The 461,373-nt window shown below is 72.4% G+C and carries 390 protein-coding genes, 4 tRNA genes, 7 pseudogenes and 1 riboswitch (2 of these 402 cut by a window edge); of the genes and pseudogenes, 238 read left to right on the top strand and 163 right to left on the bottom strand.

The window, feature by feature from the left end; genetic code table 11:
- Positions 1-721, bottom strand: partial view of a M14 family metallopeptidase gene (locus OG764_RS14170; protein WP_328968787.1) — the 5' portion only. The gene continues 623 nt to the left of window position 1, outside the view; only the first 721 of its 1,344 coding nucleotides appear in the window; it begins with the start codon at positions 719-721; its stop codon lies off the left edge, out of view.
- A 171-nt stretch (positions 722-892) separates the two neighbouring features.
- Complete coding sequence (locus OG764_RS14165) at positions 893-2,587, bottom strand: chitinase (protein WP_328968786.1); 1,695 nt, start codon at positions 2,585-2,587, stop codon at positions 893-895.
- 317 nt (positions 2,588-2,904) lie between these two features.
- On the opposite strand from OG764_RS14165, the gene OG764_RS14160 reads away from it, so the two are divergent.
- The 14 genes from OG764_RS14160 (at position 2,905) to OG764_RS14095 (ending at position 14,806) form a co-directional block, all read left to right on the top strand.
- Positions 2,905-3,759, top strand: a complete 855-nt coding sequence (locus OG764_RS14160; protein ID WP_328968785.1) for a hypothetical protein — start codon at positions 2,905-2,907, stop codon at positions 3,757-3,759.
- Between the two features lie 91 nt (positions 3,760-3,850).
- A complete protein-coding gene (cpaB, locus tag OG764_RS14155; RefSeq protein ID WP_328968784.1) occupies positions 3,851-4,552 on the top strand; it encodes a Flp pilus assembly protein CpaB in 702 nt (233 codons plus the stop codon).
- Positions 4,553-4,559: 7 nt separating this feature from the next.
- Positions 4,560-5,930: an AAA family ATPase gene (locus OG764_RS14150; RefSeq protein ID WP_328968783.1), complete on the top strand. Its 1,371-nt coding sequence runs from the start codon at positions 4,560-4,562 to the stop codon at positions 5,928-5,930.
- 74 nt (positions 5,931-6,004) lie between these two features.
- Positions 6,005-6,373 (top strand): TadE/TadG family type IV pilus assembly protein, encoded by a 369-nt coding sequence (locus OG764_RS14145; RefSeq protein WP_328968782.1) that lies wholly within the window; start codon positions 6,005-6,007, stop codon positions 6,371-6,373.
- Position 6,374: 1 nt separating this feature from the next.
- Positions 6,375-6,758, top strand: coding sequence for a TadE/TadG family type IV pilus assembly protein (locus tag OG764_RS14140; protein WP_328968781.1), 384 nt, complete (start codon positions 6,375-6,377; stop codon positions 6,756-6,758).
- The gene (locus OG764_RS14135) at positions 6,755-8,092 is read left to right on the top strand and encodes a CpaF family protein (protein ID WP_328968780.1); all 1,338 of its coding nucleotides are present in this window, start codon (positions 6,755-6,757) and stop codon (positions 8,090-8,092) included. The genes OG764_RS14140 and OG764_RS14135 overlap by 4 nt, the downstream gene beginning before the upstream one ends.
- Before the next feature lie 60 nt (positions 8,093-8,152).
- The gene (locus OG764_RS14130) at positions 8,153-9,091 is read left to right on the top strand and encodes a type II secretion system F family protein (protein ID WP_328968779.1); all 939 of its coding nucleotides are present in this window, start codon (positions 8,153-8,155) and stop codon (positions 9,089-9,091) included.
- A gap of 29 nt (positions 9,092-9,120) precedes the next feature.
- The gene (locus OG764_RS14125) at positions 9,121-10,011 is read left to right on the top strand and encodes a DUF5936 domain-containing protein (RefSeq protein ID WP_328973000.1); all 891 of its coding nucleotides are present in this window, start codon (positions 9,121-9,123) and stop codon (positions 10,009-10,011) included.
- 257 nt (positions 10,012-10,268) lie between these two features.
- The gene (locus OG764_RS14120; RefSeq protein ID WP_443055928.1) at positions 10,269-11,684 is read left to right on the top strand and encodes a sensor histidine kinase; all 1,416 of its coding nucleotides are present in this window, start codon (positions 10,269-10,271) and stop codon (positions 11,682-11,684) included.
- A gap of 18 nt (positions 11,685-11,702) precedes the next feature.
- The gene (locus tag OG764_RS14115; RefSeq protein ID WP_328968778.1) at positions 11,703-12,548 is read left to right on the top strand and encodes a response regulator transcription factor; all 846 of its coding nucleotides are present in this window, start codon (positions 11,703-11,705) and stop codon (positions 12,546-12,548) included.
- Between the two features lie 116 nt (positions 12,549-12,664).
- Positions 12,665-12,889 carry a hypothetical protein gene (locus OG764_RS14110; RefSeq protein WP_328968777.1) on the top strand — a complete coding sequence of 75 codons (225 nt, stop codon included), beginning with the start codon at positions 12,665-12,667 and terminating at the stop codon, positions 12,887-12,889.
- Entirely contained in the window at positions 12,889-13,542 is a 654-nt protein-coding gene (locus tag OG764_RS14105) for a pilus assembly protein TadG-related protein (protein WP_328968776.1), read from the top strand. Before OG764_RS14110 ends, OG764_RS14105 begins: the two co-directional genes overlap by 1 nt.
- 30 nt (positions 13,543-13,572) lie before the next feature.
- The gene (locus tag OG764_RS14100) at positions 13,573-14,169 is read left to right on the top strand and encodes a hypothetical protein (protein ID WP_328968775.1); all 597 of its coding nucleotides are present in this window, start codon (positions 13,573-13,575) and stop codon (positions 14,167-14,169) included.
- Between the two features lie 4 nt (positions 14,170-14,173).
- Positions 14,174-14,806: an OmpA family protein gene (locus OG764_RS14095; RefSeq protein ID WP_328968774.1), complete on the top strand. Its 633-nt coding sequence runs from the start codon at positions 14,174-14,176 to the stop codon at positions 14,804-14,806.
- Positions 14,807-14,898: 92 nt separating this feature from the next.
- Here the strand turns inward: OG764_RS14095 and OG764_RS14090 are convergent, their stop codons facing one another.
- The gene (locus OG764_RS14090) at positions 14,899-15,477 is read right to left on the bottom strand and encodes a TetR/AcrR family transcriptional regulator (protein WP_328972999.1); all 579 of its coding nucleotides are present in this window, start codon (positions 15,475-15,477) and stop codon (positions 14,899-14,901) included.
- A 158-nt stretch (positions 15,478-15,635) separates the two neighbouring features.
- Here OG764_RS14090 and OG764_RS14085 point away from each other — a divergent pair, with 158 nt between their 5' ends.
- From OG764_RS14085 to OG764_RS14075, 3 genes and pseudogenes are all read left to right on the top strand, one after another.
- Entirely contained in the window at positions 15,636-16,055 is a 420-nt protein-coding gene (locus OG764_RS14085) for a nuclear transport factor 2 family protein (protein WP_328968773.1), read from the top strand.
- A gap of 140 nt (positions 16,056-16,195) precedes the next feature.
- Positions 16,196-16,498: pseudogene (locus OG764_RS14080) on the top strand (alpha/beta fold hydrolase); the annotation flags it as partial.
- A 190-nt stretch (positions 16,499-16,688) separates the two neighbouring features.
- Entirely contained in the window at positions 16,689-17,045 is a 357-nt protein-coding gene (locus tag OG764_RS14075) for a hypothetical protein (RefSeq protein ID WP_328968772.1), read from the top strand.
- An 88-nt stretch (positions 17,046-17,133) separates the two neighbouring features.
- Here OG764_RS14075 and OG764_RS14070 read toward each other — a convergent pair whose 3' ends face one another.
- The 4 genes from OG764_RS14070 to OG764_RS14055 form a co-directional block, all read right to left on the bottom strand.
- On the bottom strand, positions 17,134-19,287 hold the full coding sequence (locus tag OG764_RS14070) for a bifunctional polysaccharide deacetylase/glycosyltransferase family 2 protein (RefSeq protein WP_328968771.1): 2,154 nt from the start codon (positions 19,285-19,287) through the stop codon (positions 17,134-17,136).
- 459 nt (positions 19,288-19,746) lie between these two features.
- Positions 19,747-20,304, bottom strand: a complete 558-nt coding sequence (locus tag OG764_RS14065; protein ID WP_328968770.1) for a hypothetical protein — start codon at positions 20,302-20,304, stop codon at positions 19,747-19,749.
- 534 nt (positions 20,305-20,838) lie between these two features.
- Positions 20,839-21,831 (bottom strand): hypothetical protein, encoded by a 993-nt coding sequence (locus tag OG764_RS14060; RefSeq protein ID WP_328968769.1) that lies wholly within the window; start codon positions 21,829-21,831, stop codon positions 20,839-20,841.
- Positions 21,828-22,670 carry an RNA polymerase sigma factor gene (locus tag OG764_RS14055; RefSeq protein ID WP_328968768.1) on the bottom strand — a complete coding sequence of 281 codons (843 nt, stop codon included), beginning with the start codon at positions 22,668-22,670 and terminating at the stop codon, positions 21,828-21,830. The genes OG764_RS14060 and OG764_RS14055 overlap by 4 nt, the downstream gene beginning before the upstream one ends.
- Positions 22,671-22,959: 289 nt before the next feature.
- Here OG764_RS14055 and OG764_RS14050 point away from each other — a divergent pair, with 289 nt between their 5' ends.
- The gene (locus tag OG764_RS14050) at positions 22,960-23,838 is read left to right on the top strand and encodes a S1 family peptidase (protein WP_328968767.1); all 879 of its coding nucleotides are present in this window, start codon (positions 22,960-22,962) and stop codon (positions 23,836-23,838) included.
- Positions 23,839-23,897: 59 nt separating this feature from the next.
- On the opposite strand, the gene OG764_RS14045 is transcribed toward OG764_RS14050, so the two are convergent.
- Positions 23,898-23,974, bottom strand: a tRNA-Trp gene (locus tag OG764_RS14045).
- Positions 23,975-24,045: 71 nt separating this feature from the next.
- On the opposite strand from OG764_RS14045, the gene OG764_RS14040 reads away from it, so the two are divergent.
- Complete coding sequence (locus tag OG764_RS14040) at positions 24,046-24,627, top strand: hypothetical protein (protein WP_328968766.1); 582 nt, start codon at positions 24,046-24,048, stop codon at positions 24,625-24,627.
- Positions 24,628-24,750: 123 nt separating this feature from the next.
- Here OG764_RS14040 and OG764_RS14035 read toward each other — a convergent pair whose 3' ends face one another.
- Together OG764_RS14035 and OG764_RS14030 are read right to left on the bottom strand one after the other, a co-directional pair.
- Positions 24,751-25,617 carry a hypothetical protein gene (locus OG764_RS14035; RefSeq protein WP_328968765.1) on the bottom strand — a complete coding sequence of 289 codons (867 nt, stop codon included), beginning with the start codon at positions 25,615-25,617 and terminating at the stop codon, positions 24,751-24,753.
- A gap of 128 nt (positions 25,618-25,745) precedes the next feature.
- Positions 25,746-26,117, bottom strand: coding sequence for a hypothetical protein (locus tag OG764_RS14030; RefSeq protein WP_328968764.1), 372 nt, complete (start codon positions 26,115-26,117; stop codon positions 25,746-25,748).
- Positions 26,118-26,339: 222 nt separating this feature from the next.
- Between OG764_RS14030 and OG764_RS14025 the strand changes: the two genes are divergently transcribed.
- Together OG764_RS14025 and OG764_RS14020 are read left to right on the top strand one after the other, a co-directional pair.
- On the top strand, positions 26,340-26,900 hold the full coding sequence (locus OG764_RS14025; protein WP_328968763.1) for a hypothetical protein: 561 nt from the start codon (positions 26,340-26,342) through the stop codon (positions 26,898-26,900).
- Positions 26,901-27,199: 299 nt separating this feature from the next.
- A complete protein-coding gene (locus OG764_RS14020) occupies positions 27,200-27,526 on the top strand; it encodes a hypothetical protein (RefSeq protein WP_328968762.1) in 327 nt (108 codons plus the stop codon).
- Between the two features lie 13 nt (positions 27,527-27,539).
- On the opposite strand, the gene OG764_RS14015 is transcribed toward OG764_RS14020, so the two are convergent.
- Positions 27,540-27,833 carry a hypothetical protein gene (locus tag OG764_RS14015; RefSeq protein ID WP_328968761.1) on the bottom strand — a complete coding sequence of 98 codons (294 nt, stop codon included), beginning with the start codon at positions 27,831-27,833 and terminating at the stop codon, positions 27,540-27,542.
- Positions 27,834-28,024: 191 nt separating this feature from the next.
- Here OG764_RS14015 and OG764_RS14010 point away from each other — a divergent pair, with 191 nt between their 5' ends.
- Both OG764_RS14010 and OG764_RS14005 read left to right on the top strand, forming a co-directional pair.
- Positions 28,025-28,825: a polysaccharide deacetylase family protein gene (locus OG764_RS14010; protein WP_328968760.1), complete on the top strand. Its 801-nt coding sequence runs from the start codon at positions 28,025-28,027 to the stop codon at positions 28,823-28,825.
- Between the two features lie 156 nt (positions 28,826-28,981).
- On the top strand, positions 28,982-29,311 hold the full coding sequence (locus OG764_RS14005) for a nuclear transport factor 2 family protein (RefSeq protein WP_328968759.1): 330 nt from the start codon (positions 28,982-28,984) through the stop codon (positions 29,309-29,311).
- 213 nt (positions 29,312-29,524) lie between these two features.
- On the opposite strand, the gene OG764_RS14000 is transcribed toward OG764_RS14005, so the two are convergent.
- On the bottom strand, positions 29,525-30,703 hold the full coding sequence (locus OG764_RS14000; RefSeq protein WP_328968758.1) for a serine hydrolase domain-containing protein: 1,179 nt from the start codon (positions 30,701-30,703) through the stop codon (positions 29,525-29,527).
- A 187-nt stretch (positions 30,704-30,890) separates the two neighbouring features.
- Here OG764_RS14000 and OG764_RS13995 point away from each other — a divergent pair, with 187 nt between their 5' ends.
- A complete protein-coding gene (locus OG764_RS13995; RefSeq protein WP_328968757.1) occupies positions 30,891-31,508 on the top strand; it encodes a hypothetical protein in 618 nt (205 codons plus the stop codon).
- Positions 31,509-31,809: 301 nt separating this feature from the next.
- On the opposite strand, the gene OG764_RS13990 is transcribed toward OG764_RS13995, so the two are convergent.
- From OG764_RS13990 to OG764_RS13980, 3 genes are all read right to left on the bottom strand, one after another.
- Positions 31,810-33,090, bottom strand: a complete 1,281-nt coding sequence (locus OG764_RS13990; protein ID WP_328968756.1) for an extracellular solute-binding protein — start codon at positions 33,088-33,090, stop codon at positions 31,810-31,812.
- 258 nt (positions 33,091-33,348) lie between these two features.
- Positions 33,349-33,966 (bottom strand): SMI1/KNR4 family protein, encoded by a 618-nt coding sequence (locus tag OG764_RS13985; protein WP_328968755.1) that lies wholly within the window; start codon positions 33,964-33,966, stop codon positions 33,349-33,351.
- A gap of 203 nt (positions 33,967-34,169) precedes the next feature.
- Positions 34,170-34,559: a DUF192 domain-containing protein gene (locus tag OG764_RS13980; protein ID WP_328968754.1), complete on the bottom strand. Its 390-nt coding sequence runs from the start codon at positions 34,557-34,559 to the stop codon at positions 34,170-34,172.
- Between the two features lie 780 nt (positions 34,560-35,339).
- Between OG764_RS13980 and OG764_RS13975 the strand changes: the two genes are divergently transcribed.
- A complete protein-coding gene (locus OG764_RS13975) occupies positions 35,340-36,080 on the top strand; it encodes a prepilin peptidase (protein ID WP_443056214.1) in 741 nt (246 codons plus the stop codon).
- Between the two features lie 131 nt (positions 36,081-36,211).
- Here OG764_RS13975 and mgrA read toward each other — a convergent pair whose 3' ends face one another.
- Complete coding sequence (gene mgrA, locus OG764_RS13970) at positions 36,212-37,249, bottom strand: L-glyceraldehyde 3-phosphate reductase (RefSeq protein WP_328968753.1); 1,038 nt, start codon at positions 37,247-37,249, stop codon at positions 36,212-36,214.
- 127 nt (positions 37,250-37,376) lie between these two features.
- Between mgrA and OG764_RS13965 the strand changes: the two genes are divergently transcribed.
- The 6 genes from OG764_RS13965 (at position 37,377) to OG764_RS13940 (ending at position 43,920) form a co-directional block, all read left to right on the top strand.
- Positions 37,377-38,138: an isoprenyl transferase gene (locus OG764_RS13965; RefSeq protein WP_328968752.1), complete on the top strand. Its 762-nt coding sequence runs from the start codon at positions 37,377-37,379 to the stop codon at positions 38,136-38,138.
- 363 nt (positions 38,139-38,501) lie between these two features.
- Entirely contained in the window at positions 38,502-39,818 is a 1,317-nt protein-coding gene (locus OG764_RS13960; RefSeq protein ID WP_328968751.1) for a PhoH family protein, read from the top strand.
- A gap of 406 nt (positions 39,819-40,224) precedes the next feature.
- Positions 40,225-40,923 (top strand): transglycosylase SLT domain-containing protein, encoded by a 699-nt coding sequence (locus OG764_RS13955; RefSeq protein WP_328968750.1) that lies wholly within the window; start codon positions 40,225-40,227, stop codon positions 40,921-40,923.
- Positions 40,924-41,080: 157 nt separating this feature from the next.
- Positions 41,081-42,406: an AI-2E family transporter gene (locus OG764_RS13950; RefSeq protein ID WP_328968749.1), complete on the top strand. Its 1,326-nt coding sequence runs from the start codon at positions 41,081-41,083 to the stop codon at positions 42,404-42,406.
- Positions 42,390-43,145 carry a hypothetical protein gene (locus OG764_RS13945; RefSeq protein WP_328968748.1) on the top strand — a complete coding sequence of 252 codons (756 nt, stop codon included), beginning with the start codon at positions 42,390-42,392 and terminating at the stop codon, positions 43,143-43,145. The genes OG764_RS13950 and OG764_RS13945 overlap by 17 nt, the downstream gene beginning before the upstream one ends.
- A gap of 22 nt (positions 43,146-43,167) precedes the next feature.
- The gene (locus OG764_RS13940; protein ID WP_328968747.1) at positions 43,168-43,920 is read left to right on the top strand and encodes a hypothetical protein; all 753 of its coding nucleotides are present in this window, start codon (positions 43,168-43,170) and stop codon (positions 43,918-43,920) included.
- A 58-nt stretch (positions 43,921-43,978) separates the two neighbouring features.
- On the opposite strand, the gene OG764_RS13935 is transcribed toward OG764_RS13940, so the two are convergent.
- Positions 43,979-44,512 carry an alkyl hydroperoxide reductase gene (locus OG764_RS13935; protein WP_328968746.1) on the bottom strand — a complete coding sequence of 178 codons (534 nt, stop codon included), beginning with the start codon at positions 44,510-44,512 and terminating at the stop codon, positions 43,979-43,981.
- Between the two features lie 3 nt (positions 44,513-44,515).
- Positions 44,516-45,070, bottom strand: coding sequence for a peroxiredoxin (locus tag OG764_RS13930; RefSeq protein WP_328968745.1), 555 nt, complete (start codon positions 45,068-45,070; stop codon positions 44,516-44,518).
- A 145-nt stretch (positions 45,071-45,215) separates the two neighbouring features.
- Between OG764_RS13930 and OG764_RS13925 the strand changes: the two genes are divergently transcribed.
- Positions 45,216-46,163, top strand: coding sequence for a hydrogen peroxide-inducible genes activator (locus tag OG764_RS13925; RefSeq protein ID WP_328968744.1), 948 nt, complete (start codon positions 45,216-45,218; stop codon positions 46,161-46,163).
- 43 nt (positions 46,164-46,206) lie between these two features.
- Here the strand turns inward: OG764_RS13925 and OG764_RS13920 are convergent, their stop codons facing one another.
- The 5 genes from OG764_RS13920 to OG764_RS13900 all read right to left on the bottom strand — a co-directional run bounded on the left by OG764_RS13920 (position 46,207) and on the right by OG764_RS13900 (position 51,048).
- A complete protein-coding gene (locus OG764_RS13920; protein ID WP_328968743.1) occupies positions 46,207-48,537 on the bottom strand; it encodes an ABC transporter permease in 2,331 nt (776 codons plus the stop codon).
- Positions 48,534-49,220 (bottom strand): ABC transporter ATP-binding protein, encoded by a 687-nt coding sequence (locus OG764_RS13915; protein WP_328968742.1) that lies wholly within the window; start codon positions 49,218-49,220, stop codon positions 48,534-48,536. Before OG764_RS13915 ends, OG764_RS13920 begins: the two co-directional genes overlap by 4 nt.
- On the bottom strand, positions 49,217-49,741 hold the full coding sequence (locus OG764_RS13910) for a PadR family transcriptional regulator (RefSeq protein WP_328968741.1): 525 nt from the start codon (positions 49,739-49,741) through the stop codon (positions 49,217-49,219). Before OG764_RS13910 ends, OG764_RS13915 begins: the two co-directional genes overlap by 4 nt.
- A gap of 105 nt (positions 49,742-49,846) precedes the next feature.
- Positions 49,847-50,131: a hypothetical protein gene (locus OG764_RS13905; protein WP_328968740.1), complete on the bottom strand. Its 285-nt coding sequence runs from the start codon at positions 50,129-50,131 to the stop codon at positions 49,847-49,849.
- The gene (locus OG764_RS13900; RefSeq protein WP_328968739.1) at positions 50,128-51,048 is read right to left on the bottom strand and encodes an SPFH domain-containing protein; all 921 of its coding nucleotides are present in this window, start codon (positions 51,046-51,048) and stop codon (positions 50,128-50,130) included. Before OG764_RS13900 ends, OG764_RS13905 begins: the two co-directional genes overlap by 4 nt.
- Positions 51,049-51,285: 237 nt before the next feature.
- Here OG764_RS13900 and OG764_RS13895 point away from each other — a divergent pair, with 237 nt between their 5' ends.
- Positions 51,286-53,535 (top strand): transglycosylase domain-containing protein, encoded by a 2,250-nt coding sequence (locus OG764_RS13895; protein ID WP_328968738.1) that lies wholly within the window; start codon positions 51,286-51,288, stop codon positions 53,533-53,535.
- A 99-nt stretch (positions 53,536-53,634) separates the two neighbouring features.
- Here the strand turns inward: OG764_RS13895 and OG764_RS13890 are convergent, their stop codons facing one another.
- The 3 genes from OG764_RS13890 to OG764_RS13880 form a co-directional block, all read right to left on the bottom strand.
- Positions 53,635-55,812: a SpoIIE family protein phosphatase gene (locus OG764_RS13890; RefSeq protein ID WP_443056213.1), complete on the bottom strand. Its 2,178-nt coding sequence runs from the start codon at positions 55,810-55,812 to the stop codon at positions 53,635-53,637.
- Positions 55,813-56,188: 376 nt separating this feature from the next.
- Positions 56,189-56,872 (bottom strand): cytidylyl-2-hydroxypropylphosphonate hydrolase, encoded by a 684-nt coding sequence (gene fomD, locus OG764_RS13885; RefSeq protein ID WP_328968736.1) that lies wholly within the window; start codon positions 56,870-56,872, stop codon positions 56,189-56,191.
- 121 nt (positions 56,873-56,993) lie between these two features.
- Positions 56,994-58,397 (bottom strand): class II fumarate hydratase, encoded by a 1,404-nt coding sequence (locus OG764_RS13880; protein ID WP_328968735.1) that lies wholly within the window; start codon positions 58,395-58,397, stop codon positions 56,994-56,996.
- A 130-nt stretch (positions 58,398-58,527) separates the two neighbouring features.
- Between OG764_RS13880 and OG764_RS13875 the strand changes: the two genes are divergently transcribed.
- Positions 58,528-60,054, top strand: a complete 1,527-nt coding sequence (locus tag OG764_RS13875) for a ricin-type beta-trefoil lectin domain protein (RefSeq protein WP_328968734.1) — start codon at positions 58,528-58,530, stop codon at positions 60,052-60,054.
- Positions 60,055-60,318: 264 nt separating this feature from the next.
- Here the strand turns inward: OG764_RS13875 and OG764_RS13870 are convergent, their stop codons facing one another.
- Positions 60,319-61,113, bottom strand: a complete 795-nt coding sequence (locus OG764_RS13870; protein ID WP_328968733.1) for an arylamine N-acetyltransferase family protein — start codon at positions 61,111-61,113, stop codon at positions 60,319-60,321.
- A gap of 126 nt (positions 61,114-61,239) precedes the next feature.
- Between OG764_RS13870 and OG764_RS13865 the strand changes: the two genes are divergently transcribed.
- The gene (locus tag OG764_RS13865; RefSeq protein ID WP_328968732.1) at positions 61,240-61,767 is read left to right on the top strand and encodes a hypothetical protein; all 528 of its coding nucleotides are present in this window, start codon (positions 61,240-61,242) and stop codon (positions 61,765-61,767) included.
- Positions 61,768-61,890: 123 nt separating this feature from the next.
- Here the strand turns inward: OG764_RS13865 and OG764_RS13860 are convergent, their stop codons facing one another.
- A complete protein-coding gene (locus OG764_RS13860; protein ID WP_328968731.1) occupies positions 61,891-62,691 on the bottom strand; it encodes a glycerophosphodiester phosphodiesterase in 801 nt (266 codons plus the stop codon).
- Positions 62,692-62,850: 159 nt separating this feature from the next.
- Entirely contained in the window at positions 62,851-64,515 is a 1,665-nt protein-coding gene (locus OG764_RS13855; protein ID WP_328968730.1) for a fumarate hydratase, read from the bottom strand.
- 160 nt (positions 64,516-64,675) lie between these two features.
- On the opposite strand from OG764_RS13855, the gene OG764_RS13850 reads away from it, so the two are divergent.
- Both OG764_RS13850 and OG764_RS13845 read left to right on the top strand, forming a co-directional pair.
- The gene (locus OG764_RS13850; protein WP_328968729.1) at positions 64,676-65,398 is read left to right on the top strand and encodes a DUF1707 SHOCT-like domain-containing protein; all 723 of its coding nucleotides are present in this window, start codon (positions 64,676-64,678) and stop codon (positions 65,396-65,398) included.
- Positions 65,399-65,601: 203 nt separating this feature from the next.
- Positions 65,602-65,988, top strand: a complete 387-nt coding sequence (locus OG764_RS13845) for a WhiB family transcriptional regulator (RefSeq protein WP_328968728.1) — start codon at positions 65,602-65,604, stop codon at positions 65,986-65,988.
- A 240-nt stretch (positions 65,989-66,228) separates the two neighbouring features.
- On the opposite strand, the gene glpX is transcribed toward OG764_RS13845, so the two are convergent.
- Positions 66,229-67,260 carry a class II fructose-bisphosphatase gene (gene glpX / locus OG764_RS13840; protein ID WP_328968727.1) on the bottom strand — a complete coding sequence of 344 codons (1,032 nt, stop codon included), beginning with the start codon at positions 67,258-67,260 and terminating at the stop codon, positions 66,229-66,231.
- 203 nt (positions 67,261-67,463) lie between these two features.
- Between glpX and OG764_RS13835 the strand changes: the two genes are divergently transcribed.
- Positions 67,464-67,991: a DUF4245 domain-containing protein gene (locus OG764_RS13835; RefSeq protein ID WP_328968726.1), complete on the top strand. Its 528-nt coding sequence runs from the start codon at positions 67,464-67,466 to the stop codon at positions 67,989-67,991.
- Positions 67,992-68,212: 221 nt separating this feature from the next.
- Here OG764_RS13835 and OG764_RS13830 read toward each other — a convergent pair whose 3' ends face one another.
- From OG764_RS13830 to OG764_RS13815, 4 genes are all read right to left on the bottom strand, one after another.
- On the bottom strand, positions 68,213-68,803 hold the full coding sequence (locus OG764_RS13830; RefSeq protein WP_328968725.1) for a malonic semialdehyde reductase: 591 nt from the start codon (positions 68,801-68,803) through the stop codon (positions 68,213-68,215).
- A 145-nt stretch (positions 68,804-68,948) separates the two neighbouring features.
- Positions 68,949-69,215 (bottom strand): exodeoxyribonuclease VII small subunit, encoded by a 267-nt coding sequence (locus OG764_RS13825; protein WP_328968724.1) that lies wholly within the window; start codon positions 69,213-69,215, stop codon positions 68,949-68,951.
- Between the two features lie 189 nt (positions 69,216-69,404).
- Positions 69,405-70,616 (bottom strand): exodeoxyribonuclease VII large subunit, encoded by a 1,212-nt coding sequence (gene xseA / locus OG764_RS13820; RefSeq protein ID WP_328968723.1) that lies wholly within the window; start codon positions 70,614-70,616, stop codon positions 69,405-69,407.
- A gap of 80 nt (positions 70,617-70,696) precedes the next feature.
- Positions 70,697-72,073, bottom strand: a complete 1,377-nt coding sequence (locus OG764_RS13815; protein WP_328968722.1) for an APC family permease — start codon at positions 72,071-72,073, stop codon at positions 70,697-70,699.
- A gap of 109 nt (positions 72,074-72,182) precedes the next feature.
- Here OG764_RS13815 and OG764_RS13810 point away from each other — a divergent pair, with 109 nt between their 5' ends.
- Both OG764_RS13810 and ppgK read left to right on the top strand, forming a co-directional pair.
- Positions 72,183-73,175: a 4-hydroxy-3-methylbut-2-enyl diphosphate reductase gene (locus OG764_RS13810; protein ID WP_328968721.1), complete on the top strand. Its 993-nt coding sequence runs from the start codon at positions 72,183-72,185 to the stop codon at positions 73,173-73,175.
- A 24-nt stretch (positions 73,176-73,199) separates the two neighbouring features.
- Positions 73,200-73,955 carry a polyphosphate--glucose phosphotransferase gene (gene ppgK, locus OG764_RS13805; protein WP_328968720.1) on the top strand — a complete coding sequence of 252 codons (756 nt, stop codon included), beginning with the start codon at positions 73,200-73,202 and terminating at the stop codon, positions 73,953-73,955.
- Positions 73,956-74,338: 383 nt separating this feature from the next.
- Here the strand turns inward: ppgK and OG764_RS13800 are convergent, their stop codons facing one another.
- Positions 74,339-74,983, bottom strand: coding sequence for a DUF6542 domain-containing protein (locus tag OG764_RS13800; protein WP_328968719.1), 645 nt, complete (start codon positions 74,981-74,983; stop codon positions 74,339-74,341).
- Positions 74,984-75,156: 173 nt separating this feature from the next.
- Between OG764_RS13800 and ychF the strand changes: the two genes are divergently transcribed.
- From ychF to OG764_RS13770, 6 genes are all read left to right on the top strand, one after another.
- Positions 75,157-76,245 carry a redox-regulated ATPase YchF gene (gene ychF / locus OG764_RS13795; RefSeq protein WP_328968718.1) on the top strand — a complete coding sequence of 363 codons (1,089 nt, stop codon included), beginning with the start codon at positions 75,157-75,159 and terminating at the stop codon, positions 76,243-76,245.
- A gap of 625 nt (positions 76,246-76,870) precedes the next feature.
- Entirely contained in the window at positions 76,871-80,554 is a 3,684-nt protein-coding gene (locus OG764_RS13790; protein ID WP_328968717.1) for a DEAD/DEAH box helicase family protein, read from the top strand.
- Positions 80,551-82,035 (top strand): restriction endonuclease subunit S, encoded by a 1,485-nt coding sequence (locus tag OG764_RS13785; protein ID WP_328968716.1) that lies wholly within the window; start codon positions 80,551-80,553, stop codon positions 82,033-82,035. Before OG764_RS13790 ends, OG764_RS13785 begins: the two co-directional genes overlap by 4 nt.
- A gap of 5 nt (positions 82,036-82,040) precedes the next feature.
- Complete coding sequence (locus OG764_RS13780; protein ID WP_328972997.1) at positions 82,041-83,687, top strand: class I SAM-dependent DNA methyltransferase; 1,647 nt, start codon at positions 82,041-82,043, stop codon at positions 83,685-83,687.
- 132 nt (positions 83,688-83,819) lie between these two features.
- Positions 83,820-85,331, top strand: coding sequence for an HsdM family class I SAM-dependent methyltransferase (locus OG764_RS13775; protein WP_328968715.1), 1,512 nt, complete (start codon positions 83,820-83,822; stop codon positions 85,329-85,331).
- Between the two features lie 58 nt (positions 85,332-85,389).
- Positions 85,390-87,540: an AIPR family protein gene (locus tag OG764_RS13770; RefSeq protein WP_328968714.1), complete on the top strand. Its 2,151-nt coding sequence runs from the start codon at positions 85,390-85,392 to the stop codon at positions 87,538-87,540.
- 99 nt (positions 87,541-87,639) lie between these two features.
- Here OG764_RS13770 and OG764_RS13765 read toward each other — a convergent pair whose 3' ends face one another.
- The 5 genes and pseudogenes from OG764_RS13765 to OG764_RS13745 all read right to left on the bottom strand — a co-directional run.
- Positions 87,640-87,966, bottom strand: a complete 327-nt coding sequence (locus tag OG764_RS13765; RefSeq protein ID WP_328968713.1) for a twitching motility protein PilT — start codon at positions 87,964-87,966, stop codon at positions 87,640-87,642.
- A gap of 429 nt (positions 87,967-88,395) precedes the next feature.
- Complete coding sequence (locus OG764_RS13760; protein ID WP_328968712.1) at positions 88,396-88,659, bottom strand: type II toxin-antitoxin system RelE family toxin; 264 nt, start codon at positions 88,657-88,659, stop codon at positions 88,396-88,398.
- The gene (locus OG764_RS13755; RefSeq protein WP_328968711.1) at positions 88,652-88,921 is read right to left on the bottom strand and encodes a type II toxin-antitoxin system Phd/YefM family antitoxin; all 270 of its coding nucleotides are present in this window, start codon (positions 88,919-88,921) and stop codon (positions 88,652-88,654) included. Before OG764_RS13755 ends, OG764_RS13760 begins: the two co-directional genes overlap by 8 nt.
- Before the next feature lie 200 nt (positions 88,922-89,121).
- Positions 89,122-89,736: an antibiotic biosynthesis monooxygenase gene (locus OG764_RS13750; protein WP_328968710.1), complete on the bottom strand. Its 615-nt coding sequence runs from the start codon at positions 89,734-89,736 to the stop codon at positions 89,122-89,124.
- A gap of 193 nt (positions 89,737-89,929) precedes the next feature.
- Positions 89,930-90,016, bottom strand: a pseudogene (locus OG764_RS13745) (Uma2 family endonuclease); the annotation flags it as partial.
- 166 nt (positions 90,017-90,182) lie between these two features.
- Here OG764_RS13745 and OG764_RS13740 point away from each other — a divergent pair.
- The 3 genes from OG764_RS13740 to OG764_RS13730 are packed head-to-tail and all read left to right on the top strand — an operon-like array spanning position 90,183 to position 93,719.
- Positions 90,183-91,676, top strand: a complete 1,494-nt coding sequence (locus OG764_RS13740) for an alpha/beta hydrolase (protein WP_328968709.1) — start codon at positions 90,183-90,185, stop codon at positions 91,674-91,676.
- Between the two features lie 31 nt (positions 91,677-91,707).
- A complete protein-coding gene (locus tag OG764_RS13735) occupies positions 91,708-92,934 on the top strand; it encodes an alpha/beta hydrolase (RefSeq protein WP_443056212.1) in 1,227 nt (408 codons plus the stop codon).
- Complete coding sequence (locus OG764_RS13730; protein WP_328968707.1) at positions 92,934-93,719, top strand: trypsin-like serine peptidase; 786 nt, start codon at positions 92,934-92,936, stop codon at positions 93,717-93,719. Before OG764_RS13735 ends, OG764_RS13730 begins: the two co-directional genes overlap by 1 nt.
- Before the next feature lie 88 nt (positions 93,720-93,807).
- Here OG764_RS13730 and OG764_RS13725 read toward each other — a convergent pair whose 3' ends face one another.
- Both OG764_RS13725 and OG764_RS13720 read right to left on the bottom strand, forming a co-directional pair.
- A complete protein-coding gene (locus OG764_RS13725) occupies positions 93,808-94,770 on the bottom strand; it encodes an EamA family transporter (RefSeq protein ID WP_328968706.1) in 963 nt (320 codons plus the stop codon).
- A gap of 131 nt (positions 94,771-94,901) precedes the next feature.
- The gene (locus tag OG764_RS13720) at positions 94,902-95,735 is read right to left on the bottom strand and encodes an isocitrate lyase/PEP mutase family protein (RefSeq protein WP_328968705.1); all 834 of its coding nucleotides are present in this window, start codon (positions 95,733-95,735) and stop codon (positions 94,902-94,904) included.
- A 318-nt stretch (positions 95,736-96,053) separates the two neighbouring features.
- Here OG764_RS13720 and OG764_RS13715 point away from each other — a divergent pair, with 318 nt between their 5' ends.
- Positions 96,054-97,622 carry a S8 family peptidase gene (locus tag OG764_RS13715; protein WP_328968704.1) on the top strand — a complete coding sequence of 523 codons (1,569 nt, stop codon included), beginning with the start codon at positions 96,054-96,056 and terminating at the stop codon, positions 97,620-97,622.
- A gap of 100 nt (positions 97,623-97,722) precedes the next feature.
- On the opposite strand, the gene OG764_RS13710 is transcribed toward OG764_RS13715, so the two are convergent.
- The gene (locus OG764_RS13710) at positions 97,723-99,081 is read right to left on the bottom strand and encodes a glycoside hydrolase family 18 protein (protein WP_328968703.1); all 1,359 of its coding nucleotides are present in this window, start codon (positions 99,079-99,081) and stop codon (positions 97,723-97,725) included.
- Between the two features lie 340 nt (positions 99,082-99,421).
- Between OG764_RS13710 and OG764_RS13705 the strand changes: the two genes are divergently transcribed.
- The 5 genes from OG764_RS13705 (at position 99,422) to OG764_RS13685 (ending at position 104,634) form a co-directional block, all read left to right on the top strand.
- Positions 99,422-100,174, top strand: a complete 753-nt coding sequence (locus OG764_RS13705; protein ID WP_328968702.1) for a GntR family transcriptional regulator — start codon at positions 99,422-99,424, stop codon at positions 100,172-100,174.
- A gap of 264 nt (positions 100,175-100,438) precedes the next feature.
- Positions 100,439-100,624 carry an SPOR domain-containing protein gene (locus OG764_RS13700; RefSeq protein ID WP_328968701.1) on the top strand — a complete coding sequence of 62 codons (186 nt, stop codon included), beginning with the start codon at positions 100,439-100,441 and terminating at the stop codon, positions 100,622-100,624.
- A 33-nt stretch (positions 100,625-100,657) separates the two neighbouring features.
- Positions 100,658-101,080 carry a (deoxy)nucleoside triphosphate pyrophosphohydrolase gene (locus tag OG764_RS13695; RefSeq protein WP_328968700.1) on the top strand — a complete coding sequence of 141 codons (423 nt, stop codon included), beginning with the start codon at positions 100,658-100,660 and terminating at the stop codon, positions 101,078-101,080.
- 306 nt (positions 101,081-101,386) lie between these two features.
- The gene (locus tag OG764_RS13690) at positions 101,387-101,824 is read left to right on the top strand and encodes an ATP-binding protein (RefSeq protein ID WP_328968699.1); all 438 of its coding nucleotides are present in this window, start codon (positions 101,387-101,389) and stop codon (positions 101,822-101,824) included.
- A gap of 188 nt (positions 101,825-102,012) precedes the next feature.
- Complete coding sequence (locus OG764_RS13685) at positions 102,013-104,634, top strand: SpoIIE family protein phosphatase (RefSeq protein WP_443055924.1); 2,622 nt, start codon at positions 102,013-102,015, stop codon at positions 104,632-104,634.
- A gap of 116 nt (positions 104,635-104,750) precedes the next feature.
- On the opposite strand, the gene OG764_RS13680 is transcribed toward OG764_RS13685, so the two are convergent.
- The 6 genes from OG764_RS13680 to OG764_RS13655 all read right to left on the bottom strand — a co-directional run bounded on the left by OG764_RS13680 (position 104,751) and on the right by OG764_RS13655 (position 111,923).
- Positions 104,751-105,470 (bottom strand): PspA/IM30 family protein, encoded by a 720-nt coding sequence (locus tag OG764_RS13680; RefSeq protein ID WP_328968698.1) that lies wholly within the window; start codon positions 105,468-105,470, stop codon positions 104,751-104,753.
- A gap of 63 nt (positions 105,471-105,533) precedes the next feature.
- Entirely contained in the window at positions 105,534-107,651 is a 2,118-nt protein-coding gene (locus tag OG764_RS13675; protein ID WP_443056211.1) for a TPM domain-containing protein, read from the bottom strand.
- 319 nt (positions 107,652-107,970) lie between these two features.
- Positions 107,971-108,750, bottom strand: a complete 780-nt coding sequence (locus tag OG764_RS13670; protein ID WP_328968697.1) for a succinate dehydrogenase/fumarate reductase iron-sulfur subunit — start codon at positions 108,748-108,750, stop codon at positions 107,971-107,973.
- Complete coding sequence (locus OG764_RS13665) at positions 108,747-110,684, bottom strand: fumarate reductase/succinate dehydrogenase flavoprotein subunit (protein ID WP_328968696.1); 1,938 nt, start codon at positions 110,682-110,684, stop codon at positions 108,747-108,749. The genes OG764_RS13670 and OG764_RS13665 overlap by 4 nt, the downstream gene beginning before the upstream one ends.
- 1 nt (position 110,685) lies before the next feature.
- Complete coding sequence (locus tag OG764_RS13660) at positions 110,686-111,507, bottom strand: hypothetical protein (protein ID WP_328968695.1); 822 nt, start codon at positions 111,505-111,507, stop codon at positions 110,686-110,688.
- 191 nt (positions 111,508-111,698) lie between these two features.
- Complete coding sequence (locus OG764_RS13655; protein ID WP_328968694.1) at positions 111,699-111,923, bottom strand: hypothetical protein; 225 nt, start codon at positions 111,921-111,923, stop codon at positions 111,699-111,701.
- Positions 111,924-112,299: 376 nt separating this feature from the next.
- Between OG764_RS13655 and OG764_RS13650 the strand changes: the two genes are divergently transcribed.
- The 23 genes from OG764_RS13650 (at position 112,300) to OG764_RS13540 (ending at position 143,704) form a co-directional block, all read left to right on the top strand.
- Positions 112,300-114,915 (top strand): ABC transporter substrate-binding protein, encoded by a 2,616-nt coding sequence (locus OG764_RS13650; RefSeq protein WP_328968693.1) that lies wholly within the window; start codon positions 112,300-112,302, stop codon positions 114,913-114,915.
- A gap of 511 nt (positions 114,916-115,426) precedes the next feature.
- Complete coding sequence (gene typA / locus OG764_RS13645; RefSeq protein WP_328968692.1) at positions 115,427-117,325, top strand: translational GTPase TypA; 1,899 nt, start codon at positions 115,427-115,429, stop codon at positions 117,323-117,325.
- 411 nt (positions 117,326-117,736) lie between these two features.
- A complete protein-coding gene (locus OG764_RS13640) occupies positions 117,737-119,371 on the top strand; it encodes a peptide ABC transporter substrate-binding protein (protein WP_328968691.1) in 1,635 nt (544 codons plus the stop codon).
- Positions 119,372-119,539: 168 nt separating this feature from the next.
- Positions 119,540-120,472: an ABC transporter permease gene (locus OG764_RS13635; protein WP_328968690.1), complete on the top strand. Its 933-nt coding sequence runs from the start codon at positions 119,540-119,542 to the stop codon at positions 120,470-120,472.
- Positions 120,465-121,406: an ABC transporter permease gene (locus OG764_RS13630; RefSeq protein WP_328968689.1), complete on the top strand. Its 942-nt coding sequence runs from the start codon at positions 120,465-120,467 to the stop codon at positions 121,404-121,406. The genes OG764_RS13635 and OG764_RS13630 overlap by 8 nt, the downstream gene beginning before the upstream one ends.
- A gap of 10 nt (positions 121,407-121,416) precedes the next feature.
- On the top strand, positions 121,417-122,475 hold the full coding sequence (locus tag OG764_RS13625) for an ABC transporter ATP-binding protein (protein WP_328968688.1): 1,059 nt from the start codon (positions 121,417-121,419) through the stop codon (positions 122,473-122,475).
- Positions 122,468-123,508, top strand: coding sequence for an ABC transporter ATP-binding protein (locus OG764_RS13620; protein WP_328968687.1), 1,041 nt, complete (start codon positions 122,468-122,470; stop codon positions 123,506-123,508). Before OG764_RS13625 ends, OG764_RS13620 begins: the two co-directional genes overlap by 8 nt.
- 167 nt (positions 123,509-123,675) lie before the next feature.
- Complete coding sequence (locus OG764_RS13615) at positions 123,676-124,599, top strand: GNAT family N-acetyltransferase (protein WP_328968686.1); 924 nt, start codon at positions 123,676-123,678, stop codon at positions 124,597-124,599.
- Between the two features lie 120 nt (positions 124,600-124,719).
- Positions 124,720-126,345 carry a peptide ABC transporter substrate-binding protein gene (locus OG764_RS13610; RefSeq protein WP_328968685.1) on the top strand — a complete coding sequence of 542 codons (1,626 nt, stop codon included), beginning with the start codon at positions 124,720-124,722 and terminating at the stop codon, positions 126,343-126,345.
- Positions 126,346-126,436: 91 nt separating this feature from the next.
- Positions 126,437-127,360 carry an ABC transporter permease gene (locus OG764_RS13605; protein ID WP_328968684.1) on the top strand — a complete coding sequence of 308 codons (924 nt, stop codon included), beginning with the start codon at positions 126,437-126,439 and terminating at the stop codon, positions 127,358-127,360.
- On the top strand, positions 127,353-128,342 hold the full coding sequence (locus OG764_RS13600) for an ABC transporter permease (protein WP_328968683.1): 990 nt from the start codon (positions 127,353-127,355) through the stop codon (positions 128,340-128,342). Before OG764_RS13605 ends, OG764_RS13600 begins: the two co-directional genes overlap by 8 nt.
- Before the next feature lie 13 nt (positions 128,343-128,355).
- Complete coding sequence (locus tag OG764_RS13595) at positions 128,356-129,339, top strand: ABC transporter ATP-binding protein (RefSeq protein ID WP_328968682.1); 984 nt, start codon at positions 128,356-128,358, stop codon at positions 129,337-129,339.
- The gene (locus tag OG764_RS13590) at positions 129,332-130,429 is read left to right on the top strand and encodes an ABC transporter ATP-binding protein (protein ID WP_328968681.1); all 1,098 of its coding nucleotides are present in this window, start codon (positions 129,332-129,334) and stop codon (positions 130,427-130,429) included. Before OG764_RS13595 ends, OG764_RS13590 begins: the two co-directional genes overlap by 8 nt.
- A gap of 436 nt (positions 130,430-130,865) precedes the next feature.
- Entirely contained in the window at positions 130,866-132,470 is a 1,605-nt protein-coding gene (gene mdlC, locus OG764_RS13585) for a benzoylformate decarboxylase (protein WP_328968680.1), read from the top strand.
- 41 nt (positions 132,471-132,511) lie between these two features.
- Complete coding sequence (locus OG764_RS13580) at positions 132,512-133,990, top strand: FAD-binding oxidoreductase (protein WP_328968679.1); 1,479 nt, start codon at positions 132,512-132,514, stop codon at positions 133,988-133,990.
- Positions 133,987-135,312, top strand: a complete 1,326-nt coding sequence (locus tag OG764_RS13575; protein ID WP_328968678.1) for a cytochrome P450 — start codon at positions 133,987-133,989, stop codon at positions 135,310-135,312. The genes OG764_RS13580 and OG764_RS13575 overlap by 4 nt, the downstream gene beginning before the upstream one ends.
- A gap of 275 nt (positions 135,313-135,587) precedes the next feature.
- On the top strand, positions 135,588-136,931 hold the full coding sequence (locus tag OG764_RS13570) for a hypothetical protein (RefSeq protein ID WP_328968677.1): 1,344 nt from the start codon (positions 135,588-135,590) through the stop codon (positions 136,929-136,931).
- Positions 136,932-136,941: 10 nt separating this feature from the next.
- The gene (locus tag OG764_RS13565; RefSeq protein ID WP_328968676.1) at positions 136,942-138,858 is read left to right on the top strand and encodes a peroxidase family protein; all 1,917 of its coding nucleotides are present in this window, start codon (positions 136,942-136,944) and stop codon (positions 138,856-138,858) included.
- Entirely contained in the window at positions 138,855-139,136 is a 282-nt protein-coding gene (locus OG764_RS13560; RefSeq protein ID WP_328968675.1) for a hypothetical protein, read from the top strand. Before OG764_RS13565 ends, OG764_RS13560 begins: the two co-directional genes overlap by 4 nt.
- A 389-nt stretch (positions 139,137-139,525) precedes the next feature.
- Positions 139,526-139,720 (top strand): hypothetical protein, encoded by a 195-nt coding sequence (locus OG764_RS13555; protein WP_328968674.1) that lies wholly within the window; start codon positions 139,526-139,528, stop codon positions 139,718-139,720.
- A gap of 23 nt (positions 139,721-139,743) precedes the next feature.
- On the top strand, positions 139,744-140,649 hold the full coding sequence (gene mshB, locus OG764_RS13550; RefSeq protein ID WP_328968673.1) for an N-acetyl-1-D-myo-inositol-2-amino-2-deoxy-alpha-D-glucopyranoside deacetylase: 906 nt from the start codon (positions 139,744-139,746) through the stop codon (positions 140,647-140,649).
- The gene (locus OG764_RS13545) at positions 140,646-141,257 is read left to right on the top strand and encodes a DUF6113 family protein (protein ID WP_328968672.1); all 612 of its coding nucleotides are present in this window, start codon (positions 140,646-140,648) and stop codon (positions 141,255-141,257) included. The genes mshB and OG764_RS13545 overlap by 4 nt, the downstream gene beginning before the upstream one ends.
- Positions 141,258-141,454: 197 nt before the next feature.
- Positions 141,455-143,704 carry a hypothetical protein gene (locus tag OG764_RS13540; RefSeq protein WP_443055923.1) on the top strand — a complete coding sequence of 750 codons (2,250 nt, stop codon included), beginning with the start codon at positions 141,455-141,457 and terminating at the stop codon, positions 143,702-143,704.
- 604 nt (positions 143,705-144,308) lie between these two features.
- Here the strand turns inward: OG764_RS13540 and OG764_RS13535 are convergent.
- Positions 144,309-145,124, bottom strand: a complete 816-nt coding sequence (locus OG764_RS13535) for a transglutaminase-like domain-containing protein (protein WP_328968670.1) — start codon at positions 145,122-145,124, stop codon at positions 144,309-144,311.
- Positions 145,121-146,113, bottom strand: coding sequence for a GNAT family N-acetyltransferase (locus OG764_RS13530; RefSeq protein WP_328968669.1), 993 nt, complete (start codon positions 146,111-146,113; stop codon positions 145,121-145,123). The genes OG764_RS13535 and OG764_RS13530 overlap by 4 nt, the downstream gene beginning before the upstream one ends.
- A gap of 117 nt (positions 146,114-146,230) precedes the next feature.
- Here OG764_RS13530 and fdxA point away from each other — a divergent pair, with 117 nt between their 5' ends.
- Positions 146,231-146,560: a ferredoxin gene (fdxA, locus tag OG764_RS13525; RefSeq protein WP_226735074.1), complete on the top strand. Its 330-nt coding sequence runs from the start codon at positions 146,231-146,233 to the stop codon at positions 146,558-146,560.
- Between the two features lie 104 nt (positions 146,561-146,664).
- Entirely contained in the window at positions 146,665-147,759 is a 1,095-nt protein-coding gene (gene dapC / locus OG764_RS13520) for a succinyldiaminopimelate transaminase (protein WP_328968668.1), read from the top strand.
- 269 nt (positions 147,760-148,028) lie between these two features.
- Here the strand turns inward: dapC and OG764_RS13515 are convergent.
- Positions 148,029-148,439: pseudogene (locus OG764_RS13515) on the bottom strand (ATP-binding protein); the annotation flags it as partial.
- Between the two features lie 1,055 nt (positions 148,440-149,494).
- Positions 149,495-150,442, bottom strand: a complete 948-nt coding sequence (locus tag OG764_RS13510; protein ID WP_443055922.1) for a hypothetical protein — start codon at positions 150,440-150,442, stop codon at positions 149,495-149,497.
- Between the two features lie 78 nt (positions 150,443-150,520).
- Here OG764_RS13510 and dapE point away from each other — a divergent pair, with 78 nt between their 5' ends.
- Together dapE and OG764_RS13500 are read left to right on the top strand one after the other, a co-directional pair.
- Positions 150,521-151,600 carry a succinyl-diaminopimelate desuccinylase gene (gene dapE / locus OG764_RS13505; RefSeq protein WP_328968666.1) on the top strand — a complete coding sequence of 360 codons (1,080 nt, stop codon included), beginning with the start codon at positions 150,521-150,523 and terminating at the stop codon, positions 151,598-151,600.
- A 65-nt stretch (positions 151,601-151,665) separates the two neighbouring features.
- Positions 151,666-152,421 (top strand): TIGR00730 family Rossman fold protein, encoded by a 756-nt coding sequence (locus OG764_RS13500; protein WP_328968665.1) that lies wholly within the window; start codon positions 151,666-151,668, stop codon positions 152,419-152,421.
- Positions 152,422-152,568: 147 nt separating this feature from the next.
- Here OG764_RS13500 and folP read toward each other — a convergent pair whose 3' ends face one another.
- Entirely contained in the window at positions 152,569-153,429 is an 861-nt protein-coding gene (folP, locus tag OG764_RS13495; protein ID WP_328968664.1) for a dihydropteroate synthase, read from the bottom strand.
- Between the two features lie 126 nt (positions 153,430-153,555).
- Between folP and OG764_RS13490 the strand changes: the two are divergent.
- Positions 153,556-153,960 (top strand): annotated as a pseudogene (locus tag OG764_RS13490) (DivIVA domain-containing protein); the annotation flags it as partial.
- 179 nt (positions 153,961-154,139) lie between these two features.
- Positions 154,140-154,676, top strand: coding sequence for a DNA-3-methyladenine glycosylase I (locus OG764_RS13485; protein WP_328972993.1), 537 nt, complete (start codon positions 154,140-154,142; stop codon positions 154,674-154,676).
- 51 nt (positions 154,677-154,727) lie between these two features.
- Here the strand turns inward: OG764_RS13485 and OG764_RS13480 are convergent, their stop codons facing one another.
- On the bottom strand, positions 154,728-155,528 hold the full coding sequence (locus OG764_RS13480; RefSeq protein WP_328968663.1) for an enoyl-CoA hydratase/isomerase family protein: 801 nt from the start codon (positions 155,526-155,528) through the stop codon (positions 154,728-154,730).
- A 331-nt stretch (positions 155,529-155,859) separates the two neighbouring features.
- Between OG764_RS13480 and OG764_RS13475 the strand changes: the two genes are divergently transcribed.
- Positions 155,860-156,027, top strand: a complete 168-nt coding sequence (locus OG764_RS13475; RefSeq protein ID WP_226735082.1) for a DUF3117 domain-containing protein — start codon at positions 155,860-155,862, stop codon at positions 156,025-156,027.
- 115 nt (positions 156,028-156,142) lie between these two features.
- Here the strand turns inward: OG764_RS13475 and OG764_RS13470 are convergent, their stop codons facing one another.
- Positions 156,143-156,805 carry an O-methyltransferase gene (locus OG764_RS13470; RefSeq protein WP_328968662.1) on the bottom strand — a complete coding sequence of 221 codons (663 nt, stop codon included), beginning with the start codon at positions 156,803-156,805 and terminating at the stop codon, positions 156,143-156,145.
- 155 nt (positions 156,806-156,960) lie between these two features.
- Between OG764_RS13470 and sigE the strand changes: the two genes are divergently transcribed.
- The 5 genes from sigE (at position 156,961) to OG764_RS13445 (ending at position 161,626) form a co-directional block, all read left to right on the top strand.
- Entirely contained in the window at positions 156,961-157,725 is a 765-nt protein-coding gene (gene sigE, locus OG764_RS13465; RefSeq protein WP_328968661.1) for an RNA polymerase sigma factor SigE, read from the top strand.
- Positions 157,722-158,483, top strand: a complete 762-nt coding sequence (locus OG764_RS13460) for an anti-sigma factor family protein (RefSeq protein ID WP_328968660.1) — start codon at positions 157,722-157,724, stop codon at positions 158,481-158,483. Before sigE ends, OG764_RS13460 begins: the two co-directional genes overlap by 4 nt.
- A gap of 176 nt (positions 158,484-158,659) precedes the next feature.
- Positions 158,660-160,099 (top strand): S1C family serine protease, encoded by a 1,440-nt coding sequence (locus OG764_RS13455; protein WP_328968659.1) that lies wholly within the window; start codon positions 158,660-158,662, stop codon positions 160,097-160,099.
- A 105-nt stretch (positions 160,100-160,204) separates the two neighbouring features.
- Complete coding sequence (locus tag OG764_RS13450) at positions 160,205-160,657, top strand: sec-independent translocase (protein WP_328968658.1); 453 nt, start codon at positions 160,205-160,207, stop codon at positions 160,655-160,657.
- A gap of 312 nt (positions 160,658-160,969) precedes the next feature.
- Positions 160,970-161,626 (top strand): hypothetical protein, encoded by a 657-nt coding sequence (locus OG764_RS13445; protein WP_328972992.1) that lies wholly within the window; start codon positions 160,970-160,972, stop codon positions 161,624-161,626.
- Positions 161,627-162,002: 376 nt separating this feature from the next.
- Here the strand turns inward: OG764_RS13445 and OG764_RS13440 are convergent, their stop codons facing one another.
- The 3 genes from OG764_RS13440 to OG764_RS13430 all read right to left on the bottom strand — a co-directional run bounded on the left by OG764_RS13440 (position 162,003) and on the right by OG764_RS13430 (position 165,150).
- Complete coding sequence (locus OG764_RS13440; protein WP_443055920.1) at positions 162,003-163,163, bottom strand: Mrp/NBP35 family ATP-binding protein; 1,161 nt, start codon at positions 163,161-163,163, stop codon at positions 162,003-162,005.
- 42 nt (positions 163,164-163,205) lie between these two features.
- The gene (locus OG764_RS13435; RefSeq protein WP_328972990.1) at positions 163,206-163,712 is read right to left on the bottom strand and encodes a DUF1003 domain-containing protein; all 507 of its coding nucleotides are present in this window, start codon (positions 163,710-163,712) and stop codon (positions 163,206-163,208) included.
- 166 nt (positions 163,713-163,878) lie between these two features.
- Positions 163,879-165,150, bottom strand: coding sequence for a magnesium transporter MgtE N-terminal domain-containing protein (locus OG764_RS13430; protein ID WP_328968657.1), 1,272 nt, complete (start codon positions 165,148-165,150; stop codon positions 163,879-163,881).
- Positions 165,151-165,342: 192 nt separating this feature from the next.
- On the opposite strand from OG764_RS13430, the gene OG764_RS13425 reads away from it, so the two are divergent.
- Positions 165,343-166,146: a hypothetical protein gene (locus OG764_RS13425; RefSeq protein ID WP_328968656.1), complete on the top strand. Its 804-nt coding sequence runs from the start codon at positions 165,343-165,345 to the stop codon at positions 166,144-166,146.
- A gap of 27 nt (positions 166,147-166,173) precedes the next feature.
- Here the strand turns inward: OG764_RS13425 and OG764_RS13420 are convergent, their stop codons facing one another.
- Both OG764_RS13420 and OG764_RS13415 read right to left on the bottom strand, forming a co-directional pair.
- Positions 166,174-166,683: a hypothetical protein gene (locus tag OG764_RS13420; RefSeq protein WP_328968655.1), complete on the bottom strand. Its 510-nt coding sequence runs from the start codon at positions 166,681-166,683 to the stop codon at positions 166,174-166,176.
- Positions 166,684-166,730: 47 nt separating this feature from the next.
- On the bottom strand, positions 166,731-167,843 hold the full coding sequence (locus OG764_RS13415) for a magnesium and cobalt transport protein CorA (protein ID WP_328968654.1): 1,113 nt from the start codon (positions 167,841-167,843) through the stop codon (positions 166,731-166,733).
- 402 nt (positions 167,844-168,245) lie between these two features.
- On the opposite strand from OG764_RS13415, the gene OG764_RS13410 reads away from it, so the two are divergent.
- From OG764_RS13410 to OG764_RS13395, 4 genes are all read left to right on the top strand, one after another.
- On the top strand, positions 168,246-168,830 hold the full coding sequence (locus tag OG764_RS13410) for a suppressor of fused domain protein (protein ID WP_328968653.1): 585 nt from the start codon (positions 168,246-168,248) through the stop codon (positions 168,828-168,830).
- A 287-nt stretch (positions 168,831-169,117) separates the two neighbouring features.
- Complete coding sequence (locus tag OG764_RS13405) at positions 169,118-169,762, top strand: DUF6758 family protein (protein WP_328968652.1); 645 nt, start codon at positions 169,118-169,120, stop codon at positions 169,760-169,762.
- A 424-nt stretch (positions 169,763-170,186) separates the two neighbouring features.
- Positions 170,187-171,053, top strand: coding sequence for a PHP domain-containing protein (locus OG764_RS13400; protein WP_328968651.1), 867 nt, complete (start codon positions 170,187-170,189; stop codon positions 171,051-171,053).
- A gap of 124 nt (positions 171,054-171,177) precedes the next feature.
- The gene (locus OG764_RS13395) at positions 171,178-171,783 is read left to right on the top strand and encodes a MarC family protein (protein WP_328968650.1); all 606 of its coding nucleotides are present in this window, start codon (positions 171,178-171,180) and stop codon (positions 171,781-171,783) included.
- Between the two features lie 102 nt (positions 171,784-171,885).
- Here OG764_RS13395 and OG764_RS13390 read toward each other — a convergent pair whose 3' ends face one another.
- The gene (locus tag OG764_RS13390; RefSeq protein ID WP_007266367.1) at positions 171,886-172,038 is read right to left on the bottom strand and encodes a hypothetical protein; all 153 of its coding nucleotides are present in this window, start codon (positions 172,036-172,038) and stop codon (positions 171,886-171,888) included.
- Positions 172,039-172,187: 149 nt separating this feature from the next.
- On the opposite strand from OG764_RS13390, the gene OG764_RS13385 reads away from it, so the two are divergent.
- Positions 172,188-173,084 (top strand): NYN domain-containing protein, encoded by an 897-nt coding sequence (locus tag OG764_RS13385; protein ID WP_328968649.1) that lies wholly within the window; start codon positions 172,188-172,190, stop codon positions 173,082-173,084.
- A 56-nt stretch (positions 173,085-173,140) separates the two neighbouring features.
- Here OG764_RS13385 and OG764_RS13380 read toward each other — a convergent pair whose 3' ends face one another.
- Together OG764_RS13380 and OG764_RS13375 are read right to left on the bottom strand one after the other, a co-directional pair.
- The gene (locus OG764_RS13380) at positions 173,141-174,013 is read right to left on the bottom strand and encodes an alpha/beta fold hydrolase (RefSeq protein WP_328968648.1); all 873 of its coding nucleotides are present in this window, start codon (positions 174,011-174,013) and stop codon (positions 173,141-173,143) included.
- An 80-nt stretch (positions 174,014-174,093) separates the two neighbouring features.
- Positions 174,094-175,866, bottom strand: coding sequence for a DEAD/DEAH box helicase (locus OG764_RS13375; RefSeq protein ID WP_328968647.1), 1,773 nt, complete (start codon positions 175,864-175,866; stop codon positions 174,094-174,096).
- 447 nt (positions 175,867-176,313) lie between these two features.
- Here OG764_RS13375 and OG764_RS13370 point away from each other — a divergent pair, with 447 nt between their 5' ends.
- A complete protein-coding gene (locus OG764_RS13370; protein WP_328968646.1) occupies positions 176,314-177,114 on the top strand; it encodes a ferritin-like fold-containing protein in 801 nt (266 codons plus the stop codon).
- A 92-nt stretch (positions 177,115-177,206) separates the two neighbouring features.
- Here the strand turns inward: OG764_RS13370 and OG764_RS13365 are convergent, their stop codons facing one another.
- From OG764_RS13365 to OG764_RS13350, 4 genes are all read right to left on the bottom strand, one after another.
- Entirely contained in the window at positions 177,207-177,500 is a 294-nt protein-coding gene (locus OG764_RS13365; RefSeq protein ID WP_328968645.1) for a hypothetical protein, read from the bottom strand.
- Positions 177,501-177,724: 224 nt separating this feature from the next.
- Positions 177,725-177,949: a DUF3107 domain-containing protein gene (locus OG764_RS13360; RefSeq protein ID WP_328968644.1), complete on the bottom strand. Its 225-nt coding sequence runs from the start codon at positions 177,947-177,949 to the stop codon at positions 177,725-177,727.
- 170 nt (positions 177,950-178,119) lie between these two features.
- Positions 178,120-178,767, bottom strand: a complete 648-nt coding sequence (locus tag OG764_RS13355) for a TetR/AcrR family transcriptional regulator (protein ID WP_328968643.1) — start codon at positions 178,765-178,767, stop codon at positions 178,120-178,122.
- Positions 178,768-178,936: 169 nt separating this feature from the next.
- Positions 178,937-179,152 (bottom strand): hypothetical protein, encoded by a 216-nt coding sequence (locus OG764_RS13350; RefSeq protein ID WP_328968642.1) that lies wholly within the window; start codon positions 179,150-179,152, stop codon positions 178,937-178,939.
- Positions 179,153-179,270: 118 nt separating this feature from the next.
- Here OG764_RS13350 and OG764_RS13345 point away from each other — a divergent pair, with 118 nt between their 5' ends.
- From OG764_RS13345 to moeZ, 12 genes are all read left to right on the top strand, one after another.
- Positions 179,271-180,233: an alpha/beta fold hydrolase gene (locus OG764_RS13345; RefSeq protein ID WP_328968641.1), complete on the top strand. Its 963-nt coding sequence runs from the start codon at positions 179,271-179,273 to the stop codon at positions 180,231-180,233.
- Between the two features lie 8 nt (positions 180,234-180,241).
- Positions 180,242-182,047, top strand: a complete 1,806-nt coding sequence (locus tag OG764_RS13340; RefSeq protein ID WP_328968640.1) for a DUF3152 domain-containing protein — start codon at positions 180,242-180,244, stop codon at positions 182,045-182,047.
- A gap of 56 nt (positions 182,048-182,103) precedes the next feature.
- Positions 182,104-182,199: an Ms4533A family Cys-rich leader peptide gene (locus OG764_RS13335; protein WP_328968639.1), complete on the top strand. Its 96-nt coding sequence runs from the start codon at positions 182,104-182,106 to the stop codon at positions 182,197-182,199.
- A gap of 206 nt (positions 182,200-182,405) precedes the next feature.
- Positions 182,406-184,142, top strand: a complete 1,737-nt coding sequence (locus tag OG764_RS13330; RefSeq protein WP_328968638.1) for an ABC transporter substrate-binding protein — start codon at positions 182,406-182,408, stop codon at positions 184,140-184,142.
- Complete coding sequence (locus OG764_RS13325; protein ID WP_443055919.1) at positions 184,139-185,131, top strand: ABC transporter permease; 993 nt, start codon at positions 184,139-184,141, stop codon at positions 185,129-185,131. Before OG764_RS13330 ends, OG764_RS13325 begins: the two co-directional genes overlap by 4 nt.
- Positions 185,128-186,117, top strand: a complete 990-nt coding sequence (locus OG764_RS13320; protein WP_328968637.1) for an ABC transporter permease — start codon at positions 185,128-185,130, stop codon at positions 186,115-186,117. Before OG764_RS13325 ends, OG764_RS13320 begins: the two co-directional genes overlap by 4 nt.
- The gene (locus OG764_RS13315; protein ID WP_328968636.1) at positions 186,114-188,291 is read left to right on the top strand and encodes an ABC transporter ATP-binding protein; all 2,178 of its coding nucleotides are present in this window, start codon (positions 186,114-186,116) and stop codon (positions 188,289-188,291) included. The genes OG764_RS13320 and OG764_RS13315 overlap by 4 nt, the downstream gene beginning before the upstream one ends.
- A gap of 165 nt (positions 188,292-188,456) precedes the next feature.
- The gene (locus OG764_RS13310; RefSeq protein WP_328968635.1) at positions 188,457-190,157 is read left to right on the top strand and encodes a DUF3492 domain-containing protein; all 1,701 of its coding nucleotides are present in this window, start codon (positions 188,457-188,459) and stop codon (positions 190,155-190,157) included.
- Complete coding sequence (locus OG764_RS13305) at positions 190,154-191,389, top strand: hypothetical protein (protein ID WP_328968634.1); 1,236 nt, start codon at positions 190,154-190,156, stop codon at positions 191,387-191,389. Before OG764_RS13310 ends, OG764_RS13305 begins: the two co-directional genes overlap by 4 nt.
- 119 nt (positions 191,390-191,508) lie before the next feature.
- The gene (locus OG764_RS13300; protein ID WP_328968633.1) at positions 191,509-192,510 is read left to right on the top strand and encodes an NAD-dependent epimerase/dehydratase; all 1,002 of its coding nucleotides are present in this window, start codon (positions 191,509-191,511) and stop codon (positions 192,508-192,510) included.
- A complete protein-coding gene (locus OG764_RS13295) occupies positions 192,498-193,262 on the top strand; it encodes a spherulation-specific family 4 protein (protein ID WP_328968632.1) in 765 nt (254 codons plus the stop codon). The genes OG764_RS13300 and OG764_RS13295 overlap by 13 nt, the downstream gene beginning before the upstream one ends.
- A gap of 79 nt (positions 193,263-193,341) precedes the next feature.
- Positions 193,342-194,520, top strand: coding sequence for an adenylyltransferase/sulfurtransferase MoeZ (gene moeZ / locus OG764_RS13290; RefSeq protein WP_328968631.1), 1,179 nt, complete (start codon positions 193,342-193,344; stop codon positions 194,518-194,520).
- Between the two features lie 79 nt (positions 194,521-194,599).
- On the opposite strand, the gene OG764_RS13285 is transcribed toward moeZ, so the two are convergent.
- Positions 194,600-196,147, bottom strand: coding sequence for an alpha/beta hydrolase (locus OG764_RS13285; protein ID WP_328968630.1), 1,548 nt, complete (start codon positions 196,145-196,147; stop codon positions 194,600-194,602).
- Positions 196,148-196,631: 484 nt separating this feature from the next.
- On the bottom strand, positions 196,632-199,544 hold the full coding sequence (locus tag OG764_RS13280; protein ID WP_328968629.1) for a lysylphosphatidylglycerol synthase transmembrane domain-containing protein: 2,913 nt from the start codon (positions 199,542-199,544) through the stop codon (positions 196,632-196,634).
- Between the two features lie 80 nt (positions 199,545-199,624).
- On the opposite strand from OG764_RS13280, the gene OG764_RS13275 reads away from it, so the two are divergent.
- The 5 genes from OG764_RS13275 to nudC all read left to right on the top strand — a co-directional run bounded on the left by OG764_RS13275 (position 199,625) and on the right by nudC (position 210,235).
- A complete protein-coding gene (locus OG764_RS13275) occupies positions 199,625-199,999 on the top strand; it encodes an MGMT family protein (RefSeq protein ID WP_328972988.1) in 375 nt (124 codons plus the stop codon).
- A gap of 245 nt (positions 200,000-200,244) precedes the next feature.
- Positions 200,245-203,871 carry an ATP-dependent helicase gene (locus OG764_RS13270; protein WP_443056210.1) on the top strand — a complete coding sequence of 1,209 codons (3,627 nt, stop codon included), beginning with the start codon at positions 200,245-200,247 and terminating at the stop codon, positions 203,869-203,871.
- A gap of 103 nt (positions 203,872-203,974) precedes the next feature.
- A complete protein-coding gene (locus OG764_RS13265) occupies positions 203,975-207,775 on the top strand; it encodes a UvrD-helicase domain-containing protein (protein WP_328968627.1) in 3,801 nt (1,266 codons plus the stop codon).
- A gap of 10 nt (positions 207,776-207,785) precedes the next feature.
- Positions 207,786-209,189 carry a dipeptidase gene (locus OG764_RS13260; protein ID WP_328968626.1) on the top strand — a complete coding sequence of 468 codons (1,404 nt, stop codon included), beginning with the start codon at positions 207,786-207,788 and terminating at the stop codon, positions 209,187-209,189.
- 77 nt (positions 209,190-209,266) lie between these two features.
- Complete coding sequence (nudC, locus tag OG764_RS13255) at positions 209,267-210,235, top strand: NAD(+) diphosphatase (protein WP_328968625.1); 969 nt, start codon at positions 209,267-209,269, stop codon at positions 210,233-210,235.
- A 61-nt stretch (positions 210,236-210,296) separates the two neighbouring features.
- Here the strand turns inward: nudC and OG764_RS13250 are convergent, their stop codons facing one another.
- Positions 210,297-210,551 (bottom strand): mycoredoxin, encoded by a 255-nt coding sequence (locus OG764_RS13250; protein WP_328968624.1) that lies wholly within the window; start codon positions 210,549-210,551, stop codon positions 210,297-210,299.
- Positions 210,552-210,792: 241 nt separating this feature from the next.
- On the opposite strand from OG764_RS13250, the gene OG764_RS13245 reads away from it, so the two are divergent.
- From OG764_RS13245 to OG764_RS13225, 5 genes are all read left to right on the top strand, one after another.
- Positions 210,793-212,973 carry an ATP-dependent DNA helicase UvrD2 gene (locus OG764_RS13245; RefSeq protein WP_328968623.1) on the top strand — a complete coding sequence of 727 codons (2,181 nt, stop codon included), beginning with the start codon at positions 210,793-210,795 and terminating at the stop codon, positions 212,971-212,973.
- Between the two features lie 166 nt (positions 212,974-213,139).
- Entirely contained in the window at positions 213,140-213,478 is a 339-nt protein-coding gene (locus OG764_RS13240; RefSeq protein ID WP_443055918.1) for a hypothetical protein, read from the top strand.
- Positions 213,479-213,658: 180 nt separating this feature from the next.
- Positions 213,659-214,027: a WhiB family transcriptional regulator gene (locus OG764_RS13235; protein WP_328968622.1), complete on the top strand. Its 369-nt coding sequence runs from the start codon at positions 213,659-213,661 to the stop codon at positions 214,025-214,027.
- Positions 214,024-214,350, top strand: coding sequence for a hypothetical protein (locus tag OG764_RS13230; RefSeq protein WP_328968621.1), 327 nt, complete (start codon positions 214,024-214,026; stop codon positions 214,348-214,350). Before OG764_RS13235 ends, OG764_RS13230 begins: the two co-directional genes overlap by 4 nt.
- Before the next feature lie 96 nt (positions 214,351-214,446).
- Positions 214,447-214,653 (top strand): hypothetical protein, encoded by a 207-nt coding sequence (locus OG764_RS13225; RefSeq protein WP_328968620.1) that lies wholly within the window; start codon positions 214,447-214,449, stop codon positions 214,651-214,653.
- Positions 214,654-214,695: 42 nt separating this feature from the next.
- Here the strand turns inward: OG764_RS13225 and OG764_RS13220 are convergent, their stop codons facing one another.
- Positions 214,696-216,024 (bottom strand): ABC1 kinase family protein, encoded by a 1,329-nt coding sequence (locus OG764_RS13220; protein WP_328968619.1) that lies wholly within the window; start codon positions 216,022-216,024, stop codon positions 214,696-214,698.
- A gap of 43 nt (positions 216,025-216,067) precedes the next feature.
- On the bottom strand, positions 216,068-217,228 hold the full coding sequence (locus OG764_RS13215; protein ID WP_328968618.1) for a TOMM precursor leader peptide-binding protein: 1,161 nt from the start codon (positions 217,226-217,228) through the stop codon (positions 216,068-216,070).
- A 260-nt stretch (positions 217,229-217,488) separates the two neighbouring features.
- Between OG764_RS13215 and OG764_RS13210 the strand changes: the two genes are divergently transcribed.
- The 4 genes from OG764_RS13210 (at position 217,489) to OG764_RS13195 (ending at position 221,221) form a co-directional block, all read left to right on the top strand.
- Positions 217,489-218,028, top strand: coding sequence for a M48 metallopeptidase family protein (locus OG764_RS13210; protein WP_328968617.1), 540 nt, complete (start codon positions 217,489-217,491; stop codon positions 218,026-218,028).
- Between the two features lie 134 nt (positions 218,029-218,162).
- Entirely contained in the window at positions 218,163-219,782 is a 1,620-nt protein-coding gene (locus tag OG764_RS13205; RefSeq protein WP_328968616.1) for a TerD family protein, read from the top strand.
- Positions 219,783-219,790: 8 nt separating this feature from the next.
- On the top strand, positions 219,791-220,471 hold the full coding sequence (locus OG764_RS13200; RefSeq protein ID WP_328968615.1) for an AIM24 family protein: 681 nt from the start codon (positions 219,791-219,793) through the stop codon (positions 220,469-220,471).
- Positions 220,472-220,489: 18 nt separating this feature from the next.
- Positions 220,490-221,221 carry an AIM24 family protein gene (locus OG764_RS13195; protein WP_328968614.1) on the top strand — a complete coding sequence of 244 codons (732 nt, stop codon included), beginning with the start codon at positions 220,490-220,492 and terminating at the stop codon, positions 221,219-221,221.
- A 91-nt stretch (positions 221,222-221,312) separates the two neighbouring features.
- Here the strand turns inward: OG764_RS13195 and OG764_RS13190 are convergent, their stop codons facing one another.
- Together OG764_RS13190 and OG764_RS13185 are read right to left on the bottom strand one after the other, a co-directional pair.
- Positions 221,313-221,837, bottom strand: coding sequence for an NUDIX hydrolase (locus tag OG764_RS13190; protein WP_328968613.1), 525 nt, complete (start codon positions 221,835-221,837; stop codon positions 221,313-221,315).
- The gene (locus tag OG764_RS13185) at positions 221,834-223,213 is read right to left on the bottom strand and encodes a zinc-dependent metalloprotease (RefSeq protein WP_328968612.1); all 1,380 of its coding nucleotides are present in this window, start codon (positions 223,211-223,213) and stop codon (positions 221,834-221,836) included. Before OG764_RS13185 ends, OG764_RS13190 begins: the two co-directional genes overlap by 4 nt.
- Positions 223,214-223,405: 192 nt before the next feature.
- Here OG764_RS13185 and OG764_RS13180 point away from each other — a divergent pair, with 192 nt between their 5' ends.
- The 3 genes from OG764_RS13180 (at position 223,406) to OG764_RS13170 (ending at position 226,537) form a co-directional block, all read left to right on the top strand.
- Positions 223,406-224,551: an SDR family oxidoreductase gene (locus tag OG764_RS13180; protein ID WP_443055916.1), complete on the top strand. Its 1,146-nt coding sequence runs from the start codon at positions 223,406-223,408 to the stop codon at positions 224,549-224,551.
- A gap of 127 nt (positions 224,552-224,678) precedes the next feature.
- On the top strand, positions 224,679-225,143 hold the full coding sequence (locus OG764_RS13175) for a molybdenum cofactor biosynthesis protein MoaE (RefSeq protein ID WP_328968611.1): 465 nt from the start codon (positions 224,679-224,681) through the stop codon (positions 225,141-225,143).
- A gap of 305 nt (positions 225,144-225,448) precedes the next feature.
- On the top strand, positions 225,449-226,537 hold the full coding sequence (locus tag OG764_RS13170) for a YlbL family protein (RefSeq protein WP_328968610.1): 1,089 nt from the start codon (positions 225,449-225,451) through the stop codon (positions 226,535-226,537).
- Between the two features lie 79 nt (positions 226,538-226,616).
- On the opposite strand, the gene OG764_RS13165 is transcribed toward OG764_RS13170, so the two are convergent.
- Positions 226,617-227,180, bottom strand: coding sequence for a PPA1309 family protein (locus tag OG764_RS13165; protein ID WP_328968609.1), 564 nt, complete (start codon positions 227,178-227,180; stop codon positions 226,617-226,619).
- 139 nt (positions 227,181-227,319) lie between these two features.
- On the opposite strand from OG764_RS13165, the gene OG764_RS13160 reads away from it, so the two are divergent.
- The 4 genes from OG764_RS13160 (at position 227,320) to OG764_RS13145 (ending at position 232,529) form a co-directional block, all read left to right on the top strand.
- Positions 227,320-230,241 carry a UPF0182 family membrane protein gene (locus OG764_RS13160; protein WP_328972985.1) on the top strand — a complete coding sequence of 974 codons (2,922 nt, stop codon included), beginning with the start codon at positions 227,320-227,322 and terminating at the stop codon, positions 230,239-230,241.
- Positions 230,242-230,286: 45 nt separating this feature from the next.
- Positions 230,287-230,360 (top strand) — tRNA-Met (locus OG764_RS13155).
- A 202-nt stretch (positions 230,361-230,562) separates the two neighbouring features.
- The gene (locus OG764_RS13150; RefSeq protein WP_443055915.1) at positions 230,563-232,371 is read left to right on the top strand and encodes a tetratricopeptide repeat protein; all 1,809 of its coding nucleotides are present in this window, start codon (positions 230,563-230,565) and stop codon (positions 232,369-232,371) included.
- 84 nt (positions 232,372-232,455) lie between these two features.
- Positions 232,456-232,529: transfer RNA gene (locus OG764_RS13145), tRNA-Met, on the top strand.
- A gap of 186 nt (positions 232,530-232,715) precedes the next feature.
- On the opposite strand, the gene OG764_RS13140 is transcribed toward OG764_RS13145, so the two are convergent.
- Complete coding sequence (locus OG764_RS13140) at positions 232,716-233,132, bottom strand: Fur family transcriptional regulator (RefSeq protein WP_328968607.1); 417 nt, start codon at positions 233,130-233,132, stop codon at positions 232,716-232,718.
- Between the two features lie 130 nt (positions 233,133-233,262).
- On the opposite strand from OG764_RS13140, the gene OG764_RS13135 reads away from it, so the two are divergent.
- Positions 233,263-234,741 carry a catalase gene (locus OG764_RS13135; RefSeq protein WP_328968606.1) on the top strand — a complete coding sequence of 493 codons (1,479 nt, stop codon included), beginning with the start codon at positions 233,263-233,265 and terminating at the stop codon, positions 234,739-234,741.
- A 112-nt stretch (positions 234,742-234,853) separates the two neighbouring features.
- On the opposite strand, the gene OG764_RS13130 is transcribed toward OG764_RS13135, so the two are convergent.
- Complete coding sequence (locus tag OG764_RS13130) at positions 234,854-235,246, bottom strand: CBS domain-containing protein (protein ID WP_328968605.1); 393 nt, start codon at positions 235,244-235,246, stop codon at positions 234,854-234,856.
- Between the two features lie 153 nt (positions 235,247-235,399).
- Complete coding sequence (hisN, locus tag OG764_RS13125) at positions 235,400-236,197, bottom strand: histidinol-phosphatase (protein WP_328968604.1); 798 nt, start codon at positions 236,195-236,197, stop codon at positions 235,400-235,402.
- A gap of 147 nt (positions 236,198-236,344) precedes the next feature.
- On the opposite strand from hisN, the gene OG764_RS13120 reads away from it, so the two are divergent.
- Positions 236,345-236,926, top strand: a complete 582-nt coding sequence (locus OG764_RS13120) for a TetR/AcrR family transcriptional regulator (protein ID WP_328972984.1) — start codon at positions 236,345-236,347, stop codon at positions 236,924-236,926.
- Between the two features lie 42 nt (positions 236,927-236,968).
- Here the strand turns inward: OG764_RS13120 and OG764_RS13115 are convergent, their stop codons facing one another.
- From OG764_RS13115 to OG764_RS13100, 4 genes are all read right to left on the bottom strand, one after another.
- Complete coding sequence (locus tag OG764_RS13115) at positions 236,969-237,292, bottom strand: DMT family transporter (protein ID WP_328682331.1); 324 nt, start codon at positions 237,290-237,292, stop codon at positions 236,969-236,971.
- A 116-nt stretch (positions 237,293-237,408) separates the two neighbouring features.
- Positions 237,409-238,419, bottom strand: coding sequence for a ribosome small subunit-dependent GTPase A (gene rsgA / locus OG764_RS13110; protein ID WP_328968603.1), 1,011 nt, complete (start codon positions 238,417-238,419; stop codon positions 237,409-237,411).
- A gap of 4 nt (positions 238,420-238,423) precedes the next feature.
- The gene (gene aroA / locus OG764_RS13105; protein WP_328968602.1) at positions 238,424-239,764 is read right to left on the bottom strand and encodes a 3-phosphoshikimate 1-carboxyvinyltransferase; all 1,341 of its coding nucleotides are present in this window, start codon (positions 239,762-239,764) and stop codon (positions 238,424-238,426) included.
- A gap of 54 nt (positions 239,765-239,818) precedes the next feature.
- The gene (locus tag OG764_RS13100) at positions 239,819-240,532 is read right to left on the bottom strand and encodes a M50 family metallopeptidase (RefSeq protein ID WP_328968601.1); all 714 of its coding nucleotides are present in this window, start codon (positions 240,530-240,532) and stop codon (positions 239,819-239,821) included.
- 53 nt (positions 240,533-240,585) lie between these two features.
- Between OG764_RS13100 and OG764_RS13095 the strand changes: the two genes are divergently transcribed.
- The 8 genes and pseudogenes from OG764_RS13095 to def all read left to right on the top strand — a co-directional run bounded on the left by OG764_RS13095 (position 240,586) and on the right by def (position 248,304).
- Positions 240,586-241,401, top strand: coding sequence for an SOS response-associated peptidase (locus tag OG764_RS13095; protein WP_328968600.1), 816 nt, complete (start codon positions 240,586-240,588; stop codon positions 241,399-241,401).
- A 22-nt stretch (positions 241,402-241,423) separates the two neighbouring features.
- Positions 241,424-242,077, top strand: coding sequence for an alpha/beta hydrolase family protein (locus tag OG764_RS13090; RefSeq protein WP_443055914.1), 654 nt, complete (start codon positions 241,424-241,426; stop codon positions 242,075-242,077).
- Between the two features lie 290 nt (positions 242,078-242,367).
- Entirely contained in the window at positions 242,368-243,012 is a 645-nt protein-coding gene (locus OG764_RS13085; RefSeq protein WP_443055913.1) for a sigma-70 family RNA polymerase sigma factor, read from the top strand.
- Positions 243,009-243,311, top strand: coding sequence for a mycothiol system anti-sigma-R factor (gene rsrA / locus OG764_RS13080; protein ID WP_328968597.1), 303 nt, complete (start codon positions 243,009-243,011; stop codon positions 243,309-243,311). The genes OG764_RS13085 and rsrA overlap by 4 nt, the downstream gene beginning before the upstream one ends.
- A gap of 195 nt (positions 243,312-243,506) precedes the next feature.
- A pseudogene (locus OG764_RS13075) lies at positions 243,507-244,868 on the top strand (HD-GYP domain-containing protein); the annotation flags it as partial.
- Positions 244,869-245,131: 263 nt separating this feature from the next.
- Positions 245,132-246,490, top strand: a complete 1,359-nt coding sequence (locus tag OG764_RS13070; RefSeq protein WP_328968595.1) for an HD-GYP domain-containing protein — start codon at positions 245,132-245,134, stop codon at positions 246,488-246,490.
- Positions 246,491-246,608: 118 nt separating this feature from the next.
- On the top strand, positions 246,609-247,604 hold the full coding sequence (locus OG764_RS13065; RefSeq protein WP_328968594.1) for a tetratricopeptide repeat protein: 996 nt from the start codon (positions 246,609-246,611) through the stop codon (positions 247,602-247,604).
- 58 nt (positions 247,605-247,662) lie between these two features.
- On the top strand, positions 247,663-248,304 hold the full coding sequence (gene def / locus OG764_RS13060) for a peptide deformylase (protein ID WP_328968593.1): 642 nt from the start codon (positions 247,663-247,665) through the stop codon (positions 248,302-248,304).
- A 19-nt stretch (positions 248,305-248,323) separates the two neighbouring features.
- Here def and OG764_RS13055 read toward each other — a convergent pair whose 3' ends face one another.
- Positions 248,324-249,346, bottom strand: coding sequence for a helix-turn-helix domain-containing protein (locus tag OG764_RS13055; protein WP_328968592.1), 1,023 nt, complete (start codon positions 249,344-249,346; stop codon positions 248,324-248,326).
- Between the two features lie 81 nt (positions 249,347-249,427).
- Here OG764_RS13055 and OG764_RS13050 point away from each other — a divergent pair, with 81 nt between their 5' ends.
- The gene (locus OG764_RS13050) at positions 249,428-249,637 is read left to right on the top strand and encodes a hypothetical protein (RefSeq protein ID WP_328968591.1); all 210 of its coding nucleotides are present in this window, start codon (positions 249,428-249,430) and stop codon (positions 249,635-249,637) included.
- Between the two features lie 90 nt (positions 249,638-249,727).
- Here the strand turns inward: OG764_RS13050 and OG764_RS13045 are convergent, their stop codons facing one another.
- Both OG764_RS13045 and OG764_RS13040 read right to left on the bottom strand, forming a co-directional pair.
- Entirely contained in the window at positions 249,728-250,747 is a 1,020-nt protein-coding gene (locus OG764_RS13045) for a ribonucleotide-diphosphate reductase subunit beta (protein WP_328968590.1), read from the bottom strand.
- Positions 250,747-253,137: a ribonucleoside-diphosphate reductase subunit alpha gene (locus tag OG764_RS13040; RefSeq protein ID WP_328968589.1), complete on the bottom strand. Its 2,391-nt coding sequence runs from the start codon at positions 253,135-253,137 to the stop codon at positions 250,747-250,749. The genes OG764_RS13045 and OG764_RS13040 overlap by 1 nt, the downstream gene beginning before the upstream one ends.
- Before the next feature lie 167 nt (positions 253,138-253,304).
- Positions 253,305-253,427, bottom strand: a riboswitch (cobalamin riboswitch).
- 240 nt (positions 253,428-253,667) lie between these two features.
- Between OG764_RS13040 and OG764_RS13035 the strand changes: the two are divergent.
- Positions 253,668-254,251 (top strand): annotated as a pseudogene (locus OG764_RS13035) (Uma2 family endonuclease).
- A 57-nt stretch (positions 254,252-254,308) separates the two neighbouring features.
- Here OG764_RS13035 and OG764_RS13030 read toward each other — a convergent pair.
- The 3 genes from OG764_RS13030 to OG764_RS13020 all read right to left on the bottom strand — a co-directional run bounded on the left by OG764_RS13030 (position 254,309) and on the right by OG764_RS13020 (position 257,637).
- Complete coding sequence (locus OG764_RS13030; RefSeq protein WP_328968588.1) at positions 254,309-254,503, bottom strand: YbdD/YjiX family protein; 195 nt, start codon at positions 254,501-254,503, stop codon at positions 254,309-254,311.
- Positions 254,500-256,683, bottom strand: coding sequence for a carbon starvation CstA family protein (locus OG764_RS13025; RefSeq protein WP_328968587.1), 2,184 nt, complete (start codon positions 256,681-256,683; stop codon positions 254,500-254,502). The genes OG764_RS13030 and OG764_RS13025 overlap by 4 nt, the downstream gene beginning before the upstream one ends.
- A 189-nt stretch (positions 256,684-256,872) precedes the next feature.
- Positions 256,873-257,637 (bottom strand): GntR family transcriptional regulator, encoded by a 765-nt coding sequence (locus OG764_RS13020; RefSeq protein ID WP_328972983.1) that lies wholly within the window; start codon positions 257,635-257,637, stop codon positions 256,873-256,875.
- Between the two features lie 289 nt (positions 257,638-257,926).
- Here OG764_RS13020 and OG764_RS13015 point away from each other — a divergent pair, with 289 nt between their 5' ends.
- The 4 genes from OG764_RS13015 (at position 257,927) to OG764_RS13000 (ending at position 262,674) form a co-directional block, all read left to right on the top strand.
- Positions 257,927-259,216 carry an extracellular solute-binding protein gene (locus OG764_RS13015; RefSeq protein WP_328968586.1) on the top strand — a complete coding sequence of 430 codons (1,290 nt, stop codon included), beginning with the start codon at positions 257,927-257,929 and terminating at the stop codon, positions 259,214-259,216.
- A gap of 83 nt (positions 259,217-259,299) precedes the next feature.
- The gene (locus OG764_RS13010) at positions 259,300-260,295 is read left to right on the top strand and encodes a carbohydrate ABC transporter permease (RefSeq protein WP_328968585.1); all 996 of its coding nucleotides are present in this window, start codon (positions 259,300-259,302) and stop codon (positions 260,293-260,295) included.
- Positions 260,292-261,164, top strand: coding sequence for a carbohydrate ABC transporter permease (locus tag OG764_RS13005; RefSeq protein ID WP_328968584.1), 873 nt, complete (start codon positions 260,292-260,294; stop codon positions 261,162-261,164). The genes OG764_RS13010 and OG764_RS13005 overlap by 4 nt, the downstream gene beginning before the upstream one ends.
- Before the next feature lie 10 nt (positions 261,165-261,174).
- Entirely contained in the window at positions 261,175-262,674 is a 1,500-nt protein-coding gene (locus OG764_RS13000; RefSeq protein WP_328968583.1) for a glycoside hydrolase family 3 protein, read from the top strand.
- A 140-nt stretch (positions 262,675-262,814) separates the two neighbouring features.
- Here the strand turns inward: OG764_RS13000 and nagB are convergent, their stop codons facing one another.
- Positions 262,815-263,600 carry a glucosamine-6-phosphate deaminase gene (gene nagB / locus OG764_RS12995; protein WP_328968582.1) on the bottom strand — a complete coding sequence of 262 codons (786 nt, stop codon included), beginning with the start codon at positions 263,598-263,600 and terminating at the stop codon, positions 262,815-262,817.
- 208 nt (positions 263,601-263,808) lie between these two features.
- On the opposite strand from nagB, the gene OG764_RS12990 reads away from it, so the two are divergent.
- Positions 263,809-264,855 carry an SIS domain-containing protein gene (locus OG764_RS12990; RefSeq protein ID WP_328968581.1) on the top strand — a complete coding sequence of 349 codons (1,047 nt, stop codon included), beginning with the start codon at positions 263,809-263,811 and terminating at the stop codon, positions 264,853-264,855.
- Between the two features lie 49 nt (positions 264,856-264,904).
- Here OG764_RS12990 and OG764_RS12985 read toward each other — a convergent pair whose 3' ends face one another.
- Positions 264,905-265,726 (bottom strand): MerR family transcriptional regulator, encoded by an 822-nt coding sequence (locus OG764_RS12985; RefSeq protein ID WP_328972982.1) that lies wholly within the window; start codon positions 265,724-265,726, stop codon positions 264,905-264,907.
- A 496-nt stretch (positions 265,727-266,222) separates the two neighbouring features.
- Between OG764_RS12985 and OG764_RS12980 the strand changes: the two genes are divergently transcribed.
- Positions 266,223-267,692, top strand: a complete 1,470-nt coding sequence (locus OG764_RS12980) for a sensor histidine kinase (protein ID WP_328972981.1) — start codon at positions 266,223-266,225, stop codon at positions 267,690-267,692.
- Positions 267,693-267,878: 186 nt separating this feature from the next.
- Here the strand turns inward: OG764_RS12980 and OG764_RS12975 are convergent, their stop codons facing one another.
- On the bottom strand, positions 267,879-268,136 hold the full coding sequence (locus tag OG764_RS12975) for a WhiB family transcriptional regulator (RefSeq protein ID WP_003953983.1): 258 nt from the start codon (positions 268,134-268,136) through the stop codon (positions 267,879-267,881).
- A gap of 319 nt (positions 268,137-268,455) precedes the next feature.
- Positions 268,456-269,424 (bottom strand): diacylglycerol/lipid kinase family protein, encoded by a 969-nt coding sequence (locus OG764_RS12970; protein ID WP_328968580.1) that lies wholly within the window; start codon positions 269,422-269,424, stop codon positions 268,456-268,458.
- Between the two features lie 73 nt (positions 269,425-269,497).
- Between OG764_RS12970 and OG764_RS12965 the strand changes: the two genes are divergently transcribed.
- A complete protein-coding gene (locus OG764_RS12965; RefSeq protein WP_328968579.1) occupies positions 269,498-269,932 on the top strand; it encodes a hypothetical protein in 435 nt (144 codons plus the stop codon).
- 426 nt (positions 269,933-270,358) lie between these two features.
- Here the strand turns inward: OG764_RS12965 and OG764_RS12960 are convergent, their stop codons facing one another.
- The 3 genes from OG764_RS12960 to OG764_RS12950 all read right to left on the bottom strand — a co-directional run bounded on the left by OG764_RS12960 (position 270,359) and on the right by OG764_RS12950 (position 272,450).
- The gene (locus tag OG764_RS12960; RefSeq protein ID WP_443055911.1) at positions 270,359-271,540 is read right to left on the bottom strand and encodes an RNA polymerase sigma factor SigF; all 1,182 of its coding nucleotides are present in this window, start codon (positions 271,538-271,540) and stop codon (positions 270,359-270,361) included.
- Between the two features lie 41 nt (positions 271,541-271,581).
- Positions 271,582-271,995 (bottom strand): anti-sigma regulatory factor, encoded by a 414-nt coding sequence (locus tag OG764_RS12955; protein ID WP_128557560.1) that lies wholly within the window; start codon positions 271,993-271,995, stop codon positions 271,582-271,584.
- Between the two features lie 194 nt (positions 271,996-272,189).
- The gene (locus OG764_RS12950; RefSeq protein WP_328968577.1) at positions 272,190-272,450 is read right to left on the bottom strand and encodes a UBP-type zinc finger domain-containing protein; all 261 of its coding nucleotides are present in this window, start codon (positions 272,448-272,450) and stop codon (positions 272,190-272,192) included.
- A 46-nt stretch (positions 272,451-272,496) separates the two neighbouring features.
- On the opposite strand from OG764_RS12950, the gene OG764_RS12945 reads away from it, so the two are divergent.
- Positions 272,497-274,095 (top strand): Na+/H+ antiporter, encoded by a 1,599-nt coding sequence (locus OG764_RS12945; RefSeq protein ID WP_328968576.1) that lies wholly within the window; start codon positions 272,497-272,499, stop codon positions 274,093-274,095.
- A gap of 559 nt (positions 274,096-274,654) precedes the next feature.
- On the opposite strand, the gene OG764_RS12940 is transcribed toward OG764_RS12945, so the two are convergent.
- From OG764_RS12940 to OG764_RS12925, 4 genes are all read right to left on the bottom strand, one after another.
- Positions 274,655-275,620, bottom strand: a complete 966-nt coding sequence (locus OG764_RS12940) for a 1-aminocyclopropane-1-carboxylate deaminase/D-cysteine desulfhydrase (protein ID WP_443055910.1) — start codon at positions 275,618-275,620, stop codon at positions 274,655-274,657.
- A 31-nt stretch (positions 275,621-275,651) separates the two neighbouring features.
- Positions 275,652-276,242 carry an N-acetylmuramoyl-L-alanine amidase gene (locus tag OG764_RS12935; protein WP_328968575.1) on the bottom strand — a complete coding sequence of 197 codons (591 nt, stop codon included), beginning with the start codon at positions 276,240-276,242 and terminating at the stop codon, positions 275,652-275,654.
- Between the two features lie 178 nt (positions 276,243-276,420).
- Positions 276,421-277,611: a globin domain-containing protein gene (locus OG764_RS12930; RefSeq protein WP_328968574.1), complete on the bottom strand. Its 1,191-nt coding sequence runs from the start codon at positions 277,609-277,611 to the stop codon at positions 276,421-276,423.
- Positions 277,612-277,751: 140 nt separating this feature from the next.
- Entirely contained in the window at positions 277,752-278,228 is a 477-nt protein-coding gene (locus tag OG764_RS12925; RefSeq protein WP_328968573.1) for an RrF2 family transcriptional regulator, read from the bottom strand.
- A 234-nt stretch (positions 278,229-278,462) separates the two neighbouring features.
- Here OG764_RS12925 and OG764_RS12920 point away from each other — a divergent pair, with 234 nt between their 5' ends.
- From OG764_RS12920 to OG764_RS12900, 5 genes are all read left to right on the top strand, one after another.
- Positions 278,463-279,872: a family 2B encapsulin nanocompartment shell protein gene (locus OG764_RS12920; protein WP_328968572.1), complete on the top strand. Its 1,410-nt coding sequence runs from the start codon at positions 278,463-278,465 to the stop codon at positions 279,870-279,872.
- On the top strand, positions 279,869-280,897 hold the full coding sequence (locus OG764_RS12915) for a family 2 encapsulin nanocompartment cargo protein polyprenyl transferase (protein WP_443056209.1): 1,029 nt from the start codon (positions 279,869-279,871) through the stop codon (positions 280,895-280,897). Before OG764_RS12920 ends, OG764_RS12915 begins: the two co-directional genes overlap by 4 nt.
- Before the next feature lie 154 nt (positions 280,898-281,051).
- A complete protein-coding gene (locus OG764_RS12910) occupies positions 281,052-281,654 on the top strand; it encodes a GNAT family N-acetyltransferase (RefSeq protein ID WP_328968570.1) in 603 nt (200 codons plus the stop codon).
- 75 nt (positions 281,655-281,729) lie between these two features.
- Entirely contained in the window at positions 281,730-282,311 is a 582-nt protein-coding gene (locus OG764_RS12905; protein WP_328968569.1) for a dihydrofolate reductase family protein, read from the top strand.
- A 26-nt stretch (positions 282,312-282,337) separates the two neighbouring features.
- Entirely contained in the window at positions 282,338-282,556 is a 219-nt protein-coding gene (locus OG764_RS12900) for a hypothetical protein (RefSeq protein ID WP_328968568.1), read from the top strand.
- 30 nt (positions 282,557-282,586) lie between these two features.
- Here OG764_RS12900 and snpA read toward each other — a convergent pair whose 3' ends face one another.
- Positions 282,587-283,249, bottom strand: coding sequence for a snapalysin (snpA, locus tag OG764_RS12895; protein WP_328968567.1), 663 nt, complete (start codon positions 283,247-283,249; stop codon positions 282,587-282,589).
- A gap of 218 nt (positions 283,250-283,467) precedes the next feature.
- On the opposite strand from snpA, the gene OG764_RS12890 reads away from it, so the two are divergent.
- Positions 283,468-284,406: a LysR family transcriptional regulator gene (locus OG764_RS12890; protein WP_328968566.1), complete on the top strand. Its 939-nt coding sequence runs from the start codon at positions 283,468-283,470 to the stop codon at positions 284,404-284,406.
- A gap of 183 nt (positions 284,407-284,589) precedes the next feature.
- On the opposite strand, the gene OG764_RS12885 is transcribed toward OG764_RS12890, so the two are convergent.
- Positions 284,590-285,261 (bottom strand): GOLPH3/VPS74 family protein, encoded by a 672-nt coding sequence (locus OG764_RS12885; RefSeq protein WP_328968565.1) that lies wholly within the window; start codon positions 285,259-285,261, stop codon positions 284,590-284,592.
- A 128-nt stretch (positions 285,262-285,389) separates the two neighbouring features.
- A complete protein-coding gene (locus tag OG764_RS12880; RefSeq protein ID WP_328968564.1) occupies positions 285,390-286,220 on the bottom strand; it encodes a hypothetical protein in 831 nt (276 codons plus the stop codon).
- Between the two features lie 184 nt (positions 286,221-286,404).
- Here OG764_RS12880 and OG764_RS12875 point away from each other — a divergent pair, with 184 nt between their 5' ends.
- Positions 286,405-287,349 (top strand): DUF4097 family beta strand repeat-containing protein, encoded by a 945-nt coding sequence (locus tag OG764_RS12875; protein WP_328968563.1) that lies wholly within the window; start codon positions 286,405-286,407, stop codon positions 287,347-287,349.
- Position 287,350: 1 nt separating this feature from the next.
- The gene (locus OG764_RS12870; protein WP_328968562.1) at positions 287,351-288,385 is read left to right on the top strand and encodes a helix-turn-helix transcriptional regulator; all 1,035 of its coding nucleotides are present in this window, start codon (positions 287,351-287,353) and stop codon (positions 288,383-288,385) included.
- Positions 288,386-288,842: 457 nt separating this feature from the next.
- Here the strand turns inward: OG764_RS12870 and OG764_RS12865 are convergent, their stop codons facing one another.
- Together OG764_RS12865 and OG764_RS12860 are read right to left on the bottom strand one after the other, a co-directional pair.
- Positions 288,843-289,805, bottom strand: a complete 963-nt coding sequence (locus OG764_RS12865) for a zinc-binding dehydrogenase (protein WP_328968561.1) — start codon at positions 289,803-289,805, stop codon at positions 288,843-288,845.
- A 421-nt stretch (positions 289,806-290,226) separates the two neighbouring features.
- Positions 290,227-291,429 carry an NAD(P)-dependent malic enzyme gene (locus OG764_RS12860; RefSeq protein WP_328968560.1) on the bottom strand — a complete coding sequence of 401 codons (1,203 nt, stop codon included), beginning with the start codon at positions 291,427-291,429 and terminating at the stop codon, positions 290,227-290,229.
- 531 nt (positions 291,430-291,960) lie between these two features.
- Here OG764_RS12860 and OG764_RS12855 point away from each other — a divergent pair.
- From OG764_RS12855 to OG764_RS12845, 3 genes are read left to right on the top strand one after another with little or no spacing between them, the layout of a single operon-like run.
- On the top strand, positions 291,961-292,908 hold the full coding sequence (locus OG764_RS12855) for an ABC transporter substrate-binding protein (protein ID WP_328968559.1): 948 nt from the start codon (positions 291,961-291,963) through the stop codon (positions 292,906-292,908).
- A 29-nt stretch (positions 292,909-292,937) separates the two neighbouring features.
- The gene (locus OG764_RS12850) at positions 292,938-293,888 is read left to right on the top strand and encodes an amino acid ABC transporter permease (RefSeq protein ID WP_328968558.1); all 951 of its coding nucleotides are present in this window, start codon (positions 292,938-292,940) and stop codon (positions 293,886-293,888) included.
- Entirely contained in the window at positions 293,885-294,652 is a 768-nt protein-coding gene (locus OG764_RS12845; RefSeq protein ID WP_328968557.1) for an amino acid ABC transporter ATP-binding protein, read from the top strand. Before OG764_RS12850 ends, OG764_RS12845 begins: the two co-directional genes overlap by 4 nt.
- 95 nt (positions 294,653-294,747) lie before the next feature.
- Here OG764_RS12845 and OG764_RS12840 read toward each other — a convergent pair whose 3' ends face one another.
- Complete coding sequence (locus tag OG764_RS12840) at positions 294,748-295,509, bottom strand: class I SAM-dependent methyltransferase (protein WP_328968556.1); 762 nt, start codon at positions 295,507-295,509, stop codon at positions 294,748-294,750.
- Positions 295,510-295,590: 81 nt separating this feature from the next.
- Between OG764_RS12840 and OG764_RS12835 the strand changes: the two genes are divergently transcribed.
- Positions 295,591-296,220 carry a CGNR zinc finger domain-containing protein gene (locus tag OG764_RS12835; RefSeq protein ID WP_328968555.1) on the top strand — a complete coding sequence of 210 codons (630 nt, stop codon included), beginning with the start codon at positions 295,591-295,593 and terminating at the stop codon, positions 296,218-296,220.
- Here the strand turns inward: OG764_RS12835 and sodX are convergent.
- The gene (sodX, locus tag OG764_RS12830) at positions 296,124-296,567 is read right to left on the bottom strand and encodes a nickel-type superoxide dismutase maturation protease (protein WP_328972979.1); all 444 of its coding nucleotides are present in this window, start codon (positions 296,565-296,567) and stop codon (positions 296,124-296,126) included. The two genes, OG764_RS12835 and sodX, sit on opposite strands and share 97 nt — an antisense overlap.
- 135 nt (positions 296,568-296,702) lie before the next feature.
- Between sodX and sodN the strand changes: the two genes are divergently transcribed.
- On the top strand, positions 296,703-297,098 hold the full coding sequence (gene sodN / locus OG764_RS12825) for a superoxide dismutase, Ni (RefSeq protein ID WP_328968554.1): 396 nt from the start codon (positions 296,703-296,705) through the stop codon (positions 297,096-297,098).
- A gap of 108 nt (positions 297,099-297,206) precedes the next feature.
- Here sodN and OG764_RS12820 read toward each other — a convergent pair whose 3' ends face one another.
- The gene (locus OG764_RS12820) at positions 297,207-297,398 is read right to left on the bottom strand and encodes a DUF6104 family protein (protein ID WP_328968553.1); all 192 of its coding nucleotides are present in this window, start codon (positions 297,396-297,398) and stop codon (positions 297,207-297,209) included.
- Positions 297,399-297,956: 558 nt separating this feature from the next.
- Between OG764_RS12820 and OG764_RS12815 the strand changes: the two genes are divergently transcribed.
- The gene (locus tag OG764_RS12815) at positions 297,957-299,198 is read left to right on the top strand and encodes an aKG-HExxH-type peptide beta-hydroxylase (RefSeq protein WP_328968552.1); all 1,242 of its coding nucleotides are present in this window, start codon (positions 297,957-297,959) and stop codon (positions 299,196-299,198) included.
- A gap of 328 nt (positions 299,199-299,526) precedes the next feature.
- Here OG764_RS12815 and OG764_RS12810 read toward each other — a convergent pair whose 3' ends face one another.
- From OG764_RS12810 to OG764_RS12795, 4 genes are all read right to left on the bottom strand, one after another.
- Positions 299,527-303,417, bottom strand: a complete 3,891-nt coding sequence (locus OG764_RS12810) for a multifunctional oxoglutarate decarboxylase/oxoglutarate dehydrogenase thiamine pyrophosphate-binding subunit/dihydrolipoyllysine-residue succinyltransferase subunit (protein WP_328968551.1) — start codon at positions 303,415-303,417, stop codon at positions 299,527-299,529.
- 258 nt (positions 303,418-303,675) lie between these two features.
- Positions 303,676-304,752: a HAMP domain-containing sensor histidine kinase gene (locus OG764_RS12805; RefSeq protein WP_328968550.1), complete on the bottom strand. Its 1,077-nt coding sequence runs from the start codon at positions 304,750-304,752 to the stop codon at positions 303,676-303,678.
- Between the two features lie 176 nt (positions 304,753-304,928).
- Positions 304,929-305,663, bottom strand: a complete 735-nt coding sequence (locus OG764_RS12800; RefSeq protein ID WP_328968549.1) for a response regulator transcription factor — start codon at positions 305,661-305,663, stop codon at positions 304,929-304,931.
- Positions 305,664-305,955: 292 nt separating this feature from the next.
- Positions 305,956-306,495: a hypothetical protein gene (locus OG764_RS12795; protein WP_328968548.1), complete on the bottom strand. Its 540-nt coding sequence runs from the start codon at positions 306,493-306,495 to the stop codon at positions 305,956-305,958.
- A 58-nt stretch (positions 306,496-306,553) separates the two neighbouring features.
- Here OG764_RS12795 and OG764_RS12790 point away from each other — a divergent pair, with 58 nt between their 5' ends.
- The 3 genes from OG764_RS12790 (at position 306,554) to OG764_RS12780 (ending at position 311,227) form a co-directional block, all read left to right on the top strand.
- Positions 306,554-308,089 (top strand): hypothetical protein, encoded by a 1,536-nt coding sequence (locus tag OG764_RS12790; RefSeq protein WP_328968547.1) that lies wholly within the window; start codon positions 306,554-306,556, stop codon positions 308,087-308,089.
- 177 nt (positions 308,090-308,266) lie between these two features.
- The gene (gene lon, locus OG764_RS12785) at positions 308,267-310,669 is read left to right on the top strand and encodes an endopeptidase La (protein ID WP_328968546.1); all 2,403 of its coding nucleotides are present in this window, start codon (positions 308,267-308,269) and stop codon (positions 310,667-310,669) included.
- 102 nt (positions 310,670-310,771) lie between these two features.
- Positions 310,772-311,227 carry a MarR family winged helix-turn-helix transcriptional regulator gene (locus OG764_RS12780; protein WP_328968545.1) on the top strand — a complete coding sequence of 152 codons (456 nt, stop codon included), beginning with the start codon at positions 310,772-310,774 and terminating at the stop codon, positions 311,225-311,227.
- Positions 311,228-311,313: 86 nt separating this feature from the next.
- On the opposite strand, the gene OG764_RS12775 is transcribed toward OG764_RS12780, so the two are convergent.
- Complete coding sequence (locus OG764_RS12775; RefSeq protein ID WP_328968544.1) at positions 311,314-312,099, bottom strand: hypothetical protein; 786 nt, start codon at positions 312,097-312,099, stop codon at positions 311,314-311,316.
- 441 nt (positions 312,100-312,540) lie between these two features.
- On the opposite strand from OG764_RS12775, the gene OG764_RS12770 reads away from it, so the two are divergent.
- From OG764_RS12770 to OG764_RS12750, 5 genes are read left to right on the top strand one after another with little or no spacing between them, the layout of a single operon-like run.
- Positions 312,541-316,281, top strand: a complete 3,741-nt coding sequence (locus OG764_RS12770) for a sensor histidine kinase (protein ID WP_328968543.1) — start codon at positions 312,541-312,543, stop codon at positions 316,279-316,281.
- Positions 316,278-316,754 carry a roadblock/LC7 domain-containing protein gene (locus OG764_RS12765; RefSeq protein ID WP_328968542.1) on the top strand — a complete coding sequence of 159 codons (477 nt, stop codon included), beginning with the start codon at positions 316,278-316,280 and terminating at the stop codon, positions 316,752-316,754. Before OG764_RS12770 ends, OG764_RS12765 begins: the two co-directional genes overlap by 4 nt.
- Complete coding sequence (locus OG764_RS12760) at positions 316,751-317,122, top strand: DUF742 domain-containing protein (RefSeq protein WP_328968541.1); 372 nt, start codon at positions 316,751-316,753, stop codon at positions 317,120-317,122. Before OG764_RS12765 ends, OG764_RS12760 begins: the two co-directional genes overlap by 4 nt.
- Positions 317,103-317,765, top strand: a complete 663-nt coding sequence (locus OG764_RS12755; RefSeq protein ID WP_443055909.1) for a GTP-binding protein — start codon at positions 317,103-317,105, stop codon at positions 317,763-317,765. Before OG764_RS12760 ends, OG764_RS12755 begins: the two co-directional genes overlap by 20 nt.
- A 44-nt stretch (positions 317,766-317,809) precedes the next feature.
- Complete coding sequence (locus OG764_RS12750; protein ID WP_328968540.1) at positions 317,810-319,138, top strand: styrene monooxygenase/indole monooxygenase family protein; 1,329 nt, start codon at positions 317,810-317,812, stop codon at positions 319,136-319,138.
- Here OG764_RS12750 and OG764_RS12745 read toward each other — a convergent pair.
- From OG764_RS12745 to OG764_RS12730, 4 genes are all read right to left on the bottom strand, one after another.
- Positions 319,021-320,505: a C40 family peptidase gene (locus tag OG764_RS12745; protein WP_328968539.1), complete on the bottom strand. Its 1,485-nt coding sequence runs from the start codon at positions 320,503-320,505 to the stop codon at positions 319,021-319,023. The two genes, OG764_RS12750 and OG764_RS12745, sit on opposite strands and share 118 nt — an antisense overlap.
- Before the next feature lie 112 nt (positions 320,506-320,617).
- The gene (locus OG764_RS12740; RefSeq protein ID WP_328968538.1) at positions 320,618-320,899 is read right to left on the bottom strand and encodes a hypothetical protein; all 282 of its coding nucleotides are present in this window, start codon (positions 320,897-320,899) and stop codon (positions 320,618-320,620) included.
- Positions 320,900-320,903: 4 nt separating this feature from the next.
- Positions 320,904-321,629 (bottom strand): TetR/AcrR family transcriptional regulator, encoded by a 726-nt coding sequence (locus tag OG764_RS12735; protein WP_328968537.1) that lies wholly within the window; start codon positions 321,627-321,629, stop codon positions 320,904-320,906.
- A 30-nt stretch (positions 321,630-321,659) separates the two neighbouring features.
- Entirely contained in the window at positions 321,660-322,622 is a 963-nt protein-coding gene (locus OG764_RS12730) for an AurF N-oxygenase family protein (protein WP_328968536.1), read from the bottom strand.
- 169 nt (positions 322,623-322,791) lie between these two features.
- On the opposite strand from OG764_RS12730, the pseudogene OG764_RS12725 reads away from it, so the two are divergent.
- A pseudogene (locus OG764_RS12725) lies at positions 322,792-323,889 on the top strand (ferritin-like domain-containing protein); the annotation flags it as partial.
- 161 nt (positions 323,890-324,050) lie between these two features.
- On the opposite strand, the gene OG764_RS12720 reads toward OG764_RS12725, so the two are convergent.
- From OG764_RS12720 to OG764_RS12710, 3 genes are all read right to left on the bottom strand, one after another.
- Positions 324,051-324,563 carry a DUF3291 domain-containing protein gene (locus OG764_RS12720; protein WP_328968535.1) on the bottom strand — a complete coding sequence of 171 codons (513 nt, stop codon included), beginning with the start codon at positions 324,561-324,563 and terminating at the stop codon, positions 324,051-324,053.
- A gap of 225 nt (positions 324,564-324,788) precedes the next feature.
- On the bottom strand, positions 324,789-326,321 hold the full coding sequence (locus OG764_RS12715) for a penicillin-binding transpeptidase domain-containing protein (RefSeq protein ID WP_328968534.1): 1,533 nt from the start codon (positions 326,319-326,321) through the stop codon (positions 324,789-324,791).
- On the bottom strand, positions 326,318-327,775 hold the full coding sequence (locus OG764_RS12710) for an FtsW/RodA/SpoVE family cell cycle protein (protein ID WP_328972977.1): 1,458 nt from the start codon (positions 327,773-327,775) through the stop codon (positions 326,318-326,320). Before OG764_RS12710 ends, OG764_RS12715 begins: the two co-directional genes overlap by 4 nt.
- Before the next feature lie 107 nt (positions 327,776-327,882).
- Here OG764_RS12710 and OG764_RS12705 point away from each other — a divergent pair, with 107 nt between their 5' ends.
- Complete coding sequence (locus OG764_RS12705) at positions 327,883-328,296, top strand: DUF6325 family protein (protein WP_328968533.1); 414 nt, start codon at positions 327,883-327,885, stop codon at positions 328,294-328,296.
- Complete coding sequence (locus OG764_RS12700) at positions 328,296-328,679, top strand: SHOCT domain-containing protein (RefSeq protein WP_328968532.1); 384 nt, start codon at positions 328,296-328,298, stop codon at positions 328,677-328,679. The genes OG764_RS12705 and OG764_RS12700 overlap by 1 nt, the downstream gene beginning before the upstream one ends.
- 499 nt (positions 328,680-329,178) lie before the next feature.
- On the opposite strand, the gene OG764_RS12695 is transcribed toward OG764_RS12700, so the two are convergent.
- The 3 genes from OG764_RS12695 to OG764_RS12685 all read right to left on the bottom strand — a co-directional run bounded on the left by OG764_RS12695 (position 329,179) and on the right by OG764_RS12685 (position 332,339).
- Entirely contained in the window at positions 329,179-330,450 is a 1,272-nt protein-coding gene (locus OG764_RS12695) for a HAMP domain-containing sensor histidine kinase (protein ID WP_328968531.1), read from the bottom strand.
- Positions 330,447-331,574 (bottom strand): hypothetical protein, encoded by a 1,128-nt coding sequence (locus OG764_RS12690; protein WP_328968530.1) that lies wholly within the window; start codon positions 331,572-331,574, stop codon positions 330,447-330,449. The genes OG764_RS12695 and OG764_RS12690 overlap by 4 nt, the downstream gene beginning before the upstream one ends.
- 156 nt (positions 331,575-331,730) lie before the next feature.
- The gene (locus tag OG764_RS12685; protein WP_328968529.1) at positions 331,731-332,339 is read right to left on the bottom strand and encodes a hypothetical protein; all 609 of its coding nucleotides are present in this window, start codon (positions 332,337-332,339) and stop codon (positions 331,731-331,733) included.
- Positions 332,340-332,600: 261 nt separating this feature from the next.
- Between OG764_RS12685 and OG764_RS12680 the strand changes: the two genes are divergently transcribed.
- Entirely contained in the window at positions 332,601-333,398 is a 798-nt protein-coding gene (locus tag OG764_RS12680) for a nuclease-related domain-containing protein (protein WP_328968528.1), read from the top strand.
- Positions 333,399-333,901: 503 nt separating this feature from the next.
- Here the strand turns inward: OG764_RS12680 and OG764_RS12675 are convergent.
- Positions 333,902-334,789: an ATP-dependent DNA ligase gene (locus tag OG764_RS12675; protein WP_328972976.1), complete on the bottom strand. Its 888-nt coding sequence runs from the start codon at positions 334,787-334,789 to the stop codon at positions 333,902-333,904.
- Positions 334,789-335,754, bottom strand: a complete 966-nt coding sequence (gene ligD, locus OG764_RS12670; protein WP_328968527.1) for a non-homologous end-joining DNA ligase — start codon at positions 335,752-335,754, stop codon at positions 334,789-334,791. The genes OG764_RS12675 and ligD overlap by 1 nt, the downstream gene beginning before the upstream one ends.
- Positions 335,755-335,955: 201 nt before the next feature.
- Here ligD and ku point away from each other — a divergent pair, with 201 nt between their 5' ends.
- A complete protein-coding gene (gene ku / locus OG764_RS12665) occupies positions 335,956-337,158 on the top strand; it encodes a non-homologous end joining protein Ku (protein ID WP_328968526.1) in 1,203 nt (400 codons plus the stop codon).
- A gap of 213 nt (positions 337,159-337,371) precedes the next feature.
- Here the strand turns inward: ku and OG764_RS12660 are convergent, their stop codons facing one another.
- Complete coding sequence (locus OG764_RS12660) at positions 337,372-337,734, bottom strand: DUF6479 family protein (RefSeq protein ID WP_328968525.1); 363 nt, start codon at positions 337,732-337,734, stop codon at positions 337,372-337,374.
- Positions 337,735-337,912: 178 nt separating this feature from the next.
- Between OG764_RS12660 and OG764_RS12655 the strand changes: the two genes are divergently transcribed.
- Positions 337,913-341,935: a tetratricopeptide repeat protein gene (locus tag OG764_RS12655; RefSeq protein ID WP_328968524.1), complete on the top strand. Its 4,023-nt coding sequence runs from the start codon at positions 337,913-337,915 to the stop codon at positions 341,933-341,935.
- A 153-nt stretch (positions 341,936-342,088) separates the two neighbouring features.
- Positions 342,089-342,508 carry a TOBE domain-containing protein gene (locus tag OG764_RS12650; RefSeq protein ID WP_328968523.1) on the top strand — a complete coding sequence of 140 codons (420 nt, stop codon included), beginning with the start codon at positions 342,089-342,091 and terminating at the stop codon, positions 342,506-342,508.
- Between the two features lie 849 nt (positions 342,509-343,357).
- On the opposite strand, the gene OG764_RS12640 is transcribed toward OG764_RS12650, so the two are convergent.
- Positions 343,358-344,311 carry an XdhC family protein gene (locus OG764_RS12640; RefSeq protein ID WP_328968522.1) on the bottom strand — a complete coding sequence of 318 codons (954 nt, stop codon included), beginning with the start codon at positions 344,309-344,311 and terminating at the stop codon, positions 343,358-343,360.
- A gap of 915 nt (positions 344,312-345,226) precedes the next feature.
- Here OG764_RS12640 and OG764_RS12635 point away from each other — a divergent pair.
- On the top strand, positions 345,227-345,742 hold the full coding sequence (locus OG764_RS12635) for a nuclease-related domain-containing protein (protein WP_328968521.1): 516 nt from the start codon (positions 345,227-345,229) through the stop codon (positions 345,740-345,742).
- 88 nt (positions 345,743-345,830) lie between these two features.
- On the opposite strand, the gene OG764_RS12630 is transcribed toward OG764_RS12635, so the two are convergent.
- Positions 345,831-345,902, bottom strand: a tRNA-Arg gene (locus OG764_RS12630).
- Between the two features lie 105 nt (positions 345,903-346,007).
- Here OG764_RS12630 and OG764_RS12625 point away from each other — a divergent pair.
- From OG764_RS12625 to OG764_RS12495, 27 genes are all read left to right on the top strand, one after another.
- Complete coding sequence (locus OG764_RS12625; protein ID WP_328968520.1) at positions 346,008-346,466, top strand: response regulator; 459 nt, start codon at positions 346,008-346,010, stop codon at positions 346,464-346,466.
- A 133-nt stretch (positions 346,467-346,599) separates the two neighbouring features.
- Entirely contained in the window at positions 346,600-347,901 is a 1,302-nt protein-coding gene (nrtL, locus tag OG764_RS12620) for an ArgS-related anticodon-binding protein NrtL (RefSeq protein ID WP_328968519.1), read from the top strand.
- Positions 347,902-347,918: 17 nt separating this feature from the next.
- Entirely contained in the window at positions 347,919-349,310 is a 1,392-nt protein-coding gene (gene lysA / locus OG764_RS12615; RefSeq protein ID WP_328968518.1) for a diaminopimelate decarboxylase, read from the top strand.
- A 141-nt stretch (positions 349,311-349,451) separates the two neighbouring features.
- Positions 349,452-350,744, top strand: coding sequence for a homoserine dehydrogenase (locus OG764_RS12610; RefSeq protein ID WP_328968517.1), 1,293 nt, complete (start codon positions 349,452-349,454; stop codon positions 350,742-350,744).
- 6 nt (positions 350,745-350,750) lie between these two features.
- Positions 350,751-351,821: a threonine synthase gene (gene thrC / locus OG764_RS12605; protein WP_328968516.1), complete on the top strand. Its 1,071-nt coding sequence runs from the start codon at positions 350,751-350,753 to the stop codon at positions 351,819-351,821.
- Positions 351,822-352,102: 281 nt separating this feature from the next.
- Positions 352,103-353,020: a homoserine kinase gene (gene thrB, locus OG764_RS12600; protein WP_328968515.1), complete on the top strand. Its 918-nt coding sequence runs from the start codon at positions 352,103-352,105 to the stop codon at positions 353,018-353,020.
- A gap of 433 nt (positions 353,021-353,453) precedes the next feature.
- Positions 353,454-355,562, top strand: a complete 2,109-nt coding sequence (gene rho / locus OG764_RS12595; protein WP_328968514.1) for a transcription termination factor Rho — start codon at positions 353,454-353,456, stop codon at positions 355,560-355,562.
- A 322-nt stretch (positions 355,563-355,884) separates the two neighbouring features.
- The gene (locus tag OG764_RS12590; protein ID WP_328968513.1) at positions 355,885-356,796 is read left to right on the top strand and encodes a S1 family peptidase; all 912 of its coding nucleotides are present in this window, start codon (positions 355,885-355,887) and stop codon (positions 356,794-356,796) included.
- 116 nt (positions 356,797-356,912) lie between these two features.
- On the top strand, positions 356,913-358,619 hold the full coding sequence (locus OG764_RS12585) for a trypsin-like serine protease (protein ID WP_328968512.1): 1,707 nt from the start codon (positions 356,913-356,915) through the stop codon (positions 358,617-358,619).
- Between the two features lie 188 nt (positions 358,620-358,807).
- Entirely contained in the window at positions 358,808-359,920 is a 1,113-nt protein-coding gene (locus OG764_RS12580) for an LCP family protein (protein WP_328968511.1), read from the top strand.
- A 144-nt stretch (positions 359,921-360,064) separates the two neighbouring features.
- On the top strand, positions 360,065-360,283 hold the full coding sequence (rpmE, locus tag OG764_RS12575; RefSeq protein ID WP_030153765.1) for a 50S ribosomal protein L31: 219 nt from the start codon (positions 360,065-360,067) through the stop codon (positions 360,281-360,283).
- Between the two features lie 109 nt (positions 360,284-360,392).
- The gene (prfA, locus tag OG764_RS12570) at positions 360,393-361,472 is read left to right on the top strand and encodes a peptide chain release factor 1 (RefSeq protein ID WP_328968510.1); all 1,080 of its coding nucleotides are present in this window, start codon (positions 360,393-360,395) and stop codon (positions 361,470-361,472) included.
- A 41-nt stretch (positions 361,473-361,513) separates the two neighbouring features.
- Positions 361,514-362,359: a peptide chain release factor N(5)-glutamine methyltransferase gene (prmC, locus tag OG764_RS12565; protein WP_328968509.1), complete on the top strand. Its 846-nt coding sequence runs from the start codon at positions 361,514-361,516 to the stop codon at positions 362,357-362,359.
- Between the two features lie 46 nt (positions 362,360-362,405).
- The gene (locus OG764_RS12560) at positions 362,406-363,053 is read left to right on the top strand and encodes an L-threonylcarbamoyladenylate synthase (protein WP_328968508.1); all 648 of its coding nucleotides are present in this window, start codon (positions 362,406-362,408) and stop codon (positions 363,051-363,053) included.
- Complete coding sequence (locus tag OG764_RS12555; protein WP_328968507.1) at positions 363,050-363,685, top strand: arsenate reductase/protein-tyrosine-phosphatase family protein; 636 nt, start codon at positions 363,050-363,052, stop codon at positions 363,683-363,685. The genes OG764_RS12560 and OG764_RS12555 overlap by 4 nt, the downstream gene beginning before the upstream one ends.
- Before the next feature lie 169 nt (positions 363,686-363,854).
- Positions 363,855-365,111, top strand: coding sequence for a serine hydroxymethyltransferase (glyA, locus tag OG764_RS12550; RefSeq protein ID WP_328968506.1), 1,257 nt, complete (start codon positions 363,855-363,857; stop codon positions 365,109-365,111).
- 113 nt (positions 365,112-365,224) lie between these two features.
- Entirely contained in the window at positions 365,225-366,556 is a 1,332-nt protein-coding gene (locus OG764_RS12545) for an MraY family glycosyltransferase (protein WP_328968505.1), read from the top strand.
- 439 nt (positions 366,557-366,995) lie between these two features.
- Positions 366,996-367,436, top strand: coding sequence for a hypothetical protein (locus OG764_RS12540; protein WP_328968504.1), 441 nt, complete (start codon positions 366,996-366,998; stop codon positions 367,434-367,436).
- A gap of 273 nt (positions 367,437-367,709) precedes the next feature.
- Positions 367,710-368,480, top strand: a complete 771-nt coding sequence (gene atpB / locus OG764_RS12535; RefSeq protein ID WP_328972975.1) for a F0F1 ATP synthase subunit A — start codon at positions 367,710-367,712, stop codon at positions 368,478-368,480.
- A gap of 78 nt (positions 368,481-368,558) precedes the next feature.
- Positions 368,559-368,789, top strand: a complete 231-nt coding sequence (atpE, locus tag OG764_RS12530) for an ATP synthase F0 subunit C (protein ID WP_328968503.1) — start codon at positions 368,559-368,561, stop codon at positions 368,787-368,789.
- Positions 368,790-368,826: 37 nt separating this feature from the next.
- Positions 368,827-369,375, top strand: a complete 549-nt coding sequence (locus OG764_RS12525; RefSeq protein WP_328968502.1) for a F0F1 ATP synthase subunit B — start codon at positions 368,827-368,829, stop codon at positions 369,373-369,375.
- Between the two features lie 2 nt (positions 369,376-369,377).
- Positions 369,378-370,193 (top strand): F0F1 ATP synthase subunit delta, encoded by an 816-nt coding sequence (locus OG764_RS12520; protein WP_328972974.1) that lies wholly within the window; start codon positions 369,378-369,380, stop codon positions 370,191-370,193.
- Positions 370,194-370,323: 130 nt separating this feature from the next.
- Positions 370,324-371,922 carry a F0F1 ATP synthase subunit alpha gene (gene atpA, locus OG764_RS12515; RefSeq protein WP_328968501.1) on the top strand — a complete coding sequence of 533 codons (1,599 nt, stop codon included), beginning with the start codon at positions 370,324-370,326 and terminating at the stop codon, positions 371,920-371,922.
- Between the two features lie 20 nt (positions 371,923-371,942).
- A complete protein-coding gene (locus OG764_RS12510; RefSeq protein WP_328968500.1) occupies positions 371,943-372,860 on the top strand; it encodes a F0F1 ATP synthase subunit gamma in 918 nt (305 codons plus the stop codon).
- Positions 372,860-374,302 carry a F0F1 ATP synthase subunit beta gene (atpD, locus tag OG764_RS12505; protein WP_266842334.1) on the top strand — a complete coding sequence of 481 codons (1,443 nt, stop codon included), beginning with the start codon at positions 372,860-372,862 and terminating at the stop codon, positions 374,300-374,302. The genes OG764_RS12510 and atpD overlap by 1 nt, the downstream gene beginning before the upstream one ends.
- Positions 374,303-374,430: 128 nt before the next feature.
- The gene (locus OG764_RS12500) at positions 374,431-374,805 is read left to right on the top strand and encodes a F0F1 ATP synthase subunit epsilon (RefSeq protein ID WP_328968499.1); all 375 of its coding nucleotides are present in this window, start codon (positions 374,431-374,433) and stop codon (positions 374,803-374,805) included.
- A gap of 133 nt (positions 374,806-374,938) precedes the next feature.
- A complete protein-coding gene (locus OG764_RS12495) occupies positions 374,939-375,385 on the top strand; it encodes a DUF2550 domain-containing protein (RefSeq protein ID WP_328968498.1) in 447 nt (148 codons plus the stop codon).
- A gap of 164 nt (positions 375,386-375,549) precedes the next feature.
- On the opposite strand, the gene OG764_RS12490 is transcribed toward OG764_RS12495, so the two are convergent.
- The 3 genes from OG764_RS12490 to OG764_RS12480 form a co-directional block, all read right to left on the bottom strand.
- Positions 375,550-377,391, bottom strand: a complete 1,842-nt coding sequence (locus OG764_RS12490) for a glycoside hydrolase family 18 chitinase (protein ID WP_328968497.1) — start codon at positions 377,389-377,391, stop codon at positions 375,550-375,552.
- Between the two features lie 173 nt (positions 377,392-377,564).
- Positions 377,565-378,260: a response regulator transcription factor gene (locus tag OG764_RS12485; protein ID WP_328968496.1), complete on the bottom strand. Its 696-nt coding sequence runs from the start codon at positions 378,258-378,260 to the stop codon at positions 377,565-377,567.
- Positions 378,209-379,417 carry a sensor histidine kinase gene (locus tag OG764_RS12480; protein WP_328968495.1) on the bottom strand — a complete coding sequence of 403 codons (1,209 nt, stop codon included), beginning with the start codon at positions 379,415-379,417 and terminating at the stop codon, positions 378,209-378,211. The genes OG764_RS12485 and OG764_RS12480 overlap by 52 nt, the downstream gene beginning before the upstream one ends.
- A gap of 165 nt (positions 379,418-379,582) precedes the next feature.
- On the opposite strand from OG764_RS12480, the gene OG764_RS12475 reads away from it, so the two are divergent.
- A complete protein-coding gene (locus OG764_RS12475) occupies positions 379,583-380,146 on the top strand; it encodes a hypothetical protein (RefSeq protein ID WP_328968494.1) in 564 nt (187 codons plus the stop codon).
- Positions 380,147-380,550: 404 nt separating this feature from the next.
- On the opposite strand, the gene OG764_RS12470 is transcribed toward OG764_RS12475, so the two are convergent.
- Positions 380,551-381,123: a cob(I)yrinic acid a,c-diamide adenosyltransferase gene (locus tag OG764_RS12470; protein ID WP_328968493.1), complete on the bottom strand. Its 573-nt coding sequence runs from the start codon at positions 381,121-381,123 to the stop codon at positions 380,551-380,553.
- A 196-nt stretch (positions 381,124-381,319) separates the two neighbouring features.
- On the opposite strand from OG764_RS12470, the gene OG764_RS12465 reads away from it, so the two are divergent.
- The 3 genes from OG764_RS12465 (at position 381,320) to OG764_RS12455 (ending at position 385,533) form a co-directional block, all read left to right on the top strand.
- Positions 381,320-382,168: a 3-hydroxyacyl-CoA dehydrogenase family protein gene (locus OG764_RS12465; RefSeq protein ID WP_328968492.1), complete on the top strand. Its 849-nt coding sequence runs from the start codon at positions 381,320-381,322 to the stop codon at positions 382,166-382,168.
- A 153-nt stretch (positions 382,169-382,321) separates the two neighbouring features.
- On the top strand, positions 382,322-382,645 hold the full coding sequence (locus OG764_RS12460; RefSeq protein WP_328968491.1) for an STAS domain-containing protein: 324 nt from the start codon (positions 382,322-382,324) through the stop codon (positions 382,643-382,645).
- A 326-nt stretch (positions 382,646-382,971) separates the two neighbouring features.
- A complete protein-coding gene (locus OG764_RS12455; RefSeq protein ID WP_328968490.1) occupies positions 382,972-385,533 on the top strand; it encodes an ATP-binding protein in 2,562 nt (853 codons plus the stop codon).
- A gap of 96 nt (positions 385,534-385,629) precedes the next feature.
- Here the strand turns inward: OG764_RS12455 and nucS are convergent, their stop codons facing one another.
- Positions 385,630-386,301: an endonuclease NucS gene (nucS, locus tag OG764_RS12450; protein WP_328968489.1), complete on the bottom strand. Its 672-nt coding sequence runs from the start codon at positions 386,299-386,301 to the stop codon at positions 385,630-385,632.
- Between the two features lie 212 nt (positions 386,302-386,513).
- On the opposite strand from nucS, the gene OG764_RS12445 reads away from it, so the two are divergent.
- A complete protein-coding gene (locus OG764_RS12445; RefSeq protein WP_328968488.1) occupies positions 386,514-386,906 on the top strand; it encodes an SCO5389 family protein in 393 nt (130 codons plus the stop codon).
- Positions 386,907-387,024: 118 nt separating this feature from the next.
- On the opposite strand, the gene OG764_RS12440 is transcribed toward OG764_RS12445, so the two are convergent.
- Entirely contained in the window at positions 387,025-388,056 is a 1,032-nt protein-coding gene (locus OG764_RS12440; RefSeq protein ID WP_328968487.1) for an LLM class flavin-dependent oxidoreductase, read from the bottom strand.
- Positions 388,057-388,275: 219 nt separating this feature from the next.
- Between OG764_RS12440 and OG764_RS12435 the strand changes: the two genes are divergently transcribed.
- Positions 388,276-388,602: an ATP/GTP-binding protein gene (locus OG764_RS12435; protein ID WP_328968486.1), complete on the top strand. Its 327-nt coding sequence runs from the start codon at positions 388,276-388,278 to the stop codon at positions 388,600-388,602.
- Positions 388,603-388,612: 10 nt separating this feature from the next.
- Here OG764_RS12435 and OG764_RS12430 read toward each other — a convergent pair whose 3' ends face one another.
- The 7 genes from OG764_RS12430 to mce form a co-directional block, all read right to left on the bottom strand.
- Positions 388,613-389,443 (bottom strand): ABC transporter permease, encoded by an 831-nt coding sequence (locus tag OG764_RS12430; RefSeq protein WP_328968485.1) that lies wholly within the window; start codon positions 389,441-389,443, stop codon positions 388,613-388,615.
- Positions 389,440-390,672, bottom strand: a complete 1,233-nt coding sequence (locus OG764_RS12425) for an ABC transporter ATP-binding protein (RefSeq protein ID WP_328968484.1) — start codon at positions 390,670-390,672, stop codon at positions 389,440-389,442. The genes OG764_RS12430 and OG764_RS12425 overlap by 4 nt, the downstream gene beginning before the upstream one ends.
- A gap of 210 nt (positions 390,673-390,882) precedes the next feature.
- On the bottom strand, positions 390,883-391,662 hold the full coding sequence (locus OG764_RS12420; RefSeq protein WP_328968483.1) for an ABC transporter permease: 780 nt from the start codon (positions 391,660-391,662) through the stop codon (positions 390,883-390,885).
- A 4-nt stretch (positions 391,663-391,666) separates the two neighbouring features.
- On the bottom strand, positions 391,667-392,692 hold the full coding sequence (locus OG764_RS12415; protein WP_328968482.1) for an ATP-binding cassette domain-containing protein: 1,026 nt from the start codon (positions 392,690-392,692) through the stop codon (positions 391,667-391,669).
- Positions 392,693-392,808: 116 nt separating this feature from the next.
- Positions 392,809-393,747: a cellulose-binding protein gene (locus tag OG764_RS12410; protein ID WP_328968481.1), complete on the bottom strand. Its 939-nt coding sequence runs from the start codon at positions 393,745-393,747 to the stop codon at positions 392,809-392,811.
- A 195-nt stretch (positions 393,748-393,942) separates the two neighbouring features.
- The gene (gene scy, locus OG764_RS12405; RefSeq protein ID WP_328968480.1) at positions 393,943-398,181 is read right to left on the bottom strand and encodes a polarized growth protein Scy; all 4,239 of its coding nucleotides are present in this window, start codon (positions 398,179-398,181) and stop codon (positions 393,943-393,945) included.
- 203 nt (positions 398,182-398,384) lie between these two features.
- A complete protein-coding gene (gene mce / locus OG764_RS12400; RefSeq protein ID WP_328968479.1) occupies positions 398,385-398,813 on the bottom strand; it encodes a methylmalonyl-CoA epimerase in 429 nt (142 codons plus the stop codon).
- 145 nt (positions 398,814-398,958) lie between these two features.
- On the opposite strand from mce, the gene OG764_RS12395 reads away from it, so the two are divergent.
- The gene (locus OG764_RS12395; RefSeq protein WP_328968478.1) at positions 398,959-400,161 is read left to right on the top strand and encodes an acetyl-CoA C-acetyltransferase; all 1,203 of its coding nucleotides are present in this window, start codon (positions 398,959-398,961) and stop codon (positions 400,159-400,161) included.
- A gap of 41 nt (positions 400,162-400,202) precedes the next feature.
- Positions 400,203-401,162: a methylmalonyl Co-A mutase-associated GTPase MeaB gene (gene meaB / locus OG764_RS12390; RefSeq protein WP_328968477.1), complete on the top strand. Its 960-nt coding sequence runs from the start codon at positions 400,203-400,205 to the stop codon at positions 401,160-401,162.
- A gap of 114 nt (positions 401,163-401,276) precedes the next feature.
- Here the strand turns inward: meaB and OG764_RS41750 are convergent, their stop codons facing one another.
- The 5 genes from OG764_RS41750 to OG764_RS12370 all read right to left on the bottom strand — a co-directional run bounded on the left by OG764_RS41750 (position 401,277) and on the right by OG764_RS12370 (position 404,125).
- Positions 401,277-401,351, bottom strand: a complete 75-nt coding sequence (locus OG764_RS41750; RefSeq protein WP_372460710.1) for a 50S ribosomal protein bL37 — start codon at positions 401,349-401,351, stop codon at positions 401,277-401,279.
- A 74-nt stretch (positions 401,352-401,425) separates the two neighbouring features.
- On the bottom strand, positions 401,426-401,902 hold the full coding sequence (locus OG764_RS12385; RefSeq protein WP_328968476.1) for a MarR family winged helix-turn-helix transcriptional regulator: 477 nt from the start codon (positions 401,900-401,902) through the stop codon (positions 401,426-401,428).
- An 86-nt stretch (positions 401,903-401,988) separates the two neighbouring features.
- Positions 401,989-402,759: an AIM24 family protein gene (locus OG764_RS12380; protein ID WP_328972973.1), complete on the bottom strand. Its 771-nt coding sequence runs from the start codon at positions 402,757-402,759 to the stop codon at positions 401,989-401,991.
- 77 nt (positions 402,760-402,836) lie between these two features.
- Entirely contained in the window at positions 402,837-403,487 is a 651-nt protein-coding gene (locus tag OG764_RS12375; RefSeq protein ID WP_328968475.1) for an AIM24 family protein, read from the bottom strand.
- On the bottom strand, positions 403,487-404,125 hold the full coding sequence (locus OG764_RS12370; protein ID WP_328968474.1) for an AIM24 family protein: 639 nt from the start codon (positions 404,123-404,125) through the stop codon (positions 403,487-403,489). Before OG764_RS12370 ends, OG764_RS12375 begins: the two co-directional genes overlap by 1 nt.
- Before the next feature lie 152 nt (positions 404,126-404,277).
- On the opposite strand from OG764_RS12370, the gene OG764_RS12365 reads away from it, so the two are divergent.
- The 3 genes from OG764_RS12365 to OG764_RS12355 all read left to right on the top strand — a co-directional run bounded on the left by OG764_RS12365 (position 404,278) and on the right by OG764_RS12355 (position 408,792).
- A complete protein-coding gene (locus OG764_RS12365) occupies positions 404,278-404,625 on the top strand; it encodes a DUF3817 domain-containing protein (protein WP_328968473.1) in 348 nt (115 codons plus the stop codon).
- 387 nt (positions 404,626-405,012) lie between these two features.
- Entirely contained in the window at positions 405,013-406,773 is a 1,761-nt protein-coding gene (locus tag OG764_RS12360; RefSeq protein WP_328968472.1) for a glycosyltransferase family 2 protein, read from the top strand.
- A 3-nt stretch (positions 406,774-406,776) separates the two neighbouring features.
- Entirely contained in the window at positions 406,777-408,792 is a 2,016-nt protein-coding gene (locus OG764_RS12355; protein WP_328968471.1) for a kelch motif-containing protein, read from the top strand.
- A 66-nt stretch (positions 408,793-408,858) separates the two neighbouring features.
- Here OG764_RS12355 and OG764_RS12350 read toward each other — a convergent pair whose 3' ends face one another.
- Entirely contained in the window at positions 408,859-409,899 is a 1,041-nt protein-coding gene (locus OG764_RS12350) for a glycoside hydrolase family 6 protein (protein WP_328968470.1), read from the bottom strand.
- A gap of 167 nt (positions 409,900-410,066) precedes the next feature.
- Positions 410,067-411,080: an ArsR/SmtB family transcription factor gene (locus OG764_RS12345; protein ID WP_328968469.1), complete on the bottom strand. Its 1,014-nt coding sequence runs from the start codon at positions 411,078-411,080 to the stop codon at positions 410,067-410,069.
- 195 nt (positions 411,081-411,275) lie between these two features.
- Between OG764_RS12345 and OG764_RS12340 the strand changes: the two genes are divergently transcribed.
- From OG764_RS12340 to OG764_RS12325, 4 genes are all read left to right on the top strand, one after another.
- Positions 411,276-412,577 (top strand): MFS transporter, encoded by a 1,302-nt coding sequence (locus OG764_RS12340; protein WP_328968468.1) that lies wholly within the window; start codon positions 411,276-411,278, stop codon positions 412,575-412,577.
- A gap of 20 nt (positions 412,578-412,597) precedes the next feature.
- Positions 412,598-413,104, top strand: a complete 507-nt coding sequence (locus OG764_RS12335; RefSeq protein ID WP_328968467.1) for a MarR family winged helix-turn-helix transcriptional regulator — start codon at positions 412,598-412,600, stop codon at positions 413,102-413,104.
- 44 nt (positions 413,105-413,148) lie between these two features.
- Positions 413,149-413,478, top strand: coding sequence for a DUF3817 domain-containing protein (locus OG764_RS12330; RefSeq protein WP_328968466.1), 330 nt, complete (start codon positions 413,149-413,151; stop codon positions 413,476-413,478).
- A 76-nt stretch (positions 413,479-413,554) separates the two neighbouring features.
- Positions 413,555-415,255, top strand: a complete 1,701-nt coding sequence (locus tag OG764_RS12325) for an acyl-CoA mutase large subunit family protein (RefSeq protein ID WP_328968465.1) — start codon at positions 413,555-413,557, stop codon at positions 415,253-415,255.
- A 72-nt stretch (positions 415,256-415,327) separates the two neighbouring features.
- Here the strand turns inward: OG764_RS12325 and OG764_RS12320 are convergent, their stop codons facing one another.
- Entirely contained in the window at positions 415,328-415,948 is a 621-nt protein-coding gene (locus tag OG764_RS12320) for a TetR/AcrR family transcriptional regulator (protein ID WP_328968464.1), read from the bottom strand.
- A 298-nt stretch (positions 415,949-416,246) separates the two neighbouring features.
- Between OG764_RS12320 and OG764_RS12315 the strand changes: the two genes are divergently transcribed.
- The 4 genes from OG764_RS12315 (at position 416,247) to OG764_RS12300 (ending at position 420,407) form a co-directional block, all read left to right on the top strand.
- Positions 416,247-417,227, top strand: coding sequence for a tetratricopeptide repeat protein (locus tag OG764_RS12315; RefSeq protein WP_328968463.1), 981 nt, complete (start codon positions 416,247-416,249; stop codon positions 417,225-417,227).
- A gap of 566 nt (positions 417,228-417,793) precedes the next feature.
- Positions 417,794-418,426, top strand: coding sequence for a DUF6230 family protein (locus tag OG764_RS12310; RefSeq protein WP_328968462.1), 633 nt, complete (start codon positions 417,794-417,796; stop codon positions 418,424-418,426).
- A gap of 129 nt (positions 418,427-418,555) precedes the next feature.
- On the top strand, positions 418,556-419,149 hold the full coding sequence (locus tag OG764_RS12305) for a DUF6114 domain-containing protein (protein WP_328968461.1): 594 nt from the start codon (positions 418,556-418,558) through the stop codon (positions 419,147-419,149).
- Positions 419,139-420,407, top strand: a complete 1,269-nt coding sequence (locus OG764_RS12300) for a hypothetical protein (RefSeq protein ID WP_328968460.1) — start codon at positions 419,139-419,141, stop codon at positions 420,405-420,407. The genes OG764_RS12305 and OG764_RS12300 overlap by 11 nt, the downstream gene beginning before the upstream one ends.
- A gap of 168 nt (positions 420,408-420,575) precedes the next feature.
- Here the strand turns inward: OG764_RS12300 and pyk are convergent, their stop codons facing one another.
- From pyk to pta, 3 genes are all read right to left on the bottom strand, one after another.
- A complete protein-coding gene (gene pyk / locus OG764_RS12295; protein ID WP_328968459.1) occupies positions 420,576-422,006 on the bottom strand; it encodes a pyruvate kinase in 1,431 nt (476 codons plus the stop codon).
- 63 nt (positions 422,007-422,069) lie between these two features.
- Positions 422,070-423,278: an acetate kinase gene (locus OG764_RS12290; RefSeq protein ID WP_328968458.1), complete on the bottom strand. Its 1,209-nt coding sequence runs from the start codon at positions 423,276-423,278 to the stop codon at positions 422,070-422,072.
- 55 nt (positions 423,279-423,333) lie between these two features.
- Positions 423,334-425,418: a phosphate acetyltransferase gene (pta, locus tag OG764_RS12285; protein ID WP_328968457.1), complete on the bottom strand. Its 2,085-nt coding sequence runs from the start codon at positions 425,416-425,418 to the stop codon at positions 423,334-423,336.
- Between the two features lie 269 nt (positions 425,419-425,687).
- On the opposite strand from pta, the gene OG764_RS12280 reads away from it, so the two are divergent.
- The gene (locus tag OG764_RS12280) at positions 425,688-426,713 is read left to right on the top strand and encodes an ATP-dependent 6-phosphofructokinase (protein ID WP_328968456.1); all 1,026 of its coding nucleotides are present in this window, start codon (positions 425,688-425,690) and stop codon (positions 426,711-426,713) included.
- A 182-nt stretch (positions 426,714-426,895) separates the two neighbouring features.
- Here the strand turns inward: OG764_RS12280 and OG764_RS12275 are convergent, their stop codons facing one another.
- The 5 genes from OG764_RS12275 to OG764_RS12255 all read right to left on the bottom strand — a co-directional run bounded on the left by OG764_RS12275 (position 426,896) and on the right by OG764_RS12255 (position 435,736).
- The gene (locus tag OG764_RS12275) at positions 426,896-427,522 is read right to left on the bottom strand and encodes a helix-turn-helix domain-containing protein (RefSeq protein WP_328972972.1); all 627 of its coding nucleotides are present in this window, start codon (positions 427,520-427,522) and stop codon (positions 426,896-426,898) included.
- 393 nt (positions 427,523-427,915) lie between these two features.
- Positions 427,916-430,312, bottom strand: a complete 2,397-nt coding sequence (gene glgB / locus OG764_RS12270; RefSeq protein WP_443055906.1) for a 1,4-alpha-glucan branching enzyme — start codon at positions 430,310-430,312, stop codon at positions 427,916-427,918.
- Complete coding sequence (locus OG764_RS12265) at positions 430,309-431,667, bottom strand: maltokinase N-terminal cap-like domain-containing protein (RefSeq protein ID WP_328972970.1); 1,359 nt, start codon at positions 431,665-431,667, stop codon at positions 430,309-430,311. The genes glgB and OG764_RS12265 overlap by 4 nt, the downstream gene beginning before the upstream one ends.
- A 365-nt stretch (positions 431,668-432,032) precedes the next feature.
- Positions 432,033-433,727 (bottom strand): maltose alpha-D-glucosyltransferase, encoded by a 1,695-nt coding sequence (treS, locus tag OG764_RS12260; RefSeq protein WP_328968455.1) that lies wholly within the window; start codon positions 433,725-433,727, stop codon positions 432,033-432,035.
- Positions 433,724-435,736: an alpha-1,4-glucan--maltose-1-phosphate maltosyltransferase gene (locus OG764_RS12255; RefSeq protein ID WP_328968454.1), complete on the bottom strand. Its 2,013-nt coding sequence runs from the start codon at positions 435,734-435,736 to the stop codon at positions 433,724-433,726. Before OG764_RS12255 ends, treS begins: the two co-directional genes overlap by 4 nt.
- Positions 435,737-436,235: 499 nt before the next feature.
- On the opposite strand from OG764_RS12255, the gene glgP reads away from it, so the two are divergent.
- Positions 436,236-438,869, top strand: coding sequence for an alpha-glucan family phosphorylase (gene glgP, locus OG764_RS12250; protein WP_328968453.1), 2,634 nt, complete (start codon positions 436,236-436,238; stop codon positions 438,867-438,869).
- A gap of 143 nt (positions 438,870-439,012) precedes the next feature.
- Here the strand turns inward: glgP and OG764_RS12245 are convergent, their stop codons facing one another.
- Entirely contained in the window at positions 439,013-441,280 is a 2,268-nt protein-coding gene (locus OG764_RS12245) for a M4 family metallopeptidase (protein ID WP_328968452.1), read from the bottom strand.
- A gap of 385 nt (positions 441,281-441,665) precedes the next feature.
- Here OG764_RS12245 and OG764_RS12240 point away from each other — a divergent pair, with 385 nt between their 5' ends.
- Complete coding sequence (locus tag OG764_RS12240; RefSeq protein ID WP_328968451.1) at positions 441,666-443,141, top strand: sugar transferase; 1,476 nt, start codon at positions 441,666-441,668, stop codon at positions 443,139-443,141.
- A 36-nt stretch (positions 443,142-443,177) separates the two neighbouring features.
- On the opposite strand, the gene OG764_RS12235 is transcribed toward OG764_RS12240, so the two are convergent.
- Positions 443,178-444,122, bottom strand: a complete 945-nt coding sequence (locus OG764_RS12235; RefSeq protein ID WP_328968450.1) for a GDP-L-fucose synthase family protein — start codon at positions 444,120-444,122, stop codon at positions 443,178-443,180.
- Positions 444,123-444,211: 89 nt separating this feature from the next.
- Between OG764_RS12235 and gmd the strand changes: the two genes are divergently transcribed.
- The 3 genes from gmd to OG764_RS12220 all read left to right on the top strand — a co-directional run bounded on the left by gmd (position 444,212) and on the right by OG764_RS12220 (position 449,067).
- Positions 444,212-445,225, top strand: a complete 1,014-nt coding sequence (gmd, locus tag OG764_RS12230; RefSeq protein ID WP_328968449.1) for a GDP-mannose 4,6-dehydratase — start codon at positions 444,212-444,214, stop codon at positions 445,223-445,225.
- Positions 445,226-445,441: 216 nt separating this feature from the next.
- Complete coding sequence (locus tag OG764_RS12225) at positions 445,442-448,237, top strand: CBM96 family carbohydrate-binding protein (protein ID WP_328968448.1); 2,796 nt, start codon at positions 445,442-445,444, stop codon at positions 448,235-448,237.
- Positions 448,238-448,368: 131 nt separating this feature from the next.
- Positions 448,369-449,067, top strand: a complete 699-nt coding sequence (locus OG764_RS12220) for a hypothetical protein (RefSeq protein ID WP_328968447.1) — start codon at positions 448,369-448,371, stop codon at positions 449,065-449,067.
- A gap of 152 nt (positions 449,068-449,219) precedes the next feature.
- Here the strand turns inward: OG764_RS12220 and OG764_RS12215 are convergent, their stop codons facing one another.
- A complete protein-coding gene (locus tag OG764_RS12215; protein ID WP_328968446.1) occupies positions 449,220-450,344 on the bottom strand; it encodes a glycosyltransferase in 1,125 nt (374 codons plus the stop codon).
- Positions 450,341-450,880, bottom strand: coding sequence for a WcaF family extracellular polysaccharide biosynthesis acetyltransferase (locus tag OG764_RS12210; protein ID WP_328968445.1), 540 nt, complete (start codon positions 450,878-450,880; stop codon positions 450,341-450,343). Before OG764_RS12210 ends, OG764_RS12215 begins: the two co-directional genes overlap by 4 nt.
- A gap of 279 nt (positions 450,881-451,159) precedes the next feature.
- On the opposite strand from OG764_RS12210, the gene OG764_RS12205 reads away from it, so the two are divergent.
- The 3 genes from OG764_RS12205 to OG764_RS12195 all read left to right on the top strand — a co-directional run bounded on the left by OG764_RS12205 (position 451,160) and on the right by OG764_RS12195 (position 455,278).
- Positions 451,160-452,518: a hypothetical protein gene (locus OG764_RS12205; RefSeq protein WP_328972969.1), complete on the top strand. Its 1,359-nt coding sequence runs from the start codon at positions 451,160-451,162 to the stop codon at positions 452,516-452,518.
- A gap of 750 nt (positions 452,519-453,268) precedes the next feature.
- Positions 453,269-454,450: a helix-turn-helix transcriptional regulator gene (locus OG764_RS12200; RefSeq protein ID WP_328968444.1), complete on the top strand. Its 1,182-nt coding sequence runs from the start codon at positions 453,269-453,271 to the stop codon at positions 454,448-454,450.
- Positions 454,451-454,555: 105 nt separating this feature from the next.
- A complete protein-coding gene (locus tag OG764_RS12195; RefSeq protein ID WP_328968443.1) occupies positions 454,556-455,278 on the top strand; it encodes a CDP-alcohol phosphatidyltransferase family protein in 723 nt (240 codons plus the stop codon).
- Here the strand turns inward: OG764_RS12195 and OG764_RS12190 are convergent.
- Complete coding sequence (locus OG764_RS12190; RefSeq protein WP_328968442.1) at positions 455,259-455,741, bottom strand: adenylyltransferase/cytidyltransferase family protein; 483 nt, start codon at positions 455,739-455,741, stop codon at positions 455,259-455,261. The two genes, OG764_RS12195 and OG764_RS12190, sit on opposite strands and share 20 nt — an antisense overlap.
- Positions 455,742-455,881: 140 nt before the next feature.
- Between OG764_RS12190 and OG764_RS12185 the strand changes: the two genes are divergently transcribed.
- From OG764_RS12185 to OG764_RS12175, 3 genes are read left to right on the top strand one after another with little or no spacing between them, the layout of a single operon-like run.
- The gene (locus OG764_RS12185; RefSeq protein ID WP_328968441.1) at positions 455,882-457,117 is read left to right on the top strand and encodes a glycosyltransferase; all 1,236 of its coding nucleotides are present in this window, start codon (positions 455,882-455,884) and stop codon (positions 457,115-457,117) included.
- Positions 457,114-458,841, top strand: a complete 1,728-nt coding sequence (locus OG764_RS12180; RefSeq protein WP_328968440.1) for a lipopolysaccharide biosynthesis protein — start codon at positions 457,114-457,116, stop codon at positions 458,839-458,841. The genes OG764_RS12185 and OG764_RS12180 overlap by 4 nt, the downstream gene beginning before the upstream one ends.
- Positions 458,842-458,894: 53 nt before the next feature.
- Complete coding sequence (locus tag OG764_RS12175; RefSeq protein WP_443056207.1) at positions 458,895-460,115, top strand: hypothetical protein; 1,221 nt, start codon at positions 458,895-458,897, stop codon at positions 460,113-460,115.
- A 77-nt stretch (positions 460,116-460,192) separates the two neighbouring features.
- On the opposite strand, the gene OG764_RS12170 is transcribed toward OG764_RS12175, so the two are convergent.
- On the bottom strand, positions 460,193-461,373 hold the 3' portion of the coding sequence (locus OG764_RS12170; RefSeq protein ID WP_443055904.1) for an ABC transporter ATP-binding protein. 634 nt of this gene lie beyond the right edge of the window; the window shows 1,181 of its 1,815 coding nt (coding positions 635-1,815); its start codon lies off the right edge, out of view — the gene reads right to left on this strand; it ends in the stop codon at positions 460,193-460,195.

The raw sequence follows: 461,373 nt of genomic DNA, 5'->3' as shown, positions 1-461,373 counted from the left end.
CGATGTCGTACTCGCCGCCGTCCGGGTTGAGGTCCGGCACGATCCAGATCTCGCGGGCGTTCACCATGTTGGTGACGCGGGTGTCGGTGCCGTACTTGGAGCCGAACTCCTTGAGCAGGTAGAGCGCCATCTCGACGGTCAGGTGCTCGCGGGCGTGCTGGTGGTGGGTGAACAGCACCTCGGGCTCGGCCTCGTCGGCGGCGACGTTGTCGCTGATCTTGATGGCGACCAGGTCGCGGCCCTGGTACGACTTGCCGATCACGCGCTTGCTCATGATGCCCGGGTACGCGGCGATGCGCTGGTCGATCTCCGCGCTCATCTCGGCGTAGTTGTGGTACCGGGAGTCGGCCGACGGGAAGTCCATCGGGGAGGCGGCGACGCCGGGCAGGTTCCGCTGCGGGGGCCCGGGCAGGGCGGTCAGCTTGTAGCCGCGGGCCTTGAGCTTCTTCGCCTGCATGGTGTCGGCGCTGACCACGACCGTGTGGTCGTCGACCTCGTCGATCGAGACCCCGTAGGCCAGCAGGGCGGTCCGGTCCGCGACGTTCGAGGGGCCGTGGACCCGGTACTGGACGATCGCCTCGTCCTGGGTGGCGGTGGAGGGGGTGGGGGGAGCCGAAGCCGTGGCACTCGTGCCGACGACGGGTGCGCCGAGGGCGAGTGCCAGTACGGCCGCCATCGTGGCGGTCTTCCGTCCTCGACTGCCGCGGATGCGTAGCCGCATGCGATCTCCTGGGTGTGGAGGTGTGGGGGTGGCGCCGTGCGGACGCGCACAGCGTGCGCCTGTGTCATGTCCGGGTCAAGAGCTGGGATCCGGCCAGAACGGCGCCCGCGGCGTCACGCGGCGACGGCGGCGCACGGTCTCCCGCACGGCGCCGCCCCCCACTGCTACCGCCTAAGGCAGGTCGTGCACGTGCGGACCCACCGCGTTGGACCAGGCACTTCCCGCTTTCGCGTCCCAGTTGGTCGACCAGGTCATCGCGCCGCGCAGCGCCGGGTACGTCTTCGACGGTTTGAACGATCCGCAGTTGGTGCCGCGGGTCAGGCAGTCCAGCGCGTTGTTCACCACGGCCGGCGGGACGTAGCCGCTGCCGGCGCCGCTCGTCGAGGCGGGGACACCCAGTCCGACCTGCGACGGGTCGAGGCCGCCCTCCAGCTGGATGCAGGCCAGGGCGGTCAGGAAGTCCACCGAGCCCTGCGCGTAGACCTTGCCGTCACAGCCGTTCATCGCACCGCTGTTGTAGTACTGCATGTTGACGACGGTCAGGATGTCCTTGATGTTGAGCGCCGTCCTGAAGTAGGCGTTCGCCGTGGACTGCATGTCGATGGTCTGCGGGGCCATCGTGATGACGAGCGAGGGGCCCGCCTTCGCCGACAGCGCGCGCAGCGCCTGGGACATGTAGGTGGCGTTGAGGCCGTTCTCCAGGTCGATGTCGATGCCGCTGAAGCCGTACTCCTGCATCAGCGCGTACGCCGAGTCGGCGAGGTTGTTCGCCGAGGCGGAGTCGTTGACGGTGATGGTGCCCTTCTCGCCGCCGATCGAGAGGATGACCGACTTGCCGGCCGCCTTCTTCGCGGCGATGTCCGCCTTGAACTGGGCGACCGTGTAGCCGCCGAGGCCGGCCGAGTCCAGGTTGAAGGTGATCGCGCCGGGCGTGGTGGTCGCGTCGGCGAAGGACACCGCGATGATGTCGTACTGGGCCTGGACGTCGGAGAGCCTCTGGACGGTCGCGCCGTTGTTGAAGTTCTGCCAGTAGCCGGTCAGGGCGTGCCGGGGGACGGCCGGGTTGCCCGGGTTGCCGCCGCCGGCGGTGGTGGTGCCGGTGACCGGCGGCGCGGACTTCACGCCCTCGCCGGCCGCGTTGTACGCGGTGACCTGGAAGGAGTACGTCGTCGAGGCGGCGAGCCCGGAGCGGGTCAGGCTCGTCGCGGAGACGTCGGCGACCTTGGCGCCGTCCTGGTAGACGCGGTAGCCGGTGGCGCCCGCGACCGCGTTCCAGGACAGGTTCAGGGAGGACGAGGTGGCGCCGCCGACGGTGAGGCCGGCCGGCGCGCCGGGGATCGACGGGCCGGGGTCGGTGGGACCGCCGCCGTCCGGGCCGAACACGCTGAAGTCGTCGACCACGTACGCGGGCTGGCCGTACCAGCCGTGCGTGTAGACGGTCACCCGGGTGGTGTTCGCGCCGGTGGTGAAGGTGGTCGACAGCTTGGTCCAGCCGCTGCCGCCGGGGGTCCAGGTGGAGACGTCCTGGGTGCCGGTGCCGGTCGCGCCGAGGTAGACGTACGAGCTCTGGACCCACTCGCTCAGGGTGTACGTGGAGTTCGGCTTGACGGTGACGACCTGCGAGCAGCGGGCGTTGTCGGAGCCGGCCGGGGTGGCCTTGAGCGCGCCGGCTCCGGCGTGCACGGGCGAGGACACGGCCGTGCCGCTGCCGCCCGTACAGGTCCAGTGGGTGAGCCCGGACTCGAAGCCGCCGTTGCGGACCACGTCGACGTCGGCGGCGTGCGCGGTGCCCGTGGCGATGCCGGTGAGCCCGGTGGCGACGAGCAGCCCGGCGGCCGCGAGGGAGAAGGAGCGTATGCGGTTCACGAAGGCTCCGGTGGGGGGAGGGGAAGAGGGGAACGGGCAAGTGGGGGCGCCCGCAACCAAGTTGGTCCAGACCAATCTTCCTGTCAAGAGCTCGTACGTGCCCAACCCGCCGCTGCCTGAAGTGACCGGATTTGTTGGCCAATTGGCAGAGGCGAATCAGCCAACGACCGAAAAGCGGCGCCAGGGGAAAGGAACAAGGCCCTGCCCGGAGCCTTAAGACGCGGATAAGGTGCTGGAGCAGGAGGGCGGAGCAGTGATCGTTTGCGGTCGCGCAGCTTCTGTACGACCGCTGTGCACGGGGTGAATGGGGGATTCACATGCCGATCGCCATTGCTGTGACCAGCGCCGATCTGGTGCTGCCCGCCGCCGACCGGCACACCCCGGCCGCCGTCGCCCTGCAGTCCCCGCAGGCCGCCGCACTCGACGCCTCGGTGACCGAGATGTCCGGTCTGCTGGAGCGCCACGGGTACGTGGTCGCCGTCCTCCCGTCCTCCCTTCCGGTGGCCTTCTCCCAACGCCTGCACGCCGTGAGGGCGATCCTCGAAAGTGACCGGATCGCACTCCTTGACATCGACCTGCCGCCCCTGGGCACCGCCCTGCTGGTGCGTCAGCTCCGCCAGCTCTCCGTCTGCGACTTCAGCCCCGGAGTGATCGCCTCCGCCGCCCGGCTGCTGTCCCACTACGTCTACGCCGGAGCCCTCCTCGGCTCCGTCGCCCGCCTCGACCGGGTGCCCGTCAGCCTCAAGAGCCACGCCAAGTCCTGGATGCCCGGCTCCCAGTTCGCCGTACTCGCCAACCCGCGGCCGCACCTGGCCCGGCTGGGGGGCGAGCGGCAGGGCGGCGGACCCGAACTGCCGCCCGGCCCCGACTTCGGCACCCACCTCACCTTCGCCCGCGGCCAGCTCGCCTCCGACTGGGTGGCCGCCGAACTCGCCCCCGCCTGGCAGGTCCAGGGGGTGCTGGAATGCCCGCTGCCCGCCGACTCGGCGTCCTGGTGGGGCACCCCGCGCCTGGTGGAGTTCGCCGCCGCCATCCCGGACATCTCCGTGCTCTACCAGCTCGTCGCGTCCGTCCGGCGCGAACCCTGCCGCTGGTGCGGCCTCGAACTCATAGGCGACCGCTGCGGATTCTGCGCCGCACCGCTCGCCGCCCCCCTGTCCACGTCCCCGTGACCCGGCCGACCCGGGCGCCACGGCCGGCCCGGGCGCCCCGGGCGAACGGCGCAACCCGAGCAACCCGACGAACGGCGAGGAAGTCCCGTCCATGAACTCACGTCAGCGGCGCGGAGTGATCCTGCTGCTCCTGTCCGTGCTGTGCGCGCTCGGCGCCTTCGCCGGAGTCCTGTCGGTGATCAGCGACGTCAACTCCAAGGTGGGGCCCGAGGTGACCGCCTACCGGGTCAGGGACGACATCGCCCCCTTCAGCGAGCTGGAGCCCGGGGACTTCGTCAAGAGCACCATCCCCGAGCGCTGGCTCTCCGGGACCGCCGTCACCGACCTCGACGACCTGCGCGGCAAGACCGTCCTGACCACGCTCAAGGCAGGGTCCCTCCTCCAGTCCGACATGCTCGCCGACATGCCGAAGCTGAAACCCGGCGAGCTGGAGATCGCGATGATGGTCGACGCCTCCACCGGTGTGGCGGGCCGCATCCACCCCGGCGACCGGGCCAACATCATCGGCTCCTTCAAGGCGAAGGGGAAGATCACCGAAGACACCGTCGTCACGCTCGTCACCAACGCCCGCGTCCTGAGCATCGGCACCCTCTCCGCCCCCTCCCGGGCCCAGGGCCGCAAGGGCGACGAACAGACCGTCCCGATCACCTTCGCCCTCGGCAACAAGGACAGCCAGCGCCTCTCGTACGGCGTGTCCTTCGCCGAGCACGTCCGCCTGGCCCTCGTGGCCCCCGGCAGCCAGTCCACCGTGTCACCCGGTGACCGCTGGTACACCCTCTACGGGGACAAGTGAGGCACGGATGACCACCCGAATCCTCCCCGCGGTCGGCGACCCGGACGCCGCCCGCTCGATCACCACCCTCATCGGCCAGCTCCCGGACGCCGAACCCGGCGCGCCCGTCGCCGACTCGACCACGCTCCTCGACACCCTGGCCCGGCTCGCCGCCGAGTCCCTCGACGAGCTGCCCGAGGTGGTCCTCGTCCACGAGCGGATCGGCCCGGTGCCCGCGCTGGAACTGATCCGCGAGGTCGCCCTGCGCTTCCCGGCGGTCGGCGTGATCCTCGTGTCGGCGGACGCAGGCCCCGGCCTCTTCTCCGCCGCCATGGACTCCGGCGCCCGCGGACTCGTCGCCCTGCCCCTCTCGTACGAGGAACTCGTCGCGCGGGTCCAGGCCGCCGCCCAGTGGTCCGTCGGTGTCCGCCGCCACCTGGGGCGCGGCACCGAGGTGTTCACCGGGCCCGGCGGCAAGGTCGTCACCGTCACCGGCGCCAAGGGCGGGGTCGGCGCCACCTTCGCCGCCGTCCAGCTGGCCCTGGCCGCGGCCGCGTCCGGGCGCCGTACCGCCCTGGTCGACCTGGACCTCCAGGCCGGCGACGTCGCCTCCTACCTCGACGTGCAGTTCCGCCGCTCGGTAGTCGACCTGGCCGGCATCCAGGACATCACCCCGCGGGTCCTCCAGGACGCCGTGTTCGACCACCACACGGGCCTGGCCCTGCTGCTGGCGCCCGCCGACGGGGAGCGCGGCGAGGAGGTCGACGACCGGGCCGCCCGGCAGATCGTCAGCGCCCTGCGCAACCGCTACGAGCTGGTCGTCGTGGACTGCGGCACCCAGATGACCGGAGCGAACGCCGCCGCCGTCGAGATGGCGGACACGGCGGTGCTCGTCACCACCCCCGACGTGGTCGCCGTCCGGGCCGCCAAGCGGATGGTGCGGATGTGGGAGCGGCTCCAGGTCCGCAAGGCGGAGGAGACCGCCATGGTCGTCAACCGCTGGACCAAGCACACCGAGATCCAGCCCGCGCTGATCGAGAAGATCACCAAGACCCGCCCGACCCGCACCCCGGTGCCCGCCGGGTACAAGGAGCTCCAGGGCGTGGTCGACGCCGGCCGGGTCCAGGACCTCGACAACCGGTCGCACGTCAAGCAGGCGCTGTGGGCGCTGGCGGGCGAACTCGGCCTGATCAAGGGCCCGGAGGAAGCCGTCGCGGACGGCGCGGGCGGGCCGGCCGCCCTCCCGGCGGGCGGCCGGGGCGGCCGGTCCGGCCGCGGCGCGCGGAGCGGACGGGCGCAGCTGGCCCTCGGGCGTGGCGGCGACCGGGGTTCCGTCGGGACCGGCGGATCCGGTGGAGCGGCAGGAGCCGTCGGACGGTGGAAGCGGAGGGCCGACTGATGCCGGTACGAAGACTCCGGACGGGGCTTGCGGGACGCGCGGGGCTTGCGGGGCGGTCGGGGCTAGCGGGACGGGTGCGGCGCGCCCGCGCGCGCGACGACCGGGGTTCGACCACGTTCGAGTTCCTCGGGATGTTCCCGTACATCCTGCTGATCCTGATGGTGCTCTGGCAGTGCGTCGTCGTCGGCTACACGTTCAGCCTGGCCGGGAACGCCGCCGACGAGGCGGCCCGGGCGGGCGCGGTGGGCGAGGACTGCGCGGCCGCCGCGGGCGAGCACGTCGGCAGCGCCTGGGGGATCGAGGTGTCCTGCCCTCCCGACGGGCAGCTCGTGCACGCGACCGTGGCCCTCCAGGTGCCCGTCCTGTCGCCCTCGCTCTTCAACCTGAACCTGACGATCACGGGCGAGGCCGCCGCCGTCAACGAGCGGGAGGACGAGGACTGACATGCCCAGAAGCGCCCCGCAGAACGACCGCCACCGGTCCCGGGACCGCGGCCAGGTCGCGCTCGAATACCTGGGCTGGCTCCCCGTCCTCTTCCTGGTCGCGCTCATCGGCATCCAGGTCGGCGTCATCGCCTACGCCGCCCAGCAGGCCGGCACGGCCGCCCGTACCGCGGCCCGCATGGACTCCCTGCACGGCGAGGGCGGCGCCGCCGCCGGCCAGGCCGCCGTCAGCGGCTGGCTGGACGCGAGCCTCGACGGCGGACCCGGCGGCGACCAGGTCACGTACACCGCGACCGTGCAGATCCCGACCGTGCTCCCCGGCCTCCTCGACCTGGGTTCCGTATCCCGGTCGGCGACCATGCCCTACGACGGAGGACGCCCGTGAGCCTGCGCGCCAGGGTCCACACCCAGGAGGACCACCACAGCTCCCGCGAGGACGGCCACCTCGTCGCCTCCTACCGCGCCAAGCTGCTGGAGGAGATCGACCTCGCCGAGATGTCCTCGCTGGCGCCCGCCGAGCGCCGGGCCCGCCTGGAGCGGGTCCTCGGGCACATCATCAGCCGCGAGGGGCCCGTCCTCTCGACCGTCGAGCGTTCCCAGCTGATCCGCCGCGTCGTCGACGAGGCACTCGGCCTCGGCGTGCTCGAACCCCTCCTCGAAGACGCGTCCATCTCCGAGATCATGGTCAACGGCCCCGACCACATCTACGTGGAACGGGCCGGCCGGGTCGAGCAGCTCCCCCTCCGCTTCGCCTCCCACGAGCAGCTCATGCAGACCATCGAGCGCATCGTCTCCACCGTCAACCGGCGCGTGGACGAGGCCAATCCGATGGTCGACGCCCGGCTGCCCACCGGCGAGCGCGTCAACGTGATCATCCCGCCGCTGTCCCTGACCGGCGCCACCCTCACCATCCGCCGCTTCCCGCGCGCCTTCACCCTGCACGAGATGATCGCCCTCGGCTCCCTCGACGAGCAGATGCTGCTGCTCCTCTCCGGCCTGGTCCAGGCGAAGCTCAACGTGATCGTCTCCGGGGCCACCGGCACCGGCAAGACCACCCTCCTCAACGCCCTCTCCGGCCTGATCCCCGACCACGAGCGGATCATCACCATCGAGGACTCCGCCGAACTCCAGCTCCAGCAGGCCCACGTGATCCGCCTGGAGTCCCGGCCCCCGAACGTCGAGGGCAACGGCCGCATCACCATCCGCGACCTGGTCCGCAACTCCCTGCGGATGCGCCCCGACCGGATCATCGTCGGCGAGGTCCGGGGCGGCGAGACCCTCGACATGCTCCAGGCGATGTCCACCGGCCACGACGGCTCCCTCGCCACCGTCCACGCCAACAGCGCCGAGGACGCCCTGATGCGCCTGCAGACCCTCGCCTCCATGTCGGAGGTCGAGGTCCCCTTCGAGGCGCTCCAGGACCAGATCAACAGCGCCGTGCACGTGGTGGTGCAGCTGACCCGGTTCGCCGACGGCTCCCGCCGCATCACCGAGATCGCCATCCTCGACTCGCACGGCCGCGAACCCTTCCGGATCATCACCGTCTGCCGGTACGCGGCCCAGCCGATGGCCGCCGACGGGCGCGTCTACGGCCGCTTCGAGTACTACCCGCTGCCCCGCCGGATCGCCGAACGCCTCTACATGAACAACCAGCCCGTCCCCCCGGCCTTCGGGGTCGCCGACAGCGCCGCGCAGCTCGCCACCCGCCTCGCCCGCTAGCCCGCCCCGCCGCCCCCGCCCGCCCGGGGCCCGCAGCCCGACAGGAAGCCGACCGCCGCCATGAACAACCTGGTGCTCCTCACGCTGGGAGCCACCCTCCTCGGGTGCCTCCTCGTGGTCCTGGGCGTGCACGCGTACGCGAAGGGCAGGGCCGAGCGCGCGGCCCTGATCGACCGGCTCTCGGCCGTCCCCCAGACCGAGCCCGCGGGCCGCCGGCGCCGCTTCCCCGAGCTCGACCGCCGGCTGCGCCGGACCCGGCTGGGCCGCCGCATCGAGCTGAAACTCGCCGCGACCGGCCTGGACATCACCCCCGGCGAGTACTTCGTCGCGATCCTCGCCGGGCTCGCCGGTCTCTGGCTGGTCGCCGCCTCCCTCCTCGCGTCCTTCTTCGGCCCGGTCGCGGCCCTGATCGGCCTGTGGGCCGCCAACGCCTTCCTGAACTGGCAGCGGGCCAAACGGACCGAGAAATTCATCAACCAGCTCCCCGAGCTGTCCCGGATCCTCGCCAACGCCACCCAGGCCGGCCTGGCCCTGCGCACGGCCATCGGCCTGGCCGCGGAGGAACTGGAGGCCCCCGCCGGCGAGGAACTCGCCCGGGTCTCCCACAGCCTCGCCGTCGGCCACTCCGTCGACGACGCCCTCACCGAACTCACCGAACGCCTGCCGTCGCGCGAGCTCGTCGTCCTCGTCACCACCCTGGTGCTCTCCAACCGGGCCGGCGGCGCCATCGTCGGCTCCCTGCGCAACCTCACCGTCACCCTGGAACAGCGCAAGGAGACCCGGCGCGAGGTCAAGACCCAGCTGTCCCAGGTGACGGTGACGGCGTACGCGATCCCGGTGATCGGCGTCGGCTCGCTCCTGATGGTGGACGCCGTCCTGCCGGGCGCCCTCGACCGGATGACCGGGGCCTTCATCGGCCAGACCGCCGTCATCGTCGCCATCGGCCTCTACACCCTCGGCTTCGCCCTGATCCGCCGCCTGTCCAAGATCGACGTCTGAGGGGGGACGATCCGACCGTGACCGGTTCCATGACCGCCCTGCTGCTCGCCCTGGCCGTGGGCCTGTGCGTCTTCGGCGCCTTCCACGGCGTCCGGATGTACCGCGCCGACACCAAACTGCCGTCCGACCTCGCCCTCGCCCTGGAGATCGGCGCCACCCGCACCACCGCCGTCGGTTCGCTCGTCGACCGCACGGGCATCCGCTGGGCGCCGGCCGTCCTGCGCCTGATGGGCCCCAAACGGGTCGCGAGGAAGCGCAAGCAGATCGACATGGCCGGCAACCCGCACGGCCTCACCCTCGACCGGTACGCGGCCCGGCGCGCCGTCTACGGCTTCCTCGGCGCGCTCGGCGCGCTCTCCATGCTCATGCGCGGCCAACTGGTCCTGGCCCTGTTGATGGTGGCCTTCGGCCTGTTCTGGATCGAGGTGGGCCTGTGGTCCGCGATCCGGGTCCGCCGCGACCACATCGAGCGGACCCTGCCCGACTTCCTCGACGTACTCGCCGTGGTCGTCAGCGCCGGACTCGGCTTCCGGCAGGCACTGGAGCGGGTGGCCGACAAGTACGAGGGCCCCTGGGCCGACGAACTCCGCATCACCCTCCGTCAGATGGACATGGGCGTAAGCCGCCGCCAGGCCTTCGACGAACTGCGCCGCCGCAACGACTCCGAGCAGGTCGCCCAGTTCGTCACCGCCCTCCAGCAGGGCGAAGAACTCGGCTCCCCGATCGTCGACACGCTCATCCAGATCGCCGACGACATGCGCCGCACCGACGCCCAGAACGCCCGCCGCCGCGCCGCCCGCGCCGTCCCCAAAGCCACCTTCGCCGTCACCACCTTCATGCTCCCCGGCACCCTCATCCTCCTCGTCTGCGGCTTCGTCTACGGCACCAACGTGGACTTCGACTCCTTCACGACGGGATGAGCACGACCGTGACACATCCAGCCCCACCGGGAGATCCGGCCCCACGGACGCCCGAGGTGCCGAATCCAGCCTCGCCGGCCGTTGAGGCGACTCCGCCTGCAGCGCCGGCGCCCGAGGTGCCGGATCCAGCCTCGCCGGCGTTTGAGGCGCGGGGTCCGGGGCGGAGCCCCAGGGGCGCAGCCCCGCCCCCCGCCCTGGCCCTCCAGCTCAACGCCCTCCAGGCCCTGTGCCGCCTGGCCTTCGGCTTCAGACTCGCGATGATCGCCCTCGGCACCCCCTTCGCCCTGGGCCGCACGGCCCCCGGCCCCGCCAGCTGGCTCGTCGGCGGCGCCGTCCTCGTCACCTTCATGGGCTCGTACGTCCTCTTCCGCGACTGGGACCGCTTCGGCCGCTACCTGCTCCGGCACCCCTGGGTGCTCGCCGTCGACATGTTCTTCAGCACGCTCCTGCTGGTCACGGCCACCCCCGAGTCCCCGCTCGGCTTCCTCTGCGTCTGCACCCCGCTGCTCGCGGGCCTGGTCTACGGCTGGCGCGGCTCCGCCGTGTACGCGGCCTTCCAGGCGCTGATCGTCGTGGCCGTGTACGCCGCCGAAGCCCACCGGCGGACCGGATCCACGGCGGGATCCGGGGCCGGGTCCCGGACCGGGGTCGAGGCCGGGGTCGAGGCCGGGGTGGAGGCGGGAACCGGCACGGGAGTGATGGGCGCGGTCATGCTGCCCTGCCTCTGCCTGATCGCCGGCGCGGCCGGCGTGTGCCTGCGCAACCTGATGTTCCGCTTCGGCGCGGCCGGCCAGGCCCTCACCGAGACCCGCGCCCGCCTCGCGGTCGCCGAGGCCGTGCACGGCGAACGCGCCCGCCTCGCCCGCGACATGCACGACTCCGTCGCCAAGACCCTGCACGGCCTCGCGCTGGCCGCCGAAGGCCTCGCCGCCTCCGCCGGCCGCACCGACCCGGATGACCTGCGCGAACAGGCGGAGCTGGTGGCCCGGGCCGCGCGCCGCGCCGCCGCCGAATCCCGCGAACTCCTGGCGGACCTCCGCCGCGACCTCGACGCCCCGGAAGTCGACCTGACCCCCGAACTGATGCTCCGTATCGGAGATTTCACCCGGCGCACCGCCCTCCCCGCGGACTTCGTGTCGCTGGGCGAGGCGCCCCTGCCGCCCGTTCCGCAGGCGGTGGCCCGCCAGCTGCTCACCATCACCGAAGAGGCCCTGGAGAACGCCCACCGGCACGCCGGGGCCACCCGCGTGAGCGTCGGCGCGGGGATCGCGGACGACCGGCTGCGCATCACCATCCGGGACGACGGCTGCGGCCTGCCTCCCGGCACCACCCTCGAATCCCTGCGCCGGACCGGCCACTTCGGCCTGGTCGGCATGTCGGAACGCGCCGCCGCGATAGGAGCCGCCCTCCACATCACCGCCGCCGGCCCGCTGGCCTCCCGTACGCAGGCCGCCCGTATCTCTCCTGTGCGTACGCCGTCCGCCCGGACCTCTTCCGCGGGTACGCCGGCCGCGCGTACTCAGGCCGTCGGTACCTCGCGTACTGGCACCTCGTCCGCCCGTACCTCGCGTACTGGCACCTCGTCCGCCCGTACGGCGGCCCCCGGCACGGAAATCACCCTCGACCTGCCCCTGGCCGCGCTCCCCGCCCACCGACGTTCGTCCCTCTCCTGACGGAAGGAGGCCGCACTCATGCCGGCTGCGGCATTCCCCGACCACCGGGCCCCCCGCCCCCCGCTCCGCCTGCTGATCGTCGACGACAACCTGGTCGTACGGGCGGGCCTGAGCGCCCTCCTCGGCGGCCGGCCCGACATGGTGGTGGCCGCCGAGGCCGCCGACGGCCAAGAGGCGCTGCGACTGGCCGCCGCCGTCCGGCCCGACGTGGTGCTCCTCGACGTCCGGATGCCCGGCATCGACGGCATCGCGGCGCTGCCGCACCTCGCCCGGATCGCGCCCGTCGTGATGTTGACGTACAGCCGCGAGGACGAGATCGTTCGCGAAGCACTGCGCCGGGGCGCCGGGGGCTACCTCGTGCACGGCGAGTTCACCGCCGAAGAACTGGTCACGGCGGTCCGCGACGCCAAGGAGGGCCGTGCCCACCTGACCCCCTCGGCGGCCACGGCGCTCCTGCACCACGTCCGCACGACGGCCCGGCCCGAGCAGTGGCTCCCTGACGGGCTCGGGGGTCTGGGCGGCGGTGTTGGCGGAGGTGCTGGCGAAGGTGTCCGCCGCCCCGGCGGCCCACTCTCCGGGATTCCGCGCCAAACCCCTTCGCAACCGCAACGCTTTGTGGCACAGTCTTCTGAGCAGATGCGCAACCACGTGGGATTCGGGCTGAGTTCGCGGGAGGTGGAGGTCATGGATCTGATCGCAACCGGAATGAGCAATCAGCAGATCGCCGACACCTGCTTCATCAGCCAGAAGACGGTCAAGAACCACATCAACCGCATCTTCGCCAAGCTCCACAGCGCCACCCGCAGCGAAGCCATAGCGACCTGGCTCGGCACGGCCCACCGCGAGGTGACCAGCCATGCCTGACCCCCGCCGCCCCCGCGGTTGGGCCCCCCATTGGGCCCACGGACCCTCGGCCCCCCACCCCCCACAGCCCTACCGTGCTCCGGTCGACAGCGACACCCGACCTGGAGGAGTACCCCATGCTCAAGGCGACTGTGCGCGTGAACGGCTGGGCAAACACGGCCGTATCGGCAATCCAGCGCCGCTACGCGGCCTCCTCAAAGGACCGAGGCCAGACGGCCTTCGAATACTTGGGGATCATCCTGGTGGTGGTGGCGATCATCGGGGCGATCGTGGCTACGGGGATCGGCGGGGCGATCAGTTCGAGGATCAGCGGTTTGGTCGATTCGATCACTGCGGGCTAGTGGGCGCCCGCTTCCGCGGCGACCGAGGGCAGGCTTTCCCCATCTACATGTGGATGGTGGTGAGCCTGCTCTTTGTTGCGCTCGCGTTCTTCGCGGTCGGCCAGGCCGGAGCGGCGCGCAACAACGCCCAGGGCGCCGCGGACGCGGCCGCACTTGCGGGTGCGCAGCACATGCGGGACACCGCTCCCTGGGACGACCTCGCAGACCTCACCTGGGAGGACTGGGAGGACATCCTCGATGGACGCGGCCTCAAGACGGCTGGCGCGTGTGAGGCGGCCGACGCCTTCGCCTCCCATAACCGAGCCGCGGTCCAGGAATGCGATCCCGCGCTCGCCGAAGTGTGGGTGCGGGTGCAGAACAACAATGGCGTGGGCGAATCGGTCGTTCCGGGAGTGAGTTCCACCAGGGCCACGGCCACCGCGACCGCGGAGATCAAACCGAGATGCCATCTCGGTCCGAAGCCGGACGACCCGCCTGATCCGCCGGACCCGGGAGATCCTCCGGGGCCGGGCGATGAAGACCCTGAGGAAGACGCCCCCCTGCCTCCCTTCGACATCGAGTGCGCAGGCGAGACCGTGCGCTTCGACCCGCTTCACCCGGGCCTGTGGAAGGACCTGGCGCGCAACCTCTTCGCCGTGCAACTGGTCGACTGACAGCCTGTTTTCGAGACAAGGAAAGCATTGATGAGCATTCGGTCCACTACGAAGGCCCGACAGGGAGTGCTGGCAGTCGTCATGGCGGCCGCGCTGGCCGTCGCTGTGACCGGCTGTGGTGATGGTGAAGGCAGGAAGTCCGAGTCGCAGACATCGCCTCAGAAGACTTCGTCAAAGCAGCCTGTGGAAAATAAGCCGTCGGCGGAGGGTGTGAGTGAGGAGCCTGACGTTGTTCTGGCCGAGGTGAAGGGTGATGGTGGAGTCGTCCTCAAGATCACCGGCGCCAAGCGCGATGGCGGTGGGTTCGTGACGGTCAGTGGGGCCATCAGGAACGAGAGCGATCTCGCTCGAAATACGGCAGCGTGGGCGGGCAGCGAACCGGCGATCTCCCGGTTCAGCCCAAACTCGGTTGCGGGGGCGACACTTGTGGACAAGGTCGGCAAGAAGCGCTATTACGTGCTGCGTGACACGGACGGACGGTGCTTGTGCAGCACCCGTCTGGTCGCACTTCAGCCCGGCAAGGAAATCGGCGTCTTCATGCAGTTCCCGGCCCCCCCTGAGGGAACGAACGAGGTCGACTTCACGCTCCCCACCTTCGCCACCGCCACCATCCAGATCTCGGGATGACGCCATGACCGAGACGCCCCCACGCCTGGTCGCCGTCACCGTCGCCGCCGTACTCCTGATCGCCGGCGCGAACGTGCTCGGCGCGACCGCGGCCCGTGCCGACGACAATCCGAGCGTTCCCCCCGGCACCGAGCCGTCCGCCTCCGCACCCGTGGAGATCGACTCCAACTCGCCCGGGCTCAAGCTCCCGCAGGGTGCCACCCTCGCCGCGCCCAAGGTGCTCGACATCGCGCAGGTCGTCGAGGACCTCGGCGGTGAGGAGCGCCGGCAGGACACCAACGAGACGGTGATGCTCGCGCTCCAGGCCGAGGTCCTGTTCCCCAAGAACAGCGCCACGCTCAACGCGCAGGCGAACTCCCGTATCCGGGCCATCGCCGCCGAGATCAACAACGCGAAGGCGACGAAGGTCCGGGTGTTCGGTTTCACCGACAACCTCGGCACGTACGAGCACGGCAAGGTGCTGTCCAAGCAGCGCGCCGACGCCGTGCAGCGCGAACTGGCCAAGACGCTCAGCCCGGGCATCACCTTCGACATCCGCGGCTACAGCGAGGACTACCCGATCGCCGACAACGGCACCGAGGAAGGCCGCACCAAGAACCGCCGCGTCGAGATCTCCTTCCCCCGCGGCGCCCAGTAGGCCCGGACCGTCCCGAGGTGCGCCGTACGGCCCCACCCGCCTGCGCGGGCGGGGCCGGCTGCGGCTTGCATGCAAGATCCGGAAGTGACGGCCTACGGTCCGGCCGTCAGCAGGGCTTTGGCCAGGGCGCGGGCGTGGTGGGCGGGGGCGGTCGGGTGTGCGCCGCCCGGGGTGAGGGAGGCGACGACCGTCGCGCCCTCGACGAGGATCAGGAGCCGGTCGGCCAGGTCCGCCGCGTCTGCGCCGTCGGCGGCGCCCGCCGCCACCTCGCCGAGCAGCGCCCGCAGGGCCGCCTTGTGCTGCCGGATGGTGGCGAGTACCGGTTCCGGGGAGGCCTCGCCCAGTTCTCCGTACGTGTTGAGGAATGCGCAGCCGCGGAAGTCCGGCTGCGCGAACCAGTCCGCCAGCCAGTCGAAGACCGCCGCGACCCGTTCGCGCGGCTCCGCGACCGCCTCCACGTGGGTGCGCAGGCTCGCGGTCCAGCGGGCGTCCCGGCGTTCCAGGTATGCGGCGACCAGCGTCTCCTTCGCGGGGAAGAGGCGGTAGAGCCGCTTCAGGGGGACCTGGGACTCGGCCCGGATGCGGTCCATGCCGACCGCCTGCACCCCGTGTGCGTAGAAGAGGGCCTCCGCCGCGTCCAGGAGTCGGGTGCGGGCATCGTCGTCGTCCATGGCAGCCATGGACCCATTATGGCTTGCTAGGAGAACGCTCGTTCTCCTAGGGTGGGGGAGCAGGGTGAGAACGGTCGTTCTCGCCCTCCTGTAGCTCGCTCTCACTTGCTCTGGTTTGCCCACCCGCGCCCCGTCTCTGCCGCACCTGGAGATCAGTCATGACGACTCGCCCGCCCCTGCCGCCGTTCACCGAGGAGAGCGCCCGCGCCAAGGTCCAGGCCGCCGAGGACGCCTGGAACTCCCGCGACCCCGAGCGCGTCGCCCTCGCGTACACGGAGGACTCCGTCTGGCGCAACCGCGACCGCTTCCTCGCCGGCCGCGACGAGATCCGCGCGTTCCTCGCCGAGAAGTGGGAGCGCGAGCTCGACTACCGCCTGCGCAAGGAGCTGTGGGCGTACACCGGCAACCGCATCTCGGTCCGTTTCGAGTACGAGTGGCACGACGCGGCCGGTCAGTGGTGGCGCAGCCACGGCAACGAGCAGTGGGAGTTCGACGCCGACGGCCTGATGCGCCGCCGCGAGGCCAGCATCAACGACATCCCCATCGACGCGTCCGCCCGCCGCCTCCGCGAGATGTAGCCCTCGCATGCCGTCCCACGGCGCGTAAACCTCGCGGCCCTCGCGGCCCTCGTGGCCTTCGCGGCGCGCGTAGGGCGCGTAGGGCCGACCCTCGTCATAGCGTGGACGAAGGCGAGGAGACGGGGGGCGAGGAGGCGTTCATGACGGAGTTCGCCAACGGGCGTGCGCAGCGTGCGCAAAGGCCTGCGGAAGGGCCCGCGACGGAATTCGTGCTCGTCTCGGGCGGGCACACGGGCGGCTGGATCTGGCGGGACGTCGCGGACCGGCTCCGGCAGCAGGGCGCCGAGGCCCACCCCGCGACCCTCACCGGCATGGGCGACCGCCGCCACCTGTCCGGGCCGGACACCCGCCTGGACACGCACGTCGAAGACCTCGTCCAGCTCATCGACCACCTGGACGCGCCCCGGGTGGTCGTCGTCGGCCACTGCTACGGCATCTTCCCCGTCCTCGGGGCCGTCGACCGGCGTCCGGAGCGGGTGGCCCGCGTCGTCGCCGTCGACGCGGGCCGGCCGGGCGACGGGGATTCGGTGGCCGGCCTGCTGCCCGGCCACCCGGCCACCGACCGGCTCCACGAGCGGATCGCGCAGGCCGAGGACGGCTGGCGGATCCCCCCCGCCGCCCGCGGACGACGCGGTGACCTGGGGCAGCCTGTCAGGGGTCGGCGACAAGGCGCTGGACCGGCTGCTCAGACTTGCCGCCCCGCAGCCGGCGGGCACGCTCACCGAGCCCCCGCGGCTGACCGGCGCGGCGACGGACGTGCCGTCGAGCGCGGTCTTCTGTACGGACAACGGGCTGAGCACCGCGCTCGTCGAAGGCCTCGTTGCCGCGGGCGAGCCGAGCGCCCGGGCGCTCACCGACCCCCGCACCTGCTACTTCGACCTGCCCACCGGCCACTGGCCGATGCTGTCCGCGCCCGAGGCCCTCACCGCCGTCCTCCTCCGCGCCGCCGCCGGCGAAGGCCACCGCCTCACCGCCCCCGCGACGCCCTGACCGGTCCCGGCACCGCTCTGCCGCCCTCGGAAGCGCGTCGTGTCCAGGGCGGCCCCGGCCCCGGCTCCGCCATCCGGCCCCGGCTCCGCTACCCCGCCCCGGCCCCGGCTCCCGCCCCGGCCCCGGCTCCCGCCCCCGCCTCCCGGCCGTCCCCGGCCGGCTGGGGTGGCAGGCTGCCGTACCGTTCCATGCGCTGCCAGCGCAGCCGCGAGCCCGCGATCGCCGTGTACACCGACTGGATCACGACGAGGTACATCAGCTGCCGGTACACGAACTGCTGGAGAGGCAGGCTCCACAGCGGGCCGGGCCGCTCCCCGTCGAGGCGGAACGCGTACAGGCCCAGCAGCAGTTGGAGCACCAGGAAGGCGGTCCACAGCCCCAGGATGCGCACCGGGTCGAGGAAGACGAGACCGTAGACGGCGAACACGTCCACGACGGGCGCCAGCAGCGGCAGCAGGACCTGGAACAGCAGCAGGTAGAGGAGTCCGCGCCGGCCCAGCTTCCCGGCCTGACCGCCCTGCACCGCCGCGCCGCGGTGCTTCCACATGGCCTGAAGGGTGCCGTAGCACCACCGGTAGCGCTGCTTCCACAGGGCGCCGAGGGAGGCCGGGGCCTCGGTCCAGGCCTTGGCGCGCTCCTCGTAGACCACCCGCCAGCCGTCCCGGCACAGGGCCATCGTGAGGTCGGTGTCCTCGGCGAGGGTGGTGTCGCTGACCCCGCCCACGCGCACCAGCGCCGCCCGCCGGAAGGCGCCCACCGCGCCCGGCACGGTGGGCATGCACTCGGCGAGGTCGAACAGCCGGCGGTCCAGGTTGAAGCCGACGACGTACTCGATGTGCTGCCAGCGGCCCAGCAGGCCGCCCCGGTTGACGACCTTGGCGTTCCCGGAGACCGCCCCGACCCCCGGGTCGGCGAACGGCTGGATGATCATCCGTACCGCGTCGGGCTCGAAGACGGTGTCCCCGTCGACCATGACCAGCAGTTCGCAGGAGGCGGCGGCGATACCGGTGTTGAGCGCGGCGGGCTTGCCCGCGTTGGCCTGCCGGATGACCCGTACGCCGGGCAGCGCGAGGGCCTCGACGAGGTCGGCGGTGCCGTCGGTGGAGCCGTCGTCCACCACGATGATCTCGACCGGGTGGTCCGAGGCCACCAGCGAGCGCACGGCCGCCTCGATACCCGCGCTCTCGTTGTACGCGGGCACGATGACGCTCACCGGCTCGGTGACGGGCGCGCCCCACGGCCCGCGGCGCCGCAGCCGTACGTGCCGACGGGCCGCCACGAACACCGCCCCCGCCCGCAGCAGGCTGATCGCGCCCGCCGCCCACAGCAGCCAGGTGAGCACGTCCAGGGCCAGATCGGTGCTGCGCAGCGCGGCGACCAGGGCCCGGCCCTGCCAGTGCTCGGCGGCCGGCGCGGCCCGCTCGGCGGCGGGCAGCGCCACGGCCTCGCCGACCGTGGCGAAGCGGAACCCGGAGGCCTTGAGCCGGGGCACGAGCACGTCGAGGGCCGCCACGGTCTGCGTGCGGTCGCCGCCCGCGTCGTGCAGGAGCGCGATCTGTCCGGCACTGCCCCGGGGGGTGGTGTTGGCGACGATCCGCGCGACCCCGGGCCGCTTCCAGTCCTCGCTGTCGAGGGTGGTCAGGACGGTCAGGTAGCCCTCGCGGCCGGCCTGCGCCACGGCGCTCCAGTCGGCGTCGGTGAGCGCGCCGTTCGAGGAGGAGTATGGGGGCCGGAGCAGCGGGGTGGTGACCCCGGTGGCCCCGACGATGGCCAGCTGGGTCTGGCGCAGCTCCAGGGAGCGCCGCCAGGCGGGAGCCTGCCCGAGGTGGGCGTGCGTGAAGGAGTGGACGCCGATCTGGTGCCCCTCCGCGACGATCCGGCGGGCCAGTCCGGGATGTTCGGCGACCCGGGTGCCGACGACGAAGAACGTGGCCTTGACCTGGTGGCGGCGCAGCACGTCGAGGATCTTCGGGGTCCAGACGGGGTCCGGGCCGTCGTCGAAGGTGAGGGCGATGGTACGGGCGGCCGGCGCGGCGGTCCGGCCGCCGGTCGCCTCGATCACCGGGCCGCCGCCCGCGACCCGCTCCGGCACACCGGCGGAGGATCCCTCCGCCGTGACGGCGCCGTCCGCCGTGCCGTCGAACATGTGCCGGGAGTAGCCCTGGATCAGGAGCCCGGCGGACAGGGTGAGGACGAGGGTGGCGAGCAGCAGCCAGTGCGTGCGCGGGGTGATGGCGCGCACGGGGGCACGGCCGGACGCCGGCCCGTCTGGCCCGTCTGCTCTGCGGCGGCGACGGCGGATGGTGAACAAGAGGGGTTCCTGCCTGCTGCGTTCTGGTGGGGGAGGGGAGGGGGGAGGGCTGATGTACGGGTAGGGGGTAGGGGGTACGGGGCCCGTACCCCCGCGGGCTTACGGGGTTGCCCGTACGGGCGGGGCCTTACGGGGCTGCCCGTACGGGGTCGGCTGAGTGCGCGGTATCCCGTACGGGCGGTCCCGTACGGGCGGTCCCGTACGGGCGGTCCCGTACGGGCGGTCCCGTACGGGAGTGACCGGGTACGGGGAGTGACGGTGCGGCGGGCTGGGGTCAGGCGGCGCACCGGCCGGGGGCCGGGCGGGGTGCGGGGGCGTACCGGCCGGGCCGTGCGGGCGTACCGGCGGAGGCCGTGCGGTGTGTGTGCCGTGTGCGGTGCGCGCTGCCGATCAGTGCTTGGGGGTGGGCTTGCGGGCCTGTCCCGGCGGGGTGGCCGGGCGGCCGTGCCGCCTGGTCGGGCTCGGGGACGGCTCCGCGGTGGGCGTGGCGGTGGCCGTGGCCGTGGCCGTGGCCGTACCGGTGGGTGACGGGGTGGGCGAGGTGCTCCCCGAGACCGTGGCCGACGGCGAGGCAGTGGTGGTGGCGGTGGCCGTGCCGGTGCCCTGGGGCGATGCAGTTGCGGAACCAGAGATTCCGGGCCGGGCGGACACGTCGGGGCCCTCGGCGGGCCGGACCTGGTCGGGGCGCGGGACCAGTCCCGGGTCCGGGGAGGAGGGCCGGTCGGTCGGATCGGCGGCGGGCTCGGCCGCCTTGAGCGCCTTGAGCGGCGGGGGCAGCGGCAGGAACGGCACGTCGAGGGTGGGCCCGCCGAGCAGGGTGCTGACGAGTACGACCAGGTAGGCGGCGGCGGGCACCACCAGCAGCCGGCCGATCCGGCGGACCGTGCGCGGGCGGCGCCCCGAGGCGTCCACGAACACCGGGCTCGCCTCGCCCGCGGCGGACGCCACCGCTCCGTGAGCGCCTGTCGGCCGGGCCTCCGGCCCATCTGTGGCGTACCCGTCCGTGGCGGACTCGCCCGTGTGCGGCTCGTCCGAAGCGGACCCGCTCGTGGCGGAACCGCCCACGCCCGGCGCCCCGCCACCGGGCGCCTCCCCACCTGGTGCCTCCCCGCCCGATGCCTTCACGCCCGGTGCTTTCAGGACCGGTGTCTTCGCGTCCGGTTCCTTCATGGCCGATGCGCGGGCGGGCGACGGATGCGGGTGCGACCCGTCAGCGGGGGTCGCGGCTTTCGACGACGCGCCCGGGTCCGAAGGGACTACGGGTATCGGCAGGGTGCCCGGGTCCGTGGCCGGGGCCGGGGCGGGGGGTGGCTGCATGGGTGGGAGGCCTCTGCGGTTCGGGGGTCGCGGCTGGGGAAGGCCGGACCGGGGACCAGCCCCTACATCCCCGGAGGGCCGGGGCGTACGGGCTGGACGTGTCGTGTGTGCGGTCGTACGGGCGGGCGGTGGCCGGGGATGTACGGGACATCCCCGGCCGGCCCGTCAGCGTTTCGGGCGGTGCCCCGGATCGCGGCCCGTGGCGGGCGGGCCGCCGCCCCGATCGCCCGGCGGGTCGGCCGGGTGACTGCGGGGGGTGTGCGCGGGACGGGTACTACGGGGCGCAGGGTGATCGGGTTTGGGACGGCCGGGCCCCTTGCCCTGCCCCTTGCCGTGCCCGCGGTTCCCCGGGCTCGGGTGGCCGGCCGGCGGGTGCTTGCCCGGGGTACCGGGTGAGGCCGCCGGGGTCGGCCGGCCGCTCGGCCCCGTACTCGGGCCGTCGCTCCCGGCCGGTACCTGAGCGCAGTAACCGGGCACGTCGTCCGGTCCGCCGGCGGCCGCGACGAGCGGGGCGAACCGGCGACCGTCCAGCGCCTGCGCCGCCTCGGCCCCGCTCAGCAGGGCGTACCGGCGGCAGAGTTCGGCGAGTTCGCCGGCCCCGGCCCCGGCCCCGACCAGCGGGGCGTACGTCGCGCCCGGCTCCGCCGTGGCGCCCGCGTCCGGCCCGGACGTCGCCCCGGGGCCGGAGGTTGCGGCAGGACCGGGCCGACCCGCCTCGGAGCCGAGCCCGCCGGGCAGGTGGCCGGTGCCCGCCGCGAGGGCGAAGCCGCCGAGCGTGGTGCCGACGGCGAGGGTGATCGCCGCCTTCGCGCTCAGGAGCTGCGCCAGCGCTGCCAAGGACATCGGCTGCCTCCGGGTTCCTCTCGGTACGGGTACGGGTACGGCTACGGGTGCCGCGGTGACGGCGGCCGGGCCGTGGCCGGACTCCGCAAGGGGACCGGCCGCGGGGACGGGGACGGGAACAGGGGCGAGACGAGCCGCCCGGAACGCGGCCATGGCGGCCCGCTGACCGGTCAGTTCGCCGTCCGCCGCCGGAGCGGCTGCGGCGGCGAGCAGTCCGGCAAGGGCTTCGTGGCCGTCCGCCGCGCCGACCCCGCGCCCGTCGAGCAGCTGCTCGGCCGTGTCGTGGTCGATCCGGCGGGATCGGTTGGTGCTCATCTCAAGCCCTTCAGCGTTGAGGCCTGCGTGGATGTCACTGATCCGGCGGAATTTTTTTCCGGCGGTTTCCCCCCGCCGGCATCGGAGCCCGCGTCCGAGCCCGGAGCCGTGCCGTCACCGGCGCCAGGCGCCGCGCCCGCATCCGAGCCGGTGCCCGCATCCGAGCCCGCACCCGGGCCCGTATCCGCACCCGGGCCCGTGCCTGCCCCGGCGCTCGCCCCGGCGCCGGTTCCAGGGCTCGCCCCGGCGCCAGCCGCCCCAGCGCTCGGCCCCGAGCCCGGCAGCGGGTTCTGCTCCACCAGCCGTGCCAGCTTCCGCAGGCCCCGGTGGGCGGCCATCCGCACCGCGCCGGGCCGCTTGCCGAGCACCTTCGCGGCGGTTTGCGCGTCCAGGTCCATGACCACCCGCAGCAGCACGGCCTCCGCCTGGTCCTGCGGCAGTCGCGCGATCAGGGCCAGTGCGGCGGCCGTGCCCGCTCCGGCGAGGGCCGTGCCCTCCGTGTCGTCGGCGGCGGCCCGCCCCAGCAACTCCTCCACCGGTACGCTGCCGGTCGGCCGGCGCCGCCGGGCCCTGAGCAGGTCCATCGCCCGGTTGCGGGCGATCGTCGCGGCCCAGCCGCGGAACCCGTCGAAATCCCCCTGGAACCCGCCCAGATCGCGTGCGATCTGCAACCAGGCCTCGGACGCCACGTCCTCCGCTTCCGCACCGACCAGAACCGTCAGGTAGCGGAGCAACCCCGGCTGAACTGCCCGGAAAACCCCCTCAAAAGCTCCCTCGTCGCCCTGTTGGGCGGCTATCAGCTGCGCGGACAGGTACTCCGGGGTGCGCTGTTGCGGCACCCCGGGACCGTCCGGCTCCTCCCCCGTGTCGGCCTCGCCGAACTCCTCCGCATACTGCACCCGGACATGATGCGGCATGTCCGGCGCCGTCCTCGGAGCGCACGGACCCCGCAGGCTCCGGGATCACTGCGCGGGCCTCTTGCACGGGCCCTGGCGCGCGGACATACTCCTCTCCGCAGCGCACATGTCATGAACGCGCCAATCATCGCGCCAATCAGCGCGCCGAACATGACTGCGCCTCACAGGTCCCGGCCACCCACCGGGTCCCGACGCTCCGAGGAGGAGATTCGTGAGGATCACGCGCACCGCTTCCCCCGCCCGCAAGGCCCGCGCCGCCGCGTTCGCGGCCGTCGCCACCGCACTCGTCGCGGCCACCGCACTCGCCCTGCCCACCGCCCAGGCGGCGCCCCACACCTACAGCGCGGCCCGGCTCGCCGCCGTGGACCGGGCCGTCCTGGGAGCCGACGTGGGCGGCACCGCATGGCGGGTGGACCACGCGACCGGCACCGTGGTCGTCACCGCCGACAGCACCGTCGGCGAAGCCGCCCTCGCCAGGATCCGCAAGGCCGCGGGCGCCGACGCGGGCGCCCTGCGCATCGAGCGGGCCCCGGGCACCTTCACCCGCCTCCTCGGCCCCGGCGACGCCGTCTACGGCAGCGGCTACCGCTGCTCGGTGGCGTTCAACGTCGTGAGCGGGAGCACGTACTCCTTCCTCACCGCCGGCCACTGCGGCAACGTCGTCAAGACCTGGTACACCAACTCCGCACAGAGCACCCTGGTCGGCCCCACCACCGGTTCCAGCTTCCCCGGCAACGACTACGCCCTGGTCCGCTACGCCAACACCGCCCTCAGCCACCCCGGCGGCTTCACCGCGGCCAACGCCTACGTGGGCGAACCGGTCAAGCGGAGCGGCTCCACCACCGGAACCAAGAGCGGCACCGTCACCGGGCTCGACGTGACCGTCCACTACAGCGGCGGCGGCACGGTCCGCGGCATGATCCAGACCAACGTCTGCGCCGAGCCCGGCGACTCGGGCGGCGCCCTCTACGACGGCACGAAGGCCCTCGGCATCACCTCGGGCGGCAGCGGCAACTGCTCGGTCGGCGGCACGACGTTCTACCAGCCGGTCCCGGAGGCCCTCGCCAAGTACCGCGTCTCCCTCTACTGAAACGGAACCGGCCCCCGCCGTGCGGCGGGGGCCGGTCCAGAGGTCCTGCGGTAATGCACTGGCAGGGGCGGCAGGAGTCGAACCTGCGACATCCGGTTTTGGAGACCGGCGCTCTGGCCATCTGAGCTACGCCCCTTCGGTGATCACACTCTGACATGCGTAAGGGGTCCTGTGCCAGGGGTTATCGCCCCTCGCTACGGTGGCCGCATGCATGCACATCGGGGCGGGAAGGCGGTGGCGGCCGTCGGCGCGGCGCTCGCGGCCGTGATCGCGCTCGCACTCGCGGGCTGCGCACCCGGCGACGCGTTCGGCGCCGGTGGCGGCGACGGCGGGGCGGGGTACGCGCAGGCGTACGCGGACCACGAGCCGCTGGCCGTCGTCGGCTACCCCTCCGCGGGCTCCCTGCGCATCACCCAGGAACTCCTCTGGCACCTCGCCGACGAGAACACGGACGGCCTCCAAGCGCTCGCGGCCGACGACGACGCGGATGCCGACGACGCGGATGCCGACGCCGCGAAGACGGCCGCCAACTGGATCAGGACGTTCGGCGGGAAGGCGGCACGGGGCAAGGTCACCGCCGACTTCTACGACGAAGGCTCCGAGCGCCAGGTCGTCGTCGTGTACTTCCACGACACGGCCCGGACCAAGGAGTTCGAGGTCCGCCTCGCGGGCGCGGACGGCTGGCGCGTCACGATGCGCGAGCCGGACCCGAAGGAGGCCGCCGCGCCCCCCGCCTGGGCCCCGAAGCACCCGGGCGGCCACCAGTCCCGCACCATCCCCGTCGCCTGACCCGCTGCAGCAGGTGGTCGGCCTTCCCCGCCTTGATGTCCCGAAGGCGCCGAGGTCGTGGCCTGGGACCCGGAACCGGGTGAAGTGCGCCCCCACCCCCAACCCCCAACCCCCAGCCCCGGCTCACCGCTCCAGGTGGGCCCGGGCGATCTCCCGCCACGTGGACTCCGGGCACATCCCCTGCGGCCGGTGGCTGAGGAAGTTCCCGTACGGGACCTCGCGCGGCGGCCGGCCGATCTCCAGCCAGTGGGCCTTGCCGGACTTGAAGTCCCAGCCGTCGTTCGGCATCCGGATGTGGTCCTGGCGGTAGTCCTTGTCCTGGCTGGTGATCTGCAGGACGCTCGCGTGCGTGGCGTGCGCGTGCACGATCACGCAGTAGTGCCGCAGCGTCCGGCCGGGGTCCTCGCGCAGCGGGACCTCCGCCACCCACACCTCCGCCGGGCGCGGCACGATCGCGACGGCCGGCGCGCGGCGCGGACCGGTCCGCGGCCCGATCCACGGGCCGGGGGGCGCCGCGGGCGCGTACCGGCTGCGGACCGCCTGGAAGACGACCAGCGTGACGATCCCGGCCGCGACGATCTCCACCAGCGCGGTCACGAACGAGACGAAGAAGTCGATGTCCTCGGCGCCCTCACCGGCGAGCCCGGTACGGATCTTCTCCTCCAGCAGGCCGCCGAGGAACGCCCCGCCGAACACCGCCAGCGCCGCGCCGCCGCCGAGCAGTGCGGTGTGCACGGCCAGCCGCTTCGGCTTCAGCGGGCCCCGCCCGCCGGCCATCCACGCGAGCAGGACCGCGGTGAGCAGGGAGACCAGCCACAGCACGGGGTTCAGGATGAGCGTGGGCCGCGGCCCGTCGTCCGGGGGTTTGATCAGCAGCGGCAGCACGGCCGGCAGGCCGAGCAGATACCCCGCGAAGAGGAACCCGACGAACGACAGACACCCCAGCCCGCCGCCACCCCCGCCACCCGCCCGTACCGGTCTCCCTGACACACGCCACCCCCACGATCGTGCCTTCGCGTCGCACCGACGATAGCGGCGGCCCGGGCGGGCCACCCGCGTAATGGGCACGACAGGTTACGAACCCGACTGCGCTGCAGCTCAAGGATGGTGACGAGAAGTCAGCGAAGGGTCCGGAGCGCGATCAGCGGCGAGTCGTGGGCGCCGGGGTCCGTCTCCGCCAGTCCCGCGAACCCGTTGACGAGGCTCGGCGCGGCCCCCGCCCGCCGTTCCCGTACGGCTCCGGTCAGCCCGCCCAGCACCCGGTGCCTGCCGGGGCCCTCGACCGCGTACAACAGGCCGTGCCGGGCACTCAGGATCACCGGCGGGTACGTGCCGTCACCGGAGCGTCCGCCCCGCTGCCAGATCCGGCGCCCCGAAACCCCCTCGTACGCGGCCAGCTCCCCGCCCGTGAACTGGCAGTACGTGTGCGCCCGGCCGTCGAAGAGGCAGGTACTGACCGGGGGGTGCTCGGCGGCGAGGCCGGGGAACACCCGCCGTCGGCCGGTACGCGCGTCGAGGACGTCGGGCCGCCCTGGCAGCCCGCGAGGCGAAAGGGGGCGCGGCGTAAGCCGGTGAGGCGTGGGGTCGGCGTGCGGGGCGTCAGCGCGCGGCGGCGCGCCACCGGCGGCGCTCCACCGCGGCCATCCTCAGATTCCGCTCAGAAGATCCGCATCCGGCCCCCGACCCCCACCGCCCCCGCCTAGCGTTCCCCCATGATCACCACACGCCGCTCCACCGCCACCCCCCTCCTCGCATTCGCCCTGCTCACAGCCCTCTCCGGCTGCACCTCCGGCCCGGCCGCCCCGGCCGACGCCCCCACCGCCCGCCCGGCCCGGCCCCACGCGGTCACCCCGGCAGCCCAGCCCCCGGCCCCCGCCCCGGCCGACACCGCCCGCGTCAAGCAGCTCATCGGCTTCGGCGAGTACGGCGACGCGTACGCCTTCGCGCACGGCGAAGGAGACGACGGCGACGCCGACCGGAACGTCATGGTCGGGGTGTCGGACCTGGCGCAGCCCATCGGCGACGTGGACGCGGCGTGGCAGCCCGGCCCGTACCGGTTCTCCGTGGTCTGCCTCGGCGGCGGCCGGGTCCGGGTCACGGTCGGTACCCGGCCGAAGACCGAATGGACCGCCCCCTGCAACGGCACCGTGTCCGCCCGCGAGTCCGTCACCACCCCGCGCGTCCTGGACCTGTCCCTGACCGGCGAAGCCGGAGCGACCGGCCCGGTCGGCTACCGCGCCGACCGCCTCCCCCCGACACCCCCCACCACCTGAGCCGCCTGGCCCGCCGGCCTGATTCGGGTCGGCCCGCCCCACCCGCCCGACTCGTCTGCCCCACCGACCCGGCCGGCCCGGCCCGTCCGATTCCCCCCGGCCTGCCTGCCTGACCAGCTCGGCCCACCGGCCGCCCCCCCCACGGCCCACCCGGTTCAGGCCCGGCCCGATCCGCCTGACCCGCCAGGTCCGGCCCGGCATGCCCCGCCCGCCCGGCCGGCCCGCCGCCCGACCTGCCCCGCCCGCCCCGCGGGTCTACGCTGGAAGGGAAGGGGAGCCACGACCCCGGCAGGTGTGTCATGACCAGCAACATCCACTTCGGTGACGAGATCACTCGCCACGGTGACCACACCGTCGGCGAATTCAGGCACCCCGGCCCGCCGGACCCCCAGCTCGCCGTCCGCGAACTGGCCGCCGCGGCCCTGACCATGCGCCCCGAACTCAGTTCCTCGGACCGCAAGGTCCTCGACGTCTGCCTGGACGCGATCAACCCCGACGCGGACCTGGACGCCCCTCAGGCCCAGGACGCCCTCATCCGCCTGACCGGCCTGGCCGCCATCGCCGGCCTGCACGGCACCCCCGTCCTGGAAGCCATCCACCCCCTCCAGGCCCCCGCACCCGTCTGACCCCCTCCCCACGTCAGGCCGGACCGTCCGCCACGACCCGCGGCGGGCAGGCATACGCCGCGTACACCGTCATCGCGTACACCGACGCCGCGTACACCCATGCCGCGTACACCCATGCCGCGTACACCCATGCCGCGTACACCCATGCCGCGTACACCCATGCCGCGTACACCCATGCCGCGTACACCCATGCCGCGTACACCCATGCCGCGTACACCCATGCCGCGCGCATCGACGCCGCGCGCATCGACGCCGCGCGCATCGACGCCGCGCGCATCGACGCCGCGCGCATCGACGCCGCGCGCATCGACGTCCGCGACGACGAGAAGGCCCCGCACGGTGCACAGGTCGCGCCCGCTCCCGGTCGGCGGGGGCCGAAGTCCCGGCCCCGGCCCGTCATGTGCCCCTTGTCAAGTCCGAATTGGGTGAAACCGTCCCGCGGTGCATACCGTCTCTCATCTGGGAGACGGTCAAGAAGCTGCGGGGAGTGGGCATTCCATGGGGATGAAGAGCAAGTACAGCGCGCACATAGCCGTGGCGGCGTCGGCGGTCGCGCTCAGTCTTGCCGTGTGGGGGGCGGCCGTGCTGACCGACTCCGAGGCCGCCAAGGCCGATGCGGCGCAGGCCCGGAAGCCGGACTCGCGGGCGAAGGCGCCGGTGCAGGCGCCGCCGGTGCGGATGCCGGAGAGCATCGCGCACGCCTCCGAGTCGGGCGGCTCGGCGGTGAACATCACCATCGACGACGGTCCGGACCCGCGGTGGACGCCCAGGATCCTGGAGATCCTCAAGGAGAACCAGGTCAAGGCCGTGTTCTGCATGATCGGCCCGCAGGCCAAGGAGTTCCCCGACCTGGTGAAGCGGGTCGTCGCGGACGGCCACCGGCTGTGCGACCACACCATGACCCACGACACGTCGATGGACAAGAAGTCCGTCGCCTACCAGAAGACGCAGATCCTCGACGCGAAGAAGATGATCGAAGACGCGGCCGGGGGCGCGAAGGTCGAGTACTACCGGGCGCCGGGCGGCGCCTTCACCCCCGACAGCCGGCGGATCGCCGCGGCCGCCGGGATGCGGCCCCTCGGCTGGAACGTCGACACCAAGGACTTCGAGAAGCCCGGCACCGCCGCGATCGTGAACACCGTCAGGAACGAGCTGGGCAACGGCCCGACCATCCTCTTCCACGACGGCGGCGGCGACCGCAGCCAGAGCGTCTCGGCCCTGGAGCAGGTCCTGCCGTGGCTGAAGGAGCAGGGCCGCACCTTCGGCTTCCCGGTGCGCACCAACCCCGACGCCTCTTGACACCCCCTACGGGCTCCCCGTACGCCCCGGGTGCCGTCTGACACGCGGCGGTCGGGGCGAACGGGTGAGGGTCGGCCGCCGTCGGCCGCCGCGGGTGTTCCCTGGTGGGTGCCCGCGGCCCGACGCCGCACTCGACCCGCACCCCAGGGAGCCCCCGTGTCCATCGCCCCCGGCCACCTCTCCGACCCGGCCGTCGCCGCGTTCGTCGCCGCCGTCAACAGCCACGACCAGGACGCCCTCTTCGCGCTGCTCACGCCCGACGCGACGATGTCCGACGACGGCTCCGACCGGGACGTGCGCGAGTGGACCGACCGCGAGATCTTCGCCTCCTCCGGCCACATGGCGGTGGAGAAGGAATCCGACGGCGGCCGGTCCCTGATCGTGAAGTACCGCAACGACACCTGGGGCGAGATGCGCACCGCCTGGCGCTTCGAGGTCACCGCCGACGGCCACAAGATCAGCCGCTTCGAAACCGGCCAGGCGTAGCGCCGCCAGGAGCGGTACCCCCGCAGCGAGCCGCCGGGGGGACCTGGCGGACCTAGTGCTGTGACCGGAAAGGTTCACCGTGTTGCGACGCCCGGCACGGCACCTCGCCGCGTTGCCGGACCGCGCAAGTACGTCTAGTGCGAGCTGCGATCCTCCGCCTTGCGACGCACCGCACCGGACGCCGCAACCCGGCAGACCTTCCCGGCCGCAGCACTAGCGGACGACCGCGACCGCCGCGGCGGTCAGGCGCGTGTTCTCGGTGGCGGAGCCGCCCGGGAAGAAGAACCGGCGGCGGGTGTAGGCGTACGCCAGGCCCGTCGCCGGATCCGCCCACGCGTTGCCGCCCGCCGCACCGCAGTGGCCGAAGGCCTGCGGTCCCACCAGGGGCTGCGTCTCGAAGCCCAGGCCGAAGTGGTTCTCCTCGGTCGTCACCCGGTCCGTGCCGCGCAGGTGCACGCGGGCGAACTCGGCCGCCGTCTCCGGCTTCAGCAGCGGCGGCAGGCCCGCCACCCCGCTGATGGCCGCCGCGTACATGCGGGCCACCCCGCGGGCCGTGGCGCTGCCGCCCGCCGAGGCCGGGCCGAGGGCGCGGATCCGCGGGGAGTTGCCGTACTCCACCAGGTCCATCGGGGTCTCGCGGTGCATGTTGAAGGCCACCGGCAGCAGGCTGTCCTGCGGCAGCGGGTTCTGCGCGAACGCCGCGAGCTGCTCCTCGGTCGGCAGCGCGGGCAGGACCGGCGCCCACCGCTCCCGCGCCAGCTCCTCGGACAGCCCGATGTGGAAGTCCAGCCCGTAGGGGGCGCGGACGCGCTCCTCGAACAGTTCCCGGATGGACCGACCGGTGGCCCGGCGGACGACCTCGCCGGTCAGCGCGGCGATCACGAAAGCGTGGTACCCGTACGCCGTCCCCGGCTCCCAGTACGGGTCGCCGGCCGCCAGCCGGGCCGCGACCAGCGGCTCGTCCGCCAGCTCGTCGATCGAGAACCCCTCGGGGGTGTTGACCAGGCCCGAGGTGTGCGCGATCAGCCCGCGCAGCGTCAGCCGCTCCTTGCCGCCGCCCGTGAACTCGGGCCAGTACGAGCTGACTTCACGGTCGAGCTCCAGTACGCCGTCCTGGACGAGCAGCGCCACCACGAGGTGCGCCGCGCCCTTGGTGATGGAGTAGACCGGCCCCAGCGTGTCGGCGCCGGTGTGCGCGCCGGTCCACAGGTCGACCACCTGCCGTCCGTCCCGGTAGACGGCCAACTGCGCTTCCGGGTTGTGAGGTTCGGCGGCCACGACCGCCTCGAACTCCACCCGTACCGACTCCCAGCCCGCCTCGACCGTCCCGTGCACCGCCTCCGCCCCGTTCTCCTGATCCGGCTGAACCCGCTGACCCGACTGATCCGTCATCGCACGCTTCCCCCGTCGTTGCGTTCGTCTCACTTAGGGATCGCCAACTGCCCACGCTGTGCTGCTATTCCCGGCCCGGTCGGACCCGCCGGGCTCGTGCGGGCGCCTGCGGGCCGGTGGGGGCTCGTACGGGTGAATGCGCCAGGGGGTTCGTTCCGGGCCGCGCGGCGGGCGCGTTGACCGGGGCATGAAGCGCTTCCACACCGCCGTGCTCGCTGCCGCGGCCGTCCTCTCGGTCCTCGGCTCCGCCGCGCTCGCGCAGGCCGACGACGACGTCAAGGGCACCGAGTACCTCCAGGATCCGGCCGGCGGCAACAAGGCCATGAAGTCGCAGTGGACCAAGGGGGACCGGCACAAGCTCAGCGGCCGGTTCCGCTTCCGCCCGGGCATGGACTACCGGCTCAAGGACCGGACGAGCCCGCAGGAGGCCAAGGAGTGGGGTGCCAAGACCCCGGACCTCGACACGCTCGTCTACCGGCCCGCCTTCGAGTTCTCGTACGAGATCGCCACCCAGGTCATCCTCAGGAAGGGCCTGAGCGAGAAGAAGGGCAAGCATCCGGTGACCCTGCACGCGGTGCTCCGCAACGCGAAGGGCGTGCAGGTGGCCGCGGTGCACGAGGCGCAGGCGGACCGGCCGGCCGTGCTGGAGAAGAAGTTCCCGCTCGGCAAGAAGATCGCCTGCGATTCGGGCACGTACACCGTCACCTGGTCGATCGCCCGGACCGGGACGCACGCGGCGGAGGTCGGCGGGTCGCTGCGGTGGAACTCCTCCTGCAAGGAGTTCAGGGACGCGCTCAGCCACTGAGCTGTCGGTGACTGGTGACTGGTGACTGGTGACCGGTGACCGGTGACCGGTGACCGGTGACCGGTGACCGGGGTCGGTGGTCGGGGTCGGTGGTCGGTCGTCGGAGACCGGTGGTCGGTGTGGGCCGCCGCCCCGTGCACCTTGTGGGTGCGTGACGGGCGGCCGGCCGGGCGCCGGTTCGGCGGCGTACGACCGCGTACGGCATGTTGCTCGCTGCGCCGCCGCAGGACGGGTGGATTGCGGCTGCGCTCGCCCGGAGGCCCGTAAGCCCGTAAGACCCTGACCCTTGAACCCGTAAGGGTCAGGGCCGGCTGGAGAGGGTACGGGCCTGGTCGGCGATGTCCTCCAGGACGTCCCGCGGGTCGGAGCCGGGCGCCACTGCCCGCCCGATGTTCCGCTTGATCGTGTCGCTGACCTGGAGCCAGGACGACTTGCTCACCGGATACAGCTGGGCGCTGCGCAGGGCGGTGAGGAACTGCTCGTCGCTGTCGTCGAGGCCGCCGCCCGCGGGCGTGCGGGACGCGGTGACCGTGGAGGGCAGCAGGTGGTAGCGCCCGGCGAACTCGCTGAGGTTCTCGTCCTCGTAGACGAAGTCGAGGAACTTCCCGATGTTCTCGCGCTTGCCGTTCTGCTTGAAGGCCATCATCCAGTCGGCGACCCCCATCGTGGGCGGGGTCTCGCCGTCCGTGAGCCAGTCGGCCACGGGCATTTCCACCGTGCCGACGCGGATGCCGCGCGCCTTGGCCTCGTGCGCCAGGGACGGATAGCCGTTCAGCATGCCGACCTCGCCGCGCAGGAAGGCGGCGAACGCGTCCTGCCGGTTGAGCCTGCCGGGGGCGACCGGGCCGGTCAGGCCGGGTGCGACCAGCTTTTCCTTGATCCAGCGGAAGGTCTGGACGTTCTGGTCGGAGGCGATGCTGTAGCCGCCGCTGCCGTCCGCGTACCCGCCGGCGTTGCTGAGCTCCCAGATCATCGCCTCGGCGTGGGCCTCCTCGGGGCCGAGGGGAAGGGCGTACGGGGTCTTCACGCCGTCCGCCTTGAGGGCCTCCGCCGCGCGCTTCAACTGCGACCAGGTCTTCGGCGCGTCGACGCCCGCCTTCTCGAACAGTTCCTCGTTGTAGAAGAGCAGCCGGGTGCTGGCGACGAACGGCAGGCCGTACAGCTTGTTGCCCACCGAGCCGGCCTCGACCAGCGGCGGCAGGAAGTTCGCCTCGGCGGCGACGGTGAGCAGGTCGGAGGCCTCGTACAGGCGGCCCTGGGCCGCGAAGTCGGAGTACGCGCCCATCAGGGCCATGTCCGGGGCGTCGCCGGCCTTGACCATGCGGGTCACCTCGCGGTCCACGTCCGCCCAGGGGTAGAGGTCGACCTCGACCTCCAGGCCGGGGTTCTCGGCGGCGAACCGCTCCGTGATCTTGTCCCAGTACGCCTTCGAGCTGGTGGCCGGGGTGTCGCCGTACTCGGCGGCGACCAGGTGCAGTGTCGAGCCGTCACCGGACCCGGTCGAGGTGCCGCATCCGGCGAGGGTGCCGAGAAGGGCGATCGCGGCCGCGGAGGCGATCGCGCCGGAGTGTCTTCGTCGCACAGGTCGATCCTCTTGATCTTGTTTTGGACAGTGCGTCCGGAATTCTCTCCTTCTTTTGGGTGAATGGGTCCATGTGAACCCCAGTTATGGCTCTTGCTCCAACTGCGGCTTTTCAGGCTGGTGTTTTTCGATGGGGAATCGGCAATTCGGACGCGCGTAGAACGCATTCGGCCGACTCCGGAGAAGTTTCCGGAGCCGGCCGAAGGGGCGGAGCGAGGAGGGAATGCGGGGAGGGGCGGGGCGGGCGGGGTTGTCCGGTCAGCCGGTGAACTCGCCCGCGTACGGGTCGGGCTCGCCGGTCTCCGGATTGCGCCCGTCCTGCCAGCGGCGCTGCGCCTCGCGCCAGTGCACGAAGCTGAGCGGGGCGCCGTCCCAGAAGGTGATGCTCACCGGATTCACGTCGAACTCGTCCGAGAACAGCCGTTGCAGGAATTCGGCCATGCCGTACGGATACACCGCGAAGGGGTCGGCCGTGTGCCGGCCGCAGACCAGGACCGGCCAGCGGTCCGGGTCGGGGTCGCTGGTGTGCCAGCACAGTATGTCGGCGCCCGCGGTGATGCCCCAGGCCAGGATGTGTTCGGGGTCGGTCTCGAAGACCGCCGGGCCGCCCTCCTGCTCCCAGGTGAAGCGGGCGTTCCCGGTCTCCTCGACCATGTCCGCCGGGTCCCACTGCGGGCCGGGCGTGGGCAGCGGCACCAGGATGCTCGCCTCGGCGTTGATGCGGCCGGCCCCGTACCGGGCCATGAACGCGACGAAGTCCGAGGGGAAACGGGTGCCCCAGGTCGCCTCGGCCGCGGCCCAGTCGACCTGCTCGTCCGCGCCGTGCACCGCGGGCATGATCCGTTCGAGCGCGGTGATCTGCGCGTTTTCCGCCATGCCAGCTCCCCTGACCGCCCGTGCCCAACCGCCCCAACTTACCGTGCCGGGCGGTGCCCGCCTAGGCGGTGTTCCGTCAGTCGGACACCGCGTGCGAATCGGCTCGGTCGGTCGGGCGTCACGGGTGGCCGTGCGTCACGGCCGCCGCCGCGCCAGTCGGGCATTTCGGCTGTCGGCCCGCCGCCGTCAGCCGGGCGTCGCCGTCAGTCGGGCGTCACCCTCAGGTGGGAGCCGGGCCGGATGCCCCAGCGGGCCAGTGCGCCCGCCTCCGCCTCCAGGACGTGACGCGACCGGAGCCGTGGCAGGCCGAGGCGGCCGGGGGGCATCGTACGTACGGCCAGCACCCGCAAGTGCCGGTCCAGGTACGCCACATCGATCGCGAAGCGCATCCGGAAGGTGTGCACGCTGCCGGCCGGGGTCAGCAGCAGGGCGCCGTCGATGCCGGCCCGGCCGAGGAGGCCGCGGGTCCGGGACCGGTACGAGGCCGCGACCTCCACGGGTATCTGCGCGCCGCCGCCGCTGTCTGCGACGCCGCCCTTGCCGTCACCGGCCACCGTGAGCGTCCCGGTCCCGTCCTGCCAGCGTCGTCCCATGGCGATCAGGGTAGGCGCCGGGCCCCGTCGCCATGGGCGCAACCTCCACCCCCGCCCGCCACCCTGCCCGGGCCGTCCCCGGCCTCCCAGCACCCTGGGGCGCAACCCCCAACCTCGCCGACGCCCTGGGCGCAACCCCCGGGCCTTGTCGGCGCTGCGTGCGGCAACTTCCAGCCTCGCCGGCGTTTGAGGCGCGGGGTTTGGGGCGGAGCCCCAAGCAACCCGGCTCCGCCGGGCACCGGGCTCCGCCCGGACCCGCTCCTCAAGCGCCGGAGGGGCTGGTGGGTGCGCGGGGTTGGCGGGCTCCGCCCGGACCCGCGCCTAAAACGGAGGCGGGCTCCGCCCGGACCCGCGCCTAAAACGGAGGCGGGCTCTGCCCGGACCCGCTCCTCAAACGCCGGCGAGGCTGGAGGTGGGCTCTGACCCGGCGGGGGCTGGAGGTTGCGCGGGGTTGGCGGGCTCTGCCCGGACCCGCGCCTCAAACGCCGGCGGGGCTGGATGTTGCCGCCGAGGCTGGAGGTCGCCCCGCGGGCAGCCGGCTCGCTGGGGATTGCCCCGCGGGCAGCCGGCTCGGCTGGGGGCCCCTCGGGCAGCCGGCAGCCAGTGAGGCTGGGAGGTGCCCCGCGGGCAGCCGGAGGGATGGGGCTGTTCTGGGTGCGGCCGGGTGATGTGCGGTCGGGCGTCGGGGGGTTCGGGCCTGGTTCAGGCCGCGGCAGGGTTGCGAAAGCCCCCGGGGTGCGGCGCGGGAGCGCTTAGGGTCGGGGCGTGGTGGTCGTCGGGATGGTCGTGGTGGCGCTCGGGTACGGCGTGGGGGCCGGATTGCTGCTGCCCCGGGCCGTCTACCGGCTGTCCGTCGAGCCGGACGAGCCGTGGCGCTCCGGCTGCCCGGCCGGCCACCCCCTGACCGGCCCCGCCGCAGCCTGGCTGGGCCGCTCCCACTGCCCGCTGTGCCCCACGGGCCCCACCGGCCCCGCCCGCTACGGCCCGCCCCCCGCCGGCCCCGCCGTCCTGAGCGCGCTCGTGTGCGGGACCCTGGCCGCGGCCGCCGGGGGGACGGCCGAGTCGCTGGTCTGGGCGCTGCTCGCACCCGTCGTCGTGCTGCTCGCGCTCGTGGACCGGGCCGTGCACCGGCTGCCCGACGTACTGACCCTGCCGCTCGCGCTCGCCGTCACCGCCCTGCTCGGCGTGGCCGCCCTCACCGGCCGCGCCGGCGGCGACTGGCCGCGCGCGGTGCTCGGCGGGCTCGCCCTCGGCGCCGGGTACCTGGTGCTGTTCCTGATCAACCCGGACGGCATGGGCTTCGGCGACGTCAAGCTGGCGCTCGCCCTGGGGGTAGCTCTTGGGTGGTACGGGTGGGGGGTATGGCTCGTGGGGGTGTTCCTGGGCTTCCTCTACGGGACCCTCTACGGCCTCGCCCTTGCGGTGCGCGGCCGCGGGGGCCGCCGGACCGCCCTCGCCTTCGGACCCTTCATGGCGGCCGGCGCATTCACCGGAGTGCTGCTGGGCGGACTCGGAGCGTAGTCGTGGCGCGCCGGTGCACGCGGCACGCTTTACGAAGGGTTATGGTGGAACCCCCCCTCGGGCCGGTCCGTATCCCCCCCACGGACCGGCCCGTTTTTCGTGTCCGCACCCGCGGACACAGAAAACGCAGGTCATCCCCGCTGGGCCCAGATGTTGGCGCCAGGGGTCGAGACCGCGAAGGAATCGATCTCCTTCAGCTCCTCCTCCGACAGCGGCGCACCGGCCAGGGCCGCCACGTTCTCCTCCAACTGCGCCACGCTCGACGCGCCGATCAGGGCCGACGTCATCCGCGGGTCCCGCAGCACCCACGTCAGCGCGAGCTGCGCCAGCGACTGGCCGCGCCGGGCCGCGATGTCGTTCAGCCCGTTCAGGCGGCGGACCACCTCGTCGGAGAGCAGGTCCGGATTCAGGGACTTGCCCTGGGTGGCGCGCGATCCCTCCGGAATGCCCTTCAGGTACTTGCCGGTGAGCAGGCCCTGGGCGAGCGGCACGAAGGAGATGCAGCCCATGCCGGACTCCTCCAGCGTGTCGAGCAGCCCGTCCTCCTCGGTCCAGCGGTTGATCATGGAGTACGAGGGCTGGTGGATCAGCGGGCGCACACCCATGTCGTTCAGGATCCGCACCGCCTCCGCCGTCTGCTCCGCCGTATAGGAGGACACGCCCACGTACAGCGCCTTGCCCTGCTGGACCGCGGACGCGAGCGCGCCCATGGTCTCCTCCAGCGGGGTCTCCGGGTCGAAGCGGTGCGAGTAGAAGATGTCGACGTAGTCGAGCCCCATCCGCGCCAGCGAGGCGTCGAGCGAGCCGAGCAGGTACTTGCGGCTGCCCCACTCGCCGTACGGGCCCTCGTGCATCAGGTAGCCGGCCTTGGTGGAGACGACCAGCTCCTCGCGGTACGGCGCGAAGTCCTGCGCAAAGATCTTGCCGAAGTTCAGCTCGGCGGAACCCGGCGGCGGACCGTAGTTGTTCGCCAGGTCGAAGTGGGTCACCCCGAGGTCGAAGGCGCGCCGCAGGATCGCCCGCTGGGACTCCAGCGACGTGTCGTCGCCGAAGTTGTGCCAGAGACCGAGGGAGACGGCGGGGAGCTTGAGGCCGCTGCGGCCGCTGCGCCGGTACTCCATGGAGTCGTAGCGCGCGGAGGCTGCCCGATAGGGATTGTTATCAGTCACGTTGTCCTCTCTATCACGTGGTTGTGACAGACCGAGTTGGGCCAGGTATCCCGGCGCGCAGTATGTTTGGCGCAGTCGGGGGGCTCGCAATTCGCACGGGGGCTTTGCACGGAGGGGCTGGAAGATCGTGAAGCTGCGCGACCTGGTGTACAGGCTGTACGCACGCCGGGTGGAAGGCCGCCTCGACCACGACGCGGTGCCCAAGCACATCGGCGTGATCCTGGACGGCAACCGGCGTTGGGCCAAGGCCGCCGGCGGTACCACCGAGCAGGGCCATCAGGCCGGCGCCGACAAGATCACCGAGCTGCTGGGTTGGTGCAACGAGACCGACGTCGAGGTCGTGACCCTGTGGATGCTCTCCACGGACAACCTGGACCGTCCCGAGGTCGAGCTCCGCCCGCTGCTCAACATCATCGAGAACACCGTCCGCGGACTCGCCGCGAACGGCCGCTGGCGCGTCCACCACGTCGGCAACCTCGACATCCTGCCGGCGCAGACCCAGGCGGTGCTCAAGGAGGCCGAACAGGCCACCGACGGGCACACCGGGATACTCGTCAACGTCGCGGTGGGCTACGGCGGCCGCCAGGAGATCGCCGACGCGGTCCGCTCGCTGCTGCTGGAGCACCACGAGAAGGGCACCTCGATCGAGGAGCTCGCCGAGATCCTCGACATCGACCACATCTCGGAACACCTCTACACCCGCGGCCAGCCCGACCCGGACCTCGTGATCCGCACCAGCGGCGAACAGCGCCTGTCCGGATTCATGCTGTGGCAGAGCGCGCACTCCGAGTACTACTTCTGCGAGGTCTTCTGGCCGGCCTTCCGCAAGGTCGACTTCCTCCGGGCGCTGCGCGACTACGCGGCCCGGCACCGGCGCTACGGGACCTGACGCCCCTTCGGGCACCCGCCGGGACCCGCCCCGACACCCCCTCGGGCACCACCACGGGCCGGTCCGCCGCCCCTCCCGCCGCCCTCGCGAGGCCTTCACCAGGGATTCACCGAGCGTCCGTCATATGCCAAGGCATGGCAGCGCATGTTCGAGGGCATATCCCTTGCAGGTCGACGCCCGATCCACGGGTGTCGAGTCTCAGCGGGCGGCACAGGCGCCGTCCGCCCGGGAGGCCCTTTGCACCAGGACGCACGTGCGGTTCGCACGGACGGAGTGGGAGGGCCGGAAATCGGCCCTGGCATTGCGGCCGATGACCGGTCCGGTCTTCATGGCCCGACCTCTTCCGAGGGGGTACGTCCTTCCGTGGTGACCAGCACAAAGCGCCGCCTGCCCGACAGGCGGACCTACGTCCTCGACACCAGTGTCCTGCTGGCAGACCCCAACGCGATCCGGCGCTTCGACGAGCACGAAGTGGTGCTCCCGATCGTCGTGATCACGGAGCTGGAGGCCAAGAGGCACCATCCCGAACTCGGCTACTTCGCCCGGCAGGCCCTGCGCCAGCTCGACGACTTCCGGGTCCGGTACGGACGCCTCGACGCCCCCATCCCGCTGGGCGAGCTGGGCGGCACCCTGCGTGTCGAGCTCAACCACTCCGATCCGGGCGTCCTGCCCGCGGGCTTCAGGCTGGGGGACAACGACTCGAGGATCCTCGCCGTCGCCCGCAACCTGCAGGCCGAGGGCTACGACGTCACGGTGGTGTCGAAGGATCTCCCGCTGCGCATCAAGGCCTCCTCCGTGGGGCTGCTCGCCGAGGAGTACCGCGCCGAGCTCGCCATCACCGACGCGGGCTGGACGGGCATGAGCGAGCTCTCCCTCTCCGGGGAACAGGTCGACCTCCTCTACTCCGAGGAGCGGCTGTACGTGCCGGAGTCCGCCGAACTCCCCGTCCACACCGGACTGGTCCTGCAGTCCGAGCGCGGCAAGGCGCTCGGCCGGGTGACGTCCGACGGGAACGTCCGGCTGGTCCGCGGGGACCGCGAGGCCTTCGGCATCCACGGCCGCAGCGCCGAACAGCGCATCGCGCTGGACATCCTGCTCGACCCGGAGGTCGGCATCGTCTCGCTCGGCGGCCGGGCCGGCACCGGCAAGTCGGCGCTGGCCCTGTGCGCGGGCCTGGAGGCCGTACTGGAGCGGAGGCAGCATCAGAAGGTGATGGTCTTCCGGCCGCTGTACGCGGTCGGCGGGCAGGAGCTCGGCTATCTGCCGGGAGACGCCTCGGAGAAGATGAGCCCGTGGGCCCAGGCGGTCTTCGACACGCTCTCCGCGGTGGCCGGTCGGGCCGTGATCGAGGAGGTGCTGGGCCGCGGCATGCTGGAGGTGCTGCCGCTCACCCACATCCGGGGCCGCTCGCTGCACGACGCGTTCGTCATCGTGGACGAGGCCCAGTCGCTGGAACGGAACGTCCTGCTGACCGTTCTGTCCCGGATCGGGGCCAATTCCCGGGTCGTTCTGACGCATGACGTCGCCCAGCGGGACAATCTGCGCGTCGGCCGGTACGACGGAGTGGTCGCCGTCGTTGAGAAACTGAAGGGGCATCCGCTGTTCGCGCACGTCACCCTCACCCGCTCGGAGCGTTCCCCGATCGCGGCCCTGGTGACCGAGATGCTCGAATCGGTCTAACAGCCCGAAAGGGGCAATGCGTTGGGTGCCGTCCGGCAAAGGCGAAGAGCCTAGCCGGGCGGCATCCTGGTGCACAGGCCTTTGCGTAAACCTCTTGCTGCGTACCAGGTGTGAGCTTTCACACTCAGTGGAGAATTGCCTCCGGGCGTCCGGGTCCGGCAAAGTCTTGCTTCCGTCAGGCCCCGCATACGGCACACCTGTATCTCCTGGACCTCCAGGAGCTACGGAGTACGACAACAACTCAACAGACGACGCCGTATGCCGCCCGGAAGCACCACGAGGCACCCCCGCGAGGGGAGTTGCCGTCGGGCCAGCGCCTCCAGTGACCAGTCGTAGCGGAGGACAGTGCCAGGGGCACTTTTGCGTCCGTGAGGTCACCCTGCGGACGTTGCTGGAAGGAAACCGTGTGAGCCGGATCTCGGTTCGGGGATTCGCCGTGGCGTCCGCCACTGCCGTCACCACCGTCGGAGCCGTCGTGGGCGTCGCCGCCGGCGACACCATGCCCGCGAACGACCTTGAGACGACCGCTGCCGGTACGACGCTCCTCACCGACATCCCGGTGAACGAGCAGGCCCAGGTCCAGACCGCGTCCCTGACGCAGCAGGCCGACGCACTCGCCTTCCAGGCCGACGCCGACGCCAAGAAGGCCGCGGAGGAGACCGCCCGCCTGCAGGCCGCCAAGGACGCCAAGTCCAAGAAGGCCGCCGCCGTCGAGGCCGAGGCGAAGGCGAAGAAGGAGCGCGAGGCCAAGGAAGAGGCCGCGAGCCGCTCCGCCGGCCGTTCCGCCGACGACTTCAGCCCGCAGTCCTCGTACACGGTCGCCCAGGTCAAGGCCATCGCGCGGCAGATGGTGCCGTCGAGCCAGTTCCAGTGCTTCAGCAACATCGTGAACCACGAGTCCACGTGGAACTACCTCGCCGTCAACCAGTCCTCGGGCGCGTACGGCCTCGTCCAGGCGCTGCCGGGCTCCAAGATGTCCTCGGCCGGTGCCGACTGGCGCACCAACCCCGCCACCCAGATCGAGTGGGGCCTGAACTACATGAACGAGCGCTACGGCAGCCCCTGCGGCGCCTGGAGCTTCTGGCAGGCCAACAGCTGGTACTAGGCCGGCCACCGCGCCGCATCCCCGGCGCGACCGGCTCCCCGGCTCGACCCGGCCTCGAGGCCGGCCCGATGAAGCCCCCACCGTCCTTCGGTGCGGGGCTTCTCGCGTGTACGGTCGGGCGTGTCGTGCAGCCGGGGGGCGGGGGAAAGGGATCCAGATGGTGAAGGAGCCAGGCAATACGCCGGCGGGCTGGCTCGGCCGGCTCGGCAAGGCGCTGCCCGCGCGCGAACACCGTGACGACGACGATGCCGGTACGGGCGCACCCGGGCCGGCGCCCGCGCCGCCCGCGCCCGCGGGCGAGCACGCCGTGCCGCCCGTCCACCGCCCGCCCGCCAGGCCCGACCCGGTGAGCGTGGTGCCGTGGGGCGTCCGGGTGGCCGCGGAGGCCAGCTGGCGGCTGCTGCTGGTCGCCGCCCTCCTCTGGGTGCTGATGAGGGTGATCAGCGAAGTCCGGCTGGTCGTCCTCGCCTTCGCCGCGGCCATGCTCGTCACCGCCCTGCTCCAGCCGTTCGTGGTCCGGCTGCGGCGGCTCGGCCTGCCGCGCGGGCTGGCGACCGCCGTCACCGCGATCCTCGGGTTCGTGGTCATCGGACTGGTCGGCTGGTTCGTGGTCTGGCAGGTCATGGAGAACCTCGACGACCTCTCCGACCGGCTCCGCGACGGCATCGACGAGCTCAAACGCGCCGCGCTGAACAGCCCGTTCCACGTCACCGAAAAACAGATCAACGACATCGCGAAGAACCTCAGCGAGACCATCGGCACCAACACCGACGAGATCACCTCCGCCGGCCTCCAGGGCGTCACGGTGATGGTCGAGGTGCTGACCGGGATCCTCCTCGCGATGTTCTCCACCCTCTTCCTGCTCTACGACGGCAAGCGGATCTGGCAGTGGACCCTCGGCCTGGTCCCCGCCATCGCCCGCACCGGCGTGGCCGGCGCGGGCCCGCGGGCCTGGCGGACCCTCACCGCGTACGTGCGCGGCACGGTCATCGTCGCCCTCATCGACGCCATCTTCATCGGCCTCGGCATCTACTTCCTGGACGTGCCGATGGCGGTGCCGCTGGCCGTCTTCATCTTCCTGTTCGCCTTCATCCCGCTGGTCGGCGCGGTGATCTCCGGGGCGCTCGCGGTGGTGGTGGCGCTGGTCACCGAGGGGGCGGTGACGGCCCTGCTGGTGCTGCTCGTGGTCCTCGCGGTGCAGCAGATCGAGGGGCACGTGCTCCAGCCGTTCATCCTGGGACGGGCGGTGCGGGTCCATCCGCTGGCGGTAGTGCTCTCGGTGGCCGCGGGTGGGATGATCGCGGGCATCGGGGGCGCGGTGGTCGCGGTCCCGCTGGTCGCCGTCACCAACACCGTGGTCGGCTACCTGCGGGCGTACTCCCGTGAACAGGAGCTGCGCATCGGCCCGGCGCCCCACGGCGCGACGGCCCTGCCGGCGGCTCCGACCGACCAGGGGGACACCAGAGGTGATATCCGAGCCTGAGCTCGACGGGGAGTACGAGCCGCCCGGCGCCCGGCGGTACGAGCAGCCCGAGGTGCGCGAGCCCGCCGCGGTCCGGGAACGGGGGGCGCGCCGGCCGTGGCGCTGGGCGCTCGGCGGGGCGCTGCTCGCGTCGTCGGTGTGGGCGGGCGTACTGATCAACGTCACGGCCGCGGACACGCCGCCGGAGATCCGCTACGCGGCGGGCGACGACCTGTGCAAGCGCTTCAGCGCGGCGGCCCTGACCCGGCTGCTGGGGGAGACCGTGACCCAGGGCGACGTCGTCAAGCGCCGTGACCCGGTGCTCGACCGCAGTGCCTGCTCGCGGGACTCCGTGGCGGGCGTCGAGGTCCCGTCCCATCGCGGCTACACCCGCCACGTGTGGATCCACCTGGTGCTGGAACGGCACAAGAAGGTGGACCCGCAGACGGAGTTCGACGCGACGTCGACCCAATACGGGTTCCTCACCTCGGGGTCGAACCCCGAGGAGGTCCCGGGGCTGGGTGAGCGGGCCCTGCTGGTACGGGAGGACAGCGCCGACAGCTGGCAACTGCGGGTACTGGACGGCGGCGTCGTCTTCTCCGTGTCCGTGCAGGTCATGCAGCAGTACGACGGAGACGTGGACGACGACGGGGGCACCGTGCCGCCGGAGGAGCCCGAGACGGACTCCGACGCGGTGCTGTCGGCCATGATCGAGGACACGCGCGCACTGATGACCGCGGTCGCGCTGAACAAGGGGTGACATGTGAACGGGGGAACTGAAGGTGATATCCGAGCCTGAGCTCGACAGTCCGAACGAGCCGCCGGACCCGGCGCGCGAACAGCTCGTACGGGAACCGGAGTCCGGGGCGGCGCGCGCGCCGCGAAGGGCGTGGGTGTGGACGCTCGTCGGGGCGGTGGCCGCCTCGGCGGCCTGGGGCGGCGCCCTGTACGCGCTCGGCGGCGGGGACGGCGCGCCGCCGCTGAACTACCGCAAGCCCGTCAACCTCTGCGACGAGGCGCGGGCCCGGGCGCTGAGCCGGGTGCTGGGCAATCTGCGCGGGTCGACCACCCGGGCGGAGGCCGCGCATCCGGCGGTGGACTGGTTCAGCTGCGTGCTGCGCGCCGACGGGCCGGCGCCGAAGGCCACCGACGGCAGCGGCGAGCCGGGCGAAGGCTGGCAGTCCGTCAACGAGGTGACCGTGACCCTGCTCCGGCACCGGGTGACCGACCCGGGACCGGAGTACGACGCCGACATCGACCGGTGGCGCTGGAACGCCGACTGGGAGGTGAAGCGGGAACCGGTGCCCGGCCTCGGCGAGGACGCGGTGATGGTCTCGGGCGAACCGCTCGAAGGGCCCGAGCTGCGGGTGCTGGACGGCGGCGCCGTCTTCGTCATGTCGGTGACGCAGGGCTGGTCGTACTCGGGCGGGCAGGGCCCGACGGAACCGGAGCCGGACACCGAGGCCGACGAGACGGCGGTGCAGGCCGCGCTGATCGAGGACATGCGGACGCTGATCACGACCCTGCGGGATTGAACGCGAGAGCCCCCGGCGCACGGGAAGTGCTGCCGGGGGCTCGTCGTACGGCGCGGTGTTATCCGGCGAGGACGGCTTCCGCGTCCAGGGTGGCGCCGACGGCCTGGATCACCGAGGCGATCTTGACGGCTTCCTGGACGGTCTCACGGTCGACGCCGGCCTTGCGGAGCACCTGCTCGTGCGAGTCGAGGCACTGGCCGCAGCCGTTGATCGCGGAGACCGCGAGGGACCACAGCTCGAAGTCGACCTTCTCCACGCCCGGGTTGCCGATGACGTTCATCCGCAGACCGGCCCGCATCGTGCCGTACTCCGGGTCGGAGAGCAGGTGGCGGGTGCGGTAGAAGACGTTGTTCATCGCCATGATCGCGGCGGCGGACTTGGCGGCGCTGTACGCCTCCGGCGTCAGGTTCGCCTTCGCCTCCGGCTCCAGCTCACGCAGCACCCTCGGGGAGCGCGAGGCGATCGCGCACGCCAGGACGGTGCCCCACAGCTGCTGCTGGGGCAGGTCGCTGTTGCCGATGACCGAGCCGAGGTTCAGCTTCAGGTCCTTGGCGAAGTCCGGTATGGCGGACTTCAGTGCGTCGAGGGACACGGGTCACTCACCGGCCAGCAGGGCGCCGGCGTCCAGGGTGGTCTCGCCCTTGTTCCAGTTGCAGGGGCACAGCTCGTCGGTCTGCAGGGCGTCGAGGACCCGCAGGACCTCCTTGGGGTTACGGCCCACGGAACCGGCGGTCACCATCGTGAACTGGATCTCGTTGTTCTGGTCGACGATGAAGACGGCGCGCTGCGCGAAGCCGTCCTCCCCCTGCACGCCACAGGCCTGCATGAGCTCGTGCTTCGAGTCGGCCAGCATCGGGAAGGGCAGGTCACGCAGGTCGGCGTGGTCCTTGCGCCAGGCGTGGTGCACGAACTCGGAGTCGCCGGAGACGCCGAGGACCTGCGCGTCACGGTCGGCGAACTCGTCGTTCAGCTTGCCGAAGGCGGCGATCTCGGTCGGGCAGACGAAGGTGAAGTCCTTCGGCCAGAAGAACACCACGCGCCACTTGCCCTCGTAGGTCTTGTGGTCGATCTGGGCGAACTCGCTGCCGGCCTCGAGCGAGACACAAGCGGTCAGATCGTACGCGGGGAACTTGTCACCGACAGTGAGCACGTGCACTCCTTGCGGAACGGAAACACCGCCCTTTTGGGGCTTTTGATGATTCCTGAGGGGGGTTGGACTGGTCTCACATGCTGGCACAGCTGCATTGATTACAGAAATAGCTAGGATGGAAGTACGTGATCGGAGGTACCTATCAGTGGCTGTCGGTAATAGGGGAGCGAAGCAACCCACGCTCGCCCAGCTGCGCGCCTTCGCGGCCGTCGCCGAGCACCTGCACTTCCGCGACGCCGCGGCCGCCATCGGCATGAGCCAGCCCGCGCTGTCCGGGGCCGTCTCCGCGCTGGAGGAGGCCCTCGGGGTGCAGCTCCTGGAGCGCACCACCCGCAAGGTGCTCCTCTCGCCCGCCGGGGAGAAGATCGCCGCCCGCGCGCACGCCGTCCTCGACGCGGTCGGCTCGCTGCTGGAGGAGGCCGAGGCGGTGCGGGCGCCGTTCACCGGAGTGCTGCGGCTCGGCGTGATCCCCACGGTCGCCCCGTACCTGCTGCCCACGGTGCTCTCGCTGATCCACCGCCGCTACCCGCGCCTGGACCTCCAGGTGCACGAGGAGCAGACCTCCTCGCTGCTCGACGGGCTCGCCGGCGGACGCCTCGACCTGCTGCTGCTCGCGGTGCCGCTGGGCGTCCCGGGGGTCACCGAACTCCCGGTCTTCGACGAGGACTTCGTGCTGGTGGCGCCCCGCGACCACCCGCTGGCCGGCCGTCGGGACATTCCGCGCGAGGAACTGCGCGGCCTGCACCTGCTGTTGCTCGACGAGGGCCACTGTCTGCGCGACCAGGCCCTCGACATCTGCCGGGAGGCCGGGCGGACCGAGGGCGCGGCCGTCACCACGACCGCGGCCGGGCTCTCCACCCTGGTCCAACTGGTCGCCGGGGGACTGGGCGTGACCCTGCTGCCGCGCACCGCGATGCGGCTGGAGACCACCCGAAACGAACACCTGGCCACCGGGTACTTCGCCGAGCCGGCGCCCTCCCGGCGGATCGCGCTCGCCATGCGCACCGGTACCGCCCGGCAGGACGAGTTCGCGCAGTTCGCCGCCGCGCTGCGGGAGGCCGTACGGCCGCTGCCGGTGTGGCCCACGGACTGAGTCCGCGGGCCGCACCGGCAGCCGTGCCGAGCGTGCGTACGTCCTACTCGGTGCGCAGGCCGTCCGGGCGCATCAGCCGCAGCAGCGGCGGCAGGCTGAGCAGGGTCACCAGCAGCACCACGCCCGCGCCGATGCCCGCCATCGCGCCGACCGACGCCCAGTCCACAGAGACCGGCACGGCCGCCATCCGCATCAGCACCGCGCCCAGCGCCAGGCCCGTGGCCGAGGCCAGCAGCAGGCCGAGCGCGATCGGGACCGCGGTCTGCCACAGCACCGACAGGCTCAGCGTGGAGCGCCGGGTGCCGAAGGCGACCAGGGCGGCCAGCAGCTTCTTGCGCTCGCGCAGCTGCTCGAGCTGGGAGACCAGCAGGCTCGCGCCGATCAGCAGGAGGACGAGGATGGCGCCGATGAACAGGCCGGTCTGGATGCCGGTGAAGCGGCGGCTCTGGTCGGTCAGCCTCAGCGTCATCGCGTTGGGCACCGGATCCGCCTTGAACGCCGCGGTGCGGGCGCGTTCGAGGGCGTCCGGCACGGTCGGGTCGAGCCTGACGTACACCGAGGCGTATCCGGCGCCGGCCAGGTTCGCGGGCGCCGCGGCCGGGGTGGTCAGGATGCCGCCGCGGGGGCTGCCCGCCGGGTCGACCCTGTTCGGCACCGCGCGGATGCCGCGGGGCACGGTCCAGACGGTCGGCTTGGCCGCGCTGTCGTCGTGGAGCGCTCCGATGAACAGCTTCGCGCCGGGGCGGGCGATCTTCCGGCTGCCCTCGTCGTCGTAACCGCCGGTGAGGAGGAAGGTGTCACCGTTCTTGCAGGAAGGCAGCCGTGCGATCTCGCGGAGGGCCTCGCAGGTGCCGATCGTCAGGTCGGTCTGGTTCTCCGGATTGTGCGCGGTGGCCGCGGCGCCCGCCGTCGTCAGCGTGATGACCTGGGCCACCCCGTCGGTCCGGGCGATCTGCCCGGCGATGTCCACGGCCCGGGGAATGATGTCGGTGCCTGCGGAGGGGCGGACCCAGACCGACATCGCCGCGCGGTTCGTGTCCGCGCCGGTGTTCTCGGTGTAGTCGCCCTCGATGCCCGCGAACATCATCTGGAGGGCGATGGCCCCGGCGACGGCGACGGCGATGCCGTTGACCAGGCGGGCCGCGGCGCCGCTGCTCAGCTGGAGGCGGCGTACCGCCAGCTGCCAGGAGACCCCGCCGCCGCCGAGACGGGCCACGACGGCCTCCACCAGCCACGGCAGCAGCGCGGTGATGCCCACCAGCAGCAGCACCACACCCGTGCTCACCTGCCACTGGTTGAACTCTCCGCCGTCCCGGCCGCGTCCCATCAAGGGGACGAGCAGGCCCAGGCCGGCCAGCGGCAGCAGCAGCCGCCACCAGATCCGGCGCCGCGACGGCTTGGCCGTACGGACCACCCCGAGCGGCTCGATCACCACGCCGCGCAGCGCGAACAGGGTGACCGCGATGGAGGCCGCGGGCACGGTGACGGCCACCAGGGCCACCAGCCACAGGCTCGGGTCGAGGTCCGCCGGGAACACGCTGCGGTCCATGAGCGCGACGCGCGCGGCGAACTGCCGTGCGACGAGGAAGAATCCGGCGCCCGTCACCAGGCCCAGCAGTGCCCCGGCGAGGGCCTCGCCGGCCGCGATGCGGCGGGTCATCGTGCCGTCCGCGCCGATCAGCCGCAGCGCGGCCAGGCGGCGGTCGCGGCGCTCGCCGCCGAAGCGGACGGCGGCGGCGATGAACACGGCCACCGGCATCAGCAGCGCGACGAACACCATGAGCAGGAGCAGGGCGAGGACCGGGTCCAGCTTCTCCGGGACGTTGCTGTTGTCGAATCCGGTGATCCGCATGACGCCGCTGCTGCTCGCGTCGAGTTTGTCGGCGCCGATGTAGAAGACGAGTTCGCCCGGACCGAGCAGGCCCTCGTCGCCGACGATCGCGGTGACCTTCCCGTCCAGGCGCTCGCGGAGCAGCTTGCCCTCGCCGGAGGCGAGCAGCTCGTCCAGTGCCGGGGAGACGGCCATCTCGCCGGGGCGGGGGAAGCGCTCCAGACCGGGCGGCAGCGGGGCGTCCGGGCCCTCGGGCTGGACCAGGGCGCCGTAGAGGTCCTTGCCGTGGAAGGCGGTGGGGACGTCCGCGATGATCAGGGTGTCGCGTCCGGCCCGCTCGGCGGTCGGGGCGGTGACGATGCTGCGCGCGTCGCCGCGTACGTCGCGGGCCGCGAGCGCGCTGGGCAGTGCGGTGGTGACCAGCAGCAGGGCCACCCCCAGGCCCACGCCGACGGCGGTGAGCAGGGTGCGCGTCCAGCCCTCGCGGCCACCGCTGACGGCGAACTTCATGCCCATGCGGAGGTCTTGGAGCCAGCGGTTCATATGGCCCGCTCCATGTCGCGGGAGCGGCCGTCGCGCACGACGATCTCGCGGTCGGAGTAGGCGGCGACGCGGGTCTCGTGGGTGACGAGGACGACCGCGGCGTTGGTGGACCGGGCGGCCTCGGTGAGCAGCTCCATCACGCGCTCGCCGTTGAGGGAGTCGAGGGCGCCGGTCGGCTCGTCGGCGAACAGCACCCGCGGTCCGGTGACCAGGGAACGGGCCACGGCCACCCGCTGGCCCTGGCCGCCGGAGACCTCGCCGGGCCGCTTGGCGGCCAGGTCGTCGACCTCCAGGCGCTCCATCCAGTGCAGGGCCGCGGCCTCGGCCTGCTTGCGCTTGGCTCCGTTCAGGCGCAGCGGCAGGGCGACGTTCTCCACGCAGGTCAGCTCGGGGACGAGCTGGCCGAACTGGAAGACGAAGCCGAACTCGCTGCGGCGCAGGGCGCTGCGCTCGGCGTCGCTCATGGCGGTCATCTCGCGGCCGGCGTAGTCGATGCCGCCGGAGTCGGGGGAGACGATGCCCGCGAGGCAGTGCAGCAGGGTCGACTTGCCGGAGCCGGAGGGGCCCATGACGGCGACGACCTCGCCGGGGTGGATGGAGAACCCGGCGCCGTCGAGCGCGGTGGTGGGCCCGTACGCCTTGCGGAGGTCGGTGGCGGTGAGAAGGGAGCCTGCGGGGTTCATGCGCGTACCTCCTGCGCGAGGCGGTCGAGGCGGGCGGCGGTCAGTTCGAGCCAGCGCAGGTCCGCTTCCAGGTGGAACAGGGCGTGGTCGCAGACCAGCTGGTCGGCGAGGTCGCCGCCGCGCTTGCGGTTCGTGAGGATGCGCATCAGACGCAGGTGCTCGGCGCGCTGCGTGTCGAGGAGCTCGTGCGCGCTGCGGTGGGTGAGCAGCGCGAGGACGACCTTGGTGTACAGGGTCGACTGGAGGTACGGCTCAGGCTTCTCGGGCTGGGAGAGCCAGGCCTCGACGTCCGTGATGCCGGCGTCGGTGATGGCGTAGCGCTTGCGCTCGGGGCCGCCGCCGCTCTCTATCCCGTCGACCTCGACGAGTCCGTTCTTCAGCAGCCGGGACATGGTCGAGTAGACCTGCCCGTACGCGAGCGGGCGGTCGTGCCCGAAGCGTTCGTCGAAGGCCCGTTTGAGGTCGTAGCCGTGGCGGGGGCCGGCCTCCAGGAGGCCGAGAAGTGTGTGACCGATGGACATGCCCAGGACTGTACACGGGGTGTATACCCTCGCTGTATACGCGGAGTGTATAGCTGGCGGAAAAAGGCCCTGACCTGCATGGTCATCGCAGGTCAGGGGCGGTTGTCACGATTCTGTAGCGGGGGTGGCGGGCGGCGGTTTGCGGGGGCGGCCGCGGGGGGCGATGGGGGCCGCGCCGCCCGGGAGGCGGCCGGCCTCCCCGAGGGCGCGGCGCAGCAGGAACTCGATCTGGGCGTTCGTGCTGCGCAGCTCGTCGCCCGCCCAGCGGGCCAGCGCGTCGTACACCTGCGGGTCCAGCCGCAGCAGCACCTGCTTGCGGGCCTCCTTGGCCGGGCGGCCCCGGCCGGCGGGCTCCGCCGGGCCGGGGTTCCCGCTAGCCGCCGGGCTCACGAGTACAGGGTGCCCGTGTTGACGACGGGCTGGGCCGCCCGGTCGCTGCACAGGACCACCATCAGGTTCGACACCATGGCGGCCTTCCGCTCCGGGTCCAGGTCCACGATGTCCTCCTCCGCGAGGCGTGCGAGTGCCAGCTCCACCATGCCCACCGCGCCGTCCACGATCTCGCGGCGCGCCGCGACGACCGCGCCCGCCTGCTGCCGCTGCAGCATCGCCGAGGCGATCTCGGGGGCGTACGCGAGGTGGGTGAAGCGGGATTCGACGATCCGTACGCCGGCCGCCTCGACGCGGGCCTGGAGCTCCACGTCGAGCTTCTCGGTGATCTCCTCGGCGTTCTCGCGCAGCGAGAGGCCGCCCTGGTCGTGGGAGTCGTACGGGTACTCGATCGCGATGTGGCGGACCGCGGCCTCGGCCTGGGTCTCGACGAACTCGGTGAACTCGTCGACCTCGAAGCTGGCCAGCGCGGTGTCCTCGACCTTCCAGACCACGACGGCGGCGAGCTCGATCGGGTTGCCGTAGGCGTCGTTGACCTTCAGGACGGCGGTCTCGTGGTTGCGGACCCGGGTCGAGATCTTCTCGCGGGAGGTGAACGGGTTCACCCAGCGCAGGCCGTCGGTGCGGATGGTGCCGCGGTAGCGGCCGAAGAGCTGCACCACGCGCGCCTCGCCGGGGGCCACCGTGTTCAGCCCGCACAGCACCAGGAACGCGGTGAGGAAGACCAGGATCCCGAGTGCGATCAGGAGGCCCTTGAGGGCGGCGGTCGCGGTGACCGCGCCGGCCACCACGAGGGCCGGGCCGCCGGGGAGGCCGAGGAGTCCGAGGGTCAGCGGGATGCCGCCGCCCGCACTGTGCGCCGCGAATTCCCGTATGCGCGGCTCCGGGTTCTCCACCGCGTCGGCCTTGTTGCTCATGATTCGCCCCGTTCTGTTCGATCGTCCGGCGGTCGCTTCCCCTCGTGACCGCCTAGCAAAGTGATATCACTTTTTAGGCGCGAGGCAACCCCCGGCCGGCCGGCTGCGTCGGTTCCCCCGGGGTGGGTGCTCATTCTCACGTCCGGAAAAGACCGGATTGGCCGACCTTTGTCCATTCCCGCGGTGTTAGTTTTCTGAGCTGACATCGGGGGGTACACGAGCGGAGCAGTGGGAGCGATGGGCCGAGCAGAAGCGCGACGCGCACAGAAGCGTGGGTCGCGACGGGCGCCACGCGTCCGCCGGAACGGCAAACCGGCCGGCATACGCCGCTTCTTCACCTGGAAGAAGCTCCTCGGTGCCTTCTTCGGCGCGATCCTCCTCGGCATGGCCGCGCTCATCGGCCTCTACATCTACGTGGAACCGCCGAACCCCAACGACCAGGCCCGGCTGCAGAGCAACGTCTTCCAGTGGGCCGACGGCTCGGTCATGACCCGCACCGGCGAGGTCAACCGGGTCATCGTGCCCATCGACAAGGTCCCCGTCGACGTCCAGAACGCCTTCGTCGCCCTGGAGAACAAGACCTTCTACGACGACAACGGCGTGGACGTGAAGGGCGTCGCCCGCGGCCTCTTCAACACCGCCGCCGGCCGCGGCAAGCAGGGCGGCTCCACGATCACCCAGCAGTACGTCAAGAACTACTTCCTCAACCAGGACCAGACGGTCACCCGCAAGCTCAAAGAGCTGGTGATCTCCCTCAAGGTCGACCGGAAGATGAAGAAGCCCGAGATCCTCGCGGGCTACCTCAACACCAGCTACTTCGGCCGCAACGCCTACGGCATCCAGGCCGCCGCCCAGGCCTACTACGGCGTCGACGTCGAGAAGCTGACCCTGGCCCAGGGCGCCTACCTCGCCGCCCTGCTCCAGGCCCCCAGCCAGTACGACTGGGCCGTCGCCGGACCCGTCTCCAAGACCCTCGTCACCGGCCGCTTCAACAAGGCCCTCGACAACATGGTCGAGATCGGCAAGCTCGACAAGACCCAGCGCGCCGCGGTGAAGTTCCAGAAGCCGATCGAGCCCAAGCCCGCCCCCGGCAACGAGGGCCAGAAGGGCTACCTGGTCCAGGCCGCCGAGGCCGAGATGCGCGAGCAGGGCGTCTCCGACGCGCAGCTCACCGCCGGCGGCTGGACCATCAAGCTCAACATCGACAAGAAGAAGCAGGCGGCCCTGGAGCAGGCGGTCCAGGACGAGCTGGAGTCCAAGCTCGACCGCAAGAGCACCGACGCCGACCGCAAGATCGACGCCGCCGTCCAGGCCGGCGCCACCTCCGTCGACCCGGAGACCGGCAGGATCGTCGCGATGTACGGCGGCACCGGCATGAAGGACAAGTGGGCCAGCAACGCGCTGCGCACCGACTACCAGCCGGGATCCACGTACAAGCCGGTGGTGCTCGCCGCCGCGCTGCAGAACGAGGCCACCACCCAGGACGGCAAGAAGATCACGCCGAACACGATCTACGACGGCACCAGCGGCCGCCCGGTCGTCGGCAGCGACACCTCCTTCGCGCCGGAGAACCAGGACCAGAAGAACTACGGCCCGATCACCGTCCAGAAGGCCACCAACTTCTCCGTCAACTCCGTGTACGCGCAGATGACCGTGGACGTCAGCCCCGCCAAGGCCAAGCGGACCGGCCTCGCGCTCGGCATGGCCGACCGGCCCGGCTGGCCCGACCGGCCCGCCACCTCGCTCGGCACCATGAGCGCCAACACCGTCGAGATGGCCGCCGTCTACGCCTCCCTCGACCACCACGGCAAGCGGGTCCGGCCCTCGATCGTCGCCTCCGCCAGCCACGCGGCCCGCACCTACACGCCGGTCGACCCGGTCGGCGGCCAGGCCATCAGCCGTGAGACCGCCGACACCGTCACCAAGGTGCTCACCGGCGTCGTCGACGAGGGCTCCGGCCAGAAGGTCAAGAGCAGCGCCTACGAGGCCGCCGCCAAGACCGGTACCACCGAGAAGAACTTCTCCGCGTGGTTCGCGGGGTACACCCCCGAACTGGTCACCGTCGTCGCGATGTTCGGCGAGCAGCCCGGCACCCACGAGCAGACCACCCTGACCGGCACCGCCGGCGGCGGCCGCGCGGGCGGCTCCAGCTTCCCCGCCGCGATCTGGCGGGCTTACACGCTCGGCGCCCTCGACGGCACCGACACCGGCAGCTTCGACCTGTCCGACGCGGACATGGGCGAGGTCGAGCAGAGCCCCTCCCCGGACCCGACGCCGAGCCGCTCCGCGAGCTCGAAGCCGCCGACGCCGAAGCCGAGCCGGTCCTCGAAGGACCCGTCGCCGACGCCGAGCGCCTCGCGCAGCTCCGTCGCGCCGGACCCCTCGCCGTCGAGGTCGTCGTCGAAGCCGAAGCCGCCGACCCCGTCACCGTCACCCAGCACCTCGGACGAGCCGGAGAAGCCGGAAGGCGACGCCGACAAGCCGTAACGGGCGTACGCGGCGGGTGTGCGCACCCGCGCGAAGGGCCGGCCACCGTGCACACGGTGGCCGGCCCTTCGGCGTACGTACGGACCTCGCCCGCGGCGGTCAGGGGCGGGGCGGCAGCGGCAGCTCGAACCAGACGACCTTGCCGCTGCTGAGGCGCGTCGCACCCCAGCGCCGGGCCAGCCGGTTGACCAGGAACAGGCCGCGGCCGCCCTCGTCCGTCTCGCGGGCGCGGCGCTGCCGGGGCAGCTGCGGCGAGTCGTCGCCGACCTCGCAGCGCAGGACGTCCGTCCGCAGCAGCCGCAGCGTCACCGGCCGTTCCGCGTACCGCACCGCATTGGTGACCACCTCGCTGACCAGCAGCTCCAGGGAGTCGCCCAGTTCCTCGTCCAGGTCCCAGCGGGCCAGCGCGCGGCGCGCGAACCGGCGGGCCTTGCCCGGAGCGGTCTCCTCCGGGTCCAGGAACCAGTACGCGACGTCGCTCGGCGCGATCCCGTCGAAGCGGGCGGCGAGCAGCGCGATGTCGTCGTCCCGGTCGCCCGGTCCGAGCATGTCCAGCACGTCGTCGCACAGCGCTTCCAGCGGCGGCGGGTGGTCCAGGCCGGTGAGCTGCGCGGTGGCCGCCAGGCGCTCGCGCAGCAGCTCGATGCCGGTCCACACGTCCCGCAGCCGGCTCTCCACCAGGCCGTCCGTGTACAGGAGCAGGGTTGCTCCGGCGGGGGCGTCGAGCTCCACGGCCTCGAAGTCGACCCCGCCCACGCCGATGGGCGCGCCGGGCGGCACCCGCAGCACCTCGGCCCGGCCGCCCAGGTGCAGCAGGACGGGCGGCGGGTGGCCGGCGTTGGCGATGGTGATCCGGTGCGAGACCGGGTCGTAGACCGCGTACAGGCAGGTGGCCATCCGGTCGGAGCCGAGCCGCTGGGCCTGCTCGTCCAGGTGGTGCAGCACCTCGGCGGGCGGCAGGTCGAGCTGGGCCAGGGTCTGCGCGGTCGTGCGCAGCTGGCCCATGATCGCGGCGGAGGTCATGGAGTGGCCCATGACGTCCCCGACGACGAGCGCGACCCGGCTGCCGGGCAGCGGTATCGCGTCGTACCAGTCGCCGCCGACCCGGGCGGTCTCCGCCGCGGGCAGGTAGCGGGAGGCCAGCCGGACCCCGGTGGGCTGCGGCAGGCTGTCCGGGAGCATGGTCCGCTGGAGCTCGTCGGCGATGTACGCCTCGCGGCCGTAGAGCACCGCCTTGTCGATGCCCAGGGCCGTGTGGGTGGCCAGCTGGGCGGCGACGAGCAGGTCGTTGGGCTCGAACGCGGGCCGTTCGGGGCTGCGCAGGAACACGGCCGCGCCGATCACCCGGCGGCGGCCGCGCAGCGGGGCCAGGATGGCGCGCTGGCCGCGCGGCACCGGGTGGTCGGCGCCCAGCAGTTCGGGCAGCGCGGCGCGGGCCGCGGCGGAGGATCCGAAGACCGGCCGGACCCCGCGCAGCACCTCGGCGAGGGCGCCGCCGGAGCGGATCTCGCAGAGTTCGGCGGCCGGCAGGTCGCCCTGCGGGCCGACCAGCGGGAGCTGGCTGAAGTCGAGGGTGCCGTCCGCGTCCTCGGCGATGAGGCCGCGGCCGGCGCCCGACGGGTCGGTGAGGTCGTCGAGCGGCCGGAGCCGGTCGGTGCGGCGCAGCCTTAAGACGACGGGGCCGGCCGGGCGCTCGTCGCCGACCGGGAGCGGGTCGCGCAGGTAGACGAGGATCGCGTCGGAGAAGGTCGGCACGGTGGCCCGGCACAGGCCGAGCACGATCTCGTCGAGGTCGATGCCGCGGGCGATCCGCCGGGTGGCGGCGCCCACGAAGCGCAGCCGGTCGCCCTCGCGGCGGGCGGCGGACGCGGCGTCGACAGCGCCGCCGGGTATGCCGGTTCCGGAACCCGTGCCGGTGTCCGCTCCGATGCCTGCTCCGATGCTCGCTCCGGCGGCCGATCCGACGGCCGCTCCGGTGAGGGATCCGGCGCCCGCGGCGGGTCCCGTGCCCGGGGCGGTGCCGGCGGCGGACCGGGCGGCGGCCTCGTCGCGGGTCCTGGCGGCCGCGGCGGCCGAGCCGTGGTCGGGACGACCGCCGGGAGTCTTGTCGCCGGCCGTGGAGACCGTGCCGGGCGCGCCCGCCGGGCCCCCGGAGCCGGGCTGGGCGGCCGGGCCGGACGCCTGGGCGGGGATCTGGCCGCGGGTCGCCTGGCCGGACGCCGGGGGAGTCTTGCCGTGTCCCTCGGAGTCGGATGCGGATCCTCCGGCACGGGGCATGCGACGCGGACCGCGCTCGGCAGCCTTGGGCGGCTGCTGTTGCTGCGACGGCACGTCGGAGCCGCCCGGAGGCGGGGCTGCCGCGGCGCTCGCCGCGGCCCCGGCTCCCGGCTGCGGGCCCTCGTGGGAGGTGGGGTACTCCGTCACGCGTGGAATTCCGTCCGTTTGCGCTCGATGTGCGCTGCACTCAACTCGGTCAGTCGCGGTATACCCGTTCAGCGCCGGGGGCACCGTCGCCCCGGGCACACCTTCCCCGGAACTTCGCCCGGGAGCCCCCCTGATCCTCGGTCAAGTTTCACGCACGGCATCAGAATTACGGATTGCAGCCTTGCGGAGGACGATCCTACGTTTGGACCCCGGGGGCGCATCAAGGGTCTCATGAGGTCATATGCGCCGGAGTGCGGTCCCAGTCGTCGGGCAGTACCGGAACCTCCCAGCTCGGATCGGGCCGCCAGTCCTGCCAGCCGGTCGAGAACGGCGGCTCCCAGGCCTTGATCAGGTCCAGCGCCGCGTCGCCGGCGGACCGTACCCGGGCGGCCTGCGCCGCGTCCATCAGCCCGGACCGCTGGGCCTGCGCGAACTCGTCCTCGTCCCGCCACTTCCAGCTGCGGTCGGGGTACACGGAGATGTCCAGGTAGTGGTCCTCGGAGTCCACGCCGCCCGCCCAACGGCGGCGCGGCTCCTCCAGGTTCACGTACCAGCTCTTGAAATGCCAGCCCCGCTCCCAGAACAGCCACACCGACCACGGGTCGCCGGGGCGGGCCAGCTTGAGCACGCCGGCGCCCCACCAGCGGGCGCGCACGGTGGTGCGGGGCGCGGTGTAGCGGGTGGCGAGGGGCTCCTCGTGGACGGGGGAGCCGTCCAGGAGGACCGGCTTGACGCATTCGGTGCCCGGGGCCATCCACACCGCCAGCAGGTCCGGGGTGTCCTGGACGACGGTCACCGGGCGGCAGATGTGGACGTGGCCCTTCAGACCGGGGGCAGGGTCGAGATAGCGCCAGAGGATGTGCTCCCCGGGCGCCCAGTGCGTCCCCTGCGCGTTGCCTGCCGTACCTGTCATGCGCAGATCTTAGGGCTGGCGCCGCCGGGACCGCTGCGGTGCAGGTCACGGACAGGATTCGGCTGATTTCCGACCCCCGTCCGGGCCGGTTCCGGGGCGCGGACGGGTCGGCCGGGGCCGGTCAGGGGTGGGTCATCCGCAGGACGTCGAGGGCCTCGTCGAGCTGTTCGACGGTCAGGTCGCCGCGCTCGACGTAGCCGGACTCCAGCACCACCTCGCGGATCGTCTTACGTTCCGCGAGGGACTTCTTGGCGACCTTGGCGGCCTCCTCGTACCCGATGTACTTGTTGAGCGGGGTGACCACCGAGGGCGAGGACTCGGCGTACTCCCTGGCCCGCTCCACGTTGGCGGTGATCCCGGCCACCGTGCGGTCGGCGAGCAGCCGGGCGGCGTTCGCGAGCAGCCGGACGGACTCCAGGAGGTTCTTCGCCATCACCGGCAACATGACGTTGAGTTCGAAGTTGCCGGCGGCGCCCGCCACGGCCACCGTCGTGTCGTTGCCGGTCACCTGAGCGGCGACCATCAGTACGGCCTCCGGGATGACCGGGTTGACCTTCCCCGGCATGATCGAAGAGCCCGGCTGGAGGTCCGGGAGATTGATTTCGGCCAATCCTGTGCGCGGCCCGGAGGACATCCAGCGCAGATCGTTCGAAATCTTCGTGAGCGAGACCGCGATCGTACGCAGCTGACCGGAGGTCTCGACGAGCGCGTCCCGGGCGCCCTGGGCCTCGAAGTGGTCGCGGGCCTCCGTCAGCGGCAGCCCGGTGGCGGCGGCGACCTCGGCGATCACCGCGGCGGAGAAGCCGGGCGGGGTGTTGATCCCGGTCCCGACGGCCGTGCCGCCGAGGGGGAGTTCCGCCAGCCGCGGCAGGGCGGCGCGCAGCCGCTCGACGCCGTACCGGGCCTGGGCCGCGTACCCGCCGAACTCCTGGCCCAGGGTGACCGGGGTGGCGTCCATCAGGTGGGTCCGGCCGGCCTTGACGACCTGCGCGAACTCCTCGGACTTCTGCTCCAGGGCGGCCGCCAGGTGCTCCAGGGCCGGGATCAGGTCGCGGGTCACGGCGGCGGTCGCGGCGATGTGGATGGACGACGGGAACACGTCGTTGGAACTCTGCGAGGCGTTGACGTGGTCGTTGGGGTGGACCTCGCGGCCCAGCCGCTCGCCGGCCAGGGTGGCGAGCACCTCGTTCATGTTCATGTTGGAGGAGGTGCCGGAGCCGGTCTGGAAGACGTCGACGGGGAACTCGCCGTCCCAGCGGCCCCGCGCGACCTCCTCGGCGGCGCTGCCGATGGCGTCGGCGATGTCCTGGTCGACCACGCCGAGGCGGGCGTTCACGGCGGCGGCCGCGTACTTGATGCGGGCCAGCGCCTCGATGTGGGCGCGCTCCAGGCGCTGCCCCGAGACGGGGAAGTTCTCCACCGCCCGCTGGGTCTGCGCACGCCACTTGGCGTGCAGCGGGACCCGCACCTCGCCCATCGAGTCGTGTTCGGTGCGGTACTCGCCGGGCTTCTGATCGCCTGTCATGGTCCTCGCCTCCCCGGGACCCCCGTAGTGAAGATCCCTGAAAACTTGAGCAATTGTCTTGTTCGAAGTGTTCCCAAGTCTCTTACTGGCCAGTAAATACCGGGGGTAACACCGACATCGGGAGGCGTTCATGGCCCGTACGAAACCCAGGCTCAGATCTTCCTTCGCCGCGCTCGCGGCATTCGCGGCCGCCCTCGGCGGCGTCGCCGCGATCACCCCGACGGCCCAGGCGGCCACCCCCGCCGCGGCCGCCGCCGTCACCCCCCTCTCGCCCGAACTCGAGGCGATCCGCGCCGCCGAGGCCGTCCGGATCTACGGCGACTCCGCGATCCGCCCCCTGGCCGAACGCAAGACCGGCCTCATCTCGCTCGGCGACAGCGAGATCTCCGGCGAGGGCGTGGGCAACTACGACCCCGCGACCAACACCCCGTCCAACCAGTGCCACCGCTCGCCGGACAGCGCGATCCACCGCACCGGCATCCCCGCCGACCTCACCTTCAACGCGGCCTGCTCCGGCGGCTACACCGGCAACATCAGGATCGGCGGCAGCAAGCAGTACGCCGACGAGCTCGTGCAGAGCGACAGCCTCGCCATCAAGGCCCGCAACACCCGCATCAAGATGGTCCTGCTCGTCGCCGGCGCCAACGACGACCTGCAGTTCGGCCCGGTCATGACCGACTGCGTCACCCGCTGGGTCCTGAGCCAGGGCACCTGCGAGCCCAAGTACGCCCCCGGCTGGCAGGGCCGCGTCGACGGCCTGCGCCCCAAGGTCGAGGCCACCCTCGCCGACCTCAAGACCGTCATGCGCGACGCCGGGTACGCGGACGCCGACTACAAGCTGGTCGTGATGGGCTACCCCAGCCCCATCGGCCCCGACTTCAACGACAACCCCAACTTCCCCGGCAAGCTCCCCGGCGGCTGCGCGGGCTACGACTCCGACGCCACCTGGGGCCGCAACCAGGCCGTGCCCGCCTTCGAGAAGGGCATGCGCGCGGCCGCCCGCAACGCCGGCGCCCTCTACCTCGACAACTCGCGGCTCTTCCACGGCCACGAGGTGTGCATGGAGGACACCTGGGCCCGCGGCCTCTACCTGGACCTCGGCGACCACTTCCCGTGGGACGAGAACACCGCCCGGCAGTCCTTCCACCCCAACTACCGCGGCCACGGCGCCTTCGCGTCCTGCCTCACCCAGTTCTACAACTCGGGCCTGACCGAGGCGAGCTGCGCCGACCCCGCCAGCACCGGCAGCCCGGTCCTCCAGACCGGCGCCTGGGACGACCTCTTCAAGCCCCTGCGGAACGAGGCCACCGGCAGCTGCCTCGACGCCAACGGCGGCGCGAGCGCCAACAACACCGCCGTCATCGGCTGGGACTGCCACGGCGGCCGCAACCAGGGCTGGTGGTACGACACCGCCCGCAAGTCCGTCCGCACCGAACTCACCCACGACCGCTGCCTGGACGTCCCGGCCTCGAACCACTCCGCCGGCACCGCCCTGATCCTGTGGAACTGCCACGGCGGCGCCAACCAGCAGTTCGTCCGCGACGGCGCCACCCTCCGCCCGGCCGCCGCCCCCTCCCTGTGCCTCACCCTGGCCGCGGCGAAGGACCCCCTCCGCCTCCAGCCCTGCACCGGCGCCGCCAACCAGCGCTTCGCCTGACCCCCTCTCTCCCACCGCCCGCACCACCCCCGAACCCCCACAGCCCCGGCCGGCCCCCGGCCGGGCGCCGTGCTTTCCGGCCCCGCCTGGCCGAATCACTTCGCGCACCGAACACGAACGCGGCGCTGGGCACGGTGCCCGGACCTGCGGACCCCGACGGCAAGGTGGCGTGGGCGTCCCGAAGCAACCCGGGGTGTGCGTGTTGCCGTCCACGCGCCCAACAGAAGGTTGAAGGGGACTGTCGGGCGCCGAAGGCCCGGTCCGCTACCCCCGAGGAAGGAGCGGGACAGGGATTCGGGGCAGCGTGACGCCGAAGTGGGTGCGGTAGGCGGTGAGGACTTCTTCGTTCGTGGTCAGGGGATGTTCGGCGCGGGCCTCGGGGGTGGTCGTGACGAGGGTGGTGCCGCTGAGGGTGAGGCGGCCGGTTTCCGTCAGGCGGGTGCACACCGGCGAGCGGGTGAAGTGGGACTCCGGTGACGTGCGGTGCCACCAGGCGGCGGCCGTGAAGTCCGCGAGCTCGCACGGCCGGAGCCGGAGGCGGTACTGCGCCTCGCCGTTCTGCAGGACGTCCAGGTCGCCGTCCGCGGCGTCCTCGATACGGAAGACCCCGCCCGGGTCCTTCTGCTCGCCGCGCTCCTCGAAGGCGAGCGGGTGGTGGCTGTGGTCCCCGAAACCCACGTCGGCCAGCCAGGCCGTGCCCTCGGCGTCCTCGACGCGCAGCGCGAGGTGCCCGTACGGGACGCCCCGGCCGCCGCCCGCCGGGTGCACGCGCGCCTCCAGGAGCTGCACGCCGTAGCCGAGGGAGTGCAGCAGCAGGGCGAAGGCGCCGTTGAGCTCGAAGCAGAAGCCTCCGCGGCGGGCCACCAGGATCTTGTCGAGGAGGGCGTCGGGCGCGAGGGAGACGTCCTCGCCGAGGTGGATCGACAGGTTCTCGAACGGCACCGTGTGCAGGTGCCGGAGGTGGAGATCGCGCAGGGCCTCGGCGGTGGGCCGGGCCGGCCGGTCGGCGCCGATGCGGCTCAGGTAGGCGTCCAGGCGTTCGGGGGACAGGGATTCCATCCGCCCAGTGTCACGGATCCGCCCGCGCTGCGGGCGGAGTCCCGGCCGCCGGGCGGAGCCGGGGTGGGCGTCGGACAATGAGACGTGGGCCGAGGGGGAGAACCGCCACCCCACAGGAGGCAGCACATGTCCCGCAGCCACATGCCCCGCAGCTTCAGGAGGAGGGCCGGAGCGGTCGGCGCGTGCGTGACCGCGGCCGTCGCCTTCGGCGTCCCGTTCGCGGCCGCGTCCGCCGCCGCAGCCCCCGCCGCGGACCTGACTTTCACCCTCTACGCGAAAGAGGTCCCGTCCGGGGGCGACAGCCAGGGTGACATGAGCCAGGCGCCCGAGGCCGGAGACTCGTTCTACTTCGCCGACGACCTGTACCGCACCAAGGGCGGCGAGAAGGTCGGCCGGGACGGCGTGAGCTGCACCGTGGTGCGCGCCGGGACCCCCAGCGACGTGCACTGCGTCGGCACCTTCGTGCTGAACGGTGGCCCCGGCGGGCAGCTCACCGCTCAGGCGATGATGACGTTCGACCCGTCGAACGAGCAGCCGGCCGCCTTCGACATCGCGGTCACCGGCGGCACCGGCGACTTCAAGGACGCGCGCGGTTACGTCCGTTCGACCCCGGACGGCGACTACGAGCGCCTGGAATTCCACATCACCCGGTGACGCGACCCATCCCGGTAGCGCGCGCCCTCAGCCCCCGGCGGCCGGCCCGGCGCTCAGCCCGTAGGGGACCGCCGGGCCCGAGGGCTGGGTCCCCTACGGGCGCGCTTCCCTGGGGGCGCTTTCCTAGGGGCGCTCCCCGACGGGCTCCCCGGCCAGTTCCCCGACCAGCTCGCGGACCTCGCGCGGGCGGTTGGTGATGATCGTGTCCACGCCGAGCCGCAGGCACAGTGCCACGTCCTGCGGTTCGTCCACCGTCCACACGCGCACCCGCAGGCCCTTGGCCCGCAGCCGGGCGACCAGGCCCGGATCGCGCCGGACCAGGTCGATGCCCGGCCCGGCGTGCCCGGCGAAGGGCGGACGGGGCGGCCGTACCGTCCGCTCCATCAGGTACACGGCGGGCAGCCCGGGGGCCAGCCGGTGCAGCCGGGTCAGCGCGTTCCGCGAGAAGCTCATCACCTCGACCCGGCCGCCGCCCCCGTCGGCCAGCCCGTACTCCTTGAGCATCCGCACCAGCGCGGCCTCCAGCCGGCCGCCGGCCCGGGTGGGGTGCTTGGTCTCCACGGCCAGCCCCACCGGATACGGCGCGGTCAGGGCCTCCTCGAGGAGGTCCTCGAAGAGCAGCACCCGCGCCCCGCGGTGCCGTTCGCCCTTCCAGCCGCCGAAGTCGAGCCGGGCCAGTTCCTCGTACGTCAGCTCGGACACGACGCCGCGCCCGTCGGAGGTCCGTTCCACCCGCCGGTCGTGCACGCACACGAGCACCCCGTCGGAGGTCAGCCGTACATCGCACTCCAGCGCGTCGGCCCGGTCGGCGATGGCCTGCCGGTAGGCGCCGAGCGTGTGCTCGGGATGCTCGTGGGAGGCCCCGCGATGCGCGACGACGCGCACGGCAGGACGGACGGCGGGCAGAAGAGGTGCCTGATGCATGCGGGAATCCTCCCAAACCCTTGTGAACCCCGGGGCAACCCCGCGGGGCGCCCGAGGCGCGAGTGAGGTCGGGCCTCTGTGCACCCGGAACGGGGGAGGGGCCGGGTCGCGGGAGGGATCCCGGGGTCCGGCCCCTCGTTTCGCTTCGGTGGGCGGCGGTTACAGGCCGGGGCCGCGGACCGGGATGTGGGTGAAGGTGGGTTCGGGGGCCGGGTTCTGGAAGAAGTCGTTGCCCTTGTCGTCCACGACGATGAACGCCGGGAAGTCCTCGACCTCGATCTTCCAGACCGCCTCCATGCCGAGCTCCTCGTACTCGACGACCTCGACCTTCTTGATGCAGTCCTGGGCGAGACGGGCCGCGGGGCCGCCGATCGAGCCCAGGTAGAAGCCGCCGTGGCTGCCGCACGCGTCCGTGACCTGCTGCGACCGGTTGCCCTTGGCCAGCATCACCTTCGAGCCGCCGGCCGCCTGGAACTGCTCGACGTACGAGTCCATCCGGCCGGCCGTGGTCGGGCCGAAGGAGCCGGACGCGTAGCCCTCGGGGGTCTTCGCCGGGCCCGCGTAGTAGACCGGGTGGTCCTTCAGGTACTGCGGCATCTCCTCGCCCGCGTCCAGCCGCTCCTTGATCTTCGCGTGCGCGATGTCGCGCGCGACGACCAGCGGGCCGGTCAGGGACAGCCGCGTCTTCACCGGGTGCTGGCTGAGGGTCGCGAGGATGTCGTCCATCGGCTGGTTCAGGTCGATCTTCACCACGTCCGACGCGGCGTCCAGGTGCTCGTCCGTCGTCTCGGGGAGGAAGCGCGCCGGGTCCTTCTCCAGCTGCTCCAGGAAGACGCCCTCGGCGGTGATCTTCGCGACGGCCTGGCGGTCGGCGGAGCAGGACACGGCGATGGCGACGGGCAGCGAGGCGCCGTGCCGCGGCAGCCGCACCACGCGCACGTCGTGGCAGAAGTACTTGCCGCCGAACTGCGCGCCGATGCCGATCTTCTGCGTCAGCTCGAAGACCTTCTCCTCCAGCTCCAGGTCGCGGAAGCCGTGGCCCAGGGCCGAGCCCTCGGTCGGCAGCTCGTCCAGGTAGTGCGCGGAGGCGTACTTCGCGGTCTTCAGGGCGTGCTCGGCGGACGTGCCGCCGACCACGATCGCCAGGTGGTACGGCGGGCAGGCCGCGGTGCCCAGCGAACGGATCTTCTCCTCCAGGAACTTCATCATCGAGCCCTCGTTGAGGACCGCCTTCGTCTCCTGGTAGAGGAAGGACTTGTTGGCCGAGCCGCCGCCCTTGGCCATGAACAGGAACTTGTACGCGCCGCCGTCCGTCGCGTACAGCTCGATCTGCGCGGGCAGGTTCGAGCCGGTGTTCTTCTCGTCCCACATGGTCAGCGGGGCCATCTGCGAGTAGCGCAGGTTCAGCTTCGTGTACGCGTCGAAGATGCCCTTCGACAGGGCCTTCTCGTCGCCGCCCTCGGTCAGGACGTTCTGCCCGCGCTTGCCCATGACGATGGCGGTGCCGGTGTCCTGGCACATGGGCAGGACGCCCGCCGCCGCGATGTTCGCGTTCTTCAGCAGGTCCAGGGCCACGAACTTGTCGTTCGACGAGGCCTCCGGGTCGTCGATGATGCGGCGCAGCTGCGCGAGGTGCGCCGGGCGCAGGTAGTGCTGGATGTCGTGGATCGCCTCGGCGGCCAGCTTGCGCAGGGCCTCCGGCTCCACCTTGAGGAACGTACGGCCGTCCGCCTCGAAGGTCGAGACGCCCTCGGAGGTCACCAGGCGGTACGGCGTGGTGTCCTCTCCCAGGGGGAGCAGGTCGGTGTACGCAAACTCGGGCATGACGGCAGCCATTCCTCACTCGGCAGACAGCGCTGGCGACCAATTGGCAGCGCAATGCACCAGCGTAGGACCTCGGCCCCGGGTCCTGTCTGTGAGGTAAGGCTCAGTCGACCGGAAACGGCAGTATCGCGATCTATCGCGTCTCGCTATGCTGGGTCCCGTGGACTTCGAAAAGCACCACCCCGCCGCCCCCGTCCCCGCCGCCGGGATCCGGGCTTCCGACGCGGACCGCGACCGTACGGCGCGGATCCTCGGGGACGCGCTCGCCGAGGGCCGGCTGACCGGGCAGGAGCACGCCGAGCGGCTGGACGCCCTGTTCGCCGTCAAGACCGTGGGCGAGCTCGACCGGCTCGTACGGGACCTCCCCGCGGACCCCGCCGATGCCGCCGCCCCCGGAGGCATCCCGGGCGCAGGCCTTGCGGGTGGCGCCGCGGCGCGCCCGCCCGTCGGCGCGTACGCCGCGGCGGCCGCCGCGTCCCGGGGGCTCCCCGGCCGGACGGAGGACGTGGTCGCGGTGTGCAGCAGCGCCGCCCGCCGGGGCCGCTGGCGGCCCGCCGCCCGTACCCGCGCGCTCGCGGTCATGGGCGATGTGACACTCGACCTCACCGAGTCCGTCTTCGAGCAGCAGCTCACCGAGATCAATGTGAGCTGCGTGCTCGGTAATGTCGAAATCCTGGTCCCGGAAAACGTCACGCTGCGCGGATTCGGCAACGGCGTACTCGGTAATTTCGAAGTGCGCGCGGACGGCTCCGCAGACCCCGATCCGCAGGCGCCCGTGGTGATCGTCAGGGGCTTTTCCGTGCTGGGGAATATCGAGGCCCGGAACAAGTCCGGGACCCGCCTCGTCGACCTCGCCGCCCGGCGGCGCGCGTCCGGGCGCTGACCCGCCGCCGGGGTGCCGGCCGGTGCGGGGCCTGGGCGGGGTGGCTGCCGGGTGGCTGCCGCGGGGCCTGCGGAACCCCGCCGGACCGGGGTCGTAATTCAGTCGAACTTTCCTGAACCGGAACGCGGTGCATAGGCCTGCGTGCAGCGGGTAGAGACAGCTGCATCGTCTCTCGCTCGCGAATACGTCGTCAGGAGTAGACCGTGCAGCAACCGCCGCATCAGTCTCTGCAGGCAGCCGCCGTTCAGTGCGTTCCGGGTATCCCGAACCCACGGCTGCCCGTAAGGGAAGAGGACGGCCCGTGGCACGCGGAGGCTGTGTGCCGCCGGGACGAGGCGGGACTGTTCTTCGCCCCCTCCAAGGAGCCGACGGCCGCCCGGCTGTCGCGCGAAGAGGCCGCCAAGCGCGTCTGCGCCCGCTGCCCGGTCATGGTCGCCTGTCGGGAGCACGCGCTGCTCCAGCCCGAGCCCTACGGCGTGTGGGGCGGCCTGACGGCGGCCGAGCGCCGGGTGGTACTGGCCCGGCGGCGCCGCCGCGCTGCCGAGCTCCGCCAGGGCCCCGCCGCCGACCAGATCGCCGCCGCGGGCTGACCCCGTACGCGCGCGGGCACACGCCAAGGGGCGGGCACCGGCCGGGCCCGCAACGACCACGTGCGCCCCGGCCGGACATACGGCCGGCAGGGCTGCACCAGCCGGCTCGCACCAGCCGGCTCGCACCAGACAGGCCCGCAACGACCACGTAACGCACGCACCGACCGGGCCCGCAACGACGCGAAGGGCGCTCCCGCCGCACAACGGGAGCGCCCTTCGCGTCGGTGGACCGGCGCCCGACTACTGCGCGCGGTCGAAGTCGATGGCGCTGTAGGCGCGCAGCTTCGAGAGGCGGTGCGTCGAGTCGATCTGGCGGATCGTGCCCGACTTCGAGCGCATGACCAGCGAGGACGTGGTCGCGGTCGCGGACCGGTAGTGGACGCCGCGCAGCAGCTCGCCGTCGGTGATGCCGGTGGCGACGAAGAAGACGTTCTCGCCGGAGACCAGGTCGTCGGTGTGCAGCACCCGGTCCAGGTCGTGGCCCGCGTCGATGGCCTTCTGGCGCTCCGCCTCGTCCTTCGGCCACAGCTTGCCCTGGATGGTGCCGCCCAGGCACTTGATGGCGCAGGCCGAGATGATGCCCTCGGGGGTGCCGCCGATGCCGAGCAGCAGGTCCACGCCGGTGCCCTCGCGGACCGCCATGACCGAGCCGGCCACGTCGCCGTCCGAGATGAACTTGATGCGCGCGCCCGTCTCGCGGATCTCCTTGACGATGCCCTCGTGGCGCGGACGGTCCAGGATGACGACCGTGATGTCCTCGACGGCCATGTTCTTGGCCTTGGCGACCCGGCGGATGTTCACCGAAACGGGCGCGTTGATGTCGACGAAGTCGGCGGCCTCGGGGCCGGTGACCAGCTTCTCCATGTAGAAGACCGCGGACGGGTCGAACATGGTGCCGCGGTCGGCGGCGGCCAGCACGGCGATGGCGTTCGGCATGCCCTTGGCGTTGAGGGTGGTGCCGTCGATCGGGTCCACGGCGATGTCGACCTCGGGACCGGTGCCGTCGCCGACGCGCTCGCCGTTGTAGAGCATCGGGGCTTCGTCCTTCTCACCCTCGCCGATGACGACGACGCCGTTCATCGAGACGGTGGAGACGAGGGTGCGCATCGCGCGGACGGCCGCGCCGTCGGCGCCGATCTTGTCACCGCGTCCGACCCAGCGACCGGCGGCCATGGCGGCGGCCTCGGTGACCCGGACGAGCTCCAGGGCGAGGTTGCGGTCGGGGGCCTCGGGAGAGACCTCGAGCTGGGGCGGCATGCTGTGCTCGGTCATCGGAGCGCACCTTTCTGTACGACGACGGCACGACGACGGCCGTTAAGGAGGGTGCTGGAACTCTATCGGTACGTCGACATATTGAGCAGTGGGGGTCACGTATGAGCGGCTCATCGGTACCGGGTCGGTATGCGGGCACGGCCCGGCGCCGCGCGGGGCACCCTGGCGTCGGGCGCCCCGGGCGATGAGGGACGATGGGTCGCGTGGCAGGTATGAAAGGCAAGCAGACGGTCCAGGACATGGTGCGGTCACTGGTGGTGATCGGCGCCATCGTCGCGCTCATCTACGTGGTGATCCCGCATGACGACGAGGCGGACCCCACCCGGGTCGTCGACTACCGGGTCGAGCTCCTCACGGCCCGCCGGGCGGCCCCGTACCCGTTGGCCGCGCCCGTGGGGCTGTCGGACGAGTGGCGGGCGACCTCGGTCTCGTACGAGCGCCGGAACGCCGATTCCTGGCACCTGGGCTACCTCGACCCGAACGACCAGTACATCGCCGTGGAACAGTCCACCGACCCGTCCGTGGACGCGTACGTCCGCAAGGTGAGCCAGCGGGCGGCCGAGACGCCGGCGACGCAGGAGGCCGGGGACCTGACCTGGCAGCGGTGGGAGGGCCCCAAGTACCGGGCGCTCGTCCGCAAGGAGCAGGGCGTGACCACGGTGGTCACCGGCACCGCCTCCTACGAGCGGCTCGGCGAGATGGCCGCGTCCCTGGAGATGAAGAAGGGCTGACGCCGGCGCGGGCCGGGGCCCGGGACGGCGTCAGCCGGCTCGGTGCCCGGGCGGGCGCGCGGCGCGGCGGCGTGCGGGCACGCAGGCGTGCGGGCAGGCACGCAGGCGTGCGGGCATGCGGGCATGCGGGCGTGCGGGCATGCGGGCGTGCGGGCATGCGAAAGAGGCCGGTCCCGGTGATCCGGGGCCGGCCTCCTGTCGCTTCACCGCGCGAACGGGGCTCAGACGGTGGTGATGACCTCGTCGTACGCCAGACGCGGGGAGCGGTCGAACCAGGCGTCGTCGCCCGGCTTGCCGATGTTGACGACCATCAGGGGGGTGTGGTCGTCGTCCAGGAACTCCTTCTGGACACCGGCGAAGTCCAGGCCGGTCATCGGGCCGGCGGCCAGGCCGGCGGCGCGGACGCCGACGATGAAGTAGGCGGCCTGCAGGGCGCCGTTCACCAGCGCGGAGTGCTCACGGACCGCACGCTCACCGAAGAAGACGTCCTTGGCCTGCGGGAAGTGCGGCAGCAGGCGGGGGAGCTCCTCGTGGAACTCGTTGTCGGTGGAGAGGATCGCGACGAGCGGCGCGGCGGCGGTCTTGGCCTGGTTGCCCTCGGCCAGGTGCTTCACCAGGCGCTCGCGGGCCTCGGGGGAGCGGACCAGGGTGATGCGCATCGGGGTCTGGTTGAAGGCGGTGGGGCCGAACTTCACCAGGTCGTAGATGGCCTGAACCTGCTCGTCGGTCACCGGCTCGTCGGAGAAGGTGTTGGCGGTGCGGGCCTCGCGGAAGAGGAGGTCCTGAGCGGCGGAGTCGAGAACGAGGGACATGGCGGGCCTTCCGTGCGTGCTGGGTGAAGCGACGTCTCCGACTCTACGACCAGATAGATGAAATTTCAACTATCTGCTCCGCGGGTGGCGATCGTCACGCCTCGTTGAGAGGTCAACGAATCCAGCAACCTGCGCAGGCAGGCACCTATTCCCGGTCCTCCGGACCCTCCCCGGAGCAGCCCCCGGATCCGCCGTCCGTGGCGGCGCCATCCCGCCCCGCCAGCGCCGAGTCCAGGCGGGCCCGGGCCCCCTCCAGCCAGTGCCGGCAGACCTTCGCCAGCTCCTCGCCGCGCTCCCACAGGCCGAGCGACTCCTCCAGGCTCGTGCCGCCCGCCTCCAGGCGCCGCACGACCTCGATGAGCTCGTCCCGCGCCTGCTCGTAACCCAGCGCCGAAGCGTCCGTCCCGGCCATCAGATCCACCCTAGGTAAGTAGTCCAGCGAAAACATTGCGCACGTGTGAAACCTGCCGGCGCATGCACACCGGCACGCTCCGGGCCGGGCGTCGGCCCTGAATCCGGCCCCGAAGCCCGATCGGGAGCGGCCTCCGGGCCACCGGCTCGGGCCCCGGCCACCGGCTCCGGCCCCGGTCCGCCCGCCGGCTCAGGCGTCGGCCACGCGGACCGGGAACTCGCCCCCGGCGACCCGCGCCCGCAGTTCGTCGCCCGCCGCGACCTCCTCCGGCGAGCGCACCACCTGCCCGTCCGCCCGCTGGAGCACCGCGTACCCGCGCTCCAGCGTGGCCGCCGGGCTCAGCGCCACCACGCGGGCCCGGGTGTGCGACAGCTCCGAGTCCGCCCGGTCCAGCAGGTGCCCCAGCGTCCGCCGACTGCGCGCCAGCAGCGCCGCGACCTGCTCCTCGCGGTCCTCGACCATCCGGTGCGGGTGTACGAAGACCGGCCGCGCCAGCGCGTGCGCCAGCCCCCGCTCCTCGCGGTCCAGGTGCCCGCGCAGCGCGCGCAGCGCCCGGTCCCGCAGCAGCCGCACCCGGTCCAGCTCCTCGCCGACGTCCGGCACCACCTTCTTGGCCGCGTCCGTCGGCGTGGACGCCCGCAGGTCCGCCACCAGGTCCAGGAGCGGCGAGTCCGGCTCGTGCCCGATCGCCGACACCACCGGGGTGCGGGCCGCGGCCACCGCCCGCACGACCTGCTCGTCCGAGAACGGCAGCAGGTCCTCCACGCTGCCGCCGCCACGGGCCACGATGATCACGTCGACCTCGCCGAGCGCGTCCAGTTCCTGCACCGCCCGGACCACCTGCGGCACCGCGTGCACCCCCTGCACGGCCACGTTGCGCACCTCGAAGCGGACCGCCGGCCAGCGCCGCCGGGCCACCTCCAGCACGTCCCGCTCGGCCGCCGACGCCCGCCCGGACACCAGTCCGACCAGCTGCGGCAGGAAGGGCAGCGGCTTCTTGCGGTCCAGGGCGAAGAGCCCCTCCGCGGCGAGGGTCCGCTTCAGCTTCTCCAACCGGGCCAGCAGCTCGCCGATGCCCACCGGCCGTATCTCGGTGGCCCGCAGCGACAGCTGGCCGCGCGGCGCGTACCACTCCGGTTTCGCCAGTACGACCACCCGCGCGCCCTCCGACACCGCGTCCGCGACGTCGTCGTACACCTGCCGGTAGCAGGTCACGCTCACCGAGATGTCGTGCGATGGGTCGCGCAGCGTCAGGAACACGACGCCCGCCCCGGGGCGCCGCGACAGCTGGGTGATCTGCCCCTCCACCCACACCTGTCCGAGCCGCTCGATCCAGCCCCCGATGAGCCGCGACACCTGGCCCACGGGCAGCGGCGCCTCGGCCGACGTGTTCAGCGCCATGTCAGTCCCCCCTGCCGATCCCCGCTATGTCCCGCGCGTGCGCCCATGGATGCAGGCTAACGGGCCGCGCTGACACCGTCTCAGGCTCCGTCCCCTGCGCGTCGCCCAGCGCGTCGCCCCCGCTGTGCCACCAGCACCACCAGCCCCGCCGCCAGCCACACCGCGCCGACCAGCTGAGCCGTGCCCGCCGCCTCGACGATCACGGCGACGGTCACGGCGGCGCCGAGCACCGGCGCGACCAGATGGCGCCACCAGCGGGGCGGCCCCGCCATCCGCCGTACGACGAACCAGCCCACCACCGAGGCGTGCAGCAGGGTGAAGGCCGTCAGCGCGCCGATGTCCACGACGGACACCAGCTTGTCCAGCCCGTCGTCGCGCCGGGCCGCCCACACCGCCGCCACCAGCGTCACCGCCGCCGCCACCAGCAGCGCCGCCCGCGGGGTGCCCGAGCGGGTCTGCCCGAGCACGCGCGGCAGCCGTCCCTCCCGGGCCATCGCGAACAGCAGCCGCCCGGCCGCCGCCTGCCCCGCCAGCGCGGCGAACGCGGCCCCGACGGCCTTGCTGAGGGCGATCAGATCGTGCAGCCAGGCCCCGACCGAGGCCTCCACCGCGTCGTAGAACGCCGGGCCCTGCCGCGCCGGGTCCGCGGCCAGCTCCGCCGCCGACACCGGCTCCAGCAGCGCCGCCAGATAGGTCTGCGCGAGGAACAGCACCCCGGTCAGCGCCAGGCAGAACAGCACGGCCCGCGCCACCCGCTCCGACCCGCCGGTGACCTCCTCCGCGAAGGACGCGATCGCGTCGAAGCCCAGGTACGAGAGCACCGCCACGGACACCGCGCCGAGCACCGCGGCGAAGGAGAAGCCCATCGAGCCGTCCCCGGTCAGCGGCGACAGCCAGCCGCGCCGCGGCCCGTCCGCCACCAGCACCGCCACCGCCGAGACGAGGAACACCAGCAGGACGACGATCTCCAGCGCCAGCACGGCGAAGCCGACCCGGGCCGCGGTCCGTACGCCCGACAGGTTGAGCGCGGTGGTGACCAGAACGGCCAGCGCCGTCCACACCCACCGCGAGACCTCCGGCACCAGGGCGTGCAGCGCGATCCCGGAGAAGAGGTAGGCGACGGCCGGGATCAGCAGGTAGTCCAGCATCGCCATCCACCCGGCGATCAGCCCCGGCCCCTCGCCGAGCCCCTTGCGGGCGTACGTGAACACCGACCCGGCCTGCGGGGCGACCCGGACCATCTGCGCGTAGCTGAAGGCGGTGAGGGCCATGGCGGCCGTGGCGACGAGGTAGACGAGGGCGACCGCGCCGTGCGACTTGGCGTCGAGGGTGCCGAAGACGCCCACCGGGGCCATCGGCGCGATGAACAGCAGCCCGTACACGACCAGGTCGCGGAAGCCGAGATTCCGGCTGAGTCGGCCGGGGTCCGGGGCCGTCGTGGCCGTGTCCGCCGTCATGGCGCCCCCTCTGGCTCCGCTACGTGGCTCGGTGTGTCGTCCGGGTACGTCTTTTCGACCCAGTCTGCGGGGCGGACAGGATCTTCGGCGCTCCGGAGACGGCCGTACGATGGACGGCATGACTGCTCCCGCTTCCCGCCGTGTCCTGCTCGCTGCCCCGCGCGGCTACTGCGCGGGCGTGGACCGTGCCGTGATCGCTGTCGAGAAGGCCCTCGAGCAGTACGGTGCACCGGTCTACGTCCGCCACGAGATCGTGCACAACAAGTACGTCGTCCAGACCCTGGAGAAGAAGGGCGCCATCTTCGTCGAGCGGACGGAGGAGGTCCCCGAGGGCTCCATCGTGATGTTCTCCGCGCACGGCGTGGCCCCGGTCGTCCACGAGGAGGCGGCCCGCGGCAAGCTCGCGACGATCGACGCGACCTGCCCGCTGGTCACCAAGGTGCACAAGGAAGCGATCCGCTACGCCAACGAGGACTTCGACATCCTCCTCATCGGCCATGAGGGCCACGAGGAGGTCATCGGCACCTCCGGCGAGGCCCCCGACCACATCACGATCGTCGACGGCCCGCACGACGTGGACAAGGTGCAGGTCCGCGACGAGTCGAAGGTCGTCTGGCTGTCCCAGACCACGCTCTCCGTCGACGAGACGATGGAGACGGTCGACGCGCTGAAGACGAAGTTCCCGCTGCTCGTCTCGCCGCCGAGCGACGACATCTGCTACGCCACCTCGAACCGGCAGGCGGCCGTCAAGGCCATGGGCGCCGACTCGGACCTGGTCATCGTCGTCGGCTCCAAGAACTCCTCGAACTCGATCCGGCTGGTCGAGGTCGCGCTCGACGCGGGCGCGCGCGCCGCCTACCTCGTCGACTTCGCGAGCGAGATCGACGAGGCCTGGCTGGAGGGCGTCACCACGGTCGGCCTGACCTCGGGCGCCTCGGTGCCGGAGGTCCTGGTCGAGGAGGTCCTGGAGTGGCTCGCGGCGCGCGGCTACGAGGACGTCGAGATCGTCAAGACCGCCGAGGAGTCGATCACCTTCTCGCTGCCGAAGGAACTCCGCCGCGACCTGCGGGCCGAGGCCGCCGCGCTGGTCGCCGACAAGTAGCCGCCGCTTTCGTACCGTGTGTCCATGCAGATCTTCGGCGTGGACATCGGCGGTTCGGGCATCAAGGGCGCTCCCGTGGACCTGGAGCGCGGCGACCTGGCGCAGGAGCGCCACAAAGTACTGACACCGCAGCCGGCCACCCCCGACGGGGTGGCCGGCTGTGTCGCAGAGGTCGTGCGGCACTTCGACTGGCAGGGCCCGGTCGGCATCACCTTCCCGGGCGTCGTCACGCACGGCATCACGCGCAGCGCGGCGAACGTCGACGCCGGGTGGATCGGCCTGGACGCGCGGGCCCTGCTGTCCGAGCGGCTGGACGGGCTGCCGGTCACGGTGCTGAACGACGCGGACGCGGCGGGCGTGGCCGAGATGACGTACGGCGCCGGGCGGGGCCGGACCGGCACGGTCATCCTGCTCACGCTGGGCACGGGCATCGGCAGCGCCCTCTTCACGGACGGCCGGCTCGTGGCCAACACGGAACTGGGCCACCTGGAGCTGCGCGGGCACGACGCGGAGACGCGGGCCTCGGTGAAGGCGAAGGAGGACGGCGACCTGACGTGGGAGCGATGGGCGCGGCGGGTGCAGCGGTATCTGGCGCACGTGGAGATGCTGTTCTCGCCGGAGCTCTTCATCATCGGCGGCGGGGTCAGCCGCAAGGCGGACAAGTTCCTCCCCCTGATCGAGGGCATCCGCGCGGAGATCATCCCCGCCCAGCTCCAGAACAACGCGGGCATCGTGGGCGCGGCCATGGCGGCCCGCCGCCCCGGGCCCGTCGGCATGTAGACGCCTCCGCGGCCTCCAGCCGCTGCCGGTGGTGCGTGCGGGAAACCCAGCCTCGCCGGCGTTTGAGGCGCGGGGTTGGGGCGGAACCCCAAGAACAACCCGGCTGGCGCCGGGGACCGGGCTCCGCCCGGGCCCGCTCCTCAAGCGCCGGAGGGGCTGAAGGGTTTCGCGGGGTTAGCCGGGCTCTGCCCGGGCCCGCTCCTCAAGCGCCGGAGGGGCTGAAGGGTTTCGCGGGGTTTGCCGGGCTCCGCCCGGGCCTGCTCCTCAAGCGCCGAAGGGGCTGAAAGTGGCGCCGATGCCCGCAGGGCGTCGGCGAGGCTGCTCGTGTCCCGGGCATCGGCCGGGCCCGGCAGGGTCCTGTGCGGGGGTGTCGGGGGAGGGGGTCAGGCGACGCGGCGGGGGATTCGGCGCTTGCCGATCAGCACGGCCTTGCGGACGACGACGATCAGCGCAGCGATCAGCGTCCCCCCGTACAACCACCCCGCATGCAGGGACAGCGCACTCACCAACCCCATCAGCTGGCCGCCCAATCCGCCCGACCCCCCGGCGATCGGCCACACCCCGACCGCGAAGGCGATCGGCACCGACACCGGCGCGGTGATCAGGTCGACGGGCCGCACCCACAGCGCGGTCGCGGCGGCCACCGGCAGGAACAGCACCCCGTACGCGGCCATGGAACCGTCGAAGAACAGCCAGTCGAACCCGGCCACGAGCACCATCGCCACGCACGCGAACAGCCCACCGCCGAGCCCGGTCAGCCGCGGCTCCGGCATCCGGCGCAGCAGCGGCACGGGCCGGGCGCCGCCCGGGCCCCCCGGCCGCGGCCGGCCGGCCCGGACGGCACGTGCGGTCCGCGCCGCCCGTGCGGTCCGCGCGGCCCGGGCCGCCCGCGCGGTGCGGGCGGCGGCCGGCCCGGCCGCGCCGCTCTGGCCGCCCTCACCGCCCTGGGCGGGCAGGGCGGGCCGGCGGCCGCCCGGCTGCTGGCGTCGCTGGGGGTGATACGGCGAACGCGTCCTGTATTGCTCCACCCGACCAAAGTAGGTCCGCCGGTGCTCCGGACCGCCCCTTGGACACGCGTTTCCTCGTACTTGACCGAGAGTGGCCGATCAGCGCCCGGCGGGGGACGCGGGCGGCGGCCCGTAAACTGTCGGATGGCCTGACCTCGGGCCGCCCCACCTCCAGCTCACGGGAAGTCGCCAACGTGTCGCTCACGATCGGAATCGTCGGCCTGCCGAATGTCGGCAAGTCGACCCTGTTCAACGCCCTGACCAAGAACGACGTGCTGGCGGCCAACTACCCGTTCGCCACGATCGAGCCGAACGTCGGCGTCGTCGGCGTCCCGGACGCGCGCCTCGCGGTCCTCGCCGGCATCTTCGGTTCGCAGAAGGTCCTCCCGGCGACGGTCGACTTCGTCGACATCGCGGGCATCGTGCGCGGCGCCTCGGAAGGCGAGGGCCTCGGCAACAAGTTCCTCGCGAACATCCGCGAGTCGGACGCGATCTGCCAGGTCATCCGCGCCTTCGCGGACGAGAACGTCGTCCACGTCGACGGCAAGGTCTCGCCGAAGGACGACATCGAGACGATCAACACCGAGCTGATCCTCGCGGACCTCCAGTCCATCGAGAAGGCGGAGCCGCGCCTGACGAAGGAGTCCCGCCTCCAGAAGGAGAAGGTCGCGGTCCTCGCGGCCGTCGTCGAGGCCAAGAAGATCCTCGAAGCCGGCGACACCCTCTTCTCCAAGGGCATCACCAAGGGCACCGAGAAGGGCGACCTCCTCCACGAACTGCACCTGCTGACCACGAAGCCGTTCCTCTACGTCTTCAACGTCGACGAGGACGAGCTGACGGACGAGGCCTTCAAGGACGAGCAGCGCGCGCTGGTCGCCCCGGCCGAGGCGATCTTCCTGAACGCCAAGCTGGAGCAGGAGCTCATCGAGCTCGACGACGACGAGGCCCTCGAACTCCTCCAGTCGGTCGGCCAGGAAGAGCCCGGCATGGCCACCCTGGGCCGCGTCGGCTTCGACACCCTGGGCCTCCAGACGTACCTGACGGCCGGCCCGAAGGAAACGCGCGCCTGGACCATCAAGAAGGGCGCCACCGCCCCCGAGGCGGCCGGCGTCATCCACACCGACTTCCAGCGCGGCTTCATCAAGGCCGAGGTCATCTCCTTCGCCGACCTGGTCGAATGCGGCTCGGTGGCCGAAGCCCGCGCCAAGGGCAAGGCCCGCATGGAAGGCAAGGACTACGTCATGCAGGACGGCGACGTCGTCGAATTCCGCTTCAACGTGTGAACTCCACGATGTCGGTGATGTGGTGGAGTTCAGTTCAAAGGTACAAGTAGCTGATGGGGCTGGGACGAATTTTCCTGGCCCCATCAGTCTTTCAACCCGCCCTCAGAGGTGCCTGCCAGCAGCTCGGGGTCTGGGCAGCTTATGGAGTGGACCAGACTCATCACGTTGGGCACCTGACCGACAACGTCGCTCACCGAGGACAAGGCGTTGTAGGTCCGCATGAACGGCAGGGGCATCCGCAGCGCTGTCGTCGGCCGTGGTGTCGTGGGCAGAGTGGGGGCACCGGCTGTGAAGTGGTCACGCAGTTGGCCATAGGTTCGGCTTCTGGACAGCGGCGACACACCGCAGCTGGTCGCATGTGCAGCTCTGAACTGCGGATTTGTTCGACGGTGTAAGTCGAAGGGGGCAGTCTCAGTGACGGACATGTGCGGCTTGACCGCCTGGCGTCACGACGGGCATACGTAGGTGTCAGTCCTCGATGTACCCACGTCCGTCTCCAGACCCCGGAAAGTCCGCGCTTCGGTACACGCAAAAACCGATCCGACTTCGAACATCCCAAAGTAGGGTCGTACGGCGATCAAGTCGCTCGACGCGGCTCACCCGCCCCAGAAAGTGGTGACACAGTATGAGTGCGGTCGGCTCGCCCGGCACCCAGAACGCCAAACTGGCCGGGCTGGCCCAGCAGTCCCGGAACTTCGGCTTTCTCCTGCCGCACACCCCCCTGCTCGTGGCCTACGGGGCAGCAGCCGAGAGTTACGTCTTCAGCGACCCCAATACGTCCTTGATCAAGTCGCGGCAGTTCGGTGAGACGCTCGCGGCGGACCTGGTCCGCAGGGCTAGGATCAGGAACGCGGGCACCACACAGTTCGAGCGGCTGAAGGCCCTCGACACGGAGGGGTACCTGCACGGAAATGTCGGGGCCGCCTTCCACGAGGTCCGCGCCCACGGCAACGACGCCAACCACGGTGACCACGACAACTCCGACGACGCATTCCGGGCCCTGCGATCCTGCTTCAGGCTCGGAGTCTGGTACCACCGCCTGTTGACCGGCTCGCGCGAGCAGATCGCATTCGTACCCCCGGACCCGGCCCGTACGCCGGCCGCACGCAACCAACGTCTGCGCGATGAGGTGGCCCAGGCCCGCAAGGCCCTCGAAGAGGCCCGACTCACTTACCAGGACCAGGCGTCCAAGGCGGAGGCCGAGCAGGCGGCTCGGGCCGCCGCCGAACGTGAGCTCTCCGCGGCTCGCGCCGAGCAAGAGGGTCTCGCCCGTTCGATCGCTGCGCTCCAGGAGCAGCTGAAGCACGTCGAAGCGGCCCAGGAGGCCGACTACGCACGGCAGCGCCGGGCCGAAGCCACCGACAGCTCGGCGGCCTCCGCCGCTGTCGCGGAGCGCGCCCGCCTCCTCGACAACGCCGAAGCGGCCGCCCGTGAGCCCCTCACCGAGGTACAGGTTCGCGCCCGCCTCGACCAGATGCTCACCGAGGCGGGCTGGCAGGTCCAGGACATCGCGGAGCAGAACCTTTGGCATCAGGGCGACCACCGGGGTAACGGCGTCGCCGTCCGCGAGACCACGACAGCACGCGGCCGGGCCGACTACGTGCTGTACGTGGACCGCAGGCTGGTCGGTGTCATCGAGGCCAAGCGCGAAGGGGCCGATCTGTCCGCTGCCGAGGCTCAGGCCGACCGGTACGCCGACCACCCCACCGACGCCCAGCAGCGCATGCTCGCTTGGAGGCGAGAGGAACCCCTGCCGTTCCGTTACGTGAGCGACGGCGGCGAGACCCGCTTCCGCAGCACCCTCGACCCCGACTCCCGTACCCGCCGGCTCTTCTCCTTCCACCAGCCACGCACCCTGGCCCGCTGGATCCGCCAAGCCGACGAAGACCCACAGGCCCCGAGCTACCGCGCCCGTCTCCGCTGGCGCATGCCCGCACTGGACGAGCGCCCGCTGCGCCCTGCGCAGATCTCCGCTGTCCGCGGGGTCGAGGACTCCGTAGCCCTCGGCCGGGGCCAGCAGGGCATGGGCCAATCCCGTTCTCTGGTGCAGATGGCCACCGGCGCCGGCAAGACCTTCACCGCGGTGACCTTCTCGTACCGGATGCTGAAGCATGCGCGCGCCGAGCGAGTCCTCTTCCTCGTCGACCGCAACAACCTGGGCGACCAGGCAGTCGCCGAGTTCGAGAACTTCATTACCCCCGACGGTGCCCGCAAGTTCGCCGACCTCTACCACGTCCAGCGGCTCGGCGCCGAAGGCATGAAGCCGTCGTCCAAGGTGGTCGTGTCCACCGTCCAACGCCTGTACATGGAACTGACCGGCGAACACCCGACGGGCGCCCTCGCGGAAGACGCCGAGGGAGAACGGCCCTACGACATTCCCGGCCCGGTCGAGGTCGGTTACAACCCGGACATCCCGCCGGAGTCCTTCGACCTGCTCGTGGTCGACGAGTGCCACCGCTCCATCTACGGCAAGTGGCGCTCGGTCCTGGAGTACTTCGACGCGCCTATCGTGGGCCTCACCGCCACTCCGGTCGCGCAGACCTTCGGCTACTTCAACGGCAACCTGGTCAGCGAGTACACCTACCAGGAGGCCGTCGCCGACGGTGTCAACGTCGACTTCTCCGTGTATGAGATCGGCACCCGGATAACGGCCGAGGGCGGTGTCATCGCCCAGGGCACCATCCCGGTCCGCGACCGGCGCACCCGACGCCAGCGCTACGAGGACCTCGACGAGGACGTCGAGTACGGTGCGAACCAAGTCGGTGTGGGCGTCATCAGCAAGGACCAGCTGCGCACCGTGATCCGCACCTTCCGAGAGCGGCTCTTCACCGAGATCTTCCCCGAGCGCGGCAAGCGTGACGGTTCCAACGGTGAGCTGCTGTGGGACGAGATGTACGTCCCCAAGACCCTGATCTTCGCGAAGAACGACAATCATGCCGAAGAGATCGTCGAAGTCGTCCGTGACGTCTTCGGCAAGGGCAACGACTTCTGCGCCAAGATCACCCACGCGGCGAAGAAGGCTGATGAGCGCCTGGCGGACTTCCGTAACCTGCCTCAGCTGCGGATCGCCGTCACCGTCGACATGATCGCCACCGGTACCGACGTTAAGCCCTTGGAATGCCTGCTCTTCCTGCGTGACGTGAAGAGCTGGGCATACTTCGAGCAGATGAAGGGCCGCGGCGCCCGCACCCTCTCCCTCACCGAGTTCGAGAAGGTGACGCCCGGCGTCGGCCCAAAGACCCGCTTCGTCATCGTCGACGCGGTGGGCGTCACCCAGAAGAAGAAGCTCGACGCGGCCCCGCTAGAGCGCCACACCGAGAAGCAGGTCAGCCTGGAGAAGCTGCTGCGGAAGGCTGGCGCCGGCACCATCGAGGAGGAAGAGGTCTCCACCCTCGCCGCCCGCCTTGCCAAGCTCGACATCCAGATGACCCCTGAGGAGCGCGGCGAGATCGAGCAGCTCACCGGCGGCTGCCCCCTCAAGGAGATCATTCACGGCATGGTCCGCGCGGTCTCGGCCGACGACCAGCAGAAGGTACGGGACGCCGCTCACCTGACCGGCCGCGACCCCGAGCGGGAGGTGCGGGCGCTCATCGACCACGCCGTCCGGCCCCTCGCCGCTGCCCCGAAGCTGCGTGCCCGGCTACTCGAGATGCGTCGCGCAAAGGACATCCTCTACGACGAGACCAGCCGAGACGAGCTGGTCACCGCAGGTGCGGTGGTGGAGAACGAGGCGGCCTCCCGGGATGTCGTCACCAGCTGGCGGCAGTACATCGATGCCAACCGCGACGAAATCACCGCCCTCGCTATCGCCTTCAACGCCGACTCCGACACTCCGCCGGCCGACGCCCTGCGCCACTTGCAGAACGTGGCCCGTGCCATCGCCCGTCCCCCACGCGCCTGGACCCCGGACCGCCTGTGGACCGCCTACGAGCAGGTCGGCGAAGCCGCCCTACGCGTTGCTCAGACGCGCCGGACCGCAGCCGACCTCCTCGCCCTGCTCCGCTACGAACTCGCTGGCGGGGCCGAACGCGGCGCCCCCCAGCCGATCCCGCACGAGGAACGCGTCCGCGAACGCTATGCGGCCTGGCTCACCCGCCAGCATCAGGCAGGCGTCCATTTCAGCGACCGTCAGCGCTGGTGGCTCGACCACATCGCAGCCGCCACGATCGAACGTGTACGCTTCGACACCGCCGACCTCGACTATGCCCCGTTTGCCGCTCGTAACGGCACGGACGGCTTCCTCGCCGAATTCGGCGAACGACAGGCAGAACACATCATCGACGAACTCGACAGGGAGCTGAGCGCGTGAGGGGGACCGCCGTGGACGTCGCGGAAAGCAGGGGAGTCGGAGGCGCGACCTCTGGCGGGGGGAATTCCGGAGTGGGGAACGGTGAAGGTATCTCCGGCCTACCGAAGGGTTGGGCTCGGGCAACGCTCGGTGAAATTGGCGTTGAGGTACAGCCGGGATTTGCCAGCGGAAAACACAACCGCGATGGCAACGGTGTCCTACACCTGCGCCCGATGAACATCACACGCCATGGAGTCATCGATACCTCCGACGCTCGCTTCATTGAGGATGAGTCGGAGCGGCGCGTGCAGCGCGGAGATATCCTCTTCAATAATACCAACAGCCCGGCGCTGGTAGGAAAGACGGCCTGGGTCGACTCGGAAAAGCCCTTGGCGTACTCCAACCACATGACACGCCTTCGCCCCCCGGTTGGACTCGATGGCCAGTTTTTGGCTATTCAGCTCCACGCGTTGTGGTCCACTGGCTATTTCAAGACCGTCTTGAATAATCATGTAAACCAGGCGAGTGTGTCACGGAAAGTGCTGCTTGACACAACAATCACGATTCCGCCACTCGCCGAGCAGCGCCGCATCGTGGCACGGCTGGACGAGCAGCTGGACCACGTCGAGGCGGGCGAATCGTCCCTTGCGCGCGCCGCAAAAAAGCTGACTGAGCTCATCAGTCAGATCCGGTCACGAGAGGTCCGGACGAGTCCTGGCAAGGAATTGCCGCCAGGGTGGCGATGGGGGACGGTCGGTGACGTTCTGCAGAGAATTGAGGCCGGGAAATCTTTCACCTGCCTCCCTAGGGCCGCCCACGAGGACGAGTGGGGCATTATCAAAGTCAGCGCTATGACCTGGGGAGAGTTTCGAGCAGACGAGAATAAGGCCGTCCCTGAAGGGCGGGAAGTAAACCCTGATTTCGAAATCTGCAGCGGCGATATTTTGCTGAGCCGCGCAAACACCGTGGAATATGTCGGGGCACCCGTTCTGGTTGGCCCCGTCCGCGGAAAGCTTCTACTGAGCGACAAAAGCTTGCGTCTCGTCCCGAAGGATCGAGTGAGTCGCGAATGGCTTCTCGAGGTGCTTTCTTCCCGGTATGTGCGCGACCAGTACTCCGACGCCGCTACGGGAACCAGTGATTCCATGCGGAACATCTCTCAAGGAGTTGTGAAGTCTGCCAGAATCCCGGTGCCTGGGTCCTACGATGAGCAGCAGCGAATCGCGTCGGTAATTCGCGACAGGATTGCACAGGTAGGTGTGCTGAGGGATGCTCTGGACAGTCAGGCTGCCGAGGTGATCAACCTCCGCGCCGCTCTCCTCTACGCCGCCTTCACTGGCACCCTTGTCGCCCAGGACCCCACCGACGAGCCCGCCTCCACACTGCTCGACCGCATCCGCGCCCAGCGCTCCGCCGCCACCGGAACGAAGAGCGCGCGACGCCGCACACCGCGCACCAGCAAGTCGACCGGCGACCCCGGTCAAGGAGAACTGCCCCTGTGAGCACCATGAGCACCGACAAGCCCGCCACTGCCCCGGCGCAGGACTCGCCCCAGGAAAGTGTTCTCCTTGGGCCTCAGGCCACGCCCAGGGCGGCCGCGGCCGAGTCGACTAGCACTCTCGTCAACCGACTCTGGTCGTACTGCGAGCTCCTGCGCCACTCCGGGGTCTCCACTCTCGACTACGTCGAGCAGCTCACGTACCTCCTCTTCCTGAAGATGGCGGACGAGCGGGCCAACCGCCCGGCGAAGTTCCGCCGCAACCTGCCGGAGGAACCCCTCGTTCCTCCGGGCCGGGACTGGGCAAGCCTGACCACTCGCTCCGGTGACGCGCTGCTCGACCACTACGAGTTCATCCTCAAGGACCTCGGTTCGCGCGGCGGCACCATGCTCGGTGAGGTTTTCGCCAAGTCGAGCAACAAGATCCACGAACCGGCCGTCCTGGAGCGGCTGATCAAGGACCTGATCAACCCGTACCGCTGGACCACCGAAGACCAGGACCTCAAGGGCGACGCGTACGAGGGCCTGCTGCAGCGCGGCGCCGAGGACCGCAAGACCGGCGCCGGCCAGTACTTCACTCCCCGCCCTGTCATCGACGCCATGGTCGACTGTGTCCGGCCCCAGGTCGGCGAGACCATCACCGACCCAGCCTGCGGAACGGGCGGCTTCCTCATCGCCGCCCATGCCCACCTCAATCAGCACTACCAGGAACAGCTCTACGGTGATGAGGGCCGCAAGCTGCAAACTGGCGCGATCACCGGCTACGAGCTGGTCCGGGAGACCGCCCGTCTGGCGCTGATGAACATGCTGCTGCACAACATCGGCACATCCGAGGCCAAGCCACTGATCACCGTGCAGGACTCCCTGGCGAAGTCTCCCTCGCGGTTCTACGACATCGTCTTCGCCAACCCGCCCTTCGGTGTTGGCTCGGTGACGGGCGAGGCGTACACCGCCCGCAAGGACTTCTGGACCCAGACCACCAACAAACAGCTCAACTTCGTCCAGCACATCTACAACTTGCTGAAGACCAACGGCCGGGCAGCCGTCGTCCTCCCCGACAACGTGCTCTTCGAGTCAGGTGCCGGCGAGACGATCCGCCGCAACCTGCTGAACCTGTGCGATGTGCACACGCTGCTGCGCCTGCCCACCGGCATCTTCTACGCCAACGGTGTCAAGGCCAACGTCCTGTTCTTCGACAAGACCGGCCAGCGCACCGGAGGCCGCCCCGGCACCAGGCAGCTGTGGGTCTACGACTTCCGCACCGACCAGCGGTTCACCCTCAAGCAGCGGCAGCTGCGCCGCGAGCACCTGGACGACTTCGTCGCCGCCTTCCACTCGGGCGGCACCGATTTCTCCGCTCGCAAGCCCACTGATCGCTTCCAGCCTTACGATTACGAAGAACTGATCACTCGTGACAAGGTGAATCTCGACCTGACCGTCCTCCGATCGGGAACGGACTCCGCGAACACGGCCCTTGCGTCGCCCGACGTGATCGCCCAGGAGATCGTGGACGAACTGGAGGCCGCTTTGGCTGAGTTCACCACCGTGGCACGCGCTCTGAAGAGGGAAGCGGACCCGGAGAGCGTCACGCGAACGGGAACAACCAGCACAGCCGACGACGACAGCGACGAAACAGGGGAAGCCCGCGCGGGGTAGGCCCGTCCTTCCGTTACCCGAGTCAGGGCCCGGAAGGCAACCGGCCGTGGCCCGAACTCGGGTAACGCCGGAGGGAACCAGAACGGTATGGGTACGGGGCGGGGCAGTACTGGGCCGGGAAGCACGAGTGGGATGTCGGAGGTTCCGCCGCAGAGTGGGCGGCTTGAGCGGCACTGGACCGCCGAATCGATCGTCCGCCGCTGGTGGGCGTTCTACAACGACAAGACCAGCACCCGGGCCCTGACAAAGATCGAGTTTGCTGAGCACATCGCCTACCTGCTCTTCCTCAAGCTCGACCACGAACGCGCAAACCGGCCCGGCAAGTTCGCCTCCCGTCCGGTCGCGCCATCGATCGACACCTGGCCGCACCTGGTCGAACGCGGCGGCGAAGACCTCCACAGCTACCTGGCCCGCACCATGCGCACGCTCGGCACGCCAACCCCGGACAACCAGCGTCGCACCACCGCCAGTGTCCTCTTCCATGACGCACAGCCGTGGAACATCGACCGGATGAGCGAGCTGCGACAGCTCATCACCGAGGAGATCAACCCATACCGTTGGGTTCAGGTCCCCGACGGCGAGCTCGGACGGGCCTTCGCCCAGCTTCTCTCCGACTGCTACGACGACATGCTCAAGAAGCGCCAGACTGGGCAGTTCCTGACCCCACCGCCACTCCTCGCCGTGGTCGCCAAGGCCCTCGCCCTCACCCCCGACGACCGAATCATCGACCCAGCCTGCGGCATTGGCAGCACGCTGATCGCCGCCCATCGGGAGATGGAGAGCCACGGCACCAAGGTGGACGACTCCGCCATCGCGGGAGCCGACATCGATCCCCAGATGTGCCGTCTCGCCACCATGAATGTGCTCCTCAACACTCGCCGGCTGTTCGCGGGGATTCCCCCGGTACAGCGTTCGGACTCCCTTTCCCGCAGGGCAAGGGCGATTCAGCGTCAGGACCGGGATGTCGCCGCGACCGTGGCTCTGTGCAACCCGCCCTTCAAGAGCACCGACGCGGCCGTTGACGCCACCCACCGCGACGACTTCTGGGCGCCCAAGGCGGACCTTCCCACCAACTTCCTCCAACACATCGCCATCACCTTGCCGCAAGGTGCGCGAGCCGCCGTCTTCGCCCCCGACAGCGTGCTATTCGGTAAGGGCGCCGCGGCCACCGTACGCCGCAATCTGCTCCTCAACTGCGACGTGCACACTCTGCTGCGCCTGCCCACCGGCATCTTCCGGGGCACCAACTCCAAGGCGAACATCCTCTTTTTCACCAAGTCCGCCCCTCGCCCCAGCGGCGAGCCCGCCACGCGCGCCCTGTGGGTCTACGACGCCCGCACCGGCAACCACCGCACGGACACCGGCAACCCGCTCACCGAGGACGACCTGTCCAACTTCCTCGCCGCCTACCGCCCAGACGACCCCGACCACAGCAGCCGTACCCGGTCACGCCAGTTCAAGCCGTACCCCGTAGCCGATCTTCTGGCCCGCCCCAGCACCAGCCTGGAGCTCTGGGCCGACCTCACCGAAGACCAGCAGGACCTCGGTTCCCCAGGCGACATTGCGGCCTCCATCGTCGCCGAACTGAACAGCGCCAGCAGCAGCTTCCAGGCCGTCGTGGACTCACTCGCCCCCGGCCAGTGACGGGCACCCTCCGAGTTCCCTACGCCCCCTACTCTTGACAGCCCCGCACGGGAGAACCATGAGCACCCCTCCGCGCCGCCCCGACGTTCCCACCCAGGTCCGCCAAGTCGCCAACTTCCTCGACGCGACGTACGGCGGCCTCATCGACATGAGCGACTTCGGCAACCGCAGGCCGGACGACCTGGTCATCGCGCGGCGGTCCCGTGCCCTTGCCGCGCATGCCGTGCGCATGGTGACCGACTGGACGCCCGCCGATGCGGCGGCCTGCGTTATCGACGGCGGCAACGACCAGGGAATCGACGCGATCGCCGTTGACCAGGACGCCGCGCACATCTACCTCGTCCAGTCCAAGTGGAGCGAGACCGGCACTGCCAAAGCCGATGAAACCGCAGTCCTCAAACTGTTCTCGGGACTTACCCTGATTGACGCGGGGGAATCCCGCCAGTTCAATCCGCGCGGCCGCGTACTGGCCGAGCAGGCCAAGTCGCTGCTGGGCTCGGACCTGACCAAGGTGACCCAGGTGATCGTCCTCATGGGCACGAAGGAACTCGCCCCAGGGGTACGCCAGGCCATCGAGAACGGGGAAAAGGACTTCAACCATGACGGAACTCACATCTTCCACCGTGTGATCCACTCGCCGGAGATCTACGCGCGAGCCCGTGACGATCAGAGGCCCGAGCCGATCACCCTCGAAGTCACGATGTCTCCATGGTTCGCATGCTCGCCCTCCGACCAACAGGCCTACCAAGGCGTGGTGCAGGCCGAGCAGATCGTGGAATGGGCGGAGTACGGCAACCGACTCTTCGACCACAACATCCGCAACCCGCTCGGGCTGACACCCATCAACAGCGAGTTGGTGGAGACGCTCACCGAAGAGCCCGCCAACTTCTGGTACTTCAATAACGGCATCACCATTCTGTGCGACTCCCTGGAGATCGAGAAGGGATCCAAGAAGCAGCCGGAACGCCTCCCGCTCCGCCTCACCGCGCACGGTGCGAGCGTGGTGAACGGGGCGCAGACCGTACGGGCCCTCATCGACGCGGCGAAGGAGGACGAGCAGGCGGAGTCGGCCGAGGTCGGGGTCCGCATCATCGTCACCGGCGGGGACGCCGACTTCGCCCAGCGCACCACCCAGGCCACCAACCGGCAGAACCACATCACCGACCGCGACCGCATCGCCCTGGACCCCGTGCAGGCCGTCCTGATCGAGGAGTTCCGGGCCGAACTGGACCTGGTGTACAGCGTCCGTCGAGGCGAACTAGAGCCCCAGGGGGACGAGGGTTGCTCCGTCGTCGAGGCCGCGTGTGCTCTGGCCTGCGCACACTCCGCCAGCCGCTTCACGGCCCGGCTGGTGGCGGCCGACTCCACCGACGTGATATGGCAGCGAGGCAGCGGATCTATCTACGACCCGCTGTTCCGTTCCGTACCCGGAGTCTTCGAGGTCTGGAACGCCGTACGCGTCCTCCGCGAGACCCGCAAAGCCCTACGTACCGTGCGCGACGAGTACGAGAAGCGGGGAGCCGCCGTCATCGACGACGGAGCTTTCCTCCTCACCCACCTCGTCTTCCGCCAACTGCTCGCAGAAGACGCGGGCATAGGCGAGCCTGACCCCGCAGACCCCACCGCCACCTGGTTCGTCAAGGCAAGCAACCGGATCCCCGAACTGCTGGAGCGCACCGTACCCGTGATGCTCGGCGTACTGGACTCCCGGCACGGAACCCGCTCGGACCTCAAGCGAGTGTGCATCGACGACGCGGAGTGCGCAGCGCTCGTGACCGATGTCCTGGACGTGCTGTCCGCAGGAGGCCAGACACAGGACGTGTCCCCGTACCTCCGTAAGGAAGAGCGGCACCGCAAGCCGCGCCGCCCCAATTCGGTCCACGTCATCGTCAACCAAGGGGCACTCCTGGAAGGCGCACCCCTTCGTCTAAACCTCTTCGTACCAGCCGAGCAAGAAGCACTGGACACTTGGCTCGCAACAGATGAGAGCCGCTCGCGTGCCTCGTGGACAGGGGAGACCGGCAAGGCCCTCATCTGGGAGTACGACCGTCAGCGCTACTCGCCCAGCGGCCTGGTTTCCCGCATGTGGGAACTGGCCGGCTGGGAGGGACGACCGGTTTCCAATCAGGGCACCGCCCGCTGGATGACCCAGGATGGCGAAACCCTTGCCGAACTCGCCGAACGCCTCCTGGCAAACCTTGAGGTGTAAGGGCTGGTTGGCACCGACTAGGGCCGGATTCCTGAGCTGACCCCGGTTTCGTGGAGTTTGATGTGCCCCAACTCGATCGGACCCGGGGCGCATCAGTTGCTAGACGCTGCGGATGACAGGAGCGGGTTTGATGTCCTGGGCGTCGATGAGGGTGCGGATGTCGTTCGGGTCTGAGGTCCAGATGATGGCGCCGAGGCTGGTTGCCATGGTCACGACGGTGGCGTCGACGATGTCGGAGGTGCCGGCCTTGCCGCAGAGGATGCCTGGGGCTTTGGCGGTTTCGAGGCCGACGGGTACGACGTGGCACCCGCCGAGGAACATGCCGAGTCTGACCTGGCGGCGGGAGTCCCGCCATGCCTGGCTGACGACGACGGACGGGACGTGGATGTCTCGGCCGTCTTCGAGGGCCAGGCATGGCGGGCCCACATGCGTCGGTCGTCGTTGTCGATATCTACGGGCATCTGCTGCCTGGCGCGTGGGGAGCGCTGCCGGGAAGTCTTGCAGCGCTCCAAGCGGCCTGTGCCCCCCGATGCGACGTCCCCGCCGTCAGAGGAGGCGAGCTCGAGCGCCTGCAACCAGGCCGTCTAGGCGTACGAGGGCTGGCTGGCCTGCGCGATGCTGGGATGGAACGCCCGTGCTGGGATGGTGCTGGGACGACCCCTGCAGAATCCGCGTTTTCGCATGTGGGAGCTCTGTACTACAGGTTCCGCTTCAACGTGTGATCAGTTCGTTGCCGCACGCGAGGTAATTCGGCAAGCGTGCAGGTCAGAAGGGGTCGACTCCTGCGGGGGTCGACCCCTTCGCCGTCGCCATGCTGGATGGGTGCTGGATATTCTGACGCCGGATCAGTCGGCATCAAGTGTCGTAGACGGTGGAGCGGTGCCCGACATGCACGACCCAGACCACCAGCTCTCCGTTGTCGATCGTGTAGACGACGCGATAGTCGCCGACCCGTAGGCGACGCCGGTCGGGCCGTGACACGAGTGCGGTGGTGTTGAAGCCGAGGGGATCGGTCTCCAGCTCGGTCAGCTTGGCCAGGATGCGCAGCGCCGTGTCGCGGGGGATCTTCCGGAGCTCGGCCTGCGCCTCGGGACGGAACACGGTTCGGTACTCACTCACCGCGCGCCAGCGTCTCCCTCATGATGGCCTCGATCGGGATGCCGGGTGCCGGGTTGGCCATGCGCTCGTCGATGATCCGGTTGATCTCGCGCTCTTCCCACTCCTGGTACTTGCGCAACACCTCGATGGAGACGACGGCGGCTACTTCCTTGCCCCGGCGCGTGATCACGGTGGGGACGTCGTCGCGATCGGCGCGTTCCACGACCTCAGCCAGGTGTGCGCGTACGTCACGGATGGACTCTATGGGCAGCGGCTGTGTCATGAGCCCAAGGGTACCGGGTGTCCCATGTGTACGCAATGCCTCGCTGTGGCGGGCGGACGGGCTTCCATCGCCGTGTTCGCGCATGCGGAAGGGGTCGGACTCTGTCGAGTCCGACCCCTTCCGCATTTCCCGTGCCGACCTGGTGCCGACGTGGCGTCGCGGTGTCGGTCCGAGTGGCCGGCGCGCGAGGGGACGCGGGGTCAGGAGTGGGGGACCGCCGTGGCGATGATCACCTCGAATTCCTCAATGCTGCTGGTGGTCATACGGGCCTTCGCCGTGGCTTCTCCGCGGATCGCCGCGACGGCGCCACGCGATGCCACGAGTGCGTCGCGGTCGGTGTAGAGCGCGCCGACAGCGGCTCTGCCCCGGTCGCGGTCCACGAGCAGGGAGATGCCTGCCAGTCCGGGGACCTTCTGGACCTTGGGCAGTGCGGTGTCGCGGAACGTGTCCACCAGCAGGTCGATGTCGAGTGGCTCGACGTCCATGCGGACCAGCCGGAAGCCCGCGCCCGGCCCGAGTTCCTCTGCGCGCCGGGCGACCGCCGCTTCCCAGTTGTCGACCGTCACGGTCTGAGCGAAGGGCGCCATCATCTCGGCCCGCCGTTTGCTCAGGTTCTCGTAGCTGGCCTGCCGGGAGGCCTCGTCCTCCCACCACGATCCCACCAGGAGTTTGCCGAGCTCGCGGTCGGCGAACAGACCCATCCCGCGAAAGCCCGGCTGCGCCGACAGCAGCGCCCGCCCGTCGGTCCGGAGCGCCTCGGCGACCCCGTCGAGCTCGGCCGGATCACCCGTTGCATAGATGCTGCGAACGTACATAGCGCCCTTTCCTGCCTTCCGATGGCCCCGTGCGGGCTCGTGTTCCCCACTCCATGCGATGGCCGGGGCGGATGGGCGGCAACGTGGCACGGGCATTCAGGTGAGCAGGCGGGCGGTCGCCGGGCGCGTGCGGCTCCCTGCGGAGCCCCTGGGCGGCGAGTCGCAAGCGTGCAGGTCGAAAGGGGTCGGGCCCCCGGGGTGCCTCGGGGAGGCGGTCGAGGTCCTCCGCGAACCAGCCTTCCGCGCGCGGCGGGCGCATCCAGTCGGGCAGGGCGGTCATGGGTCAACCCCAGCGACGGGGGGCGGGCGGGGGGTGGGGCATTGAGATGCAGGTCATGTTCTGGCGCGGATTGAAACCATTTGGGGTGCGGTCGCATCAGGTAGGGCGGGGGATGCCCAGCCGATCTGTCCCGTGGGGGCAGGCATGACCGTTCGGAGCGAGTTCCGTGCACCAGTACCCGCAGCGCCCGCGGCCTGACGATCAGCCGTACCCGTATCCGTACCAGGGCCAGGATCAGGGCCGAGGTCAGGACCGAGGCCAGGGGCAGGACCAGGGGCAGCAGCAGCCGTACCCGACCTATGAGCCGTACGAGCCGTCCGCGGGCCGACCGCAGCAGCCGTACGGCGGGCAGTCCGCGCCGCAGCAGCCCTGGTACGGCGAGCCGCAGCAGGCGCAGGCTCCGCGGCAGTACGCCCCTCAGCCTCCGCAGTACGCCGCCCCGCCGCAGCAGCCGTACCGGGAGCGGCCCCCGTACGACGAGCAGCCCCCGTACGGCCAGCAGCACCCCCCGTACGGCCCCGGGCACGGGCAGGGCGGCACGGGCGGACCCGGTGGTCCTGCCGGGTCCGGTGGGGAGGAGCCGCCGCGGCGGTCGCGGCGGCGGCTCGGGTGGATCAGTGCCGTGGTCGCGGTCGCCGTGCTCGCGGGCGTCGGGGTCACCGGCTGGAAGCTCGACTGGTTCAACGACAACGGCGAGGCCGTCACCTTCGGTCAGCCCCCCGCCGGCACCCAGGGCGAGCAGGACCCCGGCGTCACCGGCAAGGACAAGGACAAGGGCAAGGACGGCGGGCGGCCCGCGATGTCGATGCCGACCGGGCCCGCCGCCGAGTTCCGGCGCACCACCCGGCTCGACGACGGGACCTCCATAGCCAAGACCCGGCTCACCGGTGCGAAGTCCGGTTTCACGGGCGACGTGTGGGTCTGGGTCCCCAAGGAGTACGACGACCCGAAGTACGCGAAGAGCGCCTTTCCGGTCCTGATCTCCCTGCCGGGCGGCAACGGCTACCCGACGAACTACTGGGCCGACCGCAGCCTCGGCCTCCAGAAGGCCGTCACCGAAGGCGTGAAGGCGGGCACCAGCCTCCCCTTCATCCTGATCATGCCGGTGCTCAACCCGGACGAGCGGAACTACTACGACGGCTCCGACATCCCGGGCCAGCCCAAGATGGGCACCTGGATGGCCGAGGACATCCCCGCCTTCACCAAGGCCAACTTCCGGACGTTCACCTCGCGCGACGGCTGGGCGTTCATGGGCAACTCCTCGGGTGCCTTCGTCGGGCTCAAGATGGTCATGCAGCACCCGGACCGCTTCAAGGCGGTGATCGCGAACGGCGGCGAGACCGCGCCGGACTCGCCGCTGTGGCACGGCGACAAGAAGCTGATGGACGCCAACGACCCCGGCAAGCTCGCCGAGAAGCTGAGCCGCGGCACCGGTCCCGAGGTCTACGTGAACTTCCAGATCGGCACCAAGGAAGGCAGCCAGGACCTGGCGCGCCTGAAGAAGTTCGAGAAGGACTACGGCAAGGGGCCGGTGAAGATCACCACCCACGTCATCCAGAACGGCGACCACAACGGCTGGGACTACGTCCGCGGCATGACCGAGGGCTCCCTGGAGTGGATCAGCAAGGTGATGGCGAAGCCGATCCCGGACGCCGGGTAGGGAACGGTCGGACAGCACGGTGAAACACGTGATCCAGCAGCACACCCCGCACGGCAACCCGCACGGCAACCCGAACGGCAACCCGCACGGCACCCCGCAGGGAAGCCCCCAAGGCACCCTGCACGAGGCCTCCCGCGGGACCTCCGGCGAGGCCTCCCGCCCCGGCCGCCGCCGCAGGCGCGCCCGCCGGCTGCTCCTGACCTGCGGCGCGCTCGCCCTCGCGCTGCTCGCGACGGGCGGCGTCGTATGGAAGTTCGACCTGCTGTCGGACAACGGGGAGCCGATGTCCTTCGGCCGCCCGTACGACCCGTACGGGCGGCAGGACGGGAACGCCGGGCCCGACCGGCCCGGCGTCAGCATGCCGAGGGGACCGTCCGCGGACTTCGTACGGGCCTCCCGGCTCTCCGACGGCACCGAGATCGGCCGCACCACGCTCGTCGGCGCGAAGTCCGGCTTCACCGGGGACGTGTGGGTGTGGGTGCCCCGGGAGTACAGCGACCCCCGGTACGAGAAGAGCGCCTTCCCGGTCCTGATCTCGCTGCCCGGCGGCCGCGGCTACCCCAAGAACTACTGGATGGGCACCGGCCTCGGACTCCAGAAGGCCGTCACGGACGGCGTCCGCAACGGCACCAGCCTGCCCTTCATCCTGGTGATGCCGGTCCTGAACCCGGACAAGAAGTTCTACTACGACGGCTCCGACATTCCCGGGCAGCCCCGGATGGGCACCTGGATGGCCGAAGACGTGCCGGATTTCGTGAAGGCCAACTTCCGCACCTTCCGCTCCCGCGACGGCTGGGCCTTCATGGGCTCCTCCTCGGGCGGGTTCGTCGCCCTCAAGCAGGTCGTGAAGTACCCGGAGCGCTTCAAGGCGGTGATCGCCTCGGGCCCCGAGACGGCCCCCGATTCCCCGCTGTGGCGGGGCCACCGGCGGGAGATGGACGCCAACAACCCCGAGAAGCTCGCGCAGCGGCTGATCGGCCGCAAGGGCCCGGACGTGTACGTGAACTTCCAGATCGGCACCAAGGAGACCGGCCGCGCGAAGCTGGAGCGGTTCATGCGCCTGTACGGTCGCGGGCCCGTGCACACCCGGCTCCAGGTGATCGAGGATGGGGAGCACAACGGAAAGTCCTACGTCCGAGGCATGCGGGAGGGCTCCTTGGAATGGATCAGCAAGGTGATGCTGGCCCCGACCCCCGACCCGGCGCCCACCCCCGACCCTGACGCGGCACCCGAGCGTGACGCGGCGCCCGACGTCTGATGGGCAGCTGGTTCCGGGGCCTCGCGGCGGCCGCCGCCGGCACCGCCGCGGTGCTCGCCGTCGCCGTGTTCAAGTACGACGCGCAGCCCGCGCTCCCCTTCCCGACCGTCGGCGTGCTCCTGGCCGACGGCGGGCACTGGTGCACGGCGAGCGTGGTCGACAGCCCTCGGGGGAACGTCGTCGCCACCGCGGCGCACTGCGTCAGCCCCGCCGGTGAGGACGGCGAGCCGGGCGAGCTCGCCCACGACGGCCTGGCCATCGGCAAGCTGTCCTTCGCGCCCGCCTTCTCCGGCGGGGGTGCCGGAGACCGGCCGCTGGGCACGTGGAAGGTCAGCGCCGTGCACGTGGACGACCGCTGGCGGCTGTACGGGGACGACACCGCCGACTTCGCCTTCCTCACCATCGAGCCGGACGGCGAGGGGCGCAACGTCCAGGACGTCGTCGGCCGGGGCGCCGCGCCGCGGCCCGAATGGGACTCCGCGGTCGCACGCGACGTGACGGTGGTCGGCTACCCCGACGAGGAGCACAACCCGGAGAACCGGCCGGTCGCCTGCACCACCCAGACCACCGAGGCCGAGGACGAGGAAGGGATGCTCTACATCAACTGCGCCGGCTTCTGGACCGGCACCAGCGGCAGCCCCTGGATCGCCGACCGCGGCGCCCGCGGCGAGCCGGGCCGGCTGATCGCCGTCCTGAGCGGCGGCGACACGGACGTGGACTCCACCGCCGCCCGCTTCGACGACCGCGCCAAGGCCCTGTACGAGGCCGCCGCCGGGAAGGCCTGACCGGTACCGCGCGGGCCGGGCGCCCGCCGGGGCCGGCAGCGCCGCGAGGGCCCGACCCGGAGCCGCCGGGCGGCCCCGGCGGCCGCGGTCAGTGCCGGCGCTCGGTGCTCACGATCACGCAGACGCCGGCCACCACGATCGCGCCGCCGAACAGGATCGGCCAGGTCAGCGCCTCGTTGAGGACCAGCGCGCCGAGGAAGACGGCCACGACCGGATTGACGTACGCGTACGTCGAGACGAGCGAGAGCGGCGCCGACTGGAGCAGCCAGGCGTACGCGGTGAATCCGATCAGCGAGCCCACCAGGACCAGGGCCGCCAGCGCCACCCAGGAGCGGGCGGAGAAGTCGTCGAGGTCGAGCCCGCGGTGCTCGCCGCGGCCGAGGCCGACCAGCAGGGCGGCGACACCGCCGGCGACCATCTCGTACGCGCTCGCCGTGAAGGGGTTGCCCGGCATCGGGAGCTTGCCCGCGGAGAACGAGCCGAGCGACCACAGCAGTGCGGCGACCAGGATCATCAGGACCCCGGACAGCCGGACGTCGCCGCTGATCCCCGGCAGGGTCAGCACGGCCAGCCCGGCCATGCCGATCACGACCCCGCCCAAGGTGGCGAGCGGCGGGCGGTCGCCGCTGACCGTGCGCATCAGCACGACCCACATCGGGACGGCCGCCACCAGCAGGGCGGCCAGCCCGGAGGGCACCGACTGCTCGGCGAGCACCACCAGGCCGTTGCCGCCGACGATCAGCAGCAGGCCGACGAGGACCGCCGAACCGAGCTGCGCCCGGGTCACCCGGAGCGCCGCCGGGCCCTGCCGCCAGGCCACCAGGGCGGCCAGCAGCAGGCCGGCGGTGATGAACCGGGCGCCCGCGGAGAGGAACGGCGGCATCGTCTCGACGACGATCCGGATGCCGAGGTACGTCGAACCCCAGACCACGTAGACGATGCCGAGGGCGGCCCAGACGGCTCCGGTGATCCGGCGGCCGGGAGCGTCCGCGGGCGCCCCCGCCGGTCTCGGTATCGGCTGGTCCGTTTCGGCGGGTTTCGAGAGGCGCATGGGGCAAGATCCTAAGGATCAGAGGATGATCAGGCCAGGAATTTGCCTGATATCGGGCAGGATCCCCGCCGAAGTCCGGTCCTCGCCGAAGTCCGGTCCCCGCCGAGGCCCGGGCGGGAGCCCCGCTCTGATCAGCCCTTCAGCAGTCCGTTCAATTCCCCGTACGGCAGGCCGTCCGCGACCGCCGTGTAGGTGCCGCCGGCCAGCAACTCGCGGGTGGCGCGCGCGGCCACCGCGTACGCGGCCTCCGCCACCGAGGAGCCCAGGCTGACCCGGGCGGTGCCGAGCGCCGCGAGCTCGGACACGGCCGGCGAGCCGGGGCCGACCAGCAGGTTCAGCGGGGCGTCGATGCCCCGGGCGAGCTCTGCGATCGTCCCGGGGTCGGCGACACCGGGGACGAAGACGCCGCTGGCCCCGGCCGCGAGGTACCGCTCGGCGCGCGCCAGGGTCTCCGCCAGCCGGGCCGGGCCGGGCTCCCCGAGCCCGAACAGGTAGGTGTCCGTACGGGCGTTGATGTACAGCGGCACGCCGCTCGCGTCGGCGGCGGCGCGGGCCGCGGCGATCCGGTCGGCCAGCTCCGCCGGGTCGCGGTCCCCGTCCTCGATGTTGATGCCGACCGCGCCCGCGGCGATGACCTGCGCGACGGTCTCGCCGACGGCGGCGGCGTCCGCTCCGAACCCGCCCTCGATGTCGGCGGTGACCGGCAGGGCCACGGCGGCGGCGACCCGGGCGACCAGCTCCACCGCCCGGTCCCGGGCGATCGCGTCGCCGTCGGGGGACCCCAGGCTCCAGGCGACGCCGGCGCTGGTGGTGGCGACCGCGGCGACGCCGGCGGCCTCGGTGACCCGGGCGCTCGCCACGTCCCAGGCGTTGGCCAGGGCGAGCGGGGTGCCGGGAACGTGCAAGGAGCCGAAGGCCTGGGCGAGTTCGGTCTGGGTGCGGCGGGTGGGGATGTTGGTGGTCATGGGGTCCAGTCCATCATCCGCGGGCTCGATGCGCTCGCGAAAATCCGACACGTACGGGGCGGGGCGGGACCCGGGCGGGCAGGGGGGCGCATTCGCGCGGCGGCCCAGTTCATGACCGCTGCGTGTCGTGTACAGGCTTTGAGCGCCCGTTCGTGGCCGCAGTGTGGCGCCTCTGTGAAGCGTCTCGCGTCCTCTTGTGGGATCTCGGTGGCTTGGGTCAACCTTTCGGTGACAGGCGGGAGTTGGCGATCGATTGATTGTCATGTCCATGCCTGTCTCACCCCCCGCAGCGCACCACCTATGAGGAGGACCCCTCACATGACCGTGATGCGTCCATCACGTCGGAAGATCGCCGGTATCAGCGCGACCGCCGTCGTCGCACTCGTGCTCGGCGCGGCGTCCGCACTCCCGGCCTCCGCCGCCCCCGGCGCCGGAGCGGAAGGCGTCATCGAGAACGCCGGCGCCCCCGGCTCCATAGCCGGCAGCTACATCGTGACCCTGGACGGGGCCACCGCCGACTCCGCCGCCGGCCGGGCCGTCGCCCACGAGTACGGTGCGAAGATCCGCCGCACCTACAAGAAGGCGCTGAACGGATACTCCGTCCAGCTGTCCGAGGCGCAGGCCCGCAAGCTCGCCGCCGACCCGGCGGTCAAGTCGGTCGTCCAGAACCGCACGTTCACCATCGACGCCACCCAGCCCAACCCGCCGTCGTGGGGCCTGGACCGGATCGACCAGAAGGCGCTCCCGCTCAACTCCAGCTACACGTACCCGGACAAGGCCGGCGAGGGCGTCACCGCCTACATCATCGACACCGGCGTCCGGATCAGCCACCAGGACTTCGGCACCCGCGCCTCCTACGGCTACGACGCCATCGACAACGACAACACGGCGCAGGACGGCCACGGCCACGGCACGCACGTCGCCGGCACGGTCGCGGGCAACGCGTACGGCGTCGCGAAGAAGGCGAAGATCGTCGGCGTCCGCGTCCTCGACAACTCCGGCTCCGGCACCACCGAGCAGGTCGTCGCGGGCATCGACTGGGTCACCCAGAACGCGGTCAAGCCGGCCGTGGCGAACATGTCGCTCGGCGGTGGCGCGGACTCCGCGCTCGACACGGCCGTGCGCAACTCGATCGCCAGCGGCATCACGTACGGCGTCGCGGCGGGCAACGAGTCGACGAACGCCAACACCAAGTCGCCCGCCCGGGTCACCGAGGCGATCACCGTCGGCGCCACCACGAGCAGCGACGCCAAGGCCTCGTACTCCAACTACGGCAACGTGCTGGACCTGTTCGCGCCCGGATCCTCCATCACCTCCTCGTGGGGCACCGGCGACACGGCCACCAACACGATCTCGGGCACCTCGATGGCCACCCCGCACGTCGTGGGCGCGGCCGCCGTGTACCTGTCCCAGAACCCGTCGAGCACCCCGGCCCAGGTCGGCACCGCGCTGGTGAACGCGGCCACGCCGAACGTGGTCGGCAGCCCCGGCACCGGCTCCCCGAACCGCCTGCTGTTCGTGGGCGGCGGCACGACCGTCCCGCCCGGCCCGCGGTTCGAGAACACCGGCGACTTCGCGATCAACGACAACTCCACGGTCGAGTCCCCGGTCACCGTCAGCGGTGTCCCCGGCAACGCGCCGGCCACGCTGAGCGTCTCGGTCGACATCAAGCACACGTACATCGGCGACCTGAAGGTGGACCTGGTCGCGCCCGACGGCTCGGTGTACACGCTGCACAACCGGGCCGGCGGCAGCGCGGACAACATCCTCCAGACGTACTCGGTCAACGCCTCCTCCGAGGTCGCGAACGGCACCTGGAAGCTCCGCGTGAACGACAACGCGAACATCGACACCGGCAAGATCGACTCCTGGGCGCTGCAGTTCTGAGCAACGGGCCCGCGTGGCAGTCGCTCGGTGAGCAGTGAGCAGTGAGCAGTGAGGGGGCGGCCGCGGTCTGCGGCCGCCCCCGTCCCGTGCCCGCGGGCCGCTACCGGTGCCGCAGACCCCGGTCGACCGCCGTCATCAGCTCGCCGTCCGCGGTGTCCGCGTCGAGCGACCAGAACATCGCACCGCCCAGCCCGCGCTCACGGACGTACGCCGCCTTCGTGCGGAGCACCTGCGGGTCGTCGTACGTCCACAGGGTGGTGCCGTCGAAGAGCCAGGCGTGGCCGCCGCGGCGGTCGCGGTGGACCGTGTACGTGCCGGAGTCGGCCAGCTTCTTGAGGGCCTTGTAGTCCTCGTACCCGGCCGACCAGGTGGCCGGGGCGGGGCCGGTGGCGGGCTGCCCCATGCCGTCGCCGCCGCCGCTGACCCCGGTCCAGCCCTGTCCGTAGAACGGCATGCCCATCACCAGCTTGCGGGCCGGGGCGCCCCGGTCGAGCCAGGCCTGGACGGTGCCGTGCGCGCTGAAGTCGCCGCGGGCGAACAGGGCGGACTGCTGGGCGGTGACCGGCTCGCCCGAGACGTGGAAGTCGTAGCCCTGGAGGGTCACGAAGTCCAGGTCGCGCATGATCCGGCGGACCTCGAAGCCCGCGTCGATCTTGGCGGGGGCGGTCGGCACGAAGGCGGACAGCTCGTACGTCCGGTGCTTGCTGCGCCCGTACGCGTCGAGCTGGGTGCGGAACTCCCGTACCAGCGCGGTGAAGTTCTGCTTGTCCTCGGGTCGATAGGTGGTGTCGGAGTCGCCCGCCGAGCCCGGCCACTCCCAGTCGAGGTCGATGCCGTCGAAGACCCCGGCGGCCGCCCCCGGGCCGCCGCGGCCGCCGTCCCGGGGCAGGTTGCCCTTGATGTACAGGTCGATGCAGGAGGCCACCAGGGCCTTGCGGGAGGCGGGGGTGAGGGCCGCGTCCGAGAAGTGCGTGGACCAGCTCCAGCCGCCCAGCGAGAGCAGGGCCTTGAGGCCCGGGTGCTTGGCCTTGAGCTCGCGCAGCTGGTTGAAGTTGCCGGCGAGCGGCTGGTCCCAGGTGTCGGCGACGCCGTCGACGGAGTTCTCCGCGTCGAGTCCGCGCTGGTAGTCGGCCCAGGGGTCGGCCTCGCCGGGGGTGGTGCCCAGCGTGCACCTGCCCTCGGAAGTGATGTTGCCGAAGGCGTAGTTGATGTGGGTCAGCTTCGCCGCGGCGCCGCTCTTGTCGAGGTCCTGGACCTGGAAGTCGCGGCCGTAGACGCCCCACTGGGTGAAGTATCCGACGCGCTTGTACGTGCGTCCGTGGCCGGACCTGTCGGACGTGTCGGTCCTGTAGGACGCGTCGGTCCTGTCGGCCGAGGCGGCCGCCGCCGGTGCGAGGGCGGTCAGGAGGGAGAGGGAGCAGGCGGCGACGGCCAGCCTGCCGAGCATGCTGCGGCGCATGGGCTTCCTTTGGGGTTGCGGATGCGGGGAGTTGAGCTCCGGACCGGGCAGTGTGCTGTGCACGCCGGACGGTATTGGTCTGGACCAGGCGGGTCAAGGGGTCTTCTTCGGCCGGGCTTTCGCGTCAGGTCCCCCTCGGGCCCGCGTCAGGTGCGAGTCCGGCGCGCATGTTGTTCGCGTGCGGCTCGCCGCGCCGCCGGATTCCTTGATCGCTGTACTCTCGGTAACTGGTTTGGGTGGGCATCGGTCATCACTTCGAGTGAAACTCTGGCCTTCGCTTGCGGTCTTCAACCGTCGGTTGTCAGGCTGTTGCTGTCTGTCAACCTGATGGGAGTGGCCAGTGACTTTCGGTGAGCAGCCGGCCTATCTTCGCGTCGCCGGGGATCTGCGGCGCAAGATCGTCGATGGGTCCCTGCCCCCGCACGCCCGGCTGCCCTCACAGGCCCGGATCCGCGAGGAGTACGGCGTCTCGGACACGGTCGCCCTGGAGGCCCGCAAGGTCCTCATGGCGGAAGGGCTGGTGGAGGGCCGTTCCGGGTCCGGCACCTATGTCCGCGAGCAGCCGGTGCCGCGCCGGGTGGCGCGCTCCGGGTACCGCACGGGCGGGGTCTCGACCCCGTTCCGGCAGGAGCAGGCGGAGGACGGGGTGCGCGGCACCTGGGAATCCCGGAGCGAACAGGGCGTGGCCACTCCCGAGGTCGCCGACCGGCTCGGCATCGAACCCGGGGACAAGGTCATGTGCACGCGGTACGTCTTCCGGGACGCGGGCGAGGCGATGATGCTGTCCACCTCCTGGGAGCCGCTCGCCGTCACCGGGCGCACCCCGGTGATGCTCCCCGAGGAGGGCCCGCTCGGCGGCTGCGGGGTGGTGGACCGCATGGCCGCCATCGACGTGGTCGTGGACAACGTGGTCGAGGAGGTCGGCGCGCGCCCGGGCCTCGCGGAGGAGATCCTCACCCTGGGCGGGGTCCCGGGGCACGTGGTGCTCGTCATCGGGCGCACGTACTACGCCTCCGGGCGGGCCGTGGAGACCGCGGACGTGGTCGTCCCGGCGGACCGCTACCGGATCTCGTACCACCTCCCGGTCCGGTAGCCCGGCCCGCGGCCCGACCGGCCCGGCCTTCGCCCCGACCGCCCGGCCCCCGGCCCGGCGGCCGGGGCTCCTTCCCGTCCCGGCGGCCCGGCGCGCGCCCCGGGGGGTCGCACGGGCGGCGCACTCGTACGCATGGCCGGATGCGTACGCCCCGAGGTATCTCTTCGTGAAAACCCGTATCCGCTCCGTAAAGGTCGGGCGTAAGCTCAGGCATATGCGTATTGCGGTTTCCTGGGCGAGTGCGTCGGCGGAGGGTGAAGCGCGATGAACGACAGCGGTGCCGAGCTTCCGTGGCTGGTCATACGGCAGGACGACAACGGCAACCGCTACCGGGTGGGCAGATACCCGAGCCAGGCCGAGGCCGAGAAGGTGGCCGACAGCCTGGAGCACCACGGGCACCGTCAGCTCTACTGGGTCGAGCGGATCGGACAGACCGCCACAACGAACTGAGGCCCCCGTTCCGGGGTGCCATAGGCTCCGTCCATGACTGTACGAGTGGTCGTGGGCGGAGCCGTCTGCCGTGCGGGGCTCCTGCTGGCCGCCCGCCGCAGCGCCCCGCCCGAGCTGGCCGGGCGCTGGGAGCTGCCCGGCGGCAAGGCCGAGCCGGGCGAGAGCGGGCCCGAGGCGCTGGTCCGCGAGCTGCGCGAGGAGCTGGGCGTCGAAGCGGAAGCGCTGGAGCGGATCCCGGGGGAGTGGCCGCTGAAGCCCGGCCTGGTCCTGCGGGTGTGGACGGCCCGGCTGCTCTCCGGTGAGCCGGAGCCGCTGGAGGACCACGACGAGCTGCGCTGGCTGGGCCCCGACGAGCTGGACGCCGTCGACTGGCTCGACCAGGACCGCCCCGCCGTCGCAGAGGCCGGCCGCCGCCTGCGGGCCGCCGCTGCCGCCGCCCCGGCGGCCTCCGACTGACCTGGACGCCGACTGACCTGGGCCTCCGACGGGCCCGGGCCGCCGGGCCGCCGAGCCGTGCGGCGGCCCGTATCCGGCAGTCTGCCCCCGTGCGCTCCCCGTGCGCCGCGCTCCGGCGGGCGCACGGCGCTCCGCGTGTACGCCGCACGGGGCGCATGGGGCCCGGGTTGTACGCCGTTCGTGCCACAGTGCGCCGGTGGGTGGGGGGCCGGGCGGTACGACGCCCTGGATATCGGGTATGTCGCTATTAATCCCAATCTCATCCCCCTGACAAACCGGACTGGGGTCCGCCTGCTGGCCCGGGAAGTGATCGGCGTGATCGATTCCGAATCCGACTGCGCCGACAGCGCCGAATGGGCATTCCCCGCCGAGCCCGGGGCCGTGCGCACCGCTCGGCACGCCGTGCGCGGAGCCCTCCGCTCGTGGGGCCTCGACGCCGTCGGCGATGTCACCGTACTGCTGGTCAGCGAGCTGGTGACCAACTCGCTGCGCTACGCGTCCGGCCCCATCGGAGTCCGGCTGGTACGGCAGAATTCGGCCACCGGCCACGAGCCCCACGCCTCCGCGCTCCTCGTCGAAGTGTCCGATCCGCTTCCGGATCCGCCCCGGGAACGGGTCGCCGCGCCCGACGACGAGGGCGGCCGAGGACTGCACCTGGTGGCGGTCTCCGCGCAGCGCTGGGGGACCCGGCACGGGAAGACGGGCAAGACGGTGTGGTTCGAGTTGGCCTTGCCTGGTGAGTAACAGTGTGAGAGAAGCCGACGATCACCGGACCACGGCCGCCCGAGGAGGGGCGTTTGGGGCCGGCGCACCGTAGGCGCAAAATGAACGAGACCTTGCTGTGATCGTGAACGCCGTGCCGTCCGTGGCCGTGGTGCTGAATACTTCGTCCAAGGCCGGTCCGGTTGCGCTGAGCTGGAGGGGACGGTCGCGTGAGCGAAATACCTGCGCAGGCACAGCACGTCCAGGTGCCCGGAGCACCGTGGCGCGAAGCCATGTGGCACAGCAGTCCGCCTGGCTCGATCTATGACTACATAAGAGTCGCGTCCTTCTCGATCGGGCCCGACGGGCTGGTCGACCAGTGGAGCCGGCGCGCCGAGGAACTCTTCGGCCTGCCCGCCGCCCAGGTGGTCGGCAGGGACCCGGTCGAGGCCTTCATGCCGGCCGAACTGCGCCCCGGCGGCCGCCGCCAAGTCGCCGAGATACTCGACGGCAAGGAATGGACGGGCCTGGTCCCCTTCCGCATGCCCTCCGGTGCGGGCGGCGCACGGGGGCCCGAGGGCGTGGCCGAGATCTATGTGATGCCCACCGAGACCGAGCACGGCGAGCGGGCCGCGCTCTGCGTAGTCGTCGACGTACAGGCCCTACGCCGCATCGAGTCGGACCTTGCCGCTTCCCAAGCGATATTCGGACAATCTCCCTTCGGCTTTCTCCTCTTCGGTACGGACCTGACCGTGCAGCGCGCCAACCGGCGCTTCGCGACCGTCTTCGGCGGCGGCGTCGAAGAACACCGCGGCCGCACGGTCCACGACTACCTGCCCCGCCGCGAGGCCGACCGGATGGCCGCCGCGCTCCAGCGGGTCCTGGAGACCGGCGAGGCCGTCACCGACCTCCAGATCAGCGGCGCCGCCCCCGGCAGCCGCGAGCACCGCCACTGGTCCATCAACCTCTACCGCGTGCACGGCGCCTCCGGCCGCCCCGTCGGCGTCGCGGGCCTCGGCACCGACGTCACCCGCCGCCACCTCGCCGCCCGCGAGGCCGCCGGCGTCCGCCGCAACCTCGCCCTCCTCAACGAGGCCGGCGCCCGCATCGGCAACTCCCTCGACCTGGAGACCACCGCCCGCGAACTCCTCGACGTCACCGTCCCCGGCTTCTGCGACCTGGCCGCCGTGGACCTCTACCAAGGGCTGCTGCTCGGCGACGACGACCGCCCGGTCCGGTCCGCCGGCGCCCCCACCCGGCTCTCCGCCGGCGCGGGCGGGCTGCGGATGCCCTCCGCGAAACTGCGCCGCGTCGCCTTCGCCAGCGCCGTCTCCGACGCCCCGCTCTCCGGGCCCGGCAGCGTCGGCCCCGTCGCCGTCGGCGAGACCCACCGCTACCCGGCGACCTCGCCCGGCGCCCTCGCCCTGCGCACCGCCCGGCCCCGGCTGGTGCTGGGCGGCGGCCCGGACGACCTCGTGCAGTCCACGCTGGTCGTGCCGATGGTCGCGCACGACGCCGTCGTCGGCCTCGCGCAGTTCTCCCGCACCAAGGGCAGCGAGCCCTTCGGGGAGCGGGACCGGGCGGTCGCCGTGGAACTGGCCGCCCGGGCGGCCGTCTCCATCGACAACGCCCGCCTCTACCGGCGCGAACACGAACGCGCGCTGATCCTCCAGCGCAGCCTGCTGCCGCCCGGCGACCCGGAGGCCGCCGGCCTCGACATCGCCTGCCGCTACCTGCCGGGCAACGCGGCCACCGAAGTCGGCGGCGACTGGTTCGACGTGATCGAGCTGCCCGGCCACCGCACCGCCCTGGTCGTCGGCGACGTGATGGGCCGCGGGCTGCGGGCCGCGGTCGCCATGGGCGAGCTGCGCACCGCCGTCCGCACCCTGGCCCTGCTCGACCTGGAGCCGGCCGACGTGCTGACGGCCCTCGACGAGGTGGCCCGGGGCCTGGGCGCACCCGGATCCGGCGGCGGCTCCCAGCAGTCCCGGACCCGCGAACGCGAGACCGACCTCTCCGAGGTCTACCTCGCCACCTGCGTCTACGCCGTCTACGACCCGGTGACCCGGCGCTGCACCATCGCCAACGCCGGCCACATGCCGCCGGTGCTCGTCGAACCCGGCGGCCCCGGCGCGCTGCTGCTTGAGGTGCCGCCCGGGATGCCGCTCGGCGTGGGCGGCGAACCCTTCGAGGAGATCGAGGTCGAACTCCCCGAAGGCGCCCTGCTCGCCCTCTACACGGACGGCCTGGTGGAATCCCGCGACCACACCCTCGACGACGGCCTGCGCGGCCTGCGCGACGCGCTCACCGACGCGGCCCGCCCGCTGGAGGACGTCTGCGACCACGTCCTCAACACCCTGGAGACCCGGCACGGCGAGGACGACATCGCCCTGCTCATGGCCCGCGTACAAGGACTGCCGCCGGACGCGGTGGGGGACTGGAAGATGCCGCGCGAGGCCCGCTCGGTGGGCCGGGCCCGCGAACTCGCCCGCACCAAACTCCTGGAATGGGGCCTGGAGGCGCTCGCCGACACCACCGAACTCCTCGTGAGCGAACTCGTCACGAACGCCCTGCGGTACGGGGAGGGCGAGATCCGGCTGCGCCTGCTCCTGGACCGGACCCTGGTCTGCGAGGTCTGGGACGCGGGGCTGGTCCAGCCGCGGCGGCGGCGGGCGCGGGACACGGACGAGGGCGGGCGCGGATTGCAGCTCGTGCAGTTGCTGTCGACGGGCTGGGGGTCGCGGCGGACCCCCCGGGGGAAGACGGTGTGGTTCGAGCAGCCACTGCCGGGGGCGGCGTCGGAGGTGGCGGGGGAATTGTCCGCCGAGCAGCTGCTGGAGTTGTACGGGTAGCCCCCGGGGCCGTTCGGGGCTCCGCCCCGGACCCCGCGCCGCACACTCCCCCGGACTCCGTCCCGGGGGACCCCCAGGCGAGGCTCGATCCGCTTCGCCGGGGGGCTTGTCCGACGTCAGGCGGCCTTGTCGGATTTGAGGGCGGCCAGGCGGGCTTCGACCTCGGCGGTGCGGCCCAGGTCGTCCAGTGCCTCGAACTGGGCGTCGAGCGAGGAAGCCGCCAGCTCCTGCTTGCCCAGGGCGCGCGCCTCCTCGCGGCGCACCTTGTCCTCGAAGCGGTTCAGGTCGCTCGTCGGGTCCATCACGTCGATGTTCTTCACCGCGTCCATCATCGTGTTCTGGGCCTGCGCGGTCTTCGCCCGCGCCACCAGCTCGTCGCGCTTGGCCTGGAGCTCGGTCAGCTTGCCCTTCATCGAGTCCAGGCCCGACTTCAGCTTGTCGACGACCTCCGTCTGCGCCGCGATGGTCGGCTCGGCGGTCGCCGCCTCCTTCTCCGACCGGAGCTGGCGGCCCAGCGCGACCTTGGCGAGGTTGTCGAAGGTGTCGGCCTCCGCCGCCTTGCCCGCCGCCCGCAGTTCGTCCGCCTTCCGGCTGGCGGCCAGGGCCTTGCCGCCCCACTCGCCCGCCGCGTCCACGTCCTCCTTGTGGTCCTGCTCCAGCAGCCGCAGGTTGCCGATCGTGGTGGCGACGGCCTGCTCCGCCTCCGAGATGTTGTTCGAGTAATCCCGGATCAGCTGGTCCAACATCTTCTGCGGGTCCTCCGCCTGGTCCAGCAGCGCGTTGATGTTCGCCTTCGCGAGCTGGGTGACACGGCCGAGGATCGTCTGCTTGCTCATGAGCGCCTACTCCTGGAAGTCGATGCGAAACCCGTACGGGGAGGAAGAGGGGGACGGGGCGGGTCAGAAGCGGCCGCCACCGCCCAGCCGGCCGCGGGTGCCGCCGCCCCCGAAGGAGCCCGGCGCGCGGCCGCCGCCCCCGAAGGAGCCGCCCCCGCCGCCGAAGCCGCCGCCGAACCCGCCCGAGGAGCCGCCGCGGCCGCCGCCGAGGATCTCGCCCAGGATGATCCCGCCGAGCACCGCGCCGCCCATCCCGCCGCCGCGCTGCCCGCCCCCGTACGGGTCGCGGTACCCGCGGACGTCCTGCTCGGCCAGCTGCTGCGCCTGCCGGGCCAGCGCGTCCGCCTGCCGGGCCTCCGCCAGCGCGCCCTGCGCGTCCGCGGCCGCCAGGGCCCGCGAGCGCTCCAGACGCCGCTGGGCCTCCGCGAGCCGGGTACGGGCCTGGCTGCCGACCGCGCCCCGGCTCGTCGTGACGTAGTCCGCGGCCGCCCCGATCGCGCTGCGCGCGGTCAGCTGCGCCTGGTCGAGCAGGGCCGCCGCCCGCTGCCGGCCCGTCTCCCGCTCCCGGGCCCCGGCCAGCGCCTCGTCCAGTGCCGCGTCGGCCTCCTCGACCCGGCGCAGCGCGTCGAGCGGGTCGTACCGCCCCGCCCGCACCTGCGCCCGTACGCCGTCCAGCACGGCCTCCGCCCGGCCGATGCGGCCGCGCAGGTCGGCGGTGGAGGCGCCCTGCGCGGTGCCCGTCAGCAGGCCCCGGGCGTCCGCCAGGTCGGTGTCCGTCTCGGTGAGCGCCCCGTCCAGCTTCCCGGCGGCCTCCGCCAGCTCCCGGGCCCGCCGCTCCACCGCGTCCACCAGGGTCGCCGCCTGGTCCACGGCGCCCTCGGCGGCCCGTACGTGCACGGCTGCCCGGCCCCGGTCGCCGCCGTCCAGGGCGGCCCGGGCCTCGCCCAGGCTGGTGGTCGCGAACAACAGCCGGTCCTTGGCCTGTTCCGCGTTCCCGGACACCGGGGCGGACGCCGAGTCCGCGTACCGGCCGGCCAGCGCCGTCAACGTGGCCTCCGCGGTGCCGGTCCGGCCGGTCAGCTCCCGAAACCGCGCCTCCACCGCGGCCAGCGCCTGCGGCGCGTTGCGCTCCAGGGAACGCAGCCGGTCGAAGGCCTCGGACTCGGCGTCGAGCCGCCGGTTGGCCTCGGTGCAGCGGGCCACGATCTCGTCGAGCATCCGGCGCCGGGTCGCGTCGTCCTCCGGGTAGGCGTCGTCGAGCTGCTGGCGCAGCCGGAACGCGTGCGTCAGCTCGTCCTTGGCGTGCGCGAGGGCCTCGGTGAAGGGCTGCGCGGCCTCCTCGCCGAACTGCGCCGTCGCGAAACCGAGCTCCTCGGCGCTGGTGCGGATCGCGTCGTCCGTGCCGACGAGCAGGACCTTCGTCTTCGCGTCGAGCTCCGGCAGCGGCAGGCCCGCCGGGCCCGCGCCGCCCCAGCCCGCGCCGGGCTTCCGCGCGCCGCCGGCCGGCCCGCCGGACTTCTTCCGCCGGCTGCGGGCGTACGCGTACGCACCCAGCGCGCCGGCCGCGCCGACCGCCACCACCGGCAGGACGTAGTCCCCGGCGCCGGACCCGGAGTCCGCCGCGGAGCCGCCGGGGTCCGGGTCGCCGGGGGTCAGGGCGGGCGTCGGCACCGGCTGCCCGGCCAGGACCGCGCCGTAGCCGTCCGCGGCGCCGATCGCCGCGCCCGCCCAGTCGTTCACGCGCAGCGCGGGCTCCACGGCGGTCCGGGCGACGGCGTCCAGCTGCTGCTGGGTCAGACCGGAGTCGACGTCCGCCGAATAGGCGTACTGGCGGTCGCCGGTGGCGACGGCGAGCAGCACGTCCTCGCGGCCGAGGCCGTTGCGGGTGGCGGTGGCGTCCGCCCAGCTCTGCGGGGAGCGGCCGGAGAAGTCCCGTACGTACGTGACGAACAGCTGGACCCGCCGGTCCGCGTACAGCCGGTCGAGGGCCGCGGCGACGGCGGGCTCGCGGTCGCCCAGCGCGCCCACGCGGTCGGTGATCTGGCCCTGCTTCGACAGGGTGATCGGGTCGTCGGCCCGGGCGGGGGTGGCGGTGGCCGAACCCCAGCCGGCCGTCGCCAGGAGGGCGGCGATCAAGGCGAGTGCGGCTCTCACGGGTATGGCGGCCGGGCTGCGTCTCAGGGGCGGCGTCACATTTGGGAGGCTATGGCCACCCCCACCGAACCGCACCCGGACACCGGCCCGCCCGGCTGACCGGTGGCGCGTCGTTCAACCCCGCCGGTGTTTGAGGCGGGGCCTGGCCGGGCCCCCCTCGCCGGTGCCCTGGGGCAACCTCCAGCCTCGCCGGCGTTTGAGGCGAACCTCAGCCGTATCCAGCCTCGCCGGCGTTTGAGGCGCGGGGTCTGGGGCGGAGCCCCAGAAGGACAACCCGGCTCCGCCGGGCACCGGGCTCCGCCCGGACCCGCGCCTCAAACGCCGGCGAGGCTGAATACCGCCTCGGTCACTCCCGGGGTTCGGACCGGCGGCGGATCCTGCTGCCCAGCCAGACCAGCGGGTCGTACTTACGGTCCACCGCCCGCTCCTTCAGCGGGATCAGCGCGTTGTCGGTGATCCTGATGCCCTCCGGGCAGACCTCCGTACAGCACTTGGTGATGTTGCAGTAGCCCAGACCGTGCTCTTCCTGAGCGGTGCGCTTGCGGTCCAGGCCCTGCTCGGCGGCGGCGTCCAGCGGGTGCATGTCCAGCTCCGCCACCCGCATCAGGAAGCGCGGGCCCGCGAAGACCTCCTTGTTCTCCTCGTGGTCGCGGACCACATGGCACGTGTCCTGGCACAGGAAGCACTCGATGCACTTGCGGAACTCCTGCGAGCGGTCCACGTCCACCTGCTGCATCCGGTACTCGCCCGGCGCCACCCCCTCCGGCGGGACGAACGCCGGAATCTCCCGCGCCTTGCGGTAGTTGAAGGACACGTCCGTCACCAGGTCGCGGATGACCGGGAAGGCCCGCAGCGGGGTCACGGTGATCGTCTCGGCCCGGTCGAAGGTCGACATCCGGGTCATGCACAGCAGCCGCGGCCGCCCGTTGATCTCGGCACTGCACGAACCGCACTTGCCCGCCTTGCAGTTCCAGCGGACGGCGAGGTCCGAGGCCTGGGTGGCCTGCAGCCGGTGCACGATGTCGAGCACCACCTCCCCGTCGTGCACCTCGACCGTGAAGTCCCGCAGCTCGCCGCCCTCCGTGTCACCCCGCCACACCCGGAAGCTCGCGTCGTACGTACTCATCCGTACAGCTCCTCTTCGGCGAGGTACTTGACCAGCTCTTCCTTCTCGAACAGCGCGAGCAGATCGGGGCGGATGGGCTCGGTGCGGACCCTGCTGAGCTCGATCCGGGCTCCCCCGCCCGCGTCCGCCGGCAACGGACTCCCGTCATCGGCGGTCACCGGCCGGCACAGCAGGTTCACCGGCCGCCAGGAGCGCTCCATGGCCGGGCAGTCCTCGCGGGTGTGCCCGCCCCGGCTCTCGGTGCGCTCCAGCGCCGCCCGGGCCACGCACTCGCTGACCAGCAGCATGTTCCGCAGGTCCAGGGCCAGGTGCCAGCCCGGGTTGAACTGCCGGTGGCCCTCCACCCCGGCCCGGGCCGCCCGCACCCGCAGCCCGGCCAGCCGCTCCAGCGCCTCGGCCATCTCGCCCTCCCGGCGGATGATCCCGACCAGGTCGTTCATGGTCTGCTGGAGCTCCTGGTGGAGCGTGTACGGGTTCTCCGCGCCCTCGTCGGCGTGGAAGGGGGCCAGCGCCTCGGCCACCGCCCCGTCGATCTGCGCCTGGGAGACCGCCGGGCGGCCACCCGCCGGATCCAGCGCGTGCTCGGCCGCGTGCAGGCCCGCCCGCCGCCCGAAGACCAGAAGGTCGGAGAGCGAATTGCCGCCCAGCCGGTTCGAGCCGTGCATGCCGCCGGCGACCTCGCCCGCCGCGAACAGGCCCGGTACCCCGACGGTGGCGGCCGTGTCGGAGTCCACCGCGATCCCGCCCATCACGTAGTGGCAGGTCGGGCCGACCTCCATCGGCTCGGCCGTGATGTCCACGTCCGCCAGCTCCTTGAACTGGTGGTACATGGAGGGCAGCCGGCGTTTGATCTTCTCCGCGGGCATCCGGGTGGACACGTCCAGGAACACCCCGCCGTGCGGGGAGCCGCGGCCCGCCTTGACCTCGGAGTTGATCGCCCGGGCCACCTCGTCGCGGGGCAGCAGCTCGGGCGGCCGCCGGTTGTGGTCCGGGTCCTCGTACCAGCGGTCGCCCTCCTCCTCCGACTCGGCGTACTTCTCCTTGAAGACGTCCGGGACGTAGTCGAACATGAACCGCTTGCCCTCGCTGTTGCGCAGCACCCCGCCGTCGCCGCGCACCGACTCGGTGACGAGGATGCCCTTCACGGACGGCGGCCAGACCATGCCCGTCGGGTGGAACTGCACGAACTCCATGTTCAGCAGGGGCGCGCCGGCCAGCAGCGCCAGCGCGTGCCCGTCGCCGGTGTACTCCCACGAGTTCGAGGTGGTCTTGAAGGACTTGCCGATCCCGCCGGTGGCCAGGACGACCGCCGGACCCTCCAGGACGAAGAAGCGGCCGGACTCGCGCTCGTAGCAGAAGGCCCCCGAGACGCGGCCCTCACCGCGGGGGCCGTCGTCCTTCAGGACGCGCGTGACCGTGCACTCCTGGAAGACCTTGAGCCGGGCCTCGTGGTCCCCGTACTCCTTGAAGTCCTCCTGCTGGAGCTGGACGATCTTCTGCTGGAGGGTGCGGATCAGCTCCAGGCCGGTGCGGTCGCCGACGTGCGCGAGCCGCGGGTACTCGTGCCCGCCGAAGTTGCGCTGCGAGATCCGCCCGTCGGGGGTGCGGTCGAAGAGCGCGCCCCAGGTCTCCAGCTCCCAAACCCGGTCCGGGGCCTCCTTGGCGTGCAGCTCCGCCATCCGCCACTGGTTGAGGAACTTCCCGCCGCGCATCGTGTCGCGGAAGTGCACCTGCCAGTTGTCGCCCTCGTTGACGTTGCCCATGGAGGCGGCGATGCCGCCCTCGGCCATCACGGTGTGGGCCTTGCCGAACAGCGACTTGCAGATCACCGCGGTACGGGCGCCGCGCTCGCGGGCCTCGATCGCGGCCCGCAGCCCGGCCCCGCCGGCCCCGACGACGATCACGTCCCACTGCTGCCGGTCGACTTGCGCCATGTCAGAAGATCCTCGGGTCGTCGAAGGTGCCGGTCGCGAGTAGGTACACGTAGAAGTCGCAGAGGGCCACGCTGATCAGGGAGGACCAGGCCAGCAGCATGTGGCGGTGGTTGAGGCGGCCCGCCAGGCCCCACAGCCGGTAGCGGACGGGGTGCTTGGAGAAGTGCCGCAGCCGGCCGCCGATGACGTGCCGGCAGGAGTGGCACGACAGGGTGTACGCCCAGATCAGCACGATGTTCACGAGGAAGATCAGCGTCCCCAGCCCCATGTGCCCCCACGCGTAGTGCGCGTCGCGGAAGGTCAGCACGGTGTCGTACGTGAGGATGCCCGCGACGGGCAGCGCCGCGTAGAAGAAGTACCGGTGCACGTTCTGGAAGACCAGCGGGAAGCGGGTCTCGCCGGTGTACGTCGCGTGCGGCTCGGCGACCGCGCAGGCGGGGGGCGAGGCCCAGAAGCCCCGGTAGTACGCCTTGCGGTAGTAGTAGCAGGTCAGCCGGAAGCCGAGCGGGAAGACCAGGATCAGCAGGGCGGGGGACAGGCCCCACCAGCTGCCGAAGAGGTCCCAGTTGGGGCCGCCGCGCATCGGGACGCAGTTCTCCGCCAGGCAGGGCGAGTAGAACGGCGAGACGTACGGGGCCGCGTAGTAGTCGCTGTTCGCGAAGGCCCGCCACGTCGAGTAGACGATGAAGGCGAGCAGCCCGGCCGCGGTGCCGGCGGGGGCCAGCCACCACCGGTCGGTGCGCAGGTGCCGGGCGGCGATCGCGGCGCGGGAGGCGTCGTGGACGCCGGTCAGCCGGGCGGGTGGTTCGGTGCCTGTGGCCAAAGGGAACTCCGGGTGGAGTGGTCTGGAGTGGCCCAGGAGACCCGGCGGCCGGGGGATGCCCGGCGGCCGGGTCTGATGGGTGGTGGGGCCTGATGGGTGATGGGTGATGGGTGGCGGGGACGTCCGTCTCCGGTGGGCGGGGACCGCCTCGCCGGTGGCGCGGACGTCTGCCGTGCGGCGGCGCTACGGGATCAGGGCGCCCGGCGGTCGCGGGCCCCGAGGCCCTCGTCGTCGGTGTCCGTCCAGAGCTTGCTGTCGTACGGGGTGTCCGGGATGGTCACCATCCCGGACCGGTCCGGCGGGGCCGCCGAGCCGCCCGGCTGCTGCCGTGACGTCCGCTTCTCCAGTTGCTCGACCTTGCGGGTCAGCTCGTCGAGATTGCGGCGGACCGCGCTCAAATCGTCTTGCAGGGACATGACTTGCCCTCACTTCCGCAGTTGCGGTGGCAACGCCCGTGTGCGCCTGCGAGTGTCGCGCCTCGTGTCCCCGGTTGTGAAGGGGACGTGCAGCGATTCCGGGCGCGCAGACGCACCTGTGCGCCCCTCCCGGGTCCATTTTCATCCCTCTCACGAGGGAACGCCCGCGTTGCCCGGACCCGCCTGCGGGGCCCGGTCGGCGGGCGCGCCCGGCACGGCGGCGCGTTGGTCCGCACGGGTGGGCTTCGCGGCGTGGCGCGGCCCGGGTGCGGGGGCCGCGGTGGGGCGTCGATTTCAGTGGGTTTCGTCACCAGTGTGATCAGCTCCATATACCGCCATTCGTGATCAAGTACGGCCCGCCCCGGAGGTACCACCCATGTCGCAGCGACGGCGCCGATCCCTGGCGCTCCTGACAGCACCCGTGGCCGGGACCCTGCTCGCGCTGCCCCTGCTCGCGGGGTGCGGCTCACCCGACGACGAGACGGGGCCCGCGGCGGCGGCCCAGGACATCCGGCCGGCCGCCCGGGACCTGGTCGCCGACGGCGGGGTCCTGCGGTGGGCCGTCGACGCGCTCCCGGACACGCTCAACACCTTCCAGGCCGACGCGGACGCCACCACCGCCCGGATCGCGGGCGCGGTCCTGCCGGCGCTGTTCACCCTCGATCCGCGCGGCCGGGCGGTGGCCAACCCGGACTACCTGGAGAAGGCCGAGGTCATCGAGACCGAGCCCAAGCAGGTCGTGCTGTACAAGCTCCACCAGCAGGCGGTGTGGAGCGACGGACGCGAGATCGGCGCGCCGGACTTCGTCGCCCAGTGGCGGGCCCTCAACGGCAAGGACACCGCGTACTGGACCGCCCGCAACGCCGGCTACGAGCGCATCGAGAAGATCGAGCGCGGCGCGAACGACCTGGAGGTCAAGGTCACCTTCGCGAAGCCCTACGCCGACTGGAAGGCCCTCTTCACCCCGCTCTACCCCAAACAGGTCACCGGCACCCCGGAGGCTTTCAACGAGGGCGCCCGCGGCGCCCTGAAGGTCACCGCCGGCCCGTTCACGCTCGGCGCCATCGACAAGAAGACCGGCACGGCCGCGCTGTCCCGCAACCCGCGCTGGTGGGGGGCGCCCGCCAAGCTGGACACCCTGGTGCTGACCGCGGTGCCGCGCGAAGGGCGCCCGGCCGCGCTCGCCGCCGGGAAGCTGGACCTGGCCGAGATCGACCGCACCGGCGCCGACCGGATCTCCCTCGCGGCCCGCGACGGCGCCAGGCGCGGGGCCGGCGGCGCGCCCGCGCACGGGCCGGGCGCCGGGATCACCACCGGGCAGGCCCTGATGTCCTGGGCGATCGCGCACGGCTCGGCGCAGGAGCAGGCGACGGCGGAGCAGGCCGCCCGGCAGAAGACCGCCGCGGCGGTGCGCGCGTACGAGAGCGAGCAGACGGCGCTGCGCGGCTACCAGCTCCGCAAGTCGCTGGAGCCGGCGTACACGCAGCTCGCGCTGAACGGCGCGACCGGCCCGCTCGGCGACGAGCGGGTGCGGCGGGCGGTCGCCCGGGCGCTGGACCGCAAGGACCTCGCCGAGGCGGTCCTCAAGCCGCTCGGACTGCCCGCGAACCCGGTCGGCAGCCACCTGGCCCTGGCCGGGCAGCGGGTGTACGCCGACAACAGCGACGCGCTCGGCGGCCGGGACGTCCAGGCGGCGCAGGCCCTGCTGGCGGACGCGGGCTGGCGCCGGGGCGCCCCCCTCAGCACCCAGGAGGGCGCGAAGGCGGGCAGCGAGGCCGCGGCGGGCGCCGGGGACGACGCGAAGACGCCCGCGGCGGGCAGCGGCAAGGCCACCGGGGACGGCACCGGGAACGACGGCCTGTACATCGTGGGCCAGGAGGACGAGGAGGGGGACGGGAAGAACGGCTTCCGCCCGGGGCGCGACCGCGGGCCGGGCGCCGACGGCACGGCCGGCGAGCCGCGCGCGTACGGCGGCCACCTGGCGGACCGGCGCCCGGAGGGCCCCGAGGGCCTGCACGGCGCCGCCCCCGGCGGCCTGCCCGAGGGCGCGTACGAAGGTGAGCACGGGGGTCCGTACGGGGACGGGTCCCGCGACGGGTCCCGGGACGGCGAGATCGTCGACGCGGACTCGGCGAGCGAGCGGGCCGGCGGGCCGGCCCTGATGGCGCCCGCCCCGATCGCGGCCGGGCAGGGCGACGCCCTGCTCGCGCAGGCCGAGTCGCTGGCGCGGGCCGGGACGGCGGGCGACGGCAGCCGGGACGACGGCAAGAAGCGGGCCGACGGCGTCGCGGGGGCCCCCGGAGCGGCCGCGGCCGACGACAAGGAGGCCCGTTCAGGCGGCACGGAGCCGGTCGCGGGCGCCTACGCGCCGCAGGGCACCAAGGCGCCGGTGGCGCCCGCCCGGCAGGCCCGTACCTCCGGGCAGCTGCTCGCCAAGGACGGCAAGACGCTGTCGCTGCGCTTCGTGCTCCCGTCCGGCCCGGGCTCGGAGGCGCTGCGGACCGTCGGCGAGCGGATCGCGCAGACGCTCCAGCGCCTGGGCATCAGCACCGAGCTGACCAAGGTCGCGGACGAGAGCTTCTTCAAGGACCACATCGCCTCGGGCCAGTACGACCTGGCGCTCTACTCGTGGCCCGCCACCGCGTTCCCGGCCACCGACGCCCGGCCGATCTTCGCCAAGCCGGAGCCGGCGGCCGACGGCTCGCTGCTGGTGGAGCAGAACTACACCCGGGTCGGCACCGACCACATCGACCAGTTGTTCGACCAGGCGATCGGCGAGCTGGACGAGGACGCGTCCCGGGAGCTGATGCGCAAGGCGGACGCCCGGATCTGGGCGGCGGCCGGGTCCATTCCGCTCTACCAGCGTCCCGAGCTGGTGGCCGCCCGCCCGGCGGTGGTCAACGCCGGCGCCTTCGGCCTCGGAACCCCCCGCTACCAGGACATCGGCTGGAAGAAGCCTGCCGGCCAGGGAGCGGCCCGCAAGAAGGGGTAGCGGCGGTTCCGCCGGCCTTGCCCGGAGGGCTTCACCGGGCAAGCCGGGACAACGCTCCCCGGCAAGCTCAGAAGTGGCTCAAGTCCCTTGCCCGCCGGTGACCCCGGCGGGCAGGGTCGGTCCCACCCGTTGACCCGCCCGTGATCCATCCGCTCGATCCGTCCGCCGATCCACCCGCCGGTCCACCCGCCGGCCATCCCGTAGATCCGCTCGCCGATCCGCCCGGGCGCCCCGGTAACGATTCCCGACCCGTTGACCCGATCGATTCGTTGCCCCGCGCGCCGCTGCACGACCCCTCTGAACACCGGGTACACCCCGCATGACACCCGGTCCACGCCCCGCTGAAATCGGGGGCAACAACCTTCGTACGGCCTCTTGACAGACCCCCCGGCGGGCAGTTCCCGCCAGTCCGCGTACGATGGGGTAAGGCCGTGGCAGGTTTTCCGCCCGGCGGGCTCGCGTGCCGGACCGTACGCGACGCCATCCACGATCCCGGGAGAAGCGCCGAAGTATGCCCACGCGCCACGATATTCGTAACGTCGCCATTGTCGCCCACGTCGACCACGGCAAGACGACCATCGTCGACGCCATGCTCAAGCAGGCCGGCGCCTTCGCGGCCCACCAGCAGCTTGACGATCGCATGATGGACTCGAACGACCTGGAGCGTGAGAAGGGCATCACGATCCTCGCCAAGAACACGGCGGTGAAGTACCACCCCAAGGACGGCGGGGCCCCGATCACGATCAACATCATCGACACCCCCGGCCACGCCGACTTCGGTGGCGAGGTCGAGCGCGGTCTGTCGATGGTGGACGCAGTCGTTCTGCTGGTGGACGCCTCCGAGGGTCCGCTGCCCCAGACCCGCTTCGTGCTCCGCAAGGCGCTCCAGGCGAAGATGCCGGTCATCCTGTGCATCAACAAGACGGACCGTCCGGACTCCCGGATCGACGAGGTCGTCAACGAGACGTACGACCTCTTCCTGGACTTGGACGCGGACGAGGACCAGATCGAGTTCCCGATCGTCTACGCCTGCGGCCGTGACGGCGTCGCCTCGCTGACCAAGCCCGAGGACGGCACCGTCCCCGCGGACAGCGACAACCTGGAGCCGTTCTTCTCCACCATCCTGGAGCACGTCCCGGCCCCGGTGTACGACGACGAGGCGCCCCTCCAGGCCCACGTCACCAACCTGGACGCCGACAACTTCCTCGGCCGCATCGCGCTGGTCCGTGTCGAGCAGGGCGAGCTCCGCAAGGGCCAGACCGTCGCGTGGATCAAGCGTGACGGCACCATCTCCAACGTCCGCATCACCGAGCTGATGATGACCGAGGCGCTCACCCGCAAGCCGGCCGAGGTGGCGGGCCCGGGTGACATCTGCGCGGTCGCCGGTTTCCCGGAGATCATGATCGGCGAGACCCTGGCCGACCCGGAGAACCCGATCGCCCTGCCGCTGATCTCGGTGGACGAGCCGGCCATCTCCATGACCATCGGCACCAACACCTCGCCGATGGTCGGCCGCGGCGGCACCGGCAAGGGCGCGGACGCCAAGTCCGCGGTCAAGGACCGCAAGGTCACCGCCCGCCAGGTCAAGGACCGCCTGGACCGCGAGCTGATCGGTAACGTCTCGCTCCGCGTCCTGGACACCGAGCGCCCCGACGCCTGGGAGGTCCAGGGCCGCGGTGAGCTCGCGCTCGCGATCCTCGTCGAGCAGATGCGCCGCGAGGGCTTCGAGCTCACCATCGGCAAGCCGCAGGTCGTCACGCAGCTCGTCGACGGCAAGGTGCACGAGCCGGTCGAGCGCATGACCATCGACGTGCCCGAGGAGCACATGGGTGCCGTCACCCAGCTCATGGGCGTCCGCAAGGGCCGCATGGACAACATGTCGAACCACGGCTCCGGCTGGGTCCGCATGGAGTTCGTCGTCCCGTCCCGCGGCCTCATCGGCTTCCGCACGGAGTTCCTGACGAACACCCGCGGCACCGGTATCGCCCACTCGATCCACGAGGGCCACGAGCCGTGGTTCGGCCCGCTGGTGACCCGTAACAACGGTTCGCTGGTCGCCGACCGCGCCGGTTCGGTCACGCCGTTCGCGATGATCAACCTGCAGGAGCGCGGCGTCCTGTTCACCGACCCCGGCACCGAGGTGTACGAGGGCATGATCGTCGGTGAGAACTCCCGTTCCGACGACATGGACGTGAACATCACCAAGGAGAAGAAGCTCACCAACATGCGTGCGGCTTCCGCGGACAACACGGAGAACGTGATCCCGCCGCGCAAGCTCTCCCTGGAGCAGTCCCTGGAGTTCTGCCGCGACGACGAGTGCGTCGAGGTGACCCCGGAGGCCGTGCGCATCCGCAAGGTCGTCCTGGACCAGAAGGAGCGGTCCCGCACCGCCTCGCGCGCCAAGCGCTAGGCTGCACCGCACCTGAGCTGACGAACAGCCCGCCCCCGCACGGAGACCGTGCGGAGGCGGGCTGTTCGCTTTTGTCAAACGGATTATTGCGTTCAGGTGTCCGACTATCGACCGTCACGCTCCGGAAGGTGCGCTAACCGTCCGTTTCGGGCGTGTCTGTCTGTGCTCCATATGTCCGGATTTCGGTTTTCGGCCCCTGATTGATGTTGTGAAAACGAGACCACTTAAGTGTGGTTTACGGTCTGGGCGTCAATCAGGATGGCTCCATCGAGCTCGGGTCAATGGGTCAAGCGCTGTGGGGAGCGCCGACTCACGAGCACACTCGGGACACCGGTCCCAATCGTCGTCAGGGGTGTCGACGGACGGTCCGGGTCCTTCATGTCGAACAGTGGACTCATGAGGAGGAAACCCATGCGCGGTGCCAAGAGCGCCAAGTGGGTAGCGGGCGCGATCGTCGTCGCCCTGGCAGCAACCGCTTGTGGCGGGGGGGACGACAAGGCCTCTGACAGCAAGGGCGCTGTCGACCCGAACGGCATCTTCTCCATCGAGACGGGTGAGCCGGAGAAGCTTCTCCAGCCGGCCGACACGATGGAGTCGAACGGTTCGATCGTCCTGAGCGGGCTCTTCTCGCAGCTGGTCGACTACACCGAAGACGGCAAGCTGACCATGGTCAACGCCGAGTCGGTGGACACCAAGGACAGCAAGCTCTGGACCGTCAAGCTCAAGAAGGGCTGGACGTTCCACGACGGCACCCCGGTGACCGCCGAGTCCTACGTCAAGGCGTGGAACTGGGCCGCGACCATCACGAACAACCAGGGCAACGCCTCCTGGTTCTCGGACATCAAGGGCTTCGAGAAGGTCCACCCCGAGAAGGAGGGCGCCAAGCCCACCTCGGACAAGCTGGACGGCCTGAAGGTCCTCGACGAGAGCACCTTCACCATCGAGCTCACCACGGCCATCCCGTACTTCGCGTACAAGCTCGGCTACGAGGTCTTCTCCCCGCTGCCGGAGTCGTTCTACGCGAACCCGAAGGCCGCCGGCGAGAAGCCGGTCGGCAACGGCCCCTACAAGTTCAAGTCGTGGGAGCACAAGAAGCAGATCGAGATCGTCCGCTTCGACGGCTACAAGGGCGACAACAAGGCCAAGAACGGTGGTGTGATCTTCAAGAACTACACCACCCTCGAGACCGCCTACGAGGACCTGAAGTCCGGCAACGTCGACGTCCTGCGTCAGCTTGCCCCGAAGGACCTCCCGGTCTACCGCCAGGACCTCGGCGACCGCGCCGTGGACCAGGCGTACTCGGCCGTGCAGACCCTCGCGATCGCGTTCTACGCGCCGCAGTGGAAGGCCAAGAAGGTCAACCCGAAGGTCATCCAGGGTCTGTCCATGGCGATCGACCGCGACACCATCACCAAGACGGTGCTCCAGGGCACCCGCGAGCCCGCCACCGGCTGGGTCGCCAAGGGTGTCCTCGGCTTCCAGCCGAACGCCGCCGGTGACGTCACGAAGTTCGACGCCGCCAAGGCCAAGGCGCTCATCGCCGAGGGTGGTGGCGTTCCCGGCGGCGCCATCTCCATCCAGTTCAACTCCGACGGTGGCCACAAGGAATGGGTCGAGGCTGTCTGCAACAGCATCACCCAGTCCACCGGCGTGAAGTGCGTGGGCGACGCCAAGGCCGACTTCCAGGCCGACCTCCAGGCCCGTAAGTCGAAGCAGGTCAAGTCGATCTACCGCTCCGGCTGGGTCCTCGACTACCCGGTCAACGCCAACTTCGTCCGTGACCTGTTCAAGACCGGCGCGGCGGGCAACCAGGGCGACTTCTCCGACAAGGGTCTCGACGCGAAGATCGACAAGGCCGACACGGCCGCGTCGCTCGACGAGTCCGTGAAGGAGTACCAGGCGGTGGAGAAGGACCTGGTCAACTACATGCCTTCCATCCCGCTCTGGTACTACAAGGTCAACGCCGGCTTCTCCGAGAAGGTCTCCGGCGTCAAGTACGCGCAGGACGGCGACCCGATCCTCGAAGGCGTCGAGGTCAAGAAGTAGTCACTGACGTAGTCCGATGTACGGGTGTGGGCCGACGGGGAGTCGGCCCGCACCCGGCCTTTACGCAGTGACCGGGGGCCCTTCCACGGTGTCCGTGCGCCGAATCCCGGCGCGGATGCCGCGGAAGGGCCTGTCCCGGCTCCTGCCGCATTCTTAAACGGAGGCACGATGGGGCGCTATGTCGCACGACGACTGCTCCAGATGATCCCGGTCTTCTTCGGGACGACCCTGCTCATCTTCCTGATGGTGTATTCCCTGCCCGGTGACCCCGTGGCGGGCCTGTTCGGGGACAAGGGCACAGATCCGGCCACTCTTGCCAGACTCCGGCACGAGTACGGGCTGGACCAGCCGATTCTTCAGCAGTACTGGAACTACATCTCGAACATCATCTTCCACTTCAACTTCGGTGAGCAGATCCGAAGTGGACGGGAGATCACCGAGGTCATCGGGGCCGCGTTCCCGGTCACCTTCCGGCTCGCGATGCTGGCGTTCCTCATCGAGATGGTCCTGGGCCTCGGCCTCGGCGTCGTCGCCGGCCTCAAGGCCGGTCGCCTTGCCGACAACCTGGTCCTGATCTTCACGCTGCTGGTGATCTCGGTCCCGGTCTTCGTGCTCGGCTTCATCATCAAGACCGTCTTCGCCTTCCAGCTCGGCTGGATCGAGCCGAACGTCGGACAGGACGAGACCTGGGGCGAGCTGCTCGCGCCGGCCATTGTGTTGGGTGCGCTGTCCCTCGCATACGTGGCCCGGCTGACGCGCACGTCGCTCGCCGAGAACCTCCGCGCCGACTACATCCGCACCGCCGTCGCCAAGGGCCTGCCCAAGCGCCGTGTCGTCGGTGTGCACCTCATGCGCAACTCGCTGATCCCCGTCGTGACCTTCCTCGGAACCGACATCGGCGCCCTCATGGGCGGCGCGGTCGTCACCGAAGGCATGTTCAACGTCAAGGGCGTCGGCGGTCTGATCTACGACTCGATCGTCCGTCGTGAGGGCCTGACCGTGGTCGGCATCGTCACGGTCCTGGTTGTCGTCTACCTCATCGCCAGCCTTCTCGTCGACCTCCTTTACGCGGTCCTGGACCCGAGGATCCGTTATGCCTGACATCACCAAGACCGCGGACAAGACCGCCACCGAGGTCGTGCCCGTCGCCGTCCCGCCGCAGAAGGCCGAGAAGGCCCGCAGCCTGTGGGGCGACGCGTGGGTGGACCTGCGCCGCAACCCGTACTTCGTCATATCCGCGGCGCTGATCGTCCTGCTGCTGCTCATCTCGGTGTTCCCGAGCTGGTTCACCAGCGCCTCCCCGACCACGGGCGACCTGGTCAAGCACTTCCTGAGCAAGCCCGAGCTGGGCAGCATCGGTTCGCCCGAGTGGCTCGGCTACGACGGCCAGGGCCGCAGCGTCTACGCCCGCCTGATCTACGGCACCCGTGCCTCGATCATCGTCGGTGTGACCGTCACCCTGATCGTCACCGTCACCGGTTCGATCGTCGGCATGATCGCCGGCTACTTCGGCGGTGTGGTCGACGCGGTGCTGTCCCGCGTCACCGACATCTTCTTCGGCATCCCGTTCCTGCTCGGTTCGATGGTCGTCCTCCAGGCCTTCACCGACCGGACCGTGTGGACCGTGGTCTTCGCGCTGGCCTTCCTCGGCTGGACCCAGATCACCCGCGTCATGCGCGGCGCCGTGATCACCGTCAAGGCGTCCGACTACGTGCACGCCGCCCAGGCGCTCGGTGCGAGCACCATCCGGATCATGTTCCGGCACATCCTGCCGAACGCCATGGCCCCCGTGATCGTCGTCGCGACCATCTCGCTCGGCGGCTACATCGGCGCCGAGGCCACCCTGTCCTACCTCGGCCTGGGCCTGGCCTCCCCGACCGTCTCGTGGGGTGTCGACATCTCCGCCGGCGCCTCCCAGATCCGCGTGGCCCAGCACATCCTGCTGTACCCGTCGATCATGCTCAGCATCACCGTGCTGGCCTTCATCATGCTCGGCGAAGCGGTCCGCAACGCCCTCGACCCGAAGATGCGCTAGGAGGGCGAACGTGACCACCATCGACAAGACCGCGACGGTCCCGTCCCCCCGTGACGGCAACGACTCCGAGGGCCCGCTCCTCGAAGTCCGCGACCTGCACGTGGAGTTCCACACCCGTGACGGCGTGGCCAAGGCCGTCAACGGAGTCAACTACAGCGTCGCCGCCGGCGAGACCCTCGCCGTCCTCGGCGAGTCCGGCTCCGGCAAGTCCGTGACCGCGCAGGCGATCATGGGCATCCTCGACATGCCTCCCGGCAAGATCCCGCAGGGCGAGATCCTCTTCCGCGGCCAGGACATGCTGAAGATGAGCAACGAGGAGCGGCGGCAGATCCGCGGCCAGAAGATCGCGATGATCTTCCAGGACGCGCTGTCCTCCCTCAACCCGGTGCTCACCGTCGGCTACCAGCTCGGCGAGATGTTCCGCGTGCACCAGGGCATGTCCAAGAAGGACGCCAAGCTCAAGGCCATCGAGCTGATGGACCGGGTGAAGATCCCCGCCGCCAAGGCGCGCGTGGACGACTACCCGCACCACTTCTCCGGCGGTATGCGCCAGCGCATCATGATCGCCATGGCGATGGCCCTCGAGCCGGACCTGATCATCGCCGACGAGCCCACCACGGCTCTCGACGTGACGGTCCAGGCCCAGGTCATGGACCTGCTCGCGGAGCTCCAGCGCGAGATGAACATGGGTCTGATCCTGATCACCCACGACCTCGGCGTCGTCGCCGACGTCGCGGACAAGATCGCGGTCATGTACGCCGGCCGGATCGTCGAGACCGCCCCGGTCCACGAGATCTACAAGCGCCCCGCGCACCCGTACACCAAGGGTCTGCTGGCGTCGATCCCGCGTCTGGACCAGAAGGGCCAGGACCTCTTCGCGATCAAGGGCCTGCCGCCCAACCTCCTGCGCATGCCGTCCGGTTGCGCGTTCAACCCGCGCTGCACCGCGGCGCAGGACATCTGCAGCACCGAGATTCCGGTGCTGCACGCGGTGACCGAGCGGGACGGCGGCGAGCTGCCGGGCCGCAAGAGCGCCTGCCACTTCTGGAAGGAGACGATCCATGGCTGACCTGAACAAGGGCGAGCCGATCCTCCAGGTGCGCAACCTGGTCAAGCACTTCCCGCTGACCCAGGGCATCCTGTTCAAGAAGCAGGTCGGCGCGGTCAAGGCCGTCGACGGCGTGTCCTTCGACCTCTACCAGGGCGAGACCCTGGGCATCGTCGGCGAGTCCGGCTGTGGCAAGTCCACCGTCGCCAAGCTGCTGATGAACCTGGAGCGGGCGACCGCCGGCGAGGTCTTCTACAAGGGCCAGGACATCACCAAGCTGTCCGGGCGCGCGCTGAAGGCCGTCCGCCGCAACATCCAGATGGTGTTCCAGGACCCGTACACCTCGCTGAACCCCCGCATGACGGTGGGCGACATCATCGGCGAGACGTACGAGATCCACCCCGAGGTGGCTCCCAAGGGCGACCGGCGCCGCAAGGTCCAGGAACTCCTGGACGTCGTGGGCCTGAACCCGGAGTACATCAACCGGTACCCGCACCAGTTCTCCGGCGGTCAGCGCCAGCGCATCGGCATCGCCCGCGGCCTCGCGCTCAACCCGGAGATCATCATCTGCGACGAGCCGGTCTCGGCCCTGGACGTCTCCGTCCAGGCGCAGGTCATCAACCTGATGGAGAAGCTGCAGGAGGAGTTCAACCTCTCCTACATCTTCATCGCGCACGACCTGTCGATCGTCCGGCACATCTCGGACCGCGTGGGCGTCATGTACCTCGGCAAGATGGCCGAGATCGGCACCGACGCGGAGATCTACGAGCACCCGACGCACCCGTACACGCAGGCGCTGCTGTCGGCCGTCCCGGTGCCGGACCCGGCTGCCCGCGAGGGCCGCGACCGGATCATCCTCACCGGCGACGTCCCCTCGCCGGCGAACCCGCCGTCCGGCTGCCGCTTCCGCACCCGCTGCTGGAAGGCGGAGGAGAAGTGCGCGACCGAGATGCCGCTGCTCGCGATCCCCGAGCGCTTCCAGGGCTCGGACTCGCCGGCCGCCCACGAGTCGGCCTGCCACTTCGCCGAGGAGCGGGCCGTCCTGCCGGCCTGATCCCCACCGCGTGACGCCGAGGGCGTCCGGACCGCAGCCGCGGACCGGGCGCCCTCCGGCGTGTACGGGGGGCCTGGGCGCAACGGCTCGGGTGACATCGCCCCGGGCGAACGGGGCCGGGCGAAAAGGCTTTGCCGGGGACGGGCCGCCGGCACCAGAGTGGTCGGATGCTGACCGTACGGCCCGCTGGGCCAGGCGACGCCGCCGACATCTGCGCCCTCCTCAACGCCGTGGACCTGATCGAGATCGGCCGGCCCGAGACCGACCTCCACGAGGTCGAGGCCGATCTGCGGCACCCCGAGATGGACCTCGCCCGCGACTCCTGGCTCGCCTTCGAGGGCGGCCGGCTCGTCGCGTACGCCGCCCTGTGGTGCGACGGCGAGCCCGGCAGGATCGACACCGACCACTACGTGCTGCCCGCCCACCAGGACGCGGGGGAGCGGCTGCTCGCCCTCGTGGAGGCCCGCGCCCGGGAACGGGCCCGCGCGGACGGCGCCGCCCTGGCCGTGCTCCACCTCAACCTCAACACCGCGCCCACCTTCGAGACCCGCCGGCTGACCGCCCGCGGCTGGCGCCGGGTGCGCCGCCACCAGGTGATGGCCCGCCCGCTGTCCCCGGCCGCAGACCCGCTGCCCGTACCGCCGCCGGGCCTGACCCTGCGGGACTGCCGGGCCGAGGAGGACCGGCAGCGGGCGCACGCCCTGGTCGAGGAGACCTTCGCCGAGCACTTCGACCACACCCCGCGCAGCTACCGGCAGTGGCTCGACGACCTCGACGCCGTGCACCTCGACTGGTCCCTGGTCTGGATCGCGTCCCTGGCCGGCCACGGCGACGCCGCCGTCATGCTGTCCCGCGACGACCGGGCCGCGATGGGCTGGGTGCGCAATCTGGGGGTCCGCAAGGAGCTGCGCGGCCGTGGCATCGCCAGCCACCTGCTGCGGCACGCCTTCGGGGTGTACGCCGCCCGCGGCCGGGACACCCTGGGGCTGGGCGTCGACACGCTCAACGAAACCGGGGCGCTCGCCCTGTACGAGGCGCACGGCATGCACCTCCATTACGCGGTGGACACCTGGGAGGCCACCCTGTGCTGACAATCGGGTGACACCCTGGCCCGTTCGGCCCTGCACGACATGTGGATCGTCATCTTCCGGGGTGACATTGGCTCCTGAGCGAGAAGAAGAACGACTCGGGAGCCAATGAGGAGGCACTCCATGCGCGGAGCCACCCACGCCAAGTGGGCCGCATGTGCGGTGGCCGTCGCCCTCGGTGCGACGGCCTGCGGCGGCGGAAGCGACAGCGGCGGAGGTGAGGGCGCCGGGATCGTGAGCTCTTCCTGGGGTGACCCGCAGAACCCGCTGGAGCCGGCCAACACCAACGAGGTCCAGGGCGGCAAGGTCCTCGACATGCTGTTCCGGGGGCTCAAGCGCTACGACCCGAAGACCGGCGCGGCCCAGGACATGGTCGCGGAGAAGATCGAGACCACCGACCAGCAGAACTTCACGGTCACCCTGAAGGACGGGTGGAAGTTCAGCAACGGCGAGCCGGTCACCGCCCAGTCCTTCGTCGACGCGTGGAACTACGGCGCGGACGTCCGCAGCAAGCAGAACAACTCGCCGTTCTTCTCCGACATCGTCGGCTACGAGGACCTGCACCCGGAGTCCGGCGACCCCAAGACCAAGACGATGAAGGGCCTGGTGGTCAAGGACCCCAAGACCTTCACCGTCGCGCTCAAGGAGAAGTTCTCCACCTGGCCCGACACCCTGGGCTACCAGGCGTTCTCCCCGCTCCCCAAGGCCTTCTTCACCGACCACGCCGGCTGGCTCAACAAGCCCGTGGGCAACGGCCCGTACACGGTGGACTCGTACACCAAGGGCACCGGGATGAAGCTGCGCAAGTGGGAGGAGTACACCGGCCCGGACAAGGCGCAGAACGGCGGCGTGGACCTCAAGGTCTACACCGACAACAACACCGCCTACACCGACCTGATCGCCGGCAACCTCGACCTCGTCGACGACGTCCCGGCGCAGCAGCTGAAGAACGTCAAGAGCGACCTCGGCGACCGGTACATCAACCAGCCCGCGCTGATCATCCAGACCCTCACCTTCCCGCTGTACGACCCGGCCTGGGGCAAGGCCGGCATGGAGAAGGTCCGTCAGGGCATCTCCCGCGCCATCAACCGCGAGGAGATCACCAAGCAGATCTTCCAGGGCACCCGCAGCCCCGCCAAGGACTGGACCTCCACGGCCCTCGGCGAGAAGGGCGGCTACAAGGACGTCTGCGGCGAGCTGTGCACCTTCGACCCGGCGGCCGCCAAGAAGCTCATCGAGGACGGGGGCGGCCTGCCCGGCGGCAAGATGACCCTCACCTCGAACGTGGACACCGGCTCGCACCGCGAGTGGATGGACGCCGTCTGCAACAGCATCAACAACGCCCTCGGCAAGGGCGCGGTGTGCACCGTCAACCCGGTCGGCACCTTCGCGGACTACCGCAACCAGCAGAGCTCGTACAAGCTGACCGGCCCGTTCCGCTCCGGCTGGCAGGGCGACTACCCGCTGATCCAGAACTTCCTGGAGCCGCTCTACTACACCGGCGCCTCCTCCAACTACGGGAAGTTCAGCAACAAGGACTTCGACAAGCTCGTCGACGAGGCCAACCGCGAGACGGACACGGCCAAGGCGGTCGCCAAGTTCCAGGACGCGGAGAAGGTCCTCGCGGCGCAGATGCCGTCCATCCCGCTCTGGTACCAGAACGGCAGCGCCGGCTACGCCGAGCGGCTCTCGAGCGTCGCCCTGAACCAGTTCAGCGTCCCCGTCTACGACCAGATCAAGGTCGGCTGACGCCCGTCCCGCAGACCCGGGCCCGCCGCCGCCGCGCCAGTCGCCGGCGGCGGGCCCGCCGCCCCGCACCTGCACCACACCCGGAGGCCCCGTGGGACGCTACGTGATCCGGCGGCTGCTCCAGATGATCCCGGTGTTCATCGGCAGCACGTTCCTCATCTTCTTCATGGTGTACGCCCTCGGCGACCCGGTGGCGGCGCTCTTCGGCGACAAGGCCCCCGACCCCGCCACCGCCGCCCGGATCCGCAAGGACCTCTACCTCGACCAGCCGCTGTGGAAGCAGTACCTGCACTACATGGGGCAGATCTTCCAGGGAGACTTCGGCACCGCCTTCAACGGGCAGGCGGTCACCGAGCTGATGGCGTCGGCCTTCCCCGTCACGCTGCGCCTGACCCTCGTCGCCATCGTCATCGAGATCGTCGTCGGCATCACCTTCGGCGTGATCAGCGGACTGCGCCGGGGCCGCGCCATCGACACCAGCCTGCTGGTGCTCACCCTCGTGGTGATCTCCGTCCCGACCTTCGTCACCGGCTACCTGCTGCAGTACCTCTTCGGCGTCAAATGGGGCTGGGTGCGGCCCACCGTCTCCTCCGACGCCCCCCTCAACGAGCTGATCCTGCCCGGCATCGTCCTCGCGCTGGTCTCGCTGGCCTACGTCACCCGCCTCACCCGCACCTCGATCGCCGAGAACGTCAAGGCCGACTACGTCCGCACCGCCGTCGCCAAGGGCCTGCCGCGCCGCCGGGTCATCAGTCGGCACCTGCTGCGCAACTCCCTGATCCCCGTGGTCACGTTCATCGGCACCGACATCGGCGCCCTGATGGGCGGCGCCATCGTCACCGAGCGGATCTTCAACATCCACGGCGTCGGCTACCAGCTCTACCAGGGCATCCTCCGCAACAACGCCCCCACCGTCGTCGGCTTCGTGACCATCCTCGTGATCGTCTTCCTGCTCGCCAACCTGCTCGTCGACCTGCTCTACGCGGTCCTGGACCCGAGGATCCGTTATGCCTGAGCCGTACGATCCGCTGCAGCCGGGCGAGAAGGAAGCCATCGCGCCCACCGGACAGGGCGGTGCCATGGATCTCGCCCTGGAGGAGGCGGAGAGCCTGGAGAAGACCCTTCCGGGCGGCCCCGCCGGGCCCTCCGAGAAGGCGCGCTCCCTGTGGTCCGACGCCTGGCACCAGCTGCGCCGCAACCCGGTCTTCATCGTCTCCTCGCTGCTGATCCTCTTCCTCGTGGTCATCGCGATCTGGCCGCAGCTCATCGCGAGCGGCGACCCCCTCAAGTGCGACCTGTCGAAGTCCCAGCAGGGCTCCGAGCCCGGCCACCCCTTCGGCTACGACACCCAGGGCTGCGACGTGTACACCCGTACCGTCTACGGCGCCCGGGCCTCCATCACGGTCGGCGTGTGCGCCACCGTCGGCGCGGCCCTGCTCGGCTCGGCGCTCGGCGGGCTGGCCGGCTTCTTCGGCGGCTGGTGGGACGCGATGCTGTCCCGGATCGCCGACATCTTCTTCGGCATCCCGGTCATCCTCGGCGGCCTGGTGTTCCTCTCGGTGGTCACCAGCAGCACCGTCTGGCCCGTGGTCGGCTTCATCGTGCTGCTCGGCTGGCCGCAGATCGCGCGCATCGCCCGCGGCTCCGTCATCACCGCCAAACAGAACGACTACGTACAGGCGGCCCGCGCGCTGGGCGCCGGCAACGGGCGGATGCTGCTGCGGCACGTGGCGCCCAACGCCGTCGCGCCGGTCATCGTCGTGGCGACCATCGCCCTGGGCACGTACATCGCGCTGGAGGCCACGCTGTCGTTCCTCGGCGTCGGCCTGCGACCGCCCACCGTCTCCTGGGGCATCGACATCTCCAACGCGGCCTCGCAGATCCGCAACGCGCCGCACATGCTGCTCTACCCGGCCGGCGCACTGAGCATCACCGTGCTGGCGTTCATCATGCTCGGCGACGCGGTGCGCGACGCCCTCGACCCCAAGCTGCGCTGAGGAGGCGGGGGACATGCTGCTGGAAGTCCGCGACCTGCACGTCGAGTTCAAGACGCGCGACGGGGTCGCCAAGGCCGTCAACGGGGTGAACTACTCGGTGGACGCCGGCCGGACGCTGGCCGTGCTCGGCGAGTCGGGCTCCGGCAAGTCCGTCACCGCGCAGGCCGTGATGGGCATCCTGGACATGCCGCCGGGCCGGATCGCGGGCGGCGAGATCCTCTTCAAGGGCGCCGACCTGCTGAAGATGAAGGAGGAGGAACGCCGGAAGGTCCGCGGGGCCGAGATGGCCATGATCTTCCAGGACGCGCTGTCCTCCCTGAACCCGGTGCTGAGCGTCGGCGCCCAGCTCGGCGAGATGTTCGAGGTGCACCGCGGGATGTCCCGCAAGCAGGCCCGGGCCAAGGCCGTGGAGCTGATGGACCGGGTGAAGATCCCCGCCGCCAAGGAGCGGGTGGGCGACTACCCGCACCAGTTCTCCGGCGGCATGCGCCAGCGCATCATGATCGCGATGGCGCTGGCCCTGGAACCCTCGCTGATCATCGCCGACGAGCCCACCACCGCCCTCGACGTGACCGTCCAGGCCCAGGTCATGGACCTGCTCGCGGAACTCCAGCGCGAGCTCAACATGGGCCTGATCCTCATCACCCACGACCTCGGCGTGGTCGCCGACGTCGCCGACGAGATCGCGGTCATGTACGCCGGCCGGATCGTCGAGGCGGCCCCCGTCCACGAGATCTACAAGGCGCCCGCCCACCCGTACACCCGGGGCCTGCTCGACTCCATCCCGCGCCTGGACCAGAAGGGCCAGGAGCTGTACGCGATCAAGGGCCTGCCGCCCAACCTGCTCGCCATCCCGCCCGGCTGCGCCTTCAACCCGCGCTGCCCGATGGCCCGGGACCGCTGCCGCACCGAGGTGCCGCCCCTGTACGAGGTCACCGAATCCCCGGTGCCGCGTGCGAGCGCCTGCCACTTCTGGAAGGAGTGCCTGCATGCCTGAAGCGATCCTGGAGGTCCGGGACCTCGTCAAGCACTACCCGCTGACGCAGGGCATCCTCTTCAAGAAGCAGGTCGGCGCGGTCAAGGCCGTCGACGGGGTCTCCTTCGACCTCGGCGCGGGCGAAACGCTGGGCATCGTCGGCGAGTCGGGCTGCGGCAAGTCCACGGTCGCCAAGATGCTCGTCAACCTGGAGAAGCCGACCGCGGGCGCGATCTCGTACAAGGGCGAGGACCTCACCAGACTGTCGGTGCGCGGCCTGAAGGCGGTCCGTCGCAACATCCAGATGGTCTTCCAGGACCCGTACACCTCCCTGAACCCGCGGATGACGGTCGGCGACATCATCGGGGAGCCGTACGAGATCCATCCCGAGGTGGCCCCCAAGGGCGACCGGCGGCGCAAGGTGCAGGACCTCCTCGACGTGGTCGGGCTCAACCCCGAGTACATCAACCGCTATCCGCACCAGTTCTCCGGCGGCCAGCGCCAGCGCATCGGCATCGCCCGCGGCCTGGCCCTCCAGCCCGAGATCATCGTCGCGGACGAACCGGTCTCCGCCCTCGACGTCTCCGTCCAGGCCCAGGTCGTCAACCTGCTGGACCGGCTCCAGGCCGAGTTCAACCTCTCCTACGTCTTCATCGCCCACGACCTGTCCATCGTCCGGCACATCTCGGACCGGGTCGCGGTCATGTACCTCGGGCGGATCGTCGAGACCGGCACCGACACCCAGATCTACGACCACCCCACGCACCCCTACACCCAGGCCCTGCTCTCGGCCGTGCCGGTCCCCGACCCGGAGGCCCGCGCCCGCCGCGAACGCATCATCCTCAGCGGCGACGTGCCCTCCCCGGCCAACCCGCCCTCGGGCTGCCCGTTCCGCACCCGCTGCTGGAAGGCGGAGGCCCGCTGCAGCCAGGAAGTCCCGCTGCTGGCCGTCCCGTTGGAGTTCCGCCGGGCCGGCGGGCCGGCCGCGCACCCGTCGGCGTGCCACTTCGCGGCGGAGATGCGGGTGGTGCCGGCGACGCGCCCGGCCGACCCGCCCCGGACGCCCCTGGAGAAGGCCGACAATCCACCTTTTGAGCGTGACTCAGAGTGATGGTGACCACATGCGCCGCCGCCGGTGAGGGTGTTTTGAAACCCTGATCACGAAATGGCGCCCTTGAACGGCCCCTGCGCCCGGATCCGGAACGATCGGATTCCGGGCGTAGTTTGTGCTGCTGCGGTCCGCTGGCGCAAGGGCCTGAGGGTGAAGCCCGACGGCGGGGCGCACCCCGGCACCGGCTCCATCGGTGCGGGGTGCGCTGTTTCGTGTGCGCGGACCGGATTCCACCGCGAGGTGGTGTCATCTCCGGTCATCCCTGTGGGGGAATCTCGTGGCGCCAAGTGGACGCCGGTGCGCCCGGGGCCACGCATGCCGGGCAGGCCAACCGTCACATACCAGGGCGCAGTCGACAGCAGCCGGCTTTTGTAAAGATCCACGCCGTGTGGTGGGTTGATCACCGACAGTTGTCATCCCGCTGCGGAGGATCCCCATGCGTACGGTTCGTGAGTCAGTCCTGGATGTTCTGCGGGAGCGCGGCATCACCACCGTCTTCGGGAATCCCGGATCCACCGAACTGCCCATGCTCAAGCAGTTCCCCGACGACTTCCGCTACGTGCTCGGCCTGCAGGAGGCCGTCGTCGTCGGGATGGCGGACGGGTTCGCGCTCGCCTCCGGGACCACCGCGCTGGTCAACCTGCACACCGGGCCCGGCACCGGCAACGCCATGGGCGCCATCCTCAACGCCCGCGCCAACCGCACCCCGATGGTCGTCACCGCCGGGCAGCAGGTGCGGGCCATGCTCACCATGGAGGCGCTGCTCGCCAACCCGCAGGCCACCCTCCTGCCGCAGCCCGCCGTCAAGTGGGCCTACGAGCCGCCCCGCCCCGCCGACGTCGCGCCCGCGCTCGCCCGCGCCGTGCACATCGCCGAAACCCCCGCCCGCGGCCCCGTGTTCCTCTCGCTCCCCATGGACGACATGGACGCCGAGCTGACCGACGCCGAGGACCGGGCGGCCCGCGCCGCCGCCTCCCGCCGGATCGGACACGCGACCGCGCCCGCCGCCGAGGCGCTCGACGCGCTCGCCGCCCGCATCGCGCAGGCCCGCTCCGCCGTCCTCGTCGTCGGCGACGACGTGGACGACTCCGGCGCCTGGGAGGCCGTACTCGCCCTCGCCGAGCGCGCCGGCCTGCCCGTGTGGGCCGCCCCCGCCTCCGCCCGGGTCTCCTTCCCGCGCACCCACCCGCAGTTCCGAGGCGACCTGCCGCCCGCCATCGGCCCGCTGTCGCACGCCCTCGCCGGCCACGACCTCGTCCTCGTCGTCGGCGCCCAGGTGTTCCGCTACTACCCGTACGTGCCCGGCTGCGTGCTGCCGGACGGCGCCGAGCTGGTCCTCGTGACCCGCGACGCCGACGACGCCGCCAAGGCGCCCGTCGGGGACGCCGTCGTCGCCGACCTCGCCCCGACCGCGCGGGCCCTCGCCGACCGCCTGCCCGCCGGCGGCCCGGTCCGACCCGTCGCCCGCGAGATCCGCTACGCCGAGCCCGAGGGCGGAGTCCTCAGCCCGCTGGCCGCCCTCAAGGCCATCGCCCAGGGAGCCCCCGAGAACACCCTCTGGGTCAACGAATCGCCCTCCAACGTCCCGCAGTTCCACGAGGCGACTCGGATCTCCACGCCCGGCTCGTACCTGTTCTCCGCCGGCGGCGGACTCGGCTTCGGCGCCGCCGCGGCCGTCGGCGCCCAGCTCGGCGCCCCCGACCGGCCCGTGGTGTGCGTCATCGGCGACGGCTCCATCCACTACGCCGTCCAGGCCCTGTGGACCGCCGCCCAGTACAAGGTGCCCGTCACCTTCGTCGTCCTCAGCAACGCCAAGTACGCCATCCTCCAGTGGTTCGCGCAGGTCGAGCACGCGCAGGGCGCCCCCGGCCTCGACATCCCCGGCCTGGACATCGTCCCGATCGCCCAGGGCTACGGGCTCCGCACCCACACCGCCACCGGCGCCGGCGAACTCACCAAGCTCGTACGGGACTGCGCGCAGCAGCTGGACGGCCCGGTCCTCATCGACGTCCCCGTCACCACCGAGCTCCCCACCCTCTGACCACCACACCCGGAACCCGTCCCACCCCCCGGAAGGCCGGCATGTCCACCGACACCCCCCTCCTCGCCCGCCTGCGCGCCGTACTCCCCGAACCCGGCGACCTGCTCACCGACCCCGAGCAGCTGGCCGCCCACACACGCGACTCGGCGCCCTTCTCCGAGCCCGGCACCCCCGTCGCCGTGGCCCTCCCGCGCACCGCCGACCAGGTCGCGGCCGTGCTGAGCGCGACGTACGAGCTCGGGGTGCCGGTGGTGCCGCAGGGCGCCCGTACCGGCCTCGCCGGCGCGGCCAACGCCGTCGACGGCTGCGTCGTCCTCAGCACCACCCGCATGAACCGCATCGGGCAGATCGACACCGCCAACCGCCTCGTGCGCTGCGAACCCGGCGTCACCACCAAGGAACTCGCCGACGCCGTCGCCGCACACGGCCTGTGCTACCCGCCCGACCCCGCCTCCTGGGAACGCTGCACCATCGGCGGGAACATCGCCACCGGCGCCGGCGGCATCTGCTGCGTCAAGTACGGCGTCACCGCCGACTACGTGCTCGGCCTCGACCTCGTCCTCCCCGACGGCCGCCGCCTGCACACCGGCCGCGACACCGCCAAGGGCGTCGCCGGATACGACCTCACCCACCTGATCGTCGGCTCCGAGGGCACCCTCGCCGTCGTCGTCGGCGCCACCCTCGCCCTGCGCCCCGCCCGCCCCGAGGCCCTCTCGCTGCTCGCGCAGTTCCCCACCCTGACCGCCGCCGGGGACGCCGTCGCGGCCGTCATCGCGGCCGGGCACGTGCCCTCCGCGCTGGAACTCCTGGACCGGGCCACCTCCGAGGCCGTCGCCGCGTACGGCGGCTCCCTCCTCAAGCCCGGCAGCGCCGCCACCCTCATCGTCGAGAGCGACACCGCCGACGCGGCCCGCGACCTCGCCGCGATGGGCCGGCTGTGCACCCGCGCCGGCGCCCTCGACGTGGTCGCCGCGACCACCCCCGAGGAGGCCCGGCAGGTCATCGAGGCCCGCCGCCTGGTCAGCCCCGCGCTCGGCGCGTTCGCCGCGACCCTCGGCGGCAAGCCGACCGCGTTCATCGAGGACGTCGCCGTCCCCCGCTCCGAACTGTCCAAGTTCGTCGGCACCATCGAGGAGATCGCGGCCCGCCACCGGCTGCGGATCTTCACCCTCGGACACGCCGGCGACGGAAACCTGCACCCCACCGTCGTCTTCGACGAGTCCGACCCGGAGGAGTTCCGCCGGGCACAGATCGCCTACGACGACATCATGGCCGCCGGCCTCGCACTCGGCGGCACCACCACCGGCGAGCACGGCATCGGCACCCTCAAGCGGGACTGGCTCGCCCGCGAACTCGACCCCGTCAGCCTGGAGCTCCAGCGCGGCCTCAAGCGCCTCTTCGACCCGAAGAACCTCCTCAACCCCGGCAAGGTCCTCGACCTGTCCGGGCCCGCCGGCCCTGCCCTGCTCCCGGCCCCCGCCGCGGCAGCCGCGGGCACCACCGGGGCGGTGCGCCCGTGACCGAGGTGACCTCCCCGATCCGCCCCGTCTCGTACGCCCGACCCGCCCGGGCCGGCCGCGCCGAGACGCTGCGCTTCGCACTGACCCACACCCTGCCCGCCTTCGTCCGCGGGATCGCCGCCCCGCGGCCCCGGATGGTCGCCGCGTTCGGCACCCTCGGCCAGTCCGGCTGGTCCGCCGCCACCCTGCGGGCCCTGCGCGCCCGGCACGGCGGGGCGCCCGTGAAGATCCGGGCCCTGTCCGGGGACATGCTGGTCCTCCTCGACCGGTCGGACATCGCCCAGTTCTTCGCCGAACCCGTCGAACGCCTCGCCATGGACGCGGTCGACAAGGTGCGGATGCTGGAGGTCCTGGAACCCACCGGGGTGATCTGCTCGCACGGCGCGCTGCGCGAGGCCCGCCGCGAGGTCAACGACCATGCGCTGGCCCCCGACCGGGCCGTACACCCCTCGTGCGCCGAGTTCCTCACCGTGATCGCCGAGGAATGCGCCGCGGCGACCGCCTCCGCCGTCCTGGAACACGACGCGCTCAAGAGGATCCTGCAACGGATCGGCCGGCGGATCGTCCTCGGCGACCGGGCCGCCGCCGACGAGGACCTGCACCGCGGGCTGCTGCGGCTGCGCGAGGAAGCCAACTGGCTCGGCATGCGCAAGAGCCGCAACCCCGCCAACGAGCGGCTGTACGGGCAGCTCGCCGGCCGGCTGGTCAAGTACGCCGCCGAGGCCCCCGCGCACACCCTGGTCGCCCGCGCCCAGTCCGTGCCGGAGGGCCCGGAGTTCCCGGAACTGGACCCGGTCGGGCAGGCCCACCACTGGCTGCTCGCGGTCGACGCGCTCACCCCCGTCATCGCCCGGACCCTGACGCTGCTCGCCGCGCACCCGGCCGAACAGGACGCCGCGCGCGGCGACGACACCCGGATGCGTGCCTGCCTCCAGGAGTCGCTGCGGCTGTACCCCCTCGTGCCGGACCTGGTACGGGTCACCCGCGCGGAGACCGTCTGGCGCGGGGTGTCGTACCCCGCCGGCACGCACGTCCTCGTGCCCATCGGATTCCACCAGCGGGACCCGCAGACGGTGCCGGCGGCCGAACTCTTCGTGCCGGGGCGGTGGCTGGACCGGGAGGCGGACGGTGACACGCGGATGGCGCCGTTCAGTCATGGCGGGGGGAGGTGTCCCGGGGACCGGTTGGGGTTGCTGCTGGGGTCGGCGATCTGCCGCGAGCTGTTGCGCGGCCGCCGCGTCTCGACCCCCCACCCCCTCAACCCCTGCCGCCCCCTCCCCGGCACCCTCCCTCCCTCCCCCCTCCACCTCCACCCCCACTGACCACCCCCCCAACGCCCGCACCGCAACCCCCAGCCCCGCCGGCGCCTTGACGTGCAAATTCCGGGCTTGTCGGTGCCGTGGGGCATATCCAGCCTCGCCGGCGTTTGAGGCGCGGGTTTTGGGGCGGAGCCCCAAGGCAACCCGGCCGGCGCCGGGTACCGGGCTCCGCCCGGACCCGCTCCTCAAACGCCGGCGAGGCCGGGAATTGCCGCTCAGGCAGCCGGTGGGGTGCCCGCCACGAAACGATCCGACCCGTCCCAGGAGGACCGACCCCTATGACCGAAGCCGTCGCCGACGTGCGTGAGCCGGACGTGGCCGCACTGCACGCGCTGTGCAGGGAGCTGGCCGAGGCCGCCGAGGCCGTCGGCGAGGCGGCCCGGTTCGCCACCGGCCTCGCGCTGCGCGGCCCCGTCCCCGGACCCGCCCGCCGCAGCCTGCTGCGCACGCTCACCGACAAGGCCGGCCTCGGCTGGGCCCCGCGCGGTCGCGGCGTGCTCGCCCGTACCGCCTGGCTCGCCGGGGTGTTCACCAGCCGGGAGAGCCTCGCCGTCAGCCTCGCCGTCACCGGCCTGCGGGCCAGGGTCCGGGCCGCCGCCGTCCAGCACCCCGAGCTGCTCGGCGATCCGGACACCGCCCGCGTGGTCAACGCCGTCGCGGAGGACCGGCAGCGCGACGCGGTCCGCGCGTTCCGGACCATCATCGGAAGTCAGGGCTCCGAGCGCGCCTTCGCGCTGCTCGCCCCCTCCTTCGCCGACCTCATGGCGTGGAACGCGCTCACCGACGAGAACCCGTTCAACGACGCGGCCGGCTGGGAGATCGCCACCGGCCGCACCCTGACCACCGCCGAGCCCCTCCTCGGCGTCGGCGTCCGGGTCTGGGCCCTCCTCGACCGCGGCCCCGGCCGCGCCGAGCCGGTGTCCGCCGACCCCGCCCTCGTCGAGCGCCTCGACCAGTCCGGCACCATCGCCGGGTACGTCCGCAACATCGACGCGATCGGCACCGGCGGCATCCTGCTCGTCCAGCGGGTCACCGGACCCGACGACACCGTCCGGTACGTGGTCCAGCTCGCCGGAATGGCCGCCGGCGGCCTCAGGAACGAAAGCCCGCAGGACCTCCTCGGCGCGATCCACGCGGTGGCCCGCTCCTCCACCCCGTACTCCCGCGCGGTGTCCCAGGCCGTCCGCGCGGTCGTGCCCTCGGGCGCCGAGGTCGCCCTGATCGGCCACAGCCTCGGCGGCATCACCGCCATGAACCTCGCGGCGGACCGCGACTTCTGCGCCCTGTACCGGGTCACCCGGGTGGTCGCGATCGGCTCGCCCGTCGACGGCAAGCGGCCCGCGGACCCCGCCACCCGGGTCTGCTCGCTCGTGAACGAACACGACGTGGTGCCGAGCCTGGAGGGCCGCTCCTCGGTCTCTCCGTACGCCCTGCCCGACCAGTTCACCGAGTTCACCTGGACCGACGACACCCACAACTTCCCGTTGTGCCACGCCGCCGAGCGGTACGCGCACAACCTCCAGTTCGACGTGCCCGAGGCCGGTGCCCACGTGGACGCGGAACTCGCCCCGTTCCGCGGCCGCGTCACCGCCCACCGGTTCTTCCAGCTCCACGACCGCTAGGACTCACCCGATGACCGAAACCGCCGCAGACACCTCCGGAGCGCAGGAGGTCAAGGCCACCGTCGTCCCCGCACAGACCGCGCCCGCGCCCGCCGCCCGGCCCGCCCCCGCCGCGCCCCCGTACGCACCGCCCGGTCTGCTCGAACGCCTCGGCTCGGCCGCCTTCGAGCGCGTCAACCGCACCCGCGACTGGCACGAACTGCCAGGCCCCCTCGGCCTGCTCAACCTCCGGGTGCTCCGCGACGACCTGCGCCGCAAGAACCTGCACGACACGTTCGGCGCCGGTGGCGAACGCCCCCGCCGGGCCCCCGCAGCCCTCCTGCCGTACCGCTCCTACGACGGCTCCGGCTACGACCCGTACGACGACGACATGGGCCGCGTCGGCACCCGCCTCGACCGCAACGCCCCGCTCCACCTCGCCTTCCCCGGCTCCGAGGACGAGCTGATGACGCCGAGCCCGCGGGAGATCAGCCGGCAGCTGCTGGCCCGCCGCGGCTTCGTCCCCGCGCCCACCCTCAACCTGCTGGCCGCCGCGTGGATCCAGTTCGAGAACCACGGCTGGGCCAACCACGGCGACAACGAGGAAGCGGAACCCTTCACCGTCCCCCTCGCCGCCGACGACGACTGGGCCGAGCTGGGCGGCAGCTGCCCGATGCGCATCAACCGGACCCGCCCCGACCCGGTCGCCCACACCGGCGCGGACACCCCGCCCACGTACGAGAACACCGTCACCCACTGGTGGGACGGCTCCCAGATCTACGGCTCCGACGAGGCCCGCTGCCGCGCGCTGCGCACCGGCGAGAACGGCCGCCTCACCGTCCTGGACGGCCGGCTGCCCACCGACCCGCGGCCGGGCAAGGAGTGCCTGGACTGGACCGGCATGAACAGCGACTACTGGACCGGGCTGTCCCTGCTCCACACGCTGTTCGCCAAGGAACACAACGCGATCTGCGACCACCTGCGCTCGCACTACCCCACCTGGGACGACGAGCGGCTCTTCCACACCGCGCGGCTCGTCAACACCGCCCTCATGGCGAAGATCCACACCGTAGAGTGGACTCCCGGCATCCTCGACACGCCCGTGCTCCACAAGGCGATGAACGCGAACTGGTACGGGGTGCTGCCCCGCTGGGTCACCCGCAAGTACGGCCGGATCGGCGCGGGCGAGATGCTCAGCGGCATCCTCGGCTCGCCGACCGACCACCACGCCGCGCCGTTCTCCATGACCGAGGAGTTCGTCTCCGCGTACCGCCTGCACCCCCTGATCCCCGACGAGCTCGCCGTCCGCGACCACAAGGCCGGCGCGCTGCGCGCCACCATCGGCTTCGACGAGATGCAGGGCGCCACCACCCGCACCGCCGTCGACACCTACGGCACCAGCGACCTCCTCTACTCCTTCGGCGTCGCCCACCCCGGCGCGCTGGTCCTGCACAACCACCCCGACGGCCTGCGCAACCTGGCCCGCCTCACCGGCGAGCACATCGACCTCGGCACCGTCGACATCCTGCGCGACCGCGAACGCGGCATCCCGCGGTACAACGCGTACCGCCGCATGCTCCGCAAGCGCCCCGTCACCTCCTTCGAGGAACTCACCGGAGGCCACCCCTCCGACACCCCGCTCCTCAAGGATCTCTATGAGGGCCGTCTGGACCGGGTAGACACCCTCGTCGGAAATCTCGCCGAACCGCGCCCCGCCGGATTCGGGTTCAGCGACTCGCTCTTCCGGATCTTCATCCTGATGGCCAGCCGCCGCCTCAAGAGCGACCGGTTCTTCACCACCGACTACCGTCCCGAGGTCTACACGGCTGAGGGCCTGCGCTGGGTGGACCGCAACACGATGGTGTCCGTGCTGCTGCGCCACCACCCCGAACTGGCCGGCGCCCTCGACGGAGTGACCAACGCCTTCGCCCCCTGGAGGACCCTGTGACCTCGGAGAACTCCCCGGCCGACCCGCCCGGCGGGCAGTCCGCGAGCCGCGTCCCGGGCCCCCGCACCGGCGGTCCCGCCGACGGGCTGCACACCCACGCGGCCGCCCTGCACGAGCGCGCCCGGCGGTTGCGCGACAGCGCGGCGGCACTCGACTGGCAGGGTCCGGAGGCCGAGGCCTTCCGGGAGCGGGTGGCCGGTCTCGCGGACCGGTGCGCCCGCGCCGCCCAGGACCTGACCCGCTCGGCTGCGCTGCTCGGCCGTACGGACAAGAACTGACAAAAGTGCGTCAACTGCGTTAACACGCAGGCAACTTCGCTGTCGCAGTACCGATATGTGGACGCGTCAGTCTGGTGAGCGTACGGCCGTGCGGGTGCCGTGGGCCGGTCGGTCGGGGGAGACTCCGGCCGGCCGGCCGCTTTCGCGTGCCCCCGCTGACCTGGGGTTATGTCCTCGGGGAAGGGGCGGAGACGTCCCGGGGGCGCCACCCCGAGGTCCGCGCGCCCTGGGGCGCATGTGCCGTGCGCCCCCTCGATGCTCCAGTGCGACCGAAGGATACGTCCGCACGGATAGTTATGATCCGTAGCGCACGGCACGTGTGGGTATGACTCCGCCACGTGCTCAGAACGCTGTCCGGGTAATGCCAACAGATGTGGAGGTGAACCGCCGTGGCACTCTCGATTTCGGCGGTGGTGCTGCTGCTGGTCATCGTCTTCCTGCTGGTCAAGAAGTCAGGACTCAAGCCGGGGCACGCCGTGGTCTGCGTGCTGCTCGGGTTCTACCTCTCCAGCTCCTCGATGGCACCCACGATGAGGGAACTCACGAACAGCGTGGCAGGGATGCTGGGGGACATCGACTTGTAGGGGCGGCCTCGTAGGGTGTCCCCATGAACGGTCTTCCCGCCCGTCGTCTGCTCCTGGTGCACGCGCACCCGGACGACGAGTCCATCAACAATGGCGTCACCATGGCCAAGTACGCGGCCGAGGGTGCCCATGTCGCGCTGGTGACCTGCACGCTGGGCGAGGAGGGCGAGGTCATCCCGCCCGGGCTCGCCCACCTGACGGCCGACCGCGACGACACCCTCGGCAGCCACCGCGTCGGTGAACTCGCGGCGGCCATGGCCGAACTCGGTGTCTCCGACCACCTGTTCCTCGGCGGCCCCGGCCGCTTCCGGGACTCCGGGATGATGGGCGTGCCGCAGAACCACCGCGCCGACGCCTTCTGGGAGGCCGACGTGGACGAGGCGGCCGCCCACCTCGTCGAGGTGATCCGCCGGCTCCGCCCGCAGGTCCTCGTCGCGTACGACCCGAACGGCGGGTACGGGCACCCCGACCACATCCAGGCGCACCGCGTCGCGATGCGGGCCGCCGAACTCGCCGCGGAACCGGCGTACCGGCGCGACCTCGGCGACCCGCACGAGATCGCCAAGATCTACTGGAACCGGGTGCCGCGCTCGGTGGTCGAGGCCGGCTTCGCGCGGCTGCGGGCCAAGGGCGAGGAGTCGCCCTTCGCGGGCATCGCCGAGGTGGACGACGTGCCCGGCGTGGTGCCCGACGAGCGGATCACCGCCGAGATCGGCTGCGAGCCGGAGGCGGCCGCGTACCGGGCGGCCAAGGCCGCCGCGATGCGCGCGCACGCCACGCAGATCGCCGTCGACGGCCCCTTCTTCGCCCTCTCCAACGACCTGGCGCAGCCGCTGCTCGCGCAGGAGTACTACGAGCTGGTGCACGGGCGCCCCGGGGTGCCCGCCGGGCAGCGCGAGCGCGACCTCTTCGCCGGGACCGGCGCGTGAGCGGCCCCGGGAAGCAGCGGCCGGGCAAGGGCGGCTCCGGCAACCCGGCCAACCGGAACAAAAGCGGTAATCAGGGCAACTCGGGTGGCTCCGGCCGGAATGCGCCCGGCGCGGGCTCCGGAGCGGGCGCGGGCGCGGGGAAGCAGTCGGGGGGCGCGACGCGCGCCCACGCCGCGGGCGGGCACACCGCGTCCGCGCGCTCCGCCGGCCCCGGGCCGGGCGGCCTGATGACCGGCCGGCCCACCGCCGCCGGAACCGCCCTCTTCCTGCTCCTGCTCCTGGTCGGCGCCCTCACCGGCATCGCCGGGGGACTGGTCGTCGGCGCCTGGCCGCCGTTCGGTGCGGCGCTCTGCCTGCTGGCCACCGCCTGCTGCTTCCTCGGCGGCCGGATCGCGATGCGCGGCAGCCTCGGGGTCGCCGCCACCGCCCTGGGCTGGTTCGCCGTACTGATGGTCTTCGTCTCGCCGCGGCCCGAGGGCGACAACCTCTACGCGGCCACGACCGGCACGTACGTGTACATGTTGGGCGGGATCGTGGCGGCTGTGATGTGTGCCACCCTGCAGGGCCCCGCCGGGCGTCCGGTTCCAGCCGCCAGGCCCGGCGGATGACGTACCCTTCGGGCCGATGCCGGGTCGCCGCCAGGGGGTTGTGAACCCGCCGTGCGCCGTGTTCACCGCGTGCGCACAGGAACCTTGCTTCCCCCGGCGGTCAGTTGCGTCCCGGCGGCGGCCAGTATGGTGGACGGCGCCGCCGAGCTGCCCGCGCACGGTATGACGGGCGGCGGAGCCAACCGGGAGAACCTGCCTTGAGTCGTGAAACTGACAGTTCGTCCTCCGGGCCCCAGGGGCGCGGTGGAGCCGCCTACCCCTCGGGTACGCCGCCGTACGGATCCCGCCAGTACCCGTCGACGGACACGGCGGTGGACGCTCCGGAGGAGCAAGACATGACGAAGACCTCACCGTCCTCCCCGGAGTCGGACGAGCCGAGGACGGAGACCACGCTGACGACGCGCATCCGGATCAACATTCCGGGTTCGCGGCCGATCCCGCCGGTCGTCGTGCGCAAGCCGGTGGCTGCCGGCGAGGACAAGGAACCGGACCGCCCGTCCGAGGCGTCCAAGCCCGCGGAGCCGTCCGCGGCTTCCGCGCCGGCCGACGGGCCGAAAGCGGACCAGCAGAGCGACTGGTTCGCTCCGCGCAAGGGGGCGGCCCTGCCCGCGACCCCTGCCCGCCCCGCCCTCGGGCCGGGCAGTGGCAGAGGCGCCGCAGCCGCCCCGGCCAGCAGTGGGGGGACTGACATGAACAACGGATCTGGGCCGCACGGCGGCCCCGCACAGGGCCAGCGTCCCGGGGCGGCCCTGCCGCCGCGCACGGGACTGCCGACCCGCCCGGTCGGCGGCGGCGGTGCGCCCGGCGCCCGGCCCGGCCTCGGTGCCGGCGCCGCCGCGACCGCCGGCGGCCCCGGCATGGGGGCGGGCGGCCCGATGGGCGGTGGCGCTCCGATGGGCGGCGGCCCGATGGGTGGTGGCCCGATGGGCGGCGGCCCGATGGGTGGTGCTCCCATGGCCGGCGGTGCGCCGATGGGCGCGCCCGGTCGCCCCGGCGGCCCGCAGGGCGCCCCCGGCGGGCGTCCCGGCCCCGGCATGGCCCCCCGCAACGCGAACGGCAACGGCTACGGCCCCGGCCCCGGCCAGGGCCCCGGTCCCGGCCAGCCCCCGCAGGGCGGCTACCGCTCCGGCCCGCCCGCTCCGGGCGCCCCCGGTGCTCCCGGCGGGATGCGCACGGGCCTGCCGTACGCCCCCGAGCAGCACGGCGGCCCGGCCGGACCCACCACCGGACCGGCGCTCGGCACCATGCCGGTCGGCGCGCCGCCCCGGCACCACGACGACACCACCGCGCTGCGCCAGTGGCCCGGCCCCGAGCTGGCCCAGGACGCGCCCACCAGCGCCATGCCGACGGTCCAGCCCGGCGGACCCGGCCAGCACGGACCCGGCCACCCCGGCCAGCCGTTCCCCGGCGGCCCGGCGGCGCCCATGGCCGCGATGCCGCTGCTCGACGAGGAGCCGCCGGCGCCGCCGCAGCGCCCCGCGCCCGAACCCAAGAAGGGCGGCGTCCGCAAGGGCTCCCGCCTGGTCCTCGTGTGCACCGGAGCGGCCGCGCTGCTCGGTGTCGCGTACGGCGCCGGCCTGCTGCTCAACCACTCCGACGTGCCCAAGGGCACCACCGTGCTCGGCGTGGACATCGGCGGCACCCGGGACGAGGCCCTCAGCACCCTCGACCAGGCGTTCGGCAAGCGTGCCGCGGCCCCGCTGCAGCTCAGCGTCGCCGGCAAGAAGGTCGAGCTGAAGCCCGAGAAGGCCGGCCTGCGGCTCGACACCCAGGCCACCGTCCGCGGCGCCGCGGGCAGCGACTACAACCCGGTCTCCGTCATCGGCTCGCTGTTCGGCGACGCGCGGACCGCCGAGGCGCAGATCCCCGTGGACGAGGAGAAGCTGCGCGCCGCGCTGCAGACCCTCGCCGGCGGGGCGGGCACCGCGGTCGAGGGCACCATCAAGTTCGAGCCGAACAAGGTCACCCCCGTCCCCGGCAAGGCCGGTCAGGGCCTCGACGTCGAGCGCGCGGTCGCCGCCGTGGAGAGCGCCTACCGGGCTCAGATCGAGACGGGCTCGGCCAAGGCGGTGGAGCTGCCGGTCACCACCAAGGAGCCGGTCATCGACCAGGCCGAGCTGGACCGGGCGATGGAGGAGTTCGCGAAGCCCGCGATGTCCGCCAACGTCAAGATCGTGGCGGGCGGCAAGGGCATCCTCTTCGGCCCGGCCCGCTCCCTGCCGAAGATCCTCGGCATGAAGGCCGTCGACGGCAAGCTCGTCGAGACGTACGACCTCGAGGCGCTGAAGGAGCTGTACGGCAACACCTTCGCCGGCGTCCTGATCATGCGCAGCACCGGCGAGAAGACCCCGGTCACCCCGCAGGACGTCGCGGGCGCCCTCGGCAAGGTGCTCCGCGGCAAGACCGAAGCGGAGCGCACCGGCGTCATCGAGACCAACCCGAGCTGACCCTCGGCCCAGCCGGCCGACCCCGCGCCCATTCGCCTAGCCGGCGCATGAGGCGCGGGGTCCCACCCCAGCCCCGCCGGCGCCCGGGCCGCAAGTCCCGGCCTCGCCGGCGCCCGGGCGGCGCACCCCGCCCGGCCGGCAACCTCCAGCCTCGCCGGTGCCCTGGGGCGCACCCCCCAGCCCTTGTCGGCGCTGCGTGCGGCAACCCCCAGCCCTTGTCGGTGCTGCGTGCGGCAACCCCCAGCCTTGCCGACGCTGCGGGCGCGAAATTCAGCCTCGCCGGCGTTTGAGGCGCGGGGTTTGGGGCGGAGCCCCAAGACAACCCGGCTGACGCCGGGCACCGGGCCCTGCCCGGACCCGCTCCTCAAGCGCCGGAGGGGCTGGAGGGTGCGACGGGTTTGCCGGGCTCCGCCCGGGCCCGCTCCTCAAGCGCCGGAGGGGCTGGAGGGTGCGCGGGGTCGCCGGGCACCGGGCCCTGCCCGGACCCGCTCCTCAAGCGCCGGAGGGGCTGAAGGTGCGACGGGTTTGCCGGGCTCCGCCCGGGCCCGCTCCTCAAGCGCCGGAGGGGCTGGAGGGTGCGCGGGGTCGCGGGCTCCGGCGGGGCCTAGTTCAGCATGGCGCGGGCGGCAGCGGCCTGGTGGCGGATGCCGGCCGCGGCCGGCGGGTCGATCGCGTTCATCACCTCGGCGTACGACTCCAGTTCGGCCGCGCCCCGCAGGAACTCGCCCCGCTGCACCAGCAGCTGGGCCCGCTCGTAGCGCAGCCGGGCCGGGTGCGAGGGGATCAGCAGGGCCAGCTCCAGGGCCCACAGCTGGACCGCCGACTGCTCGGGGCGCGACGCCGCCCAGGAGCGGATGTTGTTCAGGATCCGGTGCACGATCTCCAGCGGCCGGGCCGGACCCAGCAGCGACGGGTCGGGCGGTGCCCCCGTAGCGCTCACCACCAGCAGCTCCGCGTCCTCGGGCGACAGCGGGCGGCCGCCCGCGAACGGGTCCGCGAGCACCCGCTCCGCCGGCTCCCCGAACCCGACGACGAAGTGCCCCGGCAGGGCCACCCCGTACACCGGCGCGCCGGCCCGCCGGGCCACCTCGATCCACACCACCGACAGCAGGATCGGCAGCCCGCGCCGCCGCCGCAGCACCTCGTGCAGCAGCGAGGACTCCAGCCGCTGGTAGTCCGCGGGCGCGCCGTGGAACCCGCAGCGCTCGCCCAGCAGCTCCGCCACCGCCGAGGCCCACGCCGCCGGGCTGTGCAGCCCATACGGGAGCATCCCGGCCAGCCGGTCCAGTTCGATCTGCGCCTCGTCGACGGCGTGTTCGCCGAGCGCCGGATCGGCCTCCGCCGCCAGCAGCAGGCACAGCAGCGCCAGGTCCGGCCGCTCCGACCGGACCTCCTCCGCGAAGCGGTCCCGGAAGCTCACGACGCCCGGAAGTGGTGGTACGTGTGGTGCGTGGCGAAGCCGAGTCCGTCGTACAGGCCGCGCGCCCCCGCGTTGTCCGCCTCCACCTGGAGCCAGGCCGCCGACGCGCCCTCCGCCAGCGCCTGCCGGGCCAGCGCCGCCATCACGGCCGTCGCCAGGCCCTGCCGGCGGGACTCCGGGGCCACCTCGACCGCCGTGAAACCGGCCCAGCGGCCGTCCACCACGCAGCGCCCGATGGCCACCGCACCGCCCGCTCCCTCGACGCGCGCGAACCACACCGAGGGCCCGCCGGACAGCACCCGTACGACCTCCGGACCGGGTGTGCCGAACCGCTGGTAGCGGGCCAGCCACGCCTCGTCGCAGGTGCGCGAGAGTCCGACCCGTGAGACGTCGGCGGCCACGTCGGCGATCGGGGCCAGGGCCGCGGTCCGCGTCTCGGCCGACACCTCGCGGACCCAGCCGCGGGCCTCCAGCTCCGCGCACAGCAGCTCCTGCGCGCCCTCGGCCCCGGTACCGGCCTGCACGTACGCCGGAAGGTCCCGTTCCGCGTACCAGGCCTTCACTCGCGCGAGTGCTTCCTCCAGCGGCATCCCCGGGTCGCCCAGCGGCAGCGCCGAGTTGGCGCGGCGGGTGAAGCCGCCGGACGCGCGCAGCGTCCACTCGCCCAGCGGCTCGCTCTCGACCGGCGGCCAGGCCCGCGCACAGGTCCGCGTGAGCTCTGCGAACCCGGCCGCCGGGCCCCGGCGCCGGGCCGGAGCCGCGGGCACGACCTTGCCCGCGACCAGCGAAGATTCCGGGATGCGGACGGACTCGCCGTCCTTCCGTGTGATCAGCAGCACACCCTTGTCCCAGGATGTGAGAACACCGACCGTGTCAGTGAACGTCCTCGACCCGTCCTGGACAGGGCCGAGACGTCGCACAGAGACACGTTTTCCCACGTCATCCCGGGTGATACGTACTTCCAGACGCCCACCGGCAATGATTTCCACGGCTCTCTACGCCCCTCCTGTTCGGATCGTGCCCGGGAACGGAGATACTAGGTGCGGGCATCGACGACGCCGCGCTCCCGCGCGATATGGAAAGCCCTACCGAGGAGGAACGAGAGCGTGACCTACGTCATCGCGCAGCCTTGTGTCGACGTCAAGGACAAGGCGTGCATCGAGGAGTGCCCCGTCGACTGTATCTACGAGGGCCAGCGGTCCTTGTACATCCACCCGGACGAGTGCGTCGACTGTGGAGCCTGTGAGCCGGTGTGCCCGGTCGAGGCGATCTTCTACGAAGACGACACTCCGGAGGAGTGGAAGGACTACTACAAGGCGAACGTCGAGTTCTTCGACGAGCTCGGTTCGCCCGGTGGTGCCTCCAAGCTCGGCCTGATCGAGCGCGACCACCCCTTCATCGCGGCGCTTCCGGCGGACATCAACCCGGAGCACTGATTCTCCCGCCCCGGTCCCGTACGGCCCCGAGCCGTACCGGGCCGGGGTGTTTTGCATCCGCCGCACGCGCGTCAGCAGCCCGTACGAGAAAGTGAGCACCGACCGTGGCCGCAGTATCGTCCCGCCTTCCCGTCTTCCCCTGGGACAAGCTGGAGCCCTACAAGGCAACGGCCGCCGCGCACGCGGACGGCCTGGTCGACCTCTCCGTGGGCACGCCCGTCGACCCGGTGCCCGAGCTGATCCGGCAGGCGCTCGTGGCGGCCGCCGACTCCCCGGGCTACCCGACGGTGTGGGGCACCGCCGCGCTGCGCGACGCGATCGCCGGCTGGGCCGGCCGCCGCCTCGGCGCCGCCTCGGTCGGACACGCGAACATCCTGCCGGTGGTCGGCTCCAAGGAGCTGGTGGCCTGGCTGCCGACCCAGCTGGGCCTGGGCGCCGGCGACAAGGTCGCCTACCCGCGCCTGGCCTACCCGACGTACGAGGTCGGCGCGCGGCTGTGCGGCGCGGAGCCGGTGGTCTACGACGACCCGACCGAGCTGGACCCGGCGGGCGTCAAGCTGCTGTGGCTGAACTCGCCCTCGAACCCCACCGGCCGGGTCCTCCCCAAGGAAGACCTCGTCCGCATCGTGGCCTGGGCCCGCGAGCACGGCATCCTGATCTTCAGCGACGAGTGCTACCTGGAGCTCGGCTGGGAGGCCGAACCCGTCTCGGTGCTGCACCCCGACGTCTGCGGCGGCTCGTACGAGGGCCTGGTGGCCGTCCACTCCCTCTCCAAGCGCTCCAACCTGGCCGGCTACCGCGCCGCGTTCGTGCTCGGCGACTCCGCGGTGCTCGGCGAGCTGCTGCAGATCCGCAAGCACGGCGGCATGATGACCCCGGCCCCCGTACAGGCCGCCACGGCCGTGGCCCTCGGCGACGACGCGCACGTCGAGGTGCAGCGCGCCCGCTACGCGGCGCGCCGGGACGCACTGCGGGCCGCGCTGGAGGCGCACGGCTTCCGGATCGAGCACAGCGAGGCCAGCCTCTACCTGTGGGCGACCCGCGACGAGCCCTGCTGGGACACCGTCGCCCACCTCGCCGGACTCGGCATCCTGGTGGCGCCCGGCGACTTCTACGGCGAGGCCGGCGCCCGGTTCGTCCGCGTCGCCTTCACCGCGACCGACGAGCGCGTCGCGGCGGCGGTCAAGCGCCTCGGCTGAGCCCGGACGGGTCCGGCCGACCCGTCTCGGCCGGACACGCGCGTGGGGCCCGGGAGTTCGCACTCCCGGGCCCCACGGCGTTCACGTCCCGGCACGTCGGCCCACGGGCGCCCCGCAGACCGGCCCGCGGGTCAGCCGGCGGGTCAGCCCAGCGGGCCGGCGGCCGGCAGCGGGAGCTGGGACACGGGCAGCTGCGCCGGCAGCGTGGTCGCGGACGGCACCTCGCTCACGGGCAGCTGCGCGGGCAGGGTCGTCGCGGCCGGAACCCTGCCCGCCGACGGCAGCGCCCCTGTCACGGAGTCCGTCGGCAGACCGGTGCCGGCCGCGGTGCCCGCGGTGTCGCCGACCAGCGTGCTCGCGCTGTCCGTGAGGCCGCCCGCCGCGTCCGTGGCGGCCGGGGTGCCCTTGCGGGCCGCGTTGCCGCCCGCCTTGCCGACGGCGGGCACGGCCGAGGTGACGGCCGCGCCGCCCATCTGCCCGGTCGTCGTGGTGGTCTGCTGGGCAGCGGTGTCGACCGCCTGGCCGAGGCTCGCGCTGTCCACGGCGGTCAGCGAACCCAGCTGCGGTGCGGACTGGAGGTCCGCGGCGCTCGCCGAGCCGGCCGCACCGACCACGGGAGCTGCACCGGCTGCGAGCAGCAGCGCGGCGCGGGCGATCCGGCGGGTCAGGGGGAGGGACATGGTGCTCCTAAGCGTCGGGTGCGCCCGCCGGTAGGAACCGGTGGGCGGTCTGCGTACGCCATGACAACCGGCTGCGGGGCGGGGGAGGTTGCGGTGCGCCGAGGTAAAGACTCGGTAACGCGTCGCATTATCGGTTTCGCCGACCAGCGCATGAGATGCGCGCCGAGCAGCACTTCTGCGCCCCCACGCCACCACCCCCCACACCGCAACCCCCCCATCCACGCCCCCACCCCGAGTGACCCCCCGCACACCTGTCCACTCCCGCCGAAACGCTTCCCCGCCCCGGGCGCACCCACCACAAACCCGCGCACCCTTCAGCCCCGCCGGCGCCCGAGGGGCAGCGCCCTGCCTCGCGGCAACATCCAGCCCCGCGGGCTTCAACTCCCGGCCTCGGCAGCAACCTCCAGCCCCTCCGGCGCTTGAGGAGCGGGTCCGGGCGGAGCCCGGTAAACCCTGCGGACCTTCAGCCCCTCCGGCGCTTGAGGAGCGGGTCCGGGCAGGGCCCGGCAACCCCGCGCAACCTTCAGCCCCTCCGGCGCTTGAGGAGCGGGTCCGGGCAGGGCCCGGCAACCCCGCGCAACCTCCAGCCCCTCCGGCGTTTGAGGAGCGGGTCCGGGCGGAGCCCGGTGCCCGGCGGAGCCGGGTTGCAGTCTTGGGGCTCCGCCCCAAACCCCGCGCCTCAAACGCCGGCGAGGCTGGAGGTGGCGCCTCAGGGTGCCGGCGGGGCTGGAGCGGGCTCTGCCCAGGCCCGCGCCTCAATCGCCGGCGAGGCTGGGAATTGCGCCCCAGGGCGCCGGCGAGGCTGGGATTGCCCGGAGCTGCGCCTCGAACACCGGCGGGGCTGGGAGTTGCGCTCAAGGGTGCCGGCGGGGGTGGGAGTTGCGCCCCACGGTGCCTGGCGGGGGCGGGGGTTGGGCCCCACGGTGCCTGGCGGGGGCGGGGGTTGGGCCCCACGGTGCCTGGCGGGGGCGGGGGTTGGCCCCCAAGGTGCCTGGCGGGGACGGGGGTTGGGCCCCACGGTGCCTGGCGGGGGCGGGGGTTGGACCCGGGGCGGGTCAGTGGCCGGGGGATGTCGTGAGGGTGAGGCGGGTTCGGGGGGCGTGGGTGGCGCGCCAGCGGCCGCCGTGGTGGCCGGCCCGCCACACCTTGCCGTCGTACGCGACCTCCGACAGGGACAGCCGGGCGGCATTCGCCACCGCCCAGTGCGCCCGCTCCCAGCCCGGCCGCAGCCCGGCCACCGGCACGGTCAGTTCCCGCCCCGCCACCCGCACGCCGCCACCGCCACCGCCGACGGCCGGTACCGCCCGCCCACCCGTACGCCCCCCGGCCTTGAACACCCGCGCCAGCTCCGCCTTGACCCGTCCCGGGTCCCCGGCCTCCTGCGGCGCCGGACCCGTACACGACAGCGAGGCGGGGGCGCGCCCGGTCAGGGCCGCCGCCAGCAGCGCCGCATCCGGCTCGTGCTTGGCGTACGCCTGCGGGAAGGCGCTGAGCTGCACCCGCTGCGCCGCCACCGTCAGCGGCAGCCGCGAGTAGCCGCGGACCTCGGCGAGCCGGTCGTAGAAGATCCCCGCCGCGTACACCGGGTCCCGAACCTGCTCGGGGGTGCCCCAGCCCTGGGAGGGCCGCTGCTGGAACAGCCCCAGCGAGTCCCGGTCCCCGTGGTCGAGGTTGCGCAGTCCCGACTCCTGCATCGCGGTCGCCACCGCGATCGTCACGGCCCGCTCCGGCATCCCCTTCGCCGTGCCGACCGCCGCTATCGTCGCCGCGTTGGCCGCCTGCTCCGAGGACAGGTCGTACGAGGACCCCTCGCCGCTGCCGCCGCCGGCCGCCCGGACCGTGCAGCGGGGCGCGCCGCCACCGCCGTTGGAGTCGTACTGCACCGCGAAATACCCGGCGAGCGCGGCCAGCACGACCAGCGCCCCCGCCATCCGCAGGGGACGGCGTCGGCGTCGGCGTCGTGCGCCGGCTGCAGGTTGGCTGGGATCGGACACGCCGCCCACCGTACTTGAGCCACCCGCCACGTCCACCGGCCGGACGTCGGACGCCGGGCCGAGGTCCGGCGCGTTAGGGTCGTGGCCATGCCCGAATCCGCGCTAGACCTCAGCCTGGACGCCGCGGCGCTGACCGCCCGGCTCGTCGACATGCCGTCCGAGAGCGGCGACGAGAAAGTGATCGCCGACGCCGTCGAACAGGCGCTGCGTGCCCTCCCGCACCTCACCGTCGACCGGCGGGGCAACAACATCGTCGCCCGCACCGACCTGGGCCGCGCCGAGCGCGTGATCCTCGCCGGTCACCTCGACACCGTCCCGATCGCGGACAACGTCCCGTCCCGTCTCGACGAGGACGGCGTGCTGTGGGGCTGCGGCACCACGGACATGAAGTCCGGCGTGGCCGTGCAGCTGCGGATCGCGGCCACCGTCACCGAGCCCAACCGCGACCTCACCTTCGTCTTCTACGACCAGGAGGAGGTCGCCGCGCACCTCAACGGCCTCGGCCACCTCGCCGACGCCCACCCCGAGTGGCTGGCGGGCGACTTCGCGGTGCTGCTGGAGCCCTCCGACGCCCAGGTCGAGGGCGGCTGCCAGGGCACCCTGCGGGTGCTGCTGAAGACCACCGGCGAGCGTGCCCACTCCGCGCGCAGCTGGATGGGCTCCAACGCGATCCACGCGGCCGGCCCGATCCTGGCCCGGCTCGCCGCGTACGAGCCGCGCAAGCCGGTCATCGACGGCCTGGAGTACCACGAGGGCCTCAACGCCGTACGGATCGAGGGCGGCGTCGCCAACAACGTCATCCCCGACGAGTGCACGGTGACGGTCAACTTCCGCTATGCGCCGGATCGGACCGAGCAGGAGGCGCTCGCCCACGTCGAGGAGGTGTTCGCGGACTGCGGCGTCGTCGAGTACATCGTGGACGACCTCTCGGGCGGCGCCCTGCCGGGCCTCTCGCACCCGGCCGCGCAGGCGTTCATGGAGGCCGTCGGCGGCCGCGCGATGCCCAAGTTCGGCTGGACGGACGTGTCCCGCTTCAGCGCGCTGGGCGTACCGGCGGTCAACTACGGCCCGGGCGACGCCCTGCTCGCGCACAAGCGCGACGAGCGCGTGGCCACGAAGGCGATCCTGCACTGCGAGGAACGACTCCGTGCCTGGCTGACCTCCTGAATTACCCTCCTTGTCACCCTTGTGTGCCTACCCTGATCCGAACGATCAGCAGGAGGGAGCACATCATGGGCAACTCCGAGAGCGTGCGGCGCAGGCCCGAGGAGCAGCAGCTCGGGCCGGTGCTGCGGCGGCGGGGCCAGGTCCAGGCGGGCAGTACGACCGATCAGCGTCTGCTCGACTCGGCCGGGCCCTCCGAGTGGGTGCACACCGATCCCTGGCGGGTCCTGCGCATCCAGTCGGAGTTCATCGAGGGCTTCGGCACGCTGGCCGAGCTGCCGCCGGCCATCAGCGTCTTCGGGTCCGCGCGCACGCCGGCCGGTTCGGCCGAGTACGAGGCGGGCGAGCGGATCGGCGGCGCGTTGGTCGACGCGGGCTTCGCGGTGATCACCGGCGGCGGTCCGGGCGCGATGGAGGCCGCGAACAAGGGCGCCCGCGAGGCCAACGGCATCTCGGTCGGCCTCGGCATCGAGCTGCCCTTCGAGCAGGGCCTCAACCAGCACGTCGACCTCGGCCTGAACTTCCGGTACTTCTTCGTCCGCAAGACGATGTTCGTGAAGTACAGCCAGGGCTTCGTGGTCCTGCCGGGCGGCCTCGGCACGCTGGACGAGCTGTTCGAGGCGCTCACCCTGGTCCAGACGCAGAAGATCACCCGCTTCCCGATCGTGCTGTTCGGCACGGCGTACTGGAGCGGGCTGATCGACTGGCTGAAGAACACGGTCGTGGCCCAGGGCAAGGCCTCGGAGCGCGACCTGTTCCTGTTCCACGTCACGGACGACGTGGACGAGGCGATCGCCCTGGTCACCAAGGAAGTCGGCAAGTAGCAGCCGGCACCCGCAGGCACCCCCCCGCCGCGACCCGGCCCGGACCGGGCCGCGGCGGGCGGGCGGGCGCCGGGGCAGGCCGGACCGCGGCGGCGACTGCCGGGAGGCCGGCGGGCCAGGACGGGCCGCGGCGGGTGGGCCGGGGGTTCAGGCCAGGCCGCGGCGGGCGACCGCCGGCGGGCGGTGGCCCTGGATCGACGCCACCATGTCGAGGATCTGGCGGGTCTCCGCCACCTCGTGCACCCGGTAGACCCGGGCGCCCAGCCAGGCGGAGACCGCCGTCGTCGCCAGGGTGCCCAGCAGCCGCTCCTTGACCGGCTTGTCGAGCGTCTCGCCGACGAAGTCCTTGTTGGACAGCGACACCAGCACCGGCCAGCCGGTGTCGGCCATCTCGCCGAGCCGGCGGGTTGCCTCCAGCGAATGGCGGGTGTTCTTCCCGAAGTCGTGGCCCGGGTCGATGAGGATCGCGTCCCGGCGCACGCCGAGGCCGGCGGCCCGCTCGGCCAGCCCGACCGTGACCCGCAGGATGTCCGCCATCACGTCCTCGTACGCGGTCCGGTGCGGCCGGGTACGCGGCTCCACCCCGCCCGCGTGCGTGCACACCAGGCCCGCGTCGTAGCGGGCCGCGACCTCCGCGAGCCGAGGGTCCACCCCGCCCCAGGCGTCGTTCAGCAGGTCGGCGCCCGCCTCGCAGACCGCCTCGCCCACCTCGTGGCGCCAGGTGTCCACGCTGATCACCACGTCGGGGTGGCGGCGCCGCACCTCGGCGACGAAGCCGACCGTACGACGTGCCTCCTCGGCGGCGTCGACCTCCTCGCCCGGCCCCGCCTTGACCCCGCCGATGTCGATGATCGCGGCGCCCTCGGCGACCGCCTGCTCGACCCGGTCCAGGGCGGGTTCGTCGCGGAACGTCGCGCCCTGGTCGTAGAACGAGTCCGGGGTCCGGTTCACGATGGCCATGATCACCGGCTCGTGGGGCCCGAACTCACGCCTGCCCAGCCGCAGCATCCGCTGTTTCCTCCTCTGATCGTTCGTCTGCGACCTTAACGGTCCGTCTCGACGGTCCGCGCTGTCACCGGCGCATGGCACGATCGTGCCGGACAGTCTTCACGGGCTCACGGGAGTTGGTTGATCGTGTTCTGGTTCTTGCTGATCGCGCTGGTCGTGGTGGTCGCCGCGGTCACGCTCGCGGTGGTGGGCGGCGGTGAGGAAGCCGTGCTCCCCGAGGCGGAGCCCGAGCACGTGGCCGACTCGCTGCCCCCGGAGCGGCCCGTCACGCGCGCCGACATGGACGCCCTGCGGCTGCCGGTGGCGCCCCGCGGCTACCGGATGGCCGAGGTGGACGACGTACTCCAGCGGGTCGGCGCGGAACTCGCCGAGCGGGACGCGCGGATCGCGGGGCTGGAGGCGGCCCTCGCTGGCGTGCAGGCCGCGTCCCTGTCCGGCCCGGACCTGTTCAAGCGCCCCGCCGGCCCCGCCGGCCCGGGCGCCGGGCACCCCGGACACCCGCAGGAAGGCCCGTACGGCGGCGCCGGGGACGACTACCGGGACGAGCATCGGGACGGCTACCGGGACGAGCATCGGGACGGCTACCGGGACGACCCCCGGGGCGGGTTCCAGGACGACTTCGCAGACGGCTACCAGGACGGCTCCGAGGGCGGCTTCCAGGGCGAGGGGCCGCGCCGGTGAGCGTCGGGGCCGCGGCCGGGCCGGACGGGATGCTGCGCTGCCCGTGGGCGCTGGCCACCGAGGACTACACCGCCTACCACGACGAGGAGTGGGGCCGGCCCGTCCACGGGGACGACGAGCTCTACGAGCGGCTGTGCCTGGAGGCCTTCCAGTCCGGGCTGTCCTGGCTGACGATCCTGCGCCGCCGCGAGGGCTTCCGGACGGCGTTCGCCGGCTTCCGGATCGCCGCCGTCGCGGAGTTCGGCCCGGCCGACGCCGAGCGGCTGCTCGCCGACCCCGGCATCATCCGCAACCGGCTGAAGATCGAGGCCACCCTGGCCAACGCCCGGGAGCTCGCCGGCTGGTCCCCGGGCGAGCTGGACAAGCTGATCTGGTCGCACGCCCCCGAGCCCGGCACCGCGCCCAGGGTCCTCTCCGAGGTGCCTGCCGTGACCCCGGAGTCCACCGCGCTCGCCAAGGCCCTCAAGAAGGCCGGCATCCGCTTCGTCGGGCCCACCACGGCCTACGCCCTGATGCAGGCCTGCGGCCTCGTCAACGACCACCTGGCCGACTGCTCCGCCCGCTGACCCGCGGGCCCCCGTACGCGGCGGGCGGCCCCGGAGGGCCGCCCGGACGGCTCAGCGGCCCGTGTACTTCGGGCGCTCCTTCGCGAGGAAGGCCGCGACGGCGATCTGGTGGTCCTCGGACGCGCCGGCCCGGGTCTGGAGCTCGTCCTCCTTGTCCAGCGCCTCGGACAGCGAGTGCCCCGCGCCGTACGCCAGGGACTCCTTGAGCGCCGCGTAGGCCACCGTCGGTCCGTCCGCGAGCTTGCGCGCCACGGCGGCGGCCTCGGCGGCGAGGTCGCCGGCCGGCACCACCTTGTGGACGATGCCCAGCTCGTACGCCTCCTGCGCGGTGATCGAGCGGGGGAAGAGCAGCAGGTCGGCGGCCCGGCTCTGGCCGATCAGCCGGGGCAGGGTCCACGAGACGCCGGAGTCGGCGGTGAGCCCCACGCCGGCGAAGGCGGTGGTGAACGACGAGGTGTCGGCGACCACCCGGTAGTCGGCGGCCAGCGCGAAACCGAAGCCGGCTCCCGCGGCGGCACCGTTCACCCCGGCCACGACCGGCTTGGGCATCTCGGTGATCGCCCGCACGATCGGGTTGTAGTGCTCGCCGACCGTGCTCAGCGCGTTCCCGGAGCCGGATTCGCGGGCCGCGGCGAGGCTGCCGACGTGCTCCTTGAGGTCCTGGCCCACGCAGAACGCGCGGCCGGTCGCGGTCAGCAGCACGGCGCGCACCGCCGGGTCCCCGGCGGCCGACCGCAGGGCCTCCCGCAGCGCCACCTTCGCGTCCGTGTTCAGCGCGTTCATCGCGTCCGGGCGGTTGAGCGTGATCGTGGCGAGCCCGTCGGTCACTTCGTAGAGCACGGTGTCGGCCATGGCAGGTGTCCCCTCCGTCGCGGACGCGGCCAGCGATCGGTACTGGCCGGTACAAAGGCCAGCATGGCGGACCGGGCGGGGCCCCGACATGTGACATGCGTCAAAGAATCGGTCCGTCGGGCTCCGGCTGCGGCGGCGCAGTATCGCAGGCGGATCGCCGAAATGAGTGGTTTTGGCCAAGCGCGTTGCGCAAGCGTTCCCAGCCGATGTTGGTCATCGGGTCCTGACATGCGGGATAATGGCCTGGAAGCAATGTGTTCGATGCCGGGTTCCAGGCGCCTCAATGGGGCCGTCGGCTGACGATGAACTGGTTTCAGGAAGGGGAACGAGCATGGCGGCCATGAAGCCGCGGACGGGCGACGGCCCGCTCGAGGTCACCAAGGAGGGGCGGGGCATCGTCATGCGCGTGCCGCTCGAAGGCGGCGGTCGTCTCGTCGTCGAGCTGACCCCGGACGAGGCCGGTGCCCTCGCCGACGCTCTCAAGAACGTCGTCGGCTGAGCACCCGCACACCGACTTTTCCACGATGCCCCGGCCGCCTCTGGCGGCCGGGGCATCGTCGTGTCCAGTGCCGGGCGGCTTCAGTGCCCGGTTCCCGGGGCAGCCGGGTCGGGGCTCACCGGCGCACCGCGCACAGCAGGCCGTCACCCACCGGGAGCAGCGCCGACTGGAGCGCCGGGCTCTCGCGCACCGTGCGCAGCAGCTCCCGCACCCGCAGCACCTCCACCGGCTGCGCGGCCGAGTCCACGGTGCGGCCGTCCGAGAAGACGCCCTCGAAACACACCAGGCCGCCGGGCCGCAGCAGGCGCAACGATTCAGCGAGGTAGTCGAGGGACTCGGTCGGGTCGCCGTCGCAGAACACCAGGTCGTATCCGCCGTCCGCGAGCCGCGGCAGGACGTCGAGCGCCCGGCCGGGGATGAAGCGGGCCCGGTTCCCGGCGAAGCCGGCCGCGCGGAAGGCCTGGCGGGCGAAAGCCTGCCGGTCGGGCTCGGGATCCACGGTGGTCAGTACCCCGTCCGGCCGCATCCCGTGCAGCAGGTGGATGCCGGAGACGCCGGTGCCGGTGCCGATCTCGGCGACCGCCTTGGCGTCGGCGGCGGCGGCGAGCAGGCGCAGCGCGGCCCCGGCGCCGGGGGACACCGGGCGCAGGCCCGCTTCCCTCGCCCGGTCGCGGGCCCACCGCAGAGCGTCGTCCTCGGCGACAAACGCGTCGGCGAACGCCCAGCTCGTCTGCCGGTTGCCGGTAATGACCCTCTCCTGTCCCCATAGTTGGCGCAACGGTGACTGTATCCGTTGGCTGCGGGAACCCGCAGATGGGACCGGGCGTTGTGAGGGGGAGAGGGGCCGATCGGGACCGCCGGGATCGGACGACCGCCCTCCTTATGCAAAGTTAACGCAAAGATACTTATCCGGAGCTGACGGACGGGGTGGCTATGGTAGGGGCTCCACTGGACACCACCAGAGCCGATAGGGGAGGTGCGGCTGCGCCTGTGGATCGTGGGGGCGTGATCAGACGCCTCTTCAGGTCGGCGGGTGAGCCGAAATCCGTGACTGACATTGCTGACCGTTTCCACACCACCGCCACCGCAACCACCGCGACCTTTGCCGCAGATGCGGGTCAGCAGGCGTGGACGCCTCCCTCATGGGAGGACATCGTCAGTACGCACAGTGCGCGGGTCTACCGTCTGGCCTATCGCCTCACGGGCAATCAGCACGACGCCGAGGACCTCACGCAGGAGGTCTTCGTCCGGGTGTTCCGCTCGCTGTCCACGTACACGCCCGGCACCTTCGAGGGCTGGCTGCACCGGATCACCACCAACCTCTTCCTCGACATGGTCCGCCGCAAGCAGCGGATCCGCTTCGACGCCCTCGCGGACGACGCGGCCGAGCGGCTGCCCAGCCGTGAGCCCTCGCCCCAGCAGGTGCTCCACGACACCCACTTCGACGCCGACGTCCAGCAGGCGCTGGACACCCTGGCGCCCGAGTTCCGTGCCGCGGTCGTGCTCTGCGACATCGAGGGCCTGTCCTACGAGGAGATCGCCGCGACGCTCGGCGTGAAGCTGGGCACCGTGCGCAGCCGTATCCACCGAGGCCGCTCGCATCTGCGCAAGGCGCTCAAGCACCGGTCCCCCGAGGCCCGGGCCGAGCAGCGTGCGCTGGCAGGGGTGGCCGTGGGGGGAGAGGGCGGAGCGGAGTGAGCGGAGTCAGTCCGTCTGCTGCGGAACACCACCTGGGCGACCGGCTCGCCGCCCTGGTGGACGGGGAACTGGGCCATGACGCGCGGGAGCGGGTGCTGGCGCACCTGGCCACCTGTGCCCGGTGCAAGGCCGAGGCCGATGCCCAGCGCCGGTTGAAGACCCTCTTCGTCGAGTCGGCCCCGCCGCCGCCCTCGGAAGGGCTGCTCGCCCGTCTGCAGGGCCTGCCGGGTGGCGATCCGTCCGGCCGCGACCCCGGCTTTGGCAGCGGCGTGTTCGCCGTCGGCGGCCCCGATAGCTTCGGGTACGTACCGCCGCAGCCCGAAGCGCCCGAGCAGGGCTTCCGGATACACGAGGTGGGCCGCCCGGCCCACGCCCATGCCCGCGGCCGGCGGTTCGCCTTCGCGGCGGCGGGCGCCGTCTCGCTGGCCGCCATCGCCCTCGGCGGCGCGCTGCCGCTGGAGTCCGCCCTGGACCCCAACGCGCGTGGCGAGGGCGGCACCGCCGTGACCCCGGCGACCCGTACCGGCACCGGCTCGGGCTCCGGCGTGCTCTCCGTGAACGAGGCGGGACGGCTGTCGGCCCCGGTCGGCCCGGCGCCGACCGGCCGCATCCCGCACGGTTCGGCGGTCGGGCCGGTGGCCCGGCCGCAGGGCCCCCACCCGGTGCAGCTGCCGCCCGTCACCACTCCGGTGTCGGGACTGCTGAAGGACGCCGTGAAGGCGGTGCCCAAGGTGCCGGCAGGTTCGCTGCCGCGCTGAGTCCCGTACCCGGCCCGCGCCCCGCACCCCCCTCCGCGTCCACCGTGGGGAGGGGCGCGGGGCGCGGGTGCGTACGGCCCGTGGCCGCCTCGTACTGCCGGTGTGGCGGGCGACCTGGTTGAATCCTCGGCGAGGGCGCCCGGTGGGGCGCGCGAGGAACCCCCGGGGGAGTGCACATGAACGACGGCCGTCCGACCGATGCGGCGTCCGTACCCGGGCCCCGCGCCGAGCCGGCGCCGCAGTGGTGGAGCCGCCCGGGCGCGCCCGCGCAGTCGCCCGCCGGTCCTTCCTCCGGTCCCGCCGCCGGGCCCGCTTCCGAACCTGTCGAGCCCTCCGAGCCCTCCGAGCCCGCCGGGCCGGCCGGTCCGAGCTGGTGGAGCAAGCCCCCACTCCCCGTGCCGGCCGCGCCCGCCCCGGTGGCGGCCGCGGCCGGCACCCGCTACGACCCCTGGGCCGCCCCGCTGCACCTCGTCGACGCCCACGCGGCCCGCCGCAGGCCCCGGGCCGGCCTGATCGCCGGCGCGGTCCTCCTCGCCCTGTGCACCGGCGCAGTGGGCGGCGGCCTCGGCGTCTACCTGGAACGCACCGGCAGCACCACCCTCGAACTCGCCGCACCGGACACCGACGACGCCCGCGGCCGCGCCCCGCAGGGCGTGGCCGGCATCGCCGCCCGCGCCCTGCCCGGCGTGGTCACCCTGCACGTCGAGGGCGGCTCGGGCAGCGGCACCGGCACCGGCTTCGTCCTCGACGGCAAGGGCCACATCCTCACCAACAACCACGTCGTGGACAACGCGGCGAAGGCCGGCCGGATAACCGTCTCCTTCAGCGGCGGCGAGACCGCGAGCGCCAGGATCGTCGGCCGGGACGCCGGCTACGACCTCGCCGTCGTCAAGGTCGAGGGCGTCAGGGGCCTGCGTCCGCTGCCGCTGGGCAACTCCGACGGCGTCCGCGTCGGCGACCCGGTGGTCGCGATCGGCGCCCCCTTCGAGCTGTCCAACACGGTCACCGCCGGCATCATCAGCGCCAAGGAGCGCCCCATCACCGCCGGCGGCAAGGCCGAGGACGGCAGCGACATCAGCTACGTCGACGCCCTCCAGACCGACGCGCCCATCAACCCCGGCAACTCCGGCGGCCCGCTCCTGGACGCCCGCGGCCGGGTGATCGGCATCAACAGCGCCATCCGCTCCGCCGACGACGGCTCCGGCGACGAGGAGGAGGGCGCCGGCCGCCAGTCCGGCAGCATCGGCCTCGGCTTCGCCATCCCGATCAACCAGGGCCGCCGGGTGGCTCAGGAACTCATCGACAGCGGCCGCGCCACCCACCCCGTGATCGGCGTCACCCTCGACATGGACTACACCGGCGACGGCGCCCGCGTCGGCACCGCGACGGGCGCCGGCGGCAAGCCGCCGGTCACCCCGGGGGGACCCGCGGCCAAGGCGGGCATCCGCCCCGGCGACGTCATCACCAAGGTGGACGGCACCCGGGTGCACGCCCCCGAGGAGCTCATCATCAAGATCCGCGCCCAGCGTCCCGGCGATCCGCTGGCCCTGACCGTGGTCCGCGGCGGCCGCGAGCGCACGGTGAAGCTCGTACTCGGCTCGGCCAACGGATCATGACTCCCGGGTGAATCCCGTGCCGGGCCACCCGGAAGGTACCGACCTCCGACAGGCGCCGGGTACCTTTGTCGGGGCCTGCACTGACGGAACCGGGGAGCGGCAAAGGTGTTCAATGACATAGGCGCACTGGAGCTGGTGACGCTCGTCGTCCTCGCCGTGCTCATCTTCGGCCCGGACAAGCTGCCCAAGGTGATCCAGGACGTGACCCGGTTCATCCGCAAGGTCCGGGAGTTCTCGGACAGCGCCAAGCACGACATCCGCTCCGAACTCGGCCCGGAGTTCAAGGACTTCGAGTTCGAGGACCTGAACCCGAAGACGTTCCTCCGCAAGCAGCTCACCGAGAACGAGGATCTCAAGGAGATCCGCAGCAGTCTCGACCTGCGCAAGGAGATGAACGACGTCGCCGACGCCGTCAACGGCACCGAGCCCGCCGACGCCCCGAAGCCGGTCGGCTCCGCCGGGAGCGCCCAGGCCGCCGCGGGCGCCCCGGACCTCGTGAAGAAGGCCGCCCGGCCGGCCGTCGACGAGCGCGTCCGCTTCGACATCGACGCCACCTGAATTCCGCACCTTCCGGGCATGCCGGGGTGAGATGGCTATCCTCCATCTGTCCGGATCCAGGACGCCCGAGGGGGGCGGGCCACTCCGGACCCCACGGAACGAGAGGCGGCCGGACTGATGGAGACGACGAGCCGGGTAGGCGTTCAGCCGGGGCAGCAGCCCGGACTGCAGCCCGCGATCCAGCCGGGCGAGGAGGCCGCTGCACCCGCGCAGGCGCCGGACGGGGCGCCGCCCCAGGGCGCGGAGCCCGATACCGGGCCCTTGCGGGCGCAGGACGCACAGGCGCAGACGCAGCCCGAGACCCAGAGCCAGGTGGCGGCGCCGGAGCCCGGCGGCGCCGCTGAAGAGCCGGTGGCGCCGCCCGCGGTCCCGGCGGCCCGCCGCACGGTGGACGGCTACCTGCGGGCGGCCTTCCCCTGGTACGGGCTCGACGAGGCGTTCACCGGGCCCCGCTGGCTGATGCAGGTCGGCACCGCGGCGGACGGCACGGTCGAGCACGGCTCGGTGGGCCACGGCGACGAGCCGGTGGTCCGCAGCGAGGCGACGGGCGCCGAGCGGGAGCGGTTCGCCGTCGTGATCACCGTCGCCAGCAGCCCCAACCGGCGCAGCGGTGACGGCACCGGTGTCCTGGAGGCGACCTCGGTGTCCTCCGCGGCCTGGCTGGCCGGCTCGGGCCTGCTCGCCTACACCTGGCCCGGCCAGATGGACCACAGCCTGCGCAGCGACTGGCTGGACCAGCAGACGGAGACGGCCTGGGAGCTCGCCGACGACCTCGACGGGCCGGACTGGGCTTCGCTGTCCCTGCCCGTCGACGGCGTCCCGACGCCGTTCCACTACCGGGAGTCCGAGTTCGGCTGGGTGCTGGCGGGGTCGACCGGGGGTGGCGTGCATCTTGGCGCGTACGGGCGGGGCATGAGCGCGTACGGCCTGGCCTTCAGCGAACTCAAGGACGTCACCGCCTACGAGTGACCCGCACCCCCTCGCCGGCTGCCCCGGCGGCAACCCCCAGCCCGTGCGGCAACCCCGCGCACCCCTCAGCCCCTCCGGCGTTTGAGGAGCGGGTCCGGGCGGAGCCCGGTGCCCGGCGCCAGCCGGGTTGGTCTTGGGGCTCCGCCCCAAACCCCGCGCCTCAAACGCCGGCGAGGCTGAATTTCGCGCCCGCAGCGTCGGCAAGGCTGGGGGTTGCGCCCAGGGCACCGGCGCGGCCGGGTGTTGTGCCCAGGGCGCCAGCGGGGCTGGGTGATTGCGCCCAGGGCATCGGCGGGGCTGAGGTGGGCCCCGGCGGGCCCGCCCCAGGGCCCCAACGGGGCCGGGGGCGCGTCGCGGGGCGCCGGTGGGCTCGGGGTCAGAACTTGTTGCGGGGGGTGATGCCCAGGGACATGCCCGAGAGGCCTCGGGAGCGGCCGCCCAGCTTGCCCGCGATCGCGCGCAGCGCGGAGCCGGCCGGGGAGTCGGGGTCCGCCAGGACCACGGGCCGCCCGTTGTCGCCGCCCTCACGCAGCCGCACGTCGATCGGGATCTGCCCCAGCACCGGCACGGTCGCCCCGGTGGTCCGCGTCAGACCGTCCGCGACCTGCTGCCCGCCACCGCTGCCGAACACGTCGACCATCTCGTCGCAGTGCGGACACGGCAGCCCGGACATGTTCTCCACGACGCCGACGATCTTCTGGTGGGTCTGCACGGCGATCGAGCCGGCCCGCTCGGCGACCTCGGCCGCCGCCTGCTGCGGGGTGGTGACGACCAGGATCTCGGCGTTCGGCACCAGCTGCGCCACCGAGATCGCGATGTCGCCGGTGCCCGGCGGCAGGTCGAGCAGGAGCACGTCGAGGTCGCCCCAGAACACGTCCGCGAGGAACTGCTGGAGCGCCCGGTGCAGCATCGGACCGCGCCACACCACCGGCGCGTTGCCCGGGGTGAACATGCCGATGGAGATCACCTTCACGCCGTTCGCCGACGGCGGCATGATCATGTTCTCGACCTGGGTGGGCTTGCCCTCCACGCCGAGCATCCGCGGCACGCTGTGACCGTAGATGTCCGCGTCCACGACGCCGACCTTCAGGCCGTCCGCGGCCATCGCCGCGGCCAGGTTGACGGTGACCGAGGACTTGCCGACCCCGCCCTTGCCGGAGGCGACCGCGTACACGCGGGTCAGCGAGCCGGGCTTGGCGAACGGCACCTCGCGCTCGGCGGTGCCGCCGCGCAGCGACGCCGCCAGCTCCTTGCGCTGCTCGTCGCTCATCACGTCCAGCGTGACCTCGACGGAGGTGACGCCGGCGACCCGCAGGACCGCCTCGCTGACGTTCTTCGTGATGGTCTCGCGCATGGGGCAGCCCGACACCGTCAGGTAGACCGTGACGGCGACCGCGCCGCCGTCGCCGATCTCCACCGATTTGACCATGCCGAGTTCGGTGATCGGCCGGTTGATCTCGGGGTCGTTGACCGTCGCCAGCGCGTCCAGGATCGCGTCCTGCTCGGGCACGGCGGCGGAGGGTGTGTCGGTAGCCATGACCCGATGGTACGGCTCGGTAGCACGCCCCGGGTAAGCCCGTCAGCGGTCGCCTTCGTCACTCTCGTGCGGGAATAGCCGCCGCTCGTCCATCTCCTTGATCAGGTCCTGGAACTCGGAGCGGATCCAGTCGCGCGTGGCGACCTCGCCCAGACCCATCCGCAGCGCCGCGATCTCCCGCGTCAGGTACTCGGTGTCGGCGATCGAGCGCTCGTTCTGCTTGCGGTCCTGCTCCAGGTTGACGCGGTCCCGGTCGTCCTGCCGGTTCTGCGCGAGCAGGATCAGCGGCGCCGCGTACGAGGCCTGCAGCGACAGCGCCAGGGTCAGGAAGATGAACGGGTACTCGTCGAAGCGCACCGCGGCCGGCGCGAAGATGTTCCACAGCACCCAGACGATGATGACCATCGTCATCCAGACGATGAACCGTCCGGTGCCGAGGAACCGCGCGATCTTCTCCGAGGTGCGCCCGAACGCCTCCGGGTCGTACTCGGGCAGCAGCCCGCGCCGCGGCGCCTTCGGCAGGTCCAGGCGCACCCGCGAGCGCGACAGCGCGCTCGAACCGGTGGCGGAGGCCTTGCCGCGTTCGGCGCGTTCCCCGCGGTCCGCGCGCTCCGAGCGCTCGACCCGCTCCCGGGCCCGCTCGGCCAGCTCCTCCAGCCGGTTCGCCAGCCGCGGCTCGCGCGGCTGGTCCCGGCCCTGCTCCCGTCTGCCGCGCTCAGTGCCCACGTACGGCCTCCTCGGCGTGGAAGTCCGTCTCGCGCCAGTCGTCCGGCAGCAGGTGGTCGAGCACGTCGTCCACGGTCACCGCGCCCAGCAGCGAGCCGCTCTCGTCGACGACCGGCACCGCCACCATGTTGTACGCGGCGAGGTAGCTCGTCACCACGGGCAGCGAGGCGTCCGGCCGCAGCGGCGGCAGGTCGGTGTCCACGATCGAGCTGACCAGCGTGAACGGCGGGTCGCGCAGCAGCCGCTGGAAGTGCACGGTGCCCAGGTACTTGCCGGTCGGCGTCTCGTCCGGCGGCCGGCACACGTACACCTGCGCGGCCAGCGCCGGCGACAGGTCGGCCTGCCGCACCCGCGCCAGCGCGTCCGCGACGGTCGCGTCCGGGCGCAGCACGATCGGCTCGGTCGTCATCAGACCGCCCGCGGTGCGCTCCTCGTACGAGAGCAGCCGCCGCACGTCGGCGGCGTCGTCCGGCTGCATCAGCGTCAGCAGCCGCTCCTGGTCGTCCTCGGGCAGCTCGGAGAGCAGGTCCGCCGCGTCGTCCGGGTCCATGGCCTCCAGGACGTCGGCGGCGCGCTCCTCCTTCAGCTTGCCGATGATCTCGATCTGGTCGTCCTCGGGCAGCTCCTCCAGGACGTCCGCGAGCCGGTCGTCGTCGAGGGCGTTGGCCACCTCGGCGCGCCGCTTGGGCGTCAGGTGGTGCAGGACGTTCGCGAGGTCGGCCGGGCGCATCTGCTCGAAGGTCGCCACCAGGCTCTCGGCGCCCTGCCCGTGCTCCTCCAGCGAGAAGCCGGTCACCGCGGACCACTCGACGGTCAGGGTCTCGCCGCGGCGGCGCAGCGCCCCGCCCTTGCCCTTGCGCACGAAGATCCGGTCGATCTCCCAGTCGCGGCGGGCGGGCAGCTGCTGGATCGCCACGTCGAGGACGGTGACCTCTTCGTCGTTGCCGACCAGGCGGACCCGCCGGTCGAGGAGTTCGCCGAGGACGAGCCGTTCGGTGGGGCGCTGCTCGAAGCGCCGCATGTTGACGACACCGGTGGTGATGACCTGGCCGGACTCGACGCCCGTCACCCGGGTCATGGGGAGGAAGATCCGGCGGCGGCTGACCACCTCGACGACCAGGCCCAGCAGCCGCGGCGGGCGGCCGCCCACGCGGAGCATCGCGACCAGGTCCCGGACTCGGCCGACCTGGTCGCCGTTCGGGTCGAACACGGGCACTCCGGACAGGTGCGAGACGAAGATCCGGGGGGCGCCAGCTGCCATTCGTGCGCCTCCTCGTGAACCGTTTCGCCTCGTCCGGCTCCCAGGCTAGCCCGTGGCCCGGCGAACCGCGCTGGTGGGGGCGCCCGTCGGGGGCGCGCACGGACCGCGGGCACGGCACCTGCCGCCGGTCGGACCCGCCGGGCCCGGGTACGCTGCCTGCTGCACCGAGCCCAGACGAGAGGCAGCCCGCCCGTGATCGTGTTCCCCCCGGCCGCCCGCCTCCGCAGGGCCGCTGTCGTCGGCGCGCTGTGCGCCGGGCTGACCGTGGCCGTCACGGGCTGCGGGGAGGACCCCGACGAGGGCACCAACGGCGTGGGCAAGCTGTCGGCCGACCAGATCGAGGACAAGGCGCGGGCCGCGGCGACCGCGGCCGACGCGGTACGGCTCTCCGGCACGGTGGTCAGCGGCGGGAAGACCTTCACCCTCGACATGCGCCTGAAGTCGGACGGCGCCGCGGGCGAGGTGAGGACGACGGGCAGCACCTTCGAGCTGCTCCGGGTGGGTGACGAGCTCTACCTGAAGGCGGACGCCGCGTTCTGGGGCCGCAAGCCGGCGGCCAACGCGTCCGCGTCACCCCGGCCGGGGGAGTCCGACGGGCCGGACGGGTCCGGGGAGTCCGAGGACGGAGAGAGCGCGGCCGACAAGCTCGGCGACAAGTTCGTGAAGGTGCCCGCGGGCGACTCCTCGTACAAGCAGCTGCGCGGGTTCACCGAGATGGACGTGCTGCTCGACGGGCTGCTGGGGCTGAACGGCAAACTGGAGAAGGGCGCGTACCGGAAGGTCGGCGTGGTGCGGACCATCGAGGTCACCGCCGACGAGGGCCGCGGCGGCCGCCTCGACGTCTCCCTCGCGGGCACCCCGTACCCGCTCCGGCTGGAACGGGCCGGCGGCGCCGGAGTGGTGGAGCTCAAGGACTGGGGCAAGCCCTTCGCGCTGGAGGCCCCGCCGGAGGACCAGACCGTGGACTACGGCCCCCAGCTCCCGTCCCGCGACTAGGCCGACCGCAGCCCACCGGCCCTCGTGCTAGCCCTTGCGCTTGCGCTTGAGGAGCAGCTTGGGGAGCGCGGCCGGGATGGGCCGCCGGGTCGTGGCCGGGGACGGCAGCGGCGCCGCTGCCAGCGAACCGGTCGGCTCCTGCGTCACGACGGCTACGGGTTCCAGCCGCAGCAGCCGGCACTCGCGCGCCCAGCGCGCGGTCATCTGCTCGGAGTCGGGCGCGTTCAGCCGCTTGCCCTTCAGCTCGGCGACGGCCGCCTCCCACGCCTGCGAGGACGGGGCCAGCTCCGTGACGGACGCCGTCCACGACACCAGCCGGCCGCCCTTGTCCTTGCTGCGCACGGTCACCTCGGCGGTGCCGCCGTCGGAGAGCCCCGGGAAGGGCTGCTCGCCCGGACCGTCACCCAGCACGTGCGCGGCGCCTTCCAGCCAGGCGTGCCACAGCCCGCGGTCGGGCCCGGTGCCCCGGACCCAGATGAGGCCGGACTTCTTCGCGGCCTCCTCGACGAGGGCCAGTTCGAGCGTGCTGAGAGTCATGCGCACAGAGTAGACGGGAGCCCGCACGGCCCCCGCGGGCGCTTCCCCTACAGCCAGCCGTTGCGGCGCAGCGCGCGGTGGATCGTGAAGCAGATGCCGACGATCGAGCACATCACCAGCGGATAGCCGTACCGCCAGTGCAGCTCCGGCATGTGCTCGAAGTTCATCCCGTACACGCCGCAGATCATGGTCGGTACGGCGATGATGCCGGCCCAGGAGGTGATCTTGCGCATGTCCTCGTTCTGCGCGACCGTCGCCTGCGCCAGGTTGGCCTGGAGGATCGAGTTCAGGAGCTCGTCGAAGCCGACGACCTGCTCGTGCACCCGCGCCAGGTGGTCGGCGACGTCCCGGAAGTACTTCTGGACCTCCGGGTCCACCAGCCGCATCGGCCGCTCGCTGAGCAGCTCCATCGGCCGCTGGAGCGGCGCCACCGCCCGCTTGAACTCCAGTACCTCGCGCTTGAGCTGGTAGATCCGGCCGGCGTCCACACCGCGCGGGCTGCCTTTGGCGGGCGCCGCGAACACCGCGCTCTCCACCTCGTCGATGTCGTCCTGCACGGCCGAGGCGACCGCGATGTAGCCGTCGACCACGTGGTCGGCGATCGAGTGCAGCACCGCCGACGGGCCCTTCGCCAGCAGCTCCGGGTCGTCCTGGAGCCGGTGCCGCAGCGCCTTCAGCGAGCCCTGGCCGCCGTGCCGGACGGTGATGACGAAGTCCCGGCCGGTGAAGCACATCACCTCGCCGGTCTCCACCACCTCGCTGGTGGCGGTCAGTTCGGCGTGCTCCACGTAGTGGATCGTCTTGAAGACGGTGAACAGGGTGTCGTCGTACCGCTCCAGCTTCGGCCGCTGGTGCGCGTGCACCGCGTCCTCGACGGCCAGCGGGTGCAGCCCGAACTCGGCGGCGATACCGGCGAATTCGGCTTCCGTCGGCTCGTGCAGGCCGATCCACACGAAGCCGCCGCTGTCGCGCGCCCGGCGCATCGACTCGCGCGGGGACAGGCACGCACCGGGCAGCCGGCGGCCGTCGCGGTAGACGGCGCAGTCGACGACGGCGCTGCCGGCCGAGGGGTCGCGGGTGGTGTCGTACGGGCTGTGTACCTGGCTGGGCTTGCGCAGGGCGGGGCGTACCACCGCGCGCAGGTCACGGATCATCGACATGGCAGGCTCCTACGCGCAGCACGCCGGCCGCACGGACGGGAGACCCTCCGCCGCCGCGGGCAGGCGGAAGGAAACAGGACGGGAGGAAAGTTCTGCCGTCGCTCTTCCCCGAGCGGGATGCCGTCGCAGGAGACGGAAAGGGCCGGCCGACCGGCGGGCGGTCAGGCGGGCAGGATCAGACCGGAAGGCAGGACCCCGCGGAAGAGCGATTGGTACTGCACGATCGACTTCGGTCCACCGCAGCCCCACCTCCTCCGGCCGGTCCCCCGTAGGGGAAGTCCTTGTATCGGAGCACGGAAACGATGCTTCTGCACGCTGCCCCGACCAGCGGTCAACACTATCAGCCGACAGATGGTCAAGACCGGCCCTTTACCCGGGGGATAGCAGTTCTATGCTCTCGACATGGCAGAAGTTCTGGCTCTGGTCGAAGCCCGGTTGCGCAGCGCGCTGGGCGAACCCGATGCGCGCGCGGCGGTCACCTTCCTCGGTACCGACCGCATCGAGGTCTTGCGCTTCACGGACGGGGAGGTGGTCCGGTACGCCACCCTCGGTATGTCGGCGCAGCCGATGGCGGATCCGACGGTGGTGGTGGCCGACCCGCTGCGCGGCCCGCGGGCCGAACTCGTGCTGTCCGTACGGGCCGGCGCCCCGGACACCGACAAGGTGCTCCGCCCGCTGGCCGTGCTCGGGGCCTCCCCGCAGGTGGAGGGGCTCGTGGTGAGTCCGGGCGCCTCGCTGGACGTCGGCGAACCGCTGTGGCCCGGGGCGCCGTTCACCTCCGTGCTCGTCGCCGAGCCGGGCGGGCTGGTCGAGGACCTGGAGCTGGACGCGCCGCGGGACCCCGTACGGTTCCTGCCGCTGCTGCCGATGACGCCCAACGAGGCCGCGTGGAAGCGGGTGCACGGCGCGGCCGCCCTCCAGGAGCGCTGGCTCGCCCGCGGCACGGACCTGCGCGACCCGCTGCGCGCGGCGGTCGCACTCGACTGAGCCGGACGGGCGGACGACGGGCGTGCGGACGGCCGGGGCGGGGCCTGCCGCCCGGCCGCCGCCGGTACACCGCCCGCCCGCCGGTAGCCCGACCGGGTGCCCCGTACGGGCTACCGGCGGGCGCCCGTACGGGTGGTCGGGGCGGTGGAGCCGGGAGCCGGGGCGCGCGGCCGGGCACCCGTACGGGCGGATCACCGGACTGACCGCCGCCACGGCGGGTACGGATGGCATCCGGACGGGTGATCGTCCCTTGACGGGGCGGCGGCCGGGGAGGAGCGTGGGCACGTATGAGGGGTGAACCGAGTTGCCCTAAGTGCGGTGGCCGGGTCAGGGCGCCCGGTCTTTTCGCCGATTCCTGGCAGTGCGCCGTGCACGGCGCCGTGCAGCCGCTGCAACCGGTCATCCCGCCCAGCGTCGAGGGGCTCGGGGTCGTCGTCCACCGGGCCCAGGTGCCGGTGTGGATGCCGTGGCCGCTGCCGGTCGGCTGGCTGTTCACGGGTGTCGCGTGCGCGGGTGACGACCGCAGCGGCGGCCGTGCCACCGCGGTGGCCTGCTCGGGACCGGGGCCGCTCGGCGGGATGGGTGAGCTGGTGCTCGTCGCCGAGGAGCTCGGTGTGGGGCTGGGTGCGCGGTACGCCGGCATTTCCGGGCCGGACCCGGGGCCGCACATCAACGCCGCGGCGCCGCCGCACGCGAAGGTGGTCGCGGCCGGGCGCTCGACCCCGCTGTGGCACGTGTCCGGAACCCCGGACGACCGGGCGGTGTTCGCCGGTGAGGCGCGGGGGCTGTGGCTGTGGGCCGTGGTGTGGCCCGAGCAGTCGGGGCTGCTGATGTACGACGAACTGGTCCTGACGGATCTGCGGGACGCGGGTGCCGAGATCGAACTCCTCCCCTGCGGCGCCCTCACCCCCCGAATCCTGACCCCGGACTGACCCCCGCCCCAGCCGTCTGCGCCGGGGGCACACCCCTGCCGCCTCCAGCCTTTCCGGTGCCCGTGCGGCGCCTTTCCAGCCCCGTCGGCGCCTGGGCGGCACGTCCCGCCTGGCCGGCAAACTTCCAGCCTCGCCGGCGTTTGAGGCGCGGGGTTCGGGGCGGAGCCCTGAGCAACCCGGCTGGCGCCGGGCACCGGGCTCCGCCCGGACCCGCGCCTCAAACGCCGGCGAGGCTGATGTGGCCCGGCGCTGCCGGAGGGTTGCGCCGGGCCGGCCAGCGGGGCGGAGGCGTCGCGGGGCAGCCGGCGAGGCCGGGTGGCGCGCCACGGGACGGCCGGGGCGTGTCGTCGGGGTGGGGGTGTCGGGGGTGTGGGGGCCGGTATCCTGGGGTGTCCCCCTTTCGTCCTGCCTCTGGAGCCGAGCCGTGCGTATCGACCTGCACGCCCACTCCACGGCCTCGGACGGTACGGACACCCCCGCCGAGCTGGTCCGCAACGCGGCCGCCGCCGGGCTGGACGTGGTGGCGCTGACCGACCACGACACCGTGCGCGGGCACGCCGAGGCCGTCGCCGCCCTGCCGGCCGGTCTCACCCTGGTCACCGGAGCCGAGCTGTCCTGCCGCCTCGACGGCGTCGGGCTGCACATGCTCGCGTACCTCTTCGACCCCGACGAGCCGGACTTCGCGCGCGAGCGCGAGCTGGTGCGCGACGACCGCGTCCCGCGCGCCCGCGCGATGGTCGGCAAGCTTCAGGCGCTCGGCGTCCCCGTCACCTGGGAGCAGGTGGCCCGCATCGCGGGCGCCGGTTCCGTCGGCCGTCCGCACATCGCGACCGCGCTCGTCGAGCTCGGCGTGGTGGCGAGCGTCTCGGACGCCTTCACGCCGGACTGGCTCGCCGACGGCGGCCGGGCCTACGCGGAGAAGCACGAGCTCGACCCGTTCGAGGCGATCCGCCTGGTCAAGGCGGCCGGCGGGGTCACCGTCTTCGCGCACCCCGGCGCTGTCAAGCGCGGCGAGGTCGTGCCGGAGAGCGCGATAGCCGCGCTCGCGGCGGCCGGCCTCGACGGCATCGAGGTCGAGCACATGGACCACGACGCCGGCACGCGCGCCCGGCTGCACGGGCTCGCCGCCGAGCTCGGGCTGCTGACCACCGGGTCCAGCGACTACCACGGCAGCCGCAAGACCTGCCGGCTCGGGGAGTACACCACCGACCCCGAGATCTACGGCGAGATCACGCGCCGTGCGACCGGTGCCTTCCCGGTGCCGGGCGCCGGCGGACCCGCCGGCGTCTGACGGGTTTCCCGCACCACCACCGCTCCGGCGCCGGCCCCTGGGTCCGGCCGCCGGTCCGGCACGCCCCGCAGGCGCCGCCTCCGCGCCCACCTTCTTCGTACGACTCTTCTGCAAGGCCATCACTGTGTTCGACGTTGCCGTTTTCGGATCCCTCTTTCTCACCCTTTTTGTGATTATGGACCCCCCGGGGATCACGCCGATCTTCCTGGCGCTGACCTCCGGCCGGCCTGTCAAGGTGCAGCGCAAGATGGCCTGGCAGGCCGTCTGCGTGGCCTTCGGGGTCATCGCCGTGTTCGGTGTCTGCGGCCAGCAGATCCTGGACTACCTGCACGTCTCCGTGCCCGCGCTGATGATCGCGGGCGGTCTGCTGCTGCTCCTGATCGCGCTCGACCTGCTCACCGGCAAGACCGACGAGCCGAAGCAGACCAAGGACGTGAACGTCGCCCTGGTGCCGCTGGGGATGCCGCTGCTCGCCGGGCCCGGCGCGATCGTCTCGGTGATCCTCGCCGTCCAGAAGGCGGACGGCTTCGGCGGTCAGCTGTCGGTGTGGTCGGCGATCGCGGCCATGCACGTGGTGCTGTGGCTCGTGATGCGGTACTCGCTGGTGATCATCCGGGTCATCAAGGACGGCGGCGTGGTGCTGGTGACGCGCCTCGCCGGCACGATGCTGTCCGCCATCGCCGTCCAGCAGATCATCAACGGCGTGCTCCAGGTGATCGAGGGCGCCTGACGCCCGGCGCCCTGGACCGCGCGCGTCGCCCGCGCGTACGCGAACGCCCCCGCACCGTCCGGTGCGGGGGCGTTTCACGTGTGTGCGGTGATCCGCAGCGCGTCAGGAGGACGCGGACTCGGCCGGTCGGATGAGGATGCGCTGGCCGATAGCGGCGGCCTGCTGCACGATCCGGTTGACGGAGGCGGCGTCCACGACGGTGCTGTCCACGGCGGTTCCGTCGACGTCGTCAAGGCGCAGAATCTCGAAGCGCACGGCTTCTCCCTTCGTCGGAGTTCTCCTTGCACAGGGGTTAACGAAGTGTAAGGGGCAAACATTCCCTACGCTAAGGAAATTTTTTCATTGGCTAAATATTAGCCGGTGGCGAGACGTCCGGTGTGGCCTCGGTCACAATGACTCATGTTATGGAAGAAGACTTCGGCGCGCGCCTCGACCGGACCAACGAGCTGCTCCAGCGGATGCTCGCCGAGGTCGCCAAGACCCCCTCGACCCACGCGATCTTCGTCGACGCGGGCTACGTCTACGCGGCCGCCGGCCGTCTCGTCGCCGGGACAGAGGACCGGCGGAACTTCGACCTCGACGCCGAAGGCATGATCGAGGCCTTCATCGACAAGGCCCGCACGATCTTCGCGGACAGCCGGCTGCTGCGCGTGTACTGGTACGACGGCGCCCGCCGCCGCATCCACACCGCCGAGCAGCAGTCCATCGCCGCGTTGCCCGACGTGAAGGTGCGCCTGGGCAACCTCAACGCCAGCAACCAGCAGAAGGGCGTCGACTCCCTGATCCGCACCGACCTGGAGTCACTCGCCCGGCACCGGGCCATCAGCGACGCGGCGCTCGTCGGCGGCGACGAGGACCTGGTCTCGGCGGTGGAGGCGGCCCAGGGGTACGGCGCGCGCGTCCACCTGTGGGGCATCGAGCCGTCCGAGGGCCGCAATCAGGCCGAACCGCTGCTGTGGGAGGTCGACAGCCAGCGCGTCTTCGACCTGGAGTTCTGTCGGCCGTACGTGACCCGCAAGGCGGCGCAGCCCGCGTACGAACCGGAGACCGAGGGCGTGCCGCGGCCGACCCGGGACGAGGTGCGGTTCACCGGCGCGCAGATCGCCGCGACCTGGCTCGCCACCCGGGGCCGCATGGCGCTGGCGGACCTGCTGCCGGGCAAGCCGTTCCTGCCGGGCAGCGTCGACCAGGACCTCCTGGTGGAGGCCGAGGCGCTGCTGCACTACTCCCTGCGCGGCCAGGCGGACCTGCGCCGCGCCCTGCGCGACGGCTTCTGGACCCACCTGCAGTCGGCGTACTGACCCGCGCACGCGGCCCGGGTCCGTACCCGCCCGGGGGGCGGGTCCGTACGCGCCGGTCAGGGGCGCGTGGCAGCCGACCAGAACGCGGCCAGGGCGGCCGCCGTGACCTCCGGGGCCTCCGCGTTGGGGGAGTGCTCGGCACCCGGGACGACGGTGCGGCCGGCGGCCAGGCGCTCGGCCATGTCGTCCATCACCGGGAGCGGCCAGGCGTAGTCCACCTCGCCGGACAGCACCAGCTTGGGCAGGCCCGGAGCGGCCGCGCGCAGGGCGTCGATGCCGTCCGGCTCGCCGACCAGCACCCGGCCGGTGGCGATCAGCTGCTCCGGGACGGTGCCCAGCCAGCGGTCCCGCAGGAACGCGGCCAGCTCGGGGGAGTCCGGCACGGCGTCCTCGGGATCCATCGCCCGCATCGCCTGCCAGATCCCCGGCATGTCGTCGCCCATCGCCTCCAGCGCCGCGACCAGCATCTTCGTACGTTCCTGCTGGGCCTCGCAGACCGCGCCGGGGCCGCTGCTCATCAGGGTCAGGCTGGCGAACCGGCCCGGTTCGCGGACCACCGCCGTCCGCGCGACCAGCCCGCCGAAGGAGTGGCCGACCAGGTGCAGCGGCCCGCCGTCCGCCACGACCGCGGCCTGGGCGAGCACGTCCCGCGCGAGGCCGTCGAGGGCGTACGCGGACTCCTCGCGCGGCCCGTCGCTCTCGTGCTGCCCGCGGCCGTCCACGGCCACCACCCGGTACCCGGCGGCCGCCAGCGGCTCCAGGAGGCCGATGAAGTCCTCCTTGCTGCCGGTGAAGCCGGGCACCAGCAGCGCGGTGCCGTGCGCGGGCCCGGCCGGCACGGCCTCGTGGACGGCGAACTCCCCGCGCGCGGTGCGCAGGCGGTACGCGCGGGCGCACGGCGGCAGGGTCAGACGCGGCGGCTTGCTCATACCGCACAACCTACCGGCACGTAACACGCCGCAGGCCCGGCCCCCTGGTGCGGGGAACCGGGCCTGCGGGACGGAGCTGCTTACGCCTCCGGGGCCTCGGCGGCCTTGCGGGTGCGCGTACGGCGGCGCGGGGCGGCGGCCGGGGCTTCCTCGGCGGCCGGAGCCGCCACGGCCTCGACCGGAGCCTTCTGCGTGGCCTTGCGGGTGCGGCGCGCCTTCACCGGCGCGTCGGTCACCACGGCCTCGGCCACGGGAGCCGCCACGACGGTCTCGACCACGACGGTCTCCACCGGCGCGGTCTCGGCGGCCTTGCGGGTGCGGGTCCGGCGGCGCGGGGCGGCCGGGGCCTCCTCGGCGGCCGGAGCCACCGGCGCCTCGGCCACCGGGGTGACCACGGCGGCCGCGGCGGCGGCCGGGACCGAGCGGGTCCGGCGGCGGCGCGGCTTGCGCGGCTCCGCGTCGGTGTCGGCGGCGGGCGCCGGCACGGTCGGAGCCTCGACGGCGGCGTCCACGGCCACGGCCACGTCCACGGTCACGGGCGCGTCGCCGAGCTCGGCCCCGCCGCGGGTGCGGCGGCGCTGGCGCGGGGTGCGGGTGCGCGCGGGGCGCTCCTCGACCACGGTGGCCGCGGCGGCGGCGGACTTGCGGCCGCCCCGTCCGCCGGTCTCGCCCAGGTCCTCGATCTCCTCGGCCTTCAGACCGGCCCGCGTGCGCTCGGCGCGCGGCAGGACGCCCTTGGTGCCGGCGGGGATGCTGAGCTGCTCGAACAGGTGCGGGGACGTGGAGTACGTCTCCTCCGGCTCGTGGAAGTCCAGCTCCAGCGCCTTGTTGATGAGCTGCCAGCGCGGGATGTCGTCCCAGTCGACCAGGGTGACGGCGGTGCCCTTGTTGCCCGCGCGGCCGGTGCGGCCGACGCGGTGCAGGAAGGTCTTCTCGTCCTCGGGCGACTGGTAGTTGATGACGTGGGTGACACCCTCGACATCGATACCGCGGGCCGCGACGTCGGTGCAGACCAGGACGTCGACCTTGCCGTTGCGGAAGGCCCGCAGGGCCTGCTCGCGGGCGCCCTGGCCGAGGTCGCCGTGGACCGCGCCGGAGGCGAAGCCGCGGCGCTCCAGCTGCTCGGCGATGTCGGCCGCCGTGCGCTTGGTGCGGCAGAAGATCATCGCGAGCCCGCGGCCGTCGGCCTGCAGGATGCGCGCGACGAGCTCCGGCTTGTCCATCGAGTGGGCGCGGAAGACGTGCTGCGTGATGTTCGCGACGGTCGCGCCCGTGTCGTCCGGCGCGGTGGCGCGGATGTGCGTGGGCTGCGACATGTAGCGGCGGGCCAGGCCGATGACGGCGCCCGGCATGGTCGCCGAGAACAGCATCGTCTGACGCTTCGGCGGCAGGTGGTTCATGATCTTCTCGACGTCGGGCAGGAAGCCCAGGTCGAGCATCTCGTCGGCCTCGTCCAGCACCAGGGCGCGGACGTGCGACAGGTCGAGCTTCTTCTGGCCCGCGAGGTCGAGCAGGCGGCCCGGGGTGCCGACGATGATGTCGACGCCCTTCTTGAGCGCCTCGACCTGGGGCTCGTAAGCGCGGCCGCCGTATATGGCGAGGACGCGGACGTTGCGGACCTTGCCGGCCGTCAGCAGGTCGTTGGTGACCTGGGTGCACAGCTCGCGGGTGGGAACCACCACGAGGGCCTGCGGGGCGTCGGTCAGCTGCTCGGGCGTGGCCCGGCCGGCCTCGACGTCCGCGGGGACGGTGACGCGCTCCAGCAGGGGAAGGCCGAAACCGAGCGTCTTGCCGGTTCCGGTCTTGGCCTGGCCGATGACGTCCGTGCCGGAAAGGGCGACGGGGAGGGTCATCTCCTGGATCGGGAAGGGGGACACGATGCCGACGGCCTCAAGGGCCTCGGCCGTCTCGGGATAGATCCCGAGGTCTCGGAACGTAGTCAGGGTGCTGCCTCTTCTGTGAGACGCGGCGTGAGGCGGCGAAGGGGGTCTTACCGTGCCTGGCTTTCACACAGCTGCGCGGGACCACGGCCTTCGCTCAAGCGCTTCTACCGCTGAGGGGGCCCCTCATGGGCGGTGGTACGCATGAACGCACACACCATGTTGAGGGCGGTCGGGTTGGAGCCGATCGGGCCACCGACCGGGCATCCTCATTCGGATGGCCCGCCGAGTATCCGGCAGGCGCATTACCACTGTACCCCGGATTCGCGCAGGTGTGTCGGGTGAATTCACCGGAGAGTCAGGTTTGGGGTGACTGACCAGGCAGTTCCCGTGCGCGCCGGGGCGGCTATTCTTCCCGGCATGTCGAGTGCCGAGAACTCCCACGCCGCCGAGAACGCCGAGACCGCCGAAAGCGCCGAGAAGGCCGCGAACCCCGAGAGCGCAGCCGCCGCCCCGGTGGGCATCGCCGCCCAGGACTGGGCGACGGCCTCCGCCACCCCGCAGTACCGCGCGGCCGTGGTGGACCTGCTCGGCGCGCTGGCCTATGGCGAGCTGGCGGCCTTCGAGCGGCTCGCCGAGGACGCGAAGCTCGCGCCGACGCTGGCGGACAAGGCGGAGCTGGCGGCGATGGCCTCTGCGGAGTTCCACCACTTCGAGCGGCTGCGGGACCGGCTCTCCGCCATCGACGCGGAGCCCACCGCGGCCATGGAGCCCTTCGCGAAGGGCGTCGACGACTTCCACCGCCAGACCGCGCCCTCGGACTGGCTGGAAGGCCTGGTCAAGGCGTACGTAGGCGACTCGATCGCCAGTGACTTCTACCGCGAGGTGGCCACCCACCTGGACACGGACAGCCGCGCGCTGGTCCTCGGGGTGCTCGACGACACCGGCCACGGCAACTTCGCCGTCGAGAAGGTGCGGGCCGCGATCGAGGCCGACCCGCGGGTCGGCGGCCGACTGGCGCTCTGGGCGCGCCGCCTGATGGGCGAGGCGCTCTCGCAGGCGCAGCGCGTGGTCGCCGAGCGCGACGCGCTGTCGACCATGCTGGTCGGCGGCGTCGACGGAATGGCCGCGGGCTTCGACCTGGCGGCGGTCGGCGAGATGTTCACCCGCATCACCAAGGCGCACACCAAGCGGATGGCCGCCCTGGGCCTCGCCGCCTGAGTCTCTTCATCCTCCGGGCGGCAGCCGCCCGGCACGCGCATCACCGGCTCCGGCGGAATCCCCGCCGGAGCCGGTCGTGCGTCCGGGGGCGGTCAGCCGCCCGAGGGGACGGAAAAGGGCCGCCGGCGGGCGGCGGGCGGGCCCGCGGGCCGCAGTAGCAGCGAGAGCACCACGGCGGCCACCAGCACCCCGCCCACCAGCGCGGCCGCCACGGTCGTGTGGCCCGGGCCGAGCGAGTAGTGCGTCAGGTAGCCGCCGAACGCGCCGCCCAGGGTGCCCGCGGTGCGGACCGTGACGGCGGAGGGCAGCCGGTCGGGCAGCCTTCTCAGCGCCAGCCACGACAGCGCGAGGCCGAGCAACGCCGAGCCGAGTGCTTCCACGAGCATGGGTTCCCTCCCGCACGTCAGGGCAAATCGGGTCGTAGGCGGTCCTACCCGGGGCGGTGGAGGGGCAATCCTCTTCCGGTACGACTTGCTCCGGTAGGGAAACGGAACGCGAATCGGAAACACGGCGCGGAAACGGGAACACACGTCGGAAAGGCGCCCCGGAAAACACGGAACGGCCCGGTGGTCACTGCCACCGGGCCGTTCCGTTGTGATTCGGGCGACTACTAGGCGCCGAAGCCCACCTTGCGCGTGGACGGCTCGCCGATGTCCACGTACGAGAGCCGGTCGGCCGGAACCAGGACCTTGCGGCCCTTGATGTCCGTCAGCGAGAGCAGCTGCGTCTTGCCGGACAGCGCGTCGGTGATGACACGCTCCAGCTCCTCGGCGCCGAGCTCGCTCTCCAGCACGATCTCCCGGGGTGCGTGCTGCACGCCGATCTTGACCTCCACGGCTATGTCCCTCCGACGGTGTCCAGGTCGCGCGGTGTACCGCGCCGTACCCGGACCACATTAGCCCGGAGAGGGGACACGCACGGCGCCGCCGCCGCACGCTGCGAGCGAACACGTGCGCACCGCGTGACGGCGTGCGGGCGGGGCCGGTCGTCGTCCCCGCAGCCGCGTCAGTGCTGCGGACCGTCCACGCCGTGCAGGGGGAAGCCCGCGATGCCGCGCCAGGCCAGCGAGGTCAGCAGCCCGACCGCCTTGTCGCGGGCCACCGGGCTCTCGCTGGAGAGCCAGTACCGGGCGACGACCTGCGAGACCCCGCCGAGGCCCACGGCCAGCAGCATCGACTCGTCCTTCGACAGGCCGGTGTCCTCGGCGATGACGTCGGAGATCGCCTCGGCGCACTGGAGGGAGACCCGGTCCACGCGCTCGCGCACCGCCGGCTCGTTCGTCAGGTCCGACTCGAAGACCAGCCGGAAGGCGCCGCCCTCGTCCTCCACGTACGCGAAGTACGCGTCCATGGTCGCGGCCACGCGCAGCTTGTTCTCGGTCGTCGAGGCCAGCGCCCCGCGCACCGCCAGCAGCAGCGCCTCGCAGTGCTGGTCCAGGAGCGCCAGGTACAGGTCGAGCTTGCCGGGGAAGTGCTGGTAGAGGACGGGCTTGCTGACGCCCGCCCGCTCGGCGATGTCGTCCATCGCCGCCGCGTGGTAACCCTGGGCGACGAACACCTCCTGGGCGGCCCCCAGGAGCTGGTTGCGTCGGGCTCGGCGCGGCAGGCGGGTGCCCCGCGGGCGCGCCGCCTCGGTCTGCTCGATGGCTGTCACGCCGCCTCCCACTTTCTTCAAGAACACAGTGCGCTCTGCGCCGCGCCCGCCATCGTACTTTTCGGTAACCGAATCTGGTGGGTCGAGACCGACTTTTCTCGGCCTGCGGACACGGATCCCTGGCTGGTCAGCGGCACCGGAGCGGGGTACTCGGCGGTAGCCGAACGGGTCACCGGTAGTCGTCGTCGTCCAGCGGCACCACCCGCGCCTGCTCGGCCGCGTCAGCCTCCGCGGCGTCCCCGCCCCCGCGGACGGCGGGCGGGTCGTCGTCGTCGCGCGGGTTCAGTTCGATGCGCTGTTCCACGGCGTCCGCTTCAGGGGCCTCGACGTCGGGCGCTTCTTGGAGCTGCTGGAAGGTGTCCGGCTCCGTCGGGTCGACAGTCATGTGGCTCCCCTCTTTTCCTTCTCAGTTACGAGCCTAGGAGAGCGGCGGGTGCGCCGCTAGGCAGACCTGTGACCGCGAACACACGAGTCCCCGCGTGATCGTCTCGTAACATTGCCGCATGTCTTCGACCGAGCTGCCGGACGTCCGGGCGACCGCCACGGCGAGTTCCCAGGTGGGCGCCGTCCGTGTGGCCGAAGGAGAGCAGCTGCGCCGGGTGTCGCTGCCCGGCCTGACCCTGACGGTCCGCTCCCGGCCGCCGGCCGTCACCGGACTGCCGCCCGCCCTGTACGTGCACGGGCTCGGCGGGTCCTCGCAGAACTGGTCGGCGCTGATGGCGCAGCTGGAGGGCGAGGTCGACGGCGAGGCGCTGGACCTGCCCGGGTTCGGGGACTCCCCGCCGCCCGACGACGGCAACTACTCGGTCACGGGACTCGCCCGCGCGGTCATCCGGCACCTCGACGCGAGCGAGCGCGGCCCGGTCCACCTGTTCGGCAACTCGCTCGGCGGCGCCGTCACCACCCGCGTCGCGGCGGTCCGCCCCGACCTGGTGCGCACCCTGACGCTCGTCTCGCCCGCCCTGCCCGAGCTGCGCGTCCAGGCGTCGGCGGTGCCCACCGCGCTCCTCGCGCTGCCCGGCATGGCCCGCCTGGTCGGCCGGCTCAGCCGGGACTGGACCGCGGAACAGCGCACCCGCGACGTCACCGCCCTCTGTTACGGAGACCCCTCGCGGATCACCCCCGAGGGGTTCCGGCACGCCGTGGAGGAGATGGAGCGGCGGCTACAGCTGCCGTACTTCTGGGACGCCCTGGCCAAGTCCTCGCGGGGCATCGTCGACGCGTACACGCTGCCCGGCCAGCACGGGCTGTGGCGGCAGGCCGAGCGGGTGCTCGCGCCGACCCTCCTCGTCTACGGCGGCCGCGACCGGCTGGTCTCGTACCGGATGGCACGCAGGGCGGCCGCCGCCTTCCGCGGCTCGCGGCTGCTGACGCTGCCCGAGGCCGGGCACGTGGCGATGATGGAGTACCCGGAGACCGTCGCGGCGGCCTTCCGCGACCTGCTCCGCGATGCGGGCAGGAGCTGAGGACGACCGTGGGACGACATAGTCGCAAGGGCTCGGCCCCCGAGCCGGCCCCCGCCCCGGCGCCCGGCGCGCCGGGCGGACCCGACGCGTTCGACGGCTACGAGCCGTACGACGCCCGCTACGACGGCCACGAAGGCCGCGAGGCGCAGGGCGCGTACCGGACGCGGACGGGACACGAGGAAGCGGCCGGCTTCCCGGAACCCGTCGGCACGCCCGGCCAGCAGGGCTTCGCCGGCCAGCAGGGCTTCGCCGGGCACGCCGGCCGGCCGGGCCGGGGCGGCTTCGCGGACCACCGCACCGACTTCCCGGAACACGCGGCCTTCCCGGACCGCCCCGGCTTCCCGGAACACGCGGCCTTCCCGGACCGCCCCGGCTTCCCGGAACACGCGGCCTTCCCGGATCCCACCGGCTTCCCGGGCCACGGCGGCCACCCGGATCACACCGGCCACCCGGAACGCGACGGCTTCCAAGACCACCACACCGGCTTCCCCGAGCACTCCGACTTCTCCGCGTACGCGCAGTACCCCGAGTTCACCGAGACCGGGGCGCACCAGGCCTTCCCCGCCTTCACGGCGCTGTCGGGACCGGCCGGCGCCTCGGTCTTCGCGCCGTCCGAGCCCACCGTGACGCACCGCGGCTACGGATCCCCGGCCCCCGGCGTGCGCGGCGGCCACCCCCAGAACCTGGAGCCCGGCGGCGCCTGGGGCGACGGCCCCACCACCCGCTACGGTGACTGGCGGGGCGTGCCGCGCAGCACCGACACGCCCGCCTTCGGCATCCCGCAGCTCCGCACGACCGTCCCGGCTCCCGCCCCGGCCGCCGCCCCCGGGCCGGGCCCCGATCCGTTGGTCCCCGGTCCGCGCCACGAGGACACCGACACGTCCGGCACCGCATCCGGGACCGCATCCGGCGCCGCGGGCGGCCCGTCCGCGATGTCGACCACCGGCTCGCACCGCCGGGTGGCCGCCCCGGCCGTCCCCGGGCAGCGGCCCGGCCGCCGCCCGCGCGTGCGCCTGTACACCGGCATCGCCGCCGCGGTCGTCACCACCGTCCTCGCCGTGTTCGTCGCCGGTCACGTGGCGGGCCGGGACGACGGGTCCGGCCCGCGGGCGTCCGCGGGCGCCAAGATCCGCACCGATGAGCCGCCGGCCTCCCGTTCCGAGGAGCGGCCGGCCGCCCCCGCGCGGCAGCCCGTCGCGGCGCCCCCGGCGAAGACGTACGACCAGAAGATGGCCGCGCAGTACCCGATCGACGCCAAGCTCAAGGGCCCGGGCACCTTCCAGACCGTGCCCGGCGGGGCGAAGGCGCCCGGCAAGGGGCGGCTCGTCCGCTACCGGGTGGACGTCGAGAACGGGCTCGGGCTCGACGGCGCCCTGTTCGCGGAGGCCGTGCAGCGCACCCTCAACGACAAGCGCAGCTGGGCGCACGACGGCGACATGACCTTCGAGCGGGTGCCGTCGGGCGAGACCGAGTTCGTCATCACCCTCGCGAGCCCCGGCACCACCGGCGTCTGGTGCGCGAAATCGGACCTGGACGTCACCGTCGAGAACGTCTCGTGCGACTCCGCCCTCACCGAACGCGTCATGATCAACGCCTTCCGCTGGGCGAAGGGCTCGGACACCTTCGGGCCGGACCGGATGTTCGCCTACCGGCAGATGCTGATCAACCACGAGGTCGGCCACCGGCTCGGGCACGGCCACTCCGACTGCCAGACGCCCGGCGCGCTCGCCCCGATCATGCAGCAGCAGACGAAGTCCCTGAACATCGACGGGATCTCCTGCAAGCCCAACCCCTGGGTATATCCCGGTAGTTGACGGTCCGTCCGCATATTGCGTTGACAAGCGTGCCGCCATCGGCAATTGTTCTCGGCATGTCGCACCTCCACGCCGTCACCGCGAGCGCCGCCATCGAGCTGGCGCTCCTCGGCGTGACCGCGCACAGCGTGGCCGACATCTTCTGTAGCTGACACCTGCCCTGAGCGCGCGTCGGCCTTTCCCCTTCACCGCGCCCGGGCATTCCTCTGCCCGCGGGTGCGGTTCCTTCCTTCTCCGGCGCTGCTCGCACAGTCCCCTGCCCGGCCCTCGCGGCCCGCACGGCTGATGTGAGCCATGCCGGACGCAACCTCCCGCGCGGCTTCCGACCCACCCCGACCCGCCGAGAGGTTCTTTTCCGATGCGTCCTCAGTCCCCCACATCGCGCCGCGTGACCGCGACCGCCGTCAGCCTCGTACTGGCCGGGGGCCTCGCCGCCTGCGGTCCCGACAGCGGGCAGGACGGTGCCGGCGCGGACGCGGGCAAGGCCGGCGCCGCCGGTGCGCCGCAGAAGGGCGGCACGCTGACCGTCCTCAACAACGAGCCGCAGAGCGACTTCGACCCCGCCCGCCTCTACACCTCCGGCGGCGGAAACGTTCCTTCGCTGGTCTTCCGCACGCTGACCACCCGCAACCGGGAGAACGGCGCCGCCGGCACCAAGGTCGTCCCCGACCTGGCCACCGACACCGGCCGCCCGAACGCCGACGCCACCGAGTGGACGTACACGCTCAAGGACGGGCTGAAGTACGAGGACGGCACCCCGATCACCACCGCCGACATCAAGTACGGCATCGAGCGCTCCTTCGCCGCCGAGCTCTCCGGCGGCGCCCCCTACCTGCGCGACTGGCTGGTCGGCGGCGACAAGTACGAGGGCCCTTACAAGGACAAGAAGGGCCTCGCGTCCATCGTCACCCCGGACGCGAAGACGATCGTCTTCAAGCTGCGCAAGCCCGAGGGCGAATTCCCCTTCGTCGCCACCCAGACCCAGTTCGCGCCCGTGCCCAAGGCCAAGGACACCGGCGTGAAGTACGAGGAGCGCCCCGTCTCCTCCGGCCCGTACAAGGTCGTCTCCAACGAGAACGACGGCGAGCGCCTGGTCCTGGAGCGCAACCCGCACTGGGACGCGAAGACCGACGAGGAGCGCAAGGCCTACCCCGACAAGGTCGACGTCCGCTCCGGGCTGGACGCCGCCGTCATCAACCAGCGCCTGTCGACCAGTTCGGGCGCCGACGCGGCCGCCGTCACCACCGACACCAACCTGGGGCCGGCCGAACTCGCCCAGATCGGCGGCAACAAGGAGCTCGCCGGCCGCGTCGGCACCGGCCACTTCGGCTACGTCAACTACCTCGCCTTCAACCCGAAGGTGAAGCCCTTCGACAACCCGAAGGTGCGCCAGGCGATCTCGTACGCGGTCAACCGCACCAGCGTCGTCAACGCGGCCGGCGGCTCCGCGCTCGCCGAGCCCGCCACCACCTTCCTGCCCGAGCAGGCCGCCTTCGGCTTCACCGCCTACGACCACTTCCCGGCGGGCAAGACCGGCGACGCCGCCAAGGCCAAGGCGCTCCTCAAGGAAGCCGGCCACCCCGACGGCCTGACGATCACGCTCACCCACTCCACCGCGCAGAACCGGCAGACCAGCCCCGAGGTCGCCACCGCGATCCAGCAGGCGCTGGCCGCCGCCGGCATCACGGTCAAGCTGGAGGGCCTGGAGAACAACGCGTTCAACGAAGCCCGCTGGAACGTGAAGGACACCCCCGGCTTCTTCCTCTCCCGCTGGGGCGCCGACTGGCCCTCCGGCGCCCCCTTCCTGGCGCCGATCTTCGACGGCCGGCAGATCGTGACCAACGGCTCCAACTACAACCACGCGCAGCTCAACGACCCCGCGGTCAACAAGGAGATCGACGAGATCGCCAAGCTGACCGACCTGGCGGCCGCCGCCAAGCGCTGGGGCGCCCTGGACCGCAAGATCGGCGAACAGGCCCTCGACGTCCCGCTGTTCCACCCCGTCTACAAGCGGCTGGTCGGCAAGAACGTCAAGAACGTCGTCATCAGCGACTGGACCGGCGTCCTCGACATCTCGCAGGTCTCCGTCAAGTGACCACCGCACCCCTCGTGACGGTGCCCGCGCCGGGGGCGGCCGCCCCCGGCGCGGGCACCGCCCGGCAGGTCCGGGAGCGGCTGCGACGTCGGCCCTCCGCGCTCGCGGCGGGCGGCGTCCTGGCGCTCCTCGTCCTCCTCGCCGTCGCCGCACCCCTGCTCGCCCACCTCACCGGGCAGGACCCGAACGCCTACCACGACGACCTCGTGGACTCGGCCCGCGGCGGCGTGCCCGTCGGCTCCTTCGGCGGCGCCTCCGCCGACCACTGGCTCGGCGTCGAACCCGGCACCGGCCGCGACCTGCTCACCCGGCTCCTGTACGGGGCGCGGATCTCGCTGCTGGTGGCCCTCGGCGCGACCGCCGTCCAGGTCGCCGTCGGCGTGGCCGCGGGCCTCGCGGCCGCACTCGGCAACCGCTTCGCCGACGCGCTGATCAGCCGCATCACCGACGTCATGCTCGCCCTGCCGATGCTGATCCTGGCCATCGCGCTCACCGCGGTCGTCCCCCCGGACTTCCCGCGCCCGCTGCTGCTGATCCTCGTCATCGGCCTGCTCGGCTGGGGCGGCACCTCCCGCGTGGTGCGCGCCCAGACCCTCACCCTGCGCGGCCTCGACTTCGTCGCCGCGGCCCGGCTGTCCGGCAACAGCACCCTGCGCATCGCACGCCGCGAACTGCTGCCGTCCCTCGCCGCGCCCGTCATCACCTACGCGGCGATCCTGCTGCCGTCCAACATCGTCGTCGAGGCCTCCCTGTCCTTCCTGGGAGTCGGCGTGAAGCCGCCCACCCCCTCCTGGGGCCAGATGCTCTCCACCGCGCAGACCTGGTTCCTCGCCGACCCCATGTACGTCCTGCTGCCCGCCGGGCTGCTCTTCGCGACCGTGCTCGCCTTCACCGTCCTGGGCGACGCCGTGCGCACCGCGCTCGACCCGCGCGAGAGCAGCCGGCTGCGGGTGGGCCGTACGGGCCGCGGAAAGGAGAAGAAGCGGTGACCCGCTTCGTCCTCAAGAAGCTCGGCGGGGCGGTCCTCGTCCTGCTCGTGCTGTCCGCCGCCGTCTACGCCCTGTTCTACCTGGCACCCGGCGACCCCGCCCGGCTCGCCTGCGGGGAACGCTGCAGCCCGCAGCAGGTCGCCCAGGTCCGTGACCAACTCGGCCTGAACGAATCGGTGTTCGCCCAGTACGGGCACTTCCTCCAGGGCCTGGTCGCCGGCCGCGACTACTCCGCGGGCACCGGCACCCTGCACTGCGACGCGCCCTGCCTCGGCTTCTCGTACCAGAACGACCGGCAGGTCACCGAGCTGATCCTGGAACGGCTGCCCGCCACCTTCTCGCTCGCGCTCGGCGCCCTCGTCCTGTGGCTCGTCATCGGTGTCGGCACCGGTCTGCTGTCCGCGCTGCGCCGCGGCGGGATCACCGAGCGCGCCCTGACCGTCCTCACCCTCGCCGGCACCGGCACCCCCGTGTTCATCCTCGGGCTGCTGCTGCTCATGCTGGTGTGCGCCTACCTCCAGTGGCTGCCCTTCCCGACGTACGTGCCCTTCACCGAGGACCCCGAGCAGTGGGCGTGGAACCTGCTGCTGCCCTGGATCACCCTCGGCTTCTTCGAGAGCGCCAAGTACGCCCGGCTGACACGCAGTTCCACCCTGGAGACGCTCGCCGAGGACCACATCCGCACCTTCCGCGCCTACGGGGTGGGGGAGCGGGCGATCGTCACCCGGCACGCCCTGCGCGGCGCCGTGGCCCCGGTCGTCGCCCTCAGCGCCATCGACCTCGGCACGATGATGGGCGGCGCCGTCCTCACCGAGTCCCTGTTCGGCATCCCGGGCCTGGGCAAGACGCTCATCGACGGCGTACGCGTCATCGACCTGCCCGTCGTCGTCGGCGTCGTCCTCGTCATCGGCGCCGCCGTGGTGATCGCGGGCGCCCTCGCCGACCTCCTCTACGCCGTCGCGGACCGAAGGGTGACCCTCGCATGAACACCGGTACGAACACGAGGCCCGCCGCGGGGGCGGGCTCTGCCGCGGGGGCGGGATCCGTCGCGGGTGTGGGGACCGCCAAGGGGGCGGGCTCCGCCAAGGGGGCGGGCTCCGTCACGGGTGCCGGGGTCGGACCCGCTGCGGGTCCCGGCGCCGGGACCGGCGCGGGGGGTCTCCTCGTCGAGGTCGACGGGCTGACCGTGGACTTCCCGGTCGGCGGTACCGGCGGCCACCTGCGGGCGGTCGACTCCCTGTCCCTGACCCTGGCCCCCGGCGGCGCCCTCGGCATCGTCGGCGAGTCCGGCAGCGGCAAGTCCACCGTGGCCGCCGCCCTCCTCGGACTGCACCGCGGTACGGGCACCCGGCTCGGCGGCACCGTCCGGGTCGGCGGCCTCGACGTGGCCACGGCCGGCCCGGCCGAGCTGCGCGCCCTGCGCGGCGGGACCGCCGCCATGGTCTTCCAGGACCCGCTCAGCTCCCTCGACCCGTATTACTCCGTCGGCGACCAGATCGCCGAGGTCCACCGGGTGCACGCGGACGTCTCGCGGCGGGCGGCGCGGGCCCGCGCCGTCGAGGTGCTCGACCGGGTCGGCATCCCCGACGCGGCACGCCGGGCGCGGTCCCGGCCGCACGAGTTCAGCGGCGGGATGCGCCAGCGGGCGCTCATCGCCATGGCCCTGGCCTGCGAACCCCGGCTGCTGATCGCCGACGAGCCGACCACCGCGCTGGACGTCACCGTGCAGGCGCAGATCCTCGACCTGCTGCACGGGCTGCGCGAGGAGCGCGGGCTCGGGCTGCTGCTCGTCACCCACGACGTGGGGGTGGCCGCGGGGAGCGTGGACGAGGTGCTGGTGATGCGGGGCGGCAGGGCCGTGGAGCGGGGGCCGGTGGCGGGTGTGCTGGCCGCACCGGCCGATCCGTACACAGCGGCGCTGCTTGCCGCGGTGCCGCGGTTGGATGCGGCGCGGGTGCCGTTCCAGCCCGACGGGCTGGATGGAACCCGGCCCCGCTTGGCGGACGACTCCCCGCCTCCCCTGCGGGGCGACTCCCCGCCTCCCCTGCGGGGCGAACCTCTGCCTGGCCGGCAAGGTGAAGCCGGGCCCTCCCCGCGGGGCAACACCCAGCCTCGCCGGCGTTTGAGGCGCGGGGTCTGGGGCGGAGCCCCAGGACTGCAACCCGGCTCCGCCGGGCACCGGGCTCTGCCCGGACCCGCGCCTCAAACGCCGGCGAGGCTGGATATGGCCCGGGCTGGGCTGGATGTGGCCCCGGCAGAGCTGGATGTGGCCCGGGCTGGGCTGGATGTGGCCCCGGCAGAGCTGGATGTGGCCCGGGCTGGGCTGGATGTGGCCCCGGAGGTGGCGTCGGCGGCGGCGGTGGTGGTCGAGGCTGTTGGGGTGGGGCGGCGGTTTGGGCGGGGGGTGGGGGCGGTCGATGCCGTCGGGGGAGTGAGTCTGGCCGTGCGGGCCGGGGAGACGCTGGGCATCGTGGGGGAGTCGGGCAGCGGCAAGAGCACCCTCGGCCGCATGCTCGTCGGCCTCCTCGACCCCTCCACCGGCCTGATCCGCCACGCCGGCCGCGAAGTCCGCGGCGTCGCACCCGGCGCCCAGATGGTGTTCCAGGACCCGGTCTCCTCCCTCAACCCGCGCCGCAGCATCGGCGAGTCCATCGCCGACCCGCTGCGCGCGGCCGGGGAGCGCGACGAGGCCGCCGTACGCGCCCGCGTCGGCGACCTGCTGACCCGGGTCGGGCTCGACGCGGCCCACTACGACCGCTACCCGCACGAGTTCAGCGGCGGCCAGCGCCAACGCGTCGGCATCGCCCGCGCGCTCGCCCCCCGGCCCCGCCTCGTCGTCTGCGACGAACCGGTCTCCGCCCTGGACGTCACCACTCAGGCCCAGGTCACCGCGCTGCTCGCGGAACTCCAGCGGGAACTCGGGCTCGCCCTCGTCTTCATCGCGCACGACCTCGCCGTGGTGCGGCAGGTCAGCGACCGGGTCGCGGTCATGCGCGGCGGCCTGGTCGTCGAAGAGGGCCCGGTGGACGAGGTGTACGGGAACCCGCAGCACGCCTACACCCGGCAGCTGCTGGCCGCCGTCCCCTCGCTCGACCCGGCGGTGGCCGCCGAACGGCGTTCCGCGCGCCGGGCGGCCCGTACCGCACCCGTCGCCGTGTAGCGCGCCAAAACGCCCGGGGCATCGGAAAGTTACGACTCTTCACCCCTTCCGGTGGCGCGACGGACAACCGTCCGTCGCGTCACCGGCGGATCCGCTTGAGTTCTCCCGCGGCGGGTCGCCCGGACCGAAGGCGGCCGCCACGAACGGGAGATCGGGGGTGCACTCGTGCGGATCGGACTGGTCACGGAAGGTGGTTATCCCTATGCGACGGGTGAGGCGAGACTCTGGTGCGACCGGCTCGTCCGCGGCCTCGACCGGCACGAGTTCGAGCTCTACGCGCTGAGCCGCAGCGCCGAGCAGGAGGAACGCGGCCACGTCCCGCTGCCGCCCCAGGTGACCTCGGTGCGCACCGCACCGCTGTGGGCCCCCGGCGACGACGGGCGCACCTACGGCCGCCGCGAGCGCCGCCGCTTCGCCGCCGCCTTCCGGGAGCTCGTCGCCGGCGTGACCACCGGCGCGGCGCAGCCCTTCGCCGCCGGACTGTACGCACTTGCCGAACTCGCCCGCGAGGAAGGCGGGCTGTACGCGGCACTGCGCTCCGAGACCGCCGTACGGGCCCTGGAGGCCGCCTGCCGCGCCCCGGGCGCCGGCCGCACCCTCAACACCGTCCAGGTCTGCGACCTGCTCGACTTCGTGGACGAACTGGAACGCACCCTGCGCCCGCTGTCCCTCGACTGGTACACCGGCAAGCCCGTCGGCCGGCTCGCCTCGGTGGACCTCTGCCACGCCGCCGCCGGCGGCATCGCGGCGCTGCCCGGGCTGTTGGCCAAACGCTTCTTCGGAGTCCCGTTGCTGGTCACCGAGTACGGGGTCCAACTGCGCGCCCACTACCTGGAACAGGCCGGCGCCCCGCTCTCCGCGGCCGTCCGCGCCCTGCTGGCCGCCTTCCACGGCCGGCTCGCCGCCGAGATCTACCGGCAGGCCGACCTCGTCACCCCCGGCAACACCCATGCGCGGCGCTGGCAGGAGCGCTGCGGGGCGGACCGGGCGCGGCTGCGCACCGTCTACCCGGGGATGGAGGCGGACCGATTCGCCACCGCCGGCGAGGACCCGCAGGCCGGCGACCCGCTCACACTGGTGTGGGTGGGCCGGATAGAGCCCGCCAAGGACCTCATCGGCCTGCTGCACGCCTTCGCGGAAGTGCGCCGGGAGGAACCCGCGGCTCGGCTGCGGATCTTCGGCGCGCCGGCCCGCACCGCCGAGTCCGTCGCCTACCTCGCGCACTGCCGGGCGCTCGCCGCCCAGCTCTTCCCCGACGAGGCCGCGAACGCCGTGACCGCCGGCGACAACCCGGTCTCCTTCGAGGAGATCGGCGGCCCCGAGGCGCCCGAACCCGCGGACGCGTACGCCTCCGGGCGGGTCGTGGTGCTCTCCTCGGTCGTCGAGGGCTTCCCGATCAGCCTCGTCGAGGCCATGTTCTGCGGGCGGGCCACGGTTTCCACGGACGCCGGCGCGGTCTGCGAGGTCATCGGCGGCACCGGACTGGTCGTCCCGCCGCGCAACCCGCGCGCCCTCGCCGACGCCTGCCTCGCGCTGCTCCGCGACCCCGAGCGGGCCGAGCGGCTCGGCGCCGCGGCCCGGGCCCGGGCCCTCGAACTCTTCACCGTCGAGCAGAACATCGCCGCGTTCCGGGAGATCTACCTGGAGCTGATCGCCCGCAGCCCGGCCCCACCGGGCGAGGCGGTCCCCTTCGGCGTCCCCGCCGAAGCCCGCGTCCCCGGCACCTGGCCGACCGCGCCCGCGGCCCCGACCGCCGCCGCCCCGAAGCGCGCCGCCGCCGCACACCACGGGCCCGCCGCGGCCCCGTCCGGCCCGGACGCGTCCGCCGATCCGACCACCCCCGCCACCGCGGAGGCGCCGGTATGAGCCGCCCCCTGGACCCCGCCGACCCCCTCGCCACCACACCGGAAGCCGTATCCGCCCACGGCGCGGGCGCCGCCGCACTCGAAGCCGGGCCGGGCTTCGGCCCGGGAGTCGCGTCGGGCTACGGGCCGGCCTACGGCTCGGGCGCCGTACCGGAGTCGGTACCGGCCTACGGCTCGGGCGCCGTACCGGAGTCCGTACCGGCCCACGGGTCGGGCGCCGCATCCGCAGGTGCGACCGGATACGGGCCGGGCGCCGGCCGTGCGTCCGTGGCCGGGTCGGGTGACGCCGGCGGGGGCCGGGTTGACCGGGGCGTCAACGGGCGCGTCAACACCGCGGCCCGCCGCCGGCCCGCCGTCGACCCGGTCAAGGTGCTCATGCACCGTCACCGCGCCCTGTGCGAACAGGCCGTCGACCCGCTGGAGATCGCCGTCGGGCTGGAGGCCCACGGCGTCACCGACCGCACCGCAGCCCGCTTCCGCCACCGCGACGTCTTCTCGCTCGCCGAAGAGCTGTACGCCCGCGTCCCCCGCACCGACCCCGCGCCGCCGCCGCAGCCGCAGCTGCCCCCGGGCCGGCGGCGCGAGGACGTCCTCGCCCTCGGCTACGCCCTCTTGACCGGCGCGCTCGCCGTCACCGCGGCCCTGCTGCCCGGCGGCGGCCCCGCCGGCACGGCCGCCCGCGCCGCCGCCGTACTCGCCGCCCTCCTGTTCTGCCTGCGCCGCGGCCCCCTGCGTGCCGCCGGCACCGGCCGCACCCCGTTCCCGACCCGCGCCGCCGCCGCCCTCCTCCTCGGCTACGCCTGGTACACCGGCGCGGCGACCTCCACCGCCCTCGCCCTGGGCCTCGCCCCCGCGGTCTGCTGCGCCGCCCTCTTCGCCGCGGGCGCCCGGCGCCGGCTCGCCGCCAGCCGCGCCCTCGACGAGTTCGCCGCCGGCGCCCGCCCCCTCTTCCTCACCGTCATCGCACTCCACACCGCCGCCCTCGCCGGACTGCTCGTGCTCACCGGCGGCGACCCGCTCACCGGCATCGCCCTCGGCAGCCTGCTGTTCGCGGCCCGGCTGCTCGCCGTGCACGGCCTCCCGGCGGGCGCCGCACTCGGCGCGGCCTGCGCCGCCGAGGCCGCCGCGTGGGCGGCCGGCCTGCCCGGCGGTGGCCTCGCCGCCGCCGCGCTCGCCCTCCTCGTCCACGCCTGCGCCGTCCTGTCCCGCGCCTCGGCCCACTCCCGGGCCTGAGCCGCCCCCGGGTCCGTGGAGCCGACGCCGCGGACCCACCGCCCCACCCCGAAGAAGGAGAACCGAGAGATGACCGCCCAACCGACCGCCACGCCCCGTCGGCACCACGGGGGCACGCGATGAGGGTGCTGCTGATCGGAGCCAACGGATACCTCGGCCGCTACGTGGCCGACCGGCTCCTCGCCGACCCCGCCGTCCAGCTCACCGCGCTCGGGCGCGGCGACGACGCCGACGTCCGCTTCGACCTCGCCACCGGCAGCCCCGGCGCGCTGACCCGCTTCCTGGACGCCGTACACCCCGGCGTCGTCATCAACTGCGCGGGCACCACCCGCGGCGGGGCCCGCGAACTGACCCGCCACAACACCGTCGCCGTCGCCACCATCTGCGAGTCGCTGCGCCGCAGCGGCTGCGGCGCCCGGCTGGTCCAGCTCGGCTGCGCCGCCGAGTACGGGCCCAGCCAGGTCGGGTCCTCCACGGCCGAGGACGCCGTCCCCAGACCGGGAGGGCCGTACGGCGTGAGCAAACTCGCCGCGACCGAGCTGGTCCTCGGCTCCGGGCTCGACGCCGTCGTCCTGCGGGTGTTCTCGCCGGTCGGCCCCGGCACCCCGGCCGGCTCCCCGCTCGGCCGGCTCGCCGAGGCCATGCGCCGTGCCATGCAGTCCGGGGACGGCGAGCTCAAGCTCGGCGGGCTCGGCGTCCAGCGCGACTTCGTCGACGTGCGCGACGTGGCCCGGGCCGTGCACGCGGCCTCGCTGTCCGCCGCCCAGGGCGTGGTCAACATCGGCACCGGACGGGCCGTCCGGCTGCGCGACGCGGCCTCCGTGCTCGCCCGGGTCGCCGGCTACGGCGGCTCGCTGCACGAGATCGACGGCCCCCCGCAGCACCCCGGGTACGGCAGCCGGCCGCCCGGTCTCGCCGCCATCGGAGCACCCCGCTCCGAGGCGACCTCGGACCAGATCGCCGCCGCGGCCGCGCCCGCCGCGTACCCGTACCCGGACGGCTGCGGGGCCTGGCAGCAGGCCGACGTGCGCACCGCCCGCGACCGGCTCGGCTGGCGGCCGCGGATCAACCTGGAGGAGTCCCTCGCGGACATCTGGATGGAGGCCGCGTGCCGCATCTGACCACGACGGGCGCCCGCACCGCCGCCACCGGGGCGGGCGGCCTCGGCTTCGGCGTCCCCGGCTACGCGCACCCCTTGGTCGCCCCCGTGGAATGGGCCGAACTGAGCCGCCCCGGCACCCCGCTGCACTGGGCCGTGCTCAACGTCGCGGACGGCCCCGGCCGGCGGCCCGACCCGCACTGCACCGAGGCCGCCCACCGGCTGCGGGAGGCCGGCGGCACCGTGCTCGGCCATCTCGCGATGCGAGACGGCGAGCGGAGCTTCGGCGAGCTGATCTCCGACGCCCACCGGTTCCGCGACTGGTACGGGGTGGGCGGCTTCTACCTCGCCGGGGCGCCGTCCGGGCCGGCCGCGCTGGCCGGCGTGCAGCGGACCGTGGAGACCCTGCGCACCCTCGGGGACCCGGCCGCGGCGAAGGTCCGCATCGTCCTCGGGCACGGCACCCACCCCTGCCCGGGATACGCCGAACTCGCCGACCAGTTGGTCACGTTCGCCGGAGCGTGGGCCGACTACCGGTGGTCCCAGGTGGCCGAGTGGACCGCCGACCACCCGCCCGAGAAGTTCTGCCACTTCGTCCACGGGGTGCCGCGCACGCACCTGGAGGAAGCCATGCGGATCGCCCGCTGGCAGGGCGCCGGGACGATCTGGTTCACCGACCGCTCGGACCGGTACGGCACCGGGGACCCCTGGGCGGCCATGCCCGGGTACTGGGACGAAATCGTCTCGCGCATCGGACCAGGTGTCTCGGAATGAAGAGGGGCGTGGCACTGTTACGGGAAAGAACAGCCCTTAATTGCCCCCCGTGCCTGCGGGGGATGACTCAGGAGTCCCCGTGTCGTTGCCACCCCTGGTTGAGCCGGCTGCCGAGCTCACCGTTGACGAGGTCCGTCGGTACTCCCGCCACCTGATCATCCCGGATGTCGGGATGGACGGGCAGAAGCGCCTGAAGAACGCCAAGGTGCTCGCCGTGGGTGCCGGCGGTCTCGGCTCGCCCGCCCTCATGTACCTCGCCGCGGCCGGCGTCGGCACGCTGGGCATCGTCGAGTTCGACGAGGTCGACGAGTCGAACCTGCAGCGCCAGATCATCCACAGCCAGGCGGACATCGGCCGTTCCAAGGCCGAGTCGGCGCGCGACAGCGTGCTCGGCATCAACCCGTACGTCAACGTGGTCCTTCACGAAGAGCGGCTCGAAGCCGAGAACGTGATGGAGATCTTCAGCCAGTACGACCTCATCGTCGACGGCACGGACAACTTCGCCACGCGCTACCTGGTCAACGACGCCTGCGTGCTGCTGAACAAGCCGTACGTCTGGGGTTCGATCTACCGCTTCGACGGCCAGGCCTCGGTGTTCTGGTCCGAGCACGGGCCCTGCTACCGCTGCCTCTACCCGGAGCCGCCGCCGCCGGGCATGGTCCCCTCCTGCGCCGAGGGCGGCGTGCTGGGCGTGCTCTGCGCGTCCATCGGCTCCATCCAGGTCAACGAGGCCATCAAGCTCCTCGCGGGCATCGGCGAGCCGCTCGTCGGCCGCCTGATGATCTACGACGCCCTGGAGATGCAGTACCGCCAGGTCAAGGTCCGCAAGGACCCCGACTGCGCGGTCTGCGGCGAGAACCCGACCGTCACCGAGCTCATCGACTACGAGGCCTTCTGCGGCGTCGTGTCGGAGGAGGCCCAGGAGGCGGCCCTCGGCTCGACGATCACTCCGAAGCAGCTCAAGGAGTGGATCGACGCGGACGAGAAGATCGAGATCATCGACGTCCGTGAGAAGAACGAGTACGAGATCGTCTCGATCCCCGGCGCCAAGCTGATCCCCAAGGGCGAGTTCCTGATGGGCACCGCCCTCCAGGACCTGCCCCAGGACAAGCGCATCGTCCTGCACTGCAAGACGGGTGTCCGCAGTGCGGAAGTCCTCGCGGTGCTGAAGTCCGCGGGCTTCGCGGACGCGGTGCACGTCGGCGGCGGCGTGATCGGCTGGGTCCACCAGATCGAGCCCGAGAAGCCGGTCTACTGACCTGACGCGTGACAGGGCCCGTGCCGCGGTGAGCGGTACGGGCCCTTTCGCGTCCGCCGGCCGTCCGTACCGACGTGGCTCAGGTGCCGCAGACGGTCCGGGCGGGGGGCACCGTACCCTCCAGCAGGTAGGCGTCCACGGCCTTCTGCACGCACGGGTCGCCGCTGTTGTACGCGCCGTGGCCCTCGCCCTCGTACGTGAGCTCCACGCCGACCCCCGGGCCCAGCTCCTGCACCATCCTGCGGGCGCCCTCGTACGGGGTGGCCGGGTCACCGGTGTTGCCGATCACCAGGATCGGGGCCGCGCCCGGGGCGCTGACGTCGGGCGTCTGCCAGGCGCCGGCCACCGGCCAGGCACTGCAGCCCATCAGCCCCCAGCCGAGGAACTCGCCGAAGACGGCCGACGCGGCCCGGAACCGGGGCAGCTCGGCCTTGGTCTGCGCCAGCGAGAAGCGCTCCTTGGAGTCGGCGCAGTTGATCGCCGTGTTCGCCGCGCCGATGTTGCTGTACGTGCCGTCCTGGTTGCGGCCGTTCATCGCGTCGGACAGGGCCAGGAGCAACTGCCCCTGCCCGCCGTCCGCCTCGTCGAGGCCCTGCTCCAGCAGCGGCCAGAACTCCTTCGAGTACAGGGCCTGCGCGATGCCGTTGGTGGCGGCGGTCTCGGTCAGCTTGCGGTCCCCGCTGCCTGGGATCGGCCGCGCGCGCAGCCGCTTCTGGAGCTCCACGATGCCCTGCTCGACCTCCTTTGCGGTGGCACCGGGCAACAGGCACTTCTCGCCGCGGTCGACGCAGTCCTGCGCGAAGTTGCCCAGGGCCAGCTGGAAGCCCTGGGCCTGGCCCAGCGAACCCTCCTCGGACGTCTTCGTCGGGTCCACGACCGCGTCGAAGACGGCCCGGCCGACGTTCTTCGGGAACAGGTGGGCGTAGACCCCGCCCAGCTCGGTGCCGTACGAGATGCCGAAGTAGTGGAGCTTCTCGTCACCGAGGGCCGCGCGCAGCCGGTCCAGGTCGCGGGCGGCGTTCAGGGTGCCGACGTGCGGGAGGACCTCCGCCGAGTTCCGCTCGCAGGCGGCCGCGTACTTCTTGATCCCGTCGACGAACTCCTTCTCCTCGGCGGGTCCCTCGGGCGAGGAGTCGCCCTGGTAGTACGCGTCCAGCTCCCGGTCGTCCTCGCAGCGGACGGTGGCGCTTCGGCCGACCCCGCGCGGGTCGAAGCTCACCAGGTCGTAGCGGGCGCGCAGGCGCTGGTAGTCCTTGGCCGCGCCGGGCAGCGAGGCGACACCGGAACCGCCGGGGCCGCCGAAGTTGTAGACGAGCGAGCCGATGCGCTTCTTCGGGTCCAGGGCCTTGGCGCGGATCAGCGCCAGCTCGATGGTCTCGCCGCCGGGCTCGTCGTAGTCGAGGGGCACGTCGAGCGCGGAGCACTCCCACTCGGGGCCGGGCGGCGAGCCGGTGCCTTCGGCGGCGGACGGGGCGGGGCAGGAGCTCCACTCCAGCCGGGGTGCCTTCGGCGTGGCGGCGGTGTCGGCGCCGGTGTCGGCGCCGTCGTCGGAGCAGGCGGCGAGGCTCAGCAGGACGGCGGTGGCGGCGGCGAGGGCGGTGGCGCGCGGTCCGGCGGAGATCGTCATGCGGTCCATCCTCTGGCGCCGACCGCTGTGCCGCCCGCCCGGTGCCCCAAGCGAGTGGCCCCCCGACGCGCTGATGCCCGACCCCCCTGACGCCGGGGGGCGCGCCCCCCAGCTCTCCCGACGCCCTGGCGGGCAACCTCCAGCCTTGCCGGTGCCCTGGGGGGCAAATCCCCGGCCGTGCCGACGCCTGCCGGGCAACCTCCAGCCTTGCCGACCCTGCGGGCGCGAATTCCAGCCTCGCCGGCGTTTGAGGCGCGGGGTTTGGGGCGGAGCCCCAAGCAACCCGGCTCCGCCGGGCACCGGGCTCCGCCCGGACCCGCTCCTCAAGCGCCGGAGGGGCTGAAGGGTGCGCGGGGTTAGCCGGGCTCCGCCCGGGCCCGCTCCTCAAGCGCCGGAGGGGCTGGAGGTCGCGCCTCAGGTCAGCGGAGGGGCTGAACACGCGCGTCACGGCCAGCCGGTGGGGGCTGGGCGCGCCCGCCGGAGGCTAGAGCGCTTCCTTGCGGGTCAGGTGGTTGAAGGAGATCCAGCCGGGGAGCACCGGCAGCCAGAAGGTCATCAGGCGGAAGAGCAGGACCGCCGAGAGGGCGATCTCCTTGTCCAGGCCCACCAGGACCAGACCGGCCGTCAGCGTCGCCTCGACCGCGCCCACACCACCGGGCGTCGGCGCGGCCGACCCGAGCGCGTTGCCCGCCAGGAAGACCACGGCGATGCTCGCGTAGCTGATCGAGCCGCCGCCGCCGAACGCGCGGATCGACGCGTCCAGGCACATCACGAAGCAGGTCGTCAGCAGCAGCATGCCGCCGATGCCCGTCATCAGCTTCTGGGGCCGCTGGAGCACGTCCAGCATGCGCGGCACCACCCCCGCGAACAGCGCCCGCACCCGGCTGGCCACGAACTTCCGCAGGAACGGCACCGCGGTCACCACCAGCACCAGTACCGCGACCGTCAGCAGACCGGCGATGACGGTCCGGGACGGGGTCATCTCAGGGGTCTTCTCGGTCCCGGTGAGGTAGCCGAAGGACAGCAGCAGCAGGACGTGGCTGCCCAGCCCGAACAGCTGGGAAGCGCCGACACTGGCCACCGCCAGCCCCGGCCGGACGCCCTGCCGCTGGAGGAAGCGGGTGTTCAGGGCCACGCCGCCGACCGCCGCCGGCGCCACCAGCTTCACGAACGACCCCGCCACCTGCGCCAGTACCGTCCGCAGGAACGGCACGCGTTCGGGCACGAAGCCCAGCAGGCTCATCGCCGCCGCGAAGTAGCTCAGCGCCGAGAACGCGACGGCCGCCGCGACCCAGCCCCACTGCGCCTCGCCGATCACCTTGGCGAAGTCGATGTGGGTGAGCTGGGAGAGCAGGAAGTACGCGGCGAACGCGCCCGCGATGAAACTGACCAGGGTGCGCGGCCGGATCCGCTCCAGGCGGGCCGGCTCCACCGGCGCCTGCGGCCGGATCAGCAGCACCTGGCGGCGGATCTGGCTGAGCAGGTCCTCCTCGCGGGCCTCGTCCAGGGCCAGGTCCAGCGCCTGCTTCTCGGCCTTCTTGTCCGCTTTCTTCTCCGCCTTCGCGGACTTGCGGGCCGCCGCCGACTCGGCCTCCCGGGCCTCCTTCGCGGCCCTCGTCGCCTCCAGTACCGCGTCCCGTTCCCGTTGCGAGCGCTCCCGGGCCAGTCGGCGCAGCGTGGCGCGCGTCGAGCGGCTCAGCGCGATCGGCTGGAGCAGCGGCAGGCAGTCCGCCACCGCGTCCCCGCCGAGCACCGCGACCGCCGCGGCCACCGAGCGTTCCGCGCCCACCCGCAGGCCCAGTGTGGTCAGCAGCTGTGCGATGTCCATCCGCAGCACCAGGTCGCCCGCGGCGATCTCGCCGCCGCGCAGGTCCGTCAGGATGACCCTGCCGGAACGATCCACCACCAGGGCGTCGCCGGCCAGCCTGCGGTGCGCGATCCGCCGCGACTGCAGGGCTTTGACCTGCTGCCAGGCGTTGCGGGTCAGCTCGTCGGTGATCTCGTCGTCGGACAGTGCGTCGAGGGTCCGGCCGCCCAGGTGCTCGTACACGAGCATCACGGCGTCCGGGCCGAGCTCGGAGGTGGCGATCAGCTTGGGGGCGTTGGCGCCCGCCGCGATGGCGGCGTACGCGAGCAGCGCCTCCTGCTCCAGGGCCTGCCGCAGCGACTGCAGGCTGCGGCGGGTGGTGATCCCGCGCAGCGTCAGCCGCCGCCACACCCGGTAGAAGAAGCCGTGTGCCTGCTGCTCGCGGTCCACGACCGTCACGTCGAGCGGCGGCCCGTCCTCCAGGGTCACCAGGTAGCGGCGGCCCCGGTCGTTGTGCTCGGCCTCGGCGCCCTCCTCCACCCGCATCGCGGTGACCGGCTGGAAGCCGACCCGGCGCAGCCCGGCGAGGAGGTTCTGCCCGGTGGGCCGGACGTTGGGGGAGCCGACCGCGTACAGCGTCGCGTAGGCGACGGTCCAGCCGATGAGCACGGTGAGCAGGATCGAGAACGGCGTCGTGTACCCGCCGACCAGCATCGCCAGCGCGTCGAGCAGCAGCACCACCCACAGGGCCACCCGCCAGCGTGGCCGCCGGGTCATGCCCACCGCCGTCATGTACGCGATGACCGGCGCGAGGTAGCCGTGCACGGGGTCGGACAGCGCCTCGCCGACGCCCTGCGGGCGGGTCAGCGCCGCCTGGATGGTGTCCGGGGCGGCCCGCGCCACCCACAGGTCGGTGGCGAGCGTCACGCCGTGGGCCAGCACGGCGGCGAGCACGCCGTCCGCGATCCGCAGCCCGTCGCGTTTGATCAGCCGCTCGATGGCGAAGGCGACCGGGACGAGCAGCACCGCGATGCTGGACACCAGGCCGGCGATCTTGACGAGCAGGGCGGGGGCCTGGCCGGTCCCCTTGCTGATGTCCGAGGCCAGGCCCACGGTGGTGCCGTGGGCGAACGCGGCGATGGCGAGCACCACGGCGATGCCGAGGACGCCGACGAGGACGCGGACCAGGTCGGAGGGGCGGTGCACGCGGGCGGCGAGCAGCGGCTCGTCGATCTCGACCCGCTCGGTGAGCGAGCCGCCCACACCGTCCAGTCCGTCGAGCGCGTCACGGCTATCCGGCGCGTCGCGGCCGTCGGAGCCCTTGGGGCCGGCGGGTCCGGCCTGCCCGGCCTGCCCGGCCGGCCCGGTCGGATCGTTCGGCTCGGCGGACCCGGCGGACCCGGCGGACACCGGAGGCTCCGGGGACGCCGCGGGCACCGAAGGCTCCGCGGGTGCCGGGGACGCCGGGGGCACGGTGGCAGGCGGGGGCTGCGCCCCGCGGTCCGCGCCCCGGGGGCCCGACTCCGCGTCCGGAGGGCCCACGCCCTGCTCCTTCGCCATCTCCGCCGTCTCTTCTCGGTTGGGTATCACCGCTCACCGCCCGGACGATGGTGGCACGTCCCGGCGGACCGGACCGTCGGCAGGGTGCGGTGTCGGTGCGGTACGGCAGCATGGGCCGGATGAGCGAGGTGGCAGGGTCCGGGCTCCCCGACTACGCGGAGCGGGTGCTGGAGGTGGCCGAGCGGATTCCGCCCGGCCGGGTGATGACGTACGGCGACGTCGCCGAATGGCTCGGCGAGGGCGGCCCGCGCCAGGTCGGCCGGGTCATGGCCCTGTACGGCGGGCCCGTGCCCTGGTGGCGGGTGGTCCGCTCGGACGGCGTCCTGCTGCCCGGCAGCGAACTGCGGGCCCTCGCCCACTACCGCGACGAGGGCACCCCGCTGCGCGCGGCCGGCCGCTCGGCCGAGGGGCACGTGCCGCGCCTCGACATGAAGCGGGCGCGCTGGGACGGCGCCGGGGCGGCGGTTGACGAACCTCACAATTGACAGCTTCCGCCATGGACGGCCCAGGCGGGGGCTCGTACACCCGTACGGGGGACGTGGGGGAGCCGTGGACTTCGCTGCACGGCGGGGCGGTTGTGGCGTAGCGTCTTTCCTTCGCGCGCTCCACCCACCCCGCGCGCCGTGCCCAGCCCGCGGCACCGTCAGCACACCCACCACCAGGACCGGCGATCCACGTGAGCTCCTCCCCTTCCGGCCGTCGTACGCGGACCCGTGACGCGTACCGACTGGTGCGTACCGGGCCGGGGCAGGTGGATCCTCCTGTACTGGACGCAGCGCAGCAGGCCGTGGTTGACCACGCCGGCGGGCCGATGCTCGTGCTCGCCGGACCCGGCACCGGCAAGACGACCACGCTGGTCGAAGCGGTCGCCGCCCGTGTCGAGGCGGGCGCCGATCCGGCCCGGATCCTCGTCCTCACCTTCAGCCGCAAGGCCGCCGTCGAACTCCGCGACCGCACCGCGCTGCGCCTCGGCGGCGCCCGCGCCCCGCAGGCCACCACCTTCCACTCCTTCTGCTACGCCCTGGTCCGCGCCCACCAGGACGCCGACCTGTTCGTGGAACCGCTGCGGCTGCTGTCCGGCCCCGAGCAGGACGTCATGGTCCGCGAGCTCCTCGACGGCCAGCGGCAGGTCGGCGCCATACGGTGGCCCGACGACCTGCGGGCCTGCCTGACCACCCGCGGCTTCGCCGACGAGGTGCGGGCCGTGCTCGCCCGCAGCCGCGAGCTGGGCCTGTCCCCGCAGGCCCTGGACGCCTTCGCGGCCCGCACCGGCCGCCCCGACTGGCGGGCCGCCGCCGCGTTCCTCGCCGAGTACCTCGACGTCCTCGACCTGTCCGGATCGCTGGACTACGCCGAGCTGGTGCACCGGGCCGTCCTGCTCGCCGAGCGGCCCGAGACCGAGCTGTGGACGCGCTACGACGCGGTGTTCGTCGACGAGTACCAGGACACCGACGCCGCACAGGTACGGCTGCTCAAGGCGCTCGGCTGCCGGGACACGGTGGCCTTCGGCGACCCCGACCAGTCGATCTACGCGTTCCGCGGCGCGGACATCGGCGGCATCCTCGGCTTCCCCGAGGCGTTCCCCGGCGCCGCCGTACGCGTCCTGAACACGGCCCGCCGATCCGGCGCCGCGCTGCTCGCCGCGACCCGCCTCCTCACCACCCGGATGCCGGTGCCGCGGCTGCCCGCGGCGGCCATCCGCGCCCACCGCGACCTGATCCCGACCCGCGACGGCGGCCGGGTCGAGGCGTACACCTACCCGACGGCCGGCGCCGAACTCGACAACATCGCGGACATCCTGCGCCGCGCCCACCTGGAGGACGGCGTCGCCTGGCAGGACATGGCGGTCCTGGTCCGAGCCGGCGGCCGCACCCTGCCGGCCTTCCGCCGCGCCCTGATCTCCGCGGGCGTCCCCGTCGCCACCGACGGCGCGGACATCCCCCTCCGCCACGAACCGGCCGTGGCCCCCCTCCTCGCCGCCCTCCGAGCCACCGCCACGGCCGCCGCCGGCCTCCCCCCGACCCCGGCCCGGCCCACCGCGCCGACCGCCGAGCCCGCCGGAGCGGCCGACCCGTCCGCGCCGGCCGCCGCCACCGACGCGTCCGCGCCGTCCGACGAGCCCGCCGACCCGGCCGACGTGAGCCCGCTCGCCGCCGTGCCCGCCGACTCGGCCGACGTGGGCCCGCTCGCCGCCGTGCCCGCCGACCCGGCCGACGTGAGGCCGTTCCCCGACGAGCCCGCCGACCCGGCCGACGTGAGCCCGCTCCCCGACGAGCCCGCCGACCCGGCCCCGGCCGCCGCGGTGCCGGTGCCGCTCGACGTGGCGGTGGACCCCGGCGACGGTGAGGCGGCGAGCCACGCCGCGGGCGGTTCCGCGGACGGCGCCGCCCCGGCCCCGGCGGGCGAACCCGTCGACGCCCCCGACGCCGGGCCGGTGGCGGACGCCGGCACCTCCGTCGACGCGGCCGAGGGGTGGGTCGGGGTCGAGACCGCCATCGGGTTGCTGACCTCGCCGCTCGGCGGGATGGACACCGCGGACCTGCGCCGCCTCGGGCGCGCGCTGCGGGACGAGGAGCGGGCCGCCGGCGTCAAGGTGCCCGCGCCCTCCGACGTCCTGCTCGCCCGCGCCCTCGCCGAGCCCGAACGCCTCGTCGCCCACGACCCCGGCTACGCCCGCGGCGCCCAGACCCTCGGCCTGCTCCTGCGCAAGGCCCGCGAGCTCCTCGAAGGCGGCGGCACCGCCGAAGAGGCCCTGTGGACCCTGTGGGACGGCACCAACTGGCCCACCCGACTCGAACGCTCCGCCCGCCGCGGCGGCCCCGCCGGCCGCAACGCCGACCGCGACCTCGACGCCGTCTGCGCGCTCTTCGAAACCGCCGCCCGCGCCGAGGAACGCACCGGCGGCCGCGGCGCCCTCAACTTCCTCGAACAGCTCGACGCCGAGGACATCGCCGCCGACACCCTCGGCAAGCGCGTCACCTCCCCCGACGCCGTCCGCCTCATGACCGCCCACCGCTCCAAGGGCCTGGAGTGGCGGCTCGTCGTCGTCGCCGGCGTCCAGGAAGGCCTCTGGCCCGACCTGCGCCGCCGCGGCTCCCTCCTCGAAGCCGACCGCATCGGCCACGACGGCCTCGCCGAACCCCTCACCCCCGGCGCCCTCCTCGCCGAGGAGCGCAGGCTCTTCTACGTGGCGGCCACCCGCGCCCGCGACCGGCTCGTCGTCACCGCCGTCAAGGCACCCGCCGAGGACGGCGACCAGCCCTCCCGCTTCCTCACCGAACTCGGCGTGCCGCCCAAGGACGTCACCGGCCGCCCCCGCCGCCCCCTCGCCGTGGCCGCGCTCGTCGCGGAACTCCGCGCCACCACCGTCGACCCCGACGCCTCGCCCGCCCTGCGCGACGCCGCCGCCCACCGCCTGGCCACCCTCGCCGCGCTCGCCGACGAGGACGGCCAGCCGCTGGTCCCCGCCGCCCACCCGCAGCGCTGGTGGGGCCTGTACGAGCCGACCCGCAGCGGCGTCCCGCTGCGCGACCGCGACCAGCCCCTCGCGCTGTCCGGCAGCGCCCTCGACCAGCTCGCCAACACCTGCTCCCTCCAGTGGTTCCTCAGCCGCGAGGTCAAGGCCGACGCCCCCGCCACCGCCGCCCAGGGCTTCGGCAACGTCGTCCACGTCCTCGCCGACGAGGTGGCCTCCGGCCGCACCCCCGCCGACCTCGCCGTCCTCATGGAGCGCCTCGACTCCGTCTGGGACGCCCTCGCCTTCGACGCGCCCTGGAAGTCCCGTCAGGAGAAGGAGAACGCCCGCGCCGCCCTCGAACGCTTCCTGCACTGGCACGTCTCCGACCGGGCCGGCCGCACCACCGTCGCCACCGAGCACGAATTCGACGTCACCCTCACCGCCGGCCCCGCCGACGACCCGTACGAGGTACGCATCCGCGGCTCCATGGACCGCGTCGAAGCCGACCCGCAGGGCCGCGCGTACGTCGTCGACTTCAAGACCGGCAAAGCCGCGCCGACCCGCGACGAGGTCGCCCGCCACCCGCAGCTCGCCGTCTACCAGCTCGCCGTCCGCGAAGGCGCCGTCGACGAGGCCTTCGCCGGCGTGCGCCCGGCCGCCGGCGGCGCCGAACTCGTCCAGCTCCGGCAGGCCGCCGCCAAGAAGGACGGCGGCGACACCCTCCCCAAGGTGCAGGCCCAGGAACCCCTCGCCGGCGAATGGGTCGGCGACCTCCTCGCCACCGCCGCCGGCCGGGTCCTCGACGAACGCTTCAGCCCGGCCACCGGCCGGCACTGCACGCACTGCTCCTTCCGCAGCTCGTGCAGCGCGCTCCCCGAGGGCCGCCAGGTGATCGAATGACCCGCACCGGCGATCGGGCGACCACCCCCGCCGGCGGTCGAGCGGACCGCACCGGCGGTCGGGCGGCCCGCGCTGTCGGCGCGGGCGGCTAGCCTTTTTCACCGTGCCCCCCCACATCACCGACCCCGAGCAGCTCAAAGAGCTCCTCGGCATCCCATTCACCCCGGAGCAGACGGCCTGCATCACCGCGCCGCCCGCCCCGCAGGTCATCGTGGCCGGAGCCGGATCCGGCAAGACCACCGTGATGGCCGCCCGCGTGGTGTGGCTGGTCGGCACCGGACAGGTCGCCCCCGAGCAGGTCCTCGGCCTCACCTTCACCAACAAGGCCGCCGCCGAACTCGCCGAACGCGTCCGCGGCGCCCTGGTCCGCGCCGGCGTCACCGACCCCGACCCGGCCCCCGCCACCAGCCCCGCCGGCACCGACGAGCCGGCCGGCGAACCCCGCATCGGCACCTACCACGCCTTCGCCGGGCAGCTCCTCGCCGACCACGGCCTGCGCATCGGCCTGGAGCCCAGCTCCCGGCTGCTCGCCGACGCCACCCGCTTCCAGCTCGCCGCCCGCGTCCTGCGCGAAGCCCCCGGCCCGTACCCGGCCCTCACCCGCTCCCTGGCCGACCTCGTGAGCGACGTCCTCGCGCTCGACGCGGAACTCTCCGAGCACCTCGTCGACCCCGACGCGCTCCGCGCCCACGACACCGCGCTCCTCGACTCCCTCGCCACCGCGAAACTGACCAACGACGAGCTCCGCAAGATCCCCGAGGCCGCCCGCGCCCGCCTCGAACTCCTCGACCTCACCACCCGCTACCGGGCCGCCAAACGCTCCCGCGACCTCCTCGACTTCAGCGACCAGATAGCCCTGTCCGCCCGGCTGGCCACCACCCGCCCCGAAGTCGGCACCCTGCTGCGCGACGAGTTCCGGATCGTCCTCCTCGACGAGTACCAGGACACCTCCGTCGCCCAGCGGCTCCTGCTGTCCGGGCTCTTCGGCGCCGGCACCGGCCACGCCGTCACCGCCGTCGGCGACCCCTGCCAGGCCATCTACGGCTGGCGCGGCGCGTCCGTCGCCAACCTCGACGACTTCCCCCGGCACTTCCCGTACGCCGACGGCCGCCCCGCCACCCGCCACTCCCTCAGCGAGAACCGCCGCAGCGGCGGCCGCCTCCTCGACCTCGCCAACGGCCTCGCCACCCCGCTGCGCGCCCTGCACGAAGGCGTCGAAGCGCTGCGCCCCGCGCCCGGTGCCGAACACGACGGCCGGACCCGTTGCGCCCTGCTGCCCACCCACGCCGACGAACTCGACTGGCTCGCCGACTCCCTCGCCCACCTCGTCCGCACCGGCACCGCGCCCGGCGAGATCGCCGTCCTGTGCCGTTCGGCCGTCGACTTCGCCGCCATCCAGGGCGCCCTCGTCGCCCGCGAGGTCCCCGTCGAGGTCGTCGGCCTGTCCGGGCTCCTCCACCTCCCCGAGGTCGCCGACCTCGTCTCGGTCTGCGAAGTCCTCCAGGACCCCGGCGCCAACGCCGCCCTGGTCCGGATCCTCATCGGTCCCCGCTGGCGGATCGGCGCCCGCGACCTCGCCCTCCTCGGCCGCCGCGCCCGCCTCCTCGTCGCCCGCGAGCGCGCCGACGACGGCGAGGACCCGCACGCCCGGCTCGCCGCCGCCGTCGAAGGCGTCGACCCCGCCGAGGTGATCTCGCTCGCCGACGCCCTCGACACCTTCCTCGACGACGGCGCCGCCGACGACCGGCTGCCCTTCTCCGCCGACGCCCGGGTCCGCTTCGCCCGCCTCGCCGCGGAACTGCGCGACCTGCGCCGCTCGCTCGCCGACCCGCTCATGGACGTCCTGCACCGGGTGCTGGCCGCCACCGGCCTCGACGTGGAACTCTCCGCCTCCCCGCACGCGCTGGCCGCCCGCCGCCGCGAGACCCTCTCCAACTTCCTCGACGTCGCCGCGGGCTTCGCCGCCGTCGACGGCGAGGCCTCGCTCCTCGCGTTCCTGTCCTTCCTGCGGACCGCGGACCGGTACGAGAAGGGCCTCGACAACTCCCTGCCCGGCGGCGAGAACACCGTCAAGGTCCTCACCGCCCACAAGTCCAAGGGCCTCGAATGGGACGTCGTCGCCGTCCCCGGCCTGGTCACCGGCGCCTTCCCCAGCGACCGGCCCCGCGAGTCCTGGACCGCCCAGCCGCAGGTCCTCCCGTACGCGCTGCGCGGCGACGCCGACACGCTGCCCGACCTGCGGGACTGGACCGCCGCCGCCCTCAAGGCCTTCAAGGCCGAGCAGAAGGACCACCAGGCCACCGAAGAACTCCGCCTCGGCTACGTCACCTTCACCCGGCCCCGCTCCCTGCTGCTGGCCTCCGGCCACTGGTGGGGCCCCAGCCAGAAGAGGCGCCGCGGCCCGTCCCCCTTCCTCCAGGCCCTGTACGAGCACTGCGCCGCCGGCCACGGCGAGATCGAGGCGTGGGCCGACGAGCCGGAACCGGACGCCGAGAACCCGGCCCTCGCCACCGCCGGCACCCCCGACCGCGCCTGGCCGCTCCCCCTGGACCCGGCCTCCTTCCGCCGCCGCCGCCAGGCTGCCGACACCGTCCTGAACCTCCTGGACGCCCTCCCCACGGGCCCCGGCCCCGGCACCCGCCCCGGCCCCGGCACCCTCCACGGCACGCCGCACGCGCCGGACCGGCAGCGCCCCGTCACCCCGCCCGCCCCCCGGGCCGCCGACGCGGCGCATCCCGGCCCCCCCGGCACCGAGCCGCCCCCGCCCGCCCCCGACGAGGCCTACCTCTGGCCCCCCGACTGCGAGGAACCGTCCCCGGCGGAAGACGGCTTCCCGTCCGAAGACCCGTTCACCGACCCCGCCGGCCACGACCACCCGGCCGGGGACGCGTACGACGACGTCCCCGCGGACGACCCGTGGGCCGACGACCCGTGGGCGGACGAGCCGGCCCCGGTCCGCCCGGCCGCGGGCCACCGCCCGGCGGGCGGTTCCGCCGCGCCGGAGGACGACCCGTGGGCGGACGACCCGGCCGCGCCCCGGCACCCCGAGGACGACCCGTACCCCCCGACGGGCGACCCGCACGGCCCCGCGGGCGACCCGGACCGCCACGAGCCCGCCGCGGGGCGGCCCGTACGACCCGCCCGCCCCGCAGGGCACCGCCTCACGCCGGAAGAGGCGCGGCTGGCCGCGTCCTGGGACCGGGACCTCGACGCGCTCGCCGGGGAACTGCGCCGCGCCCGGGCCGCCGTACGCGACGTACCGCTGCCCGCCTCGCTCTCCGCGAGCGCGCTGCTGCGCCTGGCCGCCGACGAACAGGCCTTCGTGCGCGAGCTCGCCCGCCCCATGCCCAAGCCCCCGCAGCCCGCGGCCCGCCGCGGCACCCGCTTCCACGCCTGGGTGGAAACCCGCTTCGACGAGCTGGAACTCCCCTTCACCGACCCCGACGACCTCCCCGGGGCCGACGCCGACGACCCCGCCGAGATCGCCGACGAACGCGACCTCGCCCTCCTCAAGGCCGCCTTCGAGCGCAGCCCGTACGCCGACCGCACCCCGTACCGGATGGAGGTCCCCGTCCAGCTCACCCTCGCCGGCCGGGTGATCCGCGGCCGCATCGACGCCGTCTACCGCGACCCGGCAGCCGACGGCGACCCCGCGGGCGACACGTACGAGATCGTCGACTGGAAGACCGGCCACGGCACCGAAGCCGACCCGCTCCAGCTCGCCGTCTACCGCCTCGCCTGGGCCGAAGCCCTCCACATCGACCCCGACCGGGTCACCACCGCCTTCCTGCACGTCCGCAGCGGCCGCGTGATCCGCCCCCGCAGGCTCCCCGACCGGGCCGCTCTTGAGCGGATCCTCCAAGGCAAAACGGACACGGATCGGCACCCTCGGGACGGCGGATAGGCTCACTGACATGAGCGACACCCCGGACAGCGCCGTCCGCACGTACATCGACACGCACCGCGCCGCCTTCCTCGCCGACCTCGCCGAGTGGCTGCGCATCCCGTCCGTCTCCGCGCAGCCCGCGCACGCCCCCGACGTGCGGCGCAGCGCCCAGTGGCTGGCGGCGAAGCTGACCGGGACGGGCTTCCCGGTCGTCGAGACGTGGGACACGCCCGGCGCTCCGGCCGTGTACGCCGAATGGCCCAGCGGCGACCCCGCCGCCCCCACCGTCCTCGTGTACGGACACCACGACGTGCAGCCCGCCGCCCGCGAGGACGGCTGGGACACCGAGCCCTTCGAGCCCTTCACGACGCCCGACGGCAGCCGCATGTACGCCCGCGGCGCCGCCGACGACAAGGGCCAGGTCTTCTTCCACACCCTCGGCGTCCGCGCCCACCTCGCCGCGACGGGCCGCACCGCCCCCGCCGTCAACCTCAAGCTGCTCGTCGAAGGCGAGGAGGAGTCCGGCTCCCCGCACTTCCGGGCACTCGTCGAGGCCCGCGCCGACCGCCTCGCCGCCGACGTCGTGATCGTCTCCGACACCGGCATGTGGTCCGAGACCACCCCCACCGTCTGCACCGGCATGCGCGGCGTCGCCGACTGCGAGATCGAGCTGCACGGCCCCGACCAGGACATCCACTCCGGATCCTTCGGCGGCGCCGTGCCCAACCCCGCCACCGTCGCCGCCCGCATCGTCGCCGCCCTCCACGACGCCGACGAACGCGTCACCATCCCCGGCTTCTACGACGGCATCACCGAGCTCTCCGACGCCGAACGGCAGCTCATCGCCGAGCTGCCCTTCGACGAGAGCGAGTGGCTGCGCACCGCCAAGTCGTACGGCACCCTCGGCGAAGCCGGCTACACCACCCTGGAACGCGTCTGGGCCCGTCCCACCGCCGAGCTCAACGGCATCGGCGGCGGCTACCAGGGCCCCGGCGGCAAGACGATCATCCCCAAGGGCGCCCAGCTGAAGCTGTCGTTCCGGCTGGTCTCCGGCCAGGACCCGTACGTCATCGAGGCCGCGGTCAAGGACTGGGTCGCCGCGCAGGTCCCCGCCGGCATCCGGCACGAGATCACCTTCGGCGCCCCCACCCGCCCCTGCCTGACCCCGCTGGACCACCCCGCCCTGCAGTCGGTCACCCGCGCCATGGCCCGCGCCTTCGGCGAGAAGGTCCGCTACACCCGCGAGGGCGGCTCCGGGCCCGCCGCCGACCTCCAGGACGTGCTCGGCGCGCCCGTGCTGTTCCTCGGCATCTCCGTACCGTCCGACGGCTGGCACGCCCCCAACGAGAAGGTCGAGATCGACCTGCTCCTCAAGGGCGTCGAAGCCACCGCCTACCTCTGGGGCGACCTGGCCGCCCACTGGACGGTCTGACGCCGCAACGGCGGACGACCGGCCTCCACCAAGGAAAGCGCACCCATTCACCACCACCGGGGGAGTTGGAAGCACCTGTGAGCACCTCGACCGAGCACCTCGGCCGTACCGGGAACCGCGGAGGTTCCACGGACCGCGCCCTCTCGCTCACCGCGCCGAGCGGGATCGACCGCGCCGCCCACCACCGCCTCGACGAGGCCTGGCTGGCGGCGGCCTGGAGCCACCCCACCACGCGGGTCTTCGTCGTCTCCGGCGGCCAGGTCCTCGTCGACGACATGCCCGGCGGCACCACGGAGATCGTGATGACGCCCGCCTTCGACGCGCCGCTCACCGAAACCCACCGCTACTTCCTCGGCACCGACGAGGACGGCGTCAGCTACTTCGCCCTGCAGAAGGACTCGCTGCCCGGCCGGATCGACCAGTCGGCCCGCCCGGCAGGCCTGCGCGAGGCCGGCCTGCTGCTGTCCCCGCGCGACGCCGGCCTCATGGTCCACGCCGTCGCCCTGGAGAACTGGCAGCGGCTGCACCGCTTCTGCTCCCGCTGCGGCGACCGCACCGTGGTCGCCGCGGCCGGCCACGTCCGGCGCTGCCCGGCCTGCGGGGCCGAGCACTACCCCCGCACCGACCCGGCCGTGATCATGCTGGTCACGGACGAGCAGGACCGCGCGCTCCTCGGCCGCCAGGTGCACTGGCCCGAAGGCCGCTTCTCGACCCTCGCCGGCTTCGTCGAGCCCGGCGAGTCCATCGAGCAGTCGGTGATCCGCGAGGTGTGGGAGGAAGCGGGCGTCACGGTCGGCGACGTCGAGTACGTCGCCAGCCAGCCCTGGCCCTTCCCGTCCAGCCTGATGCTCGGCTTCATGGCGCGCGCCACGTCCTCCGAGATCAACGTGGACGGCGAGGAGATCCAGGAGGCCCGCTGGTTCTCCCGCGCCGACCTCCGCGAGGCCATCGCCTCCGGCGAGGTCCTGCCGCCCGCGGGCATCTCCATCGCCGCCCGCCTGGTCGAGCTCTGGTACGGCAAGCCGCTCCCGGCCGCCGGCCCCTGAACACGCGAAAGGCCCCCGCCGTCCGGCGGGGGCCTTTCCCGTACGTCGCGCAGGGGCTGCGTCAGACGGCGAGGGCCTGCTTGACCTGGGCCAGGCTCGGGTTCGTCATGACGGCCTCGCTGCCCGACGGGGCGACGACGAGGACGGTCGGAACCGTCTGGTTGCCGCCGTTCGCCTTCTCCACGAACGCGGCCGACGCGGGGTCCTGCTCGATGTTGATCTCGGTGTACGCGATGCCTTCCCGGTCCAGCTGGGTCTTCAGCCGGCGGCAGTAGCCGCACCAGGTCGTGCTGTACATCGTCACGGAACCCTGCATGGCGGGTGCGCTCCTCTGGGGGACGGGGACATTCCAGGGACTCGAACGTACGCAGCGCCGCCACCATTCCCCAAGCCGCCCGGGACGTGATGCGTATGACTTCACGGCGCGGCAGGGGCGGTGCCGCAGAGGTGCCCGGGACGTGATTCGCGCGACACCGCCGACCCGATTCGTATGACGTACGGCCGTCGCCTGTGGACAACCTTCCCGCCCCGCCCGGCAGACCTGGCAGCATGGCGGAGTGACAGCAGCAACGCACTCCCCTTCCTTCCCGCCCGTCGCGGAGTCCGCCGACGAGGTGCTCCTGGGCCTGGACCCGGAACAGCGCCAGGTCGCCACGACCCTGCGCGGACCGGTGTGCGTACTGGCCGGCGCCGGCACCGGCAAGACCCGCGCGATCACCCACCGCATCGCGTACGGAGTCCGCGCCGGCATCCTCCAGCCCGCCAGCGTGCTCGCCGTCACCTTCACCAACCGCGCGGCCGGCGAGATGCGCGGCCGGCTCCGCGGCCTCGGCGCCGGCGGCGTACAGGCCCGCACCTTCCACTCCGCCGCCCTGCGCCAGCTCCAGTACTTCTGGCCGCGCGCCGTCGGCGGCGACATGCCCCGCCTCGTCGAGCGCAAGGTCCAGCTCGTCGCCGAAGCCGCCGCCCGCTGCCGCATCCGCCTCGACCGCAACGAGCTGCGCGACGTCACCGGCGAGATCGAATGGGCCAAGGTCACCCAGACCGTCCCCGGCGACTACGCGGGCGCCGCCGCCAAGGCCCACCGCGAGGTCCCCCGCGACGCCGCCGAGATCGCCCAGATCTACGGGCTGTACGAGCAGCTCAAGCGCGACCGCATGGTCATCGACTTCGAGGACGTCCTCCTCCTCACCGTCGGCATCCTCCAGGACCGCCACGACATCGCCGACCAGATCCGCAGCCAGTACCAGCACTTCGTCGTCGACGAGTACCAGGACGTCAGCCCGCTCCAGCAGCGCCTCCTCGACCTGTGGCTCGGCGACCGCGACAGCCTCTGCGTGGTCGGCGACGCCAGCCAGACCATCTACTCCTTCACCGGCGCCACCCCCGGCCACCTGCTGAACTTCCGCAACCGCTACCCGCAGGCCACCCTCGTCAAGCTGGTCCGCGACTACCGCTCCACCCCCCAGGTGGTGCACCTCGCCAACGGGCTGCTCGCCCAGGCCCGCGGCAAGGCCGCCGAACACCGCCTCGAACTGATCTCGCAGCGCGAGTCCGGCCCCGAGCCCGCCTACACCGAATACCCCGACGAGCCCGCCGAGGCCGAAGGCGTCGCCCGCCGCATCCGCGACCTGATCGCCGCCGGCGTCCCCGCCGGCGAGATCGCCGTCCTCTACCGCATCAACGCCCAGTCGGAGGTCTACGAACAGGCCCTCGCCGACGCCGGCGTGCCCTACCAGCTACGCGGCGCCGAGCGCTTCTTCGAACGCCAGGAAGTCCGCAGGGCCGTCGTGACCTTGCGCGGCGCCGCCCACTCCGGGGCCAACGACCCGCTGCTCGACGCGGTCGTCGACCTCGCCTCGCAGGTCCGCGCCGTCCTCTCCAGCCAGGGCTGGACCCCGGAGCCGCCCGCCGGCTCCGGCGCGGTCCGCGACCAGTGGGAATCCCTCGCCGCCCTGGTCCGGCTCGCCGAGGACTTCTCCCGCGCCAAACGCGACGCCACCCTCGCCGACCTCGTCGTGGAACTGGACGAGCGGGCCGCCGCCCAGCACGCCCCCACCGTCCAGGGCGTCACCCTCGCCTCCCTGCACGCGGCCAAGGGCCTCGAATGGGACGCCGTGTTCCTCGTCGGCCTCACCGACGGCATGCTCCCCATCACCTACGCCAAGACCGACGACCAGATCGAAGAGGAGCGCCGCCTCCTCTACGTCGGCGTCACCCGCGCCCGGCTGCACCTCACCCTGTCCTGGGCCCTGTCCCGGGCCCCCGGCGGCCGCGGCTCGCGCCGCCCCAGCCGCTTCCTGAACGGCCTGCGGCCCGGCTCGGCGGCCCTGCGCCGGTCCGCCGGGTCCGCGGACGGCCCGGCGGACGGCGAGCGCGGAGCCCGCAAGCGCGGCCGCCGCGGACCGGTCCAGTGCCGGGTCTGCCGCAAGACGCTCACCGACGCCGGCGAGATGAAACTCATGCGCTGCGAGGACTGCCCGTCCGACATGGACGAAGGGCTGTACGAGCGGCTGCGCGACTGGCGCGCCGGGCAGGCCAAGGAGCTGGGCCAGCCCGCGTTCTGCGTCTTCACGGACAAGACCCTGATGGCGATCGCCGAGGCCGCGCCCGCCGCCGAGGGCGAGCTCGCGATGATCTCGGGCGTCGGCGGCCGCAAGCTGGAGCGCTTCGGAGCCGATGTCCTGGCCATCTGCGCAGGTGAGGAGCCTGGAGGGGGCTCCGGGGAAGACGCGTAGAAACTCGTCGGAAAAATAGTTTGCACATGCCCCGCACGGCCCCATAGGTTCTTAACCAAGGAAACAGGAGCTTCTCTGAAGCCCTGTCTCCGTGCTGTACTTATCCGAATACATGGGACAGGCCCGCGGGCCACCGTCCCCGAGACGCCGAGAGGAGGCGAGACCAGTGACCAGCTTCATGACCACCACCAAAATGACCGATCGCTCGGTTGCCGCTTCCTGCCTGCTCGGCTCCACCTCTGTCGCCTCCCTGCTGCCTTCGGTCCTGGGCACCGGTGTGTCCGCCGGCTCCCTCGGCAGCATCGCCACCCTTGCCTCCCTGCCCATCCGGGAGCGCATCGAAGGCAATGAGCGACCGATCCAGGCACCGGCAGTAGCAGCAGCCCAGGCACACGCCTATGGCTTTGCGGCGACCGGTGCCGGATTCCCCAAGCAGACGACGCAGCACCAGCACCACACGATGTGGGCCTTCCGTGGGCTCGAACCCTGGAGTGATCCAGCCTGATCGCCTGATCAGGCCGGCGCCTTCAGGGCCGCGGAACCCCACCCGGGATCCGCGGCCCTTCTGTTTGTCCCCGAACGGGGACGGCGGAGCGAAGGGGCCTCGGGACTGGCAAGACCAGGTACCAGCCGACACCGGCCACAACGCCGGAACGCTAACGACCAAGACGAGGAAGAAAACACCGTGCAACTCGAAGCGCACGCCCCGTCCGTACCGCAGACCCAGACGATCTCCCCGCCCGCAGTCCCGGAGGACTCCACCTTGACCCCGCTCACTTCGCTCACCGCGCTCGACGACGCCATCGAGAACCTCGGCGTCCCCGTCCCCTGCCGCTCGTACGACCCGGAGGTCTTCTTCGCGGAGTCCCCGGCCGACGTCGAGTACGCCAAGTCCCTCTGCCGCACCTGCCCGCTCGTCGAGGCCTGCCTCGCCGGAGCGCAGGAGCGCCGCGAGCCCTGGGGCGTCTGGGGTGGCGAGCTCTTCGTCCAGGGTGTGGTCGTCGCCCGCAAGCGGCCCCGCGGCCGCCCGCGCAAGAACCCGGTCGCGGCATGAACACCGCGGGAACGATCGACCGCCCCCTCACGCACGACCCCCTGAAGCAGGCCCCGATGACCCCCCTCACCAGCGAGCAGCCGTCCGGCTCCGCCACCGCAGACCTCACCACCGCCGGCGCGATCACCGCGCGACAGAACAGGACCCGCGAAATGCAACTCATCCCAGAAGCCATGGCCCGTGCCCATATGCACGACCGCATGCGTGAGGTGGAGTCGGAACGTCAGGCCATGCGCCTGATCGCCGCCCGCCGCATGCAGCGGCGCGCCGAGCGCGTCTCGCTGCGCGCCCGCCGCGCGCTCGCCATGGCCGTCATGAACTGACGTGCCACCACACCCCGAGGGGACCGGTCCGAACGGACCGGTCCCCTCGGTGCGTTGCGGGGCTCCGCCAACCCCGCGTGGCGGTACCGTCTGGAGGTGGACCAGCCGAACCCCCATCCCGCGCCACCGGGACCCGACGCCGGGACCGTCGTGTGCGCACGCTGCGGCAAGATCGCCCCCGCAGGAGCCCCACCCACCTGGACCTGTTCCGTGGAGAACGGCGCCAGACAGTACTTCTGCCACGACTGCGCCCGAGCAAACATCCGGGCCATCGAAGGCAGGCTTGACTCCTCCTGGTGGTAACCCGCCCCGATCCCGCCCGATCCCGTCCGGATCCCGCCGGGGTCAGTCCTCCGCGAGGAACCCCGGGAGCCACGAATCCAGTTCGTCGCGCAGCCGGACCGTCGCGCCCAGCTGGCACAGGACGCCGATGGTGCTGAGCGTGACGCGGTGGATGAGGAGGTACGACGGCGGCAGGTTGAGCTGCTTGCCCAACTGGTGGGCGGGGGAGCGGGGGTCGGCCAGCCGGGCGGCCTGGCCGCGCAGCCACTCCCTGCTGAAGGTGAACTCCTCCAGCAGGGCCGGCTCGATGATGGGCTTCAGGTAGTCCAGCAACGCCTCCGGGTCGAGAGCGACCGACTCCTTCACGAACCCTTCCTCGCACAGGTGCCGGTACACCGCCTCCGCGTCGCCCTCCACGGTCCGTCGCAGCGAGACCCCGATGGTCGGCGGCAGTCCGCCCGGCAGCCGGTCCACCGTCCCGAAGTCCAGGACGCCCAGCCGCGGCCGGCCGTCCTCCCCGGTCAGCAGGCGGAAGTTGCCCGGATGCGGATCGGCGTGCAGCAGCCCCGTACGGGCCGGTCCGGAGAACAGGAACCGGGCCAGCAGCTGCCCGGCGCCGTCGCGCTGCTCCGGCGTGCCGCCCGATATCACCTCGGACAGCGGGATCCCGGCCATCCACTCCGTCACCAGCACCTGCGCGCTCTGGTGCACCACCCGTGGCACCACCACGTCCGGGTCGTCGGCGAACACCTCGGCGTGCGCCTCCTGTGACGCCGCCTCCAGCGCGTAGTCGAGTTCCTCCGCCACCCGGTCCCGCAGCTCGGTGATCAGCGGCTTGATCTCCATGCCCGGTATGAGCGGCCCCAGCAGTCCGGCGAACCGGCCGAGCTGCTTGAGGTCCGACAGCAGCGCCTCCCCGGCCCCGGGGTACTGCACCTTGACGGCGACCTCCCGCCCGTCGTGCCACACCGCGCGGTGCACCTGCCCGATCGAGGCGGCCGCCGCCGGCTTGTCCTCGAACTCGACGAACAGCTCCCGCCACTGCGGCCCGAGCCGCTCTGCCAGCACCGCGTGCACCGTCGCCGCCGGCAGCGGCGGGGCGGCCTCCTGCAGCCGGGTCAGCGCAGCCCGGTACGGGCCGGCGACGTCCTCCGGCAGCGCGGACTCGAACACCGACAGGGCCTGGCCGAGTTTCATTGCACCGCCCTTCAGCTCGCCCAGCACGCGGAACAACTGCTCGGCGGTGCGCTGCTGGAGCTCGCGCGCCACGATCTCGGCCGACTTGCCGCCGATCCGCTTGCCCAGCCCCCAGGTGGCACGGCCCGCGAACCCCAGCGGCAGGGCGGCGAGCTTGGCGGTACGGGTGACCGCTTTCCGGGGAAGATCAGACATGCGTGCCCCTCCAGTTCCCAGACAGCCGTACCGCGGAAGGCGGTTACCCGGCCATTGTGTCCTGTGCCTCCAGCGGCTCCGCGGCGCGCTCCCCCTCAGTGCCCGCCGCCGCCCCGCACGGGCACTCGGGATGGGGCGGCACCGGCTCCCGGCGCCACTCCAGCGAGGGCAGCGTGGCCTCCCAGCGGGCACCGGCCGACCCCGGCAACTCCCCGTCCAGGAAGGCCAGCGCATGCGCGGCTGCCAGCCCCGCCACCGCCGCGGCCAGGGCCAGATCGCAGGCCGGCGCGCCCCGGCGGTGCACGGCCCGCCACTGCGTCAGCATCCGCGGCCAGGCCCGGTCCCGGTCCACGCGCTCCCGCTCCATGCACCCCGCGCATCCCGTGCCCCCGGGCAGCACCAGCGGCCCCACCAGGCCGGTGGCCTCCAGTACCCCCGCGTACAGGTGCGGGATGCCGGTGGTGATCCAGTCCTCCGCACCCGCCGGGTCCGGCGCGTACGCGGCGAGCCCGTCCCGCGGTGCGACCACCACCAGCGAGAGCCCCGGCTCCACGGCGGGCGGTCCGGCGCCACCGCGCCCGGCGCCCGGCCCGGGGGCGCGCGGCGGCGGTCCCGGCGCGGACGCCGTCACCAGATCGTGGGCCGCCGCGGTCCGGCGCCGGCCCACGGCATCGGCCGGCAGCCCGCCCGGGGTCACGTCCGACACCTCGGCCAGCCCGCCGTCCAGCACCTCCACCCGGCCCACTCCCGCCCCGGCCAGCACCGACGCGACGGCCGCGCCGACCCGGCCGCCGCCGCGCACCTGCACCCGCAGGGCCCGCCGCGCCGCCAGCGCGCGCATCGCGCCGCCCGGCTCCCGGCGCAGCAGCGACAGGGAGCCGAGATCGGGCGCGAGCCGCTCGACCGTCCCGGTCCGGGCCCGCATCTCCTGCGCGGCCGGGCCGCCCACCGTGCTGTCGTCGATCAGCCCCGCCGCGGCCAGCCGGCCCACCAGCCGGTCCGCCTGGCCGTCGCGCAGCCCCATGGCCCGCGCCTCCTCCCGCAGCAGCGGCATCCCGCGCGTCCCGTCGATCAGCCCGAGGAAGCTCCCCGTCGCCGTGTCGACCGGCCCGAGCACCACGGCCTGAGCGGGAGTCACCCCGAACTGCACGGTGTGCAGATCGCGCCAGGCACGCGCCAGCGCCGGCTTCACCTTCGGATACATCCCCGCCCCGTTCCCGGCCGCGCCCGCGCGCAGCCCCTCGTGCCCGGCGCACCCGGTGCGCGCCGGTCGTGTACGCCGTTTCTTGCGCACACGGGCACCATGCCCGGATCCGGAAAGCCGTGCCGAAAGTTGTCCACAGGCAGGGGGTATGAGTGTGATGAGCCGATGAATGCCGCGCCCGGGGTACCGATCGTGATCGTTCACGTGTCAACCACCGGAGGGGCGGGACTTCCGCCGCGGCCACCGGGTACCGTCGTGGCGTGTCCGCCGATCCACTGCCCAGCGCCGTCGAAGTCCGCCGGAGCGCGCGCCGCCGCAGGACCGTCTCCGCCTACCGGGAAGGCGATCGCACGGTCGTCCTCATCCCTGCCCGGATGTCCGAGGCGGAGGAGCAGCGCTGGGTGGGCGTCATGCTCGACAAGCTCGCGGCCCAGGAGAGCAGGCGGGTCCTCGGCGACACCGCCCTGACCGAGCGGGCCGCACACCTGTCCGGACAGTATTTCGGCGGCCGTGCGCGCCCCGCCTCCGTGCGCTGGGTGACCAACCAGAACACCCGCTGGGGCTCGTGCACCCCCGCCGAGGGCAGCATCCGGCTCTCCCACCGCCTCCAGGGCATGCCCGAGTACGTGGTCGACTACGTCCTCCTGCACGAGCTCGCCCACCTGCTGGTCCCCGGCCACGGCGCGGACTTCTGGCGGCTGCTGGAGGCGTACCCCCGTACCGAACGGGCCCGCGGTTACCTGGAGGGCGTGGTCGCCGCCGACCGCCTGCCCCGCGTGCCGCCCGCCCGCGACGAATGACCCCCGAGGCCGGGCGTTCGTCCGGTGACCGTCCGTGAAATGTTCCGGCTCGGTACCGGCTTGGCTGGAAGTCGGCGATTGCCGTTAGCCTGACGGGACGCATTCACGTTCGGGATGGGGGACGGTCGGAACGCATGGCCAGGGAATTCCAACGCGGCCACAAGGCCAAGATCAGTGACCTGACAGCCGGGACGGATCTGTACGTAGGCGTCCAGATCTCCGGTCCCGGGATGACGTTCGACATCAGCTGCTTCGGCCTCGATGTCAACGAGCAGCTGTCGGACGACCGGTACTTCATCTTCTTCAACCAGCCCGCCTCGCCCGAGGAGTCCATCCGTCAGCTGGGCGCGCAGTCCGGCGACACGGAGTCCTTCCGGGTGACGCTGGACCGCGTCCCGGCCGGCATCCACAAGCTCGCGTTCACCGCGACGATCGACGGCGCCGGACAGATGTCCCAGGTCGGCCCCGGCTACATCCGGATCGTCGCCGGCGGCGAAGAGGTCGTCAGGTACGCCTTCACAGGTGCGGAGTTCAGCACCGAGCGGGCCGTGATGCTCGGCGACTTCTACCTCAAGGACGTCTGGCGCTTCGCCGCCGTCGGCCAGGGCTTCGACGGCGGACTCGACGCGCTGCTCAGGAACTTCGGCGGCGAGGTCGCCGAGGAGCAGCCCGCGGCCGCGGCGCCCGGCAGGCCGGAGGCGGCACCCGCCTTCGCCCCGCCCCCCTTCGCCGCACCGCCGGCCGCGCCTGCGGCACCGGCGCCCGCCCCGGGCTTCGGCGCGCCGTCCCCGCAGACGACGGCCTTCGGCGCACCCCCGGCCCAGGTCCCGGCCCCCGCCCCGATCCCGGCGCAGGCCCCGGTGCCGACCGCGGCCCCGATCGCGGCCCACGCGCCCGCCCCGCAGGCGCCCCCGGCCCCGGCCGCCGCCGTGCCGCCGCCGTTCGGCACCGTGCCCCAGGCACCCGCCGCCCCGCAGCCGCCGCCCTTCGGCGCCGTGCCCGCACCCTTCGCCCCCGGGCCGCCCGGAGCACCCACCGCGCCCGGCACCCCGCCGTTCGGCGCGGTCCAGGCCCTCGCCCCGGTCCCGCCGGAGGCAGGCCTGCGCGTGGTCCTGCGCAAGTACGCCGAGGTCGCCGCCGGCGAGCGGTGGACCGAGCAGAACCCCCAGCAGGTCCGCGTCACCCTGACGAAGAACCAGGCCATCCTGGCCCGGCAGGGCAGCATGGTCGCCTACCAGGGCGACATCGACTTCGCCCACAAGGGCTCCGGCCTGCTCGGCAAGCTCACCGGCCAGCTCACCGGCCAGGGCATGTCCCTCATGCGCTGCTCCGGCGACGGCGAGGTCTTCCTCGCCGACGAGGCCAGCCGGCTCTTCGTGATCCGCCTCGAAGGCCAGGACCAGCTCTACACCAGCGCCCCCGGCGTCCTCGCCTTCGACGAGTCGCTCGCCACCGAAGTACGCCGGATCGAGGGCGCCGGCCTGCCCGGCGGCGGCCTCTTCTCCATGCTCTTCTCCGGCACCGGCTCGGTGGTCGTCAAGACCCGCGGCACCCCCGTGGTGCTGCCCGTCGGCCCCGCCACCTACGTCGACGGCAACGCCGTGATCGCCTGGTCGGCCGGCGCCCAGGCCGTCACCACCACCGCCCTGCGCCTGCGCCGCTCCGGCTACGCGAGCCGCACCGGAGAAGCCGTGAACCTCCAGTTCCGCGGCGCCCCCGGCAACTTCGTCGTCGTACAGCCCTTCGAGGTGTGAGGCAGGCCATGGACTCGCAGACACTCAGCGCGCACCGCGTCGCCGCCACCCCGGGCGCCCGGATGGCCGTGCACAACTCCAAGACCCTCAAGGTCACGATGGTCTCCGGCCACGACCTCATCGCCAAGGCCGGCTCGATGATCGCCTACGACGGCTACGTGCAGTTCGACGGCGCCCCCGCGAGCCTGCGGCGCACCGCCGAGGAGATGGTCACCGGCGAAGGCGGCAAGCTCATGCTCTGCCGCGGCGACGGCGACCTCTACCTCGCCGACTACGGCGCCGACGTGGTGGTCCTCCACCTCGCCGACGAGGCCCTGTCCGTCAACGGCGCCACCCTGCTGGCCTGCGACGCGACCCTCCAGCTCGCCATCGAGCCGGTCAAGGGCCTCGCCAGGATCTCCGGCTCCGGACTCACCAACCTGGTGATCCGAGGCACCGGCTGGGTCGCCCTCGTCAGCCGCGGCATCCCCACCGTCCTCGACTGCGCCGAGCGCGAGACGTACGTCGACCCCGACGCGCTCATCGGCTGGACCACCGGCCTGGAGCTCAAGCCGCGCCGCACCATGAAGGCCGGCGCGCTCATCGGCCGCGGCAGCGGCGAGGCCCTCCAGATCGGCTTCAAGGGCCAGGGCTTCGTCGTGGTCCAGCCGAGCGAGGACACCGGCGACCGTTTCAAGATCCGGGGCTGAGAGGAGCACCGAGCCACCATGCACAGCACACTCTTCGCGCACGTCCCGGTCCCGTCCACCGGCCGCTACACCCTGCAGAACCCGCAGCTGCTCAAGGCCGACATCACGCAGGGCAGCGGAGCCGTCCTCGCCCGCCAGGGCGCGATGGTCGCCTTCGAGGGACAGGTCGACTTCCAGAGCCAGTACCGCAACAACAGCTGGCGCAACGTCCAGCGGATGGCCAACGAGAGCCTCGAACTCATGAAGTGCAAGGGCAACGGGCAGGTCTACCTGGCCAACTTCGCCCAGCACATCCACGTCATGGAGGTCGGACGCGGCATCACCGTCGACAGCAAGTCGGTGCTCGCCTTCGACAGCACCCTCGGCGTGGGCATCGTCGCCGTCGACAGCGCCGTGGAGATCGCCTCGGCGGGCGCCTACAACCTGGAACTCACCGGCGCCGGCCAGGTCGCCCTGCTCACCTCCGGAGAACCGCTGGTCCTGGAGGTCGGCCCCGGCCGCAACATCTGCGCCGACGCAGACGCGGTGATCGCCTGGTCCACCTCGCTGCGCACCCAGCTTCAGGCCCCGACCTCGTCCTCCGGCGTGTGGCGGCGCCGCGGCGCGACCGGCGAGGGCTGGGAGATGCAGTTCCAGGGCGAGGGGCACGTGCTCATCCAGCCCAGCGAGCTCCTCCCGCCGACGCACCTGCGCGGCGGCCCGCTCGGCTTCGGCATGCGCGGGAACTCCCTCGGCGGCAGCCGCGCCTGACCCGGCAGACCGGCGGACGTACGGCCGCCGCACGGACACGAGAGGGCGGCTCCGCACCCGGCGGGGCCGCCCTCGATGTCATCCGTGCGGGTCAGAGCCGCGCGAGCGTGGCCTCCAGGAGCCGCACCACCGAGGTGTCGGCGACCTCCGCCACCTCGTCGTACCGGAACCAGCGCAGGTCCAGCGACTCGTCGCTGATCTCCGCGACCGCCTCGGCCGGCGCCAGCGCCGCGTACTGCACGTCCAGGTGCCAGTTGCAGGGCGCCGGGATCGGATGCCGGTCCAGCCGCACCGGGCCGCCCGGCAGCAGCGCCAGCCCGCTCGCGATCCCCGACTCCTCCCGGGCCTCCCGCAGCGCCACGTCCGCGAGGGTCTCGTCGCCCGCCTCGCAGTGCCCGCCCATCTGCAGCCACATGCCCAGCTTCTTGTGCAGCGTCAGCAGCACCCGCCCGCCCACCGGGTCGATCACGAGCGCACTGCCGGTGACGTGCCCCGCCGTGCAGGGCTTGTACACCCCGTCCGGATGGGCCGCCAGGTGCGCCAGGTACACGTCGCGCAGCTCGTCCTGGCCCTCGTACGCCTTCAGTACGAGGACCGTGTCGCCATGCAGGGTCACTTCTTGTCTTCGCCGTCCTCGTCGCGCTTCTCGGCGGCCTCGCCGAGCATCTTGTCCAGCTCCGAGAAGTCCAGGTGCTCCCGGTGCACGAAGCCGTCCGGGTCGTCCAGGTCGGACGCCGTCGGCAGCATGTCAGGGTGCTCCCACAGCCCGTCCCGGCCGTCCACGCCGCGCGCGTCGGTGAGCGACGCCCACAGCCGGGCGGCGTCCCGCAGCCGGCGCGGCCGCAGCTCCAGCCCGATCAGCGTGGCGAAGGTCTGCTCCGCCGGGCCGCCCGACGCGCGCCGCCTGCGCAGCGTCTCGCGCAGCGCGTCCGCCGAGGTCAGGCGCGGCTTGGCGGCCTCGTGGACGACCGCGTCCACCCAGCCCTCGACCAGCGCGAGCGCCGTCTCCAGCCGTGCCAGCGCCGCCTTCTGCTCCGGGGTGTCCTGCGGCTGGAACATGCCGCCCTGCAGGGCTTCCTGCAACTGCTCCGGATTCGACGGGTCGAGCTGCCCGACGACGTCCTCCAGCTTCGAGGTGTCGACCTTGATGCCCCGGGCATAGCCCTCGACCGCGCCGAAGAGGTGCGCGCGCAGCCACGGCACGTGCGCGAAGAGCCGCTGGTGGGCGGCCTCGCGCAGGGCCAGGTACAGCCGCACCTCGTCCGAGGGCACGCCGAGGTCCTTGCCGAAGGCCTCGATGTTCAGCGGCAGCAGCGCCGCCTTCCCGGCCGGACCCAGCGGCAGCCCGACGTCGGTCGAGCCGACGACCTCGCCCGCCAGCGTGCCGACGGCCTGGCCGATCTGCTGGCCGAACATGGCGCCGCCCATGGAGCGCATCATGCCGAGCAGCGGGCCCGCCATGGCCTGCATCTCCTCCGGCAGCACGCTTCCCATGGCCGTGCCGACCCGCTCGGCGACCGGGTCGACGAGCTCCTTCCACACCGGCAGGGTCGCCTCGACCCACTCGGCGCGGCTCCACGCCACGGCGGTGGTGGCGCCCGACGGCAGCGAGGTCGCCCCGTCCAGCCACAGGTCCGCCAGCCGCACGGCCTCCTCGACCGCCGACCGCTCGGCGACGCCGACACTGGCGTCCTTCACCTCGTCCGCGGTGCCCTGCGCGACGGTCTGGCGGGCGATGTCCTTGGCCATGTCCCAGTTGACGGGACCGCCCTCGTAGCTCAGCATCTGGCCGAGCTGCTGGAAGGCGGCGCCCAGGTCGTTCGGGTTCATCGAGCCGAACATCGCGGCGAAGGGATTGTCCGCGCCGCCCGGCAGACCACCGAACCCGAACGGATTCGCGGGGCTGCCGCCCTGATCGCCCTTCTTCTTGCCCTCGTCGCCGTTCTCCGGCTCCTCCGGCGGAAGGCCGAATCCGAATGGGGTGTCACTCACGGGTTTCCTCGGCTCGTAGGGCCGCCTGGCGGGGCGCCGGCGGCGATGGTCCGACAACACAACCAGCCTAGACACCGCAGCGGGATCCGGGCTCGGTGCTCCGCCGGTCGTCGGGCTGCGGCAGGATGGACATCACCTGGTAGGTACGCGTCAGGACGCGCACCTACTGAAGACAACCGCTGGAGACGCCCGGTGAGTTCCCCTGATCCTCAGGTTCGAGCAGTGCACGACCCCGAAATTCGCCCTGGGCAGAGCGAAGACGTTCGCCCGCGGCGAAACGGCGGCGTGCGCGGCCCCGTGATCGCCGTGACCGGTGCCGCCTCGGGCGTCGGAGCCGCTCTGGTCCAGCGCCTGGCCGAATCCGACGAGGTCAAGCAGGTCGTCGCCATCGACGAGCGGCGCGGCGACTGCGCGGCCGCCCAGTGGCACATCCTCGACGTCCGCGACCCGGCGATCGCCGAGAAGCTGCGCGGCGCCGACGTCGTCGTGCACCTGGCGCTCGACCTCGACCTGGAGACCGACCCGGCGGCCCGTACGGCGTACAACGTGCGCGGCACCCAGACCGTGCTGACCGCCGCCGCGGCGGCCGGCGTGCACCGGGTCGTGCTCTGCACCTCCGCGATGGTCTACGGCGCGCTCCCCGACAACGACATCCCGCTCTCCGAGGACGCCGAGCTGCGCGCCACCGCCGAGGCCACCGGCGTCGGCGACCTGCTGGAGATCGAGCGGCTGGGCCGCCGCGCCCCGCGCGCCCACCCCGGGCTGAACGTCACGGTGGTGCGGCCCGCCGTGCTGGTCGGCGGCACCGACACCGCGCTGACCCGGTACTTCGAGTCCCCGCGCCTGCTGGTGGTCGCCGGATCCCGCCCCACCTGGCAGTTCTGCCACGTGGAGGACCTGGTCAGCGCCCTGGAGTACGCGGCCCTGGAGAAGGTCGAGGGCGAACTCGCGGTCGGCTGCGAGGGCTGGCTGGAGCAGGAGGAGGTGGAGGAGCTCAGCTCCATCCGCCGCATGGAGCTGCCGTCCGCGGTCGCGCTGGGCGCCGCCGCCCGGCTGCACCGGATCGGCCTGACCCCGTCGCCCGCCGGGGACCTCGCGTACACGATGCACCCCTGGGTGGTGAGCGTCAGCCGGCTGCACGCGGCGGGCTGGCGGCCCCGCTGGACCAACGAGGAAGTGCTCGCCGAACTGCTCCAGGAAGTGGCCGGACGGCACACCGTCGCGGGCCGCAGGCTGGGCCGCAAGGACGCCACGGCGGCCGGCGCCGCGGGCGCCACGGTCGCGCTGCTGGGCGCGGCGGCGGTGGTCCGCGCGGCCCGCAGGCGGCGCGGCATCTGAGCCGGCGGGGCCGCCGCCGGCCCCGGCGGGGCCTGCGGGTCCTGTAGAAGACTCCATATCCGCACCCGCCACCCCCGGTCGAATCGGCTATTACGCGATGTCAGAGCGGTAGGGCACGATGGACGGCATGGAAGCACCCAGCCACGACCACCCCGGCGAGCAGGCGGCATCGGACCCGATCCGGCTCCTGGACATCCGGGAGACCCCGCTCTCGCTCGACGAGGTCTACCGGGCCGTCGGCGACGACGCCGCGGGCGGCACCACGCTGTTCGTGGGGACCGTACGCAACCACGACGGGGGCGCCGACGTCGACGCGCTCGGCTACTCCTGTCACCCGTCCGCCGGGGCGGAGATGCGCCGGGTGGCGGAGCGGGTCGTCGCGAAGTACCCGGTCCGCGCCCTGGCCGCCGTCCACCGGGTGGGCGATCTGGCCGTGGGCGACATCGCGGTGATCGTCGCCGTCTCCTGCCCGCACCGCGGCGAGGCCTTCGAGGCCTCCCGGATGCTGATCGACGACCTCAAGCACGAGGTTCCGATCTGGAAGCACCAGCGGTTCTCGGACGGCACCGAGGAGTGGGTCGGCGCCTGCTGACGCGGCCCCGCCGACCGGGGTGCGCCCCCCGATTTGCGTAACCCCGCTCCGGGCACCAGCGTTAGCAGCAACATCCACATGCTGCGGTCGTTCTCGGGGTACGGAGGCACGGAATGGCGTCACTCGCGTGGTTGCTGATTCCGCTTTTCGCTGCCGTCGGAGTGGCGATATGGGCGAGTTGGGCAGCCCGTGATCGCACCTCCGGCGACATATCAGAACTCGCCGGCTACGCGAGATTCCGCGAGGCGATGGACAGGGAACACACCGGTTCTGACGCCGTCTGACGCGTCCCGTACTGTCGTTCCATGCCACGCCGCACTGCGACGATGCTCGCTTCCGTGTTCATGCTCTTCGCGTTCCTCATCTGTGGGGTCATGATCAAGGTCCCGTACTCCGAGATGAGTCCGGGACCCACGGTGAACACCCTCGGCGAGTCCGGTGGCGAGGCGGTCCTCCAGATCTCCGGGCGCAAGACGTACCCGACCAGCGGCCATCTCAACATGACGACCGTGCGGGTGACCGGCGCCGACTACAGCATGAACCTCCTCGAAGCCGTCGTCGGCTGGCTCGGCCACGACAACGTGGTGGTCCCGCACGAGAACCTCTACCCGGACGGCAAGACCGACGAGGAATCGACGCAGGAGAACGCCGAGGAGTTCAGCCAGTCCCAGGAGAGCGCCAAGGTCGCCGCCCTGAAGGAGCTGGGCATCCCGGTGTCGGCCCGGGTCGTGGTCGGCACGGTCGTCAAGGGCAGCCCCGCCGAGGGCCGGCTGCACGCCGGCGACGTCATCCGAGCCGTGGACGGCAGCCGCGTCGAGGACCCCGCCGACGTGGCCCGGCTCGTCACGAAGCACAAGGCCGGCGAGAAGGTCGAGTTCACGATCGTCCCCGCCAAGGAGGCCGCCGCGGCCGAGGCGGCCCACCGCGAGCCCACCGGCACCGAGAAGATCTCGATCACCACGAAGCCCGCCGAGGACGACGGCCACGCGATCGTCGGCATCCGGGCCAGCACCGACCACACCTTCCCGTTCACCGTCGACATCAAGCTCGCCGACGTGGGCGGCCCCAGCGCCGGCCTGATGTTCGCGCTCGGCATCGTCGACAAGCTCACCCCCGAGGACCTCACCGGCGGGAAGTTCGTCGCGGGCACGGGCACCATCGACGACGCGGGCAAGGTCGGCCCGATCGGCGGCATCCAGCTGAAGACGATCGGCGCGCGGAACGCCGGCGCCCGCTACTTCCTGACGCCCGCCGACAACTGCGCCGCGGCCGCCAAGGACGTCCCGGACGGCCTGACGCTCGTCAAGGTGGACACCATCGCGGACGCCAGGAAGTCCCTGGAGAAGATCTCGAAGGGGGCCACGGCCGGCCTGCCGCAGTGCAGCGCCGGCTAGCCGTGCCCCCGCCGGCGGCCTGAGGCCCGCCCGGGCCTCAGGCCCCGAAGGCCATCAGGCCCCGAGGGCCTGCGGTGCCTCAGGCCTCGAAGGTCGCCGCCAGCGCGTCGGCCAGGCCCGGCACCAGGTCCGCCCCGGTCAGCACCTCGCTCGCCGAGTCCTTCGCGCGCAGCCGCACCGCGGACTCGCGGCCGCCCTTGCGCAGCACGCCCACGGTCAGGCGCACCTCCTGGCGCTCCGGGTGCCCGGCCACCCACGCGGCCAGCTCCTTCTCGCTCATGTCCTCGGGGACGTTCGCCTCGGCGGACGGCGGCAGCATCAGCCGCTCCACCGTCAGCGCGCAGCCGATGACCGCCTCGGGCCACTGGAGGGTGCCGAGGAAGCGGTCGAGCGGGGTGCCGGCCGGCACCTCGTCCTGGAGGACAGCCGTGTAGGAGGGGGCCGGGGGGCCGTCCGTGGGGGCGCCGGCGAGCTTCGCCCGCAGTTTGGGCTCCTGGGCCTGCAGCCGCGCCGTGTCGACGAGGGCGAAGAGCTTGGCCGGCTGGTCCCAGCCCGCGCCCGCCACGTATTCGTCGATTTCGAGTACGGCACGGGTGAGCGGGCTCGCCGCCATGGGCGTACCGGAGGAAGAAAGGTTGGACATGGGCAACATCCTGCCTCCTTCCGGCGCGATAACGGGAACTGACTAAAGCCTCAGTAAGTTGCAGGAGTGGGCTCTACGATCGGGGGCCCGCTCAATAGAAGACACAGCGACTTTCGAGGTGCGCACCTTGGCTTTCCAGATGCCGGACCGCGGCGGAGGCCCCTCCGGGCCACGGATCAGAGTCGGCCGCCCGTCCCGGCGTGCCCGGACCCTGCTGATGACCTTGGGCGTCCTGGCCGTGCTGGCCATGGCGTTCATCATGTTCGCGGGCTTCTGGACCGACTGGCTTTGGTACCGCTCCGTCCACTACTCGTCCGTTTTCACCACCACCCTGTGGACCAAGATCGGGCTCTTCTCGGTGTTCGGCCTGCTCATGGCCGGAGCCGTCGGGTTCAACATCTGGCTGGCCCACCGGCTGCGGCCGCCGCTCAGCGCCATGTCGATGGAGCAGCAGAGCCTCGACCGCTACCGCATGGGCATCGCGCCGTTCAAGAAGTGGCTGCTCATGGGCATCGCCGCGCTCGTCGGCCTGATCGCGGGCGCCTCCGCGGCCGGCCAGTGGCGGACCTGGCTGATGTACGTGAACGGGGTGTCGTTCGACAAGAAGGACCCCCAGTTCGGGCTGGACGTGTCGTTCTACGCGTTCGACCTGCCCTGGTACCGCTTCCTTCTCGGCTTCGGCTTCGCCGCCGTCGTGCTCTCCCTGATCGCCGCGGCCGTCGTGCACTACCTGTACGGCGGCCTCCGCGTGACCAGCCCGGGCGCCCGCGCCACCCAGGCGGCCACCGGCCACCTGTCGGTGCTGCTCGGCATCTTCGTCGCCCTGAAGGCCGTCGCGTACTGGCTCGACCGGTACGGGCTGGCCGTGAAGTCCAGCGACTTCAAGGCGGCGGACAACTGGACGGGCCTGCGGTACGTCGACGCGAACGCCTACCTGCCGGCCAAGACCATCCTGTTCTGCATCGCCGCGATCTGCGCCGTGCTGTTCTTCGCGACGCTGTGGCGCCGCACCTGGCAGCTGCCGGTCATCGGCTTCGGCCTGATGGTGCTCTCCGCGATCCTCATCGGCGGGCTGTACCCGGCGATCGTGCAGAAGTTCCAGGTCCAGCCGAACGAGCAGGCCAAGGAAGCGGCGTACGTCGAGAAGAACATCAAGGCGACGCGCGACGCGTACGGGATCGGCGACTCGGAGGTCAAGGAGTACCCGGGCGTCAGCACCACCAAGGACAACACGGTGCTGCGCAAGGACGCCGACACCACGGCGAGCATCCGCCTCCTCGACCCGAACATCGTCTCCCCGACCTTCCAGCAGCTCCAGCAGATCAAGGGCTACTACGGCTTCCCGTCCACGCTGGCCGTGGACCGGTACAAGGGCCAGGACACGGTGATCGGCCTGCGCGAGCTGAACCTCGCGGGCATCCCGAAGAACAACTGGATCAACGACCACTTCAAGTACACCCACGGGTACGGCGTGGTCGCCGCCAAGGGCACCGAGGCCGACCGTGAGGGCCGCCCGGTGTTCACCCAGTCCGACCTGCCCTCGAAGGGCGAGTTCGGCACCGACTTCGAGCAGCGCATCTACTACGGCGAGATGACGAAGCAGTACTCGATCGTCGGCGGCCCGCAGAAGGAGCTCGACTACTCGGACGACAGCGGCGAGAAGGAGACGAGCTACCAGGGCAAGAGCGGGGTCAGCCTCGACAACCCGATCAACCGCGCCGCGTACGCGCTCGCCTTCAGCGAGCCGCAGATCCTGTACTCCGGGGCCATCGGCGAGGGCTCGCGCATCCTGTACAACCGCACGCCGAAGGAGCGCGTCGAGTCCGTCGCCCCCTGGCTGACCATCGACGGCGCGGCCTACCCGGCCGTGATCGACGGCCGGGTCCAGTGGATCGTCGACGCGTACACGACGACGAACGGCTACCCGTACGCCTCGCGCACCACGCTCGGGGACACCACGGCCGACTCGCTGACCAACCAGCAGCGCGCGGTGGTCGCGCAGGAGAACCAGGTCAACTACATCCGCAACTCGGTCAAGGCCACCGTCGACGCGTACGACGGCACCGTGCGGCTGTACCAGTGGGACACCCAGGACCCGGTCCTCAAGACCTGGATGAAGGCGTTCCCCGACACGGTCAAGGCGAAGAGCGAGATCCCCAAGGCGCTCATGGAGCACATGCGCTACCCGCAGGACCTGTTCAAGGTCCAGCGCGAGCTGCTCACCCGCTACCACGTCACCGACCCGCAGACCTTCCTCAGCGGTTCGGAGGTCTGGGCCGTCCCGAACGACCCGACCACCAAGGCCGAGAACGCGGTGCCGCCGTACTACCTGTCGATGAAGATGCCGGGCCAGCCCGAGCCGGACCAGGTCTTCTCGCTGACGACGACGTTCACACCGAACGGCCGCGACAACCTGAGCGCCTTCATGGCGGTCAACGCGGACCCGGCGACGTCCGACTACGGCAAGATCAGAATCCTGAAACTGCCGACCAGCCGCACGGTCGACGGCCCCAAGCAGGTGCAGAGCCAGTTCAACTCCGAGCAGAAGATCGCCGAGTCGATCAGGCTGCTCAGGGGCGGCGACTCCGAAGTCGAGTACGGCAACCTGCTCACGGTGCCGCTCCACGGCGGGATGCTCTACGTCGAGCCGGTCTACGTGCGCGGCGGCGGGCTCAAGTACCCGCTGCTGCGCAAGGTCCTGGTGACGTACGGCGGCCAGACCGCCTTCGAGGACACCCTGGAGAAGGCGCTCAACGTGGTCTTCGGGGTCGAGGCGCCGACCACGCCGCCGGGCGACGGCACCACCAAGCCGCCCACGACCACCCCGGGCAACCCGACGGTCAAGCAGGCGCTCGCCGATGCGGCGAAGGCCCTGGAAGCGGCCGACACGGCGATGAAGGCCGGCGACTGGGCCGCGTACGGCAAGGCGCAGGACGACCTGGAGGCCGCCCTCAAGCGGGCCCAGGACGCCGAGGCGAAGGCCGTAGCGCCCGCGCCGGGCGCCACCACACCGACGAAGCCCAAGCCCACGGGCTCGGCGGAGCCACCGGCCGAGAGTTAACGATGAAAAGGTTCGGCCCGCGTCGTGATACTGTGGTTTCACCGACGCGGGGTGGAGCAGCTCGGTAGCTCGCTGGGCTCATAACCCAGAGGTCGCAGGTTCAAATCCTGTCCCCGCTACTCCGAACGAAGGCCCGGATCCATTGGATCCGGGCCTTCGTCATATGCCGGTTCGTTGATCTGTCACCCGGTAGGGGTCAGTTGGGGCAGTAGCGTGTTTGACTTGTCACCCTGTGGGCATGTCGACAAAACGCTGTAGAGACCTCTCCGGCTGTGACATACCAGGTGTACGCGGGTTGCAGGTGATGCGACGATGGGATTTATGGGGGACAGGTCAACTCTGCTGGAGACAGGGCGGTTTGTGCGGGCGGAATCCGACGAGAACAAGACCACGGGTACCGAGGCGCTCCTGGCCGAGGCTGTTGACACCGCGCTGACCGAAGCGGTGGCCGACGCCGAGCTGGAGGCGCGGCACCGCGCTGCCGCCGACGCCGGCGACACGGCTTCCATGAGCGTGCTCGGCGCCTCCCTGCTGCGCCGCGGCGACCTCGACGGCGCGGAGCCCTACCTCCGCGGAGCCACCGCCGTCGGCGACCGGGCCGCCGCCAACAACCTGGGCGTCCTGCTGCACCAGCGCGGCTGCACCGAGGAAGCGGCCGACTGGTGGCGGATCGCCGCCGTCGCCGGCTCCGCGGCCGCCGCCCACGCGCTGGGCCGCTTCTACCGCGAGCGCGGCGACGAGCCCGCCGCCGAGTACTGGCTGCGCCAGGCCGCGGAATCCGGCCACGCGCTGGGCGCGTACGCCCTCGCCGACCTGCTGGAACACCGCGGGGACGCGGGCGCCGAGCGCTGGCTGCGCACCGCCGCCGAGCAGGGCCACCGGGAGGCCGCGTACCGGCTCGCCCGGCTGTTGCGGCGCGACCGCAAGAGCGAGTCCGAGCAGTGGTACCGGCAGGCCGCCGCCCGCGGGCACCGGCGTGCCGCCCTGCATCTGGGCACGCTCCTGGAGGCCCGCGGCGAACTGAAGGACGCCGGCCGCTGGTACCTGACCTCGGCCAAGCAGGGCGAGGCGCGGGCCGCCTGCGCCCTCGGCTTCCTGCTGCGCGACGCGGGCGACGAGGAGGGCGCGGCGACCTGGTGGCTGCGCGCCGCCGAGGACGGCGACGGGAACGCGGCCAACGCGCTCGGCGCCCTGCACGCGGCCCGCGGCGAGACCCAGACCGCGGAGAAGTGGTACCGCACGGCGATGGACGCCGGCGACGACAACGGGGCGTACAACCTCGGGCTGCTGTGCGCCGCCCAGGAGCGGATGCCCCAGGCCGAGCAGTGGTACCGGCGCGCGGCCTACGCGGGCCACCGCGAGGCGGCCAACGCGCTCGCCATCCTGCTGCTCCAGGTCGGCGACGCGGCCGGCGCCGAGCCCTGGTTCTCCAAGGCGGCGGAGGCGGGCAGCGTCGACGCCGCCTTCAACCTGGGCATCCTCTTCGCCGGCCGGGACGAGGACCGTACGGCCCTGAAGTGGTACGAGCGGGCGGCCTCGGCCGGTCACACCGATGCGGCGCTCCAGGTCGGCATCGCGCTGGTGCGCGACGGCGAGGACCGGGCGGCCGAGCGGCACCTTCGGTGCGCCGCGGGCGGCGGCAGCGCGGAGGCGGCCTTCCGGCTGGCCGCGCTGCTGGAGTCGCTCGCGCCGCCCGCAGAGCCGCCGGCCCTCGGCGAGCCGGCCGCGGAGAAGACCGAGAGCGAGGAGTGGTACGAGCGGGCGGCCGAGCAGGGTCACCGGCGGGCCCAGGTGCGCGTCGGCATGCTCGCGGCCGGCCGCGGCGAGCTGGGGGCGGCGGCCCGCTGGTACCGCGAGGCCGCCGAGGCGGGCAGCCGCAACGGGGCCTTCAACCTCGGCCTGCTGCTGGCCCGCGAGGGCAGTGAGCCGGAGGCGGCGCTGTGGTGGACTCGCGCGGCGGTGGCCGGCCACGGCCGGGCCGCCCTGCGCCTGGGCCTGCTGGCCGCCCGGCACGGCGACCTCAACGAGGCGCGCAAGTGGTGCGCGCGGGCCGTGGAGCTGGGTCCCGCGGAGGTCGCGCAGCGGGCGGCACGGCTGCGCGAGGCGCTGGAGGAGGAGCTCACCGCGTAGCCCGCGGGCGGCGAGCTCGCCTCCCGGCCCCGGCCAATGGATTTGCACCTGCTCGGGGGCATCGCGTAACGTGAGGTTTACCGACGCGGGGTGGAGCAGCTCGGTAGCTCGCTGGGCTCATAACCCAGAGGTCGCAGGTTCAAATCCTGTCCCCGCTACTGAAGAAGAAGGCCCGGATCCAGGGAACTGGATCCGGGCCTTCTTTCGTTCTCCGGCAAAGAGAACAACGGGAACGAAGCCCGCGAATCGTGTGAGGCTCATGAAGCCCGCGAAGCGGAAAAAGGGGACGGCCCCCTGGTCCGCCAGGAGGCCGTGCGCCGGGTGGGCCCGGCGGGGGCCGGGGGTCAGGCTGCCGCGCAGTGCGGGCAGATCCCGCGGTAGGTGACCTCGACGTTCGACACGACGAAGCCGAAGCGCTCCGAGTCGGGCAGGTCGGACAGCGGGTTGCCCTCGGGGTGCACGTCGCGGATCGCGCCGCACTGGGCGCAGACCAGGTGCTGGTGGGGCCGGTGGGCGTTCGGGTCGTAGCGCTTGGCGCGGCGGTCGGTCGAGACCTCCAGCACCTCGCCGAGGGAGACCAGTTCGCCCAGGGTGTTGTAGACGGTCGCCCGGGAGATCTCGGGCAGTTTCGACACGGCGAGCGCGTGGACCTCGTCGGCCGTCAGGTGCACGTGGTCACCGTCGAGCACCTCGGCCACGACGCGCCGCTGTGCGGTCATGCGCCATCCGCGTCCGCGAAGTCGTTCCAGCAGGTCACTCATACACGCCAGCCTAACAGCGAGGGGGACCTTGTGTAGATCCCGAACCGGTGCGGACTTGGATCCTTATTTGACTTAGACATTGTCTATCGTAGGATCGAATCCAGTAACGCCGAGGACAGGACACGCAGGAATGACGCAGGAGGCGCACGTGACGCAGGGACCGCTCACCACGGAGGCCGGTGCACCGGTCGCCGACAACCAGAACAGCGAGACCGCGGGCGTCGGCGGTCCGGTCCTCGTCCAGGACCAGCTGCTCCTGGAGAAGCTGGCCCACTTCAACCGCGAGCGCATCCCGGAGCGCGTCGTGCACGCCCGCGGCGCCGGCGCCTACGGCACCTTCACGGTGACCGCCGACGTCACGCGGTACACCCGGGCCGCCTTCCTCTCCGAGGTCGGCAAGCAGACGGAAACGTTCCTGCGCTTCTCGACCGTCGCGGGCAACCTCGGTGCGGCCGACGCGGTGCGCGACCCCCGCGGCTGGGCGCTGAAGTTCTACACCGAAGAGGGCAACTACGACCTCGTCGGCAACAACACCCCGGTGTTCTTCATCAAGGACGCCATCAAGTTCCCGGACTTCATCCACACCCAGAAGCGCGACCCGTACACCGGCTCGCAGGAGGCGGACAACGTCTGGGACTTCTGGGGTCTGTCGCCCGAGTCCACCCACCAGGTGACCTGGCTGTTCGGCGACCGCGGCATCCCGGCGTCCTACCGTCACATGAACGGCTACGGCTCGCACACGTTCCAGTGGAACAACGAGGCCGGCGAGGTCTTCTGGGTCAAGTACCACTTCAAGACCGACCAGGGCATCAAGAACCTCACCCAGGCCGAGGCCAACCGCCTCGCCGGCGAGGACCCCGACTCGCACCAGCGCGACCTGCGCGAGTCCATCGAGCGCGGCGACTTCCCGACCTGGACCGTGCAGGTCCAGATCATGCCCGCCGCCGACGCCGCCGGGTACCGCTTCAACCCGTTCGACCTCACCAAGGTGTGGCCGCACGAGGACTACCCGCCGATCGAGATAGGCAAGCTGGAGCTCAACCGCAACCCGGAGAACGTGTTCGCCGAGGTCGAGCAGTCGATCTTCAGCCCCGCGCACTTCGTGCCGGGCATCGGCCCCTCCCCGGACAAGATGCTCCAGGGCCGGCTCTTCGCGTACGGCGACGCCCACCGCTACCGCGTCGGCATCAACGCCGACCACCTGCCGGTGAACCGCCCGCACGCCACCGAGGCGCGCACCAACTCCCGCGACGGCTCCCTCTACGACGGCCGCCACAAGGGTGCGAAGAACTACGAGCCGAACAGCTTCGGCGGCCCGGTCCAGACGGACCGCCCGCTGTGGCAGTCCGCCCCGGTCACCGGCGCCACCGGCAACCACGCGGCCGCCGTCCACGCCGAGGACAGCGACTTCACGCAGGCGGGCGACCTCTACCGCCTGATGTCCGAGGACGAGAAGGGCCGCCTGGTCGAGAACCTGGCCGGCTTCATCGCCAAGGTCTCCCGCGACGACATCGCCGAGCGGGCCATCGGCAACTTCCGTCAGGCGGACGGCGACTTCGGCAAGCGACTGGAAGCCGCCGTCCAGGCCCTGCGCCCCCTTCGCGGCTGAACCGCCGCCGCTCCCGCGGGGGTGGTCGTCCGCCGTTGGGGTCGCCCCATTGACGGTTGCCCGCCGAGGGCTTGAGGGCCGGACCCGGTCGTGGGTCCGGCCCTCCGGCGTTCTACGCCGGGACCGTGCGCCGGGCCGGAACCCAGCAGCGGATCACGTCGCGGACCGAGACGATGCCGACCGGGCCGCCGTCCGCCAGGACGACCAGGTGCCGGAAGCCGCCGTGCGCCATCGCCTCGGCTGCTTCCTGCAAGGTCGCGTCCGGGGTGCAGAACACCACGTTGTTGGTGGTGTGCGCGCCCACGGTCTCGCGGTCGGGGTCGTGTCCCGCGCCCAGCGAGTTGAGGATGTCGCGTTCGGTCAGGATTCCGACCCCGCTGGTGTCGGGATCGAGGACGACGGCCGCGCCGACGCGCCGGCCGGACATGAGGCAGGCGGCCTGCCGGAGGGTGTGGGCGGGTCCGAGGGTGAGGATCAGAGTGCTCATGGCGTCACGGACGAGCATGAAGAGAGCCACCTCCTAGGCGTTCCCCCCGACCGGGCCGCATTCGAGAAGGAATTCACAAACGCACAAGCGAGGGGATTCTCAGAGTGGCACGGGTACGGAGAGCGAACAAGGGGGCACGGCGCGCATCCGCCCGTCCCGCCGTGCGACCCCTCAGCGCCGGTTGAGGTAACCGAGCATCTCGTCGTGCAACAGCCCGTTCGAAGCCGCCGCGTTGCCGCCGTGCACGCCGTCCGTGCCGTCCAGGGCCGTGAACCGGCCGCCGGCCTCCTGCACCACGATCGCGTTGGCCGCCATGTCCCACAGCGAGAGCTCCGGCTCGGCGCAGATGTCCACCGAGCCCTCGGCGACCATCATGTACGGCCAGAAGTCGCCGTACGCACGGGTGCGCCAGACCTCCCGGGTCAGGTCCAGGAAGCCGTCGAGCCGGCCCAGCTCCTCCCATCCGCTGATCGACGAGTACGCGAACGAGGAGTCGGCGAGGGAGCCCACCTTCGAGACGCCGATGCGGCGGCCCTGCCCCGGGCCGGCGCCGGTGAAGGCGCCGCCGCCCTCCGAGGCCCACCAGCGGCGGCCCAGCGCCGGCGCGGACACCACGCCCACCACCGGCCGCCAGCCGTTCTCGCCCTCGGCCATCAGGGAGATCAGGGTGGCCCAGACCGGGACGCCGCGGACGTAGTTCTTCGTACCGTCGATCGGGTCCACGACCCAGCGGCGCGGGCCCGAGCCCTCGACCCCGTACTCCTCGCCGAGGATCGCGTCGCCCGGCCGGGCGATCTGCAGCCGGGCCCGGATGAGCTCCTCGGCGGCCTTGTCGGCTTCGCTCACCGGGGTCATGTCGGGCTTGGTCTCGACCTTGAGGTCCAGGGCCTGGAAGCGGTCCATCGTGGCCGCGTCGGCCGCGTCGGCGAGCTCGTGGGCAAGGCGCAGATCATCGTCATACTCGGGCATGGCCGAACAGTATCGGCACGCAAACGGCCGGACCACACGGTGTCCACGACATGGCCGCGGGCCCCCTTGACAGCGTGCCGCGGCGCGTCAACGCTGACCGGGATGGCAGGTTCTCCCGGCCGGGCCCGGGGGCGGCGGGAGGCGACGATGCCGGCAGCGCGGGAATCCTTGCTCGAAGCCGCCCAGGTGGCGCTGTCGGGCCGGCCCTGGCCCGCCGTGCGGATGGTGGACGTCGCCGCCGCCGCGGGCGTCTCGCGGCAGACCCTCTACAACGAGTTCGGCGGCAAGGACGGCCTGGCGCGGGCGCTGGTACGACGGGAGACCGACTGGTTCCTGGCCGGCGTGGACCGGGCGCTGGGCGGCCCGGCCGGACCCCGCGAACGGCTGGTCGCGCTCGCCGAGTGGACCGTACGGGCCGCCCGGGCCCATCCACTGGTGCGTGCGCTGCTCACCGGGTGCTGGGACGAGCGGTTGCCCGCCCCGCGGACCGTCGCGCCGGCCGCCCGGCTGCCCGCGCCGCGGCGGGCCGACGCGGTGCCGGAGCCCGCGGAACTCGCCCGGGCCGTACGGGACCGGGCGGCCGCCGCGCTGGCGGGCGACGAGGCCGACGCGCACCGCTGCGAACTCGCGGTGCGGCTGGCGCTCTCGTACGTGATCGCGCCGGGGGAGGGGCCGGACGGCGCGGTGCTGGCGGAACTGCTGGGGCTGGTGGACCCGCGCGCGCGGTGAGGGTCCGGCGCGCGCCTGGAGGGCGGAACCGGGCCGGGGCGGTCAGTGCGAGGAGCCGGACAGCTGGAGTCCGATGACCCCGACGATGACCAGCGAAATCGAGACGATCTTCAGGGTCGACACGAGGTCGCCCAGGAAGATCATCCCGTAGATCGCGGTGCCCGCCGCGCCGATGCCGGTCCACACCGCGTACGCCGGCCCCACGTCGAGCTTGCGCAGGGCCAGCGTCAGCAGACCGAAGCTGCCCAGCGCGAAGGCGGCGAAGGCGATGGTGGGCCACAGCCGGGTGAAGCCGTGGGACAGCTTGAGGCAGACCGCGAAACCGGTCTCCAGGATTCCCGCGACGACCACCAGCAGCCACGCCATGTCGAATGCCTCCCCGCGTCGTGTGACACGGGCCTCGCGCCACTCGGTGCGATTATGCATTTACCAGACACGGCACCCCGGCAAACCCGGGCCGCACGCGCGCGCCGGGCCGACGGTCAGTCGCCCTCGCGCCGTTCGCGGGTGGCGAGCAGCCGGCGCAGCGAGTAGAGCCGGGCCGGGTCGGCGTGGCCGTCGGCCACCCACTGGTCCAGCGCGCAGTCCGGCTCGTCGTGGCTGCAGGCCCGCGGACAGCCCTCGGTGCCCGGCTCCAGGTCCGGGAAGGCGAGGATGACCCGCGAGGGCTCGATGTGGTGCAGGCCGAACGAGCGGACGCCCGGGGTGTCGATGACCCAGCCGTCGCCGCCCGGCAGCGGCAGCGCGAGCGCCGAGGTGGTGGTGTGCCGACCGCGGCCGGTCACCGCGTTGACCACTCCGGTGGCGCGCTGGCGGCCCTCGGCGACCAGCGAGTTCACCAGCGTGGTCTTGCCGACGCCCGAGTGGCCGACGAAGGCGGTGATCCGGCCGTTGAGGTGCTCGCGCACCCGGTCGGCCGCGTCGCCCGCCGCGAGCTCCTCGCGGTTGGTCACCACGTACTTCAGCCCGAAGGTCGAGTAGATCTCCAGGATCTTGTCCGCGGAGGTCAGATCGGACTTGGTGAGCACCAGCAGCGGCTCCAGCCCGGCGTCGTACGCCGCCACCAGGCAGCGGTCGATCATCCGGGGCCGCGGCTCCGGGTCTGCCAGCGCGGTGACGATGGCCAGCTGGTCGGCGTTCGCGACGACCACCCGCTCGTACGGGTCGTCGTCGTCGGCGGTGCGCCGCAGGACGGACTTGCGCTCCTCGATCCGCACGATGCGGGCCAGGGTGTCCTTCTTGCCGGACAGGTCTCCTACGATCCAGACCCGGTCGCCGACCACCGCGGCCTTGCGGCCCAGCTCGCGGGCCTTCATCGCGTGCACGGAACGGCCCCCGATCAGGCAGGTCAGCCGTCCGCGGTCGACGGTGAGGACGAAGCCCTCGGCCGCGTCCTCGTGCTTGGGCCGGATCGTGGTCCGGGGCCGGTTGCCCTTGGGGTTGGGGCGGGACCGGATGTCGTCGTCGTCCGTGTGCTTGTCGTACCGGCGCATGGCGCTACGCTCCCGCTCCCGCGAGCATGTCCGCCCACATCTGCGGGAAGTCCGGCAGGGTCTTCGCGGTCGTGCCCACGTTCTCGATCCCGACTCCCTCGACCGCCAGGCCGATCACCGCGCCCGCGGTGGCCATCCGGTGGTCGTCGTACGTGTGGAAGGTCCCGCCGTGCAGGCGGCGCGGGCGGATCCGCAGCCCGTCGGCGGTCTCGGTGACATCGCCGCCGAGCCCGTTGATCTCCTTCGTGAGGGCCGCCAGCCGGTCCGTCTCGTGCAGCCGCAGGTGCGCGACCCCGCGCAGGACGGACTCCGAGTCGGCCAGCGCGGCCACCGCGGCGATGCCCGGGGTGAGCTCGCCGACCTCGCTCAGGTCCACGTCGATGCCGTGGACCTTGCCGGTCCCGGTGAAGACCAGGCCGGTGTCGGTCAGCTCGCAGGAGCCGCCCATCTCCGTGAAGATCGAGCGCAGCGCGTCGCCGGGCTGGGTGGTGCGGCGCGGCCAGTCGGGGATGGTCACCGAACCGCCGGTGATCATCGCGGCCGCCAGGAACGGCTGCGCGTTCGACAGGTCGGGCTCGACCACCAGGTCACGGCCCAGCAGGGCGCCGGGGGCGACCCGCCAGACGTTCTTCTCGCCGCCGGCCTCCGGGGTGTCGACCTGGGCGCCGGCCGCGCGCAGCATCTCGACCGTCATCCGGATGTGCGGCATCGACGGCAGGGTGGCGCCGGTGTGGCGGACCTCGACGCCCTGGTTGAAGCGCGGCGCGGACAGCAGCAGCGCGGAGACGAACTGCGAGGAGTTCGAGGCGTCGATCTCGACGACCCCGCCGTCCAGGGCCCCGCCGCCGTGCACGGTCAGCGGCAGCGCGCCGCGGCCGTCGTCGTCGATACGGGCGCCGAGGGTGCGCAGCGCGGAGATGACCTGGCCCAGCGGCCGCTCGTAGGAACGGGGGTCGCCGTCGAAGCGGATCGGGCCGGCGGCCAGGGCCGCGACCGGCGGCAGGAAGCGCATGACCGTGCCCGCGTTGCCGACGTCCACGGTGGCCGGGCCGTGCAGGCCGGCCGGGATGACCCGCCAGGCCTCGCCGCTCTCGCCGGCGCCGCCGGAGCTGGAGGACACCGTCTCCTCGATGCCCACGCCCATCGCGCGCAGTGCGTCCGACATCAGCTGGGAGTCGCGTGAGCGCAGCGGCCGGCGGACCCAGCCCGGCTCGGCGGCCAGCGCGGCCAGCACCAGCGCCCGGTTGGTGACCGACTTGGAGCCCGGCACGGTGACGGTGGCGCGGACGGCCCCGTCCGCGGTCGGGGCTGGCCAGAGGGCGTGGGGCGCTGAGGTGTCGGTCATGGCCTTTACTTTAGGCCCTGCCGGGTCCGCCCGAACGTGGTCGCCCGGCCGGTCTCAGAGTCCGAGCAGCCACCGGCCGCCGCCGGTCAGCGAGGTCAGCGACACCAGGTGGAAGAAGAGCACCCACACCACGGCCGGCAGGTGGGTGAGCCGGCCGAGCTGGTCGGCGTCCGAGTCGGGGGCCCGGCCGTGCCGCCGCTGCGCCTGGAGCTCGAAGGCCGGCCGTACGCCGCCCAGCAGCAGGAACCACACCGCCGTATAGGCGAACGCCGCCTGTACGGGCTCCGCGGCCAGCCACGACACCAGCAGGAAGGTGCCGCCGGTCAGCACGACGGTGAGCACCCCGTACGCGTTGCGGATCCGCACCAGCAGCGCCAGCAGCAGCGCCGTCGCCAGCCACAGCAGCAGGGTGACGTGGTGCGCGGCCAGCAGCCAGGCCCCGCCCAGGCCCAGCAGCGGGGGCGCGGTGTACCCGGCGGCCGCCGTCAGGATCATGCCGGGGCCGGTCGGGCGGCCGTAGCTCAGCGTCAGCCCGCTGGTGTCCGAGTGCAGCCGGATGCCGGCCAGCTTCCGCCTGGTGAGCACGGCGAGCAGCCCGTGGCCGCCCTCGTGGGCGATGGTGATCGCGTTGCGCGAGAGCAGCCAGAGCGGGCGCGGCGCCACGAGGGCCAGCGCGGCCGCCGCGGTCGCGACGACGAGCCACAGTTCGGGCGCCGCCTGTATGCCGGTGAGCCGGTCCCACAGGCCGGCCGGGAAGGTGCTGTCCATCAGGTGGCGGACTCCTTGCGGTGGGGGGTGGGCGCCGTGGCAGTGTGTCAGCCATGTGCGGACGGTATGCAGCGAGCCGAGGGCCCGAGGAACTGGTGCGGCTCTTCGGCGTCGAGAAGTGGGAGCCCGAGGAGACCCTCGCCCCCGACTGGAACGTGGCCCCCACCAAAGAGGTCCACGTCGTACTCGACCGTCCTGTGAAGGACGCCGCCGACCGCCGTCCGGTTCGCCAGCTGCGCACCCTGCGCTGGGGGCTCGTGCCCTCCTGGGCCTCCGACCCCGACGGCGCCGCCCGGATGATCAACGCCCGGTCCGAGACGCTCGCCGAGAAGCCGTCGTTCCGCCGCCCCTTCGCGCAGCGCCGCTGCATCGTCCCCGCCGACGGCTACTACGAGTGGGTCACCGACCGTGACGAGCGGCAGCTGGAGGTCGAGGGGAAGCGGAAGCGGGCCCGCAAGCAGCCCTACTTCGTGCTCCCCGCCGACGGCTCGGTCTTCGCGATGGCCGGGATCTACGAGTTCTGGCGCGACCGGACGCTGCCCGACGACCACCCGAACGCCTGGTGGGTGACCTGCTCGGTGATCACCACCGAGGCGGAGACCGCCCCCCTCGCCGTGCCGCCCGCCGAGGGCCCGGGGTCGCTCGCCGAGATCCACCCGCGGATGCCGCTCATGCTCACCCCGGACCGCTGGGACGCCTGGCTGGACCCCGCCCGCACCGACCCGGACGCCCTCCAGGGCCTCCTCGCCCCGCCGCCGGCCGGCCTGATGCGCGCCTACCCGGTCGCCACCGCGGTCAGCAACGTACGGAACAACGGGCCGGAGCTGCTGACCGAGCTCGCCGCGCCGGAGTTCGGAACCCTCTTCTGAGCCGGCCGGACCACCGGGCAGGATGAGGCCCATGACGCGCATCCAGACGGTGGACACCCCGGCCGGCGAGGCCCGCATCACCTGGGTCGCCGCGCCCCGGGCCACGAAGGCCCGGGCCGTGCTCGCGGTGAGCCACGGAGCGGGCGGCGGCATCGAGGCCCGCGACCTGCAGGCGCTCGCCGCCGCGCTGCCCGCCCGCGGATTCACCGTGGCCCTGGTCGAACAGCCCTGGCGGGTCGCCGGGAAGAAGGTCGCCGCCGCGCCCAAGGTGCTGGACGAGGGCTGGCGCGGGCTGTGGCCGGCGCTGGCGGAGCCCGGCCTGCCGGTGATCGCGGGCGGCCGCAGCGCGGGCGCCCGGGTGGCCTGCCGCACCGGTCGCGAGCTGCGCGCCGCCGGGGTGCTCGCGCTGGCCTTCCCGCTGCACCCGCCCGGCCGGCCGGAGCGCTCGCGGGCCGAGGAGCTGACCGGCGCCGGGCTCCCCACCCTGGTGGTGCAGGGCGGGCGGGACCCGTTCGGGCGCCCCGAGGAGTTCCCGGCCGGCGCGCACGAGCTGGTGGAGGTGCCCTTCGGCGACCACGGCTTCGCCGTGCCCAAGAAGGCCGACCTCACCCAGGAGGCCGCCCTGGAGCTGATCGCGGACGCCGTCGGCGACTGGCTGGAGCGCCTCGTCGGCTGACCCTGCGGAACCGCACGGTGACGCACGCCGCACGAGTGGCGGCCGTCACGGGAATGTGCTGCGGGGTGCCCGGGTTGTACGGGACGTCGGTACGTACAGCACAGCCAGAGGAGAAGAGGCGCCGCATGGGCTCGACCATCTGCCCCAACCGTCCGCAGGCCGCTGACCTGGAGTGGACGGTCCTCGCGGCGCCCAAGAAGGCCCCTATTCGAGCGGCGGACGGGCGGGTTGGTCGCGTATTCTCCGATTCGAGCGGGTCCGCATTCGGGTCCGCCACGGTGTTGGAGGAGGTGGGTCCTGTTACCGGGACCGACGACGTCCGCGCGGAGGAGACGACCGAGGAGCGCAACCTGCGCTTCGAGCGGGACGCCCTCGGCTACCTCGACCAGATGTACTCCGCCGCCCTGCGCATGACGCGCAATCCGGCCGACGCGGAGGACCTGGTGCAGGAGACGTACGCCAAGGCGTACGCGTCCTTCCACCAGTTCCGCGAGGGGACCAACCTCAAGGCCTGGCTGTACCGCATTCTGACCAACACGTTCATCAACTCGTACCGCAAGAAGCAGCGCGAGCCCCAGCGCAGTGCGGCCGAGGAGATCGAGGACTGGCAGCTCGCGCGCGCCGAGTCGCACATGTCGACCGGTCTGCGCTCGGCCGAGTCGCAGGCGCTCGACCACCTTCCGGATTCCGACGTGAAGGAAGCCCTTCAGGCCATTCCGGAAGAGTTCCGCATCGCCGTCTATCTCGCGGACGTCGAGGGCTTTGCGTACAAGGAGATCGCGGACATCATGGGTACACCCATCGGTACGGTCATGTCGCGACTGCACCGTGGCCGCCGTCAACTCCGCGGAATGCTGGAGGACTACGCCCGTGACCGCGGGCTGGTCCCCGCCGGCGCGGGAGAGTCGAACGACCGGAAAGGCTCGGGCTCATGAGCTGCGGAGAGCCGCACGAGACGGACTGCTCTGAGGTCCTGGACCACCTTTATGAGTTCCTTGACCACGAGATGCCGGACAGTGACTGCACGAAGTTCGAGACGCACTTCGGCGAGTGCAATCCCTGCCTGGAGAAGTACGGCCTCGAACAGGCCGTGAAGAAGCTGGTGAAGCGCTGCTGCGGATCGGACGACGTGCCGACCGACCTGCGCTCCAAGGTGATGGGGCGGATCGAGCTGATCCGCTCCGGGCAGGCCGTGCCCGACCAGGACATCACGGCCGGTCCCGCCACCACCTGAGCGGACGGCCGCAGCCACTCCGACCCGCCTCGGGGCAGCCACCCTTCGTTCACCCGAAGGTGCTAATCCGAGGCCGCCCGGACGGCGCAATACGAAAATGGGGCCCGCCGGCAGCGGGCCCCCCATATTCTCCCCAGTCGGTACTGCTTCGATTCGGTACCTGACTTGCTCGGGCACACGGGGGAGGAGAGCGCCATGCGGGTGCTTCCGCCGGGGGCGCGTGTCTATATCGCCTGCGCCCTTCTCGGCGCAATTCTCTGCGCCGCTCCCGCACTGACCGCCGACGGCACCCCCTGGGGCGCCGTCGTCCTGCTCGCCGGGCTCTACCCGGCCCTCGAACTCGTCAAGGTGCGCCGGGTCTTCGGCAGCAGAGTGCCCGAGGGCATGGGCGCCTTCTTCCCGGTGCTGTTGGCGGCCGTGTTCCTGCTTCCCCCGGCCGCCGCCGCGCTCGCCGCGGTGCCCGGCGCGCTGGCCGGCAAGGTCACCGGACGGCCCGTCGCGGTACGCCGGGTCTGGCACGCCGCACAGCAGTCCATAGCCGCCTGGGCCGCGGGGCAGACGTACGCGCTGCTCGGCGGCCCGGCCGCGCTCGGCGGCGCGGGGCCCGGCTGGGTGCGCCCGGACCTGCCCTACGCGCTGCTCCCGGCCGCCGCCGCGTCCGCCGCCTTCACCCTGGTGCTGACCGCCCTCGACGGGGGAGTGCTGGCCACCGCCGAACGGCTGCCCGCCCGCACCGCCTGGCGGGGCCTGCTGCTGCGCTCGCTCGGACCGCACGCCGTGCACGGACTGGCCGGCCTGATGATGGCCGTGATGTGGCGCAGCCCGTACGGCCCGCCGGCCGCGCTGCTGGTGCTGCTCCCCATGTACATCTCCTGCTGGGTCTTCGCCCAGTACCACCGCGAGCGCGCCGCCCACCGGGCCACGATCCGCGCGCTCGTCCAGGCCGTCGACATCAAGGACCGCTACACGCGCGGCCACAGCGAACGGGTCGGCCAGGCCTCCGCGATGATCGCCCGCGAGCTGGGGATGCCGGAGGAGCGGCTGGAGGTGGTCCGGATCGCCGGGATCCTCCACGACGTCGGGAAGCTGGGCGTGCCCACCCGGCTGCTGCGCAAGGACGGGCCGCTGACCCCGGAAGAGCGCGGGATCATCGAGCTGCACCCCGAGTACGGGCACGAGATGGTGCGCGGGATCGGGTTCCTCGGGGAGGCGCGGGCGGCGATCCTGCACCACCACGAGCGGGTCGACGGCTCCGGCTACCCGTACGGGCTGACCGGGGACCAGATCCCGGTGCTGGCCCGGGTGGTGGCCGTGGCCGACGCCTTCGACGCGATGACCTCCACCCGGTCCTACAGCCGGGCCCGCCCGGTGCCGGTGGCGATGGCCGAGCTGGAGCGGTGCGCCGGGGCGCAGTTCGACCCGGCGATGGTCGGGGCGCTGGTCCGGGCGGTGGACCGGCACGGCTGGCACCCGGTGGTGACCGCGGGCGCGGACCTCCAGGTGATCCCGGCCGGGCCGGCGGCCGCGGTCGCGCCCGATGCCCCGGCCGCCTCCGGTGCGGCGTCCGGATCGGATTCCGCTTCGGCTTCCCCACCGGGCCGCGGGCCGGGCGGGGACGACGACGGGGCCGAGGTCGGGGACGAGGTCGGGGACGAGGTCGGGGAAGACGACGCGCCTCACGGCGGAGTGGAGGAAGCGGGGCTCCCCGGACTGCCCGCCCAGGCCGGCCAGGGGGCCCCGGCCCGCCGGCCGGGCAAGCCGAGCCGGGCCGGCCGGCCGGGCGGGGCGGGGGCGGCCGGCCGGGGCGCCGGGGGCGGCCGGTGAGGACCGCCATCGTGTGGGCCGTGCGCGGCGCGGCCGGCGTGCTCACCGCGGCGGGGCTCGGGCACACCCTGTGGAACGGGGTCGTGGAACCGCGGATCGCCCTCGTCTTCGGCATCCTGATCACCATCGGCGAGCTGGCCCGCCGGGACACCCGGGACTGGGCCGGGCGGCTGCCCGTCGACGACCGCCAGCCCGCGCCGCTGGGCTCCGCCGGGGCCCTCGCCTACGCACTGCTCGGCCAGAACGCCGGCCACCCCACCCACCACGGCGTGCTCCAGACCGTCGCCGTGGTGGTCGCGGCCGCCCTGGTCGGGGTGGTCCCGCACGTCGCGATGGGCCGCGGCCCCGCCCTGGACCACGTGGCCCGCCGGGTCCTCACGGTGGCCTTCGCCGCCGCCTGCTTCCAGCCGCTCTACAACTCCGGCAGGCTCACCGACCGGCTGGGCCAAGGCCCCTACCTGGTGCTGTTCCTGCTGGTCCTGCTCGGGCTGACCGCCCTGTGCGACGCGGTGCTGGCCGCCGCGCTGGCCGCCGCCCGCACCGGATGGCCGTACGGGCCGCTGCTGCGCGACGAGCTGCGCGCGCTGGCCGGGATCGGCTCGGCCATCTGCGCGACCGGCGTGGTGATGGCCCTCGGGGTGGCCGGCGCCGGGCTGTGGGCGCTGCCCGTGTTCAGCGTGCCGCTCGTGCTCACCCAGATGTCCTTCCGGCGGATCACGGCGATCCGCACCACCTACCGGCAGACGATCACCTCGCTGGCCCGGGCCACCGAGATCGCCGGCTACACCCGGCCGGGGCACGCCCGCCGGGTCGCCGCCCTCAGCTGCGAGGTGGGCCGGGACCTGGGCCTGTCCGCGCGCGAACTGACCGTGCTGGAGTACGCGGCCCTGATGCACGACATCGGCCAGCTCGCCCTCGTCGACCCCGTGCCGGACGGCGCCACCGCGCTGCTGCCGGACGCCGAGCGGCGCCGGATCGCCGAGCTGGGCGGGGAGGTGGCCCGCCAGACCGGCGTGCCGCCGGCGGTGGCCGTCGTGGTCGAGCGGCAGGCGGACCCGTACCGGGACCAGCCGCTGTCCGCCCGGATCGTGCGGACCGTGAACGCGTACGACGACCTGGCGGGCGGGGACCGGCATCCGGGCGGCTCGCTGGCCGCCCTCGAACAGCTGCGGCTGGGCACCGCCCACGCCTACCAGCCGGCGGTCGTCGAAGCCCTCGCCCGGGTGCTCCAGCGGGGCGGCGACGGCGGCGGCCCCAGCGCGGACGGCCCGGCCGCGAGTGGACCGGACGGCCCGCGGGACGGGCGCGAGTACCCTCCCGGACGTGCCGGAGTGGCCCCTTCTGCACCGGGGTAACCCGCGGGTAATGAGCGGCCGTCCGAGTGGGCATGGTTGGATGCGAAGAGAGAGTGTCCGCAAGGCTGCACCGCAGTCCCAGCCACCGCTGGGAGGTGCCCCCAGGCAGGCGGGAATCGTGAGGATCTTCGGGAAGGTACGGCATCGGCCCTCCGCCTCGTGGCGGCAGGCCACCGACCGCGCGTTCACGCTGATCGGCGACGGCCGGTACGAAGACGCGGGAGCGCTGCTGACGCGCGCCGCCGACATGGAGCCATGGCTCTCCGAGTCCTGGTTCAACCTGGCGCTGCTCCACAAGTTCCGGCACGACTGGGAACAGGCGCGGGCCGCCGGGCTGCGCGCCGTGGCCCTCCTCGACCGCGAGACCGGCGCGCCGGACTGGTGGAACGTGGGCATCGCCGCCACCGCCCTCCAGGACTGGCCGCTGGCCCGGCGGGCCTGGCAGGCGTACGGACTGAAGGTGCCCGGCGACCCCCGGGGCGCGGGCGCGGCCGGCGAACCGGTGGGCATGGAGCTGGGCAGCGCGGCCGTCCGGCTGTCGCCCGAGGGCGAGGCCGAGGTCGTGTGGGGCCGCAGGCTCGATCCGGCCCGGATGGAGGTCCTCTCGATCCCGCTGCCGTCTTCCGGCCGGCGCTGGGGCGAGGTGGTCCTGCACGACGGGGTCCCGCACGGCGAGCGGGTCACCGCGGCCGGCCCCTCCTACCCCGTCTTCGACGAGATCGAGCTGTGGGCGCCCTCGCCCGTGCCGACATGGGTGGTGCTGCTGGAGGCGGCCACCGAGGCGGACCGCGACGCGCTGGAGCAGCTGGCCTCGGACGCCGGCTTCGCCGCCGAGGACTGGTCCTCGTCGGTGCGGCTGCTGTGTCGGACCTGCTCGGAGAGCGCCATGCCCAGCGGCGAGGGCGACGGCGAGCACCTCGACCCGCACGACCACAGCGAGCCCGGCCATCCCGGTCCGCTGGGCCACCGGACGGCCGGTTCCGGCTCGCTCTGGGTGCCCGAGCGGGAGTGCGGCCTCGCCGCCCCCGCCGGGCTGGTCCGCGGACTCCTCGACGGCTGGGTGGCCGACAGTCCGGACAGCCGCGAGTGGCGGGATCTCGAAGAAGTCTGCTGAGCGCTGCCCGTACTCTGTACGGGCACACCGGCAGACTTACGGAAGGCGTACGGCGGACATGTCGCAGCAGGAGAACACGGTCAACGAGGCTGCCGAGGTGAACGACGGCTACGTCGTGGACACCGAGGACTGCGAGGCACGTGAGCTCGCCCACCGGGAGCGCGGCACCGCCCGCCCGATCACGGTCGTCGGCAATCCGGTGCTGCACCGCGAGTGCAAGGACGTCACCGAGTTCGGCGACGAGCTCGCCGCGCTGATCGACGACATGTTCGCGAGCCAGAAGGCCGCCGAGGGCGTGGGCCTGGCCGCCAACCAGATCGGTGTGGACCTGAAGGTCTTCGTCTACGACTGCCCCGACGACGACGGCGTCCGGCACACCGGTGTCGTCGTCAACCCGGTCCTCCAGGAGCTGCCCGCCGACCGCCGGGTCCTCGACGACTCGAACGAGGGCTGCCTCTCGGTGCCCACCGCGTACGCGGCGCTGGCCCGCCCCGACTACGCCGTGGTGCACGGGCAGGACGCCCAGGGCAACCCGATCAAGGTCCGCGGCACCGGCTACTTCGCCCGCTGCCTCCAGCACGAGACCGACCACCTGTACGGCTACCTGTACATCGACCGGCTCTCCAAGCGCGAGCGCAAGGACGCCCTGGCCCAGATGGCCGAGGGCACCCCGCGCTACGAGACCGTCCCCAACGCGTAGTCCCCGCCCGTCCGGGGGTTCAGGCGGCCGCCGGCCCCCGGAAGGTCCTGCGGAAGGCGTTCGGCGTGGTGCCGAGCGTCCGCAGGAAGTGGTGGCGCAGCGCCGCCGCGTTGCCGAAGCCGCTGCGCCCGGCGATCGTGTCGACGGTCGCGTCCGTCGACTCCAGCAACTCCTGCGCCAGCAGCACCCGGTGGCGCAGCAGCCAGCGGTACGGCGTCGTGCCGGTCTCCTGGAGGAAGCGGCGGGCGAAGGTGCGCGGTGACATGTGCGCCCGGTCCGCCAGCTGCTCCACGGTGATCTCCTCCGCCAGGTGCCGGGCCATCCAGCCGAGCACCTCGCCCACCGTGTCGCAGGCGGCGGCCGGGAGCGGCCGCTGGATGAACTGGGCCTGGCCGCCGTCCCGGTGCGGCGGGACGACCATCCGGCGCGCGATGGCGTTGGCCACCGCGGCCCCGTGCGCCTGACGGACCACGTGGAGGCAGGCGTCGATCCCGGACGCGGTGCCCGCCGCCGTGATCACCGGGCCGTCGTCCACGTACAGCACGTCCGGGTCCACGTCGGCCCGCGGGTAGCGGCGGGACAGCTCCGGGGCGTGCATCCAGTGGGTCGTGCAGCGGCGCCCGTCGAGGAGCCCGGCAGCGCCCAGCACGTAGGCCCCGGAGCACACGCTCAGCACGATCGCCCCCCGGTCCACCGCCCGGCGCAGGGCCGCGAGGAAGGGCTCGGGGTACTCCCGGACGGCCGCCCGCCGGTCCGCCGGCACGCAGATCAGGTCGGCGCCCTCCAGCCGTTCCAGCCCGTGCCGCGTGACGATGTCGAACGCCCCGTCGCCGGTCGGTACCGGCCCGGGCCCCTCTTCCACCGCGCACACCGCGAAGTCGTACGACGGCAGTCCCACATCGCTGCGGTCCAGGCCGAAGACCTCGCAGAACACCCCGAGCTCGAAGGGCGCCACGCCGCGCGTGACGGCCACCGCCACGTTCGTCAGCGTGGGCGCGGCCTTCAGCGGGGGCGCGGTCTTCGGATCAGGCTGGGTCGTCATGCCCCCAGTGTGGCAGTAATTCGATGCCGGATGACAGTCCTGCCACTGTTTGATCTTTCCGGGGAGAGCGACAGTGGAGTCATGAACACGTTCCTGAGCTTCCTCGCCGTCTTCCTCGTCGCCGCGCTGCTGCTCGCCCCGTCCCTCTGGGGCGCCCTCCGCGACCACCGCATCGACCGGCAGCTGCGCGCGGCCCGGCAGCGCGAGCAGCTCGTCCGGGACGGGCGCCCGCGGACTCCGGCCCGCGGCCGTGCGCCCCGGGCCGGCGTACGGCACGCGGCCGGGCACTGAACCGGCCCCGGACACGACGAAGCGCCCCCGCGCGGGTGCGGGGGCGCTCCGTCGTGCTTCCGGGACCGGGTCGGTCGTGCCGGACCGTTCCTAGAAGTCCTCGTCCAGGTCCACGGTGCCCTCCACGGCGACCTGGTACGCCGACGGGCGGCGCTCGAAGAAGTTCGTCAGCTCCTGGACGCCCTGGAGCTCCATGAAGGAGAACGGGTTCTGCGAGCCGTAGACCGCCGGGAAGCCGAGGCGGACCAGGCGCTGGTCCGCGACGCACTCCAGGTACTCGCGCATCGACTCGGTGTTCATGCCGGGCAGGCCGTCACCGCACAGGTCGCGGCCGAACTGGAGCTCCGCCTCGACGGCCTCCTTCAGCATGTCCGTGACCTGCTGCTGGAGCGCGTCGTCGAAGAGCTCCGGCTCCTCCTTGCGGACCGTGTCCACGACCTCGAACGCGAAGTTCATGTGCATGGTCTCGTCGCGGAACACCCAGTTGGTGCCGGTGGCCAGACCGTGCAGCAGGCCGCGGCTGCGGAACCAGTACACGTACGCGAAGGCGCCGTAGAAGAACAGGCCCTCGATGCACGCCGCGAAGCAGATCAGGTTCAGCAGGAAGCGACGGCGGTCGGCCTGCGTCTCCAGCCGGTCGATCTTCTCGACCGAGTCCATCCACTTGAAGCAGAACTGCGCCTTCTCGCGGATCGAGGGGATCTCCTCGACGGCGTCGAAGGCGGCCGCGCGGTCGTCCGGGTCGGGCAGGTAGGTGTCGAGCAGCGTCAGGTAGAACTGGACGTGCACGGCCTCCTCGAAGAGCTGGCGGCTCAGGTACAGCCGCGCCTCCGGGGAGTTGATGTGCTTGTAGAGCGTCAGCACCAGGTTGTTCGAGACGATCGAGTCGCCCGTCGCGAAGAACGCGACCAGGCGGCCGATCATGTGCTGCTCGGCCGGCGTGAGCTTGGCGAGGTCGGCGACGTCGGAGTGGAGGTCGACCTCCTCCACCGTCCACGTGTTCTTGATCGCGTCCCGGTAGCGCTCGTAGAAGTCCGGGTAGCGCATCGGGCGGAGGGTGAGCTCGAAGCCCGGGTCCAGGAGGTTCTTGTCGGACTGGGTGGTGCTCATTACTGGCAGGCCTCGCAGGACTCGGGGTTCTCAAGGGAGCAGGCCAGCGCATCGGCGTCGACGGCCTGCGGGAGTTCGGTCACGGCCGCCGGGACGGCGGACCCGGACGCGGCGCGGGCGATCTTCGTCGCCGGACGCGAGCGCAGGTAGTAGGTGGTCTTCAGACCCTGCTTCCAGGCGTACGCGTACATCGAGCTGAGCTTGCCGATGGTGGGCGTCTCCAGGAACAGGTTCAGCGACTGGCTCTGGTCGAGGAACGGCGTACGGGCCGCCGCCATGTCGATCAGGCCGCGCTGCGGGATCTCCCACGCGGTGCGGTACAGCTCGCGGACCTCCGCGGGGATCCAGCCGAAGCCCTGCACCGAGCCGCTGGACTCGCGCAGCGCCTCGCGGGTCTGCGCGTCCCACACGCCGAGCGCCTTGAGCTCCTCGACCAGGTAGCCGTTGACCTGGAGGAACTCGCCGCTGAGCGTCTCGCGCTTGAAGAGGTTGGAGACCTGCGGCTCGATGCACTCGTACACGCCCGCGATCGAGGCGATCGTGGCGGTCGGCGCGATGGCCAGCAGCAGCGAGTTGCGCAGGCCGGTCGTCGCCATCCGGGCGCGCAGTGCGTCCCAGCGCTCCGGCCAGTGGCGCTCGACCTCGTAGTGGTCCGGGTGCAGCACGCCCTGCGCGGTACGGGTCTCGGCCCACGCCGGGAGCGGTCCATTGCGCTCGGCGAGGTCGGTGGACGCCTCGTACGCGGCCAGCATGATCCGCTCGGAGATCTTCGTCGACAGGGCCTTGGCCTCGGCCGAGTCGAAGGGCAGGCGCAGCTTGAAGAAGACGTCCTGGAGTCCCATCGCGCCCAGGCCCACCGGACGCCAGCGGGCGTTCGAGCGGCCGGCCTGCTCGGTCGGGTAGAAGTTGATGTCCACGACCCGGTCGAGGAAGGTCACGGCGGTGCGGACGGTCTCGTCCAGCCGCTCCCAGTCCATCTCGCCGGTCTCGGCGAGCACGAACGCGCCCAGGTTGACCGAGCCCAGGTTGCAGACCGCGGTCTCGCCGTCGTTGGTCACCTCGATGATCTCGGTGCAGAGGTTCGAGGAGTGGACCACGCTGCCGGGCAGGGCGGTCTGGTTCGCGGTCCGGTTGGAGGCGTCCTTGAACGTCATCCAGCCCTGGCCGGTCTGCGCGAGGGTGCGCATCATGCGGCCGTACAGGTCGCGCGCCGGCATGCTCTTCTTCGCCAGGCCCGAGGCCTCGGCCTTGCGGTAGGCCTCGTCGAACTCGTCGCCGTACAGGTCGACCAGCTCCGGCACGTCGGCCGGGGAGAACAGCGACCACTGGCCGTCGGAGTTCACGCGGCGCATGAACTCGTCCGGGATCCAGTGCGCGAGGTTCAGGTTGTGCGTGCGCCGGGCGTCCTCACCGGTGTTGTCGCGCAGCTCCAGGAACTCCTCGATGTCCGCGTGCCAGGTCTCCAGGTAGACCGCGGCCGCGCCCTTGCGCCGGCCGCCCTGGTTGACCGCCGCGACGGAGGCGTCGAGGGTCTTCAGGAACGGGACGATGCCGTTGGAGTGACCGTTGGTGCCGCGGATCAGCGAGCCGCGGGCGCGGATGCGGGAGTACGACAGGCCGATGCCGCCGGCGTGCTTCGACAGGCGCGCGACCTGGTGGTAGCGGTCGTAGATCGAGTCGAGCTCGTCGAGCGGGGAGTCCAGCAGGTAGCAGGAGGACATCTGCGGGTGCCGGGTGCCCGAGTTGAACAGGGTGGGGGAGGACGGCAGGTAGTCCAGGCGGCTCATCAGCCGGTACAGCGAGGCCACTTCCTCCACCGCGCGCAGGCTGTCGTCCTCCGCGAGGCCGCACGCCACGCGGAGCATGAAGTGCTGCGGGGTCTCGACGACCTGGCGGGTGATCGGGTGGCGCAGCAGGTAGCGGCTGTGCAGGGTGCGCAGGCCGAAGAAGCCGAAGCGGTCGTCGGCGCCGTCGGAGAGGGAGAGTTCGACCAGCGCGTCCAGCCGGGTGGCGTGGGTGCGGACGAACTCCGCGGTGCGGTCCGCGATGAGGCCCTCGCGGTGGCCCACCTCGACGGAGGCCGAGAAGGAGGTCGCGCCCTGGCCGGCGGCCTCGTCCGCGATGGCGAGGGTGAGCAGACGGGCGGCGAGCCGGGAGTACGCCGGGTCCTCGGAGATGAGCCCCGCCGCCGCCTCGGTCGCCAGGCCGCGCAGCTCGGCCTCGTCCGCGGCGGCGCTGCGGCCGCGCAGGGCGGCGGCGGCGACCCGGCCGGGGTCGGTGTCCGGGAGGTCGGCGGTGAGGTCGGTGAGGGTGCGCAGCAGCGCGGCGCCGGGGCCTTCGGCCTCGGGCTGGTCGGACTCGGCGCGCGGTGCGGCGGGCGCGATGGTCACGGTGGGGGCTCTCCCTCGCTCGGCCCGTGTCGCTGCGGAAGCGGGGCGCGAGCGCGCATGCGGAGATGACGAGAGCAACCGCCCGTGGCAGGGCGGGCAGTGCGTCCCCGCATGGCGTCCGCCGGCCCAACCCGCGAGACCCGGACGTGTCTGGACCCGGTTCGGTCGACCCGGGTGCGCTGTCGGCAGGTCTTCGGACTCGCATTGCACAGATCAGTGCATCTCATACCGTTGCGGGACAGTTCCGGATTCGCACCGGATTCCCCTACGACGACAGCGAGGATGAGCATACATGTGGGGGCAGCCTCGCGTGCGACCCCCTAGATGTTGTGTCGGCCGTGTATCCGCGCGGCTACGGATCGAGACGGCGGGTGGGTGTCCGGGGCCTTTGGCGGGCCTCAGTTCACCCTTCCGGGCGCGCGCGAAGGCCGGTCCGCCGCAGGTCGGGCGTGCGCACCCGCGCGCGGGGGACGGGTGTCGGCGGGCGGCGCTATCGTCGAAGCAGCACCGTCGCGGAAGGCGAGCGAGGCATGACCGTCATGGTTGAACGTCCCCAGATCCTGACTGAAGAGTTCGAGATTCTCGCCCGTATAGCCGCTCGAGAGATCGAGGGGCTGAGACTGGAGTTGATCGGCGGGAAGCTGGGGGTCAAGGCAATGCAGGACGGGATCACGACCGAATCGTTCTGTGGCTCGCCCGTATCTGTATGCAGCACCGGCCCGAGCTGTGGCTCCACGCCGAACGGGGACTGGCGGTCGGCGATTACCGGTCGGGTCGTGCGCGACCGGGCGGGTGCCTCGCGCCGGATGACTCCTTCGTCGGTCAGGGGGAATGGGCCGACCCTGCTCCGGTCCTGATGGTGGTCGAGGTCACGTCGTACGACTCCGACACTGACGGGCGTGATCGGAGGGAGAAGCCCCTCGCCTATGCGCGGGCCGGAATCCCTGTCTATCTGCTTGTCGACCGGGAGGTCCGCGAGGTGACCGTCTTCAGTGAGCCGGACGGGGGGCGCTACGAGGACGTCCACATTGTCCCCTTCGGGAAGGACGTCGAGCTGCCAGACCCGGTCGGCATCACCCTCCACACCGAGCCTCTCAAGGACTGGGTGCGCTGAGCACGCAAGAGGGCCCCACCGGACCAGGTCCGGCGGGGCCCTGCGTACGTACGTACCTCAGCAGCAGCGGAAGCCCTCCCGCGGGTCCGCCTCGCGGGCGTCCGTGCGGGCCCGCTCGAAGGCGCGGCGGGTCATGACCTCGGCGTCCGGGTCGTGGCCGCGGGCGTGGGCGACGTACCGGTCGTACGCCGCCTCGCCGGTGAACTCGCGGACGTGGAAGCGGATCCGGGCGAGCACCTCGCGGGCGGTCATGACGAGACGGATTCCCGGGACCGGCCGCCGTCGCCCCTGCCGTCGCCGTCCGGCACGCCGCCGACCAGGGCGGCCTGGGCCAGTTCGGCCTTCTCCTCCTTGGTGGGGAAGAGCCCGGCCGGGGCGACGATCGCGGAGCGCACGTACGGCGTCTCGTGGAGGGTGACCGTCGCGGGGCGGCGGACGGCCCTGACGCAGACCCGGGCCGCGTCCACCAGGACGACGACGATGAGCAGCGCGAACAGGGCCGACAGCACCCCGTCCACGGTGGCGTTGGTGACGACCGTGTGCATCTCGCCCATGGTCTTGGCGGGCGGCAGCACCTTGTCGGCGTCGATGCCGGCCTGGAACTTGTCGCGCTGGGCGAAGAAGCCCACCCGCGGGTCCTCCGAGAAGACCTTCTGCCAACTGGCGGTGAGGGTGACGGTCGCGTCCCAGGCCAGCGGGACCGCCGTCACCCAGGCCCACTTGAGGCGGCCGGACTTGACGAGCAGCGTCGTGCAGACCGCCAGGGCCACCGCGGCGAGCAGCTGGTTCGCGATCCCGAACAGCGGGAAGAGCTGGTTGATGCCGCCCAGCGGGTCCTTCACGCCCACCCACAGGAAGTAGCCCCAGGCGCCGACGACCAGCGCGCTGGTGATCCACACGCCCGGCTTCCAGCTGATCTGCTTGAAGGGCTTGGCCACGTTGCCCAGGGTGTCCTGGAGCATGAAGCGGCCGACGCGGGTGCCCGCGTCGAGCGTGGTGAGGATGAACAGCGCCTCGAACATGATCGCGAAGTGGTACCAGAACGCCTTCATGGAGGCGCCGCCGAAGATCGATGAGAAGATCTGGGACATTCCGAGTGCGAACGTCGGCGCGCCGCCGGTCCGGGAGAGCAGCGTCGACTCCTCCACGTCCTTGGCGGCCTGCGCCAGATCGGCGGGGGAGATGCTGAAGCCGAACGCGCCGACCGCCTGCGAGGCGCTCTCGACGGTGGTGCCGACCACGCCGGGCGGGGAGTTCACCGCGAAGAACAGGCCGGGCTCGATGATGCAGGCGGCGATCATCGCCATGATCGCGACGAACGACTCGGTCAGCATCGCGCCGTAGCCGATCATCCGGACCTGGGTCTCCTTCTGGATCATCTTCGGGGTGGTGCCCGAGGAGACCAGGGAGTGGAAGCCGGAGAGCGCGCCGCAGGCGATCGTGATGAAGACGAACGGGAACATCGAGCCGGCGAAGACCGGGCCGTCGCCGCGGCTCGCGAAGTCCGTGACGGCGGGCATCTTCAGGGTGGGCATGGCGACGACCACGCCGATGGCGAGCAGCGCGATGGTGCCCACCTTCATGAAGGTGGAGAGGTAGTCGCGCGGCGCGAGCAGCAGCCACACCGGCAGCACCGAGGCCAGGAAGCCGTACGCGACCATCCAGATGACCAGGGTCTCCTTCTCCAGCGTGAAGAAGTCCGCGAGCGAGGACTCGGCGACCCAGCCGCCCGCGACGATGGCGAGCAGCAGCAGGGCGACCCCGATGAGGGAGACCTCGGTGACCCGGCCCGGGCGCAGGATGCGCAGGTAGACGCCCATGAACAGGGCGATCGGGATGGTCATGCCGATGGAGAAGACGCCCCACGGCGAGTGCGAGAGCGCGTTGACGATGATCAGTGCCAGCACCGCCAGCAGGATGATCATGATGGCGAAGACCGCGATGAGCGCGGCCGCGCCGCCGAACGGCCCGATCTCCTCCCGGGCCATCTGGCCGAGCGAACGGCCGTCGCGCCGGGTCGAGAAGAAGAGCGTGACCATGTCCTGGACGGCGCCGGCGAAGATCACGCCCGCCACGATCCAGATCGTTCCGGGCAGGTAGCCCATCTGCGCGGCGAGCACCGGGCCGACCAGCGGGCCGGCCCCGGCCACGGCCGCGAAGTGGTGGCCGAACAGCACGCGCCGGTCGGTCGGGTGGAAGTCGACACCGTTGTCAAGGCGTTCGGCGGGGGTGGCGCGGGTCTTGTCGACCTTGAGGACCCGGCGGGCCAGGAAGCGCGAGTAGAAGCGGTAGGCGATGGCGTACGAGCCCAGGGCCGCGGCCAGCATCCACGCGGCGGAGATCTCCTCGCCGCGGGAGAGCGCGAGCACCGCCCAGCCGGCGGCGCCCACCAGGGCGACGAGCGACCAGACGGCGATCGACTTGGGTGTCATGCGTTCCGCAGGAGACGGCGAGTCCGGCGTTCCGGCCGAACCCGCCGTGTTCCGTTCTGTTCCCGTTGATCCAGGTTCCGGCATGGCCTCGTCCCCTCGTTGATCATCTGCGTGATCGCAGGAATCTACGGGGAGCCGGCCGCCGACGAAAGCCCCCGGCCGTGATCCGGTGGCGGGGTGGCCGACGGATCAGACGGCGGGGCGCTGGAGCCTGGCGACGAACTTGTAGCGGTCGCCGCGGTAGACCGAGCGCACCCACTCCACGGGTTCGCCCTCGGCGTCCAGGGAGTGCCGCGAGAGCATCAGCATCGGAAGGCCGACGTCGGTGCCCAGCAGCCCGGCCTCGCGGGGGGTGGCCAGCGAGGTCTCGATGGTCTCCTCGGCCTCCGCGAGGCGGACGTCGTACACCTCCGCGAGGGCGGTGTAGAGCGAGGTGTACTTGACGAGCGAGCGGCGCAGGGCCGGGAAGCGCTTGGCCGAAAGGTGGGTGGTCTCGATGGCCATCGGCTCGCCGCTGGCCAGTCGCAGGCGCTCGATGCGCAGCACCCGGCCGCCGGTGGCGATCTTGAGCAGACCGGCCAGGGTGTCGTCCGCCGTCACGTAGCCGATGTCCAGCAGCTGCGAGGTCGGCTCCAGGCCCTGTGCCCTCATGTCCTCGGTGTACGAGGAGAGTTGGAGCGGCTGGGACACCTTGGGCTTGGCGACGAAGGTGCCCTTGCCCTGGATGCGCTCCAGGCGGCCCTCCACGACGAGCTCCTGCAGGGCCTGCCGGACAGTGGTGCGCGAGGTGTCGAACTCCGCCGCCAGGGTGCGCTCCGGGGGTACCGGGGTGCCGGGGGGCAGGGTTTCGGTCATGTCGAGCAAATGGCGCTTGAGTCGGTAGTACTTGGGCACGCGCGCGGTACGAGTGACTGCCCCGCTCTCCGGCTCCGTGAGCGCCCCTTCGGTGGCCATCGCCGCCCGCCTTCCCGACTCCAGTCTCGTTGCCGTCACCGGCTCCTCCGTTGTGTGCGGTCACATCGTGACACGGGCCGGAGCACGGACCTCGCCCCTCCCTGAGGTGTCGGTCCGGTAACGGACTGACACCTCGTTTATTACACCCTTGACACCCCCAAAGGTCTAGGCCAAGCTCCAGGCTACTGGTCTAAACCAATATGGATCAGATCCCGGCCCCACGGGCAGTACTTGGCGATTGTCACCGTCGGCGGGCAGGGGGAGTGCAGGCATCCCTGAGGAGAGTGGCGTGAAGCGCAAGCTCATCGCGGCGGTTGGTGTCGCGGGCATGGTAATCGGCCTGGCGGCGTGTGGCGGTTCGGACGAAGGCAAGAAGGACGGCGGCGACAAGCCCTCCGCCGCCAAGGAGCTCACCGTATGGCTCACGGTCGACGCCCAGAACAACTGGCCTGACCTGGTCAAGGCTGCCGACGACGCGATTGTCGCGAAGCACCCCGGCATCAAGATCAAGCACGAGTACTACGGCTGGCCGGACAAGAACGCCAAGCTCGACGCCGTGCTCGCCACGGACAAGGCCCCGGACGTTGTCGAAATGGGCAACTCCGAGATGATCGGCTACATGTCGACCGGCGCCTTCTCCGAGGTCGACGCCTCGAAGTTCGACAACTCCGCCTCCTGGCTGGACGCCCTCAAGGAGTCCGTGACCTACGAGGGCAAGACGTACGGCGTCCCCTACTACGCCGGTGGCCGCGTGGGCACCTGGCGCAAGGACATCGCCGCCGAGGCGGGCGTCAAGACCGCCCCGAAGACCTGGGCCGAGCTGACCAAGGCCCTCGACGCCATCCAGCAGAAGAAGGGCGACAAGTTCAGCGCCTGGTACCAGCCCTCGCCGGACTGGTACGCGGCGATGTCCTTCGTCTACGACGCCGGCGGCGCCATCGCGAAGAACGAGGGCGGCCAGTGGAAGGGCTCCCTGTCCTCCGCCGAGTCGCTGAAGGGTCTCAAGCAGTACAAGGAGATCCTCGACAAGTACATGCACGGCGACAAGACCAAGGACGAGTCCGACCGTCCGGTCGTGTTCGGCCAGGGCAACGCCGCGACGCTCTTCGCCGCCGGCTGGGAGGGCGCCACCGCGGCCGCCCCCGAGAGCGACAAGGTCGGCAAGCTCGCCGAGAAGCTCGAGAACTTCGTGATGCCCGGCCCGAACGGCAAGAACCTCCCCGTCTTCCTCGGCGGCTCCGACCTGGCGATCCCGTCCAAGTCCGAGGCCAAGGACGTGGCCGCGGAGTGGATCAACGCCTTCACCGGCGCCAAGGGCCAGGCCGGCCTGATCGCCAAGGGCAACCTCCCGAACAACAAGACGGACCTCGCGCCGCTGAAGGCCGACCCGAAGACCCAGGTCGCGGCCACCGCCGCCGAGTCCTCGTGGTTCGTTCCCACCGCGCCGGGCTGGGGCCAGATCGAGAAGGCCAAGGTCCTCCAGACCATGCTCGTCCAGATCGGCACCGGCAAGAAGTCGGTCGAGGACGCGGCCAAGGCCGCCGACGCCGAGATCGACAAGGTCATCAACACCAAGTGACCTGAGTGAGCAGGGCCCCGCCCGGCCACACGGGGCGGGGCCCTGCTGCCCGTAGCAAGAGAGGGACCCCTGAGGAGCGCGCGATGAGTGCCGCACAGACAACCACCGCCGAGCTGCCACCGGCGAAGCAGCAGAGTTCCACCGGAGCCGGGACAGGGAGCACGGGCAAGCCGGGAAGGCCGGAGCGCAAGGGCTCCGCCGCGACTCCCTGGCTGCTGCTGGCCCCGTGCCTGCTGGTCATCGTGCTCGTCATGGGATACCCGCTCTACAGACTGGTGTCCCTCTCCTTCCAGAGCTTCGGCAAGTCCGAACTCTGGGGCTTCAAGGAAGCCGAGTGGGTCGGCTTCGAGAACTTCACCGAGATCCTCGGCGACGGCGAGTTCTGGTCCGTCGTCGTGCGCACCGTGGTCTTCGCGGTCGGCGCGGTCGTCCTGACCATGGTGCTCGGCATGGCGATAGCCCTGCTGCTCCAGCGGGTCTCCGGCTGGGTCAAGGCCCTCATCAACATCGCTCTCGTGGCGAGCTGGGGCATGCCGATCCTGGTCTCCACCGCCATCTTCAAGTGGATCTTCGACACCAACTACGGCGTGCTCAATTACCTGATGAGCAAGCTCCCGGGCGTCGACATGATCGGCCACAACTGGTTCGCCAGCAGCACCCAGGGCCTGATCGTGATCATGCTCCTGGTCGTCTGGGGCGCGGTGCCCTTCGTCGTCATCACCCTCAGCGCCGGCCTCACCCAGGTGCCCAAGGAGCTCGAAGAGGCCGCCCGCCTCGACGGCGCCGGCGCCTGGGGCGTCTTCCGCCACGTCACGCTGCCCATCATGAAGCCGATCATCGTCATGCTGACCACCCTCTCGGTCATCTGGGACATGGGCGTCTTCCCGCAGGTCTTCGTGATGCGCAACGGCAACCCCGAAGCCGAGTTCCAGCTGCTGACCACCTACTCGTACCAGCAGGCCTTCGTGGTCAACGACTACTCGGGCGGTTCCGCGATCGCCCTGGTGACCGTCCTGCTGCTGCTCGGTGTGGTCGCGGTCTACATGCGCCAGATGCTCAAGATCGGAGAGGTGGAGTGACCTCGACCACCGCGACCCCGCGCGTCGCACGCCGCAGCAAGGGCAAGGGCTTCAGGAAGTCGAAGCTCGGCTGGAACCTCCTCGGCCTGTTCGTCTTCGTCACGGCCGGCTTCCCCGTCTACTGGATGCTGAACACCGCGTTCAAGCCCGCCAAGGACGCGATCGACCCCAACCCCAAGTTCTTCCCGACGAGCGCGACGTTCGACAACTTCCGTCGCGCCCTGGAGATCAACGACTTCTGGGGCCCGGTCGGCCGCTCGCTGATCGTCTCGCTCGTCGTGGTCGTCATCGGCATCCTCGTCGGCATGCTGGCGGCCCTGGCCATCTCGCGGTTCGCCTTCCGCGGCCGCAAGGTCGTCATCGTCGGCATCCTCGCCGTCCAGATGATCCCGCTCGTCGCCATGATCATCCCGGTCTTCCTGCTGCTGAACGACCTCGGTCAGTACGACAAGCTCACCGGCCTGATCATCACGTACCTGACCTTCATCCTTCCCTTCACGGTGTGGACGCTGCGCGGCTTCATCGTGAACATCCCGAAGGAGCTCGAAGAAGCGGCCATGGTCGACGGCTGCACCCCGACCGGCGCCTTCATGCGGGTGGTCTTCCCGCTGCTCGCCCCCGGCATGGTCGCGACCTCCGTCTACGGCTTCATCCAGGCGTGGAACGAGTACCTCTACGCCCTGATGCTGATGAGCCAGCAGAACCAGACCGCCACCGTCTGGCTCAGCAACTTCATCACCAAGAACGGCACCGAGTTCGCCCCGATGATGGCCGGCTCCACCATGATGGCCGTGCCGATCGTCGCGCTCTTCCTCGTGGTCCAGCGAAAGATGGCCGCGGGTCTTACCGCCGGCGCAGTGAAGGGATGACCCTCTCCCGATGACGATCCTCGCGCACCGCCCCGACACCGTGACCCGGGACGCCCTCGCCGTCCTCCAGCCCGGCTTCCTGGGGACCACCGCCCCCGACTGGCTGCTGCGCCAGGTCGCCGAAGGCCTCACCGCCGTCGGCCTCTTCGGCCGCAACATCACCTCGCCCGGCCAGCTCGCCGCGCTCACCGCGCAGCTGCGCGCCGAACGGGACGACGTCCTCGTCGCGATCGACGAGGAGGGCGGCGACGTCACCCGCCTGGAGGTCCGGGGCGGCTCGTCCTTCCCCGGCAACCTCGCCCTCGGCGCCGTCGACGACACCGCACTCACCCGCGACGTGGCCCGCGAGCTCGGCCGCCGGCTCGCCGAGTGCGGAGTCAACCTCAACTGGGCGCCCTCCGCGGACGTCAACTCCAACCCGGACAACCCGGTCATCGGAGTGCGCTCCTTCGGCGCCGACACCCACCTGACGGCCCGGCACACCGCCGCGTACGTCGAGGGCCTGCAGGCCGCCGGCGTCGCCGCGTGCACCAAGCACTTCCCCGGCCACGGCGACACCAACGTGGACTCGCACCACGCGCTGCCGCGGATCGACGCGGACCTGGAGACCCTGTACGCCCGTGAGCTCGTGCCCTTCAAGGCCGCCATGGACGCCGGCACCAAGTCGATCATGAGCGCGCACATCCTGCTCCCGTCGCTCGACCCGACCCGGCCCGCCACCCTCAGCCCGCAGATCCTCACCGGACTGCTGCGCGAGGAGCTGGGCTACCAGGGCCTGATCGTCACCGACGGCATGGAGATGAACGCCATCGCCGGCACGTACGGCATCGAGCGCGGCTCCGTGCTCGCCATCGCCGCCGGTGCCGACGCCATCTGTGTCGGCGGCGGCCTCGCCGACGAGGGCACCGTCCTGCGGCTGCGCGACGCCCTGGTGGCCGCCGTGCGCGAGGGACACCTCCCGGAGGAGCGGCTCGCCGACGCCGCCGCCCGGGTGCGGTCCCTCGCCGAGTGGACCCGGCAGGCACGGGTGGCCGCCGCGCCGGGTGCGCCGCAGGAGGGGAGCGCGCCCGGCACGGCCGGCATCGGCCTGACCGCGGCCCGCCGCGCCGTCCTGGTCTCCGGCGACCGCAAGCCCGTCACCTCGGCGTACGTCGCCACGTTCGCCCCCGTCGCGAACATCGCGGTCGGCGACGAGACCCCGTGGGGCCCCGCCGCCGAGCTGGCCGAGCTGGTCCCGGACACCGAGTCCGCCCGCTTCGACGAGTCCGTGGACCCGGCTGCGGTGCTCGCCGCCGCGGGCCCGCGCACCATCGTCGCGGTCGTACGGGACGCCCACCGGCACCCGTGGATGACCGCGGCCCTGGACGCGCTGGTCGCGGCCCGCCCGGACACCGTCGTGATCGAGATGGGCCTGCCGCGGGCCGAGCCGCGCGGCGCGCTGTACATCGCCACGCACGGCGCCTCGCGGGTCTGCGGCCGGGCGGCCGCGGAGATCGTCGCGGGGGCGTAGCAGCCCCGGGCCCGCAGCAGGGGCTCCGCACCGGATCCCGCGCCTCGCACACGAAGGGCCGGGCGACCCCGAGGGGTCGCCCGGCCCTTACGCGTTGCCGCGGACGGCGCGGGCCGCCAAGACCGCGCCGCCCGGGCGGTCTACAGGCCCTGCCAGTCCGGCTTGTTGGCGAAGGCGTGACGGAAGTAGTCGGCGAGCTTCAGCTTGGACGCGGCCGCCTCGTCCACGATCACGGTGGCGTGCCGGTGCAACTGGAGCGCGGACGCCGGTACGAGCGAGGAGACCGGGCCCTCGACGGTCTGCGCGACCGCCTCGGCCTTGCCCTCGCCGGTGGCCAGCAGCACCAGGTGGCGGGCGTCCAGGATGGTGCCGATGCCCTGGGTGATGACGTGGTGCGGCACCTGGTCGATGTCGTCGTCGAAGAAGCGCGCGTTGTCGACGCGGGTCTGCTCGGTGAGCGTCTTGATCCGGGTGCGGGAGGCCAGCGAGGAGCAGGGCTCGTTGAAGCCGATGTGGCCGTCCGTGCCGATGCCCAGCAGTTGGAAGTCGACGCCGCCGGCGTCGGCGAGCGCCTGGTCGTAGTCGTCGCAGGCCGCCACGACGTCCGCGGCGGACCCGTCCGGGCCCATGAACGAGCTCTCCGTCAGTCCGAGCGGTTCGACGACCTCGCGCAGCACGACGGAGCGGTAGGACTCGGGGTGCCCGGCGGGCAGGCCGACGTACTCGTCGAGCTGGCAGATCCGGGCGCGGGAGGCATCGACCTCGCCGGCGCGGACCTTCGCCGCGAGGGCCTGGTAGATGGGCAGCGGGGTCGAGCCGGTGGCCACGCCGAGCAGTGCGTCGGGCTTGCGTCGGACCAGGGCCGCCATGGCCTCCGCGATGAGCTCGCCGCCTGCCTTGGCGTCCGGAACGATGACAACTTCCACGCTGTTCCTGCCGATCTGAGAAGAAGTGGGCGCTATGGTATAGACCAATCTGGGTCCAATCTAGCAGAGAAGGGCCCTTCGCACCGGCTCCGCTGGCGGCCGGACCGGCCCCCGTGCTCGACTGTCTCCATGGTCGGCCGATCCCGCCCCGCCGGCCTCCCGGCACCGCGGGAACGCGGCCCGGTCCCGGACCACCGGAGGACGGCGCATGGAACAGCCCGGCAGCATCATGGCCGCCGAGATCCGCCAGCAGCCGGCCGGCTGGCGACGGCTCCTCCAGGACGGCGCGGACCCGGTCCGCGCCACCGCCGAGGCCATCGCGGCCCGCTCCCCGCGCTTCGTGCTCCTCGCGGCCCGCGGCAGCTCCGACCACGCCGCGCTCTACGCGAAGTACCTGCTGGAGGTCCGCCACGGACTGCCCTGCGGACTCAGCTCGATGTCCACGATCACCGCGTACGGCGCCCGGCCGCGCCTCGACGACGTCCTGGTCGTCACCGTGAGCCAGTCCGGCGGCTCGCCCGACCTGGTCGCCTCCACCCAGGCCGCCCGCGCGGCCGGCGCGATCACCCTCGCCGTCACCAACAACCCGGACTCGGCCCTCGCCGCGGTCTCCGAGCACCACATCGACATCCTGGCCGGCCCGGAGAAGGCGCTGCCCGCCACCAAGACGTACACCGCCTCGCTGCTGGCCCTGTACCTCTTCACCGAGGCCCTGCGCGGCGCCGACGGCGCCGGACCGGCGGCCGCCCTGCCCGCGCTCGCCGAGGAGGTCCTGGCCCGCGGCGACGAGGTGCGCGCACTCGCCGCCCGCTACCGCTTCGCCGAGCGGATGGTCATCACCTCGCGCGGCTTCGGCTACCCGACCGCCCGCGAGGCCGCCCTCAAGCTCATGGAGACCAGCTACATCCCGGCGCTCGCCTACTCCGGCGCGGACCTGCTGCACGGCCCGCTCGCCATGGTCGACAACATCTCCCCGGTGATCGCCGTGGTCACCGAGGGCCACGGCGGCGAGGCCCTGCGCCCCGTCCTGGACCGGCTGCGCGGCCGTGGCGCCGACCTCTTCGTGGTCGGCCCCCAGGCCGAGGTGGACGCGGCCTCGGCCGGGTTCGTCCTGCCCTCCCGGGGGGTGCCCGAGGAACTCCAGCCGCTGCTGGAGATCATCCCGCTCCAGCTCCTCGCGTACGAGATCACGATCGCCCGCGGCCAGGACCCGGACGCCCCGCGCGCCCTCGCCAAGGTGACCGAAACGCGGTAGGGCCCCGCTTCCCGGAGGATCCGGGAAGCGGGGCCCGAAAGCCGAGCCGTCAGGCCGCCGTGACCGGCGCCTGGAGCTCGGTCACCCACTGGTCGCGGTCGGCCGGGCACTCCAGGCTGATCTCCCGCGGGTAGCCGGCCTCGCGGTAGCCGTGGCCGTCGATCCACCGGGCCAGGGCCTGTGCGGTCGGCAGCACGGCGTCCATCGACCCGCGGTGCACGATGGTCGCCGCCTGCGCGAGGCCCGGCAGGTCCAGGACCCGCACCGCGCCGTCCTGGAGCGGGGCCGCGACCTCGACCGCCGCGTGCACGGTGATCGCGCCGCCGCCCTCCGGCGCGTCCTCGTAGTACGCCACTCCCGGGCCGGACGGGGCGATGCCCGCCGCCGCCAGGCGCCGGAACAGCTCCTCGTACAGCGGCCCGATGACCGGGCCGATGTCCTGCGGCTCGAAGCTCGCCGCCGTGGCGGTCAGCTCGGCCACCCGTACCGCCGGGACGTCCTTCAGTACGACGTCGTTCTCGGGCATGCGCCCCTCGCTCTCGATCGACCGGAGCCGCGCCTCGACCTGGACCAGCCGCGCCGCCGCCGCGCTCACGGCGTCCTCCAGCTCGGCCCGGCGCAGCCGCAGCATGCCGCGCAGCTCCTCGGCGCCCACCCGCTCGTCGAGGATCTCCCCGACCTGCTGGAGGGTGAAGCCGAGGTCCTTCAGCGCGATGACGCGGTTGAGCCGGGCCAGCTGGGCCCCCGTGTAGTACCGGTAGCCGGTGGCGGGATCGACATGGGCCGGGAGCAGCAGGCCGGTGGCGTCGTAGTGACGCAGCATCCGGACCGATACGCGGCCGTGCCGGGCGAAGTCTCCGATGGTGAACATGATGTCTCCGAGTTCAGCGCCTGACACGGTGTGAGGGTCAAGGGCCGCCGCCGGGGGGCGCGGCCCGGCAGGCGCGCGAAGGCGCGTCGCGGCAGGTGCCGGCGGCGGTGGGGGAGTGCGGCGCTGCGGTCGGGCTGAGCCTCTGACCTGCGCAGATGGCGCTTCACCCTCAGGGCCACGGTGCCGGGACGGGACCCTCAACCCGTCCGGCACCGCAGCCCGGAGTGCTTCGGCCGTCAGGTGTGCGGTCCCGGCGGCCGGCAGGAGGAGCCGGCGCGGTCAGGGCAGAACGCGCGGCTTACCTCGCTCCGTCCTCCTGTGCGGGGAGGGCGGAAGTCATACCTCATTGTGGACTAGACCAATCTGTTCTGTCCATCCAATGACGGGCCCCTGATAACCGTCACTTCCTCCAACATACGCGGAACCGACCCGTCCTGGGTATTCCCATGGCCAAAGACACGGTCCTACCCCGGGTACGCTCGCACACGTGCCCTCCATGAACGACCTCGTACGCCAGCACACCGCTCTCAGTGAAACCGACCTGGAGTGGCTCCACATGCTGGTCTCGGAGTGGCAGCTGCTCTCCGACCTGTCCTTCGCGGACCTCGTGCTGTGGGTCCCCACCCTGGACGGCACCCGCTACGTCTCGGTCGCCCAGATGCGCCCGAACACCGGCCCCACCTCGTACCAGGACGACATGGTCGGCCACCTGGTGCCGCGCGGCCGCCGCCCGCTGCTCGACGCCGCCCTCGACGAGGGCCGGATCGTGCGCGAGGGCGACCCGGAGTGGCGCGAGGAGGTCCCGGTCCGCGTCGAGTCCATCCCGGTCCGCCGCGAGGGCCGGGTGCTCGGAGTGATCGCCCGCAACACCAATCTGCTCACGGTCCGCACGCCGAGCCGGCTGGAGCTCACCTACCTCCAGTCCGCCTCCGACCTGGCCCAGATGATTGCTGCCGGAACCTTTCCGTTCCCCGGCCAGCAGGTCGACATGGACGCCTCCCCGCGCGTCGGCGACGGCCTGATCAGGCTCGACGCCGACGGCGTGGTCACGTACGCGAGCCCCAACGCCCTCTCCGCCTACCACCGGCTCGGCCTCGCCTCCGACCTGGTCGGCCAGCACCTGGGCACCACGACCGCCGAACTCGCCCCGTCCCGGGGCCCGGTGGACGAAGCGCTGGTCAAACTGGCCAGCGGCTGGGCCCCCCGGGAGACCGAGGTCGACGGCAACGGCGGGGTGATCCAGCTGCGCGCGATTCCGCTGAAGCCCAAGGGCACCCGGATCGGCTCGCTCGTGCTCTGCCGCGACGTGACCGAACTCCGGCGTCGCGAACGCGAACTGATCACCAAGGACGCGACGATCAGGGAGATCCACCACCGGGTCAAGAACAACCTGCAGACGGTCGCGGCCCTGCTGCGGCTCCAGGCCCGCCGGATGGACTCCGACCAGGGGCGCGAGGCACTGAACGAGGCGGTCCGCCGGGTCGGTTCGATCGCGATCGTCCATGAGACGCTGTCTCAGAACCTGGACGAGCGCGTGGAGTTCGACGAGATCGCCGACCGCGTGATCGCGATGGTCGCGGAGATCTCGCCGGGCAAGGTGGCCTGCCGGCGCACCGGCCGCTTCGGGATCCTCGACGCGGAGGTGGCCACTCCGCTGTCGATGGTGCTGACCGAGGTGCTGCAGAACGCCCTGGAACACGCCTTCACCCAGGGGGAGCAGGGCACCGTGGAGGTGTCCGCGGCCCGCAGCGGTTCCGGCCGCGCCGATGCGCGCCTGCTGATCACCGTGGTGGACGACGGCTGCGGACTGCCCGAGGGATTCGACCCGCAGCGCGCCGGGAACCTCGGCCTCCAGATCGTGCGGACCCTCGTCGAAGGCGAACTCGGCGGCAGCTTCGACATGCAGCCGGGGGCCGAGCGCGGCACCAAGGTCGTCCTCGACGTGCCGGCCAGCCCCCAGAAGTAGCCCGGACCCGGCCGGCGCCCGCGGATCACGGCGGCGGGGTCGTCACTCAGGGTGACGGCTCTGCGGAAAACTCCCGGGCACAGCACTGAGCCCCGCACCGGATGGTTCCCGGTGCGGGGCTCAAGAGCACGTTGCTGAGCGCTGTTTGGGTACTACGCGCTGCGGCTCGAGGCTCGAAAGTCGATATCAGGCGCTGGCGTTGCGCGCCCGGTTGCGAGCGGCGCGGCGCTTCATGGCGCGGCGCTCGTCTTCGCTGAGACCGCCCCAGACGCCGGAGTCCTGACCGGACTCGAGCGCCCACTGCAGGCACTGCTCCATGACGGGGCAGCGGCGGCAGACGGCCTTGGCTTCCTCGATCTGCAGCAGCGCAGGACCGGTGTTGCCGATGGGGAAGAAGAGTTCCGGGTCTTCCTCACGACAAACGGCGTTGTGACGCCAGTCCATGGCTGCTCCATCTCCTTGGTATTGCGGGCAAGTTGCTTGTGAATGTGAACGCTTTCACGAATCCCTTCGCGGAGGAAGGGGCGACGCCCAGTTGCCCGGGTTGGCCTTTGGTTCGTGGAGGGGTTCTGGCGGTCTTCGTGGGTGCCGGTGCTGCGGGCTGTCCCGATCGCCATGTAGAGATTCGCAAACCTCGGACGGGGATACAACCCCTTCCGGAAAGTTTTTTTTGATTCGTCGGTGTCGACTAGGTCACAGCCGTACTTCTATGGGGTGGACCGGCGTCTAAACGTTCGACTGAAAGGACTAAAGGCCCTTCCACTCACACAATCACACGCAGTGCACGGCGTACGCCTGTGAACCGCACGCTCGTACGCAGTCCGAGGTGATCGCCGTCCATCTGGAATGGGAGCGGCACCTTCGAATGCAAGGTGAAGTCGGTCAGATCGTGCAGAGAGACCGCATGCTTGCCGTGCGGACCGCGCTCAGGAGTCGAGGTCAGGAGCTGTGTCGCGTACCGCGCGATGGCCGGAGTTGACAAACGGCTGAGACCCAGCACGTCAAGTGCGGTGTCGAAGGAGGCCTCCGGGGAGGCGTACAGCGGTTTGTTTCCGAGATACGTCCAAGGTGACGTGTTGCACACTATCGACAGCACCAGATCCGTCACCGGATCCGCGCCCGGACGCTCCAGCGTGACCATGCCGTGCCGGCGGTTCGGCTCTTCCAGGAACTGGCGCACCAGCTGCCGTACGTAGAGGGAATGCGTCGAACGCTTTCCGCGCTCCCGCTGCTGTTCGACCCGGCCGACCACTCCCGCGTCGAATCCGAATCCCGCGCAGAAGGTGAACCAGCGGGCCGGCACCGATTCGTCCACGGTGCCCGGGGCGCCCGCGGCCAGGCCCAGCCCGACCGTCCGCTCCCGCCGCTCCCGCAGCGCGTCCAGCAGGGCGCCGGTCGCCTCCACCGCGTCGTTGGGCAGACCCAGCGCCCGCGCGAAGACGTTCGTGGAGCCGCCGGGCACCACCGCGAGCCGGGGGCGCCGGTCCGGGTCCGGCCCGTCGTGCAGGAGGCCGTTGACGACCTCGTTGACGGTGCCGTCGCCGCCGAGGGCGACCACCAGATCGATGTCCTCGCTCTCGGCCGCGCGCCGCCCGAGGTCCCGGGCGTGGCCGCGGTACTCGGTGGTCACGGCCTCCAGCTTCATCTCGCTGGCCAGCGCATGGATCAGGACATCGCGCGTGCGCGCACTGGTGGTCGTTGCCGCCGGGTTCGCCACGAGGAGTGCACGCATGAGCAGCAGCCTACCCACCCGTACTGACGCCGCCCATACCGGCTGCCGACCGGGGCACGGTTACGCTGCCCGTGTGAGTACGAAGCAGCCCCCCGCCACCCCCGCCGTCCCCTCCGGGCCCGCCCCGGTCCGGCTGACCGCCGCCGCCGCGCTGACCGCGCTGGAAGGCCTCGCGCTCGCGGGCCTGGGCATCTCGATGCTGGTTATGGGTCTGCTCGGCGACCCGGACTCCCCGCAGCAGGCCGAGACCGGCGGGGTCACCATGCTGGTCCTCGCGGCGCTGCCGCTGGTCGCGGCGCGGGGCCTGTGGATGCGGCGCCGGTGGAGCCGGGGGCCGGCCATGATCACTCAGCTGATGGCGTTGCCGGTGGCGTGGACGCTGTACAGCGCGGGCGGGGCGTTGATCGCCGGGGCGGTGGCCCTGGCCGTGTCCGCCCTGACCGTCCTCACCCTCCTCCTCCACCCGGCCACCACCGAAGCCCTCGCCATCGGCACGCCGCAGCCCTGACAGCCCGCCGACCTTGGCGCTACCCGTGGCCCCCGCCGGCCTCGGCGGCGCCCGAGGGCCAATTTCCAGCCTCGCCGACTACCCGAGGGGCAGCTTCCAGCTTCGCCGGCGCCCGAGGGCCAACTTCCAGCCTCGCCAGCTGCCCGAGGGGCAAAATCCAGCCTCGCCGGCGTTTGAGGCGCGGGTCCGGGCGGAGCCCGGTGCCCGGCGGAGCCGGGTTGCAGTCTTGGGGCTCCGCCTCAAACGCCGCGCCTCAAACGCCGCGCCTCAAACGCCGGCGAGGCTGGAAGTTGCGCCCCAGGTGCACCTGGCGAGGCTGGATATGCCCCAGGGCACCGGCAAGGCCGGGAGTGGCCCGGGGGTTGCCCCCGGGCGTCGGGAGGGGGGGCGGGTGCCGCCGGGGGGACCGGCGGCGGTCGTCGGGGGTTACTCCTCGACCAGGAGCTTTTCGCGGAGTTGGGCCAGGGTGCGGGCCAGCAGCCGGGAGACGTGCATCTGCGAGATGCCGACCTCCTGCGCGATCTGCGACTGCGTCATGTTGCCGAAGAACCGAAGCAACAGGATCCGCTTCTCCCGCGGCGGCAGCCCTTCCAGCAGCGGCTTGAGGGACTCCCGGTACTCGACCCCCTCCAGCGCCTCGTCCTCCGCACCCAGCGTGTCCGCGACGGCCGGGGACTCGTCGTCCGTGTCCGGTACGTCCAGCGACAGGGTGCTGTAGGCATTGGCCGATTCCAGCCCCTCCAGCACCTCCTCCTCGGAGATCCCCAGGCGCTCCGCCAGCTCGTGCACCGTGGGCGAGCGGCCGTGCTGCTGGGACAGCTCGGCGGTGGCCGTGGTGAGGGAGAGCCGCAGCTCCTGGAGCCGCCGGGGGACGCGTACCGCCCAGCCCTTGTCACGGAAGTGGCGCTTGATCTCGCCGACGACGGTCGGGGTCGCGTACGTGGAGAACTCCACCCCGCGGTCCGGGTCGAACCGGTCCACCGACTTGATCAGGCCGATCGTGGCGACCTGCGTGAGGTCGTCCAGCGGCTCCCCGCGGTTGCGGAACCGGCGGGCCAGGTGCTCGACCAGCGGCAGGTGCATCCGCACCAGCCGGTTGCGGAGCTCGGCCCGCTCGGGCGAGCCCTCGGGCAGCTCCCGAAGCTGTACGAACAGCAGCCGGGCGCCGCTGCGGTCCCGGGGGTCGTGCGTACCGGCAGGACCGGCCGCCGGTGCCGCCGCCGGCTCGGGAGAGCCCGCGACCTCCGGGGAGTCGCCGGCCTCCGAGGCCTCTGCGGCCTCCGAGGCCTCTGCGGCCTCCGAGGCCTCTGCGGACTCCGAGGCCTCCGCGGCCGCCGGGCCCTCCGCGGCCCCGGCCGGACCGGACGCCGCGCCGGCCGCCCCTGAGCCCGCCCCGGAGTCGGGGCCGACCGGGTCACCGGAACCGCCGGCCGCCCCGGACGCGGCGGGCGCCCCCGGCGGGCCGGCCACCGGTGGCTGCAGTTCCTCGTGCTCGTTCTCGCTCATAGGGCCCGCCCGTCGCTCCGCCGAGTCCAAAAAGCCGTCTTCCGCTGGGTGCGGCCGCGCCTGCTGCTGTTCCGGGATTCCTCTGCCGGAACTGTGCCCCACCCGGGGCCGCCCCTCGTCCCGCACCGGGATGTCCCCGCCGCTCACGCCGGCCCTGGTCCCGCGCCGCGCTGTTTGTAGAGACTGATGCTGACCGTCCGGTCGTCCGCGACCGTGGACTCGACCTTGCCGGCCAGGGCCGACAGCACCGTCCACGCGAACGTGTCGCGCTCGGGCGCCCGTCCGTCGGTCGTCGGGGCCGAGACGGTCACCTCCAGCGAATCGTCCACGAGCCGGAACACGCAGCTGAGGACGGAGCCTGGCACGGCCTGCTGGAGCAGGATCGCGCACGCCTCGTCGACCGCGATGCGCAGGTCCTCGATCTCGTCGAGGGTGAAGTCCAAGCGTGCTGCGAGACCGGCCGTGGCCGTGCGCAACACCGACAGATAGGCACCCGCGGCCGGCAGCCGGACTTCCACGAAGTCCTGGGTCCCGGGCTCGCCTGCGATCTGGGACACCCTCACCTCCAAGGTGGTACGAGCTCTGTTCGCCGGTGACGCTACCGCGATACGGGCGATCGTGTCGCGGCACCCCCGTCCGGCGACAGTGACTGATGGTAAGCCCGCGGGTACGCACAGTGGCTAGGGGTCTGCGGGCCCAATTAAAGGGAACCGGCGGAGGGTTGACCTACCCCCCTGCCGGCGATCGAACCTCAGACGAGCGAAGCGTCCACGAAACACCAGCGCCAGGTCTCACCGGGCTCGTGGCTGCGCATCACGGGATGCCCCGTCTCCTGGTAGTGGGCGGTGGCGTGCCGGTACGGCGAGGAGTCGCAGCATCCCACGTGGCCGCACCACAGACACATCCGCAAGCTCACCGGATGGCTCCCCACCGCCAGACATTCCGGGCAGGTCAGCGCCGCGGGTGCCGGTTCGGGGCGCGGCAGTTCGGGAAGGTGCGTGCACTCGCTCATGATGGCCAGGTTACGACGGCGCACGAGGTGAGGGCGGGTCCGCGCGATGGAGGTATGGCCACTGGTGGCACTGGTGGCGGGCAGCGCCGCCGTGGCGGGGGCGGCCCGGCGCACCCCGGTGCCGGCACCGCTGCTGCTCGTCGCGGCCGGACTCGTCGCCGCGTACCTGCCGGGCGTGCCCGACTACGGGCTCGACCCGCACATCGTGCTGCCGCTGATGCTGCCGCCCCTGCTGTACACGGCGGCGGTCGACAGCTCGTACCTCGACCTGCGGGCGAACATGCGGCCGGTGGCGCTGCTGTCGGTCGGCTACGTGCTCTTCGCGACGCTCGTCGTCGGCTACGCGGCGTACCTGGTGGTGCCGGGGCTGCCGCTGACCGCGGCGCTGGTGCTCGGCGCGGTCGTCGCCCCGCCGGACGCCGTCGCGGCCACCGCCATCGCCCGCAAACTGGGCCTGCCGCCGCGGATCACGACCATCCTCCAGGGCGAATCCCTCGTCAACGACGCCACCGCGATCACCGCCTACAAGGTGGCGCTGGCGGCGGTGGTCGGGGAGAGCGCCGGCTGGGCGGGCGGCATCTCCGAGTTCCTGATCGCCTCGATCGGCGGGGTGGGGGTGGGCCTGGTGCTGATGGTCCCGATCCACCACCTGCGCACCCGGCTGCGGGAGCCGCTGCTGCAGAACACCCTGTCGCTGCTCATCCCCTTCGTGGCGTACGCGGCCGCGGAGCAGGTGCACGCCTCCGGGGTGCTGGCCGTCGTAGTGGTGGCCCTCTACCTCGGCCACCGGGCCTGGCAGGTGGACTTCGCCACCCGCCTCCAGGAGGAGGCCGTGTGGAAGATGGTCGCCTTCGTGCTGGAGTCGCTGGTCTTCGCGCTGATCGGCCTTCAACTGCCCGTGGTCCTGGAGGACCTGGGGGAGTACGAGGGCCTGCACGCCGCCTGGTACGCGCTGGCGGTGTTCGGCGCGGTGGTCGCGGCCCGGTTCGTCTGGGTGTTCCCGGCGACGTTCCTGCCGCGGGCGCTCTCCGCCCGGATCCGGGAGCGGGAGCCCGACACCACCTGGAAGGCCCCGGTGATCGTCGGCTGGGCCGGGATGCGCGGGGTGGTCTCGCTGGCCATCGCCTTCTCCATCCCGATGACCGTCGACGACGGCGCGGGCTTCCCGTACCGCAACCTGATCCTCTTCCTGACCTTCACCACGGTCATCGCCACGCTGGTGGTGCAGGGGCTGACGCTGCCGCCGCTGATCCGGTGGCTGCGGCTGCCGCCGCGGGACCTGCAGGCCGAGACGCTGGCCGAGGCGCAGGCCCAGAGCCAGGCCTCACAGGCCGCCGACGCCCGCCTGACGGAGCTCCTGGAGGACCCGCGCAACGCCCTGCCGCCGCCGCTCGCGGAACGGCTGCGCACGGTCCTGGAGCGGCGCCGCAACGCGGTGTGGGAGCGGCTGGGCGCGGTCAACCCGGAGACCGGGGAGTCGGCCGACGACACCTACCGGCGGCTGTCGCGGGAGATGATCTCCGCCGAGCGGGAGGTCTTCGTGACCCTGCGGGACCAGCGGCGCATCGAGGACGAGATGCTGCGCACGCTGCTGCGCCGCCTGGACCTGGAGGAGGCGGCGGCCTACCGGGAATCCGAGACCTAGACGGCACCGGCGCCCGAGCTGCAACCCGGCTCCTGCGCCGCCCCGGGCCGCAACCCCAGCCCCGCCGACGCCCTGGGGCAACTCCCAGCCTCGCCGGCGCCCCGGGGCAACTCCCAGCCTCGCCGGCGCCCCGGGGCAACTCCCCGCCTCGTCGGTGCCTTGGGGCAACTCACCGCCTCGCCGGTGCCTTGAGGTGCAACTTCCGGGCTTGCCGGTGCTGCGTGCGCGAATCCCAGCCTCGCCGGCGTTTGAGGCGCGGGGTTTGGGGCGGAGCCCCAAGCAACCCGGCTCCGCCGGGCACCGGGCTCCGCCCGGACCCGCTCCTCAAGCGCCGGAGGGGCTTAAGGGTCTAGCGCCGGAGGGGCTTAAGGGTGCGGGGGGTTTGCCGGGCTCCGCCCGGACCCGCGCCTCAAACGCCGGCGAGGCTGGACGGTGCCCACAGGGCGTCGGCGAGGCTGGACGGTGCCCACCGGGCACCGGCGGGGCATGGGTTGCCGCTCAAGGCGTAGGCGGGGCAGGGGTTGCGACCCCGGGTGTGGCGGGTCGACGTGGTGCGGGGTCAGGGGGTGGGGGCGAGTGGGGGGCCGGTGATCACTGCGGCGATCGTGGTGCCGGAGGGGAACGCGCCCTCGGCCGCGCACGCGCTCAGCGCGTACAGGAGCTTCGCGACGTACAGCCGTTCCACCGGGAGTCCGTGGCGGTCCTCGAAGTCCGCGGCGAAGGCATCCAGTTCGTCCGGGACCCGGGCGAAGCCGCCGAAGTGGAACCGTTCCTCCAGGGCCCAGTCGCCGGCCGGGCCGCCGAAGGCCGCCTGTTGGAGGGAACGTATCTCCGCCGCCAGGAAGCCGCCTTTGAGCACCGGCACGCCGAGGGTCCGGGCGCCCGGGCCCAGGCCCGCGGCCAGCCCCGCCAGGGTGCCGCCGGTGCCGCAGGCCAGCGCCACCACGTCGGCCAGCCCCCGCAGCTCCCGGCCCAGCTCGGCGCAGCCGCGTACCGCCAGGGCGTTGCTGCCGCCCTCCGGGACCACGTACGCGTCCGCGGCCCCGGCCGCCCGCAGCAACTCGGCCAGCCCGGCCGGCTCGGCCTTGCGCCGGTAAGCGGAACGCGCCGCGAAGTGCAGCCGCATGCCGTCGGCCGCGCACCGGGCCAGGGACGGGTTGAGCGGGACCGCGGCCAGCTCGTCGCCGCGGACGATGCCCACGGTCGACAGTCCGAGCAGCCGGCCGGCCGCCGCGGTGGCCCGCAGGTGGTTGGAGTACGCCCCGCCGAAGGTCACCAGCTCCCGCCGCCCGGCCGCCGCGGCCGCCCGCAGGTTCGGGCCGAGCTTGCGCCACTTGTTGCCCGGGAGCTCCGGGTGCACGAGGTCGTCCCGCTTGAGCAGCAGCCGTACGCCGTGCCGGGCGAACCGGTCGTCGTGCACCTCGGCCACGGGCGAGGGGAGGCGGGCCCCGAGCGCGGCGAGCGGATCGGGACCCGGACGGCCGGGGCCGGGGCGGCCCGGGCCGGCGGGGGGAGCGGTGGTCACCCCCTCATTGTCGCGAACCGGACGGGCCGGCTCACTTCAGGTGCGCGTGCACCCGGTCCCGCATCGACTGCATGGTGAAGCCCCGCGGGTCCACCTTGCCCGGCTGCCATTCCAGATGGCCGATGACCGAGCGGGCGGTCCAGCCGTGCCGGCGGCACAGGGCCGCGGCCGCCCGGGCGATCGCGTCGAGCTGGACGGCCGGCCACGGGTCCTCGCCGTCGCCGAGGTTCTCGCACTCGAAGCCGTAGAAGTGGCTGTTGCCGTCGGTGTCCGCCCGGTCGTCCGGCGGCAGCGCCTTCTCCGCCACCACCGCCCGCAGGACGTCGTGGTCGCCGGAGCCGGCGTGGTTGGCGCGGCCGTAGCCGACCAGGTGGACCCGGCCGTCCTTGGTGATGACGCCGTGGCACAGCGGTCCGGGGAGGCGGGAATGGCCGTCCCGGCAGATACGGACGGTGTCCGCCGTGCCGCGGGTGACGGTGTGGTGGATCATCACGCCGTGCACCGGCCCCCAGGGGCCCTTGTGATTGCGGTTGTGGCTGCGCCAGTCGCCGACCTCGACGACCGTGAGTCCTTCGTTGACCAGGGCTTGCTTGAACTCTCCCGCGGACATGGGTTCGGCCACCGGTGGCCTCCTTTGCGGACGTGACGGCCGCCGGTCGCGGCCTCCCGTACCGCGGGTGTACCGGAGCAACCCCTTCCGGGGCTACCCCTTTCGTACACCGTGCGAGCCGATCCGGTCACCCGCCGTGACGGTCGCGAGGGGCCGGGTGCCGCGTGCCGGGTCGGCGGTGGCGACGGGCTCAGGCGCTCGCGAGCCAGAGGTCCGGGCCGAAGACCTCGTAGTGGATGTCGGCCGCCGGGACGCCCTTGGCGAGGAGCTGCCCGCGTACGGCGCGCATGAAGGGGAGCGGGCCGCAGAGGTAGGCGCGGGTGCCGGCGGGCACCGGGACGGCCGTCAGGTCCACCCGCCCGGCGAGGTCCGGGTCCGCGGCCCCGTCCTCGTACCAGAAGTACGTCCGGCCGTCGGCCAGCTTGCCGGCCAGGCCGCGGTGGTCGGTGGCGAGCGCGTGGTCGGCGGGCGAGCGGTCGGCGTGCACGACCGTGACCGACGCGCCGAAGCCGGTGTCGGCCAGGTGCTCCAGCATCGAGACCATCGGCGTGCAGCCGATGCCGGCGGAGGCGAGCAGCACGGGCGCGTCGCCGCCCGCCAGGACCAGGTCGCCGTACGGGGCGGAGACCCGCAGGGTGTCGCCGGGGCGGACGTGCGCGTGCAGGTGGCGGGAGACCTCGCCGTCCGGGCCGGGGCCGCCGTGCACCCGTTTGACGGTGAGCGAGCGGTCCGACGCGCCGGGCGCGCAGGTGAGGCTGTACTGGCGGATCTGGCGGGCGCCGTCGGGGAGCTCCACCTGGACGGAGACGTACTGGCCGGGCCGGAACGCCGGGGCGGGCGCGCCGTCGGCGGGGACCAGCCGGAAGGTGGCGCAGTCGGCGGTCTCCTCGGTGCGGGCGGCCACCCGCCAGTCGCGCCACACGTCGCCGGCCGCCACCTGCCGCGCCGCGTACAGGCGCTCCTCGATGGCGATCAGGGCGTTGGCCATCAGCCAGTAGACCTCGTCCCAGGCCGCGGCCACCTCGGGGGTGACCGCGTCGCCGAGGACCTCCGCGATGGCCTCGAAGAGGTGCCGGTGGACCACCGGGTACTGCTCGCGGGTGACCCCGAGGGAGGCGTGCTTGTGGGCGATGCGGCCGAGCATCACGTCCGGGCGGCTGTCCGGGTGGGCGACCAGGTGGGTCGCGAAGGCGGCGATGGAGCCGGCCAGGGCCTGCTTCTGGAGGCCGGCGGCCTGGTTGCCGCGGTTGAACAGGTCGCGCAGCAGCGCGGGGTGGGCGGCGAACAGCTTCGCGTAGAACAGCTCGGTGATGTCGCCGATGGCCGCGCCGACGGCGGGCAGGGTGGCGCGGACGGTCTCGGCGGACTTCTCGGACAGCATCGGGGCTCCTCAAGAATTGGTATGTGAGGTTCGCATTTAAAGCCGCGAAGGGGGTGTCTCGTGAATCGACTTTTCGTTCGATTGGGCGGCCGGGGTCGGCGCGGCCGCCGGGGGATCCGACCGGTATCGGCCAAAAGGCCTTAGGCGCCGGGCCGTTCCGCCGACCGCGCCCCGGAGGCGCCCGCGGGGCCGCCCGTGATGCCGAGCAGGAGCGGGCCGGTGGGTGCCGCCACCAGGGAGTCCACGGTCAGCGGGTCCAGGGCGGCGAAGAAGGCCTCCTGGGCCCTGCGCAGCGCCCCGCGCAGCACGCAGGCCGAGCGCAGCGGACAGGGGGTGGAGCCCTCGCAGTCCACCACGTCGTCCGCGCCCTCCAGCTCGCGCACGACACCTCCGACCGACGCGGCGCGGCCGGCGGCGGTGAGGGCGAGCCCGCCGCCGCGGCCGCGCCGCGCCTCGACCAGCCCGAGGTGCTGCAGCCGGGCGACCACCTTGGCGGTGTGCGTGTACGGGACCTGCATGGTCGCGGCCACGTCCCGGGTGGTGGGGAGGTCGCCGTCGTCGACCGCCAGGCGCATCAGCACGCGCAGGGCGAGGTCGGTGAATCGGGTCAGGCGCATGGCCCCACCGTAGAAAACTTGCATCTGCGACGCAAATTAAAGCGCCGACGGGGGTGCGGGAGGGGCCCTCCCGAAGTGGCCGGAACTGGCGGTCCGCCGTGCGGTGTAGCTGAACTCCAGAACGTGCCCACGCCTGTGCGAAGTAGTCCCACTCGTTTGTGTAATGGCCCCTTCGCGCACCGTGCTGGAAGGCTTCCGTCCCGCAGATCCATGGAGTGATCGAAAGGGAAACACATGTCGGTCCAGGCAGGTTCCGAATCCGAGGCCCAAGCTCTGCCGCAGCGCAGTCTCGCGACCTCGGCCGCACGGAACTTGGCAACCACCACCAAGTCCGTGCCGCAGATGCAGGAGATCACCTCCCGGTGGCTCCTCAAGCAGCTCCCCTGGGTCTCGGTCCAGGGCGGTACGTACCGGGTGAACCGGCGGCTGAGTTACTCGGTGGGCGACGGTCGCGTCACCTTCATCAAGACCGGCGACCGCGTCCAGGTCATTCCGGCGGAGCTCGGCGAACTGCCGCTGCTGCGCGCGTACGACGACCCGGCGGCCCTCGAGGAGCTCGCCGGGCGCTGCCGGCAGATCGACTTCGAAGCGGGCCAGGAGCTGACGTCCTTCGGCAGCCCGGCAGACGAGGTCTACCTCGTCGCCCACGGCCGCATCGAGCACGTCGGCCCCGGCCCCTACGGCGAGGACGCCGTGCTCGGCACCGTCGCGGACGGCGCGTACTTCGGCGAGGACAGCCTCGTCGACGACGAGGCGATCTGGGAGTTCACGGCCCGCGCCACCACCCCCGGCACTGCGCTGGTGCTCAGCCGCCAGGACTTCCAGCTCCTGGCCGACCGCGTCGAGTCGCTGCGCGCGCACGTCGAGCACGTCCGCTCGATGCCCGCCCAGCGCACCAACAAGCACGGCGAGGCCGCCATCGACCTCTCCGCCGGCCACGTCGGCGAGGCCGTCCTGCCCGGCACCTTCGTGGACTACGACGCCCGGCCGCGCGAGTACGAGCTCAGCATCGCGCAGACGGTGCTGCGGGTGCACACCCGCGTCGCCGACCTGTACAACCAGCCGATGAACCAGACCGAGCAGCAGTTGCGGCTCACGGTCGAGGCGCTGCGCGAGCGCCAAGAGTACGAAATGATCAACAACCGCGAGTTCGGCCTGCTCCACAACGCCGACTACTCGCAGCGCATCCAGCCGCACGACGGGGCGCCCACCCCCGACGACATGGACGCGCTCCTCAGCATGCGGCGCGGCTCGAAGTTCTTCCTCGCCCACCCCAAGGCGATCGCCGCCTTCGGCCGCGAGATGAACAAGCGCGGGATCTACCCGACGCCCGCCGAGGTGGACGGGCACCACATCCCGGCCTGGCGCGGGGTGCCGATCTTCCCGTGCAGCAAGATCCCGATCAGCGACGCCCGCACCACGTCGATCCTGTGCATGCGCGCCGGCGAGGACAACCAGGGCGTCATCGGCCTCCACCAGCCGGGCATCCCCGACGAGCTGGAACCGAGCCTGTCGGTCCGCTTCATGGGCATCAGCGAGCAGGCGATCATCTCGTACCTGGTCACCGCCTACTTCTCGGCCGCCGTGCTGGTCCCGGACGCGCTGGGCGTACTGGAGAACGTCCAGATCGGTCGTTGGAGCTGAGCGCGCCCGTCGTCGAGGGGCAGGAGGCCGCGGCCCTCCTCGACGCGACAAGAGAAACGGTCAACCCGGAGCTGCGCCGGGCCGTCGAGGGGCTGCCCGGCTCGCTGCGCCGGGTGTCCATGTACCACTTCGGCTGGGAGCACGCGGACGGCCGGCCGGCCTCCGGGAACGCGGGCAAGGCCATCCGTCCGGCCCTCGTGCTCGCGGCCGCCGCGGCTCTGGGCGGTACGGCCGCGGCCGCGGTACGGCCCGCGGCGGCCGTGGAGCTGGCGCACAACTTCACGCTCCTCCACGACGACATCATCGACGAGGACGCGCGGCGCCGCGGCCGTCCCACGGCGTGGACGGTGTTCGGGATACCGGACGCGCTCCTCGCCGGGGACACCCTGCTCGCGCTCGCCCTGCGGCTCCTCGCCGAGGATCCGCACCCGGCCTCGGCCCGGGCCTCGGCCCGGCTCGCGGCCTGCGTGATCGAGCTGTCCGCCGGACAGCAGGCGGACTGCTCCTTCGAGCGGCAGGCCGAGGTGTCCCTGGACGCCTGCCTGGCGATGGCCATGGCCAAGACCGGGGCGCTGCTGGGGTGTTCCTGCGCGCTGGGCGCGCTGTACGCCGGAGCCGGCGACGAGGAGGTGGAGGCGCTCGACGGCTTCGGGCGGGAGGCGGGGCTGGCCTTCCAGCTCATCGACGACCTGATCGGCATCTGGGGCGACCCGGAGCACACCGGCAAGCCCGCGGGCGCGGACCTGGCCGCCCGCAAGAAGTCCCTCCCGGTCGTGGCCGCCCTCACCTCGGGCACCGCGGCGGGGGAGGAGCTGGCCCGGCTGTACGCGGGCCCCATGGCGGGGGACGACGTACGGCGGGCGGCGGACGCGGTGGAGCGGGCCGGCGGGCGGGACTGGGCGCAGGCCCACGCGGCGGACCGGATGGGGCGGGCCGTGCAGCAGCTGTCCCGTGCGGTACCGGACCCGGCGGCCGCCGACGGGCTGCTGGCACTGGCGGAGTTCGTGACCCGGCGCACCCGGTAGGGGGCCGGAGGGGGAATCGAGGACAGGCGCGGCCCGGGGCCCGTCCGCAGGACCGTTTCGGTCAGGCGGGCGGGCCCTGCGGCATGGCGGCGCCGCCGCAACTCTAGGATCTGCTCGCATCGTTGACCGATTCGAGAGTGACAGGTGGCACGCTGTGGGACTTCGGATACGCCAGGCCCTGGAGAGCGACCGCGACGCGGTGGCGGCGCTGCTGGACGAGGCCTTCCGGGAGGATCCGGTGAGCAGCTGGGTGTTCCCCGACCCCGTCCACCGGAGCGCCGTGCACGGGAAGTTCCTCGGGGTGTTCGTGGACGTGGCCCTCGCCGAGGGGCGGGTCGACTACGCGGAGGACGGCGCGGCGGCCGCGCTGTGGCTGCGGATCCCGGCGGGCGAGCCCGAGGGCGAGGACGAGGTGCCGGCCCGGATGCGGGCGGTCGCGGACCCCGACAACGAACGCTGCGAGCTGGTGGGCCGGCTCACCGGTGCGGTGCACCCGACCGCGGAGGAGCACGAGTACCTGCTGATGATCGCGGTGGCGCCCGGGCGGCAGGGGGAGGGGCTGGGCACGGAGCTGATCCGTCCGGTGCTGGAGCGCTGCGACCGGGAGGGAGTGCCGGCGTACCTGGAGGCGAGCAGCGAGCGCAGCCGCGGGCTCTACGAGCGGCTCGGCTTCGCGTTCACCGGGGACGCGGTGCGGCTGCCGGACGGGCCGCTGATGTGGCCGATGTGGCGCAAGCCGCAGAACACCGTTGCCTAACCACTTCACCCGTAGTACTTTCTGCGAAGTGGTCGCATCGGACGGCCGCCTCACCCTCCCGGAAGAGGACAGCGCTTGCGCAAGCTCACGTACTACGTCGCCACCTCCGTCGACGGCTTCATCGGTGACCCGACCGGCGACGGCGAGTTCTTCACCCGCCTGCTCGACCCCGAGTACCTGGAATGGATGGCGGCCGAATATCCGGAGACCATCCCCACGCACGTCCGGGCGGCCCTCGGGCTCACGCTGCCCGAAGGACGGCACTTCGACGCCGTCATCCAGGGCCGCGGCAGCTACGAAGTGGGGCTCAAGGAGGGCGTCACCAGCCCCTTCGCCCACCTGGCGCAGTACGTGGCGTCCCGGTCCCTGGCCGTCTCGCCCGACCCCGCGGTCGAGATCGTCAGCGGCGACGTGGCGGCCCGGGTCCGCGAGCTCAAGGCCCAGGAGGGTCTCGGCATCTGGCTGTGCGGCGGCGCGGACCTCGCCGGGCAGCTCGCCGACGAGATCGACGAGTTCGTGATCAAGACCTACCCGCTCTTCCTGGGCTCCGGCATGCCGATGTCCAGGACGGGCTTCGCGCTGCGCGAGCTGACGCTGCAGAGCACCAAGGCCTTCGGCAACGGCGCCACCGTGAGCACGTACGCGCGCAAGCGCTGACGGGCCCGCGGGCCTACCGTGGAGGCATGGCTGACCAGACGCACCATACCCACGGGGCGCACGAGACGCCGGAGCCCGCGGACGCGCCGGAGCCGCAGGCCGGGCGGGTCGAGTTCACCTGCCCGGCCTGCGGCCGGCCCGTCGAGACGGTGATCAAGCGGCACAAGACCCTCGGGGCCTTCGTGCCGCAGTGGCGGCCCGGTCCCTGCCGGCATCCGGACTGCCCCGAGTACGTCCCCGGGTAGCCGGGGACGGACCGGCCGCGACCGCGGCCGCTAGTGGTTGAGCGACGCGGCGGCGGCCGTCAGGCCGTTGCGCCACAGCGAGTCCACGCGCGTGCGCTCGGCGGAGTTCGGGTACGCGTTGGTGCAGGAGGTGCCCGGACCGCCGCCCGACATCAGCTCGCTGCACGGGCCCGAGTAGTGGTCCGGCAGGCCCAGGACGTGACCCGTCTCGTGGGCGGTGACGCGCGTCGAGTCGTACTGCTGGTTCTGCCGGTAGTCGAGGAAGATGTACCCCCGGCCGTGACCGTCGGTGCTGGCGTACGAGCCGCGCGAGTCGTTGCCCTCGTAGTACGAGAAGTTCGCCCCGGAGCTGACCTCCTGGAGCTTCACGTTGCTCACCGAGCCGTTCCAGATCTGGGTGCTGCGGGAGATCTGGCTGCGGAAGCTCGGCGCGTTGCGGGTGCTGTAGTAGACCGTGACGGACGCCGCGCCGGGGTTCGCGGCACGCTTCTCGGCCACCGACTTCATGACGGCGGCGAAGAAGGCCCGGTTCGCGGCGGCGTTCTCCTTCGAGTTCTCGTAGGCGGCGTACGAGGCGGCCGAGCCGGCGGGGACGGCCGGTGCGGCGGCGCTGGCGGCGGGTGCCGCGCCCAGGGCCGCGGCGAGGCCGAGGCCGAGTATGGAGGCGAGAGCGGTGGTGCGGTGCTGGCGCATGGGGGGCTCCAACTTCATCCGGTGAACGGGGCGGTCGTTCGGTACCGGAGTCTGGGGGAGCGGATGCCGCCGGCGGATGATGCCAGTCACCGATAGGACCGGGCTATCGTCACGGTCCGGGCTGGAATTCGACGGTTCGTCAACTGCAGTGAGAATGGCGGAAATCGGTGGTTCGCCAGTGGCTGGTGCGGTCCAGGGGGCCGACCTACCCTCGGGTCATGGAGCTTGAGGTGAGGCACCTGCGCGCGCTGTGCGCCATCGCGGACGAGGGCAGCCTGCACAAGGCCGCCCGGCAACTCGGCGTGAGCCAGCCCTCGCTGAGCACCCAGCTGCGCCGCATAGAACAGGCCTTGGACGGCGAGCTGTTCCTGCGCGAACGCTCCGGCTGCCGGCCCACGCCATTCGGCCGCGCCGTGCTCGGCCGGGCCCGGCCCCTGCTCGACGGGATGGCCGCCCTGGTCGCCGAGGCGCGGGCCGCCGCCGACGGGCCCCGCCTGCGGATCGGCTCCACCGCCAGCCGCGCGCTGCCCGGCTGGCTGCGCCGGCTGCGCGCCCGACTGCCCGCCGCCGACACCTCGCTCATGGTCGACGTATCGGCCAACGCGCTGCTGCGGATGGTGGCTTCGGGGCAGCTCGACGTGGCCTTCGTGCACGAGGTCGAGGGCTGTCCGCTGCGGATGCCCGGCGGGCTGGTGCAGCGCGTCCTGGTCGAACGCGAGCCGCAGTTCGTCTCCATGGCGCGCGACCATCCCGCCGCCCGCCGCCCGGTGGTGGACCTGGCCGACCTGGCCGGCGACCGGTGGATGGTCGACCCCTCCGTGGACGGCGAATGGGACGGGCTGCGGCGGGTCCTGGCCGCGGCCGGTTTCAACCCCCGCTTCCTGCACGGCGATTACCACACGGCCACCTCGCTGGTGGTCAACGGCGAGGCCGTCGCCCCCTGCCAGCCGACCTCGGGCCCCCGCGAGGACATGGCGATCCGGCCGCTGCGCGGCGACCCGCTCGCCGTCCGGCTGCTGCTCGTGACGCGGGCCGGGGGCGGGTACGGGGAGGTGTACGAGGACCTGCGCGCGGCGTACCGGGAGGCGGCGTTGCGCCCCGCGGCCTACCGTGACTGGCTCCGCCGCACCCGCAGCCCGTTGCTGGCCGCACCTTGACCGCGCGCCCCTCCAGCCCGCCGCGCTGATCGTCCCGCGCCCCCCGCTTCAGCCCCGCCGGCGTTTGAGGCGCGGGTCCGGGCGGAGCCCGGTGCCCGGCGTCAGCCGGGTTGCCCTCCTGGGGCTCCGCCCCAAACCCCGCGCCTCAAACGCCGGCGAGGCTGGATTTGGCTGGGGTCCGCCTCAGACGCCGGCGAGGGTGGACGGTTCGCCCCAGGGTGGGGGGTGGGCTCCGGGGCGGGGGTGGAGGGTGCGGAGGGTGGTGCGGAGGGCGGGGGTCGCCCAGTGCGCTTCCGACAGCTCCGCCATCCGCGGCTCGACCTGCCCGCGATCCAGATCGGGGAACGCCAGCCGGTGCAGCCGGGCCGTGTGCAGCAGCCAGATCAGGACACCGGTACGGGGGTCCGGGGCCGCGCCCGCCAGCACCACCCCCGCCAGCCGCGCCCGCGGCTCCCGCTCCGCCTGCCCGTCCGCCCCCGGCCCCCGCCGTACCGGAAAGAGCCCCAGGGCCCGCGGCCCGACCTCGACCACCAGCCCCCGCGCCCGCAGGCTGTCGGCGGTCGCGCCGGGCGCCGCGGCCCGGTCCCGGGCGAGCCAGTCGCCCGCGGCCGGCCGCCGTCGCCGTTCGGCCCAGTCGTGGACCAGCCGCAGCCGCCCGTCCAGGAGGTGGGTGCCGGTCGGCGCGGTGCCGAGGACGTCGAGCCGGTCGCCCGCCACCGACAGCCGTCCGGCCAGCGTCAGTTCCAGCAGCGTGCCGGCCGCCACCGCCCAGCCCGCGGCCGCCCGCTCGTGCGCCGCGCCGGACGTGTCGTCCAGCGCCAGCAGCATGATCTCCTCGCCCAGCGTGACCCGCATCCGCGTTCCCCGTCCCCGTTCCGTCGTGCCCGTGTCCGTGCTCGTATGGGTGCCGGTGCGCACGTGCGTGCACCCGTCCACGGATACAGGGGACGTACGGGGCCGGGCGGCGGTTCCGGGGCCGGCGGTCAGGACGCGGTGCGGGCCCGGTCGTAGGCCAGGGACAGTGCTCCGTGCGCCGCCAGCACCGCCCCGGCCGCCGCCCAGCCGGGGCTGCGCCGCCGCGCGCCCCACAGCATCAGCGGTGCACCGGCGGCGAGTTGGGCCGCGCCGAGCAGCCGCGCCCGGGGCCCGCGTACCCACGGGCCGAGCGGGCCGCCGTCCACCGCGTCGAGCTCGGCCCGGACCGCGTCCCGCCAGCCCGACCACTCGACGGTCTCGGCGCCGGGTGCCACCAGGGCCGCCGCGCGCAGCCGCTCGGGGGGCTCCCCGGGAGCCAGCCCGGCCGGCAGCGCCAGGTCCGCGCGGGCGAGCACCGCGATCAGTGCGAGCATCCTGGCCCGGCCGCCGGCGGCCGCGTCCGGGCGGGTGAGCGCCTCCAGGTCCTCCATGTCCATGACCGGATCCAGCCCCAGCCGGGCCGCGAAGGTCCGCAGCGCGTCCGGGTCGCCCTCGGGGGCGCCGTCGGCCTGCCAGCCGTACGCGACCGTGCGGCGGAATCCGGCCGCGAGGGCGAAGCCGGTCCGGCCTTCGTCCCACCACAGGCCCAGCACCGGCCAGTTGGTGCCGACGGCCAGCGCCGTGGCCCAGCCCTCCAGCACGTCGCCCACCTGGTGCACCTCGCCGGCGGGGGTGTTCCGGGCCCGCCAGGGCTTGTCCTGCGGGGTGAGCACGCTCCAGCCGGTGCCGGCCGGCGCGAGCACCAGCCGTTCGCGCAGCAGGTGGGCGCCGGGGCGCACGGCGGGCGGTTCGGCGCGGCACAGGAGCAGCCCGCCGGCGGTCGTCATGGAGATCGGCATGCCCACACGCTAAGCCAAATCGCTCATCTGGCGGCATAGGGCTCATCTCGTCTCGAATCCTCCGATCCCGGGGGTCCGCTCGCCGGGGCACGCTTGACTTCACTTCACCGCGATATATCGTGTCTGGTGTGAGACGCGATATGTTGCGTCGGAGCCGCCGCCGGACCCGAGGAGGACCAGTCCCATGACCCAGTCGACGTGGTCGGTCAGCGAACCGCAGAAGCTCTCCTTCGAGGAGCCGGTGGCGGAGCTCTCCGTACGGGTCGTGAACGGCGCCGTGAACGTGGTGGGAGCCGAGCCCGCGGATCCCGGCGGGCCCGACGGCACCGGCCCGGGCACCGCCCGGCTGGAGGTCTCGCAGGTCGCGGGCCCGCCGCTGCGCGTCACCCTGGCGGACGGCGTCCTGACCGTCGCCTACGAGGACCTGCCCTGGACGAGCTTCAAGAACTGGTTCGACCGCGACGGATGGCAGCGCACCGCCGTGGTCTCCCTCGCCGTGCCCGCAGGCACCCGCGTCCAGGTCGGCGCGGTCGCCGCGAGCACCGTGGTCTCCGGGATCTCCGGCCCCGCCGAGGTCCGCGCCGTCAGCGGGGACGTGACCCTCGTCGGGCTCTCCGGCCAGGTCCGCGCGGAGACCGTGACCGGCGCCATCGAGGCCCAGTCCGTCAGCGGCGGCCTGCGGGTCCGCTCGGTCTCGGGCGAGATCACCGTGGTCGACGGCCCGGGCGCCGGCGTCAAGGCCGAGTCGGTGAGCGGGGACATGGTCCTCGACCTGGACCCGGCCGGCCGCCCCGCCGAGATCAACGTGACCTCGGTGTCCGGCAAGGTCGCGATCCGGCTGCCGCACCCCGCGGACGCCCGGGTGGACGCGAACACCGCGGGCGGCGCCGTCTCCACGGCCTTCGAAGACCTGCGCGTCTCCGGCCAGTTCGGCGCCAAGCGGATCACCGGCACGCTCGGCGCGGGCACCGGCACCCTCAAGGCCACCACCCTCTCCGGCTCCATCGCCCTGCTGCGCCGCCCGGAACCGGCGCCCGGCGACACGCCCGCCACGCCCGACGCCGCCCCCGCTCCGGACCCGGGCCTCGGCTCCGGCCTCGATTCCGACCTCGACAAGAAGGTGCTCTGACATGCCGCCCGTCTTCGCTCACGGCCGTCTGCGCCTGTACCTCCTCAAGCTGCTCGACGAGGCACCCCGCCACGGGTACGAGGTGATCCGCCTGCTGGAGGAGCGCTTCCAGGGCCTGTACGCGCCCTCCGCCGGCACCGTGTACCCGCGGCTCGCCAAGCTGGAGGCCGAGGGGCTCGTCACGCACGCCACCGAGGGCGGCCGCAAGGTGTACTCGATCACCGACGCCGGCCGTGCGGAACTGGCCGGGCGCGGCGGTGAACTCGCCGACCTGGAACTGGAGATCCGCGAGTCCGTGGCCGAACTCGCCGCGGAGATACGCGACGACGTCCGCGGCGCCGCCGGCGACCTGCGCCGTGAGATGCGGGCCGCGGCCGCCGCCTCCGAACACCGGCGCGAGGACGGGTTCCTGGACAGCGAGGCCTGGCAGTCGGCGAAGGAGGAGCTGCGCCGCGCCAAGCAGGAGTGGAAGGAGCAGACCCGCCGCGCCAAGGACGAGAGCCGCCGGGCCCGGGAGGACGCGCAGAACGCGCGGCGCCAGGCCCAGGAGGCGCACGAGAAGGCGCGCGAGGACGTCCAGCGCATCGCCCGCCAGATGCAGGACCAGTTCACGAAGATGGGGGTCCGGGAGGGCTTCACGGAGTTCACCTCGCAGCTGGGCGGGCTGGCCCGGGAGGCGTCGTCCTGGCTGGGCCAGGACAAGGCCCCGCAGCACCCCGACACCGCCGCCCCGCCCGACACCCCGCCCCCGCACGACGCGCCGCCCCCGCAGTCCGGCCGGGACCCGCACTCCGCGCAGGACCCGCACCCCGCCCGGGACGCGGGCGACGTGGCGGGCTGGGCGGCCGACGTGCCGCGGTCCGGGGACCCGGCGCGGGACCTGGACCGGCTGCTGGACCGCTTCCGCGACGACGTCCGGGACGCGGCCCGGGACCACGGCGTCTCCCCGGACCAGCTCCGCGACGCCCGCGGACACCTCGCGGCTGCCGCCGAGGCCCTCGGCCGCACCCTGCGTCCTGCGGACGGCCGACCGTAGCCGGCCCGACTCCCAGCTTCGCCGACCCTCCGGGCGCGGCCCGCTGGGCGGCAAATTCCAGCTTTGCCGACCCTGCGGGCGCGAATTTCAGCCTCGCCGGCGTTTGAGGCGCGGGGTTTGGGGCGGAGCCCCAAGACAACCCGGCTGACGCCGGGCACCGGGCTCCGCCCGGACCCGCTCCTCAAGCGCCGGAGGGGCTGAGGGGTGCGACGGGTTGCCGGGCTCCGCCTGGGCCCGCTCCTCAAGCGCCGGAGGGGCTGGAGGGTGCGACGGGTTGCCGGGCTCCGCCTGGGCCCGCTCCTCAAGCGCCGGAGGGGCTGGAGGGTGCGGCGGGGTTGCCGGGCTCCGCCCGGATCCGCTCCTCGAACGCCGGAGGGGCTGCTATCCCGCAAGGGGTTGAAGGGTGCGACGGGGTTGCCGGGGGCTGCCCGGGACCCGCCTCCGCCTGGGCCGCGTCTCAGACCGTCAGGACGATCTTGCCGAACAGGTCGCCGGACTCCACCTTCTCGAAGCCCTCGCGCGCCCGGTCCAGGGGGAGCACCTCGTCGATGACCGGGCGGACCCCGGTCGTCGCGCAGAAGGCGAGCAGGTCCTCCAGCTCGTCCTTCGACCCCATCGTGGAGCCGACCACCCGGAGTTCGAGGAAGAAGATGCGGGTCAGCTCGGCGTGCGCGGGGCGGTCGCCGCTGGTCGCGCCCGAGATCACCAGGGTGCCGCCCGGCCGCAGCGACTTGATCGAGTGCGACCAGGTGGCCGCGCCCACCGTCTCGATGACCGCGTCGACCCGGTGCGGCAGCCGGGCGCCCGGCTCGAAGGCCTCCAGGGCGCCCAGTTCCACCGCGCGCTCGCGCTTGGCCGCGTCCCTGCTGGTCGCGAAGACCCGCAGGCCGGCCGCCCGGCCCAGCACGATCGCGGCGGTCGCGACCCCGCCGCCCGCGCCCTGGACGAGGACGGAATCGCCGGGACGGACACCGGCGTTGGTGAACAGCATCCGGTACGCGGTGAGCCAGGCGGTGGGCAGGCAGGCGGCCTCCTCGAAGGACAGCCCGGCCGGCTTGCGCAGCACGTTCCACGCCGGCACGGTCACCTGTTCGGCGAACGTGCCCTGATAGCGCTCGGTGAGGATGGAGCGGGGCTCGTCCGGGCCGACGCCGTGGCCGCTCTGGCCGATCACGGAGTGCAGGACGACCTCGTTGCCGTCCTGGTCCACCCCGGCCGCGTCGCAGCCCAGGATCATGGGGAGTTTGTCCTCGGACAGCCCCACCCCGCGCAGCGACCACAGGTCGTGGTGGTTGAGGGAGGCGGCGCGGACATTGATGGTCACCCAGCCGGGCCGGGCCTGCGGGGCCGGGCGCTCGCCCAGTACGAGGCCGTCGAGGGGGTGGTCACGGTCGATACGAGCGGCATATGCAGCGAACATGGCCAGACGCTACCGGCCGGTACCGCGACCGGACCAGACCTGCCGGCCCGCCACCGGTGAGTCCTTCGTCGCATTGACGCGCCGGCGAGCGGACCTCGACCCGCCGGCGAGCGGACCTCGACCCGCCGGCGAGCGGACCTCGACCCGCCGTCCGGCGGCAGCCGAACGCGACGGGCCCCGGACGCGCGGGCCGCGAAACGCCACCAGCCGCAGACGCCCGGGCCGCAACGCGCCAGGGGCCGCCAACCGCCGGAGGCCGCAACGCGCCAGGGGCCGCCAACCGCCGGAGGCCGCGAAGCACCAAGGGCTGCCAACCGCCGGGGGCCGCGAAGCACCAAAGGCCGCGAAACGCCAAGGGCCGCGCCGGCCTCCCCGGAGGGAAGCGGCGCGGCCCGTGGTGGTCCGTCGGCCGTGGCAGGCGTCAGGGGCGGCGGGCGACACCCTCCGCGCGCGCGGCGGCGGCGACCGCGGCGGTGACCGCCTCGGCGACCCGCTCGTCGAACGGCGACGGGATCACGTAGTCCGCGGCGAGCTCGTCACCCACGACACCGGCGATGGCGTCGGCGGCGGCGATCTTCATGCCCTCGGTGATCCGGGAGGCCCGGACCTTGAGCGCGCCGGCGAAGATGCCGGGGAACGCGAGCACGTTGTTGATCTGGTTCGGGAAGTCGCTGCGGCCCGTGGCCACGACGGCCGCGTACTTGTGCGCGACGTCCGGGTGGACCTCCGGGTTCGGGTTGGCCATGGCGAAGACGAAGGAGTCCTTCGCCATGGTGGCCACCGCCTCCTCCGCCACGGTGCCGCCGGAGACGCCGATGAACACGTCCGCGCCCGCCAGCGCGTCCTCCAGGCTGCCCGTCTGCCCGGTCTTGTTCGTGAGGCCCGCGATCTCCTGCTTGACGTCCGTGAGGTCGGTACGGTCGGCGGAGACCACGCCCTTGCGGTCCGTGACGCACACGTCGCCGATACCGGCCGACACCAGGAACTTGGCGATGGCGATGCCCGCCGCGCCCGCGCCCGAGATCACGGCGCGCAGGTCGCCGAGCGTGCGCCCGGTGAGCTTCGCGGCGTTGCGCAGGGCGGCCAGCGTCACGATCGCCGTGCCGTGCTGGTCGTCGTGGAAGATCGGGATGTCGAGGCGCTCCTGGAGGCGGCGCTCGATCTCGAAGCAGCGGGGCGCGGAGATGTCCTCCAGGTTCACCCCACCGAAGGACGGCGCGAGGCGCACCACGGTCTCGACGATCTCGTCGGTGTCCTTGGTGTCGAGCGCGATCGGGACCGCGTCGACGCCGCCGAACTGCTTGAAGAGGATGGCCTTGCCCTCCATCACGGGGAGGGAGGCCTCGGGCCCGATGTCACCGAGTCCGAGCACGGCCGTGCCGTCGGTGACGACGGCGACCACGTTGGACTTCCAGGTGTAGTCGTAGACGAGCTCGGGCTGCTCGGCGATGGCGCTGCACACCTTCGCGACGCCGGGCGTGTAAGCGAGGGACAGGTCGTCCTTGTCACGGACGGGCACGGTGGCTTGCACTGCCATCTTGCCGCCCCGGTGCAGCGCGAAGGCCGCATCGGGGTTGTTGTCCGTGACGCTGTCGCTGCGAGGATTGACGATCTCCGCTGCCACTTGTTTGACCCCTTAAGTCTTAATCAGTTGAGGGTTGCCACTCCTGGTTGAGGGGTGGGCGGGCACCGCGTTCGAGCTCCGGCTTCGGCATGGCGGTATGCCCGCCTCCCTCGGAGTGGGAGGTACGTACGCGCGGGCGCGCCGCACACGCGCCCTGAGCCCCGGATGAGGGGTGTAAGGATCTGTTCTACCCGAAGAACACTCGCCCAGACGAGTCGATTCCCCTGTGACTTTAAGCCTGTTGTCCGGTTTCGCCTAAAAGTCCGTGGAAGCAAGTCCAAGCACCGAGACACGCCGGAAAAAATGGTGCCCGAGGCGCCTTTCGCGCCAGGAATTGCGGTCGCGATCACGCTTGTCCGCAGGCATGTTGGGCAACCTGGGGTACCCGTTATCCGATTTTGACCTGGCTGGCCGTCCGATTCATGCGGTCCGAATGGCAAGATGCCGTAATCACACGAGGTCGCGACACTCGAAGGTGCGTGCCCGACCATTTTCGGCCCCGCTTCTGCATCCCCGCCGGAGGACCAGCTCATGACCGCTAGCACCACCCGTCGTACGACCGCCGCCCGGTCCCGGATCGCCGCGGTCAGCGCCATCGCGGTCGCCGGCGCCCTCATCCTGACCGGCTGTGGCGACCAGACCGACGGCAGCGACGCCGGGGCCACGGCGAAGACCAACGCTGCGCCGCTGTTCTCGAAGCTGCCGAAGAAGTACCAGGACTCGGGTGTCATCAAGGTCGGCACGGACGCCGCGTACGCGCCGATGGAGTTCACCGAGGGCGGCAAGATCGTGGGCATCGACCCCGACATCGCCGACGCCATCGGCAAGCAGCTCGGCGTCAAGATGGAGTTCGTCTCCGGCACCTTCGACGGCCTGATCACCTCGATCTACACCGGCCGCCAGGACCTGATCATGTCGTCCATCACGGACAACAAGAAGCGCCAGGAGGGCCTGGACGACTCCGGCAAGAAGATCGGCAAGGGTGTCGACTTCGTCGACTACTTCTCCAGCGGTCTTTCGCTGATCGTCAAGAAGGGCAACCCGCAGGGCATCAAGTCCCTGGACGACCTCTGCGGCAAGTCGGTGGCGGTCCAGCGCGGCACCATCTACGAGGACACCTTCAAGGCCCAGGCCAAGAAGTGCGGTGACAAGAAGCTCACCATCCAGGCCTTCGACACCGACTCCGAGGCCCAGACCCGTGTGAAGGCCGGCGGCGCCGTCGCGGCCATGAACGACTACCCGGTCGCCGCCTACACGGCGAAGACCTCGGGCGGCGGCAACGACTTCGAGCTCGCCGGCAGCCAGAGCGACGTCGGCCTGTTCGGCATCGGCGTGAGCAAGGAGAACACCCAGCTCCGCGACGCCGTCAAGGAAGCACTCGACGCCATCATCAAGGACGGCAGCTACGCCAAGGTCCTGGAGAAGTGGAACGTCAAGGACAGCGCCGTCACCCAGGCGACCGTCAACGCCGGTTCCTGAAACACGCGCACCACTGAAGGGCAGTCATTGTGACTGACAAGATCGACAAGGGTCCGGCCGACAATCCGCCGGCCGGGCCCGGCGCCTCGGGTACTCCGTACGAGGCGATCAAGGCCATCCCGGTGCGCCACTACGGCCGCTGGCTCAGCGGCGTCATCGTGGTCGTACTCCTCGGCTGGCTCGTCTACGCCTTCTCCCAGGGCAACGTCATCTGGGCGACGGTCGGCGACAAGCTCTTCGACTCCTCGGTCCTGAGCGGCCTGTGGAACACCATCACGATCAGCATCGGCGCCATGGCGCTCGGTCTGGCCCTCGGCGTCCTCTTCGCCGTGATGCGACTGTCGAAGAACCCCGTCACCAGCGGGGTGGCCTGGCTCTACATCTGGTTCTTCCGGGGCACCCCGGTCTACGTCCAGCTGCTGCTGTGGTTCAACCTCGCGCTGATCTTCAAGTACATCGACCTCGGGCCGATCTACAAGGACGAGACCGTCGAGGTCATGGCGCCCTGGCTGGTGGCCCTGCTGGGCCTCGGCCTCAACGAGGGCGCCTACATGGCGGAGATCGTCCGGGCCGGCATCCAGTCGGTGGACGAGGGCCAGACCGAGGCCTCGCACGCCCTGGGCATGACCCAGGTGCAGACGATGCGCCGGGTGGTCCTGCCGCAGGCGATGCGCGTGATCGTGCCGCCGACGGGCAACGAGTTCATCAACATGCTCAAGACCTCGTCGCTGGTCTCGGCCGTGCAGTACACCGAACTGCTCCGGGCGTCCACGAACATCGGCAACACGGCCGGCGCCGTGATGGAGATGCTCTTCGTGGCCTCCATCTGGTACCTGACGCTCACCAGCGTGTTCAGCGTCGGCCAGTACTACCTGGAGCGGCACTACGCCCGCGGTTCGCTGCGCAGCCTGCCGCCCACGCCGTTCCAGCGCGTACGCAAAAACCTGAACATGTTCAAGCGTTCGGAGGTGTCGGGATGACCGCGCAGCCCATGGTCAAGGCCGAGGCCGTCCACAAGTCCTACGGCGCCGCGCACATCCTGCGGGGCATCGACCTGGAGGTGGCCCCGCGCGAGGTGTTCTGCCTGGTCGGCCCGTCCGGCTCCGGCAAGTCCACGTTCCTGCGGTGCATCAACCACCTGGAGCGGATCAACGCCGGCCGGCTGTCGGTCGACGGCCAGCTCGTCGGCTACCGCCAGAAGGGCGACAAGCTGTACGAGCTGAAGGACAGCGAGGTCGCGGCCCAGCGCCGGGACATCGGCATGGTCTTCCAGCGCTTCAACCTGTTCCCGCACATGACGGCCATCGAGAACGTCATGGAAGCCCCGGTCATGGTCAAGGGCGAGTCGAAGGCGGTGGCGCGCGAGCGCGCCGTGCGGCTGCTCGACCGGGTGGGCCTGGGCGACAAGGGCAACAACTTCCCGTCCCAGCTCTCCGGCGGCCAGCAGCAGCGCGTGGCGATCGCCCGCGCGCTGGCCATGGAGCCGAAGCTGATGCTCTTCGACGAGCCCACCTCGGCGCTCGACCCGGAGCTGGTCGGCGACGTCCTCGACGTCATGCGGGACCTGGCCGAGTCGGGCATGACCATGATCGTGGTGACCCACGAGATGGGCTTCGCCCGCGAGGTCGGCGACAACCTGGTCTTCATGGACGGCGGTGTCGTGGTCGAGTCCGGCCACCCCCGCGAGGTCCTGACCAACCCGCAGCACGACCGCACCAAGGCGTTCCTCTCCAAGGTGCTGTAGGGCCCGGTACCCGCGGTAAGCGCGAGGGGCGGTACGGATCGACTCCGTACCGCCCCTCCGCCGTGTCCGGGCCGTCCGGGGGCCGCGGCGGGGGATCACTTCAGGCCGAGCACCAGGGCGTCCGAGGGGGAGCGCCAGACCGTGCGGGCCTCCGTGAAGCCGGCTTCCCGGAGGGTGCGGGCGTGCCAGGCGTCCGAGGGGGTGTCGCCGTCGGCGTGCTCCCCGTAGATCTCGTACCGGCGCCGGGTCGGCTCCGCGAGGACCGGGTCCGCGGCGCACAGCGCCCACCAGTCGGCCCAGTCCAGGGCGCCCGCGGCGCGCGCCCGGTCCATGCCGGCGTGCCGGTGGGCGCGCTCGGCCGCGTTGATGCCCGGCGTGGCGGGCTCGGGCATGTGGTCGGCGTTCATGAACACGCCGCCGGTGCGGACCAGCGGGGCGAGCTGCCCGTACAGGACCTCCAGGTCGGGGCTGTGCAGCCAGTGCAGGGCGGTGGCCGTCAGCACGGCGTCGTACGTGTCGTGGGGGAGCAGCGAGACCCAGTCGGGGTCCTTGAGGTCCGCCGTCACGAAGGAGACCCGCGCGTCGCCCGCGAAGTAGCCCTCGGCGATGGTCAACAGGGCGGGGTCCAGATCGACGCCCGTACTGGTGGCATCCGGGAACCGCTTGAGGACGCGGTCCGTAATACTTCCCGTACCGCACGCCAGATCCAGCACCCGGGGGGCCGGGCCCACGAGCGCCTCGACCATGTCCAGCATCACCCGGAACCGCTCCTCGCGGTCGGGCATGTACCACTCCTGCTGTCGGTCCCAGCTCTCCTGCCAGGCCTGCCAGTCGGTACCGGTCCTCGTATCGGACATCCCGAACCCCTCCGTACGTAATACCCTAGAAGCCTAATCAGCTGTTACCGAAACCCTAGACCGCCGCCGTAAGGACTACAAGTGGAACTGGCCTATTACTCGGACTATGCCGTGCGCCTGGTCAACACCGAGGAGCCGGCCCGCAACAAGGACTCCCTCACCTCGGTGGAGGCCGTCCGCGCCCTGTTCGGCGCCGCCTCGCAGATGGCCCGCCGGGCCACCGACGCGGACCTCACGCGGTTCCGGGGAGTACGGGCGCGGCTGCGCGCGATCTTCGAGGCGGCGGACGGCGCCGACCACACCCTCGCGGTGGACCTGCTCAACTCGCTGCTGCTGGAGTTCCCCGTCAGCCCGCAGATCTCCGGGCACGACTACCTCGACGACGAGGGCCGGCCGCGCTGGCACATGCACCTGGCCGACCACCCCTCCAACGCGACCGCGGGCTATGCGGCCATCGCCTCCATGGGACTCGCCTTCCACCTCACCGAATACGGCGCCGACCGGATGGGCCTGTGCCAGGCGCCGCCGTGCCGCAACGCCTACCTCGACACCTCGACCAACCGCTCCCGGCGCTACTGCTCCGACCGGTGCGCGACCCGCGCCAACGTGGCGGCCTACCGGGCCCGCAAGCGGCTGGAGGCCGAGGCGTCGGCGAACAGCGGGCGCAGTGCCGACACCGCCCAGGAGAGCCGGGCGGCCAGCGAGCTCTGACCGGGCCCCCGGGGCCGGTACCGGAGCCGGGCGGTGGCCAGGACGAGGTCCTCGGGCACCGTCCCGTAGTCGGTGCTGTCACCCCCGGCGAAGGCGTTGTCGCCCAGCACCCACCAGCCGCCCGGGCGGCGCTCGGCCGCGCGCTTGACCACCAGGAGGTCCTGCTGGAAGGGGTGCCGCAGCACCACGATGTCGCCCGGACGGACGCCGCCGCCGAAGCGCACCAGCAGCCGGTCGCCGTCGAGCAGGGTCGGCGCCATCGACGGCCCGGTCACCTCGACCACCTCGAACGGCACCCTGGACGATCTTGGCCCCAGCACCCGCACACCTCCCGATCCGGCCCGCATCCGGTCCGTACGTTCGCTCACCCGTCCCAGGATGGCCCTGGACTTTTGTCCTAAGCCCCTGGGGGTGACCGCGAAATCCGCTTTCTCACGGAGTAATCTCCCACCTGAGAAGACGATCACGAGGAGGACCACTCCATGCTTTCCCGCCTGTTCGCCCCGAGGGCCACGGTCAGTGCCCACTGCGACCTGCCCTGCGGCGTGTACGACCCCGCCCAGGCCCGTATCGAGGCCGAGTCGGTCAAGGCCGTCCAGGAGAAGTACCAGGCCAACGAGGACGCGGACTTCCGCGCCCGCGCGCTCGTCATCAAGGAGCAGCGCGCCGAGCTGGCCAAGCACCACGTCTCGGTGCTGTGGAGCGACTACTTCAAGCCCCCGCACTTCGAGAAGTACCCGCAGCTGCACCAGCTGGTCAACGACACCCTGAAGGCCCTCTCGGCCGCCAAGGCGTCGAACGACCCGGCGACCGGCCAGAAGGCCCTCGAGCTCATCAAGGAGATCGACGAGATCTTCTGGGCGACCAAGGCCGCCTGAGCCCCCTCGCCCGCACGTGCGAAGGCCCGGCCGGAATCCGACGGATTCCGACCGGGCCTTCGCACGTTCTCCGGAACGGGCGGGCGCTCGCCGCGGGGCCCGGGCGGGCTACTCGTCCGCGTCGTCCTCGTCCTCGTCGTCGAGACGGGCCAGCCAGGTGGCCAGGCGCTCGACCGGGACCTCGAAGTCGGGGTTCAGGTCGACGAAGGTGCGGAGCTGCTCCGCGAGCCACTCGAAGGTGACCTCCTCCTCGCCGCGCCGCTTCTCCAGTTCCTCGATGCCGCGATCGGTGAAGTACACAACAGGCTCCGTGCCGGGTGGGAAATCGGGTGGGACGTTCCCGATCAGGATAGTCCGCCCCGCCGCAGGTCCCCGTGCCCCTGCCCGTACCGCCGCCCGGCCGTGCCCGGAGCGCCGGTGCGGGCGCCCCTCCCGGAGGTGCGCGGGCGCCGCGGACTGATCGAAAGTCCTCTGGAACGAGCGGAGTTGACCGCATTCCGACGTTAGGCGGTCGGGTCCGGCGGGCAGGGATGGAGCGTCCGCAGCGGGAGGATCACCGATGAGCCACGCCGGCACCCAGGGCGACGTACGCACCGCGCATCGACCCGAGGCCACCCGGTCCCGCCCCCCTGCCCGGCCGGCCCCCGCCACCCGGCCCGGGACGGCACCGTGACGGCCCCCGGCCCGACGGGCACGGCGGGCCCGTACGGAGTGCCGTACGGACCGGCGGGGCCGCCCGGACCGGCCGGGTCGAACGGGGCGGCCGAGCCGCCCGGATCGGCCGGATCGCCTGCGGGCCCGTACGGGCCGTACGGGCTGCACGGGCCGCCCGGGGGGACGGGCGTCGAGCCGTCCGACGTGTCGTCTGCCGTCTTGCGGGAGTTGGCCGGTACCGAGCCGTCCGCCGCCGGCACGCGGCTGCTGGAAGACATCCGGCACGCCAAGCGGATCCGGCTGCTGCGGGCCGTGCTCGACGCGGCGCCGCCCGGGCCGGCCGCCGACCACCGGGCGCTGCTCGAAGAGGCCGAGCGGCACGCGCCCGGACCCGTCCACGACGTCCTCCAGTACCCCGCCACCGGACTGTGGGCCGAGGAGACCCTGCACCGGCTGCGGACCCCAGGCGGCCCGCCGCCCGACCTCGGCCACCTCGGATCGGTCGCCGTCGCCGCCGCACTGCGCGCCGGGCTCTCCTTCAAAGCCGTGCTGAAGCCCGTACAGGGCCGGATCGCCCTGCCCACCCTCGGCATCCTGCGGCCGCCCGGCCCGGGCCCGTACACCCTCGCCGAGGGCGCCTGGGACCCCGCGGACCCCGCCGCCCTGCCGCTGCACACGCTGCCCGGCGGCCGCACCGCCCTCGACGACCTCGACCCCTACCGGGCGCCCGGCGCCGGACCCGCCGCCGTCCGGGCCGCCCGGCGGCTGACCGCCCGCGGACACAAGCGCTGGGACACCCAGTGGACCGGCGCGCTGACGCTGCTGGCGCGCTACGACACGGCGCGCGCCGGCGAGGCCGTCCAACTGCTGCGCAGCGTCGTCCCGTTGGCCGGCGGGGCCCGAGCCGCCGGGGCCACCGTGCCGGCCGCGCCCGGCTCCGTACTCGCCCGCGGGCAGGCGCCGCCCGCGCTCGCCGCCACGCTCGTGTACGAGGTCCAGCACGGCAAGCTCGCCGCGCTCACGGACCTGATCGCGCTGCACACCGCCGACCGGACGCCGCGGCACTGGGCGCCCTGGCGGGCCGACCCGCGGAGCCTGGACGCGCTGCTGCGCGGCACGTACGCGCGCCTGGCGCTGGCCGGGTACTGGCAGCGGGCCGCGCTGTACGGGGCGAGGGGGGCGTGGACGCATCATGCGCGGTACCGGACGCAGGTGGCGGCGGTGCTGCCGGGGCTGGGCGCCGCGCCCGAACTGACCGCGTCGGGGCGGGAGTTCGTCGGGGCGATGGCGGTGGCGGAGCGGGCCATGGACGAGACGGCGCCGCCGGGGGACCACTACGGTGCCGCGCGGCGCGTGCTCAGCCGTGACCGCCGCGCCTGGTCCGAGACCCACCCGACCCTGTCCGTCGCCCGTCCGATGCCGGGCGCGCCGTACCCGCCCCGCTGACGCCGCTACCGGCTTCGCCGGCGTTCGAGGCGAACCTCTGCCTGAGCGGGCCGATGCAGCCTTGCCGACGCCGCGGGGTGCAATTCCCAGCCTCGCCGGCGTTTGAGGCGCGGGGTTTGGGGCGGAGCCCCAAGACTGCAACCCGGCTCCGCCGGGCACCGGGCTCCGCCCGGACCCGCGCCTCAAACGCCGGCGAGGCTGGGAGTGCGCCGGCGAGGCTGGCTGTGACCCTCAGGGGGCGGCGGCCCGCTCGGGCTGAGGGCCGGCTCGCACGCCGATGGGGCCGGCTCCGCGGGTGCGGGGCCGGCCCCATCGGGGGTGGTGAGGGTTACGCGTCGAAGACTTCGGCCACCAGCTGGGCCTGCTCCGCCTGGTGCCGCTTGGCGGAGCCGACCGCCGGCGACGAGCCGTGCGGACGCGAGATCCGGCGCAGGCGCTCACCCGCGGGAATGTCGGCGCCGACCGCCAGGTCGAGGTGGTCGATCAGGTTGAGCGCGATGAACGGCCACGCCCCCTGGTTCGCCGGCTCTTCCTGGGCCCACAGGTACTTCTCGGCGTTCGGGTACTTGGCGATCTCCGCCTGGAGCTCCGCACCCGGCAGCGGGTACAGCCGCTCGATGCGGATGATCGCCGTGTCCGTGACGCCGCGCTTGACCCGCTCGGCCTCCAGGTCGTAGTAGACCTTGCCCGCGCAGAACACGACCTTGCGGACCGCGTTCGCGTCCACCGAGTCGTCGCCGATGACCGGACGGAAGGAGCCGTTCGTGAACTCCTCCGCCTTCGACGCCGCCGCCTTCAGACGCAGCATCGACTTCGGGGTGAAGACGATCAGCGGCTTGTGGTGCGGGTTGTGGACCTGCCAGCGCAGCAGGTGGAAGTAGTTCGACGGGAGGGTGGGCATGGCCACCGTCATGTTGTCCTGCGCGCACATCTGGAGGAAGCGCTCGGGACGCGCGGACGAGTGGTCCGGGCCCTGGCCCTCGTAGCCGTGCGGGAGCAGGAGCGTGACGCCGGACGTCTGGCCCCACTTCTGCTCGGCCGAGGAGATGAACTCGTCGACGACGGTCTGCGCGCCGTTGACGAAGTCACCGAACTGGGCCTCCCAGAGGACGAGCGCGTCCGGGCGGGCCAGCGAGTAGCCGTACTCGAAGCCCATGGCCGCGTACTCGGAGAGCAGCGAGTCGTAGACGTTGTAGCGGGCCTGCTCGTCGGACAGGTAGAGCAGCGGGGTGTAGTCCTCGCCGGTCTCCCGGTCCACCAGCACCGCGTGGCGCTGGCCGAAGGTGCCGCGGCGGGAGTCCTGGCCGGACAACCGGACCGGGGTGCCCTCCAGCAGCAGCGAGCCGAAGGCCAGGGTCTCGCCCATCGCCCAGTCGATCGTGCCGTCGTCGATCATCGCCGCACGGCGCTGGATCTGCGGCAGCAGACGCGGGTGGACGGTGATCCGGTCCGGGATGTTGAGCTGCGACTCGGCGATCCGCTTGACCGTCTCCTGGGAGACCGCGGTGTTCACGGCGACCGGGAACTGCGGCTGCACGGTCGGGACGGGCGCGGCCACGGCGGGCTGGCCGGCGGCCTCGCGGACCTCCGCGAAGACCTTCTCCAGCTGGCCCTGGAAGTCCTGCAGCGCCTGCTCGGCCTCTTCCAGCGTGATGTCGCCGCGACCGATGAGGGACTCGGTGTACAGCTTGCGCACCGAGCGCTTCTTGTCGATCAAGTCGTACATCAGCGGCTGCGTGAACGACGGGTTGTCGGCCTCGTTGTGACCGCGGCGGCGGTAGCAGATGAGGTCGATGACGACGTCCTTGTTGAACGCCTGGCGGAACTCGAAGGCGAGCCGCGCGACGCGGACCACGGCCTCCGGGTCGTCACCGTTCACGTGGAAGATCGGCGCCTCGATCATGCGGGCCACGTCGGTGGCGTACATCGAGGAGCGCGAGGACGTCGGCGCGGCGGTGAAGCCGACCTGGTTGTTGATGACGATGTGCACGGTGCCGCCGGTGCGGTAGCCGCGCAGCTGCGACATGTTCAGCGTCTCGGCCACGACGCCCTGGCCGGCGAAGGCCGCGTCGCCGTGCAGCGCGACGGGCAGGACCGTGAAGTCCGTGCCGCCCTTGTTGATCAGGTCCTGCTTGGCGCGGACCACGCCCTCCAGGACCGGGTCCACCGCCTCCAGGTGCGAGGGGTTCGCGACGAGCGAGACCTTGATCTGCTCGCCGTCGAGGCCCGTGAAGGTGCCCTCGGCGCCGAGGTGGTACTTGACGTCGCCGGAGCCGTGCATGGACTTCGGGTCGAGGTTGCCCTCGAACTCGCGGAAGATCTGCGCGTACGACTTGCCGACGATGTTCGCCAGGACGTTCAGGCGGCCGCGGTGGGCCATGCCGATGGCGACCTCGTCGAGGCGGGCCTCGGCGGCCGAGTCGATGACGGCGTCGAGCAGCGGGATGACGGACTCGCCGCCCTCCAGGGAGAACCGCTTCTGGCCGACGTACTTCGTCTGCAGGAACGTCTCGAACGCCTCGGCGGCGTTCAGGCGGCGCAGGATGCGCAGCTGCTCCTCGCGCTCCGGCTTGGTGTGCGGGCGCTCGATCCGGTCCTGGATCCACTTGCGCTGCTTGGGGTCCTGGATGTGCATGAACTCGACGCCGGTGGTGCGGCAGTACGAGTCGCGCAGCACGCCGAGGATGTCGCGGAGCTTCATCATCGACTTGCCGGAGAAGCCGCCGACCGCGAACTCGCGCTCCAGGTCCCACAGGGTGAGGCCGTGCTCGGTGATGTCGAGGTCGGGGTGCTTGCGCTGCTTGTACTCCAGCGGGTCGGTGTCGGCCATGACGTGGCCGCGGACCCGGTAGGAGTGGATCAGCTCGAAGACGCGGGCGGCCTTCGTGACGTCGTCGTCGTGCGAGGCGTCGATGTCGCGGAGCCAGCGGACCGGCTCGTACGGGATCCGCAGCGACTCGAAGACCTGGTCGTAGAAGCCGTCCTCGCCGAGGAGCAGGTTCGCGACGATGCGCAGGAACTCGCCGGAGGCCGCGCCCTGGATGACCCGGTGGTCGTAGGTCGAGGTCAGGGTCATGACCTTGGAGATGCCCAGCTTGTTCAGGGTGTCCTGCGAAGTGCCCTGGAACTCGGCGGGGTAGTCCATGGAGCCGACGCCCATGATGACCGACTGTCCGGGCATCAGACGCGGCACGGAGTGCACGGTGCCGAGGCCGCCGGGGTTGGTCAGCGAGACGGTGACGCCGGTGAAGTCGTCCATCGTCAGCTTGCCGACGCGGGCGCGGCGGACGATGTCCTCGTACGCCTGCCAGAACTCGAAGAAGTTGAGCGTCTCGGCCTTCTTGATGCCGGCGACGACGAGCTGGCGGTCGCCGTTGGGCTTCACCAGGTCGATCGCGAGACCGAAGTTGATGTGCTCCGGCTTGACGAGGGTCGGCTTGCCGTCCTTCTCAGCGAAGGAGTAGTTCATGGCCGGCATGGCCTTGATCGCCTGCACCATCGCGAAGCCGATGAGGTGCGTGAAGGAGATCTTCCCGCCCCGGGCCCGCTTGAGGTGGTTGTTGATGACGATGCGGTTGTCGAACAGCAGCTTCACCGGGACGGCGCGGACGGACGTGGCCGTCGGCACCTCCAGCGAGGCGTTCATGTTCTTGGCGACGGCGGCGGCCGGGCCGCGGAGCGTCACGAACTCGGGGCCGGCAGGGGCCTCGGTCGCGGGCGCGGTCTTCGCGGCGGCAGCAGCGGGGGCGGCCTGAGCGGGCGCGGCGGGTGCAGCCGCCGGGGCCTGGGAGGTGACAGTCACAGCAGGGGCACCAGACGGATTGGCAGGAGCAGAGGCAGGAGCAGCTGAAGCAGAGGGGGCGGCCGCAGCGCCGGCCGCCCCCGTGACGGCGGCGTCGGGAGCCTTCGGTGCCGGAGCCGTGACCGGGGCCGCGGGCGCGGGAGCGGACTGTGCGGGTCCGCCCGTCGCTGCGGGTGCCGGGGCAGGGGCTTCGGCGGTCACGGCGGGCTTCTCCGGCTGCGCCGCGACGGCCTGGCCGCCCGGCTTGTAGTCCGCGAAGAAGTCCCACCAGGCGCGGTCGACCGCATTGGGGTCCTGGAGGTACTGCTGGTAGATCTCGTCGACGAGCCACTCATTGGCACCGAAGCCCGAGGCGGGGTTCTTCCCGCCCCCTGCTTCGGTCGTGGTGCTCGAGTTACTGGGGGACTGTGGCGACACGGCGGCAACCGCCCTCTTCCGCTTCACAAGGTGATGGACAGCGGGAATAAAGGCTACGCCTCCCTGACCGTGAGATGCAGACCGGGCGGGACTTACGTCGTGCAAGTCACATCGAACGGCGGGTTTCGCGGTGTGGAATGGCGGGAAACAAGCGTGGTTCGCGTACGCGTCGCCCAGGTTGCGGCCCCTTGGCTCGCACCCCTGACGGAACCCGTGCACGTGTGGCCGAGATCCCTGCTTCCTGACTCGAACCCTACGTCAACCTGCTGGTTTACGGACTCCCGGAAGAGTGACCTGGATCCGGCAGCCCCGCGAGGATTCGGCCACGCCGATGTCCCCGCCGTGCAGACCCACCGCCCAGCGGGCGATCGCCAGCCCCAGTCCGGTGCCGCCGTCACCGGAGGCGCTGCCCCGGTTGAAGCGTTCGAAGACCCGGTGCCGCTCGGCCTCCGGGATGCCCGGACCCTCGTCCACGACCTCCAGGACCAGCGACTCGGGCGTCTGGCCGCGCCGGGCCCGTACGGTCACCCGGCCGTGCTGCGGGCTGTGCCGTACGGCGTTGTCGACGAGGTTGGCCACCACCTGGTGCAGCCGCTCCGCGTCCGCGTGCGCGGTCAGGTCCGGCGGGAACACGTCCAGGTGCAGGTGTACGTCCTTGCGGGTGTGGCTGCCCGACCCCGAGGCCAGCCCCGGCCGCCCGGCGGCCGCCAGCCCCGCCTCCTTCAGCACGCCCGACAGGTACGGCCACACCTCGAAGCGGCGCGCCTTGAGCGGGACCACCCCGTTGTCCACCCGGGACAGGTCCAGCAGGGTCGCCACCAGCCCGCCGAGCCGCTCGGTCTGCTTGAGCATGGTCCGCATGGTCTCGCCGTCGGGCTCGGAGACCCCGTCCACGACGTTCTCCAGCACCGCCCGCAGCGCCGCGATGGGCGTGCGCAACTCGTGCGAGACGTTCGCGACCAGTTCCTTGCGGTGCCGGTCCACCGCTTCCAGGTCGTCGGCCATCAGGTTGATCGTGACGGCGAGATCGCCCAGCTCGTCCCGGCGGTCCGCGCCCACCACCCGCCGGGTGTAGTCACCGTGCGAGATCGAGCGGGCCACGATGGTCATCTCGTCCAGCGGCGCGGTCATGCTGTGCGCCACGAACTGGGTGATCAGCATCGATGCGATCACCGAGAAGACGGTGATGAAGCGCAGCTCGGTGTCGGTGCGCAGGGCCACCATCAGCAGGCCGGTGGTGATGAAGACCGAGACGACCACGAGGGTGCCGAGCTTGGTCTTGATGGAGAACGGGCGCAGCCCGGAGCGCATCGCCGGCCGCGCGCCGGGCCGCATGCCCTGGCGGTACGCCGGCCCTTGGCCGTGACCCGGTCCCCGGCCGTACCCGGGTTCCCGGTCGTACCCCGGCCTCTGGTCGTACCCCGGACCCCGTCGGTGCCCCCGACCCGGTCGCGGACCGGGCCCGGGTCGCGGATCCGGACCCGACCGCGGTCCCGGTCCCGCTCCGGCGGTCATGACGCCGGGGTCTCCAGCGCGTACCCGACCCCGTGCACGGTCCGGATCCGCTCGGCCCCGATCTTGCGGCGCAGCGCCTTGATGTGGCTGTCGACGGTTCTGGTGCCGGACGCGTCCGCCCAGTCCCAGACCTCGGCGAGCAGCTGTTCCCGGGAGAGCACCGCCCGCGGGGTGCCGGCGAGGCAGACCAGCAGGTCGAACTCGGTCGGGGTGAGGTGCACGTCCGCGGTCTGCACCCGGACCCGGCGCTGCGCGTGGTCGATCTCCAGGTCGCCCAGCCGCAGGGTGCCGGCCCGGGGGGCGGTCGCGGCCTGCGCGGCCCGCTCGACCCGGCGCAGCAGGACGTGCACCCGGGCGGCCAGCTCCCGCATGGAGAACGGCTTGGTCATGTAGTCGTCGGCGCCCACCCCGAGGCCGACCAGCAGGTCCGTCTCGTCGTCGCGGGCCGTGAGCATCAGCACCGGCACCGGGCGCTGGGCCTGGACCCGCCGGCACACCTCCAGGCCGTCGAAGCCGGGCAGCATGATGTCGAGGACCAGCAGGTCGGGCTGCCAGCCCTCGGCCGCCGCCACGGCGGCCGGGCCGTCGGCGGCCGTCTGCACCTGGAAGCCCTCGGCCCGCAGCCGGGCCGCGATGGCCTCGGAGATGGTCGGGTCGTCCTCCACCACCAGCACCCGGCGCTGGGCGCCGGGGGTCGCCGGTGCCGCGTTGTGTGGGTGTGTCTGATCCATCGCCCCGCCCCTGTTCCGCCGTACCCGCGCTGCACTTCGCCGTGCCACGCCGCGCAAAGATCCTGCGTGCTGGGGAGCAGCGTAGAGGAGTCGCAGATGTGCGGCCATGTGGGTGGCACCAGGTCAGGACGGCCCGGGCAAGGGGCACCTCTTGGGGCGGTATGCAGGTGAATCCGGCATTCCGCATCGGCCGGCGGCGGGAGCCGGACCGGTACGGAGGGGCCAGCGGAGGGGTCCGCCGCGGGGTCTGCGTACGGAAGGGCGGCGGGCCTCGGGAGGGCCGGCCACAGCACTAGAAATCGGGGAGCGCCGCCAGGACGCGTGCGAGGCCGGGCGGCAGCACCGTCTCCTGGACGGCGATCTCCCGGCCGTCGTGGACGAAGGCGAACACGAACGCGTCGAACACGTCGGGGTCCACGCTGACCCGGGGCAGGTGGGGGAAGTCGGCGGCGGTCAGCGCCGCCCGCAGCCGGGCCAGTTGAGCGGCCGTCAGCCGGCCCGCGCCGGTCTGCCGCCCGTGGTCGAGGCGGCGGTACGATCCGTCGCCGGCCACCAGCACGCTCTTGTGCTCCGCGCCGCTGAAACCGCCGCTGCGGGTCACCGTCACCAGCCGCTGATCGGCCGTGGTGGCCTGCGGGGCGGCGGTGGCGGGCGCGGAGGCGGCCGGCGACGGCGGCAGCGGCGCGGACGAAGGCGAACGGCCCGGGCCGGCCGTCGGGGCCGTCGGGGTCCGGGAGGCGGCCGGCGGGTCCGCCGCCCGTGTCCCCGGGGTGCACGCCGTCAGGACCAGCACCGCCGCCGCGGCGCCCGTCGCCCACCGGACCGCTCCCACGCCCCCACCTCCACGCCGAGACCTGCCGAGAACCGCCGAGACCTGCCGGGCTCCGAGTATGGAGCGCGCCGCCCCGATCCGTCAGCCGTACCGACCGGAGGCCGTCATCAGCCGCACCACCCCGGAACCCGTGTCCGGCCGCCCCCGGCGCGCCCCGGCCGCCGCGCCGGCCGGGGAGGCCGCCGCCGAGCCCGTGGCCGCCCCCGGACCCGCGTCGGCGACCCGTACGGGGGTCGCCGCGCCCCCCGCCGTTGCCGGGGCCGGGTCCGCCGCCCGGGACCGGGCCGTGTGGGCGCCGCCCGTCTTCGCCGCGTGCGCGGTCGGACTGTGGGGGATCGGGCGCGGCGGGAGCCTGTGGCGCGACGAGTCCGTCACCGTCCAGGTCGCGCACCGCCCGCTCGGCGACCTCCTCGGCCTGCTCGGCGAGGTGGACGCCGTGCACGGCCTGTACTACCTGCTGATGCACGGGGTGTTCGCCCTGTGGGACGGCGGCCCCACCGCGCTGCGGCTGCCGTCCGTGCTCGGCTCCGCGCTGGCGGCCGCCGGGGTGGCCGCGACCGGACGGCTGCTGGCCGGACCGCGCGCCGGCCTGACCGCCGGGCTGCTCTACGCCGTCCTGCCGCCCCTCCAGATGTACGCGCAGGAAGGCCGCTCGTACGCGCTGGTCGCCGCGGCCGTCGTCTGGTCCGGCTACTTCCTGCTGCGCGCCCGCTGGACGGCGTACGTCCTGGTCCTCGGGCTGGGCTGCTGGCTGCACGAGTTCGCCGCCCTGGCGCTCCTCGCCCACGCCTGCGGGGCCTGGCGGATCCGGGCCTGGCGGTGGAGCGCCGCGCTGGTCCTCGCTCTGGTGGCGCCGCTCGCCGTGGTCAGCGCCCGCCAGGCGCAGGCCCAGCTGGGCTGGCTCGGGCCCCCGTCGTGGGCGGACTGGACGGCGTACGGGACGGTCGCCGGCTGCGGGCTGCTGCTCGCCCGCCGCGCCGACCGAGGGGTGGCGCGGGCCGCCCTGCCGCTGCTGCTGGTGCCGCCCGGCGTGCTGCTGGTGCTGTCGCGGGCCGTCCACCCCTGGTACGTGGACCGGTACGTGCTCTACGCGCTGGCCGGGCTGGTCCTGCTGGCCGCCGCCCGGCCCTGGCGGTGGTGGGCCGCGCTGCTGCTGGCGCTGCTCGTGCTGCCCTGGTCCTGGTGGCTGCGCACCCCCGACAGCCGCAAGGACGACGCACCGGCCGCCGCCCGGGCGGTACGGGAGCTGGCCCGGCCGGGTGACGCCGTGCTCTTCCTGCCCGCCCGTCGCCGCGAGTGGCTCCTGTCCTCGCCCGCCGTCCACGCCTCGCTCGACGACGTGGCGCTCGACCGCACCCCGGCCGCCTCCCGCACCCTCCAGGGCACCGAGCGGCCCGCCGCGGACGTGCGCGCGGCGATGCTGGCCGCGCCCCGCATCGTCGCCCTGTCCGACCCGCCGGACCAGCCGCTCGACGCCGTCCCGGCCGAGGCCGTCAAGCGCCGCACCCTCGCCGCGGACTTCGAGCTGTGCGCGGTCGTCGAGGTCCGGGGGGCCCGCGTCTCCCTGTACGCCCGCCCCGGCACCTGCCCCTGACCCCGGCTGCCGACCTGCCCCGACGCCCACCCGCGCCGGCTCCCGACCCCGCTCGCGACCGGGGCTGCGAGCAGCCCGGACGCGGTGTTCGCCGACGGCGAACGGGAGTTGGGGAACACCGGGGCGCGCAGATGCATTGAGTCGGCATAGCTCAACTTCACTGCCGGAGGGAAGATCATGGCTTCGACGTCCGTACCGCTCACTCTGCCCGTGCTGCCGCTTGACGACGAGGTTGTGCTGCCCGGCATGGTCGTGCCGCTCGACCTGTCCGACGCGGACGTACGCGCGGCCGTCGAAGCAGCACAGGCCGCGGCCGGCACCGGGAAGCCCCGTGTGCTGCTGGTGCCGCGCATCGACGGGAAGTACGCCGCGACCGGCGTGCTCGGGACCGTGGAACAGGTCGGGCGGCTGTCCGACGGGGACCCCGGCGCGCTGATCCGCGGCCGCGGCCGGGTGCGGATCGGGGCCGGCACCACCGGGCCCGGGGCCGCCCTGTGGGTCGAGGGCGACACCGTCGCCGAGCACGTGCCCGATCCGCTCCCCGGCTCGGTCGCCGAACTGGTCAAGGAGTACAAGGCGCTCGCCACCAGCTGGCTCAAGAAGCGCGGCGCCTGGCAGGTCGTCGACCGGGTGCAGCAGATCGAGGGCGTCTCCGCCCTCGCCGACAACTCCGGCTACTCGCCGTTCCTGACGACCGCTCAGAAGATCGAGCTGCTGGAGACCGCCGACCCGGTGGCCCGCCTGAAGCTCGCCGTCAAGCAGCTCGGCGACCACCTCGCCGAGCAGGACGTCGCCGAGTCCATCGCCAAGGACGTCCAGGACGGCGTCGACAAGCAGCAGCGCGAGTTCCTGCTGCGCCGTCAGCTGGACGCCGTGCGCAAGGAGCTGCGCGACCTCAACGGCGACCCCGAGGGCGAGGAGTCCGACGACTACCGGGCCCGGGTGGAGGCCGCCGACCTGCCCGAGAAGGTCCGCGAGGCCGCCCTCAAGGAAGTCGACAAGCTGGAGCGCTCCAGCGACCAGAGCCCCGAGGGCTCCTGGATCCGCACCTGGCTCGACACCGTCCTCGAACTCCCGTGGAACGAGCGCACCGACGACGCCGCCGCCTACGACATCCGGGGCGCCCGGGCCGTGCTCGACGCCGAGCACGCCGGCCTGGACGACGTGAAGGAACGCATCACCGAGTACCTGGCGGTCCGCAAGCGCCGTGCCGACCGGGGGATGGGCCTGGTCGGCGGCCGCCGCGGCGGCGCCGTGCTGGCCCTGGTCGGGCCGCCGGGGGTCGGAAAGACCTCGTTGGGAGAGTCGGTCGCGCACGCCATGGGCCGCAAGTTCGTCCGCGTCGCCCTCGGCGGCGTCCGCGACGAGGCCGAGATCCGCGGCCACCGGCGCACCTACGTCGGCGCGCTGCCCGGCCGCATCGTGCGCGCCGTCAAGGAGGCCGGGTCCATGAACCCGGTCGTGCTCCTCGACGAGATCGACAAGGTGGGCTCCGACTTCCGCGGCGACCCGGCCGCAGCCCTCCTCGAAGTGCTCGACCCGGCGCAGAACCACACCTTCCGCGACCACTACCTGGAGGTCGAGCTCGACCTCAGCGACGTGGTGTTCCTGGCCACCGCCAACGCCCTGGAGGCCATCCCCGAGGCCCTGCTCGACCGCATGGAACTGGTCCGCCTCGACGGGTACACCGAGGACGAGAAGGTCGTCATCGCCCGCGACCACCTGCTCCCGCGCCAGCTGGAGCGGACCGGACTGGCCGCCGACGAGGTGTCCCTGACCGAGGAGGCACTGCGCAGCCTCGCCGGGGAGTACACCCGGGAGGCCGGCGTGCGGACCCTGGAGCGGTCCCTGGCCCGGCTGCTGCGCAAGGCCGCCGCCCAGCACGAACTGGGCGAGCGGGAGCTTCCGTTCGCGATCGGCCGGGACGACCTGCGCGGCCTCATCGGCCGCCCGCACCACGTGCCCGAGTCGGCGCAGGACCCGGCCGAGCGGCGCACCGCGGTGCCGGGCGTGGCCACCGGCCTCGCCGTGACCGGCGCCGGCGGCGACGTGCTCTACGTGGAGGCCTCGCTCGCCGACCCCGAGACGGGCGCGGCCGGGCTGACCCTCACCGGCCAGCTGGGCGACGTGATGAAGGAGTCCGCGCAGATCGCCCTGAGCTTCCTGCGCTCGCACGGCGCCGAGCTGGAGCTGCCCGTCGCCGACCTCAAGGACCGCGGCGTGCACATCCACTTCCCGGCCGGCGCCGTCCCCAAGGACGGCCCGAGCGCCGGCATCACCATGACGACCGCGCTCGCCTCGCTGCTCTCCGGCCGCCAGGTGCGCACCGACGTGGCGATGACCGGCGAGGTCTCGCTGACCGGGCGGGTGCTGCCGATCGGCGGGGTCAAGCAGAAGCTGCTGGCCGCGCACCGGGCCGGGATGACCACCGTGATCATCCCGAAGCGGAACGAGGCGGACCTCGACGACGTGCCCGCCGAGGTGCTCGACACGCTTGAGGTCCACCCGGTGACCGACGTCCGCCAGGTGCTGGAGCTGGCCCTGACGCAGGCCGCCGTACCGGTCGCCGCCGCGGCCTGAGCGGACGCGCCGCCCGGGTCCGCGCAGCCTGAGCGGACCCGGGCGGCGCGCTGCGAAATACTGGTGCCCCGACCGGCCGCGGGACGGCCGGGGACACCATCGATGGGAGCGGACGTGCAGGGCAGTGGAGAGCAGGAGTTCCTCGCGCTGGAGCGGGAGCTTTCCGTCTTCCTCCGGCGCGCCAGGGCGTCGTCCGGGGAGATGGCGCGGGAGCTCCACCCGGAACTGGAACCGGCCGCGTACGGGCTGCTCGTACGCCTCGCGGACGCGGGACGCCAGCGGGCCACCGACCTCGCCGGCTACTTCGGCGTCGGGAAGGCGACCATGAGCCGCCAGCTGCGGGCCCTGGAGGTGCTGGGGCTGGTGGCGCGCGAGCCGGACCCGGCGGACGGCCGCGCCTTCCTGGTCGGGCTCACCCCCGAGGGCCGGGAGCGTTTCCTGAAGGTGCGCGACGCCCGCCGGGTGCAGTACATGCGCAAGCTGGCCGACTGGGACCGCGGCGAGGTCGCGGAACTCGCCCGGCTGCTGCGCCAGCTCAACGCGGGCACCGACGCCTGAAGGCGGGGGTTCGCGCGGGCCTGCGGGTCAGGGCGTGGGCGGAGACCCGCCGGTCACGGCACGGCCGGAGGGCCCGCGGGTCCCGCTCAGTCCAGTTCCGCGTAGACCACCGAGGCGTCGTCGTGCCGCTTGCCGCGCGGCACCGGGCCGGGGCCGGACTCCAGGGCGCGCACCCGGTCGAGCAGGGCCCGGGCGCCCTCCTTGCGCAGGACGGCCGCGCAGTCCGTCCAGTCGCCCTCCCGGAACGTGTCCGTCCAGCGGGTGGCGCCGTCGGTGAGCGCGGCCGCGGCGGCCACCTCGGCGCGCGGCAGCGAACCGGTCACCGCCCGCCCGGCCACCGCGGGGTCCGCGGCCGCGGTGAAGAAGGCGTGCGCGGCGCCGGCCGCGTTGCGCAGCGCGTCGGTGGCGGCCGTCGAGCGCAGCACCTCGCGCGGCACCCGGTCCAGCCGGTCGTCCCGCACCGCGGTCACCGCGCCCGCCGGGTCCCGCAGCAGCAGCACCGAGTCGGACAGCACGAGGTACTCGAAGCGCGCGTCGTCCCAGCGGGCCAGCACGACCGTCGCCTGCGGAGTGCGCACGTGAGAAAGGTCACAGGAGTCGCGGTGGGCGTCCGCGGTGCGTCGGATTGCCTCAGCGAGGATCTGCGAAAGCGTCATGTTCCGCTCCGATCCGGACAGTTCGGTCAGTCGGCCCCCGAGTCGGGCGGTGAACCAGGGCACCCCGTGCCGACAGCCGTCGTCGCCCGCCGGCGGAGTGACTCCGTCCAGCGCGACCAGCACTCCACCCCGGCCCGAGGCCGGTATCGCGGCGGCCGCCCAGTCCTCGTTGGGGCGTTCCGGGGCTCCCGGCAGGGAGGCGATCTCGATGCGCATGGGGACAGTCTGCCCGGGTTGCCCCGGTCTGGCCCGGGAATTCGTCCGAGAATCGACCTCAGGTCCAGACCTGCAGCTCAGCGGGGTGCGGGGCGGGCGGAGACGGGTCGAAGGCGGCGGCCGGGAAGGGAATCCGGCCCTCCGCGTCGCTGTGGGCGGGCATCCTGTCAAAGGCCCCATCGATGTTTCAACCACCGGCCCCTCGCGGAGCCCTGACGGCACCCGGCCCGAGTTGATCGCCAACTCGCACCTGATGTTCACTCGTTCGAGTGGCCGGGCCGGCGATGCACGCCTGTCTCCCAAACACACTTGGAATGGTCTGAAGCGGTACGAGGGGGCAGGGGCGTTTACTTGTTGACCGGCCGTCACCTCGGCCAGGGAGTCCCCCGGGCGCAGCCCGCGGCGGAGCAGACGAGTACACGTACAGGATTGCGAGCACCGGTGCAGAACAAGCGGTCTCGGACGGCCGGAAGCGCGGCGAGGACCGAGCGCTCCGGAGGTACCGCGGGCAACGGGACCGACAGCCGGGCGGACGGCCGCTCCGTGCGGGTGCGGACCCGGCTCGTCCTCGGCGTCGCCGTCGTCGGACTCACGGTCCTCGGAGCGGGCGCACCCGCCGCCGTCTCCGCCTCCGCCGAGCTGAACGAATCCCAGCGGCTGGTCACCCTCGCCGAGCACACCCGACAGACCCTCGCCCTGGCCCACGCCCTCTCCGACGAACGCGACGCGGCCGTCGTCTTCGTCGCCGACGGCCGCGAGGCCGCGGGCAAGGACGCCGTGCAGGACCGGGCCGTCCGTGTGGACCAGCAGATCGCCGAGGCCCGCCCCGGCGCGGACCCCGACCTCCAGCGCGCCCTCGGCCGGGTCCCGGCCGTCCGCGCCGCCGCCCTCACCGGCAAGAGCACCGCCCTCGCCGCCCACCTCGCCTACTCCGAGGTCATCGGCGACCTGCTGGCCCCCGCCGGGGAACTCGCCGAGAGCACCCCGCCGCGCGCCGACGCCGCACTGGCCACCGCCCGCGCGCTCGACCCGCTGGGCCGAGCCGTGGAGCAGGCCTCCGCCACCCGCGGACTGCTGCTCGCCGCGCTGTCCGTACCGGAGGGCGAGGAGCAGGAGGCCGTCTACAACCCGGTCACCGGACGGTACGACGAGCCCGGCCCGAGCCCCGAGGACAAGGCGCGCGACGAACTCACCGCCGCCGCCCAGCGCGCCCGGGTCCGCGAGCAGGCCGCCCTCGACGACTTCACCCGCGCCGCCCGGCCCGACGTACGGGAGACCCTGACCGCCACGGTCACCGGTCCCGAGGTCAAGACCGCCGACGGCTACCTCGACCGGCTGACCGACCGCCCCACCCTCACCGGCGCCGACCTCAAGCTCGACGGGGAGGCCGTCGGGGCCGCGCTCACCGCGCGCATCGACCGGATGCGCTCGGTCGAGGCCACGCTCGCCGGGGAGCGCGCCACCGCGCTCGCCGCACTGCGCGACGACGACGTCACCGAGATCGAAGTGCTGCTCGGCCTCGTCGGCCTGCTGTTCCTGATCGCCGTGGGCGTCTCCACCGGCATCGCGCGCACGCTCACCCGGCCGCTGTCGGTCCTCAAGCGCGGCGCCGAGCGGCTGGCCGACCCGGAGGGCTCCGCCGACCCGGTCCGCTTCATCGGCCGCAACGACGAGTTCGCCGCGGTCGTCCGCTCCCTCAACGCGATGCAGGCCCGCAACGAGGCCCAGTCCACCGCCCTGCACACCCGGATCGCCGGGCTCGACGCCGACCGGCGCCGCCTGATCGACCGCAACGACACCCTCAGCGCCGCGAAGACCGCCCTCGACAAGGAACTGGCCGAACTCCGCGCCAACCTGCAGGAGTACCGCCGGGTCCTGTCGACGACGTCGGTCTCCCTGTCGCTGCGCACGCTCGGCCTGGTCGAGCGGCAGCTCGCCGTCATCGAACAGATGGAGGCGAAGGAGCAGGACCCGGACCGCCTCGCCACCCTCTTCAAGGTCGACCACCTGGCGACCGTCATGCGCCGCCACAACGAGAACCTGCTCGTCCTCGCCGGCCAGGAAAACGGCCACGGCCACGCCGGACCGGTCCCGCTCGTCGACGTCATGCGCGCCGCGGTCAGCGAGATCGAGCGCTACGAACGGGTCGACCTCCAGGCCCTGCCCGCCGCCGTGCAGGTCGTCGGGCACGCCGCCGACGACATCTCGCACGTCGTGGCGGAGCTGCTGGAGAACGCGACCACGTTCTCGCCGCCCGAGGCCAAGGTGAAGCTCACGGCCCGGCTGCTGGACGGCGGCGACGTGCTGGTGTCCGTGCAGGACGAGGGCATCGGCGTGACCGCGGACCGGCTCGCCGCGCTCAACGCGCGCCTGGCCGACCCCGACGCGTACGAGCACGAGGAGGAGTCGGAGCACGGCCTGGGCCTCGGCCTGTACGTGGCCGGCCGGCTCGCCGCGCGGCACGGCGTCAGCGCCGAGCTCCGCGCCCGGCAGGGCGGCGGCACCGAAGCGCTCGTCGTCGTCCCGGCCGCGCTGCTGCCGGACGCCCCCGCGACCCCCGGCCACCTCCCGCACGTCCAGGGCGCCCCCGCGCTGCACCTGCCCGGCATGGCGGCCGAGGCCAACTCCAACGCCCTGCCGCCCCGGCACCGCCGCGACCCCCTGATCGCCCTCGCCGAAGCAGCCCTGCGCCCCGAGTCCCCCCAGCCCGCGTCCCACCCCGGCGACCTGGCCCGGGCCGAAGACGACTTGGGCCCGGCCGACCACGACCTGACCCAGGCGGCGGACCCGGCCCGGGAACCGCTCGCCGAGCCCGCCCCGGCCCCGGACTTTGCTGCCGAACAGGCCGAACAGGCCGAACAGGCCGAACAGGCCGAACAGGCCGAGCCTGCCCAGCCCCAGGCTCCCGAGCAGGCCGAACAGGCCGAGGCCCAGGCTCCCGAGCAGGCCCAGGCCCAGGCCCAGGCCCAGGCTCCCGAGCAGGCCCTGGCGCAGGACCCGGCCGTGCCCGCCGAGCACCCCGCCCCGGTCGAGCTGTCGCCCGCCGACTACCCGGCCCTGGCCGAGGGCCTGGCCCCGATGGACCTCCCGGAGGCAGCCGGGCACCCGGCCCAGGACCCCGCACCGCAGGAGCCCGCGCCCTCCGGTGACCAGGCCCCGGCCTTCGCCGAGGACCCGGCACCCGCCCACGCCTTCGCCGACCCCGAGCACCAGCCCGCGTACGAGGCCGGGCCCGTGGCCGCGTACGAGCCCGAGACCACGCACCGGACCGGGGCCGCCCACGAGGCCGAGCCCGAGTCCGACGCCGTGTACGTCGACGACGCCGTGTACGTCGACGACGCCCCGGCGGCGTCCGGGCCCGGGTACGCGTACGGCTCCGAGGCGCAGGACGGCTCCGAGGCGCACGCCGGTGCCGCACCGGCGGCCGCGCACGCCGCCGCGCCCGTGTTCACGCCCGGGCCGGGGGAGCAGCTGCCGCCGGCGGACCAGGTCTTCCGGGTGCCCGCCCCGGACGCCGGCCAGGACACCGCGCACGGCTTCGCCGGGCCGGAGCCGGAGCGCCCGCAGGCCGGGCCCCGGCAGGCCGAGGCCGTGCCCGGCCCCGCGCCCGAGGTGTCGCGCCGCCAGGTGTTCGACGTACCGTCGCCGGCCGTGCCGGAGGAGCAGATTCCGCCCGCCGCCCAGGTGTTCCGGGTGCCCGCACCCGAGACCGTTGAGCAGGCGGAGCCGCAGGTCGCGCCCGAGAGCGTGGCGCAGGCGGAGCCGGAAACTCAGGCCGCGCCGGAGGCGGACGGCTGGGTGCTCGCCGCGCCGCTGCCGCGGCAGGCCGACGGCCGGCGCGCCCACGACGAGCGCCAGGACCACCAGCAGGCCCCTGACCAGGCCTCCGGCCAGGCGGCCGGACGGGACTTCGACCAGGTCCCGGCCCAGCCGCAGACCGCGCCGGACGCGGCGGAGCCGCACCGGCTCACCGACAAGGGGCTGCCCAAGCGGACGCCGCGCGTCGTCGAGCCCGCTCCCACCGGCGAGCGAAAGACCGCTCCGAGAGTTGACGCCGAGGAACTCCGGCGCCGCCTCGGGGGGTTCTACCAGGGGGCCCGCGACGGCCGGCGGGTGGCTGACGCCGAGATCGCCGAGCGGGCGAAGGACGAGGGGGACACCGTCGAGGAGGCACGCACGTGACCGCGCCCAGTACGTACGGACTGAGCACGCAGGCCCGCAATCTTCAGTGGCTGCTGACCGACCTGGTCGAGGAGGTGCCAGGGCTGATCTCGGTCGCCGTGGTCTCCTCGGACGGGCTGCTCCTGCTGTCCTCGGATCCAGGCCACAGCGACGCTCCCAAGAAGGAGACCAAGGGCCCGCGCGGCGCCGCCGCCGACCTCGCGACCATCGTCTCCGGCCTGGGCAGCCTCACCTGCGGCGCCGCCCAGCTCATGGAGGCCGGCGGGGTCAAGCAGACCATGGTCTCGATGGAGCACGGCAGCGTGTTCGTGATGGCGATCAGCGACGGTTCGCTGCTCGGCGTGCACGCCACCCCGGACTGCGACATGAGCGTCGTCGCCTACCACATGGCCCTGTTCGTGGGCCGTGCCGGACACGTCCTGACCCCCGAAGTCCGCAGCGAGCTGCGGCAGTCCCTGGAGAGAACGCCGTGAGCGACCGGCTGCCGATACGCGGAGCCGACCGCCGCCCCGCCCGCGTCCGCCCGTACTCCCTGACGGGCGGCCGCACCCGGTTCGGGCACGTCCTGCTCGTCGAGACCTTCGTGGCCACCCTCGACGCCACGGCGGTGGACGCCCCGGTCCGGCTCCCCGAGATGCGGGCCATCGTCGAGGTCTGCCGCCGCATGCGGACGGTCGCCGAGATAGCGGCGCTCCTCAAGCTGCCCCTGGGCGTGGTCCGGGTGCTGATCAGCGACCTCGCCGACCAGGGAAGGATCCGCGTCTACGGCACCGGCCACGGCAGCGGCCGGCCCGAACGCGCACTGCTCGAAAGGGTGCTCAGTGGGCTCCGCCGTCTCTGAACCGATCCCGGACCTGGACCGCACGGACCGCCCGGACCTGCTGGACCGCCTGGCCGACGAGGACGGCGTGCAGCCCTGGCAGTACGACCGCTCCCGCGCCCCGATCGCCGTCAAGGTGCTCGTCGCGGGCGGTTTCGGGGTCGGCAAGTCCACCTTCGTCGGCTGCGTCTCCGAGATCACGCCGCTGCGCACCGAGGCCCTCATGACCGAGGCCAGCGTCCCCACCGACGACCTCACCGCGACGCCGGCGAAGAACACCACCACCGTCGCGATGGACTTCGGCCGCATCACGCTCGCCGACGACCTCGTCCTGTACGTGTACGGCACCCCCGGCCAGGAGCGCTTCTGGTTCATGTGGGACGACCTGGTGCGCGGCGCCCTCGGGGGCGTCGTCATGGCCGACACCCGGCGGCTGCCCGACTGCTTCCCCGCCCTCGACTACTTCGAGAGCTGCGGACTGCCGTACGTCGTGGCCGTGAACCACTTCGAGGGGACCCCCTCCTACGAGCCCGAGGACGTCCGCGAGGCGCTCACCGTGCCGCCGCACGTACCCGTCGTGATCATGGACGCGCGGCGCCGGAACACGGTGCTCGAATCGCTGGTCACCCTCGTCGGGCACGCCCTCGACACCACCCCCGAATAGCCGAAGCCGAATAGCCGAAGCCGAATAGCCGGAGAGCCACCACCATGCGGAAGATACTCGTCGTCGGGGCCGGTCAGTCCGGCCTTCAGCTCGCCCTCGGACTCCAGTCCAAGGGGTACGAGGTCACCCTCATGTCCAACCGGACCGCGGACGAGATCCGTACCGGCCGGGTCATGTCCACGCAGTGCATGTTCACCACCGCCCTCCAGCACGAGCGCGACCTCGGACTGGACTTCTGGGCGGACCGGGCCCCGAAGATCGAGGGCCTCGGTGTCTCCGTCACGGCCCCCGACTCCTCGCGCGCCGTCGACTGGCTCGGCCGGCTCAGGGGGTACGCGCAGTCCGTGGACCAGCGGGTCAAGATGGCCGGCTGGCTCGACACCTTCGCGGAGCGCGGCGGGCAGCTCGTCATCCACGGCGCGTCCGTCTCCGACCTCGACTTCTTCGCCCGGACCTACGACCTGGTGCTCGTCGCCGCGGGCAAGGGCGAACTGGTCGAGCTGTTCGGCCGCAATGCCGCCCGCTCCCCGTACGACACCCCGCAGCGCGCCCTCGCCGTCAGCTACGTCCACGGCCTCGGGCCGCGCCCCGAGCACCCGGACACCGAGGCGGTCCGCTGCAACCTGGTGCCCGGCGTCGGCGAACTCTTCGTGATGCCGACCCTCACCACCTCGGGGCGCGCCGACATCCTCTTCTGGGAGGGCGTGCCCGGCGGCCCCCTCGACGTCTTCCAGGGCGTCGAGGACCCCGCCGAGCACCTGGCGACCACGCTGGGCCTGATGGAGAAGTTCACGCCCTGGGAGTTCGAGCGCGCCGCCGGGGTCGAGTTGACCGACGCGGGCGCCACGCTCGCCGGCCGGTACGCGCCGATCGTCCGCAACCCGGTCGGCAGGCTGCCCGGCGGCGGCCTGGTCCTCGGCGTCGGCGACGTCGTCGTCGCGAACGACCCGATCACCGGGCAGGGCTCCAACTCGGCCGCCAAGTGCGCCGCCTCGTACCTCTCCTCGATCCTGATGCACGGCGACAAGCCGTTCGACGAGGCGTGGATGAAGGCCACCTTCGACAAGTTCTGGTTCACCACCGGCAAGCCGGTCACCCAGTGGACCAACGCGATGCTCGGTGTTCCGCCGGAGCACGTGCTGAACCTGATCGGCGCGGCCGGGCAGCTCCAGCCGGTGGCGGATCGATTCGCCAACGGCTTCGACCACCCGGCCGACTTCGACGCGTTCTTCTACGACCCCCAGGACGCGGCCGACTACCTCGCCGAGGTGTCCGCCTCCGCGTCCGCTTCCGGCTCCGAGCCGGAGCCGGAGCCCGAGCCGGAGCCCGCCTCCGCCTCCGCAGCTTCCGCGGGCGCCGACTCCGAGGCGTAACCGCTGTCGTCACCCGCCGCGGCCTCCCCGGGAAGTCGCGGCGGGGTGTACGAGGCCGCCGGCAGCGGCTGACCGAGCGGGTCCGGACGCACCGCGCCCAGCAGCGGGTTGGCGGCGATCGGCGACACCTTCACCCGGGCGCCGGGCCGCGGCGCCTGCACCACCTTGCCGTCCCCGAGGTAGATCGCCACGTGGGTGGCCTTCGGGAAGTACACGACCAGGTCGCCCGGGCGCAGCTGGTCCAGCGGCACCCTGGGCAGTTGCGCCCACTGCTCCTGGCTGGTGCGCGGGATGGGCCGCCCGGCGTGCGCCCAGGCCTGTGAGGTGAGCCCCGAGCAGTCGAACGACGCGGGGCCCTCGGCGCCCCACACGTACGGTTTGCCGAGCTGCGCGGCGGCATACGTGACGGCCGCGCCGCCCGCCGCGGTCGGCGTACGGACGGCGACCCCGGGCCGGCCCGCCGCCGGACCGGGCGAACCGGGTGCCCCCGGGCTGTCGGCGTCGCCACCGGAGCCGCCGTCCGCACGACCGGAGCCGCCGGAGCCGTCCGAGCCGTCGGGGTCGCCCCCGCTGCCGGGGCCGCCGGGGTCGCCCGGACCGCTCGTGCGGCCGGAGCCGGTGGGGCTGCCGAGGCGGCCGGAGGCTTCCAGCGCGCGCTGGGCCTCGGCGTCGTCGGCGCGTTCGCGCGCGGCCAGCCGGGACAGCTGCTCAGCGGTGAGGGTGGCGAGCAGCTTCTGCACCTCGCCGAGCTGCCGTACGACCTCGTCGCGCTGCTTCTTCTGCCGGGTGACGAGCAACTGCTGGGAGTCCAGGGCCTTGCGGGCCTCGGTGGCGAGCGCGTCCGCCTGCTTCTCGGCCCCGGCCAGTCGGGCGAGCACGGCGGCCCGGTGCCGGGCCTCCCGCCCGGCCAGCCGGCCCTGGTCGAAAGCCTGCCCGGGATCCCCGGAGAGCAGCATCCGGGCGTACGGGGAGAAGCCGCCGGCCCCCTGGTACTGCTCGCGGGCCAGCCGCCCGGCCTGCGCGCGCTCTATGCCGAGGACGTTGCGGGCCTTGCCGAGGGCCCCGCCCAGCCGGCGCTCGTCCGCCGCGCGGGCCTTCAGCGCGGCCGCGGTCCCGTTGTAGGCCTCGGCGGCCTCCTCGGCGCGCTGGTAGAGCCCCTGCAACCGGGTCAGCAGCGTCCCGATGTCCTGCTCGCCCGCGGCCCCCGCGCCCGTACTCGCATGCGTGTCATCGGGTGCCGTGTCCGTGCCCGCGGTGGTCTCCGGCGGGTCCGCCGGGTCGGCAGCGGCGGGCAGTGGGACCGCCGTGACGAGGGCGGCGGCGGTCGCGGCGGCCACACAGGCCGTACGCAGCAGTCTTCGTGACATGGGATCACCTCCGAGGGAGGGATCGTGCCACGCGAAATACTACGAATCACCCAACCGGGTCGGCCCGGCCGCCGGCCTCACCCGTCCGGCTCACGTCCGGCTCACGCCCGGCTCATGCGTCCGGTCCGGCCGGATCCGGCTTGGACCAGGGCCAGCGCAGGCGGTCGCGTCTGCCGGTGGGGTCGTACTCGTACTTCCACCCCTTGAGCAGCCCCAGCCGCTTCGTGTGGCCCGCCGGGACCCGCCGGTAGACCAGTACGGTCGGGGCGCCGCCCGCCGGATCCGGCACGGGGATCTCGTACACCTTCGGAGGGTGGCCGGTCGGGCCCAGCAGGATCGGCAGTACCCGGCCGTCCATCGGGCCGCCCTCGAAGGGGGTGTTCTCGCTCTTCACCCCCTCAGAGTAGGTGGGCGGCCTCCGCGACGACCGGCATCACCCGGCGGGCCAGCACGCCGACCGGCCCCTGCGCGGACTCCAGCGCCAGCGCGGCCCGCGCCGCGTCGGCCGTCTGCGGGTCCGTCGCCGCGGTCGCCGTGAGCAGCGCGACGAACTGGTCCACCAGCCAGTCGCGCAGCTCCGGCAGCGGCGGCTGCTTGCCCTCGTCGAGCCAGATCAGGGACGCCGCCTCGACTGCCGTGATCCAGGTGCGGACCATCATCCGCAGCCGCGGCCCCGGCTCCGGGACCGCCAGGTGCACGAGGATCTGCTCGGCCGCGGAGCGCCGGATCCCGTCCACGGTCGCCGTGGTCCGCGAGGTCTCCACGACGCTGCCGCCCTGCAGCAGCGCGCTGAAGCCCGCGTCGTGCCCGTCCACGAACGCCAGGTAGCGGTCCAGGGCCCGGGACAGCCGCCGCGTCAGCGGACCGGCCTGCGGCTCGGCGAAGCACAGCGTGAGCTCCTCCGCGGCCGAGCGCAGGGCGGCCTCGTACAACTGCTGCTTGCCGCCCGGGAAGTACCGGTACACCAGCGGCCGGGAGACCCCGGCCGCCTCGGCGACGTCGTCCAGCGAGACGTCCTCGGGGGCGCGGTGCGCGAAGAGCTGCAGGGCCGTCTCCAGGAGCTGGCCCCGCCGCTCCTCGACGCTCAACCGGCGGTACGTCCGAGTCGGCGTGGTCCTGGTCATGCACCGCAGCGTAACCCGACGGCGCACCGGTCAGGCCAGGAGTCCCGACCGCTGCCACAACTTGCGGCCCACTCCGCGCAGTACGCCGATGTCGTCGAGGAAGTCGGTCAGCCGCTTGGCGCCGGTCTGCATCACCTCGCGGCGGTGCCCGCTCGCCTTCACCTGGGCGACGGCCTCCCGCCGGTCCAGCCCGATGTTCGCGTAGACCTGCGGGTTCACGAAGGCGATCGAGAAGACCCGGGCGGCCTCGCCGCAGCTGATGCGGGTCAGTTCCTGCTCCCAGCGCGGCGCGGTGACCATCTGGCGGCGCAGCTCCTCGCGGGCGTACCGCACGTGCCGGGCCTCCTCGATGACGTGGATCCGGGTGACCCCGCGCACCAGCGGCTGGATCCGCTCGTCGGGGAAGGTCAGCCGCTGCATCCAGTCGAGCACCTCCTCGCCGAGGAGGGTGCAGGCGAAGGAACCGGGGGTGGTGGACACGGTCTTGAGGAGCCGGCCCAGGTTGTGGTTGAGCTTCGAGACCGGGTACGCGGGGGTGCCGTGGCGCTCGATCATCCGGGCGAACATCATCGAGTGGCGGCACTCGTCGGCTATCTCGGTGAGGGCGTAGCGGACGTGCTTGCTGGTCAGGGGCTTGTCGTAGATGTGCCGGACGAGCAGCTGCATCAGGATGATCTCGAACCACACGCCGATGGAGGCGAGCGCGGCGGCCTCGTGCCGGGCCAGCTCCATGCGCTGCTCCTCGGCCATCTTCTTCCACAGCGGGGTGCCGTAGAGCGAGACCAGCTCCGGTGGCCAGTACCACTTGCCGTCGACGGGCGGGGCGTCCCAGTCCAGCTCCTTGTCGGGGTCGAAGGAGTGCTTCGCGGAGGAGTCGAGAAGCCGCTCGGCGACCTCTTCGCGGTCCTTGAGCAACCCGAGCGCGTCCCGCAGGGCGGGGCGGCCGGAGAGGCCCGCGGGCGTGCCGGGGCCGGCGGGGGTCACGGTGGTCATGGCGCAGGCACCTCGTCCAGTGAGGGGTTACCGGTGGTCACTGCTTATGAGACTGCTTGTCAGCAAGGTCGTCAATCCCTCGCGCGCGAGTTGTTGACCCGCCGTCTACCAACGTGTGACGCTGCCAACCGTCCTGTCTTGTGCGGCAGTCCACAGTGAGGGGGCGTCCGTGTCGACGCGCGAGCTCTACACGAGGGACCCGGGTGAACCGGTCTGGCAGATCCCGGCGACCGGCGCGGCCCGGTTCAGCTGGGAGTACGACGAGGGCCGTGAGCGCCTCCTCGCCCTGTACCAGAAGGGCAAGGACAAGCAGTGGGACGGCGCCAAGCGGATCGACTGGGACCTGGAGGTCGACCCGTACGACCCGCTCGGCAGCCCCGACGAGGTGCTGACCCTCTACGGCACCCGGCACTGGGCCAAACTCACCGAGCGCGACAAGGGCGACCTGCGCCGGCACTACACGTCCTGGCAGTTCAGCCAGTTCCTGCACGGCGAGCAGGGCGCGATGGTGTGCGCGGCGCGCATCGTGGAGTCCGTGCCGGACCTGGACGCGAAGTTCTACTCGGCCACCCAGGCCATGGACGAGGCCCGGCACGCGGAGGTCTACGGCCGGTTCCTGCACGAGAAGATCGGGATGCTCTACCCCGTCAACGAACACCTTCAGGGCCTGCTCGGCGACACCCTGCGCGACTCCCGCTGGGACATGCCGTACCTGGGCATGCAGGTGCTCATCGAGGGGCTGGCGCTGGCCGCCTTCGGGATGATCCGCGACACCACCCCCAAGCCGCTGCCCAAGCAGATCCTCGCGTACGTGATGCAGGACGAGGCCCGGCACGTGGCCTTCGGCCGGATGGCACTGCGGGACTACTACGGGCAGTTGACGGACGCCGAGCGGCGCGAGCGCGAGGAGTTCGTCATCGAAGGCTGCCACCTGATGCGGGACCGGCTGCGCGGGGTGGAGGTGCTGGAGAACTTCGGCATCCCGCGCAAGGAGGCCGAGGAGTACGCGGAGCGCTCCGAGTTCCTGCACCTGTTCCGCAAGCTGCTCTTCAGCCGGATCGTGCCCTGCGTGAAGGACATCGGGCTGTGGGGCGAGCGGCTGCAGAAGGCCTATCTCGACATGGGCGTCTTCGAGATGGGCGACTCCAGCCTGGACCTGCTGATGAGCCAGGACGAGGAAGTCGCCGAGGCGCTCGACCGGGAGCGGTTCGCGGCGGAGGAGGCGGAGCGGGTGGCCGAGGTCCGGGAGGCGGTGGCCGAGGGCGCGGCGGCGGGGGAGCCGGCGGGGGCGGCGGACGCGGGGGAGGAGGCCGGAGGTGGCCCCGGGTCCGGGGCCGGGTCCGGTTCCTCCGAGGGCAGGTCCGCGTCCGGGTCCGTGTCCGGGTCCGTGTCCGGGTCCGCGTCCCGCGGGGAGTAAGACCGGCACCGTCAGCTCTCCGCGGCGGCGGGCGGCGGGAACGAGGTCCGCAGGGTGAAGGAGTGCGGGGTGGGGCCGTGCTCGCGCAGGTGCAGGACGCGCTGCTCGGCCTCCGCGACCGTCGGCCGGTGCCCGGCGGGCACCCACCACAGGGCGGTGACCGCCTCCTTCAGGTGCTCGAACCACTCGCGCCGGCGGGCCAGGAGCTCCCGGTGCAGGCCTTGGTACATGAAGGCGGTCAGGGAGTCGGCGTCCCGCCACACCGACATGTTGATCATCATCTTGTCGTCGTCGAGCACGCGGTAGTCGGTCGCGTCGCCGGACTCGGACTGCAGGCGCCAGACGAAACCGTCGGCCCGGTCGGCCACCGCGTTCACGGGCTCCAGCCCGTCCATGAAGTCCTTGAACTCGGGTGCGTCCGTCGGGTACTTGATCCGTCCTATGTTGACCTGGGCCAGCTGGAACGCGGGCTCGATGCCGGGGGCGGGGGCGGGGGCGGGGGCGGGGGCGTGCGCATCGCTCATGTCCGCACCCTAAGCACGGAATTGCGGCCTCCGGAGAGCGTTTCTCGCGGAGTGGGACCGCCCCCCCGCCGCTCCGCCGCCCACCGCTCCGGGCTCGCCCATCGCTTCGTGCTCGCCCACCGCTCCGGGCTCTCCCATCGCTTCGTGCTCGCCCTCCGGCCGGGGCTCGCCCATCGCTGGGGGCTTGCCGTCAGGTCGGGGCTCGCCCATCACTGGGGCTTGCCGTCAGGTCGGGGGCCTGCCGTCGGGTCGGGGACTTGCCGTCCGGTCTGTCCCTGCCCCCGAATCCGGTTCGCCGTCCGGTCCGGCCAGGGCCGCCGCCATCACCGCCCGGGCGATCGGCGCCGCGCTGCTGTTGCCGCTGATGTCCCCGCGGTTGGCCTCCGCGTCCTCGACGACCACCGCCACCGCGACCGCCGGCAGCGGCGCGCCCTCCGCCCGTGCCCACGCGATGAACCACGCGTACGGCGTCCCGGTGTTGCCCAGCCCGTGCTGCGCGGTGCCCGTCTTGCCGCCCACCTCGGCGCCGGGGATCGCCGCGTTGCGGCCCGTACCGTCCTCCACGACCTGCACCATCAGCTGCTGGAGCCGCAGCGCGGTCGCCGGGTTCATCGCCCGGCCCAGGCTGCGCCGGGAATTCCGGCGCACCTGGTCGCCGTCGTCCTCGGTGGTCCGCTCCACCAGGTACGGGTACGTCAGCTCGCCGCCGTTCGCCACGGCCGCCGCGACCATCGCCATCTGGAGCGGCGTGGCCCGCGTGTTGAACTGCCCGATCGAGGACAGCGCCAGCTGGTCCGGGCTCATGTCGGTGTCGAAACCGGAACGGGACGCCCAGGAGGGCACCCGCAGCCCCCCGTTGTTGAAGCCGAATCGTTCCGCCGCCTCGACCATCCCCCGCAGCCCGACCCGCACGCCGATCTTCGCCATCACCGTGTTGCAGGACCACTGGATCGCCTCGGCCATCGACGCGTCCGCGCACCCCTTGCCCGCGTTCGGCAGCAGGGTGCTGGTGCCGGGGAGCGGATACGGGTCGGGCGTGTCGGTCGGCGCCCCCACGTCCGTCACCACCCCCGCGTCCAGCGCGGCCGCCGCCGTCACGATCTTGAACGTGGAGCCGGGCGGGTACGTCTCGCGCAGCGCCCGGTTCAGCATCGGCCGGGCCGGGTCCGCGTTCAGCCGGGCCCACGCCTCCTTCACCCGGGCCCCCGTCCCCGACAGCACCTCCGGGTCGTACGAGGGGCTGCTCACCAGCGCGAGGATCCGGCCCGTGGCGGGCTCCAGCGCGGCGACCGCGCCCCGGCGGCCGGCCAGGCCCTCGTACCCGGCGCGCTGCATCGCGCCGCGGACGGTGGTCTGCGCGTCCCCGCCCGGCGGGCGCCGGCGCAGGACGTCGTTCCACAGCGGGACGAGGGACAGGCCCGGGTCGGTGCCGGACAGGATGCCGTCCTCGGCGCGCTCGACGAAGCTCGTCCCGTAGACCTGCGAGGCGAAGCCGGTGACCGGTGCGTACAGCGGGCCGTCGAGGTAGGTCCGCTCGAAGCGCAGCAGCTGGCCGCTGTCCTTGGATCCGGTGACCGGCGTGCCGTCGACGAGGATGTCCCCGCGAGGCTTGGCGTAACGGGCGATCGCGGAGCGCTTGTTGGCGGGGTTGGCGGCGAGGGCGCCGGCCTCGGCCCCCTGCACCCGGACGGCGTTGAGGAGCAGCGCGGCCAGCAGCAGCGCGCAGAAGCCGGCCGACCAGCGGATGTAGCGGATCACCGGGGTCCCTCCCCGGCCGCGTCCGGGTCCGCGTCCCCGGCGGCGCCCGGCTGCGGGCCCGTGGGCCGCGCCCCCGGCGGCCCCACGAGGGTCGGCGGCGGCTCCGGCCGTGCCCCCGGATCGGGCTCCGGTCGGCGGGCGCAGTCGCTGAGCCGGATCAACAGGGCGACGATGACCCAGTTGGTGACCACCGAGGAGCCGCCCTGGGCGAGGAACGGCATCGCCATGCCGGTCAGCGGGATCAGCCCGGTCACCCCGCCGGTGATCACGAACACCTGGAGGGCCACGATCGAGGCGAGCCCGGTCGCCAGCAGCCGACCGAACGGATCCCGCAGCGCGAGCCCCGCCCCGAACCCGCGCGCGACCAGCAGCCCGTACAGCAGGAGGATCGCGGCGAGCCCGGCGAATCCGAGCTCCTCGCCGGCCGTGGCCAGGATGAAGTCGGACTTGGCGGCGAAGCCGATCAGGATGGAATGGCCGTGCCCGAGGCCGGTGCCGAGCAGCTCGCCCGCGCCGAACGCGAAGAGCGACTGGGCCAGCTGGCCGGGGCCGCGGCCCTCCTCGATGGAGGCGAAAGGATTCAGCCAGTCCTCGACCCGGCTGTGCACGTGCGGTTCGAAGGTGCCCACCGCGTACGCGCCGAGGCCCGCGAGCAGCAGCCCCACCGCGATCCAGCCGATCCGGCCGGTGGCCACGAACAGCATGATCACGAACAGGCCGAAGAAGAGCAGCGAGGTGCCCAGGTCCCGCTCCAGGACCAGCACCCCCACGCTGAGCAGCCAGATCGCCAGGATCGGCGCCAGCACTCGGCCCGGCAGCAGGCGCAGCCGGCCGATCACGGGCCGGCCGGTCAGCGCGAGCGCAGTGCGGTTCGCGGCCAGGTACGTCGCGAAGAACAGGGCCAGCAGCACCTTGGCGAACTCGCCGGGCTGGAAGGACAGGCCGCCCACCCGGATCCAGATGTGCGCCCCGTTCACCGGCGGGAACAGCACCGGCGCCAGCATCAGCAGCAGCGCCGCGGCCACCGACAGGTACGCGTACCGCTGGAGCACCCGGTGGTCGCGCAGCAGCACCACGACCGCGGCGAACAGCGCCAGGCCCAGCGCCGACCAGATCAGCTGGGTGCGGGCGGCGATCTGACCCGGGGTCTCCAGGTCGAGCCGCGAGATCAGCACCAGCCCGAGCCCGTTCAGCAGGACCGCGATGGGCAGCAGCAGCGGATCCGCGTACGGGGCGCAGAACCGCACGGCGAGGTGCGCGAGCAGGGCGGCGGTGCCGAGGGCGGCCGCGTACCGGGAGGTGTCCGGGGGCAGGTGGCCGCGCGTGGCGAGGCCGGCGTAGACGTGACCGAGGAGGACGATCACGACGGCGCCCGCGAGGAGGGCCAGTTCGGTCCCTCTGCGCCGGGGGCGGTGCGCGTCGGGCGATGCGGGGTCCGCCGCCTTTGCCGTCATTGCGGTCATATTGGCAACGTAGCAAGCGTCCGCTGCTTATGCCCCTTAATGTCTGCCCATGTCATAGTGTGCTGAAGAAACGTCAGAACAGGGCAGGGAGCCGTCGCATGGGGCCTGTGGAGTTCATCGTTCTCGCCTTCCCCGAAGAGCAGCTGCGCGTCCAGGCCGTCTCCGCCGTCATGGGGCTGCGCAAGACCGGGAACGTACGCCTGATCGACGCGCTCGTGGCCACCAAGACCGCGGCGGGCGAGGTGCGGGCGGCCGAACTCGACGAGTTCGTCGAACTGCAGGGTCTGCTGACGGGCCGTGAGGCCGCCCCGCTCATCGGCCCCGAAGACGTGGCGGAGGCCGCCGACCTGCTGGAACGCGGCAGCTGCGCGCTGCTCGTCCTCGTCGAACACGTGTGGGCCGAGGACGCGGCGGTGGCCGTACGGGCGGCCGGCGGCCGGATCGCCGGCTCCGTCCGCATCCCGGCCGACCGGCTGGAACAGGTCCGCACGGCGAAAGGCCTGGTCCGCTGATGTTCATCCGCCCCGTCCACCCCGAAGTCCACCCCACCACCCGCCCACCCGGCGCCCCACTGCTGCGGGGGCTGCTCGCGAGCGGCGTGTACGTCTGGAACGGCAAGGCCGGGGGCGCCGCCGGTCCTGAGGGCGCGCCGGTGCCTGGGGGCGGGGCGCCCGAGGCCGGGGCCGCGTCCGGGGCCGGATCTGCGTCTGGGCCCGCGTCCGCGTCCGGGCCCGCGTCCGGGCCCGCGTCCGGGCCTGCGCCCGCGTCCGGGGCCGGCGCGGCGCCGGGCGGTCTGGCCGGGCAGCTGGCCAGCCTGGCGGGCCTGGCTCGCGAAGGGCTCCTCACCCCGGAGGAATTCGCCACAGCCAAGTCCCGCCTCCTCGGCCCGCCCTGAGCCCGCACCCCGACGCGCCCCAGCCTCCCCGTGCCCGGGGAGCGACTCCCAACCTCGCCGGCGCCCTGGGGGTGACTCCCGGCCTCGCCGGTGCCCGGGGCACAACCCCTGGGCCTCGCCGGTGCCCGAGACGCAACTCCCGGCCTCGCCGACCCTGCGGGCGCGAATTCCAGCCTCGCCGGCGCCCTGGGGTGCACTCCCGGGCTTGCCGGCGTTGCGTGCGGCAAACCCAGCCTCGCCGGCGTTTGAGGCGCGGGGTTTGGGGCGGAGCCCCAACGACCAACCCGGCTCCGCCGGGCACCGGGCTCCGCCCGGACCCGCGCCTCAAACGCCGGCGGGGCTGGAGGGTGTCCCTCGGGTAGCTGGCGGGGCTGGAGGGTGTCCCTCGGGTAGTCGGCGAGGCTGGATGGTGCCCGCCGGACAGCTCGCGAGGCTGGAAGTTGCCCGCCGGGCAGCCGGCCAGGCTGAGGGTGGCGCGGAGTCGGCCGGTGAGGACGGGTCAGGTGGGGGGTGTTGGGGGGTGTGGCGGTGGGAGGGGGAGGGTGAGGACGGCGAGGGCGCCGCCGTCGGGGGCGTTGCGGAAGACCAGATCCGCACCGATCACCTCCGCCTGCCCCACGGCAATGGTCAGCCCCAGCCCGTGCCCCTTGCCCCCCGCCCCCGCCTCGGTGCGGAACCGCTGCGGCCCGTGCGCCACCAGGTACTCCGGATAGCCGTCACCGTGGTCGCGGACCGACACCACCGGCCCGTCCACCGTCAGGACCACCGGCTCCCGCCCGTGCTTGTGCGCGTTGGCCACCAGGTTGCCCAGCACCCGCTCCAGGCGCCGCCGGTCGGTCTCGACGTACAGGTCCCGGACCACGGCGACCTCGGTGGGCCGGCCCGCGGCCCGGGCCGCCCGTTCAGCCAGCGGCCCCAGCCTGTGCAGGTCGGTCTCCAGGCGCTCGCTGCCCGAGTCCAGCCGGGAGATCTCCAGCAGGTCCTCGGTCAGCTGCCGCATGGTGCGTACCCGTTCGCGGACCATCTCGGTCGGCCGGCTCTCCGGCAGCAGCTCCGCCGCGGCCGACAGGCCGGTCAGCGGGGTCCGCAGCTCGTGCGCCACGTCGGCGGTGAACCGCTGCTCGCTCAGCAGCTTGGCCTGGAGGGTCGAGGCCATCGTGTCCAGGGCGCCCGCCACCGTGGTCACCTCGTCCGGGTACCGGCCGGGGTCCTTCGCGCGGGGGTCGTCGACCCGCGCGTCCAGGTCGCCCTGGCTGATCCGGCGTGCCACCAGGGCGGTCTGGTGCAGCCGCCGGGTGACGCGGGTGACCGCGAAGGCGCCGACCAGCAGGGTCAGGCCGATGGCCAGCACGGACGAGCCGATGATCGCGTTGTCGAGGCCGCTGATCGTGCTCGCGCTCTGGCTGTAGTCGATGGTGGTGGCGAGCGCCCGGCCGTCGGCGGGGCCGGCCGCCCACATGGTCGGGACCCCGTCCAGCATGGCGACGGCCGTACCGCGGCTGCCGCCGGCCGCGAGTTCGCGCAGCGCGTGCGGCAGGCCCGCCGGGTCGATGCCGGAGCCGTGCGGCAGCGGGTCGCCCGCCTCGTACGCGCGGGCCGTGTCCGTCAGTTTGGCGAGTGCCTTCTCGCGGGCCGTGTGGACGGTCTGCCGGGTCACTTCGACGTGCACGAGCCCGCCGAGTACGGCCGCCAGCGTGCAGCACATCACGACGATGAAGCAGGCGGACTTCCAGGTGAGGGTCGCCGTCCAGGCGGGCAGCCGGAACCTCATCGCGGGCCCGCGGCGGAGGGAGTGGCGGACGCAAGGGCGGAGGGGGCGGAGGGCGGCAGGGCGGAGGGGGTGGCGGCGGACGTGGCGGCGGGCGGAGCGACGGAGGGGGCGGCCGTCTTGGGGCCGGGGGACTCGGCCGGGGTGCCCTCGGGCGCCGGCACCCGCAGGATCTGGTCGCGCGTCATCAGCATCGTGCGCTGCTTGGGGTCCCAGGACCAGGCGATGTTCCACTCGTAGCCCGGATTGCCGCCCGGCACCCGCAGGATGATGTCGCGCCCGGCGAGTTCCACGCTGATCACGGACTCGATGGTGCCCATGATCCGGTTCAGCCGCCCGTCCGGGTCCGCGGTGTAGGCCCGCAGGGCGAGCTGGCGGTCCGGCAGCTCGATGCCGAGGACCAGTTCGTCGCGGTTGTTGCCGGTCAGGTCGCGGTAGTACGGCTTGAGCACCGGGCAGCCGGGATCCCCTGCCGCCTTGCACCGGCGGAGCCCGGCGACCACCTCGTCGGGGAGCCAGTCCGGGCCGGTCTGCACGCCCCGGGTGGCCTCCTGCTCGGCCCGTACCAGCGCCAGCGGGTCCACCTGGTGCACGTTCTGCCCGGTGACCGGCGGGATGCCCGTCACGTACTCGGGCGGCCTGCCGCCGGGGTCGGCGGGCAGCGGCGAGGCGCCCTGGCGGGTGGGCCACAGGTGCACGGGACCGCTCGCGATCGGGGTCGGACCGGCGCTCTCCAGCCGACCGGTGGCCCCACAGCCGGCCGTGGCGAGCGCGGCGGCGGCGAGCACCGCGACGGGGCCGACGACCCGGGTGAGGCGGACGGGGCGGAAGGGGCGGGCGAGGCGAGTGAGGCGGACGAGGCGAGCGAGGTGGACGAGGCTGGCGAGGTGGGCGAGGTGGAGGGGATGGGGGACCCGAGTGAGGCGGGTGGGGTCGGGGGTGCGGGCGGTGCGAGCGGGCCCGGCGGTGCGAGCGGGTCCGGCGGTCCGGGCGGTGCCGGCGTCCTCGGAGGCCCGGCTGGTGCCCGCGGCCCGGGTGGTCCGCGTAACCGGGGGTGCAGGGGGTGCCGGGGGTGCCGGGGTGGTCCGCGTGGTCGCGGCCGTCCCGGCCGTGCGGCGCAGCTTCACGGGTCTCTGCGTCCTCCCTCTCACCCTCTCACCGGCTTCTGTCCCTGTTCACCATATGCGGATGTAAATCCCTTTTGTCTACCTGCGGGGCGAGCGGGGGGCAGGGACGGGCGGGGGAGCGGAGCGGAAGCGGGACAGGTGTGGGGCGGGCGGGCCTCAGGCCACGGTGCGGCCGCGCCGCATCATCGCGAAGCCGAGGCCGGCGGCCCCGACCGCCGCGATGCCGCCGCCCGCCGCGAGCAGCACCATGCCGCCGCCCGGCTGGTCCGCGACCGCGCCGAGCCGCAGCGCCTCGACAGTGCCGGGGTCGGCCGCCCGTACGCCGTCGGCCGGTACGTCGCCGGCCGGTACGGCCTGCCCGGTGCGGTGCGCGGTCTTGTAGCCGTCGGGCACGGGGTCCGACCCCGGCCCCGGACCCTTGACGGCGCCGTTCACCGACGACGACAGGCGGCCGTCGGGCCGCAGCGCCACGTGCAGGCCGTCCCGACCGTCGTAGCCGGCGGCCGCGCCGTCCCGGCTGGACACGGTGGACCGGGCGGCGCCTGCGGTGACGATGTCGGCCTCGTAGCCCTCCCCCACCCGGTAGACGTGCGCGGTGGAACGGCCGTCGGCCAGCGGCAGGCTCTTGACCAGGGTGCGGTGCACGGCCGGGGCCGCGGGGGCCGGCTCGGCGAAGGCCTGGGCCGCGGAGAGGGCCGGCACACAGCCGATGACGGCGGCGACTGCGGCGGCACGGAACAGAGTGCGGCGGCGGAGGGTGTGCACGGCAGGTGTCCTTCGTCGGGGCGGCCGCGCCGGAGGCCGGCGCGCGGAGGGCGGTCGCGCCGGGGGCGGCGGTCACGCTGTCCGATCAACGTAGGGGCACGCCATTGCGGCATGGCCGCTGCTTTGTAACAGCCGGCCGTAACCATCCCGGCGGTGTCGTTACACGCGCCCCGGCCCTGCCCGGCGTATTGCCCCCGGCCCGCGCTGCTGCTCCCATGGGCAGGGGCTCGCGCGCCGGGGCGCGGGCAGGGGGGTGGCGCGATGCGCGGACTGCGTGTGACACCGGCCGGACGACACGGCCGGGGCCTGCTGTACGTGACCGCGGCCGACGGCCGCGCCGTGGCCTGGTACGACCGCGATGCCGGGCGGATCAGCCTGCTCGCGGAACGGGACTCCGACGCGGTGCTCGCCGCGCTGCGCCCGTACCTCACCGGCACCTGGACCATCGGCCCGCCGCCCGTGCCGACGGCCGCCGAACTCGCCCGGCTCGCCCTGCGCCCGGACGACGACCTCGCCCCCAACCGGCCCGGCGAACTCCTCCTCGGCGACCTCGAACACGACGGCGCGGGCGCCCGCTCCCGGCTCCGCCGGCGGCCCCTGCTCCAGGCACAGCAGCAGTTCGGCGCGGAGCTCGACACCCTCGAAGGGGCCGGCTGGCGGGTCCTGCACGCCGTGCCGCTGCCCGGCCGGGACCGCATCGACCACCTGCTGATCGGGCCGGGCGGGGTGTTCGCCGTACGGACCGCCACCGCCCGCGGCCGGCGCGCCTCGGTGGGCGACCTGCTGTTGTCGGTGGCCCGCACCGAGCCCGAAGCGGAGCCGCGCCGCGCCCGACAGGCCGCCGACCGGGCCGGGCGCGCGCTGGCCACGGCGGTGCTCCCGGCACTGGCCGTGATCGACGCCGCCGGCCTGTCGGTGGCCGCCACCCAGCGCGAGGTCCGCATCCTGCGCGAGGGCGCGGCGGCCGCCCTGGCCGGCCTGACCGGCGTCCTGAAACCCGCGGAGACAGACGCCCTCTACGCCACGGCCCGCGACCGCCGCAGCTGGTTGCGGGCGTAGCTCCCTTCAGCCAACCCCGCGCACCCTTCAGCCCCTCCGGCGTTTGAGGAGCGGGTCCGGGCAGGGCCCGGTGACCCCGCGCACGCCTTCAGCCCCTCCGGCGTTTGAGGAGCGGCTCCGGGCGGAGCCCGGCTACCCCGCGCACCCTTTAGCCCCTCCGGCGTTTGAGGAGCGGGTCCGGGCAGGGCCCGGTGCCCGGCGTCAGCCGGGTTGGTCTTGGGGCTCCGCCTCAAACCCCGCGCCTCAAACGCCGGCGAGGCTGGATTTGCCGCACGCAGCGCCGACAAGGCTGGGTATTGCGCCCAGGGCACCGGCGAGGCTGGGAATTGCGCCCCGCGACGCCGGCCAGGCTGGGTATTGCGCCCGAGGGCATCGACGAGGCTGGGTATTGCGCCCCAGGGCACCGACGAGTCCGGGGATTGCACCGCAGGGCGTCGGCAGGGCCGGGGACTGCCGCCAGGGGACCGGCGCGGCCGGCGCGGGCTGCTTCCGAGCCCGCCGCGCTACCGGTCCAAGCGGATGCGCAAGACCTCCGGCGGCGGATGCCGCGCCGTGGTGTGCCGCACCTCGACCATCAGCGGAGGATCGAACACCCGGTACGGCACCTCCCCGAGCCCGATGGCCGTCACCGTGCCCCCGGCATCACCCGCCCCCACCCCGGCCACCGCCCCGGCCGCCTCGGCCACCTCGGCCCGCAGGGCCGGTGAAAGGGGGCTGGAGACCACCGGGGTGTCGTCGCCCGGCAGCACGAGGACGAGGCTCGCGGGCCGCCGGGCCGGCCCGGTCCAGCCGACCGCCGCCGCGTCCGCGGTATCCGTGTGCCGCAGTTTCTGCCAGCCCCGGCGCCCCGCCGGATACGCCTGGTCGAGCCGCTTGACGACCAGCCCCTCGATCCCGCTGGCGGGCAGCGTCTCGTACCAGGTGGCGGCCAGGTCCGGGTCGGTGGTCATCGGTACGGGCTGCAGCGGCGGCCCCAGCGGCAGCAGCAGGTCCACGAGCAGCGCCCGGCGCCGCTCGTACGGCCGCGACCGCAGGTCCAGCCCCGCCAGCATCAGCACGTCGAAGGCCGCGTACGAGGCGGGCAGTGAGCGCGCCAGCACCGCCGCCTTGGTCGCCGTCGCCGCGGCCCGCCGCTGTACCAGCGCGAAATCCGTGCGGCCCGCGTGCCACACCACCACCTCGCCGTCGAGCGTGGTCCGCGCGGGCAGTTGGAGGGCCGCGGCCGCCAGGTCCGGGAAGGCGGCGGTGACGATCCGCCCGGAGCGGGCCTGGAGCACCACCTCGGTCAGGGTCCGCACGACGACCAGCCGGTGCCCGTCGAACTTCGGCTCGTACGCCAGCCCGCCCCCGCGCGGCAGGGTCCGTACGGGCGCGGCCAACGCCACCCGGATCACGACCCGCCTCCGGACGTCCGGCCGCTGCTCGTCCCGCCCCGTCTCGACCCGCTCCCGCCAGCCCCGCTCCCCGGCGGCGCCGGCAGCGGCCGGGCCCCCGCGGGGCCGATCAAGGGCGCGAACAGGTCGCCGTCGCGGGCCAGCCGCGCCGGCATGTCGTCGGCCAGGAACACCAGCCGGTCCGGCTCGCGGCACGCGGCCACCTCCTCCCACGACACCGGCGCCGACACGCTCGGCCGCGGCCGGGCCCGCAGCGTGTAGGGCGCGGCGGTGGTCTTCGCGGCGGCGTTCTGACTGTGGTCGACGAACACCTTGCCGGGCCGCAGGGCCTTCGCCATCCGGTGCACGATCAGTTCGGGGAGCGCCCGCTCCGCCTCCTGCGCGAGGGCCTTCGCGTACGCGGACACGTGTTCGGATGGGGTCGGCTCCAGCGCCACCGACAGGTGCAGCCCCTTGGCGCCGGAGGTCTTCACGTACGCGTCCAGCCCGTCGGCGGCCAGCCGGTCGCGCAGCCAGAGCGCGGCCTCGCAGCACTCGACGACGGTGGCGGGCGGCCCCGGGTCGAGGTCGAGGACCATCCGGTCGGCGACGGCCGGCCGGTCCGCCCGCCACTGGTGGACGTGGAACTCGACGACGAGGTTCGCGGCCCACATCAGACTCGCGAGATCGGTGACGAGCACCTGCCGGGCGTTCTGGTCCTCCGAACGCGGCACCGGGGCCGTTCTCACCCAGGCGGGTGTGCCGGGCGGCGGATTCTTCGTGAAGAAACGCTCGCCCTCGACACCGTCCGGATAGCGCAGGAAGGAGAGCGGCCGGTCGCGCACGTGCGGCAGCAGGGCCTCCGCGACCGTGGCGTAGTAGTGCAGCACCTCGCCCTTGGTGAAGCCGGTCTCCGGATAGAGGACCTTCTCCAGATTGCTGAGCGCGAGGCGACGCCCCTCCACGAGTGTGATCGGCGTCATACGATGAGACTGCCACGGGGGGCGCCAAAGGGCACGAAGGCAGGACTCGTCAAGGCAAGGCAAGGCAAGGTCAAGCAAGGCCCGGCAGGGCTCGGCGGAACCCGGTACGACTCGGCAAGGCCCGGCAAGGCCGGCAAAGCCCGGCAAGGCTCCGCGGGACCCGCAAAGGCTCCGCGGGGCCCGGCGCGAAAGGACCCCGGCGTGCGATCGATCTGGAACGGTGCGATCTCCTTCGGCCTGGTCAGCATCCCGATCAAGCTGGTGAACGCCACGGAGAGCCACTCCATCTCCTTCCGCCAGATCCACACGGCCGACGGCGGCCGGATCCGCTACCGCAAGGTGTGCGAGCTCGACGGAGAGGAGGTCGCCACCGCCGACATCGGCAAGGCCTACGAGGAACCGGACGGCGTCCTCGTCCCCATCACCGACGAGGACCTGGCCGCGCTGCCGCTGCCGACGGCGAAGACCATCGAGATCGTCGCCTTCGTACCCGCCGACGAGATCGACCCGCTCCAGATGGACGCGGCGTACTACCTGGCGGCGAACGGAGTGCCCGCGGCCAAGCCGTACACGCTGCTGCGGGAGGCGCTCAAGCGCAGCCGGCAGGTGGCCATCGCGAAGTTCGCGCTGCGGGGACGGGAACGGCTCGGCATGCTGCGCGTCGTCGACGACGTCATCGCCATGCACGGCCTGCTGTGGCCGGACGAGATCCGCGCCCCGGAAGGCGTCGCCCCGGACGCCGAGGTCACCGTCCGCGACGCCGAACTCGACCTGGCCGACGCCCTCATGGCCACCCTCGGCACGGTGGACATCAACGAACTCCACGACGACTACCGCACGGCGGTCGAGGCCATGATCACCAGGAAGGCGGCGGGCGAGGTGCTGGTCCCGGCGGCCGAGACCGAGCCCGGAGGGCAGGTGATCGACCTGATGGCGGCCCTGGAGAAGAGCGTGCGCGCGGCCAGGGAGGCGCGCGGCGAGACGGGTGCCGCGGACGCGGCCGCCACGGACGAGGCGGACGGCTCGGACGGGGCGGACGGCTCGGAGGAGGCGAGCGTCACCCCGCTGCGGCCGAAGGCGCGGACGGCCACGGGCAAGAAGGCGGGCGCGGCCCCGGCGAAGGCGGCGGCGCGCGGCGCGCCCAAGGCGGTGGGCGGCAAGAAGTCCACGGCCGCGGCAGCCGCGAAACCGGCGGCCCGGGCGGTGAAGAGCGCGTCGAAGACGTCCCGTACGGCCAAGACCTCGGGCACGGCGGCCTCCGCGAAGAAGACGACGGCCAAGACCGCGACGGCCAGGACGGCGAAGACCGCGGCCGCCAAGTCGGCCGCGGCGAAGAAGAGCACGGCGTCGGGCGCCAAGTCCACCACCGCGAAGAAGACCACCGCCCGCAAACGGGCCTCCTGATCCTCCTGACCAGCCCTGAAGCCCTGAGGCCCTGAGGCCCTGAGGCCCTGAAGCCCCGAGGCTCTGCCGCCCTGCCGAGACGCACGTACAGACGGGGCAGACGGGCGGGTGGCCCGGGAACCGGCGAGGCTCCCGGGCCACCCACCCGTCTTGCGTAGGTCTCGTGTCGCGCGTGTCTCGTGTCGCGTGTCCGCCGTGCGCGGCGGGCCGGTGCTACGCCGGCTTCATCCGGCCGGACGGGCCGAACCGGCGCGGTCCGCCGGACTCCTCGGCCACGGGCGCGGCCAAGGGATCGACCAGGGGTTGATCGGTCTCGCGGCGGGCGCTCCGGGAGCCGAAGTTGCCGTACCCCTGGAGCTCGTGCGGCCGTAGGCCGCCATCCGGGATGTCCACGTAGTCCCGGTCCTCGCAGATCTCGGCCTGGCCGGAGGCGGGGAGACGGGGCTGGCTCTCCGGTGTCGGGGGAGCCGGTTCACGGTCCCGGACGCGCTGGCCCAGCCAGAAGGCCAGCAGCAGGAACGCCACGACGGCTATCCCCACGATCAGGAACCACACGATGTCCACGAATGTGTCCATACCTTGAAAATACCCCCAAACGGCTCTGTCCATGCGCTGGAGACCGGCCATGGTCCGCCAGGGTCCGGCCACCCTGGCGCCGGAGGCCCGTCGCGGAGTGACGCGGTCCGTCCCCGAGGGCATACACCCCGGGGACGGACCGGTACGGACACACGGCACCGAGGGGGACGCAGCAGACATGAAGTGGCTCCCGCGCTCCGAGCCCGCCCGCCCCGCCGCCCCCGCCGTACGCATCGGCCCCGTCCCCGCCCTCGCCGCCGCCTTCCAGACCCGCCACCGGCTGTGCGAACGCATCGACCGGGCCCGGGCCGGCCACCCCGCCGTCGTGCTGACGCAGGTCCTCGCGGGCGGCGGCGGGGTCGGCAAGTCCCAGCTCGCGGCCGCGTACGCACACCGGGCTCTCGCCGACGGCTGCGAGGTGGTGGTGTGGGTGAACGCCGCCGAGGCGGGGCAGGTGCCCGCCGGTTACGCCCAGGCCGCCCGCGTCCTGCGCGAGCCCGGCGCCGCGTCCGACCCGCGCACCCGCGCCGGCACCGGGATCCCGTCAGGTGCCGAAGCGCAGGCCCAACCGGACGCGGAAGCGGACCTGGAAACGGACTTGGAAACGGAGTCGGAGGCAGGGGCGTACGCGGAAGGCGAAGGCGCCGCCGAGGCCGACGCGCGGGCCTTCCTCGACTGGCTGGCCACCACCCCGCGCAGCTGGCTGGTCGTACTCGACGACATCACCGACCCGGACGCCCTCGCCCGCTGGTGGCCGCCCGTGTCGCCGACCGGCGCCGGCCGGGTGCTCGCCACCACCCGGCGCCGCGACGCGATGCTGTCGGGGGAGGGCCGGGCCGTCGTCGACATCGGTACGTACAGCCCCGCCGAGGCCGTCGGCTACCTGAGGGGCCGCCTGACCGCCGCGGGCCGTCCGCACCTCCTCGACGACCGGGTCACCGCCCTGGCCGAACGGCTGGCCCGGCACCCGCTGGCCCTGTCGTACGCCGCCGCGTACATGATCAACGTAGGCGCGCGCTGCGCCGAATACCTGGACCTCCTGGACCACTACACCGCCCGCCACCCCCGACTCGCCCTCGCCCTGCCCGCCCCCGGGCCTGCTGCCGGGGCCGGGCCTGCCCCTGCTGCGGGGGCCGGGCCTGCCTCTGCTGCGGGGGCCGGGCCTGCATCCGCCCCCGCCACCGGCCCCGGCCCCGCCGCCGGCCCCGCGTCCTCCCCGGATGTGTCCGACGGTTGGGGCCGGTCGGGGCAGCCCGACGGCCCCGACCGGATCGGCAGGTCCCGGCGGCCGCCCGACCTCGACCGGCACGACCGCCTGGACTACCTCGCCCGCCGCCCCGACGGCCCCCACGCCGACGGCCCCGATCGCGTCGACCGGTCCGGGCGGCCTGATACCGACCCCCTCGACTACGTCGACCAGCAGGACCGCCACGGCCACCCCGACCGGTCCGGGCGGCCCGACCCCGACTACCCCGACTACCTCGACCGCCGCGACTCGGTCGACCGGCACGGCCACCCCGACCGCTCCGGGCGGTACGACCCCGACCGCCTGGCCCCGCACGACCGCCTGGTCGCCGCCGCCGTCGGCCTCGCCCTGGACGCGGCCCAGGAGTGTGACCCGGTCGGGCTGGCCGTACCCGCCGTCCGGCTCGCCGCCGTGCTGGACCCGGCCGGCCATCCGCAGTCGCTGTGGACCGGCGCCGCAGTCACCCGGTACCTCGGCGAGGCCTCCGGCGCCTCCGTCGACGCCGCCCAGGCGCGGGCCGTCGTACGCCTGCTGCACCGGTACGGACTGCTCACCGCCGACCACCGGGCCGGGCCGCGGGCCGTCCGCATCCACACCGCCACCGCCCGGCTCGCCCGCACCGCCGCGACGCCCGACCCGACGCCGTACGAGGACGTGCCCCGGGAGCAGTACGTGCTCCCGGGCCGAGAACTGTCCCCGGAGCGGGACGCGACCAGGGTCGGACGCGCGAGCTCAGGTGGGGGCGTGACCTCGGGCGGCAGGGCGACCTCGGGCGGGGGCATGCGGCCCGACGACGCCGTGACCCCGGACCAGGCCGTGGCCTCGGGCCGCAGCGTGCCCCCGAACGCGGATGTGCCCCCGCCCGAGGCGATGCCCCACGGCGGCAGCGTGACTCGGGCCGAGGGCATGACCCTGGTCGGCGGCGTGCCCCCGAACGGGGACGTGTCCCCGGCCGCGGACGTGGCTCAGGGCGGCAGGGCGGCCTCGGGCGGGGGCATGTCGCCGGACGACGCCGTGACCCCGGGCCAGGCCGTGACCCCGGGCCAGGTCGTGGCCTCGGGCCGCAGCGTGCCCCCGAACGGGGAGGTGTCCCCGGCCGAGGAGATGCCCCACGGCGGCAGCGTGACTCGGGCCGAGGGCATGACCCTGGTGGGCGGCGTGCCCCCGAACGGGGACGTGTCCCCGGCCGCGGACGTGGCTCAGGGCGGCAGTGTGATTCCGGCCGAGGGCAGGACCCTGGTCGGCGGCGTGCCCCCGGGCGAGGACGTGTCCCCGGTCGGCGTACCCCCGGCCGAGGACGTGCCCCCGGATGGCGCCGTGTCCCCGGCCGAGGAGATGCCCCGGGATGGCGGCGCGGCGGCCGAACACCGCAGGCCCGCGGACGGGGGCGCGGGGCCGGACGACGGCGTAACCCCGGGCAGCCTCGGCACGGCGACCGAACACGGCCGACCCGCGGGCGGTGGCATGGGGCGGGACGACGGCATGGGGCCAGGCGGCGGCGTCGGGCCGGGCGACGGCATGGGGCGGGACGACAGCGTGACGTCGGGCGGCCGCGACGCGGCGACCGAACGAGGCAGACCGAGACCCGCGAACGCCGGCGTCGGACCGGACGGCGACGTCGGACCGTACGGGGGCGCCGGACCGTACGGGGGTGTCGGACCGTACGAGGGTGTTGCACGGGACAGCGGCGTCGGGCCGGACGGCGACGTCGGACCGTACGGGGGCGCCGGACCGTACGAGGGTGTCGGGCCGTACGAGGGTGTCGCACGGGACAGCGGCGTCGGGCCGGACGGCGACGTCGGACCGTACGAGGGTGTCGGACCGTACGAGGGTGTCGCACGGGACAGCGGCGTCGGACCGGACGGCGGCGTCGGACCGTACGAGGGTGTCGGACCGTACGAGGGTGTTGCACGGGACGGCGGCGTCGGGCCGGACAGCGGCGTCGGGCCGGACGGCGGCAGTGCGCCCGACGGGGAGGGGGTGGCGGCCGCGCTGCTGGCGGCCGCCGACGCCGTACTGGAGCTGTGGCCCGAGGCCGGCCAGCCGCACGCCGAGGCGTGCGCCGTACTGCGGGCCAACACCGAGGCGCTCGCGGCCGACCCGGACCCGGCGCTGTGGTCCCGCGGGGTCCACCCCGTGCTGCCCGAGGCCGGCCGCAGCATGCTCGACGCCGGCCTGTACCAGGCGGCGATCGCCTACTGGCAGCACTTGGGCGAGCGCGCCGAAGAGGCGCTCGGGCCGGAGCACCCCGACACCCTCGCGCTGCGCTCGGGCCTGGCCGTCTGCTACTCCCGGGCCGGTTTCCACGCCGAGGCCGTCGACCTCAAGGAGCAGGTGCTCGCCGACCGGATGAGGCTGTTCGGCCCGGACGACCCCGTCTCCCTGACGGCCCGCGCCGACCTCGCCGCAACCTACCTCGACCTCAACCGCTTCTCCGAGGGCGTGGCCCTGCTGGAGGAGGTCGTCGCCGCCCACGAACGCTGCCACGGGGCCGACGCCCGCGCCGCCCTCCGCCTACGGGCCGCGCTGGCGGCCTCGCTGTGGGCGGCGGGCCGTACCGAGGACGCCCTCGCCGCCGACGAGGAGGTCCTCGACGCCCACGAGGAACTCCTCGGGCGCGACCACCCGGACACCCTCGACGCCGCCGCGGGCCTGGGCGCCTCGTACACGTCGCTCGGCCGGTTGCCGGACGCCATCGCCGTCCAGGAGCGGGTGGCGGCCGCCCGGGCGCGACTGCTGGGCGCGGAGCACCCGGACACCCTCCTCGCCCGCGACGCACTCGCCCGCTCCTACTGGTCCGCGGGCCGGCGGGAGGCCGCGATCGCCCTCCGGACGGAGGTGGCGGCCGCACAGGAGCGGGTGCTCGGACCGGACCACCCGGCGACCGTACGGTCCTGGTCCGCGCTGGCCGACTGGACCGCCCGGCCGCGCAAACGCTGGTGGCACCGCTCCTGAAGGGGGCACCTCAGAGGGTCGCTCCGTCCGAGGAGCCGGAATTCCCTACTGTGCACGCAGACGCACGGTCAAAATCCGCCGAGCGACCGGACCGAGCGCTCCACACCCACCGGACATCGAACACCGGACACCAGATAGTCGAGGCGCACGCCCATGAGTCTGTCCATCCGCAACCAGCTCCCCGGCACCGTCACCGCCGTCACCACCGGCGAGGCCATGGCCACGGTCAAGGTCCGCCTCGACGGCGGCCAGGACGTCACCGCCGCCATCACGGTCGACGCGGTGAAGGAGCTCGGCCTCGCCGACGGTTCCGCCGTACGCGCGCTGGTGAAGTCCACCGAGGTGGCTCTGGCCACCGGACCGGTCGAGGGCCTCTCCATCCGCAACCGGCTGCCCGGCACCGTCACGGGCATCGCGACCGGCGCCGCCATGGCTTCGGTCAAGGTGTCGGTCGCGGGCGGCGAGCTCACCGCCGCGATCACCAAGGACGCCGTCGAGGCGCTCGGCCTCGCCGACGGCTCCCCGGTCGTGGCCCTGATCAAGGCCACCGAGATCTCTCTCGCCGCTGCCTGACCGGCCCCGATCCCGATCCCGATCCCGATCCCGATCCCGATGCCGTGTCTGGTGCCGGCACCGAGGCCGACCTCGGGGTCGAGGCCGACCCCGACCCCGGTGCCGACCCCGGCCCCGGTGCCGACCCCGGTGCCGGCCCCGACCCCGATGCCGGCCTCGACCCCGAGGTCGGCCTCGATTCCCGCTCCGGGTCCCGGGTGGGGGGTCCCGACCCACACCCAGGTGACCCGCTGACGTAACGGGCCCCGCACCGGTCGGTCGGCACCACCAGCTGACTGCCCGCCGCGTCCAGCGCGGCGCCGTCCAGCGAGGTCGCCGGCAACACCGGCGCGTTCCCGAAACCCGGGTCCAGCTCCGCCAAGGACAGCACCGCGTGGTGCCCGTCGCGCCCGTCGACCGCGAGTACGTACCGGGAACGGTCCTTGCACCGGGCCCGGGTCGAACCCCGGCCCGGCCGCCGCGACCACCCCGCGCAGCAGCACCCCCTCGAACACGTGGTGCTGCGGCCCGTTCGTCGCGCAGTCGAACGTCACCTCGGCCCGGTGCACGGCCCAGCCCGCGCGCAGCTCCGGCACACCAGCACCGTCGGCCGGGCCACCACACCCGCCACCGCGAACACGACCGGAGCCACCCAGCCGCCCCCGCCCGCCGCACACCCGTCGTTCCCCATACGGCCCTCCTCCCGGCCGCGCACCGTCACCGCCACGCAGCGCCCAAGGAATGCCCCACGCCCTCCGGTCGAAACCGCACATGAAATACCGAAGAGCTATTTCCCCTAGCTCTTCAGGGGTATGTACGGACCGTCACCCCGCACCCGCTGTACAGAACCCCAACCCCGCCCCCGCGGACTCAGGCCCCTCCGGCGGTGAGCGTGCTCAGGATCTCGGCGCAGATCGCCATCGCCGTCTCCGCCGGGTTCCGCGCCCCGAGGTCCAGCCCGATGGGCCCGTGGATCCGCCCCACCTGCTCTTCCGGAACCTCGGCCGCGAGCAACCCCTCGCGCCGCCGCGCCTGCGTCTTGCGCGACCCGAGCGCCCCCACGTACGGCGTCCCGCCCGCCAGCGCCGTACGCAGCGTCGGCACGTCGAACTCCGGGTCGTGGCTGAGCATCACCAGACACTCCGAACCGCGCCCCGCACCCAGCGACTTCGCCGCCTCCGCGGCATCCGTCGTCGTCACCACGTCCCAGCCCAACAGCCTCGCCTGCCGCTCGATCAGCACGGCCAGCTCCCCGCCGCCGCCGATCACCAGGTACGGGTCCGCCGGCAGCGCCTCGATCAGCACCAGCCCCTGGTCCCCGTCCCCGCACCGCGCGTCCCGCCCGGCCCGGTGCTGCCCGAGCAGTTCCACCGCCCGCTGCTCCGCCGCCGACCCGCCCGACTGCCCGGGCCGTACGACCGTACTGACCACGTGCGTTCCGGCCTCGTCCAGCCGCGACACCAGCGCCGCCCCGGCCCCGCGCCCGAGCAGCTCCCACCACTGCGCCGGCACCGACGCCAACGGCTGCAACAGGATCTCCGCCTGCCCGCCACACGTCAGCCCGGCCGCCTCGGCCTCACCCCCGTGCACCGACACCGAACACACCCGCGCACTGTCCCCGGCCGGCACCGCCGCCGCCTCGGTGACCAGTTCCGCGTCGAACACCCCGCGGTACAGACTCCCCACGCACGTCCCCCGCGGATCGACGAGCACCGCGCCGCCCGGCTCCCGCGGCCCGAACCCCTGCTCGGTCACGGGCCGCGCCACATAGGCCTCCCGCCCCTCGCCCGCCCACTGCCGCGCCGTCTCCACGAGCTCCCGCATCACGCCCGCCTTCCTGACAGAAGTACCTGGTCAGCCCCAACATATGCCCGCCCCCACCCCCTCCGCCCGCCCCCGCCGAAGATCCAGCGTTTCCCCCAACCACCCCCCTTGGACGATCCCCCCACCCCCCACCCCCACCCCCGCTTCGTACGTACCGCCAGGCCCGGCGAGCGCGCTGATGAAAGGCCTCGCGCTCACGCGCTCAGCAGCCCACTCGATCCACAACCGCCCAGTCCGGAGCCGCAGATGAACGAGCAGCCCGCCCAACGCCGCGAAACCAGCCGGTCCGTTGGCCCGTTCCACCGCCGCAGTGACAGGACCGAGCGCCCGAGGAGCCGGGGTGGCGGGCTTCCGGCTTCCGGCTTGCGGCTTCCGCCTTGCGCCGAGGTCGTCTTGTTGCGTCACGGATCGGCTGTTCCCATGGTCTGGGGCAGCGATGTGTCAGGGGGCGGAATGAGTGAGCTGAAGGTCTCTCGTTGGCGGAAGCCCGGCCACGACCGGCTGTACGTGAACCTGCCGGATGGCACCACGGTGGCATGGGCGGACTGCCGCACCGGGAAGGTGACGGTGCTGGTCGAGGAGCACCGCAAGGAGGCCCTCGTCCTTCTCCGAAGTCACCTCGCCTCAGCCCCGTCGGCGCCTGCCGTTCCTCAACCCAAGCCCCAACCCAAGCCTCGAGCGCAGCCCGAACCCGAGCCCAAGCCCCAACCCAAGCCTCGAGCGCAGCCCGAGCCCAAGCCCCAACCCAAGCCTCAAGCCGCACACGGCGCTTCGAAGCCTGCGAGCCGGCCTGCCCGAAAGCTGCCTCCACTGACGGCGCCCGACGACCTCGCGCGGAACCGTCCGGGCTCCGGGCTCCAGGAAATGCTGCGCTCGAAGGGGCCGAGCCGCTTGCGCCGAGCTCTCGACCAGGTGATGCGTAGGCAGACGGAATGGGACTCCTGGTTCAAGGGCCTGGCCGGTGAGCGCATAGCGGGGGGTGAGCTGAACCGCCTCACCGCTCACGGCTGGCGGGTTCTGCACTCGATCCCCCTCACCCGCGGCGGAGACATCGACCACCTGCTCATCGGGCCCGGCGGAGTCTTCACGGTCAACACCAAGAACCTCCGGGGCAAGTCCGTGTGGATCGGCGACGACATGGTGAAGGTCGACCACGGCCCGCCCAAGCCCTACCCGGCCAAAAGCAGGGCGGAAGCCAAGCACGCCCGCGGTGTCCTCGAGCGCCACTGTCCGTTCCCCGTCGACGTGGAGCCGGTCCTCGTGTTCGTGGGAGCGAACGAGCTGCCCAAGGAAGCGACACAGCTCCAAGTTCGCGTCTACCGAGAACGCGAAGTCGCCGCGCTCGGCCCCCTCACCGGCCGTCTCACCCCGGACCAGGTAGACGCCGTCTACGCGGTAGCCCGACACCGAAGGGCCTGGCTCACCCCCTGAACCAGCCCCCTTGCCGGCTGCACATACGCCAAGACCCCGTCTCCAGCATCTCTGCTGGCGGCGGGGTCTTTGGGCACTTCTTGCGAAGTGCCCCCGGCAGGATTCGAACCTGCGCACACGGCTCCGGAGGCCGTTGCTCTATCCCCTGAGCTACGGGGGCGTGTCGCTGTGTTGCTGCGACGGGTAGAACCCTACCAGCTTCCTCGGGGTGATCAGGAACGGGTTTGCAGGGGAATGGGGGTGGGGTCGCCCGGAGGGGGTGGAAGTGGGGAAAACCCGGACGCGGGGGCCGGAGCGGACCTACTCTCGAGTTGTGCCAGGCGCGTCGGGCCGGGTGCTTGTTGTCGACGACAACAAGGTCATCCGGCAGCTGATCAAGGTCAATCTCGAGCTGGAGGGCTTCGAGGTCGTGACCGCGAGCGATGGTGCCGAATGCCTGGACGTGGTGCACCACGTCCGTCCGGATGTCGTGACGCTCGACGTGGTCATGCCGCGGCTGGACGGGCTCGGGACCGCGGCGCGGCTGCGGTCGGATCCGCGGACCAGCCACCTCCAGGTCGCCATCGTCAGCGCGTGCACCCAGTACGAGGTGGAGAGCGGTGTCGCCTCCGGCGTGGACGCCTTCCTCGCCAAGCCCTTCGAGCCCGCCGAGCTGATCCTGCTCGTCCGTCGGCTCATGGAGCGCGAAGGGCGACGCGCCCAGGCCGGACGCGCGCACGGATAGCCCGGAGCCGCCGACGGTTTCACGCCTTCCGTTTCATCTGCTTTCAGGTGGTTTGTGCGGGGGTGTACGGGGCGGGCGCCCACATGGCGAAACCGTTCGCGGTCGGAGTGGGGTCCTCGCCTAGGCTGGTCCCGTGACCCCCGCAGACCTCTCCCGTACCGTCGTACGCGCCGTGCGCGGCGCCGTCGAGGACGGGGAGCTGCGCGTTCCGGTGCCCGAACGGGTGGTGGTCGAGCGGACCCGGCCCGGCGGGGTGGGGGAGTACGCGTGCAACGTGGCGCTCCGGCTCGCCCGCGAGGCGGGACGGCCGCCGCGCGAGGTCGCCGCGCTCCTCGCCGGACGCCTGGCCGGCACCCGCGGGATCGCCGCCGTGGAAATCACCGGACCCGGTTTCCTCAACTTCTCGCTCGCCTCGCAGACGGGCCTCCTCGCCGCCGTCTCCGCGCAGGGCATCCGGTACGGACACGGCGACGCGCTCGCCGGGCAGGTCTACTCCTTCCCGTCCCCGTCCCCGTCCCCGTCCCCGTCCCCGTCCCCGTCCCCGTCCCCGTCCCCGTCCCCGTCCCCGTTCCCGTCCGGTCCGGAGGCCGGGCCCACCGCGCCCGTCGCCCCCACCGCGCCCGTCGCCCCCACCACATCCGCCGCATCCGCCGCACCCCTCGATCCCGCCGGGCCGCGCGGTGTCGTCGTACGGGGTGCGGTCGCGCGGCTCCTCCAGGCGCAAGGGGCTCTTGTCCACACCCAAGGGGCATCCGTCGTCGACCGCGACCCCACCCCCACCCCGGACAACGCCCCGGACAGCTCCCCGGACCCCACCCCCACCCCGGACAGCTCCCCGGACCCCACCCCGGACAACGCCCCGGACGACGCCCCCACCCCCCTCTCCCTCGCCATCGCCCCCGCAGCCCGGCGCGACGACGACGCGTTCGCCCGGGTCGGGGTCGCCGACGTCGTGTGGCTGATGCTGGCCACGCCGCTCAAGGAGACGCCGAAGCTGCCCGCCGGGCCGCTCGCGCAGGACGAGTCGAACCCCTGCTTCCTGGTCCGGTACGCGCACTCCCGCGCCCGCGCGGCCGTACGCGACGCCGCCCGGCTCGGCTACACCCCCGACCGCGCCCCCGACCGCGTCCACGACGACCCCTCCCTCGACCCCGTCCACGACCGAGGCGCCCCCGCCCCCGCCCTCCTCGCCGCACTCGCCGAGTACCCCCTCGTGCTCGAAGCCGCGGCGCACCACCGGGCGCCCGAGCGGCTCGCGCGGCATCTCGTCACGGTCGCCGACGCGCTCGTGGACTGCTCGTACGACGTGCTGCCCAAGGGGGACGAGAAACCCTCGGCCGCCCACCGCTCCCGGCTCGCCCTCGTCGAGGCCGCCGGGACGGTGCTCGCCGGCGGCCTGTCCCTGCTCGGTATCGACGCACCCGACACCCTGTAAGCAAAGAGAGACCAACGATGAGCCGTTCCGCGCACCCCGCAGGGCCCCGCCACGGGGACGTCCTCCCCGAGAGCCACTACTCGGCCCCGCCCGCCGACCTCAACGCCCTCGACGAGAAGGTGTGGTCGAAGACCGTCGCGCGGGGCGCCGACGGGGTCGTCACCGTCGCCGGCATCGAAGTGACCCGGCTCGCCGAGGAGTTCGGGACCCCCGCCTACTTCCTCGACGAAGCGGACTTCCGCGAGCGCTGCCGCGCCTGGGCGCACGCCTTCGGGCCCGGTGCCGACGTCTTCTACGCCGGGAAGGCGTTCCTCTCCAAGGCGGTCGTGCGCTGGCTGAAGGAGGAAGGACTCAACCTCGACGTCTGCTCGGGCGGCGAACTCGCCACCGCGCTCGCCGCCGAGATGCCCGCCGAGCGGATCGCCTTCCACGGCAACAACAAGTCCACCGCGGAGATCGGCCAGGCCATCGGCGCCGGCGTCGGCCGGATCGTCCTCGACTCCTTCCAGGAGATCGCCCGCGTCGCGCACATCGCCGCCGGGCTCGGCGTCCGCCAGCGCGTCCAGATCCGCGTCACCGTCGGCGTCGAGGCGCACACCCACGAGTTCATCGCCACCGCGCACGAGGACCAGAAGTTCGGCATCGCCGTCGCCGACGGCACCGCCGCGGAGGCCGTCCGGCGCGCCCTGGGTCACGACAGCCTCGAACTCATCGGCATCCACTCGCACATCGGCTCGCAGATCTTCGACATGGCCGGCTTCGAGGTGTCGGCCCGCCGGGTGGTCCAGCTGCTCGCCGCCGTCCGCGACGAGCACGGCGTCGAACTGCCCGAGATCGACCTCGGCGGCGGCCTCGGCATCGCCTACACCTCCGACGACGACCCCCGCGAGCCCCACGAGATCGCCAAGGCGCTCACCGAGATCGTCACCCGCGAGTGCGAGTCCGCGGGACTGCGGACGCCCCGCATCTCCGTGGAGCCCGGCCGCGCCATCGTCGGCCCGACCGCCTTCACGCTCTACGAGGTCGGCACCATCAAGCCCCTGGAGGGGCTGCGTACGTACGTGAGCGTCGACGGCGGCATGTCGGACAACATCCGCACCGCGCTCTACGACGCCGAATACAGCGTCGCGCTCGTGTCGCGGCGCTCCGACGCGGAGCCCATGCTCTCCCGCGTCGTCGGCAAGCACTGCGAGAGCGGCGACATCGTGGTCCGCGACGCCTTCCTCCCCGCCGACCTGGCGCCGGGCGACCTGATCGCCGTCCCGGCCACCGGCGCGTACTGCCGTTCCATGGCCAGCAACTACAACCACGCCCTGCGTCCGCCGGTCGTCGCCGTGCGCGACGGCAAGGGCCGGGTGATCGTCCGGCGCGAGACGGAGGAGGATCTACTGCGACTCGACCTCGGATGATGAAAATAGGCATCTCACGCACTGGACAGAGGGTGGAAACTTGTGTCCAGTGCGTGAGACTGGTTCCACCCTTGCCCGTAATCGGGGCTTGAGAGGGCTTGCAGACAGCAAGCTCGTTTGTTGACGAAAGGCGTAGGTCGAATGATGCGTACGCGTCCGCTGAAGGTGGCGCTGCTGGGCTGTGGAGTGGTCGGCTCAGAGGTGGCGCGCATCATGACGACGCACGCCGACGACCTCACGCAGAGGATCGGCGCGCCCGTGGAACTCGCGGGTGTGGCCGTGCGCCGCCCCTCCAAGGTGCGCGAGGGCATCGACCCCGCGCTCGTCACCACCGACGCGACCGCCCTGGTCAAACGCGGCGACATCGACGTGGTCATCGAGGTCATCGGCGGCATCGAGCCCGCCCGCACCCTGATCACCACGGCCTTCGAGCACGGCGCGTCCGTGGTCTCCGCCAACAAGGCACTGCTCGCCCAGGACGGCGCCGCCCTGCACGCCGCCGCCGACCAGTACGGCAAGGACCTCTACTACGAGGCCGCCGTCGCCGGCGCCATCCCGCTGATCCGCCCGCTGCGCGAGTCCCTCGCCGGCGACAAGATCAACCGGGTGATGGGCATCGTCAACGGCACCACGAACTTCATCCTCGACAAGATGGACTCGACCGGCGCCGGCTACCAGGAGGCGCTCGACGAGGCCACCGCCCTCGGGTACGCCGAAGCCGACCCGACCGCCGACGTCGAGGGCTACGACGCCGCCGCCAAGGCCGCGATCCTGGCCGGCATCGCCTTCCACACCCGCGTCATCCTCGACGACGTCTACCGTGAGGGCATGACCGAGGTCAGCGCCGCCGACTTCGCCTCCGCCAAGCGGATGGGCTGCACCATCAAGCTGCTCGCCATCCTGGAGCGCGCCGCGGACGGCGAGTCGGTCACCGCGCGCGTCCACCCGGCGATGATTCCGCTCAGCCACCCCCTGGCCTCCGTGCGCGAGGCCTACAACGCCGTCTTCGTCGAGGCGGAGGCGGCCGGGCGGCTGATGTTCTACGGGCCGGGGGCCGGCGGCTCGCCGACCGCCTCGGCCGTACTCGGCGACCTCGTCGCCGTGTGCCGCAACAAGCTCGCCGAGGCAACGGGGCCGGGCGAGTCGGCATACACCCGGCTGCCGGTCAGCCCCATGGGCGATGTCGTCACCCGCTACCACATGAGCCTCGACGTGGCCGACAAGCCGGGCGTGCTCGCCCAGGTCGCGACGGTCTTCGCCGAGCACGGGGTGTCCATCGACACGGTCCGGCAGCAGGGTAAGGACGGTGAGGCCTCCCTCGTCGTCGTCACCCACCGTGCATCCGACGCGGCCCTCTCGGGGACCGTCGAGGCGCTGCGCAAGCTCGACACCGTGCGCGGTGTCGCCAGCATCATGCGTGTTGAAGGGGAGTAAGAAGCCATGACCGCGAATCGCACCCACCAGTGGCGCGGCATCATCGAGGAGTACCGCCACCGCCTCCCGGTGTCCGACACGACCCCCGTGGTCACGCTCCGCGAGGGCGGTACGCCCCTCGTCCCCGCGCAGGCCCTCTCCGAGCGCACGGGTTGTGAGGTGCACCTCAAGGTCGAGGGCGCCAACCCGACCGGTTCCTTCAAGGACCGCGGCATGACGATGGCCATCACCAAGGCGAAGGAGGACGGCGCCAAGGCCGTCATCTGCGCCTCCACCGGCAACACCTCCGCCTCCGCCGCCGCGTACGCGGTCCGCGCGGGCATGGTCAGCGCCGTGCTGGTGCCGCAGGGCAAGATCGCCCTCGGCAAGATGGGGCAGGCGCTCGTGCACGGCGCCCGCATCCTCCAGGTCGACGGCAACTTCGACGACTGCCTGGCCCTCGCCCGCAGCCTGTCCGAGAACTACCCGGTGGCGCTGGTCAATTCGGTGAACCCGGTGCGCATCGAGGGCCAGAAGACGGCCGCGTTCGAGATCGTGGACGCGCTCGGCGACGCCCCCGACATCCACGTCCTGCCGGTGGGCAACGCGGGCAACATCACCGCGTACTGGAAGGGCTTCAAGGAGTACGCGGCCGACGGCCTGGCCACCCGCACCCCGCGGATCTGGGGCTTCCAGGCCTCCGGTTCGGCGCCCATCGTGCGCGGCGAGGTCGTCAAGGAGCCGCACACCATCGCCACCGCGATCCGGATCGGCAACCCGGCCTCCTGGGACTTCGCCCTGCAGGCCCGGGACGAGTCCGGCGGCTTCATCGACGAGGTGACGGACCGCCAGATCCTGTCCGCCTACCGCCTGTTGGCCGCGCAGGAGGGCGTGTTCGTGGAGCCCGCCTCCGCCGCGTCGGTCGCCGGTCTGCTCAAGGCCGCCGAACTGGGCCTGGTGGACCCGGGCCAGACGATCGTCTGCACCGTCACCGGCAACGGTCTGAAGGACCCCGACTGGGCGGTCGCCGGCGCTCCGCAGCCGGTCACCGTGCCGGTCGACGCCGAGGCCGCCGCCGCGCGGCTGGGCCTGGCGTAGCCCGTACGGGCGGGCGGCTTCCGCCGCAAGCCGCCCGTACCGCGACAAAGGGGCACAGGAGGCCCGCGACACGCATCGTGCGCCTCCTGTGCGCCCTATGTCGCGACAGAACCTTCCTTCGATAGGCTGTACTTACATCCGTCAGCCGCATATGCCGTGCCGACCCGCGCCGATGCTGCATATGCCAGGGTTCCGCCGTCAGCGGCCTGTGGATGTCGTACGTTCTGCAGTACATTCGCCGCGAAATCTCGCAGCCCAGTCACAAGGAGTGTCATCGAGCGATGGCCGGTCCAGCGTTCCGCGCCGCCGCCGTACGGGTGCGCGTCCCCGCCTCCAGCGCCAACCTCGGCCCGGGTTTCGACGCCCTCGGCCTCGCCCTGGGGCTCTACGACGACGTCGTCGTCCGGGTGGCCGACTCCGGCCTGAACATCGACATCGCGGGCGAGGGCGCCGACACCCTGCCGCGCGACGAGAGCCACCTGCTGGTCCGCTCCATGCGCACGGCCTTCGACCTGCTCGGCGGGCAGCCGCGCGGCCTCGAGGTGGTCTGCGCCAACCGGATCCCGCACGGCCGCGGCCTCGGCTCCTCCTCCGCCGCGATCTGCGCCGGCATCGTCGCGGCCCGCGCCGTGACCATAGGCGGCGAGGCCAAGCTCGACGACGCCGCGCTGCTGGAGCTCGCGACCGAGATCGAGGGCCACCCCGACAACGTCGCCGCCTGCCTGCTCGGCGGCTTCAGCCTCGCCTGGATGGACGGCGGGTCCGCCCGGGCGATCAGGATGGAACCCGCCGATTCCATCGTTCCGGTGGTCTTCGTCCCCTCCAAGCCGGTCCTGACCGAAGCGGCGCGCAGCCTGCTCCCGCGCAGCGTCCCGCACGTCGACGCCGCCGCCAACGCCGGCCGTGCCGCCCTGCTTGTCGAGGCCCTGACCAGGCGCCCCGAGCTGCTGCTGCCGGCGACCGAGGACCGACTGCACCAGGAGTACCGCACCCCGGCCATGCCGGAGAGCGTGGCCCTGGTGAACCGGCTGCGTGCGGACGGCGTCCCCGCAGTCATCTCCGGCGCGGGCCCCACGGTCCTCGCGCTGGTCGACAACGGCGTGGCCGACAAGGTCGCGCTGCTCGCAGGCGAGGGGTGGGCCGCCAACAGGCTGGCCTTCGACTCCGCGGGTGCGAGCGTGCTGCCGCTCGGTGGCTGAGCCACCGCCCGGTTGCTGAACGGGCGCCCCTGCGCAAGGGCACGCAGGGGCGCGTCCGCCGGTGAGTCACGCGATTGCCGGTGAGTGAGAGGGGGAATGTCTGTTGGATCCGGTAGTGTTAACCTCAAGTACGCATCCGAAGCCTTCGCGGCTCGGTGCTCAGTGTCCCCATCCGGGACCACCTTTCTTCCGGGAGCCTCCCCAACTGCTTTGATCACTGCCAGGCAGTTTCGAGCACGCTCCGGAATCGGCTTGACACTCCCACGCTTCCAGCCGGGGGTCTTCTCGCCGGAACCCATGCACTGAATTCTCCCGCCGTATTCATTCGGCGGACCACCGCCCCGGCACGGTCCAGACAAAAGGGCCGAGGTCGGACAGCACAACCGGTCGCCGAGCCAGACAGGCCGACGTCCGCTCCAGGGAAGGACCCTTCGTGAGCGACACCACCGATCTGATGGGCGTTGCCGACAGCTCTGTCGACACCAGCGCGCCCGCCGCGGGCTCCGCCCCCAAGCGCCGCCGCTCCGGCACCGGCCTTGACGGCATGGTCCTGGCCGAGCTGCAGCAGGTTGCCTCGGGCCTCGGGATCCGGGGCACCGCGCGGATGCGCAAGAGCCAGCTGATCGAGGTCATCAAGGAGACGCAGGCCGGCGGCGGCAGCGCCCCCAAGGTCGCGGACTCCACCGCCGACGCCGAGGCCAAGCCGAAGCGCCGCGCCACCTCCAAGGCCCGTACGGCCGAGGCCGCCGAGGCCCCGGCCGCCGTGCGCGCCGAGAAGCCCGCTGCCCAGCAGCAGATCGACATCCCGGGCCAGCCGGCAGGCGGCCCCTCCCGCGCGAGCGAAGCCGAGCGCGGGGGAGACGACCAGCCGGCCGGCGAGCGCCGCCGCCGTCGGGCCACCGCCCCGTCGGGCAGCCCCGAGCAGGCCGCCGCCGTGCAGACCGAGCAGAAGACCGAGACCGTCCAGGCCGAGGCCAAGGCCGACGCCGGCGCGGTCCAGACCCAGGAGGGCGCGGCCGAGGGCCGTGGCCGCCGGGACCGCCGCGACCGCGGTGAGCGCGCCGAGCGGGGTCAGCGCGACCGCCGCGACCGCGCCGCCAAGGGCGACGAGCAGCAGGGTGCCCAGCAGGAGCGCCAGCAGGACCGTCAGGACCGCGGCCAGGGCGGTCAGGGTGGCCAGCAGGGCGGCCAGGACCGCGGTCAGGGCGGCCAGCGCCAGCAGCAGGGCGGCCGTGGCGGCCAGGCCCAGCAGGGCCGTCAGGACGGCCGCCAGGACAACGGTCCCCAGGACGACTTCGACGACGAGGGCGGCCGTCGTGGCCGTCGCGGCCGCTACCGCGACCGTCGTGGCCGTCGTGGCCGCGAGGAGTTCGGCCCGGCCGAGCCGCAGGTCGCCGACGACGACGTCCTGATCCCCGTCGCGGGCATCCTCGACATCCTCGACAACTACGCGTTCATCCGGACCTCGGGCTACCTGCCCGGCCCGAACGACGTGTACGTCTCCCTCGCCCAGGTCCGCAAGAGCGGTCTGCGCAAGGGCGACCACGTCACGGGTGCGGTCCGCCAGCCCAAGGACGGCGAGCGCCGCGAGAAGTTCAACGCGCTCGTGCGCCTCGACTCGTGCAACGGCATGGCGCCGGAGTCCGGCCGCGGCCGCCCCGAGTTCCAGAAGCTGACCCCGCTGTACCCGCAGGACCGGCTCCGTCTGGAGACCGACCCGGGCGTGCTGACCACCCGCATCATCGACCTCGTGTCGCCGATCGGCAAGGGCCAGCGCGGTCTGATCGTGGCCCCGCCGAAGACCGGCAAGACCATGATCATGCAGGCGATCGCCAACGCGATCACCACCAACAACCCCGAGTGCCACCTGATGGTCGTCCTGGTCGACGAGCGTCCGGAAGAGGTCACCGACATGCAGCGGTCGGTCAAGGGCGAGGTCATCTCCTCGACCTTCGACCGTCCGGCCGAGGACCACACCACCGTCGCCGAGCTGGCCATCGAGCGCGCCAAGCGTCTCGTCGAGCTGGGTCACGACGTGGTCGTCCTGCTGGACTCCATCACCCGCCTGGGCCGCGCGTACAACCTCGCGGCGCCCGCCTCCGGCCGCATCCTGTCCGGTGGTGTCGACTCGACCGCGCTGTACCCGCCGAAGCGCTTCTTCGGTGCCGCGCGCAACATCGAGGACGGCGGCTCGCTGACCATCCTGGCCACCGCGCTGGTCGACACCGGCTCGCGCATGGACGAGGTGATCTTCGAGGAGTTCAAGGGCACCGGCAACATGGAGCTCAAGCTCGACCGCAAGCTCGCCGACAAGCGCATCTTCCCGGCTGTCGACGTCGACCCGTCGGGCACCCGCAAGGAGGAGATCCTCCTCAACGCGGAGGAGCTCGCCATCGTGTGGAAGCTGCGCCGGGTGCTGCACGCGCTCGACTCGCAGCAGGCGATCGAGCTGCTCCTCGACAAGATGAAGCAGACCAAGTCGAACGCCGAGTTCCTGATGCAGATCGCCAAGACGACCCCGTCGGGCAAGAACGACGACTGACGGACGGGCCGGCCCACGGGCCGCGCACGCACGCTCGGTTGAGACCGCCCCGTCACTCAGGTGACGGGGCGGTCTCTTTTGTCACCGGCGTGTACCAGAATTGTCACTGAGTCAACTTCCTTTCATCTTCAGTCGGTTGCTGATTGGAAATGGATGCGTACACGTCATAGAGTTGGCACGCCGCACGTCGGGGGACATCGGTCGCGCTGTCGAGAACAGCCGCACCCATGAGTGCCATCAGAGCCTTCGGGTCTCTGTGCATTGCCGGTTGAGTCCGGAATCTCCCCCGCGTGTATGAATAACCGTTCTACGGGGAGTCTGAGTGATCTTTTCCAAGTCCGTGCGTCGTTTCACCGCCGCAGGATTCGCGTCCGCGATAGCCGCCGGTCTGCTGGCCACCTCCGCCGCTCCGGCGGGTGCCGCCACCGCGCCCCAGGTCGCCGACGCGCAGAGCATCATCAAGAGCGTCACCGGCAACGACCGCCCTGAGGCGGACTCGTACATCATCGGTGGGTCCAAGACCACCATCAAGTCGTACCCGTACATGGCGCAGCTGTTCGTCCAGGACGCCCAGGGCCGCGGCTACTTCTGTGGCGGCTCGGTCGTGTCGTCCCGCAAGATCCTGACCGCCGCGCACTGCGTGAACGGCCGCAACTACGTCACGAAGGGTGTCGTCGTCACCGGCGCGACCCGCGTCGCGACCAGCAACAACCTGTACGGCGGCAAGGTCTTCCGCATCAAGAAGCAGTGGCAGCACCCGCGCTACAACTCGCGCACGTTCGACAACGACGTCGCGGTGCTGACGCTGGCGGCCCCCACCCGCGCCAAGACCATCAAGGTCACCACGGCGTCGGACAAGGCCTCGTACCGTCCGGGCACCAAGGCCACGGCCGTCGGCTGGGGCCGCACCAGCTCCACCAACCAGAACATCTCGAGCTACCTGCGCCGGGCGACCCTGCCCATCCAGGCGGACTCGAAGTGCGCCAGCCCGAGCGTGTGGGGCAACCGCTTCGTCAAGGGCCACATGCTGTGCGTCGGCAACAAGACGACCGGCAGTGACCGCACCACCGTCGCCCCCTGCAACGGCGACTCGGGCGGCCCGCTGGTCGTGAACGGCCGCGTTGTGGCCGTTACCTCCTGGGGTGTCGTGAATTGCGTCCAGAAGGGGCTGTACCCGGTGTACGCCAAGTACAGCGCGTACGCGAACATCATTGCGCCGCAGCTGCGCAACTAGCGGCATACCCCTGCCGGGAGGCGGCCCGATACGCAATGATCGGACCGCCTCCATATGAACTTCGGCGCGCGCCTCCAATTCCGGGGGCGCGCGCCGGCCTATTCGAAGGATGACGCGTGCAGATACGCACCCGTGGTGACCGGCTGTTCGGCGGCCGGCGTCTCGTGGCTCCCGTGGCCGTGTCCGTACTGGCCCTCGCGGGCGCCGGTCTGACGGCCGGCGGCGCCCAGGCCGCCGACTCGCCGGCCCGGCCCACCAGGGCCGAACTCCGCCAGTCCATGAGCGAGGCCTTCCAGGCCACGCTCGCCGAGAACCAGACCGGCCCGAAGCGCTCGCCGATGATCATCGGCGGCGGTACGACCACCATCGCGAGCGCGCCCTGGACGGCGCAGCTCCTGTGGTTCGACGAATCCGGCGACGGCTTCCTCTGTGGCGGCACCGTGGTCACCCCCACGAAGATCGTCACCGCGGCGCACTGCGTCGACGGCGTCAACTGGTCCGTCGGCGGCCACGTCATCACCGGCGCCACCCAGCTGGCGACCGTCTACGACGACGGCACGGTGGACGCCCACGGCGGCACCGCCCACAAGGTCAAGCGCCAGTGGATGCACCCGGCGTACAACAGCGTGACCATCGACAACGACGTCGCCGTCCTGACGCTGTCGTCGAAGACCGCGGCGAAGAACCTGCCGCTGGCCCGGAGCACCGACACCGGCCTGTACGCCGCCGGCTCGACGGCGACCGTGTACGGATGGGGCCGGACCTCCTCCGACAGCAGCGCCATCTCGCTGACCCTGAAGAAGGCCGACCTCCCGTTCGTCGCGGACACCACCTGCGACGACTTCTGGGGCTCGCAGCTCACCAAGGGCCACCAGGTCTGCGCGGGCAAGCCCGCCACCGGCTCGGACTCCGGCACCGACACCGCGTGCAACGGCGACTCCGGCGGCCCGCTGGTCCGCAACGGGCGCCTCGTCGGCGTGGTCTCCTGGGGCGTCGTCGACTGTGTCCAGGCCGGCGCCTACGGCGTCTACGCCAAGGCCACCACGTACGCCGGCGCCCTGCGCGCCGAGGTGTACGACGCGAACTGGAACGGCGACGCCGCGGCCGACCTGATCGCGCGCAACACCGCGAACACCGACCTGTACCCCTTCACCTCGAAGCTGACCTCGCTCGCCAAGGGCAGCAGCATCGGTGACGCGGCGAGCGTCAACCTGTTCCGCCAGACCGACCTGAACCGTGACGGCGTCCAGGACCTCGTCCGCCGCCACACCAACGGCGACGTCTACTGGTACAACGGCGCCACCAAGGCCGCCACCAAGGTCTTCACCGGCTGGCAGACCCGCAAGCAGATCGTCGCGCCCGGCGACGTGACCGGCGACGACCTGCCCGACATCGTCTCCGTCACCTCCGCCGGCGACCTCTACGTGTACCCCGGCAACGGCAGCGGCGGCTTCGGTGCGGCCGTGAAGACCGGCTTCGGCTGGCAGATCTACGGCGTCGTCCGCGGCGCCGGCGACCTGACCGGCGACGGCAAGACCGACCTGATCGCCCGCGACTCGGCCGGCGCGCTGTACCTGTACGCGGGCACCGGCGCCACCGGCTCCGGCGCCTTCGGCGCGCGCGTCAAGATCGGCAGCGGCTGGCAGATCTACAACCAGATCACCATGACCGGTGACGTCAACAACGACGGCCGGGCCGACCTCCTCGCCCGCGACAGCGCCGGCACGATGTGGCTCTACAAGGGCAACGGCAAGTCGAGTGCGACCTTCGCCACACGCGTCAACTTCGGCGGCGGCTGGAACGCGTACAACCTCTTCGGCTAAACCCCCAGGTCGGCCCGGATAACGGGCCGGTCACGGCGTCCGGCCGCACCACCCCTGTGCCCACCGTGCCCGCACGGTGGGCACAGGTCGTCGTGCAACCCTTTGGCCTCCTCTCCCGTCTTCGCTGTCGGACCACGGGAGGGGACACGCCACCGGGGGATCACGACACCCGGAGAACCGAGGAGAGCATGACCGAGCAGAGCAGCGGCCGGGCCGGCATACGCACGGCCGGGCGCGGGCGGCGCCGCAAACGGGCGTCCGGGCGCCGCAAGGCGTTCGCGATCGTCGCCTGGACGGCGGCAGGCGTGGTCGTACTCGGGGGCGCGGGCCTCGGCTACTTCTACGTGAAGTTCAACGGGAACCTGAAGAGCGTCGACATCGACGCGGCCCTCGGCAACGACCGGCCCGCCGACATCGACAACGGATCCATGGACATCCTCGTCCTCGGCTCCGACTCCCGCGGCGGAGCGAACTCCGAGTACGGCCGCGACGACGGCGGCTCGGCCCGCTCCGACACCGCGATGATCGTCCACGTGTACGAGGGCCACAAGAAGGCCTCCGTCATCTCGATCCCCCGGGACACCCTGGTCACCCGCCCCTCGTGCGCGACCGAGAGCGGCAAGACCGACCCCGGCGGCGAGCGCAGCATGTTCAACGAGTCGTTCACCATCGGCGGCGCCGCCTGCGCGGTCAAGACCGTCGAGTCGATGTCCGGGGTCCGCATGGACCACTACCTCGAAGTCGACTTCGACGGCTTCAAGAAGATCATCGACAAGCTCGGCGGGGTCAGCATCACGACCACCAAGCCGATCAAGGACAAGGCCAGCCACCTCGACCTCCAGGCCGGCCCCCACAAACTCGACGGCGAGCAGGCCCTCGGCCTCGTACGCACCCGCAAGAGCGTCGGCGACGGCAGCGACCTCGGCCGCATCCAGCTCCAGCAGGCCTTCATCAAGGCGCTCATCAAGCAGGTCAAGAGCATCGGCGTGTTCGACAACCCGAAGCGGCTCCTCGACCTCGCGGACACCGGCACCAAGGCCATCACCACCGACAGCAAGCTCGCCGACGTCAAGGACCTCATGGGCTTCGCGTCGGGCCTCGCGCAGATCGAGTCCCACGACCTCCAGATGATCACCCTGCCGGTCGGCGCGGACGCCATCGACCCCAACCGGGTGGTCCCCCTGGAGAAGGAGACCGCGCAGGTCTGGCAGGCCCTCCTGCAGGACCGGCCCATCCCCGCCTCGGCCACCGAGAAGTCCGCGGGCGACAAGGGAACCGCGGGTTCCCTCGTCAAGGAATAGATGCCGGCCCCTCCCCGTTGAGGGGAGCGTTCCCGAATTTTGACAGGCGGCCCGGTCCTGGCAGACTGGTCCGTCGGCCCCGGTTCACGCAGCGCGCAATTCCGCCGCATGCGACCCGGCGCCCTCCCGAATCTAGGAGACACCTTGAAGCGCGATGTTCACCCCGAGTACGTCGAGACCCAGGTCAGCTGCACCTGTGGCGCGTCGTTCACGACTCGCAGCACCCTGACCGAGGGCACCATCCGTGCCGAGGTCTGCTCCGAGTGCCACCCGTTCTACACGGGCAAGCAGAAGATCCTCGACACCGGTGGCCGCGTGGCCCGCTTCGAGGCCCGCTTCGGCAAGGCTGCCGGCTCGAAGTAGCGAGCCACCGGCGCCGGTCACCGGTCGCCCCCTGACCACGCGGGGGCGGCCGGACCGGCGCCTTTGTCGTCCCGCAGCCCCTCCGTCTTATCGATTCCAGGAGCACCCGATGTTCGAAGCGGTCGAGGATCTGATCGGCGAGCACGCCGATCTCGAGAAGCAGCTCGCCGACCCTTCGGTCCACTCAGACCAGGCGAACGCGCGCAAGCTCAACAAGCGCTACGCCGAGCTGACCCCCATCGTGGGCACCTTCCGCGCCTGGAAGCAGGCCGGTGAGGACATCGAGACGGCCAAGGAGTTCGCGGCCGACGACCCGGACTTCGCCGCCGAGGTCAAGGAGCTGACCGCACAGCGCGAGGCGCTCACCGAGAAGCTGCGCCTGCTGCTGGTCCCGCGCGACCCCAGCGACGACAAGGACATCCTCCTGGAGATCAAGGCGGGCGCGGGCGGCGACGAGTCCGCCCTGTTCGCCGGCGACCTCCTGCGCATGTACCTGCGGTACGCCGAGCGCATCGGCTGGAAGACCGAGATCATCGACTACACGGAGTCCGAGCTCGGCGGCTACAAGGACGTCCAGGTCTCCGTCCGCACCAAGGGCGGCCAGGGCGCCACCGAGCCCGGCCAGGGCGTCTGGGCCCGGATGAAGTACGAGGGCGGAGTGCACCGCGTGCAGCGCGTGCCCGCCACCGAGTCCGCGGGCCGCATCCACACCTCCGCCGCCGGCGTCCTCGTGACCCCCGAGGCCGAGGACGTCGAGGTCGAGATCAACATGAACGACCTGCGCATCGACGTGTACCGCTCCTCCGGCCCCGGCGGCCAGTCCGTCAACACCACCGACTCCGCCGTGCGCATCACGCACATCCCCACCGGCGTCGTCGCCTCCTGCCAGAACGAGAAGAGCCAGCTCCAGAACAAGGAGCAGGCCATGCGCATCCTGCGCTCGCGGCTGCTCGCCGCCGCCCAGGAGGCCGCCGAGCAGGAAGCGTCCGACGCGCGGCGCAGCCAGGTGCGCACCGTCGACCGTTCCGAGAAGATCCGTACGTACAACTTCCCGGAGAACCGGATCTCGGACCACCGGGTCGGCTTCAAGTCGTACAACCTGGACCAGGTGCTCGACGGCGACCTCGACGCGGTCATCCAGGCCTGCGTCGACGCCGACTCCGCCGCGAAGCTCGCGGCAGCCCAGTAAGACCCCCGTTCAGCCCCCCGTACGACCCCGGTGGAGGAAGCGTGAACCTGCTGCTCGCGGAGGTGGCCCAGGCCACCCAGCGGCTGGCCGCCGCCGGCGTGCCCTCACCGCGCTTCGACGCCGAGGAGCTCGCCGCGTGGGTGCACGGCGTCAAGCGGGGTGAACTCCACCACGTCAAGGACGCGGACTTCGACGCCCGCTACTGGGAGGCCATCGCGCGCCGCGAGGCCCGCGAACCCCTCCAGCACATCACCGGGCGGGCCTTCTTCCGCTACCTGGAGCTCCAGGTCGGCCCCGGGGTGTTCGTACCGCGCCCCGAGACCGAGTCCGTCGTGGACTGGGCCATACACGCCGTACGGGCCATGGACGTGGTCGAGCCGCTCATCGTGGACCTGTGCACCGGCTCCGGGGCCATCGCCCTCGCCATGGCACAGGAGGTGCCGCGCTCACGCGTGCACGCCGTCGAGCTGTCCGAGGACGCCCTGCGCTGGACCCGCAAGAACGCCGAGGGCTCCCGGGTCACCGTGCACCAGGGCGACGCCCTGAGCGCGCTGCCCGAACTCGACGGCCAGGTCGACCTGGTCATCTCCAACCCGCCGTACATCCCGCTCACCGAATGGGAGTACGTCGCCCCGGAGGCCCGCGACCACGACCCCGAGATGGCGCTGTTCTCCGGCGAGGACGGCCTCGACACCATCCGCGGCCTGGAGCGCACCGCGCACCGGCTGCTGCGCCCCGGCGGCGTCGTCGTCATCGAGCACGCCGACACCCAGGGCGGCCAGGTCCCGTGGATCTTCGCCGAGGAGCGGGGCTGGGCCGATGCCGCCGACCACCCCGACCTGAACAACCGGCCGCGCTTCGCCACCGCCCGCAAGGCGCTGCCGTGAGGACCCCCCACCCCGCCCCCACCGCCCCGCACGAGGAGGCCCGCTGATGGCCCGGCGATACGACTGCAACGACGCGACGGACCGCAAGACGGGTCTGCGTGAAGCGGCATCAGCCGTGCGCCGGGGTGAGCTGGTCGTGCTGCCCACGGACACCCTCTACGGCATCGGCGCGGACGCCTTCAGTGCGGAGGCCGTCGCCGACCTGCTCGCAGCCAAGGGCCGTGGCCGCTCGATGCCCACCCCCGTGCTCATCGGCTCCCCGAACACCCTCCACGGCCTCGTCACGGACTTCTCCGAGGCCGCGTGGGAGCTCGTCGACGCCTTCTGGCCGGGCGCCCTCACGCTCGTCGCCCGGCACCAGCCCTCCCTGCAGTGGGACCTCGGCGACACCGGCGGCACCGTCGCCATCCGGATGCCGCTGCACCCCGTCGCGATCGAGCTGCTGAAGGAGGTCGGCCCGATGGCCGTCTCCTCCGCCAACCTCTCCGGTCAGCCGGCGCCCGAGGACTGCGACGCCGCCCGCGAGATGCTCGGCGACTCCGTCTCGGTGTACCTGGACGGGGGCCCCACCCCCGGCATGGAGCCGTCGTCGATCGTCGACGTCACCGGCAAGGTGCCCGTCCTGCTCCGGGAAGGCGCCCTGTCGGCCCAGCAGCTGCGGGAGGTCGTACCCGACCTCGAGGTGGCCCCGTGAGCCCTCAGGGGCGTGGCATAGCCGGCACGGACCCGTTCCGCATCCTCCACGTCAGCACGGGCAACGTGTGCCGCTCGCCGATCACCGAGCGGCTCACCCGGCACGCCCTGATCGACCGGCTCGGCGGCGTACCGCTGCCCGGCGGCCTGATCGTGGAGAGCGCCGGAACCTGGGGCCACGAGGGCGCGCCCATGGAGGCCAACGCGGCCGCCGTGCTCGCCGACTTCGGCGCGGACGCCTCCGGCTTCACCGGCCGCGAACTCCTGGACGAGCACGTCATACGCGCCGACCTGGTCCTCACCGCGACGCGCGACCACCGGGCCCAGGTCATCTCGATGGGCCACTCGGCGGGCCTGCGCACCTTCACGCTGAAGGAGTTCACGCGCCTGGTGCGCGCCATAGACCCGGCCACCCTCCCGCCCCTGGACGACGGCATGGCCGAGCGCGCCCGAGCCCTGGTCCGGGCCGCTGCGGCGCTGCGCGGCTGGCTGCTGGCCCCCTCGGCCGAGGCCGACGAGGTCTACGACCCGTACGGCGCCCCGATCTCCTTCTTCCGCTCCATCGGCGACGAGATCAACCAGGCCCTGGAGCCGGTCGTCACCGCGCTGACCGGCGTCGGCGCCCCGCACTGACCCGCCGGGCCCCGCGGCCCGCCGCCCCGCAGGCCGGGCCGATCCGGGCCCGTCCCGTGACGACGCCACCTCGCGACGCGCGAAAAGTCTGATTTTCGGTGCGTATGGGGGTGCCGCGGCCTACAGTGGGCGTACTGCGTAGTGCCCTCCCACGCGTCGGAGTCGCGCCATGACCACCGTCAGCCATCCCGTCCGGCCCACCGTCGCCGCCGCCGACTTCGAGGCGCTGCGGCGCCAGGACCCCGCCATCGCGGACGTCCTCGCGGGCGAGCAGGCACGGCAGGCGGGCGGCCTCCAGCTGATCGCCGCCGAGAACTTCACCTCGCCCGCGGTGCTGGCCGCACTCGGCTCGCCGCTCGCCAACAAGTACGCCGAGGGCTACCCGGGCCGGCGCCACCACGGCGGCTGCGAGTACGCGGACCTCGCCGAGCGGATCGCCGTCGAGCGGGCCACCGCGCTGTTCGGCAGCGAGCACGCCAACGTGCAGCCGCACTCCGGCTCCTCGGCCGTGCTCGCCGCGTACGCGGCCCTGCTGCGCCCGGGCGACACGGTCCTCGCGATGGGACTCCCGTACGGCGGGCACCTCACGCACGGCTCCCCGGCGAACTTCTCCGGCCGCTGGTTCGCGTTCGTCGGCTACGGCGTCGACGCCGAGAGCGGGCTCATCGACTACGAGCAGGTCGCCGCGCTGGCCCGGCAGCACCGCCCCAAGGCAATCGTCTGCGGATCGATCTCCTACCCCCGCCACCCCGACTACGCGGCCTTCCGGGCGATCGCCGACGACGTCGGGGCGTACCTCGTCGCCGACGCCGCGCACCCGATCGGCCTGGTCGCCGGCGGGGCCGCGCCCAGCCCGGTGCCGTACGCCGACATCGTCTGCGCCACCACCCACAAGGTCCTGCGCGGCCCGCGCGGCGGCATGCTGCTGTGCGGTGCGGCGCTCGCCGAACGGGTGGACCGGGCGGTGTTCCCCTTCACGCAGGGCGGCGCGCAGATGCACACCATCGCCGCCAAGGCCGTCGCCTTCGGGGAGGCGTCGGGCCCCGCCTTCACCGCGTACGCCCATCAGGTCGTCACCAATGCGAGGGTTCTCGCGCGGACGCTGACGGCGGAGGGACTCACCCTGACGACGGGCGGCACCGACACCCACCTCATCACCGCCGACCCGGCGCCGCTCGGCGTCGACGGCCCCACCGCCCGCGGCCGGCTCGCGGCCGCCGGGATGGTCCTCGACACCTGCGCGCTGCCCTACGGGGACCAGCGGGGACTGCGCCTGGGCACGGCCGCCGTCACCACCCAGGGCATGGGCGCCGCCGAGATGGAGCGGATCGGGACGCTGTTCGCCGCGGCCCTGCGCGGGGACGGCGACGTACGCGCCGAGGTCGCCGAACTGGCCGGGAGATTTCCCCCGTATCCGTCCGAGTGAGGACAGGGAGAACGATCTGCAACCGGATCCCGGCCCCCGGGTGTCCTCAACCCCGTGGGCATCGAAGCTAATGTGTGGGGCTGAGATGGTCGGCGATACCCCTGGGGCAGCCCGTGCGTGAATACCTGCTGACGCTGTGCGTCACGGTCGCGGTGACCTACCTGCTCACCGGTCCGGTGCGCAAGTTCGCGATCGCGGTCGGCGCCATGCCCGAGATCAGGGCCCGGGACGTGCACCGGGAACCGACACCGCGGCTCGGCGGGATCGCGATGTTCGGCGGCCTGTGCGCAGGCCTGCTGGTCGCGGACCACCTGGAGAACCTCAACGGGGTCTTCAAGCTCACGAACGAGCCGCGGGCGCTGCTCTCCGGGGCGGCCCTGATCTGGCTCGTCGGTGTGCTCGACGACAAGTTCGAGATCGACGCCCTCATCAAGCTCGGCGCGCAGATGATCGCCGCGGGCGTGATGGTCATGCAGGGCCTGACCGTGCTGTGGCTGCCGATCCCCGGCTTCGGCACGGTCTCGCTGACCCAGTGGCAGGGCAACCTGCTCACCGTCGCGCTCGTCGTGATCACCATCAACGCGGTGAACTTCGTGGACGGCCTCGACGGCCTCGCGGCCGGCATGGTCTGCATCGCGTCCGCCGCGTTCTTCCTGTACGGCTACCGCCTCTGGTACGGGTACGGCATCGAGGCGGCCGCCCCGGCCACCCTGTTCGCAGCCATCCTGATGGGCATGTGCCTGGGCTTCCTGCCGCACAACATGCATCCCGCGCGCATCTTCATGGGCGACTCCGGGTCGATGCTGATCGGGCTGGTGCTGGCCGCGGGCGCCATCTCCATCACCGGGCGGCTGGATCCGGACGCCATGGCCGTGTACTTCGACGGCGAACGCAACGCGACCCACGCGATGGTGCCGGTCTTCATCCCGCTGCTGCTGCCGCTCACGATCATCGCGATCCCGATGGCGGACCTGACGCTGGCGATCGTCCGGCGCACCTGGAACGGCCAGTCGCCGTTCGCGGCGGACCGCGGCCACCTGCACCACCGGCTGCTGGAGATCGGGCACTCGCACAGCCGGGCCGTGCTGATCATGTACTTCTGGTCCGGGCTGATCGCCTTCGGGGCGGTGGCGTACTCCGTGCACTCCGCCTCGATGTGGATCGTGTTCGCGATCGTCGGGCTGAGCGCGGTGGGCCTCGTGCTGCTCCTGCTGCCCCGCTTCACGCCGCGCGCCCCGCGGTGGGCCGAGCGGCTCGTACCGCCCCGCTACCGGCACGCGGAGCGCGCCGCGGAGGCCGCCGCGGAGGCGGCCCTGCAGGACGCCACGGCGCCGGAGCCGGCCCCCGCGCGGATCGTCGCGGGTGTCTCGGGCGTCAACGGCGCCACCGCCATCGGCCGCCGTGCACAGTTCCCCGACCGGCACAAGGCCGAGTCCTCCAGCTGACCGCGCCCGGGTGCCGGCAGGCCGCGCGCGCGGCCGCGGACAAACGATGGGTGAAATTCCGTGGGCCCCGCCGTGAAGCGGGGCCCACGGCCATGTGTCCGGGGTCAACGCGGAGGCCGGTCAAGGCCTCCGTTCGCGGAGGCACGTGGGGTGGGGGCGGATCACGGCCGGTTGACGAATAGGATGCCGGGGTCCATTACCAGACATTTGGACGCCGCGCAGTGCACAGACGCGCGGGTTACCTCTCATGTGTGACAGTGAGCACACCCGACAGGTAAAGACCTCATCAAATAGTTTGTGATACCGTTCACTAAACCCGGCGACAGAGCCGAAGGACCGTAGTGCGACGGTCCATTGGCCCGAGGCTCGATCTCGGACCGGGCTTACGCTCGTCCTCGAACGAGTCCCGTGCCCCCACCATCACGCGGAGCAATTCGCCATGCGCTCTGAAGAATCCCGAGCACTCCTGCATACCGTCGTGCCCACCGCTGCCGCCGGCGCCATCGCCGTCGCGATCAGCGGGGTCGTCGCCGGTGGCAAGGGCGCGATCGGGGCTCTCGTAGGAGCGCTGGTCGTCATCCTCTTCATGGGGGTCGGCGTCGTGGTGCTGCAACGCACCGCCAAGTCTCTGCCGCAGCTGTTCCAGGCCATGGGGCTGATGCTCTACACCACACAGCTGCTGCTGCTGTTCGTCTTCGTCGCCGTGTTCAAGGACACGACGCTGTTCAACCCCAAGGCCTTCGCCGCCACGCTGATCGCCACCACCCTCGTGTGGATGGCCGCCCAGGCCCGTGCGCACATGAAGGCCAAGATCCTTTACGTCGATCCCGACTCGGATGACAAGGGCGGAAAGCCCGAAAACACCGGGTCTTCGTCGTGAAGGGTAGGGGCGGGATAAGTTCGCGTTCGGGATCCTGCTATCGTCCGGTGCCAACTGCGGCATCGCGGGAGCGGGCATCTGAGCTGACGCCTGGCCCATCGCGAGGCTCAATGCCTGCTAGCCGCCCCCACACCCGTAAGACCAGTCCAGTGCCGAACCGCGGCCACGCGCCGCGCCGACACAACGAGGTTGCCGTACCCATGCGCCACGCTGAAGGAGCCCGCGGTGAGTGCTGATCAGACCCAGCTTGCCTTTGACTGGAGCTGCCGCATCATGGCCGACAACGGCTGTGGCTTCCCGGCTCCGGGCCTCCACTCGTTCCTTTTCCAGCCGCTCTTCACCGTCGGCGGGTACGAGTTCAACAAGGTGATGCTGCTCGCGCTGATCACCACCGTCCTGGTCGTCGGCTTCTTCTGGGTCGCCTTCGGTAAGGCCAAGGTCGTACCCGGCAAGCTCCAGATGGTCGGTGAAGCGGGCTACGACTTCGTCCGCCGCGGCATCGTCTACGAGACGCTGGGCAAGAAGGAGGGCGAGAAGTACGTCCCCCTGATGGTCTCGCTGTTCTTCTTCATCTGGATCATGAACATCTGGTCCGTGATCCCGCTCGCGCAGTTCCCGGTCTCCTCGATCATCGCCTTCCCGATGGTCCTGGCCGCGATCGTGTACGTGGTCTGGGTCTCGCTGACCTTCAAGAAGCACGGCTTCGTCGGCTTCTTCAAGAACGTCACCGGCTACGACAAGTCGCTCGGCCCGGTCCTGCCGCTCGTGATGGTCATCGAGTTCTTCTCGAACCTGATCGTCCGCCCCTTCACGCACGCGGTGCGACTGTTCGCGAACATGTTCGCCGGCCACCTGATGCTGGTCATGTTCACGGTCGCCTCCTGGTACCTGCTGAACGGCGCGATGATCCCGGCCGCCGGTGTCTCGTTCGTGATGACCGTGGTCATGATCCTCTTCGAACTTTTCGTGCAGGCGGTTCAGGCGTACGTGTTCGTGCTCCTCGCTTGCTCCTACATTCAGGGCGCTCTCGCCGAGCACCACTGAGCCAAACCCGCCCCGCAAGATCCACAGTCGTCCGGTGGCCAACCCCCACCGGTCCGTGAAAGAGAAGGAAGATCCGGCATGTCTCAGACCCTTGCAGCCGTCAGCGGTTCCCTCGGCTCCATCGGCTACGGCCTCGCCGCCATCGGCCCCGGCGTCGGCGTCGGCATCATCTTCGGTAACGGCACGCAGGCTCTCGCCCGTCAGCCCGAGGCTGCCGGCCTGATCCGCGCCAACCAGATCCTCGGCTTCGCCTTCTGTGAGGCGCTGGCCCTCATCGGCATCGTTATGCCGTTCGTGTTCGGTAAGTAATCACCTCTTACTGACACTTTCGACGAAAGGCATTGATGTGATCGCCAACCTGGTTCAGCTGGCGGCCGAGGAGGAGCAGAACCCGCTTCTGCCCCCCGGTCCCGAGCTGCTCATCGGCACCATCGCCTTCGCCATCGTCTTCTTCTTCTTCTGGAAGAAGCTCCTCCCGACCATCAACAAGGTTCTCGAGGAGCGCCGCGAGGCGATCGAGGGTGGCATCGAGAAGGCCGAAGCGGCTCAGACCGAGGCCCAGAGCGTGCTGGAGCAGTACAAGGCCCAGCTCGCCGAGGCCCGTCACGAGGCCGCTCGCCTGCGCCAGGAGGCGCTCGAGCAGGGCACTGCGCTCAAGGAAGAACTGCGCGCAGAGGGCCAGCGGCAGCGTGAGGAGATCATCGCTGCCGGCCACGCCCAGATCGAGGCCGACCGCAAGGCCGCCTCGCAGGCGCTGCGCCAGGACGTGGGCAAGCTCGCCACCGACCTGGCCGGCAAGCTCGTCGGCGAGTCCCTCGAGGACCACGCCCGGCAGAGCCGCACCATCGACCGCTTCCTCGACGAGCTCGAGGAGAAGGCCGAGGCGGCTCGATGACCATGCACGGAGCGAGCCGCGAGGCACTCGCCACCGCTCGTGAGCGTCTCGACGCGCTGACGGACAACACGTCCGCCGACGCCGGGAAGCTCGCCGGTGAGCTGGCTGCCGTCACCGCGCTGCTCGACCGCGAGGTGTCGCTGCGTCGGGTCATCACGGACCCGGCGCAGGCCGGCGAGGCCAAGGCCGAGCTGGCAGGACGCCTGCTGGGCGGCCAGGTGGGCGGGGAAACCCTCGACCTGGTGTCCGGCATGGTCCGCTCCCGCTGGTCGCAGTCGCGCAACCTGGTGGACGCGCTGGAGGAGCTGGCGGACACCGCCGAGCTCACCGCCGCCCAGCAGGCCGGTGCACTCGACGACGTCGAGGACGAGCTGTTCCGCTTCGGGCGCATCGTCGCCTCGAGCACGGAGCTGCGTGCGGCCCTGACCGACCGGTCGGCCACCGCCTCCGCCAAGAGCCAGCTGCTGCGCAGCCTGCTCGGCGGCAAGGCGAACGCGGTCACCGAGCGGCTGGTCGCGCGTCTCGTCACGCACCCGCGGGGACGTAGCCTGGAAGGGGGACTCCAGTCCCTCTCCACGCTCGCCGCGGCGCGCCGCAACCGCATGGTCGCCACCGTGACCACCGCGGTTCCGCTCAGCGACGTGCAGAAGCAGCGTCTCGGTGCGGTCCTGGCCAAGCTGTACGGCCGCCAGATGCACCTGAACCTCGACGTGGACCCGACGGTCCTCGGCGGGATCTCGGTGCGCGTCGGTGACGAGGTCATCGACGGCAGCCTCGCGGAGCGCCTCGCAGAGGTGTCCCGCCGCATGGCCGGCTGACCAAGCCACCAAAGCAGAAAAGCATTTCCAGCGGCCCGGTTGGGCCGTGCAGAACTTGCAGAAGATTCCTGGGGGTCGCCCCCAGACCCCTAAGAAGCTTCAGGCCCAACAAGGAGAGCAGGGAACCCAGATGGCGGAGCTCACGATCCGGCCGGAGGAGATCCGGGACGCGCTGGAGAACTTTGTCCAGTCGTACAAGCCGGACGCGGCCTCGCGCGAGGAGGTCGGAACGGTCAGCGTTGCCGGCGACGGCATCGCGAAGGTGGAGGGTCTGCCCTCCGCCATGGCGAACGAGCTGCTGAAGTTCGAGGACGGCACCCTCGGTCTCGCCCTCAACCTCGAGGAGCGCGAGATCGGTGCGGTCGTCCTCGGCGAGTTCAGCGGTATCGAGGAGGGCCAGCCGGTGCAGCGCACCGGTGAGGTTCTCTCCGTAGGCGTCGGCGAGGGCTACCTCGGCCGCGTCGTCGACCCGCTCGGCAACCCGATCGACGGTCTCGGCGAGATCGCGACCGAAGGCCGCCGCGCCCTCGAGCTGCAGGCCCCCGGCGTCATGGTCCGCAAGTCGGTCCACGAGCCCATGCAGACCGGCTACAAGGCCATCGACGCCATGGTGCCCGTCGGCCGTGGCCAGCGTCAGCTGATCATCGGCGACCGTCAGACCGGCAAGACCGCGCTGGCCGTCGACACGATCATCAACCAGCGCGACAACTGGCGCTCCGGCGACGTGAACAAGCAGGTCCGCTGCATCTACGTCGCCATCGGCCAGAAGGGCTCGACCATCGCGTCCGTTCGCGGCGCCCTGGAAGACGCCGGCGCGCTCGAGTACACGACGATCGTCGCCGCCCCGGCGTCCGACCCGGCCGGCTTCAAGTACCTGGCGCCGTACACCGGTTCCGCCATCGGCCAGCACTGGATGTACGCCGGCAAGCACGTCCTGATCATCTTCGACGACCTGTCGAAGCAGGCCGACGCCTACCGCGCCGTCTCGCTGCTGCTGCGCCGCCCGCCGGGCCGTGAGGCGTACCCGGGCGACGTCTTCTACCTGCACTCCCGTCTGCTGGAGCGCTGCGCGAAGCTCTCCGACGACATGGGTGCCGGTTCGATGACCGGTCTGCCGATCGTCGAGACCAAGGCGAACGACGTGTCGGCGTTCATCCCGACCAACGTCATCTCCATCACCGACGGCCAGTGCTTCCTGGAGTCCGACCTGTTCAACGCGGGCCAGCGCCCGGCGCTGAACGTCGGTATCTCGGTCTCCCGCGTCGGTGGCTCCGCCCAGCACAAGGCCATGAAGCAGGTTTCCGGCCGTCTGCGCCTGGACCTCGCCCAGTACCGTGAGCTGGAGGCGTTCGCCGCCTTCGGTTCCGACCTGGACGCCGCGTCGAAGGCCTCGCTGGAGCGCGGCAAGCGCCTGGTCGAGCTGCTGAAGCAGGGCCAGTACCAGCCGATGCCCGTCGAGGAGCAGGTCGTCTCCGTCTGGGCCGGCACCACCGGCAAGATGGACGACGTTCCGGTCAACGACATCCGTCGCTTCGAGTCGGAGCTGCTGGAGCACCTGCGGGTCAGCCGCAAGGACCTCCTCACCTCCATCGCCGAGGGCGGCAAGATGTCCGACGACACCCTGCAGTCCGTCGCCGACGCCATCGCCGGCTTCAAGAAGCAGTTCGAGACCTCGGACGGCAAGCTCCTGGGCGAGGACGCTCCGGCGGCCGTCAACGTCTCCAAGTGACGACGGAAGGGACCTGACTCATGGGAGCGCAGCTCCGGGTCTACAAGCGTCGCATCCGTGCCGTCACGGCGACCAAGAAGATCACCAAGGCGATGGAGATGATCGCCGCCTCGCGCATCGTCAAGGCGCAGCGCCAGGTGGCGGCATCGATGCCGTACGCGACCGAGCTCACCCGTGCGGTGACCGCGGTGGCGACCGGTTCGAACACCAAGCACGCCCTGACGACCGAGGTCGAGACGCCGACCCGTGCCGCGGTTCTGCTCATCACGAGCGACCGCGGTCTGGCCGGCGGCTACTCCTCCAACGCCATCAAGCAGGCGGAGCGGCTCACCGAGCGGCTCCGCGGCGAGGGCAAGGAGGTCGACACGTACATCGTCGGCCGTAAGGGTCTGGCCTACTACGGCTTCCGCGAGCGCAAGGTCGCGGATTCGTGGACCGGCTTCACCGACAGCCCGGCCTACGCCGACGCCAAGCGCGTCGCGGGACCGCTGATCGAGGCCATCCAGACGGAGACGGCCGAGGGCGGCGTCGACGAGCTGCACATCATCTACACGGAATTCGTGTCGATGATGACGCAGAACGCGGTCGACGGCCGGATGCTGCCGCTCAGCCTCGACCAGGCCGCGGAGGAGAACGGTGGCAAGGGCGAGATCCTTCCGCTGTTCGACTTCGAGCCGTCGGCGGAGGACGTCCTCGACGCCCTTCTGCCGCGCTACGTCGAGAGCCGCATCTACAACGCACTGCTGCAGTCGGCTGCTTCCGAGCACGCCGCCCGCCGCCGCGCGATGAAGTCGGCGACCGACAATGCCGGGGATCTCATCAAGAGCCTCTCCCGGCTTGCCAACGCGGCCCGCCAGGCCGAAATCACCCAGGAAATCAGCGAGATCGTCGGTGGCGCGAGCGCCATGGCTGACGCGACCGCGGGGAGTGACAAGTAATGACGACCACTGTTGAGACGGCCGCCGCCACGGGCCGCGTCGCCCGGGTCATCGGCCCGGTCGTCGACGTGGAGTTCCCCGTCGACGCCATGCCCGAGATCTACAACGCCCTCAAGGTCCAGGTCGCAGACCCGGCCGAGGACGGCAAGCTCAAGACCCTGACCCTCGAGGTCGCGCAGCACCTGGGTGACGGCCTCGTCCGTACCATCTCGATGCAGCCGACCGACGGCCTGGTCCGCCAGGCCCCGGTGACCGACACGGGCGAGGGCATCACCGTCCCCGTCGGTGACTTCACCAAGGGCAAGGTCTTCAACACCCTGGGTGAGGTGCTCAACTACCCCGAGGCGAACGCCGAGGTCACCGAGCGCTGGCCCATCCACCGCAAGGCGCCCCGCTTCGACGAGCTCGAGTCGAAGACCGAGATGTTCGAGACCGGCGTCAAGGTCATCGACCTTCTCACCCCGTACGTCAAGGGTGGAAAGATCGGTCTGTTCGGTGGTGCCGGTGTCGGCAAGACCGTTCTGATCCAGGAAATGATCTACCGCGTCGCCAACAACCACGACGGTGTGTCGGTGTTCGCGGGCGTCGGTGAGCGTACTCGTGAGGGCAACGACCTCATCGAGGAAATGGCCGACTCGGGCGTCATCGACAAGACCGCCCTCGTCTTCGGCCAGATGGACGAGCCGCCGGGCACGCGTCTTCGTGTCGCGCTTGCCGGTCTGACCATGGCGGAGTACTTCCGCGATGTGCAGAAGCAGGACGTGCTGTTCTTCATCGACAACATCTTCCGGTACACCCAGGCGGGTTCCGAGGTGTCGACCCTGCTCGGCCGTATGCCCTCCGCGGTGGGTTACCAGCCGAACCTGGCCGACGAGATGGGTCTCCTCCAGGAGCGCATCACCTCGACCCGTGGTCACTCGATCACCTCGATGCAGGCGATCTACGTCCCCGCGGACGACCTGACCGACCCGGCGCCGGCGACCACCTTCGCCCACCTCGACGCGACGACGGTTCTTTCCCGTCCGATCTCCGAGAAGGGCATCTACCCGGCCGTGGACCCGCTGGACTCGACGTCCCGCATCCTCGACCCGCGGTACATCGCGGCGGACCACTACGCCACGGCGATGCGCGTCAAGGGGATCCTGCAGAAGTACAAGGACCTCCAGGACATCATCGCGATCCTCGGTATCGACGAGCTGGGCGAGGAGGACAAGCTCGTTGTCCACCGTGCCCGTCGCGTCGAGCGCTTCCTGTCGCAGAACACCCACGTGGCGAAGCAGTTCACCGGTGTGGACGGTTCGGACGTTCCGCTCGACGAGTCGATCACCGCGTTCAACGCGATCTGCGACGGTGACTACGACCACTTCCCCGAGCAGGCGTTCTTCCTGTGCGGTGGCATCGAGGACCTGAAGGCCAACGCCAAGGAGCTGGGCGTCTCCTAAGCCTTGCTCCTCCGTGAGCACTGCTGATTGACGGAGAGGGGCGGGTGTGTCCCGTCCCTCTCCCCACGCCCATTAGAATTTGACCCAACACCCGGCCGACCCGCCGGGTGGAGACCCGAGGAGCCACCTTGGCTGCTGAGCTGCACGTCGAGCTGGTCGCGGCGGACCGTTCCGTCTGGTCCGGCGAGGCAACCCTGGTTGTCGCCCGCACCACGTCCGGCGACATCGGCGTCATGCCCGGTCACCAGCCGCTGCTCGGTGTGCTGGAATCGGGCCCGGTGACCATCCGTACGACCGAGGGCGGCACTGTCGTCGCCGCGGTGCACGGCGGTTTCATCTCGTTCGCGGACAACAAGCTGTCCCTGCTCGCGGAGATCGCCGAGCTCGCGGACGAGATCGACGTCCAGCGCGCGGAGCGGGCACTGGAGCGCGCGAAGGCGGAGGCCGACGCCGCCGCCGAGCGTCGCGCGGATGTCCGGCTGCGCGCGGTGACGGGGTCCTGACCCCGTAACCGGACGAGTTTTACCCTCTCAGCCGCGGCCCGCTGGAATTTTCCAGGCGGGGTCGCGGCTGAGGCGATGCAGGTGCTGGTGCTGTTTCATTGCGTCATTCGGATGAGCGAGGAGGTCGGTGAAGATGCTCCTCGCTCTGCTTGTGAGCGGCCTGGTCGTCGCCCTGGTGGTGATCGGTCTCTTTGTCTTCGGGCTGCGCCGGCGGCTGATCCAGCGTTCGGGCGGCACGTTCGACTGCAGTCTGCGCTGGGACGTGGCCGAGGAGACCGACCTGTCCGGCAAGGGCTGGGTCTACGGGGTCGCCCGGTACAGCGGTGACCGCATCGAGTGGTTCCGCGTCTTCAGCTACTCGCCGCGGCCGCGCCGGCTGCTGGAGCGCTCCTCGATCGAGGTGCTCGCGCGCCGCGCCCCCCAGGGCGAGGAGGAGCTGGCCCTGCTGTCCGACGCCGTCGTGCTCGGCTGTCTCCATCAGGGGACCCGCCTGGAGCTGGCGATGAGCGAGGACGCCCTGACCGGTTTCCTGGCCTGGCTGGAGGCCGCGCCTCCGGGGCAACGCGTCAACGTGGCCTGAGAACGTGGCCTGACCGGCCGTACGGGCGCTGCCCGGCGGGTACGGCAGAAGCCGGGGAGCAGGGGGGCGGACCCCTCTCCCCGGCTTCCGTCTTCCGGGCCGCCCGGCGTTTCCCGGGCGGGCTCGCGCTGTCCGGGCCGGCGGGCTGGCGCGGCTACCGGCGGCTACTGCAGGCCGGTGTGGATGGCGCCGGCGAGTTCGCCGTTCGCGGTGTCACCGCTGAATTCCCAGAAGAAGGCGCCCTTGAGGCCCTGGTTCTTGAGCCAGGTCATCTTCCCGGCGATGGTGGCGGGGGTGTCGTAGCTCCACCAGTTGGTGCCGCACTTGGCGTAGGCGGTGCCGGCGATGGTGCCGGTGGCGGGGCAGCTGTTCTTGAGGACCTTGTAGTCCTCGATGCCCTGCTCGTACGTGCCCTGGGCCGGGCCGGTGGCGGTGCCGCCGGGGGCGGCCTGGGTGACGCCGGTCCAGCCGCGGCCGTAGAAGCCGATGCCGAGGTTGAGCTTGCTGCCGGGGATGCCCTTGCCCTTGAGCTTGGTGATCGCGGCCTCGGAGTTGAAGCCGTCCTGCGGGATGCCGGCGTAGGCGGTGAGCGGGGAGTGCGGGGCGGTCGGGCCCTGCGCGGCCCAGGCGCCGAAGAAGTCGTACGTCATGACGTTGTAGAAGTCGATGTACTGGGCGGCGCCCGCGTAGTCCGCCGCGTCCAGCTTGCCGCCGTTCGAGCCGTCGGCGGAGATGGCCGCGGTGACCAGGTTGTTCGCGCCGAACTTGGCCCGCATGGCCTGCATCATGTTCTTGAAGGAGGCCGCGCCGGAGGTGTCGCAGGACAGGCCGCAGGCGTTGGGGTACTCCCAGTCGAGGTCGATGCCGTCGAAGACGTCGGCCCAGCGCGGGTCCTCGATGAGGTCGTAGCAGGACTGGGCGAAGGCGGCCGGGTTCTGGACGGCCTGGCCGAAGCCGCCGGACCAGGTCCAGCCGCCGAAGGACCACAGCACCTTGATGTTCGGGTACGCCTTCTTCAGCTTGCGCAGCTGGTTGAAGTTGCCGCGCAGCGGCTGGTCCCAGGTGTCGGCGACGCCGTCGACGGACTGGTCGGCGGTGTACGCCTTGTCGTAGTCGGCGTAGGCGTCGCCGATGGTGCACTTGCCGCCCTGGACGTTGCCGAAGGCGTAGTTGATGTGGGTGATCTTGGCGGCGGAGCCGGAGGTGACCAGGTTCTTCACGTGGTAGTTGCGCCCGTAGACGCCCCACTCGGTGAAGTAGCCGAGCTTGACCTTGGCGCCGGGGTCCGGGTTGCCGCCTCCGCCGGTCGTGGTGACGGACAGGCTGCCGGAGGACGGGCCGGTCTGGTCGGCGGTGTCGCGGGCGGTGACGCTGTAGGTGTACGTGGTGCCCTTGGTGAGGCCGGAGTCCGCGTAGGCGGTGCCGGTCACCGTGGCGATCTTGGCGGAGCCGCGGTAGACGTCGTAGTTCTTGATGCCCTTGTCGTCGGTGGCGGCGGCCCAGTTCAGGGTGAGCGCGGTGTCGCCGACGTTGGAGGCGGTGGGGGTGCCGGGGGCGGTGGGGGGAGTGTCGCCCGGCTGGCCGCCGCCGTCGCAGGAAGCGCCGTTGACCTTACAACCGGTGGGAGCGCCGCTGCCGGCGCCGTTGAAGCCGAAGCTGACGCTGGCGCCGGGGGAGAGGGTGCCGTTCCAGCCGACGTTCTTGCCGGTCCAGTGGTTGCCGCTGCTGGTGACGGTGGCGTCCCAGGCGGAGGTGACGCGGGTGCCGGTGGGGTAGTCCCACTCCACGGTCCAGCTGCTGAGGGTCGTGGTGCCGGTGTTCTTCACCGTCCACTTCCCCTCGAAGCCGGAGCCCCAGTCGGAGACCTTGGTGTAGGTCGCCGTGGCGGAGGTCGCCGCCTGCGCGGGGGAGGCCAGGCCGACGAGGCCGGCGATGGGCAGGGCGAAGGCGGCGACGGTCGCCGCGACTCTCGAAAAGAAGCGGGTGCGTGGGGGTGCTGTGCTCAAGGGTGCTCCTCCGTAGGTCCGCCGGCCTCGGTGGGGCCGATGCCGGCATGGGGGTGGGACCTGCGCCGCCCGTGAGCACGCTTTGTCATGGCACGCTCACCACAGTGTTGCGGTGAGACTAGAAAGGTCTGGACCAAGCGTCAAGAGGTCCAGACCTCCTTGGCGCCTCTTCGTCAGATGCCCAACTCCTGTGCCAGCACGGCCGCTTGGAGCCGGCTGCGAAGCTCCAGCTTGCCCAGCAGCCTGCTGACGTGGGTCTTCGCCGTGGCCTCCGCCATCTCCAGCCGGGCCGCGATCTCCACATTGGACAGCCCCTGACCCAGGCAGGACAGCACCTCGCGTTCGCGCGGCGTCAGCCCCGCCACCGCCGCGCTCTGCGCCGCGTTGGCACTCCGTACCCGCGGGGCCGCGAACTCGGCGATCAGGCGGCGGGTCACCGCCGGTGCGATCAGGCCCTCCCCGCGCGCCACCGTCCGCACCGCCGTGATCAGCTCCGCCGCCTCCGCGTTCTTCAGCAGGAAGCCGGCGGCCCCCGCGCGCAGCGCCCCGAACACGTACTCGTCCAGATCGAAGGTGGTCAGGACGAGTACGTCGGCCAGCCCCTCGGCGACCACCTGCCGGGTCGCCGACACCCCGTCGAGCACCGGCATCTGTACGTCCATCAGCACCAGGTCCGGACGCAGTTCCCGGGCCAGCCGGACCGCCTCCGCGCCGTCCGCTGCCTCGCCCACCACCTCGATGTCCCCCGCGCTGCGCAGGATCAGCACCAGCCCGGCCCGCACCGCCGACTGGTCCTCGGCCACCAGCACCCGGATCGTCACGCACCCGCCCCCTTCTCGTCGGCGGGCAAGGACGCCCGCACCCGCCATGTGCCCGGCCCGGCCGGCCCGGCCTCGAACACGCCGCCCAGCAGGGCCGTACGCTCCCGCATGCCCACCAGCCCGGCGCCCGAACCCGGCGCCCGCGGCCCCGGCCGACGGCCGTGCGGGCTGTCCACCCGTACGGTCAGCAGTCCGGCTGAACGCTCGACCCGGACGGTGACCCGGCCCGGCGCCGCGTGCTTCAGGGCGTTCGTGACGGACTCCTGGACGATCCTGTACGCCGCCAGCTCCACGGGCGCCGGCAGCGGCCCACCCGGCGGCCGGGCGTCCTCCAGGCGGAACTCCAGCCCGCTCGCCGCACCACCCGCCCCGGCCTGCGCCAGCAGCGCCCCGAGCCCGTCGAGGGAGGGCACGGCCGCGCCCTGCGCAGGATCGCCGCCGCCCGCGTCCCGCAGCAGCCCGATCAGGCGGCGCATCTCGGCCAGACCCTGGACGCTGTTCTCACGGATCACCCCCAGCGCCTCACGGCTGGTCTGCGGGGAGTCGATGGACAGCGCGGCCGTGGAGTGGATCGCGATGGCGGACAGGTGGCCCGCGACCATGTCGTGCAACTCGCGCGCCATCCGGGCCCGCTCCGCGGCCACCGCCTGGGTCCGGTCCATCTCCGCCAGCAGAGCGGTCTGCTCGGCACGCAGCCGGGCCGCGTCGGCGGCGTCCCGGTGGTGGCGCACCGAGGCGCCGGTCAGTGCCGGAGCGAAGGTGACGAGCGCGGTCAGCACGCCGATCAGCACGGCCTCCGGCCGCTCCAGCCAGGCCAGGGCGCCCGCGGTCGCGGCGACCGAGAGGAGGCCGGTGGCCACGGGTAGCCACCGGGCCTGCGCGGGCGGCCCGTAGAGAACGGCCGCGTAGACGAGGTCCGTGAACAGCAGCACGGTGGCGAGGTTCCCGACCGTGAACAGGTCGGCGGCCAGCGCGGCGGTCCCGGCCGCCAGCGCGATCCGCGGCCGGGTGCGGCGCAGCAGGGCCGCGCCCGCGGCCACCGCCAGCGGCAGCAGGCTGGCCCGGTCGGGCAGGCCCGGGCGGCCGGCGTTCTCGTGCACGCCCAGGCCCCACAGGAGCAGTCCCGTGAGCAGCCCGGACACCGCGATCAGCACGTCGTGCCGGTGGGGTCGGATGGTCGGGGTCGCCGCGATCGGGGTCACCACCCCATCCAACAGGGCATCGCGCGGCCCGGCCTCGGAACCCCGGCCGAGATCCGCCTGCACCTTTCGGTGTACCCGCGGATCGGCACCGGCGACGACGCCGGGCGGCCGGACGGCCGCGACAGTGGAAGGAGTCCCGCACTCCCGGCCCCGGAGAGGAACCCTCCCGTGATCGTCACCCTGATCGTCGTCTGCGAAGTCGGATTCTGGCTGCTGCTCGCCGGGGGACTGGCACTGCGCTACCTCGCGAAGATGCCCCGGGCCGGCGCCGCCGTGCTGCTCTGCGAACCGCTGCTGGAGCTGGTGCTGCTCGTCGCCACCGTGATCGACCTGCGCGGCGGCGCGGCGCCGGACACCCGGCACGGCATCGCCGCCCTCTACCTCGGCTACACCGTCGCCTACGGGCACTACACCGTGAAGTGGCTCGACGGCCACGCCGCGTACCGGCTCGCGGGCGGACCGAAGCCGGCCGGCGCGGGGTACGGGGCCGCGCGTGCCCGCCACGAGTGGCAGCTGTGGCTGCGGACGGTGCTGGCGGCCGCGGTCGCGGCGGGCCTGCTCCAGCTGGCGATCTGGTACGTCGGCGACGCGGGCGACACGGGGGCGTTGCGGGGGTGGCAGATGGTGACGCTGCGGGCGGTGGGGATCCATGCGCTGGTGGCGGCGACCTACACGATCTGGCCCAAGCGGGCCCCGACCACGGCCGCCCCGGTACCCGACCGAACGCGCTGACCCGTTCCGCCTGGCCGGCTGGCCGGGGTGCACCTCAGCCTCGCCTATGCCCTGGGGCGCAACCTCCAGCCTCGCCGGCTGGCTGTGGCGCCCTTCGGCTTCGCCTATGCCCTGGGGCGCAACTTCCAGCCTCGCCGGCTGGCTGTGGCGCCCTTCGGCTTCGCCGATGCCCGGGGGCGCAACTTCCAGCCTCGCCGGCGTTTGAGGCGCGGGTCCGGGCGGAGCCCGGTGCCCGGCGCCAGCCGGGTTGCAGTCCTGGGGCTCCGCCCCAGACCCCGCGCCTCAAACGCCGGCGAGGCTGGATACGGCCCCGGCGCCCGCCTCAAACGCCGGCGAGTTCGCCTCACACGCCGGGAGGCCGGAGGGGGGTCGGGGCGGCGTCAGGGTAACGGCGCGGCCGAGCGTCAGCGGTCGCCGCCCGGGACCCACAGGACGTCGCCGGTGGTCTTGTTCGCCGTGCGGGCGAGGATGAACAGGAGGTCCGACAGGCGGTTGAGGTAGGTCGCCGTCAGGGGGTTCATCGTCTCGCCGTGCACCTCCAGCGCCGCCCACGTGGACCGCTCCGCCCGCCGCACCACCGTGCACGCCTGGTGCAGCAGCGCCGCGCCCGGCGTCCCCCCGGGCAGGATGAAGCTGCGCAGCTTCTCCAATTGCTCGTTGAAGCGGTCGCAGTCCGCCTCCAGCCGGTCCACGTAGAACTGCTCGACGCGCAGCGGCGGGTACGCCGGGTCCGCCACCACCGGCGTCGAGAGGTCGGCGCCCACGTCGAAGAGGTCGTTCTGGACCCGGACGAGCACCGCGGCGACCTCGTCGTCCAGCGCGCCCAGGGCGATCGCCGTGCCGATGACCGCGTTCGCCTCGTTGGCGTCCGCGTACGCGGAGATCCGCAGGTCCGTCTTGGCGGTGCGGCTCATGTCCCCCAGGGCGGTCGTGCCCTTGTCGCCGGTGCGGGTGTAGATGCGCGTCAGATTCACCATGCGCCCAGCGTAGGCCGTCCCCCGCGGACCGGGCCGGGCCGGTCAACTGCGCGGCGCCCGCACGCCGATGGGCCGGACCGGTGTGATGTCCGTCATCTGAGACGTGACGCGTGTTACTTCACGGTCACACGGCAGCCCGCGGACGCTAGTCTCCGCCGGAGAGGCCGGAGTATCGACAGAGATCCAGGGGTGTGCAGTGGCTGGGAAGCTTGCCGTCATCGGTGCCGGACTGATGGGTTCCGGTATCGCTCAGGTGTCCGCTCAGGCGGGTTGGGACGTCGTCCTGCGCGACGTGACCGACGCGGCTCTGACGCGCGGTACGGACGGCATCAAGGCCTCGTACGACAAGTTCGTCTCGAAGGGGAAGCTGACGGCCGAGGACGCCGAGGCGGCCCTCGCGCGCATCACCACGACCACCGACCTCGACGCCGTCGCGGACGTGGACATCGTGGTCGAGGCCGTCTTCGAGAAGCTCGAGGTCAAGCACGAGATCTTCCGCGCCCTGGACAAGATCGTCCGGGAGGACGCGGTGCTCGCGTCCAACACCTCCGCCATCCCGATCACCAAGATCGCCGCGGTGACGGAGCGCCCCGAGCGGGTCGTCGGCGCGCACTTCTTCTCGCCGGTCCCGATGATGCAGCTGTGCGAGCTGGTCCGCGGCTACAAGACCAGCGACGAAACCCTCGCCACCACCCGCGCCTTCGCCGAGTCCGTGGGCAAGACCTGCATCGTCGTCAACCGCGACGTGGCCGGCTTCGTCACCACCCGGTTGATCTCGGCGCTGGTCGTCGAGGCGGCAAAGCTGTACGAATCGGGCGTGGCCTCCGCCGAGGACATCGACATCGCGTGCAAGCTGGGGTTCGGTCACGCAATGGGACCGCTGGCGACCGCCGACCTGACGGGCGTCGACATCCTGCTGCACGCCACGAGCAACATCTACACCGAATGCCAGGACGAGAAGTTCGCGCCGCCGGAGCTGATGCGGCGCATGGTCGATGCCGGTGACATCGGCCGCAAGAGTGGACAGGGCTTCTACAAGCACTGAGCGAGCGCGACCGTTCGAATGCATCACCCCCCAGGGTGAATTAGGTATCGGTTCGCTCACGGTCGGCAACTTCCCTGCCCCCGAGGCAGTCACTTCCAGTGAGAGTTGCCGACCTACGGACCACACGCACGCAGTACCTGCCGGGGAGCACACATGCACATCAGGGGCGACCACGCCGAACTCGCTGTCGGGGGCCGCCTCGACGTGCGCAGCGCGGCGGACGCCCGTACGGCCCTCCACTCGGCCCTCGACGACGGTGCCGGAGACCTCGTACTGGACCTGACCGGGCTCGACTCCTGGGACGCGACCGGGCTGGGCGTCATCATGGGCGCCCATCGCCGGGCCGGCCGGACCGGCCGCCGGCTCGTCCTGCGCGGTGTGCCCCCGCAGATGCAGCGGCTGCTCGTGGCCACCCGGCTGCACCGGATCCTCGCCATCGAGGGCGGCCTCGCCGCGGAGTCCCTGCCCCGCGTCTGACCCCGGCCCGCGGCCCCGCGCGCACCCCGGTCGCCCGCACCCCGGCGCCGGTCCCGCACCGCGCCCCCGCCCGCGGACCCCGTGCCGCCCGACGCCGTCCACGGCGTCTGCGGAAGGCCCCCTCCCCACGGGCACGTCCGAGGCCATAACGTGATGCTCCTGTGCGGATGGGACCCCGCCTGTTCCTGGATACTTGGCCTACGTCTAGGGTTCGGCCGTGTCGGCTCGTGGAGAACCCGTGGGCGGACGCCGGACCAGCAGCGACAGCGGAGTGTGCGAAGGCCGGGAGGAACGACGGCGCACGACGCGATCGGGGGGCTTGGGCCATGGACCGCATACAGGGGCTCGGGGGAGCGGACGAAGACGGCGGCGCCGAGGGGCGCCGGCCCGGACCCGCCCGGATCACCCAACTCGACTGCGGCGACTTCGTCCTGACGGTCAACCCCGTCGACGGCAGCGAGATAGAACCGCGCCGGCCCGACGCCCCGCAGACCACCGTCGCCAAGCGGTCCGCCGAGGACCGCGCCGCCCTGGCCGCGGCCGCCCTGCCGCCCGTACCGGCCGGCGCCGCCCTCGACGCCCTCCCCGAGCTGCCCCTCCTCGAACGCGACGCGGACCGCGAGCGCCTGGTGGGCCTGCTCTCCCGCGGCCGCTCCGTACGTGTCACCGGGCCCGCCGGATCCGGCCGTTCCGCCCTCCTCGACGCGGTGGCCGCCGACTGCGCCGGGCTCGCCCCCGACGGCGTCGTCCGCCTCAGCGGCCACCGGCAGAGCGCCGCGGACCTGCTGCACGCCCTGTACGCCGCCGTGTACGACGCCCCGCGCCGGCGCCCCGGCCACCGGGAACTCCTGGACCGCGTCGGCGAAATCGGCGCCGTCGTCGTCATCGACGACCTGGAGACCGGCGGCGCCGGGCTCGAGGAACTCCTGCGCGCCACCCCCGAGTGCGCCTTCCTGATCGCCGTGGCCCCCGACACCGCGGCCGCCACGGCCGACGGCCACCTCGAAGAGGTCGCACTCGCCGGACTCACCAAGCCCGCGGCCGCGGCCCTGCTGGAGCGCGCCGCGATGCGGCCGCTCACCGCGGAGGAGACGGCCTGGGCCGACGACCTCTGGTTCGCCTCCGAAGGCCTGCCGCGCCACTTCGTACAGGCCGCCGCCCTGCTCCGGCAGCGCGACGCGATCAACCACGTGGACGAGGACGACGACGAGGACGAGCCGGGCGTCTTCGAGGAGCGCGCCCCCGAGGCCGCCCACGTGGGCCTGCCCACCCTCGGCCAGGCCGCCGCCCCCGCCGTGCTGCTCGCGTCCCGGCTCAGCGAGTCGGGCCGCGCCGCCCTCCGCTTCGCCGTCGCCCTCGGCGGGGAACTCCCGCACCAGGCGCACCTGCCCGCCCTGGTCGGCGACACCCACGCGGACACCGCCGTCGGCGAGCTCCTCGGCTGTGGGCTGCTCACCCCCGTCGGCTCCCGCTACCGGCTGGCCGCCGGCGTCGTACCGCAGCTGGAGGAGGCCGGATACGGCGACGAGGCCGCCGAGCGGGCCCTGACCGCCGCCCAGCACTACACCTGGTGGACCGGGCACGGCTCGGTGACGCCCGAGCGGGCCGCCGCCGAGGCGGACGCCGTCCTGGCGGTCCTGGCGACCCTGGTGCCCGGGCAGGGGGACGGCGGGCCCAGTGCCGCCGTGCTGCTGGCCCGTACCGCCGCACCGGCCTTCGCCGGCGGACTCCAGTGGGGCGCCTGGGAGCGGATCCTGCGGGCCGGCCAGGAGGCCGCCCGGATCGCCGGAGAGGTCGCCGAGGAGGCGTACTTCCACCACGAGCGGGGCATCCTCGCGCTCTGCAACGAACAGCTCGACCGGGCCCGCGCCGAGCTGGAGGCCTCCATCGGCCTGCGCGGCGCGCTCGCCGACAAGCGCGGCACGGTCGCCGGGCGGCGCGCCCTCGCCCTCGTCGACGACCGGGAGGGCGGACCGCGCGCGGCCGGGCCCGTCTCGCCGCCGCTGGTACTGGAGGCGCCCAAGCCGTCCGAGGCGATGACCCAGGGCCTGCCGCAGCTCGACTTCGCGGCCGAGACGCCGCCGATACCGGACGCCGTCAAGGCGGCGTTCCCCCGGCTCACCCCGCCGAGCGATGTGACGGCGACCCCGCCGCAGCCGGTGGTGGCGGTGCTGCCCCCGGTGGAGCCCGGCGAGTCCCGGCCGTCGGTCCTGCGGGGTGCCCGCCGCAACGTCCTCGCCGCGGCCGCCGGCGCCGTACTCGTCGCGGTCCTCGGCACCGCGGTGACGCTGGGTCTCGGCGGCGGCGACCGGCCGGTCGGGGAGCAGCAGCGCAACGGCCGGTCGGTGAGCGGCGGCGCGAGCAGCGCACCCGCCACCGACGACCCGGCGGGCGCCACGACCCGCGACCCGGGCGGCGGCTCCACCCCCGGCGCGGCCGCGGGCGGCCCCGGCGCGACCGGTCCGGTCGGCACGGTCGGCTCGGCGGGTCCCACGGGCTCCTCCCCGGGCGCCACCGGCTCGCCGAGCGCCACCCCGCCGGGCACCAGCCCGACCCCGTCCCGCCCGGGCAGCAGCCGCCCGACCCCGCCGTCGACCTCCGGCACCCCCGGCGGCGGCACGTCGAGCCCCGGCACGACCGGTACGACCACCGGCGACCCCGGCACCACGGGCACCACGACGGGCGACCCGGGGACGACGGGCACGACCACCGGCGACCCCGGCACCACGGGCACCACGACGGGCGACCCGGGGACGACGGGCACGACCACCGGCGACCCCGGCACCACGGGCACGACCACCGGCGACCCGGGGACCACCGGCACCACCACCGGCGACCCCGGCACCACGGGCGACGCGGCCGGCACCGGCACCGGCACCACGGCGTAGGAACGCCAACGGCCCGCGCCGTTCGGCGCGGGCCGGTCGATTCGGCGGCCGGCAGGCCGTACGCCCCAGGGGGCGCGGGCCGGTCGGAACGGTCCGTCAGAACAGGCGGAGCTTGTCGTCCTCGATGCCGCGCATGGCGTTGTAGTCGAGGACCACGCAGCCCATGCCGCGGTCGGTGGCGAGCACCCGGGCCTGCGGCTTGATCTCCTGCGCCGCGAAAATGCCCTTCACCGGGGCGAGGTGCGGGTCGCGGTTGAGCAGCTCCAGGTAGCGGGTCAGCTGCTCGACGCCGTCGATCTCGCCGCGGCGCTTGATCTCGACCGCCACGGTGCCGCCGTCGGCGTCCCGGCACAGGATGTCGACCGGTCCGATCGCGGTCATGTACTCGCGCCGGATCAGCGTGTAGCCCTCGCCGAGCGTCTCGATCCGGTCGGCCAGCAGCTCCTGCAGGTGCGCTTCCACGCCGTCCTTGATCAGGCCCGGGTCGACGCCCAGTTCGTGGGAGGAGTCGTGCAGGACTTCCTCCATCGTGATGATGAGCTTCTCGCCCGCCTTGTTGATGACCGTCCAGACGCCGGCGTCGTCACCGCTCCCCTCTTTGAGGGTGCACGGCGGGGACATCCAGTTGAGCGGTTTGTACGCCCGGTCGTCCGCGTGGACGGAGACGCTCCCGTCGGCCTTCACGAGGATCAGACGGGGTGCGGAGGGCAGGTGGGCGGTGAGCCGGCCCGCGTAGTCGACGGAGCAGCGGGCGATGACGAGACGCATGGTCGGCAACGCTACTCGACCGACCGGCCCCGGCGCGATTCGCCCCTGAAAGCCCCGTTCGTTAGTGGCTCGTTGTATGCGCATTCTCCTGGTGTCGCATCCACGGGGCGCCTACCGTGTTAGCAGGAGGTCGTCGAACGCGCACGCTGCGTCGCCGCCTCCTTCCCTGCCCGTAAGACCCCGGCCACCCCGGGGTCGCGAGAGGAGAACCCATGTCGCTCGACGTCTCACCGGCCCTACTCGAACAGGCCGAGCGAGGCGAGGTCGACGAAGCCGCTTTCGTCGACTGCGTCCGGACCTCCCTGCCTTACGCATGGGAGATGATCAGCTCCCTGGTGGCCCAGCTGAAGGTGGACGGCGGACAGTTCGCCGACAACCAGACGCCGCCGCCGGACGAGCAGGCGCGCGGTCAGCTGCTGCGCGCCCTCGCGAGTGACGCGATACGCGGTGCGCTGCAGCGGCATTTCGGGGTGCGTCTGGCATTCCAGAACTGTCACCGCGTGGCGGTGTTCCCGCTGGATGCGTCGGTCGACGACCGGCTGGCCAAGTTCACGTCCATCCGCGGCCAGCTGCTCAACCAGTCGCCCGAACTGCGGGACTGCTAGTTCTTCGCTGCCGCTCGTCATCCGCGCAAGACCGAGGGATGGGGAGCGGCAGCCCCCTGGGGGTGTGCACGGGGCACACCCCCGCAGGGCGGCGCGCGCCGTGGCGCCGGGGCGGGCGTCAGCCGAGGCGGGGCAGGACCTCGGAGCCGAGCCGCCGGACGTTCTCCTCCGTGGCGGCGAGATCCCCGGAGCCCTCGACGAGCAGGGCGAAGCGGGTGATGCCCGTGCGCTCGGCCGTGGCCGCGAGCCGGTCCGCGGCCAGCTGCGGAGTGCCCACCGGGTGCAGTCGGCACAGCAGTTCCGCGTACGCCACCGGGTCGCGCATCGCGCGCTGCCGGCCGTCCACCGTCTCGTACGCGTCGAGCCCCTGCCGCAGCCACCCCGGCATCGCCTTCACCAGCGTCTCGACGGCGTCCGCCGTGCGGTCGGCGAGCTGCGCCACGCCCGCCGAGACGTGCCCGGCCGCGGCCACCGCGGCCCGCGGGTGCCCGGCGGCGAGCGCGGTCTCCCGCCACAGGGCGACCATCCCGGCCTTGTCCTCGTCACCGCAGTGCATGCCGAGCAGCATCGGCAGCCCGCGCTCGGCGGCCAGCCGCACCGAGGTCGGCGAGGTGCACGCGACGATCACCTCCGGGCCGGCGCCGTCCCCGTCGAGGGCCTCCGCCGGACGCGGTACGACGGCCACCTCGCGGAAGGTGTACCGGCCGCCCGCCGCGGCCACCCGGGGCTCGCTCAGCCAGCGCCGCAGCAGGTCCAGCGACTCCGGGAAGCCGTGCTCGTACGCGCCGAGCCCGGCGTCGAAGACCTCCAGGTCCACCCACGGTCCGCCGCGGCCCACGCCCAGCGTGAAACGGCCGCCCGAGGTCAGGTGCAGCAGCGCGGCCTGCTCGCCGAGGGCCACCGGGTGCTGGGTGGGCAGCACGCTGACCGCGGTGCCCACGTGCAGCCGCCGGGTGCGGCCGAGCATCAGGGCCGCGAGCGTCACCGCCGACGGGCACACCCCGTACGGGATGAAGTGGTGCTCGGCGACCCACACGGAGTCGAGCCCGGCCTCCTCGGCCACCTCTGCGGTGCGTACCGCACGGTGCAGTACCTCCCCCTGCCCCTGGCCCGGGAACTGGGCCGCCAGTACAAACGCTCCAACGCGCATCGCCTTGTGCCTCCTTGCGGCCGACGCGGCTTCCCCATGGCAACAACGTCCGACACGTGCCAAAGGCACGGCTGCGTAAGGAAGTTATTGAGATTGTCGGGGAATCACTCCTGGGACGGCTGCGGAGTGCTGCCCTCCGCTGCCACCATGGGGCCACGCCGCGCCCCGCCGCGTAGTCTGGAGAAAAGTCCGTGTCCACCGCACCTACGTGAGGTATACGTGTCACCGCGTCACAACCGCCCCCGAGGCGGCGAGAATCCGTCGGAGCGCGACAGCGCCGGCGTGGACCGCTTCGGCCTGGAGCAGACGGAGGAGTGGCAGGGGGAGGACTGGAAGGTCCGCCACGTCGCCGGCGCGAGCGCGCAGGGCAAGCGGTACCGCTGCCCGGGCTGCGACCAGGAGATCCCCTCCGGGGTGCCGCACCTGGTGGCCTGGCCGGAGTACGGCGGCGTGGACGACCGCCGGCACTGGCACAAGGCCTGCTGGAACGCGAAGGACCGCCGCACCTCGAAGGTGCAGCGGTCCCGCAACGCTCCCCGGTACTGAGCCGGCCCGCTCAGACGTCCCGGCGGCGGGTCTCGGCGTACGCGGCCGTCACCGCGAGCGCGACGACCACCAGCAGCAGCAGGAACTGCCGCACCGGCTGGGTCGGGAAGCCCTCGCCGTCGATCGGCAGGCCGAACAGCTCGGCGAGCGCGACCGGCGCGTTGTACTGGGCCATCAGCCGGGACAGGCCCTGGGTGGACTCCCACACGGACAGGAAGCCGGCCATGACCGGCGGCAGGGTGACCACGCCGAGCATCACGGCGATGGCGCCCGCCGAGTGCCGCAGGATCGCGCCCACGGCCAGGCCGAGCACTCCGAGCAGGGTGACGTACATGCTGCCCGCGAGCGCGCCGAACCACTCGCCGGGGCCGTGCGCCCCGGAGTTGGGGCCGCCGTGCAGCAGGACGCCGCCCAGGCCCACCAGGAACACCGAGCCGGCCACCGTGGCGAACGCCAGCATGCCGAAGACGAGGAACTTGGCGGTCAGCACCCGGTGCCGCTCGGGGGCGGCCGTGAACGTGGTGCGCACGAGCCCGGTGCCGTACTCGGAGGAGATCGTCAGCACGCCGAGCACCATCACGCTGATCTGTCCGACGAACAGGCCGAACAGCGCCGGGGTGATGAACGGAACCTCCGCGAAGTCCCGGTCCGAGGTCTGCAGGAGCGCGATCAGGCCGACCCCGATCACCAGTCCGGCCATCGAGCCCAGCGTCCACAGGGTGGAGCGGAGCGAGGTCATCTTGGTCCACTCGGAGGCCAGGGCGTGGCCCAGGGTCGGCCGGGTGGCGGGCAGCGGAGAGGTGTAGCCGGTGGTGCCGGCGCCTGCGGCGGGGGCGGTCATCGGGGGTCCTCGGGGGTGGTCGTGGTCGTGGCCGCGGGCGGGGCCGGGGGCGATCCCGCGGCCTTGCCGGCCGCGCCGGACGGGCCGGCCGCGCCGGACGGGCCGGCCGCACCGGAGGCGCCGGACGGGGCGGAGGCGCCGGACGGGGCAGGGGCCAGGTCGGCGGGCTGTGCGGGCATCAGGAAGGGCTGTCCGCCGCTGCCGGGCGGCGGGGGCGCGAACCAGCCCTCCTGGGGCACCTGGGGCGCCTCCTCGTCGGGGAACGGCCGCAGCCCCTCGGGCTCCGGCTCCCAGAGTTCGGCCCGCGGGTCCTCGGTGGAGGTGTACTCGACCTCGGACTGGGTCAGCCGCATGTAGGCCTCCTCCAGCGACGCCTGGTGCGGCGAGAGCTCCCACAGCCGGATCCCGGCCTCGTGCGCGAGGTCGCTGATCCGGGGCAGCGCGAGCCCGGTGACGCGCAGCGCGCCGTCCGGTTCGGTCAGCACCCGGCCGCCCGCGCGGTCGAGCAGGGCCGCCAGCGCGTCCCGGCCCGCCGGGCCGGTCTCGGCGGCCCGCACCCGGGCGAAGTCGGCGGAGTTGCGGGAGATGAAGTCGTGGACGCTCATGTCGGCGAGCAGCCGGCCGCGGCCGATCACGATCAGGTGGTCGGCGGTCACCGCCATCTCGCTCATCAGGTGCGAGGAGACGAAGACGGTACGTCCCTCCCCGGCGAGCTGCTTCATCAGGTTGCGCACCCACAGGATGCCCTCGGGGTCGAGCCCGTTGACCGGCTCGTCGAAGAGCAGTACCTGAGGGTCGCCGAGCAGGGCGGCCGCGATGCCGAGCCGCTGGCCCATGCCGAGGGAGAAGCCCTTGGTGCGCTGGCGGGCCACGTCCTGGAGCCCGACCACGTTCAGGACCTCGTCCACCCGCTTCTCCGGGATCCCGGAGAGCTGGGCGAGGGCGAGCAGGTGGACCCGGGCCCGGCGGCCGCCGTGCATCGCCTTGGCGTCCAGGAGCGCGCCGACGTGCCGCTGGGCGTTCGGCAGCGCGCGGAACGGGTGCCCGTTGATCGTGACATGACCAGCGGTGGGCCGGTCGAGGCCGAGGATCATGCGCATCGTCGTCGACTTGCCGGAGCCGTTCGGCCCCAGGAAACCCGTCACCAGACCGGGCTTGACCTGGAACGACAACTGGTCGACGGCGGTCTTGGCGCCGAAGCGCTTGGTCAGGCCGACTGCCTCGATCATTGCTCTGCCCCTTGCCAGGCCGGGACGTCTTTCGCCCGCGTAAGGATTAAGAGCTTATCTGTGGCCTGACGGTTCCGTCCCGGGCGAAGAGCCCGGGACGACCCTGATCCGACCCTGAGGTGTCCCTGACCTGCCCCGGGCGTGCCCCTGACACTGTCCCTGACACCCACCCGGGCCCCACGCCGCACCCACCCGGCGAGGCGGTGTGGCTCACGCGTCCCGGTGCTTGATCACCAGCCAGCCGCCGAGCAGCGCGGCCGCCACCCAGAGCACCATGATCCCCAGCCCGCCCCAGGGCCCGTACGGCGCCTCGTCGCTGCCCATCGCCATCGGCACCACCTGCATGATCTTGGAGCCGGCCTGGTCGGGGAAGAACTGCGCGACCTTCTTGGCGCCCGGCACCGCGGACAGGATCTGCGAGACCAGGAAGAAGAACGGCATCAGGATGCCCAGCGAGAGCATCGAGCTGCGCAGCATCGCGGCCACGCCCATCGAGAAGACCGCGATCAGCGCCATGTAGAGGCCGGCCCCGAACACCGCCCGCAGCACGTTCGGCTCGCCGATGGTCGTCCGGTGCCCGCCGAGGAGGGCCTGGCCGAGGAAGAAGGACAGGAAGCTGGTCGCCAGCCCGATCACCAGCGCGAGCGCCGCCGCGACCGTGATCTTGCCGAAGAGGAAGGCCGCGCGCTGCGGGACCGCGGCCAGCGAGGTGCGGATCATGCCGGAGCTGTACTCGGTGCCGACCACCATCACCCCGAACACCACCATCGCCAGCTGCCCCAGCACCATCCCCGAGAAGCTGATCAGGGTCGGGTCGAAGGTGGCCCGCTCCAGGTCCGAGAGGTTGTCGAACTGCGACTTCATCAGGGCGCACAGCGCCGCGCTCAGCGCGACGGTCACCACGAGCGCGCTGACCAGCGTCCACGTGGTGGAGGCGACCGTGCGGATCTTGGTCCATTCGGACGTGAGGACGGCGGAAGCCGAGGCCATCGGGTCACTCTCCCTTGCGCAGCTCGTCGAACGAGGAGCCCCAGCGCGGCGCGTCCGCCGGCGCCGGCGGGGCCGCCGGGTGCACCGGGTCGGCCGCGAGGGCCTCCGCGCCGGATCCGCCGCCGGGGGAGTGGGCGTGGTACTCCACCGCGCCCGCGGTCATCCGCATGAAGGCCTCCTCCAGCGAGGCCCGCTGCGGGCTCAGCTCGTGCAGGACGACGTGGTGGCGGGCGGCCAGCTCGCCGAGGTGCTCGGCGCTCACCGCGTCCACCTCCAGGACCCCGCTGCCGGCGCTCACCGCCGTGATCCCCTCCTGGTGCAGGAGGTCCCGCAGCCGTTCCTGCTGCGGCGACCGCATCCGTACGTAGCTGCGCGAGTTCCGCTGGATGAAATCGGCCATGGACGTGTCCGCGAGCAGCCGCCCCTGACCGATAACGATCAAATGGTCGGCCGTCAGTGCCATTTCGCTCATGAGATGGCTGGAAACGAAGATCGTACGACCCTCTGCCGCAAGCCCCTTCATGAGATTGCGGATCCAGTGAATTCCCTCCGGGTCCAGACCATTGACGGGCTCGTCGAACATGAGGATCTCCGGATCACCCAGCAGGGCGGAGGCGATTCCCAGCCTTTGTCCCATGCCGAGCGAGAAACCTTTCGATTTCTTCCGTGCCACGGCCGTCAGCCCCACCGTGTCCAGCACCTCCGCCACCCGGCTCTCCGGGATCCGGTTCGACTGGGCCAGGCAGAGCAGGTTGTTGTACGCGCTGCGCCCGCCGTGCATCGCCTTCGCGTCCAGCAGCGCGCCGATGTACTTCAGCGGCTCGTCCAGCTCGCGGTAGTGCCGGCCGTCGATCCGGACCGTTCCGCTGGTCGGGTTGTCCAGATCGAGCATCATCCGCATCGTCGTCGACTTGCCGGCCCCGTTCGGTCCGAGGAAGCCCGTCACCACCCCCGGTCTGACCTGGAAGCTGAGGTGGTCCACCGCGGTCTTCGTCCCGAATCGCTTCGTGAGGCCCTCGAGCTCGATCATGCCGAACACGCTAGAACGGCCAAGGGCCCCCCGCCACCGGAATGACGTAGGGGGCCCTTGGCCGCACGGGGGTGTGAACGCCGCGAACGGCGCGGGTACTACAGGTACTACGGGTACTAGCGGGTCTGCTGCGCCGGGACGCCGCGGGTGACCGGCTCGTCGTCGATCGGGGAACCGGCCGCCGCCACCGCGGCACCGGTCAGCGTGGCCAGCATCTCGCGGACGTTGGTCAGCTGCGCGTTGATCGAGTCGCGGCGGTTGGTGAGCGCCGCCAGCTCGCGCTCGGACTCGCTGCGGATGCGGTCCGCCTTGGCGTTCGCGTCGGCCACGATGTCCTCGGCCTGGCGCTGCGCGGTCTCCACCGTCTGGCGGGCCCGGCGCTCGGCGTCCGTACGCAGCTTCTCGGCCTCCAGGCGCAGCTGCTCCGCCCGGTGCTCGATCTCGGCGAGGCGCTTCTCGGCCTTGGCCTGACGCGAGGCCAGGTCGCGCTCGGACTGCTCGCGGCGCTTGGCCAGGTTCGTCTCGAAGTCGGCGGCGGCCTGGGCGGCCTTGGCGCGGGTCTCCTCGAACAGCGCGTCGGCCTCCTCGCGCTTGGAGGCGGCGTCCTTCTGCGCCTCGGCGCGCAGGGTGGAGGAGTCGGCCTTGGCCTTCTCCACGATGCGCACACCCTCGTCCTCGGCCTTCGCCTTGCGCTCGGCGGCGAACGACTCGGCGTCGTTGCGCACCTGCTGGGCGGCGGACTCGGCGAGCTCGCGGTGCTGCTCCGCGGCGCGACGGGCCTCCTCGCGCAGGTCCTTCGCCTCCTCCTCCGCGAGCCGCAGGATCTTCTCGACCCGGGCGCCGAGACCGGCGTACGACGGCTCGGCGTCGTTGACCTGGGCCTGGGCGTTCTGCGTCTCGAGGTGGAGTTCCTCGATGCGCTTCTCCAGGGAGTTGATGCGGGACAGAGCGCTGTCACGGTCGGTGACGAGCTTGGAAATGCGGTCGTCCACCTGACCGCGGTCGTAACCACGCCGCACTAGCTCGAAGCCGAAGGGGGAGGAAGTGTCGCTCATGGGGTTCCTGTCGAATGAGACCGATGAGGTGCTAGGTGAGGTGTTAAGGGGAATCCTAGGCGCCGGGGCGGCGTGTCATCGAGTCAATCCGCGTTTGATCTGGACAATGACACCCCTTTTGAGTGGCAAGGCGACGGAATGCTTGTCACCCGTTCGCCTGAACCTCCATCAGGAGCACACTTCCAGTCCAACTGACTAGCCCTCTGACGTCTTGCCACCCGATCGAGTGGACCCCGCTGCCGCTCCGGCCTTGACCCCGCCCCCGGCCGGACCGCCCGACGTACTGCTGGACGACTTTCCGCCACCCGTAGGTGCCTCGAATGATTCCAACGCCTCAAGTACGTCCTGGACACGGGAGATCTCCGCCTGAATGTCCTCCCGGCGGCGCACCAGCACCTCCAGCTCGCGACGGCCCTCGGCGACGAGTTGCTCCGCCTCCGCCGCCGCGTCCGCACGCAGCCGTTCGGCCTCCCGGACCAGCTCGGCCTTCTTCTGCTCGGCCTCCTTGAGGAGCGCCTCGGCCTTGCGGACCGCCGCGATGCGCACCTTGCTCGCCTCGCTGCTCGCCTCCGACACCAGCGCCTTGGCCTTGCGGTCGGCCTCCTCGCTCTGCTCGGTGGCCGCCTTGACCAGGTTGTCCACGCGTTCGCCGGCGGTCTTCATCTGCTCGGAGGACTCCCGGCGGGCCCGGTCGTGGAGCTCCTCGACCTCGGACTCGACCCGCGTCCGCAGCTCCTCCGCCCGCTCCCGTATGGCGGCCGCGTCCGTCCGCGCGCCGACCAGCAGCTCGTCCGCGTCCGTACGGGCCTTCTCCACCAGCGAGTTGCCCTCGACGGTGGCCTCCGACGTGATCCTTGCGGCCTCCTTGCGGGCCGCGTCCACCATCGAGTCGGCCTGCTCCTCGGCGGCCGTGGTGGCGGCCAGCGCCTGCTGCTGCGCCTCCGCGATCAGCTTGTCGGCCTCGGCCGCGGTCTCGCCGATGAGCCGGTCCACCTGCTCGGCCGCCTCGGTGCGCTTCTTGTTGGCCGCCTCGCGCGCCTCGTCGAGCATCCGCTCGGACTCCTCGCGGGCCTCCGTGCGCAGCCGCTCCGCCTCGGTGGCCGCCTCGGCCTTGACCCGCTCGGCCTCCGACCGGGTACGGGTGGCGTGCTCCTGCGCCGACGCCAGCGTCTGCGCGGCCTCCGCGCGCAGCTGCTCGGCCTCCTTCGCGGCCTCACCGACCGTACGCTCGTTGGCCGTGCGGGTCTCGGCGGTGAGCCGCTCCGCCTCCGACGACGCCTCGCCGACGAGCCGGTCCGCCTGCTCGGCGGCCTCGGTGCGCAGCCGGTTGGCCTCCGCACGCGCCTCGTCGAGGGCCTGCTCCGCCTCGCGCTCCGCGGTGGCGAGGGTCTCGCCCGCCGCGACCGTGACCCGCTCGGCCTCCGCGGTGGCCTCGCCGATGATCCGGCCGCCCTCCGCGCGCGCCTCGTCGAGGGTCTGCGCGGCCTCGGTGCGCAGCCGCTGCGCCTCCTCGGCGGCCTCCCCGACCGTCCGGTCGTTGGCGGCCTGCGTCTCGACGGTCATCCGTTCGGTCTCGGCGGTCGCCTCGCCGATCAGGCGCGCCCCCTCGGCGCGCGCGTCGTCCAGCACCTTCGCGGCCTCGGCACGGACCGCCTCGCCGTCCCGCGTCGCCTCGGCCCGTACGCCGTCGGCCTCCGCGGCCGCCTCGGAACGGATCCGGTTGGCGTCGTCGCGGGCATCGGCCCGGGTGCGGGCCGCGTCGCGCTCGGACGAGGCCAGCGCGTCCGTCGCCTCGGTCCGGACCCGCTGCGCGTACTCGGCGGTGTCGCTGCGCAGCTGCTCGGCCTCGGCGATCGCGTCGGTGACCGTACGCTCCGCGAGCGCCTTGGCGGCGTCGGTCTCGGTCCGCGCGTCGGTGCGGATCCGCTGGGCGTCCTCGGCGGCCCGCTCCCGCTCGGCGTGCGCGTCGGCGCGGACCCGGTCCGCCTCCTCCTGCGCCTCGGTACGGGTGCGCTCCGCCGCGTGCTCGGCGGCGCTGCGCAGCCCGGCGACCTCCTCCTCGGCCTGCTCGTGCAGCCCGGCCACCGACTCGCGCACCTCGCGGGCGGTGGTCTCGGCGGCCGTGACCAGTTCGGTCGCGCGCCGGTCGGCCTCCTCGACGAGCCGCTGCGCCTCGGTCTGTGCTTCTTCGACGCGCTTGCGGGCGGCCGCGAGCAGCTCCTCGCTCTGCTCGCGGGCCTGGGCGCGCTCGTTGCCGGCCTCCTCGCGGGCCGCGGAGAGGGTCTCCTCGGCCTCGCGGCGGCGCCGGGCGGACTCCTCCTGCGCGGCGGCCAGCGCCTCGGCGGCCTCCTCGGCCACCCGCTCGGCGGCCGCCTTGGCCTCGGCGCGCAGCCGGTCCGCGGTGTCCTGCGCCTCGGCGCGCAGCCGCTCCGCCTCGGCGGCGGCCTCGGCCTGCAGCCGGACGGCCGCGGTCTCGGCCTCGGCGCGGGAACGGGCCGCGTCGTCGGCGGCCTCGTCGCGCAGCGCCACGGCCTCCGCCTCGGCCTGGGCCTGAAGGGTGCGGATCCGCTCGGCGGACTCGGCGCGCAGCCGCTCGCTCTCCTCGGCGGCCTCGCGCCGGATGCCCTCGGCGGCGCCCCGGGCGTCGCGCAGGGTCTGCTCGGCGGTGGTCAGCCGGCCCTCGGCGTCCTCCTGGAGCCGGGTCAGCTCGATGTCGGCCTCGGCGCGCTTGGCGGCGAGGGCCTGCTCGGTCTCCTCGCGGCGCTCGCGCGCCGCCTCGGCGGCCTCGGAACGAAGGGTCTCCGCCTGCTCCTCGGCCTCGGCGCGCAGCCGCTCGGCCTCGGCCCGGGTCCGCTCCAGCGTCTCCTCGGCCTGCCGGCGCAAGGAGGTGGCCCGCTCGATGGCCTCGGCGCGCAGCCGCTCGCTCTCGGTGGTGGCGCCGGAGCGCAGCTCGTCGGCGTCCGCCTTCGACTTGGACAGCAGCTCCTCGGCCGTCTTGGCGGCCTCCTCGATCTGCTGGACGGCCTCGCGGCGGGCCTCGCCGCGGATCCGCTCGCCCTCGGCGACCGCCTCGGCGCGCAGCTGCTCGGCCTCGCCGCGCAGCCGGCGGGCCTCGGCCTGCAGCTCGACGGTCTTGGCCCGGTACTCCTCGGTGTCGTCCTTCGCCGCGCCCTTGAGCTGCTCGGCGGTGTCGGCGGCCTGGGCGCGCAGCCGCTCGGCCTCGCCCTCGGCCTCGCCGCGGATCCGCTCGGCCTCGTCGGCGGCGGCCTTGCGGGTGGCCTTCGCCTCCTCGGCGGCCTTGTTGAGCACGTCCTCGGCGGTGCGGGCCGCCTTCGCGAGCTGGGCGGCGGTGTCCTCGGCGGCGGCCGTACGGGCCTGCTCGCCGGCCTCGACGCGGAGCCGCTCGGCCTCGGCGCGGGCGTCGGCCAGGGACTGCTCGGCCTCGGCCTTGAGGCGCTCGGCCTCCTTGGTGGCCTCGCCGACGAGCCGGGCGACCTGCTCCTTGGCGGTGCGGGTGCGCTGCTCGTTGACGGACTCCGCCGAGGTCAGCTGCCGGTCGGCGGCCTCCTTGGCGTCGGCGAGGACCTTCTCGGCCTCGGCGCGGGCCTCGCGCAGGGCGCCGTCGGCCTCCTGCACGCGCTGCTCGGCCACCCGGCCGAGGTCCATGGTCTGCTGCCGGGTCTGCTCGGCCTCGGCGCCGGCGCTGGTGCGCAGCCGCTCCGCGTGCTCGGTGGCCTCCTGGGCCTGGGCGGAGGCGGCGGTCAGCAACCGCTCGGCCTCCTTGCGGGCGCGGGCCAGGGTGGCCTCGGCCTCGGTGCGGGCCGCCTCGGCCTCGCCGCTCATCCGGCGCCGGGTCTCCTCGGCGACGCGGGCGGCTTCGGCGCGGGCCGCGCCCAGGGCCTGTTCGGCCTCGGCGCGGGACTCCTCCATCAGGCGCCGGGCCTGGGACTCCGTGCGGGCGCGCAGCTGTTCGGCCCAGGCGACGTTCTCGTTGACGTGCGACTCGACGGTCTGGCGGCGCTCGTTGAGCTCCTGGTCCAGGCGCTGGCGGCGGTTGACGGCCTCGGCGTGCAGTTCGGCCTGCAGTCGGGCCTGGTGCTCGGCGTGCTCCTGGAGGATGCGCTGGGTTTGGGCCCGGGCGTCGCGCAGTTCGCGCTCGGCGTCGGTGCGCATCTGGTCGGCCTGGATCTGCGCGTTACGCAGCAGCTGCTCGGCCTGGTAGCCCAGGTCGGCGGAGTCGTAGGCGGGGCGGGACGCCAGGTTGCGGCGCGCCTCGTGGAGCTTGGCGCGCAGCACTTCGACCTGGTAACCGAGGTCGTCGGCGTGCTGGACGGCCTTCTCGCGTTCCTTCTTCAGCCGCTCCATCTCGGCCTCGAAGCGCGAGAGATGGTCGGCCTCGGCCTGATGGCTCTCCTGGCGTTCGTAGCCCCGCACAGCGCGGTCCCATCCGTCCCCTGGTCGCAAGCTCTCTCCCAAGAGCACCGTCCGCCCGCTGGACGGCGCCCCCAGGGCATGGTGTCAGATTCTCGCTGCCGGTCAGGAGGCCCCGACCCCACAACTCCGCACCAAACCCCGGCCGAGCCACGGCCACTCTACCGGCCGAGGAATCCGGGGGTCAGTGCTCAGGGTGGCAGAGGTCAGTGGCCGGGCGCGGAGGTGACCAGTTCCGTGAGGACGCCGTGGCAGTCCTTGGGGTGGAGGAAGGTGATGCGGGAGCCCATGGAACCGGTGCGCGGCTGGTCGTAGAGGACCCGCACGCCCTTGCCGCGGATGGCCTCGGCGTCGCCGTCGACGTCGGCGGTGCCGAAGGCGATGTGGTGGACGCCCTCACCGTTCTTGGCCAGCCACTTGCCGACCGCGGAGTCCTCGCGGGTGGGCTCCAGGAGCTGGAGGTAGGAGGCCCCGCCGTCGGAGGTCTCGTTGATCTTGAGCATGGCCTCGCGGACGCCCTGCTCCTCGTTGACCTCGGTGTGGAACACCTCGAAGCCGTACGTGGCACGGTAGAACTCGACAGTCTTGTCGAGGTCGAAGCACGCAATCCCGATGTGGTCGATTCTCGTCAGCATGGGTCCAGTGGAGCGGTCGACACCGTGGTTACGCAACGTGCGCGCGATCACACCGGATGCCGGGTGACGGCACAGGTACTGCTCAGTACATTCAGGTAAACCCTCGTTCACTCCTCAGCTTCCCCGCTGAAAGGGGATCCGCCTCATGTCCGGAACGAACAACTCCACTTCCGTGATCGTCGCAGGGGCCCGTACGCCCATGGGACGCCTCCTCGGCTCACTGAAGTCCTTCTCGGGTGCAGACCTGGGCGGCTTCGCCATCAAGTCCGCGCTGGAGCGGGCCGGCATCTCCGGCGACCAGGTCCAGTACGTGATCATGGGCCAGGTGCTCCAGGCCGGCGCCGGCCAGATCCCGGCCCGCCAGGCCGCCGTCAAGGCCGGCATCCCGATGAACGTCCCGGCGCTGACCATCAACAAGGTCTGCCTCTCCGGCCTGGACGCCATCGCGCTCGCCGACCAGCTGATCCGCGCCGGCGAGTTCGACATCGTCGTCGCCGGCGGCCAGGAGTCCATGACCAACGCCCCGCACCTGCTCCCCAAGTCCCGCGAGGGCTACAAGTACGGCGCGATCGAGATGCTCGACGCGATGGCGTACGACGGCCTGACCGACGCCTTCGAGAACATCGCGATGGGCGAGTCCACGGAGAAGCACAACACCCGCCTGGGCATCGAGCGCGCCCCCCAGGACGAGTTCGCCGCCGCCTCGCACCAGCGGGCAGCCGCCGCCCAGAAGAACGGCGTCTTCGAGGCCGAGATCACCCCGGTCGAGATCCCGCAGCGCAAGGGCGAGCCGGTCGTCTTCTCCGCCGACGAGGGCATCCGCGCCGAGACCACGGTGGAGTCCCTGGGCAAGCTGCGCCCGGCCTTCGCCAAGGACGGCACGATCACCGCTGGCACCTCCTCGCAGATCTCCGACGGCGCCGCCGCGGTCGTCGTGATGAGCAAGGCCAAGGCCGAGGAGCTGGGCCTGGAGTGGCTGGCCGAAATCGGTGCCCACGGCAACGTGGCCGGACCCGACAACTCGCTCCAGTCGCAGCCGTCGAACGCGATCCTCCACGCCCTGAAGAAGGACGGCCTGGAGGTCTCCGACCTGGACCTGATCGAGATCAACGAGGCCTTCGCCGCGGTCGCCGTCCAGTCAATGAAGGACCTGGGCGTGACCCCGGAAAAGGTGAACGTCAACGGTGGCGCGATCGCGCTGGGGCACCCGATCGGCATGTCCGGCGCCCGCGTGGTCCTGCACCTCGCGCTGGAGCTCAAGCGCCGCGGCGGCGGCGTCGGCGCGGCCGCCCTGTGCGGCGGCGGCGGCCAGGGCGACGCGCTGATCGTGCGCGTCCCGCAGGCGTGATCCCGTAACCGACAGCGCGACCGACGAGGAGGCAGGCAGGCATGACGGTGGACGTCCCCCAGCTGGTGGCCCAGGCCCGCGAGGGCAGGCCCAGGGCGGTGGCCCGGCTGATCTCACTCGTGGAAGGGGCGTCCCCGCAGCTGCGCGAGGTGATGGCGGCGCTGGCCCCGCTCACGGGCAACGCGTACGTGGTGGGCCTGACCGGTTCTCCGGGCGTCGGCAAGTCCACCTCCACCTCGGCTCTGGTATCCGCCTACCGGCGGGCCGGGAAACGGGTCGGCGTCCTCGCCGTCGACCCGTCCTCGCCGTTCTCCGGCGGCGCGCTGCTCGGCGACCGGGTGCGGATGTCGGAGCACTCCTCCGACCCCGGCGTGTACATCCGCTCGATGGCCACCCGCGGCCACCTCGGCGGCCTCGCCTGGGCGGCCCCGCAGGCCATCCGGGTGCTCGACGGCGCCGGCTGCGACGTGATCCTGGTCGAGACGGTCGGCGTCGGGCAGTCCGAGGTGGAGATCGCCTCGCAGGCCGACACCTCCGTGGTGCTGCTCGCCCCCGGCATGGGCGACGGCATCCAGGCCGCGAAGGCGGGCATCCTGGAGATCGGCGACGTGTACGTCGTGAACAAGGCGGACCGGGACGGCGCGGACGCGACCGCCCGCGAGCTCAACCACATGCTGGGGCTGGGGGAGTCCCGCGGCCCCGCCGACTGGCGCCCCCCGATCGTCAAGACGGTCGCCGCCCGCGGGCAGGGCATCGACGAGGTCGTCGAGGCGCTGGAGAAGCACCGCGCGTGGATGGAGGAGCACGGGGTGCTGGCGCAGCGGCGGGCCGCCCGGGCCTCCCACGAGATCGAGACGATCACCGTGACGGCCCTGCGCTCGCGGATCGGCGACCTGCGCGGTGACGCGCACCTGGGCGCCCTCGCGGAACGCGTGGTGGCCGGCGCGCTGGACCCGTACGCGGCCGCCGACGAGCTGCTGGCGAGCCTCACCGGGGCGTAGCCCGGCCGTTTCGACGCCCGCGGGGCCGGCCGCGGTCCCCCGCGGTTCCCCGCGCCCCTTGGGGCATGCGGGAGGGCCGGGTCGGTGGTGCCGACCCGGCCCTCCCGGGTGCCGCTACGTGTTGGGGCGCTTGCCGTGGTTCGCGCCCTTCTTCTTGCGGGCTCGCCTCTTGTTGCCGCGCTTCGACATGGCGTACATCTCCCTCATCAGGGGACATTACGGGCGTACGCCAGTCTAGGTTCGCCGCTCGGATCGCGCCTCGCTCAGATCTTGCCCCGGGTGTCGCGCAGCTTCTCCGCGACGGGCTTGAGGGAGGCGTGCATCGCGGAGAGGGCCTCCGGGCTGAGCATGTCGATGAAGTGCCGGCGCACGGACGCCACGTGGTGCGGGGCGACCTTGCGCATGGTCTCCATGCCCTGCTCGGTCAGGACCGCGTACAGGCCGCGGCGGTCGGACTCGCAGTTCACGCGGACCACGAGCCCGGCCGTCTCCATGCGGGTGATCTGGTGGGACAGGCGGCTCTTGGACTGAAGGGTCGCCGTCGCGAGATCGCTCATCCGCATCCGGTGGTCCTCGGACTCCGAGAGGTTGACCAGGATCTCGTAGTCGTTGTTGGTCAGTCCGAACGGCTGGAGATCCTTCTCCATCTGGTACGTCAGCAGTCTGTTGACGTCCAGGTAGGTGCGCCAGGCGCACTGCTCGGCGTCGTCGAGCCAACGGGTTGCCGTCTCAGTCTCCATATGAGGACTCTACCCTAAGATGTTGAATTACGTACAAAAATGAACGATCCCCCGACCGTGTGACGTGACCCTGGGAAGGCTAGCGGTCACAGACCGAAGCGGCGCTGCAAGTCCCCCAGCTGCCCCGGCATCCGGGGTACCCCGAGCTGCCCGCCCGGCTGCTGCCCCATCGGCGCCTGGTGGTGCCCCGGGACCCCCGGCTCGGCGTGCACCTGACCGACCGGCTGCTCGGCCATGAGCGTCTCGGACGACTGGAGCAGCACCGTGCCCGCCCCCACGAACTCGAACTGGTGCTCCTCGCCGGAAGCGCCGCCGATGCCCGCCAGCCGGCGCACCCCGCCCATGATCCCCTGCATGTACCCGTGGTCGTAGTGGTGGCACGGGGAGGGGCAGTCCGCCCACCCCACCAGCGCCTGCGGGTCCACCCGCAGCGGCGGCTCCATGAACACCACCGGCCCGTTGGACGCCGCCACGAACTTGCCCGTCCCGATCAGCGTCAGGAAGCCCGGCACGATCGACTGCTTCAGCGCCAGCGTCGGCTGGTACGCGAGCAGGTTGCCCGACCGGATCGTCAGGTTCCCGTTGTCCAGGTCGTACGAGTTGACGTCGAAGGCGCGGTCGGCGAGCAGCATCTTCCCGGAGCCCTCGGCGACCACCCAGTCCGCCGCGTGCAGCGGCGAGTGGAAGCTGGTGCGCAGCAGCCGGTCGAAGCGGCCGTGCCCGATGCCGTTGAACTCGATGCGCCCGTAGTAGGCGATCATCTTGCCCTTCTGCAGGAACCACTGGCTCCCCTTGAGCTCCACGCAGAAGGTGTACGCGTTGACGTTGTCGTCGGACGGCAGCGAGTGCGGGTCCATGACGTTCGGGCCGCCGGGACCGCCGAAGCCGCCGGGGCCGCCCGGGCCCGGGCCGAAGCTGGGTGCGGGTCCGTAGTTCACAGCTTCTCCTCCGACGCCTGGACGTACACGGCACCGTGCCCCGACAGCTCCAGCTGGAACGCCTCGCCCGAGCCGCGCCCCACCATGTCCCGCCAGCCGAGCGCGGTGGAGAGCTTGTTCCGTACGTCCCCGTGGTGGGCCACGTACGCCTGCGGGTCCACGTGGACCGGCCGGTTGGGGGTGATCGGGAGCTCGATGACCCCGCCGTGGGCCATCACGGCGACCGAGCCGTGGCCCTTGAGGGTGGTGGTGAACAGGCCCTGGCCGCTGACCTGGCCGCGCACCATGCCCATGACCCCGCCCTGCGAGCCCATGAACATCGTGCCCTGCTGGAGGGTGCCGTCGAAGGCCAGCAGCCGGTCGGCCTCCACGTACAGGGTGTCCCCCTGGAGGGTGATCACCTGGATGTGGTGGCCGCCGTGGCCGAACATCACGGTGCCCTGGCCCTCGACCGTCATCAGCGGGGTCTGCTCGTTGGCCACCCGGCGGCCGATCATGCCCATGACTCCGCCCTGGCCGCCGGTGATGTCCGGGGTGAACGAGACCTCGCCGCGGTACGCGAGCATCGCGCCGCGCTGGCTGTAGATGCGCTGGCCGGGCACGACCTGCGCCTCGATCATCTTCGAGTTGATCTCACGGAACGGCATCAGACGTCACCCCCGACCGTGTTGCGCTCGCTGGGCTGGACGTACACCAGGCCCTCGCCCTCGAAGCGGATCTGGAAGGCCTCGCCCGAGCCCTCGCCGATGAGCGTCCGGAAGGTGACCCCGGACTGGAAGTGCTGCTGGAGGTTGCCGGTGTGCGCGATGTACGCACCGGGGTCCACGGAGAGCGGGTACTGGGCGCTGACGCGCAGCACGACCGCCGGGCCGTCGGACATGATCGCCGCCTGGCCGGTGCCTTCGACGGTGGTGGTGAAGAGACCGTTGCCGGTCGCTCCGCCCCGCAGTCCGGTGAAGGTGGTGCCGGTGCGCAGCCCGCCGTCGGTGCACAGCAGGTTGCTGGACTCGACGTAGAGCTTCTCGCCGTGGAGGTTGACGAGGTTGATCTCGCTCGCGCGGTCGGCGAAGAAGCACGTGCCGTGCCCTTGCACCTCCATCACGGTCATCTGTTCGCCGGTGAGGCGCCGCGTCACCATGCCGCGGATGCCCTCACCGCCGCCGGACATCTTCTTGAAGGCCATCTGACCGTCGTACGCGACCATGGAGCCGTTCTTCGCTTTCACGGCATCCCCGGTCAGGTCGACGGCGAGCACCTTGCTGCCTTGGAGTCGGAACTGAGCCACGGGGGAGACGTTAGTGGGCCCCGGCGCGGGCGAACAGGGGCCCCTGCCCGATTACAACCGGCCCGTGACAGTCCGGGCGGACCCTGGGTCAAGATCAGGCAAACCGGCTGGGAGAATGGCGGACGTCCCAGCCCCCGGCCCGAAGGTTCCCCGTGGACATCAAGACCGCCTCCGCCCTGCACCGACTGCGCCTGATCTCGATACCGGAGGCGCTGTCCTTCCCGGCCCTCCTGATCTTCGGCTCGCTGCTCAGCCGGATCTCGGACATCGACTACCTGATGATGCCGCTCGGCGCCCTGCACGGCGTGCTGTTCGTGATCTACGCGGTCTTTCTGCTGGACGTGTGGAACAAGGCGAAGTGGCCGTTCAAGAAGGCCGCCCTCTTCTTCCTCCTCGCCCTGGTCCCCTTCGGCGGCCTCTACGGCGACAAGCTCCTCAAGCGCGACGAGGCCGAGAGCGTCCTCGCCGCCCGAGCCCGCCGGGAGGGCGCCGCGGCCTGACACCCGGGACCCGCACCGCGCGCCCTCCGATCCGGTGAACGCAGCCGCCGCCCGTCTTCGGGCGGCGGCTTCGTCGTGTGCGGGGTGCGCCGTGATGCCCGTGCGGCCGAACTGCGGTAGTCCGGGCGGGCGGTGTCGTGGCGGTGGCCGGGCGCCGGTGGCCGGGCCGGTGGTGGCCCGTATGGCTCCGGGGTGGTGCGGCCGCGGGTCGTGCGGCCGGCCGCCGGACGTGCCGGGGGCTGCCGGAGGGGGCGGGCGTACACCCGTACGGCGGTGTGGGGGTGCGGCGCGGCAGACTCCCTCGCTCGGCCGAATCCCGTTCGACACGCTTGGGTGTGTCCACTTTTGTGGGGTTATCAAGCATCGGGTTCGAGCTCTGGAGGGACCGTGCGGCCGGAAGGCTACGACTACGAGACCCACAGCCATCTCGCCGGCCCCCTCAGGGAACCGGACCCCACCGGCTACCGGGTCCAGTACCGGTCCCTGCTGTCGAAGGAACCACACCGAATACGAGCGGTCCTCCTGATGTCGCTGGCGCCGTCCGCCGCCGCCGGACTGCTGCTCTACCTGGTGTGGCCCACGCACTGGACCCAGCGGGAGGGCGGCGAGCGCTGGCTGGTGCGGCTGGACGCGGTCATGCTCGGCTCCATCGCGATGATCATGTTCTTCATGTTCGTCAACGTGCTGTCGATCGCGCACGCGACGATGGTCGCCCGCGACCCCGTGCCGGTCGCCCCCGAGCCCGGCACCCGGGTCGCGTTCCTCACCACGTACGTGCCCGGCAAGGAGCCGCTCGCCATGCTGCGGGCCACCCTGGAGGGCGCCGTACGGATGCGGCACGACGGGCACCTGGACGTCTGGCTGCTGGACGAGGGCGACGACCCCGAGGCGAAGGTGCTCTGCGCCGAGCTGGGCGTGCGCCACTTCACCCGCAAGGGTGTCCCGGAGTGGAACCGTGCGAAGGGCGTGCACCGCGCGAAGACCAAGCACGGCAACTACAACGCCTGGCTGGCGATGCACGGGGACGACTACGAGTTCTTCGCCTCCGTCGACACCGACCACGTGCCGCTGCCGAACTTCCTGGAGCGGATGCTCGGGTTCTTCCGCGACCCCGACGTCGCCTTCGTGGTCGGCCCGCAGGTCTACGGGAACTACACCGAGTACGTCACCCGGGCCGCCGAGTCCCAGCAGTACCTCTTCCACGCGCTGATCCAGCGCGCCGGGAACCGCTACGGCGCCCCCATGTTCGTCGGCACCAACAACGCCGTACGGATCAGCGCCGTCAAGGCGGTCGGCGGGCTCTACGACTCCATCACGGAGGACATGGCCACCGGCTTCGAGCTGCACCGCAGCCGCAACAAGGCCACCGGCCGGTTCTGGCGCTCCGTGTACACCCCCGACGTGCTCGCCGTGGGGGAGGGACCCGCCTCCTGGACCGACTTCTTCACCCAGCAGCTGCGCTGGTCCCGCGGCACCTACGAGACCCTCTTCAAGCAGTACTGGAAGAGCTTCTTCCGGATGCCTCCGGGGCGCTGGCTCAACTACACGCTGATGCTCGTCTACTACCCGATGACCGCCGTGAACTGGCTGCTCGGCATCCTCAGCTGCGTCCTGTTCCTGTGGTTCGGCGCCTCCGGCACCCAGGTCTCCTCCTCCGTGTGGCTGATGCTCTACAGCGACGCCGCCGCCCTCCAGATCGGCCTCTACCTCTGGAACCGGCGGCACAACGTCTCGCCCCACGAGCCCGCCGGCTCGGGCGGCCTCGCCGGCATGGCGATGTCCGCGATCTGCGCGCCCGTCTACCTGAAGTCCCTGGGCTCGGCGCTCCTGCGCACGCGGGGCCGGTTCGTCGTTACCCCCAAGGGCGACGGCGCCAGCCCCGACCGGCTGACCACCTTCCGCATCCACCTGTACTGGGCCGGCCTGCTCGTGGTCTCCCTCGCGGCCTCGGTGCGCTACGGCCACACCCACGCCGCGATGCGGATCTGGGCCGTCCTCGCCCTGCTGATCGCCCTCGCCCCGGTCGCCGTGTGGACCGTGACCCTGGTCCGCGACCGCCGGGCCCGCGCCCGGGCCCTCGTCCCCCTCGGCGGCGAACCGGGCGACGAGCCGGAGCCGGCCTTCGCCACGACGACCGGAGGGAACTGAGCCATGGCCTACCAGCCTTCCAAGAAGTTCAAGAAGACCGCCCTCGGCGCGGGCGCGGTGGTCGTCCTCGCCGGGCTCAACGCGCCCGCCGCCCTCTCCTTCGCCGAGGACAAGTACGAGGCGTACAAGATCGGCCAGGCCAGCTACCGGATCCAGTACGGCTCGTGGGCGATGGTCGACATGCCCCAGACCCATCGCATCAACGCCATGCACGCGGCCCTGCTGCACACCGGGAAGGTGCTGCTCATCGCCGGGTCCGGCAACAGCCAGCGCAACTTCGACAAGGGCAGCTTCGACACCGTCCTGTGGGACCCGTCGAACGACACCTTCAAGAAGATCCCCACCCCCGAGGACTTCTTCTGCTCGGGCCACAGCCAGCTCCCCGACGGCCGGCTGCTGGTGGCCGGCGGCACCGCGCGGTACGAGGTCCTCGACGGGAAGGTCACCCGGGCCGGCGGCGGCATGCGCGTCAAGAACGAGAGCCCGGACAAGGAGGTGAGGCTGAAGAAGGGCACGGTCTTCCGCTCGCCCTCCGGCGTGGAGTACGTGTCCCGCTTCGACGTCACCGTCCCCAAGGCCAAGCGCGAGTTCCAGATCTCGTACGCCAAGAGCGGCCGGATGCTGCCGTGGAAGACGAAGGTCGTGGCCGCCGAGGCACGGGTCTTCGTCGAGGCCGTCGACGAGGGCCCGCAGGGCCTGACCACCCAGGCCGCGCAGTACGAGGTCGTCGGCCTGGGCGGCAAGGACGCCGACAACGTCTACGGCCTCGCCGAGCGCCTCAGCGTCGACAAGCAGGACTTCCAGGGCATCAAGGCCGCCTACGAGTTCGACCCGAAGGCCGAGAAGTACATCCCGGTCGACCCGATGAAGGACGCCCGCTGGTACCCGACCCTCGTGAGCCTCCAGGACGGCAAGGTGCTCGCCGTCTCCGGCCTCAACGACGTCGGCGACGTGGTCCCCGGCGACAACGAGATCTACGACCCGCAGACGAAGAAATGGGGCAAGGGCCCCTTCCGGTACTTCCCCACCTACCCCGCGCTCTTCCTCACCAAGGGCGGCAAGCTCCTCTACACCGGCTCCAACGCCGGCTACGGACCCGCCGGCAAGGGCCGCGAACCCGGCCTGTGGGACGTGAAGACCAACACGTTCACCAAACTGACCGGCCTCACCGACGCGGACCAGCTGGAGACGTCCTCCTCGCTGTTGCTGCCGCCCGCGCAGGACCAGCGGCTGATGGTGCTCGGCGGCGGCGGCGTCGGCGAGTCCCGCAAGGCCACCGGACGCACCTCGATCATCGACCTCAAGGAGGACGGCCCGGTCTTCAAGAACGGGCCCTCGCTCCCGCAGGGCACCCGCTACCTCAGCTCGGTGATCCTCCCGGACGACTCCGTCTTCACCACCGGCGGCGCGGCCGACTACCGCGGCCGCGGCGCCAGCGACATCCACAAGGCGCAGTTCTACTGGCCGAAGACCAACACCTTCGTCACCGCCGCAGCGCCCTCCGTCGGCCGCAACTACCACTCGGAGGCGCTGCTGCTGCCCGACGGACGGGTCGCCACCTTCGGCTCCGACCCGCTCTTCTCCGACAAGGACAACACCAAACTCGGCAAGTTCGACACCCGGCTGGAGGTCTACACCCCGCCCTACCTGCACCGGGACCCGGAGCGCCGGCCGAAGCTGGGCGACGGCCCGCAGGAGGTCGACCAGAACGGCCGGGCCACCTTCAGCGCACCCGACCCCGGACGGATCGAGCGGGCCCGCCTGATGCGGCCCAGCGCCGTCACCCACACCACGGACGTCGAGCAGCGCTCGATCGAACTCGGGCTGACCCGCACCGGCGACTCGGTGACCGTCAAGGTGCCCGGCGACCCGACCCTGGTGCCGCCCGGCTGGTACATGCTCTTCGTGACGGACGCCGACGGCACGCCGTCCGTGGCCAAGTGGATCCAGGTCAAGCCCGTCAAGCCGGTGGAGCCCGGGAGCGGGCCCGCGCGGACCGGGATGCGGCCGCGGCTGTGACGGTGGCTGGGGCCCCAGCCGGGGCCGGGCTTGGCGGTGACCGCGGTGTGAGGCTGGTCGGTAGGCCTACTCCTTGGCCCGGCGGGCCAGCCCCAGGGCGTAGTCCGGCCACCACTTGCCCGCCGCGGGGCCGCCCCGGCACTGCCCGTCGGACTCGCCGGGCCGCTTGATCCACAGGTACGCGTCGACGAGCGCGTCGCCCGTCCGGTCGGTGGGCGGCGCGCCCAGCGCCCGCCCCGGCGGGTTGCACCAGGCCTCGGTCCGGTTGCCGGGCAGCGGGCCGTCGCCGTTGCGGCTGGTGTCGATCACGAAGTGCTTGCCGCCGGTCGCCTTCGAGATGCGGGCCCCGTACTCCCGGCCCACGTCGTCCGGCTGGAAGTTGGAGACGTTCAGCGAGAAGCCGTCGGCCCGTTCGAGCCCGGCCTTGTAGAGCGGCTCGACCAGTTTCGTCGGGTCCGGGATCCAGGCCGGATTGCCCGCGTCCAGGTAGACCCGGGTGTTCGGCTGGCGCTTGAGCCGGGTCACCGCCTCGGCCAGCAGCCGGTACCGCTCGTCGTGGTGGTCCGCCTGCGTACACCCGTCGATGATGTGCGGGATCGCGTCGGGCTCCAGGATCACGATGGCCCTGGCGTCGCCGATGTTGTCCGCGAAGGCCCCGATCCAGCGGCGGTAGGCCTCGGCGTTCCAGGCGCCGCCCGCCGAGTGCTGGCCGCAGTCCCGGTACGGGATGTTGTACGCGGTGAGCACGACGGTGCGCCGGGCCGCCTTGGCGCTGGTGACGGCCCGCCGGATCTCCGGGCCCGGGTCGTCGCCGGGACCCCACAGCGCCATCGGCCGCTCCGCGATGCGGCGCAGCACCTGCGCGTCGCTGTTGCGGCCCTGCGCCTCCCATTGGGCCACCTGGCGGGCCGCGTCGCTGTGCGGGTCCACCCAGAACGGGGACTCGGGCGCCGGGGACCCGGTGGGGGAGGCCGGCCGGGAGGCGCCGGGCTCGGCGGCCCGCGGCGGCGGCTCCGCGGACCCCGAACAGGCGGCCGTGACCGGCGCCATCAGCAGAGCGAGGCTGAGGGGGAGGGTGACGTGTCGGTGGCTTCGGTGGCCGGACATCCGGGGCCCCTCGGGATGGCTGGGCGGGAAGCGGACCGGGTCATCGTGACATAACGGACACGTAGCCGCAGGCCACGACACCGCCCACCCCGACTTCCCGCCCCTGCCCCTGGGAGTTGCCGCCGGGGCAGCGGTTTGCCCCCCGCGCGTCGGCGAGGGGGCCGGGCTCAGCCGGTGGGGTCGGGGCCTGGGGAGGGGGGCGTGGCCAGGGCGATGCCCAAGGGGGTGCGCTCGTACAGGACCTGACGGCCGTGCCGGTGCGCGAGCAGCAGTCCGGCACCCGCCAACGCCTTCAGGTGCGCCGAGACCGACGACGGCGCCAGCCCGAGCCGCCGCGCGAGCGCCGTCGTCGACGCGGGCTCGGCGAGCGCGCACAGCACGTCCGCCCGGGCCCGCCCGAACAGCCGGGCCAACGCCTCGGGCGTCCGCTCGCGCGGCTCGGTCCACAGCGCGCCGATCCCGCGGGCCGGGTACGCCACGGTCGGCTGCCACGGCGGGTCGAAGCCGCCCGCCACCTCCGGCCAGACGAAGGCGCTCGGCATCAGGACCAGGCCCTGCCCGCCGAGGTCCCGGTCGTGATGGGTGACCCGGTCCAGGGTGAGCGTGCTGCTTGCCTCGTCCCAGTGCAGGTCGGGGTGGAGCCCGGCGAACAGCCCCGCCAGACCCGAGGTGGCCAGCCGCCGGGCGTGGAAGACGATGTCGGCCTCCAGCAGCGCCCGCAGCCGGGGCCAGTACGGCTCCACCAGGGCGTGCCAGGCCTGTTCGGTCAGGTCCGCGAGCCGTTCCACCGCGCGGACCGGATCGTCCAGCAGCTCCCGGCCCTGCGGGGACTCCAGGGCGCCGGGCGTGCAGGCGAGCGAGCGGGCGAGGTCGTCGCGGACCGCCGCCGGGTCGGCGGCGGCCGCGCGGATGCGGGCGAGCTCCTGGTCGAAGGAGGCGGCCGGGCCGATCGGGGGCGGCCCGAGGAAGTCCGGGGTGTGCCCGCGCTGGGGCATCAGCAGCCACAGGGGGCGCAGGTCCAGGGGCGCGGCGGCCTCGCGGGCCCGGCGGAGCCAGGGCAGGTGGTAGGCGAGGCGTTCCGGGCGTTGCAGGGTGCGTACGGCTTCCTGGGTCTCCCATCGGGGAGACACGGCGAACCGGCAGCGCAGCAGGTCCGCCTCCCCGAACCGCAGATGAAACACCGCCGCACCTCCTCGTCACCCAACCCAACCCGCTCCACCCCCGCCGCCCGCTGGGCGGCAACCCGCAGCCTTGCCGCTGGCGGCAACCCCATTCGGCGAGGCTGGATTCTGGTGGGCCGCGGGGGTAGCGGCGGGGTGGATTCGGGGTGGGGCGAATCTATCGGTTGGGTGGGGGTGGGTGGGCAGGCTCGGGGGATGTCCGTCAACGCACCCACCGCCGGTTACCGCTCCGCGTTCCGGGTCCGGGAATTCCGCCCGGTGTTCGCCGCGCACCTCGCCTCCGTGCTGGGGCTGGTCATCGCCGAGATCTCCCTCACCGTCCTCGTCTACCGGCTCACCGGATCCCCCCTGATGAGCGCCCTCACCTTCGCGCTCGGCTTCCTCCCGTACCTCCTCGGCGGCACCCTGCTCGCCGGCGTCGCGGACCGGTACCCCGCCCGCCGGGTCCTGGTCGCCTGCGACCTCGTGTGCGCAGGGTGCGCCGCCCTGATGGTGCTGCCCGCCACCCCCGTCGCGGGCCTGCTCGTGCTGCGCTGCGCCATGGCGTTCGTCGCCCCGCTCTTCCAGGGCACCCGCAACGCCTCCCTCGCCGACATACTCGGCGACGGCGACCGCTTCGTACTCGGCCGCTCGCTGCTGCGGATGGTCGCCCAGTCCGCCCAGCTCATCGGGTTCGGGCTGGGCGGACTGCTGCTCGTGGCGGTCCCGCCGCGCGGCGCGCTCGCGCTCACCGCCGGCACCTTCCTCGGCTCGGCGCTCCTGCTGCGCCTGGGCACCGCGAACCGGCCCGCCCGCGCCGCCGGCGGCCCCCGCAGCGGCCCGCTCGCCGGCCTGCGGGCCGTGTTCGGCGACCGCCGGCTGCGCGCGCTGACCCTCATGTGCTGGCTGCCCCCGGTGTTCGTGGTGGCCCCCGAGGCGCTGATGGCCCCGTACGTCCACGACATCGGCGCGGGCACCGCCACGCTCGGCCTGCTGATGTGCGCGCTGCCCGTCGGCACCATCGCCGGCGAGCTGTGGGCCGGCTCGGCGCTCGGCCCGGCCGCCCGCTCCCGGCTCGTCGTTCCCCTCGCCGCGGTCAGCCTGCTGCCGCTGCTCGCGTACGCGCTGCGGCCCGCCGCCGCGCCGCTCGCAGCGGTCCTGCTGCTCGCGGGGCTCGCGCACGCCTACACGATCGGCCTCGACCGGTGGTGGGTGGACGCCGTCCCCGAGGAGCTGCGCGGCCGGGCCATGACCCTGCTGAGCACCGGCCTGATGACGCTCCAGGGCGCCGGCATGGCGCTGGCCGGGCTGGCGGCCGAGCTGGTGCCCGTCCACCTGGTGGTCGTCGGCGCCGCCGTACTCGGCACGCTCTGCGTCCTGGTGCTCCTCGGCGAACTCCGGGCCACCGGCGCCCGCCGCGACGACCCCCGCGACGGACACGGGGACGGACATCGGGACGACCGGCCCGACGGCCAACGGCGGGGACCGAAAGGCGAGACGGGGCTGAACGCGAAATGACCGGGCGGTAGGGTCGTGCGGTGCCCAAGCCGCTCAGTCTTCCCTTCGACCCCATCGCCCGCGCCGACGAGCTGTGGCAGCGCCGCTGGGGCCCCGTGCCCGCGATGGCCGCGATCACGTCGATCATGCGGGCCCACCAGATCCTCCTCGCCGAGGTAGACGCCGTCGTCAAGCCGTACGGGCTGACCTTCGCCCGCTACGAGGCGCTGGTGCTGCTCACCTTCTCCAAGGCCGGCGAGCTGCCCATGTCGAAGATCGGCGAGCGGCTGATGGTGCACCCGACCTCGGTGACGAACACGGTCGACCGGCTGGTGAAGTCCGGCCTGGTGGCCCGGCGGCCGAACCCCAACGACGGCCGGGGCACCCTCGCGTCGATCACCGAGAAGGGCCGCGAGGTGGTCGAGGCGGCCACCAAGGACCTGATGGCCATGGACTTCGGCCTCGGCGCGTACGACGCGGAGGAGTGCGCCGAGATCTTCGCCCTGCTGCGCCCGCTGCGGGTCGCCGCCGACGATTTCGACGAGTAGCCCCCCGTCAAGATCGGCCAAAACGGACGGCTACGCTCGTGGACATGAAGAAGAGCGTGCTGACCAGGTACCGGGTGATGGCCTTCGCCACCGCGATCATGCTGCTCGTGCTGTGCACGTGCATGATTTTCAAGTACGGCTTCGACAAGGGCGCCGACCTGACCTTCGTGGTCTCCCAGGTCCACGGCGTGCTCTTCATGATCTACCTGGTCTTCGCCTTCGACCTCAGCTCCAAGGCGAAGTGGCCGTTCGGCAGGATGCTCTGGGTCATGGTCAGCGGCACCATCCCGCTCGCCGCCTTCTTCGTCGAGAAGAACGTACGCGCCGAGATCGAGCCGCTGGTCAGCGACGGTCTGGCGACCGCGAAGGCCTGATCCGCGGCCACCCCGGGGGCATCTCCCCGGGGTTTGCCATCGACATTTAGTAGGACGTCCTAGTAAATTCGTGGGCATGGACGCTGACGCCATCGAGCAGGGCCGCCTTCGCTGGCAGGCCCGTTACGACCGGGCCCGCAAGCGGGACGCCGACTTCTCCACCCTCTCCGGCGATTCCGTCGAGCCGGTCTACGGGCCGCGGCCCGGCGACGCCTACGAGGGCTTCGAGCGCATCGGCTGGCCGGGGGAGTACCCCTTCACCCGCGGCCTGCACCCCACCGGCTACCGCGGCCGGACCTGGACCATCCGCCAGTTCGCCGGCTTCGGCAACGCCGAGCAGACCAACGAGCGCTACAAGATGATCCTGGCGGCCGGCGGCGGCGGCCTGTCCGTGGCCTTCGACATGCCGACCCTGATGGGCCGCGACTCCGACGACCCGCGCGCCCTCGGCGAGGTCGGCCACTGCGGTGTGGCCATCGACTCGGCCGCCGACATGGAGGTCCTCTTCAAGGACATTCCGCTCGGCGACGTCACCACCTCGATGACCATCAGCGGGCCCGCCGTCCCCGTCTTCTGCATGTACCTCGTCGCCGCCGAGCGGCAGGGCGTCGACCCGGCCGTCCTCAACGGGACGCTCCAGACCGACATCTTCAAGGAGTACATCGCCCAGAAGGAGTGGCTCTTCGAGCCGGAGCCGCACCTTCGCCTCATCGGCGACCTCATGGAGTACTGCGCGACCGGCATCCCCGCCTACAAGCCGCTCTCCGTCTCCGGCTACCACATCCGCGAGGCCGGGGCGACGGCCGCGCAGGAGCTCGCGTACACCCTCGCCGACGGCTTCGGGTACGTGGAGCTCGGCCTCTCCCGCGGCATGGACGTGGACGTCTTCGCGCCCGGCCTGTCCTTCTTCTTCGACGCGCACCTCGACTTCTTCGAGGAGATCGCCAAGTTCCGCGCCGCCCGCCGGATCTGGGCCCGCTGGATGAAGGAGGTCTACGGCGCGCAGAGCGACAAGGCCATGTGGCTGCGCTTCCACACCCAGACCGCCGGCGTCTCGCTCACCGCCCAGCAGCCGTACAACAACGTCGTGCGCACCGCGGTGGAGGCCCTCTCCGCGATCCTCGGCGGCACCAACTCGCTGCACACCAACGCCCTCGACGAGACCCTCGCGCTGCCCAGCGAGCAGGCCGCCGAGATCGCCCTGCGCACCCAGCAGGTGCTGATGGAGGAGACCGGCGTCGCCAACGTGGCCGACCCGCTGGGCGGCTCCTGGTACGTGGAGCAGCTCACGGACCGCATCGAGGCCGACGCCGAGAAGATCTTCGAGCAGATCAAGGAGCGCGGGCTGCGCGCGCACCCGAACGGGCAGCACCCGGTCGGCCCGATCACCTCGGGCATCCTGCGCGGCATCGAGGACGGCTGGTTCACCGGCGAGATCGCCGAATCCGCCTTCCGCTACCAGCGGTCCCTGGAGAAGGGCGACAAGCTGGTCGTCGGCGTCAACGCCCACCACGGCTCCGTCACCGGCGACCTGGAGATCCTGCGGGTCAGCCACGAGGTCGAGTGGGAGCAGGTCCGGCTGCTCGGCGAGCGCAAGGGCCGCCGCGACGACGCGAAGGTCCAGACGGCGCTGGCCGAGATGCTGGCCGCCGCCCGGGACGGCTCGAACATGATCCCGGCGATGCTGGACGCCGTACGGGCCGAGGCCACGCTCGGCGAGATCTGCAACACCCTGCGGGACGAGTGGGGCACGTACACCGAGCCCCCCGGCTTCTAGCCCCGCGCACCACCCGGGGCCCGCACATCCGGGGCCCGCACCGTCGAGGGCGCATCGAGGGCGTCGCGCGGCTCAGAGCTGCGCGACGCCCTTGAGGCCGTGCATCAGCAGGGAGGTGAAGGTGGCCACCCACAGACCGTCCACGGGCTCGGCGCTGACCAGCGCCCGGTGCACGACGGTGCCCGCGATCACGTCGAAGATCAGGTCCGTGGTGTGCCCGGCGACCGCCTCGTCCTCCTCGTACGGAAGCTCCCCGCGCGCCTGGGCGCGCTGGCGGCCGAGCACGACCAGGTGCTTCTGCCGCTCCACGATCGCCGACCGGATCCGGTCGCGCAGCGCCTCGTCGCGGGTGGACTCGGCGACGACGGCCATCAGCGCGGTGCGCGCCTCGGGCCGCCTCAGCAGCTCCGCGAACTGCAGGACCACGCCCTCGATGTCGGCTTCGAGCGAGCCCCGGTCGGGCAGCTCCAGGGCGTCGAAGAGTTCCGCCACCGCATCCACGACCAGCTCGTTCTTGCCCGCCCAGCGGCGGTAGAGCGTGGTCTTCGCGACCCCGGCGCGGGCCGAGACGTCGCCCATCGTCAGCTTCGACCAGCCCAGTTCGACCAGGGCGTCCCTGGTCGCGCCGAGGATCGCGGCGTCCGCGGCGGCGCTGCGCGGGCGGCCGGTCCGGGCGGGGGGTCTGGGGTGCATGGCGGTGACCATACCCGTCGGTAGTAATTCATCCTGTGGCCCACATCACGGGGCGCCGCGGGCCGCGGGCAGTTACGCTACGGCTCGTAGCGTAAGAGCGACAACCACAGGCGCCCGGTGGGGACCAGGCGCCGCCCGCTCCGCCGCCCCGTCCGGCTTCCTCCGGCGGGCGGCACGTCAGGCACCACGTCACGGCCTCCGGGCAGGACGTCACACCAGTACTTCACAACCGGCCTTCGGACCGGATGTTTTCGGCCGGTCTTTTCGCGGCCGCGCGCGCAGGGGGGAGGATGTACGCATGCAGCCCAGAAACATGTCCATGAGCGGCGTTGTCGACCTCGCCGCTGTGAAGGCGGCCGGTGAGGCCAAGGCGAAGGCGGAGCAGGCGCGAGCCGAGTCCGCGCGCCAGGGCGGCGGCGCTGCCGTACCTCCTTCCGCGCTGGTCATCGACGTAGACGAGGCCGGCTTCGAGCGCGATGTCCTGCAGCGGTCCGCCGAGGTCCCGGTCGTCATCGACTTCTGGGCCGAGTGGTGCGAGCCCTGCAAGCAGCTCGGCCCCCTGCTGGAGCGGCTGGCCGTCGAGGCCGGCGGACGCTTCGTCCTGGCCAAGGTCGACGTCGACGCCAACCAGATGCTGATGCAGCAGTTCGGCATCCAGGGCATTCCCGCGGTCTTCGCGGTCGTGGCGGGCCAGGCCCTGCCGCTGTTCCAGGGCGCGGCGCCGGAGGCGCAGATCCGCGAGACCCTGGCCCAGCTCATCCAGGTCGCCGAGGAGCGCTTCGGGCTGACCGGCATCGCGGTGGACCCGCAGGCGGCGGGCGGCGACCGGGCGGACCAGGGCCCGGCGGACCTGCCGGCGGGACCGTACGACGCGCTGCTGGAGGCGGCCGTTTCGGCGCTCGACGCGGGCGACCTCGGCGGCGCGATCCAGGCGTACAAGAACGTGCTCGCGGACGCGCCGGCCAACGAGGAGGCCAAGCTCGGCCTCGCGCAGGCCGAACTGCTGTCCCGCGTGCGAGACATGGACCCGCAGGCGGTGCGCGCGGCGGCGGCCGCGCAGCCGGCCGACCCGGCCGCGCAGATCGCCGCGGCCGACCTGGACCTCGTCGGCGGGCACGTCGAGGACGCGTTCGGGCGGCTCGTGGACACCGTCCGCGTCACCTTCGGCGCGGACCGGGACTCCGTACGGCTGCGGCTCCTGGAGCTGTTCGAGGTCATCGGGGCGGACGACCCGCGGGTCTCGGCGGCGCGCACGGCACTGGCGCGCGTGCTCTTCTGATCACACCCCGGAGAGGCATTGCGCAGCGGAGCGGCGCAATGCCTTTCTGTTGACAACGAGATAAACAACGGCCGCGCTTTACCGAAACTTGGTAATCGCGGCCTCTGTTACTCGCAGTAAATCGAACCTTGGGATCTGCCCGGTTTGTTTACTCAGATCCCCTTCTGTCGTGGCCCTTCCTGCCACCCTCCGCTGTCGGCCGAAGCCGCCTTGTCGCACCGCGGTTATCAGGCCGTTACTAGCCAGTAACGAACCCCCTTGTGCCCCGCCCCGGAATGCACCACGATCGGCCACGCTCGGTCCATCACACCGATGGGTCCCCACCGAGTGGGTCGGCGGCACTCTCGCCGGCCCTTGGACAGGGGGGTCTCTGCCGTCGGCGGGGCCTGTCCTCCGGCCGTGCGCGAGTGCGGCCAAGTGGTTGTCGCTCGGGGGTGGTCGCCGGTGATCCTGTCGCGGTTCGCGCCGCCTCGGCCGCTTGCGCTCCTCCGAGGACGTAGCACTTCTCCCATCCCAGGACGGGCTCGACCCGGACCGGAGATGTACGTCCGAGAAGGAGGAAACAGATGAGTTCCCAGGTTCGTGGCGGGACCAGATGGAAGCGTTTCGCTCTCGTCATGGTGCCGAGCATCGCGGCGACGGCCGCGGTCGGTGTCGGTCTCGCGCAGGGTGCGCTGGCCGCATCGTTCAGCGTGTCCGGCCAGGACTTCAAGGTCACGGCGGACAAGCTCGAAGGCTATGACCTGATCCAGTACGGCAGCGTGTCCGAGGGACACGACCTCGCCGGCAACAAGGCCGCCCACCCGGTCACCATCTCCGGGTTCAAGCAGGCCAAGATCACCAACATGTGCCAGTCGCTGGTCACCCCGGTGCCCGGCCTCGGCAACATCACCATGAAGCTCCGCGCGGGCCACAAGGGTGACCCGGCTGTCGCCGACAACATCTACCTCGATGTTGCGGACCTCGACACCGAGGTGTCCACGTTCAAGAACCTGGACATCGGTGTCGCCGTGGGCGACGCGAGCCACACGACCAAGCCGCAGGCGGGCACGGTCAAGAACCCCTACATGTTCTCGCAGCGCGCCGAGGTGGCGGTTCTCGAGGGCGTCAAGCAGCGTGCGTGGGCCACCACGGCCGGCACGTTCAAGCTGAGCAACCTCAAGCTGTCGCTCATCACGGGGAACGACCCCTGCTACTAGGCCCTACGGGCTGTGAGCTGACCGAGTGACCGGACGGGTGGGCAGTCGCCTGCCGGCCGTCCTCCCGTCCGGGCGCGCAAAGCACTTCACATAGTTCTCCGTACCACCGTTTCCAGGGAGCTGTAGTCCATGAACGCCGAGACCCCGGGTTCCCATGAAGACATGCACTGGCTCGCCTACGGGAAGATGAAGTTCCGCGAGTGGCGAGGCCAGCGGCCGTTCTGGGCCGGGCTGTTCACGTTCCTCGGCGGTGTTCCGATCGCCTACTTCCCGTACGCGGACGTACGCCTGGGCAACATCACCATCGCCATGTCCACCACGGCGGGCGCCGGATCCCTCATCATCGGTGTCCTTCTGGTGACGCTCGGGCTCGCGCTCTGGTTCCAGCAGACGATCCGCATCTTCGCGGGTGTCGCGGCGATCCTGCTGGCCCTGGTGTCCCTGCCGGTGTCGAACTTCGGCGGATTCCTGCTCGGCTTCCTGTTCGCCCTCCTCGGCGGCGCCATGGCGCTGTCCTGGGCCCCGGGCGTACCGCAGGAAGACGTCGCCGACGGTGCGGCGGACCCCGCCGCGGCGGCCATGGAGGGCGGGTTCCCCGGCCCCCGCACGGAAACGGGCCCGCAGGACGGCTACTACGGGCACGCGCCGAGCGTGTCGTTCGAGAAGCCCGAAGCGACCGAGACGACTGCCCACGCCAATGGCGGGAGGAACAGTGCGGGGTGACGAGACGCAGCGGGCCGTGGCCCCAGGCGCAGAGTCCCGTGAACGGAAAGGCCCGCGACACGCGGCGCCGCGCAAGTCGCTGCTGACCAAGCTCCAGATACCCGCCGGCAAGGCGATGGCCCTGGCGGCGATGCCGACCGCGGTGTTCGTCGGGATGGGCATGGCGCCGAAGCTCGCCGTGGCCGACGACAAGGACATACCCTTCGCCCCCGGGCCGTGCGTGACCCGGTCCGACGAGCCGGCCGAGTCCGAGTCCCCCTCGCCCACCAAGTCCCCGGACGCCACGCCCTCGGTGTCGCCCAGCGCCACCGCGAGCCCGGGCACGACGTCCGAGCCGGTGCCGACCTCCTCGCCGTCGGCGACGAAGTCCGCCGAGCCGGACACGTCCCCGGAGCCCAAGACCAGCTCCAGCGGTCCGGCGGACCGGCCGGTCCTGGACGGGCTCGACCCGCTGGGCGTCGGCGACCGGGTCGGGGACCTCCTGGACGAGCTGGGGAAGCCGCTGCGGGACGAGCCGAAGCCGGACCCGACCCCGACGGCGGCCAAGCCCGCCGGGCAGGACCCGGCGGCCGTCGCCAAGGTGCCCGCGGCCGACCCGACCGAGAAGGCGATCCGGGACGCGGCCAAGCGCGCCGGCGCCCGGGTCGAGGACCTCTCCGACGACGTGAAGAAGACGGCGGAGAAGGCCAAGGACGAGACGGGCTCCAAGAAGGCCGACGAGAAGGCCGACGAGGACGAGAAGGACGGCAAGGACAAGGACGGCAAGGAGCCGTTCCCCTGCCCGACCCACGACGCGAAGGCGCTCGCCGACGCCGAGCTGGAGCCGGGCATCCCGCTCCTGCCCGACGAGCCGTGGTACCTCGACAGCTCGATGCTGACCCTCTACGGGCTGGACTACCACGGCATCGTCGAGGTGAAGACGGCCGGCGGCAAGATCAAGAAGGTGCTGAAGTTCACGGCGTCCTCGCTGGACATCAAGGACCTCTACCAGACCGTCGGCAAGGGGCAGAACACCGCCCACCTGAAGTCCCGGCCGGGCTCCACGTCCACGATCCGCGGGGCCGAGGTGACGATGTACACGGAGGAGCTCAAGGGCAACCTCTTCGGCATCATCCCGATCACCTTCAGCCCGGACACCCCACCGCCGCTGAACGTGCCGTTCGCCTTCTTCACGAACGTCAAGGTCATCCAGGCCGGCCAGTTCGGCGGCACGCTGACCATCCCGGGCATGGAGAACTACATCGGCCCCGCCGAGTAGCTCCCCGCCCCCCGGACGCACGGCTGCGGACGCACGACAGCGGAGCACGGCAGGCGAGCGGCGCGCGCACGGAACACACCGAGGGCGGCACCCCGGTCCCGACAAGGGACCCGGGTGCCGCCCTCGGTCTCTGTGCGGCAGAGTTTCCGGCGGCCTCGCGGCGCGGGGTCAGTCGCGCTCGCCACCGCCGAGGTGGTGGACGCGGACCATGTTGGTGGTGCCGGGGACGCCGGGGGGCGAGCCGGCGGTGATGACCATCGTGTCGCCCTGGTTGTAGCGCTGGAGCTTGAGCATCTCGCCGTCGACCAGGTCGACCATCGCGTCGGTGGTGTCCACGTGCGGGACGACGTACGACTCGACGCCCCAGCTCAGGGTGAGCTGGTTGCGGGTGTTGACGTCCGTGGTGAACGCCAGGATCTGCTGCGTGGCGCGGTAGCGCGACAGGCGGCGGGCGGTGTCGCCGGACTGGGTGAAGGCGATGAGCGCCTTGCCGTCCAGGAAGTCCGCGATCTCGCAGGCCGCACGGGCGACGGAGCCGCCCTGGGTGCGCGGCTTCTTGCCGGGGACCAGCGGCTGGAGGCCCTTGGAGAGGAGCTCCTCCTCGGCCGCCGTGACGATCTTCGACATCGTCTTGACGGTCTCGATCGGGTACGCGCCCACCGAGGACTCGGCGGAGAGCATGACCGCGTCGGCGCCGTCGAGGATGGCGTTGGCGACGTCGGAGGCCTCGGCGCGGGTCGGCCGCGAGTTGGTGATCATCGACTCCATCATCTGGGTCGCGACGATCACCGGCTTGGCGTTGCGGCGGCACATCTCGATGAGCCGCTTCTGGACCATCGGGACCTTCTCGAGCGGGTACTCGACGGCCAGGTCGCCGCGGGCCACCATGACCGCGTCGAACGCGTCGACCACGGCCGCCATGTTCTCGACGGCCTGCGGCTTCTCCACCTTGGCGATGACGGGGACCCGGCGGCCCTCCTCGTCCATCACCTTGTGGACGTCCTTGACGTCGTTGGCGTCACGGACGAAGGACAGCGCGACCATGTCGCAGCCCATCCGCAGGGCGAAGCGGAGGTCGTCGACGTCCTTCTCCGACAGGGCGGGGACGTTGACGGCGGCACCCGGCAGGTTGATGCCCTTGTGGTCGGAGATGACACCGCCCTCGATGACGATGGTCTTGACCCGGGGGCCGTCGACCTCGGTCACCCGGAGCTCGACGTTGCCGTCGTTGATCAGGACCTGGTCGCCGATGGCGACGTCACCCGGCAGGCCCTTGTAGGTGGTGCCGCAGATGGACTTGTCGCCCGGGACGTCCTCGGTGGTGATGGTGAACTCGTCACCGCGCACCAGCTCGACGGGGCCCTCGGCGAAGGTTTCGAGGCGGATCTTGGGTCCCTGGAGGTCGGCGAGGACGCCGACCGCGCGCCCGGTGTCCTCGGAGACCTGCCGGACGCGGTCGTACCGCTCCTGGTGTTCTGCCTGGGATCCGTGGCTGAAGTTGAATCGGGCCACGTTCATGCCTGCCTCGATGAGCGCTTTCAGCTGCTCATACGAGTCGACGGCGGGGCCCAGCGTGCAGACGATTTTGGAACGGCGCATGAAGCGGATCCTATCGGGTTTGTTTCGTAGCGGAATATTCCGTCTGGTGGAAAGTCCAAGTGACTACTGGGTAACCAGCGCGTACGCCTGGGCGGCGATCTCCAGTTCCTCGTCCGTGGGAACCACCGCCACCGCCACCCGGGCGTACTCCGCCGAGATCAGCCGCGGTTCGCCGGACCGCACCGCATTCGCCTCCAGGTCGAGCGCCAGCCCCAGTTCGGCCAGCCCGTCCACCGCAGCTTCCCGCACCGCGGCGGCGTTCTCGCCGACCCCGGCCGTGAACGCGACCGCGTCCACCCGGCCGAGCACCGCCGAGTACGCCCCGATGTACTTCTTCAGCCGGTGCACGTACGTGTCGAACGCCACCCGCGCCGCCCGGTCGCCCTCGCCCGCCCGGCGCAGGATCTCCCGCATGTCGTTGTCGCCGCACAGCCCCAGCAGACCGCTCTTCTTGTTCAGCAGCGTGTCGATCTCGTCGATCGACAGCCCGCCCACCCGCGCCAGGTGGAAGATCACGGCCGGGTCCAGGTCGCCGGACCGGGTCCCCATCACCAGGCCCTCCAGCGGGGTCAGGCCCATCGAGGTGTCCACGCAGACGCCGCCGCGGACCGCGGACGCCGAGGCGCCGTTGCCCAGGTGCAGCACGATCACGTTGACGTCCTCGGGAGCCTTGCCCAGCAGCGCCGCCGTGGCCCGGGACACGTACGCGTGCGAGGTGCCGTGGAAGCCGTACCGGCGCACCGCGTACCGGTCGGCGGTCTCGGCGTCGATCGCGTAGCGTGCCGCGGACTCCGGCATCGTCGCGTGGAACGCCGTGTCGAAGACCGCCACCTGCGGGATGTCCGGGCGCAGCGCGCGGGCCACCTCGATGCCCGTGACGTTCGCCGGGTTGTGCAGCGGCGCGAGCGGCACCAGGCTGCGGATCTCCGCCAGCACCTCGTCGTCGATCACGGTCGGCTGCGTGAACCGGGTGCCGCCGTGCACCACCCGGTGCCCGACCGCCGCGAGCTCCGGCGAGTCCAGCCCCAGGCCGTCGGCGGCGAGCTCCGCCGCGACGGCCTTGAGCGCGGCCCCGTGGTCGGCGATCGGCCCGAGCTGCTCCCGAGGCTGCGCCTCGCCGCCGGGCTGCGGGGTGTGGACGAGCCGGGAGGTCTCCTCGCCGATCCGCTCCACCAGGCCGGCCGCCAGCCGGGACCGGTCCGTCATGTCGAGCAGCTGGTACTTGACCGACGAGGAGCCGGAGTTGAGGACGAGTACGCGCGATGCGGTCACGTTCGGGTCTTTCCTTCGTGGGGGACGTCGGGGACGTCGGTCGTGGTGGACGGGGTCAGGCGGAGGGCGCGCCCTGGGACTGCGACTGGATCGCGGTGATCGCCACGGTGGTGACGATGTCCTGGACCAGGGCGCCGCGGGAGAGGTCGTTGACCGGCTTGCGCAGGCCCTGCAGGACCGGTCCGACCGCGACGGCGCCCGCCGAGCGCTGCACGGCCTTGTACGTGTTGTTGCCCGTGTTGAGGTCGGGGAAGATCAGCACGGTCGCGCGGCCGGCCACGTCGGACCCCGGCAGCTTGGTCGCGGCCACCGACGGCTCGACGGCGGCGTCGTACTGGATCGGGCCCTCGACGGCCAGGTCGGGGCGGCGCTCGCGGACGAGCTCGGTGGCCTTGCGGACCTTGTCCACGTCCGCTCCGGTGCCGGAGGTGCCGGTCGAGTACGAGAGCATCGCGATGCGCGGCTCGACGCCGAACGCGGCGGCGGTGGCGGCCGACTGGACGGCGATGTCGGCGAGCTGCTCGGCGTTCGGGTCCGGATTGACGGCGCAGTCGCCGTAGACGAGCACCCGGTCGGCCAGGCACATGAAGAACACGGACGAGACGATCGCGGCCTCGGGCTTGGTCTTGATGATCTCGAAGGCCGGGCGGATGGTGGCCGCGGTGGAGTGCACCGAGCCGGAGACCATGCCGTCGGCCAGGCCCTCCTGGACCATCAGGGTGCCGAAGTAGTTGACGTCGGTGACCACGTCGTTCGCCAGCTCGACGGTCATGCCCTTGTGGGCGCGGGCCCTGGCGTAGTACTCGGCGAAGCGCTCGCGCAGCGGCGAGGTCTGCGGGTCGATGATCTGCGCGCCGCTGATGTCGATGCCGAGGTCGGCTGCCTTCTTGCGGACGACGGGCTCCTCGCCGAGCAGGGTCAGGTCGCAGACCCCGCGGCGCAGCACGACGTCCGCGGCGCGCAGCACCCGGTCCTCGGAGCCCTCGGGGAGCACCACCCGGCGGCGCTCGGCGCGGGCCTGTTCCAGCAGCTCGTGCTCGAACATCATCGGGGTGACGCGGGTGGAGCGGGTGACCGAGATCCGGTCGCGCAGCTCGGCGGTGTTCACGTGCCGCTCGAAGAGGCCGAGGGCGGTCTCCAGCTTGCGCGGTGTCGCGGAGTTCAAGCGGCTCTGCAGGGCGAAGAGTTCGGCGGCGGTGGGGAAGCTGTTGCCGGCCACCGAGACCACCGGGGTGCCGGGTGCGAGCCGGGCCGCCATCTCCAGGATGTGCGGGGCGGGGCGCTCGTTGAGGGTCAGCACCAAGCCGGCGATGGGCGGGGTGCCGGAGGCGTGCGCGGCCAGTGCCCCCACCACGAGGTCGGAGCGGTCGCCGGGGGTCACCACGAGGCAGCCGGGGGTCAGCGCGTTGAGGAAGTTGGGCAGCATCGCGCCGCCGAACACGAAGTCCAGGGCGTCGCGGGCGAGTCCCGCCTCGTCGCCGAGCAGCACCTCCCCGCCGAGCGCGTGGGTGATCTGCGCGACCGTCGGCGCGGACAGCGACTTGTCGTCGGGCAGGACGTAGCAGGGCACCGGGAGGCGGGCGGTCAGCCGCTCGGCTATGAGCTCGCGGTCCGCGGCGGCCACCCGGTTCACCACCAGGGCCACGACCTGGCAGCCCTGGGCCTCGTACGCGCGGTAGGCGTTGCGCGCCTCTGCGCGCACCGACTCGGCGGTCTCGGCGGTGCCGCCGACGACGGGCACGACGACGGCCCCCAGCTCGTTCGCCAGGCGCGCGTTCAGCCCGAGCTCGTCGGGCAGGTTGGTCTCCGCGTAGTCGGTGCCCAGGACGAGGACCACGTCGCAGTCGCGGGCCACCCGGTGGTAGCGGTCGACGAGGCGGGAGACCAGCTCGTCGACCCCCTGCTCGGCCAGCAGTACCGAGGCCTCGCGGTACTCCATGCCGTGCACGGTCGCCGGGTCCTGTTCCAGCCGGTAGCGCGCCTTCAGGAGGTCGAACAGGCGGTCCGGCCCGTCGTGCAGCAGCGGCCGGTAGACACCGACCCGGCCCGTCTGCCGGGCCAGCAGCTCCATGATTCCGAGCTCGACGACCTGGCGGCCGTCCCCCCGGTCGATACCGGTCACGTACACGCTGCGGGTCACGCGAGCTCTCCGTCCCTGGTCGCCGGCCGGTCGGGCGGCGGTATGTGAGTAGATTTCCCCGTTAGGGTGGGCTTGCCCTCTTGACAATACCTCTGCGGCTGGATAGGGCGCCCCCTGGAATAAAGGCCTCCGGAACGGGACCAAAGGCCTTTCGGGCGGAGCAGCAGAAAGCGCGGCCGATCCGGCGCCCGTGGAACAATCGGACAGGCTTCACATCCACACCGCGTACATCCGCACATGTACGACCCAGGAGCAGGAGACACAGCACGATGCGTATCGGAGTTCTCACCGCAGGCGGCGACTGCCCGGGCCTGAATGCTGTCATCCGGTCCGTCGTGCACCGCGCCGTCGTGGGTCACGGCGACGAAGTCGTGGGTTTTGAAGACGGGTTCAAGGGCCTGCTCGACGGGCACGTCCGCCCCCTGGACATCAATGCGGTCAGCGGCATCCTGGCCCGCGGCGGCACCATCCTCGGCTCCGCCCGCATGGAGCGCGCCCGGCTGCACGAAGCCGCCGAGAACGCGGCCGAGTTGGCCGAGCGCTACGGCATCGACGCCCTCATCCCGATCGGCGGCGAGGGCACGCTGACCGCGGCCCGGATGCTGTCCGACGCCGGGATGCCGGTGGTCGGCGTGCCGAAGACCATCGACAACGACATCTCCTCGACCGACCGCACCTTCGGCTTCGACACCGCCGTCATGGTCGCCACCGAGGCCATCGACCGCCTCAAGACCACCGCCGAGTCGCACCAGCGCGTCATGGTCGTCGAGGTGATGGGCCGGCATGCGGGCTGGATCGCGCTGGAGTCCGGCATGGCGGGAGGTGCCCACGGCATCTGCCTCCCGGAGCGCCCCTTCGAGGTCGACGACCTCGTGAAGATGGTGGAGGAACGATTCGCCCGCGGCAAGAAGTTCGCGGTCGTCTGCGTCGCCGAGGGCGCGCACCCCGCCGAGGGTTCGATGCCGTACGAGAAGGGCGCCATCGACGCGTACGGCCACGAGCGGTTCGCCGGCATCGGCAACCGCCTCGCCGTCGAGCTGGAACGCCGCCTCGGCAAGGAGGCCCGCCCGGTCATCCTCGGCCACGTCCAGCGCGGCGGCACCCCGACCGCGTACGACCGGGTCCTCGCCACCCGCTTCGGCTGGCACGCCGTCGAGGCCGTGCACCGCGGCGACTTCGGCAACATGACCGCGCTGCGCGGCACCGACATCGTGATGGCCCCGCTCGCCGAGGCCGTCACCGAACTCAAGACGGTCCCCGCGAGCCGCATGTACGAGGCCGAATCGGTCTTCTAGCGGCCGCCCGGCCGCGGCCGGGTCCGGACGCCGCCGCCGAAAGGCCCGTGCGCCGGGACCTTCGGCCCCGATCCGGCGCCGGACGGCCCCGGTTCCTCCCGCCCGGAGGGGCGGGCCGTCCGCTCGCCCGTGCTTCGCCGGCATCCGGCATCCGGCATCCGGCTTCCCGGCCGTCGGGCTCCTCAGCGCTCGCCGTCGTGGGCGAGCTGCCAGAACCGCTCCGTGATCTGCGCGAGGTAGGCGCGGCCGGCGTCCCCGCTGGCCGCCTGGCCCCCGCCGCCGCCCCAGCTCAGGGTGGCGACCATCTTCGACTGGTACTCGTCGTAGAGGTACTCCAGCACCTCCTCGATGTGCCGCTTGGGCACCGGGAGCAGCTTCGTCAGCGGCCGCACGTACGCCTGCCAGCGGGTGGTGACCGCGTTGCGCAGGAGGTCCGCGAGCTCCTCGCCCTTGCCCGTCGCGGTCACGAAGGCGGGCAGCGTGAGCGAGAGGGCCTGGGCGAGGGCGGCGGACTGGCGTTCGTTGCCCTTCCAGCGGCCCGTGTCCTCCATCCTCTGGTACGCCGAGGCGTCGAGCCCGAGCCGGCGGGCCAGGTCCTCGGCGCTCAGTCCGCGGGCGATGCGGTGCTCGCGCAGGGTGGTGGGTTCGGCGAGCAGCTCACCGGGGGAGCACCACAGCACTCCGGCCAGCGCGGTGAGCTCGGCGGACGTCGGCGAAGCGTCGCCGCGCTCCCAGGCCATCACCTCCTCTGGCGAGACCGGGAGGCCGTACTGGGCGCGCAGCCCGTAGGCGACGTGACCGGGCGCCATGCCCAGGGCCGCCCGGAGGCGGCGGGCGGCGGGGGCATTGAAGGGGGGGCTGGATTGCACGAGCCACACGCTAGGAGTGGCCGGGGTGTGGCGACTACGGGCTGTTCAACCAAGCTCACAACTCGTACGAACATCCTAGGAAGGTCGGCAGTTTGGGCCGTTTTCCCCATGACCGTCCGGTAACACCCTCCAACCAAGATCGTACCCCCGCGTAGTCTTCCGGCCGGCTGGACCGCTGTCCAGAGGGCGGAACGAGCCATTCGCGCGCGGCCCGCGCAGGCCCGCTCCGCCCGATCTCCGAGAGGCCCGGACGGGACTTCTTGCCTTGACGTCGGCCTCAACGCCCAGCGTCTTGCCCATGCGCATCGGCGAACTGACGGCACGGGCCGGGACTCACTCCGGCCTGAACCACACCGTCGCCAGCGGCGGCAGGGTGACGCGCAGGCTCGTGGGGTGGCCGTGGGCGGGGGTGGGCTCGGGAGTGCGGCGGCCGGGGTTCGTGACGCCGCTGCCGCCGTAACGGGTCGCGTCCGTGTTGAGGGCCTCGGCCCAGGACGGGAAGCGCTCCGGCACGCCGAGCAGGTAGTCGTGCCGGACCACCGGGGAGAAGTTGCTCACCGACAGCAGCGGCGAGCCGTCGGCGGCGTACCGCAGGAAGGCGAAGACGTTGTCCTCGGCGGCGTCCGAGGCCACCCAGGCGAAGCCCTCGGGGACGGTGTCCTGCTCCCACAGGGCGGGCGCCGCCGCGTAGACCCCGTTGAGATCGCACACCAGGGCCCGCACGCCGAGGTGGTCGGCGGCGGCCGAGTACGTCGGGTCCACCAGCCACCAGTCCGGGCCGCTGGCCTCCGACCACTCCCCTCCCTGCGCGAACTCCTGCCCCATGAACAGCAGTTGCTTGCCCGGGTGGGCCCACATGAAGCCCAGGTAGGCGCGGTGCCCGGCCCGCTGCTGCCACCAGTCGCCCGGCATCTTCGACACCAGGGCGCCCTTGCCGTGCACCACCTCGTCGTGGGAGATCGGCAGCACGTAGTTCTCGCTGTACGCGTACACCATCGAGAAGGTCATCTCGTTGTGGTGGTACTTGCGGTGGAACGGCTCGTGCGCGATGTACTCCAGCGAGTCGTGCATCCAGCCCATGTTCCACTTCAGGCCGAAGCCGAGGCCGCCGAAGCCGCCCGGGCCGGTGTGGTGGGTGGCCCGGGTGACGCCGTCCCAGGCCGTGGACTCCTCCGCGATCGTCACCACGCCCGGGCAGCGCCGGTAGACGGTCGCGTTCATCTCCTGGAGGAAGGCCACCGCGTCCGGGTTCTCCCGGCCGCCGTGCTCGTTCGGCGCCCACTCGCCCTCCTCGCGCGAGTAGTCGAGGTAGAGCATCGAGGCCACGGCGTCCACCCGCAGCCCGTCGATGTGGAACTCCTCGCACCAGTACACGGCGTTGGCGACCAGGAAGTTGCGGACCTCCTTGCGCCCGTAGTCGAACTCCAGCGTCCCCCAGTCGGGATGGGCGGCCCGGCGCGGGTCCTGCGGCTCGTACAGCGGTCGGCCGTCGAACTCGGCCAGTGCCCAGTCGTCCCGCGGGAAGTGCGCGGGCACCCAGTCGACGATCACCCCGACACCGGCCCGGTGCAGCGCGTCCACCAGGAAGCGGAAGTCGTCGGGCGTGCCCATCCGGGAGGTCGGCGCGTAGAAGCCGGTGACCTGGTAGCCCCACGACCCGCCGAAGGGGTGCTCGGCCACCGGCATCAGCTCGACGTGCGTGAAGCCCAGCTCCCGCACGTACGCCGGGAGCTGCTCGGCGAGCTGCCGGTACGAGAGTCCCGGCCGCCAGGAGGCCAGGTGCACCTCGTACACGGAGAACGGCGCGGCGTGCACCGGGCGGGCGCCGCGGCCCGCCATCCAGGCGCCGTCGCCCCACTCGTACCGCGACGCGGTGACGATGGAGGCGGTCGCCGGCGGCACCTCGGTGCGCCGGGCCATCGGGTCGGCGCGCAGCGAGTGGCTGCCGTCGGGGCGCGCGATGTCGAACTTGTACAGCGCGCCCTCGCCGATGCCGGGCAGGAACAGCTCCCAGACGCCGGTGGAGCCGAGCGAGCGCATCGGGGTCGCGGTGCCGTCCCAGTGGCAGAAGTCGCCGGTGACGCGCACGCCGAGGGCGTTGGGGGCCCACACCGTGAACCGGGTGCCGGCGACGCCCTGGTGTTCCATCGGCCGGGCGCCGAGGGCCGTCCACAGCTCCTCGTGCCGGCCCTCGCCGATCAGGTGCAGGTCGAGTTCGCCGAGCGCGGGCAGGAACCGGTACGGGTCCTGGACCTCGACCTCGCCGTCCTCGTACGTGACGAGCAGCCGGTAGTCGGGGACCTCGGCGAGCGGCAGCAGCCCGCCGAACAGCCCGTCGCCCTCGTCGAGCAGCGCCGCCCGCAGCCCCTTCGCCACGACGGTGACGGCGCGGGCGTACGGGCGCAGCACCCGCAGGGCCACGCCGCCGCGCTGGACGCGGGCGCCCAGCAGGCCGTGCGGATCGTGGTGGCACCCCGACAGCAGCCGGGCCCGTTCCTCGGGGGCGAGCGCGGGCACGGGCCGTACGCCCTTGGGCGCGGCGGGCGCCCGGCGGGCCTGCGGAGGGCGCGCCTTCCGCGGCCGGGCGGCGGCGGGTGCGGGCACCGCGGCCGGGACGGCGGCCGCCCCCGCCGCGGCCGGAACGGCGGCCGGTGCGGCGGCTGCCGGGGGTGGTGCGGCGGGCGGTGCCTTCTGGGCGGTGCGGGACGACGGTTGACGGGCGGCGCTCACGTGTGCGGCCTCCTCGGGGGCTGCGGGCGGTCGGGGGCGGTGGGTGGTGCGAGGGGGTGGCGGGTCGGGTGGCCGCCGGGAGCGGCCAGCCGCTGGACGGCGGCCAGCGGCACGTGCAGCCAGTCGGGGCGGTGGCGGGCCTCGTAGAGGGTTTCGTAGACGGCCTTGTCCGTCTCGTACGCGCGCAGCAGTACGGAGTCCTCGCGCGGGTCGCGGCCGGCCGGGCCCGCGTAGCCCTCGCAGAAGGCGGCCCGGCAGGACTCCGCCCACGCCGGATCGAAGGGGTGGTGGGAGCGGGCCGCGTAGTCGAAGGAGCGAAGCATCCCGGCGATGTCCTTCGCCGCCGGTTCGGGGCGGCGGCGGTCGGCCAGCGGCCGGGCCGGCTCGCCCTCGAAGTCGATGAGCGACCAGCTGCCGTCGGCGGCCCGCAGGGTCTGGCCCAGGTGCAGGTCGCCGTGGATGCGCTGGGCCGGCACGGTGCGCCCGCGGCCGGCGGCCAGCGCGTCGAACGCCGCGCGCAGGCCCTTCGCGTACGGGCGCAGCTCCGGCACCTCGCGGGCGGTGGCGGCCAGTCGCGCCGCCATCGCGGCGGCGATCAGCGCGGTGCGGTCGGGGCCGAGCGCGAGCGTCGGGAGCGCCGTGGCGAGGGCGCTGTGCACCTCGGCGGTGGCGTGGCCGAGCCGGCGGGCCTCCTCGGTGAAGTCGGTGCCGGCGCCCAGGCGTTGCAGGGCCAGGCGCCAGCCGTCGGCGGAACCGCGCAGGTAGGGCTGGAGGACGCCCAGGGTGAGCGGCTCGGAATCCGGGAGCTCCGCCTCGTACCAGGCGACGGGCGCGGGCACCCGGGTGCAGCCCGCTCCGGCCAGCGCTCTGGGCAGCTCCAGGTCCGGGTTGAGGCCGGGCCCGACCCGGCGGAACACCTTGAGGATGTACGTTTCCCCGTAGACGAGGCTTGAGTTGGTCTGCTCGCCGGAGACCGGTCGGGCGGCCAGTCCGGCGGGGATCACCGCCCCGGGGTCCCGGTCGAAGCGCAGCGGCGGGAGCGTGCCGGGGGAGCGCAGGCGCTCCAGCAGCAGTCCGGCCAGCCGGGGGTCGCCGAGTGCCTCGTACACGGTCAGCCCGGTGTACGGGCCGCGTTCGGCCCGGCCGATCAGGGTGGCGGCGAGGGCGGGCGGCAGGGCGGCGCGCAGGCCGAGGAGCAGCTGGTAGCAGTCCTCGTCGACGCCCACGAGGAGGTGGAGCAGCCCGGGGGAGGCGCCGGGTGGCAGGAGTTCCGCCGCGGAGACCAGCCGGAGCCGGTGGATGGCGCGGCCCTTGCCGGCGAACCACCGCTGCCGGGGCAGCCAGTTGCGCAGCATGGGCTCCAGCGAGCGCAGCGCCGCGGCGGGCGCGGTCCCGGTCACGGGAACCTCCCCGGTCGTGGCTCCGGCGGTGGGGCGGGCTCCGGCGGCGGGCCGTGACCCGCCGGCCGGGAGTGGTCCGGCCGAGCGGCGGGCCGCGGCCCGGCTCCGGGCGGAGGCAGCCTCCGACATGGCATCGCGTCCTTTCCCCGGGCCCGCCAGAATGCGCAGAGTGTCCCGGATCACGGCATTTGCTGTCCGGTGGTGTGCGAGTGTCGGGTCAGGATGGTCCTTACAGGGACGGCGATTGACCCATTCGCCGACGGGCACGGTGCCCGTGGTGGTGCGGGGGCCGGGAGGCGGAACAGCCGCCTCCCGCCTCCTCATTCGCCTCGGAGCCGGAACCAGTAGAAGCCGTGGCCGGCCAGCGTCAGCAGGTAAGGCCACTCGCCGATCGGCGGGAACCGCACCTCGCCCGTCAGTTCGACCGGCACCCGGCCGTTGAAGGCCCGCAGGTCCAGTTCGGTGGGCTGCGCGAACCGCGAGAAGTTGTGCACGCACAGCACGAGGTCGTCCTTGTACTCGCGCAGGAACGCGAGCACCGCCGGGTTCGACGAGGGCAGTTCGGTGTACGTGCCGAGCCCGAACGCCGGGTTCTGCTTGCGGACCTCGATCAGCCGCCGCGTCCAGTGCAGCAGCGAGGACGGCGAGGTCATCGAGGCCTCGACGTTGGTGACCTGGTAGCCGTACACCGGGTCCATGATGACCGGCAGGTTCAGCCGGCCCGGATCGCACGACGAGAAGCCGGCGTTGCGGTCGGGCGTCCACTGCATCGGGGTGCGGACCCCGTCCCGGTCGCCCAGCCAGATGTTGTCGCCCATCCCGATCTCGTCCCCGTAGTAGAGGACGGGGGAGCCGGGCAGCGACAGCAGCAGGGCGGTGAACAGCTCGATCTGGTTGCGGTCGTTGTCCAGGAGCGGGGCCAGGCGCCGCCGGATCCCGACGTTGGCGCGCATCCGCGGGTCCTTGGCGTACTCCGCGTACATGTAGTCGCGCTCTTCGTCCGTGACCATTTCGAGGGTGAGCTCGTCGTGGTTGCGCAGGAAGATGCCCCACTGGCAGCCGGAGGGGATCTGCGGGGTCTTGGCGAGCACTTCGGAGACCGGGTGGCGGGACTCCCGGCGCACCGCCATGAAGATGCGCGGCATCACGGGGAAGTGGAAGGCCATGTGGCATTCGTCGCCCCCCTTGCGGAAGTCCCCGAAGTAGTCCACGACGTCCTCGGGCCACTGGTTCGCCTCGGCCAGCAGGACGGTGTCCGGGTAGTGCGCGTCGATCTCGGCCCGCACCCGCTTCAGGAGCTGGTGGGTGCGCGGCAGGTTCTCGCAGTTGGTGCCCTCTTCGGCGTACAGGTACGGGACCGCGTCGAGCCGGAAGCCGTCGATGCCGAGGTCCAGCCAGAACCGCAGCGCCGAGATGATCTCCTCCTGGACCGCCGGGTTCTCGAAGTTGAGGTCCGGCTGGTGGGAGAAGAAGCGGTGCCAGTAGTACTGCTTGCGGACCGGGTCGTACGTCCAGTTGGACGTCTCCGTGTCGATGAAGATGATCCGGGCGTCCTGGTACTGCTTGTCGTTGTCGGCCCACATGTAGTAGTCGCCGTACGGGCCGTCCGGGTCCGAGCGGGACTGCTGGAACCACTCGTGCTGGTCGCTGGTGTGGTTCATCACGAAGTCGATGACCACCCGCATGCCGCGCTGGTGCGCGGCGTCGACGAACTCCACGAAGTCGGCGAGGTCCCCGAACTCGGGGAGCACCGAGGTGTAGTCGGAGACGTCGTAACCGCCGTCGCGCAACGGTGACTTGAAGAACGGCGGCAGCCAGAGGCAGTCGACGCCGAGCCACTGGAGGTAGTCGAGCTTGGCGGTGAGGCCCTTCAGGTCGCCCACGCCGTCGCCGTTGGTGTCGTGGAACGACCGTACGAGGACCTCGTAGAACACCGCCCGCTTGAACCAGTCGGGATCGCGGTCCTTGGCGGGGGTGTCCTCGAAGAGGTCGTGGACGGGATCGTTGATCATCATGAGGTGGATGACCCTCCGGTCGCTCCGGTCGGCGGGGACGGACGCAGCGCGGCCAGCACGTGCGCGGGCCGGTGGCCCGGTTCGAGGCGCACGTAGTTCGCCCTGCCCCAGTGGTACGTCTCGCCGGTGAGCTCGTCGCGCACCGGGAGGGACCCGTGCCAGTCGAGGCCGAGTGCCGGCATGTCCAACGAGACGGTCGCCTCCTGGGTGTGGTGCGGGTCCAGGTTGACGACCACCAGTACGGTATTGCGCCCGCCCGGCCCCTCCGCGGCCTTGGAGTAGGCGATGACGGCGTCGTTGTCGGTGTCGTGGAAGTGCAGATCGCGCAGCTGCTGGAGCGCGGGGTTGCGGCGGCGCAGCCGGTTCAGCGTGGTGATCAGGGGGGCGATGCTGCGGCCCTCCCGCTCGGCGGCCGCCCAGTCCCGCGGACGCAGCTGGTACTTCTCCGAGTCGAGGTACTCCTCGCTGCCCTCGCGCACCGGGGTGTTCTCGCACAGCTCGTATCCGGCGTAGACGCCCCAGGTGGGGGACAGGGTGGCGGCGAGCACGGCGCGCGCCTCGAAGGCGGGCCGGCCGCCGTGCTGGAGGTACTCGGGGAGGATGTCGGGGGTGTTCACGAAGAAGTTCGGCCGCATCACGGCCGCCGATTCGCCCGCCAGTTCGGTCAGGTATTCGGTCAGCTCGTGCTTGGTGTTCCGCCAGGTGAAGTAGGTGTACGACTGCTGGAAGCCGACGGCGGCCAGCGTCCGCATCATCGCGGGGCGGGTGAACGCCTCCGCCAGGAAGACGACGTCCGGGTCCGTCCTGTTGATCTCGCGGATCACGCGTTCCCAGAAGACCACCGGCTTGGTGTGCGGATTGTCCACCCGGAAGATGCGCACTCCGTGCCCCATCCAGTACCGCAGCACGCGCACGGTCTCCTCGACCAGGCCGTCCATGTCCTGGTCGAAGTCGATCGGGTAGATGTCCTGGTACTTCTTGGGCGGGTTCTCCGCGTACGCCACGGTCCCGTCGGCCCGGTGCCGGAACCACTCCGGGTGCTTCTCCACCCACGGGTGGTCGGGCGAGCACTGGAGCGCGAAGTCCAGGGCGATCTCCAGGCGCAGGCTCGTGGCCTTCGCGACGAAGCGGTCGAAGTCCTCGATGGTGCCGAGATCCGGGTGGACCGCGTCGTGGCCGCCCTCGGGCGAGCCGATGGCCCACGGCACCCCCACGTCGTAACGGCCCGCGGACAGGGTGTTGTTGGGGCCCTTGCGGAAGGTCCGGCCGATGGGGTGGATCGGAGGCAGGTACACCACGTCGAAGCCCATGGCGGCGATGGCGGGCAGCCGCTCGGCGGCGGTGCGGAACGTGCCGCTGACCGGCGGCCCGTCCTGCGGGACGACCGCGCCCTCGGAGCGCGGGAACATCTCGTACCAGGCCCCGTACAGCGCTCTGCGGCGCTCGACGAGCAGCGGTACGGGCTTGGCCGCGGTGACCAGTTCGCGGTACGGGCGGGCCGCGAACGCGGCGTCCACCTGCGGGGTCAGGGCGGCGGCGAGCCGGGCGGCGGCCGGCCGGTCCTCGTCGCGCAGCGCGTCCGCGGCGGCGAGCACGTCCTGGCGCCCGTCCTTCTTGGGGATCTTCGCGGCGGCCCGCTCGTAGAGTTCGGCGCCCTCCAACAGCACGAGGCCGGTGTCGATGCCGGCCGGGATCTTGATCTGGGCGTGGCGGCGCCAGGTGGCGACGGGGTCGCTCCAGGCCTCCACGGTGTACGTCCACCGCCCCTCGGCGGAGGCGGACACCCGGGCCCCCCACCGGTCGGTGCCGGGGGCGAGTTCCTTCAGCGGTACGGGCGGCTGCTGCCGCCCCTGGGGGTTGCGCAGCACGACGTGCGCGGAGACTGCCTCGTGCCCCTCGCGGAACACGGTGGCGCTCACTTCGAAGACCTCGTCCACCACCGCCTTGGCGGGTCGGGTGCCGCAGTCGACGGCAGGGCGGACGTCCAGCACGGGGATGCGACCGATCAATGGGATCACCTGGGGGCTCATCGCGGGCTTCGGTGCTTTACCTGTGTCGGTTACCGACAGCTGTGCACGCTCTGTTCGCTCTGTTTCTAGCCGCTCGGTGGACGGCTGGGCTGCGGGCATGGCCGCTCCTGTCCGCGTTCACTCGGGTGGCGGGAAGAGGGGAGGGCGGGTGCGCCGTGCGCTGTACCCGGGGAGCCCTTCCCGCCCCGGGGGGGTGGCAATCCGCCGGAGGCCCGCTTACCGACAGGTAAACGAAATACCCTATTCCGCCCGCATATGCCGCGGCCCGGCGGCATGCCGGACGCCCTCCGAAAGCTCCCCCGGACGAGGGGCCGTGCTCAAGCGGACTTGACGCCGGAAGGCGACGACCCGCCCCCCGGTCGACGGAACCGGCAGGGTTGGCGGCGGCGGGCCGTGGAGAGGCTTGCGCGAGTGAAGCCCGGGGGCACAGCGCCGTGCGTCCGCTCCGAACCGCACTTCCCCTGACAAGGTGGAAACTGTGAAGGCTATCCGTCGATTCACCGTGCGTCCCGTCCTGCCGGACCCCCTGCTGCCGCTCCACGACCTCGCGCGGAACCTGCGCTGGTCCTGGCACGGGGAAACCCGGGAACTCTTCCAATCCGTCGACCCCGAGGGCTGGCAGCGCGCGGGCGGCGACCCCGTCCGGCTGCTCGGGTCCGTCTCCGCCGACCGGCTGGCCGAACTGGCCCGCGACCGCCGGTTCCTGCGCCGGCTGGCCGCGGCCGCCGCCGACCTCGACGACTACCTGAGGGGGGACCGCTGGTACCAGAGCCACGAAGACCCCGACGGGCTGCCGGCCGGGGTCGCCTACTTCTCGCCCGAGTTCGGCATCACCGCCGCCCTGCCGCAGTACTCCGGCGGGCTCGGGATCCTCGCCGGCGACCACCTCAAGGCCGCCAGCGACCTCGGCGTCCCGCTCATCGGTGTCGGACTGCTCTACCGGCACGGCTACTTCCGGCAGTCCCTGTCCCGGGACGGCTGGCAGCAGGAGCACTACCCGGTCCTCGACCCCAACGAACTGCCCGTCTCCCTGCTGCGGGAGGAGGACGGCACGGCGGCCCGCGTGACGCTCGCCCTGCCCGGCGGCCGCGCCCTGCACGCGCACGTCTGGCAGGCCCGGGTGGGCCGGGTGCCGCTGCTGCTCCTGGACTCCGACGTCGAGGACAACGACTCCGGGGCGCGGGAGGTGACCGACCGGCTCTACGGCGGCGGCAGCGACCACCGGCTGCTCCAGGAGATGCTCCTGGGCATCGGCGGGGTGCGCGCGGTGCGCACGTACTGCGCGCTGACCGGGCACCCGCGGCCCGAGGTCTTCCACACCAACGAAGGGCACGCCGGCTTCCTCGGGCTGGAGCGCATAAGGGAACTGGAGGGGGCGGGGCTCGGCTTCGACGCCGCCGTGGAATCGGTGCGGGCCGGCACCGTGTTCACCACGCACACCCCCGTCCCGGCCGGCATCGACCGGTTCGACCGCGCGCTGGTCGCCCGGCACTTCGGGGACGGCGCCGAACTGCCCGGCGTCCCCGTCGAACGGATCCTCGAGCTGGGCCGCGAGACGTATCCCGGTGGCGACCCCGGCGTGTTCAACATGGCCGTGATGGGGCTGCGGCTGGCCCAGCGGGCCAACGGCGTGTCCACCCTGCACGGGGCGGTGAGCCGGGAGATGTTCGCCGGGCTGTGGCCCGGCTTCGACCCCGAGGACGTGCCGATCACCTCCGTGACCAACGGCGTGCACGCCCCCACCTGGGTGGCGCCCGCGGTGGTGCGGCTCGGTGCCCGCCAGATCGGCGCCGGGCGCGCCGAGGACGCCCTGTCCGTCGGCGGTTCGCAGCGCTGGGACGCGGTGGCCGACATCCCCGACCACGAGATCTGGGACCTGCGCAGGGTCCTGCGCGAAGAGCTGGTCCAGGAGGTGCGGGACCGGCTGCGCGCGTCCTGGCGGCAGCGCGGGGCCGGCGCGGCCGAACTCGGCTGGGTCGACTCCGTCCTCGACCCCGACGTGCTGACCATCGGATTCGCCCGCCGGGTGCCCTCGTACAAGCGGCTGACGCTGATGCTGCGGGACCCGGAGCGGCTGCGCAGGCTGCTGCTCGACCCGGAGCGGCCGGTGCAGATCGTGGTCGCGGGCAAGGCGCACCCGGCGGACGACGGCGGCAAGCGGCTGGTCCAGGAGCTGGTCCGCTTCGCCGACGACCCGCGGGTGCGGCACCGGATCGTGTTCCTGCCCGACTACGGCATGGCGATGGCGCAGAAGCTCTACCCCGGCTGCGACGTCTGGCTGAACAACCCGCTGCGGCCGCTGGAGGCCTGCGGCACCAGCGGGATGAAGGCCGCCCTCAACGGGTGCCTCAACCTGTCCGTCCTGGACGGCTGGTGGGACGAATGGTTCGAACCGGACTTCGGCTGGGCCATCCCGACCGCCGACGGGCACGGCACCGACGAGGAGCGCCGCGACGACGTCGAGGCGGCGGCGCTGTACGAGCTGATCGAGCAGCGGGTCGCGCCGCGCTTCTACGACCGCAGCGGCGGCGAGCTGCCCGCCCGCTGGATCGAGATGGTCCGGCGCACCCTGGTCTCGCTGGGGCCCAAGGTGCTGGCGGGGCGGATGGTGCGCGAGTACGTGGAGCGGCTCTACGCGCCGGCCGCGCTCGCCCACCGGTCCCTGGACCCCGGCGCCGCCCGGGCGCTCGCCGCCTGGAAGGCGAAGGTGCGGGCCGCCTGGCCGCGGGTCACCGTGGACCACGTCGAGGCCGCGGCCGCCGCCCCGGTCAACGGGACCGCCGAGCTGGGCGCCACGCTGACCGTGCGGGTCCAGGTCACCCTGGACGCGCTGGCGCCCGACGAGGTGGAGGTGCAGGCGGTCGCCGGGCGGGTGGACGCGGCGGACGTCATCGCCGACGCGCGCACCTTCCCGCTCAAGCCGGCCTCGGGCCCCGACCTGGAGGGGCGCTGGCTGTACGAGGGGCCGCTCCCCCTCGACCGTACGGGCGCCTTCGGCTACACCGTGCGGATCCTGCCCGCGCACCCGCTGCTGGCGACCCCGGCCGAGCTCGGGCTGCTCGCGGCCCCGTCTGACCCGGGCGGCGACGGCGCCGGCGTGGTGCTGCGCTAGCGGGCCGGCCCGTCCGGCCCGTCCGGACGGCGGCCCGGCGCGTCCGGCCCGGCCGGGACAGCGGAACGGCCCGGGGACTTGGAGTCCCCGGGCCGTTCCCCGTTTCCTTCAGCTATCGGTCACGCACGTCCTGCCCGTGAGGGTCAGAAGGTGAGCTTCCAGCTGTTGATGTAGCCGGTGTCCAGCGAGGCCGCGTCGCGGACCCGGAGCTTCCAGACACCCTGGGCGACCTCGGAGGAGGCGTTCACGGTGAACTGCTGGACGATGTTGTCCGCGCTGCCGCCGGTGCGGTTGCGCAGGTTGTAGACGGAGCCGTCCGGGGCGACCAGGTCGACGACCAGGTCACCGACGTAGGTGTGGACGATGTTCACGTCGACCTTGAGGGCGGCGGAGGCGTTGCCCGTGCGGTTGACGGTGATCGGCGACTCGACCGTGGCGTTGTCGCTGATCGTGTAGTCGTTCGTGTTCTCGAACACGTTCGGCTGGCTGGTGCCGACGGTCCACGCGAAGCTCGCGGTGCCGGTCTGGTTGGCCGAGTCGCGCACCGTGACGGTGGCGTTGTAGGTGCCGGCGGTGTTCGCCGTACCGGTGATCAGACCCGTGGAGGCGTTGATCGAGAGGCCGGTGGGCAGGCCGGTGGCCGAGTAGTTCAGCGCACCCGCGTTGCTGCTGCTGGCCTGGATCTGCAGGTTCACGGCGCTGCCGGTCACGGTGCTCTGCGGACCCGGGTTGGTGACCGAGACACCCACCGGGATGCGGGCGCCGACGTTGATGGCGGCCCAGGCGTTGGCGGCGTTGTTGTACGTCACCGAGCCGGCGCCGTACAGGTCGGCGGCGGCCTTGAGGGTCTGGACGCGGGCGTCCGCGTAGTTGGTGGTCGAGCTGAAGTAGCCGACCGTCAGGGCGCGGAACCAGATCTTTTCGGCGGCGGCGCGGCCGATCGCCGTGACGGGCAGGTTGTCGTAGGTCGGGGAGTCGTAGCTGACCCCGTTGACGACCTTGGCGCCCGAGCCCTCGGAGGCCAGGTAGAACCAGTGGTTCGCCGGGCCCGAGGAGTAGTGGACGTCGATGCCGCCGAGGCCCGAGTACCACGCGTCCTTGGACGAGCCGTCCTTGCTCGGCTTGTCCATGTAGCGCAGCGGGGTGCCGTTGCCGCGGATGTCGATCTTCTCGCCGACGAGGTAGTCGCCGACGTCCTGCGGGTTGTTGGCGTAGAACTCGACGGCCGCGGCCATGATGTCCGAGGTCGCCTCGTTGAGGCCGCCGGGCTCACCGGAGTACTGCATCTTGCCGGTGACGGAGGTCAGGCCGTGCGTCATCTCGTGCGCGGCCACGTCGATGGAGGTGAGCGGCTTGACGTTGCCGTCGCCGTCGCCGTACGTCATGCAGAAGCAGGAGTCCTGCCAGAAGGCGTTGACGTAGGCGTTGCCGTAGTGGACCCGGGTGTACGGGGCCACGCCGTCGTTGCGCAGGCCGTTGCGGCCGTGCACGTTCTTGTAGTAGTCCCACGTGAGCTGGGCGCCGTAGTGCGCGTCGGCGCCGGCGGTCTCCGCGTTGGAGGGGTTGCCGTTGCCCCAGATGTCGTCCGGGCCGGAGAACAGGGTGCCGGTGCCCGACGAGCCGCCGTTCAGGTTGTACGTCTTGTGGTTGCCGCGGGTCGCGTCGGTCAGCGTGAAGTTGCTGCCGGAGGCCGAGGTGCCGATGGTGACCTGACCGCTGTACATGGTGTTGCCGGTGCCGGTCTCGACGGCCTGCCACTCGGTGATCTTGGCGCCGGTCTTGGCGTTGGTGACCACGTGCAGCTCGTTCGGGGTGCCGTCGTGCTGGACACCGCCGACGACCGTCTCGAAGGCGAGGACCGGGACGCCGCCGGCGGCCCAGATCACCTTGCGGGCGGTGCGGGAGGCCTTGGCCTCCTTGGAGCCCTCCGCCCGGGCGGCGGACACGGCCTGCTTCTCGGCGGCCGCGGTGGACACCGTCGCACGGGTGTCGGCGACCTTGAGGGCGCGGTTGTTGGCCTTGGTCACGGTGCGGGTGGCGCCCTTGGCGTGGACCGTGAGGTCACCGCCGAGGACGGGCAGGCCCGCGTAGGTCCGCTCGTACGAGGTGTGGGTGGTGCCGTCCGCGTCCTTGACGACGTCGCGGACGAGCAGCTTCTCCTGGCTGCCGAGGCCGAGCGACTTGGCCGTCTTGGCCGAGGTCGCCGTGGCGTCGGCTATGAGGGCCGCCCGCTGCGAGGGGGTGAGCTTGACCAGGGCCTTGCCCGGATTGGGCTTGGCTGCGGCGGTGACCGCCTGCGACGCGGTGGCGTCGGCATTCGCGGTACCGGTCTGGATGCCTACGGCGAGGAGGGCAGCCGCGGCAACGAGCGCGCCGGCCGCCGTGGCACGCCGGTGGGGGGTGGGACTCAACGCAGACTCCTTCTGCAAGGGGGGTTCCGGACGGCTGGGTGGGCCTCCGGGCAGAACAGGGCTGAGCGAGGAACGCCTGGGAAGAGTGCCACCCGAGATGCCCACATGTCAGGGCCGCGTCAAAAGGTTGGCCGGAAATCGTTCGTTGTCCGAAGATGCAGGTCCGCTATACGAACAATTCACCTGCGTGTGCGATGTGCCCGTTCCGCTATCCGGAATCTGCGGTACCGCCCGTTAACGAACCGGCAACGGCCAGTCTCGTTCCCGTAAACGGGGATTTCCGTACGGGTGTTTGTCGTACTGTTTCCCGGTGCGTCAGTCGCGTGCCGCCAGGGGAAGCGGCGAGCGGACGCAGCGCCATCCGACCGACGTGCCAGGGGGGCCCATGAGGCATGTTCATCTTCCCGCTCCACGAGTGGCCAGATCAGGGCCTGTGTCCGAAACAGTCCGACGTGGCCTGGGGGACAAGGCCCGCTGGTACCTGCCCACCGCGCTGGCCGCCGACCTCGTCGGCGCCGGCCTGCCGGTGGCCCTCGTCTTCGACGCGGCGCAGCAGGCCAGGCCGCTGTACTGCGCACTCGGCGCCGCCCTCGCCTGGACCGCCGTGCAGGCCGTCCGGCGCCGTTACGCATTCCGGTCGCTCGGCGAGTCCCGCGGTGTCCTGCCCGTCCTCCACGACTGGCTGATTCTCATCGGTGTCCTGGCCGTGGCCCGGATCGCGACCGGCGAAAGCACCCCGCGACTGGCCGCGCTGGGCGCCCTGCTGCCCGCCCTGCTGATCACCGTCGCCTGCCACAAGCTCACCTACCGGCACCTGAGCGCCGCCCGCCGCGAGGCCCAGGCGGTCAGCCGGGTCCTGGTGGTCGGCGAGCCCGGCGCCGTCGAAAGCGTCATCGACCACCTCGCCGCCCGCACCGACCACCCGTACGTCGTCGTCGGGGTCATACCCGTCGGCCCCGGCACGCCGGCCGGCGGCGTACCCGAGGCCGCGCGGATCGCGGGCGCCCTGCCCGCGGCCCCCGGCGAGGACGCCGACGCCGTGCTCGGCGCCGTCGCCACCCATCACGCCGACCTGGTGCTCGTCGCGCCCGGCGCCATGATGGCCGGCGAGCGGCTGCGCCGGGTCGCCTGGGCGCTGCACGACGAAGGGCTCGAACTCGCGGTCTTCCCGGGCCTGGTCGAGGTCTCGCCCAAGCGGCTGGAAACCCTCTCGGCCGGCGGCCTCGCCGTGCTCCGAGTGGCCCCGCCGGTCTGCCGCGGCATCCAGCCCGTGCTCAAGTCGGTCCTCGACCGGGTCGGCGCCGGGCTCGGACTGCTCGTCCTGGCCCCGGTCTTCCTCGGCATCGTCGCCGCGATCCGGCTGGGCTCCACCGGCCCCGCCTTCTACCGCCAGGAGCGCATCGGCCGCGACGGCGTGCCCTTCACGATGTGGAAGTTCCGCACGATGGTCGTCGACGCCGACCGGCTCAAGACCGACCTGGCCGGCGCCAACGAGAACGACGGGCACATGTTCAAGATGCGCCGCGACCCGCGCATCACCAAGGTCGGCCGGCTGCTGCGCCGCACCTCGCTGGACGAGCTGCCGCAGCTGGTCAACGTGCTCACCGGCGACATGTCGCTGGTCGGCCCGAGGCCGCCGCTGCCCGAGGAGGTGGCGAAGTACGACGAGGTCGAACTGCGCCGGCTCACCGTGCGCCCCGGCATGACCGGCCTGTGGCAGATCAGCGGCCGCTCCGACCTCTCCTGGGACGAGACGATCCAGCTGGACCTGCAGTACGTCGACAACTGGTCCTTCACCAGTGACGTCGACGTCGTGGCCCGTACGTTCCGCGCCGTCGTCGACGGCCGCGGAGCGTACTGAGGAGCCCTGTACGTGAGATCAGCACCGTCCGCCGGATCAGCTCTGCTCGCGCCACCACTGGTAGGTCGAGGCGATCCCGTCCCGCAGCGGGATCCCCGGCTTCCAACCCAGGGAGGTCAGCCGGGTGACGTCCAGCAGCTTGCGGGGCGTCCCGTCCGGCTTGGTGGTGTCCCAGGCCAGCCGGCCCCGGAAACCGGTCACGTCGGCGACGGTCTCGGCGAGCTCCTTGATGGTGAGGTCCTCGCCGCAGCCGATGTTCACCGGCGCGTCCCCGTCGTACGAGTTCAGCAGCACGGTGCAGGCCGCCGCGAGGTCGTCCACGTGCAGGAACTCCCGGCGCGGGGTGCCCGAGCCCCACAGCGTGACCTCCTCGCGCCCCTCGGCCGCGGCCTCGTGGAAGCGGCGGATGAGCGCGGGCAGCACGTGCGAGGTCTCCAGGTCGAAGTTGTCGCCCGGACCGTAGAGGTTCGTCGGCATGGCCGAGATGTACGAGGCCCCGTACTGCTTCCGGTACGACTGGACCTGCACGATGCCGGCGATCTTGGCCAGCGCGTACGCCTCGTTGGTCGGCTCCAGCGGGCCGGTCAGCAGGGCGTCCTCGCTGATCGGCTGCGGCGCCAGCTTCGGGTAGATGCAGGACGACCCGAGGAACAGCAGGCGCCCGACGCCGGCGGCGTGCGAGCCGGCGATCACGCTCAGCTGGATCTTGAGGTTGTCCTCCAGGAACTGCACCGGGTAGGTGCTGTTCGCCATGATGCCGCCGACCTTGGCGGCGGCGAGGACGACCGCGTCCGGACGGACGTCCTTCAGGAAACTCTCGGTGGCCGCGGCATCGCGGAGATCGAGTTCGGTGCGGCCACGGGTGATCACCTCGTGGCCGTCGGCGGTGAGCCGCCGGGCGACCGCGGACCCCACGAGGCCGCGGTGGCCCGCGACGAAGACGCGGGCGTGCGTGGGCAGGTACGGCAGCGATGCAGTCATGACCCGGATCATGCCAGGCCTGCTCCGACCGCTGGGGACGAACCCCGCAATTCTGTACGAATCACACACTCTCCCTGGGGGAAGCGCCCATGAGCAAGACAGCACTGATCACCGGAGTCACCGGACAGGACGGCTCGTACCTCGCCGAGCTCCTGCTCTCCAAGGGCTACACGGTGCATGGGCTCGTGCGTCGGTCGTCCACCTTCAACACGGAGCGCATCGACCACATCTACCAGGACCCGCACACGGCCAACCGGTCGCTGGTGCTGCACCACGCCGACCTCTCCGACGGGGTGGCGCTGGTGAACCTGCTGCGCGACATCCAGCCCGACGAGGTCTACAACCTGGGCGCCCAGTCCCACGTCCGGGTCTCCTTCGACGCGCCCCTCTACACCGGCGACGTCACCGGCCTCGGCGCGCTGCGGCTGCTGGAGGCGATCCGGGCCAGCGGCGTGGACACCCGCATCTACCAGGCCTCGTCCTCGGAGATGTTCGGCGCGACCCCGCCCCCGCAGAACGAGCAGACCCCGTTCCACCCGCGCAGCCCGTACGGCGCCGCGAAGGTCTTCGCGTACTGGACCACGGTGAACTACCGCGAGGCGTACGACATGTTCGCGGTCAACGGGATCCTCTTCAACCACGAGTCCCCGCGCCGCGGCGAGACCTTCGTGACCCGCAAGATCACCCGCGCGGTGGCCCGGATCAAGGCCGGTCTCCAGGAGCACCTGTACCTGGGCAACCTCGACGCCGTCCGCGACTGGGGCTACGCCCCCGAGTACGTGGACGCGATGTGGCGGATGCTCCAGCAGGACGAGCCCACCGACTACGTGGTCGCCACCGGCGTGCCCGCCACCGTGCGCCAGTTCCTCGAATCGTCCTTCGCGCACGCGGGCCTCGACTGGAACGAGCACGTGCGCTACGACGCGAAGTACGAGCGCCCCAGCGAGGTCGACGCGCTCATAGGCGACGCGAGCAAGGCCCACGCGCTGCTCGGCTGGAAGCCGACGGTCCTCGTTGACGAACTGGCGCGAATCATGGTGGACGCGGACGTCCGTCAGGTGGAAGACCAGTTGGCCGGGGTCGCGGTACGCATCGACCGCTGACCCCCTAGAGTTTGCATGTCCCGGTCACCGCCTACCGGCGGTGACCGGGAATTATTGCCGTATGTCCGCAGTGCACCGATCCGTGGGTGCCCATTGGTATGCAATGGGTCAAGCGGGGTGACGGGCCCTCGCTTGAGCCCTACTCTGCGCCAGTACATATGGCTGTTCGTTTAAATCAAGCCATTCAGCAACCGGGCATTGCGCCCTGGGGGGCTCATGCGTAGATCCAGAGGGCTGACTGCCGCCCTCGTCCTTTCCCTCGCCGGTGCGGGCACCGGCATCGGCCTGGTGATGATGCCGGAGGCGTCCGCCGTCACCTCTCCGGTGGCCTTCACCGCCGACGACCTGCCCACCTGGCAGCCGAACGGCATCGTGTGGGCCATGGCCCAGGCCAACGGCACCGTCTTCGCCGGCGGCACCTTCTCCGCGGTCCGCCCGCCGGAGGGCGCCGGCAGCGGCACCGAGCAGGAAGCCGTGAACTTCGTCGCGCTCGACGCCGCGACCGGTGCGCCGACCGCCTGCAAGCTCTCCTTCACCATCAGCGAGGGCACCGCGACGGTCCGCAGCCTGGTGGTCTCCAAGGACGAGAAGACCCTGTACGCCGCCGGCTACTTCGGCGCCGTCAACGGCACCCCGGTCAGCAGCGTCGCGGCGATCGACATCGCCGGCTGCACCCCCAAGGCCTCCTTCCACCCGAGCTTCCCCGCCACCGTGCGCGCGCTCGCCGTCACCGACGACACGCTCTACGCGGCCGGCGACTTCGGCACCGTGGAGGACCAGACCCGCGAGCGCTTCGCCGCGGTCGACGCCACCACCGGCGCCCTGAAGCCGTTCACCGCCAACGCGGACGAGCCGGGCCGGGCCGTCGAGGTCACCCCCGACGGCAAGAACGTGGTCCTCGGCGGCGACTTCTTCTCGGTCAACAACGCCAACTCGCACGCCCTGGCCGTGGTCAACGCCACCACCGGCGCGCTGACCAAGACCTACCCGAACGGGTACTTCCCGACCAACTCGGTCGTCAAGGACATCGCGACCGACGAGACGGGCATCTACACCGGCAGCGAGGGCTCCGGCGGCGGTGTCTTCGACGGCCGCTCCGGCATCAAGCTCACCGACTTCACCGAGAAGTGGCGCGACCGCTGCCTCGGCGCGACGCAGTACGTGCTCCCGTACCAGGGCGTGCTGTACAGCTCCTCGCACGCGCACGACTGCTCCACCGAGCTGGAGTACCCGGACGGCCGCCGCCGCCACCTGCTGGCGCAGCCCACCGACCACCAGGGCACACCCCCCGCCCCGGTCGACGGCTACGTCCGCGGTCCCGGCAAGCTCGGCTGGTTCCCCGACACCAACGACGGTCTCGGCGAGGGCATCGGCCCGCGCGTCATGGCCGTCGCCACCAAGAACGACGTCCAGTACATGTGGGTCGGCGGTGAGTTCACCACCGTCAACGGCGTCGAGCAGCAGAGCCTCACCCGCTTCGCCTCCACCGGCGACGTCGGCGCCCCGACCACCCCGGTCGCCAGCGCCGCCAGCGTCAAGCCCGGCGAGGCCCAGGTCCGCTGGCGCACCAGCTACGACCTGGACGACAGCAAGCTCACGTACAAGATCTACCGGAACGGCTCGGGCACTCCGGTCCACACCATGACCGCGAACTCCGTGGAGTTCGAGCGTCCCCAGGCCTCCTGGACGGACACCACGGTCAAGGCCGGCCAGTCCTACACCTACCGGGTGACGGCCACCGACGCGGCGGGCAACACCAGCGCCCTGTCGGCGACCGCCTCGGTCACCGTCCCGGCCTCGGTCCAGGCGTACCCGAACCAGGTCCGCACCGACGGCGCCAGCCTGTACTGGCGCTACGACGACACGGTCACCCCGTACGTCGCGGACTCGTCCAACGGCGGCAACACCAGCGGCATCCACGTCAACGGACCGGCGCTGCGCCAGGCCCCCGGCGCGGTCACCGGTGCCAGCACGGCGATCGGCTTCAACGGCAGCGACGAGCAGCTGTACAGCGACCGCCGCCAGTTCGTGGGCTCCGCGTACACCCTTGAGACCTGGTTCAAGACCGGCACCACCCGCGGTGGCAAGCTGATCGGCTTCGGGAACAACACCACCCGCAACAGCGCCTCGTACGACAAGCAGATCTACATGACCAACACCGGTCGTCTGGTCTTCGGCGTCTACAACGGGTCCACCCGCACCATCACCACCTCCGGCTGGTTCGACACGTACAACGACAACAAGTGGCACCACGTGGTCGCCACCCAGGGCCCCGCGGGCATGGCGCTGTACGTCGACGGCCAGAACAAGGGCACGCTGAGCGGCGTCACCACGCACCAGAACTACGCGGGCTACTGGCATGTCGGCGGCGACAACCTGGCGAGCTGGCCGACCCGTCCGACGAGCAACTTCTTCGCCGGACAGATCGACGAGACGGCCGTCTACCCGACCGCGCTCAGCCAGTCCCAGGTCCAGAACCACTACAACCTGGCGAAGGCCCCCTCCGACTCGGTCTCCGAGGTCTCCGCGACCGAGGACACCTACGTCAACCAGGGTGCCCCGAGCGCGTCGTACGGCACGTCCACCTCGATGGCCGTCCGCGGCAGCGGCTCGCTGTACGAGTCGTACCTGCGGTTCAACCTGCCGGCCGCGCCGGCCGGCCAGGTCCTCAAGGCCGCCTCGCTGCAGATCAAGACCTCGACCGCGGCGAACTCCGGCACCGCCGACACCGTCTCCGTGGTCCCGGTCACCGGCTCCTGGAGCGGTACGAGCACCTTCGCCACCAAGCCGACCGTCGGCACCACTGCCCTCGGTACGCTCGCCGGCGTCCCGGAGGGCTCGGCCATCCACAACATCGACCTGAACACCGCGACGCTCGCCGCCGCGCTGGGCACGTCGAACTACAGCCTCGCGCTGACCAGCAACGGCAGCGACCCGCTGTGGCTCTGGTCGTCCGAGTCGACGGCCGCGGAGGGCACTCCGCAGCTGATCCTCACCTTCGGCCCGCAGTAGCGGCCGCAGGAACGGGGGCGCGGGGTCCGGCCGGTCCGGCCGGGCCCCGCGCCCGTATCCGCCATCCGCGCGGCTCCGCAGCGCGCAGCCCCGCATCACCCCGAATGACCCAGTACCACTGGAGCCACCTGATGCGTCCCCTGAACCGGCGCTCCTCCGCCGCGGTCCTGCTGGCCGCCGCCCTCACCCTGACCGCCTGCAGCTCGGGCGGCGACGACGCGGGCATCCCGGCCGACGCGGGCAAGGCCCACGCGGCGGCCCCGTCCGCCGTGCCCGAACCCGGCACCGACACCCCGCCGCCGGCCGCGAAGACCGCCCCGCCGGCGGCCAAGCCGACCGGCCCGGTGCTCTCCGACGACCGGCTCAAGCCGGTCACCGGCTCCTTCACCAAGGACGAGAAGCAGTACCTGAGCGGCCGCGTGCCCGAGAAGATGGACCCGGCCGCGGTCCTGCAGACCGGGCAGGAAGCGTGCCAGCGGGTGGCCCGTACGGCCAAGCGCGACAAGGACGCGGCCACCGCGGCGATCATCGCCGGCGAGATCCCGGCGGCCAAGGACGCGATCCCGCACCTGTGCCCCGAGCTGAAGCCGGTGCTGGAGGTGGCCGAGAGCGGCTTCACGGACGGCGCGCTCAAGGACCCCGAGGCGGGCCGCTACCGCGCCCTGACCCCGGGCCCCGACTGCACCTGGCAGGCGAAGAACAGCGCCGGCAAGAGCCTGGCGTCGGGCCCCGGACTGGGTGCCGGAGCCGACACGAAGATCATCGCCAAGGTCCCGTCCGGCACCGCGGAGTTCGTCTCCACCGGCTGCTACGCCTGGATCCCGGCCTAGGGTCCGGCGGCGGCCCAGGACGTGGGTTGCGGCCCATGATCTGGGCTCCGGCCCATGACGTGGGTTCCGGCCCATGACAACAGTGACGCCCCCGGGCGGACGGGAGTCCGTTCGGGGGCGTCGGCGTGCCCGGGGGCCGCCGGGCGGGTCCGTCAGGGGCGGCCGGGCAGCGACTCGTACGTCGCCAGCAGGGTGTCGAGGACCGCGTCCATCGAGTAGGACGCCTCCGCCAGCTTCCGGGCGGCGCCCGACGCGGCCCGGTTCGCGTCCTCGTCCAGGAGCTCCAGGACCGCCGCGGCCACGCCCTCGGGGCCCGGCTCCACGGCCCGGCCCGCACCGGCCGCCGCGATGTCCTTCGCCAGCCCGTTGGAGTGGGTGACCACCGCGGGCACCCCCACCGACAGGGCCTCCAGCACCGACATCGGGAACGGCTCGTCCACCGAGGGCAGGACGTAGACGTGCGCCCTGCGCAGCTCTTCGAGCACCCGCTCGCCGGGCAGCGCCCCGGTCACCTCGATCCGGTCCGCCAGCCCCAGTTCGCCGATCCGCCGGGTGACCGCCGCGCGTTCGCCCTCGTCGGGGCCCGCGAGCACGAACTCCGCGTCCGGGTGCCGGCGCAGTACCTCCGCCGCCGCGTCCACGAAGTCCACCGGCCGCTTGCGGGCCTGCAGCCGCGCCGCGTACAGGATCCGCGGCGGGCCGGACAGGGGCGGCCGCTCATCCTGCGCGGGCGTGCCGTTGACCAGCCGTACGGTCCGCGGCAGTCCGGGCGGGCCCACCACGGCGTCCAGCCCGGTCCGCTCGTGAGGGGTCAGGTACAGCACGGCGCCGGCGCTCCGCAGCACCCGCCGGACCGCCACCGCGTCGAGGACCTTCGCGAGGAGCTTCTCGCTCGGGTCGACCATGCCGTGCGTCTGGAGGACCAGCGGCTTGCCGGCGCGCAGCGCGGCAAGCGCGACCGGCAGCGTCACCAGGTCCCGAGCCAGGTGCACGTGCACCACGTCGGCGTCCCGTACGAGCTTCCCGGCGCGGGCCAGCAGCGTCGGCGAGGTCATTCCGCTGAAGCCGAGGGGCAGCAGCCGCCGGGCCCGGTACAGCTGGGCGGGCACCCCCTCGACCTCGGTCGGCCAGGGGCCCTCGAAGCCGTCGCCGAGGGCGAGCAGCGCGGCCTGGTGGCCGCGGGACCGCAGCCCCTTGGCGAGGTTCAGGGCGACCCGGACCGGCCCGCCGAAGGCATGGGTGGGGGAGTGCAGGGTGACGGCGTGCAGGACTCTCACTTGGGCTCCTCCACCGGGCGGCGGGAACCGTCGGCAGTCTGCAGGGTCAGTTCGGGCAGGTCCTTGTGGACGACCGAGCCGGCGCCGGCGACGGCGTGCCGGCCGACGGTGACCCCGGCGAGCACGGTGGCGCGGGCGGCCACCCAGGCGCCGTCCTCGACGGTGATCGGGGCGTTGCGGTAGCGGAAGTCCGCGGCCCGGTGGTCGTGGCTGCCCGTGCACAGCAGCGCTTCCTGGGAGACGCAGACGTTCGCGCCGAGGGTGACGGGCTCCAGGTTGAGCAGCCAGGCGCCCTCGCCGATCCAGGTGTGGTCGCCGACGGTGAGCTTCCACGGCCACAGCACCCGTACCCGGTGCCGGATCAGCACGCCGGTGCCGATCCGCGCGCCGAACGCGCGCAGCAGCGCGACCCGCAGCCGGGCGGGGCAGAACCAGGCCATGAAGACCGTGTTCATCACGGCGAACCAGAGCGCCTGCGTCAGCAGTCCGCGGCCCTTGTCGTAGCCGGCCAGCGTGAAGGCCGGGAGATCACGCATCATTCACCCCCACCGGCACCGTCCCCCGGTGCCGACCGCTCACATTATCGGTTTACGGCGGACTAGACTGCGGCCGAACTCATGGCACGGGCGGGGGCACGGTTGGCAACGGACACACGCAGCCCGGCTCCGACGTCCGGACCCGGCTCCGCACCGGGTGCGAAGGCCGCCGAGCCGGCCGTCGAACAGCAGTGGGGACGCGTCACCACCCCCCGGACCCTGCTCTCGCGCGCCCTGTCGGTGCCGCTGGCCCTCGGCTTCACGGTCTTCCTGCCGCTGATGGTGGCGGTACAGACCGGCGCCGGCGCCAAGGACGGCGCCTTCTACCTCCAGCTCGCCCTCACCATGTACTCCGGCGCCCGGCTCTCGGCGATGGTCCTCACCAACCGCCGCAAGCTGCTCCAGGGCTCCTTCTGGCTGTTCGTGTACATGGCGATGGGCGTGGCCCCGCTCGCCCAGGCGGTGCTCGGGCAGGTGCCGACCCCGGTGGTCGGGCCGCGCACCGACCTGACCGCGGCGATCGCCCTGGTGCTGCTGGGGTGCATCTGCTTCGACGTCGGCGCGCTACTGGCCCGGCACCGGCCTTCGGGGCGGGCGCAGGGCGGTCGCGAGGAGCCCAAGCCCGTGATGGTGCACAAGCGGCGGCTCCAGTTGCTGACCGTCCTCGCCTTCCTGTGCAGCGGCGTGTTCGTGATGAAGCTCGGCGGTCCCGCCGTGTTCTTCAGCAGCCGGCAGGAGATCATCGCCGGCATCGCCGAAGCGGGCGTCTCGGCGGACGACGGGCAGGCCGGGCAGGCCTTCCTGCGCGGCTTCGGCACCGTACCGGCGCTGCTGGCCCTGCTGATCTACACGCGCTGGCTGGTCACCTCGACGCGGGCCCGGCGGATGCCGTCGGTGATCGCGACGTGGGGCGCGCTCGCCGCGCTCAACCTGGTCGTCAACAATCCGATCTCGAACCCGCGGTACTGGTTCCTGACCGTGATGTTCGCGCTGCTCTTCACGGTCTTCCCGGTGAGCGCGGCGATGTACCGGGTGGCGCTGTCCATGGGCGTGGTCGTGGCGCTGATCATCTTCCCGTTCGCGGACCGCTTCCGGTACGACGAGAAGAACTACAAGCCGGTGGAGACGACGTCCGTCCTGGAGCCGATGGCCCTCAAGGACTACGACCAGATCGGCATGTTCGCCAACACGATCACCTTCGCCGAGTCCGGCCCCGGCCACTTCTACGGCCGCCAGCTCGCCGGGTCGGTCTTCTTCGCCGTCCCCCGCTCGGTCTGGCCGGACAAGCCGCGCGACACCGGGGTGATGGTCGGGCAGTGGATGGGCACGGTCAACACCAACCTCTCCTCCCCGATCTGGGCGGAGCTGTGGATCGACTTCGGGCCGTTCGGTATGGGCGGGGTGCTGCTCGGGATCGGGTACGTGGCGTCCCGGGTGGACCGGAGGTACGCGAAGCGGGCCACTCGGCGGTCGCCGCCGGGCAGTCTGATCGCGGTGGTCGTCCCGCTCGTCGCGGGCTACTCCTTCATCCTGCTGCGCGGCCCGCTCCTCCAGGCGTCGGGCCGTGTCGCCATCGCCGTCATCTGCCTCGCGCTGGTGGCCACCTACCGCACCGACCGCCGCACGTCCCTCCGCTGACTGCGACCGCCTCCCAGCCCTGGCGGGCTGACCGGGACCGCCTCCCAGCCCTGGCGGGCTGGCCGTGGCGCGCGTTCCTCCTGGTCGGCTGCCTCGGCGGCAACTTCCAGCCTCGCCGGCGTTTGAGGCGCGGGTCCGGGCGGAGCCCGGTACCCGGCGGAGCCGGGTTGCCTTGGGGCTCCGCCCCAAACCCCGCGCCTCAAACGCCGGCGAGGCTGAAATCGCCGCATGCAGCGCCGACAGGGCTGGAATTGGCGCACGCAGCGCCGACAAGGGCTGGGGGTTTGCACGGGCGGGTCGGGGAGGAGCCGGGAGTTGGTTGCCACGGGGGGTGGTGGGCAACTCCCGGCTCCGGGGGCCTCGTAGCGGCCCGGGTGGTCAACTGCCGTCCGGGGACGGACAGTCGCTGCGGACGGAAGGGGACCGCCCGAAGTAGGGCCGTCGCGTACCCCCGTACCGCGACGGCAGCGACACCCCACCGGCACGGAGTGCCCGTATTCCGGTCACCCCGGCCGACGGGGGGACGGAATCCGGCCGGTCGGCCCTGGGGCGGCCATTCCCGGCGTTCGTCGCGCAACCGACATTGGCACGCGCGTCGCGTTCTGCGCACGCGTTCTCGCTGTCCCGGACAGCGGACACCTGTCCGTGCTGGTCAGCGCCTGTCCTGAATTGCGGCCGCCGCGCACCGGCCGCCGCCCGCGTCTCGATATCGCCCTTCACCGGGGCATCCGCTCGGGCAGGATGGCCGCCATGGAGGAGACTCAGGGGGAGCGCGCGCCCGGACACGCCCGGAACGCGGCGGAGTTCGTCACGCTGATGCGCGCGCTGAAGGAGCGGTCGGGGCTCACGTACCGGCAGTTGGAGGAGCGGGCCGCCGAGCAGGGCGAGGTGCTGGCGCGCAGCACGCTGGCCGGCGTACTGGGCGGCCGCACGCTGCCGCGGCCCGAGCTGCTGGCCGCGTTCGTACGCGCCTGCGGGGACGCGGACCGGGTCGGCGAGTGGCTGACCGCGTGGAGCACGGTCGCCGAACGGCAGTCGGCCGCGGCACGGCCGGAAACGCAGTCCCCCGACCCGTCTCCCCCGTCCCGTACGTCTCCACTGCCCCACCCGTCCCACCCGTCTCCCTCCTCGCCGCCGTCGCAGGAGCGGTCCCGGGAACGGCCGCAGGAACCGCCGCAGGCACGACCCCCGGCGGAGTCGGGCACGCCCGCCCACGAGTCCTCCCGTACGGACCCCTCCGACGCCGATCCCGCAGCCGCACCCACACCCGCAGCCGCACCCGCGCCCGGCACCGCGTTCGAGCTCACGCCCGAGCCGGCGGGTCCGCAGTCGCGGTCCGGGCGCGGGCGGGTGCCGTGGTCCGGGCGGGTCGCGGCCGGGGTCGCGGTGCTGCTGGCCGTCGCCGCGGCCGGGGCGTTCGCGGCGCTGAGTGCGGACGGGACCTCGGACACCCCGCCCCAGCAGCTCACCCGCACGGTCACACTGCCCTCCGGCTGGGTGCGGATCCTGCCGCTGAGCGCGCCGGGCATGTGCCTGACCGACGGCCGGGTGCCCGACAGCCGGTACACCCCGCTGGTCGCCGTGCAGCGGCCGTGTTCGCAGGCCGGACCGCAGACCACCCTGCTGGAGCGGATGGGCGGGGACCTGTACCGGATCCAGTGGCGGCACCCGGACTACGGGACCGGATGCCTCAAGGCCCTCACCGACGGCCCGGGCTTCGGACTGCTGGAGCCGATGGACGACTGCAAGACCGACAGCCGCTTCCACGTGGAGCCGTCCGGGCCGCGCGGCAGCAACCAGTACGTGTTCCGGGTGGACGGGCAGGGCTGCGTCGGCATCAAGGGGTCGGTCACCACGGCGGGGGCCGAGGCCGTGATGGAGCGGTGCGTCGGCCGCGGCGGGCAGCTCTTCGCCATCGAACCGGCCAACTGACCCCGCTCGCGGACCGGGGCTCTCCGGCACCCCGCGGCGCCCTGCAATGATGTGCCCCCGGGCGGGACGGTCGTACCCGCGTTCTATGAGGGGATCTGGTGGCGCATGGGCAGAGTCGGGACCGCACTTCGGGAGCTGCGCGGGGCGCAGAAGTCCGCGAAGGGGGTGTCGCTCTACTCCCGGTACGTGAACCGGCCCACCGGGCGGTACCTGGCCGCCGGCTCGTACGTGCTCGGGCTCAGCCCGAACCAGGTGACGCTGGTGAGCGCGGCGTTCAGTTTCGCGGCGATCGCCGCGGTCGCGCTGGCCGCACCCTCGTGGGCGCTGGGCGTCGCCGTGTGGGCGGCGCTCGCCCTGGGCTTCGCCTTCGACTCGGCGGACGGGCAGCTGGCCCGGCTGCGCGGCGGCGGCAGCGCGGCCGGCGAGTGGCTGGACCACGTGGTGGACTGCGCGAAGGTGACCGCGCTGCACAGCTGCGTGCTGATCGCGTTCTACCGGTTCCCCGAGGAGTACGGGCTGCCCGGTGACGGCTGGCTGCTGGTGCCGCTGGGCTTCCAGTTCGCCTCGGTGGTCACGTTCTTCGGCGGGCTGCTCACGGAGAAGCTGAAGCCCAAGGCGGAGCCGGGGAGCCCCGCCGCCGCCCCCTCCACGCTGCGCGCGGTGGCGCTGCTGCCGGTGGACTACGGGGTGTTCTGCCTGGTGTTCCTGCTGATCGGCGGCGGGGACCTGTTCCGGTGGGCGTACGCGGGCCTGGGCGCGGTGGCCGCGCTCTTCCTGCTCGCGTTCCTGGCGAAGTGGTTCCGCGAGGTCAGTGCCGTTCGGCGGTGAGCTGCTCGGGGAGCGGTGCGGCGAGCGCGTCCAGGGCCCGGCGCAGCTGGGTGCTGGACGTGTGCACGGTGTACGGGAAGTAGACGACGTCGACGCCGACCGTGGCGAAGTCGGTCTCCAGCTTGTCGCCCTTGGGCGTGCCCCGCCAGTCGTCGCCCTTGAAGATCACGTCGAAGCGGACCTGCTTCCAGGTCTCCAGCTTGTCCGGAACCGTCTCCACGAAGCCCGCGTCCACGTACTTGACGCTCCGGACGATCTCCAGCCGCTCGACGAGCGGGATCATCGGGCGGCGCCCCTTGGCCAATTCGGCCATTTCATCCGAAACCACTCCCGCAACCAGGTAGTCGCACTGACTGCGCGCATGGCGGAGGATGTTGAGATGCCCGATGTGGAACAGGTCATAGGCGCCCGGCGCGTAGCCGACGCGGTACGGCTTGCGCATGGGCGCTCTGTGTTCGGACATGTCTCGCTCCGTCATCGGTACCCCCACAGGCCACACTCCCCAGTGCGGCGGATTATCAGACGATAGCGTGCACATTCCGGGCCGTGTTGGTGAACGATTAGGGTGGCCTGCGCACCACCCAGGGGGGAAGGGGACGTTCCGTGTCCAGATCTGGCCACAAGAGGCTACTGCTCGTCTCGACGAATTACGCTCCGGAGCACGCCGGAATCGGTCCGTACGCGACGCAGATCGCCGAACACTGGGCAGAAATCGGCCACGAGACGCACGTCTTCACCGGTATGCCCCACTATCCGTCCTGGTCGCTGGACCCGGAGTACAAGGGGGCGCTCCGGCGCACGGAACAGCGCGCGGGGGTCACCCTGCACCGGCGCAGGCACACCGTGCCCGCCCGGCAGACCGCCGTGAAGCGAGCCGCGTTCGAAGGATCGATCCTTCTGCACGGCGCCGTGGCCCCGCCCCGGATGCAGCGGCCCGACGCCGTCCTCGCACAGATGCCCAGCCTCGCCGGCGGGGTGCTGGCCGCCCGGCTCGCCGCCCGCTGGAAGGTCCCGTACGTCCCCGTCGTCCAGGACCTGATGGGGGCCGCGGCCGCGCAGAGCGGGATCAGCGGCGGCGACAAGGCCGCCGCGCTCGCCGCGAAGGCCGAGGCGTACGCGCTGAAGCGGGCCACCCTGGTCGGTGTGATCCACGAGACGTTCGTGGACCGGGTCGTGGCCATGGGGGTGGACCCGGAGAAGATCCGGCTCGTCCCCAACTGGTCGCACGTGCCCGGTCCGTCCCAGCCGCGCGGCCGGACCCGCCACCACCTGGGCTGGGCGCCCGGCCAGACCGTGGTCCTGCACTCCGGGAACATGGGCCTCAAGCAGGGCCTGGAGGTCCTGGTCGGAGCCGCCCGGCTGGACCGGGACGTCCGTTTCGTCCTGATGGGTGACGGCAGTCAGCGCGCGGCGCTGGAGTCCCTGGCCGCCGACGTCCCGAACCTGGACATCATCCCCCCTGCCGCCGACGGCGAGTTCCCGGATATCCTCGCGGCGGCGGACGTACTCGCCGTCACCCAGCACGCGGCGGTGCTCGACATGAGCGTGCCCTCCAAGCTCACCTCCTACTTCGCGGCCGGCCGGCCCGTCGTCGCCTCCGTGGCGGCCGAGGGCGGCACCGCACAGGAGGTCGAACGGTCGGGCGCGGGTGTCCTCGTGGCACCGGAGGACCCGGAGGCACTGCTGAAGGCCGTATGGACCCTCGCGCAGGACCCGGCGGCGGCGGACGAGCTGGGCGCGGCCGGACCCCGCCACGTGGCGGCCCACCTGAGCCGCGACGCGGGCCTGGCCCGCATCGACGCACTCATAGACGAAGCACTTGGGGGTCCCCGGCCGTGACGGAGACGAACCGCGCCGCGGTGACGGCGGGCGAAGACGAACCGGACCTCCTCAGGGACCAGTTCCGGCAGCTGCTGCGCTACCGGCGGCTGATCGCGGGCGGCATCGGCATCGGCCTGCTCGGCGGCGCCTGGCTCGGGATCACCACGGCGGACACGTACGTGGCCACCGCCGACGTGGTCCTGCGCACCCCGACCGACGACCCCTTCAACCCGAGCCTGTCGCCCGACAAGGCGATCAACGTCGGCTCCGAGCGCCAGACCGCGCTCAGCAACTCCGTCGCCAAGGAGGCCGCGGACAAGCTCGGCATCCCGGAGTCCGGGCTCTCCGGACTGCGCAGCGGCCTCCAGGTCACCAACCCGCCGCAGAGCCTCGTCCTGCGCTTCACGTACACCGCGTCCTCCCCGCAGCAGGCCGCCAAGCGCGCCAACGCGATGACCGAGGCCTACCTCGCCAAGCGCCAGCAGGCCATCGAGAACATCCGCGACAAGATGGTGAAGGGGTACAAGGACCAGCGCGACCCCATCGCCAAGCGGCACGACGATCTCGTCAAGGAGATCTCCGGGCTGCCCGACGGCACCGCGCGCGACTCCGCCTACGCCACCAAGAGCGACCTGCTGGGACGGATCAGCCTGCTCCAGGGCAGCATCGCCAAGCTGGAAGCCCTCGACATGAGCCCCGGCCGGGTCACCAGCACCGCGACCCCGCCGACCATCCCCGACGGCCCCGGACTGCCGATGTCGCTCGCCCTCGGCGCGGCCGTCGGCCTGGCGCTCGGCCTGCTCGCCGCGTGGGTGCGGCTGGTCTTCGACCCCGCGCCGCGCTCCGACGGCGACGTCGCCCGCGCCCTGCGCGCGCCCGTGCTCGGCACCCTGCCCCGCGACAAGACCGGCGGCGGCCCGCTGCTCGCCGCGGGCGAGGCGGATCCGCGGCTCGCGGAGGAGTACCGGTCGGTGGCGTTCCGGCTGGCCTACGACGCCCGGTTCGCCGACCGGCGCCGGCTGCTGGTGGTCGCGCCGCGCGGCTCCAGCGAGACCGCCGCCGCGGCCGCCGTGAACCTCGCCGCGTCCTTCGCCGAGACCGGCAAGGACGTCCTGCTGATCGAAGCGGACCTGCGCACCCCCGTCCTGGCCAGCCAGCTGCGCACCGACACCGGCGCCCGGCCCCGCTGGAGCCACCCGGGCGGCGCCGCCGACACCGAGTGGCCCGACGGCCGCCAGCTCGCCGTGGACGCCGGCGAATCCGGCTCCTTCGACCTGATCCCGGGCGAGCGGGTGCGCAACGTGCCCCGCGCGCTGACCTCCCAGCGTGCCTCGCGCCTGATCTCCGAGGCCGACTCCCCCAACTCGACGGTGGTCGTCCTCGCCCCGCCCGTCCTCTCCTACGCGGACGCGCTCGCGCTCGTCGACCGGGTGGACGGCGTGCTCGTGGTCTGCGACCCGCGCGCGGTGCACCGTACCGACCTGGTCCGGATCCGCGAGCTGATCAGCGGCGCCGGCGGCACCGTGCTCGGAGCGGTGCTGCACGCCGAGCAGCCCAAGGACAAGAAGGGCGGCCGGAGCAAGTCCAAGGGCCGCCGCGGCGGCGAGCCGGCCTCCGCACCCGCCCCGCGCGTCGAGCCGAAGCCGCAGCCCGCGGCCCGCGTGCCCGACCCGACCCAGCACATCCCGGGCGACGGCACGGACACCGTGGCGCTGCGCACCGTCCGCACCGGACAGCGGTGACGGACCCGGACGGCGCGGTCCGGACCCCCGGGCCGCGCGATGCCTCCGCACGGCTGCCGCGCGAGCCGCGCCGGGCGGTGGCCCTGCTGGCCTCGGTCGGCGACCAGGCCGCGTCCAGCCTCACCAACATCCTGGTGCTGGTGCTGGCCGCCCGGCTGTCCACCGCGGACGGCTTCGCCGCGTTCTCGATGGTCTACGTCGCCTTCAGCGTGCTGCTCGGCCTGAACATGGCCTACGTCGGCCAGACCGTGGTCCTCGAACGCGGCCCGGCCCTCGGGGCGGCCTGCCGCTCCGCCGTCGCCTTCACCGGCCTCGGCTCGCTGGCCGCGGGCGCCCTGCTCGCCCTGACCGGGCTGCTCGTGGCCGGCGCCGGCGGCCGGGCCTTCCTCGCACTCGGCCTGGTCCTCCCGCTGGTCCTGCTCCAGGACGGCCTGCGGTACTGCTTCTCGGCGGTGCGCCAGCCGCAGCGGGCGTTCGCCGCGGACCTGCTCCGGCTGGTCTGCGTGCTGGCCGCGCTCGCCGTACAGCCGCACGGGGCCGGCCCGGCCCGGCTGGTGCTGGTGTGGGGGCTGTCGGCGCTGCCCGCGCTGGCCCTGGGCCTGCTCCTGCTGCGCCCGTTCACGGCCGGACACCGCGCCGAGCCCCGCCGGCTGCTGGGCCGCGACCACCTCGGGCGGCGCTTCGTGGTGGAGTTCGCCGTCGGCAACGGCTCCAGCCAGCTCGCCGTCCTCGGCCTCGGCGTCTTCGCGACCCCGCTCGCGGTCGGCGCGCTGCGCGGTGCGACCACCCTCTTCGGGCCGCTGAACGTGCTGTTCAACTCGGCGAACGCGTTCGGGCCGCCGGTGCTGGGCCGGTTCGTCGGCACACGGGCCGTGGTGCGGGCGACCGCGCTGCTGGGCCTGGTCCTCGCGGCGGTCGGTGCGGGCTGGGCGGCGGTCCTGTACGCGCTGCCCGACCGGATCGGGCGCGAGCTGCTCGGCGACACGTGGGCGCCGGCCGCGGCCCTGCTGCCGGCGACCGGTGCGCAGTACGCCGTGATGGGGCTGGGCACCTGCGCGCTGCTGACCCTGCGGGTCCTGTCGCCCAAGGCGACGCTCTCCGTGCAGGTCGTCTTCTCCCTGCTCTCGGTGGCGTTCCTCCTGACCGGCTACGCGATGTGGGGCGCGGCGGGCGCCGCGTGGGGCCTGGCGGCCGGCTCGGCCCTCAAGGCGGCAGCAGCCTGGTGGCGGGTATCCCGCGTCCCCACAACCCCCACCCCCACCCTCGCCGCCTGACGAGACACAGCTCCCGCCCCGCCGCCCCGGTCCCGACGCCCGCGTCGTGAGCCCGGCGGGTCGCGGGTCGCCGTTGGCTAGACCAGGCTGTCGCGCCACGCCCGGTGGAGTTGGGCGAAGCGGCCTGCGCCCGCGATGAGTTCGGCCGGTGTGCCGTCCTCGACGACGCGGCCGGCGTCCATGACCAGGACCCGGTCCGCGATCTCCACGGTGGAGAGCCGGTGCGCGATCACCACGGCCGTCCGCCCCCGCAACACCGTCCGCATTGCCTGCTGCACGGCCTGCTCACCCGGCACGTCCAGCGAGCTGGTCGCCTCGTCCAGGATCAGCACGGCCGGGTCGGCCAGCAGCGCCCGCGCGAAGGCCACCAGCTGCCGCTGCCCGGCCGAGATCCGGCCGCCCCGCTTGCGGACGTCCGTGTCGTACCCCTCCGGCAGCGCGCTGATGAAGTCGTGCGCGCCGATGGCCTTCGCCGCGTGCTCGATCTCGGCGCGGGTGGCGTCCGGGCGGCCCAGCGCGATGTTGTCGGCGACGCTGCCCGAGAAGAGGAACGCCTCCTGCGTCACCATCACGACCCCGCGCCGCAGTTCCGGCACCGAAAGGTCGCGCAGGTCGGTGCCGTCCAGCAGGACCCGGCCGTCCGTCGGGTCGTAGAACCGGGCCAGCAGCTTGGCGAGGGTGGACTTGCCGGCGCCGGTCGCCCCGACCACCGCCACCGTCTGCCCGGCGGGCACGGTCAGCTCGAACCGCGGCAGCACCTCGGCGCCGCCCTCCCGGTACGCGAACCGGACGTCCTCGAACACCACCTCGCGGCCCGGGTGTTCACGGTCGTGCGCGGGCAGCTCCCGCGGTTCGGCCGGCTCCGGCACCGAGGGCCGCTGGGCCAGCAGCCCGGCGATCTTCTCCAGCGAGGCCACCGCGGACTGGTACGAGTTGAGGAACATCGCCAGCCGGTCGATCGGGTCGTACAGCCGCCGCAGGTACAGCACCGCCGCGGCCAGCACGCCCAGCGCCAGCGAGTCGGTGGCCACCCGGTGCGCGCCCCACAGCACGATGCCGGCGACGGCGGTGTTGGCGATCAGCCGCGAGCCCGTCACGTAGCGGGCCATCTCGATGAGCGCGTCGCCGTTCGTGCGCTCCAGGTGCCGGTTCAGGACCAGGAAGTCGGCGTCGTTGGCGCGCTCGCGCCGGAACACCCGTACCGGCCGGATGCCGTTCATCGTCTCCGCGAACTTCACGATGACCGAGGCCATCGCCG

The sequence above is a fragment of the Streptomyces sp. NBC_00239 genome (assembly GCF_036194065.1).
GTDB lineage: Bacteria > Actinomycetota > Actinomycetes > Streptomycetales > Streptomycetaceae > Streptomyces.
Note: the sequence above shows the minus strand (reverse complement) of the source record. Positions and strands in the feature narration are given on the sequence as shown.

Coding starts and splice junctions, on each gene's coding strand:
- OG764_RS14160 (WP_328968785.1), top strand. CDS start 2,905: ATGCCGATCGCCATTGCTGTGACCAGCGCCGATCTGGTGCTGCCCGCC.
- cpaB (WP_328968784.1), top strand. CDS start 3,851: ATGAACTCACGTCAGCGGCGCGGAGTGATCCTGCTGCTCCTGTCCGTG.
- OG764_RS14150 (WP_328968783.1), top strand. CDS start 4,560: ATGACCACCCGAATCCTCCCCGCGGTCGGCGACCCGGACGCCGCCCGC.
- OG764_RS14140 (WP_328968781.1), top strand. CDS start 6,375: ATGCCCAGAAGCGCCCCGCAGAACGACCGCCACCGGTCCCGGGACCGC.
- OG764_RS14130 (WP_328968779.1), top strand. CDS start 8,153: ATGAACAACCTGGTGCTCCTCACGCTGGGAGCCACCCTCCTCGGGTGC.
- OG764_RS14125 (WP_328973000.1), top strand. CDS start 9,121: ATGACCGCCCTGCTGCTCGCCCTGGCCGTGGGCCTGTGCGTCTTCGGC.
- OG764_RS14120 (WP_443055928.1), top strand. CDS start 10,269: ATGATCGCCCTCGGCACCCCCTTCGCCCTGGGCCGCACGGCCCCCGGC.
- OG764_RS14115 (WP_328968778.1), top strand. CDS start 11,703: ATGCCGGCTGCGGCATTCCCCGACCACCGGGCCCCCCGCCCCCCGCTC.
- OG764_RS14110 (WP_328968777.1), top strand. CDS start 12,665: ATGCTCAAGGCGACTGTGCGCGTGAACGGCTGGGCAAACACGGCCGTA.
- OG764_RS14100 (WP_328968775.1), top strand. CDS start 13,573: ATGAGCATTCGGTCCACTACGAAGGCCCGACAGGGAGTGCTGGCAGTC.
- OG764_RS14095 (WP_328968774.1), top strand. CDS start 14,174: ATGACCGAGACGCCCCCACGCCTGGTCGCCGTCACCGTCGCCGCCGTA.
- OG764_RS14090 (WP_328972999.1), bottom strand. CDS start 15,477: ATGGACGACGACGATGCCCGCACCCGACTCCTGGACGCGGCGGAGGCC.
- OG764_RS14085 (WP_328968773.1), top strand. CDS start 15,636: ATGACGACTCGCCCGCCCCTGCCGCCGTTCACCGAGGAGAGCGCCCGC.
- OG764_RS14060 (WP_328968769.1), bottom strand. CDS start 21,831: ATGAGCACCAACCGATCCCGCCGGATCGACCACGACACGGCCGAGCAG.
- OG764_RS14040 (WP_328968766.1), top strand. CDS start 24,046: ATGCATGCACATCGGGGCGGGAAGGCGGTGGCGGCCGTCGGCGCGGCG.
- OG764_RS14025 (WP_328968763.1), top strand. CDS start 26,340: ATGATCACCACACGCCGCTCCACCGCCACCCCCCTCCTCGCATTCGCC.
- OG764_RS14020 (WP_328968762.1), top strand. CDS start 27,200: ATGACCAGCAACATCCACTTCGGTGACGAGATCACTCGCCACGGTGAC.
- OG764_RS14015 (WP_328968761.1), bottom strand. CDS start 27,833: ATGCGCGCGGCGTCGATGCGCGCGGCGTCGATGCGCGCGGCGTCGATG.
- OG764_RS14010 (WP_328968760.1), top strand. CDS start 28,025: ATGGGGATGAAGAGCAAGTACAGCGCGCACATAGCCGTGGCGGCGTCG.
- OG764_RS14000 (WP_328968758.1), bottom strand. CDS start 30,703: ATGACGGATCAGTCGGGTCAGCGGGTTCAGCCGGATCAGGAGAACGGG.
- OG764_RS13995 (WP_328968757.1), top strand. CDS start 30,891: ATGAAGCGCTTCCACACCGCCGTGCTCGCTGCCGCGGCCGTCCTCTCG.
- OG764_RS13985 (WP_328968755.1), bottom strand. CDS start 33,966: ATGGCGGAAAACGCGCAGATCACCGCGCTCGAACGGATCATGCCCGCG.
- OG764_RS13980 (WP_328968754.1), bottom strand. CDS start 34,559: ATGGGACGACGCTGGCAGGACGGGACCGGGACGCTCACGGTGGCCGGT.
- OG764_RS13975 (WP_443056214.1), top strand. CDS start 35,340: ATGGTCGTGGTGGCGCTCGGGTACGGCGTGGGGGCCGGATTGCTGCTG.
- OG764_RS13950 (WP_328968749.1), top strand. CDS start 41,081: ATGGTGAAGGAGCCAGGCAATACGCCGGCGGGCTGGCTCGGCCGGCTC.
- OG764_RS13920 (WP_328968743.1), bottom strand. CDS start 48,537: ATGAACCGCTGGCTCCAAGACCTCCGCATGGGCATGAAGTTCGCCGTC.
- OG764_RS13915 (WP_328968742.1), bottom strand. CDS start 49,220: ATGAACCCCGCAGGCTCCCTTCTCACCGCCACCGACCTCCGCAAGGCG.
- OG764_RS13910 (WP_328968741.1), bottom strand. CDS start 49,741: ATGTCCATCGGTCACACACTTCTCGGCCTCCTGGAGGCCGGCCCCCGC.
- OG764_RS13900 (WP_328968739.1), bottom strand. CDS start 51,048: ATGAGCAACAAGGCCGACGCGGTGGAGAACCCGGAGCCGCGCATACGG.
- OG764_RS13895 (WP_328968738.1), top strand. CDS start 51,286: ATGGGCCGAGCAGAAGCGCGACGCGCACAGAAGCGTGGGTCGCGACGG.
- OG764_RS13890 (WP_443056213.1), bottom strand. CDS start 55,812: ATGCCCCGTGCCGGAGGATCCGCATCCGACTCCGAGGGACACGGCAAG.
- fomD (WP_328968736.1), bottom strand. CDS start 56,872: ATGACAGGTACGGCAGGCAACGCGCAGGGGACGCACTGGGCGCCCGGG.
- OG764_RS13880 (WP_328968735.1), bottom strand. CDS start 58,397: ATGACAGGCGATCAGAAGCCCGGCGAGTACCGCACCGAACACGACTCG.
- OG764_RS13875 (WP_328968734.1), top strand. CDS start 58,528: ATGGCCCGTACGAAACCCAGGCTCAGATCTTCCTTCGCCGCGCTCGCG.
- OG764_RS13870 (WP_328968733.1), bottom strand. CDS start 61,113: ATGGAATCCCTGTCCCCCGAACGCCTGGACGCCTACCTGAGCCGCATC.
- OG764_RS13865 (WP_328968732.1), top strand. CDS start 61,240: ATGTCCCGCAGCCACATGCCCCGCAGCTTCAGGAGGAGGGCCGGAGCG.
- OG764_RS13860 (WP_328968731.1), bottom strand. CDS start 62,691: ATGCATCAGGCACCTCTTCTGCCCGCCGTCCGTCCTGCCGTGCGCGTC.
- OG764_RS13855 (WP_328968730.1), bottom strand. CDS start 64,515: ATGCCCGAGTTTGCGTACACCGACCTGCTCCCCCTGGGAGAGGACACC.
- glpX (WP_328968727.1), bottom strand. CDS start 67,260: ATGACCGAGCACAGCATGCCGCCCCAGCTCGAGGTCTCTCCCGAGGCC.
- OG764_RS13830 (WP_328968725.1), bottom strand. CDS start 68,803: ATGTCCCTCGTTCTCGACTCCGCCGCTCAGGACCTCCTCTTCCGCGAG.
- OG764_RS13825 (WP_328968724.1), bottom strand. CDS start 69,215: ATGGCCGGGACGGACGCTTCGGCGCTGGGTTACGAGCAGGCGCGGGAC.
- xseA (WP_328968723.1), bottom strand. CDS start 70,616: ATGGCGCTGAACACGTCGGCCGAGGCGCCGCTGCCCGTGGGCCAGGTG.
- OG764_RS13815 (WP_328968722.1), bottom strand. CDS start 72,073: ATGACGGCGGACACGGCCACGACGGCCCCGGACCCCGGCCGACTCAGC.
- OG764_RS13810 (WP_328968721.1), top strand. CDS start 72,183: ATGGACGGCATGACTGCTCCCGCTTCCCGCCGTGTCCTGCTCGCTGCC.
- ppgK (WP_328968720.1), top strand. CDS start 73,200: ATGCAGATCTTCGGCGTGGACATCGGCGGTTCGGGCATCAAGGGCGCT.
- OG764_RS13790 (WP_328968717.1), top strand. CDS start 76,871: ATGAGTGCGGTCGGCTCGCCCGGCACCCAGAACGCCAAACTGGCCGGG.
- OG764_RS13780 (WP_328972997.1), top strand. CDS start 82,041: ATGAGCACCGACAAGCCCGCCACTGCCCCGGCGCAGGACTCGCCCCAG.
- OG764_RS13775 (WP_328968715.1), top strand. CDS start 83,820: ATGTCGGAGGTTCCGCCGCAGAGTGGGCGGCTTGAGCGGCACTGGACC.
- OG764_RS13770 (WP_328968714.1), top strand. CDS start 85,390: ATGAGCACCCCTCCGCGCCGCCCCGACGTTCCCACCCAGGTCCGCCAA.
- OG764_RS13755 (WP_328968711.1), bottom strand. CDS start 88,921: ATGACACAGCCGCTGCCCATAGAGTCCATCCGTGACGTACGCGCACAC.
- OG764_RS13750 (WP_328968710.1), bottom strand. CDS start 89,736: ATGTACGTTCGCAGCATCTATGCAACGGGTGATCCGGCCGAGCTCGAC.
- OG764_RS13730 (WP_328968707.1), top strand. CDS start 92,934: ATGGGCAGCTGGTTCCGGGGCCTCGCGGCGGCCGCCGCCGGCACCGCC.
- OG764_RS13725 (WP_328968706.1), bottom strand. CDS start 94,770: ATGCGCCTCTCGAAACCCGCCGAAACGGACCAGCCGATACCGAGACCG.
- OG764_RS13720 (WP_328968705.1), bottom strand. CDS start 95,735: ATGACCACCAACATCCCCACCCGCCGCACCCAGACCGAACTCGCCCAG.
- OG764_RS13715 (WP_328968704.1), top strand. CDS start 96,054: ATGACCGTGATGCGTCCATCACGTCGGAAGATCGCCGGTATCAGCGCG.
- OG764_RS13710 (WP_328968703.1), bottom strand. CDS start 99,081: ATGCGCCGCAGCATGCTCGGCAGGCTGGCCGTCGCCGCCTGCTCCCTC.
- OG764_RS13700 (WP_328968701.1), top strand. CDS start 100,439: ATGAACGACAGCGGTGCCGAGCTTCCGTGGCTGGTCATACGGCAGGAC.
- OG764_RS13695 (WP_328968700.1), top strand. CDS start 100,658: ATGACTGTACGAGTGGTCGTGGGCGGAGCCGTCTGCCGTGCGGGGCTC.
- OG764_RS13680 (WP_328968698.1), bottom strand. CDS start 105,470: ATGAGCAAGCAGACGATCCTCGGCCGTGTCACCCAGCTCGCGAAGGCG.
- OG764_RS13670 (WP_328968697.1), bottom strand. CDS start 108,750: ATGAGTACGTACGACGCGAGCTTCCGGGTGTGGCGGGGTGACACGGAG.
- OG764_RS13665 (WP_328968696.1), bottom strand. CDS start 110,684: ATGGCGCAAGTCGACCGGCAGCAGTGGGACGTGATCGTCGTCGGGGCC.
- OG764_RS13655 (WP_328968694.1), bottom strand. CDS start 111,923: ATGTCCCTGCAAGACGATTTGAGCGCGGTCCGCCGCAATCTCGACGAG.
- OG764_RS13650 (WP_328968693.1), top strand. CDS start 112,300: ATGTCGCAGCGACGGCGCCGATCCCTGGCGCTCCTGACAGCACCCGTG.
- typA (WP_328968692.1), top strand. CDS start 115,427: ATGCCCACGCGCCACGATATTCGTAACGTCGCCATTGTCGCCCACGTC.
- OG764_RS13640 (WP_328968691.1), top strand. CDS start 117,737: ATGCGCGGTGCCAAGAGCGCCAAGTGGGTAGCGGGCGCGATCGTCGTC.
- OG764_RS13635 (WP_328968690.1), top strand. CDS start 119,540: ATGGGGCGCTATGTCGCACGACGACTGCTCCAGATGATCCCGGTCTTC.
- OG764_RS13630 (WP_328968689.1), top strand. CDS start 120,465: ATGCCTGACATCACCAAGACCGCGGACAAGACCGCCACCGAGGTCGTG.
- OG764_RS13620 (WP_328968687.1), top strand. CDS start 122,468: ATGGCTGACCTGAACAAGGGCGAGCCGATCCTCCAGGTGCGCAACCTG.
- OG764_RS13615 (WP_328968686.1), top strand. CDS start 123,676: ATGCTGACCGTACGGCCCGCTGGGCCAGGCGACGCCGCCGACATCTGC.
- OG764_RS13610 (WP_328968685.1), top strand. CDS start 124,720: ATGCGCGGAGCCACCCACGCCAAGTGGGCCGCATGTGCGGTGGCCGTC.
- OG764_RS13600 (WP_328968683.1), top strand. CDS start 127,353: ATGCCTGAGCCGTACGATCCGCTGCAGCCGGGCGAGAAGGAAGCCATC.
- OG764_RS13595 (WP_328968682.1), top strand. CDS start 128,356: ATGCTGCTGGAAGTCCGCGACCTGCACGTCGAGTTCAAGACGCGCGAC.
- OG764_RS13590 (WP_328968681.1), top strand. CDS start 129,332: ATGCCTGAAGCGATCCTGGAGGTCCGGGACCTCGTCAAGCACTACCCG.
- mdlC (WP_328968680.1), top strand. CDS start 130,866: ATGCGTACGGTTCGTGAGTCAGTCCTGGATGTTCTGCGGGAGCGCGGC.
- OG764_RS13580 (WP_328968679.1), top strand. CDS start 132,512: ATGTCCACCGACACCCCCCTCCTCGCCCGCCTGCGCGCCGTACTCCCC.
- OG764_RS13570 (WP_328968677.1), top strand. CDS start 135,588: ATGACCGAAGCCGTCGCCGACGTGCGTGAGCCGGACGTGGCCGCACTG.
- OG764_RS13565 (WP_328968676.1), top strand. CDS start 136,942: ATGACCGAAACCGCCGCAGACACCTCCGGAGCGCAGGAGGTCAAGGCC.
- mshB (WP_328968673.1), top strand. CDS start 139,744: ATGAACGGTCTTCCCGCCCGTCGTCTGCTCCTGGTGCACGCGCACCCG.
- dapE (WP_328968666.1), top strand. CDS start 150,521: ATGCCCGAATCCGCGCTAGACCTCAGCCTGGACGCCGCGGCGCTGACC.
- OG764_RS13500 (WP_328968665.1), top strand. CDS start 151,666: ATGGGCAACTCCGAGAGCGTGCGGCGCAGGCCCGAGGAGCAGCAGCTC.
- folP (WP_328968664.1), bottom strand. CDS start 153,429: ATGCTGCGGCTGGGCAGGCGTGAGTTCGGGCCCCACGAGCCGGTGATC.
- OG764_RS13485 (WP_328972993.1), top strand. CDS start 154,140: ATGCTGCGCTGCCCGTGGGCGCTGGCCACCGAGGACTACACCGCCTAC.
- OG764_RS13480 (WP_328968663.1), bottom strand. CDS start 155,528: ATGGCCGACACCGTGCTCTACGAAGTGACCGACGGGCTCGCCACGATC.
- OG764_RS13475 (WP_226735082.1), top strand. CDS start 155,860: ATGGCGGCCATGAAGCCGCGGACGGGCGACGGCCCGCTCGAGGTCACC.
- sigE (WP_328968661.1), top strand. CDS start 156,961: ATGGTAGGGGCTCCACTGGACACCACCAGAGCCGATAGGGGAGGTGCG.
- OG764_RS13455 (WP_328968659.1), top strand. CDS start 158,660: ATGAACGACGGCCGTCCGACCGATGCGGCGTCCGTACCCGGGCCCCGC.
- OG764_RS13440 (WP_443055920.1), bottom strand. CDS start 163,163: ATGGCTACCGACACACCCTCCGCCGCCGTGCCCGAGCAGGACGCGATC.
- OG764_RS13430 (WP_328968657.1), bottom strand. CDS start 165,150: ATGGCAGCTGGCGCCCCCCGGATCTTCGTCTCGCACCTGTCCGGAGTG.
- OG764_RS13420 (WP_328968655.1), bottom strand. CDS start 166,683: ATGACTCTCAGCACGCTCGAACTGGCCCTCGTCGAGGAGGCCGCGAAG.
- OG764_RS13415 (WP_328968654.1), bottom strand. CDS start 167,843: ATGTCGATGATCCGTGACCTGCGCGCGGTGGTACGCCCCGCCCTGCGC.
- OG764_RS13410 (WP_328968653.1), top strand. CDS start 168,246: ATGGCAGAAGTTCTGGCTCTGGTCGAAGCCCGGTTGCGCAGCGCGCTG.
- OG764_RS13405 (WP_328968652.1), top strand. CDS start 169,118: ATGAGGGGTGAACCGAGTTGCCCTAAGTGCGGTGGCCGGGTCAGGGCG.
- OG764_RS13385 (WP_328968649.1), top strand. CDS start 172,188: ATGGAAGAAGACTTCGGCGCGCGCCTCGACCGGACCAACGAGCTGCTC.
- OG764_RS13380 (WP_328968648.1), bottom strand. CDS start 174,013: ATGAGCAAGCCGCCGCGTCTGACCCTGCCGCCGTGCGCCCGCGCGTAC.
- OG764_RS13375 (WP_328968647.1), bottom strand. CDS start 175,866: ATGACCCTCCCCGTCGCCCTTTCCGGCACGGACGTCATCGGCCAGGCC.
- OG764_RS13370 (WP_328968646.1), top strand. CDS start 176,314: ATGTCGAGTGCCGAGAACTCCCACGCCGCCGAGAACGCCGAGACCGCC.
- OG764_RS13365 (WP_328968645.1), bottom strand. CDS start 177,500: ATGCTCGTGGAAGCACTCGGCTCGGCGTTGCTCGGCCTCGCGCTGTCG.
- OG764_RS13350 (WP_328968642.1), bottom strand. CDS start 179,152: ATGACTGTCGACCCGACGGAGCCGGACACCTTCCAGCAGCTCCAAGAA.
- OG764_RS13345 (WP_328968641.1), top strand. CDS start 179,271: ATGTCTTCGACCGAGCTGCCGGACGTCCGGGCGACCGCCACGGCGAGT.
- OG764_RS13335 (WP_328968639.1), top strand. CDS start 182,104: ATGTCGCACCTCCACGCCGTCACCGCGAGCGCCGCCATCGAGCTGGCG.
- OG764_RS13330 (WP_328968638.1), top strand. CDS start 182,406: ATGCGTCCTCAGTCCCCCACATCGCGCCGCGTGACCGCGACCGCCGTC.
- OG764_RS13315 (WP_328968636.1), top strand. CDS start 186,114: ATGAACACCGGTACGAACACGAGGCCCGCCGCGGGGGCGGGCTCTGCC.
- OG764_RS13305 (WP_328968634.1), top strand. CDS start 190,154: ATGAGCCGCCCCCTGGACCCCGCCGACCCCCTCGCCACCACACCGGAA.
- OG764_RS13300 (WP_328968633.1), top strand. CDS start 191,509: ATGAGGGTGCTGCTGATCGGAGCCAACGGATACCTCGGCCGCTACGTG.
- OG764_RS13285 (WP_328968630.1), bottom strand. CDS start 196,147: ATGACGATCTCCGCCGGACCGCGCGCCACCGCCCTCGCCGCCGCCACC.
- OG764_RS13275 (WP_328972988.1), top strand. CDS start 199,625: ATGGGCCGGATGAGCGAGGTGGCAGGGTCCGGGCTCCCCGACTACGCG.
- OG764_RS13260 (WP_328968626.1), top strand. CDS start 207,786: ATGAGCGACACCCCGGACAGCGCCGTCCGCACGTACATCGACACGCAC.
- OG764_RS13250 (WP_328968624.1), bottom strand. CDS start 210,551: ATGCAGGGTTCCGTGACGATGTACAGCACGACCTGGTGCGGCTACTGC.
- OG764_RS13230 (WP_328968621.1), top strand. CDS start 214,024: ATGAACACCGCGGGAACGATCGACCGCCCCCTCACGCACGACCCCCTG.
- OG764_RS13220 (WP_328968619.1), bottom strand. CDS start 216,024: ATGTCTGATCTTCCCCGGAAAGCGGTCACCCGTACCGCCAAGCTCGCC.
- OG764_RS13215 (WP_328968618.1), bottom strand. CDS start 217,228: ATGTATCCGAAGGTGAAGCCGGCGCTGGCGCGTGCCTGGCGCGATCTG.
- OG764_RS13205 (WP_328968616.1), top strand. CDS start 218,163: ATGGCCAGGGAATTCCAACGCGGCCACAAGGCCAAGATCAGTGACCTG.
- OG764_RS13200 (WP_328968615.1), top strand. CDS start 219,791: ATGGACTCGCAGACACTCAGCGCGCACCGCGTCGCCGCCACCCCGGGC.
- OG764_RS13195 (WP_328968614.1), top strand. CDS start 220,490: ATGCACAGCACACTCTTCGCGCACGTCCCGGTCCCGTCCACCGGCCGC.
- OG764_RS13175 (WP_328968611.1), top strand. CDS start 224,679: ATGGAAGCACCCAGCCACGACCACCCCGGCGAGCAGGCGGCATCGGAC.
- OG764_RS13170 (WP_328968610.1), top strand. CDS start 225,449: ATGCCACGCCGCACTGCGACGATGCTCGCTTCCGTGTTCATGCTCTTC.
- OG764_RS13165 (WP_328968609.1), bottom strand. CDS start 227,180: ATGTCCAACCTTTCTTCCTCCGGTACGCCCATGGCGGCGAGCCCGCTC.
- OG764_RS13160 (WP_328972985.1), top strand. CDS start 227,320: ATGCCGGACCGCGGCGGAGGCCCCTCCGGGCCACGGATCAGAGTCGGC.
- OG764_RS13150 (WP_443055915.1), top strand. CDS start 230,563: ATGGGGGACAGGTCAACTCTGCTGGAGACAGGGCGGTTTGTGCGGGCG.
- OG764_RS13140 (WP_328968607.1), bottom strand. CDS start 233,132: ATGAGTGACCTGCTGGAACGACTTCGCGGACGCGGATGGCGCATGACC.
- OG764_RS13135 (WP_328968606.1), top strand. CDS start 233,263: ATGACGCAGGAGGCGCACGTGACGCAGGGACCGCTCACCACGGAGGCC.
- OG764_RS13130 (WP_328968605.1), bottom strand. CDS start 235,246: ATGCTCGTCCGTGACGCCATGAGCACTCTGATCCTCACCCTCGGACCC.
- hisN (WP_328968604.1), bottom strand. CDS start 236,197: ATGCCCGAGTATGACGATGATCTGCGCCTTGCCCACGAGCTCGCCGAC.
- OG764_RS13120 (WP_328972984.1), top strand. CDS start 236,345: ATGCCGGCAGCGCGGGAATCCTTGCTCGAAGCCGCCCAGGTGGCGCTG.
- OG764_RS13115 (WP_328682331.1), bottom strand. CDS start 237,292: ATGGCGTGGCTGCTGGTGGTCGTCGCGGGAATCCTGGAGACCGGTTTC.
- rsgA (WP_328968603.1), bottom strand. CDS start 238,419: ATGCGCCGGTACGACAAGCACACGGACGACGACGACATCCGGTCCCGC.
- aroA (WP_328968602.1), bottom strand. CDS start 239,764: ATGACCGACACCTCAGCGCCCCACGCCCTCTGGCCAGCCCCGACCGCG.
- OG764_RS13100 (WP_328968601.1), bottom strand. CDS start 240,532: ATGGACAGCACCTTCCCGGCCGGCCTGTGGGACCGGCTCACCGGCATA.
- OG764_RS13095 (WP_328968600.1), top strand. CDS start 240,586: ATGTGCGGACGGTATGCAGCGAGCCGAGGGCCCGAGGAACTGGTGCGG.
- OG764_RS13090 (WP_443055914.1), top strand. CDS start 241,424: ATGAGGCCCATGACGCGCATCCAGACGGTGGACACCCCGGCCGGCGAG.
- rsrA (WP_328968597.1), top strand. CDS start 243,009: ATGAGCTGCGGAGAGCCGCACGAGACGGACTGCTCTGAGGTCCTGGAC.
- def (WP_328968593.1), top strand. CDS start 247,663: ATGTCGCAGCAGGAGAACACGGTCAACGAGGCTGCCGAGGTGAACGAC.
- OG764_RS13055 (WP_328968592.1), bottom strand. CDS start 249,346: ATGACGACCCAGCCTGATCCGAAGACCGCGCCCCCGCTGAAGGCCGCG.
- OG764_RS13050 (WP_328968591.1), top strand. CDS start 249,428: ATGAACACGTTCCTGAGCTTCCTCGCCGTCTTCCTCGTCGCCGCGCTG.
- OG764_RS13045 (WP_328968590.1), bottom strand. CDS start 250,747: ATGAGCACCACCCAGTCCGACAAGAACCTCCTGGACCCGGGCTTCGAG.
- OG764_RS13030 (WP_328968588.1), bottom strand. CDS start 254,503: ATGACCGCCCGCGAGGTGCTCGCCCGGATCCGCTTCCACGTCCGCGAG.
- OG764_RS13025 (WP_328968587.1), bottom strand. CDS start 256,683: ATGACACCCAAGTCGATCGCCGTCTGGTCGCTCGTCGCCCTGGTGGGC.
- OG764_RS13020 (WP_328972983.1), bottom strand. CDS start 257,637: ATGGCCACCGAAGGGGCGCTCACGGAGCCGGAGAGCGGGGCAGTCACT.
- OG764_RS13010 (WP_328968585.1), top strand. CDS start 259,300: ATGAGTGCCGCACAGACAACCACCGCCGAGCTGCCACCGGCGAAGCAG.
- OG764_RS13000 (WP_328968583.1), top strand. CDS start 261,175: ATGACGATCCTCGCGCACCGCCCCGACACCGTGACCCGGGACGCCCTC.
- OG764_RS12990 (WP_328968581.1), top strand. CDS start 263,809: ATGGAACAGCCCGGCAGCATCATGGCCGCCGAGATCCGCCAGCAGCCG.
- OG764_RS12985 (WP_328972982.1), bottom strand. CDS start 265,726: ATGTTCACCATCGGAGACTTCGCCCGGCACGGCCGCGTATCGGTCCGG.
- OG764_RS12980 (WP_328972981.1), top strand. CDS start 266,223: ATGAACGACCTCGTACGCCAGCACACCGCTCTCAGTGAAACCGACCTG.
- OG764_RS12975 (WP_003953983.1), bottom strand. CDS start 268,136: ATGGACTGGCGTCACAACGCCGTTTGTCGTGAGGAAGACCCGGAACTC.
- OG764_RS12970 (WP_328968580.1), bottom strand. CDS start 269,424: ATGCGTGCACTCCTCGTGGCGAACCCGGCGGCAACGACCACCAGTGCG.
- OG764_RS12950 (WP_328968577.1), bottom strand. CDS start 272,450: ATGAGCGAGTGCACGCACCTTCCCGAACTGCCGCGCCCCGAACCGGCA.
- OG764_RS12945 (WP_328968576.1), top strand. CDS start 272,497: ATGGAGGTATGGCCACTGGTGGCACTGGTGGCGGGCAGCGCCGCCGTG.
- OG764_RS12930 (WP_328968574.1), bottom strand. CDS start 277,611: ATGCTGTCCGAGAAGTCCGCCGAGACCGTCCGCGCCACCCTGCCCGCC.
- OG764_RS12925 (WP_328968573.1), bottom strand. CDS start 278,228: ATGCGCCTGACCCGATTCACCGACCTCGCCCTGCGCGTGCTGATGCGC.
- OG764_RS12920 (WP_328968572.1), top strand. CDS start 278,463: ATGTCGGTCCAGGCAGGTTCCGAATCCGAGGCCCAAGCTCTGCCGCAG.
- OG764_RS12900 (WP_328968568.1), top strand. CDS start 282,338: ATGGCTGACCAGACGCACCATACCCACGGGGCGCACGAGACGCCGGAG.
- snpA (WP_328968567.1), bottom strand. CDS start 283,249: ATGCGCCAGCACCGCACCACCGCTCTCGCCTCCATACTCGGCCTCGGC.
- OG764_RS12890 (WP_328968566.1), top strand. CDS start 283,468: ATGGAGCTTGAGGTGAGGCACCTGCGCGCGCTGTGCGCCATCGCGGAC.
- OG764_RS12885 (WP_328968565.1), bottom strand. CDS start 285,261: ATGCGGGTCACGCTGGGCGAGGAGATCATGCTGCTGGCGCTGGACGAC.
- OG764_RS12880 (WP_328968564.1), bottom strand. CDS start 286,220: ATGCCGATCTCCATGACGACCGCCGGCGGGCTGCTCCTGTGCCGCGCC.
- OG764_RS12875 (WP_328968563.1), top strand. CDS start 286,405: ATGACCCAGTCGACGTGGTCGGTCAGCGAACCGCAGAAGCTCTCCTTC.
- OG764_RS12870 (WP_328968562.1), top strand. CDS start 287,351: ATGCCGCCCGTCTTCGCTCACGGCCGTCTGCGCCTGTACCTCCTCAAG.
- OG764_RS12865 (WP_328968561.1), bottom strand. CDS start 289,805: ATGTTCGCTGCATATGCCGCTCGTATCGACCGTGACCACCCCCTCGAC.
- OG764_RS12855 (WP_328968559.1), top strand. CDS start 291,961: ATGACCGCTAGCACCACCCGTCGTACGACCGCCGCCCGGTCCCGGATC.
- OG764_RS12845 (WP_328968557.1), top strand. CDS start 293,885: ATGACCGCGCAGCCCATGGTCAAGGCCGAGGCCGTCCACAAGTCCTAC.
- OG764_RS12840 (WP_328968556.1), bottom strand. CDS start 295,509: ATGTCCGATACGAGGACCGGTACCGACTGGCAGGCCTGGCAGGAGAGC.
- sodX (WP_328972979.1), bottom strand. CDS start 296,567: ATGCGGGCCGGATCGGGAGGTGTGCGGGTGCTGGGGCCAAGATCGTCC.
- sodN (WP_328968554.1), top strand. CDS start 296,703: ATGCTTTCCCGCCTGTTCGCCCCGAGGGCCACGGTCAGTGCCCACTGC.
- OG764_RS12805 (WP_328968550.1), bottom strand. CDS start 304,752: ATGCGGCCCGGCGCGCGGCCGGCGATGCGCTCCGGGCTGCGCCCGTTC.
- OG764_RS12800 (WP_328968549.1), bottom strand. CDS start 305,663: ATGGATCAGACACACCCACACAACGCGGCACCGGCGACCCCCGGCGCC.
- OG764_RS12790 (WP_328968547.1), top strand. CDS start 306,554: ATGGAGCGCGCCGCCCCGATCCGTCAGCCGTACCGACCGGAGGCCGTC.
- lon (WP_328968546.1), top strand. CDS start 308,267: ATGGCTTCGACGTCCGTACCGCTCACTCTGCCCGTGCTGCCGCTTGAC.
- OG764_RS12780 (WP_328968545.1), top strand. CDS start 310,772: ATGGGAGCGGACGTGCAGGGCAGTGGAGAGCAGGAGTTCCTCGCGCTG.
- OG764_RS12775 (WP_328968544.1), bottom strand. CDS start 312,099: ATGCGCATCGAGATCGCCTCCCTGCCGGGAGCCCCGGAACGCCCCAAC.
- OG764_RS12750 (WP_328968540.1), top strand. CDS start 317,810: ATGCGGAAGATACTCGTCGTCGGGGCCGGTCAGTCCGGCCTTCAGCTC.
- OG764_RS12745 (WP_328968539.1), bottom strand. CDS start 320,505: ATGTCACGAAGACTGCTGCGTACGGCCTGTGTGGCCGCCGCGACCGCC.
- OG764_RS12735 (WP_328968537.1), bottom strand. CDS start 321,629: ATGACCAGGACCACGCCGACTCGGACGTACCGCCGGTTGAGCGTCGAG.
- OG764_RS12730 (WP_328968536.1), bottom strand. CDS start 322,622: ATGACCACCGTGACCCCCGCCGGCCCCGGCACGCCCGCGGGCCTCTCC.
- OG764_RS12720 (WP_328968535.1), bottom strand. CDS start 324,563: ATGAGCGATGCGCACGCCCCCGCCCCCGCCCCCGCCCCCGCCCCCGGC.
- OG764_RS12710 (WP_328972977.1), bottom strand. CDS start 327,775: ATGACGGCAAAGGCGGCGGACCCCGCATCGCCCGACGCGCACCGCCCC.
- OG764_RS12705 (WP_328968533.1), top strand. CDS start 327,883: ATGGGGCCTGTGGAGTTCATCGTTCTCGCCTTCCCCGAAGAGCAGCTG.
- OG764_RS12700 (WP_328968532.1), top strand. CDS start 328,296: ATGTTCATCCGCCCCGTCCACCCCGAAGTCCACCCCACCACCCGCCCA.
- OG764_RS12695 (WP_328968531.1), bottom strand. CDS start 330,450: ATGAGGTTCCGGCTGCCCGCCTGGACGGCGACCCTCACCTGGAAGTCC.
- OG764_RS12680 (WP_328968528.1), top strand. CDS start 332,601: ATGCGCGGACTGCGTGTGACACCGGCCGGACGACACGGCCGGGGCCTG.
- ligD (WP_328968527.1), bottom strand. CDS start 335,754: ATGACGCCGATCACACTCGTGGAGGGGCGTCGCCTCGCGCTCAGCAAT.
- OG764_RS12660 (WP_328968525.1), bottom strand. CDS start 337,734: ATGGACACATTCGTGGACATCGTGTGGTTCCTGATCGTGGGGATAGCC.
- OG764_RS12655 (WP_328968524.1), top strand. CDS start 337,913: ATGAAGTGGCTCCCGCGCTCCGAGCCCGCCCGCCCCGCCGCCCCCGCC.
- OG764_RS12650 (WP_328968523.1), top strand. CDS start 342,089: ATGAGTCTGTCCATCCGCAACCAGCTCCCCGGCACCGTCACCGCCGTC.
- OG764_RS12640 (WP_328968522.1), bottom strand. CDS start 344,311: ATGCGGGAGCTCGTGGAGACGGCGCGGCAGTGGGCGGGCGAGGGGCGG.
- OG764_RS12635 (WP_328968521.1), top strand. CDS start 345,227: ATGCGTAGGCAGACGGAATGGGACTCCTGGTTCAAGGGCCTGGCCGGT.
- lysA (WP_328968518.1), top strand. CDS start 347,919: ATGAGCCGTTCCGCGCACCCCGCAGGGCCCCGCCACGGGGACGTCCTC.
- OG764_RS12610 (WP_328968517.1), top strand. CDS start 349,452: ATGATGCGTACGCGTCCGCTGAAGGTGGCGCTGCTGGGCTGTGGAGTG.
- thrC (WP_328968516.1), top strand. CDS start 350,751: ATGACCGCGAATCGCACCCACCAGTGGCGCGGCATCATCGAGGAGTAC.
- thrB (WP_328968515.1), top strand. CDS start 352,103: ATGGCCGGTCCAGCGTTCCGCGCCGCCGCCGTACGGGTGCGCGTCCCC.
- OG764_RS12580 (WP_328968511.1), top strand. CDS start 358,808: ATGACCGAGCAGAGCAGCGGCCGGGCCGGCATACGCACGGCCGGGCGC.
- prfA (WP_328968510.1), top strand. CDS start 360,393: ATGTTCGAAGCGGTCGAGGATCTGATCGGCGAGCACGCCGATCTCGAG.
- OG764_RS12560 (WP_328968508.1), top strand. CDS start 362,406: ATGGCCCGGCGATACGACTGCAACGACGCGACGGACCGCAAGACGGGT.
- glyA (WP_328968506.1), top strand. CDS start 363,855: ATGACCACCGTCAGCCATCCCGTCCGGCCCACCGTCGCCGCCGCCGAC.
- OG764_RS12540 (WP_328968504.1), top strand. CDS start 366,996: ATGCGCTCTGAAGAATCCCGAGCACTCCTGCATACCGTCGTGCCCACC.
- atpB (WP_328972975.1), top strand. CDS start 367,710: ATGGCCGACAACGGCTGTGGCTTCCCGGCTCCGGGCCTCCACTCGTTC.
- atpE (WP_328968503.1), top strand. CDS start 368,559: ATGTCTCAGACCCTTGCAGCCGTCAGCGGTTCCCTCGGCTCCATCGGC.
- OG764_RS12520 (WP_328972974.1), top strand. CDS start 369,378: ATGCACGGAGCGAGCCGCGAGGCACTCGCCACCGCTCGTGAGCGTCTC.
- atpA (WP_328968501.1), top strand. CDS start 370,324: ATGGCGGAGCTCACGATCCGGCCGGAGGAGATCCGGGACGCGCTGGAG.
- OG764_RS12510 (WP_328968500.1), top strand. CDS start 371,943: ATGGGAGCGCAGCTCCGGGTCTACAAGCGTCGCATCCGTGCCGTCACG.
- atpD (WP_266842334.1), top strand. CDS start 372,860: ATGACGACCACTGTTGAGACGGCCGCCGCCACGGGCCGCGTCGCCCGG.
- OG764_RS12495 (WP_328968498.1), top strand. CDS start 374,939: ATGCTCCTCGCTCTGCTTGTGAGCGGCCTGGTCGTCGCCCTGGTGGTG.
- OG764_RS12485 (WP_328968496.1), bottom strand. CDS start 378,260: ATGGCGGGTGCGGGCGTCCTTGCCCGCCGACGAGAAGGGGGCGGGTGC.
- OG764_RS12470 (WP_328968493.1), bottom strand. CDS start 381,123: ATGGTGAATCTGACGCGCATCTACACCCGCACCGGCGACAAGGGCACG.
- OG764_RS12460 (WP_328968491.1), top strand. CDS start 382,322: ATGCACATCAGGGGCGACCACGCCGAACTCGCTGTCGGGGGCCGCCTC.
- OG764_RS12455 (WP_328968490.1), top strand. CDS start 382,972: ATGGACCGCATACAGGGGCTCGGGGGAGCGGACGAAGACGGCGGCGCC.
- nucS (WP_328968489.1), bottom strand. CDS start 386,301: ATGCGTCTCGTCATCGCCCGCTGCTCCGTCGACTACGCGGGCCGGCTC.
- OG764_RS12445 (WP_328968488.1), top strand. CDS start 386,514: ATGTCGCTCGACGTCTCACCGGCCCTACTCGAACAGGCCGAGCGAGGC.
- OG764_RS12440 (WP_328968487.1), bottom strand. CDS start 388,056: ATGCGCGTTGGAGCGTTTGTACTGGCGGCCCAGTTCCCGGGCCAGGGG.
- OG764_RS12430 (WP_328968485.1), bottom strand. CDS start 389,443: ATGACCGCCCCCGCCGCAGGCGCCGGCACCACCGGCTACACCTCTCCG.
- OG764_RS12425 (WP_328968484.1), bottom strand. CDS start 390,672: ATGATCGAGGCAGTCGGCCTGACCAAGCGCTTCGGCGCCAAGACCGCC.
- OG764_RS12420 (WP_328968483.1), bottom strand. CDS start 391,662: ATGGCCTCGGCTTCCGCCGTCCTCACGTCCGAATGGACCAAGATCCGC.
- OG764_RS12415 (WP_328968482.1), bottom strand. CDS start 392,692: ATGATCGAGCTCGAGGGCCTCACGAAGCGATTCGGGACGAAGACCGCG.
- OG764_RS12410 (WP_328968481.1), bottom strand. CDS start 393,747: ATGAGCGACACTTCCTCCCCCTTCGGCTTCGAGCTAGTGCGGCGTGGT.
- mce (WP_328968479.1), bottom strand. CDS start 398,813: ATGCTGACGAGAATCGACCACATCGGGATTGCGTGCTTCGACCTCGAC.
- OG764_RS12395 (WP_328968478.1), top strand. CDS start 398,959: ATGTCCGGAACGAACAACTCCACTTCCGTGATCGTCGCAGGGGCCCGT.
- meaB (WP_328968477.1), top strand. CDS start 400,203: ATGACGGTGGACGTCCCCCAGCTGGTGGCCCAGGCCCGCGAGGGCAGG.
- OG764_RS12385 (WP_328968476.1), bottom strand. CDS start 401,902: ATGGAGACTGAGACGGCAACCCGTTGGCTCGACGACGCCGAGCAGTGC.
- OG764_RS12380 (WP_328972973.1), bottom strand. CDS start 402,759: ATGGACCCGCACTCGCTGCCGTCCGACGACAACGTCAACGCGTACACC.
- OG764_RS12375 (WP_328968475.1), bottom strand. CDS start 403,487: ATGCCGTTCCGTGAGATCAACTCGAAGATGATCGAGGCGCAGGTCGTG.
- OG764_RS12355 (WP_328968471.1), top strand. CDS start 406,777: ATGGCCTACCAGCCTTCCAAGAAGTTCAAGAAGACCGCCCTCGGCGCG.
- OG764_RS12350 (WP_328968470.1), bottom strand. CDS start 409,899: ATGTCCGGCCACCGAAGCCACCGACACGTCACCCTCCCCCTCAGCCTC.
- OG764_RS12340 (WP_328968468.1), top strand. CDS start 411,276: ATGTCCGTCAACGCACCCACCGCCGGTTACCGCTCCGCGTTCCGGGTC.
- OG764_RS12330 (WP_328968466.1), top strand. CDS start 413,149: ATGAAGAAGAGCGTGCTGACCAGGTACCGGGTGATGGCCTTCGCCACC.
- OG764_RS12325 (WP_328968465.1), top strand. CDS start 413,555: ATGGACGCTGACGCCATCGAGCAGGGCCGCCTTCGCTGGCAGGCCCGT.
- OG764_RS12320 (WP_328968464.1), bottom strand. CDS start 415,948: ATGCACCCCAGACCCCCCGCCCGGACCGGCCGCCCGCGCAGCGCCGCC.
- OG764_RS12315 (WP_328968463.1), top strand. CDS start 416,247: ATGCAGCCCAGAAACATGTCCATGAGCGGCGTTGTCGACCTCGCCGCT.
- OG764_RS12310 (WP_328968462.1), top strand. CDS start 417,794: ATGAGTTCCCAGGTTCGTGGCGGGACCAGATGGAAGCGTTTCGCTCTC.
- OG764_RS12305 (WP_328968461.1), top strand. CDS start 418,556: ATGAACGCCGAGACCCCGGGTTCCCATGAAGACATGCACTGGCTCGCC.
- pyk (WP_328968459.1), bottom strand. CDS start 422,006: ATGCGCCGTTCCAAAATCGTCTGCACGCTGGGCCCCGCCGTCGACTCG.
- OG764_RS12280 (WP_328968456.1), top strand. CDS start 425,688: ATGCGTATCGGAGTTCTCACCGCAGGCGGCGACTGCCCGGGCCTGAAT.
- OG764_RS12275 (WP_328972972.1), bottom strand. CDS start 427,522: ATGGCGCCCGGTCACGTCGCCTACGGGCTGCGCGCCCAGTACGGCCTC.
- OG764_RS12265 (WP_328972970.1), bottom strand. CDS start 431,667: ATGCTGCGCAACTGGCTGCCCCGGCAGCGGTGGTTCGCCGGCAAGGGC.
- treS (WP_328968455.1), bottom strand. CDS start 433,727: ATGATGATCAACGATCCCGTCCACGACCTCTTCGAGGACACCCCCGCC.
- OG764_RS12240 (WP_328968451.1), top strand. CDS start 441,666: ATGAGGCATGTTCATCTTCCCGCTCCACGAGTGGCCAGATCAGGGCCT.
- OG764_RS12235 (WP_328968450.1), bottom strand. CDS start 444,122: ATGACTGCATCGCTGCCGTACCTGCCCACGCACGCCCGCGTCTTCGTC.
- gmd (WP_328968449.1), top strand. CDS start 444,212: ATGAGCAAGACAGCACTGATCACCGGAGTCACCGGACAGGACGGCTCG.
- OG764_RS12225 (WP_328968448.1), top strand. CDS start 445,442: ATGCGTAGATCCAGAGGGCTGACTGCCGCCCTCGTCCTTTCCCTCGCC.
- OG764_RS12220 (WP_328968447.1), top strand. CDS start 448,369: ATGCGTCCCCTGAACCGGCGCTCCTCCGCCGCGGTCCTGCTGGCCGCC.
- OG764_RS12210 (WP_328968445.1), bottom strand. CDS start 450,880: ATGCGTGATCTCCCGGCCTTCACGCTGGCCGGCTACGACAAGGGCCGC.
- OG764_RS12205 (WP_328972969.1), top strand. CDS start 451,160: ATGGTGGCGGTACAGACCGGCGCCGGCGCCAAGGACGGCGCCTTCTAC.
- OG764_RS12200 (WP_328968444.1), top strand. CDS start 453,269: ATGGAGGAGACTCAGGGGGAGCGCGCGCCCGGACACGCCCGGAACGCG.
- OG764_RS12195 (WP_328968443.1), top strand. CDS start 454,556: ATGGGCAGAGTCGGGACCGCACTTCGGGAGCTGCGCGGGGCGCAGAAG.
- OG764_RS12190 (WP_328968442.1), bottom strand. CDS start 455,741: ATGTCCGAACACAGAGCGCCCATGCGCAAGCCGTACCGCGTCGGCTAC.